Consider the following 454,654-nt stretch of genomic DNA (forward strand, 5'->3'; position numbering starts at 1 on the left):
GCCACATAATGATGCGCGACGTGGCAGTGATAGAGGAATTCGCCCGCCAGGTGCTGGCAGCCGCCGCCGCCGCACTCGGGCTCGAGGTCCAACGCTTCGGACGGTCCGATCACTTCCACGTCCACCCGGTCGGACTTGGTCCGAACGACCGGATACTTCACCGGCCCGTCCTGACCCATCGCCCACATGTTGTTGGGCTCGGTGCCCGGGCTCCGCTGCCACCGGATCGTGCCGCTGTGCGGATGGTGGCTATGGAAGACTTCCGACCCGCCGTGGACCACCCGCCACTTCACCGGATCGCCGAGATAGCCGCGGGCGATCGTGGTGGGCGTGTCGCCGAACGTGTAGGCGCTGTAGGCCATGGACTCGTCTTCGAAGCCGAAATACTCATGCTGCAGGTGCATCTGGTCGATGCCGAACGGCTCGCTGCGATAGTTGATCGCCCGGCCGCCCGGACGGTAGGCGTCCGTCAACGGATCGCGCTGCGGCAAGAAGTCGCCCTTCTTGTTCAACGGGCGGAAGGCTTCGTCGCCGATCTCGTGATAGAACAGGACGAACTCACGGAAGTCCGGTCCCCATCCGTTGTCGATGTTCACCTGCCAGCCGCTCTTCACTTCCTTATCCGGCCCGGTGCCGATCGAATCGACGTATTTCGAGCCCTTCGGCTCGACGATAAAGGCGCCGAACAGACCCAGGACGGTCAATTCGCGGTCGTGGCTGTAGGAGTGGAATTGACGCACGCCTTCCTGCATGTGCGGATGGATGTACCACTCGAACGCCTGCGACTTGCCCGGCGCCACGATGGAATCGGGGTTCGTCGTCGTGGCCGGCTTGCCGGTCGCGCTCACGATCATGCTGGAGGCTTGGATGAACAGGCTGCCGTCCTCGCTCTCCATCTGATTGCGCAGCGTCATCTTGACGCAGTCGCCCTGATTCGCGCGGAGGACGAGGGGTTGGATCACGTCGCCCTGCAGGCCGGTCGTGACGGCGCCGGGATCGTAGCCGTCCTTCTCACGGCTCGCCTTGTTCTTCGCTTCTTCCGCCCGGGCTTTGTCCAAGTCCTGCGTCAGGACGTACATGTACCCGGGATAGTAGTCGAGCCAGCGGTTCAGCGTGATCTCGATGTTGATCATCGAGACGTCATACTGCTTCACGGGGGCGTTGGCCGGGCACTTGCCGCCGGACAACGACACCGGCTCGCCCTTGCCGGCATCGGTCATGAGCAGGAAGCTGGATCCGTCCTGCCCCATGTACTGGTGCATCATCGACATGTTGTTGAACGCGCCGGATGTCTGCTGCGCCTGCGCGTCCTTCTGCGCCTGCTGCTCCAGCTTCTGCATGAGCCGATGGTGCTGCAGCTCCATCTTCTCGGCGTTGCCCGCGCGGCCTTCGATGGCGTTTTCCACCACCGTCTGGCCCTTGAGCTGCTGAGTCCAGCCCGGCATCGCTACCGGCGTCGCATGTCCGCTATGCGACTGCTCGGCCGGGCTCGCAGCGAACAGTCCCGGTGTCGCCACCAGACCGCCGGCCAGCAGGACGCTTTGCAGCATCAGCGCCGCGCTCGTGCGCCGCCGCTTGCGTCTGGGTTGAAAAAGAAAAGACCTCATAGAACGGCCTCCTCGGTTATGCCCGCCATGATCGGCGGATGGTTAATAGACTCGTCGTTCGTATCTCGTGAGGCGCATCTCGTGGTCGAAGACTGCCGAGGTTCCGTACGCTTCACGAACGACGCTTCACGCTTCACGGCCTGGAATCACATAAGAGCTGGTGAGGGGTTCCTTCTTGCGAAGGAGTTGGGTCATTCGGAGGCCGGTCCAAAATCACCCAGACCCCCACCAGCGGCCCCTTACCAGCGCAATACGTATGCCGCCTCCCTGCAGGGAGCACGTCGAACGAGAATTGACCCGCCAATACAGGCGTTCCTGCGTTGGAGCGGCGCAGGAATCGTACAGAGGGCCACCCCGTATTTTTTCGAGGCATTGGACAGAATTCCCTAGCGTTGGAACTGTTCCCTTTTTTATCAATTGTTTGCACTGTCTAAGTAATTGGACGACGATAGCGGAGGAGTGAGTCGAAATAGGGCAACTCCCAGTGCCGACCGCGTTCCTTCGTCTGCTTTGATGAATGGGTACGATGAGGTGTCGGATGGCTCAAGGAGTGTGGTTGCTCACCGGCGCGCTGATCCTTCTCCCGGGCGCCGCTCAGAGTATCGAGTTCGTCGCCGACCAGCTCACCAACATCGACGGCCGCGTCCATCGAGCCAGCCTCTATTGCCGCGACGACATGTGGCGCGTCGAGCACAACGATCAGCGGTCCGTCGAGGTGACGATCGTGAGAAAAGACAAGGGGGTAATGTGGCTGCTGCTCGCCCGCGTCAAGCAGTTCGCCACCGTCCTCTTGGATCCCGCCTCGAAACCGAGCTGCCAGCAAGAGCTGGGACGGATTACGGCCCGCGTCCGCATCGGCACGGAAGTGCTGGACGGACATCCGACCACCGTCTCCCTGGTCACGGCCCGCAAAGGCGATCAGGACGTCGTCTATTACGAATGGTGGGCGGAAGACATCCACCTACCGCTGAGGCTGGCGAGGAAGGACGGCTCCTGGATTATCGAGTACAAAAACGTGAAGCTCCGGCAGGTGTCCCCGCTGATGTTCGAACTGCCGCTGCACTACCGCCCCATCAATTGACCCGGCTCAGTCCGTTTCCTTTATCTGATACTCCCGCAGCTTGAGATACAAACTTGCCCGGCTGATTTTGAGCAGCTTGGCGGCGCGCACCCGATTGCCCGATGTCTGCCCCAAGGCTTGGATGATACGCGCCCGCTCCGCCTCCTTGGCGGCGCTGCGGCCGACGGATCGCAGATCGCTGTCGGCGCTCGGCGACCCCCTGGTCGGAAGCTTATCCGCACAGGTCAGCCACTCACCCGTCGTGGTGACGACGGCCCGCTCGATGTAGTGCTGCAGCTCCCGCACGTTCCCCGGCCAGTCCGCTTCGCTGAGCGCATGCAGCACTTCCTCGGACACCTGCCGTGTCGGCTGGCGATGCCGCGCACAGGAATCCGCCACAAACTGGCGGACCAGCAAGGGGATGTCGTCCTTCCGCTCGCGCAACGGCGGCAGATGGATCGGCAGGACGGCCAAGCGATAGTAGAGGTCTTGGCGGAACGTCCGGGCTTTGACCAGTTCGCACAGATCCTTGTTGGTCGCTGAAATGACCCGCACGTCGATCTTGATCGGCTGCGTGCCGCCGACCCGCTTGATCTCGCCTTCCTGCAGGGCCCGCAACAGCTTGGCTTGAAACGTCGCGGTCGTATCCGCGATTTCGTCGAGAAAGATCGTGCCCCCGTCCGCTTCTTCGAACAGCCCGCGCTTCTGAACCGTGGCGCCGGTGAACGCGCCTTTCATGTGGCCGAACAACTCGCTTTCGAGCAACGTTTCGGGCAGCGAGCCGCAATCCACGACCACGAACGGCTTCTCCCGCCGATCGCTCAACCGGTGAATGGTCTTGGCAACCAGCTCCTTTCCCGTGCCGCTCTCGCCATGAATCAAGACCGTCGCCTGACTGTCAGCCACCAACCGCACCATCTCAAACAATTGCCGCATCGGCGCGCTCCGTCCGAGGATCCCCCCCAACCGTTCCCGCGACGCCGCCTGATCCGCCCGCGACGATTCGCCGGCGTCCGGATGGCGGGCGGCATCCCGCGACGGCTTGAAGAGCACCAGCACGGACGCCACCCGCCCGTCTTGTCCGATCAGCGGAAAAGCCTGGTGCATGCCGCAGGCCGTCCCGTTTCCTTCGGCGGCACAGGACACGGATTGCACCTCCGGCGCATCGAACACCTTGACCGCCGGACAGGTGCCGCAGGGATCGCTCTGCCGCGCGAAGGCCTCATAGCACTTCGCCTGGTGCACGGGAAGCTCGTGGCGCGTCGTCCAGGCGGTCTCGTTGGCATACACGACGTTGAGGGTCCGGTCCATCACCGCGACGCGGTCGGAGAGGCCGCCGGCCAGCTGCTTGATGGCTTCTACCCTGGCGGCGAGGATGGGATCGCTGAAGACACCAGTGGTGCTGTCTGATTGAGATCCGGCCATCTCTCTCCTTAGCACCGAGCGGGAAAGGGCCGAGGACCGAGTCCGGAGTTGTTACTCAGCGCTCGGCCCTCTCTAACTCGGCCCTTCTTTCATGCCCGACACTCGGCCCTTTCTTACTGTTTGACAGGCAGCAACGCTTTCACCCGCCCTTTGAGCTCCGACAGATGCACCGGCTTATTGACGAACGCCGTCGCACCCGCTCTCGTCGCGTCCGCCTTTGCCCGTTCGTCGGCAAACGCGCTCATGACGATGATCGGGCAATGCGGAGCGAACATCCTCAACCGGCTCACGTACTCGAGGCCGCCGGACGGCATGCGCAGATCGGTGATGATCAAGTCCGGCATGGACTGCAGCATGGCCATAAACGCTTCATCGCCGTCCCGGGCCTCCCGCAACTGGTACCCTTCGTTCCACAGTTCCTCAAACAGCAGATTCCGCATCTCTTCGTCGTCCTCGACGACCAGCACCGTCGGTCTCTTCCAGCTCACAACGTGACGTCCTCCCGTCCCTGCACCGAGGGGAGCAAGCCAGGTGCCATGCCCGGCGGACTGTCCGGCGTCGTTTTTCGACGGTTTCCGCTACGCGGTCGCTTTATGGAGTCCGTGCTGGCGAGAAAGACCCCAGTCATCGGGATTGTGCCTGGCGCGAGATGCCACAGGGGGTGACTGAGAGCTGATGGCTGGCGGCGTATGCCCCCAGGAAAGAGTTGACGCCGTTTCTCGCTCGTCCAGATTCTTGCTATCTGCTGTCGGCCATCGGCTTCTCGCTTTGCGGCAGCAACACCGTGAACGTCGTGCCTTTGCCCACTTCGCTCTCGACCGAGATCGACCCGCCGTGCTCTTCCAGGATGCCCTTCACGACCGTCAACCCCAGGCCGGTGCCTTTGCCGAACTCCTTGGTCGTAAAGAACGGATCGAAGATGTGGGCGGCCACGTCGGGCGGCATGCCGTGCCCGGTGTCCGAGACGGTGAGCCGGACCATGCCGCCGGCCGGCTGCAGGCCGATACGGAGCCGGCCGCCCTCCGGCATCGCATGGACGGCGTTCATGATGAGGTTGATGAGCACCTGATTCATCTGGTCGGCGTCCGCATGGGCCCAAGGGCAGGCGGGGTCCACGGCCGTGTCCACGCGTATCCGGTTGCGGGCCAAACGTTCCTGGAAGATCTCGACACTGGCGTCCACCACGTCTTTGAGATCCAGCGGGCGCCGCTCCGGCGCCCGCCGACGGGCAAAGGACAGGAGCTGATTCATGACTTTGGTAATCCGTTCGACCTGCGCGATGATCGTTTGGAGCCCCTTCTTGACCGGTTCTTCCTTCACCCGCTCCAGCAGATATTCGGCCCGCCCGAGGATCACGTTCATCGGCGTGCCGATTTCATGGGCCATGCCCGAGGCGACCGTGCCGAGCTCCGCGATGCGCTCGGTCTTGCGGAGCTGCTCTTCGAGCCGTTTGCGCTCGCTCACGTCCTGGATCATCGCGACGATGGCCGGCCCCTCTTCATCGACGAAGCGCGCCGCGTCCACCTCGACATCGGCGATCGAGCCGTCCAGCTTCACGATTTGTTCTTCCGCCGCGGGAACGTCCGGTCGCCCTTCCAAGAGCTGGCGGATCCGTTCTTTCATCGCCGTACGGCAGCCGGGATGAAACAGCTCAAGGGGCGACTTGCCCAGGATCTCATCGGCCTTCACCGCGCCGAACAGGCGAAGCCCGGCGTCGTTGATGAAGATGATGCGATCGGCCCGATCGACGAAAATGGCGACGGGTGAGACGGCGATCAACCGCCGGTATCGCTCCTCGCTCTGGCGCATGAGCCGCTCCGCCCGTTTGCGCTCCGTCAGGTCGCGCAGGATGACCGTGTAGAATTTCTTACCCTCCACCGTAATGTGGGAAATCGCCGCTTCCACGGGAAATTCTTCTCCGTCGCGCCGGAGCCCCGTGACCGTACCCAATTCCCCCATCCGCCGGCTCGTCACGCCCGACCGTCCGAACCCCTGGACATGATCCCGGTGGGCCTCCCGAAAGCGGGCGGGGATGAGCTTGTCCAACGGCTGGCCGAGAGCCTCCTTCGCGGGACACCGGAACATGCGCTCGGCCGACTCATTGAACAATAGGATACGCTGCCCTTCATCGACGGTGATGATGGCGTCCATTGCGGACTGGATGATGCCGTCGAGCCGCAACGTGCTGAGGAGCAATTCGCGCGCGGTCTGCGACTCGCGGTGCAGCGCCCCGAGCGCGCTGGCCTCCGCCAGCTCCCGGGCCGCGACGGCGGCGGCCCGGTGCGCCTCGGCTTGCGAGCGGGCGGTCTCCGCGCCGGCCAGCAGCGCCTGCGCCTGCTTCTGCCGAACGGTCAGCCAGGTGAAGACCCACATCACGCCAATACCGAGCAGGCGATTGAGCAGCGCGACCCCGGGATGGATGTCGGTGGGCGACAGCGAGCCGCCCAGCGCCATGAGCAGCGTCACGACGGCGGCGAAGTGATAGGGAGCGCGGGGCGAGGACGAGCGGAGCGTGAGGACGAGGGGAATGAAGTAGAGCAGCCAATCGGCCCAGCCGAGCGGCGTGAAGACGTCGATGAGGAAGACAGCCGCCGTCAGGGCGACCACCGGTCCCGCTTGGACGAGAATCTGTTGCTTCTCGGATAGACTCACGGTGCTCGAGGCGCGGAGAACGGCGCGGGCTAGTGCGACTTGTCTTCTTCGATCTCGCCGAGCTTGCGGTACAGGGTCTTGCGATCGATGCCGAGCGCGTGGGCCGCTTGATATTTGTTGCCGCCCATCTTCTCGAGGATCTTGAGGATGTACTCCCGTTCCACCGCTTCGAGCGGGAGCGTTCGCTCCGCCGCTTCGTCCAGCACGCGGCGATCGCCGCGCGAGCCTTCAATGGCGGGGGGCAGATCTTCCGGGACAATTTTCTCGCCGCGGCTCAGCGTCACGGCCCGTTCGATGATATTTTCCAGCTCGCGGACGTTCCCCGGCCACCCATAATCCATCAGCATGGCCAACGCCGCCTCGCTGACCCCCTTCACCTGCTTGCCGCGGGCCGCGGCGCACTTCTGCAGAAACGCCTCGACCAGCAGGGGGATGTCTTCGCGGCGCTCCCGCAGCGGCGGCAGCTTCAACTCGATGACGTTCAGGCGATAGTACAAGTCGTCGCGGAACCGCTTGGCTTTCACCTCTTCGGCCAGATTCAGATTGGTGGCGGCAATGATGCGGACATCCACGGCGACGGGTTTGTTCGCGCCGACCCGCCGGATTTCTTTTTCTTGGATGGCACGGAGAATCTTGGCCTGGAGCATCACGGGCAGCTCGCTGATCTCGTCGAGAAAGAGCGTGCCCTTTTGCGCCTCCTCGAACAAGCCGCGCTTGTCCATCTTGGCGTCGGTGAAGGAGCCCCGCATATGGCCGAACAGCTCGCTTTCGAGCAGCGGCTCCGGAATGGCGGCGCAGTTCACCGGCACGAAGGGCGCGTCTTTGCGATCGCTATTATAATGGATGGCCTTGGCGACCAGTTCCTTGCCCGTGCCGCTTTCGCCGGTGATCAGCACGTTGGTCGGGCTGTCGGCCACGCGGCGGATCAGATCGAACACGGCTTGCATGGCTTTGCTCTTGCCGAGAATCTGATGGAAGCTGTACTCCTTATGCACCTCCCGGCGTAACCGGCCCACCTCCCGCCGGAGCGCGGTTTCGCGGATGACCCGCTCGGCGACGCGCACGAGCTCTTCCTTCTTCACCGGCTTCGTCAGATAATCGCTGGCTCCGTGCTTCATCGCCTCCACGGCCGTTTCGACGGACCCGAACGCCGTCATGAGGATCACTCCCACATCGGGATAGGCCCGCTTGATCTCACCGAGCAGCTCGAGCCCCTGCATCCCTTTCATCCGAAGATCGGTGAGGACGGCGGCGTAGTCTTCTTCCCCCATGAGTTTCAGCGCTTCCGGCCCGCTCCCGGCCGTGGTCACCTGATGCCCGCGGTCTTTCAGCATGTCGTGCACGAGCTCGCGCATGTCGGCATCGTCGTCGACCACGAGGATGGCGCCCCAGTCTTCCTTCATCCGCATGACCCCAGGCTAGTCTTCCCGCAGCTGCTGGTCAAGAGCCTCTGCCCCAAAATGGGACAGCGCCAGAAGCAGACTGGCGCGGAAGTCGTCAAAAGCGAACTTTGTTGTGAGAATCGAAGATAGTTCTGCAAGGGAGGGACCAAACGAACTGTCCAAGATACAAGATAGGACTCCACCCGTTGCTCATCCTCAAGCCAGTGCTCACCAGGCACCTGCTCCATTCCTGCCCGGTCTCGGCGGCTCGACGGTGCTGCTTCACCCACTTTTCCCGCACAGTGCGACGTGTGCGGGATCGCTCGATTTTCTGGCTTGCAACGACGTAAGTGCTGGAATTTTCGTCGTGGATGATGACGGTACACGCCTTGCTGATTTGAGCTGTTCTATAAGGTGGGCGGAAGGAGCACGACCGTGTGGAACTGGCTGAACCGATGTGGAGACCGAGAACTTCTCTGGGTCATGATTGGCCTTTTCGGGCTAATCGTCTTGGGGATGAGCTGAGCCTCGTCCTACCGTACCGTCACCGTGATCTCGTACAGGCCGGCCGCCCCGTTCTGGGAGGTCCTGTTCGACGGAGGTAGGAACGGAGGTAGGAGCTGTGCCGACAGGCACTGGCTGTACTGGAGCGATCCCTATTTGGCAATCGCGATGGCCGGCGTCGGATACCTCGTCAAGTCGGTTACCGTCATCTGGAAGAGATTCGACAGCACCGCGAAGGCCTCCTGGTTCCAGCTCGGCACCATGCCTTGGCTCACCGGAAATTTTCTGATCGAATAGTAGCGCCCGTCGAACTGGACGGAAAACTCGTACCCATCCGGCGGGGACGCCGATTCTTCGATCTCGAGCGTCTTCGCCGGGTTGCGGATGCCGGCCATCTTCGTGCGAGGATCCGGCGGTACGAGGCTCTCCGGCTCTTCATCGATACTGCGGGCGACGAATCCGAGGATCGCGTTCAAGCTACGGAGCAGGATCGATCCGCGCAGCGGAAACTCTCCGCCGGGGAATCCCGGTCTGACATCCACCAGGATGTAATCCGGCGGATACCGTTGCGCCTCCTCGTGCAGACGCCGCCGCTCCTCATTGGGCAAGCGATTCGGATCGTAGTTGGCGATGAGCAGCCGCCCCACCGCCTTCCGCCGGACCGTATGGACCTTCCCCTCGCCGTCCGCTTCCCAGCGAAACCCCTTTTCGAGCGCCGCCACCACTTCGTCGGGATTCGGCGCGCGATTCGTCCGGACCGCTTGCGATTCCTCAAACAGGACCGGGCCGATATGGAGCTGCCGCTGCTCGTCCAAACTCGCGAGCTGCAACAGACGCTGCCGGAATTCGACGAACCCGTCGCCCTGCGACGGCTGATTGAACAACACTCGCGGGCCCTCTTCCGTCTCGATCGCCATGCCGCGCGCCATGAGCCTCAGCACCATATTGATGTCGTAGCCTTGATGCACGAGGAACTCGAACTTGTCTTCGTCCAGCGGCCGCAATACACGCTTGGTGAACTCTTCGCCGGTGATCGGCACGATCGTGATCGTCGGGTTCTCCGCGACGCTGACGCCATATTCGAGGTTGATCGGCCGATCGACCGCATCCGTCGCTGACCCGAGCCCGCCTCGAATCCCCGCGCTGGTGCGAAAGTCGAATGTCGCCGCCACGCTCGACACGGCGGTGAAGTGCACGGGCCGATGATGCCGTGCTCGCGCGATGTTCAACAGCAGGAGATCCGCCTCCACATAACTCACCGTGCGATCGTATTCGATCACCGCCCGATGCATGGCAATGGGAGAGAGACAGCCGGAGAGACTGCTTGTTCCGAGGACCGCCGCCAGAATCGCTCGACACGCATCACGCTTCACGTTTCACGCTTCACGATTAAATCCCGGCGTACCATTCATACCCCTGATCTTCCCAGTAGCCGCCTTTGCCTCCGCCGATGCCGGTCAATGATTCGACCAACTCGATTCGCTCCACGTACTTGGCCTGCTTGTAGCCGAGCTGCCGTTCGAAGCGCAGGCGCAGCGGCGCACCGTGCGCAATATCCAGCGGTCTGCCGTTCAGCTCATAGGCGAGCAGCGTTTGCGGATGATAGCAATCGGCCACCGCCATGCTCTCGTAATACGCCACCCCTTCATCATCCACGTCGGCACAATGGAAGACCGCGTATCTGGCATTGTGCAGCGGTTGGACCTTGCGCAGCAGGTCGCCCAGCGGCGCCCCGGTCCACTGGCCGATGGCGCTCCAACCTTCCACGCAATCGTGCCGGGTGATCTGCGTGCGCGCCGGCATCTCTTTGATCGCGGCGAGCGAGAAGGCCATCGGAGTCGCCACGAGACCGTCGATCATCACGGTCCAGTCGGCAAAGTCGTTCCGTGCCTTCTCGTGGTAGTCCCGAGTGCCCGGATCGGTATTGCCGTTGGCCGGAAATACAGGTGAAATATCCGCCTGGCCGTATTCCTTGGCCAGGGCAGCGGGCGGGGTGACCGCCCGCTGGACCAGTTCCGTCAGCGTCTCCGCTTTGTTCAGCAGGCCGGGGAACCAACTGCTCTGCGTCAAAGTGTCGCAGCCAGCGAGCCCGACGACACTCGCGGCGCCCATGGCGCCTTTCAAGAATGCCCGCCGCTTCATGGCCGGCTCATGCTTCATGGTTGCACCCCTTCGTGCTTCACGGCGACATATCCCGTGACCATCGACCGGATGTTGTTGAAGAACCCCGTCAGGATGACCTGTGAGACATGGACCACGATGAATCCGACGAATGAGACACATGCAATGAAGTGAATGGTGCGCGCCGCCTGTCTGCCGCCGAACATGGTCAAGAGCCAGGGGAACGCGGTGTCGATGGTCGGCGACATGGTAAGCCCGGTCAGCACGATGAGCGGTGCCAGACCGAAGATGACGCTCATGTAGGCGAGTTTTTGCAGCACGTTGTAGCGCGTCGCCTTCTCTCCATTCGGGTGGCGGAGGACGATGTGATCCTTCACCGCCTGGGGAATTTTTTTCAGATCTTGACCGGTGGGCAACAGATCCCTCTTGAAATGCCGGCTGACGATTCCGTACGCCGCGAAGATCACCCCATTGATCACGAACAGCCAGGCGAAGAAGAGATGCCACTGCCGTCCCATGGCGAGCCAACGGGCGCTCGGAATCGTGGCCCAGGCCGGGAAAGCGCGACCCACGCCATCTGAGTAACCAAGGACGCCCGTCGTATCGAACTCACGGCCGAGTATCGTTGTCACACCTCGCACATCACCGTTGTCCGCCCTCACCGGACGGATCGAGAGCAACGGCCTGTCGCGATCCGACCGGTCGCCCCAATAGAGCGCCGGATGGGCGTTGAAGATCTGCAACCCGCTGCCGATCAAAATGAAGAGGCAGACGACGTTCAACCAGTGACCGATACGGACCGGGAGCCGATGGCGATAGACACGTTCGGCTTGTGCAGCAACGACAGGAGGCGCTGGATTGAGCGGCACGGCGAGAGAAGATGCCCGCTCAGCCTTATGCGACCTTTCCACTGATGGGGACGCGATTTCGGTCGCTTGTGCCATAGCTATCCTCCGGTTAATGGCGAAGCTTCTGGAGATCTGTCTGCTCCACCGGTGCTTTCTTACGAAGCTCGATGGAGAGAGAGCAATAGACTCGTGAGAAGTAGGAGGGACAGACAACTTCGTTGGAATCGGATGCGGAGTGTTACTTGTAGGTCTGTTCGTCGCGTTTGGCGAGCTTCAGGAGAATGACCTTTTTTTGCGGCTTATCGATATCGTAGAGCACACGGTAGGGTCCGACGCGCACACGATATTCAGCGGTGAAGTGGGAGACGATGAGCTGACCCGTGAGCTTCTTCACACGCTTGCCTTCGGGCTTCGGATTCGCCGCGAGCGCTCGGACGGCATTGACGATGGCTTCTCTGTAGTCGGCGGGAATCTTGGTGAGAGATCGCTGAAACTCGCGTTCGACCCGTTCACTGGGGAAGACCAGCTCGTACGCCAACTAGAGTCCCATCTTCTTGAAGAGTCGTTCAGCGGGCACCGCCTTCCCCTGCGCATACTCGGCCCGTGCACGCTCGATTTCCCCGAGTAGCTTGGTATTCTTAAGGTCGTCGAGCGTTTCCAGCAGGTCCAGCATATCCTCGTACGGCACGAGAAACGAGACAGGCTTCCCATGTGAAAGGACCATCGAAGGCGATTTCGAGCGGATCAGCTTGGATAGCTGCGCCTGCGCTTCCCGCACATTGACTGGTTTCGCCTTTCGCAGCAAGTTTGTCGCGCTCATGCTAGTGCTCCATGTGCATTGCAGTTGTACAGACAATAGCAGCTCTGGAGACCTTGCCGCAAGTTCCATCGAAGCAAAAGACCTCTTCTGACATGAGTCCGTGAACGCTTGTGTGATCGGCATTCCTCCAGTCTGACCAAGGTCGCTCCGGACATCCGGTCCCTTGGCCGGTGGTTTCTTACAAGGACGACAGGGAGGTGCTAATAGGTGACGTGGAAACTGTGGCGGACTTCAGGCCAGTGCTGATCGGCCTTCTTCACATAACTCGGGATATCGAGCACCCACAGGGCGCGAACCGTCCCGTTGTAGTTCAGATACAGCTTGTCGCCGACGACGGTGAAAGCGGCCGGATCAGTGGCCGCTTTGTATCCCTTCGCCATGCCGTAGGCACAGAAGCCGCCGTACTGCGGGGCGAATTTCTCCGGGTGCTCAAGAAAGGCATCCCGATTCGCTGCAGACGCAAACAGAAACACGGCCCCTTTGTACTCCGCGCGATAGTGGCCGAGCCCTTTGACCGCTTTCATCTCAGTGAAGTACGCCACCGTGTCATAGCCGTTGATCGCGATCCCATCCTTCTCAAAAACCTCACCGGCAAAAGTCGGTGATGCCAACGCAACGGAGAGCAGCATCACGGCACACGCCAGCACTCGATGATGCTTCATCATGACCTCCAACAGACATCAGTCGTACGCCACATTCACATACACTTTGATCGCGCTCTTCTCCATCGTCAGCGTCCGCATCATCTCTTGATAGCGTTCCAGTCCGTTGACCGGATGGGTCAGCAGCTTCGGGAGCCAGCCGGGGAATTCGAGTTGGGCTCTGGCGAAGTCGTACACGCCCGCTTCGAAGTATTCGCGGTTGGCGTTCACCGTGCCGACGACGAGCTTATTGCCGAGCACGAAATCCAAGTTGATTTTGTCCGCGGGGATGGGATGTTGCCGGTCCCCACCCGTCACGCTGGCGAGGACCAGCACGCCGTTCTTGCCGAGCGACTCCATCGCTTCGAAGACGACCGGCGAATAGCCGGTGGCTTCGAACATCAGATCGAACGGGCCATAGCGTTTGGCCGCTTCTCTGATGGACAGGTCATCGGTCGAGATGTAGCGGACGCCTAGATGGGCAAGCAGATCGAGATTGCGGGACGGACCGGTCTGTTTGCCGAAACTGGTCACGTCGAGGCCCTTCATTTTCAGCGAGAGCGCCGCCAGGAGTCCCACCGTGCCGGCGCCCAAGACCGCCGCTTTCTTCGGCCGCCAGATCTTGAACCGACGCTGGGCCTCGTAGGCCTGGATGATGCCTTTCTCAATGATCGAAGTGGGCTCGAGCAACACGGCGACGTCTTTGAGGCCTCTCGGAATCTTCACCAGATATTCGGGATCGTCGACAAAGAGTTCGGTGAGATAGCCGTGACGAAGATTGATGCCGCGCTCGTAATACGTGTCCTCCAACGTCATGTCGTATTGGCCGACCTGGTCGTAAAAGCTTCCGCCGGGCCGGCGGACCGTCGGCACGACGTAGTCGCCCGCGGCAAATTCCGTGACGTTGGGGCCGACTTCCACCACCCGCCCGACACACTCATGGCCGATGACCAGAAAGTCATATCCCGGCGGCGCCTGCCCGTACTCGGCGGCGTTGATTTCCTTATCCGTGCCGTCCAGCCCGACGCGCAGGACTTGGACCAGCACGCCCCGTCCGTTCGGAATCTCGTGAACCGACGGCTTGGGCAATTCACCCAAGTGAATGGAGTCGGGCTTTCCGGGAATGACTGCGACGGCTTTCATGGTGTGTCTCCCTCCTCCGGTCAGGCGAACCGGGCCATTCCCAGCTTCGCCAGGCTTTCGTGCTTGTGCACCCGCTCGTCGTAGCCGATCTGGCGGACGACGTCGGCCATCGTGGCGAAGTCGCCGTAGTCCTTCCTGAACAGGCTCTCGAACGGGACCTGCTCCAACTCGGGATGCTCGCGGGCGAACAGCATATATTCGTGCTCCGCATGGGTTTCGAAATCGACGTTGAGCCGGTAGCTCCATTCCGGCTTCACGACATAGAGCACCCAGCTCATCTGGTAATAGAAGAAGGCGATGACTTGGGGCGCCACCCGATGCAGGAGAAAGCTTTCGGCAATGTTGTGCCGGTGGATCCATTCTTCAAGAATCAGCAGATGCCACTGTTCGTTGTCCTGCTGGCGGCGGCTCTCGCGCACCCGATCGAAGACGCGCCTGGCGAAGTCCTCGTGTTCGTAGTGCTGGGTAATGGCGATATACGCGACATGCTCCCACGCTTGATACGGCACACGGGCGATCACTTCCAGCACTTTGAACTTGCTCCAGCTCCGGGCGCGGCCGTAGAGCAGATCCATGACGGCAAAGAGCATCGTGGCCAAGAGGCCGTAGCGCGGCTCCGGCGCGGCCAGCGTCTTCGCCTGCTCGATCCGCAACTCTTCCGCGCTCAACATGGTCATGGTCGCCGACTCGTGCATGGTCCTGTAGTCGGACTGAGTCTCCGCCTCTTACAGCGATCACGACGGACGGCTCACTGAGCTGAATGCGCAGCGAAGCGCCGGCGCAAGCGGAGTCGATCGATGGGTGATGGATACATGGGCGGCAGCTGCGTCAGGACTTTCCGGACGAGCGCGAGGTGCGTGAAGTAGGCGCGGCAACCGGCGCACGAGGCCACGTGCAAGGCGATGCGAAGATCGGTCGGGATCGGGACACGTCCCTCCAGATAATCGGACGCCCCCGCAGCAACCTCCCGGCAGGTGAGCCCGCTGACAATCCAGGTGGACGGGTGGTCTTTCATGGAGGACCCTCCGAAGACGGCGTCACCTGTCGGTCTTCTCACAGGAATCGTTCTTACAGGATGACGGGCGCTCAGGTCTCGGTAGGCGGGCGCTTCTGGCTCGCGGCGAACGCCTGCCGTAATCGGTCGCGCTGCGCCGGCTCTGCCCCGACTCCCGGCAACAATGGCAGCAGATCGCGAACGGCGGCGATTTGTCTCACATAGGCGTCGCAGCCGGCGCAGGCCGCCAGATGCAGCGCCATGCGGACTTTCGCGGCGTCATCCAGATGTTGATCGATGTACGCCGAGGTCCACGCGGCCACTTCCCGGCAGGTAATCTCGCCGGCAGCCGGTTCGGGCTGATCGTGAGGCATGAAGTCCTTGGCTCCTGGGTTGTTGCCAGTATGTCGGCCTCCACCATGCTTTCTTACACCGCCTGCGTTCGCCCCTCAAGATAGGCTTCCACGGCTTGGCGAACCCGCTCCCTTGCCCGATGGAGGGGGACGTACAAGTTGGTTTCGGTGATCTTGAGCAACACGCAGACCTCTTCGGAGGCCATGCCTTCGATGTCGCGCATAATCAGCACGTTCTTCAACGTAGGGGGCAAGGCCTCGATCGCCTTGTTCATCGCCGTGACGGCCTGATGCGACGCCAGCAGCTTTTCCGGCGTCTGGTCGTCCCAGGGCTGCGGCGGGAACGCCCAATGGCCGGCCCATTCGCCGGACTGCTGGAACCTCGACGGGTCGATCGCTTCCTCACCGTCGTCGCAGGAGTCATACGCCGAGAAGGTCGTGTGGCGCTTCTCGCGGATACCCCGATCCTTGGCCTTGTGAATCAGAATCCCGAAAATCCATGTCCGCAACGAGGAGCGGCCCTCGAAACGCGCGAGCCCCTCAATCACCGCCATCCAGGTGTCCTGAACGACTTCTTCCGCCGCCTCCCGGCTGGCCACATGGCCCATCGCCATCCGAATCAGCGCGCCGTGATGCCGGTTCACCAATTCGTCGAACGCGCCTTCCTCGCCGGCCTGCAGCCGGGCGAGCAACGCGTCGTCGCCCGGGGCCAGACCCGGCTTGGCGGCCTGCGACTCGACCGCACTGGGTGCGGCGCGGCGTCCCATGGATTCCGTATACGACGTGGCAACTGAACTCATGACCGACCTCCTGTCTGCAGCAACTCCGTCACAAAGTCTGGAGCGCCGATAAGGGTGACTTCGTGGAGAGGCAGGTTTCTCAAGACCTCGACTGCCCGTGCATCCAGAAAACTGACCGCGGCGCAATCCAACAGCAGCCGCTTCCCATGGCGCAGGAACGCCCGGCACTCGCCCTCCAACAAGGCCGCCCATTGGTCCGTCACTTTGCCTTCCAGCTTCAGCACGACGGTCGATTGCGTTTCTTCCAGCTTCGTGATCTTCAACATCCGGTGCCCCTCTCGTTTGCGTGATGCCTGACCTATCAGCAACGGCAGTGCCATGCGCGACGCGGCGCGGTGACGTCGAGGCAAGCGCTGGAGACTGAAGCAGTTTCAGCACGTTCGGGAGGAAAGAGGCGAGCCGAAAGGAGGCGGAATCACAGAAGCCGTTCCCAATATATTGGGACGGTCCCAACATATTGGGATAAAGGACTGCGGGTACAGCTTATGGAAGGAGAGTGCGCGAAGAGGCCGTCTTCACGTCAGGGGCCTCTGAATGCCAAGCTTCTTCATGCGGGCTTCGAGGGTGGTGGGGTTGAGTCCGAGGATTCTCGCGGCGCCCTTCTCGCCGCTGACGCGCCAGTTAGTCTGGATGAGCACGTGGATGATGTGTGCGCGCTCCATCTCCTCTAGCGTCGCAGGCGGGCCGGCGCCGGACGCAGTGGCGCTTTTCGGCATCCAGTCGCCGAGCTCGAGCGCCGGCCCCTGACTGAGGATGACGGCGCGCTCGATCACGTGCTCGAGCTCGCGGATGTTCCCGGGCCAGCCGTAGCTCTTCAACGACTCCATCGCTTTGGCGGGGACGGATTCGATCTTCTTGCCCATCGCGGTGGAGAACTTCTTCACGAAGTAGGAGACCAGTAACGGAATGTCCTGCACCCGGTCGCGGAGCGCCGGCGAGCGGATCGGAAACACGTTGAGCCGGTAATACAGATCCGAGCGGAACCGGCCTTCACGCACTTCCTTCTCGAGATCGCGGTTGGTCGCAGCGATGACGCGCACATTGACCTTTAACGTCCTCGTGCTGCCCAGCCGCTCGAACTCGCCTTCCTGCAACACGCGCAACAGCTTGGTCTGCAGCTCCAGCGGAATTTCACCGACTTCGTCCAGAAAGATCGTGGCCTTGTCCGCCAATTCGAAGCGGCCAACCTTGCGGGCCAGCGCACCGGTGAAGGCGCCTTTTTCATGTCCGAACAGCTCGCTCTCGATCAAACCCGCCGGGATGGCCGCGCAGTTCACTTTGACCAGCACGCCGTCCTTCCTGGTGCTCAGATTGTGGATAGCCCGCGCGATCAGTTCCTTGCCGGTGCCGGTTTCGCCGGTGACGAGGACCGTGGCGTCCGTCGCCGCGACTTTCTCGACGGCCTGCAGGACTTTCTTGATCGCCGGCGAGGTGCCGATGATCTCCTCGAAATTGTGGACCGTCTTGATCTCTTCCTGGAGATACAGGTTCGCAGCCTCCAGCCGGGCCTTCTCCTGCTCCATCAACACCTGCTCCGTGATGTCGAGAAACATCGTGCGGGTGTAGGCTCCGCTCGGATCGGGGCGGGACCACCACTTGATCCAGAGCGGTTTGCCGTTGTCCTTTCTCCGCAGTTCGAGGATCACCCCGCTCGTATCGATGCCCTTGCCGATGGACGCAAGCGCCTCCTTCAAACGCCGCTGAGCCTCGGGCGTATCAGGAATGAACGTCCGCCCGTAGGTGCCGTCGATCTCGTCCGGTGTAATGCCGAGGCTCTTCATGGCGGTCTTGTTCGCACGGATGAAGCGCGTATCGATCCCTTCGTGCACGTAGGCGATCGGCGCTTCCTCGAACAGATCACGCAACCGCTCCTCGTTCTCCCGTAAGCGGGCCTCCATATGCATGCGTTCCAGCTCGGCACCGGCTCGGGCCCCGAAAATTTTGAAGACCGAATGGTCGAGCTGCTCGAACTCCATCCGCTTGGTGTCCATGACGGCCAGATGACCCAACACCCCTCCGCCCGCGCTGGTGACCGGAATCGCCAGATAGCTCCGCACGCCGAGTTCTTCGAGCTCCCGCTTGTGGTGAGGAAAACGGTCCGCCACCCCGTCGGCGCAATGGTAGAGCTCTCCGGCCAGCACCTTCTCGCACGGCGTGCCGGCGATCGCGTAGTCGAAATTGTCCTCGAAACGGTCGCCGGCCCAGAAGGCCAGCGTGCGCACCCTCGTACGGTCCACGCAAAACTCGGAGACGAAGGCATAGGTCACGGACAGCGCGGTCGCCAGGTTCTTGACGAGCAACCGGAAAAAATCCGGTCCTACTGCGGGAGCCGTGCCCTCCGAGATGGCGCGCAGCGTCGTCTCACGCTCCTTGAGCGAGCGCTCCATGACCTGCCGATAGATCTCGACGCCGGCGCGCTCGCCGAACAGCTGGAACACCTCGATCTCCTCCGGCGCGAGCAGCATGGGCTTGGTGTCCATCGCCGCCAGATGCCCCAGCACCGTGCCGCGGGGATCTTTCAGCGGAACGGCCAGGTAACTCGTCACCCCGAGCGTCACCAGCTCACTGTCGCGGGGGAACAGCGTTTGGACGCCTTGCGCATAGTGGCAGGTTTCGCCGGCGATCACGTTGGTACAGGGCGTGCCTTCCAGATCGTATTCCATCGGATCGACATACCCGTCGCCGTTCCAGAACGCGAGCGTGCGGATGCGGGCGCCGGGAAGGAGGAAGCCGACAAAGGCGTAGCGAATACCGAGCGCGGCCGAGACTTGCTTGACCAGCTCGCGCAGAAAGTCCCCGCCGGTCGACGAGATCGTGCCCTTCACCAGCGCGCGGAGGAATTCATCGGCTTGTCGGCGGGCTTGCGGGGCGTCGTGCTGATCGCCCGGTGAGGCGGCGTCCTGTCCCATGCATGCCTTTCGTCGAGGCCGGCCTAGGAGAACTCCTGATGGAGCGGCGCAGAGTCGAGGGAGCGAAGCCTAGCATCCTTCGCCGAAGCGGAGCAAGCGCAAGTCCCTACGGCGAGACGATCCGCAGGACATGACCGTCCGGATCGCGGACAAGGAACCCTTTGGCGAACCCCAACGTCCGGTCCGGCACCGTGACCACCGACGACGACACCAACTGCGCCGTTGAAGCTTCCAATGCCGCGGCGGCGGCCTCCGCATCCGGCACGACCAGAGTGGTCTGCCAATGCCAGAGATCGGTCGATCGGGTATCGGCAGGCATCGGCCGGCCGGCCGCCGGCAGCTCATACTCCAGAAATTCCAGGCCAGGAGGTCCCATCTTCGGAGCGAGGCCGGTGACGCGGGTACGGGCTCCCGGCAAACTGTCCAGATATTGCTGCGTCGCCCCCATATTGAGCGTACCCCCGGCAACCGCCATTCCTAATAGATCGCGGTAGAACTTGGCGCTGCTCTCCGTGCTGCGCACCGTCATGGCCGTATGGTCGATACCCATAAAGAGGTTGGAGCCCGGCTGTCTCCATACCTCGTTCCCTTTGTCCGGAGGAAACCAGAGGAGTTCCAGATTGTGGCCGTCCGGGTCGCGAAACTTGATCGCCTTGATCCCGGCGGCGGGCGGATTGGTCACGGGAATCGTCTGCGGCCTCGGAGAGATTTGGCGGACGTGGTGCTCGCGCAGCCGTGCCCACGCGGTCTCCATGTCACGCACGACGATGGCAACATGCTGGAACCACAAGTCGTGGCTGTAAGAGGGCACCGGGATCGGCCTGGCGTCGGGCGGCGCAAGAAACTGCGTCAGCTCGATCTGCTGCTCGCCCAGCTGCATGCGAGCGACGCGCGCCCTGACACCGAAGACGCCATAAAGCTGGTCGTAGACCGGCCCGTCCACCTCGATATCGCTGATCGTCTTGAATGTGAGCACGTCGCGATAGAAGGCGATCGACCGCTCCATATCCGAAACCGTGAACCCCACGGCGGCGATGGATTGAACGGCGACGGGCGGCTCCGCTTGCGCGAGTGATGAGTGATGGGTGATGAGTGATGTGCAAATAATAGCGGCTAGGAACCAACTCACTCTCGAAAGTCTACCCATCACACATCACCCTTCACTGATCACCTGAGCCGGTCGAGTAGATGCTCGCCGACTCGAAGCGCGTTTGCAATGATCGTCAGCGACGGGTTCACCGCCGAGCTGGAGACGAAGAAGCTCGCATCGACCACATAGAGATTGTCCAGATCGTGAGTCTTGCAGTGCTCGTCGAGCACGCTCGTCTTGGGATCGCGGCCGAAGCGGACCGTGCCGCATTGATGTGCCGTTCCGGCGATGGGAATCTTCTTTCCAAGATACACATGCTGTGGAATCAGGCGGTCCGCCTCGCAGCCGAGCCGGTTCAGCATGCTCTTCAATTTGGCCGCCAGCCGCCGGTGAGCATCGAGGTTGTTCTCGGTGTAGTGCAGGCTGATCCCGCCGTCGTTGTTCACCAGCACCCGATTGTCTGGATCGGGCAAGTCCTCGGAGGTCATCCAGAAGTCGAGCGAATGCTTCGCCAGCACGTCCAGCGCCAATCCGGGCGCAAAGGCCGGCGCCCCCGTCCGCAGCATGTCGAGATCCTGCTTGCCGACCATCGAGATGTGGCCCATGGGATAGTCCCATTCGGCGGAGCCGAAATAGAAATCGTTGAGCCCGATCGTCTTTTGGAAGACGGTCGGATTCGGCCGCTTCGAGATCGCGAGCATCGCCGAGTTGTTGTGGCACATATAATTCCGCCCGACCATATCGGATGAGTTCGCCAGGCCGTGGGGATGCCGGTCGTTGGCGGACTTCAAGAGCAACGCCGCCGAGTTGATCGCCCCGGCCGAGACCACGATGATGTCCGCTTTATAGGTCTCTGTTTCGCCATTCCGTTCAACGACCACTCCCGTCACCTCATGCCCCGCGCCATCGGTCTCCAGCCTCGTGACCTTGGCCTGCGTCAGCAGCGTCACGTTGGGATATCGCAACGCCGGCTCGACGCAGACGGCCTGCGCATCCGCCTTGGCGCCGAGCAAGCAAGGGAATCCATCGCAGGTGCTGCAGCGAATACAGGGGCTATGGTCTTTCCGTTCTTCATCGAGCATGACGCCGACCGGCAGGTGGAACGGGTGATAGCCCATCCGTTGCCAGTCGTCGTGCAGTTCTTGAATACGCGGTTCGTGCGTCAGCGGTGCATACTTGTACTGCGCGCTCGCCGGTCCCTCCGTGGGATCTTCTCCATGTTTTCCATGCACGTGATAAAGATGTTCGGCTTGGGTGTAATAGGGTTCGAGGTCTTCGTAGCAGATCGGCCACTCCGGCGAGATACCCCCATCGTGTTTCACCTCGCCGAAATCCTGTGGCCGCATCCGCAGCAGCGCCGCGCCGTAGACCTTGGAATTGCCACCGACGTTGTAATGGATGCCGGGATGGAAGGGCCGGCCGTGCTTATCCCGCCATGTCTCCTTCGCCTTGTACCGGTTTTCGATAAAGACCGTCCGGCTGTTCCAGTTCTCCTTCTCACGCGGCAAGTAACCGCCGCGTTCCAGCAACAGGATCTTCTTCCCCGACGGTGCCAGCTTGTAGGCCAGCGTCCCCCCGCCTGGACCGGTACCGATGATGATCACATCATAGTGAGTGGACGTAGACACGGGAGACCTCCCTGTGCTGGAAGGTAGTCGGCTAACAGGGACGCGCCTTACAGGCAGCCGGGCATGTTAGCCGAAGAGCGCCGAACTAGGTGGGGAGAGTGATGAGATCGCAATGACCGGCGATTCTGAGGAAGTCTTTGTCAGCGGTGAGCAGCGGAAACCCATGCTGGCAACAAGCCGCCGCAATGAGGAAATCGATCGGACCGGCATTGAGTCCTCTTGCGCGACAGACGGCTCGTAGACGAGCGGCAGCCACATAGGTCTGCCGGTCCACATCAAGCAATGGGTACGGCTCGAGGAGCGTGAGCAACCGGTCGAATTGTTTCGTGGACTTGAGGCCGTCGAGCAGTTCTTGGAGGATATGGCCGATCAGAAAGAGCCCGTCGCCTGATTCAAGATGCCCGCGAAAAGCACGGACGTATGGGTCATCTTCGTTGACGTGTGGTCGCCGCAACACCAGAGACCACACAGACGTATCAACGACCAGATTCACGGTCGCGACGGTCTTTCTTGTAATTCCACCCTTCCCGGAACTCAATCGTACCGAGAGCCTTTAGAATCTTCCGTTGTTGGCGACGCTGGATGAATTCGGTCAGGGCTTGCGTGACGGTTTCCTTCTTCGTGCGCAACTTTCCGGCTCGCCGGGCACGCTCCAACAGGGCATCATCAATGGCCAGATTGGTCGCCATACGAACCTCCATGTGTAATGGCTACACATAGAGTACGCGGGGCCTGTGGATCTGTCAAACATCACCGACGGCGCACCGCTTCCGCATCGTCTCTGCCGTCGACCGAAAGTCTCGCGCTATTCACCTGATGGCCGTAGGTCTCACGTCATGTGTACGAAGAGCTGACCGCTCGATTGCAACGAACAGCTCGAGCAATGACCAACGGCTCCCATGATTTCGTTTCCATGACTTCCTAAAATCTCCTATCCCATATCGGAGCCGGTCTAGTTCCATCTCGCATAGCCGCTGCCCTTCTTCAAAGTCTGTTTCCGGCTTCGCCGACTGGCGGTCCTGACACAGTCTGCTATCCTTACTACTGTCGGTCGGCCCTCCACCAGCGCCTACCGCCGCACCTCACCTCTCGCAGGAGGATCGTGATGGAAACCACGTTGCAGCATCCGGCTTCGACTGCTCCACCCGCGCCGCTTCCCAAAAAGATCTTTCGCTTGGCGTTCCACGGCACGGGCGGCGCCTTGTTCGGCATCTTCATCATGAACGTGCTGAAGACGATCCTCTCGCTCGGGATCTACTATTTCTGGGGGAAAGTGAAGACCCGGCAATTCGTGTGGGGCCAGACGGAATTCGCCGGCGACCGCTTCGGCTATCACGGCACGGGCAAGGAGCTGATGTTCGGCTGGGTGAAAGCCGCGGTGTTGTTCGCCGGTATCGTCGCCCTTCAAAATGCCTTGGGGCTCGGCGGACACCCGTTTCTCGGGGTGCTATTGTTGTGGACCGGCATTGCCTTCCTCGTGCCCGTCGCGCAGATCGGCACGCTCCGCTACCGGCTGAGCCGCAGTTCCTGGCGAGGAATCCGGTTTTCCTTCCGCGGCGAGACGAAACCCTTCCTGCTGCTTTCGTTGAAAATGCTCGCGCTGACCGCCCTTACGCTGGGGTTCGGGTACGCCTACTATGAATGTGCAACGCGAGCCTACTTGATCAATCATTGTCGGTTCGGCAAAGCGGCCTTTGCGTTCAACGGTCAACCCAGGCAGCTGTTCTGGATGTATGTCAAGCACGGGATCGTGCTCACGGTCGGCGTAGTGGTGCTGCTCATCTTCACCTTCGCGGGACGCGACCTCTCGACCTCAAACGGCCTCTTCGGGGCCGCCAGTCTTGGCGTAGCGATGTTCATTCCCTTCGTCCTGCTCTATGGGCTGGTGCTCTTGTCCATCGCCGTCCGGCGCCGCCGGTTCTACTGGGATCACACGACGTTCGCCGGCGCGCAGTTCACAACGACGGTAACGATGGCCAATTTGCTGGGACTCTACCTGACCAACGGACTGCTGCTCCTGTGCTCACTCGGGCTCGCCTTCCCCTGGGTGACCGTCCGCTCCCGGCTGTACGACTGCGCGCATCTCACCTTGACCGGCGCCTTGGACCTCGATGCGATCGAACAGGACGCGCAGACCGCCGCGGCCGTGGGAGAAGAACTGAGCGGCTTCCTCGATGTAGACGCGATGGCGGGCTGAGGCATGGCGGACGGCTCCCATCCAGGCGGCCCGCCGCAGACCTGGCCCGCTTCCTATTACGACGGCCGGAGCTCGGCGCGGCATCCCGTCACGGTGACGTTGTCCGGATCCGGCCTCACAATCCAGAGGGAGGACGGCACGCCGCTGTCCTGGCGCTATGACGACGTCCGCCAGACACAAGGAGAACATGCCGGAGAGCCCATCCGCCTCGAATGCGGCGCCCCCCTCCAGGAAGCCCTCGTCATCGACGACGCTTCGTTCGCCCCCGCATTGCGCTCATTCGTCGAGCATCGCTACCGGCACTTCCGCTTTCCGCTCTCGGTCCGCCGGCGCATCGCTCAGATCGGTGCCGCATTCATGGCGTCGATCGCCGCGGTGGCGGCCCTCGTCCTTTGGGGCATCCCCGCCCTGGCCGATCTCGTCACCCCCTGGGTGCCGGTTTCCTGGGAAGTGTCGGTGGGTCAGGCAGCCCTTGGCCAGATGGTACCGGACAACCAGCGTTGCACGAACGAGCGCCTGCGCAAGCGACTGGACCTCCTCATGGTGCGCCTTGTCGATCCGTCGAAGACGCCGTATGAATTTCATCTCACCGTCGTCGACTCCCAGCTCTTCAACGCGTATGCCTTGCCGGGCGGAAACATCGTCATATTCCGCCCGCTTCTTCAGGCCACCAAGACTCCGGAAGAACTGGCGGGCGTGTTGGCCCACGAAGCGCAGCATGTGCTGCTGCGGCATACCACCAAGTCGTTGCTCCGAGATCTCTCATTGGCGGCCATGATCGGGGCGGCGTTCGGCGATGTGAGCGGTATCGGAGCGCTCGCAGTGCAGGCCGCCGGAACGCTATCAGTGCTCCATTACAGCCGCGACATGGAGGAGCAGGCCGATCGGGAAGGCATGCGCCTCTTGCAGAAGGCGCATTTCAATCCTGCGGGGATGATTCGATTTTTCGAAACTTTGAAGGGCCGGCACGGACACATTGACGTACCCGGCTATCTCTCAACCCATCCTCAGACAGAGGAGCGCATCGCCAGACTGAAAGCCATGCTGCATCACCCCTCCGACACATCTGCGGTCGAACCTGACGAGGAGTGGCAGCACACGGCGGCGCTCTGCCGCGCATAGGAAAATCTCGCGTGGCGTTTCGTCCCTCGTAGGCCCCGGCTTACACCCTCTCCACCGCTTTCCCGGTCTTGTGCTTCTCTTGCAGCCAGAGTAGGATGGCCGTCGTGCGATTTAACCATGTCCAAACACGGAGGAGCGGCACCATGGCACACCGGTCGGTTCACGCATTGGGATCCATCGTCTTACTGGGAGCGGTCGTGGCAGGTTGTGCGAGTGACGGCACGACGGGATTGCCGGCATCGGATCGGGGAGCGACATCGGCCTCCACCAGGAACATCGACCGGATCGCGCCGGGCGCCGTGGAGGACACGCTGGCCGCCTGCATGGCGCGCATTCCCAAAGATGCGAGCGCGGGCCAACGGATGCTGGCGGAGGAAAGCTGCCGCCGCGATCAAGCCGCGCGCCGCTGAGCCGTACACCGAGTAGCGGGAGGCGGCGGACAAGGCTGCCTCCCTGACGCTGCATGCGCCTCCGTCCTCGCCCCACACACTTCCCGCCATATGACGGTCGACCGGTGCTCCTCTCAGACCGTGGAGCGAACCCGGCATGATCTACTGGCATAAAATTTTGCCGGTGCCGTTCCTCCCCGTCGGCCTCGTCCTGGTCGTGCTCGTCGTGGCGGCCTTGACGAAGAAGCGAGGCCCGTTGCTCCTGGCCGCCTCCCTTCTGCTGGTCTTCAGCCTGCCGTTGACGTCGAGCCTCCTCATGCGGGCGGCGGAGGACTTTGCGGTGCGCCGCCCCGTCGGCGAGATGCAGGCCGCGGACGCGATCGTCGTCTTGAGCGGCATGCTGATGTCGGCCCCGCTCGCCGGTGGAGGGGGCGTGACGGAATGGATCGACCCCGATCGGTTCTTCGCCGGCATCGACCTCTTCAAAGCCGAGAAGGCACCGCTGCTGGTCTTCACCGGTGGAACGTTGCCGTGGCTGCCCGACTCTCCGCCGGAGGGCCAGGTCTTCAAGGAGTTCGCCGGCCGGCTCGGCGTGCCGATTGACCGCATCCTTGTCACCGCCGATGTGCAGAACACGGAGGACGAGGCGCGGGAAATCCGTGCGCGCTTGGGGAAACAGAACACCATCATTCTGGTCACGTCCGCAGTGCACATGCCGAGAGCGAGACTCCTCTTTGATGCCTTCGGGTTCGAGGTGGTTCCCTTCCCGGTCGATTTCAAAGTGGAGGCCGGCGGCACGCTCTCCGTCCTCGATGCCCTCCCCAACGCAGTCAGCCTCTGGAAATCCGAGACGGCTCTCAGGGAACTGTTCGGCCGGGCCTTCTACACGGTGAAGCTGGCGTTCTCGCCGCCTCGGTAGCGGTCGCCGGCGCAGCGACGCCCGCTGCCGTTTGCTTTTCGAGACTCGGCTTTTTACAATTCACCCACACTTTGTTCGGAAAGGAATATCGGTCATGCACTATGCCTTCATGATGTCCTGCGCCGCTGTGCTCGTCTTCCTGCTGGCCGGCGGCGTCCCTCTGCCGGTCGGTGCCGCACGAGGAGGCGGCGGTAAGACCGAAGTGTTGCCGATGACAAAGGCGGCGCCGGCGGCGGTCGTCATTGAAACCGCAGGCGGCGAACAGGAGTTGCGGAGGCAATTGCGGGTCAAGAACGGCGTGACGGCGCTCAGCGGACCCGCCAACGTCCCCTTCTCCCAGGCGCCGACCGGGAGCTTCGGCTTCATCGCGCCGCAGCCGCTCGGCATGGCTCTGGTCACGCAGAGCCCCGACTTGCTGATGGAACGGGCGGCGTCGGCTACCAATGCGTTTGAGATCCACAAGCTGGCTGACGGAAGCGGGATGCTGGTGGGATTTATCGGAAAAGAGCTCGCCCCTCAGGTGACGCCGGCCAACCGGCCTCACACCGTCCGCATCGCACTCTATTCCAGTCCTTCAGACGCGGCGCCGTATATCGCCGCCGTGCCTTTGACCAAACTCATGGTGGATCGGATGCCGGTGCGCCTGGATCCGAAGAAGACCGACAGCGCGGTCATGCTCGACATGGACCTGCAGGGCACGGCGAACCGGAAGTCGCCGTCGATGGGCCAGTAGAGGGCAGCTGCTACCGCAGCCGGATCGCCCGGCCGTCGATCCGCACATCGCCGAGGAATTTCCGAAAGTTGCTTTCCAGCAAATCGGTCACCAGCGCCTGTGCATCTTCCGGATCGAACCAGAACACTTGATCCGTCGCCGAACCGGACACCCGTTCGCGCACCGTGCTGTCGTCGCTGTGGTTGGCGATCTGGAACATCACGTTGTTCTTCGCCGCCAAGTCGGTGTGCAGGAAGCCGCCGGTGGCGTTGACCGACAACTCCGTGATCGTGCCGTGAATCGTCACGTCGGCTCCATCGGCGCCCGGCGCCCGGGCCACCGAGGCCCGCCATCCCTGGCGGGTGAGATAGTCGACCAGCGCCTGGGCCACCGCGTTGGAGACCGCGCCGCTCGGCACATCGAAATAACTTTCCCCGCCCAGGAAATGCGCCCGCCGGCCGAGATACCGCTGATCTCCCCGCTTGTCTTCGAAGGGGACGACCGCGATCCGGGGCCCGCCGGGAGCCGGCGCCGCAGCGCCGGTGAAGGTCCCGGGAATCGCGATGGGAATTTTTTCTCCGCTTCCCGCACAGCCCGCAAGGCCGATGAGCGCCACACACACCAGGACCCGTAACGCGTTCACATTCCCCTCCTTGGACGATGGGTGATTACTGGACGACGAAATGGGCGCGCCGGTTCTTGCTCCAGCAGCCTTCGTTGTGATCTTTGCAAAACGGCCGCACTTCCCCATAGCTCGTCGTCTGGATCCGTGAGCCGGGAATCCCGAGATCTTCCAGGTAGCGTTTTGTCGACAGCGCTCGCTTCTCGCCGAGCACCAGGTTGTACGCGAGCGTCCCGCGCTCGTCACAATGGCCTTCGATGAGCACCGACGTGCCGGGCTGGGTCCGCAGCCAGGCGGCATTGGCATCCAAAACCGTCTGCGCATCGCTGCGGATGTGGTATCGATCGAAATCGAAGAAGATGTCCGCCAAGCCGGCCGGCTCTCCTTGGAACTTGCCGGCCTGCAGGGGACTCTGATCTGCGCCCGGCGCAACGCTCGCGCTCGGCGTCGTGCTGCTCCCCGGTGTCGGGATACCGGCGGGCGCCTCGCTCAGTGCAGATCCTGCCGACGCCTCGCCCGGCGCAGACCCGGCCGGCGCACGCTCGATCGCGGGAGAAGTCGGCACGGAGGCCATCTGATCCTGCTGAATAGTTTCCACCGGGCCGGGAGCCCCGGCCTTACTCTTCATCGTCGTCGATGCGTCACCGGACGTCGAGGCCACTTGCTTGGACGCACAACCGGCCGCCATCGTCACGATGGCGATGATCACCGCGATCCCCATATCTCTATAGACTCGGCCTCTCCTCATGCCTCACCTCTCAGTAATGTGTAGTGCCGTTGGCCCCCCATGCTCCCTGGCAGCTGCGATCGGCGGCGTTGGCTATTGTGCCTGAGTCGGCGGCGAGAGGCCAGAGCAGAAATTGAGCAGCGAGTCCTCTAGAGTCAGATCGCCGGCCCGTGAACACTCGTAAAAGCGGAAGGCGGGGAAGGAAATTTTACGAGGGCGACCAGCTCAAGAAGGGGCGACAATGCCGTGCGTCACGGCATACTTGATCAAGTCGGCGGTCGTGTGAAGATTGAGCTGATCCAAAATCTGCCCCTTATGGAACTCCACCGTGCGGGACGAGATGTTGAGGACGTTCGCGATTTCCTTGGCGGTGCGCCCTTCGGCCAGCAACTGCAGGACTTCGCGCTGGCGCAGGGTCAGTCCGTCGGTGCCTCCGGGTTTCTCCGACGCTTTCGCGAGAAAGACATCCAGCAAGTCCTTCGTGATCAACGGCGTGATGTAGGAATGGCCGGCGATGACCGCGCGGATCGCCTGCTCCAGCTCATCCACGGCCGAGCGCTTCAATACGTACGCCGAAGCCCCCGCCTCGAAGGCGGAACGCACATAGTCCGTATCGGCATGCATCGTCACGACGATGATTTTGATGGCGGGATTGAGCTTCCTGATCTGCGCGGCGGCGTTGATCCCATTGAGCATGGGCATGGACACGTCGAGGATGACGATGTCGGGTTGCAACCGCTTTGCCGCATCGACGAGCGCCCGTCCATCCGCCGCCGTCCCGACCAACTCGTACTGCCCTTCGAGAATGCGGCGGAACCCCTCGAGCACGAGCGCATGATCGTCGCCCAACAGGATGCGCGGCTTAGACATGGGTCCCTCCGTGAAGCGGCACCTCCACTTGAACGTGGGTGCCTTGGCCGTGCGCCGACTTCACCTGGAACGTGCCCTTCGCCAGCCGCACCCGCTCTTTCATACTGAGCAGCCCCAGATGCCCGCCGGCCTGGGCCGACGGCCCGCTCTCGAAGCCCTTGCCGTCGTCGCGCACGGACAGGCTCACCACATCGTCCTCGCAGATCAGCTCCACTTCGGCGTGCGCCGCCTCGGCGTGGCGCGCGATATTGCTGAGGCTCTCCTGCACGATGCGATACAGGCAAATCGTGGTCTCCGCGGGCAGCGCGGCGACCGGGTCCTTGTGCACATAGGTGGTTTTGATCCCTGTCCGCGCGGCAAACTCGTCGACCAGTCGGCGCACGCCCTTGACCAATCCCAGATCATCCAGAATGGAAGGGTGGAACCGATAGGCCATTTGCCGCACGTCGTCGGAGACGGCCGTCAGACGCTCGGAGACCAGGCGCACAGACGCACAGAGGCCTTCCGGATCGGTGGGCGGCTCCTTTTCCATCCTCCGAAGATCCATCGCCAGCATGGCCAGACGCTGGTTCACGTCATCATGCAAATCACGGGAGATGCGCCGGCGGTCTTCCTCCTGCGCCGTCAGCAGTTGCCCCGCCAGCGCCCGCAAGTCCTCGCGGCTCTGCTGCAACTCCCGCTGGCTCGCCTGCAACACCGCCTCGCTCGTTCGCAGCGACCGCTCCGTCTCCATCCGCTCGGCGATTTCGGCCACCAGCGCCTGGTTGACCGTCGCCAGCTCCTGCGTACGCGCTTGCACCCGCGCTTCCAACTCGTCGTGCGCCCGCTGCAACCGCTCTTCCGCCCGCCGTTGATGCAGAAAGAACAACACCGGGAGCCAGATGGCCGTAAGACTGAACAAGCGGCTGGTCACGCCCATCCAGCGCGGCATGCCGTCGATGACGGGGCCCCACACGAGATCGGACAGGTCGAGCACGGAGCAGACCGCGGCGGTGATCAGGGGGCCCTTGCGGTTCGGGAGAAGGAAGGACAGGATGACCAGTCCGCCGTAGAGGACCCCGTTGCCGACACCGAGGGGGAGGTACAGATCGAGACAGAAGAGACCGATGCCCAAGCCGATAATGGTGCCCAACAAGAGCCCGGGTCTTTCCTCACCCACTCCGTCCTTCATGGGCCGTATTATCCATTGAGCATGGATTCCTGAGCAAGGGCTTCAGCGGACGGGCCGGCGCGCGCTCCTGTTACCACCCGGCTCCGCCGGTCGCCAGTCTGAGACGGTAGAGCGCCGACCCGCCGGTGACAAAGAGGGTCCGCCCGTCCTCGCCCCAGGCGACATTCGACGTAGGCCGGCCGGTTTCGATCGTCCCGAGCAACGTGCCGTCCGATGCAATGACGCTGATGCCGCCCGGTCGCGCCCCGAAGAGATTACCGTGCCGATCGACCTTGAAGCCATCCGGGCCGAAGAACGGGTCTTGTCGCCAGCGGGTCGCATCGAGCAAGACGCGGCCGTTCGCCACCGTCCCGTCCGGCTGCACATCGTAGGCCAGCCAGGCGGCCCGCTTCGGATCGACATCGGAGACATACAAGGTCTTTTCGTCCGGCGAAAACGCGATCCCGTTGGGGGCTTTGATGTCGCTGATGAGGCGCACGACCGTGCCATCGTTCGCAAGGCGATACACGCCCTGCACCGGCGCTTTTGCGGGATCGTCGAAGACGCCCGGCAGTCCGAACGGCGGATCGGTGAAGTACAGGTCGCCGTTCGATTTGAAGACGAGATCGTTCGGGCTGTTGAGAGGGTAGCCGCCATAGTGATCGGCGAGAACCGTGATGCGGCCGTCCGCTTCCAGTCTGCCGATTTGACGATCGCCGTGCCGGCACAGGAGGAGGTTCCCCTTCGAATCTAACGCCAATCCGTTGGATCCCGGTTCCTTTCCGACAAACGGCGTAGAGCCGCTGTACCCGCTGCCTTCGAGAAACAGGCTCACCCCCTCGCCGGCTTTCCATTTATAGATACGGTTGGCCGGGATGTCGGAGAAGAGCAGATAGCCGCCTTGCCTGTGCCACACCGGTCCTTCGACCCAGGTGAAACCGTCAGCGATCGTTTCGAGCGCGGCATCGTGAGGCACGAGCAGATCGAAGCGTGGATCGAGGCTGGTGATAGCAAGGGGGACCGTTTCAGCCCGCATAGGCAAGGCGTGCCACAGCGTGGATACCAGGACTGCTGCAATAATAGGGTTCAACACACGCGGATTCATGGCCTCACTCCCGCCACATTCATCCTGATCCGATAGATCCCCGTCTGAGCCGTGATGTAGAGCGCCTTACCGTCATCGTCGCCCCAAGCCATGTTGTGCGGGTCTTCCGGGCCTTTGATGAGCCCGAGCTGCCTGCCGTCCGGCGAGAGGATCCAGAGCCCACCCGGCCCCGTTGAATAGACGTGCCCCTCCTGATCCACCTTCAAGCCGTCGAGCGCATCGTTGCCCGGCGCTTGTGTCATGTCGTGGAAGAGCCTGCCGTTCGCCAGCGTGCAGTCGGGATTGACATCGTAGCGAAGGATGACTTTCCGCCGGTCATTCCAATTGTTCACATACAGCGTCTGTTCGTCCGGCGACAGCGCGATGCCGTTCGGCGCATCGAGATCCGTACTCACCAGCTTGACTTCGCCGTCCTTGACGCAATAGACGCCGCTGTAGGGCAGTTCCTTGCGGAGATCGTTAAATGTCTGGGGAAGCCCGAACGGCGGATCGGTGAAGAACAGCGCGCCGTCGGATCGGTAGACGAGATCGTTCGGACTGTTGAGCCGCTTGCCGCCGTAGCGATCGGCGAGCACGGTGATGTTCCCGCGCGGCTCGACACGGATGACTCGCCGATTGCCATGTTGATTGATCGTGAGCCGGCCTTGGCGGTCGAGCGTCAGCCCGTTCGAGCCGGGCTGATGGTATTCACCCACGTCGAAGCCGCTGTAGCCGCTCTTCGTGCGGAAGACGGAGACCTGCCCTTCCGGTGACCAACGATAGATGGTGTTGGCGTTGGGGTCGCTGAAGAGGAGATAGCCCGATGCCTTGGCGGTGGCCGGGACCCAGACCGGTCCCTCGGTGAAGAGAAAGCCACCGGCGAGTTTTTCGAGTTGCGTCCCGGGCGCCACGAGGTGATCCAGCGCCGGGTCCGTCTGCACGATCTCGGTCCGCACGAATTGAGTCGGCCCGACGCGATGGGTCTTGTAGAAATCCAGCACGGCGGACCGGACCCAGATAAAATTGCCGGGAGGATGTGACAGCGGGCCGTTGATGCCGAAGACGGCCAACTGGATCTTCTGGCCCGGCCGGGCGTGTCCCGTCAGCACGACACGGTTCGGCGTATTGAATCCTTTGATCACGTGCCCGCCCGGCTGCCCCAGCACCAGCGGCAGCTTGCCGTCCACCCAGATTTCCGCATAGTCGTCGATGGCGATTTCAAAGACGACGGTGGAGCCGGCCGGATCGAACGAGCCGATCCTGTCCGGAATCGTCACGCTGGTGCGATACCAGTTGAAACAGAGCCGTCCGGTGGATCGCCGCTCTTCCAATTGCGCCGGCGTGAGCCGCTCCCACGTCGAATCATCGAAGTCCGCCGCGCCGGCATGGAGATCGATGTCCTGCGTGCGATTCGGCGGGCCGGACGGAGCCAGGTCGGCTCCCGGCCCATGATGATCCACCTCGATCACTCTGGCGTCACGGTACCGCCACTGTCCCTTGACCAGCGCCACACCCTCATCGGTCTTCAAATCCACAATCGCATCCGGCCGCACGCCGGGGGCGTCGCCGGTCACCTGCGCAACAGCCGCCTGCGGAACGAGGAGCAGGAGCATCGCACACACAGCTTTGCACTTCCCCATGTCTTCCTCCACTTATCCCATGGGGTATGCGGGAGGGCAGGTCTCTACCGCGCGCATTGAACGAGCACCGCCCATTGCCTCACATTGAATAAATCCTGCGTGCGCGTTCAGCGAGCGAAGAGACCTGCCCTCCCGCATACCCCTACCGCACCTTCACGACGTAATAGTCAAACGGCGCGCTGACTTCCTTGAACCAATGCGGCACCCCGTTCGGGATAATGACGACATCGCCGGGTACGAGCGCGCGTGTGTCCCCGCCTTCGACGGCCGGCGCGCGAAACTCATGCGGTGCGATCGTCTTGGCATCTACCGGCATGCCGCCGGTCACGAGTGTCGCCGAGCCCTTCAGGACATAGACGATATCCGTGTCATATTCATGGATCTCCACGGCGCCCGGCTTATCCCGATGGCTGGCGTGCACCATATAATTGCGCGCCGCATGCATCATGTGTTCGTCTTCGCCGACCAACACCGCCCCGTTCTCAAACGACGCGGCTACCTTCCCACTCTCGATATAGGTCACCGGCAATGGAGCATGGCCGTCGGCCATCCCGGCCATCGCCATCGACCCGAGCGCCTTCGCGCCCGCGAGGGCCAACTCCTCATCCTGCTGCGCGCTGGCCGCGCCGCTGACGCCGATCGCGCCGACGACCTTGCCTTCCCATTCGAGCGGAATGCCGCCTTGCAACGGCGTGAAGTTCTGCAGGTCGCCGCCGAGCGTGACCATCGAGGTGCGGCCGCCTTTGATCGCCTCTTCGAAGACCTTCGTCGGTTTCTTGAAGAGCGCCGCGGTGCGCGCCTTCCCGATGGCAATGTTCGCGCTGGCGGCGAAGGTCTGATCGAGACGCTCGAGGGCCACCAGATTGCCGCCTTCATCCACGACGGCGATCGAGCCGCCCGGCCCATGGACGCGCTGGGCTTCCGCGGCGGCGGCTTGGATAACCTTCTTGGCGCCTTCCAGCGTGAGGCTGCGCGTATCCGAAACCGATTCGGCTGAGCCGTTTGAAGCACACAGCGCCACCGCCGCTATGGCGATAGGTATGATGAACCGTTTCATGAGCCGTCTCCTTTCCTCGTCGTCTCCTACCACTCTTCAGCCGTCGGCCGCCCGCTTCGATCGCTGGACGTCTCTACGGCTTCGTGAACGTGGCCGCCGCGGCGGCGCCGGCGAGCGCGATGTCCTCATCCTGCTGCGGCGTTTCCCCGCTGACGCCGATGGCGCCGATGACGCGGCCGTTGGCCAGGATCGGCACTCCGCCTTGGAGCGGCACCGCGCCGTGCAGGGCCAGCGCAGACACACGGCCGTTTTTCACTTGCTCTTCGAAGACTTTGCTGGGGCGGCGGTAGATGGCGGCCGTTCTGGCCTTGTCGATGCCGACGTTCACGCTGGCGATCTGGGCCTCGTCGAGCCGTTCGAGCAGCAGCAGACTGCCGCCGTCATCGACGACTGCAATGACTACCCGTGCTCCTTCGGCTTTCGCTTTGGCCTCGGCCGCCGCGACGATCTTCTTCGCGCCGTCGAGCGTCAAGGCGGTTTTCTCGAAGAGCTGTGCCTGCGCGGTCCCTATGGAGAACATCACGGTCATCGTCGCCAACATGCATGTTCGCATCGTCGCTCTCCTTGCCGAGCACCGGCGCGAGGTACGGGCAAGGGGCTATGGGCTCCTCTGGCCCCCAGCCCCTTACCTTTCACCAGGCGTTACCGTCCCATCGCCATACTGTCGTGTTTCATCCCGCTGTCGGCTTTCATGCCGTTCGCGTGCTCGCCGGAGGCCGTCATGATCGGTTTGGCGAACGCCGCTTCACCGAGCAACGCTTCCGCCCAGGCACAGTAGATCTGCACCTTCGCGACATCGTGCACATAGGGCGGCAGCGTGATCGTGCGGTTTTCCTTGTCGCCCTTGATTTTCAGACGCTGCAGCAAAAACACGTTGCCCTTCGTATCGACCACCTGCCAGTGGGGTGCGGGCGTGTCGGGGATCTTGAAGTCGTCCGACCAGGTCAGCGTGTCGTTGTTGCCGGACCGCCCATGCATGGCGGTGCCGCTGTTCGCCTTGACGCCTTCGAATTTCGCCGTCGTGTGGGCATCCGCGGCAAAGCCGTTCGAGGCCGCGAACAAGCCGGCTGCCGTCACCATGGAAAGTATGCCCATCCTGAACGCCGTCTTCGCACTCATAACGCCTCCTTAGTGGTTGTGTGGTGAGCGCGGATCTCGCTGTTGCGCTTTGACGTCCGCGTCTTGCACGTCTGTCTGGCAAGGGAGGGAGAACTTACAAACTGGGAACGAAGCACGATGGTGGCTAGACGGACGCCCCGGCCTTACTTCCGTACCCGCAGCGGAAGATGCAGCGCTTGTCATTCTGATGGTGGAGCTTTGCGCAGAGCACCGCATGCGCGCCGCGAGCGCGGACGTAACATTCGCCGGCCAACAACATGCCGAGGAGCGGCGCGGTGAGATAGATCCAGAACGCGCGCCAGACATGGGCCGGCAATGCAGACGCGAGCGAGCGCGCCGGATTCATGCTCATTCCGGACAGCGGCGCTTCAACGGTGATGTACAGGGCGACGAGACAACCGGCGATGAGGCCGGTCCACGCGTTCAAGGCGGCCTGATTCGAGACGATCAGCACGACGGACATCAGGACGAACGAGATGAGCAGCTCCGCGGCGAACGCCGCGCCGGTTCCGTAGAATCCCGGAGCCGTGACCACGTAGTTCACGCGCGGATCTTCGATCGCCATGCCGATGGCAGCCGCAGCGATCAGCAGGCCGGCGACCCCGCCCAGGCATTGGGCCACCATATAGAAGCAGGCATCGGTCCATCGGATCTTGCCGAGCCGGAAGAACGCCATCGTGACGGCGGGATTCAGATGCGCGCCGGACTGTTGCCCCCACGGCGAATAGATGAGGGCGATCGCCGTCCCCCCCATGCAGAGACCGATCAGCAAACGTCGAACCACTGCGTCGGGAACAATGGTATGAAGCGGAGAGTGCGGATACTCGAGGGCGGTGGTCACCACCGCCGCGGAGACCATGAAAAGCCCCAGACCGGCCGCCTCCATCACATACTCGGGCCAATGGGCTCGGAGCGCCTCAACAAGATCCCGCATGGGCCCAAGCATCCTTGTGCCGTGTGTCGATCGGTTGAACCGTACTGTCCCGCTTCCTTGGCTCCGCCACGCTGTATCGGAAGGTCATTGGAGCGGACCCGCGATAGCCGGCGCTGAGCCAGATCTCTTCGGCAGTCTCATGACAAGGCCGACAGCGCCAACGGGTGACCGTCATCGCGCCACGGTCGTCCTCGACCGTCTGAGAGCTGGTGCTCAACATGACTTTTCGGCAGTTGGGACAGCGCATAGTTCCTCCTTGGTGAGGACAGCGGGAGAGTCAGAACATCTGAAAGCTCGGCGGCCGCCGCATCCGGCGGGTCGCCGGCCCCGCCGCCGGCACGGTCTCTTCAAGGCGCACCCGCCACGTGGCAAACTCCACGCGCTGGCTCAACCACCACCAGGCGGCGCGGAAGCGGAAGGCGCGTATGGCCTGACCGGCATGATGGATCGCCCAATGCAGTTGGGTCTTCATGGATCACCTCAGCTTGCCGGTAGGTCTCGTAATCCGACCGCTTCTTACAGCGCAGGATTCGGTGATCCGCCGTGCGGAGAACGCGAGGGGAGTTCCGATCAGTCCGCCATGCGGGATCGGGGAAGGGCAATCAGGAGCGGGACGGCCGTCTCCCGGCCGGAAAAAACAGGACCATGACGACTAGGAGGATGCTCACACCCGTCACCACACTCGTGGCCATGCGCAGCAGGGACTCGGCTTCGTTCCTCGCCTCTCCGGCGATCTCCGCTACAATCTCCAACAGCCGATCGAGGGCAAAGGACACGGCGATCAGCTTCGGCCCCGCTTGTTGGGCGGCATGTTGTTCCGCGTCGTCGCGGAGGCGGCGGATCTCGGCAGGCGACGAGGTCTTCCAGCGGGCGCGGAGGATTTCGAGAGTGCGGTGCGACGCATTGATATACTGATCCAACTTCTCGCGCACGTCGATCAACGCCGCCCGTTCTTGCTCTTGGACCTTGTGATGCGACGAGGCTTTGCGGCTGGCCTTGATGTATCGGTCGATCGTGGCTTCGATCCGTTCGCGTTGAGCCGGGAATGACGACGCGATGTTCTCGAACTGCTGCCGGCTGTCCGCTTCGATCGCTCTCAGAATGGTGGTTCTGTATCGGATCAGCCGGGCGTTCATGTGCCCGAGATCGGTCGCGGCCAAGGTGTATTCGGTATAGATGATGCGGAGGTCCTGATCGACTTTGGTGAGCGCTTCTCCTCCCCAGACGCCGCTGGCGATGATGAGCAGGCTGACGATGATCTGGGTCACGCGGGGCATCCACAGAGGCACGCCGAACTTGCTCCCTTCATGACAAAGGGCAGGGAGTCCGTGTGAACTCCCTGCCCTTTGGTTGATTCAGCGCCGAGGCGCTCTTCGACGCAGCCCAGTCACAGCTGCGCCGGTGCGAATTTCCCCCGGACACCGGCGGTCCTTAGAGCCAGGAGACCCGTTCCGCGGGTCTGATGTAGATCGGCTCTTCGACCTGGATGCGCGCCACTTCCTTGCCCGACTTGTTGAAGCCCAGCACGGTGTCGTTGTACATCTCGAACCGCTTCCCGTGGATCTGGGTCTCGAACACCTTCGGGCCCGGAATCACATCGTACCGGAAGATGATCTGCTGGCTCGCTCGCCAGAGCTGGAGCACGGCGAGCAGTTCCCGACTCGGCACCAGGTACTTCTCGATGGCGTTGTCCACGCCCGGGCCGAACATCTGCCGCGCATAGCCTCGCGGGCTGTGCCGCGGCGGGATGTAGAAGCCGTTGGGCTCCGTCCCCCACTGGGGATACAGCGGGAGCGCCACCTGCTCCACGCGGATCGCGTAGTACAGGGGATGCCACCGGTCTTCGGCCCACAGGCCGTCCTCCCCGATGCGCACCAGGCTCTGCATGCGGATCTTCCCCACGCAGGCCGCCATACAGCGCGTCTCCATCGGCTCGCCGCCCGTCAACGGATCTTTGCCTTCGATCCGCGGATAGCACGCGATGCACTTCTCGCTCACGCGCGTCGTGCCCCGGTACATCGGCTTCTTGAACGGGCACTGCTCCACGCACTTCTTGTACCCCCGGCAGCGGTTCTGGTCGATCAATACAATGCCGTCTTCCGGCCGCTTGTAGATGGCCTTTCTGGGACAGGCCGCCAAACAGCCGGGGTACGTACAGTGGTTACAGATCCGCTGGAGGTAGAAGAAGAACGTTTCATGCTCCGGCAGCGAGCTGCCCGTCATCTTCCACGGCTCGTCCCGCGAGAACCCGGTCTTGTCGATGCCTTCGACCAAGGCCCGCATCGAGGTCGCCGTATCCTCGTAGATATTGACGAACCGCCACTCCTGGTCGGTCGGGATGTACCCGATCGCCGCCTGGCCCACCTTGGCCCCCGCGTCGAAAATGGTCATCCCTTCGAACACCCCGTAGGGCGCATGGTGCTTGCGGCCCACCCGCACGTTCCACACCTGCCCGCCCGGGTTCACTTGCTCGATCAGCTGCGTGATCTTCACGTCGTAGAACTGGGGATACCCGCCGTAGGGCTTGGTCTCCACGTTGTTCCACCACATGTACTCCTGCCCTTTGGAAAAGAGCCAGGTGGACTTGTCGGCCATGCTACAGGTCTGGCACGCCAAGCACCGGTTGATGTTGAACACGAAGGCAAACTGCCACTTCGGATGCCGCTCCTCGTAGGGATACAGCATCTTCCGTCCCAGTTGCCAGTTATAGACTTCGGGCATTGTGACTCCTCCTTCTCATAATCAAATGGTTAACGGGCTTACACCTTGATCTTAATGTGCTCACCTTTGAGCCACTTGATCATGAATTCGTTCTCTTGGCCCGGGGTAAAGCCGGTCCGGACCGGTTCCCACGGCCCGCGCGCCCCGATGCCGCCGTCTTCCGCCTTGGTGATGCGGATCAGACATTCCTTCGGCACCGTGTTGATCGCGTGGTGGTCGACCTGATAGCCCCACTTGAACTTCCAGGCCACTGCGTGTTTGCCCGGCAAGCTGTCGGTCTGGTGCATCGGCATCAACCAGTTCCGGGTAAAGGACTGCTGCGCCCCGTACCGGAAGTTGGACTGATAGCCGGTGTCGACCGCGATGGCGCGCCCGTCCGGCCGCGTCTCGTGGCCCTTCACGGATTTGGCGGTTGAGACATAGGGCGCGTGTTTGGCCATCGTCACATGGTACGGATAGGCCGGGTTGTACTTCGCCCGGATCATCAACCGCGCGACCTTGTAGTACGGGTCCGAGGGCTTCCAGCCGCGATAGGGCCGGTCCACCGGGTTGCCGTCCACATAGACGTAGTCGCCGTCGTTGATGCCGCGGTCTTTGGCCGCCTGCGGGTTGATGTGCAACTGGTGCTCGCCCACGCCCGGCGTCCGCTTGTCCATCCGGTACGGATCGCCGAAGTTGCTCTCGTAGATCTGCACCCAGTCGTTCACCGACCACTGGCTGTGCACCCGGTGCCGGGTCTTGGGCGTCACGCAGTAGAACTGGTACCCCTTCTCCCACAACGGGTTCGAGTGGCGCTTGATCTCATGCCAGGTAAGCTTGATGTTCCGCACGGTCTTGTCGTCGTGATGTTGCGCCGTGATAGGAATGCCGTAGTCATCCGGCCGACAGTACGGGTTCGTCGTAAAGATGGCGTTCGGCAGGTACGGCGTGGCTTCCGGGCCTTCCCGGTGGCTGATGAAGTTTTCGCCGTACTCGATGGCTTCCGGCTCGATACGATAAGTCTCGTACCGCCCGGACCGCGTCCACATCGGCTTGCTCTCGTTCGTTTCCTCCCAGAACGGATGCCGCGGATAGGTCCGGACCATCACCATCCAGCCCTTTTCCGACTTCAGCATCGTATCGGCGCTGTAGCCGTAGAAGGTGCTGGACGCGTCCAACATGCGCTGAACATAGACGTCCACGCGATTCAGATAGACCATCGCGAAGTAGTCCTTCATGCGCTTGTCGCCGGTGATTTCAGACATCTTTGCCGCCACTCCCGCTGCCGTATCCAAATCGTTGCGGGTGTCGTACAGGGGCCGGATGCCGCCCTTCCAGATCTGCACCCAGGGATTGGACACCGTCACCGTCATTTCCGGATAGGTGAACTCCATCCACGAGTTGCAGGCAAAGGCGATATCGTTGTGGTTCACGTCCGAGGTCATCTCGATGTCCTGCGTAATCAACATCTCGATGTTCGGATCCACGTTGCGCACCATGTCGTAATGGTGCTTGGCGTTGTTGAGCACGTTCACGTTGGCGACCCAACGCGTTTTGCTCGGCGTCGGCATGTGGGTCTTGCCGGTGAAGACCTTGCGGCCGTACTTCGGCGTGTTCACGATCAACGCCGTATCGCCGTGGTTCCAGTAGCCCACTTCCTCGCCGTAGTAGTACGACTTGGTCTTGATCTCCTTGCCGTGGGCGTTCGGATTCGTGGTGATGTTGAAGGGATCCTCACCCGTGTGCACGGCCAGACCCGCGCCCGACCACGGCGTCGCGGTCCAGACACCTGCTTTGTAGTTGCCGGCCCAGGTATGCTGACCCGTCCCGAACTTCCCGACGTTGCCGCAGATGATGAGCACCATCGCGGCGCCGCGGGCATTGATGGTCTGATGGAAATAGTGACAGGTGCCTTCGCCGTTGTGGATCGCGGCGGGCTTGATGGTGCCCGAATCCCGCGCCCACCGGACGATCAGATCCTTGGGCGAACGGCAGATCTGATGCACGGTGTCCAGGTCGTAGTCCTGGAAGTGCACCAGGTACATCTGCCAGACCGGCATCGCGTCGATCTCGCGGCCGTTCAACAGCTTCACGCGATACGTGCCGTTCAGCGCCGCGTCGATGCCGCTGTTGGTGTAGTGCCAGCCGACTTGCTCCCGATGGAGGGGGACCGCCTGCTTCTTGTTCAAGTCCCAGACCATCATGCCGCCCAAGCGCTCGATCTGCTCCGGCTTCAAGGACTGAATCCGGCCCGAGTAGCTCTTGGAGAAGTCCGGCAGTTTGTAATCGGCGATGACGTCGCGCGGATCCAAATACTGGAGGGTGTCGGTTCGGACCAAAATGGGGGCGTCGGTGAAGCTCTTCAGGAAGTCGATGTCGTGCATGTTCTCATCGACGATGATCTTCATGGCTCCCAGGAACAAGGAGCCGTCCGACTCCGGCCGCAAAGGGATCCAGTAGTCGGCGCGATAGGCGGTCGGATTGTATTCGGGCGTGATGACGACCACGCGGGCGCCCCGCTCGATACATTCCAACTTCCAGTGCGCTTCCGGCATCTTGTTCTCGACGAAGTTCTTGCCCCAGCTGGTGTTCAGCTTGGAGAAGCGCATGTCGGAGAGGTCGATGTCGGAGCCTTGCGCCCCCGACCACCAGGGATGGGCCGGGTTCTGGTCGCCGTGCCAGGTGTAGTTCGACCAGTAGCGGCCGCCCTGCGCCTGATCCGGCCCGACTTTCCGAATCCAGGTGTCCAACAGCGACTGAATACCGCCGTTGAACCGAGTGACTCCCATCTTCCCAACAATGCCCAAAACCGGCATCCCGGCACGGAACTTTGTCGTTCTTGTGCCTGCGCCCTTCATCATCTCGATCATCTCGGGCGCATAACCCTGCTCGCGCAGCCGCCGTGCGCCCGCTTCGCCGCTGTACCGCGTGGCGATGACGACGTAGGCCTTGGCGGCATAGGTGAAGGCCGTATCCCAGGACACACGGAGCATGTCGTCCAGGAAGCGGCTGTCGAATTTGTACTTGCGCTTGGTTTCGGGCGTCAGCTCGGGGGAGCCGTCGTCCATCCACTGCTTCCAGCCCTTCCGCATCAACGGGCCCTTCAACCGATACGGGCCGTACACCCGGCGGTGGAACGTGAACCCCTTCAAACACATGCGCGGGTTGTGCGCGAACGTCCCGCGGTTCCCGTAGAGGTCTTCGTAGGTCTGGTGGTCGTAGTTCTGCTCGACCCGCATCACGACGCCGTTCCGGACGAAGGCCCGGATGCGGCAGGCGTGTGTGTCGTTGGGGGAGCAGCACCAGGTAAAGGATGAATCATACCGGTATTGATCGTGATAGACGCGCTCCCACGACCGGTCCGGATAATCGCCCAGCGGGTTCCCGACTTCGATGACCGGCTGCAACGCGGTCAACGCCAGGACCTTGTCCGCCACGGCCACGGCCGCGACGGTCCCCGCGGAGACTTTTAAGAATTGCCGACGTGACAAAAACATGTGGTTAACCTCCCTGCTAAATGACTAGTCGAACTGCACTCCTCACCGCCCAAGCGATCCATCACCTCCCTTCTGGCAACACAGTGCCGATTGACTACTACAAGCGATGTGCCATTAGCGGAGATAGACGAGCTGCGTGGAGAGCACAGAGAATTCAGCGACTTAGAGGGAGGCGGAAAGATGTCGAGTCAGGAAAGTCTGACTCGGCGTGATCTGCTCGAAGCTAGGGTCTTGGTTTTATTGAGAAATTCTAGCAAGGCGGTTCTAGAGGCTATCCGCAGGACGCAACTCATTGACGCCTAAATACTTTTTGACAATGGACGCATCTTCGAGTCAGAAAAACCTGACACGATGAATCTATTCCATGTCTTTCAGATAGCGCCGCATGATTTCATGGAAATACGACCGAGGAACACCGGCCTCGCTCGCCGCCTGCTTCACGTTTCCGTCGTGGTTCGACAGCTTAAACGAGAGATACCGACGGTTGAACTCCTCCAAAACTTTTTCCTTGGCTTTGGCATAGGGGAGATGCAAATAATCTTCAAACACTTCCCATTCTCCCTCGCCGTTGGAGGACCGCAGGATCCGGGCGATCTCCGCCTGACCGATCTCCGGCCCTTCCGCGAGCATGACGGCCCGCTCGATCACATTCCGCAGCTCCCGGACATTCCCGGGCCACGCATAGGCCACCAACTCCGTGATCGCCGAAGGATTAATACCGTCCATGTATTTGCCGAACTCGTTGGCAAATTGCTGGATAAAGTGACGGGCCAGGAAGGGGATATCTTCCGTTCGCTCGCGCAGCGGCGGCACATGAATCACCATCACGTTGAGCCTGAAAAACAAGTCCTTCCGGAAGGAACCGTCCTTCACTTTTTCCATCAAATTCCTGTTCGTCGCCGCGATGAACCGGGCGCTCACCTTTCGCTGCTGACTGCTGCCCACCGCCCGGACTTCCCCTTCTTCGAGCACACGGAGCAACTTGGCCTGAAGCCCCAGCGGCAGCTCGCCGATCTCGTCCAGAAAGACCGTTCCCTGGCTGCCGGCTTCAATGAGCCCTTTCCGATCTGAGACCGCCCCCGTGAAGGCGCCGCGGACATGGCCGAACAGCTCGCTCTCGACGGTCCCTTCCGCGAAACTCGTGCAATCCACGATTTGAAAGGGCCCGGCCCGCTCGGCACTTCGCTCATGGATCGCCTTGGCGATCAGTTCCTTTCCGGTTCCCGTTTCTCCGACGATCAGGGTCGTCGTCGGCACAGTGGCCACCCTCTGGATGGCCTGCTTGACGCCGGTGATCCCGGGGCTGACGCCCAGCAGGTCTTTGAACGGCATCACGTCCCGTGGCTGCGGCTTTTGACGCACGGTGGCGAATATATCGGCCATGCGCATCGCGCGGTGAATGCGGGCCGCCAAATTGAACTTTTCGAACGGCTTGACCACATAATCGAAGGCACCGTGACGAACCGCATCCAGCGCGGTGTCGACCGTATCGACCCAACTGATGACGATGATGGGGATCAGCCGATCAAATTCCTGCACCTGCCTGACGAATTCGATACCGCTCATGCCGGGAAGCCGCACGTCGGTAATCACGAGGTCGATCTGTTGTTCATGGAGCCGCTTCAGCCCTCCTTCGCCCGTCGCGTTGATGACGAGCTCGACTCGTTCACCGTCCTGGCGCGGCAATTCATCTTCGACGGTCCGCAGAAACATCTCGACGTCGCCGCCGTTATCTTCGACCAGCAAGATGGTAAACACTTTCTCCGTGGTGGCGTTCATAACAGCCTCTGTTTCAGGTAAGAGAATCGGCCTTGACCGGACGCGTTCGAGCCATGGCCGGAAGCCGGACATAAAACGTGCTGCCGACACCGATTTGCGACTTCACCCAGACGTGTCCTCCGTACAACTCAGCGACGGTCTTCACGACCGACAAGCCGATTCCCGCACCGGCGATTTCATGGCCCACGAGACGCTTGAACGGCAGAAAGATCTCTTCTCGCATCGACACATCGATGCCCATGCCGTTATCTCGGACATACAGCACGGGGCCCATCTCGTCGTCGGCGCAGCCGATTTCCACGCGAGGCGACGGTTGCCGGCCGATGTACTTGATGGCGTTGCTCAGCAGATTTTCCAGAATCTGCCGTAGATGAATCCGCCGGCAGGCGAAACGAGGAAATGCACTGTCGACAATGTCCAGGCGGACGCCGTGTTTCGCGCAGTCGGCGCTCAGCAATTGCGTCACTTCCTGAATCACCTCCAGGGCGTCTACGCTTTCCAGAGGAGCCGACACCTTCATCAGCCGTTCAACGTCCAACGTGCGCTGAGCCAGATCGGCGAGGTCCCTCCCCTCCTTTTTGATATAGCTCAAGTACCGCAGGCCTTTTTCATCGAGCCGAGGCCCATAATCGGATTCGATCCACGACGCAAACTCCGCCACTCGTCCGGCCGGGGCTTTGACTTCGTGCGTGAGCTCGGCGATGGTTCGTTCCACCGATTTCAGTTTCTCCCGTAATTGCCGCGACTCGGATTCGAGCTCGTCGAACAACCGGGCGTTTTCCATCGCGACCGACGCATACACCGCGAATTGCTGCGCGGCACGGACATCCCGATTCGTAAAGTGGCGCACAGAGCTCGTACTCCACAGCCCCAAGATCCCCATGCTGTCGTGAGGTCCCAGCAACGGCACGCCGAGATAGCTCTTGGCTCCGAATTGATCTCGAAAATGCACGGGCTGGTCGTGATACAGCGCCAGTTCCTCCACCACGACCGGCTGTTTCGTCTCGAACGTTTGATTGGCGAAGGGTGTCTCTTCGGGCAAGACGATTTGATGCCGCAAGGTGTCGAAGGCCGCTCCGGACGCCGCCTCGACCATCCAACAATCCATCATCGGATGGCGGACGAGGAGGATCGCCAGATCCGCGTGCACGAGGTCTGCGGCGCGATCGACGATGCGACGGAGCGCGTTCTCCAATCCGCCGACTCCCAGGGAGGTAATCTCTTGGCCGGTCGCATGCAAGGCTTCCAGTTCCTGGACATTGATACGGAAATTGTCGGCCACCTGTTCGAAACCCGAGACCAACTTCCCCACTTCGTCGGCGGCGACCGGCTGCGGAGGCGCTTCTACATCGCCGGCCACCAGGCTTCTGACTCGCTGTGTCAGTCTCCCCAGCGGTGCACCGACTTTCCGGTGCAACACCACAATCGTGATCCCCATCAAACTCAACGAGAGGACCAAGAAGCTTAACTGGAGCGTATAGAGGCGGGTTGTGCGGGCTGCTGCCTGCCGCTCAAGCAAGTGCACGATCTCAGCCACGCTCGCGACAAGGGAATCCGCCTGGGCAAGATATGCATTCTGCGCGCTCTGGAGCCGTGCGCCGGAGACAGTGATCGCCAGGTCGATGGTCGGACGGAGGTTTTGCACCCAGCGCTGCCGTAGCTCCTCGATCCGGCGCGGAACCAGCGGATCGTTGATACCCAGTGCCCCTTGGCTCTCCGAACCCGAGCGCAGCTCGTCCAACACCTGCTCCCATCGCGTGCGCTCTTCGACGATCGCCTCGCGAACATCGGACTGACCCGTGTCTCGGCCGAGATCCAACAGCAACACTCCGATGCGATAGATACGCATACGCTCAGTGCCGGCTTGATTGATCGCCGCGGTCACGCCGATCAATTCGCTTGTCAGCGAAGTCGTGACAAAGAGGAAGAGGCTGTAGACGAGGGCGAGAAGGCCGAACAGGCCTCCTAGCTTGGCGACGATGGAAGTCCGCAGAGCATGGAATATGGAGGAGGTATGTGTACCGGAATCTCCCATCGTAGCTCTCGCGGAACAAGAACAGAGCTATCCGACACCATGGGACGTATGCTTATAGAGCCTCACAGGCCAATTAGACACTCGTAAATGCTGATGGGGGGCGGACAAAATTTTACAGGGCAGGGGTCTCGGCTTTCTACGAGGGCTGGTTAACGTTTGTTGTGCGCCACACGCTCCGGCGGTCCAGCGGACTCCCCTTCGGTCTTTCGAAAGAGAAAGAAACGGGCAGGGCATCCTCTCGATACCCTGCCCGTCCCTACGCCGCCTGCCGCGAGCTTGCTCAAGCCCGGTACGCTCTTAATGACGCGCGCCGGGAGAGCACAGTCTTAGAGCCATGTCACCCGTTCCGCGGGTCTGATGTAGATCGGCTCTTCGACCTGGATGCGCGCCACTTCCTTGCCCGACTTGTTGAAGCCCAGCACGGTGTCGTTGTACATCTCGAACCGCTTCCCGTGGATCTGGGTCTCGAACACCTTCGGGCCCGGAATCACATCGTACCGGAAGATGATCTGCTGGCTCGCGCGCCAGAGCTGGAGGACGGCCAACAGTTCCCGACTCGGTACCAGGTACTTCTCGATGGCGTTGTCCACGCCCGGGCCGAACATCTGCCGCGCATACCCGCGTGGGCTGTGCCGCGGCGGGATGTAGTAGCCGTTGGGCTCGGTACCCCACTGGGGATACAGCGGGAGCGCCACCTGCTCCACGCGGATCGCGTAGTACAGGGGATGCCACCGGTCTTCGGCCCACAGGCCGTCCTCCCCGATGCGCACCAGGCTCTGCATGCGGATCTTCCCCACGCAGGCCGCCATACAGCGCGTCTCCATCGGCTCGCCGCCCGTCAACGGATCTTTGCCTTCGATCCGCGGATAGCACGCGATGCACTTCTCGCTCACGCGCGTCGTGCCCCGGTACATCGGCTTCTTGAACGGGCACTGCTCCACGCACTTCTTGTACCCCCGGCAGCGGTTCTGGTCGATCAACACGATGCCGTCTTCCGGCCGCTTGTAGATGGCCTTTCTGGGACAGGCCGCCAAACAGCCGGGGTACGTACAGTGGTTACAGATCCGCTGGAGGTAGAAGAAGAACGTTTCATGCTCCGGCAGCGAGCTGCCCGTCATCTTCCACGGCTCGTCCCGCGAGAACCCGGTCTTGTCGATGCCTTCGACCAAGGCCCGCATCGAGGTCGCCGTATCCTCGTAGATGTTGACGAACCGCCACTCCTGGTCCGTCGGGATGTACCCGATCGCCGCCTGGCCCACCTTGGCCCCCGCGTCGAAAATGGTCATCCCTTCGAACACCCCGTAGGGCGCATGGTGCTTGCGGCCCACCCGCACGTTCCACACCTGCCCGCCCGGGTTCACTTGCTCGATCAGCTGCGTGATCTTCACGTCGTAGAACTGCGGATACCCGCCGTAGGGCTTGGTCTCCACGTTGTTCCACCACATGTACTCCTGGCCCTTGGAGAAGAGCCAGGTGGACTTATCGGCCATGCTGCAGGTCTGGCACGCCAAGCACCGGTTGATGTTGAACACGAAGGCAAACTGCCACTTCGGATGCCGCTCCTCGTAGGGATACAGCATCTTCCGTCCCAGTTGCCAGTTATAGACTTCTGGCATTGTGACTCCTCCTTCTCATAATCAAATGGTTAACGGGCTTACACCTTGATCTTAATGTGCTCACCTTTGAGCCACTTGATCATGAATTCGTTCTCTTGGCCCGGGGTAAAGCCGGTCCGGACCGGTTCCCACGGCCCGCGCGCCCCGATGCCGCCGTCTTCCGCCTTGGTGATGCGGATCAGACATTCCTTCGGCGTGGTATTGATCGCGTGGTGGTCGACCTGATAGCCCCACTTGAACTTCCAGGCAATCGCGTGTTTGCCCGGCAAGCTGTCGGTCTGGTGCATCGGCATCAACCACGACCGGGTAAAGGACTGCTGCGCCCCGTACCGGAAGTTGGACTGATACCCGGTGTCGACCGCAATCGCTCTGCCGTCGGGCCGCGTCTCGTGGCCCTTGACCGACTTCGCCGTCGACACGTACGGGGCGTGCTTCGCCATCGTGACGTGGTACGGGTAGCTGGGGTTGTACTTGGCCCGGATCATCAACCGCGCGACCTTGTAGTACGGGTCCGAGGGCTTCCAGCCGCGATAGGGCCGGTCCACCGGGTTGCCGTCCACATAGACGTAGTCGCCGTCGTTGATGCCGCGGTCTTTGGCCGCCTGCGGGTTGATGTGCAACTGGTGCTCGCCCACGCCCGGTGTCCGCTTGTCCATGCGGTACGGATCGCCGAAGTTGCTCTCGTAGATCTGCACCCAGTCGTTCACCGACCACTGGCTGTGCACCCGGTGCCGGGTCTTGGGCGTCACGCAGTAGAACTGGTACCCCTTCTCCCACAACGGGTTCGAGTGCCGCTTGATTTCGTGCCACGACAGCTTGATGTTGCGCACCGTCTTATCGTCGTGGTGTTGCGCCGTGACAGGAATGCCGTAGTCATCCGGCCGACAGTACGGGTTCGTCGTAAAGATGGCGTTCGGCAGGTACGGCGTCGCCTCCGGGCCTTCCCGGTGGCTGATGAAGTTTTCGCCGTACTCGATGGCTTCCGGCTCGATGCGATAGTTCTCGTACCGGCCGCTGCGGGTCCACATGGGCTTCGACTCGTTGGTCTCTTCCCAGAACGGATGCCGCGGATAGGTCCGGACCATCACCATCCAGCCCTTTTCCGACTTCAGCATCGTATCGGCGCTGTAGCCGTAGAAGGTGCTGGAGGCATCGAGCATGCGCTGCACATAGACATCCACGCGATTCAGATAGACCATCGCGAAGTAGTCCTTCATGCGCTTGTCGCCGGTCATTTCACTCAGTTTCGCCGCCGTGCCCGCAAAGGTGTCGAGGTCGTTGCGGGTGTCGTACAGGGGCCGGATGCCGCCCTTCCAGACCTGCACCCAGGGATTGGACACCGTCACCGTCATTTCCGGATAGGTGAACTCCATCCAGGTGTTGCAGGCAAAGGCGATATCGTTGTGGTTCACGTCCGAGGTCATCTCGATGTCCTGCGTGATCAGGGTCTCGATGTTCGGATCCACGTTGCGCACCATGTCGTAATGGTGCTTCGAATTGTTGAGCACGTTCACGTTGGTCACCCAACGCAATTTGCTGGGTGTCGGCATGTGGGTCTTGCCGGTGAAGACCTTGCGTCCATACTTGGGCGTGTTCACGATCAACGCCGTATCGCCGTGGTTCCAATAGCCCACTTCCTCACCGTAGTAGTACGACTTGGTCTTGATCTCCTTGCCGTGCACGTTCGGATCCGTGGTGATGTTGAAGGGATCTTCGCCGGTGTGCACCGCGATCCCGGCGCCGGACCAGGGCGTCGCCGTCCAGGTGCCGGCCTTGTAGTTGCCGGCCCAGGTATGCTGCCCGGTCCCGAACTTTCCGACGTTGCCGCAGATGATGAGCACCATCGCGGCGCCGCGGGCATTGATGGTCTGATGGAAATAGTGACAGGTACCTTCGCCGTTGTGGATCGCGGCGGGCTTGATGGTGCCCGAATCGCGCGCCCACCGGACGATCAGGTCCTTCGGTGTCCGGCAGATCTGATGCACGGTGTCTAGGTCGTAGTCCTGGAAGTGCACCAGGTACATCTGCCACACCGGCATCGCGTCGATCTCGCGGCCGTTCAACAATTTGACGCGAAACGTGCCGTTCAGCGCCGCATCGATGCCGCTGTTCTTGTAGTGCCAGCCCACCTGCTCCCGATGGAGCGGGACCGCCTGCTTCTTGTTCAAGTCCCAGACCATCATGCCGCCCAAGCGCTCGATCTGCTCCGGCTTCAAGGACTGAATCCGGCCCGAATAGCTCTTGGAGAAGTCCGGCAGTTTGTAATCGGCGATGACGTCGCGCGGATCCAAATACTGCAGGGTGTCGGTGCGCACCAAGATCGGCGCGTCCGTGAACTCCTTCAGGAAGTCGATGTCGTGCATGTTCTCATCGACGATGATCTTCATGGCGCCGAGGAACAACGAACCGTCCGACTCCGGCCGCAGCGGCATCCAATAGTCGGCGCGATAGGCCGTCGGATTGTATTCGGGCGTGATGACGACCACGCGGGCGCCGCGCTCGATACATTCCAACTTCCAGTGCGCTTCCGGCATCTTGTTCTCGACGAAGTTCTTGCCCCAACTGGTGTTCAGCTTGGAGAAGCGCATGTCGGAGAGGTCGATGTCGGACCCCTGCGCGCCCGACCACCAGGGATGGGCCGGGTTCTGGTCGCCGTGCCAGGTGTAGTTCGACCAGTAGCGGCCGCCCTGCGCCTGTTCCGGTTGGACTTTGCGGATCCAGGTGTCGAGCAACGCGTTGATCCCGCCGTTCATGCGGGTGTTGCCCATCTTGCCGACGATCCCCAGCACCGGCATGCCGGCGCGGTGCTTGAAGCAGCGCGTGCCCGCGCCCTTCATCATCTCGATCATCTCCGGCGCATAGCCCTGCTCGCGCAAGCGCCGCGCGCCCGCTTCACCGCTGTACCGCGTGGCGACGATGATCATCGCCTTGGCAGCGTAGGTGAAGGCCGTGTCCCACGACACGCGCAGCATGTCGTCCAGGAAGCGGCTGTCGAATTTGTATTTGCGCTTGGTCTCGGGCGTCAGCTCCGGCGAGCCGTCGTCCATCCACTGCTTCCAGCCCTTGCGCATCAACGGCCCCTTCAACCGATACGGGCCGTACACCCGGCGGTGGAAGGTATAGCCCTTGAGACACATGCGCGGGTTGTGCGCGAACGTGCCCCGGTTCCCGTACAGGTCTTCGTAAGTCTGGTGGTCGTAGTTCTGTTCGACCCGCATCACGACGCCGTTCCGGACGAAGGCCCGGATGCGGCAGGCGTGCGTGTCGTTCGGAGAGCAGCACCAGGTAAAGGATGAATCATACCGGTATTGGTCGTGATAGACGCGCTCCCACGACCGGTCCGGATAATCGCCCAGCGGGTTCCCGACTTCGATGACCGGCTGCAACGCGGTCAACGCCAGGACCTTGTCCGCCACGGCCACGGCCGCGACGGTCCCCGCGGAGACTTTCAAGAATTGCCGACGTGACAAAAACATGTGGTTAACCTCCCTGCTAAAAGTGCTTGCCTGCACCTCTGCACGATATCGTGGCCCTCCTCCCACCTCCCTTCCTCTCGACTAGGCGCGCCGATGAAGACCAGGCCGCGCCGCACCGGGCGGTGAGAGCAAAGGAACTGCCAGGAACGCTACGACAGCGGAAGTTTCCGGGATGGAGGGCTAAAGGATTGACTGGATTGACGAATAGGGATGAAAGCCTGCGTGCTTCACAAACAGGTGGTCGCCGACAGAAGCAGAAAAGGAATATGCGGTTATGCAGAGCTTCCGCTCAGCCGGATGAAACCAAGAGTTTCAACCGGTTTTGCCATGCATATCTCCGTATGCGCGACCTGTGATCGGACCGGACCTCCGGCAAAACCCTCAGTCGATCGATGGAAGCTGCCAGATAGTTACTCAAAGGGAACGGCAGGGCCGGTGAATTTGTTGAACCTATGGAGAGGCGAGACACGACGGTTACCAAAACGAGACGGCGCTACTGACCCTCCGCCGTCTCGTTCTCCAGAAACCGCTTCATGAGCAGGGAAAAATGCTGCCGTGGGATGCCGCTGCTTTCAGCCGCTTTGGTAATCACTCCGCCGGCAGCGGCCAACTTCTCCCGGAGATAGACTTTGGTGAATTCTTCGATCGCCCGCTCCTTGGCTTCGGCATAGGGTAAGGCGCTGAGACCGGCATGGCTTTCGGTGGCATGACTCGCCTCATGCCGGGGCAGGAGCGCCAGAATGTCACGCGCCCGGACCGTATCATCGGCCGCCAGCATGATGGCCTGCTCGATGACATTGCGCAATTCCCGGCCGTTGCCGGGCCAGTCGTACGCCATCAACGCTTCGATGGCCGATTCTTCGAAGTGGCACCGCGCCCGGCCCATTTCCCGGGTGAGGCGCATGAGCAGGTGGCGCGCCATGACGGGAATGTCCGGCCGCCGTTCGCGAAGCGGCGGCACGGGAATCGAGACCACGGCCAGGCGGTAATAGAGATCCCGCCGGAACGTGCCGGCGCGCACGCGATCCTCCAGCGGCTGGTTCGTCGCGGCGATGAAGCGGATGTCGATGCGCCGCACGCGGGTCCCGCCGATCGGGCGCACTTCATTCTCCTCGAGCACGCGCAACAGCTTGGCTTGCAGCGTCAGCGGCAGCTCGCCGATTTCGTCGAGAAAGACCGTGCCGCCGTTGGCCAATTCGATCAACCCCGGCTTCTCGGCCACCGCGCCGGTGAACGCGCCGCGCACGTGGCCGAACAGCTCGCTCTCCATCATGCCTTCGGGGATGGACGTACAATCGATCACCTGAAACGGCCGGTCCCGCTCCGGACTTTGCTGGTGAACGGCCCGCGCGATCATCCCCTTGCCCGTCCCCGTTTCTCCGGTAATCAACACGGTCGAGCGCACGCCCGCAGCCTCTTGGATGCTGCGCATGATGCGCTCGTAGGCCGCGCTCTCGCCGACCAGCGTGAGGGCGGCGGCTTCCTGGCGATCCTGTTGCTCGTAGACGGCGTGCCGCCGGAGAATTTCCGAGATCCGGATCGCGCGGTGGAGACGCATCCCCAGCGTCTCCGGCGTCACCGGCTTGATGACATAGTCGAACGCGCCGCGCCGCATGGCTTCCACGGCGGAGGCCACCGCATTCATGCGCGTCACGACCAGGACCGGCAGATTCCGGTCGATGGCTTGAATGCGGCTGAGCAGATCCAAGCCGTCCATGCCGGGCAGCATCATGTCGGTCAGCACCAGATCCACCGCCTGCTCGCTCAACAGCTTCAGCGCGCCTTCCGCCGTCGGGCGGACCTCCATCTCGAAATCGCCGCCCAGCGGTTTCAGATCCGCCTCCTCCAGCGCGTGCAGCATCACCTCGACGTCCGTCGGATTGTCTTCGACGATCAGGATGGAGAAAGGCGCCTTCGGTCTTCGGCGGTCTGCAGGGCGGTCCAGAGCAGGTGCGGGCATGATGTCCTCCGTGATGGGGCTCGCTCAGTCCGTCATAGTCGTCGAAGAGGCCGGCGGCAGCGGCGCGTCGGGCGCGAACAGGCCGTCATGCAGCCAGGGAAGCGTAAACCGCACGGTGCAGCCGGCGCCTTCGTCGCCCTCGATCCACACCGTCCCGCCATACAACTCCACGATGCGGTGGACGATCGTCAGTCCGATCCCGCTTCCTTCGGCATCCGACTGCCGCAGCCGCACGAACGGCTCGAACACCCGCGCGCGCTGCGCTTTGGGAATCCCGATGCCGTTGTCGCGCATGGCGAAGCAGACCATGTGCTCCCGGCGCTGGGCGCTGACATGGATGCGGACCGGCCGGTCGGGGGCAGCATACTTGAGCGCGTTGGACACGACGTTGTCGAAGATCTGTCGCAGATAGGCGGCATGGCAGGCGACCATCGGCAAGCCCGTTTCCACGGTGACCCGCCCCTGTCGCCGTTCGAGATCGCCGGCCCACGCTTTGAGTACATCGGCGAGCACCAGCGCCGGATCCACGGCCCGGATGGGCCCGACCCCGGCTCCCACACGGGCCACCTCCAGGATGCCCTCGACCCGCTCGACCAGATCGCGCCCATTGTCCCGCAGGAGGCCCAGCCAGCGATCCACGCGCGCGTCCAGCTGGCCTTGATACTCGCGATAGATGAGCGCCGTCAGCTCCTGCATCCGCTGTCCGGGTCCTTTCAAATCATGCGCCAGCGTCCCGGCCAGATATTCCAGATGCCGCAGCCTCGCCAGCAATCCCTTCTGCCGTTCCTGCGCCGCCTCGTACAGGCGCGCATTGGCGATGGCGACGGCGGCCTGCTGCGCAAGCCCCACCGCCAGATGGGTGTGCCACTGCTCCGGCAGGCGGGCTTGCCGGCTCAAGAGCACCAGCACGCCGAACGACTCGCCCCGGCTCAACAGCGGCACGGCGATCATGCTGCTCCCCAGCAGGTTGCGCCGCACCACTTCGGGCCGTTGATCGCGCTGCAGATCGGACCCGTAGGCCACCCGGCGCGTTTCAAACGCCTGCACCGATACCGGGAATTCCTCCCAGAGCATGACGGATTTGTAGAGCCGTTCGTTCCACTCACCCGACGCGACTTCGACGACCCAACAGCCCATCTTGTCGTTCCGCAGCATCACGAGACAGACGTCGGCTTCCACGAGCTCGACGGCGCGATCGGTAATGCGCCGCAAGACGCCGTCCGCTCCGTCGGGGCCAATCGCGGTGATGTCCTGGCCGATGGCGGCCAGCGTTTCGAGTTCATGAATATGTGTCGCGACGCGGACCGCCATGTCACGGTACGCGTGAGCCAAGCGACCCAGTTCGTCCGTCGCCTGCCGCTCCGGGGGAACGAGCGCGGTGAAGTGACCGGGATCGACCTGCCGGCCGAACGCCGCGGCGGCGGACTGCAGCCGCGCGATCGGCTCGGTGATGGAACGGGCCAGCAGGCGCGATCCGATCCATCCGATCGCCAACAGGCCCGCCAACGCGCACCACAGTTCCGCAAAGGCCCAGGCCGACAAACGCTCCGCCCGCCGATTCAACGCGCGCCGCACGACGTCCAAGCGGTCTTCGATGGCGCGCAGTTCCTTGCGGAGGCCATCCGACAACAGATGGCTCCGGACGGCTTCGGCGGGCCGGGGCCGGGACTGCACGCCGGCGGTGAGCGTCCGCAGAGAAACCTGAAGATCCTGCAGCCGCGGGGCGAGCCCCCGCAACGCATCGGCGGCCGTGCTGCGGCTCGCCTCCACGGAGGCCATCTGCTGGAGCACGCGCGCCAACTCGGATTCGGCGGTCGTCAACGCGGTCGCGAATTCCGGCCGTTGGGTCAGGATGTAGCCGTGGTAGGCATCCTCGCCGTCGATGGCGAGCCGATGAATCACGTGAATATATTCGCGCGCCAGCAACACCGATTGGCGTTCCTGCTGAATCGCCAACAACCGGCTCGTGATGTAGAGGTGCAGTCCGAGAGACAGGAGGAGCGGCACGAGGAGGAGGCCGAGCACCGTCCAGACTTTGCGCTGAACGGTCAATCGACGCCACCATCCCGCTATCGAGGGCGCCATCAGACACCTCGCCGCCATGCCGTTCGGGATACGCCCTTCACTATGAAGCGCCGCAAGTCCTTATGCAAGGGTCTTCCCGTGTCTCCGGCGGTCCCCTCGACCCGTTCCCCGCCCAAGGGTGGAGCCGAGGGCGACTGTGCCGAGCGCACGCGGCGCTCTTGAACAAGGAATCGGCCGAAGGCCATAATTCATTTGTTTATGACCCCGCGAGACACAGACTCGGCCCGCATCGGCTTCATCGCCGCGCTGCTCGGCGGACTGTTTCTTCTCGACATTTTTACGCCGCTGGGGTTCGCCAACCATTTTCTGTACGCGACGGCGATCCTGATCGCAAGCGCGTCACGCATTCCCTGGATGCCGTGGGCGACGGCCGGGGCCGGGACCGCGCTCACCGCGGTCGCCACCTTCCTCTCCACCCCTTGGCCGGGACTCCCGCTGTGGATTCCCGTCGGGAACCGGCTGTTCACCATTACGGTCTTATGGGTCCTCGCCTGGTTCGCGGTGAAACGGCGGGAAGCGGAAACGGCCCTGGTGAAAGTAAATGAAGGACTCGAGGAAACGGTCGCCGAGCGGACGCGGGAGCTGGCCGGCGTCAATCAGGCGCTCGTGTCGGAGATCACGGAACGCATGCAGGCCGAGCAGGCCTTCCGCATCTCCCAAGGGCGGCTGGCCGGCATTCTCGACATCGCCGAGGACGCCATCATCGTTATGGAGGAAGACCGGTCCATCGCCTTGTTCAATCAAGGCGCGGTCAAACTGTTCGGCTACGAGCCGGACGAGGTGCTGGGCGATTCCATCGATGGGCTGCTGCCCGAGCGCCATCGCGCCGACCATGCCGCCTATGTCTCCTCATTCGCGGACGCGGGCGACCTCCGCCATTTGCCGCAGCGTCTGGACCTGTTCGGCCTCCGGAAGGACGGAACGGAATTCCCGGCGGAGGCCACGATCTCCCGGCTCACGGTGGGCCAGAAGACGACCTTCACCCTCATCCTCCGGGACATGACCGAGCGCCTTCGAACCGAGCGGCAATTGCAGTCCCTCACCAGTCAGCTCATGGCGGCGCAGGACGAGGAACGGCGGCGCATTTCCCGCGAGCTGCACGACGACATCAATCAGCGCCTGGCGCTCCTGGCCATCGAGCTGGGCCGTATGGAAGCGCAGCCGCCCCAGTCACCCGACCAGGCGCGCTTGGCTTTTCAATCGCTGACGCAGCGGCTGGCCGCCATTTCGGACGACGTCCGCCGCATGGCATACCAATTCCATCCCTCCATCCTGGACGATCTGGGCCTGTTCGCGGCGCTCCAGTACCTGGCGGACGACTTTTCCGCGAAGACCGGCATCAAGACCATCGTGGTGCAGGAGGAGTGCGCCGAGCCCTTGCCGCGCGACATCGCCTCCTGCCTCTACCGCATTACGCAGGAAAGCTTAGCCAACGTCACCAAGCACGCGCGGACCTCCCGCGTCGAGCTGGAATTGACCTGCGACGGCCAAGCGGTTACCCTATCCATACACGACGGCGGGGTCGGATTTGATCTGGAGCAGGTCCGGACGCAGCATCTCGGACTCGGGCTCGTCAACATGCGCGAGCGGGTCCGTTCGGTGCACGGCCGGCTGGACATTCAATCGCAGCCCGGTCTGGGCACCCATATCGTCGTACAAATCCCTTTACCAGGAGCGCCCCATGAGTCATCCACGAGTGCTGCTAGCCGATGATCACACCTTGGTGCTGGAAGGGTTCCGCCTGCTCCTTGAGGAACACTGCGAGCTGGTCGGCACCGCCGAAGACGGCCGCGCGCTGCTGGAGGCGGCCGAGCGCCTGCAGCCCGAGCTCGTGCTGCTCGATATCTCCATGCCGCGCCTCAACGGCATCGACGCGGCGCGGATGCTCAAGAAACAATTTCCCGACATGAAGTTCATCTTCGTCACCATGCACGCCGATCCTTCTTACGTGAACGAAGCCTTCAAGGCCGGCGCGTCGGGGTATTTGCTCAAACGGTCGGCGGCGCAGGAGCTGGTTCAGGCCATCCAATCCGTGATGAAGGGCGACTACTATGTCACGCCGCTCATCACCAAAGACGTCATCAGCACCTTCCTCACGATGGGCCGACCGAGGATTCCCGCGGCGGACGACCTCACGGCCCGGCAGCGGGAAATTCTCCAGCTGGTGGCGGAAGGCTATTCCGCCAAGGAAATCGCCAGCCAGCTCCAGCTGTCCCATCGGACCATCGAGTTCCACAAGGCCAAGATCATGGAATTGCTCAACCTGCATACGACGGCCGATCTGGTCAAATACGCCGTCGCCCACGGCTTGGTCACCGCTTCTTGAGTTGGTTCGGATTCCCGTAGTCCCCGCCGCCGGCTTAGGTACATTCCACAGCCCCCACCGGTAGCTTCGCGCTCTCTCTCCGCCTCCGTCCTGCGTATGCTCGGCCGTACATGGCGCGGTGGCAACTCCCTACATTGGACGAGGTGGTGCGATGAAACGCCTACGCATTCTATTGGCCGACGACCATCCGCAGATCCTCACGTTGCTGCAGACGCTGCTGGAGCCCGACTATCACGTCGTGGGGACGGCGGAGGATGGCCAGTCGCTCATCGCCGCCGCCCAGGCGCTGCGGCCTGACGTGGTGCTGACCGATGTCGACATGCCGGTCCTCAACGGGATTGATGCGGTGCGGGAGCTGCACAAATTGGTGCCGGACTGCCGCGTGATCGTCCACACCTCGCACTGCGAGCCGGACATCATGGCGGCGGCCTTCGAAGCGGGCGCGGCCGGGTACTTGATCAAGGGCTCGTCGCAGTCGCTGGCGTCTTCCATTCGCACCGTCGTCGGCCATGTCTGGCAGGCACAGGAGTCAGCCGGTGCGGGCGCGACGGCGCCGTCCCGGCGGCTGTCTCGTCCGCTCGAAACGCCGTCGTCTCTTCAGCGGCTGTAGCGGGATCATGTCGCCTCGGAGGATGTCCCGTCCCACGAGCGAGAGTGAGGGCCCCATGAAATGTGCGCGGTGTGCGAGCTTGGTGGTGACGGAAGTGTTTGTCGATTATCACGCGGACGGCGGCGGCATGTCGTTCCTGGGTTATCGTTGCCCGATTTGCGGCGATATCATGGACCCGACCATCCTGCGGCATCGGGATGGGGCCTGCGCGCCGACGCACAGCCATGCGCGACGGCGTCCCGGCCCCCTGCTGGTGGACGGCAGGCGGTAAGGCCGCGTGGGCAACCGATCGGATGGCGTTGTACTGGGGCATGATGACTGTCTTCTCGTCCGAACGTCACGGCCTTTCGGAAGACGACTCGTGCACGGCGGCGGGGGCGCCTCAACGGGCGCAACGGCGCATCCTCGTCATCGACCACGACGAGGCGGCGCGGCGGCTGCTGTGCGACCATCTCGGCGCCTTCGGATTCGACGTGGCGGCCGAAGACAACGGAGTGGCGGGGCTCGCCCGCCTTGCGGACGACTGGGACCGCGCCCGCTTCCATGGATTGCTCGTGGAGCTGCGCATGCCGGTGCTGGGCGGCCTGGCCGTCCTCCAGGAGATGAATGAACGGTTCCCGACCGTCCCGGTCATCGCCATGGCCGACGCCGCGCATGTCGCCAAATTGCGCCAGGCGGTGAAACTCGGAGCGCGGGAATATGTCATCAAACCCTTCGATGCGGAATTGCTTCGGCACAAGTGTCTGAGCGTGTTTGTGAACGATTCAGGCCCGTGAGGTGCGCTCGACCGGACCCGGCTGGGTCAGAACATAGGCGTCTCGTACGGAGCCCGTTCGGCCCAAGGCTCCACTGCCCCCTCTCCTGAACGGGATTCGGAGGGGCGCCTGTTGACCATCCTGACCCAGCCCCTTCCGGAGTCTCACGCGGGGCAAGGCGGGGACCCGGGATGCTGGCCCTGATCGCCCTATTCATGCTGACGCTGTTCACGTGGGGCGTCGCCATTTGGGCGACGATGGGCGAGGGCGAGCCGGCGCCCGACGAACAACCGGATGAGGGTGCGGCCCAGGAGGAGCAGCCGGCGGACCGGCACGAGGCGGCCTAGACGAGTGGGTGAAAGACACACGGACGTTTGTCAACAGCCGGCAAAGGTGACGACCATGAAATGCGCTCGCTGCGGAGGCCTTCAACTGTGGTCCCACTTCGCGAACCTGGGCAGCGCCGTGGGGGCCTGGGCGTATGACGGCTGGCGGTGCATGAATTGCGGCGATGTGGTGGATGCGTTGATTCTGGAGAATCGCAGTCTCCAGCAGGAGACGATCTCCGTCGCGCACCGCGTGCGGCCGTTCGGAGGCAATGTGGTCTGGCTGCGGGCCCGGCCGGACGCGTTGGACGACGACGCCGACTCGGACGACCCACCGGTGCCCCGCCGGGCCCAACACGAACGGCGCTCGCGCCAGATGGCCGGATAGCTTTGTCGCGGTGATGATCTCTGGCTGGCAACGAGTGGCCGTCGGACTGGCACTGCTGGGCACCGTCTCCGGCTGCGGCCCTTCCCAAACCAGGCCCGAGAATTCCGCCGTCCACGAGGTGCGGATCGAGGACGACGTGACGCCCACTCTCCTCTATGCCCAGCGAGGCGATGAGATCCGCTGGCATAACTTATTGCCGCATCCCGTGAAGCTCGGGCTTTTAGGCACCAACTGGCGCGATCATGTGGTGTGCCAGAAGGGGTTTCTGCGATTCGGGCAGGTGGACGACTTGGTCCTCATCCCGCCTCAGCAGTATGTGAGTCTCTGCTTCGCGCAACCCGGCACCGTCCGCTACAACGTGTGGCTCGACCCGCAGAACCTCACCGGCTCCATGACGCCGACCTCGACCATACGCATCGATTGACCGGGTGCACGGTTTCTTACAAGGCCCGGTTCGGAATCAGCCGCTGCAGCTCGCGCATGACGGGCGCCACGTCGTCCGGATGGAAGTGGTCTCGCGTCAAGGCGCGCTGCAGGAGAGCCGATGCTTGGCGGGCGTACTCCTGAGCCGAGACGTGGTTGTCGGTGATCGACGCCTTGACCGCCTGCTCGACCAGATACGTGATGTCGTGCACGTCCCGTTGAATCGACGCCTGCTTGGAATGCCACTTCGGACTTTTCCTGGCCGCTTGCTTGAGCGCGACTTCGACCCGCGCGATCACCTCTTCGCGCGCGCGAGCCTCCACCAAGCCGACGGCCGGCGGGAGCCCTCCCGCCAAGACCGTGGCGGGCGCGAGATGCATCAGCAACAACACCGTACAGATCATGGACGCCCCTTTCAGTTGGAACCATGCCGAAGAATGATGGCCGCGGACAGCGGCGAGCAAGAGGAGTGCCACTCTGCACCCCACGCATTATGCGATTTGGGTAAGGAGATGCCGTATCGGCGTACAGACTCCGCCGCCGATTAAGACAAAATTGGACGTGCCCGGACGTCCGACGGCTCCGGCGGACGCTCACTGGTCAGTCTGTTGAGGTCCGCAGCAATCCGGACGGTGCGCGCACGGGGAACAGGACAGGAACGGACATTGCCCCACTCCGTGCCCGCTGCGGCTCTGCGCCACTGGGGATTGTCCCGATGCCGGCGGCGGGTGTCCTGTTGCTAGAACACATATTCTATGAGGTGCCGTCATGCTTGTTGATGTCGACAGTGTCACAGGGAGCGCCTTGGTCGTCTTGTTGATGGGCGGCCTCATCACGGGCTTCAGCGTCTGGGTGGGTTGGCTCGCCATGCGGATCGGGTGCGATGATTCAAAGGGCCACGACATGCCGGCCTCGCTGCGAAACGGCAGCGGGTATTCGTTCCGGAAGGCGGCGTGACCGCCGGGCAAGAGATCGTGGTCCGCTAGGGAATGCGCTTCAGCCGGTCGGTGACGCGGACGTTCTCTCCATAATCCACCGGACAATCGATCACGGCCGGGCCGCCGCTCCTGAGCGCTTCCCGCAAGATCGGCGTGAGCTCGGTCGGGCCTTCCACCCGATATCCTTGCGCGCCGTAGGCCCGCGCATAGGCGACGAAATCGGGATTGCCGAACTCGACCGAGGACGCCCGGTTGAACCGGAGCGTCTGTTTCCACCGGATCACGCCGTATCCTCCGTCGCGCCAGATGAGGATCACCAGCGGGAGTTGCAGACGGACCGCCGTCTCGAGCTCCTGCGAGTTCATCATGAATCCGCCGTCGCCCGTCACCGCCACGATGCGGCGCGAAGGATAGAGGAGCTGCGCGGCCACGGCGCCGGGCAGCGCGATGCCCATCGCGGCGAAGCCGTTCGAGATCAGGCAGGTGTTGGGCGCGTAGCAGGGAAACATGCGGGCCATCCACAGCTTATGGGCGCCGACATCGCAGATCACCAGAGCGTCGGCAGGCAGGACATCACGCAGCTCTGTGATGATGCGCTGCGGACGCAGCGGCCAGCCGGCCGGGCCGGCTCCTTCCTCTTCCAATTGAGCGCCGACCGCCGCGCGCGCCCCTTCGGCCCATCGAGCTTCGAAGGGGGCCACGCCTTCCGCCAACCGGTCCAGCGCCTGTGCGAGATCACCCAGCACACCGACTTCGACGATGTAGTGCGCGTCCACGTCGGCGGGAGAGACATCCACATGGACCAAGCGTTTGTCCCGGTTGGGATTCCACAGACAGGGCGCATACTCCACGAAGTCGTACCCGACTGCGATGACCACGTCGGCCTGTTCGACCATTCTCGCCGCATAGTCCCGGCCGGGAAACCCGATCGTGTAGAGCGACAGGGGATCGGTGTCCGGCATGACGCCTTTCCCCATGAAGGTATGGACGACGGGGATCTGGAGCCGGCGCGCAAACCGCCGGACCGCCTCCTCGGCCCGCCGGCGGACGACACCGTTGCCCGCCAAGATGAGCGGCCGCTTGGCGCCCCGCAGAACGGCGACCGCCCGCGCCACTTGCACGGCCGAGGGCTCGGGCACGCGCGGCGATTGCACCCGGAGCGGCGGCACGACCGCCGATTCATCGACCCGCTCGGCCGCCACGTCTTCCGGGATTTCCAGATGGACCGCGCCGGGCTTTTCGGTTTCGGCCAGCTTGAACGCCTTGCGCACCGTTTCGGGAATCATCGCCGGCGTCGCGATCACGCCGTTCCATTTGGTGATGGGCTTGAAGAGCGCCGGCAGGTCGATGTACTGGTGCGACTGGCTGTGTTTCCGTTCGGTGGACACCTGCCCGCTGATCGCCACCAGCGGCGCATGGTCCAGGTTGGCGTCGGCGACGCCGGTGATCAAATTGGTCGCGCCGGGGCCCAGCGTCGACAGGCAGACGCCGGCCCTGCCGGTCAGCCGGCCGTAGACGTCCGCCATGAAGGCCGCGCCCTGTTCGTGCCGTGTCGTGATGAAGCGCAGGGACGAATTCAGCACGGCATCCGTGATCTCGAGTGTTTCCTCGCCCGGCACGCCGAACAGCCATTGCACCCCTTCATGCTCGAGGCAGCGTATCAGCAGATCGGCGGCTCTCATATGATTCTCCCTGCGTCTCCGAACTTGTCTTCATTCTACCGCGCCGGGCCGCCGGGCCACGAACACGGCAATTCCCCATAGGCGAACCGGTCGGGAGAAAGCGTATACTGTACGGACATGTCAGCGAAGGAACCCATGAGCGACGATCGCGCTGCTCCTCCACACACCGATACAGATCCGCAAGAGACGCAAGAGTGGCTGGACTCGCTGGACTACGTGTTGCAGGCTCAGGGCACCGACCGCGCGACGTATCTCTTCGACCGTCTCCGCGATCGGCTCGGCGCGCGAGGAGTGCGCGTCCCCGCGCCCCTCAATACGCCCTACGTCAACACGATCCCGGCCGCGGACGAACCGCCCTATCCCGGCAATCTGGAGGTCGAGCGCCGCATTCGCAGTCTGATCCGCTGGAACGCCATGGCGATGGTGGTCAAAGCCAACAAGAACAAGCCGGGCATCGGCGGCCACATTTCGACCTACGCGTCGGCGGCGACGCTGTATGAAGTCGGCTTCAATCATTTTTTCCATGGCCGGGACGGCGAGCACCCAGGTGATCTCGTCTATTTCCAAGGGCACGCGGCGCCGGGCATCTATGCGCGCGGCTATGTGGAAGGACGGTTCCCCGAAGAGGCGTTGCACCATTTTCGATCCGAGACAGAGCGCGGCAGGGGATTGTCGTCCTATCCGCACCCCTGGCTGATGCCCGACTATTGGGAATTTCCCACGGTCTCGATGGGCCTCGGCCCCATCATGTCCATCTATCAGGCGCGCTTCAACCGCTATCTGCAGGACCGAGGCCTCAAAGAGACGAGCCGCCAGCGCGTGTGGGCCTTCGTCGGCGACGGCGAAATGGATGAGCCGGAAAGTCTCGGCGCGCTCACGCTCGCCGCCCGGGAGCGGCTGGATAATCTGACGTGGGTCATCAATTGCAACCTCCAGCGGCTCGACGGTCCGGTGCGCGGCAACGGGAAAATCATCCAAGAGCTGGAAGCGATGTTCCGCGGCGCCGGCTGGCACGTCATCAAAGTGATCTGGGGCAGCGAGTGGGATCCCTTGCTCGCCCAGGACGACGAAGGCCTGCTGGTGAAGCGGATGGGCGAGGTTGTCGACGGGTGGTACCAGAAGTACACGGTGGAAGGCGGTGCGTTCGCACGAAAACATTTTTTCGGCGCCGATCCCCGGCTGCTCAAGATGGTCGAGCACTACTCGGACGAACAGATTCACAAGCTCCTGCGCGGCGGGCACGATCCGCGCAAGGTCTACGCCGCCTACAGAGCCGCCGTGGAGCACCGCGGGCGGCCCACCGTGATCCTGGCCAAGACCGTCAAAGGCTACGGGTTGGGCGAAGCCGGTGAAGGGCGGAACGTCACGCACCAGCAAAAAAAGATGAACGAGCAGGAGCTGCGCGAGTTCCGCACCAGATTCGGCGTGCCGATCCGGGACGAGGAACTGGCGGCGACGCCGTTCTACCGGCCGCCCGCCGGCAGCCCGGAAGCCCGCTATCTGGCCGAGCGCCTCACCGCCATGGGCGGTCCTGTCCCCCGGCGTCGAGTGACGGTGGAGCCGATGGAGACGCCGGCGCTCGACCAGTTCAAAGAGTTCCTCGAAGGGTCGAGCGGGCGGGCGGTGTCGACGACGATGGGCTTTGCCCGCATGCTGGGCCGCCTGCTCGGGATCAAACCGTTCGGGCGCTCCATCGTGCCGATCATCCCCGACGAAGCCCGCACGTTCGGACTGGAGGCGCTGTTCCGCCAGTATGGGATCTACTCGCCTATCGGACAGCTCTACGAGCCGGCCGACAAAAGCTCACTGCTCTATTATTTCGAAGCCGCCGACGGACAGATCCTCGAAGAGGGCATCACCGAGGCGGGAGCGATGTGCTCGACCATCGCGGCCGGCACGGCCTACGCGACCCATGGCGTGAACACGATTCCCTTCTTTATCTACTACTCCATGTTCGGCTTTCAGCGCGTGGGCGACTTGATCTGGGCCGCTTCCGACATGCGCACCCGCGGGTTCCTGTTGGGCGCCACGGCGGGCCGCACGACGCTGGAAGGCGAGGGTTTGCAACATCAGGATGGGCACAGCCACTTGATGGCCGGCGCCTTCCCGACGGTCGCGGCCTACGACCCGGCCTTCATGTTCGAGCTCGCCGTCATTCTGCAAGACGGCTTGAAGCGCATGTACCAGGATCAGGAGCCGCTGCTCTATTACATCACCCTCTACAACGAGACGTATCCCATGCCGTCGATGCCGCCGAATGCGGAAGAAGGCATCCGCGAGGGGATGTATAAGTTCCGCCCCGCGCCGCACGCCGGCCGCCATCGCGCGCAGATTTTGGCGAGCGGTCCGTTGATCCACGAGGCGTTGCGCGCCCAGAACCTGCTGCTGGAACGGTACGGCGTGGCCGCCGATGTCTGGAGCGTGACGAGTTACAAGACGCTGCGCGTCCGCGCGCTCGAAGCCGACCGTTGGAACAGGCTGCACCCCGAAGAACCGCCCCGCGAGAGCTACCTCCACAAAACCGTGCGGGGACAAGAGGGACCGTTTATCGCCGTCAGCGATTATGTCCGCCTCGTCAGCGAACAAATCGCTCCCTGGCTTCCGGGCGGCTTGCTGGCGCTCGGCACCGACGGCTTCGGCCGGAGCGACACCCGCCACGCCCTCCGGAACTTCTTTGAAACCAGCTCCGCGCACATCGTCGTCGCGACATTGTATGCGTTGCACAGACAGCGGGGGACTGTCGACGCCCACGACGTTGCGCAGGCGGCCCGCGATTTGGGCGTGGAGACGGAGGGCCCGGCGCCATGGCGGCGGTGAGCCGACAGAGAACCGGTCAAGGACGAGTGAGCCATGAAGGTTGAGCTTCCTTTTCTCGCCGAAGGCGTCGAAGGCGGCGATGTCGTGCAGGTGCTGGTCGCCGAGGGCGAGCGGGTCACCGAAGGGCAATCGCTGATCGAGCTGGAGACCGACAAAGCGACCGTGCCGGTGCCGTCGCCCGTCGCCGGCACCGTCGCCAAGCTGCTCATCCGTCAGGGCGACCATCTCCAAGTCGGCCAGGCGATCGTCGAGTTGGACGGCGCACAGGAAGGACAGCCGGCTCAGCCCACGTCGAAGCCGGCGGCGCCTGCCGCGCCTCAGACGGAGCCGCCGCCTCCGCAGGCACAGGCGGCACCGGACCGCGGCAATGAGGAACCGGACGCGAAGCAGGCTCCACCCCGATCCGTCGCCGAGCAGCCGGCGGCTGCAACCTCGGCCGAGCGCGGCTCCGCTTCAGCGGGGGCCGCCGTCCCTGCTTCGCCGTCGGTGCGCCGGCTCGCGCGCGAACTGGGAGTGGATCTCGCTCGGGTGCAAGGCTCCGAATCCGGGGGCCGCATTACGGCCGAAGACGTCAAAGCCTATGTGCGGGAGCGGACGAGGCGCACGGAAGCCCGTCCGGACGGCGGTGCCGGACAAGGCGGCGATCGCTTTACCACCCTGTACGGCAGCGAGCGGCGCGAAGCCCTCCCCTCCCTTCGGCGGAAGATCGCCGCCAACATGGCGCAGGCCTGGAGTACCATCCCTCACGTCCATCAGTTCCAAGAGGCCGACATCACCGACCTGCTGGTACTACAAGAGCGGTACGCGCCCAAGTTCAAAGAGAAGGGCGTCCGGCTGACCATGACGAGCCTGCTCCTCAAAGCCGTGACGCATGCGTTGAAGCTGTATCCCCAGTTGAACGCCACGATCGATCTGACCAACGGGGAGGTCGTCTACAAGGATTATTACAACATCGGCGTCGCGGTCGACACGCCGGCGGGCCTGATCGTCCCGGTGATCCATCAGGTCGACAGGAAAGACCTGTTCCAGATTTCCGTGGAGCTGGCCGACTTGGCCGAACGCACCAGGAACCGGCAAGTGAAGCTGGAGGAGTTGCGCGGAGCGACCTTTACCGTGAGCAACATGGGCGGGATCGGCGCCGGGCCCTTCATGCCCATTATCAATCCGCCCGAAGTCGGGATCCTGGGTGTCGGGCGCGGGCGGATGACGCCGGTGTATCGCGACGGCGGATTCGTCCCGCGGACGATGCTGCCGCTGTGCGTGGCCTACGACCATCGCCTCGTCGACGGCGCCGTCGGCGCGCGGTTTACCAACGAGATCGTCAAGGTGCTCGAAGACTTTCAAGCGATGTTCTTGGGACTGTAAAGCGGTTTGTCTGGTTTGTTTGGTTTGTTTGGTTTGTTTGGTTTATTTGGTTCATCGGTCAACAACACACACAGATAAACGGGGCCGGAGAAGTGAGACCAGACGGAGGCGCTGAGCACACATTTTCGAACCAGACAAACCAGAGAGACCATGAATCAAACAAACCCTTACGACGTCATCGTCATCGGCGCGGGACCCGGCGGATACGCCGCCGCCTTCCGCGCCGCGGACCTCGGCCTGCGTACCGCCCTGGTGGATGAAGATCCCCGGCTCGGCGGCGTATGCCTGTTGCGGGGATGCATTCCGTCGAAAGCCTTGCTGCACGCCGCCCGCTTGATCACCGACGCGGAAGAAGCCCGGGCGTGGGGCATCCACTTCGAAAAGCCACGGTTGGATACGGAGGCGCTGCGCCGGCAAGTCGAGACGGTGGTCGGCAAACTCGTGCAGGGCGTCCAGACTTTGGCGCGCAGCCGCAAGGTCGACGTCTTTCAGGCGCGGGCCACCTTCAAGAATGCCACGACGCTGGCGCTCTCAGGCTCGGAGGCGCCGCGCGAGCTGCCTTTCAACCATGCCATCCTTGCCACCGGCTCGCGGCCTGTGATCCCAAGATCGCTGCAGATCGAGGACCCGCGTATCATGGATTCCACCGGCGCGCTCAATCTGCCCGATGTTCCAAGACGCCTGCTGGTCGTCGGCGGCGGCTACATCGGCATGGAGTTGGGGACTGTCTACGACGCATTAGGCACCGAGGTGACCGTCGTGGAGGCGCTGCCACGCCTGCTCACCGGTGCCGATCCCGATTTGGTGCGCCCGCTGCACCAACGGATGCAACGCCGGTTCAAGGCGATCCGCTTCGATACGCTCGTTGAACGACTGGAGGCGCGGAAGGAGGGGATCGCGGCGACATTGAAGGGCCCGGAGGGAACCGCAGTCGACCTGTTCGATCGCGTGCTCGTCGCGGTCGGGCGTGCGCCCAACAGCGGAAATCTTGGCCTGGAACAGACGAACGTGAAGATCTCGTCCCACGGCTTTGTCGAGGTCGACCGGCAGATGCGCACGGCCGAGCCGTCGATCTTCGCCATCGGCGACGTGGTCGGCGAGCCGATGCTGGCCCACAAAGCCACCCATCAAGGGCGAGTCGCCGCCGACGTGATCGCCGGCAACCCCGCTTCCTTCGACGCCGCGGCCGTTCCCGCCGTCGTCTTCACCGATCCGGAAATCGCCTGGTGCGGCCTCACGGAAGAAGCGGCGAAGGCATCCGGGCAAGCCGTCGCCAAAGCCAAGTTCCCTTGGGGCGCCTCGGGCCGCGCCGCGACACTCGGTCGGACCGAGGGGCTCACGAAGTTGATCGTTGACCCGGACTCGGGCCGGGTCCTCGGCGTGGGCATCTGCGGGGTCGGGGCAGGCGAGCTGATTTCCGAGGGTGTCCTGGCCATCGAGATGGGCGCGGTCGCGGAAGACGTCGCCGCCTCCATCCATCCACATCCCACCCTGAGCGAGACGATCATGGAGGCGGCCGAAACGTTCACCGGCCAAGCCACCCACTTCTTCTCGCCGAAGCGGTAAAGACCCTCTGCTTCGCCCACTGAGATAATAGGCGACGGTTCTATTGCCAGCTCCGATGGACTTCACTGACACGCTCGAGGCCGTCCGCCATGTCGATTGTCCATAGAACATCGTCCGGGATGAGAACGACCTTCAGGTCTGCGCAATGGCCGTTGGCCTCAGATCCCAATTCCTCCACGACGCGGACGAGATGTTCGTCGTCCCGGGGTATCAAGGCGCCGTACCGATTCAAGCTGGGCTCCCGCGGACCGGCGGCTGCCGGCCAATGGGCGCCCCGATCTTCTTCCCTCAGCGCATCGGGTTGGCCCAACGCGCGTAGTCGGACGATGGCTTTATGGCTCACGCAAAAGCGGTCATAGCTGACATTGATCACAATTTTCTTCATACGCCCTCCGGATGAGACCGTGAACGCGACCGCCGGTGGTCTGGGCGCCGAACTGTCAGGATGCCGGCGTCGGTTTCGGATCGGCGTAACCGATATAGTTCCCGCTCCAATGACAGTATCGCCGGTCGGCCCATGTGCGGACCTCGTCTTTTTGCGCCGCGCCGTATCGTCGTTCGAGGACAAGAGAAAACTTGCCGAGATCCCCCGCGATGTCCTGCAAATCCGTCTCGGTAATCTTGTCCCACTTCGCTTTCAATGGCGCCTGGAGTTGTTCCCAAAACTGGCGAAATTGTTCTTGGTTCATTGGATCGCTCCTTTCGTGAAAGTGAATCGACACACGCAGTTCCTGCGGGTCGTCAACCACGGTGCCGTGGCCCGATCCGGCATGAAGAATTCGGCGTAAAGGCGGCGGAGACCGGGGAATCAGACGCGCAGGATGATGGAAGACGGCGCGAGAGATGGGACAGTCGACGTGGCTCAGTACGTCTTGGCGCACCCTACAGGAACGCGAGGGACAATGTCAAACTCAGCGGAGCGTTGTACTCCGCCTTCCACCGGCCTTTTAATGTGCCGGCGCCGATTTATTGTTGGCTGTCGCCGCGCCGGATGTGCTAGCGCGGAGATGATCTATAGGAACGTGTTCGGCCGGAAAGTGTCCCATGACTGTCCAATGGAGGCTCATTGGACAAGGCGATAATCATAAGCACATGAAAAGTGGTGAGCCGGCTGGGACTCGAACCCAGGGCCCTCGCCTTAAAAGGGCGATGCTCTACCGACTGAGCTACCGGCTCACGGCGGGATGTTGAACACCAGCCGCCTACGTCGTTCGCCGCTTGCGACGTACCCAACGGCGGTACGCCTCAGCGCCTCGCTCGTTGCGGCCTCGTTGGCGACGGTGTTGAACACCCGCAGGACAGGATGCGCATTCTACCACTCGTGGAAGGCGAATGACCACCGCTGATTTTTAGCGGTGTTTGGAACGGCGGATGGAGCACTTCAGCGGATTGCGCAGCACGATGGTTTCGGCCCGCTTGGAGCCGGTGGAAATCATGTCGATCCGGCAGCCCGCCAGCTCTTCGATGCGGGCGAGGTAGCGCTTGGCCTCCGCCGGGAGCTGCTTGTAGGTCGTTGCGCCGGTTGTCGAAGCGCTCCAGCCTTTCATCCGCTGATACACCGGCTCGCAGCCGGTCAAGACGTCGAGGTCGGCCGGCATCTCTTTGTACAATGCCCCGCGATACGTGTAGCCGGTACACAGTTTCAATTCTTGGCACCCGTCCAACACATCCAGCTTGGTCACGGCAAGAGACGTCAGGCCGTTCACCTGTGTCGCGTGCCGGACGACGACGCCGTCGAACCAGCCGCAGCGGCGCGCCCGCCCCGTCGTCGAGCCGAATTCCCGCCCCCGCTCCTGCAGGCCCTGCCCTACGTCGTCGCTCAGCTCGGTGGGGAACGGCCCGCTGCCGACCCTGGTGCTGTAGGCTTTGGCGATGCCCATGACGGCGTCGATCATCGTGGGGCCGACGCCGGTGCCGGTGCAGGCGCCGCCCGCCGACGAGCTGGAGGAGGTGACGTAGGGGTACGTCCCGAAATCCACATCGAGGTGCGTCCCTTGCGCGCCTTCGAACAACACGGTCTTGTGCTTGCCGATCGCGCGATTCAGAAGCGTGGTGGTATCCACGATGTGGCTTTTGAGCCGTTCGGCATAGCCCATATATTGGGCGTAGACCTTATCGACCTGGAAGGTCTCCACTTTGTAGAGCCGCTCGAGAAACCAATTCATCTCGACCAGGTTTTCTTCGAGCTTCTTCCGGAACAGCGGCGGATTCAGCAGATCGCCCATGCGGATGCCGATCCGCGCCATCTTGTCGGCATAAGAGGGCCCGATGCCCCGTCCGGTTGTCCCGATCTTCCGCGACCCTTTGGATTGCTCGGACGCCCGGTCGATCGCTTTGTGGTACGGCAGAATCAAATGAGCCCGCTGGCTCACCGCGAAGTTCTTCCCGATCGCGATGCCCTTGGTCTGCAACTGATCCATTTCCTCGATGAGCGCTCCGGGATCGACGACGACGCCGTTGCCGATCACACAGATCGTCCCGCGATACAGAATCCCCGACGGGATCAGATGGAAGATATAGGTACCGCGCTCGTTGATGACGGTGTGGCCGGCGTTGCTGCCGCCCTGATACCGCACGACGATGTCGGCGTCGCGGGCCAGGATGTCGACGATCTTTCCCTTGCCTTCATCGCCCCACTGCGCGCCGATGATGACGAGATTCCCCATAGCCGAAATCGTACACCCAGGGTGGAATCAGAAAAAAAGGCTCTGACCAGACGAGAGATCAGAGCCGAAGCGGCCACATGGTAGGGGCCGCCCGGTGGTTTGTCAAGCGGATGTCCCGGCCCGACGATCGCTCCGGAGAGCGCTCGATCAAGCAAAACCCTCCGGCGCTTCCTTGACTGGCTGCATCCTGCATGTTAGCATGCCCAGACTTCTCGCGGAGTTATCTTCTCTCATTCATCCGGGTGGGGCTGTGGCGCAGCTGGGAGCGCGCGTGAATGGCATTCACGAGGTCGCGGGTTCAATCCCCGCCAGCTCCACCAAACCAACCTTCGGTTGACCCGGTCGTTCTTTTACGCAGTATCGTAACTGGGTGCGACCGGATAGAGTCTTCAACCCATGGTGATTGAATTGCTCGTACCGCCTCATAATTAAGGCGGCGGATAAATCCCTCAAGCGTTTCCACGACTCGTTCCCAGCGGTTGATATCGCCGGGTGATTAGAGGATCCAGCTCAAATGTCCTTGAATCATAACTCTCGCCGGTAAGTCGTACCTCACCATGCTCCAAATCGAATCGGTCAGTAAACAGTATTCCACGAAAGTCCTGCTCACGGAGGCCTCCGCACACTTGCGCCCGAGCTCGCGGGTCGGCCTCGTGGGGCCCAACGGCGCGGGCAAAACGACGCTGTTCCGCATGATCCTCGGCGAGGAGTCGCCGGACAAGGGCTCCATTCGCAAACGGCCTCGCCTCCGCATCGGCTATCTGCCGCAGGAGCTCGAAACCATCACCGGCAAGACGGTGCTGGATGCAGCCCATCGCGACGAATATCCGGAGTACGAAGCCAAGCGTATTTTGATGGGTCTGGGCTTTACGGAAGCGGACTTCGGCCGCCTGGTCGAGAAGCTGTCCGGGGGCTACCGCATGCGCGTGGCGCTGGCCCACTTGCTGCTGTCGAACCCCGATGTGCTGATGCTCGACGAGCCGACGAACCACCTGGACAAACCGACCCAGCGCTGGTTCGAGCAGTTTCTGCTCGGCTCGGGCATGACGCTGCTGATTATCAGCCACGACACGGCGTTTCTCGACCGCGTCGTCACCCATATCTGGGAGCTGCGGCACCACAAGATCGAGGAATACCGTGGCAACTATTCGGCCTTCCGTAAGCTGCGGGCGGAGCGTGATGCCCAGCTCCAGGCGGCGGCCGCCCGGCAGACGAAGGAAGTGGCGAGGGTGCAGAAATTCGTCGACCGCTTCCGATACCAGGCGAACAAAGCCAGCCAGGTCCAGTCGCGCATCAAGCAGCTCGAAAAGATCAAGATGATCGAGATCCAGCGCGATCCCAAGCGGGTGAAGTTCCGCTTTCCCGTTCCGGCCGCCAGCGGCCGCCAGGTACTCGAACTCTCCGGCGTCGCCAAGCGCTACGGCGAAAAAGTGGTCTATGAACATTTGGACTTTTCGGTGGAGCGCGGGCAACGGATCGCCCTCGTCGGAGAGAACGGCGCAGGGAAAAGCACGCTGCTCAAGATGCTCGCGGGCGTCCTGCCGCCCGATAAAGGCTCAAGGGCGGTCGGCCACGGCGTCACGCTCCACTACTTCGCCCAGCACCAGGCCGAGACGCTGAACCCGGAGCATACGATTCTTGAGTCGCTCGAGGAGGCGACGAAGCACGCCGAGATGAATTTCTTGCGCGGCATCGCCGGCGCCTTTCTCTTCTCCGGCGAAGACCAGAAGAAGCCGATCAAGGCCTTGAGCGGCGGCGAGCGCAACCGCGTGGCGCTCGCCCGCATGCTCGTGGAACCGGCCAACACGCTGCTGCTCGACGAGCCGACGAACCACCTCGACCCGTCATCGGTCGACGTGCTGACGGACGCCATGACGGAATTCCCCGGCACGATCATTTTCATTTCGCACGACCCGACGTTCCTCGCCCGGATCGCCACGCGCGTGGTCGAGATCGAAGACGGGCGCGCGCGCAACTTCATGGGGGACTACGAATACTATCTGTGGAAGAAGGCGCAGGAGCTTGACTCGATCAAGGAAACCAGCGAAGAGCTGGAGGGGAACGGAAAACACAAGTCGCCGGCGCCGACCAGAGCGATGGCGCAGCAGACTCCGACCAAAGGTGCGGGCGGGGAACGGCGCGATCTCGCCAAGACACAGCAGCGGCTTGAGAAGCAGGTGGCGCGAGCGGAAGCGGACATCGCCGAATCCGAAAAGAAGGTCAAGGCCAGAGAAGCCGAATTGGCGGATCCGAAGCTGTACGAAGATTTCGGCCGATGGAACGAGCTCCATCAGGAGCAGGAAGCCTGGAAGCGCGAGTTGGAACGCTTGACGTCCCGGTGGGAGTCGCTCTCGGCCGAGCTGGAGGAGGTCAAACAGAAGCTGACGGCCCTGCGCTAGGCAGAAGACTTGATGGTTTCTTCCAGGTAGTAATACAGCCAGCGGTTTTTTTCTTTCGTCACCAACTCGTCCCACACCACGCCGATCAGGAAACCTTTTTCCCAGGGCTTCACCCAGGCCACCGTCCCGTCGAGTTTTTCCTGCTGCTCGGCCTGATCGGAATCCAGGAAGGCCAGGGACACGGTGACTTTCTCATTCGCCGGGAATTTGTCTTTCGTCCGCAGCCCGGCGCCGATGCGATTGACATTGTCGAGCACCGCCGTGGAGGCGCGTCCCCCGCTTTTCGGCGCGATGAGCGCCGAACCAACGAGCGTGGCGCGCACGAACCTTCGCCGCTCGCTCGGTGCAACCGTGCTCGCCGCTTTGGGTTCCCCCTTCTTCATCCTGTCTAAGTATAACCGATTAGACGGCTTTGTAAACCTCTAAAATGGCCCTATTTGCCGGGCTTCGGGCGATAGTACCGGCGTCCCTTGAGGGGATCCGGAAGATGGGATTGCTCGGTGGCGGCAGCCGGATCGTCATGGACATACCGGTAGCCTTGGCCGTACCCCAGGTCTTTCATGAGGGAAGTGACGGCATTTCTCAGATGGAGCGGTACGCCCAGATTTCCGTGGGTTTGGGTGTCCTTCAGCGCCTCCAGGAGCCCCACGTAGGACGCGTTGTCCTTTGGCCGGGAGGCCAGATAGGTCGTCCCGTGGGCGAGGTTGATTTGCGCCTCCGGCAGGCCGACGAATTGGACCGCCTGGGCCACCGCCGTCGCGACGACCAGGGCGGAAGGGTCCGCATTGCCGATGTCTTCCGAGGCGAAGATCACCATCCGCCTCGCAATGAACTTGGGGTCCTCCCCCGCCTCCAGCATGCGGGCGAGCCAGTAGAGGGCTCCGTCCGGGTCCGAATCGCGGAGGCTTTTAATGTAGGCGGAGATGACGTTGTAATGCTCCTCTCCCGTCTTGTCGTAACGCAGGGATTTCTTCAGGAGCGCGGCGGCGACCGTGTGTTCGTCAATGTAGACGGAGCCGTCCGGCTGCCGAGGCGCCTGCTGCACGATGAATTCCAGGGCCGTCAGCAGCGCCCGCGCATCGCCGTTCCCGTAGGCCACCACGCGCTGTTTCGCCGGGTCGGTCATCGTCACCGCCCAATGCCCGAAGCCTCGCTCCGGGTCGCGCAAGGCCCGTTCGAGGATCGCTTTCAGGGCGCTCTCCGCGAGGGGTTGCAGGACGACGACGAGCGAGCGGGAGAGCAGGGGCGCGATGACTTCGAACGAGGGATTCTCCGTGGTCGCCCCGACAAGGATGATGGTGCCCCGCTCGACATGGGGCAGAAAGGCGTCCTGTTGCGCTTTATTGAAACGATGGATCTCGTCCACGAACAGCACGGTCTTCTGCTGATGCAGCGCCAGACGGTGCTCCGCCGCCTTGATGATGTCGCGCAGCTCGGCGATGCCGCCGGTCACGGCCGAAAATAGCGCAAAATGCGCGGCGGTGTGGCGGGCAATGAGGCGGGCGAGCGTGGTCTTGCCCGTTCCCGGGGGGCCCCAAAAGATCACCGATGAAAGACGATCCGTCTCGATCGCGTGGCGCAACGGGCGGCCGGGGCCCACGATCTCGTCCTGCCCGACGAAGTCGTCGAAGGCCTCGGGCCGCATCCGCTCGGCCAACGGAGCGGCGGAAGAGGCCGGTTTTCGTTCCGGACCGGCAAAGAGGTCGGCTGATTGCTGCTTGCGCGCCATGGTGATGGACAGATCTTATACGCCTTTTGGCAGGCGCCGCAAAGGCGGCCGGTGGCAAGCCGAACTTGACGCCTCGATGAACCCGATGCTACCAACGGGCATGGCACCACGATGGAGGAGGCATGAAGGCCACGATCAACGGCGTCACGATTGCCTATGACGATCAGGGAAGCGGACTTCCGCTGGTCTTTTTGCACGCCTTTCCGCTGAATCGCCGTATGTGGCGAGACCAAGCCGAGGCGCTGTCGTCGACATTCCGCATCGTGACCATCGACCTGCGCGGTCACGGCGAATCGGACGCGCCGCTCTGGCGCTACACCCTCGACCAGGCGGCCGAGGACATACGGGCCCTCCTCGATCATCTCTCGATTCGCGGCGCCGTGTTCGTCGGCCTGTCAATGGGCGGCTACATCTGCTTCGCCTTCCATCGACGGTATGCCGACCGGATGAAGGGATTGATCCTGGCCGATACGAAAGCGCAGGCCGACACGCCGGAAGGGCGGGACAGCCGCTTTCAGATGGCGCAGGTCGCGTATCGAAAAGGGACGGGAGCCATCGCCGACATGATGATTCCCCGGTTGCTGGCTCCGGCCACGGTGCAACAGAGACCGGAGCTCGTCCGAGCCGTCCGGGCGATGATCGAAGGGAATGAGGTGAGCGGGATCGCAGGGGATCTGATGGCGATGGCGGAGCGGGCCGATTCGACGCCGCTCTTAGGCGGCATCCGATGCCCCACGCAGATTATCGTAGGAGAGCTGGACCAGCCCACGCCCCTAGCTGACGCGCAACTTATGGTTGATCAAATTCCCGGCGCGAGCCTCGCCGTCATTCCGGAAGCCGCCCATCTGTCGAACCTCGAGCAGCCGGACGAATTTACGCAGATCGTAGAGCGGTTTGCATCTCAACTGGCGTGAACGAACAGCGCCCCCGGGCCGCCAAGGCGGCGCGTTCCCGTTGAGACGTGCGAGAACGCCGCGTCCCGCGTGCTGGGGCGGGTGGGTGGAATCACGCCTTTATCAACCGCCTGCCTCAGTCGGAGTCGCCGACGCTGCGGTGGCGGATCAGCTTGAGGAATTCCAGGCGGGTTTGCTGCTGCGTGCGGAAAGCGCCGAGCATCGAGCTGGTGACCGCGATCGTATTTTGCTTTTCGACCCCCCGCATCATCATGCACAGGTGGCGCGCTTCCACCACCACGCCCACGCCGTGCGCGTTGAGCTTGTTCTGCAGCGTTTCGGCGATCTGCACCGTCAAACGTTCCTGCACCTGAAAGCGGCGGCTGAAGGCATCCACCACCCGAGGAATCTTGCTGAGCCCCACCACCTTTTTGTTCGGCAGATACCCGACATGACACTTGCCGAAGAACGGCAGCATGTGGTGTTCGCACATGCTGAAAAAATCGATGTCTTTGACGATGACCATTTCGTCGTATTCGATCGGGAACAGGGCGCCGTTCAGGAGATGGTCGATATCCTGATGATAGCCGCGCGTCATGAACTGCAAGGCCTTCGCGACCCGTTCCGGGGTCTTCAGCAATCCGTGGCGCTGGGGCGTTTCCCCCAAGGATTTCAGCAGGTCGGTGATGAGCGAGCGGACGTGCTCCGGATCGGCAGGGGGACTGATCGGGGGCAGCACTTCGATCCGATTCAGGCGCTGCAGGGTACGACGACGGGACTTGGCCATGGATTTTCTATTCCCTTCAGACCGGTGATGGCGCCGCATATTCAAAATAATTGTCGCGCGTCTCGATGACGCCGACTTTCTTCAGCTGTCCTTCCGGAAGATGCGGAGCGAGGAGATCCCAGATGAGCAAGACCAAATTTTCGCCGGTCGTCGTGCGATCGGCGAATTCCGGATCCTGATTCAAATCATGGTGGTCGAACCGCGTCACGATCCGCTCGCCCACGATACGGTCCAGGCGGGCTAGGTCGACCGCCTTCTCGGTTTCCGGCGTGCTCACCGTCACCAAGACGATATAGTTGTGCCCGTGCCCGTTCGGGTTGTTGCACTTGCCGAACGCCGCCCAGTTCTCTTCGGCGGAGAGATGCTCGGTGTGCAGCCGATGCGCCGCGCAGAACCGATACCGTCTGGTGATCGTAGTGTGTGCCATGTGGTGGCCGGCTGGACAGAAAACGAGGCCAGGATCACCGGCTCGGTGGTCCTGGCCTCATGGTATGGTCGGACTGCCGCAGAGCCGCCCCGGCCGTCTTAGGCGCTGAAGGAGCTACCGCAGCCGCAGGTGGTCTTCGCTTGCGGGTTCTTGATGGAAAACCCCGAGCCCTGGAGGCTGTCCACATAATCCACTTCGGCCCCCTGCAGGAGAGGCGCGCTCTGTGAATCCATGATGACTTTCACGTCGCCCTTGTCGATGACGGTGTCGTCCTCGGCCATTTTGGACTCGAACGCCATGCCGTATTGATAGCCGTGGCAGCCGCCGCCGCGGACGTAGATCCGCAATCCCACGACGTCTTTTTCTTCCGCCATCAGCTCCCTGATCTTCTGTTCCGCCACTGCGGTAATGGTGACCATTGGTTCCTCCTCTATAGATCCAGGCAGTCGCGCCTCACCTGGGTTGGCTTAGTGTAACACCTCTCTACCGAATATCAACACCCTGCGCTTCGGCAGACCGGCCGGTGGGAGCTTCCCACTTCGTCTCCGGCACCCGGACGACGACGTCGCCCAAGATCCTGGCCTGGCACCCCAGCCGATGCCAGGGCTCGCTCAACGCTTCCCGATCCAGCAGATCCTGCTCCTCGAAATCGATCTCCGACAGATGCTCGCCCCCGCTCTGCACTTCCACCCGGCAGGTCGTACAGGACGCGTTCCCGCCGCAGTCATGGTTGAGCGGAAAGCCCAGTTCCTTCGCGGCGTCGAGCAGGGTGAGGTTCCTCGTCACCACCCCGCTCTTCCCGTTGGAATGAAGAAAGGTCACCCGCGGCATCGTCTCTCGCCATTCGTCAATGGTCACTCGTCAATCGAACCGGCGAAATCGTCTCATTGTACAAACGACAGGCGGCGATTGACCAGAGCTCTCTTTCGTTACACCGCGACCGAAGCCGGCCGGTAGGGACACTGTTGCAGGCGGATATGGTCTTCGTACTCCTGCCGGAACAGCTTCACGCTGCTCTGAACCAGCACCGCCGCGCCGGTCACCAATGTGCAATAGCCGGTGCCCTTGACGAACCCACAGAGCTGCAGCAGACTGTCCAAATCTTTTTGAGTACCCTGCCCCTCTTCGATCTTTGCCATCAGCTGCGCCAGATTGAGGGTGCCCATGCGGCAGGGCGGGCATTGCCCGCAGCTCTCGCCTTTGAAGAAATTCGAAAAGTGCAGGGTCTTCGCGACCATGCAGGTGGCGTCGTCCACGACGATGACCCCCGCCGAGCCCAAACCGGTCCCGGCTTTTTTGAGCGAATCAAAGTCCATCGGCAGGTCAAGTTGGTCCGCCGTCACCATCGAGAAGGCGGGACCGCCCGGAAACACCGCCTTGATCTTGCGCCCTCCCGGCACGCCGCCGCTGCAACGCTCGATCAGCTCGCGGATCGTCACGCCCATCGGCATTTCATAGACCCCGGGCCGGTTCACCGCTCCGCTCAACGAGAACATCATGGTCCCCGGGCACTTCTCGGTGCCGACCTGCGTGAACCAGGAGGCGCCCTTGTAGAGGATGCGGGGAATATTGCAGAGCGTTTCGACGTTGTTCACGAGCGTCGGTTTGCCGTACAGCCCGAAGTCGGTCGGATAGAACGGGGGCTTCTGCCGCGGCATGGCGGGACGGCCCTGCATGGATTCCAACATGGCCGTCTCTTCTCCGGCGACGTAGCTGCCGTGGCCTTCAAAGACCTGCAAATCGATATCGACGCCGCTCCCGAATACGTTCTTGCCGAGAATTCCGCGCGCCTTGGCCTGCGCCAAGGCCTTGTGCAGATTCTCCCGCTCTTCCTGATATTCATGATTGACGTAAATGAAGGACGCCTTGGCCTGCACCGTGTAGGACGCGATCAAGCACCCTTCGATCAATTGGTGCGGCAGCGTCTTGAGCAGATGCCGATCCTTGAACGTCCCCGGCTCGTGCTCTCCGGCGTTGCAGACGAAGTAGCGTTCTTTCACACGGTGATTCAGCACCTTGTCCCACTTGACGCCGGTCGGAAATCCCGCCCCTCCGCGGCCGCGCAAGCCCGACTTCTTCAACTCTTCGACGATCTGTGCGGCCTTCATGTCCTGCACGCATCGCTTCCAAGCCTCATACCCGCCTGCCTTGAGATAGCCTTCGATCTCCCAAGGGGCTCCTTCAAACTGCTGAATCAGGCGTGGTTCGCTGGCCGTCGGCATCATCCAATCCTTCAGATCCTTCAGAAAAGTCCGGAGTTGAAAGGCGTACTATACGGCTCGGCGTCCCTGACGTCAAGGAAACCACTGGAGAATAGGCCTGAATCTCAATCAGTTAGGCCTGGAGGCCTAGCGGGAATGGGTAGAGAGGGGCAGCGGGGCGACTCGCGGGTCGCCGGCGGGAGAGGCGCGCCGGCGACGACGGAGACTTGAGATCGGTTATTTGAAATGGCTGCCGGCACCCATGAAGAACAACATGGGGATCGACAACAGGAAGTTCACGCGCGACGCCAACAGCGCTGTGCGACCCCACTGAGCCATTTCCGCCGGAGCGGGCGTGCCCTGCGCGGCCGCCGAAACGGCGGCGATGATCTTCTTCTGATTGGGCCAGATGATCGCATGCACGTTGGCCATCATGATGATGCCCAACAAGCCCCCGATGCCGAGCGCGATGGCGCCGGTTCCGCCTTTGGAATACAGGTAGAAGTAGAGGACGATGCCGGCCAATACCGTCACCGTCGCGCCGTGCCGGAACCAATTCAACGCCGCCGGCATCAGCTTGGGGATCACGACGTTCTTGGTCGGGCCGTCGAGGCTCTTGAGAAAGGCGGCGTTGATCAGGTTGAAGAAATACAGCAAGCCGATCCAGGTAATGCCGGCCAAAAAGTGCACCCAGCGCATGAGGACCCCGAACCAGTCGGCTTCGCCGGCCCCGATTCCACTGATGCCGAGAAATACCACTATCAAAACGACGGCGAGCGCAAACCCCGCGCCCATCGTCTGCATCGGATCTTCCAAAAATTTCATAGCTCCCTCTCGTCTAACGGTTTACTGCTAAGCTGGTGTCTGTACTGTAGCCGGGGCGAGATTGTCAAGAACGGGACAGTCACCCTTCCAATGACTGATGACTATTGACCGATGACCGTCTTACGCCGTCAGCCGATCGACCGCGGCGCAGAGCTCTCGCACGGCGTTTGCCGACACGTCGAGCGCGGCCCGTTCCTCGGCGGTCAGCTCGTACTCGACGATTTGCTCGGCGCCGCTGCGGCCGATTTTCACCGGCACGCCGACGACCACGTCCTTCAACCCGTATTCGCCTTCGCACAGAACCGCGCAGGGGAGGACGCGCTTCTCGTCCCGCATGATCGCTTCCACCATATCCACCGCCGCCGCGGAGGGCGCGTAGAACGCACTGCCCGTCTTCAGCAAGCCGACGATTTCGGCGCCGCCGTCGCGCGTGCGCTTCACGATCCCATCCAACGTGTCTTTCGACATCAGCTCGGAGACCGGCCGGCCTTTGACGGTGGTGTAGCGGGGCAAGGGGACCATCGTGTCGCCGTGCCCGCCCAACACCATGGCTTGGACATCCGGCCCCGGCACGTCGAGCGCGGCGGCGATAAAAGCCCGCATGCGGGCGGAGTCCAGCACACCGGCCATACCGAGAATGCGCGACTTGGGCAATCCGCTGACCCGGCGGGCGACGTGGACCATCGCATCCAGCGGGTTCGTGACGAGGATCAGAATGACGTCCGGGGATCGGGACACCAACTCCGTGACGACCGACTTCACGATCTTGGCGTTGGTCGCCAGCAGCTCGTCGCGGCTCATGCCCGGCTTCCGCGGGATGCCGGAGGTGATCACCGCCACCGCGGAGCCGGCCGTTTCTTCGTAGCCGTTCGTGCCGACGACGCGGGAGCTGTAACCGCACACCGGCCCGGCCTGGACGATGTCCAACGCCTTGCCCTGCGGCACCCCTTCCACGATATCGACCAGGACGACGTCGTACCGGTCTTTTTCCGCCAGTCGCTGCGCCGTCGTGCCGCCGACGTTGCCCGCCCCCACCACCGTAATTTTCGGTCGCCCCATTTCTCACCTCTGCTTCTTGTTCCCACCCTGCCGCCAAGAGAGGGCTCGGCATGAGTTCTTACTGCGCGGATAATCTCACCCGCCCACCCCTTGCGCCGGGGCGCACTCGCGCCCATGCGAGCACCGCCCGCGATCGAGTCATCTTATTGATCCCCGCGTGCGCGGTGGGCGAGCAAGAGAGACCGCCGGAGCCGCTCAGTGCCCCCCCTCGTGCTCCGTCCAGCCCGCGACTTTGAAGTTGATCGTGCAGACGAAATTCTCCCCGTCGTAAAAATTCACTTTGATTTTTTTCTTCCCATAGGTCTTCGCCAGGAACTCCTCGGGATGATCCACCAGCTCCTGATAGCCGCCCGGCGGGTATTCGCCGAGCTCGTGGAAGACCACGATCATCCCCGATTTGACTTCCTGCAGAATCTTGGCCGAGCAGCGCGGATACACCTCCCAGAACTTCTCTTCGATCATCTCCTTCGTCGGCTCGGGCCGATCCTCGCCCGGCTTCACCGGCTGCGCGAACTTCGCCAGGCGACGGACGTAGGGATACTGGTGCCCGGTGAACAACTTGTACAGCCAGGGCGGCACGTTCCGCTTGGTCGATCCCGTATCCATCATCCCACAGATCTTCGTGACGCGTGACGGGCGACTCGTGACAAGGAATCTGTCGCGCCACGCTGGTCACCCGCCACTTGTCGCTTTTAGGCGGTGAGTCTCTGGTAAATCCTCGGGAGCCGCACCGGCAGCGCCTCGACCCGATCGATCACCGTGTACTGCACGTCTCCGTACATCCGGCGCAGATAGTCGTCCCCTTCCCGATCGATCGTGACGCAGAAGGGATGGATCCCGGCCCGTCTCGCCTCCCGCAACGCCGCCTTGGTGTCTTCCAAGGCGTACTCGTCCTTGTAGTCCCCGTCCAAAGGACGCCCGTCGCTCAGCAGGACGAGGATGCGCGTCTTCGCGTCCCGCTTGAGCAGCTTCGCGCCGGCATGCCGGATCGCCGCGCCGTCACGGTTTTGCTGCCGGGGGGCCAGCCCGCCCAGGCGACCGGCCGTCGCGGAGCCGAGCCGCTCGTCGAACTCCTTGATCGTCAAACACTCCACCTGATGCCGTCCCTCTCCGGAATACGCATAGAGCGCATAGTCGTCACCCACGGCGTCGAGCGCTTCGCACAAGAGCGCCAGGCTGGCTTGCTCGATCTCGATCACCCGCCGGCCGCCGTCAATCCGCCGGTTGGTCGAGCCGCTCGCATCGACCAAGAACGCCACGGCGACATCGCGTTCCTTCTTGTCCCGTCTCACGTACAGGCGATCGTCGCCTTCATGCCCAGCCCGCTGCTCGGCGGCCCGGCGCACCGCCGCATCGATATCGAGTTCCTCTCCGTCTACCTGTCCGGCCAGCCGGCGGAACGCCGGCGGCCGCAGCCCCTCGAAGTACCGGCGCAACGATCTGATCGCGCTCGCATGCGCCACCAACGTGGCGGACACCGCTTCGTCGGAGCCCGCCTCCGCTTCGCGCTCCACGACACGGCACCAATGGATCCGATAATCCTGGATCGTATGGTCCCACTCCGGATAGTAGACGGCTCGCTGGCCCTGCGAGATGCCGGGCGACGGCTCCTGATCCACCTCCAGCTGGAGCAATTCATCGGCCACCGGCGGCAGCGAACGTCCCCCCCCCAGCACGTCGCCGGTCGTCGAGTTCCGCTCACCGGCCTTGCCGCGCGGCGACAGCCTGTCCGCCCGCTCCTTCGATCCGCCGCCATGGCTGGCGGTCGCGTCCGGCCCCGCCTGCCGGTCACCACGTTCCGTATCGCCTCTCGTGATGAACTCGGGATTCATCGCGCCGCGATAGAGCCAATTCGTCACAGGCTGGTACGGCTCGCTTGTCTCGGATGCCGCCGGCCCGGCGCCCAGTTCCGGATGCTCTTCGGTGGCGCGCTCGGCCTGCGCCATCTTGGCGTTGGAAGCCAACAGCTCGTCCATGCGCACATAGACATCATCCACCAACCGGACCGTGTCCTCCGCCGTCGCGCCCGTCCTCAGGAGCCGCCGGCAGAGGTTCCATAATAGTGCTACCTCTTCCATAACGGCGCGGGGGACCGCCAACGCGGCCTTCTCGCCGGTCGAAAGCCGGAGCAAGCCGTCGACGATCAGCTCTCTCACCGTCAAGCCGTGTGACGGATCGCGCGGCGTGATCGCCTCCTCAGCCAGCTTCGCCAGATCCTTGCGCAAGCCGGGGTAGGCCTGCTGCAGGAGGAATTCGACGCGCGCGTCCTCCAAAACCACCCACAGGTCGCGAACCAGTCGCGGATGGGGATAGAGCGCGAAGACTCCGGCTAACGTGTCCGGTATCGAGCCATCACCGCGGCCGTAGCGGCGCCGAACCCGGTCGATCAGATCGCGAAGAGGATCGAGCGTGAGACGATAGGTGCCGAATTCAAGATGGCCCGCCTCATGGGCGGCCATGATCAGATACAGCCGCTCGTTCTCCTCGGCGGTCGCATATCGGCGAAGGACGGCCGGCAGCGCGATCGTTCGGCCGTCCGCGCTGACCGTGGCTCGCGCGGCCTGGCCGATCGAATCCGGCAGCGCCGTGATCGCGACATCGGCTCCGCACAGTCCCTCGACGAACAACTTGACGGTTCTCGCCACTCGCCGAAGCGGAACACCGCTCAGGGCCGTTTCCACCGAGGCGAGGGCTTTCTGCGACGCCACGGCAAAATAGGCGCGCGCGCCGTCGATACTGTAGGCCAGCACTTCCATGCCAGCCTTGACCCAGCTCTCGAACCGCGGGCCGGCCTGGAGTTCCTCGCCGATCAGGCCGACGATCTCCGGGCAGCGTCGCAGATAGCTCAAGGCGGCCTCCGCATCTTTCTCGGCGATCAGCGATCCGTACTGCAAGACTCTGGTCTGCCACTCCACGGACGGCAGCCGGCGCATGAGGGCCGGCGCTTCACCTAGGCAGGCGATCCCTGCTTCGGGAGCACGATCGGCGAGTTGCGAGCCGAGGGCGATGGCACGCGAACGGACGGAAGCGGGCAGGTCGCCGAGGATGGCGGGACTGGTCCGCAAAAACTCCATCGTCCCGATGTAGTCCGGCTTTCCCAGGCTGTTGGGCGTGATTAATTTCAAGCCGAACGCAAGCCATCCGCGGACATCCTCCAACGGAAGCACCGGTGCCAACGCCGGAATCTGTCTGATATATTCCAGTCCCACGACCACGTCGACTTGGACCAAGTCGATGCCGACGGCGAGCCAGGGCCGCAGCTGCTCGAAGGGGACTCCGGCCAGAATGCGCGGCGCGGTGCGGAGATATTCCAGCGCCACGTTCACGTCCTCCTCGGCCAGGTCCAGACCGACAGCCAAGACAGCCGGCCGCGCCTCGGCCGGCTCGATCAGTCCGAGAATCAGCGGGCTGTCCTTGAAATACTTGAGCGCCGTGGCGCCGGAAGATTCGGCCAGCGCTACGCCGAGATCGAGCCACGGAATGACAAAGGATAAGCCGGCGCAGCGATCCAACTCGGGAAGCGCCTCTACGGCCGCCGTCGCGGCCTTGCCCGACCTCTCACCCAGCTCATCGAGGAGGGCCAGGACCGCCGCCGGTACATCGTGACGGTCCGGCAGGTGAGCCAGCCGATCAATCATATGCCCGGCCGTCGCGCTCCCCAGATCCTCACCGAGGCGGCGGGCCAACTCGTCCTGTGCCCGGGATAACGCCATGTGCCTTCGGACTCCGTGCAAAGTCACGGATTGTAAAGGACAGCCCGGCGCTTGTAAACTGGCGTTCCATGCGTCATTCAGGTGCCGAAGGAGAGGTGAGCGAATGAACGAGCCCCGCCAAGACAGCCTCGACAAGATGTGGAAATACGTCAAGGGATTCGCCGAGAAGAGCGGCACCACCATGCACCCCAACCCCGCGGTCACGGAAGCGGTGGTGAAGGGACTCGCGATGCATGTGGACGAACTGGGCAAGCCGCTCTGCCCCTGCAACTTCTATAAGGACAAGCAGGCTGAAGCGAAGCTGCGGCGATGGATCTGTGCCTGCGACGAAATGCAGATCTACAAGTACTGTCACTGCCTGTTGTTCGTTCGCGCAGACGGCATGCCGATTACGGAATATCTCCCCGAGGGGCATGAAGGACGGGAAGTCTACGGCCTCGTCACCGATCCGACGCCCGGCAAGGGTCGCGCCTTAAAGCACAAGGCCGCCGCTCCCGATCCTTCCACTTCGACGTGAATCCCGTCGAGGCCCCCTCCTTTAGAAGAACCGCCAACCGACCGATAGAGCAATCGGAAGCCGCTCCACCTTCGGTTCATCCCTGGCCTCCACCGGGAGAGCGTCATGCACGCGGCACGCGAGCTGGTTGAATCCTGTCAAACTCTTCTCTCCTTGCCGGAGATCTATCTCCGCATCCGGAAGGTCGTGGAAGACCGGCATTCTTCGATGGACGATTTGGCGAAGGCGCTGGCGCTCGATCCTTCCATGACGGCGCGCGTGTTGCAGATCGTCAACAGCCCGTTCTATTCGGTACCCCGGCGCATCGACACGCTGAGCCAAGCGGTGAATCTGTTGGGCATGCGGCCCATTCAGAATATCGTGTTCGCGACGAGCGTCGGGAAGGCCTTCCCCAAACTGCCGCCGACCGTGATGGACATGAACGCGTACTGGACCGCCAGCGTGTTGTGCGCGCTGCTGTCGATCCAGTTCGCGCGCCTCTCGCGGATACGGGACAGCGAGCCTTTCTTCATCGCCGGCCTGTTACGCGACATCGGCCACCTCGTGCTCTATCAAACGGCGCCGGATCGGGCGCAGTCGGCGCTCGTGGAGGCCCAGAACCTGAATCAACCGCTGGCGGAAGTGGAACGGGCGAGCATCGGATGCGATTACGCGGAGGTGGGTGCCGAGCTCATCAACAAATGGGGCATGCCGCCGCAGCTGGAACAGGTGATTCGCTATCAGCTCTCACCGGATCAGGCGTCCTCCGAAGCGCAGAGGGGCGCCGCCATTCTGTTTGCCGCCGGCACGTTGGTCGACTTCCTCGGCAGGCACGGATTGCGGAAGGCGATCCCCGCAGAGATATTCGCTGCGGCGCTTGGGCCTCTGCAGATCTCGCAACCCTCCGCCGAGGACGCGCTATCCAACGCGCTCGACCAGTTGAACGGCACGCTGGCGTTGATCTACCCGGCGGGGCGGTCGCTGGCGGCCTGACGTCATCGTCACGGTTACTCCCACCCGCTGACTTCGTAGCCCCGCGTGATGAGGCACCGGACGACGGCATCGGCATAGGCGTGCTCCGGCACCAAGGGTTTGTAGGCTCCGCCGACCAGGCCGATGATCAGCCCTAATCCGCCGCCTGCGGCGGCGCCGATGGCGGCACCCGCGCCGCCGCCGATCAATCCGGCCGACGCGCCGACCGCCCCTCCCACCGTCGCACCCAGTACGGCACCCGCCGCGGCGTTACCGCTCCGATGTACTCCGGGACGCAGACCCGCCTCTTCCGCCTGTTGCCGGCAGACCTCGATGTCCTGCCGCGCCATCTCCTTGCCGTAGAGTTGTAGATGTTTGTTGGACCGCAATAACGGCTCCGGCCCCGCGCAGGCGCTGACCGAGACAAGGAGCAACGGCAGTATGAAGATGTTTCTGTTCACGCTTCCGTCAGCCGTGCCATCACCAGGTCCGCCGTCATGCCGTGCAACCGCAACCGTTTCCGCCGGCCTTCCGCGCCGGATAGGATCACGACGCGGGCCCGGGGAATCCTACAGCGCTCGGCCAGAAAGCGAATGAGCGCCTCGTTCGCGGCTCCCTCGACCGGCGGGGCGGCCACGCGGATCTTCAGCGCGTCTCCATGGTACCCCGCGCATTCCGTGCGAGCGGCGTTCGGCTGCACGTGAACCACGAGGGTCGTACCGTCTGTGGTTTCCTGCGCGGGGGAACCCTTCATGGGCGTGGGATCGAAGCAGAGGATCAGAAGATGGCTTTGACGAGTTCTAAGATGCTTCGCTGCATGTCGGGATCGTCGGTGATGGGGCGGGCGACGGCGACGTCGCAGGCTCGGTCCGGCGGGACGCCTTGCCGGATCAACGTGCCGGCGTAGATCAACAGCCTGGTGCTCACGCCTTCTTCGAGCCCGTGGTTCTTGAGATTGCGGACTTTGCCCCCGAGTTTGACCAGGCTCCCGGCGACAGCGGCGCTCACGGCCGCTTCCCGTTCCACCACCCGCGCCTCGACCTCGGGCGTCGGGTAGTCGAACTCGATCGCCATGAAACGCTGCTTGGTGCTCTGCTTCAGATCTTTCAACACGCTTTGATAGCCGGGATTGTAGGACATCACGAGCATGAACTCGTCCGCCGCTTCGACGACCTGGCCCTTCTTCTCGATCGGCAGCAGGCGGCGGTCGTCGCTGAGCGGGTGGATGATGACCGTCGTGTCTTTCCGCGCTTCCACCACCTCGTCGAGATAGACAATCGCGCCGTGCTTGACTCCGAGAGTGAGGGGCCCGTCCATCCAGACCGTTTCCTGGCCTTTGAGCAGGTAGCGGCCGACCAGATCGGAGGCCGTCAGATCTTCGTGGCAAGCCACGGTGATGAGCGGACGCCCCAACTTGTACGCCATGTGCTGGACGAAGCGGGTCTTGCCGCAGCCGGTCGGGCCCTTCAACATCACGGGCATCTTGCTCGCCGCCGCGATCGTGAAGAGCGCAACCTCGTCGCGCACCTCGGCATAAAACGGCTCGTGCTCGATGCGATAGGACTGGAGAGCGAGTTCCCGGCCCGGCTGAGTCATCTGTGATGCATTCCTCGTGGTGGAGCAGCACGATAAACGGAACGGAGACCGAAGATCAACCCTTCGACAGGCTCAGGGCAGCCCCAGGCTTAGGGCAGGCCCCTCAGGCCACCTTGACGCTGTCCAGGACCTCGCGGACCTTTTGCATGAGGACGTTCGGAGTGAAGGGCTTTTGGAGAAACGCCGTCTCGCGCTTGACGCCCTGTGAAAAGACGGGATGGTCCGGGTAGCCGGACATGTACAACACTTTCATGTCGGGCCGCACGGCCGTCAGTTTTTCGGCGACCTCCGGCCCGCTCATCTGCGGCATGACGACGTCGGTCAGCAACAGGTGGATGGGGCCCAGGTGTTTCGCGCCGGTCAGCAGGGCTTCGATGCCGTGCCGCGCCACCAGCACGGTGTAGCCGTGCAGGCGGAGCGCTTCATGGACCAGCCCGCGTACCGCCGGCTCGTCTTCCACTAAGAGAATCGTTTCGCGGCCGCGCGCATGGCCCGCCGCGCCGGTGCCGACGTCCGCCCTCTGCGCGGCCTCATCCACGCGCGGGAAGAAAATCTTGAAGGTGGTCCCCCGACCTTGCTTGCTCTCCACCCCGATTGTGCCGCCGCTCTGCTTCACGATCCCGTAGACGGTCGAGAGACCCAGCCCGGTGCCTTTGCCCTTCTCTTTGGTGGTGAAAAAGGGCTCGAACAAGTGGGACTGCGTCTCCTCGTTCATACCATGGCCCGTATCCCGCACCGCCAACAGAACGTATGATCCTTCTTCCAGCACCATGGTTTCCCGCCGGGGACCTTTGCCGATCGTGACGTTGCGGGTCTCGATCGTGAGCCGCCCGCCGGTCGGCATCGCGTCCCGCGCGTTCACCGCCAGGTTCATGATCACTTGTTCGATCTGCCCCGGATCCGCCTTGATGGATCCCAACTGCTGATCGAGATCGGCGCACAGCTCGATGATGTCTTCCCCCAGGAGCCGGCGCAGCATGCCGTCCATGTTCATGATGACCGCGTTCAAATCCACGACCTTGGCCGACACGAACTGGCGCCGGCTGAAGGCCAACAGCTGCCCGGTGAGCCCCGCCGCGCGGTCGGCGGCCTTTTTCACCTCTTCCATCTCGCGATGCATGGGATCGGTCGGGGCCAGGCGGGTGAGAATCAGCTCGCTGTACCCGCGGATGACGGTCAGCAGATTGTTGAAATCATGCGCCACTCCGCCGGCGAGCCGGCCGACCGCTTCCATCTTCTGCGACTGCCGCAGCTGCGCCTCGGTCTGATGCAAGGCGTCCTCGGCCCGTGCCCGCTCGCCGAATTGCCCGATCTTGAGGCCGATGTCGGCCACCATCTTCAGCAACTCGTCGTCCGGCTCCCGGACCTGACGGCTGAAGAGCTCCACGACACCTTCGACGTCGCCCGCCACGCGGATCGGAAAGCCGAACGCCCCGTGCAGCCCGCCCTTCGCCGCCGCCTCGGCCCGGAGAAAATTGCCGTCCTGGGCCACGTCCGTGATCCACACCGGTTGCCCGCTCTCCCAAATGCGGCCCGGCAGTCCCGCGCCCGGTTTGAAGACCTGCCGCCATGTGGCCATCACGAACTCGTCGGCCTCGATGGAGGCCGATTTCCACTGATCGAGGCAGCGCAGCGTGCCGGTGGGTTTGTCGAACCGCCAAAAGACGCCGAGGTCCCATTCGAGGCTTTCGCCGACCGCCTGGATGATTTTCGGCACGGCCTCTTCCAAAGTCCTGGACTCCGACAAGACCCGCGTCACGGCATACTGCGAGGCCAGGCGCCGCTCGGTGCGCCGCCGATCGGTGATGTCCCGAATGAAGGCGCTGAAGATGTAGGCCTCGCCGATGCGGGCCGGTGAGACGGACAGTTCCACCGGAAATTCGCGGCCGTCCTTGTGACGGGCGGTGATCTCCACACGGCGGTTGAGAATGGACCCTTCGCTGGTCCGGAGAAACTCTTGAATGCCTTTGAAATGCGCGTCGCGATCCCGCGCGGGGATGATCGTGTCGGTCAACAGCCGCCCCAACGCCTCCTGCCGGGACCAGCCGAAAATCGCCGCGGCCTGCGCGTTCCAATCGGTGACGATCCCCGCCGCGTCGATCGTGACGACGCCGTCCAACGCCGTATCGACGATCGCCCGATTCCGCTCCTGGCTTTGCAGCAACGCCGCCTCGGCGGCGCGCGCCCAGGCGCTTTCCTGTTGCGCCTGCCGACACTCCGCCCGCAGCCGCGAGGTGGACCAGAGCAGCAACACCAGCAGCGGAACCCAGACCACCGTGCCGGCGATGCCGACTTTCCACAGGATGGATCGGATCGGCTGGAGCACGTAGTCCCGGTCCATGCGCATCAGCACCGTCCAGCCGTACCCGGGGAAATCGTCGAACCCCTTCGTCGACGCATAGCCGGTCACGACGCCGACGTGCCGCCGGAGATGCTCTTCTTCGATGAATCCCGGCCCGCCGTCACGGCTCGCCGCGGCCGACGGCAACCCCATCGAGAGCAAATTCAGATTCCCCTTGTGCTCCAAATCGGAGTCGACGAAGACCCTCCCCGACCGCGTCAGCATCTGATACTCCACCGACCCGACAAAACCCGAGCGCTGCTCCAGCGACCGGATCGTCCGCGTCGTCACCTCTTCGATCGTCGGCACCGCGATGCGACTGGTCACGACGCCGAGAAAATTGCCTTGCGAATCCAGGATCGGCGCGGAGAACCCCACGGTTTCGACGCCGTTGTCCGCATCATGGATCATGACGTCGTCGGAGACGATCTCCCGCCGGACGCGCGCCGCCTGAAACCAGGCGCTCCGGTTATAGTCCTGCCCCACCAGATGCTCGTCCGTCGCGGCGATCATGATCCCCTGCTGGTTCGTGACCCCCAGCCAGGCATACATCGGCGCATAGGCGGTCTTCATCCAGTCGAGATAGCCGGTGAGAAACGCCCGGTCGGAAGCGCGGAGCGCGAAGGCGCGGGCCATCATTTGCGCGTCGCCGTAGCGCTCGAACAACAGCCGGTCGAGTTTGTCGGCGACTTCGGCCGCCGCCAGCATCAGCTCTTCTCCCGAAGCCGCGACGAGATGCCGCTCGACGTACCGGAGCAAAAAGGTGCCCAGGCCGAGCGCGAGGACGGTCATCAGGACGATGAGAGAGGGCAGCCACCGATAGCGGCGCCATTCCGCTCCGGCGGACGATGTCACCGGGAAGCTCATGTCGGCCTTGTCAGCGTCCAATTGTCGATCATCATGGCAGGATGGTAGGCACGCTTCGCGGCGCGCAATCCCGGAAGGCCGGCGTCCTCCATGACGTTGAGGTACTCCGCACCCTGTTCGACGGCGCCCCGGCAGGCGGCGCGAAACAGGTATTGGGCCAGACCGGGGATCGTCCGATCGGCTACTTCGAGCAGCACACAATACGTCCGCGGCGTCAGCCAATACCCGAACGTGTAGGCCGCGACGGATCCTTCGACACGGGCGACGAGCCCTGTCAAGCCGAGCGGTTCCGCCTCGGCGAAGACCACCCGGTGCGCGGCCTGCGCATCGTCGAGCAGCAACTGGGCAACCGCGTCCAAGGTCCCGGCCGCTTTCTGCCGCGACCACCGATCATACAGCCCCCGGCACTCGGCCTGATCGTCCTTGGTGTAGGCCGCCAGCTCAATGGCCTGTTCCCGTTCGGCCCGGTTGCAGAGGGCGCGTTGCGACTTGTACCGATCGCCCACCAGTGCGGCGAGCGCCGGAGCATGATAGAGATAGTCCCCGTCTTTTCGGGTGCAGGAGAATCCGGCCGGCGCCAAGCCGTCCTTCTGCCGCGTCATCACGTTCTCGATCCGGCTGACCGGCGACGATCCGTTCCACTCCTCCATGAAATCGAACGCCCGAGCGACCGACCGATCCAACGGCCGTGGTCCGAGCGGTGGCAGGGGCATGAACATGCCATCGGCCGACTCGGCAAAGAGGTAGAGCGTCTGATCCCGCTCCAGCCACCAATACGGCAACAGCGAAGTCCACACGGCGTGGTAGGGAAAGGCATAGGCGGCCAGCGCATCGGCCGCGAGCAGTCCCGATTGGTCCAACGCGCGCGTCAATCTTCCAGCTTCCGAAAGGGTGAGGGGGGACAGACGCGGATCCACCGACCGCGACCGAGCCCGCGCTTTGAGCCGAGCGGTCAATGCCGGCAGCGGGCGCAGCACCACCACGTCATCCTGAAATCGGCCGACGAGCCGGGGATGGGCGGCCAGCGCGGCCAGCAGCGGTTCCGTTGCGAGGAGCGCCGTGATGTCCTCCGCGTGCCGTGCGATGGCAGGCGGCGGCGCCTCCACCATGAACGGACATTTGCTGTCCCAGCCCAAGAGTACGACCTGGTGCGCTTCGTCCCACATCAACGCCAGGGGATAGAGCCGGCAATCGAAGGGTCGGGCGTCATAGATGCGGCAATGGTTGGTGGCGGGATCGAATGCGGGGCACAGGTAGCCCTCCCCGGCCGGATTTTTGGCCAGCGCGATTTGCGACCCGCCGGGGTCGGGGAAGCAGGCCGGATCGACGCCCGCGGCCACAGCTCGGGTGATTTCCTCGCCGGTAAAATAGGGCCGCAGAAAGCTGTCGGCCTCGGGGAATCGGCAGCAGACGTCGCAGCGAACGCAGGCGGAGCTGGGCACCAGTTGCGGCGGTTCCCGCCGCGCGGTGACCGGCGGCTCTGACTCGACCCTGACGAGGTCCATCGGATGTCCATCATACGACGCGTAAAAACACGTGGCAAGAAACGTTCCGTTTCTCTTCGAGAAGCACCGGCTCGGAGCCACGCTTCCCGCCCGAGCGATCGTAAAATCCGCGTATTGCTTGACCCTCTTCAAGGTCGCTGGGATACTCGATGACTGACGCGCCGTTCACCCGAGACCCGTCGGCTATGGCAGCTTCAGATGCGCCCCGCTACGACCCGCGGGCGCTGCTCAATTCCCAACCGGTCATCATCACGGTCATCGATCCGGTCACGCACAAGGCGGTCTTCCAAAACAGCAGCTCGCTGAGCAAGTTCGGCGACATTTCCAATCAGTCCTGCCATGAAAAGATCGCCGGCTGCGCGGCGCCCTGTGAATTTTGCAAAATGCCGGACGCGGTGGCGCAGCAGCACCCGACCGCCAGCGAAGTGCCGCTGCCCAACGACGAATACCTGCTCGTCCAATGGGCCCCGGTGGCGACCGAGGAGGGCGCCGTCCACGTCGTCGAGACGATCACCGACATTACGGCCTACAAACGGCAGCAGTCGCAGACCGAACAGCTCGTGAAACGGCTTTCGGACACCAACCGCGAGCTGCTGCACACGAACGAGCAGCTGCGGGATCAATCCTCGCGCGACAGTTTGACCGGGCTCTTCAATCACTCCTACTTCCAGCAGGCCTTGACGCAGATGTGCGCGCGGTCGGCCCGCTCGGCCCGGCCCCTCTCCCTACTCTTCATCGATCTCGACAATTTCAAGAACATCAACGATACCTACGGCCACGCAGCGGGCGACCAGGTGTTGAAGGAGATGGGCTGGCTGCTCGACAGCCACCAGGCCGCGAGACGCCTGGCGCGCGCCGGCGACATTGCCGCCCGCTACGGCGGCGAGGAGTTCGCGCTGATTCTGCCCGATACTTCGATGGAGGGCGCCCTGAGCGCCGCCGAACGTGTCCGGCACCGGGTGACGACGCTCTTGTTGCTGCCCGAGCTCGCCCCGCTCGCGAAGCGGGACCTCTCCCTCACCTGCAGCATCGGGGTCGCGAGCTTCCCGATCCACGCGACGAATGCCTCCGGCCTGGTGGCCGCCGCCGATGCCGCCGTCTATGTCGCGAAGCGGTCTGGAAAGAACTGCGTCCGCATGGCGACGCCCGTCACTCCCAAGCCCCTTGTCCGCTCCTGAACACCGTGTTAGCATTCAGCACACCTCGCCTGGCGTTGCCACGGACCATCGGCTCCTGCGGGTGACGGCAAAGGATTCCTGTCCTTGGCACAAAGCGAACCCCTGTGTCCTTCGCTCTCATTTGACGCCGCGCTTGCCCGTGGCGCAGCCTTGCGCGCCCAGCTCAGCGCGGCCGGTCTGTTTGCCGACCAGATCTTGCATGAGTCGGACTCCCATATTCCGGCCGGTGCCACCTGGCGAATCAGCCCCTGCCCGTTTCTGATCTCGCAGGAGCAGCTCGCTTTTTTCACCGCCCTCGGCCCGCAGCTCCTCTCCTTCTACCGGGCGCTGAATCGCCTTTATATGGACAGCGTGAAGGGTGGCCAGCCTGCCTGGGTCGCGCGGTATCTCGACCAAGGGAAGCCCGAGGGCCTGATCATGTTCAGCCGCATGAAGCGCTTTCGCGACGACCTTCCGGCCGTCATCAGACCCGATGTGATTCCCACACAGGACGGCATGGTGATCACGGAGCTGGATTCGGTGCCCGGCGGCATCGGTTTGACCGCCGCCATGAGCCGTTTCTACGGCGATCTCCACGGTCCGTCGTCGGACGCCTATCGTCTCGTCGGCGGACCGGAGGGCATGGTTCGCGGGTTTGCCTCCATGCTGAGGGCGGCCAGAGGAGAACATCAAGGATGTATCGCCATCGTCGTCTCGGAGGAGGCCAAAGACTATCGACCCGAAATGACATGGCTGGCCGCCCGCCTGCGCGATGCGGGCCTGACGGCCTTCTGCGTCGAGCCCCGCGAGGTGCATTTCACGGAAGAGGGACTCCGGTTGCGGACCGAGGACGGCGATCAGGCCGTCGGATTGATCTATCGGTTTTATGAGCTGTTCGACCTGTTGAACATCCCCAAAGCGGAATTGATCCAGTATGCCGTGAAGAAGGGGCTGGTTGCAGTGACGCCGCCGTACAAGCCGGCGCTGGAGGAGAAATCGGCCTTTGCCTTACTCCATCACCCTCTGCTCCGGCCGTTTTGGGAGCGGGAGCTCGGAGCGGCCTCTCTGCTGCATTTCACCAGCGTCATGCCGCGCACCTGGCTCCTCGACCCGGCGCCGATTCCGCCCAGCGCCACCATTCCCGATCTCCAGGTGGGCGGCCGGGCGGTGGGGTCGTGGGAACCCTTGCAGCAGGCCGGACAAAAGGAGCGCCATTTCGTGATCAAACCGTCCGGCTTTTCCGAGCTGGCCTGGGGGAGCCGCGGCGTATCCGTCGGACACGACATGCCGCAAACCGAGTGGGCCGCCGCGCTCCAGACCGCGCTGGCCTCGTTCTCCCACACTCCCTATGTACTTCAAGAGTTCCATAAGGGGCGATTGTTCGACGTGGAGTATGTGGATGAGCCGTCGCAGAGCCTGATCCGCATGGCGGGACGAGCCAGGCTGTCGCCCTATTATTTTGTCTTGGACGGCCGGGTGGAATTGGCCGGCATTCTGGCCACTGTTTGCCCGGCGGATAAGAAAATCCTCCACGGGATGCGGGATGCCGTGATGGTGCCCTGCGCCGTGCGAACCACGTAGGCCTGTCGGTCCGGGTCCGGCCCAAATGACGGATTCCACTTTGAGACTTTTCCTGGTAGCCTAAGAGCCATCATGGCCTTGACCCTCTACCATGTCGACTGGTGTCCCGAGTGCGCGCTCGTGCGAGACAGGCTGGCCGAGTTGGGTGTGCCGTACCAGGATGTGGTCGTCCCCGATGTCCGGCCGATGCGCAAACAGGTCTATGACGTCTCGGGACAGTATTTCGTGCCGGTGCTGAAGGACGGCGAGACCGTGTTGAGCGAGACCCACGAGATTCTGGCCCACCTCGATACTCACTATGCCAAGACAGCCTCGTAACGGCCGCCTCGCCGCAGCCCTCGAGTCGGACCGCGGGACTTCTGTTCGGACTGATCCCTCCCGGTCTCTCGTCTGACAAGGAGCGTACCGCCCGTGGAGGAATGGAGACGCGTACTGGCCGACAGCATCGTCAAGCCCAAGGACTTGGCGGAACGGTTCGGGCTGGACGAGAAGGAGATCGAAGCCATCGTCGGCCCCTACCCCATGCGCATCACGCCTACGGTGCTCGGGACGATCAAAGAAAAGGGCGACGCCATCTGGAAGCAGGTGGTGCCGGAGACGATCGAGTTGGACGATCTCGATGCCGAGGACGACCCGCTCGAAGAAGACATGATGAGCCCGGTCCCGCACCTGGTCCACCGGTACCCGGACCGCGTGCTCCTCATGGTGACGAACCAATGTCCGATCTACTGCCGGTTCTGCACCAGGAAACGGCTGGTCGGCAAGCCGGGCTTCCTCAAGAAGGGGGAGCTCGATCGGGCGATCACCTATCTGCGGCAGCATCCGGAAGTCCGAGATGTCATCCTCTCGGGCGGCGATCCGCTGCTGCTGCCTGACCATCTGCTGGAGCGCGTCCTCAAGGCGTTGCGCACGATTCCCCATTTGGAGATCATCCGCATCGGCTCCCGCGTCCCCGGCACGCTGCCGGAACGGATCACGCCGAAGCTCTGCGAGATGATCAAGAAATACCACCCGCTCTATATGAACCTGCATTTCAACCATCCGGACGAGCTCACGCCGGCCGTCAAGGCGGCCTGCGGCCTGCTCGCCGATGCCGGGGTGCCGCTCGGAGCCCAAACCGTGCTGCTCAAGGGCGTGAACGACGACCCGGAGATCATGAAACGCCTCGTGCATCAGTTGCTGCTCGCCCGGGTCAAGCCCTACTATCTGTACCAAGCCGATCTCACCAAAGGCACGAACCATTTCCGAACGACCGTGGAGACGGGGCTCGCCATCATCAAGGCGCTCCAAGGCCACACCAGCGGCATGGCGGTTCCGCATTTTGTGATCGATGCGCCGGGCGGAGGCGGCAAGATTCCGCTCTTGCCGGGCGAGTACCTCGTCAACTTGGACGAAGACGGCGCGATGCTGCGGAACTACGAGAACAAGACCTTCCACTATCCGCAACCGTCCCTCACCCCCACCCTCGCTCCTGGAGGGAGAGGAGAGGCCGAAGGGGCGCGCCGCGAGTTGCCCATGGTCGGCGCCCCGTCGTCTTGGGGGGCCTGTGCGAACGGCGACGGAGGATTGGGCGACCTGTGAGCCGACGCGCGACGGACGGGATTCTTCCCTATCAAGACATCACGCGGTTGATCGCGGGCGGCGCCATCCGTGCGACACCGGCCATTGAAGATCGGCAGATCCAGCCGGCCAGCCTGGATCTCCGTCTCGGGCGCAAGGCCTACCGACTGATCAGCAGCTTCCTGCCGGAACTGTCCCCCATCTCCTCGCGGCTCAACGTGCTGGATTTTTATCAGTCCGACCTCGTGATGTACGAGATGGATCTGACCGACGGCGCCATCCTCGAAAAGGGCCACGTCTATCTTGTCCCGTTGCTGGAACAGTTAAACCTTTCGAAGACCCTGCGCGCCAGAGCCAACCCGAAAAGTACCACGGGCCGTCTGGACGTGTTCACTCGCGTCGTGACGGATCTGAATGCGGGCTTCGACGAAATCCGCGCCGGCTACCGGGGCCCGCTGTTCCTGGAAGTGGTCCCCCGCTCGTTTGCCATCAAAGTGCGCACCGGGCAATCGCTGAACCAAATCCGGTTTATCCGCGGAGAGGCCACGGTGTCGGACCGCGACCTCCAGCGACTGCATCAAAAAACCCCGCTGCTGTATCACAATGTGCCGGCGAAGAAGATCTTGGGCCAGCGGGAGTTTCGCGCGGACCGCGGCCTGTTTCTGCGCATCGATTTGAAGGGCGAGGACCGGACCGACTCCCGCATCATCGGCTACCGAGCGAAGAAGAACAGTCATGTGATCGACCTGGCGAAGGTCGGCTACTATGCCGCCGCCGACTTTTGGGAGCCGCTCCATCGGCACCGGCAGGACAGCCTGTTGCTGGAGCCGGAAGAGTTCTACATTCTCGCGTCGAAAGAGCGCATCCGCGTGCCGGCGGGATACGCGGCCGAGATGGTGGCCTATGAAGCGGCCTGCGGCGAGTTGCGCACACACTATGCCGGCTTCTTCGACCCCGGATTCGGCTATGGGACGGCCGGAGAAATCCACGGCACCCAGGTCGTCCTGGAAGTACGGCCGCACGACGTGCCGTTCCTGATTCACGACGGGCAGACGTTTTTCAAGGTTGTCTACGACCGCATGCTCGACGTACCATCTCAACTGTATGGCGCCACATTGGGATCGTCCTACCAGCGGCAGGCGCTGACCCTGAGCAAACATTTCAAGACATGAAACGGTCAACGGCAAGAGATCATAAAGGCCTATGGCTCGCCCATTGACCGATGACCATTGCCCAATGACTGCATTCTAACCCCATGCCCACCGACCTCCCTTCCAAAGACCCGTCGGAACGTCCGAGGCCGCGTCCGTCCGAGGACGATGCGGGCGCCGATAAGCAGTTGAGCGTGGCCGGCATGATGACCGGCACGGCGCTCATGTTCATCGGCTTTCTGAACGTCTTCCTGTCCATCAGCGGCGGGTTCGAAATCAACGTCGTGCCGCTGTTGATTTATTTCGGCGGCTTGGCCGTGTGGGCCAACGCCGTGATCGAGAATCCGACCCTGCGGTACAGCATCATGACGGCCGCCATCGCCTTGGCCTTGGGCTTCTTTCATTATGGCGAAGTCCTCTTTTGGCACAAGCAGGTCGTCTTCTGGTCGACCGTCGTCGTCGTGATGTACTTCATGTTCCGCGAGCCGAAGAAGCCGGCGTAAGCTCTGGGTGGCCGTCCTGCCACGATGACGATTTCTGTCATCATTCCAGTATTCAACGAAGAACCCATCCTCGCGCACCGGCTCGCCCACACCTCCGCTCTCGGCTTTGATGAAATCATCGTCGTAGACGGCGGCAGCTGCGACCGCAGCGCCCGGATTGCGGAGGCCTGGTGCGCGCGGGTTTCCAACGCGAAGCTCGTGTCCGCGGCGCGCGGTCGCGCGCGACAGATGAACGCAGGCGTGAAAGCCGGCCGCGGCGACGTGCTGCTCTTTCTGCATGCCGACAGTGAGCTGCCCGCCGATGCGCGGGATGTCATTGAACGGGCCCTCGCGGACGGGCAAGTGGTCGGCGGCCGCTTCGACGTGCGCTTTGACTCTTCATCGCCCTGGGCCTGGACCGTCAGCCGTCTGATGAACCTCCGGTCGCGATGGAGCGGCATCGCGACGGGCGACCACGCCCTCTTCGTGCGCCGTGCGACCTTCGATCGGTTGGGCGGGTTCGCCGATGTCCCGCTGATGGAAGATATCGAGTTCAGCCGGCGGCTCAAACGGGCCGGACGGTCGGTCGCGTTGCGGGACACCGTCGTGACCTCGTTCCGGCGTTGGGAGCGACAGGGCCCCCTCAGGACGATCCTCTTGATGTGGTGCCTGCGCTTCCTGTATTGGATGGGAGTGAGCCCGATACACCTCGACCGCTGGTACCGCGTCGTTCGATGACTTCCCCTCGCCCCTCACCCCGCACTCCTCACCGATCGGCCCTCATCATCTTCGCCAAAGCGCCGATCCCCGGTCAGGTGAAGACGCGGCTCTGTCCGCCGCTCACTCCCGATGAAGCGGCGACGTTGCACGGCAGCTTCGTGCTCGATACGGTCGAGCGGTCCAAGGCGGCCATCGCGAAATTCAAACTGCCGCTCGATCGCTATCTATCCTGCGCGCCTTCCTCGGCACATGTGTTCTTCAAGATTCTGGAGGAACGGCACGGCGTCACGCTCATCGACCAGATCGGCGAAGACATCGGCATGCGCATGCACCATTCGTTCGACAACCTGCTTTCGAAAGGCTATCAGCTGGTGCTGTTGATCGGAACCGACGTTCCTTCGCTGCCGCTCGAACATTACCAACAGGCCTTGGCCGTCCTCGGCTCCCACGATCTGGTCCTGGCCCCGGCGCTGGACGGCGGCTATTTTCTCATCGGACTGAAGCGGCCGGCGCCGGAGTTGTTCACCGGCATTCCCTGGTCCACCGATCGGGTCCTGTCTCGCACGCAAGAGAAAGCCGCCGCGCTCGGTTTGAAGACCGCCCTCCTGCCTCCCTGGCGGGATGTCGATACGATCGAGGATATCCAGGCCTTGATCGAAGCGAGCGCCGCCGATGCCGCACGACCGAAAAAGGATCACGTCTTTTCGAGCCGGACGTCCGGCGCGCTGCAACTGATCGCCAAACGGCTCAAGACCAGAACATCATGACGAGACGTAAGGGGACCCATCATGCATGACCACGTGGCGGTGATCACCGGCGGAGCAAAAGGCATCGGCAGGGGCATCGCCCTCGATCTGGCGGCCCGGCAGTGGAAGATCGCCATCTGTTATCGCACGAGCGAAGCCGCGGCTCAGCAGACGGCCCGGGCGATTACCGAACGGGGCGGCGAAGCCCTGGCCGTCCGCTGCGACGTCGGGGATCCCATCGCGGCCAAGCAGTTTGTGGCGCAGGTGGAACACACCTGGGGCAGGATCGACGTGTTGATCAACGGCGCAGGGCCCTATCATCGGGTGAACCTCTTTGAAGAGACGGTCCAAGGCTGGAACGAGATGTTCGACGGCAATCTGCATCCCATCTTTTATCTCGCCCAAGCGGCGGCGCCGGGCATGAAAGCGCGCAAGTACGGCCGGATCATCACCTTCAGCATGGCAAACGCGGACCAGATGGTCTCGCAGCCCGACGTCACGGCCCACTACATCGCCAAAGCCGGCGTGCTGATTCTCACCCGCACGCTCGCGAAGCTGCTCGCCCCACACGGCATTACCGTAAACGCCGTCTCCCCCGGCTTCATCGACTCCGGCAGCGCCCCGCCGGAAGAGCTGGCCGGCATGGCCAAGCGAATTCCCGCCGGCTATATCGGAACAGTCGATGATACGGTCGCCGCGGTGCGCTATCTGTTGAGCGACGAAGCCCGGTACGTGAACGGGGCGAACATTCAAATCAGCGGGGCGTGGGGGATATGAGGGGCAGAGGTGATAGGGGTGGTTTCAATGCTCGCCGCCCGCGCGCCAAGAAGCTGATGAGAATTTCGACATGAGGGGCGGCGCTCGGTCAATGCGCGCAGTATGAAACCACCCCTATCACCTCGCCCTGGTAGAGAGGGGGAAGGAGGACGGAATGAAAACCGAGCAGGAACGCGAAGCCCATCGGCGCTTTGTCCAAGCTTTGCAGCACGAGCATCTCACCTGCGCCAAGCCGGGCTGCGGCGGGCCGATGGACGTGATAGACCACACGCCGCACAGCGCTCGCGTGAAAAGCTACGAAGCGACCTGCGAGCGTTGTCATACGGTCGAGAAGATCACAGGAAGGGAGGAGCACGCGCCGGCCTGGGATGTCGCCTCCATCACGATGATGGCGGAAATGCATCTCCTTCACGAACAGCCAAGCTGCCCCTACGACGACACTCCCATCACCTTCATCTCCCTGCCCAATCCCCGCCGCAAAGCCCGCTACCGCCTCCAGTGTTACTATTGCGGCCGGCACACCGAAATGAACTGGCCGCCGCCGGAAGCAAAGCGGTAGCACCTTCTCATCCTCTCTCCCTATCTCTCTCCCTGCCGGCTGGAGGGGGCGAGCGTGGCGGAGCGCCATCGCTTCAATGCCGTGGAAGTAGCCGGAAGACTCAGCGCGTGACGGCATGGCAACGCTTCGTTGCAGCTTTAGAGGAGCGCGCGATCAGGTCGCGACAGGATGTGATTGCCGTCAACCGTCCGGGCGCATGATGGCGCACCGCCACGCTCGCCCCCTCCAGCCGGCTTACCTTCCGAACGCCTTCTTCAGCAGCGGCTCGATTTCGCCTTTGGCGGCCATCGGGTCAAGGATGTCGGTGTCGCCGTAAAACGTCCCGTCGATGAAGACCTTCGGCAGCGTCGGCCAATTGGTCATCTTGGTGAGCGCTTCCCGCTTGGCCGGTTGGGAGAGGACGTCGACGACCTCGTAGGGATAGCCGTACTTGTCGAAGAACTGCATCGTCTCGCGGGTGAACCCGCACATCGGCATCTGCTTGGTGCCTTTGCCGTAGATCAGGATTTTATGGGCTTTGACTTCTTTTTGGATTTCTTCTTCTATCGGGTCAGCCATCACCGGCCTCCTTTTTAGCGTTCTTCCGTCGTCCGCGCGGTCAACTCCAGCGCGTGAATCCGTCCGTCTTTCATCGGCGCATCGAGCGCCTGATAGATCATCCGGTGGCGGTCCAAAAGATTTTTCCCTTGAAACAGGTCGGACACGATCACCACCTTGAGATGATCCATCGTGCCGGTGCGATCCGTAACCGTGACGACCGCATCCGGCAGGCTCTTGCGAATATAATCGGTCAACGCCTCGGGTGTAATCACGCGGTGGCTCCTGGTTGGTGTGGAGAATACCCCAGCCCAAATTGGAAAGGCAATTCCGGGAAATACGGGCAATCCGTTGAATCACTTCTCATCCGCGCTGAATCAGTTTGGATAACAGGCACGACCGGGCTCCGCGTCCGCTGCCCCGCACCGTCCTGCCGATCATGCCCTAACCACTGACCGTTCTTACTGCTCTTCCATTTCTTCCGCACCGGCACAGCGCTTGCTGAGACAAGAGGTCGAGGAGCAACGCGAAAGGACGTGGATATGTACTTCATCATGACCGTTCTTACTGCTCTTCCATTTCTTCCGCACCGGCACAGCGCTTGCTGAGACAAGAGGTCGAGGAGCAACGCGAAAGGACGTGGATATGTACTTCATCATGCTGTGCTGGGCCGCCGTGATTATCCTCGTCTCACTGGCCTTCATGCGCCGGCTGTGGTGATCGCGTCGGATCGACACCGCCAGCGCCACACGCACTGGTGCAGACTCACCACCTGGTGGTGGTTATCCACCACGCAGCAGGGAGACAGGGAGATGGGCATCGAGCAACACATTGAAAAGACGCCGCGGCCGCCCCCTTACGCTTCGGCATAGGCCTTGCGCCTTGCGGGATGCAGGCGCCGCGATGGATCCAGAAAACCTTCACATCCACAGTGCCGTCACCCAAGGAGGTCGCCATGAGTGAATTCAAATCGGGCTTTTTCGTCGGAGGAGAATCCTGCAACGGACGCGTGCTCATCGTGGACGACGAGGCGGACATCCGCAAGGTCGTCCGGATGACGCTCCAGAAAGCCGGCTACGAAGTGCTCGAAGCCGAAAACGGCGAGAAGGCCATCGAGGTGATCAATACGGGCGAGAATCGCCTGCTGCTCGACGTCATCATCTGCGACATCCGCATGCCGAAGGTGAACGGCATCGAAGCGATTGCCTATTTCCGCAAGAACTACCCCCGCGTGCCGTTGATCGTGCTCACGGGCTTTCCCGATACGGACATGGCGACCTCGCTGCTGCGCGAGGGCGTGCTGGATTATCTGGTGAAGCCGGTCGAAGGCGACAAACTGAAAGCCGCTGTCGCCCGCGCGATGGAACAGCGGGAATTGGCCCATCTGTGATCCACTCCGAGGTCACAACCGACGAGGGGCGGCGCGGATCCTCCGCCGCCCCCCCTGCGACAACCGAACGCCGGCCCGGCCGGGACAAGATGGCGCGCATGACGTCCCAACCGTCGACCAAGGTGGCGATCCTGGGGGCGGGGCGCGGCGGCACCGCCCTGCTCGATCTGCTCCATCAGATCCGCTCCATCGAGATCGTCGGAATCACGGACCGCAACCCGGACGCCGCCGGGCTGCACCGCGCGCGCGAGCTCAACGTGCCGGTCTATGCGCGCGTCGGCGACCTGGTCGCCAATCATGGGATCACCGTGGTGATGGACGTGACCGGAGATCCGGCGATGGAACGGAGCCTTCCGCAGCTCGTGGCGCCGGGAACCGATATTCTGAGCGGCTCGGCTTCGCGCCTGCTGTGGGAGCTCGTCCAGCATGAAGCGATGCTGCAGGCCGAGCTGCTGCACGCGGAAAAACTGGCCGGCGTGGGTTCCTTCGCCGCCGGCATCGCGCACGACATCAACAATCCGCTCCAGCTCATTCTCGGGCTCGCCGAAAACCTCCTCGACGAGCAGGATCCCGACCAAGTACGCGCGCATGCGCGGGACATCATTGAGGCGGTGAAACGCACGACGGCGATTTGCCGCGATCTCACGTCCTATTCCCGGCGGGCCTCCTCGCTCCAGGACAGCGCCGTGGCGGTCAACGCCAAGCTCGACGAGGCGCTCAAGATCGCCCGCTACGCCGTGGGGCTGCATGACATCGAGCTCCGCCGCTCCTATCACCCGGACGCGACCGTCGTCGGCAATCCCGACGAGTTGCTCCACGTCTTCGTCAATCTCATTACGAACGCCGTCCAGGCGATGGAGCACGGCGGGACGCTCACGTTGGAATCCGCCGTGGATGACGGCGCGACCGTGATCCGCGTCTCGGACACCGGCTGCGGCATTCCACCGGAACTGCTGGGACAGATCTTCGAGCCCTTCTTCACCACCAAGCCGCCGGGCAAGGGAACGGGGCTGGGCCTGTACAATATCAAGAACGTGATTCACCGAATGCACGGGACGATCGGGGTGCAGAGCGAGGTCGGCGTGGGATCGACCTTCACCGTGACCTTCCCGCTGGACGCGACCGATCGGAGCGCGCGGGCATGAACGAACCATCGACCACGGCCTCTCCCGGGAAACATTGGGGGCTCAAAGCCAAACTGATCCTGTCCATGCTGTTCGTCGGCGTGGTCCCCCTCGTCGTGGGGCTCGGCATGGCCTTCTGGCAGGGGTCGCAGGAAATCCGCGACGTCAGCGGAGAAAGCTTCAAGGCGCTCGCCACGGAAGCGGCCCGGAAGCTGGATCTGCTGGTCGCGGAAGAAGTGGCTCGGACGTCGCGCATCGCCAACGACGCGGCGGTGATCCGGGAGTTGGAACGGCGGCGCGATCTCCTGCTCGGCTCAGACAAACCGTCCGCCGCATCCCTGGCTGAGATGGAGCGCCGGTGGCGCGCGAAGGATCCGGCCCTCGTCAAACGGATCACGGACAGTCCGCTGAGCGCCCTGCTGCGGGAGTACTACACGGGCACGAACAGCGAACCGGATCAGCTCCTGCCGCCGGTGGTGCGGACCGCGACCAAACTGCTGTTTCTTACCGACACACAGGGAGTGCTGGTCGCCGCCATGACGACGAAGCCGGACTTTCTCAACGGGGACACCCGTTGGTGGCAGGGCGCCTACAACAAGGCCGTGGGGCAGTTGTACATCGAGGACGTGCATTTCGACGCGCGGGCCGACACCCATGTCTTTACGATTTCTCTGCCGGTGATGGACAGCCTGCGGTACGAGGTGGTCGGCGTGCTGCACCGCGTCATCGACGCCAAGGAGTTTTTCTCGCCCTCCACGCACGTCATCCGGTTCGGCAAGACCGGCCACGTCATGTTGATCGACAGTCACGGCGTTGTGATGAGCTGCCCGATCCTCCCGACGGGCGTGGCCTTGTCGGACATGAGCCTCGTGCCGCTCATCACTCCGATGCAGCCGGGCTGGGTGCAGGCCTCCAGCGACGGCCATGGCGGCCGCTCCACCTCCGTGATCGGATTCGCGCCCTTGCCGGAAACCAGCCGCGCGACCAACGGCTCCATCGACAGCGGCTCCTGGCACACCTTCGTCTGGCAGTCGTCCGACGAGCTGTTTGCGCCCATCCAACATCTGTTCACCTGGATGACCGTGTTCGGGACGGTGGCCATCGCCCTGCTGGCCTCGCTCGGCTACGTCGCGGCCAGCCGCATCGTCACCCCGGTCCGGCAGCTGCAACAGGCGGCCCGGTCGATCGGGCGGGGTGAGTTGCGCTCCCGCATCCGGATCCAGACCGGCGACGAGTTGGAAGACCTGGCCGAAGAGTTCAATCGCATGAACCAGCAGTTGGAAGCCGCCTTCGCGGGGCTGACCAGTCAAGTCCAGTTGAAGACCGAGGAAGTGCAATACTTGCAGCAATCCACCGATCAGATCCTGGATACCGTGCCGACGCCCATCATGTTGGTGGACGCGCGGGAAACCGTGCAGTACGTCAATCGCGCGGCCCGCGAATCGTTTCGCCTCGACCAGAGCCGGTCCGCCGCCGTTCCGCTTTTCGCGCTCCTGCCGGTCGACGAAAGCACGCAGAGCAGGCTCCGGCAGGAATTCCGCCAGACCGAGGAGGCCGCGGCGGACGGCCCGGCCCGGAATCCGGTTCCGCGCGATCCGTTGGCTCCCGCCCCGGACCAGAAATCCGTTCCGCGCCGGTCGGAGCTGCAGATCGGAGCGCGGCTCTATCACTATCAATGGTTCCGCCTGCCGGGGCGGCCCGGCGAAGAAGACCGGATCGGCCTGGTGCTCCGCGACACCACCGACGAAAGCCGGCTGCAGGACCAACTGATCCAGGCGGAAAAAACCGGCAGCCTGGGCGTGCTGACGGCCGGCATCGGCCACGAGTTGAATAACCCGCTGTTCGGCATCGTGGGGCTGGGGGAAGCGATCCAAGAAGAACAGGACGTGCAGCGGATCAAGACCTACGCCCGCGACATCGTGGCGCAAGGACGGCGGATGGCGGCGATTATCCGCGATTTCACCGGCGTCGCGACACGCGAGGGGTCCGATCAGCGCGTCCCCGTGCAGCTCGAAGCGGAGTTGGATCAGGCCTTGGCCACCGTACGAACGACGGCGGATATGGCGGACATCGCCGTGGAGAAACAGTACGCGGGCGGTTCGCGGGTGCTCGCGATGCCCGACCAACTCCGCCAGGCCCTCGCCAATTTGTTGACCAATGCCGTGCAGGCCATGAAGGGAGCGGGCCGGCTCACGCTGACCACCAGACAATCGGCCGACGTGGCGGTCCTCTCCATCGCCGATTCGGGACCCGGCATCGCCAAACAGCACTTGTCCAAGATCTTCGATCCGTTCTTTACGACGAAGGGCCAGGGGGAAGGATCGGGGCTCGGGTTGACCGTGGCCCGGCGCATCCTTCGCAAGTTCGGCGGCGACGTGCGCATCGAGAGCCTCGAAGGCCAGGGCACGACCTGTGTGGTGACGCTGCCGATCCTTCCGCCGTCCCCGGAGGAAAACCCATGGACCGCTACCGCATCGCGCCCGGAGCCATTACCCTCGCATTCGTCCTAGGTGGACTCGGCGCGGCCCTCCCGGCAGGCAAGGACAGTCCGGGCGGAGCCGGCATCCCGCCGGAGCGGGTCGCCGACTACGTCCATGCGGTGCTCGAAGCCGACCGCACGATCTACACCACGTACATCGTCAACCGCCTGCAGGAGAAGGGCATCGTGGCGGCGGCGGAACATTGGGAGCAGGACAACGCGTTGCCGCTGCCGGCCCAGTTTCTCCAGCACTCGGGCCGTCTCGTCGCGGAAAAGGGACGCGGGATCCGGTACCGGCTCATCGGTCTATCTCCGATCTATCAGCGCAACGCTCCGGCCACCGACTTCGAGCGGAAGGCGCTCGAAACGCTCCGGGATCAGCCGAACGGCCCGGTCCGAGGCTTGGTGTCCAGCGGCAAGAAACAATACTTCCAGGCCATCTATCCGGACCGCGCCGTGTCGGCGGCCTGCGTCACGTGCCACAACAACCATCCGTTGAGCCCCAAACGCGATTTCAAATTGAACGACGTGATGGGCGGCATCGCGATCACGATTCCGGTGGAGTAGTGGGGATAGTCACTGGTCATCGGTCATTGGTCACGAGTCATTCTCCGAAAGATCGACGACTTTGCCTCTTACCAATGACTAATGACCGATGACCGCTGTTCCCGTAGGAGAGTGGTACTCCTCCCGATAGATCTGAATCGCCGTCATGAGCAGGCTCACGAGAATCGGTCCGACGAAGAGGCCGACGAGGCCGTAGAGCGCCAATCCGCCGAGCACGCTCAAGACGAGCAGCAACGTGGGAATCTGCACCTCCAGCCCGATCAGCCAGGGACGCAGAACCTGGTCGATGGTCGAGACTACGCCCACACCCCAGGCCAGCATGATGAGCGCCTTGCCCATCGCGCCGGCCCAGAACAGATAGGCGACGACCGGTCCCCAGATCAAGGCCGTCCCGCCGAACGGCAGCGGCGCGAGGATCACCGTGAGCGCCGTCAACACCACCGGAAACGGCACGTCGAGCACGAGATAAGCCGCTCCCGCCAACAGACCCTGCACGATCGCCGTGACCAGCATCCCTTTCACCACCGCGCGAATCGTCTGATCCAGCCGGGCGACGATCTTCCGTTTGTGCGACTCGTCCATCGGAATGAGCTCGTAGAGGGCGTCGACCCAGTCCCGCCCGTCTTTGAACAGGAAGAACAGAACCAGCAGCATGATGAAGAAATCCGTCATGAGCAGAAAGGTATTTTTCAGCAGGTCCCCCATCTGGCCGATGAGGAAGCGGCTCAAAATCTTGGCTCCGGCCACGACCGACTCTTCCGCCGACAGGGCTTCGAGGCTCGTGTTCGCGGCCATCGAGCCCAGCCACCCGCCGATCCACGGCACGGCGGTCAATTGGCCGGGCAACCGCTGCAACCCGCCGCCGGCGATCCAGCCCCGAATTGCGAGCTCGGCGGCCGCCGCTTCCCGGGCCAGCATGAATCCCAGCACGACCAGCGGCAGGACGACGACCACCAGCACCCCCACCGTCAGCACCGCGGCGGACAACGCCCGTTTGCCGCGGCACCATGCCGTGAACCGCAGGTGCAGCGGGAATGCGATGTGCGCCAGCAGCGCGGCCCATAACGCCGGAAAGAGGAACGGCTCGAACATCAATCCGATCTGATAGAGCAGCAGAACGAGGAGGGTGAAGAACACGATGGAGAAGATCTGCTGTCGGGTCATGCTGATTCTATGTGGTTTGTCTGGTCTATCTCGTCTGTCTGGTCTATTTGGTCTATTCAGATTCTGCCGACAAGATAGACGAGACAGACCTCGCACCAGAGAGACATTCCTGTAGCAGATCCGATGCGGGTTGTCATCGGCACAAAGCGCGGAGGGTCGGAGGGAGCTGTTACAAGTCCGGCTCTTTCCCGATGAGGGCCACGGCCTTTCCGCGGTGTTGCGCCATGTCCCGCACGTTGCCGGGCAACCGGGGCGCTTCGTCGGGCCAGGCGGTGACGCCCATATCGCTCACGCCCTGGAATTTCGCGCCGGCTTCCATCGAGATCACCGGACAGTGCATTTCGCCGATCAGGACGGCGGTCTTCAGCAACTCGATGCGCTCGGTCGCCGTCACGGTCGCCTTGATGCGCCCGCTGCTGATCAGCGTGCCGGCCGAGATCGTGCCCTTCACGAGGCCGTCTTCGCCGACGATGACCTGGCCTTTGGTCTGCACGTCGCCCTCCAAACGGCCGTCGATGCGCACGGTGCCCTCGACCTTGATCTCCCCCTTCAGCTCGACGCCTTTGGCGAGCAATGTGATGTTACCGTCGTCCATGTAGCCGGTTTTCTTCATGGCGCTCCCTCTGTTCGAACCGTCTGCGGCTCAGAATACTCGACGATCGCGAAGATGCCTAACAGTTTGTGGAAATCGTCGCAGCTCATGAAAATCCAAACGTCTGCTTCAGACGCTCCCACAGTCCGCCGCCGTGGAGTTCGCAATAGACGGTGGGCTCGGTGCCGGCGATAAAGACTTCTGGCGTTCGCTCCGGACAGCGGGAGGTGGCCAGTTGGCCGGTGCGCGGATCGACGTCGCGCTGCACCAGCCCGGACGGCATCTCGAAATCCCGGGTGGTCGGCGGAATCAGTCGCCGCGCCAGGTCGCTCCAAATCGGCAGCGCGGCCTGCGAGCCGGTCAGCTTAAGCGGCCGCTCGTCATCGAAGCCGACCCACACGCCGATGACCAGCTCCGGCGTGTAGCCGACGAACCAGGCATCGCGATAGCCGTCGGTCGTCCCGGTCTTGCCCGCGACCGGCCCTTGCACGCCCAACGCGCGGGCTTTGGCCCCGGTGCCCCGATCCATCACGCCTTTCAGGAGCGACGTCACCAGATAGGCCGCCTGCGGCGAGGCGGCTTGATGCCGGTCCGGCAGGAGGCTCCAGAGGACGTCGCCCGACTCTCCCGTCACCCGATAGAGCCCGAGCGGCTTCGTCATGATCCCTCCGTTTGCCAGGCCCCCGTACGCGCCGGTGATATCGAGGAGCGACACCGAGGCGCTCCCGAGCGCGACGGAGAGATTGTCCGCCTGCAGCTCCAACCCGAATCCGGCGAGCGTGCTCCGCAATGCGGGCACTCCCACCTGCTGCGCGACCCGCACGGCCGGCACGTTATAGGAATGTTCCAACGCGGTCCGCAGGCTCACCTGTCCGTGAAACTGCCGGTCGTAGTTCTGCGGGGACCAGGACCCCGCGCCGGATTCGAAGGTGACCGGTTCATCGAGCAGCAGCGTGGCCGGCGTATGGCCCGTCCGCCCCTGATCGCGTCCCGCTTCGAACGCGGTCAGATAGACGAAGGGCTTCATGAGCGACCCCGCTTGCCGGCGGGCCTGCACGGCCCGGTTGAATTGGCTGACGCGGTAATCCCTCCCGCCCACCATCGCCAACAGGTGACCCGTCGCGGGCTCGAGCACGACCACCGCGCCTTGCAGCGGATGTTCGCCCTGTTTCAACTCGGGGAAAGCCGCCTCCAACCGCGCCAATCCTTTGTGAAGCGAGTCCGTGGCGACCTCCTGCACCCACGGATCCAAGGTCGAATAGATTTTGGCGCCCTCGGGAATGCCCATGCCGGTGCCTTCTTCCACCTGCCGCAGGAGATAATCCAAAAAATACGGCGCATCCGTCAGCACGTCCTGCGGCAGCGTCACGCGCAGGGGGCGATTCACGGCGACCTTCCATTCCTCTTCCGTCAGCCGCCCGTCCTCCCGCAGGCGCCGGAGCACGACATCGCGCCGGCGGGTCGCCAGGTCAAGGTTTTTGGTCGGCGCATAGGTGTTGGGGCCCTTGATCAAGCCGGCGATCGTCGCCATTTCCTCGATCGTCAGGTCGTCAAGCGCTTTATCGAAATAGCGATGGGCCGCCTCGCCGACGCCGTACATCGCCACCGAGCCCGCTTGCCCCAGATAGATTTCATTCAGATAACTTTCCAGAATCTCTTCCTTGCGGTATTTCCACTCCAACACCAGGGCGGCCACCGACTCCTTCAGCTTGCGACCGATAGTCCGCTGCGGCGAGTAGAAGAGGTTCTTCGCCAGTTGCTGCGTGATGGTGCTGCCGCCCTGCACGACCCCGCCCCGCGTCAGATTGGCCCACAGCGCCCGGCCGACGGCGATCGGATCGATGCCGGGATGGGAGAAAAACCGTCGATCCTCCACCGCCAAGACGGTCTCTACCATGCGCGCCGGCATCCGGCTCAGCGGAATCCATTCCCGCATCTGCCGGGCGCCGCCGCGTAGGCCGCTGATCAGCGGCGGTTCGAGAGAGACGAGGGTTTCAAGCGGACCGGCCGATCCGGCCCGGATCTCCGTCACGACGCCTTGCGCCATCGTCAGCGCCACCAGCCGGGCCGGCACATGGTGGTCCTCCTGCGCGCGCAGATAAAGATCCATGCCGTCCCCGGTCACGCGGTACTCGCCCGGACGACGGACGGCATCGGACACCGGTCGATAGCCCAAGCGGTGCAGCCGATCCATGAGACCCGATTCAGCGACCGGTAAGCCCGGGCGGAGGAGGAACGGCGCGCCGTAGATCAGCAGCGGCGGATGGTCGTCGCTTTTGGGCAGAGTCAGGTTGGCGGATAACAGGAGCCCGTAGCCGGCAAGGCCCGCGCTCGCCACGGAGACCAGTACGAGCGCCAGTCTGATGCCCCACGTGATCGTTGGCGAGATCACTAGAGCTGTGCACCACTGTCAGGGTGGCCGCCGCCGACCGGCGCTCGATCATAGGGGGTGTCGGGGTTCGGGGGCGGGGGAGTGCCGGGCGGCGTGGCGACGAAGATGTAACTTTGTCCTGCCCAGGATTCCTGAGGCAGGCTCGTGACGCCGTTGCGGGAACTGGCCGTGAAGGTCCTGTCTCCTTCCAACAACTGGATCGAGACCATGCCGCCGGTCTTCTGAGTGATGAGGCCGCGATGGACAGCGGCGCTGCAGACGTACGAATCGTCCGTATAGACATCCGTCCCGTACACCGTGTGCAACTCGAAGTTCGGACTGCAGGCAAACGTCACGATCCGGCCCGCTTGTCCCGACCAGGAATCGGCCTGCATGTGGCTCCCCGCGGCGATGGCGGGCTCAGCGGCGGTACGGTTCCGCACAAAGACATAGGCCCCCGTCCAGGGCTCCATCCAATCGCCGGTTCGCACGCCGTTTCTCATCGTACCGCTGTACTGTCCGACGTCGGGACGCATTTCGATCGTCACGGCGCCGCCCTGTTTGACCGACAACAAGCCCGCATGCACCGCCGCCGTGCAGATGGAGGAATCGTCGGTATAGACGTCGGTGCCCCACGCGCCTTCTAATTTTCCATCGGCCGGACAGAATACTCTCTCCCGGCGTCCCCAGTAGCCGACCCATTTGCCCGCGCCCGTTGTCCACAGAATCGGGGTCGGTTCCGGCATCACGGTCGTTTTGCGCGGGAGATCGAGCGCGACAGAGGCGGACACGGCGGCTTGCAGAGACAGTACGATCAGCAGGGCGGGCAGGACTGCGGGCCGGCGGTGTGCTGTTCGGGCTGGTTGGTGACAGAATGCCATCATGCCGGATCCCGATGGACGGTGGCTGGCGAAAAGGCCGGGAGGCAAACGGCGACGTATTCGGCGCCCGCCGGTCCCGGGGTGCTATAGCGAACCCATTCTCCTTTCCTGGTGATCACCGCCTGCCCCGCGTGCACGTCCACGATTCCCGCCGTCGTTTCGACGCGGAGGAGCCCGTTCAGGACGATCGTATATTCGTCGAACTCCGGGGTTTGGCCCGGCTCCCGCCATCCCGCCGGACTCTGCATCCGCGCAATGCTGAGCTGGGCCGTCTGCGAATTGACCAGGCCGATATATTCGTCGATGAGCTTCGGCTTGTTGCCGGCCGCCTCGATTCTGGTGGGTCGCTCTATCAGTTGCGCCATCCGTGCCTCCTTCCCGCTACCCCGCTATCCCGCTACCCTACTACCCCCTATCCCGCTTACCCCTCCCAATACCCCGCTTCAGTGGTACCTCTTCCGAGGTCTTTCGCCAACCGGCGTTTCCGCTATCCTACTAACAACGAGCCGGAGTTCCTAGCCTGTCACAAAGGAGACACACAATGCACTGCACACGCTGCCGGGGGCTGATGGTTCAGGACCACTTCATGGACTTCGAGGGCACGTCGGGCTACACCTGGGCCCGGAGCTGGCGCTGTATGAACTGCGGCCACGTCTACGATTCGATCATCCGGCAGAATCGCCAAGTCAAACCGGAGCCGGCCTTGATCCCGGCGGGAGAGCCGGACTATCAGGACGATGAAGTCCATCTGGGACATGAATCCTACTTGGCGCGGGTCGCCTAACGGATCCGTCGCCTCCTTATCAATTGGATACCGGCATCGCCCCTGGCCTATGGGGTGAGCCGGTCAGGGTAAGGCTGCCGCCTGACAGTGGCAGGATCTCAGCCGTCCTTGGTACACTGCTTCCGCCGGAGCTTCTGGCTGGTCTCACCAACCCTGCCCGACCTCTCATTGCGATTCATCTTCGGCATTACCACATTGGATTCCATGCCACCGACCATTCTGCTCAGTTGCGACTCGATCAGCAAGAGCTTTGGCGTCAAGCCGCTCTTTTCCGACTTGTCCCTGTCCATCCATGAAGGGGATCACATCGGACTCGTGGGCCCGAACGGCTCGGGCAAATCCACTTTGCTCAAGATCCTGGCGGGCTTGGAGCCGCCGGACCGCGGCGCCCGATCGGCGCGGCGGCATGTTCGCATCGGGTACGTCCCGCAAGAGCCGGCCTTTCCGGACGGCCGGTCCGTCGAAGGGGTGTTGGCCCAAGCCTTGCGGGACGAGGGATTGGATCCGCACGAGCAGGGCAACCGCATCGCCAAGGCTTTGAGCGTCGCTGAATTCCGGCAGGCCGACCAACCGGTCGCTGCGCTTTCGGGCGGATGGAAAAAACGCCTGGCGATCGCCCGGACGCTGATGATGGAACCGGACGTCCTGCTGATGGACGAACCGACGAACCATCTGGATATCGAGGGCATTCTCTGGCTCGAATCGCTGCTCAACACCGAACCGCGCGCATTCCTGGTGATCAGCCACGATCGCCGCTTCTTGGAAGCCGTTGCCTCACGCATGCTGGAGTTGAACCGCTGCCATACCGACGGCGTCTTCGAAGCGAAAGGCCGCTACAGCGATTTTCTGGAACAGCGGGACGCGGCCCTCGCAGCCCAAGCGGACTATCAGGCGTCGCTGGCGAACCGCGTGCGCCGCGAAATCGACTGGCTGCGGCGGGGCCCCAAAGCCCGGACCACGAAAGCGAAGGCCCGCATCGACTCGGCGGGCCGGTTGATCGAAGAATTGAACGACGTGCACGCGCGGCGGGAGACGCAGGCGGCTGGAATCGACTTCACGTCGTCCGGACGCCGGTCCAAACAATTGCTCGTCGCCAAGGATCTGGGCGCATCGCTGGGCGGCCGGCCGATCGTGCGGCATCTCGACCTGCTGCTGGGCCCCGGCCAGCGCGTAGGAATACTCGGTCCGAACGGAAGCGGTAAAACGACCCTCCTCAAGCTCCTTGCCGGGACGCTGGCGCCGGATAGCGGCACCCTCACGAGGGCGGACAAGCTTCGGATCGTGACCTTCGAGCAGCATCGGGAATCGTTGGATCAGGCGGCCACCCTCCGCCGGTCTCTGGCGCCGCACGGCGACGCGGTCGTGTATCAAGACCGGTCGGTGCACATCGTGTCTTGGGCGAAGCGATTTCTGTTCAGGCCGGAGCAGTTGGATTTGCCCGTCTCGCGCTTATCCGGCGGGGAGCAGGCCCGCCTGCTGATCGCGCGGCTGATGCTGCAACCGGCCGATGTGCTCATCCTCGACGAGCCGACGAACGACCTGGATATTCCGACACTGGACGTGTTGGAAGACAGCCTGCTGGAATTCCCGGGCGCGCTGGTCCTCGTCACCCATGACCGTTGGCTGCTGGACCGCGTCTCCACCATGTTGCTGGCGCTCGACGGTGAAGGAAAGGCCGAATGGTTCGCCGACTACGCGCAATGGGAGGCGGCGCAAACCCGCCGAGCGCCGGACAGCAGCCGGACATCCAAGCCGACAACCGGCGGTCCCGACCATACCCCCTCACAGAAAACGAAGCGCTTCACGTACCGGGAACAACAGGAGTGGGACAAGATGGAGCAGGCCATCGCGAAAGCCGAGGGCCGTTTGGCCGCCTGCCGGGCCGCGGCCGACGATCCAACCATTGTCTCAGACGCCGAGGCGCTTCGCGTCCGCTATGCGGAATTGGAGTCGGCGCAGGCCGAAGTGGACCGGCTCTATAGCCGCTGGGCCGAGCTGGAAGAGAAACGCAATCAGGCGGCCGACAGCCGACCGGCTTAGACGCGGTTCGCTTCGATGCAGCGGCGTTCCGGCACCGCCTCGCCGGACATGGCGGACGGTACGATCGAGCCCAGGACCATGCCGACTCCCGCCATGAGCAGGCCGATCAACTGCGGCGGCCACACGGCATCCGCCGGTTGAAAGAGTTCCCCGCCGACCCAGGTCGCCACGCCGACGCCGATGGCCCAAAGCGCGCCGCGCGTCGTGGCGCGCTTCCAATAGAGCCCGGCAAACAACGGAACGAAGGCGGCCACCAGCGTGATCTTGTACGTGTTCACGACCATCTTATAGATGCTCGAATCCGACCACAGGGCGATCCCCAGCACCGTCGAGGCAAAGGTCACCAGCACGACCCGCATGAGGCGGAGAAATTCCGCGTCGTTGAGGCGGGACAGCAGCGGCCGGATGACGTTCTCGCTGAGCGTGACCGACGGGGCCAGCAGGGTGGCGCTCGCGCAGCTCATCACGGCGGACAGCACCGCGCCGAAAAAGAGAATTTGCGCCGCCATCGGAGTATGTTCCAGGATCAGGGTCGGCAAGACCAATTGCGAATCCTGCTCCAGCAGCGCGCCGAATTTGACGGGCTCCACCAGCGTCGCCGCGTAGGCGAGAAACATCGGGACAAAGCAAAAGACGAAGTACAAGCCGCCGCCGAGGAGCGACCCGCGCACCGCCGTCCGCTCGTTCTTCGCCGACGTGATGCGCTGAAACACGTCCTGTTGCGGGATCGATCCCAGCATCATGGTGACCCAGGCGCCGATGAAAGGGATCCAGGCCGAGGCGGCGGGCGGCGGAAAGAAGTCCAGCTTGCCCGCCGCGGAGGCGTGGCCGATCACGGCCCCCACGCCCCCCGCCAGGCCGCTGACCACAGAAGCGATGTACAGCAGCCCGCCCATGATGACGGAGATCTGCACGAAGTCCAAGATCGCGACGGAAAACATGCCGCCGAAGGTCGTGTAGGTCAGCACGATCGCAGCCCCGATCACGATGCCGGCGGACTGGCTCACGCTCCCGTGCGTCACGACGTTCAGGACGAGACCGAGCACTTTGAACTGCGCCGCCACCCAGCCGACGTACAAGACGACGACGGCGATCGTACAGAGCACTTCCACCGTTCGGTCGTAGCGGATGCGATAGTAATCGCCGACGGTCAGCAGATTCAGCCGATACAGCTTCGGCGCAAAAAACAGTCCCGCCAGAATCAAGCAGAGGCTCGACCCGAAGGGATCCGCCACGACGCCGCGCAACCCTTCCTTCGCGAACGTGGCCGAGATGCCGAGCACCGCTTCGGCGCCGAACCAGGTGGCGAACACGGTGGCCGTGACTACCGGCAGGGGCAGACTGCGCCCCGCGACGGCGAAATCCTTGGAGTTGTGCACGCGGGTCGCGGCATAGAGGCCGATGCCGACGGACAGGAGGAGATAGAGGATGACGAACCAGAAAATCACGCGCGCAGGATAAAGCGATCACCGCGCGCAATCAATTATTTATTCACGTTATTATTCACGCGGCTGCCGGCGTCGCGGAGGAACGCCGCGGCGGCGGTGGGCAGCGCCGCCGCGGCGGGAGCACGGAGGATCAGAACGACCAATAATGAGAGGGGCCGAACGTCAGCCGGCAGCCGACGAGATAGAGCTCGCCGTGCGACTCGACCTGGACGGCCTTGGTCCACTGTACTTCGTACAGGTTCATGGATCGGCGCCACCAGGACTCGGGAATGTGCAGTTCCATGAGTTGATGCCGGCGCGGAGCCTGCCCCATCAACACCAGAATACCGTGCGCGCTGCGGTTGAGGCTGAAGACCTCGCCCTGTTGGATGGCGACGGCTTCGTCGTCGATGGACTCGCAGAGTTCGTAGGTGCAGATCTTCCGTTCGTCGGTTCGCGGCTCACCGCGCCGGGTCGGCACCGCCGTCATCAGCCGCTCACCGGCGCGGATCTCGGAGGCGATCGACTCTGCAGCCCGAGGTCCGTCGAGGTGGTGGATTTCTTTGGTTCGTATCACCATGTGAAACCTCCTGGTCACCGGCGAGCTTGGCTGGCCCTTGAGCAAGGGACGTACCGGCTTACGCTTCGGGCTCCGTCATGAAAAATCACCTACTTTCACTTTTATGCGGCCTTCTCATTCCCAGTCCGGCCGGAGCCGCGAATGGAATCTCGTGCACTCCGCGTGACGCAGCGCTAGTATGTCCGTGGTTCTGCATGGATTTTTCCCGCTGTACAGAATTCCCTACAGAGCGCAGGACGAACCCTGCACTAGCTGCCTGAGTCCCTCACTCCTGTCCGTACAAGTTGCGTTGGCGTCCTTCATCGAGTTGCTCCACCCGCAGACCCAGAAGACGGATCGCCTTCCGCCGCGGATTGTCGCGTCGGTCGAGAAAGGGCATGAGGAGCTTCAAGGCCTCCCGCCGCAGCGTGACCGCCTCCCCCGCCGGTCGGGCCAGCGTACGGGCGCGCGACTTCGTTTCGAAATCCGCGAAGCGGACGGTGAGCACGATGGTCCGAAACCGGTGCAGCCCTTCGCGGTGGAGGCGGGCGATCACATCCCGGCTCAACGCGGCCAGCTGCTCCACCAGCAGGCGGCTGTCGCGCACGTCCGTTTCAAACGTTTCCTGCTCCCCGATGGATTTCGGCTGGAAGGACGTTTCGACCGGCGTCGAGTCGAGGCCGCGAACTTTGTCGTAGAGCTCCACGCCGCGCTTGCCCAACAGGCCTTCAAGTCGGGCGGGGCCGAGCGTCTTCAGATCCCGCACGAGCATGATGCCCTGACGGGCCAAGTGCCTTTCAGTCTTGGGGCCGATGCCCGGGATGGCGCGCACGGAAAGCGGCTCCAAAAAGGCTTCCGCTTCCGCTTCGCGCACGACGGTGAGGCCGTCGGGCTTGCGGAGGCCGGAGGCGATCTTGGCGATCAGCTTGTTGGGTCCGATGCCGACCGACGCCGTCAGCCGCTGTTCCGTGCGGATCGCCTGCTTCAGCTCGCGGCACAGTCTCTCAGCCTCCTCGTAGGAGCCCGTCGCGCTTACATCGCCGTACGCTTCGTCGATGCTCGCCGGCTCGACGAGCGGAATGAATCGGCGCATGATGCCGAGCACGGCGTCGGAGACCCGCGCGTATTTCGCCATATCGACCGACACAAAGGTCACCGGCGGTTTGCCGGCCCTCCGCGCCGCTTCGGACAGTCGCCAGGCGACGGAAATCGGCGTGGCCGAGTGGATGCCGTAGGCGCGCGCCCGATAATTCGAGGTGGCCGCGACGCCGCGGCCCTTGCCGCCGCGCGGATCGGCGCCGACGACGAGCGGCAAACCGCGGAAGGCGGGGGTGTCCCGCTCCTCGATCGCCGCGAAAAAGGCGTCCATATCGAGATGCGCCACGATTCTCGGCATGCTACCGTTCCTGCGTCCTCCCCTAGGGCTTTACCGAGGCTGCACCAGGGCGCGATGTTGCTACGATGGCGCTCGCCATGGCACCCCGGCCTGATCCCATCCCGCCGCCCGATCCGAATCCGCTTCCTCCGCACCCGAGCCCCCTGCCTTCGCCGGAGGCTCCGCCGCCCGATCCGCTGCCGGCTCCCGGCCCTCCGGTGCGGCCGCCGATTCCACGCCTGAGCCTCCACCGTTTCACCGCGTTTATCATGGCACGCGTCTTCGTTCCATGTCTGCCGAACCATGAAGGAGCACCATCATGAAATCGATCATCTGTTCCCTCGCCGCCACGGTCCTCATCCTCGCCGGCAGCTCGGTCTTGGCCAATCCCTCCATGCTGCCGAAACACGAGGGCTATCCGATGGGCAAAGCCACGGATCCGGTCACCGGCCAGCCCCTGTCGAACGATCCCGGGCAAAAGAACGCCTCGGGAGAAAAGGCGCTGCAACAGTCGGCCATGGCCGATGAAGCGCATACGAGACAGCAGCTGAGAAACCAGGACGATCAACGGATTATCGAGAAACCCGGCGCGGGCGTGCTGCCCAAAGTACAAGGCCCGCAGATCGTGATCGACCCCCCGGTGAAGGAAGCGACGAAGGCGCAACCGAACCCGTAAGCGCGGTGCTTACACGTCGAGAGCGGCGCGAATCTGGCCGACAATGGCGGTCGCCGGTTCGCCGGCGTCGACCACCAGCGCGTCGGCCGGCTCTTCGAGGATCTCGCACTGGCTGGCGAGCAGCGCTTCGCCCATGAAATGACCGGTGCGCTGCGCCAGCCGCTGTTGCAGGAGGCGGCGGTCGGCTTTGAGGTAGACGATCCTGACCTGGTCCCGATGGCCGTCCAAGACCGCCCGGCGATAGGAGGCCTTGAGCACGGAGCAGGCCAGGACGACCGATTCCCGGCGCGTGACCCATTCGCGGATCGCCGCATGGATGCGCGCAAGCCAGGGTCCGCGATCTTCATCGGTCAGCGGAATCCCGCGGCTGAGTTTGTCGATGTTCGCGGGCGAATGGTACGCGTCTCCGTCGCAGAACGGCCACCCGAGCGCCGCAGCAAGTTGACGGCCGATGGTCGTCTTTCCGGCTCCGGCGATACCCATGAGGAGGATAACCATGCCGACGCTGTGCCGTCTCGCTTCTCAACCGTGGAGGCGACCTGAGATGACTACCGGAGCCGGCCGCCGCGGTTTGATACTCTTCGCCGCCTTGGCGATCGCCCTGGCCCTGTCGCTCCCGCAAGTCAGCCCGGCGCAGTCGGTGCCGGGCACGTTCCAGCCACAACCACCGCTCCAACCGCCGAGCCAAGCACCGGTGGTGGTCCCGCAGATCCAATTTTTCTCCGCCCCTACCAGCGCGCTGCCGGCCAATGTGCTGACTCCGCTGACCACCAACCAGCTGGCCCCCAGCACGGGCGCGGTGGCGCCCTTCGGGCCACCCCGTCCCTTCGGCGGAGCCGGACGCGGTCTGCCCGGGATGCCGGGCGGCCCTCCGCTGAAAGCCCCGATGGGCGCACAGGATCCGACGGACGATTACATGCGGCCGCCGGCCATCGGACCGCTCTTTTGCGACCCGGCCGTCAATATCCCGTGCTGACGCCCCGATCGGCTCGACGCCGGGCGGCGGAGAAAGCAATCGAGCGTATGATCGTTGACGAGACCGACGGCCTGCATGTAGGCGTACACGATGGTACGGCCCACGAATCGGAAGCCGCGTTTCTTCAGATCGTTCGACAGCGCCTCACTCTCGGCCGTCGCGGCGGGCACCTCGCTCATGGCCTTCCAGCGATTGACCTTGGGCCGGCCGCCGACGAACCGCCAGACATACGCATCGAACGACCCGAACTCCCGCTGCACCGCGAGGAACGCCCGCGCGTTGGCGACCGCCGCGTCGATCTTGAGCCGATTGCGGATGATGCCGGCGTCCCGCAAGAGCGACGCCTTCTTATCCGCGTCGAAGCGCGCCACTTTGACCGGGTCGAACGAGGCAAAGGCGCGCCGGTACCCCTCGCGGCGGCGCAAGATCGTCTCCCACGTCAACCCGGCCTGCGCCCCTTCCAACAGCAGCATTTCGAAATGGGTCCGGTCGTCATGGACCGGCCGGCCCCATTCATCGTCGTGATACCGGGTCATGTGCGGCTGGCGCCCGGCCCAGGCGCAGCGCCTCTTCCGCGTCCTCGTCATGCCGAACCGGCGTCCCATGTCGGAGCGAGGCGGCTACTCGAGCGGAATGCGCGCCCGGTTCGCAGCCAGCCACTGCGCGAAGGTCTGCAGGGCAGGATTCAGCGAGCGGGACAGGGCCAGATCGCGCACGCCGCAAAACGCCTCATTGAAGTCATGCTTGAATTGAAACATGTTGCCCAGATCGTCGGCGCCGGGAAATCCAAGCCGGCGGTAGGCGTCGAAGGACATGGCCTGGTAGCGGACAGGTTTGCCGAACGCGGCCGTCATCGCCGCCGCCATTTCGGCTCCGGTGAGATGTTCGCCCACGATGCCGACGGTCTTGCCGATGAAGTCCCGCCCGCGCAGGAAGAGGCCGAGACAACACTTGCCGATGTCCTCGGCCGCGATGCCGGGCAGCTTTTTGTCTCCCATAGGAAGCGCAAAGACCAAGTGCCCGTCGGGGCCCTTCTTCGGTCCCATGCCGAAGTGAATCAAATTGTCCCAATAAAACGAGGTGAGCAGCAAGGTGGTTGGCACGCCCGCTTTGGCAAACAAGACGTCGGCCTCGCCTTTTGCGTCGAAATGCGGGACCTTGTACTTTCCCATCAGCGTCGGCATGCGCGGATCGCTCAACGGCACCCAGCGGCGCGTATCCTCGAGCGTCGACCAGACGACGTGCTGCACGCCGGCCGCCTTGGCGGCTTGCGCCATGTTGCCGGCCTGCGCGAGCTCTTTCTCGGGCGAAAAATGCTCCCAGAAATTGGTCAGGCAGAAGACGCCGTAGCAGCCGGTGAACGCCCGCGCGAGCGAGGCCCCATCGTCCAGATCGGCCGCCACGACCTCGACGCCTTGCGCTGCCAACGCCTTGCCCTTGTCGGATTGCGGGTGGCGTGTCAGCGCGCGGGCGGCAAACCCGCTGTGCGATCCGTGAATGAGCGCCCGCACCAACCCCCCGCCCTGTGCTCCGGTGGCTCCCACGACGGCGATCGTTTTCTTGTCGGCCATAACCCCTCCTTTTGGACAGAGACTTACGATAGCGTGGCGGATAGGGGGAAGGCTAGGGCCAATTTCGTGAGACACACTCGCTCCCGCCCTCTCCACCGGGGTGGAAGCCGCTCCAACCATCCAGGTGCAGGCTGGCCCAGCCGGCGTGGACGAATCCTGCCCCGTCGCCGCAATGTTTCCTACGGGCTTCCTCCGTAATACCAATCATTTTGCAACCGCGCTCGTCGTTCCAGATGGCATGTGACTTGCCCTTGTACCCTCAACGATCGGGAGTTGTCAGTATGGAGAGGCCCCCAAGAATTACCCACATGGCGGTCGGCATCTTGTGCCTCGCCTCGCTGCTCATGCCGCGGCCGACACAGGCCGCGGGTGCTTCTGCACCGGAGCCGCCCGTTCCATTGTTCGCCTCGGCTCCGGCCGCTGATTCCTCCCACTCCGCTCAAGCCGTTCCGCCGCAGCGTCCGCCACGTCCTTGGATTCGGGCCCAACGAGGAGTGACGATCACTCCGGACGCGCTGCGCCGGCTGAGCCGCCCCGGAGCGCCCAAGCACGCCGAGCTCACCATGGACCTCATCACGGCCGGCACCCACACCGCCGAGGTGGCGATGCGTGAACAACAGGGGCGGCTCCGGAGCAGTCGCGTGTGGGCCGGCGTGCTGAAAGAGATCCAAGACAGCGACGTCATGCTGGCGGTGAAGGACTCCGTCTTGGTGGGGTCCGTGCGGATCGGTCGTACGATCTACGACATCCGGCCGAGCGCCGGCGGCGGGCATGTGCTCGTGGAGATAGATGCGGACCAACTCCCCGATGATCACCATCCGATTCCCGTGAGCCGGGACGAGCCCGGGGCTCCCGACGACGCCGGCACGGCGCCGGCTGCCGGAGACTCCGGCTCGATCATCGACGTCATGGTCGTCTATACGCCCGCCGCCAAGAACGCGAACGGCGGGCAGAGCGGCATCGAAGCGCTCATCGCGCTCGGCCTGTCGCTGGCCAATACGGCCTTGACGAACAGTCAGATCAACACTCAGTTCCGGTTGGTCCATACGGCCGAAGTCGCGTACAGTGAATCGGGCAGCTACAGCACCGACCTCAGCCGGCTGCGCATTATGAACGACGGCTTCATGGACGACGTCCATGCGTGGCGCAACCAGTATAGGGCGGACCTCGTGGCCCTCATTGAAGACGATCTCGGCGGAGCTTGCGGCGTGGCCTATGTCATGACGACCGTCAGCCAAAGCTTCGCCAATTGGGCCTTCAGCGTGACGCAAGACAGCTGCATTTCGAACTACACCCTCGCCCATGAGCTGGGCCATAATATGGGGTCGCAGCACGACCGCGCCGAAGGCGGCGCCGGCGCGTATCCCTATTCGTTCGGACACAAGGAACCGGGAGTACACCGGACAATCATGGCCACCACCTGCTCGCCCTCGTGCTCGCGCATCAATCATTTCTCGAATCCCAACGTCCGCTACCAAGGGGCCTGGGTCACGGGCATCGATCACACTGCGGATCCCGCAAAGTCCGCCGACAATGCGCGGGGTTTCACCAATGCGCTGTCCACGATCGCCAATTTTCGCGCGGCCGGAGACCTGACTCCTCCCGCGGCTCCCGCCAACCTGCGCATCACCGGTGTGCGATAACAAGAGGTTCGTTGTGCCTCCCGATCGGTCTCGACCCTTCCTAAGAGCGGCGGCGGGGCTCGCGCCGGCCCTGCTGCTCGGCGCGATATCCTGCGCGTTCGCGGTCCCGCTCTGGTCGCCGACCGGTTCGCCGGCGGAGCCTGACGCCAAAGGGCGGCAGCCGTGGCTGCTCCGGGAACAGACGATCCGCTTCAATCAGCAGGCGCTGGAGGCGCTACGCGACCTGACCCGCCCGGTGGAGCCGGCTCTGGAAATCACGCTGATGGACGGGACGTCCCGAACGCTGGCGATCCGCAGCCGGACGGCCGGTCCGCTCGATTCGACGGTCGTCACCGCCACGTTGCCCGACGTGCCGGACAGCGAGCTCACGCTGGTGATTAAGGGACAGGCCGTCGCCGGCACCCTGCATATCGGCCGGCGGCTCTTCAAAATTCAGTATGCGGGCGATCACCGGCATCGGCTTGCCGAAGTGGATGCCGACACACTGCCGCCCGACTGACCGCGGTTCGCATTGGCCCCGCCCGCCCAACCCCTGTTCTCGAAGCGGCTCGCTACGTTCGTTGTGCCTGGAACAAAGCGGCCACCGTCTGAATCGTGTCGGCTTGATCGACCGGCTTGTCGGGACGGTAGCGCTTCACCCGCGCGAAGCGGAGCGCCAAACCGGCCGGGTAGCGCGGCGATTCCTGGATATCGCTGAAGGCGATTTCGGCGACCAATTCGGGCCGCACGAAGACGGTATAGGCGTCCCGGTGGGTTTCGAGGGCCAGGAGCTTCGCGGTCTGCCAGCGCAGCATCTCGTCGGTCAGCCCTTTGAACGTCTTGCCGAGCATCACGAATCGGCCGCTCTCGGGATCGCGAGCGCCGAGGTGAAGATTCGAGAGCCAGCCTTCGCGGCGGCCGTTGCCCCATTCGGCCGCGAGGATGACGAGATCCAGCGTGACGGCTTCCTTGAGCTTCAGCCAATGGAAGCCCCGCTGGCCCGCGCTATAGGGAGCGGTCAGCGATTTGGCCATGACCCCCTCGTGCCCCGCGTCCAGCGCCGCGTGAAAGAAGCGCCGCACTTCGTTGGCATCCCTCGTCTCGACGCGGGGCACCATGACCGAAGGCGCGAGGTCACGGAGCGCCCGGGTCCGCTCCCGGTACGGCTCGCTCAAGAGGGACGCCCCGTCGAGGGCCAGCGCGTCGAACAGGAAGGGCGACAGCGGAATCTCGAGTTGGAGCGCCGCCACGTCTTTCTGCCGGCCGAGCCGGCGCATGGTGATCTGGAAAGGTTGCGGCCGGCCGTCGGGGCGCAGCCCCAACGCTTCGCCGTCCAGCACCGCCTCGCGCGCCGGCAGCGTCCTCGCCCAGTCCACGATCTCCGGCAACCGGTCAGTCACATCCTGCAACTGCCGCGTGAAGACGCGGACCTCATCGCCCCCTTTGTGGACTTGAATGCGGGCGCCGTCCAACTTGTATTCCCACGCCGCGCCGTCCAGCCGACCGAGCGCCTCGTCCACATCCTCGGCGCTGCTGGCCAACATCGGGGCGACAGGTTTGAAGAGTGTCAGCGAGAAGCGGCGGAGCCCGGGCGATCCCTCCTCCAAGGCGACACGCGCCAACGCGCCGATGTCCGGCGCGAACATCGAGGCCTGGCGGACGTCGGCCGGCGGGAGATGAGCCGCCTTGGCGATGGCATCCAACAGCACGCCTTCGAGCGCGCCTTGTCTGATTTCGCCGACGAGCAGCTGGGACAGAAAGCGCCGCTCCTCCGGTGTGGCGCGGCCGAACAGCCGGCGCAATGCCTCCACGCGACGTTCCGTAGACCCGGCGCCCTGCTCTTCCGCCAACCTTTCGAGCGCGCCATCCACATCAGCCAGCGCCAAGGGCTCACCGATCGCGGGCGCGCCGGTCAACGCCTTCTGGATCATGCTCCAGCCGATCCCGATTCTGCCTTGCGACAGGGAGCCGGTGAGATACAGCGCGGCCAGCTCCATCCCGCGGCCGCGCGCTTCGCGCAGGACCTCGGCGAGGAGCGAGACTTTTTCGGACTTTTTCGCCGTGGCCCGGACGCGGCCCACGACTTCGACCAAGCGGGCGAGCTGCATGGTTCATTATAGACCGCCCTCGTCACGCGGTTCGATCAGCCGCGCCGCCTGCGTCGCCCTGCCAGCCGTTTTCTCAACGGCGGATCTTCCCGTTGCCCGATCACGAGGGCTCCGGCCCCGTCGCCATCCGACCGAATACGGCAGTTATTGACTATATGGTCATAATTGGTTTATTGTTCAGTCATGGCTATATGTTCTACATTAAATGGAAAGGAGGCCCATGATGAATCACAATGCACAAACCGCGATGTTGAGTGGAACGGCCCTCATGACGGGGCTCCTGGTCGGGATCGGAGCGGGCCTGCTGCTGGCGCCGGAGTCCGGAGCTCGCACCCGCCGGCGCCTGCACCGCTTGGCAGAACGCCTTCACGACCATGCCGGGGTCATCGCCGATGAAGCCAAGCAGGCCGTGACCGGTCTCTTGTGAGCAGAATCACTATGCGGAATCTCCCTAACAACAGAAAGGAGTTTGCGATGACAATCAGAACAGGTGTCGTCTTAGCCGCATTGCTGATGATGGTCGGATGCGCCGGTACGCCGATGACCACACGGACGGGCGTGGTTCACGATATCAAGATCGAAGAGGGGCTCACGCCGTCCGTGCTGACGGTCCAAGTGGGAGACGAAGTGCGATGGGTAAATCACCGGACGATGCCGGCCCGGATCGATTTCCTCGACGGAGCCGTCGACGATGTGTCGTGCCTGCGAGGATTTTCCAACTGGATCGGGATGAAGCAAGAGTCCTTCACGCTGGAGTCGAATGAAACAGCCAGCCTGTGTTTTTCGAAGGCAGGGCACGTGACGTATAACGTCAGGATGGATTCGGCACTGCCGGGCGGCAAGCAAATCGTCCCGGGGGAGATCCGAATCGGGACGATGGCGATTCATTGAACATGCCTCAAGGCTCCGGGGCGGCACCCCGCCGCCCCGCCCTTGTTCATGAACCAGCGGAGCGCCGGAGAACAGTAAGATCTCCGACCGCTACCTTCCGCCGCTTAGGCTCCAGGGCGCTCACGCGCCGACTCGCCTGTCTCCCTCCGATTTCAGTGCGAGGGTGCGCCGTACGTCCCGTAACGAGTGCGCCGACCGTTTGATGGGAAATCTTTGAGTGACCTTCCCTTCGTTGAGAATTCTTGCCAAGGTGGCCTGGAGCGTCGGCCCGTCGTCGTCAAAATCGCCGTGGCTCTGGGAACGGGACGCTGTCTTCGTGCCGATGGCGTCGCCGTTCGGCGCTTTGATCCAATCGGCCTTCCCGACGGCGAAGAGGGTGCGGAGGGCCGCGTCGTCCGTCACGAACCTTTCCATCCCGAGAATCGGCGTGCCGTCTTTCCGGATCACCGGAATGCGGGGGATAGCTTCGAAGGCATTCGAGACCAGGTACAGCAGCGACTTGTGATAGATGTTCGCGCAGTGATCGTCCCGCTCGGCCTGATCGGTGAGCGTGAACAAGGTCAATCGCCCGATGGCGCTGCTCGTAATCGCCGGCAGATACGCCTGCTTGAAGAGATCGACGGTGCAGGCCGGCGCCCAGAGTGTACAGGTGGCGATCGTCTGATTGTGGCCTTTCTCGCCTTTCATCGGACCGTTCGGTATGGCGCCTTTGGAGGTGAGCGCCTGTACGATCGGCGCGAGGAAAATCGACCCGGCGCTGTGTCCGAGCACGTGCAGTTCGATGCTCGTGTCTCGTCTCATCAAGGCGGCCAACTGCTCCAGCACGAAGCGGGCGCCGCCGTCCGGATCCTTGGTGGAGAGCAGGGCGTTCTCCTTCATCTCATCCCAGACCGCTTTGCCGCTGAGCATTCGGGCGAGCGGCTCCAGCACGTCATCCACCCGGTCCAGCATGAAGTCTTTGGCGGTGTCCCACAGGCCTTCGGGCCTCCGCTGCCGCACCGCGTCGGTCAGGATGTTCTTGACCGTCGTCCAGTAATCCGTCTTCCAGACGAACGCGAGGGGATAGATTTCGGCCTTGAGCAACGCTTCCCGATATTCAGCCACCCGCTGCAAGGCGACATCCTCGGCCACCAGGCCGCCATGGGCGTAGAGGAGAAGGCGTTTCCTCTTCCACGATTTGATGGTTCGGGGAAGCGTCCGCTCGAAGATCTCGACCACGTCGTGCTCGGTCGTGCCGAACGTATCGGTCGGCCGCAAGCGGCCGTCGTTGCCGATGCTGATGACATGCGGGCGGAGATCGGCATACGTAGACGCCAGCGACGGGGCGCTCACCATCGTCCCGACGGCCACGACGGTGGCTGTTTGCTGCATCAAGACCGGCACCGCCAGCCGCGCCACCCACACATCGCTTCCGTTCGCCAGCCAATCGTCATAGGTGATGAGCGCAAAGCCGTTCAGTCCCCACGCCGTCCCCCACGAATTCTGAATCCACAATCCGCGGTGGTCGTACGCGACGATGGCGAAGGCATGGCCGCCTTGAATCCCCTCAGCGAGCGGAATCACGCCGGTCCGCGTGTCGACCTGATCCCAGCCCTGGTGGACGGTGGCGGTCGCATACAGAATCCCCACTTCCGCCAGCGCCGCATGCATCGCCACCAAGTCTTTATGATTCACTCGATAATAGGCGCCCAGCGGCCGGTTCAGCGCGTCGGCGGCCCGCGTTTGCGTCATGTGCGGATCGGGCTTTTTCGGATCGTATGGCCAGACCGCCGACGCACAGACGCCGTGCTTGTACCAGCCTTTCATCGCGCCGCGCGCGCTCGATCCCTCGTACTTCTCGCCGGGCCACTCGTCGTAGCGCTTCGCCATTTCGTACAGCATGCGCGGGCTGACCGGCGTCTTGTCCGGCTGCACTGTGCGACCACGCAGGAGGTAATTGGCTACCGTCGCCAGGCCGAAGCCGGTACAGGCTCCCTCCCGGCCTTGGTCGAGAATCGGCACGCGTTTCTTCTTGTACGCGGCGAGGTCGATTCGAGGCGGAACTTCCACCAATGTGGCTTCGTACATCCGGTCGCGAAAATCGACCGTATCCGGCCGGGCATCGAAGCGACGCTGAGCCAAGGGCACCGGCGATGAGGGTTTGGCTGTCGGCATGGCAACCTCCTGAACGTTAGCGATTGGGACGTAAGAAGTGAGGATCTGGACGATCGCCCAGCTCTGCACACGTTATGCCGCTTCCCACCCCACGCAGACACCAGCGTACATTGAGCGTTCCTAGCCACTAAGTCTTAAGGAGACGGCAGGGAGCGAATCCATCTTGATACAGGCCTGTCCACAAATGGATCCATCCGTACGCGAACCGGCCTGCTCTCAGCCGTCGAGGCTTGATCAGGGGAGGCCGAACGACGCATGATGGAAGCCTCTGGAGAGGCTCTGTCCAAGGAGCCATTCTCAACCAAGGAGGAAGCGATGCGACGACAGATTGTGGTGGGGACCATCGGGTTGCTGCTGGTCGGTCTCGGCGGCTGCAGCTATCTCTTCTATCCGCATGCGAAGGAGTTCGCAGCGAAAGCGAAAGGGGCGAGCCACGTCGAGACGTTGATCAATCTCACGAGCATGATGGAAGCCAGCGCCAAAGCGGCGAAAGGCGGCAAGGGCTACGATCAGCCGCTCAACGACCTCCACAATCAATTCCACGCGTTCGACGACAACCTGTGCTGCGTCGAAAAGGAGACGCGGGAGAAACCGGCTCATGCCCTGGCCGTGACGCACAATAAGGAACTGTGGGCGATCTTCAAGCGAGTGTGGAAGTTCAAGGACGACCAGCCGCAGCGGGATCAGCACCTCGACCTGTTCGCGTCCGAAGTCAAAGAGTTGCGCGAGACCTTGCAGATGCTGAAATGAGGGAACGAAGTCACCGGTCATCGGTCATTGGTCAGTAGAGAGAGATACCCCATGGCTCAGCCACAGACTCCGCAGCAAGTCATCGAGGCGCAACGCCAGGATTGGAACCGTGTGGCCGGCGGGTGGGAGAAGTGGGACGAGTTCTTCGACCGACAGATGGCGTTCCTGAACCATCGGCTGGCCGGCGATGCCCGGCTGAGAGAGGGCCTGCACGTCCTCGATCTGGGCTCGGGCACCGGCTATCCGGCGCTCTTGGACGCGCAGGTCGTCGGACCGGCCGGCCGCGTGGTCGGCGTGGATCTGGCCGAGCAGATGCTCGCGGTCGCAGAGCGCAAAGCCAAGCGGCTTGGGCTCACAAACGTGAGTTTCCGCACCGGCGACGCGACGACGTTGCCGTTCGGCGCAGCCTCGTTCGACGCGGTGACGAGCCGCTTCTGCCTCATGTTCTTGCCCGAGATCCCCAAGACCGCCGGCGAGATCGCGCGCGTGCTCAAGCCGGGCGGCTGGGTGGCCGCCGCGGTCTGGTCGGCGGCCGAAAAGAACCCCTCGATGGGGCTCGCCATGGCGGCGATCAAGCAACTCATCGAGCTCCCGCCGCCGGACCCGACCGCGCCCGGGATTTTTCGCCTCGCCAATCCGGGCGAGCTCGCCGGCCTGTTCCAACAGGCCGGCTTGATCGATGCGGCGGACCAAGAATTCCTCGGTGAATGGTCCTATGCTTCGGCGGAGCAGTACTATGCGAGTCTGATGGAGATTGCCGCGCCGGTGCACAATCTCATGGCGAAGCTGTCGGAGGCGCAGAAGCAGGAGGTGAAACGGCTCATCCTCCAGGCCGCCTCACAATTCACGCGCGGCGACCGCCTCACGTTTCCCCTTGCCGTCCGCATGGTCTCCGCTCGCAAACCAGTCTAAAGACGCGCATGACGAAGCGCGAGAGCGGCTTCAAAGACTTCGTGCTCGACCAGCTCGCCGATCTTTCCGGACTCACCTGCCGGGCGATGTTCGGCGGCTACGGACTCTACCAAGGCAAGGTGTTTTTTGGGATCATCCACAAGGGTCAGCTGTACTTCAAGGTCACCGCCGACACGCTCCCTACCTATCAGAGCCAGGGCATGAAACCGTTTAAGCCCAATGCCACACAGACTCTCAAGTCTTTTTACGAAGTGCCGGTGGACGTGATCGAAGACAGCGTGAGACTGGACTGAATGGGCTCAGCAGGCCGCTTCGCATAAAGACGTCCTCAACAAGAGTTGAATCCGATACATGGTCGTACGGTCCATCACCGCATCAATGACGCTCCGATTACCTCGGCAGCCACGGCACATCGCCCCAGAGCGACCGCGTCGTCCGCGGCATGCTTCGGATGCGCGACGGGACGAACTCAAGCCATTCTCCCTGCGCCTGGAACAAGGATTCCAGATCCAGGAAAAAAGAGCCGCTTGGATGAGCATTCACGGCCCTGTTGGGAGCCAGAACCCGAGTGCCCATGGCCTCAGCCAACTGTTTGGCAAATGCCTTCGGCCCGACTCCCGTGTTACAGGAAATCAGGCGGACGACCATGCCCGGCCGGAATCCCTTGGCCTTCGCCAAGCTCGCGATGGTTTCAGGTGACAGCGCCCACCATTTGACTCCGTCAAAAATGCCGACGGACCCGGGGTTGCCATGGACGAAGATATCGAATACGCCGGGCACCGGAGGAAGATTTTTGGCAAAGTCCTTGAGCAGGTCGTCTCCTTCCTTGAACCCGAACAGCACCAGTTTTCCGGATTTCCAGGTCGGCCAGCCGACAGGATCGAAATCCTGCGCCGGCGGCAAGGCCGATCGCCCGGCCGTTGACGATGCGGCCGCCTGTTCGGCGGCGCCGGCTCCGCGCCCGGCCCGGCCGGCGGCCGTCGCGGGGCCACGGGGGACCGGGGGAGCGGTCTTGGGCGCGCCGGGACTGAGTCCGGGCTCCATGCTCCCTCGCACCTTCCCCGTCATGCGGACATGCCGAAGCTGGTCGAGCTCGCCGAACAGCCGCGTCGCCTGGCGCAGCTTCCAGAATTCTTTGGCCAGGACGCCGGCGCCCGCGAAAAACGCCGACATGGCGACCGACTGACCGAGATCGTCTAGCCCGTATTCCTCTTTCAGCACGACTTCGACGACCGTCATATCGATCGCCACACCCAAGGCGGTGCTCGCCGCCGTCGCCAGTGGATACTGCACCGCCGTTGTGACGGCGTACGGCAGCAGGACCGGCGCCGCCAGAAGAGCCATCCCCGTCAACGCATTTCTCTGCCCCGTGCTGATCTGCTCGTGGAGGTAGTCGGTGCGGGCCTGCTGCGCCGTTTTCTCCCGCAGTTCCAGATTGCGGAGAGGGTCGTGACTGACCTTGCCCGTATGGAGATCGAACGCCGCTTCCATGAACGGCTCCCAACGGGCATGGAGCGACATCAGCGGGAGCTCACGACGCGGGTGCTCCGGTCGCAGGGCCACCAGATCTTCCGGACGAAGATCCTTGTCGACTCTCGGGAGGATGACCTGCCTGCGGCGGGCGTCACTCCGGACGGCGGAGTCCAGAATCTGTCCGACTTTCAGATACTGACGCGTCGCGACGTCGTACACGAAGGCCAGTGAGCCGTCGAGATCGAAGAAGGGATACACGAGGGAGGGCGGCGGCTCTTTGGCATCCCGCACGTCGTAGTGCGTGCGGACTCGAATGGGCCCGACATCGAGGCCGTCGGGGTGCGGCACGTAGGCCGTCTCGACTTCTTCGGGAACGCCCTTGCTGTCGGTCCGGATCTCCAGAAACGGCAGACGCCCGTCGTAGAGAAAGCGCCGGTCCCGGTACACCGGCCCTCCGTACACGATGCTGACCAGCCGGTTGGCGTAGTCATAGTAGTAATTCACCGTTCCCGTTTCGTAATGACTGTCGGCATACTTGTCCCCGACCTGAGAGACAAACTGTCCATGATCGTACTCATAACGGTAACGGTTATCTTCACTCAGCGATCCGTTCTGGTCGTATCGGAACCAGGTGGTGTACTGTTTCTTGACCGCATCGTCCGCCAAGGCGGCCTTCAACTTGATGTCACTGAGCCCCGCCGGGAGGTCGCCGTGTTGCCAAAACTCCGTCTTCGCGAGGTGATTTCCCTCGTAGAGAAACTTCATCACCTCGCCGGAGACGACGTCGTTGCCGAGATAGCCGTAGAGAAACGGCCGGCTCGTGTGGACTTCCTGGGACGTGAACATCGCGGTGACACGGTCGTTTTGGTAGCGATAGAGGCGCCGGCTCGTTCCATCGGCGCTCGTATCCGTCGGTTTGTCCGACCAATGGAACGTCGAGCTTACCTTCGATCGCACGCCCCAGGCCGTATAGTCGATCGCCGTCTCGTCGGTGTGCCTGGAGTCGAACGGCATGGTGATGCGGGCCGCTTGGCTCAACGGGCGGGAGTCCGCGTCCAACTGCGACTCGAAGGTCGCGACCAGGCCCAGACTCGAATAGACTCTCGCCTGGACCGGGCGCCGCGCCGCATCGTAGTCGTAGACCGTATCGTCCGTGCCGCCGATGAGGCGCCGGGCTAAACGAGTGGGGCCGGAAAATTCGTAGACGATTCCCTGGCCGGGCTGGGATTCCCCCGACGCGTGATGACGGAGGATGTGCACCCGCCCGACATGGTCGCGTTCCGACTGGATCGTCCAGGCCGGGTCCCGGCCGATCGACGGCCCGCGGAGCTCCGTACGCGCCCCTACGGAGTCATAGGAGTACTCCAGCCGCAGCGGACGGATTCCCACGATCTGCTCGTCCCACCAGGGGTTCCCGAGGCTGTCATAGGCCAGCTTGTTCTTGATCATGCCGCGGTATCGACCGGCTTCGACGATCCGCCCCAATCCGTCATAGACAAACGTGTCCTGCGTGGATCCCGAAGGCGCATGGCCGGGATAGCGGACGGCGATTTCCTTCGTCCGATCCTCGAGGTCATAGGTGTAGGTTAGTTTCACGCCATCGGAGCGCTCTTCGTCGGTCGGGTTTCCCCGATCATCGAATTTCGTGTACACCCGTGCCTGGCTGTCTTCCTGCAGGCGCTCCAGCAGTCCTGCGTGATCATACGCGCGCGCCGTCTGATGGATCGTCCGCTCGCCGCGGGACACCGCGGATGTGAGAAGCCGATCGTGGAGATCATAGGTGCGGGTCACGATCAACTTGTCCACTTCCAGGTTGGCGTATTGTTCGTCACGAACCCCGCGTCCGAACCCATCGAACTCGAACACATCCATCCGGCCGCTGTGTTCCACCTTCGCGCGAAGGTTGCCTTGGGAGTCATAAGCCAACTTGGCGCTGGACCCTCCCGGCACGGAAAAGGAGGAGAGACGGCCCAGCGCGTCGTAGGTCATCGTTTTGACGAAGTGGCGCGTCGCCTCCTCGCGCTTGGGCTGGCCGTCTTTCTCCCGAAACGTCACCTCCCGTTCCATCTCCGTGATGCTCGTCGGGAGGCCGCCCGGTTCATAGGCGTAGCGGACTTCGTTCAACAGCGGATCCGTGTCGCTGTCTTTCCGGTGACCGGTGTACTTGAATGTGCTGTGATTCTTGCGCGCGTCGATCAGCGTGAGCACTTTGCCCTCCGCGTCGCGGACCAATTGCTCCGCCCGCAGGCCGGCCCCGAATCCGTCGGGGCCCACGATATGTTCCTTGGTCTCGATTTTGTCCCCGATTTCGTCGTACTGAAACTCGATGAATCGGAGCCTGACCGGCTTGCCTTCGTGGTTCTTCCCCTGGACGTCGATCTTCTGCGTGGTGCCGTCAGGGTTCAGTGGGGTGAGGATGACCGTGCCTTCCGGCGTCACTCTCTTATAGGGCCGATCGAACGGATCGGGCTCGTAGGCGGTCGCGCTGCTCCCGCCCCGTTTCTGTTCCACAAGATTTCCGTTGAGATCGTACCGGAAGGTTTCGGTCAGCTTCCCACCGAACGTCTTCCCAGCGACATTGCCGAGGCGGTCATAGTGATAGGTAATCGTGAATCCTTCCGGTTCCTGGACGGAGGCCAGGTTTCCTTCCGCATCATAGGCCTGCGCCCGCGTCCGGGAGAGGGCGCCCGCCGTCTGGGTTTCGCTGACTTGAAGGTTCACGAGGTTGTACTGATAGGTCTTGGTCAATTGGAACGACTGGGCCGGCACCCCCGCGAACATCCCGTCGGCGGGAAAGTTGTCCTGCACGGTGATCTGCTCTTGAACCAAATTCCCGTTCTCGTCGTACTGATAGGTCGTGCGGTTCTTGAATCCCTTCTCGGCATCGTCCTCGATTTTTTCGCGGACGAGATCGCGCTGGTCCACCTTCAGCGTCGTGACGGTCTCGCGCGCATCGGTAAACTTGGTCATGTTGCCGCGGACGTCGCGGCCAAACGCCGCGTTGTCCTGCGGGTCTCCTTCGTCGGACACCGACAGGAGGTATCCCGCCGGGCTATGAGCGTACACCGTCTTGTGATGGAGCGGGTCCGTTTCCTGAAGCAGGAGTCCGGTCGAGGTGTACTCGTATGTCGTTTCAATGGGCGACAGGGTTTCGCCGGCCGCCGTCGTCCTGACCGGATGCCGGCGGACGATGGGATTTCCTTCGGCGCCTTTAGTGAAATAGTCGTAGTCGAGCTCCGTCACGGCTTTGCCCGGCCCTTCGATGCGCTTGAATTGGTTATAGAGCGGCTCATACGTGTAGGAGGTGACGATCGAGGAATAGGGGAGCGGATTGGAACGGTCGCCGGCCAGCAGCAATTGTTGAACGAGGTTGCCCTTGGCCAAATTGTTTAGATACGTGACGCCGCCTTCGCCTCCCGTTCCCCCCTTTGCGATTCCCAGCGTCGGCGCGGTCGCTGCCCCGGCGGATGAAGACAGAGAGGAAGCCGACGACGCGGACGAGGGAGATTGCAGCAACCCGTCGCCCCCGCAATTCAAGCAGTCCCTGATAGGCCCTTCCGTGACCGGACCGCCGTCGCCGGCATAGTGATATTCGATCCGGTTGCCTTCGGGCCTCGTGATGCTCGTCACCTGATCGCTCGCGTTGTGCTGGATCGTCGTGGTCGCCGTCCCGCTGTCGTCTAGCTTCAGGTCGAGCCGCCGGACGACATAGGCGAGGCCGGTCCATTCCATCGTGTAGACTTCCTCCCGGCCCCTGGGCGACTGGACCGTCACCGGACTACCGGGTTTGCCCTCCCATCGAAACTGCGTGAGGCCTCCTTCGAAGCCTCCGGTCTTCGTGCCGGTCCCCGCATGCCCGTGCGTCTGGTTCTGGATGCGCTTGAGGTCGCCGTCCTGCCGCCATTGATTGTTCAGATAGGGATCGCCGCCCTGCGCGGTTTCGCGCGGGAGCGTGAGCGTCTCCAGGTAATAGCGCCCGTCGTGCTCCGTATAGGAATAGGTGGTCGTGAAGCGGCCGTCTTTTCGTTCTTCGGCTTTTTCAAGGACCGGCTGGCTATCGCGGCCGCGGTAGTGGTACTCCGCTTCCCGCCCGTCGAACTCTTCTTTGATCTTCTTAAGCCTCAGCTTGGGAAAGGTGCCCGAGATGATCTGTCCCTTATAGTTCGTGTGCACGAGGCCGTTGCCCTCGATCTCCACCCACTCCAGCGAGTATGTCCGCTCCGCCGTGTCCGTGATCTTCGCCAGCGTCGGGTTGAACGTCAGCGGGTGAAACACGGGATCGTACTCGAACGTCATCCGGTTGTCGTGCCGGTCCAGGATGTAGAGCAGGATGCCGCGGCAGCTATAGACCTCACGGTACCCGTTTCCGTACCGCATCACGTAAAAGATGTCGCCCTCGTAATTGGGATGGCCTGCGAACGGCGACGGATGATTGGGCAGCACGACGTACCGTTCGAGTTCCGAGAACAGATTGCCAGGCGGCTTGTAGTAAGTGACCCAGGCATCGAATCGTCCGCCGAAGTTTTTCACCATCTGGAACCGGACGCCGTTGGGTTTCATCTCCTCGACCCGGCCGTTGCCGCGCAGATAATGAACCGGGCCCGGATTCATCAGCCCTTCGACCCGCAGGCCGAATTTCGGGTTCAGCACGCCGCCCTGGGGAATCAGCCGTTTGTAGTACCCGAAGTCCCAGTTGTAGCCGAACAGTCCGCCTTCCTTCGTCTTGATGTTCGAGCGGTAAAACCGCGTGGCGTTGAAATCGACGCCGACGGATTTCACGTAGAGATCGTGCGCGAAGGTGAAAAAGGAGAGATCGTGCAGCCACACATGATCACCGGCGATCGCCGGATCGTTCAGCGCCTCCTGACCCGGCTCCTTGGGGGGCGGTTCGATGAATTCTTTGACGTCGGGAAGCCCGACCTTCATCCCGAATCCCTGGCTGCCCTGCCCACCGAACAGCTTGCAGGCGACCGCCTCCTCCTTCTCCTCCGACGGCGGGGTGGAGGTCGGCGGGTCTCCCGGCGGCGAGAGGTCAGGAGGCTTTCCCGGCGTCTCGGGCGGGATCGGAGTCTTGGGAGGCCTCGGTGTGGTGGGCGGCGTCGGCGGGCCTCCACCCGGTGGCCTGGTGATGGTCCCACCGCTGAGATCGTCATTGGCTTTTGCGACGACGGGAGGACCCATCGGAGGCCGGACGACGATTTGGTCCCAGCCGGACCCGATCTCGGTTTCCTGATTGAGGCTCATCCTGAAGGTCGACGTACTCCATGCGGGAAGTGTCTTCAAATCAGGACCCTGCGCCGCATCCGGTCCATAGCCGATCGTCTCGCCTCTGACGAACTGTTCGGGCGTCGGAGGCTGCTCCCGCGTGTGGGCCACGGCACTCGCTCCTACCTCGACCGAGGCCTCGGAGCTGCCTGATGTTCCGGATGGCGAGCCGGCAGACGACTCTGCTCCTTCCGCCATAGCCACGGTGAATTCCTTTTCCGGTCTCCAGGCACCCAGGCCCGGGACGAATCCGGATTCCGAAGCGGGGAGAAATTCTCGGCAACGATCCAGCTCGCACAGCTTCAGGGCCGGGTTGTCCTTGCAGATCTTCTGGGCGTCTTCCTCGCTGCCCTGGAAACTGACGAGCGCCCAGCCGCCATAGGTCGAGAAATCCGCCGGGATCCGCACGATTTCGTAGCCCGGCAACTTCTGAGCCTTCGCAAATTGTTCCGGATCGACGGCGGGCGGCACCAGGAGCGCCTGCCGCGTGGCGGGGCTGAAGCGATAGGAGGTTGAGTACGTCGGTCCCCGCGCGAGGTCCTCGGCGGCCACCGGCGCCATCCCACGGTCGGTCGCCGCAACAAGGGCCGCGATCGCGAGACTGAGCGCGGCACGGTGCGCCGGGGTTACCCACTCCCTCACGCTCATCCTCCCATCGAGGTTTACTTCACGTCCAACGTGCCGCGCGCCTCTTTCGTCTTCTTCCCGTCCTGCGCCACCACGCGCACCAGCCACTTGCCTTTCGCCGTAATGTCCTTCACAGGGAAAGTTCCCAGCACACCGTCATCCACCGGCTTGCCGTCCACTTTGGCCACGGTCTTCCAGGATGCCGGCTTGTCTCCCTGGCCCAGTTGCAGCTCATAACTCTTGAGTTGACTACCGACCGCCGTGCCAGAGACTTGAATCGCAGTTTTCCCGTCCACTTTCACGGGCGCCACTTGGGACACCTTGACGGTGAGAAAGTAGTGTGGATCGGCCTTTAACGCCGCGACGGCGTTCAAACGCCCGGCGCCGGTGAAATGATCCCAGCCCGGCTCCTCCACGTCGTCCGCGGATTCGAGCAGCATGCGCTCGACTTGGACATTCGTGAGTTTCGGATTGCGCGCCAGCAGCAAGGACGCGACGCCGGCCACGAACGGAGCCGCGAACGAGGTCCCGCTGGCACGGTAATAGCGGGCGCCCGGACCGACGAACGCCTCGCCGGCCCGATAGTCCTCCGCTTCGGACACAAGCACGAAATCCGTCCGCCGCGCGCGCAACGACAGGATGTCGACGCCCGGGGCCGCGATCTTGACCGAGCGCCCCCAGTTCGAAAACTCGGCGCGCTTGTCGTCCGGGCCGGTTGCCGCCACGGCAATGACGCTCTTCGACGCGGCCATCCCGTAATCCGCGGTCTGCTCCGCCACGTTGCCCGACGCCACCACGACGAGCACGCCTTTCTCATACGCATAGTCGATCGCGAGCTGCTCGACCTGCGAGATCGCGTGGCCGCCGAGGCTGAGGTTGATGACCCGCGCGCCCTGGCGCACCGCATAGAAGACCGCTTCGGCGATCCCGGTGCTCCGTCCTCGCCCGAGGAAGTTCAGGACCTTGAGCGGCATGAGTTGCGCGCGGGCATTAATGCCGGCGACGCCTTCGCCGTTGTCCGTCGCCGCCGCGATGATGCCCGAGACGTGTGTGCCGTGCCCGGCATGGTCCCAGGGGTTATTGTTCCGATCGACGAAGTTCCAGCCGATCAGGTCGTCGATGTAACCGTTGCCGTCGTCGTCGACGCCGTTGGGCTGCTCCTTCGGATTGCGCCAGATGTTCTCCGGCTTGAGATCGGGATGGAAGTAGTCGAGTCCCGTGTCGATGACTGCGACAATGACCGGCGTCTTGGATGGGAGCTCAACGTCCCACGCGGTCCCCGCGGAACCAGGCGGAGCAAATCCGATTCGATGTAAGCCCCATTGATCGGCAAATGATTGCCCCCACGTTCCCGTTGAGCGAAAGAAGGGATCGTTGGGCCGTATCGGCTCCGCGTCGGCTGCCAAGGCGGACTGGAAAAAGACAGGGGGCAACTCCCCGCGGGAGAGCGACGACGCGACGCCGAAGAGCACCAGGAGACCGATGAGCACAGGCACCGCGACCCCTCCGGGCGAGAATGAGCGCTGAGCGGCGGCAGACACGCTGGAGTTTTCCGCCTTGCCTAGAAGGCGTGGCATGCTCGCACCTCAACCACGGTATGGTCCGAAGGGCGCGGAGATTCTTTAAAATTCAGCGCTGGCCCGCAACCCCCATTTGGGTGAAGACAGTCCGTGGCGAATCCCCCGATGCAAGTATGGGATGGATGTCAGTCCGCCAGGTTGGCTGCCCGCCGGTTGAGCAGCGTAACCGGCTCAAGAGCCAAAAACCGCGTAAATTCTCATCTCCGGCCCGATTCTCTACTGGATTTTCTTCAGCAAAGAGACCTATACTGGCGGCCCCATACGGGTTAGGGCCGGATAGTCCCGCGAGGCACACCATGTTGCGCGAGCATCAGGTTGCCGACCTCATCGGACGCATCTACGACGCCGCGCTCGATGCGTCGCTCTGGCCTTCCGTCTTACTCGATCTCGTCAAACTGACCAAAAGCCACACCGGCAACTTCGCGGTCCTGGATCTGACCACCAAGGCCACGCAGCCGATCGCCGCCCTCGACATGCCGGCCAAGTGTTTCTCGGACTACGAGAAGTACTTCTGGCAAAAAGACATCTGGACTCCCAAGCCGGACGCTTTTGATGTGGGCGTGGTCTACACCAGCCAACAGCATGTGTCCGACCAAGAACTGGCGCGCAGCGAGTTCTACCATGATTGGATGAAGCCCATCGGGCTCTTTCACGGTTTGGGCGGCATCCCGCTTGTCGAAGACCACAAGATGTTTCTGGCCGGCATGCATCGGCCCCTGCGGTCGGGCAGGCCGTATCGAGCGGCGGACGTACGGGAGGTCCAGCGGCTGTTCCCGCATCTGAAGCGCGCTTTCCAAATTCACCGGCGCCTCGACGGTCTCACCGCCGAGCGGGACACGCTGGCCGAGGCAGCCGATCGACTGCCCCGCGGCGTTTTCGCTGTCGCGGCAGACGGCCGACTCTTGTGGGTCAATCGCCTGGGTGAAGCTCTGTGCCGGGAAGCCGACGGCTTCACCATCCAACGAGGCTGCCTCGCGACGGCCCTTCCCGGGGAGACAGGCCGATTACGGCAACTCCTCCACCACTGTCAGCAGACCGGTACCGGCGCGGGTCTGGGCAGCGGCGGCGCCATGCTGGTATCGAGGCCGTCAGGTTTGCGGCCCTACATTGCGCTCGTCAGTCCCCTGCGAGCAGGCCGGGGGCGGCTCGACGATCGCCTGCCGGCTGCGGTGGTGTTCGTTGCAGACCCGGAGCGGATGCCGGGCGTCTCCATCGATCGACTCACGAAACTGTACGGCCTGACTCGGGCAGAGGCGGAACTGGCTCTGCAACTGGCCGGCGGGTTGGACCTGCGGGACATCGCGTCCGCCATGGGCAAGACGCTGAACACGCTCCGCACGCAGTTGAAACAGGTCTTTCAGAAAACCGGCACGGCCCGGCAAGCGGAGTTGGTTCGACTCGTCATGCAGACCGACGGGGTCTCGAGCCAGCCGGGCCTCCGTCGCAACGGCCACGTGAGGGCATGAATGACGCGCCAAGGCGAGACGCTGGCCCTCCTCGGCCAGATCTACGACGCCGCGTTCGATGCGTCGAAGTGGCCGTCCGTTCTCTCATCATTGGCGCGAGTGTTCAACGGGCAGACGGCGAGCTTCTTTCAACAGGACTTCACGACGGGCGCCGGGCGGCCGTTGGCCTTTCATGATTTGGCCGTCGCCAGTTTCCACGAGTACGCCGCCTACTACTGGGCGCAAGACCTGTGGAGCCTGCATCCTCGCCGTCATGCCGTTGGGAAAGCGTATCTGAGTCATCAGCACATTGCCGATGCCGATCTCTTGTGCACCGAGTTCTACAACGATTTCATGCGGCCCAACCGGTTGTTTTACGCGATCGGGAGCCTCCCGCTGATCGAGGGCCGGCGCCTCTACATGCTGGGCCTGCATCGGCCCAAACCTCAGGGACGGCCTTTTACCCGCGGGCAACGGGAGCATCTCCAACGGCTCGTGCCCCACATCCGGCGCGCCCTGCAGATCCACCACCGCCTGGAAGAAGCGACCGTCGAGCGAGACGCCTTCCGCGAAGCGGCCGATCACCTGCCTCGCGGAATCTTTACGTTCGACGGGCAGGGACGGCTGCTGTGGGTCAATCCAGTGGGCGAAGCACTCTGCCGCCAGGCCGATGGGCTCACGATCGAGCGCGGCATCCTGACGGCCGCGCTTGCGGCTGAGACGCAGCGGTTACACCAGCTCATCCGAGATGCCGCCGAGGCGGTTCATGGAGCGGTCCTGGCGGAGAGCGGCGCAACCTTGATTTCCCGACCTTCCGGACGCCGGCCCTACGTGGCGTTCGCCAGCCCGTTGCGAGCAGGCCCACGGCCCATCGACGATCGCCAACCGACCGCCGCCGTGTTCGTGACCGACCCCGCACGAACGCCCGAGCTTCCGCTGGAACGACTGATGAGGCTGTATGGCCTGACCGGCGCGGAAGCGCAGCTGGCGCGGCACATCGCAAGCGGACGGAGTCTGCGGGACATCGCCTCCTCGTCGAGCCGCACGATGAACACCATTCGCACACAGTTGAAACAGGTGTTTCAGAAAACGGGCACCAGCCGCCAAGCCCAGCTCGTCCGGCTCCTGCTTCAGATTGAGGGCGTGACGAACGGCCGGGTCCCACAGGAAAGGGTCAGGAACCATTTGCGCCCAGCGCCCTTCGGGTCTTCGACCAATGGTTCCTGACCCTTGCGCATCACCCAAATGGGGGTTGTCCTCTTACCGGCGGCGTGAAACAGTGCCGCCGTCATCAGCGGGCTCAAACCGGCGCTGCGCCTGGAAGTCAGCCCGCCGGGCCGCAGGAGGACCGTATGATTCCTGACTCATTCTTCCGGTTCCGCTCGCCGCTGATTCTCATCATGGCTCTCGGCAGTGCCCTCCTCGCGGGCCCGCTCTGGCAGATCTCTCCGGTTCAGTCCGACACGCTCTCGCCCCAGCGCATCCAGGAACTCACCGATCTCGGCGCCCAAATTGCCGACCGCGAGAAAGCGATGAAGGAGGCCGAGCAGCAATTGCAAAACCCGAATCTCAGTCCCGCAGACCGCGAACGGCTGACGAAGGAAGTAGGGGATCATCGCGACTTCATCAAAAACACCAAAGATGGAGTGGCAGCTCAGGGAGCAGACCAGAAGCGGGTGCTTGATCGCGCGATCGAAGCACGGCAGAAACAGCATCAACTCAAGGAAGCGGAGGCGAAGGCCAAGGCCGATCCGAATGACAAAAAGGCCCAGCGTACGGCGAACCGTCTCAGAGTCGAGCTGCAGAACGACTACAAGGACCTCGGCACGTTGCCTCCGTTGGCCAGCGCAGCGATGCCGGGCACGGGGACGGCGGGGCAAGCGGTCGCAGCCGCAGTTCTGCTCGACGACTGTAAGAAGCAGCTCTTGTTGTCGTCGTCGACTCCGGCGCAGGAGACACCGGGCTTGTTCGGCGACCGGCTTCGACCGCTTCTTCACTCTGCGCTGCGCGCGTCGCTCAAGAGCCGGCCGGACTCCTCGCCATTGCATCGTGCGCGCTTTGTCGAAGCTGGCGGCGAATCCGACACCTCATACTTACGATTTGTGAACGATCCGCTGCCGCCTTCCGGCGCGATGACTCCCGGCTCTTCCACCGGCGCTGGGCAGCGGGTGAATTTTTCGCTGGGTGGGAATATCCAGTACAAGAGGCCGGGGAAGGGAGGAATGAAGAGTAAACAGACGGAGCAACTCTCCTTGGAAAACAACACGTCCATCACGCTGGAGTTCACCGGGAAAAATGAGAACGTGTGGAGCTTGTGCGCCGGCTATCGGCTCCCGTGGAACCCGGAGGATCGGGATCCGCCGGTGCTCGACTATGCCAAACCGGACGACACCTACCGGATCCGAGGCAACTTCACATGGCCGGAACTTCAGTACCGGCAGAATACCTATGACAATCTCAAGATCCACGCCTCGTACCGCGACGCCGACGGGGACCTGGCGTTCGGGACCACGAATCTTCCGGTGCCCCAGTTGCCCGCGATCCCCGATCTTCCTTCCCTCTCCCTGTCTCCCGAAGAGAGCATGTGGCCCGTGCCGACCGGCGATGTGGCGATCGACGATCGGCTTCAATACATCAAACGGTTCACGCCGGAGACGGATATCCCGCAACTGAGCCTGAATCTGGAACAGGCCGGGCTCCATGGAGTGGACACCTGGACCGCCTGGCGGAACAACCCGCTGGGCGGCGATTTCTACGTCTATTATCTCGACGACCTGTCTCACATCGACCAATTCAAAATCATCAGCGGCCGCTATCTGGACATCTTCGAACCGAACGAGGATAGAGGCGGCGCCCCGGCTCCAAGTCTGCACCCGATGTACTGGCCCAAGCGTCAGGGCCAAACGCTCCCACATTGGACCATCCATCTGCCGCCCGCAGGAGTCCCATGAAAACCATGCGCCCGAGCGTCGTCTTATTGTTCGTCGTCGCGCTTTCGCTCGCCGTCGAGGTGCGTCCGACTCCAGCGGGAGACAGAGGCCCGACAAGTCCCAACGATCCGTTCTACGGTTCGACCGGCACATGGGGGCAACCGTTCCTCGATCAATGGTACTTGCGCACCCTGGGATTTCTCCCCAAAGGCGGCGGACGGTCGGCCTGGGATATCGAGACCGGAATCACGCGTCCTGTGATCGTCGCAGTGCTGGATACGGGGCTCGATTACTACCATCCGGACATACCACGATCGTCCCTTTGGCTGAACCTCACGCTCAAACCAGGGGAAAGCCCCGACGGGTACGAGAATGACGTGATCGGCTGGAACTTCGTCGATCATACCAATAATCCCTGGGACAACGACGGACACGGAACATTCGTCGCCGGCATCATCGGGGCGGCGGCGGACAACGGACAGGGCATCGCCGGGATCAACTGGGGCGTCAAAATCATGCCGCTCAAAGTTCTGAACGTGTTCGCCCACGGCAAAGCGTTCAATCTCGCGCGCGCCATCGTCTATGCCGTGGACCACGGAGCTCGGATTCTCAACCTGAGCATCGAGGGCGAGCAGCTCACTCGGACGGAGCAGCTCGCGATCGACTATGCCTATAACCGAGGCGCCTTGATCGTCGTGGCGGCCGGCAACCAGGCGAGCGACACCGACGGCCGAGGGCCGGCAGGTTTGCGGAATGTGCTGACCGTCGCGTCGGTCGATCTCAACGACAAGCGCGCCCCCTTTTCGAACTGGGGCAAGCACGTCAAGATCGCGGCGCCGGGCGTCGATATCCTGTCGCTGCGAGCGCGACGGACCGATTTCAATTTGCTCACCGGGGCTGAAGGCTATAAAGCCGGGGAAAGTTTCGTGGGCCCCCACGGCCAATTCATGCGGTCGTCCGGGACGTCGTTTTCGGCTCCTATGGTTTCCGGCGTGGCCTCCCTCATTTGGGCCAAGTATCCGAATCTGACCAATGTGCAGGTCGAGCGGATGCTGCTGGAATCCGCCGACGATGTGGAGGAGCCGGGGTGGGACAACTATACCGGCGCCGGTCGCCTCAACGCCGTGGCAGCATTGAAGGCCGATCCGAACTATTTCCTCACCGCCAAGGTCTCCCAAGTCGGACCCGTCAAGATCGACGGGAAGACGGCCATTCAAGTCTCCGGCAGCGCCGTGGGCAGCCGGCTCAAGAGCTACGAGTTGCAGCTCGGGCAAGGCGAAACACCGCCGGCCTGGAAGACGGTCGCGAAGGTCGATGGGAAGTCTGTCGAGGACGGCGTGCTGGGCACCTTCCCGGTCAAAGAGATCACGGCGAAAGGGAAGTGGATGATCCGGCTCGTCGCGCAGGACGGAACCAAAACGAAAGAAGCGCGCGGCACGTTGGACGTCAAGTAACCAGGAGGAAGATTATGGCTTTCACGCGGCCACTCGCAGGCAGGTGGGCTCTGCTGTTTTTCTGCGCAGCATCCATGATCGCAATCCCGGCCACGGACGCATTCGCCGTGGCAGGGAAGTTCACCAGCGCTCCCCCCGGCGCTGCGCTTTCTAAAGGGGAACTGACCTTGGAGTTGAATGAGCCGGTGAACGGCCTGACAGAGGTTACGGTGCAGGTCAACGAGCGCGGCGAGTTCACAACGCCTCCCGGAGTCGAGCAGGACAATATCAAGAACTGCCGATACCGGAACGACAAGGGGGAAACGACTTCATTTCGATGCGGCGGATATTTGGCGTTCGGTGGAGGCGCAGCAGGAATGACTGGCCTCACTGCCGGACTCTTTGTCCCGGGATCTACGGAGTTCATCATCGGCGGCGGCTGGGGCACCGGCATCGGAGCCACTGGCGGATCGTCGCGAGCCAACGCCGGCACGCTGACAGGCAAGGGCGAGCATCTCGGCGGCGGCGCTGTCAACATTCTAATCCGCTCCTTTTTTCCTGTTGAACCGCTGGGCATCAAGGCGGGCGCATTCGTCGAGTTCGATGGATTCTTCGATGCCGAAGGCAGCAGCGGGATCGGAGTCGCCCACTTGAATCCTGCAGCAGACGATACGAGAATGATCAGGAAGGTGCATCGCGCCTTCGGATTTGGGTTTACTCAGGTGGTTCCTGTTGGAGCGGGGTTTTTTCTCGATTTCCAACAGGGCATTGCCTTTGTCCAGCAAAGCATCGAGGGCATCACGGACCAGTCCAGCGGCGGAGGACCGGTCGAGCGTTTCCGCAGGGATTTTACGACCATTTCGCCGAAGCTCGGCGCGTCCATCGAATATCAGTTGCCGAACTGGCCGGTCCGCGTTCGTCTTGCCACCGAGTTCATTTACCTGTCCAGCGCCGGCGTAAATGGATTCGCGAACTTTTCCACCCAAGCCTTTGCCTTTCAATCACGCGGGCAGTGGTTTGCAACCAGCACCTTTGGGTTCGTCATACCTTTGACGTCTTTCTTTAATGCGATCGGCGCATAACTACCTCCTACCGGGCGGGTCAGACCCGCCCGGTGCTTGTCCTCCAATCCCGCTTCTCATCACCCGCACCGCGTCTGGTATGGTGTCCTATGACTCTCTGGACCATCGGCCATTCGACGCGGCCGATTGACGAGTTTCTCGCGCTGCTGAAGGCGCATGACATCCGGCAGCTCGTCGACGTCCGCACCGTGCCGAAGTCCCGCCACAATCCGCAGTTCAATACCGACCGACTCGCCAAGAGTCTCAAGAAGGCAGGACTGGGTTATCTGCACATGCCTCAGCTTGGCGGTCTTCGGAAGGCCAAGAAGGATTCGATCAATACCGGCTGGCGCAACGCGAGCTTTCGCGGCTATGCGGACTACATGCAGACGGATCAGTTCGTCGAAGCGCTGGAAGAGCTGATGGCGTATGGCACGGACAAAAGCACGGCCATCATGTGCGCCGAAGCGGTTCCGTGGCGCTGTCATCGTTCGCTCATTGCCGATGCGCTGACAAGCCAGGGCTGGACGGTGGTGGACATCATGACCGAGCAGCGCGCCGACCCGCACAGACTGACGCCCTTCGCCAAAATGACGCAGGGCCGCGTCACCTATCCCGCTCCGATGGACGAGCAAGAACCGAGGCTGTTCGACTAAACGGTCGCTTGCCGCCTGTGCCGGATTCCGCCACACTGCCGGAGCCATGCTGTACAGCCTCCTCGCCGATTTCGTCGTCGTGCTCCATTTGGCCTTTGTGGTCTTTGTGCTGACGGGCGGCTTGCTGGCGCTCAAGTGGCCGTGGATCGTGCGTGTGCATCTGCCGGGCCGCGGCCTGGGGCACGATCGTCGAATTTTCCGGCTGGCTCTGTCCGCTCACGCCGCTCGAGAACTGGCTGCGGGAGCAGGCCGGGCAGCAGGCGTACCGGACGGATTTCCTCGAGCGATATCTCCTGCCGATTCTCTATCCGGATGGGCTGACCCGTGAGATGCAGTTCGTGCTGGGATCGATTGTGCTGCTGGTGAACGGCACGGTCTACGGGATCTTGTGGCGCAGGCACAATCGCATACGCCACCGCGTCTAGGAGTGGTCCTTACGAAATTCCCGCGCGTTTGGATTCATCGACGTGCCAGTCATGTGAACATCCGTTTTCCCCGTCCTCCCGTAATGACACACGACAGGTCAGTTCACGACCATTCCATCACGAGGAGGATGTTATGCAGAGAACGATCGTCACATCGATGCTGGCCGGCGGGCTGCTGCTGAGCCTGGCCGGCTGCAACACTATGGAATCCGGGCCGGGCAAGATGACGGCCGACAAGTCGCTGTACGACCGCTTGGGCGGGAAGCCCGCCATCACGGCGGTCGTGGACGACTTCGTCGGTCGTGTCGCCGCCGACAGCCGCATCAACGGCAAGTTCGCGAATGCCAACATCCCGCGCTTGAAAACGATGCTGGTCGATCAAATCTGCCAAGCCTCCGGAGGGCCCTGCACCTACAGCGGTCGTGACATGAAGGCCGCGCATGCGGGCATGGGCATCACCGGCGAGGAATTCGATGCGCTGGTGGGCGATCTCGTCGCGACGTTAAACAAGTTCAAGGTCGGCGAGCGGGAAAAGAACGACCTGCTCGGCGCGCTGGGTCCCATGAAGAAAGATATCGTGACCTCGCCGACGGCCTCCGGCCCGGACGGCCGACTGCCGCTGCCGGGAGATTACAAGTCCTGGCCTAAGTTTCTGGTGGACATCCCGAAAGGCGAAGCCAAGCAGGTGCGCGACATCTACATCAACCAGACCGGCGCCCGCACTTCAGCCGGCCAGCCCTTTCCCAACGGCACCGTCATGGTAATGGAGATTTACAAGGCCAAGTTGGACGGCGACAAGATCGCGACCGGCATGGACGGCAAGCCGCTCAAGGGCGACCTGGCCAAGGTCTTCGTGATGGGCAAGGATCAGGGTTGGGGCGACAAGCTCCCGGATAACCTTAAGAACGGCGATTGGATCTACGCCGCGTACGATGCATCGAGCCAGCCGTTGATGGAAGACTTCGCCAAGTGCCGCGCCTGCCATACGCCGTTGGCGCAGAAAGATTTCGTCCATCGCTACGACGAGTACTTCCAATCCCGGACACGCATGTAAGCGTCGTTCCAGAAGCTTGCCGAGAGGAAGGGATGACCGAGCGTCGCCCTTCCTCTCACGCCGGCCTTCTGTCGCCCACATTCTCTTCAGCCGACCCTCTGTAAGCCAGCTCACAGATACCGCTTGGGATCTGCGATAGGGTGCGCGCATGCGCCGAATGGACGTCTATTTTCACGACGGCTGCCTGTCCGAGCCGGCGATCCTGCTGCTGGCGAGGGACATCGCGCGAGACTGTCCGACATGGAAGATCGCCGTCCATCCCTTGCTGGATCACGAAGCCAAGGCGCTCGGCCTGGCCGTCCTTCCCGCCATCGTGCTGAACGGCCGGCCCGCGGCGACCGGAATCCCGAAGAAAGATTGGCTGCTGGAGAAAATGCACGAATGCGAATCAGCGGAGCGGTGAAAGAGAAGAGCGTTCGCCGACTGCTCGAATCCGCCGCTCGGACGCCGGCGGAATATGGGGCGCGACGAAGCGGGATCGAGCAGGCCAGAGCGCGCGATGTCCGCCGCATCTGTGCGGACATCACCCGCACATTCGACGTCGCCTTCGTGCCCGACGTCTTTGCGGGGATGTGCGCGCGGCCGGCCTATCTGGAAGCCGCATGGGAACTGTTTCAGGACGATGTGGGCCTCGGCGGGATGGATCGCCGGACCAGGCGGATCGTGGCGTTGGCCATCACGACCAACGAGGCCGGGGCGTATTACATCGCGGCTTATCCGCACACGTTTCGCCTGAACGGGCTGGACGAGGCCACATGCGATAAGGTGGACTACTTTCTGTGGATGGTCACGGCCTTTGAACGATTTCTCTTGGACGCGAAGCCGCCCGACGAGCCACAGCCGGCCTATGTCGCCGCCGCGGATTGGCGTGAACCGTTCCGGCCCAAAGGTGTCGCCATGGCGATCGTTCCACCGTCACGCAAACCTCCCGGCCGTCAGGAACCGAGTTGGCTTGAGAAGGCGTTGGTGGCGCTGCTCATGCTGACCATCTTGGCAATAGGAGTCTATCTGGTGCTGCCGTGAATGGCCGGCAGACCGCTGATGGCGATCGGGTGACGGGCGGCCGCCTCCTGTGGTCGGCGCTCACGTCGCCGCGATGGCGGTGGACACTGTTTCTGGAAGTGGGCGCCGCCATCGTGCTCGCCGCGTGGCTGGGGCTCGGGAAGACGCCCGCGACGCAATTCGACCTCACACAACACAGTGTGCCGCTCGACCGCATCGTCGAAGGAGGACCGGGCAAGGACGGCATTCCCGCCATTCTTCACCCACGATTCGTCCCCCTGTCGGAGGCGACATTTCTTTCCGACGGCGACCGGGTCTTGGGCCTTCACGCGGGGACCGAGGCCAAAGCCTACCCGATCAAAATTCTGAACTGGCATGAGATCGTCAACGATTCGATCGCGGGCAAGCCGGTCGTCGTGACCTACTGTCCGCTCTGTGGGAGCGGCATCGCGTTCGAGGCGGCCATCCAAGGCCGGCCCCACACCTTCGGGGTCTCCGGCCTCCTGTATCAAAGCGATCTGCTGATGTACGACCATCAAACCGAAAGCCTCTGGTCTCAGATCGGCATGCAGGCGGTGGCGGGACCGCTGACCGGAGAAAAGCTCTGGCCCATCTTCCTCGAACATACGACGTGGGCGGAATGGCGCGGGGCCCATCCGACCACGCTCGTCCTGTCCACCCGAACAGGATCGTTTCGGAACTACGAGAGCGATCCCTATCTCGGATACGCGGACCGCCCGGACCTGATGTTCGACACCGACCGAGTCGATCCGCGCTTCCATCCAAAAGAGTGGATCGTCGGCGTGGAGGTCGACGGCGTCAGTAAGGCCTACCCGTTCGCCGAGCTGAAGAAAGGGCCGTCGCCCGTTGCCGACCAAGTGGGCGGACGGCGCATCACGGTGCGCTTCAATCTTCACGCCCAGAGCGCATCCGTCGCCGACGACAACGGAAAGCCGGTCCCCTCCGTGACGGCCTTCTGGTTCGCCTGGTACGCCTTCCACCCGAAGACGCTGGTGTTTACGGCGCCCGCGCCGGAGCGGTAGCACGCCGGGCTCCACGGATTGCCCGGCCTTCGCGTGTTATACTGCGCCGTGCCATCTCCCTTCTCTAAGGAGGTCGTTATGCCCCTCCAACATCTCTCCACCATCGGGCGCGTGCCTCTCATCGCTCCGCCGATTCTCGGCGCGGTCCTGCTCACCGCCGGCTGCGTCGGCATCGACGATTATCGGACCGTGACCCGCGAAGCCGAGGGGCTGCGCTCCCTGCTGCAGGCGGAGCAGCGCCGCGTGCAGGACATGGAAGTCAAGCTCCGCGAGTTGACTGGCAAGGCGCAAGACCTGGAACGAGCGGCCAACGCGGCGCGCGAGGAAGCCGCCCGGCGGGAGCGCGAATACAGAGAGATCCGGGACGAACTGTTGGCCTTGAAGATCCCGTTGGAGCAGCGACGCGTGCATACCCAGCGCAGCCGGGCCCGTGAGGGATCGGGTCCGTTGGAGTCGGAACTCAGATCGTCCATGACGGGCGTCGGACTGCCGGTTTCCCCACCGACATCGGCCGAGAGCAGCAAGCAGCGCCTGAAGGACGCGCTGCAGGAGTTCCAGAGACTGCTGGATGTGAACTAAGGACCGCGAAGACCCGGCCCTTCGCATCCGACCGCTCGACCCGGAACTGGCCGACGTGAGATCGCAGACAGCGGCCATGCATCGGACGAGAGAAGAGGGTTAAGACACCAGACGCGACAAGGCGTCCATCTTAAGAATTATGATCGTCCGGCCGTCGATGTGAATCAGGCCTTCATCGCGGAACTGGCCGAGGGTGTGGCTCACCGTTTCGCGGCTGCAGCCGATCAAGTTCGCCATTTCCTGATGGGTTAGCTTCGCCTTCAGGCGGATCCCGCGCGGTTCCTGCACGCCGCCGCTCTTGATGAGCTCGACGAGCAAATGGGCCAAGCGCGCCGGCACGTCCCGGAAGACGAGGTCTTCGACCCGGCTTTGGATGCGCCGCAGCCGCAAACCGATCAGCTTCGTGAGCTTGACGGTGATGCTGGGATGCATTTCGAGGTATCGGTCGAAATCTTCGCGGCGAATGACGCAGATCATGGCGTCGTCCAGCGCTTCGGCCGCCGTTTCGCGCGGCAACCCTTCCAGCACCTCCAATTCACCGAAGATCTCCCCCGGTTCCAAGATTTCAAATGTCACTTCTTTGCCGCTGGCGCCGGTGTTCGCCAGTTTGACGCGGCCCTGTTTGAGCAGATAGACGTTGTTGCTGGGATCGCCTGGTAGATAGAGTGGTTGGCGCTTCTTGACTTCCTGCATCCTGGTAATCCGCTCCATCTCCTGCATCTCAGAGGGGGACATGCCGTCAAATAGGCGGATGTGCTTCAGGAACCAAAGTTTGCTGGTGGCAGATTTTTGTGGATGCTCCATAAGGAGTCAATTGTACGAGATGGATCGAGGGTACCGGATCAGCCGAGGCAAAACAAGGCGACTCTCTGGTTACGAGGCCGAACAGTCCGCACAGTGCGTGGAGCGCCAATCATCCTGTGAATGTCGAGAAAGATACAGATCGTCTATCTACACACAGAAGAGTGCCGCAACTGTAAGCTAGCTCACAGTTGTAGACGGATGCGCTGGGTCGCAGTGGCGTCGTGACCGACAAACTCAACCGCTTGCGCTATTCCACCAGAGGGCGCCGCTGCTCCGGCTCGGGAATTTGGGCTTGGATCAACCGAAGGTCGGGGGTGAAGCGGATCTGCGGATCAAGAGTCGGGTGCGTGATGCGGTCCATCCGAAACGTCCGCGGTTTCCGCTTGTCGACGTCGCGGGCGAGGATATACCACACCGGAGTTTCGACCAGTAGGCCGTGAGGCTCGATGCGGCGCACGGACTTGTTCCCGAACCGGTCCGTGTACCGAAACCGAAGCCCGATGCCGTTCGTAAAGCCCTCCTCGAACACGTCCAATAGCTCGCGCGGCGGCCGGCCGGCCGATGATCGTATCTCCTCACCCGCGGGAGGGCCCACGATGACCCGGCGGCACAGCTCCCGAAGCGCACCGGCTCTGTGACCCGGCAGACTGCTCAGGAGCTTGGCGAGCCCGGAACTCGCCGCACGGCTCCAGGGGAGATCGCTTCCCTCGCGAGACAATCGAGCCGCCAGCCAGATGGCCGTCACCTCGGTCACCGACATATGCACCGCCGTCACCCCGCGCGAACCATCCAGGCGTATCCCTCCGCCCGGACCCGCATCACCGACGATCGGGAGGCCGCGCTGACGCAGCGCCGCCACATCGCGCAGCACGGTACGCGGGCTGACCCCCAACTCCACCGCGAGCGCTCCTACGGTGGTTTCGGCGCAGGCGCGCAACCGATCCGCCAACTCCATCAAACGCTCAGCTCTCGGCATTTGGTGACAGATTCTGTCACCGATCCGCATATATTCGCAATACGGGCGAACAGCGGAAAGGAGGCGTCACATGATTCCATGCACGGTGTTGTCGCGTCGAGCGTTGATCCTGGTCCTTGCAACGGCGGTCACCGGCTCGTGTACCGGAGCAAGTCCGGATTTATCCATAAAGAGCACAATCAAGGAGGTTCACGCCATGAAAGACGCCAACAAGATGATCCCACCGGTCAGTTCTTTCACCAGCGCGCCCCTGCGGAATCGACTGCGCGTCGAGTTGAAGGCCCCCGTCTCCGAGGTGTGGGCGCTGATCGGCGACCTCTCACGATTTCCTGAGTACAGCTCCGGGCTCGAGAAGGTGGTGGCGACGCACGATGCAAGCGGCGCGCTCACGGAGTACGTGTGCCACTTCAAGCCGGGAGAAAACAACGGAGAGGGGATCTCGCACCGTGAGAAAATCCGTTGGTATGAGCCGAACCGCGGCTACGCCTCGAGCGGCGAGGAGGGCAACGCCTTCGGCCTCTCAAACGATCTCAATCTTGTGGCCGTGGAGCCGTCGGAGGAGGGCACGATCCTGACGTGGGATGAGTATTACGATGCCGAAGACCTCGATAGCAGGAGAGCCGACTACGACCAAGCCCTCATGGACATCGGTGAACACCTCCGCCGGCGTTTCGGCGGGGCGATCGTCGGTCGGTATGTTGACCGATGATCACCCTCCGAACAGTCGCGAGGGCCGATTCAGTTCACACAGCGCCCTGTGTCTCCGGGTCCCGCCGCCGGCGGGCCCGCGGATCGGCCCTAGAGAGCACAAACCTGGCGGCCTGCCACCGCGTCGCCCGGAATCGTGGCCAGCAATTGATAATGCCCCAGCCCCAACTCCTTGCCGTAGGCCTTCCCCACCAGCACATCCTGCACATGCTGATGATCCGAGGCGCGGAAGTAGGAGCGACCCTCCTTCAAGCCGTCGAATTCATGTCCCTCCAATGCCTTGATCACGGCCCGCGTGTCGGTCGTCCCCGCGCGCCGGACCGCCTCCAGAATCTGCGTCATCGCCGCATAGCCATGGTAACAGCGCGAGGTGGGGGTATGGTTGTACTTGTCGATGACACCCTGAATGAACCGCCGCGAACTGTCGCTCTTGATCTTCGGGTCCCAGATCAAACCCCAGATGCCGGCGTTGTTGGCATAGCCGAGCGGACGGCCGATCTGCTCGCCGCCGATCATCCCACCCACTCCGATCTGCTCCTTCGCCAACCCCGCTGCTGTGTAGGCTTTCAGCGCATGAACGAGATCCCAACCGTAGAGATTCAGGATGACGGCGCCGGGTTTCGCGCTCTTGGCTTGAGCCAGCGCGGCCGTGAAGTCAGTGGTCCCGAAGGGCCTACTGATCGAGCCGAGCACTTCGCCACTTTCGGCCCGAAGCGCTTCGGTCATGGCCTGCTCCGCCGCCCGGCCGTCCATCGTCTCGGCCGTGATCATGAACCAGCGATTCCCGTACGCTTTGACGAGATGGGGCGTCACCGCCCTGGCCAACATCCCGGCGCTCGGCATGAAGACAAACGTGTGCGAATTACAGCCCGAGCCCGTCAACTCCGGCACATGCGCCCCGGTGACCAGAAAGAGCCGGTTTTCCCGCTTGGCCACCTCCGCGACGGCCAGCGCCACGTCGCCGTTGAAGGTGCCCATGAGGAAATCCACGCGATCGTCCGTGATGAGCTTGCGGGCCGCCTCCACGGCGGTCTCCACCTTGGACGCATCATCGGCCTCGATGATCGTGACCGGACGTCCCAGCACTCCGCCGTCCTTGTTGAAGCGATCCACCGCCACGGTGGCGCCGTGCACATCGTGGATCGAAGACGTTTTGTACGGACTTGAAAGCGGATCGATGATGCCGATCTTGATCGGTTCCGCGGCGTGGGCCGATCGTCCGGACCGCGGGAACCGGAGCGAGTCCGCCAGATCTCCGAACGCCAGAACTCCGCCTGTTGCGACCGCGAGCTGCAGAAAACGTCGACGCGATAGATCCTGCATGGGTCGTCCCTCCTTCTATGGCCAAACCAGCATGAGCCCGATCACGTCCAACACTCTCCTAGGCTTGAAGTGATCGAAGCTGCGCTTCCAGCTCGGCGATGCGTGATTTCAATGGCCCGATTGATTCCTCCACCTCCTCGATGGAATAGCGCGGAGTGATGTACTTGGGACAGTTCCAGTCATAGGACACGACATCGATGATGATGATCCGCTCCGCCTTGGCTAATCCGTCACGCTGTGCGAGCCGCACTGCGAGCGCCTGATTGTCTCGGACGTCTTCCACCCGCGCATGCCCGAGAATTTTCAGCCTTGCCCGGTTCTTGTAGTCCATGAGAAACAAGGCCACACGGTCGTTCGCGTGCAGATTCCCGGTGCTCAGAAGTTGCCGGTTCCCGCGGTAATCGGCGAAGGCGAGCGTGCCGGGATCGAGCACCTTCAGAAAGCCTTTCGGCCCGCCCCTGTGCTGGACATAGGGCCAACCGTGTTCGCTGACTGATCCCAGATAGAAACTGTCGCGGTCGGCAATAAATCGGGCCTCCGCTTCGCCTAACGGATCGCGCCCGTGGGCATCCGTGATCGCCGCCGCATGGCCGTAGTACCGTTCCTGTGCGCGGCGCACGGAGTCCGTCATCGTCACATGAAGATATGTTGCAGCCATCGTCTCGCCCTCCGCCGGTTGGGCGGGGAAACGGCTTCAGACTGTCTCCCATCACCCACTGTTCGGCCGGTCAAAACACCACCACGTTCCATCCGTCGGCCAGGTACCGCCTGAGGCTCAAGAGCCCGGCGGTGCCCGGTACCGCGTTGTCGTTCACGGTCGTCACTCCACAGGACCGCACGCCCTCCGTCGCCCCGAACACTTCGGCACAGCCGCACGACGCGCCCTGGACGATGTCGCGCACCGAGTTGTAGAGGCCGTTGGCCGGATGCGTCAGCTTGGTCAGCTCGGCCGGCCAACGTGTTCCGGGGCCGTTGAAGACCACCGCAACCTCATCACCTTTTTGCTTCGATTCAGCGGCGAGCGCGAGGGCGTTGAACACCCGTCCAAGCCCCTCCTCCGCGCCGCTTTTGGGATCCGACAGGATCACGATCGCCGTTTTCATGGGTTCCTCCTTCATGTCAGTGAATGATGGTCGTTGCTCGCTCACGCCGCGGACCTCCCGGTTACTTGAGGGTGGCCAGCGTCTTCACGGCCTGCGCCCTGCTCCAGACGTCGCCGGCCATCAGACGGAAGTTCACGAAGGCCGCTTCATAGCCGTCGAACCCCTTCAAGTGACCTCAGGATTCTTCTCCACGCGACGCAGTCGTCAGGCGCAGTCGCAGGAGGCGACGCCGGGGTGTACGGGTGCCACCTCCGGGAAGTCGATGACCGTGCCGGCAATATGGTTGATGTAATTGCTGAAGATGTTCAGCGCGACATGCGCGACGGTTTCGACGATGTCACTGTCGGTCAGCCCGGCGCGGCGCGCTTGGTCGAGCTCGGTCGGCTCCAATTCTCCCCGCCGAACGACGATACTCTGTGCCAATTTGAGGATGGTCTCGGTCCGCTGGTCCGCCGCGGTGGCCTGCCGGGCATCGGTCAGGTCCTGCCGGGTCAGCCCCAGCTTCCCTCCGATGAACGAGTGGGCGCTCAGGCAGTAGGCGCAGTGATTCGCCTCGGCGACCGCGAGCGCAATCTGCTCGCGAACCTTGGGAGCAAAGCCGCCGTCGCCGAGCGCCGCGCTGAAGTTCAGGTAGCCCTTGAGCGCAGCCGGCGCGTTGCCGAGCACGCGGATGAGGTTGGGCACCACGCCGAGCTTCCCCTGCACGCCGTCGAAGAGGGTTTTGGCCGGACCGGTTGCGGTCTGAGGGTCGAGTTGAGAGATGCGATTCATAGCGCCTCCTGTCATTGTGGTTGTCCGCATGTCCATTGCGGTTGCCATCATGCACAGCAGGCAGCATGCCGAGACGGATGTCATGCGTAACCATTGGAATGTGTTTGGTTTGTCTCCATTTCCCATACTCATCAACCGCTACGACTCTTCGTACTCTACGAAGACTCGTTGCAACTCCGTTCGAAATCTCGTAGCTTGAGGAATCGTGAATCCCCATCAGCTTCCTCAGGTCATGGTGGCCACAGCGCGCCAGCGCGCGCTTGGTGATGTGCTGCGCACCATCGCCGACGGGATCGCGCAATGTCCCAACACGGCCCTGACCCGGATCTGGCTGACCACGCCGAACGCAGCTTGTGAGATCTGTCGAAAACGGGAGGATCCTTCCGATACCACCCGGTGGTTACACCTCGCCGCGAGCAGCGGCGTGCCGCGTGATGCACAGGCCGACTACCGCCGACTCGACGGGAGTTTTCACCGGTTTCCGATCGGCCAGCGAAAGATCGGGCGCGTCGCGGAAACCGGTGAATCGCTGTGGCTGGCCGGGCTTCAGGGGGATGAAGAGTGGATCGCCGACCGGGCATGGTTCGCGCGCGAGGGAATCCGGACGTTCGCGGCGCAACCGCTGATTTTTCGGGATGAGATCCTCGGCGTGCTGGCGCTCTTCGACCGGAGCCTGCTCAATGAAGAAGCGTTCGAATGGTTGCGCATGTTCGCCGACTATGCGGCGGTGAGCATCGCCAACGCGAGAGCCTTGGAGGAAATCGACGTGCTGCGGGCCCGCCTGGAGGAAGAAAACCTGTATCTGCGCGAAGAGGTCACCGCCGCGCTCGGGATGGGAGAATTCATCGGGGAAAGCCAGGCGCTCCAGAACGTGCTCCGCCAAATCCAGCTCGTCGCGCAGACCGACGCGGCGGTGCTCATTACCGGGGAGAGCGGCACCGGCAAGGAGCTGGTGGCGCGCGCGATCCACGATCGGAGTCTCCGCAAGGGCCGGGCCCTCATCAAAGTGAACTGCAGCGCGGTACCGGACACCCTCTTCGAAAGTGAATTTTTCGGCCACGTCAAGGGCGCCTTCACGGGCGCGCTCGCGGATCGAGCCGGCCGCTTCGAGCTGGCCGATCGCGGCACGCTCTTTCTCGACGAAATCGGAGAGGTCCCGCTGTCGATGCAGGCGAAGCTGCTGCGCGTGCTTCAGGAGGGCGAGTTTGAGCGCGTGGGGGATACGCGCACGCGCAAGGTGGATGTCCGGATCGTCGCCGCGACCAATCGCGACCTCAAACGCGAAGTGGAAGCGGGCCGCTTCCGGCAAGATCTCTACTATCGGCTGAGCGTCTTCCCCGTCCACATTCCACCGCTGCGCGAACGGCGCGAGGACATTCCCCCGCTCGCGCTGCATTTCATCGCGCAGAGCGCCCGGCGCATGAATCGGCGGGCGCCGCGGGTCAGCCAAGCGCTGTTGGGCCAGCTCGCCGGCCATGACTGGCCCGGAAACGTCCGCGAGCTGCAGAACGTCGTCGAGCGCGCGGTGATCCTTGCGCAAGGCGGACCGCTGCGCGTCCACCTCCAGCCCTCGCAGCCGCGCGAGACCGGTGCGCCGCTGGATGAAGCTTCCATGTCTCGGCTGGTCACTCGTGAAGATCAGAAACGCCAGGAACGGGACAATATCTCCCATGCGTTGCGGCTCACAAAGGGCAAGATCTTCGGCACAGACGGCGCCGCGGCCCTGTTGGGCATGAAGCCGACCACGCTCGCGTCGCGCATCAAAGCCCTCGGCATTAAGCGGCTCAAACCCGCGCCTTGAACGCGGAGAAAGCAGCGTCCGTGATCACCATGAAGCGAGGGCTCGTGCTGGCGGGAGCCCTCATGCTGCTGATCTTAGCCGGAACGATCTGGTTTCAACACCGCTACGACGAGGCAGCGAGCCGAACCGTCGCCCTTGTCACGTTCAGCAATGGAGAGTATCCGGAAGATCCCGAGGAGCGGAGTGCCCGGTTCGGCAGCTATGCCCACAGACAGTTGCTGATCCAGCGGACTGGAGACACCCGCTTCCGTTTCGTGCTTGAACCGGCTGATTCACGAACGGCGGCGATCGAGCTGGCCGATGTCGATCTCGCGCATTTCGTCGCGGCGGTTCCGCCATGGATCAAGACCGATCCGGATCTCACGAAAGTCGGCTTGATCGACCGGGAGTGGAACCGGCAGCAAGTACGATTTCCCAGGAACTCTCCGCATGTGCGGGTCCACGAGGGCGGAGACGGCTTCGAGCAGCGGGCGCTGAGCCGGATCGATCTCGCCCGCAATTGCCTCAATGCCGGCCTCTGGGAACTGTTGCTCTTCACGACGGAACACGGCGAAGAGCGGGTGTACGAGCATCTCTGGTTTACCTTCCCGCTCGGGCTGTACAAGCAGCTGTTTGAGCAGGTGAGCGGGCTGTCCTATTGGACCTACTGGTGGAAATTGGAACATTGGGTCGATCCGTCAGGAACGCCGATCCGCCTCGACCGGCTGAGAACCGTGGAGCACGAATGGCCGGTCCAGGCGACGGCGCAGTGGGATGAGCCGGTCGCGGCCGCGGGCGAGCAGATCCTCAAACGGCGGAATATCCTGGCGCCCGCCGCAGTCGCCTATCGCGACTGGTACAAAGAGCCGGTGCAATTTGCCAGTTTCATCCCTCCCGGTCGATATTCCGTTCGGCATCCCCGCGACACAGAGCTTCACTACCTTGCCGAGCTGACCGGAGCGACGCTCCGAAGCGTGTCCCTGCCGGGAAGCCCGAAGCCCTATGTCGAGATTGACTTGGCGTTCCGCAGCGATCGCACCGGAGAGCCCACCCACTTCATCGTGGGCGGGCTGGATCTCGCGACTCTACCGACTGCTTCTCCCAAAGAGTATCATCATGGCTGGCAAGCGCCCCTCGGCATCGGCAATCCGAGCTTCTTCGAGTCCTATGATGAGGTCCAAGCGAATCCGCCGATCCAGCGCACGTTCTACGGCTTCCATCTCGATGCGCAGGACCGCTGGCTCGATCACCACGCCGTCGGCGTCGATGGTCCCCTCTTACATTGGGACGATCACGATCCGACCCTGCTCCATCTCTATCTCCTGAGCTACGAGCGCCACGCGCTGCTGAACCACTTCGTCATCACCGTCCCGCCCGATGCCGGCGGTCGTTGATGAGTTATGAGGTGACGTCTCTGTCATCATGGCTCATCGGCCGGTGAACGCAGCAGCCTGCTATATCCGGACTCGATCCTTGTGCGGCACATTCTTTATAAGCGGCCCAGGCCTTCAGCGCCCATTCCTCGCCCGGACAACCTTGCATGGTCATCGCCACCTCCAGAAACTCGATCACTTCCTCCTGCGTGATGCCTTTCTCGCACGCCATCCGGACGTAGGCCCGGATACAGGGCTCACACCGGATCGCGATCGAGATGGCCATCGCCGTGAGCAGCTTGTATTTCGCAGGCACCGCCGCGTCGCGATAGGCTTCCTGTCGCATGCGCAAGAGGCCTCCGGTGACCTTCGGACTGAGCCGCCGCAGCTCTGCCAATAGGCTTTCCGCTTCCGACGTCAACGCTTTTGTTTCCTCGGTCATCCTCCTCGTCTCCTTGTGATCCCCGCTGTTCTTGTGGGGAATGGCACGAACATCGCTGGCATCATTATGGGCAATCAAGGATGAGTCCCTCGGCGCTTGCCAACCCGTCGTCTTATCCGACTATGAGAACCGCTGAGATAGCGGACCGTGCGATACCTCGCTTCCAATGTCGCGAATATCATTGCGATGGAGATCGGCACCACCAGCACCGCCGCCATCCATCTGACACGACGGCCAGCTCGGCAGTGCTCCTCTGAAGCTGGCTGAATTGAGCGATTCGCCGTCTCTAAGACGCCCGGGGTGGTCGCATCGTCCTGACGTCCGCTCCACCGATGGACGGCAGAAAGGCGGGGTAGCTGCCCAGCGTGCCGCCGAAAATCATGTGCAGTATGGCGAACTGGAGCGGCGGCATGTCGGCCATGACGGGATTGACGAAGGGCAGCACGATGAACTGCATGACCAGCCAGACGGCGAGGCCGTAGCCGATCCCCGACGCGACGGCAGAGCCATAGGACTGCCGCCCTCCCAGCAAGGCGAAGATGATCCCGAAGGCGATGGCGGTGACGAAGTGAATCATCATCCCGACCATCACCGGCATGAACTCAAATCCCACGTTCTGCACCGCCGACCGGCCGAGCAGCGTCACGGAAATCTTCTTGACCGGAGCCCAGAATCCCTCCCCGGTCAGCATCGCCATCATCATCGAGACCATTGCCATGGCAAGACCGGCGATGAGGCCGGCCATCACACCCGCATAGACGGCGTCCGATCGAGGCACGCTGTTGTGTGCGTAGACATCGTTCATGCTGCAATCTCCTTTCTGGCTTCCACGAGCTCCGATCGCACACGTGTCGCCGCATCCCGCGCTTCCGGCAGCGTGAAGGCGAACGCGCCGATATGCATCACGGCGTCCGTGATGCAGTACCCGCACCACTTCTTCTGGACGATCGGCATTTCGTAGAAGAGATAGCGCACCGCCACGGCCGCCTCGGCCGCGGCCTTGGCGCAGGCCGCCAGTGGTATCCAGGGTTCCGCGAGGGCGCGATCGCGCCGGCCATATGCAGCCAATACGATGTTGGTGGCATGGCCGGCCAGCGAGATGGTGCCGTCTGGCACGCCCCAGTGATAGGCGGTGTCCGACGAATTGACCTCGTCCGATCGGAACCGGTCGAGCGGCGGGTCCGGCAGGTGCTTCAGCAGACCGGTTTGGAACGCGGAGACGATGGCCATGCTGCCCATCCCGACCAGCGATAGACCGATGATCGCGCGCCGGCGGCGAAGGGCGACCGACTCATCGTGCTGCAATTCACGGCGAAGCTCTTGCGCTCTCGTCCCGTTGTTCATGATGTTACGCCGCGAGGGCCTCCTGTTTGGTTAAGAATGCCGCCAGATGTCGGACCACTGCCCCTGGCTGATCCCACATCACGAAATGCCGGCATGCTGGATTCGCATCAGCTGGGCCTTCGGAATGTCGCGGGCCAGCCGCTCGCCGAAGCGGACGGACTGGAACACATCGTCTTCGCCCCACAGGATCAGCGTCGGCATGGCAAGACTCGGTAACAGCGGCGTGATCTCCGTCGTGAGATTCGTATTCAGCGCAGCGGCATTGCGGATCAGCGACAGTTTGCCGACTTCCGTCGCATAGGGCGCGAGCAGGCCGTCCAACAGCGCCGCGTCGGGGGAGGAGGCAAATCCCTGCTTCAACGCCTGCCGCAGCAGCGTCAGCATGGAGGAGGCCGACAGTTTGCGGCGGGCCTCGGGATGTCCCAACTGCAGCATGGCTTCGATGGGCCAGGAGTCATAGCAGACCGTGTTGAGGAGGCACAGTTTGGAGACCCGTCCCGGACGGAGCGTCGCCAATCGAAGCGCCACGCCGCCGCCGATATCGTGCGCGATGACCGTGGCCGCTTCTATCTTCAGCGCATCCATCCACCGTTCCAGCATGACGGCTTGCGCTTGAATCGACCGATCGAACCGGTCTCCTTTGTCGGAATAGCCGAAGCCGATGAGATCGGGGGTCAAGAGCCGGTACTGCTGAGGCAACGCGGGCAGCACTCCATGCCAGAGATACCCCCACGTCGGAATCCCATGGATGAAGATGACTGACTCTGAAGATGACTGACTCTCCCGCTCCCTGTTCGACGTAGCTGACGAAGCGGCCGTCCACCTCAGCCACTCGTTGCAGGGCTTGAACCTCGCGCCACGGCATGATCGGTTCAGCCATCACGCGCTCCGATGGGAAAAGGCGACTGCCTCAACGTTTCCGCCGACTGCCGGTCCAGTGACAGCAGCGCGACGTTCACAATCAGCGGCGGCAATATCCGCTCGAAGTCGGCGATTTTCTCGCGCGCCGTCGCCGCGTCGGAAATGCGTTGCTCGAAGTCAGTCGGAGATAGCTCGACCGCCACAGGAAGGGACTCCGCCTGTGTGTGGGCCTCTTCTTGTAGTGCACGAACCGCTTTACCGTACTCACCCCCCGAGCGTCCACTCCGGCGCCCTTCAGCTCGTCTGCATTGGATGCGGCCGGCATACGGACCTCCTCTCTCCCCGTCCAACGGGAGCATTAATCCGGTTCATCGAATCGCCCCACGGTCATTAAATCCAAAGCAAGAAAGGTTCCACCCGTTCTTCCTGTCGCAGGCTCCACATCACTTGGCGCCGACTCATTCGCCGAGGAGCAGACTACCGGCCTCGCGCGCTGGCCACGGACATTGCGTCTCGACGAGCACGACTTGTCCTCCGATCGCTGCATGGCCGCTTTGGTGTGCGAAGAAGAAATTGTGAGCTGGCTTACAAAAACACCCCTGGGAGCGTGGTCGGCTCAGTCGAAGAGGCACTGCCTGATTTTTTGCCGCGTCCGGTGCAGCAGGACATAGAGATGGTTTTCCTTCACACCGAGCCGCTCGGCCGCTTCGGGGTGCGGAACCTCTTCCCCTATCGGCGCGGGCGGCACGGCTTGCTGTCCACGGTTATAGGCCCACGGCGACCGTCGCATCAGAGAGGTCAGGAGCGCATCGGCCGACAACAACCCCGGTCCGTGGAGCACGAAATACAGAAAGAGAATGCCCCAATAGAACGCCTCCTGCAGCGCGGCTTCGGACAATTGGCCGTAGGAGATCGCGGCCACGATGTTGAGGCCGAACAGCGAGAGGGCCGCCCAGCGTCCGGCCAGACCGATGGCCAACAGGAACGAGCCGCCGAGCTCGACGGCGGTCGCCAGATACGCGGCGACCTCCGGCGGCAGCAGCGGGACGTCGTAGACGAGGATGAAGAGCATGACGGTCGACATCCAGCTGGAGAGCTTGACCATGCCGCCTTGCCAGAAGATGTGCGCGAGATAGAGGCGCACGGACAAGTCGAACAGGGGAAGTAGCGCTTCCAGACCGCGGACCAGCCGCCGATACGCCGGCACGGCTCGGTCGACGGCGCGTAGGATTGCATGGCGGCTCATGTGCCCTCCTTCACCCAACATCCGACGATGACCCCGCGGCTCGTCAGCCTGCCGATGAATTCCGTCAAATCGAACTCGGAACCGGCTGCTCGCACCCACCGTTCGAGTGAGGCCACGTCGACTCCGATGGACAACGTCCCGAGCAGCGCATACTCCAGCCGGCTCAGCGGCGTGATCAGCACTCTCCCGCCGGCGCGCGCGGCGGCGACGACGGTCGGCTCATCCGGAAGCGGCCAGACGAGGTCTTCGTCCGATGCGACGTCCGGTTGCAGTGCGAGCCAGAGTCGATGAACCGGACTGGGGAACGACAGGAATCGCGCAGCCGGATGGCATCGGACCATGACGCGGGATGAGCCGTCGCAGGCGATCAACGGAAGCCGGTTTGACGGCCCTGGCGGGTCATCCGCGGCCTGGTACAGCTGATGGCAGGCCCATTCGAGCTGAGCCAGACTCGTGAGCGTCTCGGGCGCACCGATGCGTTGCAGCAGCGCCGGGAACGAACGGCCGTACGGAAACAGATCCCCGCTCGACGAGGGATAGGCCTGGCCATACCAGCGGGCGAAGAGCGCGAACTGCCGGTCGCCCACGAACCGGGACAACGCCGGGTAGGTGATCCTCAACACTTGGACATAGTTGTTCCGAATCAGGCGGCGATAGAGCGCCACGTGCCTCAGATCCGACTGCTGCGGCGCCAGCGCGGCGGCGACCCGCTGAGGCTTCCCGTCGATCATCGCTTCGGCAAAGGCCCGCTGGATCTCACAAAGCGGCATGGCAGCCTCCCAGCACGGTGTCCGCCTGCCGAGCTTGCTCCACCAGCACGGACAGCGGCGGCATGTTGGTATCCCATTCGATCAGCGTGGGACGCGGGCCGATGTGATCGACGGTCCATTGGTACAGACCCCAGACGCTCGACGAGACCGGTTGGCCGTGCGTATCGATCAGCATGCGTCCGATGCGATCGAAGCCCGCCAGATGAATTTCCGCGACACAGGCTGCCGGGATTGCCGTCAACATATCGAAGGGGTCCAAGTGGAAGTTGACGGCGTTCACATGGATATTGTTGAGATCGAGCAGGATGCCGCAGCCGGTCCTTCGCGCCACTTCCGAGATGAACGCTCCCTCCGGCACGGTGGACTCCCGCCACGCGAGATACCGCGTGACATTCTCGATGAGCACCGTGCGCCGCAGGACTTCCTGCACCTGATCGATCCGCGCGCAGACGTGCGCCAGGCTTTCTTCCGTATAGGGCAGCGGCAACAGCTCGTTGAAGAACCGCCCGCCGACCGAGCTCCACGACAGGTGTTCGGACACGAGAGCCGGCTCGAAGCGCTCGATCAGCGCTTTCAGTTTGTGCAGGTGGGTCAGATCGATCGGATCGGTGGAACCGAGGGACAGACCTACTCCATGAAAGCTCAACGGGTACTGCATTCGAATGCGATTGAGGATGCGCAACGGCGCGCCTCCTTCGCCGAAATAGTTCTCCGGATGGGTTTCCATCCAGGCCACCGGCGGCGGCGCGTCCAGGATCTCCCGGAAATGATCGGACCGCAGGCCGATCCCGGCTTGCGCCGGGATCGGAGCGGGGGTGTGTCTGGACATCGAACTCCGCTTACATCTTCTTCATCATGTCTTTCATCTTGGCGAGATCGTCCTTCGTGATGGACAACACCGTGCCGCGTGCGATCTTGGTGCAGAGCCCTTTCGGCATGAACACATAAGAATCGGGCTCATTGTCTTTCTTGGCCATGCCGACGCAGGAATGGAGGCTGGTCTTGACCGCGCAGTCGTTCATGCCGGCCTTGGCGACGCCGCCACAGGCTTCCCAGCCGTTCGGCAGTTCGGGCATCTTCGGTTCGGCCGCCGCCGTCTGGGCTCCGGCGAGGCTCAACGCGACGAGTAACGCGGAATGCATCATCACGCTCTTGTTGGTATTCATGGGAACCTCCTTATCAGTTGGATCTGCGATCAGTTGGATCTCGCGTGCGTGAGGAAACGAAAGACAGCAACAGTCGACGCGCGGAGGTTTACGGCTCGCTCATGCGGGATCCTCCTTTCACCATGGTGGCCAATGCGGCCGGCTCATGTCCCGTCCGACATTACTCCAGCAGCGAATAGACCACGCTTCCCATCACCGCTATCACGATCAAAACCGCCATTATCTTTTCGTGGGTACACATTCCGTCCTGCCTGGGGCATCCCTTCAGCGCGCACATCATCGACATGGTCTCTCTCCTTTGTTGAGGTGGCGGTGACACCGGCCGCCCGCCGTCACATGCCCGCGCTTGGTGCTTCTCTCTCTGTCGAGGTCTCACTCTGTCGCAAATACTATCGCTCTCCGGGCTGTGAGCTGCCTTACACCGGACCGGTCTCAGCTGGATCGGGGCATCGGGCCGATCAGCGGCCGGTACGGGGCAGGCGGTGGAACGATCCCTCCGGCCGGGCCGGTATAGTGCTGCAAGGCCTCCGGCAGCCACGCTTCGATCTGGTTGATGCGCATGACATCCGAGGGATGCGTCGAAAGAAATTCGGGGATCGCATGATGCGAGCGAAAGCACAGCTTGCCGATCATCCGCTTGGAGCACCCGCTCATCCGCTCCCCAGCGTGATGGACGGGGCGCATCGTGACGGTGATCCTACCGGTGGAGCGGACTTCGTTCTGTAAGGCACCTCACGGCTGAGAGAAAACGCGGCAACGTCGTTTTGTGAGCCAGCCCACAGATCCGCCGGCGAGCGGCGCGGTAAGGTCACGGCTGCGGCAGATGGACGTGTCCGTTCACGTCTGACGCGGAGCCGGTTTTCCCCTCACCTGTACGTTGAGAAAGGAGTGCACGATGTCAAAGGTGGCGATTGTTGTGTTGGCCGACACTGAGACACACGAAGGGCTGGGGCGGGTCGTGAACGCGCTGGAAGCCGTGAAGGAATTCAAAGAGGGTCACGACGAGGTGCAACTGATCTTCGACGGCGCCGGGCCGAAATGGATTCCCGAATTGGAGAAGCCGGATCACAAGCTGCACGGCCTCTATAATTCAGTGAAGGATCAGATCGGAGGGGCGTGCGAATTTTGCGCGAGCGCGTTCGGCGTGAAGGACAACGTCGTCGCCTGCGGCGTGAAGCTGACCGGAGACTATGAGGGCCATCCGAGCTTCAAGACGCTGGTCTCGCAGGGCTATCAGGTCATCACGTTCTAGTTGGAATACCGGGCGGACATCAGGCCGACTCAACATGTCCGCCCGCGCCACTCCCTTGTTTCGTCGGGAGGGCGCATTGACCTTCCATGGGCGGGGTTGATACATAAGCGCAATACGCCCAGGAGGCCCGAACCCATGCCGATCGACGAAATTACTCAAAAAGTCAGCGACCGCTACGCCAAAGCCGCTTCGACGGGAGAGCAGATGTGCTGCCCCACGAGCTATGACATGGCGCACTTGAAATCTTTCATCCCAGACGAGGTGCTCAAGATTTCATACGGCTGCGGGACGCCGGCCGGTCTGGAAACGGTCAAGCCGGGCGAAACGGTGGTGGACATCGGCTCGGGCGGCGGCATCGATTGCTTCGAGGCGTCGCGGCTGGTGGGACCGAGCGGCCGGGTGATCGGCATCGACATGACCGATACGATGCTGGAAATCGCACGCCAGCATGCCGCGGTCGTGGCGTCGAATCTCGGCTATGCCGCCTCGAACGTCGATTTTCGGAAAGGCCTGGCCGACGCGATGCCGGTGGAGGATGAGACCGCCGATCTCATCATTTCGAACTGCGTGATCAACCTCGCGCCGGACAAGCGCAAGGTCTTCCGCGAAATGTTCCGCGTGGCGAAGTCCGGGGGCCGCTTCACGATCTCCGACATCGTCGCGGACCAAACCGTGCCGCAATACCTCATCCATGACGCCCAAAAGTGGGGCGACTGCCTCTCGGGCGCGCTGACCCTGACCGACTACATGGCCGGCATGACAGAAGCCGGGTTTCTCGCCGTGCACTTGACGAAGTTTTCTCCCTGGCAAGTGATCGACGGCATCCATTTTTTCTCGGTGACGCTGACGGGCTACAAGTTGCCGGCTACGCCGGCCGCTCCATCGATCCGATTTGCGACGCTGCGCGGCCCCTTCACGCGTGTCGTGGACGAACGGGGCCAGGCATACCAGCGCGGTATCCCGCAGCCGATCACGCCGGCCGACGTATCGCTGCTGAGCCAGCCGCCGCTGACCGACCATTTCATCCTGACCGCCGAGCCGCTCTGGCTCCATCGCGGCGATGCGCGATGGGCGGCGGTGTTCCCCGAGCAGCGGCCCTGCGTGTGGGAAGGCGATTTCGCTCTGCTGGCCGGACCGTTTTTAGAAGCCGCGGACGACGACGGCCATGTCTACCGGCGCGGCGAACCGTTGGAGATTTGCTCCAAGACCCGCCGAGTGCTGGACCAGGCCGGTTATGCCACGCATTTTGCTATGCTCAATCGAGCGGGATACAAAGTCGCCGGCGAAACCGTGTCCTGTGCTCCGAACGGCGGGTGCTGTTAGAACGACGATGGCGCTCACCCTCCTAGGCCGACACAATCCGCTTGCTTCTTCCACGGCACAGCTCCGGATTCTTGCCGAGAGCCGGTGTCTCTCTTTTGACGGAAGGCTTGCGCAGGCCGGGCTCCATCCCCTCCACGCCACCGGCATCACCGTCTTTCAGATCAACGTCGGCAAGCTCTGTAACCAGACCTGCCGCCATTGCCATGTGGACGCGGGACCGGATCGGACCGAGAGCATGTCGCGCGAGACGGCGGAACAGTGCGTCGCCGCATTGGCCCAGACCGAGATCCCGACGGTCGATATCACCGGCGGCGCGCCGGAGCTCAATCCCAACTTTCGCTGGCTGGTGGAGCAGAGCCGGGCCTTGGGCCGGCACGTCATGGACCGATGCAATCTGTCCGTACTGCTGTTGCCCTCGCAAGCAGATCTGGCCGGGTTCCTCGCCGGACACCATGTCGAAGTCGTCGCATCGCTTCCCTATTACCGCGCCAATCAGACCAACGCACAGCGGGGCGATGGAATTTTTGAAAAATCTATCGAGGCGCTCCGCCTCCTGAACAGCTTCGGCTACGGACGACCGGGCGGCGGTCTCACGTTGAATCTTGTCTACAATCCGGTAGGCGCTTTCCTGCCTCCGAAACAAGAAGGCATCGAAGCGCAATTTCGCAGGGAATTGAAGAACCGCCACGGCATCGAGTTCACTCGTCTGTACACGATCACCAACATGCCGATCAGCCGGTTTCTCGAATTTCTCGTGGAGAGCGGCAACTACGAAGGCTACATGGAGCGGCTCGCCAACGCCTTCAATCCCGCCGCGGCCGCCGGCGTCATGTGCCGCTACACGCTCTCCGTGGGTTGGGACGGCACGCTGTACGATTGCGATTTCAACCAGATGTTGGATCTGCCGGTGGACCACGGCGCGCCGTCGCACATCCGCGACTTCGATCCGGCGCTGTTACACCATCGCCAAATTGTGACACGCAACCATTGCTATGGCTGCACGGCGGGATCAGGATCTTCGTGCGGCGGCGCGGTCGCCTGACGTTGTCTTGCTCGGTTTCTCTTACTCTGCTATGGTGGCTCCCGCTTCATTCCTCGGCATGACACCTTAGGACGACGATCCTGCATGGTCTGGGATCCCAAAGACCCCTGGAGCAAAAGAGGCGATTCCCTCGAGGACGTGCTGAGGCAAGCGTCTCAATTCAAACATTTGATTCCCTCCGGCGGAATCAGAAGCCTCCTCCTCGCCGCACTGCTCATCTTTCTGGTCTGGCAAAGCGCCTTTATCGTCGCGCCGGATGAAGAAGGCGTCGTCAAGCGTTTTGGGATCCCGGTCAGGACCGTCGGACCGGGGCCGCATCTCAAGATTCCATTGATCGAATCCGTGCTGCAACCCAAAGTGGAAAAGCTCCATCGCGTGGAAGTTGGCTTTCGGACCGATCGGCAAGGCCGCCAACAGATGCTTCCGCAAGAAGCGTTGATGCTCACCGGCGACATGAACATTCTGGCGATCGAATTTATCGTGCAATACAAGATCAAAGAATCCGCCAGCTATCTCTTTCACGTCGCGGATATTCAGGAGACCATCGTCAAAGCCGCCGAAGCGTCGATGCGCGAAGTGGTCGGCAAAAGCAAGATCGACGAAGCCTTGACCACCGGCAAAGCGCAAATCCAGCAGGACACGCAAGCGCTCTTGCAGACGATTCTTGACCAATACCAGGCCGGCGTGCAGATCGCCGCCGTCCAGCTTCAAGATGTGGACCCGCCCGAAGCGGTCGCCGCCGCGTTTAAGGACGTCACGAACGCCAGGGAAGACCGGGAGAAACTGATCAACCAGTCGCAGGGCTACCGTAACGATATTCTGCCGAAGGCGAAGGGTGAAGCGGCGCAGATGGTGAACCAAGCAAAAGGCTATGCGCAGGCGAGACTGAACCGGGCGCAAGGCGAAGCCAATCGCTTTCTCGCCACGCTGAAGGAGTACAATCAGGCCAAAGACATCATCAGCAAACGGATCTACATCGAAACGATGGAAGAGATCCTGCCGGGCGTGGACAAAGTGATTCTCGACGGCAAGGGAGGCGACCGCGTGCTTCCCTACCTTCCTCTCGATCGCATGAAGCCGAAGGCAGCGGCGCCGGAGGAGGACCACAAACCGTGACGAGGCAGGGACTCATCATCGCCGTGGCGGCGGTCGTGGCCGGACTGTTCCTTCTTGGGGCGGCGCCGTTCTTCGTCGTCGACGTCACCCAGAATGCTATCGTCGTACAGCTTGGCAAACCGGTGCGCAACCTCACCGAACCGGGACTCTACCTCAAAATCCCCTTCTTTGAGGAAGTGACCTATTTCGACAAACGGCTCCTTGATTACGATTCCGACGCGCAGGACGTGATCACGCAAGATAAGAAAACCCTGCTCCTCGACAATTTCGCCAAGTGGCGGATCACGGATCCTTTAAAGGTGTACCAGAATTTCCAGAGCCAGCGCGGCGCGCTCCAACGCCTCCACGACATCATTTATTCGGAACTCCGCGTCGAGTTGGGCCGGCATGAGTTGGCCGAGATTGTCTCGACGACGCGGGCGGAATTGATGCGGGTTGTCACGCAGCGCGCGAATGAAAAGGCCTCTCCCTATGGCATCGAGATCCAGGACGTGAGAATCAAGCGGGCGGATCTCCCGGAGCAGAACGAAAAGGCCGTCTTTGCCCGCATGCAGGCCGAGCGGGAGCGTCAGGCGAAGCAGTACCGAGCCGAAGGGGCGGAGGAAGCGCAAAAAATCCGCTCAGAAGCCGAAAAAGACCGAGAGATTATTTTGGCGGAGGCGTACAAACAGGCTGAGGAACTGCGAGGCGCGGGCGATGCCAAAGCGTTCAAAGTGTACGCGGACGCGTACCGGCAAGATCCCAAATTCTTCGAATTTACCCGCTCCATGGACGCCTACAAGAAAACGTTCAAAGACAAATCCACACTCGTGATGAGCCCCGACTCTGAATTCTTCCGTTACTTGAAGCAACGCTAACCCGCGCTTTAGGCGAGCCCGACGATCTCGCCGCTCTCAGGATCCAGGTCGATCCGTTCTCCGGCCGGCTTCTTCGGCAGACCCGGCATGAGCTGAATGCCCGAGCAGACCGCCGTCACGAATCCCGCTCCAGCCAGAACCCGCAATTCTTTGATCGGAACCGTAAACCCGGCCGGCCGGCCTTTCACCGCCGCATCATGTGAAAGAGACAAGGGCGTCTTCGCCATGCACACCGGCAGCCGGCCGAAGCCCAGTCTCTCGGCCGTCTCAAGCTGCCGTTCGGCTTCCGGCTCGAACGCAACCCCCTTCGCCCCGTAGATCCTCGTCGCGATGGTTTCAATTTTCTTCGAGAGCGGCCACGAGAGCTCATAGAGTGGAGTGAACTGAGAGGGCGTCTCGGACGCCCGCACGACCGCCGACGCCAGTTCTTCGGCCCCCTTGCCCCCTTCAGCCCAATGGGTCGAGACGGCGGCACCCGCCGCCCCCGCTTTCAGCGCCTGATCGCGCACCCAGGCGAGTTCCGCCGGCGGATCATCCCGAAACGCATTGACCGCCACGACGGCAGGCACGCCGTGCGCTTGGGCATTGGCGATATGCTGTTCGAGGTTGGCGAATCCTTTCGCCAAGGCGTCTTGGTTGGGTCCCGTCAAACTCACCGGCAGCGGCGCGCCGGCCTTTACCGGTCCTCCGCCCCCGTGAAGCTTCAGCGCCCGTAGCGTGGCGACCACGACGGCAAGGTCGGGCTTCAACCCCGAGGCGCGGCACTTGATGTTGAAGAACTTCTCGGCCCCCAGGTCGCTGCCGAACCCTGCTTCCGTAACCACAAAGTCGGCGCATCTTAGTGCCATCGCATCCGAGACCACCGAGCAGTTGCCGTGGGCGATGTTGCCGAACGGCCCCGTATGGACGAAGGCGGGGGTTCCTTCCAATGTCTGCACCAGATTGGGCTCGAGCGCATCTTTGAGAAGGACCGCCATTGAACCGGCGCAGCCGAGTTCTTCAGCGACAATAGGTCGGCCCGACGTCGTCAGGGCTACCAGGATGCGCCCCAGTCTCTCCCGTAAATCCAGCCGGTCCCGGGCCAGGGCCAAGACCGCCATCACTTCCGAGGCTTCCGTAATGACGAACCGGGCCGACCGGTTTCCCGTCTCGCCGCTCAGCGTGATCTCGCGGAGGGCTCGATCACTGACTCCCAACGCCCTGGGCCAGGATACCCGGCTGGGATCGATCGCGAGCTGGTTGCCCTGAAACAGATGATTGTCGAGAAAGGCGGACAAGAGGTTATGGCTGGCCGCGACTGCGTGGGCGTCGCCCGTCAGATGGAGATTGATATCCTCCATGGGAATGACCTGCGCATGTCCTCCGCCCGTGCCTCCGCCTTTCACCCCGAACACGGGACCTAAGGACGGCTGTCTCAACGTGACCACTGCGCGATGGCCCAGGCGCGTCAGTCCCATGGCAAGGCCGATCGATGTCGTGGTCTTTCCCTCACCGAGAGGGGTCGGATTGATCGCGGTCACCAGGATATACCGACCCAGCTTGCGAGCCTGGAGGCGCTCAAGAACTTTGAGGGAGATCTTCGCCTTGTGGGAGCCGAAGAGGGTGAGTTCCTCTTGCTGGAGGCCCAACTCCTTGGCGACTTCGAGAATGGGTCTGGGTCGGACGGAATGAGCGATTTGGAGGTCGGTCAAGATCCAGCCTTCTCGATGATGCGGCCGCTAAGCGGGAAAGTCACTATACCACGAGGCTTCCCCCGACGGTCTCACATAAGGGGCCCTCGAATGGATGAGAGGGGCTGAAGGGAAGGAGATAACCGGGTTCGCTATTCGAGAATATACTTGTTGGGATCCAGCGCCTGACCGTTCACCTTGACCATATAGTGAAGGTGCGGACCGGTTGCCAGGCCGCTGCTGCCGACCAAGCCCACTACATCGCCACGATTGACCCGTTGCCCTTCTTTCACCAAGGCCTTCGCCAGATGGCCATACAGCGTCTCGATGCCGTATCCATGGTCCAGTCTGACGATATTCCCCAGCTTGGGATCGAACCCGGTCGCTGTGACTCGCCCTTGAGCCGGGGCCTGAACTGGGGCGTTGGGAGCAGCGCCGATATCCAGCCCGTCATGCCAAGCCGGCTTTTCGGTAAAGGGAGAAATGCGCGGGCCAAATCCCGACGTCACCCAGCCCTTGACCGGCCAGATGGATGGAGTGGCGGCCCACCGGGAAGAGCGCTGCTCGGCAGCCTGTGACAACTCCGCCAAAATCCGTTCCTGGTTAGTCGCTTCAGATGTGAGCCAATGAAGGCCTTCCTTGACCGATTCGACCGCTTCCGAGTCTCCCTGGAGGGTTTCATGGACACCGCCGGAAGAAGATTCTTCCTTCAAGTCCAAGCTGGACTTGCGAATGGATAGCTGACTCGGGATCGTGCTGCCTTCTGGGAGCGGGGTCTCTTCACCACCCCGGCCATTGACCATATCGCCAGTCTTAGGAACTTCAATACCGAGCATGACCCGCAGCCGCTGATTGACCTCTTTCATCGTCGTAATACGTTTTTTGAGGTCATCTATGGCTGAGGCAAAGGCGGCCGTTTGCTCACGGGCGCTCATCGCTTCGGTGCGAAACGCCGATAACTCCCAGACCTCCCCTGTTCGAATAACGTAATGAGAGATGACCAGAAGATCGGCAAGAATGAGTAAACATCCAACAATCAAGAGCTTACGAACAAACTTCCTGGGAAAGCTGAACCGAAGCGGTTTGGCGGTCGAACCGCGGAAGATCACCACGGTATAGGCGTCGCTGTTTTCCTGGCTGTGCGTCTGACCCATGACCTTCACTCCCTCATGTTCGGGAGGACCCGGCTCGAGATGTTGACGAGTCTACCTATCTCGCCCCCGATGGTCAACCCTTATGACAGTAATGAAATCAGAGCCCTTCGTCACTCACCATATGGTGCTGTCTCTGCGCGTACCCACTCAAGATATTGTGGTAACCCTGCTGCGACAGGAACGGCAATGATCTCCGGTACTTTATATGAGTGGGTAGCCCGGATGATTTTCTGTAGTTCTGGAAACCGATCGGCCGTCGTCTTGAACAGCACCACCGATTCCTCCTCGTTTACCAACTTTCCTTCCCACCAGTACAGCGAGCGGACGCCGGGAAAAACCGTGGCACAAGCTGCCGCATGAGATTCCACGACCGCATTGGAGATTTTTTCCGCCTCCATCTGCGATTCGGCGGTGACAAACACAATCAGAACCTGATGAGGAGCGTCACCCATAAAGGCCGACGATACCCAAGGTCCATTCGAATAAGCAAGGTGTCTCGCTCCAGAGTCCTGCATCCCTGTACTGAGCAACATCTGTGCCTTTTAGCAGTAGCCAAATATTTGACAGTTCATGTAAATTCAATGCCTTATCATCATGCAGCCCATCAGAGACTTCTCAACTGATGTAGGGTACTGTCATCCAAATGCTGCACCAGAACAAATTTTTGACAAATTTGTACAAGAAATGGCGCCTGGAAGGATGGAGTTGGCCGCTTCAGGATTGACAGCCTTTTTCTCAGTCACTTATCATGCTGCGTCGGATAGCAAGTACGAGGAGGTCGACATGAGTTTTTCCATCATGCCGAAAGAACTGAAAGCCAGGCTGGATAAAGGTGAAAAGCTGGTCTTGTTGGATGTCCGGGAGCCCTGGGAGCATTCATTAGCCAAGCTGGAAGGCTCGGTTTTAATCCCGTTGGGTACTTTGCCTCAGTCGCTCTCGAAACTGGACAGGAATGCGGAGATCATCGCCTACTGTCACCATGGGATGCGGAGTGCCGATGCGACAGGCTTTCTCCTCCAGCAAGGGTTCTCCAACGTCAAGAACCTGGTCGGCGGAATCGACGCCTGGTCCGTTCAGGTGGACGGTGCCGTGCCGAGATACTAGCCGAGCCCCTTCGACCGGAGCTAGCCCATCTTCTCCTGGAAGTAGGCGACGGTTTTCTTGAGCCCCTCGGCCAACTCGACTCGCGAGTCCCAGCCGAGTTCCTGCTTGATTTTGGTCGGGTCGACGACGCTCCGCATCTGCTCTCCCGGCTTCGCCGGTCCGTGCACTTCCTTGCACGGCGAGCCGGTGAGACCCGCCAGCATCCGGAACAATTCATTGATCGAGGTCTCCGTTCCGGTTCCTACGTTGTAGATCCCGTGCGAGTCCTGCCCCATCGCCGCCAAGTTGGCTTCGGCGACATCGTCGACGAACACGAAATCCCTGGTCTGCCGCCCGTTCCCATAAATGATCGGCTGCTCGTTGTTCAGCATCTTTTGCAGGAAGATCGAGATCACGCCCGCTTCCCCTTCCGGATCCTGCCGCGGCCCGTAGACGTTGGCGTAGCGAAGACTGACGACCTGGATCCCGCTGGTCCGTTGAAAATACGACAAGTAATGTTCGCCGCACAGTTTGCTGATGCCGTACGGTGACATCGGGTTGGTCGCATGCGACTCGGGCGCCGGATAGATTTCCTGCTCGCCGTAAATCGCACCGCCGGAGGAGGAGAAAATCACCTTGCGGGTTCCATGCTTCACGGCTTGTTGCAGCACGTTCATGGTTCCCAGGATGTTGACTTGCGCATCGAAGATCGGATCCTCGACGGACTTACGCACGTTGATCTGTGCGGCTAGATGCATCACGATGTTCGGACGCTCGTTGCGGAACACCCGTTCCAAACGACTGCTTTGAATGTCGACTTTGTACAAGCTGGCTGCGCGATTCACATTCTTTCGCTTGCCGGAGGACAGATTATCGACGACGATGACCTGATGTCCTTCCTCGACCAGCCGATCCACCACATGCGATCCGATAAATCCCGCCCCCCCCGTGACCAAGACCTTCATCGAGTCCTCCAGCCGACTTATGACGCGTTGACAGCAGACTCCTCTTTCATATCACAAATAAGGGGGCGGTACGTAAAAATCGCCAAAATTTCCTGATTCCCTTTCTTCCCCCTGACCGGCGAGTCCAGGGTCTGTTTCACCTGGAAGCCGAGTCCCCCTGCAAAGGCTAGAATGTGCTGCAGCACCGACTGTCGTTGCGCCTCGTCGCGCACGATCCCGCCCCGGCCGACTTGCCCTTTTCCGACCTCGAACTGCGGCTTGATCAGCGCGATGAGCGTGGCCTCTGGACGGAGAAACGGCACGATGGGAGGAAGCACTTTCTTGAGTGAAATGAACGACACGTCGATCACCACAAGCGCGACCGGCTCGGGAATCGTCGCCGCATCGATGTACCGGATATTGGTCCGCTCTCGCAGGATCACGCGCGGATCCCGGCGCAGCCGCCAGTCGAACTGCCCGTATCCCACGTCGACCGCATAGACCCGCGCGGCTCCCCGCTGCAACAGGCAATCGGTGAATCCGCCGGTTGAACAACCGACGTCCAAACACACGACTCCCCGAGGATCAACGGCGCCTCTGTCCAGCGCGGCAGCCAATTTCTCCCCGCCTCGGCCGACAAAACGAGCACCGGACTGATGAATCGAAATGGAGGCATCGGCGGAAACCGATTTCGCCGGCTTGTCGACGACCGCGCCGTCCACCGTCACTGCACCGGCCAGAATCATTCTGAGCGCGGCGTCACGGCTCTGCGCCAGACCCCGCATCACCAGCACATGATCGAGACGATCTTTGGAAAGACCGGCTTTCGAAGCCATCGACACCAAGGAGAGCGATTGTGGGAGGGATGACGCCGAGGACCGATTTAGAGGGACGGCGGCTCCTCGCCCTCGTCCTCATCCGGCGAGAAAGCGCGCAGCTGCTTCTTCCCGTTCTTGTCCTGCACGAGCACCTCGACCTTTCGCTCGGCCTCTTCCAAGACTTTGAGGCAGTTTTTCGACAGTCGGATGCCTTCTTCGAAAATCTTCAGGGATTCATCGAGCGGCAGATCGCCCTTTTCCAACTCACCGACGATGGCTTCCAACCGCGCCATCGCCTGTTCGAATTTCACGCCGGCCACTGTGTGTTCCTCCAGGACGCGAAGGTCATTATAACGGGTCGGTCGGGGTTTTCAAACCGACGGATCGGAGATGGTTTCCCGCACGGTGCATCGCAACTGTCCCTGAGCCAGCCGCGCCAAGACGTCTTGCCCTATCTCCACTTGTCGGGCCTCATGGATCACACGGCGGTCGGGAAGGCTCTCCACGATGCTGTACCCGCGGCTCAGGATGGCGAGCGGACTCAAATGATGCAGATGATCCATGCAGGCCTCGACTTCCCGCCTGCGGCGATCCAACTGATGCCCCATCACCTTGCACAGGCGGGCGAACAGGTGGGGCATGAACGTCAGACCGTGATGCACCCGCGCCTGCGGACTGGCGGCTATCAGTCCATGGGTGGCCGCATGGACCTGCTCCCGTCTCCGCTTCACCAGATTGCGCAGGGCCTGCGCCATCTGCAAGACGGCTCCGTCTACGTGCTGCGCCGCCGCCAACAGCGTGAACCGAAGGCGCGCGAGATGGGCGAAGCACAGGGCCAATCGGCGCCGCTCGTCGGCACAGCGGCGGACCATGGCCTGCCGGCAGCGATTGTCCAATTCGCCAAGACGGTTCAGCACCTCGCTCAACACGGGCACCGCCGCTTCGGCGGCAGCCGACGGCGTGGGGGCCCGCATATCGGCGGCAAAATCGGCCAACGTCACGTCTGTCTCGTGTCCGACCGCGGACACAATGGGGAGACGGGACGCGGCAATAGCCCGCACGACCCGCTCGTCGTTGAAGCTCCACAGGTCTTCCAACGATCCGCCTCCCCGCCCCACGATGATGACGTCGGCCAGCTCCAGATCGTTTAAGGCCTGAATCCCTTCCACGATCTGCTCGACGGAACCCTCGCCTTGTACGGCGACCGGCACAACGAGGATGCCCAGATTCGGGCAGCGCCGGTGCAACACCGTGATCATATCCCGCACGACGGACCCGGTCGGCGACGTGACGAGCCCCACCGTCCGAGGCAGGTAGGGCAACGGTCGTTTGCGCGCCGGATCGAACAGCCCCTCGGCGGTCAGACGCTGCTTCAACTGCTCGAATGCCAACTGCAGCGCGCCCAGCCCCTTGGGTTCGGCGTACTCCAGCACGATTTGATATTCGCCGCGCGGCTCGTAGACCGTGACCTTCCCGCGCGTCACGAGACAGAGCCCGTCTTCCAGCGCGAATCGCAACCGCGAGGCGGTCGACCGAAATATCACCGCCCGGATCTGACAGGTATCGTCTTTCAGGGTGCAATAGAGGTGGCCCGAGCCCGGGGCGCGGAGGTTGGACACCTCACCCTCCACCCACACGTCCGAGAAGCCGCTCTCGACAGACGCACGAACGAGGCCGGTCAACTCCGAGACGGTGAGGATCCGTCTGGGGGAGGAATCGCGTAGCGTCGCCGAGAAACGGGTATGGAAGCTCGTTGGACGTCTCCTTCCGGTCGAGCCGACGGCGAGACCCGCGCTGTCAATCAAGGATGCGGATGCGGTCCATGGCGATCGCCTTGCCCAAACGGGCGTCGAGCTCGACCAGCACCGCACAGAAGACCGACGGGCCGGAAGCCACTTCAAAGCGTCGCGGCATGGCGGTCAAAAACTTCTCGATCGCGAGCTCTTTCTTCACGCCGATCACCGAATGCAGAGGGCCGGTCATGCCGATGTCGGTAATGTACGCGGTCCCTTTGGGCAGGATCTGCTCGTCGGCGGTCTGGACGTGCGTATGGGTCCCCACCACGGCGGTGACATCGCCGTCCAAATAGTGGCCCATGGCCATCTTTTCGGACGTGGCCTCCGCATGCATGTCCACGATCACCGCCAATGTCTCCCGTTTCAAGCGGGCCACCTCCCGCTTCGCCGTTTGAAACGGACAGTCGATCGTCGGCATGTAGGCGCGTCCCATGAGCTGGAGCACCGCCAGTCGCTCGCCTCCGGCCGATTCGACCACCACGCTGCCGTTTCCCGGCACACCGGCCGGATAATTGGCCGGCCGGAGCAGCCGCGGTTGGCGTGAGAAGTAGTCGAGCGCTTCCTTCTTGTCCCAAGCATGGTTGCCGGTCGTGATGACGGCCAATCCCATGTCGAACAATTCTTCCGCCAGCTCCGGCGTGATGCCGAACCCGCCGGCCACGTTCTCGCCGTTCCCGATGACGACATCGACCTGCCGCTGCGCGACGAGGCGCGGGACGGCGCGGGCCACCGCCCGGCGTCCCGGCTCGCCCATGATGTCGCCGATGCACAGCACCTTCATTTCGCGTACTCCACGTACCGGCTCTCGCGAATGACGGTCACTTTGATTTGGCCCGGGTAGGTCAGCTCCTGCTCGATCTTCTTGGCCAGATCGCGGGACAACTGGAACGACTCCGCGTCGGTGATGTCTTCTTGCCTGACGATCACGCGAATTTCCCGCCCCGCCTGGATGGCATAAGCCTTTTGTACACCCTTTTGTCCCGTCGCCAGGGATTCGAGCTTTTCCAGTCGTTTCACATACGACTCCAAGGCCTCCCGTCTCGCTCCCGGCCTGGCCGCCGACAACGCTTCCGCCGCCGCCACCAGGACGCTTTCCGGGCAAATCGGCTCGACCTGCTCGTGATGGGCGGCGATCGCGTTCACGATTTTCGGCGACTCGCCGTACTTCTTCGCGAGCTCTGCGCCGAGCATGGCGTGCGGTCCCTCTTCCTCGTGGCTGACCGCCTTGCCGATGTCGTGCAACAAGGCGCCGCGCCTGGCCAGACGCACGTCGAGCCCCAACTCGGACGCCATGATCCCGCAGATATAGGCCGCTTCCCGGGCGTGATACAAATTGTTCTGCCCGTAGCTGGTGCGATACTTCAACCGCCCCAGCACTTTGATGAGCTCGGGATTGAAATCGGACAGGCCCAGCTCAAAAATGATTTTTTCGGCTTCTTCGTACATCAGCTTGTCGATGTCGGCCTTCACTTTTTCGACGATCTCTTCGATGCGCGTCGGATGGATCCGTCCGTCATGCATCAGCCGCTCAAGCGAGACTTTGGCGATTTCACGGCGCAGCGGATCGAAGCCGGAAATGATGACCGCTTCCGGCGTCTCATCGATGATGAGATCGATGCCGGTGGCCGCCTCGATCGCGCGGATGTTACGGCCTTCCCGCCCGATAATCCGGCCTTTCATGGCGTCGTTCGGAATGGGCACGACCGAAATCGTCGATTCGGAGACGTAATCCCGCACGACCCGCTGGATGGACGTCGTGATGATCTCTCGCGCTTCACGTTCGGCGTTTTCACGCGCCTCTTCGATCGTCCGCTTCGCGATCCCCGCCGCATCGAGCCGTGCCTGCGTTTCCATCTCCACGATCAGTTGCTTCTTCGCCTCGTCGGCGGTCATGCCGGCGACCCGTTCCAACGCCTCCCGATGTTCCCGCTCGGCTTTGGCGCAAGCGGCTTCTTTCGCCAGCAGGCCTTCCTCGCGGCGGGCCACTTCCTGATCGCGTCGCTGCGACTCGCTTTCCCGTTTCTCGAGCGCCGCCAATTTTCGATCCAGGCCCTCCTCGCGCTGCATCAGGCGCTTTTCCACCGTCGAGAGCTCGGCCAGTTTCGCCTTTTGCTCCTTCTCCAATTCGGACTTGGCTTGGAAGACCAAATCCTTCGCCTCCAGGCGCGCCTCTTTCAACACATTCTCGGCCTCACGCTGGGCCTGCTGCACCACCTGCTTGGCCTGTTCTTCCAACTCGGCCCGCTTGGCCGACGCCAGATTGCGCCGGACCACTTCGTAGAGCCCTACACCAACCAGGGCTCCCACCAGCACACAGAGGATATAGACTACGATTGAGGTAGAAATGGGAGTCACCCCCTTCTCGAAATGACCGGGCACAGATGCCCGGTACGGCACATCTTGTTGACGGTCGTCGACGACGTGATGTGGAGAGAACGAGGCGGCTCAGGAGGTGATGGACAGCACTCAGCTCAGAAACTCAGGAACAGGTCCGGCTCTTCGCGCAATGTCGGTGACACTCCTGCCGGCTCCTCCGGATATGATGCGGCGCCTTCTCCGATCTCGCCGCTCAAGAGGGGTCAGGATTCGAACTGGCAGGGGTTGCGGGTGTCCTGCCGGCCTGACGAGGAGAAGACCCCTCGTCCGCCGCCGCAAGTTCCGCACGAACCGCTGTGTCCAATAGCTCCACAGGGTGACGATGCACCGCACCAACGCATTGCACATCGAGGCCCAGAGATTCTCTGTTGCGCTCACAACGCCTGTTTCCGGTTGAGTCGGCAAGTCCAGTTGATACTCCCGCATGACCGATCGTCTTTCACCACGACGCGTCAGTCTTACTTAAGGGTCACGATAACAAAGGCACCCCATGAAAGCAAGGCGAAACTGGCTCCCTCAGCGGAACAGCGAGGTCGGCATTTGCTCCTCGATGGATTCCATCAGGGTCACCATCCTCCGCTCGACATCCGCTTCGCCCTGCGCCCGCTTCTTCTCCGATTCGAACAATTGATGGGCGATGTTGATGGCGGTCAGCACCGCCAACTTGGACGGCGTCGCGGTTTTCATCCCCTCGGCCAGGTGTTTCATATGGTCGTCGACAAAGTGGGCCAGCCGGCGGATATAGGCGTCATCGGCGTCCCCCCGGATCGAGTACCGTTGGCCGTAGATCTCGACGTCAATGGTCTTAGTCAAGGGCCACCTCCTTGGGATCCTCCACGCACTCCAACAACTCGATTTCGCCGATCACTTTTTCGATCCGCGACTTGATGTCGATCCGTTCCTTTTCCCAGCGGCGGTTGAGGTCGTCCTGCGACGCCAATTTTTGCCGGGCCGTTTTGATCTCCTCCTCCAGCGAGGCGTTTTTCCGTTTCAACTCCTGCACCAACTTGACGAGATCACGAATCCGGGTTTCCAACGCATCCAGACGATCCAATGCCATCGTGTTTCCTTCCTAGCCCAATGAATTGGGGCGCACTATAAAAAGTTCACTATACCTTGTCAAGAAACCGGTCTTGCCCGCGCCGCCAGCCGCACATACTCCTTGTAGCTTCGGAGCACCCGCTTTACGTACTGCCGCGTCTCTTGAAACGGAATCAGCTCCACGAACTCGTCCGGACTTCGACCGTGATGGGCGGCCGTCCAGGTTCCGACCACGATCGGACCGGCGTTGTAGGCCGCGATGGTATGGATGACATTCCCGGCGAATTGCCCCAGCAAGTGCTCCACATATCGCGCCCCGATCCGGATATTGGTCTCCTGGTCGAAGAGGTCTTCCCGGCCGATCGCCGGCCATTGATGGCGCTGAGCTACCGCGTTGGCGGTCGCGGGCATCACCTGCATCAAGCCGATGGCCCCGACGCGCGAGACGGCCCGTCCGTCGTATTGGCTCTCCTCGCGGATGATCGCCGCCACCAAGAAGGGATCAAGGCCGTTGGAGCCGTGCGCTTGAATGGTGGGGATCAAACCCGTCGGATAGGCTACGCTCCACAAGCCCGGCGTCACCGGCCCGCCGGTGCGCTCCAGCTTGTCGCGAAACCGCGCGCGAGCGAGGCGGAGCGCATAATGGTACGCGCCCACTTCATTCAGGAGTACCGACAAGGCCATGAGAGTCTCCGGTTCCCGGGCATAGCGATCGGTGAGCGCGGTCAGCTCGCGGGCCGCGTCCTGATCGAGACCGAGTGTCTTGAGCTCCATCGCGCGGCGGTACGCCGGCTGCTGCTCGATCGTGGTCCGGGCGGCGGGAGACGACGGGACCGCGTCGGTCGCGGCCACCTCACCCGAGGCCGCCAGCACCGGTGGAGGTTCCGGCTCCGGGCTTGCCGGCAACGGAATATCGACCCGTTCGCGCGCGAGCTGACAGTAATAAGTATAGGGGTAACGTTCGCAGAGATGCCGGTAGGCGTCGTGCGCCTTGGGCACCCCAAGATGCCCGTACGACCGCGCGGTCCAGTAGAGCGCTTGCGGCTCGAAGTCGCCGTCCCGCTGGGCGATGATCTGCTGCCACACATCGATCGCCTGCTGGTAGCGCCCCGTGCGGTAGAATACCCACCCTTCGCGCCACTGCGCCTCGGCGCGCTGAGAGGCCGGCTCCCCCGATTTGGCCACGAGCCGATACTTCGCAATGGCCTCGTCGAATTGGGTTTGATCCTCCAACCACATCCCGGCGAACAGATGAATCTGCCCTTTTTGTTCCGGCGACAGATTCCGCTTGGACAATGTCCGGCTCAGATCCAGCAGCTTCGCGCCCAGCGCTTGGCGGAGGTACACACGCGCCAGCCAAACCGTCGCCTCATCCGATTGCGGGAGTTGGTCTTCAACGAGCGCCTGAAACGTCTCGCGCGCCTGGTCATACAATTTGAGGCGGACTTGCGCGACGCCGAGTTTGAGTCGCGCTTCACCCCGATGCGGCGACGACGGATCTCCCGTCAGGAACTTTTTCAATTCCTCGATCGCCTCGGCATGCAAGGCCTGTCCAAGGAAGGCCTGTGCTCGCCCATAGCGGTCCACCGGCTGGGGCGACCAGGATTCGCCGCCGAGATTGGTCGCGAGCAGCGCCTCCGCTTCCTTCGCCTCCTTGGAGTAGGGATACTTCACCCAGAGCTGTTTCAAGGTGTCGCGCCCTTCCGGCAAGCGGTTCTCGCGAAGGTAGCAGGCTGCGAGCCGCAGCCAGGCGAGCGGAGCCTGCGGCTCCTTCTCGTTGACACCGAGGCCCTTGGTCAACCATGCGACACTTTCCGGACAACGGGAGGCCTGATACCAGGCCTCGCCGGCGCGCAGAGTGATCAGATGGAGCAGATTCGATTCGGGCACCGCCTGCGGGATCGATTCATACAACTGCGCCGCTTCCGCGGCGTCCCCCAAATGGAGCAGCGCCTCGGCCATCCACCAGCGGACATAGTCATCCAGCAAGGGGAAGTCCCGCTGGGCGGCCCGCAAAAATTGCATGGCAGCGGCCGGATTCCGTTCGATGAGCAGCACGCCCGAGAGCAAGCCGGCGCGTTTGGCCCAGAGGGACGCCGGGTACCGCTCCATCACGCGCCGCAGCCGCTCCAGCTTGAGCGCAGCCACCTGATCCTTCGTCAACTGATTGCCAAGCCGTTCTTTGGGCCAAGCGGCAGCGGTGAAACAGTCTTCTCCGGACGCACAGCTCTCTGCGGGAAGCGGGGAGGTGACTTGCGCCGCCTCGGTGATGGGGTCGAACTGGCACAGAGCGGCGACCATACAGCCCGCGGCCAGCGACGGAAAGAACTGGCATATGCGCCGATGCGTCTTCATCGATGAGGCCCAGTATAGCCGATCCGGCTGCAAGGGAGAACGTCGGCAGCCGGGTGTGATAGGCTGCAGGGAAACTCCGGCACGATCGTATGAAGAACCCTTCAACTTCCATCGACCTTCTGACCTTAAGTGAGCCGAAGCTCGCGGCGCTCGTCGCCGCTCGCGGCTGGCCTCGGTACCGCACAGGGCAAATTCTCCGCTGGCTCTATCAGCGGCGCGTGCGGTCCATCGCGGACATGACGGACCTGTCGATCCGAGAGCGGGAGCGGCTCTTGGAAATTGCGACGATCGGCCGGTCAACCAACTGTACCGTGTTGGAATCGCAGGACGGCACCCGCAAACTGCTGCTGACTCTGGAGGACGGCAAGACGATCGAGACCGTATTGATTCCCGACGAGGATCGCCTCACCCTCTGCGTCTCCACGCAGGTGGGGTGCATGTTGGACTGCGCGTTTTGTCTCACCGGCACGATGGGCCTGAGCCGCAATCTGAAATCGCAGGAGATTCTCGATCAGGTGCTCACCGCTCAGGATCACCTCCGTGACGGCGAGCGCCTGACGAATCTCGTCTTTATGGGAATGGGAGAGCCGTTGGCAAACCTTGAAGCCCTCGCGACGGCGATTCACTGCTTGACGAACCAATCCTGGGGACTCGGCTGGTCGCCGAGGCGGATCACGGTGTCTACTGCCGGCCTCGCCTCCCGGCTCAAGGAGGTAGCCGCGCTGGGCGTCAATCTCGCCATCTCGTTGAACGCCACCACTGAAGACCAGCGCCGTGACCTGATGCCGGCCGTGAGCGAGATCGCGTCGTTGAAATCCTTGCTGGCCGCCTGCCGGCGGTATCCCCTGCCGCCGCATCGCCGGCTGACGTTCGAGTATGTGCTGCTCTCCGGCGTCAACGATCAGCCGGCGGACGCGCAGCGCCTCACCCGATTGCTCGCCGGCCTTCGGTGCAAAGTGAATCTCATTCCCTTCAACGAATTTCCCGGCAGCCGCTTCCGCCGTCCGACCGACGACGCGGTGCTGCAGTTTCAAGCCGCATTGCAGCGGGCGGGCCTCGATGTGTTCATTCGCAAGAGCCGTGGGCGGGATGTCCTCGGGGCCTGCGGCCAGTTGGGCGGCGCGCGCGACAGCCGGGCACCGCTTGCCTTGACACCCGTTGAATCCCGTTGCTAGCATGCCGTTCGTACTTCTTCCTCCTTCATGATGCGTTCAATCCTCAATCGTCTCCTCTTCATGACCATCGCGGTGGCGCTCGTGGTCCTCTCAGGCGCCTCTCCGTCGACGGCGTCCGACGCGCACGAATACCTCCTGTCGAACGGCATGAAAGTGCTCCTCGTGGAAGTGCCCAAGGCTCCGGTGGCGACCGTCCAGGTTTGGTACAAGGTCGGCTCCCGCAACGAGGTCATGGGCCGGGCGGGTCTGTCCCACATGCTGGAGCACATGATGTTCAAGGGCACGGCCAAGTATCCCAAGGGGACGTTTTCGCGGGTCGTCCGGAAAAACGGCGGCGTCGACAACGCCTTCACGAGCCAGGATTTCACCGCCTACTTCGAGAACCTCGCCGCCGATCGGGTGGAGCTCGCGCTGGAAATGGAAGCCGATCGGATGCAAGGTCTCCTGCTCGACAACGCCGAGTTCCAAACCGAGCGCGAAGTCGTCAAGGAAGAGCGCCGGCTGCGGACCGAAGACGACCCGCAGGGCGCCCTCGTCGAGGCGTTGTTTGCCCAGGCATTTTTCAGTCATCCCTATCACTGGCCGGTCATCGGCTGGTTCGCCGATCTCGACGCCATGTCGCTCGACGATTTGCAGCGGCACTACGATACGTTTTACTCGCCGAACAATGCGACGCTGATCGTGGTCGGCGACATCAAGGCCGAGACCCTGCTGCCCACGATCAAGCGGCTGTTCGAACCGATCCCGAAAGGACCGACGCCGAAACAGGCGTTGCCGCCGGAGCCGGACCAGCGGGGGGAGCGCCGCTTTCTGCTCAAGCGGGAAGCCCAAGTGCCCTTCGTCATGATGGGCTTCCGCGTGCCGAACTATGCGAGCGACGACTCCTATGCGCTCGATGTGTTGGAATCCATCCTGTCGCGGGGGAAAAGCTCGCGTCTGTACCAGAGCCTCGTCTATGACCAGAAAAATTCGCTCGCCGTCGGAGCCGAATACAGCTTGATGCAGACCGACCCGAGCCTCTTCTATTTTTATGCGCTGGTGAGCCCCGGGCAGAAAGTGGAAGCGGTCGAAGAGTCGCTTCACCGCGAGATCGCCCGCCTGCAGCATGAACCGCCGACCGACTTGGAGCTCCAGCGGGCGAAAAACCAGGTCGAGGCGGCCCACGTGTTCGAGCAAGACTCCAACTTCCGCAATGCCATGCTCTTAGGACAGGCCGAGACGGTCGGAGCGGGCTGGCGCCGCGTCGATCAGTTTTTGGAACGGATTCGCGCCGTGACCGCCAAAGATGTCCAGCGGGTGGCGAAACAGTATTTGACGGAAGATAACCGGACCGTCGGCATCCTGATTCCCCTTCCGCCGAAACCGGCGGAAGCCCTCCCCACCGCCGCCACCCAAGGAAAGTCGTAACATGCCCGGTCCCGCTCCTCAGACCAGACTGCGGTCAATGGTCCGCGTGTTCCACGCAGGCCTCGCGGCCGTGCTGCTGGGATCGCCGGCTTGGTGGAACGGCCCGCCGGCCTTCGCCGCGCCCGCAGAGTTGTCGCCGACCAAGTTCACGACGCCGAACGGCATGACCGTGCTCGTGCTGGAACAGCACTTTTTGCCGATCGTCGAGATCCATGCGATGGTCAAGACCGGATCCGCGCAAGATCCGCCGGAGAAGGCCGGCCTGGCGAACCTGGTCGCCAGTCTGTTGGACGAAGGCACGACCACCAGAACCTCCAAGCAGCTGGCCGAGCAGATCGATTTTGTCGGCGGGTCGCTGGCGGCCAAAGCCACCGAGGATTTTACGACCGCCTCCGCCCGCGTCTTGAAGAAAGACATCGACCTCGGCTTTACCCTGCTGGCCGACATCCTCATGCGCCCGGCCTTTCCCAAGCAGGAATTCGAACGGGTGCGCGCGCAGGTGCTCGGAGAGATCGCCAGCGACAATGACGATCCGGGCCATGTCGCGATGAAGGCCTTCAATCAGCTCGTGTTCCACAACCATCCCTACCGTTGGCCGGTGAACGGCACGGAAGAGACCTTGGCCAAAGTCACCCTGGCGGACGTCCAAAGCTTCTATGCCAAAGAATACATTCCCAATCAGGTGATTCTCGCCATTGTCGGCGACATCACCGCGGAGCAGGCGGCGGCGTTGGTCCAAACACATTTCGGCGGGTGGAAAAAAGGCACGCCGCCGGTCCGCGCCGCCAAGAAACCGCCTCCCATCGAGAAGAAAGCCGTCCAATTGATCGAAAAGGATCTGACCCAATCTACGATCGTATTGGGCCATGGCGGCATCAGCCGGACCAACCCGGATTTTTACGCCGTGACGGTGATGAATCACATCCTCGGCGCCGGCGGTTTCTCGTCGCGGCTGATGGATTCCATCCGCGACAAGCAGGGCCTGGCCTACGGCATCATGAGTCATTACGACGCGCGCGCCATGCCGGGATCGTTTTGGGTCAACCTGCAAACCAGGACGGAAGCGACCAACCAGGCCATCACCGGCGTGTTGGCGGAAATGAAAGGGATCCGGGAGGCGCCGGTGACGGATCAGGAATTGGCGGAGGCGAAGTCCTTCTTGATGGGCAGCTTCCCCTTGCGGCTCGACTCGACGGCCAAGCTCGCGCAGGTCCTGGCGCAGGTGGAATTTTACGGATTGGGGTTCGAGTATTTCACACAGTACCCGAAGTGGATTGAACGCGTGACGAAAGAAGACGTCCAGCGCGTCGCTAAACAATACCTCGACCCCCAGCACTATGCGCTCGTCGTGGTGGGGAATCTTGCCAAGGCCAAGGTCCGCCACTAATAGGATGTTGAAAAAGGCTGCCCGCTGCGTTCTCGCCTCGCTCCGAGGCTCAACGTACAAACAACGTACGCCGCGCCTCTTCGCTCGCTGCGGCCTTGCGGGACAGCCTTTTTGAACATCCTATTGGGCCGCTAGACATCGGCTCGATCACTGTTGCCATGCTGTCTGCACCGCTCCAGCAAAAGCTTGACCGTCTCCGCCGGCTGCTGTCCGAGATGCAGTCCGTGGTGGTCGCCTACTCAGGAGGCATCGACAGCACCTTCGTGCTGCGCGTCGCGCACGAACAGCTGCAGGACCGCGCCGTCGGGATTACGGCCGTCTCCCCCACGTTTCCGGCGCTCGAATTGGACGTCGCCAAACGGGTGGCCGGGGAAATCGGCGCGCGCCACGAGATCGTGGAGACCGACCAATTGGCGATTCCCGCGTTTACGAAGAACGACGACGCACGGTGCTTTCATTGTAAGACCGACTTGTACCAGCTCCTCGGCGCGATCCGGAAGGAGCGGGGCGCCGAACATATGGTGGACGGCACCAACGTCGACGATTTGGGGGATGACCGTCCCGGGATCAGGGCGGCGCGGGAATGGGGGGTGCGGAGCCCGCTCGTCGAGGCCGACCTGTCCAAGACGGAAATCCGCGCGCTCGCGAAAGAGCTGGGCCTGTCCAATTGGGACAAACCGGCGGCCGCCTGTCTCTCATCTAGAATCCCGCGCGGCATCGCCATCACGAGGGAAAAATTGAGCCGCGTGGAGGAAGCGGAAGCGCTGCTGCATCGCGAGGGGCTGCGCCACTATCGCGTCCGTGACCACGGCGAGATCGCGAGGATCGAAGCGGCTCTGGAGGACATGTCGCAGCTGCTGGAGCCGTCCCTCCGCGCGCGGGTGAGCGCAGGCCTCAAACAGCTGGGATTTCGATTCGTGACGGTGGATCTGGAAGGCTATCGGCCCGGCGGAATCGGTCTCCAGTGACTCCGCCGGGCGCGATCAACGCTGATACGATTTGGACAGGGCGTCCAGAGCTTCGTCGGCGAACTTCCGGTGGTCGGCGTCGGTCAGGCTGCGCTGCACGACCTTTTCGGCGACCATGAGCGCCAGTTCGGTGGTCTGGTTGCGGATCTCCTGCACGGCCTTCCGCCGCTCGTGGTCGATTTCGCGGGTGGCGTCTCCTTTGATCCGCTCCGCCTCGGCGGTCAGCCGCTGCTCGTTCTCTTCCAACAGCCGCTGAGCCCGCTCCTTCGCCGCCGCCAGAATGCCTTCCGCTTCCTTTCCGGCCGCGTTGAGCTTCGCTTCGTACTCTTTCAGCCGGCGCTCGGCTTCGGACCGGTGACGCTCGGCCTGATCCAGGCTGTCCTTGATCTTCTTTTCCCGCTCCTCCAGCGCGCTCAGAATGCCGGGAAAGGCAAACTTGTAGAGCAGGAACAAAAGAATCGCAAACGAGACGACCTCCCAGAAAATCAAGGAGGAGAAGAAGTGCGTTTCAAACTGCGGCATACCGTCCTTTCAGGATGAAGCTGAGGCTCACGGCTGAGGTTGGCTCAGGCTTGACCTTGACCTCAACCTGCTCCTATTTCCGCAGACCCATGATGATGAACGCGATGACGAGGCCGTAGAGGGCGATCGCTTCGACCAACGCGAACCCGATCCACATGTACTTCCCGACGCGGCCTTCGGCTTCCGGCTGGCGGGCCACCGCTTCGATCATCTTGCCGAAGATGTACCCGATCCCCACACCGGCGCCCGCGAATCCCGCGGCGGCCAATCCCATACCCAACAATGCTGCTGCTGCTGAATCCATTGTGCCTCGCTCCTCCCTTGTCTAAGAGATCCTAGTTGCGAACAGGCCGCAGCCCGTCAGTGCGCATGCTCATCATGACCATGCAAATGGAATGCATCGCCCAAATAGACGCAGGTCAGCACGGTGAAAATGTAGGCCTGGATGAATGCGATGCCGACTTCCAAGCCGTTCATGGCGATTGTGAACGCGAAGGGCAGCCATCCGATCAACAGGCCTCCGCTGACCGCCAGCCCGAACAACACGCCCAGGATCACGTGGCCCGCCGTCATGTTCGCGAACAACCGCACGGCCAGCGAGATCGGGCGCGCCAGCTGGCTGATCAATTCGATGGGCACCATGAGGGGCAACAGCCAACCGGGCGTCCCGGGCGGCACGAGGATGCCGAGGAATTTGCCCCCGTGGAGCACGAACCCCATCACCAGGCTGAGGCCGTAGACGACAACGGCAAAGACGGCGGTGACGATGATCTGGCTCGTGACCGTGTAGGCGCCGGGAATCAATCCGAGCAGGTTGGCGAACAGGATGAAGAGAAATAAGGTGGCGACGAGGGGGAAAAATTTCATGCCGCCCTGCCCCATCGTATCCAGAATAATCCCGCGAATGAAATCCACCAGCATTTCGGCCAGGCTCTGCAACTTGCCCGGCACGAGCCGCCGCGCGGAGCCGGCCATCACCATCAACACGGTGACGAGGGCCACGACGACCCACATCATGATCACGGCTTTGTTGATCGAAATATCCAACCCGCCGAGGGTGATGTTCACGAAGTTGTGCAACTCAAACGGATGCAGTGGGCTTTCTTCCATAGACTTCGTTCCTTACCGTCGCTTATCGGAGCCGGTCTGCTGCTCCCATCGCTGCGCCGACCGGTACGCGTTTCGAATACCTGCAGTGGCGCCCAGTCCGAGCCCGATGACCAGCCCCCATGGAGTCGAACTCAAGAGATACATATCGACCACCCATCCAAGCCCACCCCCGACGATGAGCGCAGCCAGCAGTTCCGTCCCAATGCGAACGGCTTGGCCGAGCCCCGCATAAAACGGATCTTGTGAAGGGGGCATGCCGTACCCAGGAGGCGAGTGCACATGCAGGCGAGCAAGGACTCTGCCGAATATGGGCCGCGCAATTCAAACAGAATCGCGATTGCAAAGTCAAGCCGTTGGCGCTGTTCCTGATCGAAGAAGCTGCGGTATAGTGGAGAGCCGTTTCAGAGAGACGTAAGAGCCGCGCATGACCAAGCCAACCGCCTCCGCCTTTCTTCAGGGGCCCCCGTCTCCGTTGATGGTGTCGCTGCCGGCCCCGCCGGTCAGCCCGCTCCGACTGTTCGCGAGAATGGCTTCGCCCGGCGTTCCTTCCTTTCTGTTTGAAAGCGGAAAAGGTCCGTCCCACATCGGGCGCTACTCCTTCTTCGGCGCCGAGCCCTATCAGACCTTGCGCGGCAAGGAGGCGACGTGGGAGCTGCGGACCGCCGACGGGCGGAAACAATCCGGCCAAGGGGCGTTCCAGCGGGCGGCCGAGCTGGCCGGCGCAGCCTCGATCCGCCGTCCTTCGGACGCGCCCCCTTTCTTCGGAGGCGCGGTCGGCTATCTCAGTTACGATCTGGTGCGCCAGTTCGAAGACGTGCCCGCCGTCAGCATCGACGACCTGGGCACGGCGGACCTTGAATTGGGCTTCTTCGATCTCGTTGCCGCCGTCGACCATGAGGCCAAGCGGCTCGTTCTGATGTTCTGCCCCCCGCTTGAGCGGTTCCTCGGCGAGCCGCGCGAAAAACTCTATCGGGAAGGCTGCGACCGTCTGGCCGCGTTGGAGGCCCGGCTCTCCCACGATCGAGCGGCCGCGCTGCCGACCGATCTGCCGGGCCGACTGGAATTCGTGCCGGAACAAACGCGGTCCGAATACATGGAGCGGGTCGGCCGCTGCCAGGAGTATATTGCCGCCGGCGATATCTATCAGGCCAACCTCTCACATCGATTTACCGTCCCTGGCTCCTGGTTCAGCGGGCGCGAGGCGTGGGAAGCGGATCTCCTGGCTTACGATCGCGTGCATGCGATGAACCCGTCGCCGTTCTCCGGGTTGCTGCGCTTCGAGGAGACACGCTTCGTCAGCTCGTCGCCGGAGCGGCTCGTGCGGCTCAGCGGGCGGCAGGCAGAGACCAGGCCGATAGCCGGCACGCGGCCCCGCGGCCGGACCGACGCGGAGGACCGCCAGCTCGCCGACGAGCTGCGCCGCAACGAAAAGGAGCGGGCCGAACACGTCATGCTGGTCGATCTCGAACGGAACGACCTCGGCCGCGTCTGTGACGCGGGGTCGGTGCGCGTCGATGAATTCATGGCGCTCGAACAGTACTCGCACGTGACCCATCTGGTTTCGAACGTGACCGGACGACTCCGAGCGGGAGCCGGCGGCTTCGATCTGCTCCAAGCCGTCTTCCCCGGGGGTACGATTACGGGAGTGCCGAAAATTCGTTGTATGGCCGTCATCGACGAGCTGGAACCGGTCCGCCGCGGGCCCTATACCGGCTCGATGGGCTACATCAGTTGGAGCGGCGATCTGGACTTCAACATCCTGATCCGCACGCTGGTGATCCGCCAGGGCCGGGCCTATCTCCAGGTCGGCGCCGGGATCGTGGCGGATTCCGACCCCGCGCGCGAGTATGAAGAAACGTTGTACAAGGCGCAGGCGTTCTTCAGCGCCTTTTCCTGAGGACCATCACGTCGATGTGGATCTATCTGAACGACCGGTTTGTCCCTGAAGAGCAGGCGCTCGTCTCCGTCTTCGATCACGGCTTCCTCTATGGAGACGGCGTCTACGAAACGATCCGCTCGTACGGCGCCCGCATCTTCATGCGCGACCAGCACATCACGCGGCTGTATCGCTCGGCCGAGGCCATCGGGTTGGCGATTCCGATTCCGCGGAAGAGTTGGCCGGACCTGTTGCACGATGCCATGACGCGGAACGACGTGGGGGACGACCGGCGGGACGCCTATCTGAGGATCACCATTACACGGGGCGCGGGGCAGATCGGCCTCGATCCGGCCCTCTGCCCCACGCCCACCGTCGTCATCATGACGAAACCGCTCGTCCCGCCGGCGCCGGCTCTGTACGAACAGGGTGTCGCCCTCGTCATCGCGCAGACGCGGCGCAATTTACCGAGCGCCTTGTCGCCTCACATCAAAGCGACGAATTTCCTGAACAACATCCTCGCCAAACGCGAAGCGATCGCCGCCAGAGTCTTCGACAGCGTCCTGTTGAACTGGGAAGGTCACGTGACCGAATGCACGATCAGCAATCTGTTTTTCGTGACAAGCGGCCGGCTGCGCACTCCGTCCGTAGCCTGCGGGATTTTGGACGGCATCACGCGGGAGATCGTGATGCAATTGGCTCGGGACGAGGGCATCCCGGTGGAGGAAGGCCGCTTCACTGCGGCCGACTTGTCCCAGGCCGACGAATGCTTTCTCACCAATACCAGCATGGAAATCATGCCGGCTGTCTCGATCGATCGGAAAGCCATCGGCTCCGGCACACCGGGGCCGGTCACACAGCGGCTTCGGGCGCTCTTTGCTTTGCATCGCGGCCGTTTTTTGGAATAGCGGCGCGCGGCACCTTCATCTCCTACCGGCTTTTCACGGCTTTTTAGTCGGCTCAAGGGCATAGGACCTGCATTTCCTTGACACACAGGCTCAGACTGCTATCGTGTGACCATGAAAAAACCGATGTCCGCTGTCATCGCCATCCTTTCGGTCCTGACCGCTGGGCTCGCCGTGACAGGCGCACCCGACGCCGGCGCCGAAATCTATCAATATGTGGATGCCAACGGGACGATCTCACTGACCAACGTGCCGTCGGACAGTCGCTATCGCCGGCTTGACGTGCATCCGAATCGATTGCATCCCATGATCTCGGAGCGGGAGTTGGAGCCGGTGATCAGCCGGTATTCCCGCCAGCATCGGCTGCATCCGGCGCTGATCCGCGCCGTCATCAAGGCGGAGTCGGATTTCGATCCCATGGCCGTCTCGCGGGCGGGAGCGGTGGGGTTGATGCAATTGATGCCGCACACCGCGGTCCGGATGGACGTGCGGGACCTGTACGATCCCGAGGACAACATCGGCGGAGGGACGAAATATCTGCGGCAGCTCTTGGACCGATTCCGGGGAAACCTGCCGCTGGCGCTCGCGGCCTACAATGCCGGCGAGCATGTCGTGGATCGTTATCGCACGCTCCCGCCGATCGACGAAACCCGCCAATACGTCCGGAAGGTGCTCCGGTATTACCGCACGTTTCTCATCCGCGACGCGGCGGCACCGGGCCGCGTGATCGCGTCTTCGGAGCCGGCAGCGCAATCACCAACCCCCGCGGCGCCGGCCGCTTCCGCTCCGTGACCAGATCCTTCACCGACAGTTGACTGTGCCGCTTCCATCCGGCTCCGCGGCTCTGCGGAAAGTCGGACCGGAAATGGGCCCCTACGCTGTTCTCCCGCCACAAGGCCGCTTCCGCGACGCAATAGGCGACCTGCACCATGTTCTTGGCTTCCAGATCCGCGCGCGTCGCGAAGGGCCGGCACACCAGCCTCATCCATCGCGACAACTGGGCCGTGGCGCGAATGAGGGAGTCGCGAGACCGGATGACGCCCACCTGGCCCCACATGGTCCGGCGGAGCGAGCTGCGCAGTTTTTCGGCATCTTCCAGCGGTTCCCAGCGGCACCGCCGCAGCGCCTCGGCGTGGCGGGACAGGTCCGGGACCGTCCGGCTCGACGCCCACCAAATCGCTGACAGCCCGGCCCGCATCCCGAAGACCAACCCTTCCAACAGGGAGTTGCTGGCCAGCCGGTTCGCGCCGTGCACCCCGCTGCAGGCCACTTCGCCCGCGGCAAAGAGCCCTGGCAGCGTCGTGGCTCCGTTGATGTCGGTCCAGACTCCCCCCATCATGTAATGGGCGCTGGGCGAGACGGGTATCCACTCTTCCGTGATGTCGATGTCGTAGCGGAGGCACGTGGCGTAGATGGTGGGGAAGCGCCGCTTCACGAAGTCGGCGCCAAGATGGGTCACGTCCAGATAGACGTGGCGGGCGCGCGTGGCGGCCATTTCCGCCCAGATGGCGCGGGCCACGATGTCGCGGGGCGCCAAGGCTCCCATCGGGTGGTAGCGGTGCATGAAGAGCTCACCCTTGCTGTTGCGCAGCTGCCCTCCCTCGCCCCGCATGGCTTCCGACAAGAGAAACGGCGGACTCGAGGGCAGAAACAGCGCGGTGGGATGGAACTGGACGAACTCCATGTCTTGGAGCTGCGCGCCGGCCCGGAAGGCCATCGCCATCCCGTCGCCCGTGGCGTTGGGAGGATTCGTCGTGCGGGCATAGATTTGACCGGCCCCTCCGGTGGATAAGACGACCGCCTTGGCCGGCAACACGAACTGCGCGCCGGTATGTTCGTTCAGCACCACGGCGCCGCAGCACCGGCCCTCTTCCACGATGAGATCGACGGTAAAATGGTAATCGAGCCGCTGAATGCGCTTGTGCCGAGCCGCTTGGGCCATGAGCACGCGGACCATTTCATTACCGGTGGCGTCGCCCCGCGCGCGGAGGATGCGGCTCCGGCTGTGCGCGGCTTCACGCGCAAACGCGAATTTTCCGCCGGCCTTGTCGAACTTGGCGCCCCAACGGATGAGCTCCTGAATCCGGTCCGGCCCCTCCTCCACCAGCACGCGCACCGCTTCGCGCCGGCACAATCCATGGCCGGCCTTCACCGTGTCGGTCAGATGAATCGCGACGTCATCTTCTTCACTCAACGCCACCGCGACGCCGCCTTGAGCATAGATGGAACTGCTCTGCAGCGGGTGGCCTTTCGTCAGCATGACGACGCGCCCCTCCCGGCTGAGCTCCAGCGCGGCGCGCAACCCGGCCACTCCGCTGCCGATCACGAGAAAATCCGCCGGCGGCGCGATAGGCAATGGTCGTCCGGTTGCGGCCATGGTCACGGGGCGGCCGGCCGGGTCGGGGACGGGCCGGTGAACGTTTGTCTCGTTTTCATCCCGAAAGGCAGGTCGCCCTGCACGCCGCGCAGGAGAATCGAATGCGTGCCGACCCACTGCAGGCGCGCGTGCCCGCGCTGACGGATGCCGCTATCGTCGGGATCTTTTTTCCACGTGCCCTGCCAATGCACATAGACGTCGATGTCGTCGCCTTCGATCATGATGCGCTCGATCTTGAAGTCCACCGCAATGGAATGAAAGGCGTCGAAGTCCGCCTCCGCCTCCCGTTGCAGCAGCTCCAGCTGATCGAGCGGCAGCATCAACGCCTCAAAGCCGGAGCGGTCCTTGCGCTGATAGGCGTCCCGCAGGGTCTCCACGGCCTGATCGATGCGGCGCATGCGCTCGTGGTCTTCGGGATACTGCACGGTCTTCGAGGAACAGGCGGCCAGCGCCAGGGCGAGGAGCAGAACAGGCACCCAGGTCGTCGGTGACCACGATCGAAGAAAAGTCCGCGCCGGCATGGTCGCGCAGTATATCACAGCGGTCGTCCGCGGCCCTGCGCACGACCACGGCGAGGGGATGCTCGCGCGCGACCTTGCATTTTGCGCCGAAAGCTTCTAGACTCCCGCCCCCAGGAGACGAGACGCATGTCGAGTGTGTTGAAAAAACGCCGGAAGAAAATGCGCAAGCACAAGTATAAGAAGTTGCGCCGGCGTCAAAAATTCCTTCGCCGCAAAAGCTAAACTCAGCCCGCGTTGCGGGAGGAGGAGATGGTGCCAGAGGGCAAGAAGGTTCGCATCCGCGTCCGGACGGTGAGCTGCACCTACGTGGGCGACTTTCTCATTCCTCCGATGCGGAATCGTGTGTCCGACGCGATCAACGAGGAAGCCCGCTTGTTCATCAGCCTGACCGACGTCGTGATCAACGACAAGGACCGGTCGGATTTCGTGGCGATTAACAAGAATCTGATCGAATCCATCGTGCAACTGTAGTGGTTGCCGCCTTCACGCTTGTCTCTCCACGCCCGCGTGTTTCCCGATCGCCGATAGACACGTCGTCCAGCCGCCATGCTCGTATTTAGACGCTTCCTTCCTTTTCTCCGACCGTATCTGCCCCGCATGGTCGCCGCGGGCCTTCTCGTCATGGCGGTGGCGGCCATCAATCTGGCACTGCTCCGGCTGGCCGGCAGCCTATGGGACGTCATTACGGTACAGCACGACGCGGCCGGCATGACGCGGCTGATCGGGCTGTTCCTCGGACTGGTGGTGGTGCAGGGCTTCTGCTCGATGGGCCACAGTTATCTGACGGCGTGGGTGTCGCAACGCATCGTGGCCGATTTCAGGCGGCACCTCTTCGGGCACTTGCAGACGCTGTCCGTCGGCTTCTTCGCTCGCCGCCGCACCGGCGAGTTGCTCTCGCGGCTGATGAACGACGTGACGATCATCCAATCCGTCGTCACCGAAACGCCCATCGACGGCGCCAAGCAGCTCGTCACCTTCGTCGGGGGCATCGCCTTTCTGCTCGCCATGAATTGGCGGCTCTGTTTGCTCATTCTCGTCTTGCTGCCACTGCTGGTGCTGGTGGCGAAGTTCTTCGGCCGCCGGCTGAAAGCGCTCTCCACGTCCATCCAGGACCACACGGCCGCGATGACCACCCTCGTCGAGGAAGTGATTTCCGGTATCCGCATCGTGAAATCCTTCGTGCAGACGCAGCGGGAAACCGACCGCTTTGCGGCGCAGGTCCAGCGCACGCTCGTCCTCACGCTGCGGCGGGCCGCCATCATGGCGGTGTTCATTCCCGTCATCAGTCTGTTGACCTTTTCCGCAGCCGCGGCCGTGCTCTGGTACGGCGGCCGCCAAGTCATCGAAGGCCTGGTCACACCCGGCGACCTCTTCGCGTTCGTCCTGTTCGCCGGCATCCTGATCGGCCCGTTCAGCTCCGCAGCGCGGGTCTTCGCCCAGATCAAAGAAGCGGAGGGCGCGACGGCGCGGGTCTTCGACATTCTCGACGCGCAACCGGACATCCAAGACCGGCCCGGCGCCCGGCCCCTCACCGACATCGCCGGCCACCTGCGCGCCGAAGCCGTCGGGTTCAGCTACGATCCGCGCAGTCCGGTGCTCGCGAATCTTTCGTTTGAAGCGAAGCCCGGCGAGCTGGTCGCCCTGGTCGGACCGACCGGCGCCGGCAAGACGACCGTGATCAACCTGTTGCATCGCTTTTACGATCCGACCGCGGGACGTATCACGGTCGACGGGCAGGATCTGCGGGACGTGACCGTCGAGAGCTGGTATCGGCAAGTCGCGCTCGTGCCGCAAGAAACGGTGCTGTTCGGCGGGACCATTCTCGACAACATCCGATACGGCACCCCCCACGCCGACGAAGCCGCCGTTCAGGACGCGAGCCGCGCCGCCCACGCCCATGAGTTCATCACCGGCTTCCCTGACGGCTATCACACGATGGTGGGGGAAAAGGGCGTCAACCTCTCGGGCGGCCAGCGCCAGCGCATCGCGATCGCGCGGGCGATCCTGAAGAATCCGAGGGTGCTGCTGCTGGACGAAGCGACTTCCTCCCTGGACACCGAATCCGAGCGGCTGGTGCAGGACGCGCTCGAGCGGCTGATGAAAGGCCGCACGACCTTCGTCGTGGCCCATCGGCTCTCGACCATTCAACGCGCCGATCGCATTTTGGTCCTGGACAAGGGCCGGCTGGTCGAAGAAGGCAGCCATGCCCGGCTGCTCGAGCGCCAGGGCCTTTATCACTATCTCTACACGATGAGACTGAGTTGGAACGAAACCGGAGAGTCCTAGACCTACCCAAACCCGATCGCCTCGTCCATCGGATCAGCCGGCCCGCCGGCCCCCTTGACTCCGCATCGGGCAGGATTATTTACCAGCCCGCAGACCTTGCTTGCACCGCGCAAGCAGCCACGTCAACCTTCAACCAAAGGAGGGACATCATGAACTCGTCACGAATGACTGTGTTGCTGATCGCGCTGTCCCTGCTGTTGGGCGGGATTGCGTTTACCCCCACACCCGCGCAGGCGGCGGCGTGGATTTCGGGAGCCGACATGTTTGCATCGGATTGGGTGGCCAAGATCGAGAAGGAACTCTTCAAGAAAGAATACCGCTATGTCTTCGCCAACGACCCCCGCGCGCCACAGGCGTCGATCCTGCACCTGCTCAATCGAGCGGCCAAAGCGCAGGCGACGCAGAACGAGACGATGGCGCGGGAGCTGGCGCAGGAAGCCGTCTCCGTGCTTGAGGAAGGCATCCGGAAACATTACTACAGCGCCGAGGATGTCGAACCCATCTTGCAGGCGATCAAACAGCACGTGCCCGTCAAGCTCAGCTGAGCCGAGCGCAGTGAGGCCCGTCGCCTCGGCGACGGCCTCACTGCGACTCTGCTCTCGGGGATTGAGCTGAAGGAAGGGGCAGTCAGACTCGTGCTGGCTGCCCTGTCAATGTGCTGTCGTGCGGCGTCAGGAGGGTCGGGTATATTCAGGTAATAAATCCGTAAACTACGGCATTCACAAGTGCATGATTTTGCTAATTACTGCAAGTGTCCAGACTCAGCAAAGTCGTAAACTGACCTCTGGCTCTTGCTAGCGAAGTTATAGATTTTTGGGAATAAAGTCGTAAACTAAGTTTGCTCCAATGAATCGTTTCCCTCTTACCTTTCCTTCCCGCCCCGATAACTCGCATACTCATGTCCTAGCCTATCTAACCTTATCTGGGCCTTGGCTGGCTTGAGAGGGCTAGAACACGACGACTTTACTTTACTCTCCCGAAGAAGCAGACACGGCAACATCCGTGAGCTGCCTTCGCATGCGAAACCACAGCTTCGCGCGATGTTTTTTCACCATGCAAGAATACTAGCCTCTTCACTGGCAGCTATCTTGACACTTGTTATGCAACCAAACCTATACATAACTGCCGCTGAAACGTAACGGCGGCTTGAGGTAGATACTAAACTATAAAGAGACAATAGGGACAACCGTCTGCATAGTCTTGCAACCTTACCGCATAATTACTGTTCCATTTTTCCCCCAATAGTAATAAATGGAGAAGTTGGGGAAGATGGCTTCCTGAGTATTCTGTCCGGCAACGGTAAACAGCACCCCCGCAGCACCGACCCAGTGATCGCCTAAGCGATACTGAAGGGTTGGTTGGACACCGAACGTATTAAATCCATTCCTCCCTCCGGTCGTGACCTGATGACCATCTGCGCGCCACGTCAGCCCATGAAAGCCAACGAGTTCGAGGTTATACCCAAAGCCTCGCTTCTCATCGAGAATATGCTCGATGATCAGACGGGTGTTGATGATGTCGCTCGGATAGGTGGTCTCTCCGGACTGACTCCCCGGTAAATGGTATGAATAAAACACGCCGGCGCTGATGCGAAAGGGGGCGAGATTCTTGCGAGCCAAAATGCCCTCCGTCCACGTGAGCGAACCGAATCGTGAAGACGGGAGACGACCGAGTGGGGCAAACCCGCCCGGAGGGCTCTCCGTTCCGGCCCATTTGCTGGTCGGGAGCACGATCATATTGAAGGTCGTAATCGACGGGCGCCAGCCATCGGGATCCTGCACAATCGGGCGGTATTTGAGATAAATCTGGGTATCACCAACCCCTGAGTCAGTCGTCCACGGTCCCCCTTTCCCCTGATTGAACTGCGCACTGGAATTGGCCCACCAGAATGAGCCGGAGAGACCGACGTTGAGCTCCAAGTGATTCGTCAGGCCATACGCCATCGTCACAACCGGGGCGATTTGATACGAATGGACGGGTGACGGCGTGCTGTTCGTCGTCAGATCATTGCCGAACTGCTTTTCACTGATTTGAGAGAAGATGAATGGATGAACCGTAAACTGCCCTTGAGGATGGACATCGACACCACTGATGAAAATCGGCCCGTTCGAAAGCGGATTCCAGCTTTGGCGGTATTTCTGAATTTCTTGATCGGTCGGAACCCAATCGAAAGCAAGCGCCTTGGCTGGTCCTGATACCCCCAACCCAAGCGTGATCCAGAGTAAGCAGACCACGCGACCTATTATCCTGGACCGGGTGAACGTCTTTCCTCGCGGCTGCTCATGAAACACAAACGAGTGTCTTGCCATTCACTCCTCCAGCAAATAGTAGAGATATCTGCATGAGTCCATGTATGAGAACGACCAACGGCTGAACGCCGCTGTAACTACCAGGTCACATCGGGAGAAGACTGTAAGCCTGCTTACACAATCAGGGCGAGCAGGAGGTAGGCGAGTGCTGAGAGGAATGCGGCAGCAGGCAGTGTCACCACCCAGGCAAGGACCATGTCCCGGACGGTTGTCCAACGTACGGCGCTCACGCCTTTCAACAACCCGATTCCGATAATGGCCGAGCTGCTGACGTGCGTCGTTGAGACAGGCAGTCCCATCAATGCCGAGACGAACACGAGAGACGAGGTTGTGAGATTTGCAGACAATCCTTCGCTGTGATTCATCTGAGTGACCTTTTCAGCCAGCACTTTCGTAACGCGGAGTCCTCCGAGGTAGCTGCCGAGCCCCATGGCCACTGCGACGCCGATGATCGCGGCACTCTGCGCTGCGACGCTGGGCCATGATGCAATGGCGCTCCCGAGCAATAACATCGCGGCAATCTTGGGCGCGTCATTCGTCCCGCGCGCCAAGGAGGCTAACCCGCTCGAGCACCAATGGATGCTGTCCAATCCAACCGTGAGCCCGTTCAGTCCAGCCCGGTCACACTGAGCAGGGACAGCCATCACAGGTCGCCCCAGAGTCGTAGTTTGAAAAAGCGTCCGCGTCGCCCCCTGTCCATCGAGCATGACCAGTGCCCGAGCCGTCGGCATCACACACAGGCAAGTTCCTTCCCAACGAGCCACCAGCCTTCGCGTGAGTGGATGCAGCACGAGAGAGAGCGCCAACGCCAAGAGAGGGCTCAGAATGAGCGGCAGAACAATTTTCTTTCCAATCCCCTCCCAGAGCAGTCCCTCTCTCCCAAATGCGATGAGGCCCGCCCCGACGATCGCCCCAGTCAGCGCATGAGTGGTCGAAACGGGCAGTCCGGTCCACGAAGCGACGAGGACCCAGAGCATGGCGCCAACGAGCACGGCCACAACGAGATTGGGCGAAGCAGAGACGCCAGGTACCAGCAATCCTTGACTGAAGGTCTTGACCATTGCCGTGGCGATCACTCCTGAGAGAACAGCACCAAGGACCGTCCATGCTGTCCCCCAGAGAATGGCCGTGCGATACCCCGTCACCCCGCTTCCAACAAGGGTGGCGATGGCCTTGGAGACATCATTCGCTCCGTTGGCAAACGCCAATGCCAGCAGCAGCACGAAAGCGACGATCGAGACATCCATGGATTCGTCCTATCTTCTCGATGCTGTTCCAGCGACCGCCCCGCCACAGGAAGAACCCGCGCCTGCCGTGCAGCCGTAGCAATGGTTGAGTGTGACAATCTGGCGTTGATTCAGTTTTACTGGATCAAAGTCACGAATATGGGAGGGCAACCCGGGATCTACCGGCAGTTCGAGCATCTGATTGAAGTCGCAGTCATAGAGCGTGCCATCCCACCCGATGGAAATCATCGACCGGCACATCACGCCGGCGGCCGCTGCAGGATTGAAGGCGTTGGCCAACCGCTCCATATACTGCTGGTAGTTGCCACTCTCCACGAGAAACTCGAGATATCGGCTCACGGGCATGTTGGTGATCGTATAGAGATGGGTGAACTCGACGCCATGGCGACCCCGGAGTTCTTTCCGAAACTGCGCTTCGATGGCCTCTTGCTTGGGTGGGAGAAAGGCGCCGACCGGATTGTGCACGAGATTCAAGAGCAGGCCGCTGTCGGAGCGGCCATATCCCAACCCGTTCAACAGGCGTAGCGCCTCGATCGACTTCTCGAAAATGCCGTCGCCCCGCTGCGCATCGGTCTGGCTGGCGCGATAGGAAGGCAGTGAGGCAATGATTTCAACCCGATGCATCGCCAGAAACTCGGCCAAGTCTGCCTGTGAGGGGATCAGGAGCACGGACAAATTACAGCGATCCATCACATGCCGGCCGAGTCCGCGAGCTTGTTCGACCAACCATCGGAAATTGGGATTCAGTTCCGGTGCGCCCCCCGTGAGATCGACCGTGGGAATGTCGGTTGTGGCGAGCGCCTGCATGCACAGCTCTGCTGTTTCTCGCGACATCCGTTCGGTCCGATCCGGGCCTGCGTCCACATGACAGTGCTTGCAGGTCTGGTTGCAGAGCTTCCCCACGTTGATCTGAAACACCGTCATCCCGGTCGCTCGAAGCGGGAAGAGGCCGGCTTGATCGAGTCGGGTCGCAAACGACGAATAGCCGTTCGAGCCCGCGAGCAGCTTGAGCTGTTCAGATGCGGAGGCCAGCGGATGATGTCCCCCCAGCAGGGTCAGCGGCATGTCGGGCTCCTCACACACACAACAGTCGCTCTCACGAGCCAAGCCACCTCAGCGTGCATGCGTCACCGCGGTCAAAACAGTTTCAGGGAATCGCACCTCGCAACACCCAAAATTCAGGGCCTGCCCTTGCCGATTCGCTAACGCCCGTTTGACGGTTGGAGCGATGCGATAGCAGACCTGCTTGCCCTCCCGGAGTCCTTCGACTAACCCGGCATCGCGAAGAATGCGAAGATGATGGGAGATGTGCGGCTGCGGGCAGCGCAATTCTCGCACAAGCTCCGTCACGCATTTCTCTTCGACCAGCAGGGACTCCAGAAGACGCAGTCGGGTCTTATCCGCCAACGCTTTCAGCACCGCGGCGCATTGGCCCGTGGTCAGGATGTCGCCTATCGAAGCACGCTTCATCAACAGCAGGCTCCATTAGGGGAACAATTCACGACCTCACCGCTGACCATCTGGCCCGCGCGATTGATGATCGCAAAATGAGGCGCGTAGCCGTCAGTTTCTAATACGCCACGTGTCTTGGAGCAGATCTCCAACGGTTCGCCCCGGCGGTAGATATGGTGGTCATCGTCGTGCGCTTCCAGGAACGGTCCGGCCAAGTGCGCAAAATCACCCGTCCACACACAGGGGGTTTGTTCGGGAAGTACCGCCACCCATCTCAGATCCGTCTGGTCGAGCGTCACAGGCTCTTGTGACAAGATAAACAATGGGGCAAACGGCGGTTGGCTCAGCACGAGGGCCGAGTCCGGTGTGAGTGTTTGAGGGACTCCGCGCCGGTAACTGGTGCCTCGTTCATCCACTACGCGGCTGAAGGGGCCGCGGAGCGTGGCATAGCGTGGGCTTAATGCCGGTGCATTGGCCGGGAGTTTGTAGCCGGTCAACGTCACCGAGAAGAAGTGAATACCGTCGATCCGCTGCCAGGGGGACGACTTGATCAGATGGATGCCGAGAAACCCTGCCCCCGTCATGCAAGCCATATAGTCGGTGAGTGTGAGGGCGCCAGACAGGCAATCGCCCCATTTCTCCGCATCATGAACCAGATACTGAGATACGGGCTGATCCGCGACGATGTCCGAAATAGTAAACCGTCCGCCCGCCTTCGCGACACGGAACATTTCACAGAAGACTTTGCGCTTGTCGGGGGCCAGATTGATCACGCAGTTGGAGATGATCAAGTCGGCCGTGCCGTCTTCCACCGGCATGGCGTCGGCCATGCCTTTGAGGAACTCGACATTGGAAGCGGCATAGCCGAGATTGCCGGCCACGATCACGGCGTTCCTGCGCGCGATCTCCAGCATCGTATCGGTCATGTCGATGCCGATCACGCGGCCGGTCGGGCCGACAAGGCGCGACGCCTCGAAACAGTCGATCCCGCCACCCGATCCGATATCCAGAACGGTTTCCCCGGCACGCACCGTCTTCAGCCCAGCAGGCGTACCACAGCCATAGGAAATCTTGAGGACCTCCTCCGGGATGAAGGTCTTGAGATGGCTCATGTCATAGCTGGTCGGGCAACACATTTGCTCTCCCGAGCTGGCCGCCCGGGCGTATCGATCGCTGACGGTCTGGGTAATGTTCTCTCCTGGCATGGCTCCCCCGCTAAGTCATGAACATATGGAGATATGTCTGTGTATTAAACTGACCAATTCGCCTTCAATCTCCAGCCGCGCACCAAGATGGATGCGTCAGAGGAGAAGAATACAGCGAGGAGGACGAAGGTTCTGTAAGCTGGCTTACAGTGACGACACACCTGGGCTCTTGGTCGTCAAAGCAGTAGAGAAGGGCGCTTATTCAGTCGAATGCGTACAGCATAAAGAATGAAGACAAAAGAATGCTGGCCCTCTTGACTCAGTACCATGGTACAGGGTGTAGAGTCTCATCGGAGGTCAGAAGATGACAGTTGGGTGCACCATCGGGCAACTCGCGAAAGCGGTCGGGGTCAATGTCCAGACAGTGCGGTATTACGAACGGCGCAGGCTGCTCGGTCCGTCTGCGCGCCGACCGTCGGGATACCGGATCTATGGCGAAGACGAGGAACGGCGGCTCCGGTTCATCAAGAATGCCCAAGCCCTGGGCTTCACGCTCCATGAGATCGAAGAACTGCTTGATCTTCAGGTCAGCTCGAAGACCCGCTGTGGTGATGTTCAACGAAAAGCCGAGGCCAAGTTGAAACACGTGGAGGCGAAAGTGCGGGATCTGCAAGCGCTTGCCCGGGCGCTTCGGAGCCTGATTCGAGACTGCCGGGCCGGGCAGCCGACGGATCGTTGTCCGATTTTGCAGAGTTTGGAGAAAACAGAAAGGAGGGTCACCAATGACAACCGAAAAACGACGCGTTGACGTGTTTACCGCGGGCTGCCCGCTCTGTCAGGACGCGGTCAGACTGGTCACATCCCTGGCCTGCCCCAGTTGCGAGGTGCAAGTCTATGATCTTCCGGGAAGGCTGTGTGACGAATGAATGCCGAGAGAAGGCCGCCCGCTACGGTGTCACGGCTGTTCCGGCGGTTGCGGTGAATGGCACACTGCTGGACTGCTGCCGGCGAGAACCGATCACCGCTGATCGCCTGATCGCTGCCGGGATCAGTCAGTCATGAAAGGGGGACGCGATGGAAGAGAACCGGCGTAAGCGACTGCTGTGGACAGGATTGATCGGCTCCGGCCTCGTCGCCCTGTGTTGCTTGACACCGATCTTAGTGGTGCTGTTGGGAGTGGTTGGGCTTGGGGCCTTCACCGGCTATCTGGACTTCCTGCTCCTTCCCGCCCTGGCCCTGTTCCTGAGTCTTGCCGTGTATGCAGGGACCCGCCAGCAGCAAGACACGAGTGGTGCCTGCTGCACGTCCCATCAATCCGAGAGTCGGAAGCCATGAGTTTCAGAGACAAGGGGAACCGGATGACTGACTGCTGCAAGCCCCTCGGGGAGCCAAAGAGACAAGAAGATCGATTGCTGTGTCACCAATGCGGTCGTGAAGGCCAGCCGGTCGATCGGACCACCATTGATGCCTTGCTCAAACCCGAGTCGCTGAGTCAGGTGAAGGGCGGCCAGTATGCGTTCTGTGAGACTCCGAGCTGCCCGGTCGTGTACCACGCCGCGGACGGAACTGCCTTCGAGAAGCGCCACGTCCGCGTGCGGGTGGGGCTCAAGGAAACGGAGGATCCGGTTCTGGTCTGTTATTGCTTTCACGTGACGGAGCGCATGATCCACAAAGAAATTCAGCAGACCGGACGGTCCTCGGCCTCAACCCGCATTCGAGCCGATGTCAAGGCGGGACATTGCCGCTGCGAGGTGGAGAATCCGTCAGGACGGTGCTGTTTGGGGGAGGTTATCCGAACGGAGAAGCGGGCGGCTGCCGAGCGCAAAGGGAGCGATCAGGACTTCGCACGTTCCAGAAGAAAGGAGATCGAGGATGCGGCCATCTGTCAAGACGCTGGACCGGATCGGGTCTATTGAACCGCTCGCGACCGAAACGGTCACGCGACTCCTCAGCAGGACCGAGTCCATGCTGGGATGGAGGCTTCGTCGAGCTGGGCTCAGCCCGCGAGAAGAAGCGGTCAGGCAGTACATCCTCACGCAGTATCCCTTGCTGGGGCGTGCGCCCGGCTGTCAGGAGATCGCAACAGCGCTTGGTTTGAAGGGGCCGGGTGACGTGCGAGCGATCCTGGAGCGATTGCATGAACTGGATCTGCTCTACCTGGACTCCGACTCTTGTGAGATCCGTCTCGCGTACCCCTTCTCCACGATTCCGACAAAACATCTTGTGCAGTTTCTGGACCGGCCTTCGGAGAAGCCGATCTACGCCCTCTGTGCCGTCGATGCGCTAGGCATCCCGTTCATGATGGACCGAGATGTGTCGATCGAGTCGTCTTGTGCGTATTGCGCGACGCCGGTGGCCGTCAAAGTGCGGGACCGGAGCGTCGAGTCCTGCACTCCGGCTGAAACGGTGGTCTGGGTTGGAACCGCGTACAGCGGGCACGCGGCGACGTCGCTCTGCCCCACCCTAGATTTCTTCTGTTCACCGGCGCATGCGGCCGCCTGGCGGGAGGTACGACCACAGGAGGAGGGTCATGTGCTGAGTGTGGCGGAAGCTCTCTACCTGGGCAAAGGGATCTTTGAGGATCTCCTGAGGCCGCACCCTGGCGTGGTGTCGTCCGCCCGCACAGCGGCGCCTCCACCTGAGACGGCAAAAGCCGCAATGACGGCCAGCACAGCCGGGGGGTTGCTGGCCGCCTTCTTCGCGTCGATCTGCTGCATCGGGCCGGTCGTCTTTGCCGCCCTGGGAGTGGGTGTGGGGGCCACCGGGTTGTTGGCCAACACGGCTGGGGTCCTCAAAGCGCTGTTGCCCTATCGACCGCTGTTCATTGGACTGACCACGGTCTTCCTGGGCGTCGGTTTCTATGTGGCCTACCGAAAGCCGACGGTCGGTGAGGCATCTTGTCAGGCCTGTGTGCCGGCGTCAGGTGTTCGTTCGAATCGAGTACTGCTCTGGATCATCGCGGGCCTCGCAGTGGCCTTGGTGCTCGCGCCCTATTGGCTGGAGTTTGCGACAGGATCATGAGTAGGCAGAACGTTACAACAGGGAAAGAAGTGAATCCAATGAAGACGACCATATTTCTCGTCAGCTGGGTTTTGATTGGTAGCATGATCTGGGGCGGAACCGTGGAAGGCGCCGCTCCTTCACAGGAGTCAACGCCTGCGAGCCCGACCGGAGAGGTCATCACACTCAAGATCGAGGGTTGGACCTGTGCCAGTTGCGAAAAGGACATTCGCCGTGCGTTGCTCGCGGTGCCGGGCGTGAACCGAGCAGAGGTGAGCTATGCCCGTGGAGGAGTCATCGTCGAGATCGAACGCGGTCGAGTGAGCAACGAGCAGTTGGTCCAAGCGGTCGCGAGCGCGGGTAATATTCTTTCCTCGTATCGGGCCAGCGTGATTCCGAACGGCACACTCACGGCCAAGGCCGGCGAACAGGGTAGGGGGTGGAATTGGTTCGGGAACTTGTTCAAGTAGTGTCTCCGCTGACCAAAGGCTCCAACGTAGGCGCGATCATGTGGTGCCAGAGGTCTCTTGCGAGCACACTCGCCGCACTTTCCCTCGCGGTGCTGTGGCATCACGGTGGCCAAGCCTTGGTTCGGGCCTCAGAGCCTGAAGCCGACACCCAGGCGATCCGCGTGAACATCACCATCAAAGCCAGGCAGTTCCATCCCTCGCCGGTCTCGGTACCTGTGGGACGGCATGTGGGACTGATCTTCCACAACCAGGATGTCGAACTGCATGCCTTTGTGCCGACGCGCTTTCTGGAGGGTGTGCCACTCCATGTGGAAGGGAATGGAGCCCCTCAGTTTGGGGAAAAGGGACTGGAGCGGGTGCTGATTCCATCGGGAGGCAGAGAGGAAATTCACTTTGTGCCGACCGTGGTCGGCACATTCGAGTACCGCTGTGATTTGCCGGGGCATCAGATGATCGGGACAATTGTGGTAGAGGAAGCTGCGGCAGATCAGCGCACAGCGTTGGGGCACAGTGACAGCGTGCAAGAAACACCGTAACGAACAAGGGAGCAATCACGATGCCGGATGCCAGACCAATCCAGGGTGACCACATCTCCGAGTTTGAAGAGCTTCGTCGCCTGAGTCCTAAAGTTACCGGCGGGCTACTGCGCATGCGGCAGGAGGCCTATCGCGATGCGGCAGTCGCTGGAAAATACAAGCTGCTGACCGCGATGGCCATCTCGACCGCCGTTCGATGTGAACCTTGCATTCAGGCCTATGTGCAGATGGCGGTTGACAAAGGTATCACGCAAGAGGAATTGATCGAATTCCTCGAAGTCGCCATGACCATGCAAGGATGCCCGGGCGAAGAGTGGGCCTTGAAGGCCTATGCCGCCTACAAGGCCTGTCTTGACGGGAAACCTTCCGATTCAGGAGATGCGTGCTGTTCCCACTGAGTCGATACGGTTCAAGGGGATGAACATGAAATGGTTGCGCTCACAGCTTGCGGCGGGAATCGTGCTGGCGCTCTCGCTCACTCCGCACACAGTCGCCACGGCGACAGAGGATCTCTCCGGTCTGATTGCCGAGCTCAATCAGGCCTGGCAGCAGGGGCGCTCGAAGGATATTGCCGACCGCTTTGACGAAGCCCTGCGGATTGTCCCCAATGACTATCGGGTTCACAAAGCCTATGGAGATTTTCTCACCGCGAACCGCCGAAATCAGGAAGCCCTGGCCGCCTACCGCCGCGCGGCCGAGCTGGCGCCGAATGCTCTGGATGTTCACTGGGCCATGTGGAGTCTCTTCGATCGCATGGGGGATCAGAATCGCGCGATTCTCGGTTTGCAGGAAGTCGCGAGGCTCGATCCGGAGAATCCCTTGGCCCGCCTCCGCCTGGCGAAAGCTCTCCGCAACGTCGATCGGCTGGAAGAATCGGCGGACAGTTTTCGTCGAGCCACGGAACTCGACCCCGACCACCTGGCCTATCGCTTACCCTATGCGAGGGCGCTCTATGACGTGTTGCGGTACGAACAGGCGCGACGGGAAGTTGAGACGGTGCTGGCCCGTGCGCCGAAAGCTTCCCCTGAAGCGGCGGCCGCACAGAACCTGCTGGGTCTGGTGAGGGGCGATTCGAGCGACAAGGGACGGCGCGCCGTGACCAATCAGAACATCGCGATTCCCGGTGTCGATATGGCGATGCGCGGGAAACGATGGGCCTTGACCCGCGACAAGGCGTGGCAATTGATGCGAGCGGAGCGGCATACGGAAGCCGAACCGGCCTTGCGAGAGGTGCTCGCGATCATGCCGGAGGACTATAAAATCCACTATGACCTTGGGCTCACCCTCATGGAGCTCGGGCGGTATGAAGAAGCTATCGCCGCGTTCCGTGCGGGCATTCGCGTCAGCAGGTTCGGCGAGTGGTATCCCGACTCGTTGTATCGGATCGGCCTCTGCCAGGTCAAGCTCGGCCGTTGGCAAGAGGCCGTGAGCCGGTTCGAACGCGTGCTGGAAATACAAAATTGGCAGAAGGAGGAGGGGTACGGGATGACGTTTCCCGACGTGAACGCCGTCCAGGCCGCGCTGGATGATGCCCGGCGGCGCATTTCGGCGAGCGAGACAACGGCGGTTGTTCCGGCTGCCGAGCTCACCATTGAACTTATGCGCCCGCGATCGGAAACGGATCCCGCGCCCGCCCTCGACTCAAGCATGCCATTGCCCGAGGCGATTCCTCTTCCAACTCAGGTGGCTCCGCTTGAAGTGGGCTACGCGCAAGGATGGTTTCGGCAAATGATACCAGCGCGGGGCGTCGTGCAGGATGATTTGCCGACCGGACTGCAAGAGTTCATCCCCATTGCGCCCACCGATACCTTTGCGCCGGACGACCCCGAGATCATCATCGTCTTCACGTTGACCAGTGTGCCCTCCGACGAAATCATCCTCAACACTCGCTGGATGGCGGAACGCGCCGAACGGGAACTATCGAACACCCTGATCGGCACCGATACGGCGATGCTGACACTCAATGACAAATCAGGCTATGTGCGGCTGAAGCGACCGCAGGATGGGTGGCCGATCGGTGTCTACCGGGTGGATTTCTACCTCGGCGACCAGGTCGATGCGTACACCCATACAGCGGAGGCTCGATTCCGAGTAGTTGCGGCTGCTCAGACGCGGTGACATCGGAATCCACCACCGGGAGGCTTTCCGATGGCCGACAGGAAAACAGACGGAGGAGTGATGCCCCTTTCTAGACGACGGATTGTTAAACGAGACCCCTGGCTCCATCATGCCCGGCGTATGCTGGCCCTGGCGCTGGTCATGGCCGCCGGCCTCACCTGGATCGGGATTCCCGCCGTGAGCTCGCAAGGTCTCTTCGTGCGCTCTCACAAGGTCGATGGACCGGTGCCGGCCACTCCTGACGATCCCACGTGGGACCGTATCACTCCGCTCACGCTGCCGCTCAGCGGGCAGGTAATCACCAGACCGGCATGGCCTCAGCCCTCGGTATCTGCCATCGCTGTTCGTTCCGTGCACAACGGAAAACAGATCGCGTTCCACCTCACGTGGGAGGATCGCACCAAAAACGATCGCATCACCCCGGGCACGTTTCGAGATAGTGTCGCACTCGGCCTGGCTCTCGGCGATGCGCCCGCGTTTTTCTGCATGGGGCAGCTCGATCATTACGTCAATATCTGGCAGTGGAAAGCGGACTGGCAAACGGATATCGATCTGCGGGCCGCGCGTGATCACAGCCCCGACCAGTTGGGGGGAGTCCGCCGGTTCGAGACTATCCCGAGACGCGTGTCGTCGGTGGAAGCACTCCTAGGCGGCGGGTTCAGTACGTTGACGCCGACCCAATATCAAGGTCGGGTCCAGGGCAAGGCGCTGTGGAAAGACGGTCGGTGGCACGTCGTCATGACGAGGACTCTGACGACGGTGGATCAGGAAAATGAGGCGCCTCTGGGGCCGGGCCGCGCCCAGGCTCTGGTCCTGGCCGTCTGGGACGGGGGCATTCAAGAGCGTAACGGTCAGAAGGCGGTGTCTTCCTGGCTCCAGCTCGTGCTGGACCCACTCCCGTCCCTATAAAAGGAGTTGCATGATGGCAATGACACGATGGCCGTTGCTGCTTGGAACGCTCGGGGTACTGCTGCTGGGAACAGGGTTGTCGGCCGAAAACTCAATCACGGCTCCGCGGATGGAGCCGCCCGAGGGACCAATGAGCGACACGCACTGGGTGCGCGAGATCGAGCAGGTCTTTCCCCGTTCGGAGAATTGCCGGCAGTGCCACGATCGGCAGGATGGCGAATGGACCGTGGGGCGAGAGCGGGCGATCCGCTCAAACGCCCCGCCCCGAGTGGACCTCACATTTCCGCATGGGACGGCGATCACGACGCCCCTGTTCCAGCATGTGTTCGGTCTGTGGCTGCAGACGCAACCGACCGGGGACCAACGCACGCGCTGCTTGTCCTGCCATGTCCCGAGCATCACGGCGTTCCCGCAGCACACCGACAAGATTGCCCGCCAAGTCCTCAGCGGCACGGTGACCGTGGAAGGCATCAGCTGCGCTACCTGCCATGCCGTAGACCACGTCCATGCGGAGAACGGTAGTTCGCCCCCCACTTTCTCGCTCAAACCTGGCAAGGCCTTCTTCGGACCGTTCCCGTCGCCGGAGGAGAATCTGGTGCACCCCGCGCAGCAATCAGATCTATACCGGGGCGCGCACTACTGTGCCGCCTGTCATTTCGACAAGGTCAAGGACGTCACCAGGCCGGATTTGCCCGGTGAAATTCTGCAGGGCACGGTTTGTCAGGACTGTCACATGGAGCAGTCGACCGGGAGCGCCACGTCCAAGCGGGGGGCCATGACTCGGCCCATCGGACGGCACGAATTTCATGGCGTCATCGTCCCGGCCCTGATGCTGAAGAATCGGAATCTGCAAGCCGAGTGGATGCCCAGGCTGGATATCGAGGTCTCCGGCTCCACACAGCGCGTGACCGGGACCGTCCTGATCCGGAACGGCAGTCTCCCGCATAGCTTCCCCGGCGGCGATCCGCTCCTGAAACAGTTCGTGCTCACGATCACCGCGATTGACGGGCACGGGAAAACTGTCGCCGAGGAGCAGAAGCGCTTCGGCTCGTCCTATGCCGAAGTCCTGCGCAATCCAAACCCCGATCCGCTGATCCGCGGCGGCACCACGCGCAGAATTCCGTTCACACTGGCGGTACAGGCCGGTGCACGACCGGCTCGAATCCAGGCCGTGCTTTCCTCTGCCCTCCTGCCCGAAGCGGATCCCACTCTGCTGGAACGGTATCTAACCTCACTCCCCTCCGATCATGAACGAGCGGAGGCGAAACGGCTCCTGACGGAGTATACCCTGCCAACCCTGCTCACCTTTCGCAGCCGTGCACTCGAAGGGAAGGAGATGATGCCATGAGCCATCGTCGCACTGCCGTGGGCCTCTTCGGATTCGTCGCGATCCTCAGCGGCTTCTTTATCTGGAGCGTCGTGCCGGTCACTCAAGGGGCGGAGGACGGGGCAGCCAAGACCGGCCTGGACAAGGCCTTTCCGCTGGCCGCGAAATGCAAGCGCTGTCACGAGCGGGCCTATGAAGAGTGGGAAGCCTCCCCGCTGTCGCGATCCATTCACTCCCCGGCCTTCCGTGCGATGCTCAACGAATACCTGACCTTCTCGGGCGGACGGGACAAGGCCCTCTGCTTCCGCTGCCACGCGCCGCATATTAACGAATTTCCGGAGCACACGGAAACATTCGTGACACAGGCTCAGTCGGGAGACCCCGCCATCGACGGGGTCGGCTGCGCGCAGTGCCATTTGATCCAGCACGTGGATCGGACCAAACAACCGCCGGTCCCGAAATATGTCACGGGCAAGACCCTATACGGCCCCTACAAGGACTTCGTCTCCAACCTCGCCCATCAGTCGATGGATCTTGACCTGTTCCGGAAAACCGATCTCTGTCTCAATTGTCATCTCGCCGTGCCGATGGCAACGAACCTGGGGAACAAGAACGACTTGTTGGGAAGCTGGGCCACTAGCGCGTCGGTCAAATCCGGGAAGCAATGCCAGACCTGTCACATGCCCGGACAGGTCGGCGAATCGGCCAACGGCGAAAAGAAACGCACGATCGCCAACCATTCGTTCCCAGGGCGGTTGGGCAAGCTGCGGCAGGACGCGGCCAAACTGGACGTCGTGACCCAGGTGAAGGGGGCCCAGACGACGGTGACCGTCACGCTCCGGAACCTGGTGCCGCACAATCTGCCGACCACGCATCCCGGGTGGGCGAGCGTGGTGCTCGACCTGACGATCAAGGGTAAGAATCTCAAGACGGTGTTTCACGACCAGCGGGTCTACGGGAGAACCTATGCGGATGCGAACGGCGAGCCAACGGTCTTCGACTTCAAAGCCGTCAAGGTTGTCAGCGACACGGTCCTGAAGCCGGAAGAAACTCGTCTCGAAACCTTCACGTTCCCGACGCCAACAGACACGCGGTCGTTCGATGTCGAGGTCTCGTTGAACTACGCGCCGGTCACGGGCCCACCGGACTTTCTCCAACGTATCGAGGCGGAATCGACGAAGGGAACCCAGGATCCGGTCTTCCAACCCATTCCGATCGTGAGCACCGCAGAGAACATCCCACTGCGCTGAAGGAGGCGTCCAGTGCCACACGTGTCAACGGTGAGTCGCCACGTCCTGATGCTCGCGCTGTTGTTGGGAAGCGTGCTGCCCGCCTCCGCCCAACTCGGCCGGCCTGAAGGGCTCTACTATAAATCCTGGGCGGTGATTGTCGCCGTCGACGACTATCTGGTTGCACCGAAGTTGACTGGCTCGGTCGCCGACGGCAAAGCCGTCGCGGACGCGCTGAAGCAGCTGGGGTTCGATGAGATCCTGGAACTGTACGATCGGGACGCCGGCTATCGCCGCGTCCAGCACCTCCTCACTCATGAACTGTTGCAGAAGGTCGGGCGCCAAGACCGGGTCGTGTTCTTTTTTGCCGGCCACACCGGGGTCACCACAGATCGACATGGACACGATCTGGGCTATCTAGTGCCGTGGGATGCTCAGGTCGGCACCCCGGCAAAGGCCATCTCGCTGGATCAGTTGAAGGAATTCGCGAATCGAGCGATGGCGAAACATGTGGTCTTTCTGTTGGATGCCGGCCTGCGCGGATGGGAAGTGACTCCGTCCCAACAACTGTCTCTGGAAGGTCGCCTCTCCCCTGAGACAGAGACGGACAAACGCGCCGTGCAAGTCCTGACCGCAGCCGACAAGGGAGAGGTCCCGGCGCGGGGCAAGCAAGCAAGCCTCTTCGTCGAGGTCCTCTCGTCTGGTTTGCAGGGCGCCGCCGATGAGAACCAGAACGGCTGGCTCATGGGCTCCGAGCTCGCCGCCTATGTCCGGCGTGTCATCGAAGCGCGGACCGTCGGCCGGCAGCATCCTCAATTTGCCCAGATCGACGGCGATGGCGATGTCATCTTCATCGAGGGCCGGAAACATCGGTTCTTTGCGAAGGCCCCGACGACGGACGCGGAACGGCTGGCGACGGCGAAAGAACTGTACGAGGAAGCCCTCTCGCTGCTGCAGAAACAGCGCCCGCCGGCGGAGGCGCTTGAGCTGCTCGATCACGCCATCGCGTACCACCCCACGTTCGGCGAGGCCTACGTGTTGAAGAGCTATATCTATCTGGACCTCGTTCCGAGATTGGACGAGGCCTTGGCTGCGGCGAACCTGGCGGTGAAGCATGCGCCGGAGAATCCGGACTCGCACTTCACGCTGGGGCTCATTTGGCAACGGAAGGGCCGGTTCCCCGAAGCGGAGCGGGCCTTCCAGCAAGCCCTCGCCGTCAATCCACGCTATAGCGACGTCTATCTGGCCCTGGGGGATCTCTATGCTGATGGTCTGAAGGATGCCTCCAAGGCTGTTGAAGCGTATCGCCACTATGTGGAAACCGGAGGAACGGATCCCCGAGCGAAGAGCATGATCGAGAAACTGGAGATGGCTCCTCGGACAAGCGGCACGCCATGACCCTGCGTCCGAGTGCGCCTGTGACACAAGGAGCCCTTGTCAGAGACCAGCATCCGCAACTTCAAGCGAGGAAGGGGGACGAGATGACCTGGATGCGACAAGGTGCCCTGGCGATGGTCTTCTTCGCCGCAACCGCTGGCGTCGCCTACGCCCAGCCCTACGAACTGAGTCAACACGACGTGATGGATGCGGCCTCGTTCACGAGCCGCGAGATCTCGCTGTTCGGCGTCACTCTCGGCGATCCTGAGACCACCGCCTCTGATCGGTTGGTGCATGAGCAGATTCCCGGTGTGAAGGCTGAACAGGAGGCAATGTTTATTCTGTTGCTGGATCAGCGGAAGCCGGTCGGGCCGATGGCCGGGGTGCGGCTGACGAACGGCAAGGTGGATTTGATCTTTATCAACAGCCGCTTCGCGGCGAGGACCCGAGGGCTGTTCCGAAGGGTGCTGACCAGTGAAAGTCCGGACGACGTCCGTAAGATCCTCGGCAAGGAAGAGGTGGGAGACGAAAACGTGATGGGGGCCGTGCTGAACTACGAGAAGCAGGGTGTGTTGGTCAACTACTTGGGCAAAGACGTGAACGTGGAATTCAGCCACTCGCCGTAACGCGTGGCTCGATCGCCTCACTCCCTTTCGGGCTAGAGAGGCGCATTCCCTTCTTCACCGTTTCCAACGCGTAAAGGTCACGACGGCATCATCCGGTGATGAACAGAACAGGTAGGATGCAAGGCCCTGCGAACAACAGAAAAGCAAGGCGGCCGAAATCACAGGCTGACCCCACAGAGAACGCCTGGAAGGGTAACGGACAAACTGCGACGTCAAGGTCGCGCCTCTCTGATTGCCGCAGCAGTCATGAGCGCGATGCTCTGGATCGATGGCGGGGTGGCGGTGGCGGAATCGTCCTTCGAGGCCCGCGACGTCGTGACGCGCGGCACCATCGAAGCAGGAGTGGCCACTGGATTCGTGCAGGGCACGACGGCGATTGGCGCTGGTTCGTCGGCCAATCGAAGTGCGGTGCTCGTCCTGCCGCGCGTGGGGATGGTGCTGACCGATCCACTGGGGACCGGCTGGTGGCAGGGCAACGTGGAACTGTTGGTCGAACCGCTCTTCGCCCGGTTTACCAAACCGTTCGCGGCCGAGGCGGCGGGAGGGTCGTTTGTCGTGAAGTACAACTTCCTCTCGTTCGGGCGGTGGATGCCGTTCTGGCACGCAGGGGCCGGGATGATTTGGACGAACCTCGCTCCGCGCATTCCCGAGCAGAGCACGCCGTTCGAGTTCGTCTTGGAGACCGGTCCCGGTGCGCACTATTTTGTGACGGACCGCATCACGTGGACGATGGGCGTGCGGTTCCATCATATTTCGAATGCAAATCTCGGAGAGCGAAATACCGGCATCAACGCGGTGCTCCCCTATGTCGGATTTTCGGTATTCCTGCCGTCAAGATGGCGCTATTGAGTCTCGGTCTTGTCGTGGGAGACTCACCACTGGTTCTGGCGGGATTCACTTTTGGAGGTCACGTCATTATGCCGAGAGACATTCCGGTCGGAAACGGCTCGCTGCTGGTGGCGTTTGATTGCGAGTATCGCATCCGCGATCTCTTTTTCCCGCACGTGGGCCTGGAGAACCATGCCGTGGGCCATGCGTTTCGGTTCGGCATCTGGGTCGATGGGCAGTGGAGCGCGATGGGTCCAGAGTGGTTGATAGAGCGGCGCTATCTTCCGGACACCTTGGTCACGGACGTGAAGGCGATGCAGGAGCGCCTCCGCCTGGAACTGCTCTGCCACGATGCCGTGGACTTCCATGAACACGTCTATCTGAAAAAGATCATCGTAAAGAACCCCACTGACCAGCCACGCGAGGTGCGCCTGTTCTTCAGCCACGACTTCCATCTCTCCGGCACGGAGGTGGGCGATACCGCGTACTTCGACCCCCGGACTCAAGCCGTGATTCACTACAAGGGCCGGCGATATTTCTTGCTCAACTGCTGCAATCCCACCGCATGCGGGGTCCAATATTACGCCTGCGGGCTCAAGGAAACGCAAGGACTCGAAGGGACCTGGAAGGACGCCGAGGATGGCCGCCTTTCGGGCAACGCTATTGCCCATGGCTCCGTGGATTCCACGGTCGGGATCGCCCTCCAGGTGCCGGCCCATGGTCAGGGGGTTGTGCACTATTGGATCTGTGCCGGCACCACCTACCGAGAAGTGGTCACTCTGGACCAGGTCGTCCGGGAGAAGACACCGGAAAATCTGCTCCGGCGCACTGAGAACTACTGGAAGCTGTGGGTCAACAAGGGCCTGTGTCCTGCATGGGAGAAGCTGTCGGCCAAGGTGTTCCGCTTGCTCAAGCAGAGCCTACTGATTGTGCGCACGCAAATTGACAATGGCGGCGCGATCATTGCCGCGAATGACACCGACACGTTCCTGTTCGCGCGGGACACCTATTCCTATCTGTGGCCGCGGGATGGCGCCTTCGTCGCGGCAGCGCTGATCACAGCCGGGTATTCCGAAATCTCGCGACGCTTCTTCAACTTCTGCGCCCGCATCATCGAGCCGGAGGGGTACTTCCTCCATAAATTCAGTCCGGACGGCTCCGTGGGCAGTTCCTGGCATCCCTGGTGGCGCGACGGGCATCCTGAACTCCCGATCCAGGAAGACGAGACGGCGCTCGTCGTCTGGGCGCTCTGGCGACATTTTGAACATTTTCACGATGTGGAGTTCATCAAGCCCCTGTACCGCAGCCTCATCGTCAGGGCCGCCGAGTTCCTCGCGCATTACCGCAATGAGGACACAAAACTCCCGGAGCCGTCCTATGACTTGTGGGAGGAGCGTCGTGGCGTCCACACCTTCACGGTCTCGACGGTCATCGCCGGGCTGCGCGCCGCCGCAAACTTCGCCGGGGCCTTCGGTGAAACCGACCTGGCCACCAAGTACCGCCTCGTCGCTGACGACATGACCGAGGCCCTGCGGCGGCACCTCTTCCATCATGATCTCAACCGGTTCGCCCGGGCCGCGTACCCTACGCCATCGGGAGACTATGAGTTGGATACGACGATCGACGCCAGCCTTGTCGCCCTGTGGTACTTCGGCGTTCTCGCTCCCAATGACCCCCTGGTGGAGTCCACGATGGAGGCAGTCCATGAGCGGCTGTGGGTGAAAACCGGCATCGGCGGAGTGGCTCGGTATGAGGGTGATGCCTACCACCAGGTGGAGCGGAGTGATCGTCAACAGGTACCCGGCAATCCCTGGTTCATCTGCACGCTCTGGTGGGCCCAGTATCTCATTACTCGCGCTCAGCAGACTTCCGACCTCCAAGAGGCGCTCAGGCTCCTGGAATGGGTTGCCGATCACGCGCTCCCGTCGGGGGTCCTTGCGGAACAGGTGAATCCCTACACAGGAGAACCGCTCTCCGTCTCGCCACTGACGTGGAGCCATGCACAATTTGTTATCGCCGCGCTCGAATGGTTAGAGAAGCGCAGGGCGCTGCACAGGGAAGCCGGTCCACCACTGGCAACGACGGGCTGAACTTTCACAAGCCTGATTGGGCCAATGGTCTTCAACCAGCGAGAGAGTGATTCCACAAAGGAGGGCGGGATGGCACACAAAAACCACGACAAGACGGTCGACAAGAAGACTGAGTCGGAGAGACCGGACCAAGACCAGCTGCGCGAAGAAATTCAGCAACTGGCCTACACGCTCTTCTGCCAGTGCAGCTATGAACACGGGCACGACATTGAGCACTGGGTCGAGGCGGAACGCCGAGTCCTCGAACGGTACCAGGCAAGACGCAAGACGCGCGTATAGCCCGCCGCGCAGCGACTTGACTCGTGACTCCAGTACAGAGTGTACCCTGGATTCATTGGATGGCGGCGGTCAGCGAGGACACACCTCCACATGGCAGATCGGACATGGATCAACACCTGAGTAGCGAGACAAAAATGAGACCATGATGGACCAGAACCGACGGAAGCGGTGGGTATGGGCCGGTGAGATCGGGGCAGCCGTGGTCGCGCTGTGCTGCGTCACGCCGGTACTCGTCGTGCTGCTCGGGGCGCTCGGGCTCGTGGCGCTGACAGGCTATCTGGACTACGTCTTGCTCCCAGCGCTGGTCGTGTTTCTGGCGATGATCGTCTATGGACTGTTTGGACCACGGGCCAGCATCGGACATCAGTGTTGTGCGGCAGATTCGAAAACGACCTCTGCTGCCGACACAACATGTGAGGCGAAGCATGGATGATTGCTGCCGGAATCTCCAGCCGAGGCCTGTACAGAAGCAGACAGGGCGTTGCCACTCCTGCAATCAGCGGGGAAAGCCGGTGGCTCACGAGACGGTCGAAGCGCTCATCAAGCCAGAGTTCCGTGACACCGTGAATGGGAGGGCCTATGCCTCTGCGCGACCCCGACCTGTTAAGCCGATAAACCGATTGACCGGCAATTGCGCAACCGTAAGTCGGCGAGTGCACCAGGGGAGCGAGTGGGAACATTCAACGCGGTCTAATTTTCTGGAGGCCTGAGTGATACCGGCGGTGCGCGGAAAAGCAGACGACATGAGGACGCATCCAACGTCTTGTGGCGGGGAACCGAGCCATCTACGGCTCCGAACCATCATCAACGTCATGGACCGTCCACACGCCGCCCCCAACACGCTCTGCGATCTCAAACACATCCGATTGTGCGATGGAATGACAGCGGCCGAGGTACAGGACTTGGAACGAATCGCCCGCATGCAGGAAGTGAAAAAGCGACAGCCGCTCTACCTTCCCGGAGATCCCAGTCGCAACGTGTACCTACTCACACAAGGGCGGATCATCCTCACGAACATCGGTGCCGGCGGCAAAGTCGTGACCGTGGAAATCCTGGAGCCGGGGGACGTTTTTGGAGAGCTGGAAGCGCTGGAAAGAGTGCCGCGCGAAACAGCAGCTGAAGCACTGGGCAATGCCGTGATCTGCGTTCTTCCCTGGAAAGACTTCCGCCATTACCTTGCAAAATATCCGAATATCAGTTTGAAGCTGACACAGTTGATCGGTTTACGGTTAAGGCGTACCCACAGCCGCATCGAAGACTTGGTGTGCCGGACTGTGGCGGCGCGGTTGGCTCATTTGCTGTTCGAACTGAGCCAGAGCGAGGAGTCAAGAGGTATTCGGACCACATTGACCCACCAGGACCTGGCGAACTTGATCGGCTGCAGCCGTGAAACGGTGAGCAACGGCCTCGGCCGGTTTCGTAACCAGGGTCTGATTCGCCTCAATGGCCGCACCGTCACTATCGTCGATGAAAACGGTTTGTCTACCCTCCTCGGTTAAGGCGGATCGACTCATCTACGATGTACAAACCACCGTGAGGAACCACGGCAGGCCGGTGTTCAATCTGCGAGAGGAAGTTATCGGGATGGGCGGGACGAACTTCGCGGGGCCGATCCGCTTCGGTCATGAAGCGCTGAGAGGAAGTGCGTAAGACGGACCGGGTAGCAACCGAGCCTGTGTTTCACAAAGGAGGAGCTATCATGAGCGATCGAGTCCACGTACGGTTACGAGTCGAAGGAATGACCTGCGACGGCTGCGCACGGCATGTCGCCGAGGCGCTGAACTCCGTGCTCGGGGTTGAGCAGGCGCAAGTTGGGTCCTGGCGGACGGGACAGGCGACGGTTGTGGCAAGCGGCGAGATAGGGGATCACGCCTTGGTGGACGCAGTCCGAAAAGCAGGTTATCACGGCGTGATTGTGGAACGTCGGCCGCTTGAGCCAACTCGTCTGGTTCCGTTTTCCAAGGGACGGGACTACGATCTGATGACGATCGGCGGCGGGTCGGCAGCCTTTGCCGCGGCCATCAAGGCCGCAGAGCTGGGTGCTCGAGTCGCGATTGTGGAAAAAGGAACCATCGGCGGGACCTGCGTGAATATCGGTTGTGTGCCCTCCAAAACGCTGATCAAAGCGGCCGAGCTCTGCTACCACTCGGCCTATCCGCGGTTTGAAGGATTGACCGCCTGCCCGCCTCCTTCAGACTGGCAGCGCGTGGTGCAGCAGAAAGACGAATTGGTGACGGCGTTGCGCCAAGGGAAATATGTCGATGTGGCCGCAGTCTATCCCACCATCACCATTCTGAAAGGAGACGCCATGCTTCTGGGCGGACGCCATGTGCGCGTCAATGGCACCGCCTATGAGCCGGAGAAGATCGTGGTCGCGACAGGCTCTTCGCCTTGGGCGCCGCCGATACCGGGGCTTCAAGAAGCCGGTTTTCTCACTAGCGAGCAGGCGCTCGGCCTGGAGACGCTTCCGGCGTCGCTGATCATCATCGGCGGAGGCAGTATCGGCCTGGAGTTTGCCCAGCTCTTCACGCGATTCGGCGTCCAAGTGATGGTGCTGGAAAGCGGGCCACACGTGGCGAGAGCGGAGGAACCGGAGATCGGGCAAGCGCTCGTTCGTTACCTGGAAGATGAAAAGGTCCGGATCTGCACGAACATCACAATCAATCAGGTCGAGCGTCGAGATGGAGGCTACTTCGTGCACACCGAGACAAACGGGAAGCCGGAGATTTGCCGGGCAGAACGCCTGCTGGTTGCCACTGGCCGGCGCCCCAACACCGGTGGATTTGGGCTGGAAGCGGCTGGGGTGAGGCTGGGAGCCAAGGGCGAGATCATGGTGAACGACCACTTGCAGACGAGCAATCCCGATATCTACGCGGCAGGCGACTGTATTGGTGATCCCATGTATGTGTATGTCGCCGCGTATGCTGGTGGACTGGCAACCGAAAACGCGCTCAGCGGCGTCGGTAGAGTATTCGATCTCACGGCCTTGCCGCACGTCACGTTCACCGATCCGCAGATCGCGAGCGTCGGTCTGACCGAGCGACAAGCGAGGGAGAAAGGGCTTCGCGTGCACACCTCGCTGCTACCGCTTGAGCATGTCCCAAGGGCGCGGGCGTCCAGGAATACCAAAGGCCTTATTAAGCTGGTCGCTGAGGAAGAAACCGGGCGATTGGTGGGCGCACACGTTCTCGCAGCCGAAGCGGGTGAGGTGATCCAGGAGGCCACCCTCGCCATCCGGTTTGGGCTGACTGTGCAGGACGTGGCCGACACATTTCATCCATACCTGACGATGGTGGAAGGGCTCAAGCTGGCCGCGCTGACGTTCAAGAAGGATGTGAGCAAGCTGTCGTGCTGTGCCGCGTAAGAACAATCCAACCAACAGGAACAAGAGGAGGAACCCGACGATGAAACGCATGTCCTACGCTCATGTAATGATGCTCGCGATGGTCGTTGTGGCGATGTGGCTGTCACCAGTATCGGCTCAAGAAGTCGCCGCCAAGCGAATCCTGATCCACATGAAAACCTCACTGGCCCTGGATGACGCCCAGATCTGTGCGGTCCCTAACGTGGCGTGGGCAGCAGTGAAGGCCGGGCATAAGGTGACGATTCTGGTGGATGCGAGCGCTGTCACGTCGGTGACAAAAGGCTTCGGGTGGTTCAGGAAGCTCGTTGGCTCCGAGTCAACTGCACTGGATCGCGCTGGCTTGCCGGAGCGAGAGCGGCAGAGCCTTTCCGAACAGATGGGCGTCCCGCTGGAGCAGGTCCCGCACAATTACGGCGAGTACTTCGATGTTCTCAAAAACAAGCTGGGCGTCGAGGTTTACGGCAACCAGACGATGATGCTGCTCTACAACATTGATCCAGCACGGGTCGCCTCTTCAGTGACTCCCGTTCCGCTGGCCAAGATGGTAGATGTGTTTGCGTCCGCCGATCGAGTAATTGTGTATTAGAAATACCGTTGATTGTTAAGCTGGACGAGGGATAGACTGACGCCATGCGAATGCGTTCCCATTGCTCCCGGTCTTTTCTCGCCGGGACCATCGTGGTGTTCTTGCTGGCGTTCAGCTTCAATGCGTACGCCTGTCTCATCCCGTTGTCCGGAACCTCCGATGCCTCGATGTCGAATGGGTGTTCGACCCCCACTGAGCAACCGGCTCGGCAATTGTGCGACGCCTTCAAAACTCTGGGGGTCGAGTCCGGCTCCCAGTCATCTTCGTTGCTCGTGGACCATCATCTCCTGGCTGACCACGCGCTGGCTACACTGCCGGCCGTGAGCCAGCAATTCCAACGCATCTTCCACCGATATCAGCCTCTCGAATCGAGTTCGCCCCCGCATCAGTCTCTCGCAACCACCGTGCTTCGCATCTGATCTCCCCGCTTCTTCCGTAACCATTCCACCATCACGTTCTCTGCCCGTCGCTGGGCCGTGGCTCATCCAGTCCTTACTTCCGTTCAAGGATAGGAGCCAGGGGTTCGCAATAGTACCGGGCAGACAAACCTTTGGGGAGGACCGTCACATGACTTGGTCAACTCGGTTTTGGTTGCTCACCATCATGGTCGTGAGCCTGGCCTTCTGGACAGGTGAACGCCACATCGCCTATGCAGTCGATCAGACTCCACGATCGTCATTAGGATTACCAGACTTGATCCAGGAAGCCCTGGCTCGGAATCCTGAGATTGTCGCTGCACGGCAACAATGGGAAGCGGCCTTGCAACGGATTACGCAGGCGCGGTCGCTGGATGACCCCACCCTGTCAGTCCAGTTGTGGAATGTCCCGCAGACCTTCAACGTCACGCAGGCACAGAACAGTATCTTCGGTCTTTCGCAGAATCTCCCATTCCCCGGCAAACTCGCGCTCAAAGGCGACGTGGCGAGTCGTTCGGCCGAGATGACCGAGCAGGCGCTGCGTGCGAAGGAACGGGAGTTAGTCGCCCGCCTCAAGCAGGCCTACTACGATCTGTTCCTCACACACAAGGCGATCCAGATTCATCATGAACAAGTCGAGCTGCTCGGACAGTTCGTCGAGAGTACGACCGCGAAGTTCCGTACGGGCAAGGGAGCCCAGACCGACGTCCTCAAGGCCCAGATCGAGTTGTCCCTGCTGTTCCAGCAGCTTCCCATCCTGGAACAGCGTCGCGAGACCGCCGAAGCGATGCTGAATACGCTGCTGGATCGGGATGCCACCTCACCGTTGGGCATCCCTCAAGAGCCGTCTCAGATCCCACTCGACAAAACTCTCGACGATCTCCACCGTCTCGCGCTGCACGAGAGACCGGAGCTCAAAGCCGCCGAGCTGGCCGTGCAACGGAACGAGCAGTCCCGTGCGCTGGCCCAGCGTCAGTACTACCCGGACTTCAATGTGGCGTTTCAGCGCTTCCAGAACTTTCAGACCAACGACGGATTCGGCGCCTATGTGGCGATGAGCATCCCCTTCGCGCTTTGGACCAAACCGAAGTATGACGCAGGCGTGCAGGAGGCCGCGGCGGCGCTCTCGGCCGCGCGGGCACAACACCATACCTTAGAAAACCTGACCCGTTTTCAGGTCAAAGACCTCCTGACCAGGCTCCGGGCGACTGACCAGGTGACCACGTTGTACCGCACCACCATCTTGCCACAGGTCGAGCAGAGCCTGGACGCGGCGCGCGTCGGGTATCGTGCGGGCAGAGCAGGGTTTCTGGATCTGATTGAAGCCCAGCGGGTGTGGCGAGGATCTCAGCTTGAGTATTTCAAAGCGCTCGTGGACCGACAGCATCGGCTGGCTGAACTCGAACAGGTCGTCGGCATCACTCTCGATCGGCAGAGCTAACGCAGCCTTCAAGGAGGAGCACATGAACCAGCAGCTCTATAAAAACACTCTCATAGTCGGTGCCGTGGCGATTGGTGTGATCGCTGGAGTCGCCGTCGGCTTCTTCGCCGCTCACAGAATGATGGGTGACATGGCCGGGATGACAGCGAAGAAAGGGGGCGGCTCACCACTCTCGCAACATGCGGGTGAGATGAGAGGCCTGACGCAGGTGAATACGAAGGAGAGGCCCATGCAGGACATGCCAGGTATGTCCGCAGCGTCGTCTGGGGCTGTGGCCATTCCCGCTGTGGCGAGACAGTTGATCGGGGTTCGGAGTGCCCCAGTCACCTACGCGTCCTTGGGGCAAGAGATTCGCGCGGTCGGTACAGTCGGCTACGACGAACGTGGCTTGACTCAGGTCACCGTGAAAACCTCCGGGTGGGTGCGAGAAGTCTTCGTCGATTCGATCGGTCGCCCTGTACGCAAAGGCGAACCCCTCTTTACCTTTTACTCACCGGACCTCCTGGCCACGCAGGACGAGTATCTCCTTGCCGTGAGAACGCAGGTTCAACTGGCTGCGAGTCCTCTCGCTGAAGTCAAAGCCAACGCAGGCTCCCTCGTGGCGAGTTCGCGAGAGCGCTTGCGACTGTGGGACGTGACCGATCTGCAAATTGCCACGCTGGAACATCGAGGGACCGCGGAGCCGGTGCTCACGGTCTATGCCCCAGCCGATGGGTTCGTCCTCGCTCGAGAGGCCTTCCCAGGAAAGTACGTGGAGCCAGGCACGACGCTGTATGAAGTGGCGGATCTCTCCACGATTTGGATCTCTGCCGACATTTATGAATCCGAGGTCGCGGCGGTGAGGCTCAACCAACCAGCTTCAGTCACGTTTGCCGCCTATCCAGGAACCACCTTTCACGGCAAGGTTGCCTATGTTTACCCCTCGTTGAACATCGACACCCGTACGGTGCGCGTGCGGGTGGAATTGCCGAATCCTGGGCTGAAGCTGAAGCCCGGCATGTACGGGAACGTACTCGTACAGACGGATGCGGTCCGCACCTTAGTCGTGCCGAAGGAGGCAGTCCTGGAGACGGGGCTTCGTCAACTCGTGTTCTTGGATCGGGGGCAAGGCCGTTATGAGCCGGCGTCAGTCAAGCTGGGACGTCGGAGCCAGGATGATGTGGAAGTCTTGGAGGGACTCAAGGGAGGAGATCGCATCGTCACCTCGGCCAATTTCTTGTTGGATGCAGAGAGCAAGTTGACCTCGGCGTCGAGCATGCAGGCCATGATGGGTCGGATCGGCATGGCCGATTGGCAGATGCGCGGCGCGCATGAGGGCAAGATGGAAGGGATGGAAGGTATGCAGGGGATGGGCGATATGGCAGGGATGAAGGGCATGGAGCTAGCGCCTGTGATCGTGGTCATGGAGCCCCGACAGGCTGGCGGTCTGACTCTGTCTTTGAGCACTGTGCCTGAAAAGCCAAAGGCCGGAGAGATTCTGCTCCGGCTCAATGTGACGGATCAGGTCGGCAAGCCGGTGACCAATGCGCAAGTCATGTTCGTCTATACCATGCCGATGCCGGGCATGAGTGATTCCAAGGCGACGGCTCGCCACACCAAGGATGGACTCTACGAAGGGACGGTGAGGTTCGGCATGGGCGGCACCTGGGTGGTGACGGTCAATCTGACGGTACCAGGGCGCCCGCCCATTGCCGAAAAGTTTCAGTTCTCGGTCGGCGACGGGGGCAGGTAATCGATCATGATCGCGCGACTCATTGAAGGAAGCGCCCGCAATCCCATCCTGGTCATCCTTTGTGTGTTGCTGTTGGCAGCCTGGGGAGTCTGGGCGGTATTGCAGGTTCCGCTGGATGCGATCCCGGATCTGTCCGATGTCCAGGTGATCATCTACACCGAGTGGCAGGGGCGCAGCCCCACGTTGATGGAAGACCAGGTTACGTATCCAATCGTCACGTCTCTGCTTGCCGGGCCGAGAGTCAAACGGGTCCGAGGGGTCTCGGAATACGGAGTCTCCTATGTGTACGTGATCTTCGAAGATCGGACGGACTTGTACTGGGCAAGAAGTCGTGTACTGGAATATCTACAGAAGTTGACCGGGAAGTTGCCCTCCGGAGTCGCACCGACTCTAGGCCCTGATGCGACCGGCGTCGGGTGGGTGTATCAGTATGCACTGGTCGATGAGTCTGGCACACACGATCTGGCGCAACTCCGCAGCCTTCAGGACTGGTACCTGCGCTACCAACTCGAAAGTGTGCCTGGAGTGGCAGAAGTATCCGCGGTCGGCGGGTTCGTCAAGCAGTATCAAATCGAAGTGGACCCGAACACGTTGGCCGCCTACCGATTACCGATCAAGACGATCATTGAAGCGGTCCGGAACAGTAATGCGGAGGTGAGCGGGCGAGTCCTAGAAATGGCCGGCACCGAATACGTGATTCGAGGGCGAGGTTACCTGCGATCTGTGGAGGATATTGAGCTGATCCCCGTCGGGACAGATGGCCGCGGGACGCCCATCTTGATCCGGGATATTGCCCATGTCCACGTCGGGCCAGACCAGCGTCGGGGCATCGCCGAGTTGGACGGCAAGGGCCAGACGGTGGGCGGCATCGTGATTATGCGAGCCGGAGAGAACGCGCTCGCCGTGATCGATCGAATCAAAGCCAGGCTGGCAGAGATCACGCCGGCCCTGCCGAAGGGCGTCCACATCGTTCCCGCCTATGACCGGTCTGATCTGATTCATCGGGCCATTGCCGTACTGCGTGAGAAGTTGGTGGAGGAGAGCATCATCGTCAGCCTGGTCACCATCGTCTTTCTGTTTCACCTGCGCAGCGCCCTCGTGGCGATTCTCATCCTGCCTGTAGCAGTCCTGCTCGCCTTCATCCCAATGGCCTATCTGAACATCACGTCCAGCATCATGTCGCTCGGTGGGATTGCCATTGCCATCGGCGCGATGGTGGATGCCGCCATCGTCATGGTGGAAAACGCGCACAAGCGGTTAGAACAACATCCTCATTCGGACAGGATCGAGACCATCATTGCGGCGGCCAAGGAAGTCGGCCGGTCCTTGTTCTTCTCGCTGCTGGTGATCGCCGTGTCATTCTTACCGATCTTTGCACTGGAATCACAGGAGGGCCGACTGTTTACACCGTTGGCCTATACGAAAACGTTTGCCATGCTCTTTGCGACGGCGCTCTCGGTGACGTTAGCTCCTGTGCTGATGGTCCTCCTCATCCGGGGGCGCATTCGAGCAGAAACCAAAAATCCGTTGAACAGACTGTTGATCGCGCTGTATCGACCCATCCTCTCCGGCGCGCTGCGCGTCCGGTGGCTGACACTCGGGGTGGCAGTGGCGGCGGTCGGGCTCACGGTGCCGGTATTCATGCGTCTGGGGGCGGAGTTCATGCCGCCGCTGAACGAGGGAACGATCCTGTACATGCCGACCACCGTCCCTGGTCTCTCCATCCCCGAAGCGGCCAAGGTGTTGCAGGTCCAGGACCAGTTGCTCACGACCTTTCCGGAAGTGGAACGGGTGTTCGGCAAGATGGGGAAGGCCCCGACCGCCACCGATCCGGCCTTCGTGGGAATGGCCGAGATCACGGTTACTCTCAAACCGGAAGCGCAATGGCGGCCCGGCATGACGTGGGAGCGTTTATTGGATGAAATGGATGCCAAGCTGCGCATTCCTGGATTTCCGAACATCTGGTGGATGCCGATTCAGACCCGGACCGAGATGATCACAACCGGCGTGCGCAGCCCGGTCGGCATCAAAGTCTTGGGGCCGGACTTGAAGACGATTGAGAAAATCGGCGTAGAGGTCGAACAGGCTTTAGGGCCCGTGCCTGGCACGAAAAGCGCCTTTGCTGAACGGCTCAACGAGGGGTATTACCTGGATCTGATCGTGAACCGACGCGAGGCGGCCCGCTATGGCTTGACGGTGGGAGATGTGCAAGCGGTCATTACCACAGCCATCGGGGGAGAAACCGTAACGACGACGGTCGAGGGGCGGGAACGATATCCAGTGAATGTGCGCTACAAGCGCGAACTACGCGATGACCCAGACCGGCTCAAGAGGGTACTGATTCCCACGCCGAGCGGCGCGCAGGTTCCGCTCGGACAAATTGCAGATCTCGTCATCACGCAGGGGCCGCCGTCGATTGCGGATGAGGCGGGAGCGCTGGCCGGTTTGGTCTCGGTCGCGGTCAGCGACCGCGATCTTCGCGGCTACGTCGAAGACGCCCAACGCGCGGTGCGAGACCGGGTAAAGTTACCTCCTGGCTACCGGATGATCTGGACCGGTCAATACGAGCATCTGGTGCGGGCCGAAGAACGATTAAAGCTCGTGGTTCCTGTGACCCTGGCCTTGATCCTCTTGCTCCTGTATCTCAATTTCCGCTCTCTCGCGAAATCGCTGATCGTCTTGCTGTCCGTCCCCTTCGCCGCGATCGGGGCCATCTGGTATCTCGACTATCTGGGCTACAACCTCAGCGTGGCGGTTTGGGTGGGCATCATCGCCCTAGCCGGCGTGGCGGCGGAGACGGGCGTGGTCATGCTCGTCTATCTCGATGAGGCCTATGAGCGGCGGGTACGCGAAGGTCGCATGACGACGACACAGGATCTACGAGAAGCCGTTCTGGAAGGAGCGGTCCAAAGGGTACGGCCAAAGATGATGACAGTCGCCGCGATTATGGGCGGATTGCTCCCCATTATGTGGACCACTGGGACGGGCGCGGACGTCATGAAACGCATCGCGGCACCGATGATCGGCGGGATGGTCAGCTCGACAGTGCTCACGCTGCTCGTGATTCCGATCCTCTATGCCTTGTGGCGCGGACAATGGTCAAGACCTGGCATCAGGTGACGATTCTGGTGGATGCGCATCGGTGCGCTGGGGGCACTGTGAGGTGGCCCCGATCTCGCTGGGGCAATAAGCGCTCCGGAGTGCCGTCGGCCTGCACGAAGTGGCTGTTAGAGGCGTTTCCGGTTTCTGAAGTAGGTCCAGGCGTCAATCGTATCGAGCACCAAGGAGATGGCCATGGAGACCGACAAGACCAGCAAATAGCGTTTGAAGGACGCCTCAGCGGCAGAAATCTGCGTGACAACATAGGCCAGGAGCGGAATCCAAGGGACGTGGCCGAGCCCAAGGACCTTAGTGAATCCATATCGCGCATAGAGCCCCATCATCAGCATCGCGCTCGCGAGAAAATTCATGAAGATGAGCTGGGCGACCGCTTCCTGCCAGAAGGCGAGACTCGCCATGTTGACGAGCATGAGAAACAAGACCCACAGGGAGACCCAGAGGGGCTGCTGGATCAATTCGATAAAAAATCGTAACGGGTTTCTCATGGCCTGGTTTCCTTCCGATGATGGGGATCGGCAGTGTGTTGATGCTCACTGCAAGGGGCGGACACCCGGCCGTGGAGATTGCGCCGTCCGGATGTCCGATGGTTCACGAAATTAGAATGTGATGACCTGATACCCCTGGGACACGAGCTTCTTGAAGCTCGGATGACCGTCGTATTCTCCCGCCAGCTTCACGCCGCAGGCCACGACCTGATCCTTCACACCGAACGCGCCGGCGCAAAAGTCGCACGCCCCACTGATTCGATCCTTCACCGCCACATAGAGCCCGTGGGCCCTATGATCGGGCTTCTCCAGTTCCGGAATCCACTTGGGCCCGGCGCCATCGAAAATGAGCTGGACGTCGTCGTGGGCGTCCTTGAACTCTTTGACGGCTTCCATTGCGTTGACCACACGTCCCAATCCTTCATGGGTGTCTGTGTCGGCTAACACAATAATGGCGACTTTGGCCATGCTGCACTCCTTTCATAACGAACAGGTGAATATTAAGAACTCTCTCCGTCTCATCGGTGGGACGGCCGCGGCGTGATCCCGCAATAAGTTTTGCACTCTACTGCGGAGCACTCAGAAGTTCTGTGGGCTGGATTACAAGTGCACGAAGAAAGAATGGAGAACACGTGAGGTACCTTACAGATCGGCGGCGAGACACCTGCTAGCATCGGGCTCAGGATAGCCACATGTTTCCCATCCACAAGGAGGTGAATCGTGACCTGTGAACGATGCAACGGGCTGATGGTGCAGGAGCGGATCTGCGATCTCGAAGGGAGGAGCAGCAGCCTGTGCGTGGACGGTTATCGCTGCCTGCTCTGCGGTGATCTGGTCGATGCGCTGATTCTTGAACACCGAAAACGATCCACGGCTTCAGCCGAGTCCATTCAGTTCACCAGTCCCCGTATGCCGCGGCTCGTCGCGGCCTAACGTGAGCGCGATCAAAACCCAGCCCATGCATCCCGTTCGACAGGGAGGCCCGCCATGACCGTTCTCGACGACCCAGTAATGGCCTTACGTATTCAGCTCCACCAACTCCCCTGTCCGACTTGTGGAGCCCACGAACTGATGCCGAAACTTCAGTGTGATTACTATCCTGATGGTTGCCTCTGGTTTGTGTACTGCGGCCATTGCCAGTCGCAGTACCACTTGGATCATCGGACTGTGCCTGCCGGGGAACAGCGCCCGAGCGGCTCGGGCATCGGAAACCAGACCAGCATCTCAGGCCTATGAGCGAAACGAAGGGAGGCTTCCATGCGAATCCATGAGGTGATGTCTACGGGAGTCGTCACAAGCATCCCGATAGAAACCGTGCGGGACGTGGTCGTGAAAATGCTAAGCCGGCATTGCGGGGCCATTCCAATCGTCAGTGCCAATCAGGAATTACTCGGGATCGTCACGCTGCGCGACGTCATGCTGCCGATGTATCCCAACTATGGCGACTACATTCATGATGCGGTGCACAGCCGGGACTTTCTGGAAATGGAGCACAACTATCCCGAGGTGCTGGGAAAGAAGGCCGAGGAGATCATGGTACGCAACCCGCTGACGGTCTCACCGGAAACACCCATCCTTGAAGCGGCGTCGTATATGGGGTTGAAGAATTTTCGCCGTCTTCCGGTCGCCGACCACGGCACGCTCGTCGGCATGGTCAGCATCGGCGACATTCACCGAGGCCTCTTTTTTGCGCGTGGTGGCTGCGAAGTAGACGCATGAGTCACCAGCCATCCCCATACGGTTCAAGGCCTGTCGCTCGCAGGACACTTCTGTCTCTTGGCGCGACCGCGGCATGGCGCATCGTCATGTCGGTGAGCGTCATGGGAAGCCTCGCCGCGTGCTACCGCGCTCCCGGCACGGCGCGCGACCAGCTCATTTTCTTCTCGGAAGAGAAGGAACTGGAATTCGGACTCAGCGCCTATCGGGAGGTGTTGCGGCACGCGCGCGTGAGCGAGAACAGCGAGACGAACGACATGGTCCAACGGGTCGGGCAGCGGATCGCCAACGCCTCGAACAAACCTCAGTATCAGTGGGAATTCGCCGTGATTGACGATGACAAGACGATCAACGCCTTTGCGTTGCCCGGCGGGAAGGTGGCGGTGTTTACTGGGCTGCTCAAGGTGACGAAAAGCGAAGCGGGGTTGGCCACGGTGATCGGCCATGAAGTGGCGCACGCGCTCCAGCGTCATGGAGTCGAGCGGATGAGCCGGAGCATCATCGATCAAATCGCCCAACTGGGCGCGATCGGCGCCGCGGCGGCTGGGCAGGCAGGGGGAGGCGCGATCCAGGGTGTATTGGGGGCCTACGGCGTCAACGTGTCCCTGCCGTTCAATCGCAAGCAAGAATCGGAAGCGGACTACATCGGACTGCGATTGATGGCGCAGGCGGGCTACGACCCGCGCGAAGCCGTGCCGTTCTGGGAACGCATGAGCGGCTGCCCCAAACAGATGATCGGGAAACTGTGCTTCCGCTCGCAACATGCCATTCCCGAGTTTCTCTCCACGCATCCATCCGATCTGACGCGTATCAATCAGATCGAAGGGTGGTTGCCGGATGCGTTGCAGCATTACCACGGCCCTGACGGCGGGATTCTCCCGCGTCGTGCTCCGTACCAGCCACTCATCGGGCCGATGCCGAAAGAGAGTTAGGAACATAATAGATCTGCTGGGCCATTTCTGGCCAGCGTGGCTCATCATCGAAGTGTGGACGATTGTGGGTCTCAAGGGGAGGCAAGATGGGGCTAGGCCATCTTAATAAGCTTGCTCTACCGCTCAATCGAGATTGTTCGAGGCAAACATGGAAGGATCTGACAGCCATCGTCGGCAGGTGAGGCCACCATCAGATGGCAAGGCTTGACATATGGACCGTTCGGTTCATATAGTGATTGTTATGACGCTTGGCCGCCCTATCGAATTTGATCCGGAGAAGGCACTGGATGCAGCCGTAGACGTATTCTGGTGCAAGGGCTATGAGGCCACGTCGATGAGCGACTTGCTCACTGCCATGAAACTCTCCAAGAGCAGTCTCTACCAGAGCTTCGGCGGCAAACGCCAGTTATTTACACGGTGTTTGACTCGTTATCAGGAACGGTTCACTTCAGAACTGAGCCATGGTTTGAGGGAAGCCAAGTCTGGACGACGTTTCATAGAAGCAGTCTTTCGGGCCGTTGCCGATACGGCGCAGCAGCCGGACGGTGAAAAGGGTTGTCTCGTCGCCAATTCAGCCAGCGAGTTGGGTCAGCGGGATACCGTCTTCGCGAAGCCAGTGGCTCAGGGTTTGCACGGTCTCGGAGACGTGTTTAGAGCCGCGCTCAAGCGGGCTCAAACGGAAGGTGAAGTGTCGCCTCATGCCGATCTCAATGCGCTGGCTAGCTATCTGGTGAGCTCCATGACCGGCTTGAGGACGCTCATCAAAGCGGGCCTGGATAAACGAGCGGCGCGATCCATGGTTCCTTTGATTCTTAAGTCGGTGGAGTAAGTGTTTTTTTGGCTAAATATGGACCGATCGGTCCAGTATAAGTATGGGATCTTGAGGATGGGGCCGCAAAGACATGCGTGGATCGCGATGCACCTTGTGAGCCGATAGAACACGGGTTTAGGAGCGCTACAAAGGAGGAGATGATAGATGGATCAGGAGGCGCAAGCGAAATACGGACCGTGGGCCTTGATTACCGGAGCCACGTCAGGAATTGGACGCGAATTGGCTCGCCAACTGGCATCCAACCATATTCACATCGTTGCGGTGGGACGGCGCCACGCGCACCTGGACGAACTCGCGACTGAATTGAAGACGGAATTTGGGGTCACTGTGCTCCCTGTGCCAGCGGATTTACGCGTTCCGGAGGCAATTCAGACGATTGTGTCGTCGACAGAGGGACTCGACATCGGTCTCGTCATTCTCAATGCCGGGGCCGAACTCACCGGGAGTTTCGTGCATACCGATGAAACGGCCCATCTCCAGCTCGTGCAGCTCAATGCCGTCGCGCCCATGCAGTTAGCCCAGTACTACGGGCGGCGCCTTGCCGCGCGAGGTCGAGGCGGGTTGATGTTCGTCTCCAGCTTATTTGCCTATCAAGGCGTGCCATATGTCGCGCATTACGCGGCCACGAAGGCCTATCTCCTGAGTCTGGGCGAAGCGTTGCATGTGGAACTCAAGCCGTATGGGGTGGATGTCCTGGTGCTATCGCCTGGTCTCACCAATACGGAGATGACGGCCAATATGGACATCGACTTCTCCAAGCTGCCGCTGATCCCTCAGCAGCCACAGCAGGTGGCCGCCGTCGGGCTACAGGCGCTTGGGAAGAAGGCCACGGTCGTGTCCGGTCTCCTCAATAAGGTGATGGCGTGGGAAAACCGGCTGCTGCCTCGCGCCACACCGGTGTCCTTGCTCGGATTTCTCATCAAGCGGGCGCTCAAGAGAGGGGCCTGTCCAGAAGGGAAGGTGGCATGATGGAAGTGTTCCGTCGATGGGTCAAAGTCAGTGTTGGAATCAGTCTCCTGGTCGGTGCCAGTCTAACTCTAGCGGGACCTGCCGAGTCGGGCCAATTTTACGAGCGACATGGGGTGGCCATCGATGGCTTCGACCCGGTGGCCTATTTCGAAGACCACAAGGCGGTCAAAGGCTTGCCCTCGCTTTCTCATGTCTATAAAGGATCGACCTTCCTCTTCGCGTCCCCTGCGCATCTCGCCGTCTTTGTGCAGACGCCGGAACGATTCACGCCGCAATTCGGTGGATTCTGTGCCTATGGCGTGGCCGAAGGTGTCAAGGCCGCCATCGCTGGTGATATCTGGGAAGTCGTCGAGGGAAAGCTCTATCTCAATCACGATTCCATGGTGCAAGCGAAATGGAAAACGGGGCGGTCGGCCTTGCTTCGTGCCGCGCAGGCCAAATGGCCTGAGGTCGAGTCGTCTGCCGATGTCTATCCCTAGCGGATTCTGTCGGGAGCACGTCATCGATGGGGTCAAGTGTATCAAAGGGAGGTGTGCCATGTAATGCGTACGCTGATGAGCAGGAGCCATAGGATCATCACACCGTCTATCACAGAAAAGGAAACGCGACCATGAAGAGAATTGGAATCAACGTGCTTCGTGCTGGTGCCATGGGAACTTGGTTGCTCGCGGCGGCTGTTCTGGGGATACCGCCAGCATCTGGTGCCGAGACCGTACGTGAGGGGGCCGTGACAGAGATCATGACCTATGTCGCGGCGCCGGGGAAAGAAAAGGCATTCGAGGAGGCCCGGGCAGCCATGTTTAGTTTTCTGAAAACACAACCGGGGTTCGTGTCCGTGACCGGCCGACAGGATCTCAAAGATGCGAAGGTCCACGTCGATCTGTCCGTGTGGGCCACACGGACGCAATATAATGCGGCGTCTGCGGCATTGCCAGAGACATTGCGGTCGGCGTTCATGGGAACTGTCTCCGAGTGGAAATATTTTGGATTGACTCAGTAGACGTGGTGTTCGGTTTTGTTCGCGGGGATGAGGGGCGGCCTCACGGCGCGAAGGCGCAGGGGGCCGCGCCATGGTCTGCAAATAACCTCATGGGTTTCTATCCTGAAAGGAGAGGCACGATGCCACTCGTACAATTGAAAGGGCTCAGTGGGTATCTCAGTCTGGAGCAGAAGCAGGAACTGATCCGAAAGGTGACGGATGCAATTGTCTCCGTCGAAGGAGAAGGGCTGCGGCCCGTGACGTGGGTCATCGTTGAAGACGTTCCCTCAGGCCAGTGGGGTGTCGGCGGCTCACCCGTCACGACCGAAGGGCTGAAAAAAATGGCGGCACAAGGCAAGTAACCGGTTAATACCACGGAGGAGTACCATCATGAAGTTTCAGATTCATACGAAGGACACGGCGTCGGAGGCGTCACGCCCGACCCTCGACGCCACCACGAGAAAGTACGGATTTCTTCCCAATTTGTTTGGCGTCCTGGCAGAATCCCCGACCGCTGTGCAGGCCTATGCCGGAATTAATACAGCGTTGGAACAGAGTGCCCTCTCGCCGGTGGAGCAGCAGGTCGTGGCCTTGACCGTGAGCACCACCAACGACTGCGCCTATTGTGTCGGGGCCCACTCCACCGTGGCACAGATGGTGCGCATGCCCGAGGACGTGCTCACGGCATTGAGAGAACAGCGATCCCTCTCGGATCGGAAGCTCAATGCCCTGCGGACGCTGGTCATGTCGATCCTCCGTCATCGCGGCTGGGTGCCGGAAGAGGATCTTCAGCGCGTTGTGGCCGCAGGCTATACCCAGCGGCATGTGTTGGATGTCCTCACACTCGTCGCACTGAAGACATTGAGCAATTATGTCAACCACATTGCCCATACGCCGCTCGATGTCCAGTTTGCCGCGCAATCATGGACGTCGCAGGTTGCCGCGGTCGGCTGACACAGCCTTTCATCTGATTGCATCCGACGCGAATGATGGAGGGGCCTGCGCAGACAGAGACGCAGACCCCTCCAGGACGTCCGGAGATGTGTCGTTGCACTCTATGCAGGCGATGAGTTGAAGCTTCGCAACGCTGTCTCCCCACTCACTGCTGTCGGACGGTTTCAGCAGGCGTTCGCGCACGCACGCGCCGATCGGAGTCGATTGGCTAGTTCCGGCCCGCCATGACACCGCCATCGACATCCCAAATAGCCCCCGTCACCCATTGGGCGTCATCGCTCAGCAGAAAGGTGATGGCCTTTGCCACATCTTCCACGGTGCCAATCCGGCCAATCGGATGAAAGCTATTGAACGTGGCGAGTGTCTCGTCCATGTCCTGCGGATCAATGAAGGCCTGATAAATGGGCGTCTTGACCACTGCCGGCGACACGGCGTTGACCCGAATGTTGTAGCCGGCCAGCTCCATCGCCATATGTTGCGTGAGGGCATGCAGCCCAGCCTTCGCCATGGAATACGCAGAGGAAGGGGTCGCTTTGATGGCCTGTTTCGCCCACATCGATCCAATATGCACGATGGAGCCGCCACCGTTTGCGGCCATGTTCTTTGCGACGGCCTGTGAAATGAAAAAGAGGGCTCGGTTGAGATCCAGATAGGCGTCATAGTCTTTGGCTGTATGGTCAAGAAACGGCGTCGGCTTGAAATAGCCTGCGGCATTGACCAAGTACGTGATGTGGCGGCTATGGTCCTCGGCAAACGCAATGATGCGTTGGATGTCATTCGATTCGTACAAGTTGGCTTGAAGCGTTTCAACTGTGCCAAGCGAAGACAGTTCGCGTTGAGCCGTCTCCAGCTTTCCCGGTGAGTTGCCCGCAATCACCGTTGTGACGTCCCGAGCGAGCAAGAGCCGTGCGGTAGCGAGGCCTATTCCGCTGGAGCCGCCGACGATCAGGGCGAGTGGCTGATTAGCGCGTTGCATGAGAGCACCTCCTTACGTTAAAAGAGCGAACACAATCGTGTGAGGGCAGTCTATGACGCGCTCAGACCGAGTCCAAGCAGGTACCATGTGGTTCAGTAGGCACTAAGCGGTACATCTTGATGGAAAGACAGGCGAAAATATTTTCCCGGCGATCCGCGCCGGAACAGGGCGCTCGAATGGTGGAGACCATTTATGGGTGCAAATGGTCGCTGACGGTCTATCAGCTCCTGGCCAACGGTATTAAACGGCCGGGAGAGATGGTTCGTAGCGTGGAGGGCCTGACGACCAAAGTGCTCAACGAATGTCTTCGCAAGAACGTGGCGTTTGGCATCATCGAACGCATCGCGTACAACGAAATCCCTCCCCGCGTAGAGTATGTGGTCACGCCGTTCGGCAGAAAATTCATCCGTATCCTGGACGACCTGGACAAGCTGCAGAAGGAAATAGAATTCGACCGCTGACAGACGCCTCAGTGCATGAGACGTCTGCGCATGTCTGGACGCGCCGGCGAGCGGCGATGGGATTGCGCGGTTAAGAATCCACCTTGCCCTTCTTGATCCGCAGCGCCTTGATCCGCGATGCAAGCGTGGTCGGTTTCATGCCCAACAAGACGGCCGCACCGTCCGAGCCAAAGATCTTGCCTTTTGTGAGCCGCAAGGCCTGCACAATGTTCTCCCGCTCTTGGCGTTTCAGTTCTTCTCGGGTGGTTAGCCGCACTGCCGAAGAGATCGACGGTAATAGGGTACTGCTCTCGCGCGACGGCGTGGGTTGAAGGTGAATACGCAGGGAACTGCCTTGAGAGAGGATGACCGCGCGCTTCACGACGTTTTGCAGTTCTCGCACATTGCCTGGCCAGTCGTGGGCGGCCAGCTGGTTCAGCACCGCCTGGGTAATGCGTGGCACTCGGCGATTCATTCGCCGGGCGCTCTGAGTGATGAAATGCAGCGCCAGCTTCGGGATGTCCTCACGGCGTTCACGGAGCGGCGGAATGTGGACCGGGAACACGCTGAGACGATAGTAGAGGTCTTCTCGAAAATGACCGGCTTCGACCTCGCGTTTAAGGTCGCGATTGGTCGCCGCGACGATCCGGACATCCACTGTCCGTGTGCGCGTATCGCCAACGCGTTCGAATTCTCCCTCCTGAAGTACACGCAGTAGCTTCGCCTGCATCGCCAGCGGCACTTCCCCGATTTCGTCGAGAAAGAGCGTCCCGCGATCAGCCACTTCGAAACGGCCCGGTCGATCCGCGAGCGCACCGGTGAAGGCCCCTTCACATGGCCGAAGAACTCACTCTCGAACAAAGCATCAGGCACGGCACTGCAATTCACCTTGATCAACGCCCGGCCTTGGCGCGGGCTGCGGTCATGGATCGCACGGGCCACGAGCTCCTTGCCCGTGCCGCTCTCACCGGTGATCAGCACCGCGGCATCGGTCGGCGCGACCAGCTGGACTTGACGTAAGACGTGCTGGAGCGCTTGGCTCTCTCCGATGAATTCTCCCATCCCAAGGGCAGCAGTGACCTCCTCGCGCAGATAGAGGTTCTCCTCTTCCAGACGGGTGCGCAGCAGGCTGATCTCATCGAACGCTCGAGCGTTCGCGATGCTGACCGCCGCGTAATCGGCGAATATGCGCAGCCACTCGAAGGCTTCCTCGTCGAGCAAGCCGCGGTCGAAGAGCGCCAGCACTCCGAGGACATCATCCCGGAAAATCAAGGGCTGCGCCGCGAAGGTCCGGACTCCCTCGTGCACGAACCAGGCAGAATCAGCGATCCACTCCTCATCACCGCGAAGTCCAGCCAGCCGGAGCGGCTCGCCCGTCGCAGCCACACGCCCAATTTTTCGCTCTCCCATGGGAAACCGATGAAAGGCGCCATCCAGGCGGCCGTAGTCGGCCTGCGGATCACGCGGCACCCCAGCGCTGGCGACGAGGTGCAACCACCGGCTGTGGTCGGAAGCATCGTCCCGGCCGCGACACACTTTGCAGAGGTAGTTGGGGGTCGCGAGCCAAATCCGCGTCAGCACCGTGTTCGGACATTGGGCAATGCCGTCGGTAATCGTGCGCAGCACCGCATCAAGCCCGCGTTGTTGAGCAGTGGAGACCATCACTTGTGGGAGTTTGCGGGGATCCATTGATGGTTACAGGCTACGAGATTTCATGCATACATGCAACGACTATTCGTAATATACGAATAGTCGTTGCTACTTCCAGCCGAGATAAATCAACTAAATCACTGTATTTTCAATATCTTACTACGCGTATCCGATCAGGCACGCCATCTGCTCTAGCGATGGTTATTCAACGCGGCTGTAACCAATCAGATCCATTCACAAAGGAGGACCGTATGAATCGCATCGCACATCTCGACCCCCAGACCACCATCGGGCCGGCCAAGGCGCTCTTTGAGGGCGTCCAGAAAAAGTTAGGTGTGGTCCCGAATCTCTTTCGAGTCTTGGGCAACGCTCCGGCTGCGCTCCAAGGCTACCTCAGCTTCAACGCCGCGCTTGCGGACGGAAGCTTGAGCCCGAAGGTCCGTGAACTGATCGCGCTCGCGGTCGCCGAGACCAATCAATGCGCCTACTGCCTCAGCGCCCACACATTCATCGGCGGCAAGCTGGGGCTGGCCCAGCAGGACCTCGCCGATGCCCGGCAAGCCAACGCGGCTGATCCACGAACCGATGCCATTCTCAAACTGGCGCGCCATATCGTCGTGCAGCGCGGGGAGCTCGGGGCCCCAGAGCTTGAACAGGCGCGTACGGCCGGGCTGACCGATGGCGAGATCATCGAGACGGTAGCCCATGTCGCGCTGAATATCTTCAGCAACTACGTCAACCATATCGCTGGCACTGTCATCGACTTTCCGGAGGTCACACTCACGCACGGGTGTGCCACCTCTTCTTGCGCCTGCGGCTAGAGGCGGAAGGCGCGGGGCGTTTCTAAGGAATGGCCTATATCAATGCAGAGAAAGGATGCCATCATGACCAAAAAAATTATTCGTTCAATCATTGTGTCCCTCACGGCTGTTGTCGTGAGTCTCCCCCTGACATCAGCCGTGTATGCGCAGGACCCCAAACCGACCGTGTCGCACTATGCCGGACCACGGGAGGATGCGCCGGTTCCTCGTCCCGGCCTGACACTCAAGAAGGGTCGGGTGGCCGTGGTGGTCACCGATCCCCAAAACGATTTCCTCAGCCCTAAGGGAGTGGCCTGGGGCGTGGTCGGTCAGAGTGTGCAGGAGAACCACACGGTCGAGAACATTGAAAGTCTCTTCAAAACCGCCAGAGCGAGCGGCGTGCCGGTCTTCGTCAGCCCGCACTATTACTATCCGCATGACCACCAGTGGAAGTTCGGTGGCGCGCTGGAAGTGCTCATGCACAACATCGGCATGTTCGATCGTAAGGGGGCGTTGACGCAGGAGGGATTTGCCGGATCGGGCGCCGACTGGCTGGATCGCTACAAACCCTATATTGAAGACGGCCGTACGATCGTGACCAGCCCGCACAAAGTGTTCGGGCCCGAGACGAACGATCTGATTCTGCAACTCCGCAAAGCCGATATCAGCCAAGTGATCCTCGCCGGGATGTCGGCCAATCTCTGCACAGAATCGCATCTGCGCGAGCTGCTGGAGCAGGGATTCGAAGTCGTGGTGGTCACCGATGCCACGGCGGCCGCCAAGCTGCCGGGGTTCGACGGCTATGAAGCGGCGTTTGTGAACTTCCGCTTGATCGCGAGTGATGTGTGGAGCACAGCGCAGACGGTCAAGATTCTCTCGGCGATGAAGTAATGATTCGCCGTCATCGTTTCACTATCTTTAACCAAGGAGACCCCATGAAAACAGCCATCATTATCATGTCCGATCCGAAGAGCGGCTCAGAGGAAGCACTCGGCCGGGTTTTTAACGCACTGGCGGTCGCAGCCGAAAGCAAACAGAAGGGGGATGAGGTGGCCGTGGTGTTCAACGGCGCCGGCACGCGGTGGCCGGCGGAACTCACGAAGCTGACCCACCCAGCCAACGGCCTCTATAACGCGGTGCGTGATGTCGTGCAGGGTGCCTCCTGCGGATGCGCGGATGTCTTTGGAGCCAAGGACGGTGTGGAGGCGTGCGGTGTGCCGCTGAAGAAGGACAATGCCCTCGCCGGGACATCCGGCCTCTTGAGCCTGCGCCAGTATATGGTGGACGGGTGGAAAACGATCGTATTTTGAGACTCCCTCATTGAGGCGGCCAGGAGTCCACTCCTGGCCGCCAGAGGGCTGACGCGTGCAAGGGGTACCACGATGGCAACGAAATATCTCGATCTGACATTTACGGATTCGGTGCGCCGTGCGCAGCAGCAATATTACGGACGAGCGGGCGTGATCACCGGCGCACCCGAACGGGACCCGCTCAGCCAGGCCGAGGCCGAGTTCATTGCGGCGCGAGACAGCTTCTACCTGGGGTCCATCAGCGAAAGCGGATGGCCCTACATCCAGCATCGCGGGGGGACTCAGGGGTTTTTGCGCGTCATCGACGACACGACTCTGGCGTTCGCCGATTACAAAGGAAATCGGCAATTGCTCACAACCGGCAACGTGTCCGTGAACGACCGCGTCGCGCTGTTTCTCATGGACTACAAGAATCGCGCACGGCTGAAAATCCTTGGTCATGCCCGCGTCGAGGACGCCCGTTTCCATCCGGAACTCGTCGCGCAGATCGCCGATTCGAACATGCGGTCGAGCGTGGAGCGCCTGGTCTTCATCGACATCGTGTCGTTCGACTGGAACTGCCCCAAGTACATCACGCCCCGCTACTCGATTGGTGAGGTCGAAGAACTGGCAGAACCGCTGCGAAAGCGGATAGCCGAACTTGAGGCGCAACTGCGCGCCTATAGCAAATGAACGGCTCCAGCGCGACACCCCGCTTGCGATACGGGCGGATTGGCATATGCAGATTCCGGCATGCGCACACAACCGCGTCTCACAACCAGAGAGGTGACCCATGAATACGATTTCTCGCAGACGGTTTTTGCAACTGGCGGCGGCAACCGGCGGCACGCTGGCGTTCAGCAATCTGGCCGCGCAGGTGTTGGGACAGTCATCCGGACCACGCGTCGCGTACGCGGGCGAATCCATCAAGATCGGCATCCTCGACCCGCTATCCAGCCCCTATAAAACCTCCTCGGTTCACGATGTGCATGGGGCGACGGTGGCAGTAGATCGTGTCAACAAGGATGGCGGGGTGCTGGGACGCCAGGTCGCGATTCTGGAAGCCGACGACGCCTCGAATGTTCAGACCGCATTGAAAGCCGCCACCAAGTTCATCAAGGAAGACCGCGTGGATGCCCTCATGGGCACCTTCAATGGGGAGGTCGCGCTCGCCGTTTCTGACCTGGCCAAGAAGGAGAATACGCTCTTCATGGTGACCGGCGCGCATGTGCCGGAGCTGACGGGGGGCGGGTGCAACTCGCACACGTTCGTCTTCATGCCGAGTGCCCGGATGTTGTCCAGGGCCGTCACGCCCCATCTCGTGAAGACCTACGGGAATCGCTGGTTCATGGTCACGGCGGAGACGATGGACGGCCGGGCCGCGGAGCAGGCCATGGCCGACGCACTCCTGGCCGAAGGTGGCGAAGTGGTTGGCTTAGTTCGCACGCCCTTCGGAACCACCGACTTCACAACCGCGCTGGCTCAAGCGAGAACTGCCAAACCCAGCGCCGTCATCCTGAATCTCTATGGCTGGGATCTCGTTCATGCCCTGAAGGCCTATACAGCGGCGGGGCTGGTCAAGGAGCAGATCGGAGTGGGTGGGATGATCGGCGGCGAGCAGATCGGCCGCCCGCTCGGCTATGCCAACAACGCAGGGATCTGGGGATTGATCTGGGACCCGAAGATCAACAGTGAGAGCTCCCGGCGGTTTATTCAAGGTGTGATCGACAAGTACCATCACACCCCCACCTCGCGCTGCTACCACGGCTATGCGGCGATGACGCAGATTCTGGAAGCGATCCAACGGGCCGGCACGACCGACACGCAGGCGATCATTAGAGCGCTGGAGGGCCATGCGTTCGACGGGCTGAAAGAGGGCCGCTCCTACTTCCGCGTCCAGGACCACCAGCATGTGCAGGACGTGCTCGTGGGGAAAGCCTACGGCAAAGAACTGGGCCTGGGCCATTATCAACTGCTGGCCACAGTGCCTGGCGATTTCGGAGCAAGCACGCAAGTCCCGCGCGTGTGTACGCTATAGGAGTACATCATGTCGTCAATACAACCTATCCGACCTCCTCTTCCTCCCTTCACCTGGCACACTGCGATCCAGAAAGTGCGTCTGGCCGAAGATGCCTGGAACAGCCGAGACCCTGAGAAGGTGTCGTTGGCCTACAGCGCCAACAGTTCATGGAGGAACCGCAACGAGTTTCTGTCTGGCCGTGAGGCGATCGTAGAATTCATGCGCCGCAAATGGGCTAAGGAGCTGGACTACCGGCTGATCAAGGAACTGTGGGCATTCCACGAAATGCGCATCGCCGTGCGTTTTGCCTATGAGTGGCACGACGATTCCGGGAATTGGTTTCGGTCCTACGGGAACGAGAACTGGGAGTTCGACCAAAACGGCCTCATGCACCAGCGCCTCGCAAGCATCAACGACCTTCCCATTACAGAGGAGGAACGCCAATATCGCTGGCCACTGGGCCCTCGTCCCGATGGCCACCCTTCTCTATCCGACCTTGGCCTTTGAGGGAGTGCGTGAGCGAGGCTGACCGCCCCCATAATTGTATCAGGTCGATTGTCACTTACGCACACTGAGGCGTGATCGTTTCTGGAGTAGGTGGCCGCCACACTAGTTGTCCGATCGCATTCACCCTTGATGTCCTTGGAGATCGGTGGACCTTGTTGATCATTCGCGACCTGATCTTTAAAGGGAAGCCGTACTATGGCGAGGTTTTGGAGTCCGGTGAAGGCATTGCGACCAATGTGCTCGCCGATCAGCTCAGTCGTCTCGAGTCAGAGGAGATTGTGTCCAAACAGATCGATCCCAAGGATCAGAAGAAGTATCTCTACCAGCTGACGAATAAATGGGAGGATCTGCTACCGATGCTCCTTGAGTTAATTCTTTGGGGAGCCAGGTATGACCCGAAGACCGCAGCCCCCAAGGCCTTCATTGACCAGCTAAAGTCTGATCGAACCACCGTGATAAAAGAAACGCTCGCTCAGCTGCGAGCCAAGAAGCCCAAAGAGTCGAAGTAATTCCGGGGTGACATGCCCGTTCGCAGATGAAGAACCAGTAGAAAAGCACGCTGTCAGGTTCCTGAAATGACAAGAATCTATCGAATCCAACCTTTGACTCTTCTCAATGACGTTCGCTTCCGATGTACGCCTACCTATCTTTCACAATTTGCGCAGACACGCTTGCAACCTTTCACAGTCGCGGACTCTATGTATCACGAATAGACGTCACCGCTTTCCCAACACTTCGACACAGTTTGTTGGCTGTATATTTAGCATCCCGGTTGGTATCCAGCTGTTCGCGACCAGAGAGACGAAGCGGGTCGCACAAAGGTGACACAAACCTCATTAGCTCTGTCTTAACAGGGTAGGGATTCCATAAGGGGAAGAAGGTCTCAACTCTGGCCGGCAAACCTCTGATAGAGCGTCAGCGCATCCAGCATAAGACTGAACCCGCCTGTAGGACCGGAATCTGTAGATCCCACCCAATCATTCCACGTCTCAATGGTGCCGTACGGGAAATGCAGCGCCACGGAGCCAAACCGGCGAGTGAGCCAGCGCCCATTGGGGGACGCAAACAACCCCGAGTCATAGGTCAGCGCAAATTCCAATTCCCAGCGCGGCCTTGCCCCGTTGCCCACGGTATAATCCGCAAATGACAACGAGACCTGGCCCAGGTAGGATTGATTGGCCGTGACATTGCTCGAATAGGCGGATCCGCCATAGAGCCGGCTATACCGGCCCATGGCTGAAAATCGAACAAACCGGGACGCGTCGTGCAGTGTTGCATGATCCAAATCTGGAAAGAGCCAGGCCGCCAGTTCCCCCAGCGACAGTTGCCGGATTCCAATCCGCCCGTACAGCTCTTGATAGAGCGATCCCCCGGCAACTCCCAGACCGGCAAACCCAGTATCGCGCGATGAAAACAGCGGACTCCATCTCGTGAGGGATCCGCTAGCCATGACATCACTACCCTGGCGTGTTTGAGCGACAGGGATGAGTCCCTGGCCGGAGACCCGATGAATGCCATTCTGCACATTCTCCGATGGAGTCTCCGCTGTCGGCCCGGCCCCAAGCGTCAGATTGGCGGACCAACCGGGCAAGGCCTTGATCCGGTCCGTCCAACTGACCGTGGCAAAATTAAAGCCGGCGGTTTGATTGATGGCGTTGAAGCGATTCCGATCTCCATCAAATTCGGTAAACCGATTCACAGTGTAACCCATCATCACGGTGCGATCTCGATCGGGAAAATCGATGGCACCCCAGTGAGCCCCGGGAGCCACATTCTCTCCCTGTGCGGGCGCGGCAAAGCACAACCATATTGCGAGCAGAAACGAATGGATCGGTTGAGGAGGAAATATTCGAGCCACGGTGCACATCTCTCCAAGACACTTCGTGAGAGCGAGATAAGTTCGACCAAATTCATTGGCCGCACAACGATTGACAACCCTATCGGGTGTAATGACGGCGCAGGTTGCGCCATTCAGGTTCGCTTCTTGACGACGATATCCCCGTAATAGGCCTCTGCAGACTCGCCGGTATTGTCGGTATCGGTCATGATGGCCACGCCAGAAATCATCGGGGGCTCTTGGCCGAAGACCCGCTTATAATCTTCGTACACATTGCGTTCCTCGGTAACCCAGGTATTGAGCTTGTTCGAGCCGCTTTCGACCACGATCATGTGGACCTGATCGGTATAGGGATTCGGCACAGCGGTTCCCACCGGCGCCCGACTCTCCCAGATATAGTTGATGGCGCCGAGCGGTGGGTACCGGCCATAGATCAGCCTGGCTGCTTCATACTTCGCTTTTCCGAAGAGCCCGACTTTCTGGCTGTCGTATTGGAAGGAGACATAGAGGCGGGCGGGATAATCGTCTCCTTCTTTCTTGGCCACGTCCCCGGCCTTCAGGATATTCGAGACTTTCCACTGCCATTGAATGATCGGATATTCCTTCGGATCGATCAGAATTTCTTTCGTCAGGCCCGAAGAGGAGGCCCGGCTGTCTGCTTTGACCGCGACGCGGTCGCCGTCCTTCACGAGGCGGTACGTCGTGTGCTGGGAAATCTTGGGAAACGTGAGTGGCTTCCAGCCGTTGGGCCAAGACCCATCCGGCGTTGCCGCAGAAAACGCGCCGATCTCTAGGGCCTCCGTGGATTCCGCTTGCAGGAAGTTCGGCTCACCGGGAATCATGCCGGCGGCAACCAGAAATGCGAGGCTGCTTATTAAGATCGAAGTGCGGAGTGCCATACACTGTGTCCTCTCATCCAATGGTGCGAAAAGTCCCGGAACCGCTCCCACGGCTATTTTCTCGTCCACGAAAACCACTTACTGAGGATGTTCTTTTGTCGTGAGGTGAAGGTGGTCTTGCGCCAGGCATTGGCCACCCTCTTCACGACTTCGCCCTGTGTGGGATAGGGATGAATTGTCGACGCCAGGGTCTTCAAGCCCAGTCCGGCTTTCATGGAAAGGGTGAACGCATTGATCAAATCGCCGGCATGGGCCGCGACAATCGTGGCCCCCAAAATGCGATCCGTCCCTGCCTCCACATGGACCCTTGCAAAACCCTCTGCTTCACCATCAAGCACCGCCCGGTCCACCTCGTCTAAGCGATGCGTGAACGTCTCCACCTTGTGCCCCTTCTCCTTCGCCTCAGCTTCGTAGAGGCCGACGTGGGCGATCTCCGGATCGGTGTAGGTTGCCCAGGGAATGACAAGAGAACTGACCCGTGCTGTGCCGAGCCCGAAGGGATGGGGAAAGAGCGCGTTCTGAATGACGATCTGAGCCATGGCGTCCGCCGCATGCGTAAACTTGTAGCGGGAGCATATATCCCCGGCCGCATAGATATTCGGATTGGTCGTGCGGAGGTGGTCGTCGACCGTGACGCCCGCCTTGTCGTAGTCAACATCGGCCGTCTCCAAGCCAAGACCGTCTACGTTCGGCTTACGCCCGGCGCCCACGAGAATGTGGTCGACCGTGATATCGTACGCCCGGCCATACGAACCGCCCGTCAGCCGCTTGCCGGTCTCCGTCTTCTGGATGGTCAACTCCTTGCCGCAACAGAATAAGGTCACACCGTCGCGAACCAGCGCTTTCTCGACAATCTCTGCCGCATCGCGGTCTTCGTTCGGCATGATCCCGTGCAACGCCTCAATCAGATACACCTGACTGCCGAACCGGGCGAAGGCCTGTGCCAGCTCACAGCCGATGGGTCCTGCTCCGAGGATGGCTAGCTTTGCCGGCAACTCGGTCAGCGAAAAGATGGTTTCGTTGGTCAGATAGCCCGCTTCTTGTAGTCCTGGGATGGGTGGCGCGGAGGCCCGTGCGCCGGTGCAGATGACGGCCTTGGCGAAATCTAATGTCGCGCTGCCGACCTGCACGGTCTGCGCGCTGGTGAATTGCGCCTGGCCCAGGTATACATCGACGCCCAGGCTGGTAAACCGCTGAGCCGAATCCGTCCGGCTGAGTTGGGCGCGCAAGGTCCGCATGCGCGTCATGACGGCGGGGAAATCTTCCTTCGCCGCGCCGGAGAAGTGGATGCCGAACTCCTCACCTTTTCGAACATCAGCCCAGGCACGCGAGGCCCGGATTAAGGCTTTGGAGGGCACGCATCCGACGTTCAAGCAGTCGCCGCCCATGAGGTGCCGTTCGATCAGTGCGACTTTTGCCCCTAGGCCGGCCGCAATGGCCGCCGTCACGAGTCCGGCCGTTCCTCCACCAATGACCACCAGGTTATATTGACCAGTCGGTGTCGGGTTCACCCAATTTGGTGGATGGACGTAGTTGATCAAGCGTTGATTATGTTCATCGTCGGGTAGCATCACGTTGGAAACAACCACCTTTTCAGGCGCGCTCATGGGCGGGGTCCTTTCGGTTGATGAGGGGGCATTGAGTCTCGTTCACGGGTGAGATGAAGCCTCTGTACGATTCACCAAGTCAGCCGGTTTACCGGCGAATCGCCGGTACAGAATCGGCACCAGGGCGAGCAGTCCCAGCAAGGTGAACGCCAGGATCACGTTAGGTGAGGCAATTTCTTTGAGCGAATTGATGGTCCCCAGCTGCCGCCCGGCGTAGGCATAGACGAAGCTGCCCGGCACAATGCCCAGAGCCGTCGCGAGCACATAGGTGCCGAGGCGGACCCGAGTCAAGCCTGACACCAGATTGACCAGGAAGAATGGGAACAGGGGAACGAGCCGGAGCGTCACGAGGTAGCTGAAGGCGTTCTTCGCAAACCCCTCTTGAATCGGACCCAGCTTCTGGCCGAACGTCTGCTCGACCCACCCGCGCAAGAGATAGCGAGCGGTCAAAAACGCGAGCGTGGCTCCGCCGGTCGCCCCGAGATTCACTAAGGCTGTGCCCCGCAGGCTCCCGAAGAGAAAGCCTCCGACGAGGGTCAATATCGTGGCGCCGGGAAGCGACAAGCCGGTGACCAGACTGTAGGTGACGATAAAGCTCGCCACGGCGGCGGCGTGATGTTCGTCAGTGAAGGCCAGGAGCCGATCACGGTTCGCTTTCACCGTATCCAGCGTGAGATACGCATCCAGGTCGAACCAGAAGAATGCGCCGATGGCGAGCCCGATCACCCCAGCGATGATGAATTTGCCGAAACGCGGCCCGCTCGCTGATTCGTCGGGCACCGAGCCCTGATGAGATGGCGGTGTCTGATGTGCCGTCCCGCACGTGCCCGAATGTTCTCTTGCACACGATATGTCCTTCATGAGGCTCCCTTCGATCGGCTGAGTGAGGCCGAGCATCTGGTCTGTCTTAGATCGGTCTGTTAATGGGGAATGTTCTCTCGTCATGGCGTCACGGTAACTCAATTCCTGATGTGATTCTGTGAGCCAATTCACAAAGCAAAAGATAGGCGGAATACCGGGAGGAGCTGCGTCTTTTATGGAGCAAGATTCCCACTATTCAGCCAGAGTCTTCTAAATCGGCGTACAGGCTGCGCATTTACGGGGCATGTCTTTGACTCATGATGCAGTGAGGAGCCGGCAGAGGGTGCTGTCCGGATGGCTGAAGCATGCCCGCGGAGCATCGCTGCAATCAGAGAAGAGTTCGCACGATCCTGATGTCATCCGCTTGAGTGGCGGCAGCATCGATGAGCTTCATGATCGCTGGGGAATCACGGGCATCGTGAGCCCGGCCAGCGACAAAACCGTTGCTCGCCTCTTACTGTGAAAGGCAAGTGAGGCCATGGGCCTGATGTTCCATGTTGAGGTCGAATACAAGACCTACGGATGGCGTGGCTGACGACAGCGGGATTGAGGCCTCAGTTGCGAGACGTGACCGTTGAGGGAACGGGCCAATCCAGCGTGACAGATAGCGTGGAGCCCTGGCGTTGCCGGTCGTCTAGAACTGTAAGCTACCTCACAGTTTCTTCCTGGCCAGTGCAAGACAATCTTGGGGTGAACGATGCTGCGCTTGCCTTCATTCCAGTAAGCGAGTAGGTTGATGCTATCTCTGCGAGCTAATTCTTATGAACCACCTACAAACCGCTCCCAACAAACTCTGGTACCTCAAGCACATTCATTTGTTCGACGGAATTTCTCCCTCTGAGATGCAGGAGATGGAGAAGATCACTCGCATGGAGGAGGTCAAGAAGCGGCAGCCCTTGTACCTTCCTGGAGACCCAAGCAGCAGTGTGTATCTCCTCAAGCGGGGGCGCGTGAAAATTGCCAGCACGGCTCCCAATGGAAAAGAAGTGACCTTCGAGATTTTAGAAGCAGGAGATGTTTTTGGGGAACTCGACGTGCTGCAAGACGCCCCTCGCTCGACCTCAGCTGAGACTCTCGATGATGCGCTCATTTGTGTGATTCCACGGAAGGATTTCGATCAATACTTGGCCATGCACCCTAACGTGACGATCAAACTGACCAAGCTCATCGGCCTGCGACTCAAGAAAATCCAGAGCCGCGTTGAGGATCTCGTCTTTCGCGAGGTGCCGGCCCGTCTGGCCCACTTGCTCTCGGAGCTGGGCAAGACCGAAGGAGTTGCTGAGAAGCAGGGTATCCGTCTGAAGGTCAAGTTGACCCACCAGGAAATGGCCAACCTGATCGGCTGCAGCCGTGAAACCGTGAGCACCACGATGGGGCAGTTCCGGGACGACGGCCTCATTCAGATGGATGGCCGGACGATCACGATCCTCAAGCCAGACGGGCTTTCGCGACAGATGGCCTGACCGCTTCACTTCAATCTTCACACACCTTCGCCACACAAGGGCGATGAGATCCCTGAGCGGATCTCATCGCAGACGATATCGTTTGTCTCCGGCCTATGTCCGATGTTTCACGAGTTGAAACGAGCGGGTGAACCCGAAGATAAAACTCGTTCCCTGCGCAAGATTGTTGTTTGAGTCTCGCGCCAAGGGTATTTGGGCCATGAAGTACATTGAGGTTGCTTCCGTGAATGAGGACTTGACGAGCGCCCCCAGGTCGAGCTGGAATCCCGGGGTGTAGGCGAAGTATGTCGATCTCGTATTCGGAACTCGACGATCAAGGACGCGAGGGTCGATCACCGTCGGTTCCTCCCCCGCAAGCGGCGCCGCCGACTGCTCCAAGTTGGCCGTGACATCCGCCTGATCGACTTGGGCCGGCAGGAGAGTCAGTTTGCGTACATAGCGGAAGATTGGCTTCAGACGATCGGTGACGTCCGCTTCCGCGAGATTCAGCGCAAGCTCTTGGATCAGTTTCCGGTCATGCCCATACCTGGCCGCCGCCTCGGTGTGCGAAGCTTCGCAGAAGGCACAGCGATTCAGGCTAGACACATACGCAGCCATTACTTCACGCTCCCCTTCGGTGAAGGGCGAGGGGCCTCGCATGAGCTGCTGGGCGAATTCATGCAGGGGCCGCGCAAATTTAGGGACCGCCAGAAAGATATCGATCAACGAGGCATCGGGTATGGAACGAAGAAAGCTCATACTGTATTCCTTTTCAGGGACAACCGCGGCAGCGTGGCTGCAACATGGCGGCTGCTCAGCATCGTGTGCGCCATGCAGACTATCCGCCCTTCGTGCCTTTTCCCCGATGTCGTTCAAGAATGCGCCGTTCAGCCTCGGACCAGTGCTCAAGATCATGACCATGTTCATAGCCGCACTCGCAGTAGAGTTTGTAGGCCAGTTGTTCGATTTCCTGCTGCAACTGTGACGCATTCGGCTTCTCCGCCTCGGTCTTGCCGCCGTTCGTTTTCGACTCGTGTTTTCGTGACATGGGATCCTCCTCTGTCCGGATCAGGTCCTCCTTGGGTGAGGGCCAGGTTGGAGTGACGCGATGCTCCAGCTAATGATGGCCGCACCCTATCAGTTGGCCTTCCCGCACGCTGTGATGCAGCTGACAATTCGGACAAATTGAGTTGATGATATTCGTCGCGAGGATACGGGGTTATCCGCTGTGATCTGTGCGGCGGAGGAAAACCAGCGCGACGCCGCCGAGAATCGCTGCGGCCGCTATGACCAGGCGCGATGTAACCGGCTCTCCCAGAAAACCGACGCCACCGAACGCCGCCAGAACCGGCACGCAGAGCTGAACTGTCGCGGCGCGGGTGGCCGTCAGCCCGCGCAACGCGGCGTACCAGACCGCATAGCCCACGCCGGACCCGAATGCGCCGGACAGGACGGCGTAGAGCACGCCGGCTCCATCCAGCCGCATCCAGGGCCAGGCCGCCAGGCTCAACAGCCCCGCCAGCGGAAGCGTCCGTAAAAAGTTTCCCGCCGTTGCGCCAGCCGGATCGTCACGATGCCGGCCCTGCAACGAATAGATTCCCCAGGCGAGGCCAGCTGCGAGCATCAAGACCGACCCGCCGAGAGGCGGAGACGAAAGCCCCGGCAACAGCAGCGCAGCCAGGCCGCCCAGCGCGAGGACGAACCCTCCCCATTGCCCTGTGCTCATCCGTTCGCCGGCCCACAGTCCAGCCCCGATCATCGTGGCTTGCACGGCGCCGAAGAGCAGCAACGCCCCCGCACCGGTCGGCAACGTCATGTAAGCAAACGAGAAAGCGGCGGCATAGGCGAACAACGCACCGGCCGACGACCAGGATCCCCCAAGCTCCGGGCGTGCTCGGCGACACCGAACGATCAGCCAGAGCGTGACGGCGCCTGAGGCGAGGCGGATGCTGGAAAAGCTTGCCGGATCGATGTCCGTACGGGTGAGGGCCAACCTGCACAGTACCGAGTTGCCGGCGAAAGCGGCCAGCGCGAGCAGGGTCAGGATAGTCGTATGAAGCAGCGACGGAACCATCGGCGATTCGTAAGCGCTCCGGGTTGATTGTTCGTCGCCCGGACACGGAGAGCCGTGCCTGTCTTAACTCAACGGTCCGCCGCAGGAATCGCATCGCGGGGCGCCGTCTACAGCCGCAGCCGCCGGTTGCATCATCGGAAGATGCACATGACCTGCGACCGGCATTTCGCCGCGCAGCAGGCGAACCCAGCGCGCGGTGGGGTAACGGAGCACCAGCTTCGGAAGAAGCACCATCATGGCCACCATGGCCAGACCGGACACCATCATCAGCCACACACCAGAGGCAACTCGACTGCCGGCATAGGTCAGCGCGAAGGTCGGCGGAATCATTCCGACAAACGTGGCCAGGGCAAAGGTCCGGAAGGACATGTTGGTCAGGCCGGCGCCATAACTGATTACGTCGAACGAGAAGAGCGGGACCAGCCGGGCCAGCAGAACAAAGATCGCCAGATGCCGGTCCGAGCATCGTTCGCAGAACGCGACGTTGGTGCGCAGGATCTTGGTGAGGAGTTCGCGCCCCAATGCTCGTCCGATGAGAAAGCTTGCAATCGCGCCGATCTCCGCGCCGAATACGGCATAGGCGGTGCCCAGCATCGGGCCGAAGGTGGCCCCGGCGGCGATGTCCAGCGGCAGACTCGGAATGGGGCTGATCACGACACTCGCCGCCATCAGCGCCATAAAGATCGGAGGTGCCCATGGTCCCGCTTGCTGAAGCCATCCGGTAATCCGTTCCGGATGCAGGAGTTCGCTGAAATCGAACCAGAAGCTGAGCCCGTACCCGCCAAGGATGAGCAGGAGAAAAGCGGCCCCTTTGAAGAGCGTGCGGGGCGGCAGCCGTTTCCGCAGCCGGGCGCGAGCGGAGAGTCTATCCGGACGGGACATGGAGATCTCCTCAGTGAGGGGTGTCACAATTCTATCGCACGAGTGAAATCGGGATAATTAGCCTGCTTTCGCAGGGCGTCGAGCTCAACATGGCATGCTTCAAGTTTCTCCGGGGCATCAAGACACATCTTGCACGATCTCGACGTTGGTAACTGTCATACAACTTACAGGACTTGGATACTGTAGCGCCCTGGGGCAAGAAGTGGTTGGCTCTGCACGATCACGTGCCATAGATCGGTCAAAACTTGAAATCAGCCCCGAGCCACAGGTTTGTATTGCTGACTGAGGTGGGTTCGAAGCTAAACTTCCGACTGCCATGTTGACAGCCGAACTTCAGCGTCATCGCGTCGGTGAAACGATACTGAAACTCCAGGTCGCCTTGATACACGTTCTCATGGGCGCCGCGATGCACATCGTCCGCGAGGCCGCTCGTAAAATTATTACGCTCATAGTCGAATCCGAGAAGGACACTGACCCTGTCCATCGCCTGTACGACCAGTTCGGCCGAAGCATAGTGATTGACATAAGAGATGTCATCGTGGACCTGTGATTGGCGTCGCCCGTCCGCCAGGCCTCGCTCGTAATGGTACCCCACCAGCAATTGCACTCGCGGAGTGATCATCCATTCGACGTGGGGACCGACCGTCCAGAAGCGTGTGTCGCGTTCACTGAAGGCCTCATTGTATTGTCGCGTTCCATAGCGCCCGAGTAGTCGCACCGTCACATTCGCGGCCACGCGGCGCTCCAGGTGGCCGCTCCAAAAATGAGTCGTCACGCGCTCATCGACCAGCAGTTCCTTTCCGGATCGGCGCTCGTCGTTCTTGCCTAAGAACAGGTTGGGCCCATAAAAATAGTACAGCCGCACGGCTGTCTCGGACGCAACATCTTGTGTCAGACGCAGACGGTATGACCCGTGGTTGTACACCGGATTCCCGGCATAGACGAAGCCTTGCGCCTGCGCCGACAACTCGGTGCGCCCCCAGCGTGAGTCGAAGGCCCGCCGAACATCGACCGACGGCTCATAGACCATGTCGCTCCCCTGTCCGGTTCGATCCACGACCGGTTGGGTCGGATCGTTCTGCAGGGACAGTCTGCGGGTGGCGGAAAAGAGGCCGACATCGTCGGTGTAGAAGAGATTGTTCTGGATCTCACCCGACCATTGAGCCGAGACGAGCGTGGATTGAAGGAGCACCCCGGCCAGCACGACAGCACATCGCACAAGGGTTATAAGGAGGCGATAGCGACAGGACTCCGTCACGCTCCTGTCTCGCCGGAGTCCGTTGTTTCCTCCCGTGTAAGAACACGTGCGCAGACGGCATGCAGACCGAAGGGCTCAACCGTGCGACTGAATCGAGCGCGACTCACACCTGCTTCAGGACCCATCCCCGCACCCAGCCTCATCGGCATCCTTATATTGATGAATTCGGAAGGGACGCCTGCTGCCGGGCTGCGATCACTCTCAGAATCATATCGGCATGATGGAGGGCCCGGGCGCTCCAATGTCGAACCGTTTGAAGATAGGCGAGGTCCGCGTAGTGCGGATCCAGGTGAATCGCTTTCCGATAGCTCTCGCTCGCCTGGTCCCCGTGACCACCGGCGAACAGGCCGAGTGCCAAACCGGCCCAGGTGCCGGCCATCTGCTGGTTGAGGTCCACGGCAATCCGCCAGGCCTCCATTGCAGAGTCCAGCTGCTCCAACTCAAAGAAGGCAAAACCAAGATTGCTCCAGGCCGGCGCATAGCCGGGATTGAGCGCAACGGATTCTCGGAACTCTATGAGCGCGGCTTCGGGCTGCCCCTGGAGATGAAGGAGCATGCCAAGGTTGTTATGAGGCACGGGATTCAGAGGACTGAGCCGGATCGCTTCACGATACTCCCGGGCCGCACCCTCCAGGTCTCTTTGCTCGAACAATCGCCCTCCGGCGTCAATATGAAGTAGGGCCTCATCCTGTGCGGCACGAATCGTCGGCTCTGAAGCCGCTTCGAAAGACGGCTTTGCGTGAGAGACGGCGCACCCAAACGTCATTGTGAGCACCACCGCTGCTGCTGCACTCCAAGCAGGCATGTAAGTCATATCGCTCCCTTCCCTACTCACGGATCATTGCATCGGAGAAACACCATATGGGCGTTCGCACCATTGATGCCGCCTCAGCGGCACGTCGTCATGGCCCGCGTCAGCAACCACACTGTCGCCAGCGCGAAACTCGCGATCCCGATAATGCTGCTCCAGAACGCCAGAAAAAGAAGTCGAATATATCCCCCGAGCGTATCAGCCCCGTGTGCGAGTAGGAGATAGCCGTCTATTCCTATGCCGATCACCAACATGATCGCGGAGAGCTTGATGAACGTCCACGCATTCCCTGCGGATAAACATTTCCACTGCATCTCGTGTGTCATAACATTCTCCTTTCCCTCTGTACGCCTTTGGCGTACTCCCCTCCAATTGAGGTTCGCGTCATTAAACATGTGCACGACTCGTGAGATTTAACGCCTTGGTCAGCTGTCCCCTGGTCATATCGCCTTTCTTTGCCGAATCCTCCCGAAAACTTGCCGTCGCCACACCGCCATCGAGCCAGATCGTGACATCTATAACCAGCGATGCGAAGAGCGGGGGACAGCCTCGCCGTCGCTCTTTGTCTATTCTAGTTCTCAGCGATCTCTGCTCAATGATTCTATTGTGGCGACGGCCTCTCGTATCCGTTGTTCGCCTGCCTGCTTTCTCACCGTTCTCATCCATAATGGGATGATGTCAGGCTACGTCACCATCATGGCATGGGTCTGTGACGCATCTTACAAACAGCTGAACAAATCTCTGACGGAGACGGACGAAGGAGAATGGGATCTCGGGTTGAAGGAGGATGCGAAGAGATGACGGAGATGATCGAGCCTGTGCTAACCTTGCCGGTTGCGGCCCAGCGCCTCGAACTGGGTGTTGCTCGGCACGCAAGGAGCGGCACAGCCCATGGCATGCGTGACAGTCGGGAACAGGCGGGAAACGGCGATTGCCATGGAAAGCTCGACGCCGCCGACGTCACCGTAGCGACGAAAGATGGCCTCGCGCCAGAGATCCTCTTCACCACTGCCGGTCGCCACCGCTTGGGTGAAGAAATACACCTCTGCGAGATCTGGCGGCAGCGCACAGGGGGCTTCATCGAGAATGGTATGAATCAGGGCCGCGCTGACGCCGGCTCGTGTTGCCAGGTGCACTTCCATCGTCATCCACGTGCCGCAATCTTCATGTCGCGCGGTGACGATTCGCGCCAGATGATACGCCTCAGGCGGAAGGGCCCGCCGAAATCTTGCAAGAGGCATGATCTCCATGAATGCCAGAAAGTGCGGAGGCGAAACGCGGAGCATGCCGCGCAGATAGGCGAGTGAGATCCCCTGCGCCCGTTCAACCGCACGGAGCCGCCGCTCAAGGAACCAGCGGATCACTCGGGTCATGGGGACCTCCGTACAGGCCATTTGAACACCTGCGTGTCGGGATGAAAGGCATACCAGGCGAACCAGAAGGCCGTCACGGACGGGATCGGTCTCCCTCCCGTATCAGTCACCGACACGCTGCGCGCACGGTGATTAACCTGTATCGTCACCGTGTCTCCGCCGAGTTCATCGGTGAGGGGAGACTCGCCCTTCTTGAGCTCGCTAAAGGGATAGGCTTTGACCACGCCCTTGTGCTCGATCCCCACCACCCATTCTTTGGGATGGTAGCGCGGATCGACATGCGTGGTGTCGAAAAACAGTTCGCCGCTTTCAGCATATCCTGTGTAGGGATCTCGATCGTAGTTTCGAAGCGACCCGGTTCTCGTTGAGAGCACGAGTGTTGACGGATAGGCCGCGCGCCACTCCGCCCATGTCGTATGCTCCAGAAAGACAGGTGTGAGCCGCTGGCCTGTCAGCGGCCCCGCCACGGCATGCATGCCGATCTGTGACCACAAGCTGTCTGTCTGATGGTCGTACATGAGGAGGTCGCTTTGATAGAGCAGGCCGGACATGCCAAATGTATGCGGGCCCCCTCGCACGTTCGCATCGCAGGCGATCCCGGTCCCGCAGAGCGGGCAGTAGGTGACAACCACCGGCTTGCCGCCGACCACATCATTCACGATTTCGTGCCAGTTGAGAATCTTGATCGGATAGGCCTTGGCTTCGACTCCCTGCGTGAGTCCCAAGACGCGATCATCGTCCTGGAGGAACGTCCCCTCCGCGGCGGAGACGAATCGTGGAGTGAGTAAGGCAGGAATACCGTCTTTCCCAGGCCCTCCATCGACAATCTGGTCGAGTGGAACACTATGCTTGGTCAGATCGAACGAGGTCGCTAGCGACTTCCCAAACCCAAGCCACGCGGAGCAACTAAGCACAGCACCGATGGCGATCAGGAGCAGCACTCTGCGCCGGGGTGGAACAAGATAGGGCCAGAAAACCGTTCTGGCCGGAGTCGAAGAAGTGAGCGATTGACCGGGCTGGTTCATGTGACGAACAGATAGACTGTTATCGCAATCGGAAGCAGTAGAAATATGATGAGCAGTAAACCACCGAGCCGCACGCCGATTAGCCGAAAGGGTTCTCCCAACGGCGCAACGGGCGCCGGGATTGTCTCTTTAAACCCTTGATATTCATCACGCAAACACGCGCTCACAAACGCCGGAGTATCCAGGATAGAGGAGGGCCTGACTCCAGAGAGGTACCGGTCAAACGCCTTGAAAAATCGGATGGTGGACACAATCTTCCGGTACGTTACCTGATCGAGCGCGTTCCGATTGAAGGCGTGGGGTACGGCCGTGGCGAAATACAATCCTGCCTCATTTGTAGTAATGGCCAACGCGATGATGCGCTTGGTGCTGTGATCCAGATGTTCGAGATAAAGCTCTTCTTTGAACAGTTCCCAGGCCGTTTCCAGATAAGCCGGTCGATCACACATTCCCATAAACAGATCTGGTACAAACGTGACACCGAGAGTCTGGGTAATATCCAGAAAGACGATTTGGGTGGCGGTGATCCGTGAGAGGTCAGAGCTGAATCTCTCCGGCTGTGTATCCATTACGGACATCATCTTCACTCTAGAGTCGCTCTCTGGCCGACGGCCGCCTGATCAGGAGTTGCTCCGCTCCCATTCTTTGAGTCTCGCCAGCAACCATTCCTTCCGTGGGATACCCGTGGCTAGGACCCGCCCACCGAGGAGAAAAGCAGGGAACACCAGGATGCCCAAGACATCACAGTCCTGCTTGTCTGCAGCTCGAACCTCGATATGCCACGCAGGAAGTTCCTGTTGAATTTCTTTGACTAACGCCAGAGTCGACCGCTCGGACAGGCAACCCCGGTGAACGAGAATATCAAGACGAGCCATGGGGTAATCCTAAAGAAATACATCGTGGCGAACTGTGAGGCGGCTTACATTAGAAGGCTGAACCTTGGTAGGGGGAAATCTATGTCCCTCAAGTACGCGCCCACACGATCCGATCTTTGGGGAATCCGCTCTACACATCGGCCAACTTGATTCGGCGTTCGTGGTGCGTTTCACCCCAATACACTGCGCTAAAAAGCCTTCACAAACCGCCGAATTGAATAGAGCCAATCGACTGCATACAAACCCTCCAACCCGTCGATTTATAACACGCAAGTATAGAAACCTTGGAAACAACGAGCCCTTTGCAAATCGGCCTTTTGTCTCTTAAGATCGGGCTTACCTGAAGAGCCTAATAATCGAAACTTCTCTCCTCACAAGGTTTGCGTTGACTACCGACACAAATTGAATTTGCTCCTGAAAGGGGTTTAGGAACACGCAGATGGCTGTTCGCCTTTCGAAGTGCGTGTGACTGGTTATGACATGTCTATTGCTGTCCCGGACCAAGTTGAAGGATTTGAAGTCTATCTAATTGGGGTGGATGCTCGAATCTATGACTTCCATAGAGAAACCAAGCTATGGGCGCTAGGCCAAGAGCGAGTCTTGGGCGCTGTCCCTGGTGGGGAAGCTAATCTTTCGATCGCCCCAAAGGCAATCCAACAGGGAGAGGGAGAGACCGTTGAGTTTAAGCCCTTTATCAAAGACAGCAGCTTGAAACTCAATGAATTGGTAAAGGCTGTAATCGCTTTTACGAATACTAAGGGTGGCGTTTTGCTTGTGGGTGTTTCGGGTTCTGCCCCGATTGTTTGACGAGAGGCGAACGACAGGTGCGAGGAGTTCGCAGAAGCGCTCCAGCCTCACATTATCCTTACAATACAGTTAGCCACCATCGAGCATCCCATCCTCTGAACCCTGCCGATAGTTATAGCTCTACCACACCCTCTGTTCTCACTATCCTGCATGGCTGTTATCTTTTCCACTCTTCTGAATGCACTGTTTTGGTATGATCACCCTCATGAGCAAACTTACCGGAAGAGCAGAGTCTCCCTCTCGGCTCCACGTGGTTCTTGAGCCAAGAGCGGGCCACACACTCGATGAACTCGTCCTAGCGTTGGAACAGGCTGGCGCCACGGAGATTGATCAGATCAGCGTCACGTTCGTCTCAGCTGAGATCGCTCCCACCTCGATAGCCTCCCTAGAGGCTATTGCGTTCGTGGAAACGAAAAAGCCTCACGGGTTGGCCTAACGTACTGGCCCAATTCAATAATTAAAGCGGAGCTGCCCCCGAGCCAGGTCCACATAGTGTTGGCGGCGCTTCAAGATCTCCCGAACCTCCTGACGCACATGCTCCTGCTTTTCGGGTGAGAGCGGCTCAGAGGAAAGACGGACATGAATAATGGCCGGAGTAATGCTGAGGGGGCTATCGTCTTGTCTGCTCATCCGAACGAGCCTTTACGCTTAGGGATTAGACAATCCGAGGTTCTGCGAATGACTGTGTTCCGGCTACGGAACTTACATCCTGCTTCAATCTGTCGCTTTCCGGATCGTGCTCACGAAGTGAGCTTTTCGACGCGCAAAGGTTTTCATTTTCTTAAGTGACGTCTGTACGGGGAGTGAGGCCCCTTTGATCCTCTTCAGTATCCCCTCTACCCTCGCATTTTCGGTCTTGGTTCCAAAAAGAGAAAGTGGAGGGTCTTCGGCATGCTGCAATGCAGCTTCCTGAGTAACGGCCCACTCCTTCTGGCCTTCTCGGCTCTTCTGATTCAGAGCCTTCATGACACGTTTCACTCCTGTCACGCTGCTCAACAAACTGAACGGGGTGCGATCCTTCAGGACCTTATTGGGACGATAGAACCAGCTGTTGGCCTTCTCCGCTGATCCCAAGATCTCAAGCGCTAACTTTGCCAATCGGCGAAGTTGAGATTGGTTGGCACCCTAGAGAGGGCTAGGTTGTTCACGGGCCCACTTGATCTCCCTCAAATTGTCCTTGATCTTGGTCGTGTTCTTCTTCAATTGTGCCAGCAGGACCGGGAGATCTTTGGGTGCTTTCTGCTCAAGAAGCTTCGCAAATGCTGCTTCGATATATCGAGGACCAGCCAGGTGTTGGCGAATGGCCTTATGGATTTCGCTGACCACGGTTCCTTTCCTAGCCTTATGAATCCGCCGTTGCAGGGCTCGCTGTTGCTTCAAAGAAATCGTTACGACAACCTTAGGCATCTGACATTCCTCAATGTAAGAATCTTACTTGCGACTCCCAATTCAACTAGAACCTGTTACCCCAAATTAAGGCTCGGTCAATGAACCAAGAATATCGGCAGTTCGTGGCAGCCTTCTGAGATACGGTGCAATCATCCGAAGTTGACCTGTCTGTCTGATTAAATACATCCGCGAGAAGCGTGGAGGTTGACCAGGTAGCACTCGAATTCGTTCAGCCGTTGTTCGAATCAATTCTGCAAATTCCTGGTCTCGTTTCTCCCAATCCACGGTCCTTCTCACGGAATGCCCAACAAACGCTTTTATGCGTCGATTTCCGTACTGCCGAAACCACGCCCGGTCATATCGCCTCAACCAGCTTGTCAGAGACCTAAATTGACGGAGCCTTTCAGGCAAACGAGCCTTTTCTCGACTCAAACCAAGCCATTTTTCTCGCTGCTCACAAAGGAACGAACGGGAGAATACACGAGTGACTTTCTGCAATTTCCCGGCACTTCGTGATGCCTGCCTCGGCGAGGACACTACACGCCTCAGAGGAAGTCCGATCCGACGTAATTGAGCACGAAGGGTTGGCGGTGAGACACCCATTTTGTCCGCGATGGCCTCTACTGACAAACCTGAATCCATCCAACATTCTCTCAGTTTCTGATCCCAAACCCGACCGTATATGAGGACTCGTCCCACATGAAATTGCATCATCGGTGACCAATCTGGTCCCGTCCGCGCGTAGACAAATCCGCACGCGCAGCAAAAGGTCCCGACGGGCCGGCCATCCGCTCGCATCGCAAGAGCACAAGCGGTGATCACGGCTTGTTGATAGTGCCGTGCCGCAGGATTCAGACATGGCCATGGTCCTGCCCCAAAGTGCTCAGGATGATTGGGAATCGCAAAGAAGGATTCGGCCGTCTGCCGGAGAAACTGCATCATCAGAAGATGGTGGATAGGTGAATAGCTGCTCCGGACTCGACGGACCAAGGCCAATACCCCGTCGCCTGATCGAAGGCCCCCTTGCTCACCCTCTAGTCGCCCAAGAACCTCTTGCGGGTAATGTCGCAAGAACGCTTGTCTCAAATGATGCGCGTAAACTCGGTTTGTATGCGTCGCGAGTCCTCGCTCTGCTAAGAGCGCGAGATATCGACGCCGCAGCGCATCTGGGTCAGGACTCACGGATGAAGCATTGAGTAACCATGCTGCGTTTTGTGCAAACGCAAGGATAGCAGTGGCCCCACAATCATCAGGCATCAAGGATCTTGCTACACATTGAGTAACAGTCCGTTCGGCTGAGCGGAACTCATGACAAGGCCGCAAGTCTCGAGCCGGGGCATCACTGTCTTGGATCCAAACGGCGTGGTCAGGGCAGACCTCAACCCCCGGTACCTGATGAATCCGATGCCAATAACATTCCCCCCACCGCTCTCGATCTTCCGCAACGCACCGGGGACAGTAGCGTAGCCAGTGCGACTTCGGCACATTGGCATGCTTATAGCCGAGCACAAGTTGAATGCCCTTTCGAGATCCTCCTCTCATTCGTCTTTTAATCTCCCCAACTCGACCGGAGGACAGAAAGGGAACATAGAACGGCAACAGTGTGTGCTTTGCAATGATGTCGTCGGTGGTCAACGAAGCCCTGGCGGGAAGCATCGACACGAAGTGGTCTAGATAGCTTGGGAGATCGATGGACGCAAGCGCATCACCTCTTCCGCCCACCGCATGGAGAAATGCGGTAATGCTGAGAAAGCGCAGCCGCTCCCTTAAGCGCGCGACAACACTATAGAACAGCTCATCGGGATGGGGCTTTGCGTAGCACGCAAGCATAGCCTTTACCATTGTGCACCTGTCGTTTCACACCATCATGGCATGGAGTATGTCATCACCCTGCTCTTGGTAGGACAGATAGTCTTTCTCCCGATATGCATCTAGATAGGGCTCTAGTGAGTAGCGCCCATCAAACCTCTCATCATCAAGAACACCCATATCTTTGCAACGATCGCACTTGTTGAAACGCGGGGCGTTGCGAGTCCCTCTACTACTCCATACGCTCATCGGGCATACCCGATGTAACACAAAGTCCAGTACTCCCTTGACTGCAGGTGATTCCCCTGCAGAAAGGGGCAATCCGCTTGCACGAAGCACTTCTAGCTCCGAAGGAACATGCCTAGCGAACTTAAACTGGCACAAGGCATGCCAGATACACCGCCGTGCAAACTGGGAAGCAGTTTCAACCGTCCGATCAAGCTCGACTTGAGCTTGAGAATGACGCGAAAGCGATGCCAGTGCGCACTCATCCACATAAATCGCATGGGCTATCGATTTTTGGTTAATCGCTCCCCTGAAAGCTGGGTCCATTCGAAGACGTCTGCCCGCCGCATGAATAGCTGACGCCAACACCTCGTCGCGGGATCCCAGTAAGTCCCACACACTTTGGATTGATGCGGGATACGGATACTTCGGCACATGTTCACTGAGCCAATCCGGGTCATCGGAAAGAAGTGCGAAGAAGGCCTGCGCCACGCTTTGACAGGTTTTTCGCCAATCAGTTTGTGATCCTCTGTCAGTGCCACAGAGCCACTCTCTCCGATTCTTAAGCACATATGTTTCAATAATAGGAGTCCACAAGGAATTGGTACCGTTACGCTGATCCACCGAAATTCTTGAAGGGTAACCGAGGCCACAGATGTGCCTATGGTCCACCAAGGAAGTCATTTCAAAGTTCGAAGTTAACGGTCCATCGGGATTTCCAGCAGCCGTGCTGTCATCTCGACCTTCTCTTCGAATGATGTACGATTGATGAAAAGCATGCTCCAATAACCGATCTGGTCCTGCACGTGAGTAGACCAATCCGCATGAACAAGAAAAAGTGCCAATTGGGGGATCGTTGGCAGAGGCCTGTACAACGGTACAATCCATGACAACTGGCTTACCATAATGAGATGCTCGCTTATTCCAGCAAGGCCAAGGGCCATCACCGAACACTTTGGGCACTTCTTTGACGTTAAAAATAGATTCGATACTTTGACCAAGGAACCGCGCAAGGAGCACATGATAAACAGGATGTTTGCTCACCACACCGCTCCTGATATAGCAGGTAAATGGAGTGAGTCCATCCGCAGCGCCTTCATTTTCGGCGAGAGCCTCCATGTATTTCTTCAGGAACAATCGAAGTTCATACTGACACCGCGCGCTCATGGATGTCTGCACGTAGGTCATGAGTCGTTGCTCCGCCGCCAGCCAATAATAGCGCTCACTTAAATCCTCTGAACCAAGACATGGACCGTTATAGTTCCAAACCCAATCCATATCGTGGGCGACATCAAAGCACAGTTTCTGATCGGAGTCTTTCCAGTCAACTCGCCTGATCGCTTTTGGTCTGACTATACGCTCGGCAATTATCCAATCGTCTCGCCATGGATGCGGCCAAGTTAAGTCGCTATGAGCCTCCAAAAACACCGCGTGCCTGGCGCAGACAGCGACTCCACTCAGCTGATGCTCCCGATGCCAATAGGCCTCCCCGTACTTCGCTCGGTCTTCCTGCACACAGGCAAGGCAGTAGCGAAACCGCTGCCTTGGGGATCGAAAGAGGTACTGATTCTGTAGAACAAGCCGCCCTGCACAGGAGTCGCTTCGCATGTGGGCTAACAGTCTGGCCTTGAGGGAGGACTCTAGAAATGGAGCGAACGCCGGATATGCTGTGTAGTGCTGAATGATTCGACTAGTATTAAGGCTTTCCGTCGAAGGGATTTGGTTCACAAACCATTCAAGCCCTTCCGGGAAATCCAGTCGAAGCATCTGGCTTCTGTGCCCCGCTTTCTCTTTTAAAATGCGTTTAGAATACCGCATGCGATCGGCAAAACGAGCCATCGTGCTGTACCAACATTCACCAGGATATGGGCGATTGAATCCTTCAAGCATCTTACTCGCGCCCCTAGAATTCACTCACAGGACGAATATGCCCCTCCTCTTTCAGCATTTGATAAGTGGCGATCCTGTCCTTTCTTTTTTTGCTCGTGGCCCTCAAATAACAACCGCGTACACCCTGCTCACCGGTTCGATCGCTCTTCTTTTTCGCCTTTCGATCGTCAGGTGATACCTTCCCATATCCAAATGTGCCGCCCTCTGCTGAAAGGTTTGGATTTAGAGACGATGACGTGGAGTCTGACGGAGTTGTATTCGATTCGTCCCGTACTTCCGACGAGGCGTCGGCATCCGAGGTTACTAAAGGTTCGGACTCTTTCGAACTCCGGCCGCTAGGGATTTTGGATCGACGGATCACCGCATAGAGACCCTTGTGATTGATATCCCTCAGCACATGTTTGATATATTCATCCAGATCTACGGTGACCACGTCCTCAAGCCCTTGCAACGTTTCCAAATCGTGAGTACGGAGAGCTTGGATCACGGGCCGAGCTGTCGCAAAGTGATCTTGAGCCACTGATCGAATGAGGTCTGGCGTGAGCCTCTCAAGGCCTGTCGTCATCGCGCGCCATTGCGCCACGATGAACATCTTCACGAGGAAATCCGGGATGCCTTGCGTTTCCTCATACAGAATATCGTTCAGCGCTTGGCTCAAGGGCTCCGCGTGACGGACATATTGATATTCGAAGAAGGTTTCGAGGAGCAGATCCCACTCTTCATCCTTCTTCATCTGGTTCCACACAATATCGCACGGGCCGCAGCCACGACGCAGTTGATGCAATTCCCCGCATAGAATCCGAATGGCCTTGGGCGTGCCAACAAAGACAACAGGCAATCCGATCGTGTTGACCAATTCGACGAAAAACCTCAACATGGCACCTGCAGTGGTGCTATTTTGGATCTCGTCAATGATCAACAGCCCTATGCAATGCGTCGAGGCAACGACGGCCATCGCGAGCAGCTGATCATCGATCGTCCGAACACTACCTCCATAGTCGGCAAAATACGTCGTCCCGACCAGCGCATCGACTCGTTTGAGAAAACTGCCACACAACCCTTTGACGGTTCCGTCGTACCGACAGTCCATGTAGAGGTAGGGAATCTGTTTGATCCCTAAATCATCATGTTCAATGACGTTATCGTAGCGGGACAGGATCCGCATGAAGTTCATCGTTTTGCCTACCCCCGGCAAACCGATAACGGATAATCCGGTCGGGGTGGGAATCACAGGGTTCGGATGTCGGATCTTCTCTTCCAATGCGTCCAACCGCTTCGTCGTATCTGCCCAGTAATGAGGATTGAGAGGGTTTCGGTCGATATAGCCATCCCGCATGCGTAAGGTGAGCTGCTGCTCCAAGAAGAGACTGATGGTTAAAGGTTGAAAGATTCGGCGGATGTCCATCGTCGCGTGAATGCGATATTCCGTCGGAAGGCTGCGCACGTGAGGATCAAAAGGTGGAAGATACAGAAGTTCCCTGGCCGCTTCCTCGGCGGTCAAGATTGGTGGCAGGGTTTCGTTGAGGGGATTGCCTTGATATCTGGATAACACCTGGGGATGGCGGCAGGCCTTGCTCTTGCGGATCCCGTGCAACAGTCGGAGGGGAAGTTCATTTCGTTTTTTCATTTTCCTAAGGCCTCCTTTCTCAGTTGCCTGAGCATCGATACGGGTCGCGACGGGGGAACATAGGAGGAGGCTTCCGTCTGATTATCTATGGCCCCTTCAGACACAGCCCCTATGGAAGACCGCTCTTCGGACCTGACCCCCAATCGCATTGCGTGAGCCTCTCGCTCCTTGGTACGTTCAGTCTCCCGATTCGGTCGTATATCCTTTACGCGTTGCGCGTCCGACATCTGTTCAATGGCTGGTGATTTCTGTGCCGTCGCTACCTCAATAAGTGCCGTTTGTTGACGATGGAAGTTCGCAGTAACAGAGCGAACACGGGTCTGTGCGCTCTTGCTGGCAGCATCACGTCTGGCATCATCATCCTGTTTTTCATACCACTCGCGAGTCTTATACAGGGCCTCCTCTGCTCGAAGGTGACAGGGCACTAACTTGGTGCCACGATCCAGCCGTAAGTAAATGGTCTCCACACAAGGCGGATAGTAAGAAACTGGAAGCGTCAATTGCTTCTTGCCAGGCTTCCGGATAAACCAATCCGGCGACAGATCTTCTTCACACCGATAGAGCAACCCGTTAAATCGAAGACCGGCTCCAGAAGCTGTCGCCTCACCTTTGGGCAAAAGGTTCATTCGGATGAGGTCCTGAGGGCGTGTTTGCAAGTGACCAGTCCGATGCTCCATGCCCCATTCCCATAGATCAATGGGAAATGCATCAACCCTATCTCTGATCATATATTCGTCCATCCGATACCAAGACATATGATGTCCTTGGTTATGCGCCAAGATGCACCGGATCATGAGCTGCCGAAATTCTTGAAGCGTCAACACCGCATCAAGACGGTAATCAGGACCGCCCCGTACATGGTGCGGGTAGACAGCACCAGGTACCCATTTAATGCACTTGTCATTGAGCAGACGAAAATTGCGTTCGACAATTCCCTTCCAATCAGCCCGATAGGGTGCCGTTGTGTCCTCACGAACGCCGAGATTCTCAATCAAGGTCTCGATATTGTACCCCTCGAGTTCTCCACGATCGGCTAGGATCCGCCAGGGCAAATGATGAGAAGGCCATTGTGACTCTTCGATGTGGATGCCGTACTGCGCACAATAGGCCACTTTGTCAGCCGTTGTGTTCTCGAGCGCTTCCATGGCACCCAACCAACTTGGACCTTCTAGCGTTACCGCAAATCCGACGATCATCCGTGTAAACACATCGATGACGATGTAAATGACCGGACGTCCAATTATCCGGCTTCGATCGATGGAACTGACAAGATAGATGTCACCAAGCGTGGCATCGATTTGGAAAGTAGAACCAGGACCAATCTCACCAACGGTCGAATTTCCTATCAATGGTCGGTGACGAAGGTTGAACGCAATGGTTCCTTCTCTTGCTCTTATCGCACGTGCTTCATCCTTCACTGCTTCATAACTGTAGCGATACTGATCGAGGGTTGGCATCTGATCCTCAGGAGGAAGAACCACAATAATTTCGCCTCCCCTGGATTCATAGGATGTCCCATAATGCTGCTCTAGAAAGAGCTGATGACACTGCTCCAGGCTCCGCTTGCTCTGGTGCTCCCATGTCCTTTGGGCATGTCGTGCCATATACCGACTCAGAGTGGGATCAACATTGATACCAATTACCACGAGCTCACCCTGAGCGGTCCGCGTACGCCGTCCCCGTTTTTTCCCTGAATGAGATTTTGGTTTCCCTCTTCCACCACATCGATCATGTTTCGTATCGACTGCGCTCAGACTTCCGTCGCCCTTTAGATATCTCCAAAAGTATTTGTAATACGTCGCGGGACAACAGTTCTGTTCCTTCGAAGCTGCTTCAAAAAGAGCAGATCGAGTAGCGGGATTAATAATTTCACTGAGTCTGGTTTGCACCAGATGATCAAGACTGGCCCATAGACGACGCAGCCGTTCGAGAACGCCCTGTCGGCGTTCTGTTATCTTCCGATCGACAGGAAGGTTGCCTATCGGATCTGACTGATTGAGGAGGATCCCACCGTTCTGAATACCGATCAGAATGTCAGACCGCTCGTACAGAGGAGTTTCACCTGGGCGATCTTTATCCATATCCACGGTGTAGCAGTGGGATCCGTCAGAGGCCACCCACCAAATCTTTTCTCTTGTAACGGTCTCGCCACTCTTGTCCTTCTTAAACGTCAACACCATGCCCCTAAGAAGATCCATTATCCCTCCTACTGGTAGGGTCCTTGAAGATACGAGTCTTCAAAAGATATGGCTCAGTCTGGGAATATCCTTTTTTGACCGTTCGGTTGATGAAATATATACTCAGCCGAATGACCTTCTCGCCTTGAGCTAGATGTCCGGTCGCTTCGTTAACAATTCAACGTCTAGAGCAGTACAATCACCCTGATAGAGCGTGCCTGAAGAGGGTCTTGGCAAACTTAATGGATGGTTCACGGTGAGTTGTGTGAACAGAGCCTCACCCGGCCGATATGGAGGCCTCACTCGGAGCAACGAACTTGTGAAATCCCCAGTTGCGGAATCTGCTTCTGACCGAGTGACTCGGTGTCTTCGCTTTCTAAAAGAATGACGCCGCATCTCATACCTCCTGGTGGATGGGTTTAAGATTGACCGATAACAACGCTATCGGGCACTCCGTATCAAATGGGCTTGACATGTCGATGATCCATTGCCTTGTCGCAATTAGATGGCGCACAACGGCCAAACATCGGCCAGCTTTCACACCGAGTTGATGATCCAGCGCCGAGGCCACTGCGTAGAGAGGCTCTTGCGTATCTTTGACCGCCCGAGTTAATTCTTCTCCGATCGTGGTTACTTGAGTCGAGGTAAGTGGTGAAAGGGAACCTACGTCATAGTACTGATGGATCGCTTCAATATTGGCGACCAGCACCTCCGGAATCTCCTCCTCAGTCACCACGCCCCAGTCAACTCCTCGCTCTGCCCAATAGAGACGTTCTATTTCGAGCTTCTCACAGCAACGTTTATCCTGAAGTTCCTGCACGTACTTAGTTGACCGCGCCACTTCCATCAGTACACCGTCTTTCTCAACGGTAATTAGAAAATCCGTCGTCATCGGGAATAGCTCTTTCGTGTGAGGATCAGTCGGATGCTCAACACCCAATTGCTCAGCGATGCGGATGGTATCGGCAAGAGGTAGGGGGAATTGCTCTCGTATATCCTTAACGATCGGAGACCAATCGAGAAGGTAGAAATACTTTTTTTCGAGTTTGCTCAACAAATGGTGAATACGGCCATTGGTAGTCCAACCTTTGATTCTGCTGGCACATCCGTCTGACGGCACATCTTGAATCGTGAGCCAAGGCTTGTAGGCCCCCAGCGTTCCTAATCCTCGGCCCTCCTTGATCCACCGCTCAATTTTTCTGGACGTCATTCCTCTTTTCCGTTTTGCCATAACCACCTCCTTAACCAATTAGGGAGACATGCAGGAATCTGCTTATTTACTATCGACTCAGTACCTTCATTGTTATTTTGAAAACTACGCTTAATTTGGCTTGATTTTGACATTTTCTAGGAGTATGTGAGCCGATGCGCATTATGGATACTAGATAGCTATCAGACAGAAATAAGCATCAAGCTGCACTTTCAATTAGCAGAATTCTGCTAGTTATGCAATAGGGGGAGGGGGCCGTGATCTTCAAGGAGGGTTTCTTTGCACAACGCTTGAGGGAGTCGTTGAAAAGGCGACAAATGACTCAGGCGGAACTAGCAAGTCGAGTAGGCGTAAGCATTCGCTCAATGAGCATGTATTGCACCGGCGGCTGCGCTCCTCCCGTCAATACATTTGCAGAGATGGCCCATGAGTTGGGAGTTTCCGCTGACTACCTTCTCTACGGAGGGCAGCGGGGCCTGGAAAGCTACAGAGACGACATTCGCGAAATCTCAATACTGGCCGCAGACTTAGAGCACAGGGAACGAGAAACGCTGGCGAGCCTTACCTTTTGCCTCCTGAAAGGGGATGAAGAAATTCAAAGCTTGATCAGTGAATTTGCAAAAGGAATCCATCGCCTAACGGCAAAAATGAACTTAAAACAACTACGAATTTGGGAAGAGGAATTTAAGGAATTCAGAGATAAAGCAAAAGAGGGGAATCCACCATCACAAAGTTAAAAAGTTAAATGGATAACCGAAGACGGCGGGAGTCTGGATAAGGGTTATCTCGAAACGAGGCCAACGTCAGGGAGAGATCCCTTGATTCTAGTTATGTCAGGTCAGGTAGTGAGTAAATTCTCAGAATACGACTGCAGCTGAATTGAGTTTACGACTTTATTCCCGAATTCTTGAGAGACCCAGTTTCTAGTTTACGACTTTCTAGTCAGTTTACGTCTTTATTCCCTAAATACATCGGGGAGCGGACACGGAGGGAGCTACTTCACTTTGCTGAAGTCCGCTTCGAACTCGCTCATCTTGCCGTCGGGAAAGAAGACGATCACTTTCGTCTTGGCGTTGGGATCGAAGCTCTCGTAGGCGAAGCGGGCGGTGAAGCGTGAGCGATAGGCCGGGCCGTTGCCGCCTTCGTTCTTGCGGCCCCGCTCGGCGGGGCTGACATCGACCGGCTTGATCGTTTTGCTCCCCTGCTGCAGCGCGATCTGCACGCCCTCGGCGAAATACTCGTCGTCGCCGCACAGCTGGACTTCCACTTCCATGTTGGGCATGTCGACCACTTTCCTGATGAACTCTTCAGGCATGCGCACGTCTTTCTTCTGCTTCTTGGACTCCGCCGCCTCCTGCCGGCCGAAGGCTTCCAGCCGATAGCGCTTGGTGCGGAGAATCGCGCTGGTCCCGCAGGGATCTTTCTCCGGATCCGCGCCGACGCGCGTGGCGAGCGAGGCTTGCTGCAGCACCTTTTTCACGTCCTCGGGGGTATTGGCCTTTTCCATGGGAACCCGGCCCGCCTCCAAGGCTTTCTGGGCCTCTTCCTGCGAGAGCTTGACGTCGATGGCCCAAGCCGAACCGCTCCCGATCGCCAGCATTCCCGCCAGCCCCACAGCAGACCATCCCGCCCTCGTCACCCCAGCCGCCATGACAGCCTCCCGAATAAGCCAATGAATGAATCGCATTTTAGGGGAAGCTTCCCCTCTTTAGCAATCAGGTGGAGAAGCGACTCCAGTTCGGATAGGGCCGGCGCCGATAGAGCGCCTCCACATCGCACGGGACGTCATAGCCGGCGGAGCGCAGCAGCCGAGCCACCATGCGTAAAGGCAGGCCGACGACGGCCGTAAAATCACCCTCGATCCGTTCGATCAACTCTCCTCCCCAACCTTGAATGGAATAGGCTCCGGCCTTGCCCAACGATTCCCTCGTTGCAAGGTAGCGCTCAATCCTCATCCCATCATCCGGTTTCATCACCACCGTGGCGCTCGCCACCTCCACTCGTTCCATGCCGTCTGCATGGCGGCAGAGCGCCACCGCCGTGTGGACCAGATGAGGCCGTCCCGCCAGCTTGGCCAGCATCGCGCGAGCGTGATCCATGTCGGTCGGCTTGCCCACGCACTGTCCGTCGATCTCGATGACCGTGTCGCTCCCGAGCACGAGATCCTCCGGTCGCTGCGCCCCGACAGCGTGCGCTTTTTCCATGGCGAAGCGCGAGACCTGCTCGACCGGCGCAAGGCCGGCGATCGGATGCTCTTCGAAAGACGGCGGGCACAGCTCAAACGACAGACCCAATAAGGCCAGGAGCTCGCGCCGGCGGGGAGAAGTGGAAGCGAGGATCAACTGCATCGCGAGGCCACGGTCGTCGTCTCGTCCGCCGGCTCCGTCACGCCGGCATCTACAATACGCTCGGCATGATAATCGGCGATGACGGCTTCCAGCTCATCGACGGACGACAGGCGGAACATCCTGGCGCGCAGCGCGGCGGCATGTGGGAAGCCCTTACAGTACCACCCCAGATGTTTCCGCATCCGGTGGAACTGGCCCTGGCCGTAGAGTGTGTGGAACTGCCGCGCGTGGTCGAGCAGAATCGCGAACCGCTGCTCCAATGTCGCCGGCCCGGCGGCCGGCAGCGAGGCGGCTTCGGGATGATCTTCCGCCGCGAGCCGTCTGGCTTGTTCCCGCTCGCGGAAGAACCAGGGCGCCCCGAGCACGCCGCGGCCGACGAGCACGCCGTCCACGCGGGTTTCGCGCACTCGGCGGACGACTTCCTCCAGCGAGTGGATGTCGCCGTTGCCGAGCAGCAGGGTGCCGGAGCCTTTCACCACGGCGGCCGCCCGCCCGATCGCGTCCCAATCCGCGGCGCCGCGGTACATTTGCCGGAGCGTTCTTCCGTGCAGGGAGATCACGGCCGGCGCTTCACGCAGCAAGTGCTCGATCCAGGTTTCCACCGTCACCGTGTCGTAGCCCAGCCTGGTTTTGACGGAAAGCGGCAGCCGGCGGCGCGCTGGCGGCGCGACGGCCCCCCGCCGCATAGTCAATCGCCGCAGCGCGTCGATCCGCGCCGGCTTGAACCCCGCCTGTTCGAGCGTCTGCCCTCCGGCCCAATCGTCTAGCCCCCGTCTGGCGGCCTGCATGATCGCATGCGCCAATTCGGGCGTCCGGATCAGTCCGGCTCCCGACCCCGACGACGCGACGTTTTTGGAGGGGCACCCCATGTTGATGTCCACGCCGTCGAACCCCAATTCCGCCACTGCGTGCGCCGCCTGATAAAACAGCTCCGGATCCTTGCCGTAGAGCTGCGCGATCATCGGCCGTTCTTGGTCGCTATAAATGAGCGTCTCCAGGAGGACCTCCGGACCCCGGCACACGTCGTGGACGTGCGTGAACTCGGTAAACGTGACGTCCGGCTTTCCTTGCCGGGCGACAATCGCGCGGAAGCCGGCGTCGGTGACCCCGTCCATGGGGGAAAGCCCGATGATCGGCCGGGGCAGCGTCGTCCAGAAATTCATGGCCCCTCGCAGTCGTCGGTGAAAACAGGTTCGTTCGCCAAATCGTAGGCGCGGCGAAGCTCCTCGGCCTCGCGCATCGCGGCGGCTTCCAACTCCGGCGCCCTGTCCCGGACGAATTCCACAAATCGCTCGATCTTCAGCAGAAAAAAATCGTAGGTGCGGGTCAAGGGCCGCGGCGCTCGAAACCAGAAGCCGACGAAAGCGGCCTGCGGAACGCCCCGCGCGGCCAATTGCCGGCATGATTCCGGAAACATCGCCTCGAGGTCGCCGCCCCAATGCAGAATCTCATACGGCAAATAGCCGGTCCGATACATCTCCAAGTCTTGGGTCCAGGCGGCGGGACCAGTCCATTCGCGGCCCTCCGGCTCCGCGTGGCCGGCCGCAATGTGCGCATACCGCTCGTAGGCCCGCCCCAACTCCCGCCGAGCTTCACCGGACGACGGGCCTGGGCTCGATGTCTCACAGACCGATGAAACAGCCGGCTTCGTTGTAGGCGTCCGGAATATACCGGCATACCGCCGAGTGAACGTCTCGTATTCCTCCACGATGAGATCCATCGGCTTCGTATCGACCTCCAACGCCAATCCTTTCAAACTGCCGAGCCTCGGATGGCCCAAGACTTGGTCGAGCATGTCGAACAACACCGCCGGAATCGGCGCCGCGTGCGCGTCGATCCACGGAGGCAGGCATCCGCTCGCCGCGCCGGCAGAGCGATCCGTCGTTGAAGAGTGAACCGCGAGGCCGGCCACATGCATCTCCACCACCCGCTCCAGAGGAAACTCGTCGAGAAAATCATCCACGAACTGCGCGAGCGAGAACCGCTGCGCCGCGCCGCTGTACCGATACACCGTCCAGAGATGTCCGATATCGAGAACGAGTCCGCAGGCCGTCCGTTCCGCCACCAGCCGGAAAAAGGCGGGGATGGGCAGAGTCCCGGCGACAAAGCAGGTGAGCGGCGGCATCTCCAGCAGCAACAACGGCGCGCCTCCGTCTGCCGGACGGCACCAGCGATCGAGGCCCGCCTGAATGAAGGAGGCGTTTTCCGCCACGACGGTCGCACTGGCTTCGGTGTACACAGGCGGGAGATACGTCCCAAACGAATAGCCGGCCATGTGCTTGGTCGCGCATTCGTGGTTCAGCCAGGCGGCCTGGAGGATGTCCAGATGCCCCGCGACCTCCCGAACGGCGTCCCGAAACAGCCGGTCGTCGAGCGCCTCCGGTTGCGTGAGCCACAACCCTTCGCCATGGTACGCCAGCGGACAGGCCGCCTCCGTCCGCACCGCGGCCAGGGCGGCCGGCGTCGCGCGAAACACTTCCAAATACCCCGGCGGCACTTGACGCCCCCGCAGCGCTGCGAGCAAGCTACGCAGGTCGGGCTGATACACATCCACAGAAAGGCCCAACCCATGTGTCGCGATGCCGGCGAGACGGCGATAAAATTCCGCCTGCGGCGTTCCGTTCGGCATTACAAATTTTCCTTCATCGGCGGCCGGATTGTCCCGGCAGTGTATGCCTGCAAACTGTTGAGGAGCAAGATTTTCGAGCCATCATGGGCGTCAAAAACCGTCTGCTATACTTGCCATACGTCGCGGCGGCCACGCGTCCGTCTCGCTGCTCGAAAGGACCGGGCCGAGCGATGTTGAACAGAGACGAGCAACGCCCACAGACCGCCAACCGGATCACAGTGGTCGCACACATGATGACGCCAGGCGTCGTTCAAATTCCCGGTGATGTCTCGGTGACCGAGGCCGCGTCTCTGCTGGAGCGCGAGCAAATGCCCTGCCTCCTGGTCAAAGACACCGACACACGCTTCGGCCTGATGACTCCCTCGGACATCGTCAAGAAAGTGGTCGCGCAGGGCCTTGAGCCGGACGAGATCGAGGTCCGCGCCATCATGACACGACCGGTCCAATTTATCGAATATGACCGCGCGCTGGAAGAGGCCTCGACCCTCATGATGTCGACCGGCACGCCGATTCTGATCGTCACGAAGCAGGCCCAGCCGGTCGGCGTGCTGACCGCGAAGGACCTGCTGCAGCAGGCCGCGAAACCCGCCGATCCTGTCTGATCGCTCCTCGCCGCAATCCGATCTTCTTTGACCATGCGCCGATCCATTGGTAAGATTTCCACCTCTGCCATTGGCACGGGTCACCACCGTAGGACGACGACCATGAATTCACCGATGAAGTCACAGCAGACCAGGCTCCGCCCCTCCTTGCCGAAAGAGGAAATCCTGCAGCAGATCGGCACGTTGCTCGACAGCCCCGAAGACGACCTGCACGCTGCCTTGATGAAGGAGCTGCTGGCCGGCCTGCTCAAGCTCCGTGAGACGAATCTCGACTTATTGGATTTGAAGATCGTCAATCGCGCCGTCAAAGAATTGCGGCACGCCTTCGGCGTCTTCCACGGATATCGGGACCGGCCGAAGGTCAGCATCTTCGGCTCGGCCCGGACGCCTCCCGACGATCCGAATTATCACTTGGCCTGCCGCTTCGGCCGCGCGGTCGTGGAAGCGGGATTCATGGTCATCACCGGCGGCGCCGACGGGATCATGCGGGCCTGTCAGGAAGGGGCGGGCCGGGACAACAGCTTCGGCGTCAACATCATGCTCCCCTTCGAGCAGGGGCCCAACGCCACGATCGCGGACGATCCCAAGCTGATCACCTTCAAATATTTTTTCACGCGCAAGCTGATGTTCCAAAAGGAAGCCAATGCGATCGCGCTCTTCCCTGGCGGCTTCGGCACCCATGACGAAGGGTTTGAAATTCTGACCCTCGCCCAGACCGGCAAGAGCGACCCGCAGCCGATCGTCTGCCTCCAGGCTCCGGGCTGCGACTATTGGGACGATTGGGCGGCCTTCATCACCAAACAACTTCTGAAGCGGAAGCTTATCAGCGAGGAGGACCTGAACCTCTTCCGTATCGTCGATTCCGCCGAGGCGGCCGTGGAGGAGATCCTGGGCTTCTACCGGCGATACCATTCCATCCGGTTCGTGGGCCGGCAATTGGCCCTGCGCATGAAAACCCCAATCTCGGCCGAGCAGCTCGAACAGATCGAGCAGAAGTTCGGTGATCTCCTCTCGGAAGGACGGTTCGAGCTGCGCGGCGCGCTGGAGGAAGAGCTCGACGAGCCGGCCCTCAAGGATTTGCCCAGGCTGGTCTTCAATTTCAACCGCCGCAGCGCGAGTCGGCTCCGCCAACTCATCGATCACGTGAACCGGCTCTGACCGGCGACTCTTCACGCCGGCGGCGGTGGACGGACTCTCCCCGGAATCATCCCTTTAGTCCTCGCCGATGCCCGTGGTATCCTGCCCCTTGTTATGGATGCTTCCTCGTTGCACGCCCGGCGTTTTCATGGCGCCCCCACGCTCGTCCTCTATCACGCGGATTGTTCCGACGGGTTCGGGGCCGCCTGGGCGATCTGGAAACGGTTCCCCACCGCCCGGTTTTTTCCCGTGAAGCACGGCACTCCTCCACCGGGCGACGTGCAGGGCGAACGGGTCGTCATTGTGGATTTCAGCTATCCGAAGCCGGTGCTCGACACGCTGGCCGCCCAAACGAAAGACCTGCTGGTCCTCGACCATCACATCACCGCCGAAAAGGCGTTGAACGGCCTCCCCTATGCCTATTTTGATCAGAAAAAGTCCGGCGCGGTCCTCGCCTGGGAATGGACCCACGGCACCGAGGCGCCCTGGCTCCTGCAATACATCCAGGACAAGGACCTGTGGAACTGGGCCTTGCCGGCCAGCCGCGAAATCAACGCCGCGCTGGCGTCGTATCCGTTCGACTTCAAGGTGTGGGACCAATTTTCTCAGGCCACGCTGGAGCAGGAAGGACGGGCCATTCTGCGCTATGAACAGGAGCTCGTCGGCAAATTGGCGGCGCAGGCCGTGATGGTCGAATTCCAGGGCACGATCGTTCCGGCGGTGCACAGCGCCGTGCTGACGAGCCAGATCGGCGAACGGCTCTCCCCGCACCATCCCTTTTGCATTATCTGGCACGACCGGGACGGCCGCCGATTCTTCAGCATGCGGTCCCGTGAGGACGGGACCGACGTGGGGGCGATCGCCGCCTCGTTCGATGGCGGAGGGCATACGCACGCGGCGGGCTTTTCAGTCCCCCTGTCGCCCGACGGCACGGTTCCCGACGATCCAAGGCTCCCGCGCCGAGTCGCCGATCATCGGTCGACTCCCTGAGTCACTGTGATTCCTCTCCACGACGACAACCCCACCGAACGCACGCCGGTCGTGACGATGACGATCATCGCCGTCTGCGTCCTGGTGTTCTTCTATCAGGCGAGCCTCCCCCCGAGGACCGGCGAAGCCTTCGTGTTTCAGTACGGGGCGATTCCCTCCGTGGTTTTCGGACAGGCGGCGTTGCCCGAGGAGGTGGCGGCTGTCCCCGCCGTCCTGACGCTCGTCACCAGCATGTTCCTGCACGGAGGCTGGCTGCATCTGATCGGGAACATGCTCTATCTGTGGATCTTCGGCAACAACATCGAAGACGCCATGGGCCATGCCCGCTTCATCCTCTTCTATCTGCTGTGCGGGATTCTGGCGGCGCTGAGCCATGCCGCCACGGAGCCGTCGTCGCACATCCCCATGGTCGGGGCCAGCGGCGCGATTTCGGCGGTGTTGGGCGCTTATCTGCTGCTGTTTCCGCATGCCCACGTGCTCGTGTTGCTACCCGGCATCGGGATCACCCGCGTGGCCGCCGGGTTCGTGCTCATGATGTGGTTCATCACACAACTGATCAGCGGGGGCATGACCATGGGCACGAGAGGGGGAGGCGTCGCCTTCTTCGCCCACATCGGGGGATTCGTGGCGGGCATGGCGCTCATTGCGTTGTTCAAACGACCGGAGGTGCGCTTTTTCTCGCCGGCGCGCCCCGGGCGGTGGGACGACTAACCGCAAGACCTTCCACGCAGCCTCCACGGATGCTTAGCGCGCCACACAGATAGGCGGGAGCACTTCAGGACTCCGACGACAGGCGTTTGATGAACTCCGCGGCCCGCTCGGCGGCGATGTCGCCTCGCTCCGCCAGAAAGGTCACATGGCCCATCTTGCGGCCGGCGCGAACGACCCGTTTTCCATAGAGGTGCAGCACCGCCCCCGGGATGAAGAGCACCGACGATCCGACGTCCGCCGTAGCACCCCGCGCTTCTTCGCCGATCAGATTCACCATCGCCGCGGGGCTCAGCATCCGGACTTCGCCGAGCGGCAGCCCGCACAGGACGCGCACTTGTTGCTCGAACTGGGAGCAGCTGCAGGCGTCCAACGTATAGTGACCGGAATTATGGGGACGCGGGGCGATCTCGTTGATGAGCAAGGCGCCGTCGCGGCGCTGGAAGAGCTCGACGCAGAAGACCCCGACCCCGTCCAAGGCCGCCACCGCGGAGACCGCCAGATCGGCCGCCTGTTGAGCCACCGAAACCGGGACGGAAGCCGGCGCGAGCGTCACACGGAGAATGCCCTGATCGTGCCGGTTCTCCACCACCGGATAGGTCCGGCAGTCTCCCGCATCCGACCGGACGATCAGCACGGACAGTTCCCGATCGAACTCCACGAAGGTTTCAAGAATCCATCGCATGCCCGGTCTCGTCCCGCCGCGCAACGCTTCGATGACCGGTCCCGCATCAGCCGCCCGGCGGATCATCCATTGGCCTTTGCCGTCGTAGCCCGCCGTCGCGGTCTTGCAGAGGGCCGGCAGGCCGAGACGTTCCGCCGCTTCGGCGAGCGCGTCCGGAGCCGTGACGGCCGCGAACGACGGAACGGGAAGACCGCGCGACTGGAGGAACTGCTTTTGGACGATCCGGTCTTGAATGATCCGCAAGACCTCGCTGCCGGGCCGGACGGGATGGCGCTGCTCGAGCCAGTCGCAGAGGTCGGCCGGGACGTTCTCCCATTCGAAGGTGACGGCCTGCACGGCGCGCGAGAACGCGTCGCGGGCCGATGGATCGGAAAACGAGGCGGCCACAGAATGGTCGGCCGCCCGATGCGCCGGTGCGTCGGGATCCGGGTCCCACACCGCCACGCGGTAGCCCAGCCGGCGGGCCGCCTGGGCAAACATGGCTCCCAGCTGCCCCCCGCCCAAGACCCCTACCATCGCGCCTGGCTTGAGTGGCTCCGTCACGACGGACTGACGACCCCATCCGCTTCGAGATTTTCCAGACTGGTTCCGCGCGCCTCGGGCGAGTTCAACACGCTGTCCGTCTGCGCCGTCCGGAACGTTTTCACCCGTTCAGCTACCTCCGGATAGCGCCCGGCCAGAATCTGGGCCGCCAGCAGCGCGGCGTTTTCCGCGCCGCCGATGGCGACCGTGGCGACCGGGACGCCCTTGGGCATCTGCACGATCGACAAGAGCGAGTCGAGCCCGCGCAGATGCTCGGTGGGAATCGGCACGCCGATCACCGGCAGATGGGTTTTCGCCGCCAGCATGCCGGGGAGATGGGCCGCGCCGCCGGCTCCGGCGATGATCACTTCGATCCCCCGATGCGCCGCAGCGGTCGCATACTCGAACAGCCGGTCCGGCGTCCGGTGCGCGGAGACGACCAACAGCTCGTAAGGAATCTCGAGCTCCGCTAAGATGCCCCCCGCCTTTTCCAGGACCGGAAAATCGGACTTGCTCCCCCCCAGCACTCCGACGACCGGCTTTCCTTCTTGGAGCCGGCGCCCTGTCTTGGATTGATGCCGGCTGGATTTTCTTCCCGTTCCATTCATGAACCCCTCACTCCTTCCCTTCAAGACACATTCAACATGAACGCCGTATGATTGCAGGTGATTCACCATAGGCGAGTCATGCCCCCCCGGTCAAGGCGGCTGGCAGGCGTGGTCGAACCGGCGGAATGAGGCCGAAAATTGACCGGGAACGCCTGTTTCTTCTATGATGGGCCATCGGCGCAATGACCGCTCCCTTCGCCATGCGGCCTTTTCAGAGAGGGGTCCGTGCCTAACCTGGGTGCAGGGATCAAGAACAAGGTCCGGTCGCTCGTTCAGCAGGAATCCGGTCTCGACGAAATCTCGATCGACAGTCTCGCCGCGTCCACCAAGCTCCAATCCTGGGAAGCGGTTCAAATTCCCGAGCGGCTGCGGTTTTCCTCGCGGCTGGCGATCAAGCTCGTCGTCCTGTTTTTGCTGATCATCGCGTTCGTTCCCTGGACCCAGACGATCACGGTCACCGGGCAGCTCTCGGCCTACAATCCTTACGAGCGGCCGCAGGACATCGAGGCGCAGATCACCGGCCGCATCAAGAAGTGGCATATCTTCGAAGGCGTCCGCGTCAAGCAGGGCGACCTCATTCTTGAGCTGGACGACTACGATCCCAATTTCATGTCGCCGGACCTGTTGAACTTCCTGGCGCAACGGAAGAAAGCCCTGGAGGAAACCCGCAAAGCCGCCCTGGGCCGCGCGGAACAATTGGACAAGCGGATCCTGGAGATGCAGAACCTGGTCAAGGCCGCCGTCCCCTCCGCCCAGGCCCGGGTGGTGGAGGCGGAGAACAAAGTCCGCGAAGCACGCCAGAAGGTGGAAGCCGCCCGGATCGCGGTCGAGACGGCCGAGTTGAACGTCGATCGCCACAAGCAATTGGCCGAGCAAGGTTTGGTGTCGCAGCGCGAATTGGAACTGGCGATCCAAGGCGCGATCGCGAGCAAAGCCGACTTGCAGGGCGCGCTGGCGAATCTCAAGGCCGCGGAGCAGGCGATGAAGGCTTTGGGCTTCGGGCGCGACCAGGTCAGCGCCGAAGTGCTGCAGCGGCTGCTCGATGCGGAAGCGGCCCGCGATGCGTCGGTGGCCGAAGCAGCCCGCGCCGCCGATCAGTTGGCCGACATCTCCCTCCGCCAGTCCAACGCGGAGCAACGCCGGCTGGCCAGCCGCGTGTTGGCGCCGATCGACGGCACCGTGGTGCGGATGGCCGAAGCGGGCGTCGGAGAGACGGTGCGGCAGGGCGATAAGATCGTGCGCTTGTCCCCGACCAGCTTCGACAAGGCGCTCGAGATGACCGCGGACGGGTTGGATGCGCCGCTCCTGAACGTGGGCCGCAAAGTGAAAATTCTGTTCTACGGCATTCCCGCCATTCCCCTGCCGGCGTGGCCCGAATTGATGGCCGGCACCTATTCGGGCGTCATCAAAGTGATCGACCAGGTCGACGACGGCAAGGGCAACTTCCGATTCTGGGTGGTGCCGGACCCCGAAGATCGTCCGTGGCCGGACCAAGCGCACGTGCGGCAGGGCACGAAGGCGATGGGCTGGGTCATCTTGAATCGCGTCCCGCTGTGGTACGAGCTCTGGCGGCGGTTCAATCTCTTCCCGCCGGACTACCAGGAGCGCCCGCCCAGCCTGATCGACACCTTGCTGCCGAAGGCGGGACGCGGCGCGAAGTAACGGGCTTCGCGCGGATGCCGCCGTCCCTCCGGATCCTGTCATTTCGTCACTGCAGCCTGTTCAACGCCCTTCACCGCGAAAGGAGTCCCTATGAAGTGCCCGACCGTGCTTGCCGTGATCTGGCTTGTGACGCTTCCGCTTATGGCCTCAGCCGCGCCGCCCGTCGAACTGGTGACCGCCAAACCGTTGCCGGCGATTCCGCTCAGCCTCGATGAAATCCACGCCTGGGTGGATCGGTCGCATCCGCTCCTCAAGGGGGCGGGCACCGAAAAGGTGCTGGCCCGCGGAAAAATGCTCAAGGCGCTCGGCGCCTTCGAGCCCACCTTGATCAACGACACGGAACTCGAGCGGTTCATTTCCAGCTCCAATCCGCAGAGCGGCACACAGACGGTCGGCTTCAACGATACGCTGATCGAAGCCCGACACCCATGGGGGTTCCGAGGGAGCGCCGGCTACCGCCGCGCGATCGGCGACGCCCGGATTCCGGATCTCTCGTTCGGCGAAAACAACCAGTTGATCCTAGGCGGCTTCTTCCCTCTGCTGAGAGGCTTGATGACGAATCCGGAAAACGCCGAGTTGCAACGGTCCGAATTGGCGGACCCCCGCGCCGACGTAAAAATCGCCCAGACGCGGCAGGATCTCTTCCTGGCCGCCGCATCCCAGTTCTGGGACTGGGTCGCCGCCAACAAGTTTGTCGACGTGCAAAAGCGGGCGCTGACTGTCGCAGAAGATCGCTACAAACAGGTCGAAGGTCGGGCGAAGGCCGGCGCCGTCGCGCCGTTGGACGTGGTGGAAGCGGGCCAGGAAGTGCAGCGCCGCCGGGAAGTGGCGATCGCCGCGCAACGGGCGGTCGAGCAGGAGCAATTCAAATTGTCCATGTTCCTCTGGGAGAACGGCGCGCCCACGCTCCCGCCTGTGGAGCGCGTGCCGGATTTCCCCGCTCAAGCGCCCGCGCCCCCCGGCGAGACGGTGAAAAGCCATAAGATCCTCGCGCGCCAGGAACGCCCGGAGGTCAAGGAAGTCGACATCGAGGCCAAGATCAACAATATCGATTTGGCCTTGGCCAAGAACAACCTGCTGCCCAGCCTCGACGCGGAAGCGGCGCCAGCGCGGGCGCCGGAGAAGTTCGTGCTCGGCCTCGGCTATCGCTTCGGATTGGAGCTCAAGGTGCCCCTCCTCCAGCGGCGCAGCCGGGGCGAAGTGCTCGAAGCCCAGGCGCAGGCCGACCGGCTGGTGTTGGTTCAGAAATTCCGCGAGCAGCAAGTGATGGTGGACGTGGACAACGCGCTCTCCGCCATCGAACGCGCCAAAGAACGCATGGAGGCGGCGGCCCAGTCCCTTCGGCTGGCCAAGACGCTGGAGGATGGAGAGCGGTTCCGCTTCAGCCTCGGCGCCACGAGCGTCCTGTTCGTCAACCTCCGCGAGCGCAACACCGTCGACTCGGAGATCCAAGTCATCCGCGCCAAGGCCGACTACCAGAAGGCGCTGGCCTTGTACCAGTGGGCGATCGGCGCGTGGGCCAAGAGCCTGCCGAGCGCCGTGCCGGTGACGTACCGCGCGCGCGACTAGCGGGGCGGACATGGCAATTTCCTGCCGACTTTGCTAGGGTTAGAAGGCGTCGGCCTGAGGATCGGACCGCATGGCGCAGGATCATTCTGAGAAGCAGCCGAGTCTGTTCCAAGCGATGCTGGGCCACCTGGGATTGCTCTTTCAGCTGGAGCGGAGAATCCTGGCCCTGGTGTTCTCCTACTCGCTTGCGATCGGCCTGTTCTCCCTCATCGTCCCGTTGACCGTTCAGGAACTGGTCAATACCTTCGCGTTCGCCATCCAACCTATCACGATCGTGACGCTCGCCGGGGTCATGGTGGCGGCCCTCGCGTTCGTCGGCGCGTTCAGGACTCTCCAATACTATGCCGTCGAAGTGCTCGAACGGCGCCTGTTCGCCCGCTTGACGATCGCGATGACCCAGCAACTGCCGCACATGCAGTTTCACGGCTTCAAACCGCGTTTCGCCAACTATTTCATCGAGACGGTGTTCATGCAGCGCGCCTTGTCCGTGCTGCTCGTCGACCTCATGAACGTGGTGGTGGGCGGCGCCGTCGGGATGGCGATTCTCGTCTTCTATCACCCGTACTTCCTGCTGTATAACGCGCTCCTGCTGGCGGGATTCAACGTGGTCTTCTTCCTGCTGGCCCACGGCGGACTGCGCACGACGATCGACATGTCCCATGCCAAGTACGACACGCTCCATTGGATTCAGGAGATTTCCTACAACCTCCTGCATTTCAAAGCCACCGACAGCCAATCCCTGTTGATGCGGAAAACCGATCAGCTCGTGGGGAAGTACGTGGAAAGCCGGCAGGCGCGGTTCCGCGTGCTGGTCCGCCAGTATCTGGGCTCCGTCGGCTTGCAGGCCGTCGCCCATAGCGGCGTCCTGGCGACGGCCGGCTGGCTGCTCTCCATCGGGCAACTGACGCTCGGCCAATTGGTGGCCGCAGAAGTCGTCGTCAGCGGGCTGTTGATCAATTTCGAGGGCGTCATCAAGCGGATGGGCCACGTCTATTATTTTCTGACGGCGCTGGCCGAGCTGGATTTCTTTTTCTCGCTGCCGAAGGATCAGAATAGCGCCACGTTGTCGGTGCCGCTGCCCGATCCCACCGTCCACGGCATTCGGGTCACGTGCAAAGGGCTGGCGGTGAAACAGAACGGCGCGCCCATCTTCGACAACTTCGATTTGGAAGTCACACCGGGGGAAAAAATCGGCATCTACGCCAGCACGACCGTCGCCAAGACCGCCCTGGCCCGGGTGTTGGCCGGACTCGAACCGCCCACCAGCGGTGTCATCCGCTACAACGGCGTGGATCTGCGGCATTTGGATCTCGACGCCATCAACCGTTCCCGCGGCTTCATGCTGGATTCGCAGCTCTCCCTCTTCGAAGGCACCATCGAGGACAACATCGTCCTGGGTCGCTCATACGTCCCCTACAGCGACGTGCGGTGGGCCCTGCGCTTCACGGAACTGGAAGAAGAAATCGACGCGCTGCCCCTCGGCATCAAGACCCACGTGCGCGCGCCCGGCAAGATTCTCGCACCGACCCATATTTTGCGGATCCTGTTGGCGCGCGCCATCCTGGCCCGTCCGCAGATCTTGATTTTCGACGGCATCATCCACAACATGCAACCCGCGATGCGGGAAACCATCCTCCGGCGCTTGTGCAGCAAGGACGAGCCCTGGTCGGTCATCTTCGTGTCCAACGATCCGAACCTGACGCCCCAGGTGGACCGGCGGATCATTCTCGATTGAAGCAAGGACGGCCGTGCGCCTGCTGAGTCGCTTCTCATTCTCCAGACCTACGGTTTCTCAACTGGTGATCAGCCTGCTGATCGCCGGGCTCGGCTGGTACAGCGGCCAGGCCTTGAGCCAGATCGACCAGGATTTGCGCATCATGTACACGGAATACACCCTCGGCGCGGCGGATCTGGCCCATATTTCCGCCGACGTGATTCGGTATCGCAATACGATCATCCGCGCCCTGGAGGCGCCCAGCGAGAAAGAATTCGAGCGCATCACCGAATCCCTGCCGGCCCAGCGGGCGCGCATCCAACATGCCGTCGATCGTTATGCCGCCGCGGGGTTGCGCGTCTCCCGAAGCGGCCGCAGCGAGCCGGAAGACATCGAAGCGGTGCGGCGCAGTCTCGATCAGTACTTCTCCGTCGCCAGCACCACGATCCAACTCCTGACGCAGGAGTGGAACGCCACGTCCCCGACGGAACGCGAGGCGCTGCGCCGAAAAGCCGAGGAGCATGCCTCGGACAACGGCGGTCCGAAAATGATCCAGGTCAGTTTGGCGCTCGACCGTCTGTTGGAGACGGTCGCCGACGTGGCGAAGGACATGCGGGATGAAGGGACCAGGACGATTCAATACAGCAGCACGCTCTTGGTCGGAGGAAGTTTCTTCATCGCCGCCTTGAATCTGCTGTTGGGCCGGCGCCGAACGCCGCCGGATCGTGAAGAACCGTCGGAGGTCGACGGGACGCCCGTGTCCGCCTCGCACGAGCCGCTGCCGCCTCGCGCGCCCCTGGAGAGCCACGCTCGTTAGGCATCGCGCCCTACCGCTTCCAGGAGTGTTTCCCGCTCCTCCTCCGTCAGCTCCTTCCACTGGCCGGGACCGAGGCCGGCGATGGTGATGTGCATGATCCGGACACGCTGGAGGCTCGTGACGCGATAGCCCAGCGCCTGGCACATGCGCCGGATCTGGCGGTTGCGCCCTTCGGTGAGGGTGATGCGGAACCGATTGCGGGACAGACGCCCCAGCCGGCAGGGCTTGGTCTGGCTGCCGAGAATCTCCACGCCGGCCGCCATCCGATCGAGAAACGCCCGGTCGAAGGGCCGGTCGACCTCGACCACATACTCGCGCTCATGCCCGAACTCCGTTCGGAGAATCTCGTTGACGATATCGCCGTCGTTGGTGAGTAAGATCAGGCCCGACGAATCTTTGTCCAGCCGGCCGATGGGGAAGATCCGTTCCGGATAGCCGATTTCCGCAATGATGTTCCGCTTCACGTGCGGTTCACTCGTCGTCGTGACGCCCACCGGCTTGTGATATTTCAGATAGACGGGAGCCTTGCCCCACGGAATCACCATGCCATCCCGAGCAACGACGTCCTGCGGGCTGACCTGATCGCCGAGTGTCGCCACCCGGCCGTTGATGGTGACCGCGCCGGATTCGATCAACCGATCCGCCTCGCGGCGCGAACAGATGCCATGTTCCGTGAAGAACTTATTGATCCGGATGGTACGAGGACGGTGATGAGTGCCGGGTGATGAGTGATGAGAAGAGTGCGACTCAGCCCGGGGCTTGTTCTTCATTGCAACTCATCACCCATCACGCATCACTGACCACTCCCGCTAATGGACGCGGCGGCCCGCGCGGATCCGACCGAGCATCCGGTAGATCAATCGGGCGACGGAAAATTGCGGAGCGACGAATCCGTCGATCGGCGCGATCTCGCTCACGTCCATGCCGACGATGCCGGGCCCGTTGGCGAGGGCCGTGATGAGATTCAACGTGTCGTACCAGCCCAGCCCGCCCGGCTCCGGCGTGCCGAGCGCCGGAACGATCGAGGCGTCGAGGCCGTCGCAGTCGAAGGTCAGGTAGACCGGCCCGCAGCAGGTGGCGACCACCTCGGGAATCCAGCGGAAGGCCTTGCCTTCGTAGGGCCCCGACGGGTCCAGGAGGCGGGCGGCGAAAAACGTCGTGATCCGTTCGTTTTTCTTGATGCGCTCGATTTCTTCGGGACTGATCGACCGGATGCCGACCTGCACGAGCCGATGGCCGTCGTCGACGACGCGCGCCATGACGCTGGCATGGCTGTAGGGATTGCCTTGATACGCGTCGCGCAGATCGCCGTGCGCGTCGATTTGCACGACACAGAGATTCGGGTAGTGCGTGGCATGCGCGCGGATGGCCCCCAGCGCCCCCGTATGTTCGCCGGTCAGGGTGAGGAGAAAGCGCCCGGTGCCGACATGCGGCGCGACAAAGGCCTCGATCGCCTCGACGGCCGCTTTGTCCACTTTTCCGTTCAGATCCAGCGGAGAGGCGGTGGCGATCCCGCCCCATTCGCGGAACGGCTCGCAATCCAATTGCTCGTCGTAGAATTCCACCTGACAGGAGGCCTCGATGATCGCCGATGGGCCGCGATCCGATCCTTGGATGTAACTGGAGGTATGCTCGTAGGGAGCCGGGAGCACGTAGACCCCGGCATGGTTCGGATGGCACCAGGGCTCGTCGAGCCCGAGAAAGTTGTGCTCTGGACCTTCCCAACCGGCCGGAAGCGTCATGACTCGTTCTACCACACCGCCTGGCGAAGCGGGAAATCGGGGCGAGCGCCTACCGGCGCGAGCGCTTGGGGAGATTCTCCTCCGGGATAAAGACGGCCAGCGCCACGACGGTGGTCCACTTGTTCGGCTTGCCGATGGCCGACTGGGTGATGTTCAGCGTCCGCACGATCTTGCCGCCCATTTTGAAGACCTGCTCGCGCTCTTTCCACGCGATGTTCGGATCGAATTCGACGCCGAGCGTCGTGGCCAACATTTGCGCGGCCAGATCCTCGGTGTACTCGCCGGTCTCCTCGTCGGTCTCCCCGTGCGCGTGATGCTCGGACAAGTAGCCGTAGGTGCGCCGGTCGGTGGGAATCGCGAGCCCGATGGAGGCGGAGACGAGCCGATTGCGCTCGTTGGTTTCTGAGCGCGCCATGACGCAGAACGTGATTTCACCGGGGTTCAACAGCTTCTCGCCGCGCTTGCGCGGGACGATCTTGCAATTGGGCGGAAGGATCGACGAGACGCTGACGAGATTACAGTACGCCACGCCGGCGCTCCGTAAGGCCTGCTCGAAGGAGGCGAGCTTCTCCTTGTGCACGCCCACACCCCTCGTGAGAAACATATGAGTAGGTACCATAGCCCTCCCCCTCAAGAGTGATGAGTGATCAGTGATAGGTGATGCGCGCTCTTCGACTCATCACTCATCACCCATCACTCTTCACTCCCCATGGCGCCGGGCCGCTGTTGTACCAAGAATGTTCCCGCTTCGCAATATCCGGAGAGGGATTTTCTTCAACGGGGCGCGCCCGGCTCCTTCAGATTCAGGACGAGCAGTTTCGGCTCGGTCATCTCTTCGATCGCCGAGGGGACGCCTTCCCGCCCGAGACCTGAATCCTTCACGCCCCCGTAAGGCATATGGTCGGCGCGAAAGGTGGGAATTTCGTTCGCCAGCACCGCGCCCACTTCCAACCGGCGGAACGCGTGGAAGATCCTGTTGATGTCCTGGGTAAAGACACCCGCTTGCAGCCCGTAATCGGATTGATTGAGGGCCTCAATGGCTTCGGTGAGCTGGCGGTAGGGCGTGACGGTGACCACCGGCCCGAACACCTCCTGGCAGGAGACCTTCATGTCGGGTTTGACGTTGGCAAGGACGGTGGCTTCGACGACGGAGCCCATGCGCTTGCCGCCCAGCAGCACGCGCGCCCCCTGCGCCACGGCTTCGCCGATCCAGCTTTCCACCCGCTGCGCCGCCGTCTGGTCGATCAACGGACCGACCACCGTGGCGTCGTCGGTGGGGTCGCCGGCCTTGAGGCGGGCCACCTGCATCAGGAGTTTGGTCGTGAAGAGATCGGCGATCGTATGGTGGGCGAAGATCCGCTGGACCGAGATGCAGGTCTGCCCCGCATAGCCGAACCCGCCGGTCGCGCACCGCTGCGCCGCCAGATCGAGATCGGCGTCCGGCTCGACGATCACCCCGGCGTTGCCGCCCAACTCCAGCGTGACCTTCTTCTTGCCGCTCTTGGCTTTGAGCATCCAGCCGACCGCGGCGCTGCCCGTGAAGCTCAGCATCTTGAAACGGGGATCGACGACGAGCCGCTCGGCCAACGCGTTGTCGCACGGCACGATGTTCAATCCGCCGGGCGGCAGCCCCGCCTCCAGCGCCACTTCGCCCAACAGCAACGCCGTGAGCGGCGTTTGGGGCGCGGGCTTGATGAGAATCGGATTGCCGGCGGCGAGCGCCGGCGCGACTTTGTGCGCGACGAGATTCAACGGAAAATTAAACGGCGTGATGCCGAGAATCGGCCCGATCGGAAAGCGCCGCAAGATGCCGAGATAGCCGTCGGTGTTGGGCGTCCAATCCAACGGCACGGCGTCGCCGGGAATCCGTCGAGCCTCCTCGGCGGCAACCGTAAAGGTCTGGACGGCGCGGCCGACCTCGCGCTTGGCGTCGGCGATCGGCTTGCCGGCCTCCGCCGTAATGGTAGCGGCGAACTCGTCGCGGCGGCGGTAGAGCAGCGCCGCGATCTGCTGGAGAACGTTGTAGCGGGCGTGGCTCGCCAGCGCCGCCATGGCCGCCGCCGCGTCCGCGGTCGAGGCGATCGCCTGCTCAATGTCCGCCTCCCCGGCTTGGGCGACCTCGGCCAGCACCTGCCCGTTGAAGGGATTGGTGACGCGAGCCGTCCGCTCGCTCTGTTTCCATTGACCGTGAACGAGAAATGGACGTGGTCCCTGCAAGGAAGCGCTCTCTTCAGCGCGCCGCACTTATTCGGTCGCTTCGACCGGCGCGGCGGATTCGACAGCGGGCTCCGCGGCTGCGGCGGCTTCTTGCGCCGCGACCGCCTTGGCGATCAGTTCGTCCGTGCCCCAGTCGCGCACCGCCTCCAGGGTGAAGCCTTCGTACGTCGACACTCCGTGGCAGGACGGGCAATCGGGCATGGGCACCTTGCGATAGAACACTTCGTTCAAACAGGACATGCACACCCAGAAGTCGTCGTCGCGATGCGAGACCGGCCAAAATGATTGCGTTGATGCCATAAGACGTTCCTACGTGGTTATGAGCGTGGTTGATGTGCTGCGAGCAGCCGATCGATTTCCTCGGCGAACATCTCGAACGGAAAGGCCCCCGGAATGGCGATCGCCGGATTGTTCTCGGTCGGCTCGCCGGCGGTCTGCATCAGAATGAATCCCGGGGTTCCATGGAATCCCCATCGATTGGCCTCCTGACGGTCCTCGAAGATGGAGTCGGTGTATTTGCCGCTCTTCAAACAGCGCTCGAACGCCGTCCGTTCCAAGCCGATGGCGCCGGCATGCCGGAGATACACCGTCTTGTCCAGGCGCCCCCCTTCGGCGAACAACCGATCGTGCATCGGCCAATACTTCCCCTGGGCGCCGGCGCAGCGCGCCGCGACCGCCGCCTCTACGCCCGGCCCCTGGTCTGCGCGCGGATAGTCGCGGTAGAGAAACCGCACTTTGCCGGTGTCGACATAGCGGGCCTGGATGCGCGGCCAGGTCTCCGTGAAAAATTTAAGACAGTAGCCGCACGTAAAGTCGGAGTACTCGATGAGCGTGACCGGGGCGTCGGCCTGTCCGCGGATCCGCCCGTCGGCCTCCGCCAAGTCCTTGGCCCACAACGCGGGCGCTCCGAGGAGCCCCGCCAGCATCACCGCCGAGAGCAACCGGGTACCGTACCGTTTCATACGCGACGCACCGAGGCGACCTTCTTTCTTTCCAACAGTCCCATCATCAAGAGCGGCCACACCACGGTGGCGTCGCTCAACACCTCCGCAAACCGCCCCCCTTCCTTCGGCGCCACGAACTTGCCCCAGGAGATCCCCTCCTGATAGGTGCAGCCGCTGAGCCCGCCCCAATAGTCGGGCTCGGGACAGATCCGGACGCCGTAATGGAAGCGCGGCGGTTTCACGTTGAGCCCCAGGCGAAGATTGCCGATCTCGATGTACGGCCCCACCTGCTGCGCCCAATTCCGCGGCACGCCGCCGCCGATGGTGAAGATGCCGAGTTTTTTCGCCGAGAGAATCTGGTCGGTGTAGCTGTTCAGGTCGAGGTACGGATTGAACGACGGGCAGGACCGATGGATCGCGCGGAGCACCGCCAGGTCGCCACCGTCGCCGGCCTGTGAGCGGGCCTGGTCGATCGCGCGGCCCATGGCCCAGGTGCCCACGTCCAAGCCCATTTCGGAATCGGTGAACGCCGGGATATAGACCGGCACGTGCTTCAGATACGCGCTCTTCAAAATGCCGTCGCCGTCGAACTGTTCGGCCAGGGTCTTGCCCAATTCGCGCGTGAGCACTTCCGACGAGAGCGGCTGGTCGTGATCCACCCGCTTCAGGGTCTGCGACACGACGTGCTCGACGTAATTCAAATTCGTCTCCATTTCGAGCGTGTCGTACACCCGATTGTAGCCCTTCTGGAACAGTTCTTCGTCGCTCATCGACGGGCGATGGCGATAGTGCGTCTTGCCCACCGATTCGCTCAACCCGTGCGCGATCAACGCGCCCGTCGAGATGATGCAGTGGACCATCCCCTCATCCACCATCGTGCTGATGATCTTGCCCATCTTGGCGATCGTCATCGCGCCGGACAAGGTCATCACCACCTTGCACTCCGGGTCGTTGACCATCGCCCACAACACATCGAAGGCCTCGCCGAGGCGGCGGCCGCCGAAGGCCGTCTTGCTCATGGCGACCAGCAGGTCGTCGAACGAGGAAATCTTGCGCGGGTCGAGCGGCTCGAGCGCCTCCAACCCGTCTTTCGCGCCGTCATGGAATTCGCGTGCTGCCATGGCACACCATCCTGCGAAGAAAATCTGAACGGTTATACACAACCGGCGATGGAGGCGTCAATGAAGTTGGAGCCGGATCGAGACACGAACGCGATGCGGAAGTGACGCGAACCGCATCCGACGAATGAACGCATGCACGGTCACATGGAATGTGCAACCGTCATCAGTCGCGGCACGGGTGAAATGCGGTCACGAAGGAGAGCTGCCGGAGAGCGCGCCAGTACGAGGAGACACGTTCCCGCGATTGTCTGCAATTTGCCTTCATCGAGCATCGGCCGCATGTTCATAACGGTCCCTAGCGCTTTGAAGAGGTGACATAGACCACTCCCGGAAGATCCTTCAGATCCGCATCCCCCGTAATCACCTCCGCCTTTTGGTCCTGGGCAGTGGCATACACGATGGCATCAGCCATCGCCAGGCCATGCCGGAGACTCACATCCGCAGCCAGAAACGCAATGGATTCTGTCAGGTGAACCACCCGCGTCGCATTGAGCCTTCCCGCGAACAACAACGCGGTCTCCTCCCCTCGCTCGCGTTTGACCTTCTTGTACACCTCGTACAGCACAATGGTCGGTGTGATGAGCTGAAACTTGGAAGTGAGATAGGCGGCATACCGGTCGGCTAGAGGGCCGTCTGTGAAGAATTCGATCCACGCACTGGAATCCAGGACGACCTTCACATCCTGTCTCTTTTCTCACGGAGATCGCTCGCGGACATCCCCTTGAGCGCCCCTCTCAGCGATGTCAGAGGTACTTCAGGCACCAGGGTAATGACCCCTCCCTTCTCCACCACCTGCATGCGCTGACTGGGTACGAGATGGAGCTTTTCCCGGACTTCCTTTGGAATGACAATTTGAAATTTCGGTGAAATCGTCGCTGTGGCCATGGCAAAGCCTCCTTACCAATTCATCATCGATCATAATATCGTCGTACGGCTCAGGTCAAGGGAATCGGCCGCTGAAAAATACTTCTCGCAGCCGAGCATCAACATGGAGAAGTTGAAGCTGAGTTGGACCAACGTGCCTCCATGATGATTGGCCGCATGCGTACTGACCGGGAACAGCCCATAGCGATCCACGACCGGCGTCGCAATGGAAGGTTCGGAGCGGCGCCGCGCTTTGGAGCAAGGGCCTGCCCTCCTGGGATACGCGCATCGATACGACGCAGATCTACACGATGATTCGACCGGCTCAATTGAGGCAGGCGGTGTCGTTTTACGAGAGCCGGCGAGGCTGATGCTGGCAGGTTTTCAGCGGGGCAGCGAAAACATGTTTGAGGAACATCCGAATGCTCCTCAAACCAGGAGTCTAAAACTTCAATAGAATCAAGGTGGTGGTCCCAACGGGATTCGAACCCGTGTTTAAGCCTTGAGAGGGCTCCGTCCTAGGCCAGGCTAGACGATGGGACCATCGAGAGGTTATGGCCGACGGTAGCACAAGGCCTTTTCCGTTTGCAATGATGGATCTCCCTATCTTGCCCCCTGCGCCAGCGTGGTTTATAACCCATGACGTGCACGATCGGCTCACCACGAGGTTCACGAAGGCCGTCGCCGTCGGCTTCGCCGCAGTTGTGCTCGGCAGCTTCGGATGCAGCGGAGCTCCCGTCGTGGCGGAGACGCCGCGCTGTCCCGATTCGGTCCACGCGACGGTGAGCCGTGCGAAACCGACCGTGACTCTGTCCTACACGGAGCCGACGGTCAATGCGGCCGGGACTCCGTTACAGGGACTCACGAAGACGACCATCTACTATGACGCGGGCACCGGACGAGTGCCGGCCAAGGAGGTTCCCGCGACAGGCCCGAGCGGAGGCGGAAGGGTTTCCGAGACCATCACGGTCCCGCTGGCGGATGGACAGGAAACGGTCGTCCGCATCTGCGTGACCGCGACGGACCGGCAAGGCAATGAAAGCGCGATGACGCCCTAGCCCGGCGTGGAGAGATCTTGACAGGGACCGCGCGGAAGCCTAGCCTGCCACCGGCCGCAGGCGCGCTCTCTTTTGACGGGTCAGTGACACCCTTCCGGTCAGATCCCGAGTGAGCGATGATGGACGAATCAGTGCATCCACGAAGCGCGGACCTTTCTCCCCGACCGGAGCCCGCCGGAGCCGGCCTTCAGAAGGTGGGACCGGAGCTGTTGATCGGTTCCAATATTTTCCGCAACACCAACGGGGTCGTAAAGATTGATGGGAAAGAGCAATTGGTGCTCGAGTACCGACCCGAGCAGGCGCTGCTGTGGCTGACCATCGATCTCTACGGCGAAGCCGGGGATCATATCGCCCATGTTCGCCGGAATCGCGTGGTGCTGAACCAGGGCGGACGCTTCAGCATCGAAAGCCGCGGGCCGGGTCCGGAGGGTGAACCGCCGTCGGTCCGTCTCTGGGACCAACAGTCCGGCGTCCTCGTCTGCGAAGCGAACGCGGTCGCCGAGAATAAAATACGGATCAGCGCGGGGAAATTCTATTCCCACAAGGGTCAGCCGGTCGAGATCACTCCTCACTACTGCCGCATCGGGTCCGGCACGGCACTGTTCGGCGACATCGTTGAGAGTCGAGGCGGGACCGTCGTGCTCGGCTAACCCCCCGACCTTCTGACGTAGCTCCCCCGGGCTTCCCCCTCTAGTGTGACCCTCCGCCGCAGACGGAAATCCTGGAACCAGTTGCGCAGGCCCCGGCATCTTATAGAATACTGCCATGGTCGAGATCATCAAGCCGACCGTCCAGGCGTTCCTGGTGTGCGACCAGGTGATCGAGGACAGCCTGACGAAGAAGAAAAGCCTGATCGGCATCTTCACGCATCTGCAGGCGGTGGCCTTTCCCTTCCAGCACCAGCAAATGGGCCTATACTTCTGCCTCACGGATGCGGAGGGCACGTACCATTTCGACATCGATTTGGTCTACCTGAACAACGAACAGCCGGTCTGCCGCGCCACCCTGCCCAACATCGCCATCGGCGACCGGTTACAGATTTCCGATTTCGGCATCAACATTCCCTCCCTGGTCTTTCCGGCGCCCGGACGGTACGAGTTCCGCCTGAAGATGGACGGGCACCTGATCGCGCAAAAGGACTTCCACGTGATCCAGATGCCGAGCCATCAGACGGCCGAACCGGGCTCCTAACCGGCCTTTCCCACTTCTCCCTCCCCTCGGTCTGTGATAGAACAACTACGTCCAAATGCCGCCTGTGAGCCGTAGACCCGACCGATGACGACACCGACTTCGTCCAGCCCTTCGGATTTCATCCGTGACATCGTGGCCGCGGACCGCGCCGCCGGCAAACACGAGGGCCGGGTGGTGACGCGATTTCCGCCGGAGCCGAACGGTTTCCTGCATATCGGCCATGCCAAATCCATCTGTCTGAATTTCGGCATCGCCGAGGAGAATCCGGGCGGCCGGTGCCATCTGCGCTTCGACGATACCAATCCGACGACCGAAGACCCGCGGTACGTCCGGGCGATTCAGGAGGACGTGCGGTGGCTGGGCTTCGATTGGCACGGCGACATGTTTTATGCGTCCGACTATTTCGAGCAGTTGTACGACTACGCGGTGCGCTTGATCCGAAAAGGCAAAGCCTACGTCGACAGCCTCACGGCGGAGCAGATGCGGGAATACCGCGGGACGCTCACCGAGGCCGGCAAGGACAGCCCCTATCGCACCCGCTCGGTGGACGAGAATCTCGACCTCTTTGCCCGCATGCGCGCAGGCGAATTCGCCGACGGCGCCCACGTCCTGCGCGCCAAAATCGACATGGCCTCGCCCAACATCAATCTGCGCGATCCGGTGCTGTACCGCATCCGGCACGCGGCACACTACCGCACCGGCACCGCGTGGTGCATGTACCCATCGTACGACTATGCCCACCCGCTGTCGGACGCGATCGAGGGGATCACCCATTCGCTCTGCACGCTGGAGTTCGAGGACCACCGCCCGCTCTACGATTGGGTGGTGGCGGAAACCGGCGCGCCCCATCGCCCGCAACAGATCGAGTTTGCCCGGCTCAACCTGACGTTCGCCGTGATGAGCAAGCGCAAGCTGCTCGAGCTGGTCGAGAAGAAGCTGGTGAACGGCTGGGATGATCCACGGCTGCCCACGTTGAAAGGGCTCCGCCGGCGCGGCTACACCCCGGAAGCCATCCGGGCGTTCTGCGACCACATCGGCGTCGCCAAACGCGACGCCGTCGTCGAGATGCAGCTGTTGGAGCATTTCATCCGGGAGGACCTGAACAAGCGGGCGCCGCGTGTCATGGCCGTCTTGAAGCCGCTCAAGGTCGTTCTCGACAACTATCCGGAAGGTCAGGTCGAGGAGATGGAGGCCGTCAACAATCCCGAGGACCCGGCGGCCGGAACGAGAACGGTCCTGTTTTCACGGGTGCTGTACATCGATCAGGACGACTTCCGGGAAGATCCGCCGAAGCAGTTCTACCGCCTGGCGCCCGGCCGTGAGGTGCGCCTGCGCTACGGCTACATCGTCAAGTGCGTCGGCGTGACGAAAGATCCCGCGACAGGGAGGATAACGGAGCTGCATTGCACCTATGATCCGGAGACCAAGAGCGGATCGTCGCAGGAGCAACGGAAAGTGAAGGCCACGATTCATTGGGTGTCCGCCTCCCATGCGATCGAGGCGGAAGTCCGCCTCTACAATCCGCTGCTCGTGACGGACGCCGCCAAGATCCCCCCCGATCACGATTGGACCCTGTACCTCAATCCGCAGTCGCTGGAGCGCCTCACCGGCTGCCTGGTGGAGCCGAGCCTCCGGACGGCGCAGCCCGGCGCCCGGTTCCAATTCGAGCGGCAAGGGTATTTCTGCGTCGACGCGGATTCGACACCCGGCCGGCCTGTCTTCAACCGCACGGTCTCGCTCAAAGACGCCTGGGCCAAGATCGAGAAGACCCGACAAACGGGATAGCGGGATAACGGGGCAACATTACCCCGCTACCCCCTTACCCCGCTGCAGGGTTTCCAAGTAATGCATGCCTGCCGGAGAGTCTTGGTCTATCCTGTGACAGGAATACCTCCGGAGGCTGCCATGATCGAATGCCGGGAACATCCGCGGATCCCGCTCGAGCTCCAAGTGTTTTTTTCCACCGCCGGCCATACCGAGATCCGTGAAGGGACGACCTTCGACATTTCCGCCGGCGGCTGTGCGGTCACCAGCTCCACCCCGGTGAATCCGGGGGCGGGCGTCAGGCTGTTGATCCGCGCGACCGACCTCGGATCGCCGATCACGGTCCACGCCGCGTCCGTGCGATGGGCCCGCTATGGCGAGTTCGGCGTGGAATTTTTGAACCTCACCGACTTGGATCGGAGCCGTCTCAGCCGGCTCTTGCATGTCGTAGCGCCGCGCTCCTCACCGCGGAACTGACAGGCTCGCCGGCCGGAACAGCGGTTCTCTCCTCCGCCGCGGCGATGGTACACTGAAACATGCAGTGCCCCGTCTGCCGCCGTTCCACCACGTGGACCGACAATCCTTGGCGTCCCTTTTGCTGCGAGCGGTGCCAGCTGATCGACCTCGGCACCTGGGCGGCGGAGGGATATCGGATTCCCGGCTCTTCCCTCACTGCGGATGCGTCACCACGCCAGGCCGACAAAGAGGAGCAATCGGACGACGCGCCGTCCGAACGCTGACGCAATTCTCCGACCCCGGGTCTTTTCGTAGTTGGCAAGTTTCGCGGAACTTGCTAAGGTCTGGCTTCCCGACGTCTGGAGCGCGCCTTCCATGATCCCTACGAAGGGCTATGCCGCCATGGCGGCCAAGGCTCCGCTTGAGCCCTTTTCATTCGAGCGGCGGGCTGTCGGTCCTCATGACGTGCTGATCGTCATTTCACATTGCGGTATCTGCCATTCCGACATCCATCAAGCGCGGAACGAATGGGGCGGCTCGCTCTTCCCGATGGTGCCGGGCCATGAAATTGTCGGCGTCGTGAGCCAGGTGGGGCAGGCGGTGACGCGGTTTCGCAGCGGCGACCGCGCCGGCGTGGGCTGCTTCGTCGATTCCTGCCGATCCTGCGCCGCATGCCGTGAAGGGGAAGAGCAATACTGCGAAGACGGCCTGGTGCTGACCTATAGCGGACGGGATCGAAGCGGGGCCGTCACCCAAGGCGGGTACTCGACGCAGATCGTCGTCGACGAGCGCTACGTGTTGCGCATGCCGAAGGGGCTGTCGCCGGCCGGCGCGGCGCCGCTGCTCTGTGCCGGCATCACGACCTACTCGCCGCTCCGCGAGTGGGGCGTGGGGAAATATCATAAGCTGGCGGTGGTGGGCCTGGGCGGCCTCGGTCACATGGCGGTCAAAATTGCGAAGGCGCTCGGCACCGAAGTGACCGTCTTGAGCACCAGCGGCCGGAAACGGGCGGATGCGCTGCGCTGGGGCGCCTCGGAGTTCGCCGTCACGTCCCAGCCCGACACATTCAAAAAGCTGGCGCGGCGGTTCGATTTCATTCTCGATACCGTGTCCGCGCCCCATGATTACAACGCTTACCTCAACTTATTGAGAACCGACGGCACGCTGATCCTCGTCGGCGCCCCGGAGAAAGCCTGGCCGCTGGAGCCCTTTCCCCTCATCCTGCACCGGCGCCGCATCGCCGGGTCCCTGATCGGCGGCATCAAAGAAACCCAGGAGATGCTCGATTTCTGCGCCGAGCACCGGATCGAATCGGACGTCGAAGTGATTCCTATCCGGCAGGTGAACGAGGCGTATGACCGGGTCGTCCGCGGCGATGTCCGTTACCGCTTCGTGATCGACCTGAGCTCGCTGGCGTAAGTCCTGCACTCCTTTCCTCGTCCTCCATTCAGACAAGAGAAACGGCCGACCATGCTGCGTCACGCAAGACAAACTGTCCCCTCGAAGGGACAAACCGCCCCCGAAGCGCCTGCGCATATGCCGCCGCCCAAAGCGGCCGGCACGCGGGCCGCCAAAACATCCGCCAGACCCGACGGGGAGCCGGTACGGACGTTGGTGATCGATGTCGGAGCCAGCGGCATTAAGGCGACGCTGCTGAACGATCTCGGCCGCCCGGTAGGTGAGCGGGTCCGGCGCGAAACGCCTCCCTCCGGCATGCCGGGCGAAGTGATGGATACCGTCGTGGCGCTGGCCAAACACTTCGAGCCCTTCGATCGGGTGGCGGTCGGCTTCCCCGGCGTGATCGTCGACGGGATCGTGAAGGAGGCGCCGAACTTGGCGCCGGAGTGGCAGGACTTCAACATCGCCGAGGTGCTCCAGGCGCGGCTGAAGAAGCCGGTCCGCGTCGCGAACGACGCCGACGTGCAGGGATTCGGCGCCATTGCGGGGACCGGGGTCGAGCTGGTCGTCACGTTGGGGACCGGCGTCGGTACCTCGCTCTTTGTCGACGGACGCCTCGTGCCGAATCTGGAGATCGGCGCGAGGAAATTGCGCGACAAGGCACTCAAAAAAGTCGGCAAGGAGAAGTGGAATAAGCGTGTCGCGAAGTTCGTGCGCAAGCTCGACGGCATCTTCCACTTTACCCGGCTCTACATCGGGGGCGGGAATTCCCGCGAGGTCGACGTGAGCCTCCTGCCGGCGAACGTGACCATCGTCTCGAATGTGAACGGCTTGGTCGGCGGCCTCGCGCTCTGGCGGGACGGGGCCCAAGGGCCGGTGAACGGGCGGAGTTCAGCCGGGCAGGAGAAAGCAGAAGACCGGACCGCGGCGTGAGCGGGGGAGGCTATCGGTAAAGTGGCTGGGGGACTAGGAATCGAACCTAGGTAGCCAGCTCCAAAGGCTGGCGTCCTACCGCTAGACGATCCCCCAGCGCGGTATGGCGGCACATCGCAGAGGTGGGGCTCGAAGGAAAAGAAAATTGGCTGGGGGACTAGGAATCGAACCTAGGTAGTCAGATCCAGAGACTGACGTCCTACCGCTAGACGATCCCCCAACCGAGGATCACAGTAATATAAGGGTCGGCGGTCAGTCAAGATCAGCGGCGGGTGACAACGTCTTCGCTCACGATCGCGAGGCGCGCTCGACGCCCCGGCGCAATCGAAAGAGCGTTCGCTCCCGGCCCAACACCTCCATCACGTCGAACAGACCGGGGCTCGCGGTCCGGCCGGTCAGCGCGACGCGCACCGGCTGGGCGAGCTGGCCCATTTTCAGCCCCTCGGCTTCCACCAGCTTCTTGAAGCTCTCTTCCCATTCCTGTTTCGCAAACTCGGGGAAGGCTTCGAAGCGATCGAGCAGCTTTGCCAAAGCGGGAGCGACGGAAGGCGTGAGGAACTTCTTGGCCGCCTCTTCGTCGAATGCCACCGCCTGCCCGAAGTAGGGTTTCACCCATTCGACCATTTCGACGAGCGTCTTTGTGCGCTCTCTGACCAGTACGACGAGCCGGGCCAGCCATTCCTGGGGTACAGCCCGGACTTCTTCTTTGAGTCCTGCTGCCTCTAGCAGAGGCACGAGCGCTTCGATCACTCGATCGGGCGGGCTGGTTTTAATGTATTCCGCGTTCATCCAGAGCAACTTGTCCGGATTGAACACGGCGGGAGAGGTCTGGACATTCTTCCAGGAAAACTTTTCGATCAGCTCCTGCCGCGTGAACAGTTCCTGGTCGCCATAGGACCAGCCCAGCCGCACCAAATAATTGACCATCGCCTCCGGCAGATACCCCATGTCGCGGTAGGCCATGATCGAGGTGGCCCCGTGCCGTTTGGACAGCCGGGCCTTGTCGGACCCGAGAATCATCGGCAGGTGCCCGAAGCGCGGCACGGCAAACCCGAGCGCCTCGAAGATCGGCACTTGCCGGGGCGTATTGGTGAGGTGATCGTCGCCGCGGACTACGTGGGTGATGTTCATGAGCGCATCGTCCACGACGACGGAAAAATTGTACGTGGGGTAGCCGTTCGAGCGCAGGATAATGAGGTCATCCAGCACCGCATTGTCGAAGACGACCTCGCCTTTGATCAAATCGTCGATCACGGTCTGGCCTTCTTGTGGGGCTTTGAACCGCAAGGCCGCTTCTCCGGTGGGATTGCTGATGCCGAGCGCCCGGCAGCGGCCGTCGTACCGGGGCGACAGCCCCCTCGCCTCCGCTTCTTTCCGCCGGGCTTCGAGCTCTTCCGCCTTGCAGACGCACCAGTAGGCCTGGCCGGTTTCCAACAATTGCATCGCGTGACTCCGATAGAGCTCCATCCGCTCCGTCTGGCGGAACGGCCCTTCATCCCAATCGAGTCCGACCCATTGCATGCCTTCGATGATGGCCTGGATGGATGCGTCGGTCGAGCGGCTCTGGTCGGTGTCTTCGATGCGGAGAATGAATCGGCCGTGCTGTTGGCGCGCAAACAGCCAATTGAACAGCGCCGTGCGGACGCCGCCGATATGCAGAAAGCCGGTGGGACTGGGCGCGAAGCGAACGCGGACTTGTGTCATAGCGAGTTCCGTCACGGCAAAGGCCGGTATCTATAGCACGCAGCGAAAAGTATTGTACAGGAGCAGGCCTTCTGCTATGAGTGCGGTCATCGGATCGTTATGGCGGAACTGACGCAGCCTGCGACAGTCCTCTCGGTCACCGATCTCACGCCGAACGTCCGCCAACTCGTCATTCTCCCCAAAGAACAGAAGCTCGCCTATCAGCCGGGGCAGTGGGTCTCGCTCAAGCTCCCGGTCGGCGTGCATCCGCCGCTCAATCGAGCCTACTCCCTGGCGGCTCCGGCTTCACCGTCCGGCGAGATGACGCTCGTCTTCGATCGTGTGCCCGACGGCATGGGGTCCGGCTATCTGTATCAGGCCAAACCGGGTGACGAGCTGTTTCTCTCCGGCCCCCACGGCGCTTTCACGCTGCCGCAGCCGAACGGTAAGGAACTGCTGCTGATCGGCCGCTACACCGGGCTGGTGCCGCTGCGGTGCATGCTGAAAGCGCTGTATGCGCATCGCGACCGCTCCCCGATTCTGTTGATCGCAATCGGTCCGGCAGAGGGGGAACTGCTGTATCACGAGGAGTTTCTCTCGCTGGCTATGACGCACCCCTCGTTTCGCTACCTGCCCCTCGTGGCCACCGATGACGAGGCGGCCGTCGCCTTGACCGTCGGCATGCTGCGGCCGTTGATCGACGGCAAACCGCACGTGCTTCCCCTGCTTTGCGGCAGGAAAGGATTCGTGCGGCCGCTGCGAGCCTATTTCATGGAAGCGGGGTACGACCGGAAAGAGGTGAAGACCGAAACGTACGACTAGAGATCATGAGTCATCGGTCATTGGTCATCAGAGACAACGATGACCGATGACTCTTTAATGTCCTTCTTTGACCAGATTCTTGTTCACCGCCGGGATTTCCACCACGATGTCCTTCGTCCCGTTCGGCACACATTGGCAGCCGAGCCGTGACTGGAGTGTGGTCATCGGAGCCTCGTCCAACTGATCGAACTCATCATCGGTGCCTTCGTTACAGGTTTCCAACCCCTGCTTGACGACCACATGGCAGGTCGAACAAGCACAGACCCCGCCGCACACATGTTCCAGTTCCACTCCATTCCCCATCGCGATATCGAGGATACTGCCCGGCAGCCCGGTCGATCCATATGGAATCTTGGCCGGATCGACCGCCACCTTGGTGACTTGCCCGTTCGGAGCTATGTATGTGACGGTATACGTGGTTTTCGGCAGCTCGTAGTCCGTCTTCTCAATATAAGGGTTGGTTCCACCCATATCCGGTCCTTTCTTCAGCGACTGTATTGACAGTGTTCAAAATACCGTGCTATCTTTATTCCGACCTTATTGATCGGAGATCATTATAGTCTCCGATCCAAGAGATCGGCAATAGCAATGTTGAAGATTTCGAAAAAAGCAGACTACGCCCTCATGGCTCTCCAGCACATTGCCTCCGTGCAGTTCGGCGACGTGACGCCGGGCCGCGTAGTCAATACGAAAGAGATCGCCGAGGAATACAACATCCCCCTCGAACTGCTGGCGAAGGTGCTCCAGACCCTCGCGAAGAACGGCCTGATCGAAAGCCATAACGGTCCCAAGGGCGGCTATCTCCTCGCTCGGCGCACCAGCGATATCACGATCGCACAGATTCTTGAAGGCATCGAAGGGCCGCTGGGCCTCACGGATTGTTCCCATGAAAAGGAAGGGGAGCTGTGTTTGCAGCGGGAACACTGCAACATCCGCACGCCCCTCCTCAAGGTGCAAGACAGTATCTATCAGTTGCTCAACAACATGACGCTGCAGGACATGATGGGCGGCACGCCGCTGATCACGATCCAGTCTGCCACGCCACAAGGAGTCGCACGATGAAGCTGCCGATTTTCCTGGATAACCATTCGACCACTCCGATGGACCCGCGTGTCTTGGAGGCGATGCTGCCTTATTTCGTCGAAAAGTTCGGCAACGCCGCCAGCCGCAATCACTCGTTCGGCTGGGCCGCGGAAGAAGCGGTCGAGCAGGCACGCAAGCAGATCGCGAAGCTGATCAACGCCGATCCCAAAGAAATCGTCTTTACCAGCGGGGCGACGGAGTCCGACAACCTGGCGCTCAAGGGCGTCCTGGAGATGTACAAGGAGAAGGGCGCCCACATCATCACCTCCTCCACCGAGCACCGCGCCGTCCTCGATACCGCCAAGTCGCTGGAAGCCAAGGGACTCGCCACGGTGACTTACCTGCCGGTGGACAAGCAGGGCATGGTGAATCCGCAGGACGTGCGAAACGCCATCACGGACAAGACGATCTTGATCTCCGTCATGCTGGCCAACAACGAGATCGGCACGATCAACCCCGTGAAGGAAATCGGCAAGATTGCCAAGGAAAAAGGCGTGCTGTTCCACTGCGACGCCACGCAGGGCGTCGGCAAGATCCCGGTCAACGTGCAGGACATGGGCATCGACCTCATGTCATTCTCGGCTCATAAGATCTATGGGCCCAAAGGGGTCGGCGCGCTCTACGTTCGGAAGAAGGCCCCCCGGGTCCGGATCGCCGCCCAGATGGACGGCGGCGGCCACGAACGAGGTATGAGATCCGGCACGCTGCCCGTCCCGCTCATCGTCGGGTTCGGCAAGGCCTGTGAGATCTGCGAGCAGGAAATGCCGACGGAGTCGGTCCGTATCGCGGCTATGCGCGACCGCCTGGAAACCGGCATTATGAAAGCCCTGGAAGAGAGCTATCTGAACGGCCATCCGACCCAGCGCTTGCCAGGCAATCTCAATATTTCCTTCGCCTACGTCGAAGGCGAATCGCTGCTGATGGGCATGAAAGACATTGCGCTGTCGTCGGGGTCGGCCTGCACATCGGCTACCCTGGAGCCCTCCTACGTCCTGCGTGCGCTCGGAGTGGGCACCGAGCTGGCCCATTCCTCAATCCGTTTCGGGATCGGCCGGTTCAACACGGAAGACGAGATTGACTACACGATCAAGAAGGTTATTGAAGTCGTCACCAAGCTGCGCGAAATGTCGCCGTTGTATGAGATGGCGAAGGAAGGCATCGACCTGAAATCAGTCCAGTGGGCGGCCCACTGACCTGGATACCCAAGAGGAGGATGGACCATGGCCTATAGCGATAAAGTCGTCGACCATTTCAACAACCCCCGCAACATGGGGAGCTTCAAGAAGGACGATGCGGACGTCGGCACCGGCATCGTCGGCGCGCCGGAATGCGGCGACGTGATGAAGCTCCAGATCAAGGTGCAGAACGATACGATCGTCGACGCCAAGTTCAAGACCTTCGGCTGCGGGTCGGCCATCGCCAGCTCGAGCTTGGCGACTGAATGGCTCAAGGGCAAGACGCTCGAAGAGGCGCAGAAGATCAAGAACACCGACATCGTGCAGGAACTGAACCTCCCGCCGGTGAAGATCCACTGTTCCGTCCTGGCGGAAGACGCCATCAAGGCGGCCTTGTCGGACTACAAGAAAAAGGCCGAGACTCAGACCGAAGTCCAAACGGCCGAGGCCAAGTAAACGAGAAAGGATCAGCCATGGATACGACCAACACCGACACTCAGACTCCCGCCATTACGCTCAGCGACGCGGCACTGAAAGAAGTCAAACGGCTCATGAACGTCCAGGGCATGACGGAAGGCGGGCTCCGGCTCGGTGTGAAGGGCGGCGGCTGCTCCGGGCTCAGCTACACGATCAATTTCGACGAGAAGATCGGCCCCTACGATCAGGTCCACGAGTTCGACGGCGTAAAGGTCATCGTGGACGCCAAGAGCGCGATCTATCTCCAAGGCACGCAGCTGGACTTCCACAAAGATCTGATGGGCGGGAACTTCAAGTTCGTGAACCCGAACGCGAACAAGACGTGCGGCTGCGGCGAGTCGTTCTCGGCCTGAGCAGGAACTCCCTCGACAAGACGGACGCTTCCAGGGCATCGCCCGCAGCATGCCCGGGGATGGATAGGAGATGGAGCACACCCACAGCACCAGCCCCCGCGAGCTGCAGATGGCCCGCAGCATGTGCTGGCACTGCCAATCGGAAGTGGCCGGGGAGTATTTTTGCGAGCGCTGCATCAAAGTGCAGCCGGTCTCCAAGGACACGGACTACTTCACCTGCTTGGGCATTCCGCGCCGGCTCACGGTCGATCCGAAGACGCTGGAGGCCAAGTTCTACGAGCTGAGCCGCGCCTTCCATCCCGACTTTTATCAGAGCAAGAGCGAGACGGAGCAAGCCATCAGCCTGGGAAACGCCGCCATGCTGAACACGGCCTATCGCACGCTCCGGGATCCCATCCAACGGGCGGAATACCTCCTCGATCTCGAAGCCGGCTCCGTCAAGGATATCCGGACCTCTCCCCCGGCGGATCTGTTCGAAGAAATTCTGGAGCTGCAGGAAACCCTCGACGAATACCGGGAAACCGATCCCGGTTCGGCGGAAGCCCAGCGGCTCCGCACGGCGCTGCAAGGTGAGCGGGAGACCTTGGAGCGGCGGCAGCGCGATATGGAAACACAATTACAGCAGCTGTTCGCGCAATGGGACGCGCTCCAAGATCGAGGCGAGGCGACCGACGCCGCGCGCAGCGAGCGTCAGCGTCTCTTGAGACAGATGCGCGACCTCCTGTCCAACCGCACCTACGTCAATAACATCGTCAACGACCTCGTCGCGACCATCGAGTAATACACAATGGCACGCATTGTTGGGATCGATCTCGGCACAACCAATTCGCTTGTCGCCTACATGAAAGATGGGCGACCTACGGTCATCCCGGGACGACACGGCCGGACCATGGTTCCGTCCGTGGTGGCGTTGACCGATAACGGTCTCATTGTCGGCGATGCCGCCAAGGAGCATCTGGTTCGGAATCCCCAGCGGACCGTCTATTCCGTGAAGCGCTTCATGGGGAAGGGGCTCGCGGACGTCCAACAGGAACTGGCCTATTTCCCGTATCAATTGACGGAACAGGGCGGCGTCATTCGCATCAAGCTCGGTGAAAAAAGTTACTCGCCGCCGCAGATCTCCGCCATGATCCTGAAGGAGCTCAAGCAGCGGGCGGAGTCCTTTCTCGGCGAGAGCATCACCAAAGCCGTCATCACCGTCCCGGCTTATTTCAACGACAGCCAGCGCCAGGCCACCAAGGACGCCGGCATGATCGCGGGCCTGGAAGTGCTGCGGATCATCAATGAACCGACCGCCGCCTCGCTCGCGTACGGCCTGCAACAGCGCACGCAAGGCACCATCGCGGTCTATGACTTGGGCGGCGGGACCTTCGACATCTCGATCCTGAAGCTCAAGGACGGCATCTTCGAAGTGCTCGCCACCAACGGCGATACGCATTTAGGCGGCGACGATTTCGATCGTCTCTTGGCCGATCGGTTCCTGGCCGACATCAAAGAGCGCCATGGCATCGATTTATCCGGCAGTCCGGACCATATGCAGGCGGTTCGCCTGGAAGCGGAGCGGGCCAAGATCCGCCTGTCGGATGAATGGAAGACCGAGGTGACGATCGACCTGCCGGACGGCAGGGGCCGGTTCTCGCGTGAAGTGACACGCGACCAATTGGAATCCTTGACCATAGGATTGGTCGAACGAACCCTGACTCCCTGCAAATTGGCCCTGAAAGACGCCGGGCTCGGTCCGCCCGAGATCGATGAAGTGGTGCTGGTCGGCGGAGCGACGCGCATGCCGATCGTCCGGCAGCGGGTGCAGGCACTCTTCGGCAAGCCGGCGCATTGCGATCTGAACCCCGATGAAGTCGTCGCCCTGGGCGCGGCCGTGCAGGCCGACATCTTGAGCGGCGGCACCACCGATATGCTGCTGCTCGACGTCACGCCGCTCTCGCTGGGGATCGAGACCATGGGCGGCGTCATGAGCAGCCTGATCCGGCGCAATACGACCATCCCGGCCAGCGCCAAGGAAATGTTCACGACCTATGTGGACGGCCAGACCGGCGTGGACATCCACATTCTGCAAGGTGAGCGCGAGTTGGTGAAGGACAACCGCAGCCTGGCGCGGTTCCGCCTGAAGGTGCCGCCGCTGCCGGCCGGCGTGCCGCGGATCGAGGTGACCTTCCTGATCGACGCCAACGGCATTTTGAACGTCGCGGCGCGTGACGTGCGGACCGGCGAAACCCAATCGATCGCCGTCAAGCCGTCGTATGGTTTGAGTGACGAAGAAGTCGAGCGGATGATCGGGGAATCGTACAAGTTCGCCGCGGACGACCTGAAGGCGAGGCAGCTGATCGAAGCCCGAACGGAAGCGGACGCCATCCTGCATGCGACGGACAAGGCCCTGGAGCGGGGCAGCCATCTGGTCACAGAGGATGAAGTGCGAACGATCCGCGCGGCGGCGGACGCGCTCCGGCGCGCCAAGGCCGGAGAGGATCATAAGGCCATCAGGTCCCAGATCGCCGAGCTGGAAACAGTGACGCACCATCTCGCCGAAGTGTTAATGGACACGTCGCTCAAGGAAGCGCTGGAGAACAAAAAGCTGTCGGAAATCGGCTGAGAAGCCGCCGGCTGGGAGTACTTCATCATGGATCTGAAGTGGCAGGACGCCGAAGACATCGCCATCCGGCTCGTGGAGGAACACCCGGATACCGACCCGCTCACGGTGCGCTTCACCGACATGCACGCGTGGATCGTCGCATTGCCGGATTTCAAGGACGACCCGAAAAAGTCGAACGAGAAGATTCTGGAAGCGATCCAAATGGCCTGGCACGAGGAGTATCAGGACTCGAAAGCCTGATCGGCCTTACAGGCTCCCTTCCCCCACCGGTTGCCCTTCGGGAATCTGATCCAGCTTGTAGAAGTCGGTCGGATCGAGCCGGCGCTGCGCCGCCTGCGTCGGTTCGCTGCCTTTCGTAAACAGCTCGACGGTTCCCTTGTCCCCCTCGCCCTCTTGGTCGGATTCCAGCAATCCGGTGGACGCATCGACTTTCACGAACGTCACGCCGTCGGGGATTTCAAACGGCACGACCGGCAGCTGCTTCAGCGCCTCTTTCATAAAGGCGAGCCAGATCGGCAGGGCGGCGCGGGCGCCGGTTTCGCTCTCCCCCAACGAGCGGCGATCGTCGAATCCGACGTACACGCCGGTCACCAGATTCGGCGTGCCGCCGATGAACCATGCGTTGATGTAGTCGTTCGTCGTCCCCGTTTTTCCGGCGATCGGGCGATCGAGACTCTTTGCCGCCTGGCCGGTGCCCTTCTGCACGACGTCTTCCATCATATTCGTGATCAGATAGGCGGTTTCCTTCGAGATGACTTCGCGGGGCTCCGGCTCGGTCGTTTCCAGCACCTTGCCGGTGTTGTCTTGCGCGGCTTTGATGGCGAACGGCTCCGCCTTGCTGCCCTTGTTCAGAAACACGCCGTACACCGAGGTGAGCTCCATCAATCCCACCGAGGAAGAGCCGAGCCCCAACGACAGATCGGCCGGCAAAGGGCTGGTGATGCCGACGGTGCGGGAAAAGTCGATGACGTTCCGGATGCCAACTTTGTCCAGCAGCCGGACCGTCGCCAGGTTGTGCGAATGGGCCAGCGCGTCGCGCAGGCTCACCATGCCGTGAAATTTTCGGCCGTAGTTCTCCGGCTTCCAGATCTTGTCGTCTTCCTCCTGTTCATACACCACCGGTGCGTCGAGAATCTGCGTGGCCGGGCTCATGCCCTGGCTCATGGCCGTGGCATAGATCAGCGGCTTGAAGGCGGACCCGGGCTGCCGGTGCGCCTGCACCGCACGGTTGTATTCGCTCCGGGAGAAATCATAGCCGCCCACCATGGCGCGGATCGCGCCGGTGCGGGGATCGAGCGCGATCAACCCCCCCTCGACGATCGGCGTTTGCTCGAGCGTGAGCGTCAGACCTTCTTTCGTCGCCTTCTTGACCGCTACATCGATCACGTCGCCGGGTTTCAAGATCTGCTTCAGATTCGGATTGACGACGAAATCGACCGCCGGATCGGGCCCCCTCAGCTGCCGCTTGGCCCAGGCCATGTCGTCGAAGGAGAGCTTGGCGGTGACGCTTCCCACGAGGACCGCATAATGGTCTTTGCCGGCTTTCAGTACGATCCCCTCGGCAAGGTCGCCCGGCTTGAGCGTCCCATCCGTGGACGCGGCGGCCGGGGGCTGCAGCATCCCGATATCGACGGTGCGCTTGGGCCCGCGCCAGCCTTCGCGCTTGTCGAGCTCGCGCACGCCGGCGGCAAAGGCCGCTTCCGCCGCCTTTTGCATCTCCAGATTCAGCGTCGTATAGACCTGCATCCCGCCCTTGTACACCATCGTCTCGCCGTATTTCGCCACCAGCAACTGCCGGACATATTCGACGAAGTACGGCGCGAAATGCTCGCTGCCCGGCCGATGGAAGTTCAGCGCTTCCGCCGCCGCCGCCTCCCGTTCCGCCGCGGTGATGAACCCGGCTTCCTCCATGCGGGACAGGACATGCTCTTGGCGTTTCTTGGCCCGTTCGTAGGCGGTGAAGGGGGAAAACCGGCTGGGCGATTTCGGCAGGCCGGCCAGGAACGCCGATTCCGCAAGCGTCAGCGTGGTGATGTCCTTCCCGAAATAGGACTGCGCGGCCGACGCGACCCCATAGGCTCCCTGGCCGAAATAGATTTGGTTGAGATAGGTTTCAAGAATCTGCTCCTTGCTCGACACGGCTTCCATCTTGTAGGCGAGGATCAGCTCCCGAATCTTCCGATCGTAGGACCGTTCCGCCGAAAGGAAGAGTGAGCGGGCCAGCTGCTGTGTGATCGTGCTGGCGCCTTCGACCTTCCGGCCTCCGTGGCGGATGTTCGTCCACGCCGCGCGCAGGATCCCGATATAATCCAGCCCCGGATGCTCGAAGAACCGGGCGTCCTCCGTCGCGATGACCGCCTGCTTCAGCGAGTCGGGAATATCGGCGAGCGGCGTGAGAATCCGGCGCTCGATGAAAAATTGCCCGATCGGTTGCCGGTCATCCGAATACACGGTCGTGACGAGACTCGGCTGATAACTTTGCAGCAGATCGAGCGACGGCAGGTCCTGCGAAAAATGCCAGATCACGCCGGCCGCCGCCGTCACGCCGACGAGGACGAGGGCGCCGACCGTGAGCAGCGTGATCTGCCACCACCGCCATCGGCGGCGGGCCGGCTGTTGAATCTCGATAAAGCGATCGTCGCCTGGCATCCGAGCGGGGCTCCTGTGTGGAAAGAAAGTGGTCGCGAGGGCGGCGGACTCACCTTACAACGCAACCCCCCAAAACTCAAGCATCCCGCCGCCTCGCCGAGCGACGCGGCGGCGCCCCTGCGCGCTTGTACGCGCGACCGCTTTTCGGTATACTCCCTTCCGACGCCGGCAGTTCGAGGCGTCTTTTTTTTCGCCGAGAGAAAGCCACGACATGTCTCACGTACACGCGCCACACGACCGCCGGACCGATATCCGGAACATCGCCATCATCGCCCACGTGGACCATGGGAAGACGACGCTCGTCGACGCGGTCCTGCGGCAGACGCACGTCCATCGGAAGATCGACGACATGGGCGAGCGCATCATGGATTCCATGGACCAGGAGCGGGAGCGGGGCATCACGATCCGGGCCAAGAACGCCAGCGTCACGTACAAGGGCGTCAAGATCAACATCGTCGATACGCCGGGCCACGCCGATTTCGGCGGCGAAGTCGAACGCACCCTCCGCATGGTGGACGGCGTGCTGATCCTGGTCGATGCGAAAGAAGGGCCGATGCCGCAGACGACCTTCGTGCTGCGGAAAGCCTTGGCGCTCGGGCACAAGGCTATCGTGGTCGTCAACAAGATCGATCGTCCGGATGCGGTCATCGACGATGTGGTCAACCGCACGTTCGACCTGTTCGTGCATCTCGGCGCCACCGACGAGCAGCTCGACTTCCCGATCGTCTACACCTCCGCCATCAAGGGCCAGGCAACGCTCGACGTGAACAAACCCGGCACCGACATTACGCCGTTGCTCGACACGGTGCTGGAGAACATTCCCGCCCCGGTCATCAACGCCGACGCCCCGCTGCAGATTCTGGTGCTGGCGCTCATCCAAGATCCCTACAAGGGCAAGATGGGCATCGGGAAGATCCAATCGGGCTCGATCGCCCGGCGGCAGAACGTGATCGTCATCGGGAAGGATGGCGTCCAGACGCCCGGGAAAGTGTCCGATCTGGCCGTCTATTCCGGGCTCGAACGGGCCGACACCGAGCAGGCGGCGGCGGGAGAAATCGTCGCGGTAGCCGGACTCGACGACGTGAGCATCGGCGATACGATCGCCGACGCGGAACGGCCGATCGCGCTGCCCCGCGTGGCGATCGACGAGCCGACCGTGCAGATGACCTTCTCGGTGAACAACAGCCCCTTCGCCGGACGGGAAGGCAAGTACCTCACCTCCCGCCACCTCCGGGACCGCCTCTTCAAGGAACTGGAAACGAACGTCTCGTTGCGCGTGCACGAGACCGACAGCGCCGATCGCTTTCTCGTCGCCGGCCGCGGCGAGCTGCATCTTGCCGTCTTGATCGAGCAGATGCGGCGGGAAGGCTACGAGCTACAAGTGTCCCAACCGGAAGTCATCCTGCACCGCGAGGGGGACCGGGTCACCGAGCCGTATGAAGAGCTGACCATCCAAGTGCCGGACATGTATCAAGGGGCCGTGATCGAGGAAGTCGGCAAGCGGCGCGGCGAGATGCGGCATATGAAGCTGGTCCACAGCGACGCGGGGCCGAGCGACATGCACCTTGAATATCACATTCCCACGCGCGGGATCATGGGATTGAAAAATGTCCTGCTCGCCAAAACGCGCGGGACGGTGATCATGCATCACGTGTTCAAAGCCTACGAACCGGCGAACGAGCAGGATTTGGTGGTCGCCCCGCACGGCTCGCTCTGCGCGTTCGAAGACGGGACCAGCACGGCCTACGCGCTGTTCATGACCCAGGAGCGCGGCACGCTCTTCATCGGCCCCGGCGTCGAGGTCTATCGGGGCATGGTGGTGGGCGAAAACAATCGGGACGAAGATCTCGACGTGAACGTGTGCAAAGAAAAACACCTGAGCAACATGCGGGCCTCCGGCTCGGACGAAGCGCTCATCCTCACGCCGCCCAAGGAGATGTCCTTGGAATTCGCCCTGGAATATATCGGCCCCGACGAGTTGGTCGAAATCACGCCGCAGAACCTCCGCATCAGGAAGCGCCTGCTGAACCCCGAAGACCGCCGCAAAGCGCGGAAGGCTGCGAAGTAATCCCGAGAGCGGTAAGCGGTAAGGGGTGAGGCCGCAGCCCCGGAGCCCACAGGTTTCGATGCGCATCAGAAAGAAAACCCCCAAGCCGTCGGCCAAACGCCCGCCGCTGTACTTCGTCGGCTATCGGGGCGCCGCTCCCGCCACCGAAGAATTGAAGCTGTGGTACGAGCGCGAGTACGGCGGGCCGTTGTCCGTTCGCCATGAAGAAGGCTCGCCGGAATCCTGGCAGGCGACGCACGGTCCGTGGTCCGCGCATGTCGTCATGCCGCTGCCGATGACGCATGTGGCGGATGTCATGAAACAATTGGCCTGGGAACATGAGCGGATGGGCGCCGTCGCCCCGTCCCTCGCCGCCCCGAGGGACATGCCGGACACGGTCCTCTTCGCCGCGCGCGTGGCTCGCGGGCTCACGCTCCTGACGCAAGGCACCGCCTACGACGTGACGACGCAGGCCTATGTGAATCCATCGGACTGGAAGGACCGACCGATGACGGCTTTTATGGCGGACGATCATATGACTGTCACGCACGACGACTCGGCTCGGCCCGACCACGTCTGGTCCTATTCGCTGGGACTCACCAAGTTCGGCTTGGATGAGATCGAGGTCTTTCAGCGGAAGGGGCTTCCCGAGAGTACGGCCAAGGAATTGCTGGTGGAGTCGGCCACCGAACTGCTGCGCATGGGACAGTCGCCGAAAGTCGGCAGCGCGTTCCATCTGCCGTTGCTCGGCCGCACCGTTCGCGTCGTGAATTATCGCACGGCCGCCCCGGCCGGCCGGATGCTCGGCTTCCGCGAATTGCAGGGATAGCAGGCTAGTCGTCAAAATCAGCCCTGACGGTGCGGTTTCGATCCATCAGAACCGTACACGTCGGTCCGCCGCCGCAGCCGCTGGTGCTGCCGCCTCCCGTCACGTTCCAATCATCAAAGTCCGAACCGGGGGCTGGCGTCGCCGTCAGCGTCACGCTCGTGCCGTCGGAAAAACTGGCCGTGCAGGCGGGCCCGCAATTGATGCCGCCTGGCGAGCTGGTCACGGTGCCGGCGCCGGCGCCGCCCTTGGTCACGGTCAACGTCCGAAGAGTCGGCGCGGCAGTGAACGTAGCCGTGACGCTTTGATTGCCGCTCATCGCGACGGCGCACGGCGCCGTCCCGCTGCATCCGCCCCCACTCCACCCGGCAAAGGTCGATCCAGTAGACGGCGTGGCGGTCAGGGTCACCGACGTACCGATGGCAAACGTACCGGTATCGGAGCTGCAGCCCGCATTGCAACTGATGCCGCCCGGCGAGCTGGTCACCGTTCCGGTTCCCGTTCCGGCTTTCGTCAACGTCAGGACCGCCGTGGTCGGGGCGACTATATTAAACGTGGCCGTGACGGTTTGATTCGCATTCATCGTGACGCTACAGGTTCCCGTCCCGCCGCAGCCGCCGCCGCTCCAGCCGGCAAAGGTCGATCCGGCGGCCGGCGCGGCCGTCAATGTGACGGTCGTGCCGGCGGGATAGGTTTCGCTGCAGTCGCCGCCGCAATTGATGCCGGCTGGCGAGCTCGTCACCGTCCCACTGCCCGCCCCTGCTTTGCCGACCGTGAGCGTCGCCGTGCTCGGGGGAGCCGGGTTGAACGTCGCAGTGACGGTTTGAGGGCCGTTCATGGTCACAGTGCAAGTGTTCCCTGACGCTCCGCTGCATGCGCCACCCCAACTACCGAAGACGAAGCCCGCCGCCGGGGCGGCTGTGAGGGTGACGCTGCTGCCGGTTGTGAACCCGGCGCTGCAGGTACTGCCGCAGCTGATTCCAGCCGGAGCACTTGTGACGGTCCCATTCCCCGTTCTTGTCACGGTGAGGACCGCGGTTGAAGGCGCGGCGTTGAACGTGGCGATGACATTAAGATTGGCGTTCATCGTGACCGCGCAGGTCGCCCCTGAGGTCCCGCTGCAGGCGCCGCCCCAGCCGGCGAACGTCGCGCCGCCTGTCGGCGCCGCCGTCAAGGTCACAGTGGTGCCCTGAGAGAAACTGGCCGAACAGGCCGTCGGACAACTGATTCCGCCGGGACTGCTGGTCACGGTGCCGGGCCCCGTGACACTCACCGTCAACACCGCAGTGTTCGGTGCGGCGGTGAATGTCGCGGTGATCGTCGCCGTCTCATCGACGACGCAGGAACCGGTCCCGCTGCAGCCGCCGCCGCTCCAGCCGGCGAAGGTCGAGCCGGGAGCCGCGCTCGCCGTGAACGTCGCCGGCGTGTCATGGTCGAAGTCGAGGCAATTGGCGCCGCAGGGGAAGCCGGGCGGCGAGGAGGTGACCGTGCCGTTGCCGTTCCGATTGACGGTCACGCGGAACGGGAGGAAGACCGTGATCGGAATGGGTTGTGATGAAGGCAACGTCACGCTTGCGCTGCCCGAAAACAACAAGCTGTTGCCGCTGTTGAAGGCCCGCACGCGGACCGTTCGGTTGTCGCCCAAAGGCGCATTGACCGTGAGTGGAATTTCTTGTCCCGAGGATAGATTCGACACCGGCACGGAGTTCGTTTGCGTGGCGATGTCGGGACCGGATATCTCGATCTCGACTCTGGCGACTTGAGGGACCAGCGAGGCTATTCCCGCCTGGCCAGCCACCAAACTCAGCTGCGTCGGCGTCGTATTCCCTCCCGTGGTACCCTCTCCTCCCGGTCCGCAGCCGGCCAGCGACAGCAGGAGCAGCACGACCACAACGACAATGAGCGCCACCCCGTTGTGCGCGTCAGCCATTACGTCACCCTGTGATCGCTCGTATCGACCGTTCTTCATGGCAGTCTGATGGAAAAGAGAACCGGTACAGGCGCCGCCCCGGACACCACCGCCGGCGGCGTCACCGGCGTGACGGGAAGCGGCCATCCCGGCACCGCATAGGCGCCGGAAGAGAACTGCCCGTCGACCGCGCCGACCACGGCGACCCGTTGGGATGGAGGAGCCGCGCCTGGCTCGGCGCCGGCGGAGGCGAAGTGATCCCGCGGCGATTCCGGCCGCGGCTGGTCGTCCAACGAGGTGGCGGCGATCGCGGTGGCGATCGGCCCGGGACCGGTCAAAGACGCTTCAATCCCGACCGGCATGCTCGGCGGGCTCCCCGGCAGGGCGATGGACGATTGGCCGGGAAGGACCAGCACGGTGGCGCCGCCGGACGTGAAGGTGATGTCGCCGTTCTGTCCGACGTTCGCGACACCGGTCGGCCCCTCCTCTTCCTCGGGAAAGTCCAGCGCCGGGGGAGGACCGGCCGCAGAGGCACGGGGCCGGCTTGGCGGCTTGTTCGGCGGTTCCTGTATCCACATGATGAAATACGTGCCCCGGACCGTGGCCACCGCGCTCCTTGAGTGGACTTCGAAGATCGAGTGCTCTCCGGCAATCGGCCGCGCCACCAGCACGCGGGCGGTGCCCCTCGTCAGATGCGCCACAAACGCGCGGGTGTCACTGCCCGATCGGTAGGTCTGCTCGGTCATTTCCAAGCGGCTGCGTTCGCCGAGCGTAATGAGCGTGTCGTCCAGAAAGAGGACCTTGGCTTTGGAGCCGGCCTGCGTTTCGATCACGGCGAGCGGGCCGAGCCGATCATACGGCTTCACGGGCTGCGGCGCCGTCAACGAGGCCGGCTGCATCGTCACCGTGCCGTGAACGGCGACGAAGACCCCGACATCCGGTGCGTCGGCCGCCGACGCGATGCCCGCCGGCCCAATCCAACCGCAGACCACCAGGACGATGAGTCGGACGATCATGGGTTTCCCTCCGTTAGAATCGTCCTCCGACGGTGAACGAAATCACATGCCGCACGTAATTGAACGCCGCGATGTTGGCGTCGTCCCTCGTGTAGTGATATTGAAAGGCGATCCAGAGCCATGACCGCAGGTCGTGGACGGCCGTGCCGGTGAGGAGAAAGATATTGTCTTTCCGGACCGTCGTCCCGTCGGCCGAAAACGAGTTGGGATTGTCGTACCCCTGGCGGTAATAATCGAACGCCAGATCGAAGGTGGTGGCGGGCAGCGGCTGAAACCCGATCCCGGTCGACAATCGATGCCCGACGTACGACCAGTCGGCGCTGGTGGGCCGGCCGGGGACGGCCCGGTCGATGTCGCCTCCGCCCGTCCGGTTGGTGTCGAACGTATACCCGGCGCGTATGCGGCTCCGGCCCTCGGAGAAGACCCAATGCTGTATCGCGCCGACCATATAATTGTTCGCATCACGCGTCGGATTGACCCCTCCCCGATCCAATGACCATTCCTTGAAGTCCTGGTTTTGGTAGCGCACCCAGGCCTGAGTGAAGGTGCGGTCGCTTTCCGGGTATGTCAGGACCGATTGCAGAGTATTGGCCAACAGATAGGAATCGCCCCCCACGGTCACGTAGTCCAGCAGATATTGCGCGCGGAGCTGCGCTGCGCCGAACCGTCGCTGGGCATAGATCGTCGGGGTATGATCCTGGACGTCAAAGTCGCTCAACCGGGCGTGGATGTTTTGGTAGAAGCCGTAGCCCGCACCCACCGTCCAGGTGTCGTCTTGGACAAACCGGTAGTCGGCACCGCCGTTCAGCACCGTGACGAAATCGTCCTTCCGGGAGATGGCGTTCCCCGGCGACGAGATCCCGCTCGGCTGCAGCACCACGTTCGAATCGTACTGTAGGCTGAGCGCCGCGCTGACGTCCCACCGTTTGGCCGGTGAGCCGAGCGTGGCCGGCAGCGCAGCCGGCGCCTGGCCGGACGCAGGCGGCTGGGCGGTCAGGGCGGCGGAGCGGAATTCCTCGGCCGCCTGCTCCAACTTGCCTTGCCCGTAGAACGACACCCCGCGCTGGTAGTGCGGATCCCCAGCCAATTCCCGGTCCAGCGCACCGGCGCGCTGAAACTTTTCCCCCGCCAGCTTGTATCGCCGGAGGGCCGCAGCGGCCAAACCTTGGTAGTAGAAGAGCAGCGGCTCGTCCGTGAGGCGGGCCTCGGCGGTCGAGAGGTTGGCCAAGGCGTCGGCGTAGCGGCCTTGGTGATAGAGCGCCATCCCCACGCCCATCCGCGCCCGGGGATCGTCTGGATAGAGCTTCAGCACCTGGCGAAAACGTTCTTCCGCCGTCTCGTATTGCTGCAACCGAATCAACGTCCGGCCGAGGTAGTAGCCGGCGGTCGGATCGCCGGGCCTCGCCCTCACGGCCTCGGTCAGCTCGCGGCGGGCCTCCTTGTCCTGGCGGCTGCTGTACAGGTACAGGCCTTTGGAAAGATGGAAATCGTAGTCCTGGTTGGGCTCGGTCCCGGCCCCGGCGGGCAACGGGAGGGCACCGACACAAAGCAGCATCGCCGCCCATACCTGCACACAGGCCCTTCGGACAATCGGCACGCTGGCTCCTTTTCCTTCCGGAACCCGACGGCGGAAGACCGCCATCGGGTGTCCCCGAATCTCCCGGATCCTGGCTAGGGTTTTGACCAAGGCGGAGGTCCTAAGGTCAAGAATCAGACCGGCCCTCACTTATAGGACCGATCGTGATTACGAGTACTTAAGGAAGAGGATGTCGCGTTACGGAGACAATCTGTCCTACAGACCCATTCCAGCGGACAGAATGTCCCCTGGCGCGAAGAAGGACGATGCGGCGTTCTAGGTCTTTCAGGCCGTTGACAAGCTTTCCGGCAGCGGGTTACAAACTTTGCAGTTTCAACAGCGGGGTCATTTCCGTCAACGACCTCATTTACCCATAAAGGGCCGTGTTCTTATATTTAAGGAGGAGCCGAGATGAGCGACGTAGCCCCTGAGATCAAGCCCGGCGATACCGCGCCGGATTTTACGCTAAAGGATCAGGACCAGAAGGATGTGAAGTTGAGCGACTACCGCGGCAAGAAGAACGTGGTCCTCTGCTTCTATCCGCTGGACTGGAGCCCGGTATGCCAGGGCGAAAACAAATGCTTGACGGACGACTTCCCCAAATTTCAAGGGGCGAACGCCGAGGTGTTCGGCATCAGCTGCGACAGTTTCTTCTCGCACAAGGCTTGGGCGGACTCGCTGGACCTCAAGCACCGGCTGCTGGCCGACATGCATCGCACCGTCAGCAAGGCGTACGGTCTGTATTTCGAGCCGTTGAACTGCTCCAAGCGCGCGACGGTCATCGTGGATAAGAACGGAAAAGTCGCCTACGTGAAGGTGCAGGAGATCAAGGTGGCTCGCGAAGACAAGGAAATTCTGGAAGCCCTCGCGAAGCTGAACTAGCTCATGGACCGGGTCGGGAAGGCCGGGTAAATGTATGGTGCTCGGCCTTTCCCTACTCGTCACGCATCACCCGTCACTGGTCACTCTATGAGCACCGTCCTCGACGTCAGCGACGCCAACTATAAGGAATTCACCGACAGCCCCGGAGCCGTCGTCGCCTACGGTCTCGCCACATGCGAGCCCTGCAAACAGTACGATCCAATCCTGGAGGCCACCGCCGCGAAATTCCCTTCGATCAAAGTGGGCAAGGCCAAGATGCACGTTCCCGGCCGCTGCCGGGAGATCAAAAAGACCCATACATTCGAGACTTATCCGACCACCCATTTCTTCGCCCATGGCAAGCTGCTCCTGACCCGCGAGGGGGTCGTGGAGCCGGCTGAGCTCGCCGCGCTGGTGTCCGACCACTTGCTCAAATAGACCGTCGCCTCCCACATCGATTGCCTTCCTTTCAGAATCGTCGATCTCCTTGACTCACCGCCGACCTATAGTACCCTCGTGGGAAGCATAGGCCGCCGGGCAGCGGCCGCTATCCGATGAGCGACGAGGCAGAGCGCATGGCGTCCGGGTCCCGGCCGACAGACCTTCCGCAATACGACGCCCGCGTCCTGCTCAACTCCCAGCCGGTCATCGTCTCCGTCATCGATCCCGCCACCCACCGCGTGCAGTTTCAAAATGACACCGGCATCAAAAAATTCGGAGACATCTCGGGCGCCGCTTGCTACGACAAGATTGCCGGCTGTGCGGCGCCCTGCGATTTTTGCCGGATGCCGGAAGCCCTCGCGTCCAACGACGTCGTGTCCAACGAAGTCGCGCTGCCGGGAGACAAACATCTGCTGGTCCATTGGTCGAAAGCCTCCACCTCGGACGGGGCGCAGCATGTCATCGAAACGATCGTGGATGTCACCGAGCAGAAGCGGACCGCCCAGGCGCTGCATCAATCACAAAAAATGGAAGCCGTCGGCCGATTGGCCGGGGGAATCGCGCACGATTTCAACAATCTGATGATGGTGGTGATGGGCCATGCCCACCGGCTGTTGCAGCAGATGGCGAACCACCCGGCCCGTCCGGAGCTGGACATGATCAGCCAGGCCGGAATGCGGGCCGCCGCCCTGACGAAAAAACTGCTCACGTTCAGCCGGCGCCAGGTGTTCGAGCCCAAGGAACTGCCCGTCACGCAGGTGATCCGCGACATGGAGGATATTCTGCAGCGGCTCATCGGCGAGCAGATTCAAATGGTGACCGTGCTCCACCCCCGCACCGGCCATGTGATGGCCGACCCGGTGCAATTGGAGCAAGTCATCATGAATCTCGTGCTGAACGCGCGCGACGCCATGCCCGACGGAGGGCTGGTGAACATCGAAACGGACAATGTCGATCTCGACGAGTCCTTCACCAGGACGCATCCGGGGTCGGTCGCAGGTCCCTACGTCAAAATCGTGGTGCAGGACGGCGGCTGCGGGATGGATGCCGCGACCCTGGCCCATATCTTCGAGCCGTTCTTTACGACCAAGGAGGCGGGCAAAGGCACGGGACTGGGGCTGGCCACCGTGTACGGCATCGTCAAGCAAAGCCGCGGCTACATCGACGTGGTCAGCGCGCCGGGCCGCGGATCCCGCTTCACCGTCTACCTGCCCCGCGTCGGCCAACCGATCGCCGCTCCGGAAGTCGTCCAACCCGAGACGACCGCCGCCCCCCCGCCCAGCACCATTCTCGTCGTCGAAGACGATGAGAGCATCCGGACGCTCATCGCGACCATCCTGCAAGACCACGGCTACCTCGTCCAAGCGGCCCGGGACGGCCAAGAAGCGCTCCAATGCCTGCAACGGCTGAAAGGCACTTGCCCGCTCGTCATCACCGACGTCATCATGCCGCGGATGAAAAGCGCCGACCTAGTGGAGGGAGTCAAAGCGCTGCAACCGGCAGCCCGGGTGCTCTACATGTCCGGCTATGCGGGCGACACGCTGCACGCCAACGGCCTTGCCGACGATATGCCGTTTCTCCAAAAGCCGTTTTTGCCCACGACGCTCATTGAAAAGGTCCGGGAGCTCCTCCACGCTTCACCGGCTCATTAAGGTCCGATCCCTTCAACGCTCCTAACTTTGCGGCCTTGAAAGGACACTCCTACGTAAGTGTTCTTGTGGCTTCGCATATCGTGGCGTAGAATGAATCCGTCAAATTCATCAAGATGCCACTAATGCCCCCATCAGAGTCCGAGGAACTCGACCTCCTGAAACGCTTGGCCGCCAAGTATGTCTGGTGGAAACACCCGAACGAGGCCGTCCGGTACCCGCAACGGGTCATGGCGCAGGTCATGACGATCGGCGAATACGAGGATATTCAGCAGTTAGTCAAAGTCGCGGGGAACGAACGGCTCAAAGACGTACTGAGGCAGGCCGAAATCGGCCAGTTTTCCGAACAGGCCTGGGCCTATTGGCACTATCGGCTCGGGCTGGCTGCGTTCGACTCCGTGCCTCCCCTTCCATCCGAAAGATTTCCGGCGCCACGATGATCCATCCCCGTTTGAATGTCCTACCGCCGGCCCAGCGCAGCCTGTGGCCGATGCTTCGCAACACGCAGATGCTTGGGTTTGTGCTGTACGGCGGCACTGCCGTCGCACTCCGTTGTGGGCATCGCGCCTCCGTTGACTTCGATTTTTTCTCCGATCGACCGTTGAACAGAGAGGCCCTGCAGCAAGCCCTTCCATTTCTTCGTAATACCTCAATCATCCAAGAAGAGCCGCAAACATTGAGCATGCTGGTAGGCGATAGCGCCGGCGATCGAATCAAACTCTCGTTCTTTGGAGCGATGACCTATGGGCGGGTGGGCCAACCCGATTATACAGACGATGGCGTCATTCAAATCGCCTCCCTCGACGATCTCATGGCGACGAAACTGAAAGTCATGCTGCAACGCATCGAGTCCAAGGATTATCGGGATGTCGCCGCCATGCTGGGAGCCGGCGCGAGCCTTGCCAGAGGACTCGCTGCAGCCCAAGTGCTCTATGGCCCCGCATTCCAACCACGTGCCAGTTTGCAAGCACTCGTGTACTTCCAGGGCGGGGATCTGCAGAGCCTCAGCCAGCAGGACAAACAGACGCTCATCGCAGCCGTCACCAATGTCAACGACTTGCCTGTCCTCCAGTCCGTCGCGCCAACACTCGGTCTCCCACCCTATTCCAGCTAAACCGGTTGTATGACATCAGCCGGCCTGCGTCGCTGGCGCTCTCTTCCTGGGGAATGACAACACGGGTCAGGGACCGGGAGTGCACGCAGAGGGCCACAGCTACTGGCCTTAGCGTGCCTTCGAGCAGTGTTCGTGGAAGATCACCCAATGAGCCGCGTCTTTCCTGAGCAGACTGGTGCACTTGCCGCGATCCTGGCCTTCGAGCTCGCCGTTGCGTACAGCTTGGAAGAGATAGTCGTAGGCGGCCCACGCGAATGAGCCGGAGAGAGTGATCTTAAGATTCGACACGGCCCCGATGAAGCGAAGGCCGCTTCCTCGTTGTAGCTCCGCCTCGTACTCGCCGAGCCATTTCCTGATCGCTTCCTTGTCTTCAGCCTGGCCGTCCTGAATGCCCTCGTAATCCTCCGCGTAGAGACCCAATACCGCCTGTTGATCTCTCGTGTCCGAAAAAGTCGCGGCGGCCTGAGCGGCTGCCCGGATGGTCTGTTCGATGGCGTCCGTGTCCGAGCCGGCCAAAGCGCCGGCGCTCGAAGTGAGACCGACCACAAGAAAGAACGAGCTGAGATGGCGGATCATAGTGCGCCGAGGAACTAGCCGGCGTAATCGACGGACACGTCGCGTGACTGGACCAGGCGGATATTGGTGAGACGGCCTGGCGCAATCCGGGAAACGAGCCGTTGCCAGATGTCCTGCGCCAGATGATCGCCGGTCGCACCGGGCTTCCGGAGAACGTGAGAAAGGTCCTGCCCGTCGAAGACCGTGACCACCCGTTCATCGACCAGGCGGTCCAGCGCCGCGATGTCGGTGACCATGCCGGTGACCGGATCGATCGGCCCGTGGACGGTCACGAAACAATCCCAATCCCGGCCTGCCTTCCCATCCTGCACGGCGTTGAACGAGTACCGCCGGGTGACGCTCGCCACGTCGAGGCCGCCGGCCGCCGTCACTTCCGCGTAGAGATCTTCATCCTCGCAGAGGCGGACGGTGTGCAGCATCCCGATATCTTTGTGCGGGGCGAGCTTGGTCCACAACAAACGCGCGATGTTTTCCGACGTGGGAATGCGGTCTTTGAAGTAGGGCATGTCCAGGTTGAAGTTCTTATGATCGAACTCCTCGATCATGCCGAGGAGCACCCGCTTCAGATCGAACAGGTTGATGACCATGCCGGTCTTGGGGTCGACCTCGCCGGAGACGGTGACTTCCAGCAGATAATTGTGCCCGTGGGCCGGCGGGTTGTAACAAAGGCCGAACACGGCGCGGTTCTTCGCCTCGTCCCATTCCGGTTTGAAGTACCGGTGGGCCGCGGCGAATTCGATGCGCTTGGTCAGTAAAACGACGGACATACTGTTGGATGGTGAACGTTTAATTGTGAGTTTTTAAGTCCGAAAGCCACTCTTCTCTCATGCTGCCCGGCACGCTCGTTTCGGCGCGATAGCTCCCATGATGCACGCCGAGGGTCACCGGTTGATGCAGGTCGGCAAACGCCGCCTTCATCGCCGCCGTGGGCCGAAACCGGACGAAGTGGACGGCGCTGATCTTCGTCTCGTGACTGTGACCTCCTTCGAATTCGCCGTACACCCGCTCGCCGCCGGCCGTGATCGCGACGGTATGCCCGCGGTCCAAGCCCATGAATGCGTCGAGCCACGGTTTCATCTTCGCCTCCTCCGTGATCTCGATCAAGAGGGTGGCGCTCAGCTCGTCGGATGAGGGCAACAAGGCGTTGTACACGTCCAATTCGTCCTGGACTTTGGCGGGATCGAAAATGCGCTCGACCCGGATCATCTCCTGGATTTGAAACTGGAGCGTGTCCCGATTCTCGAAGACCAGGGTGATCAGCGGGCCGACGGAAATCCGGCGGCGCTGTTTGAGCGCGATGATCCGCGCTCGGTACGACTCGCGCTGCCGCTCATAGTCGGCATAGGGAATGACGTCATCGAGACTGATGGATTTCACTGGTCACCTGTCACTCTCACTGGTCACGCGGGCCGGCAATCCATATGCGTCGCGGATGATTTGGATGGGGTGCAAGGTCGCCTTGCCGCCGACGTGCGTCGATGCGCCAGCCTGGTCCAACTGCAGACCGGCCAAGGGACAGTCGGAGGCGACGAGATCGGCCGGATTCTGTTCGATGGTCCGCACGGCTTTGGCGGCGATCTTCATCGACAGCGGGAAAAACTCGACCTTCGCCGACCAGGAGCCGTCGTGGCCGGAGCATTGTTCAATCACGTCGACCTGCGCGCCGGCCGCCTCCAGCAATTCCTTGGATTTGAAGCCGATGTTCTGATCCCGCAAGTGACAGGGCATATGATAGGCGACGCGACCCGGATTGTTCGTGAAATCCATCGCGAGCCGGCCGTCCTTCTTGAGCATCATCAGATACTCGCAAATATCGAACGTCCGTTCAGCCACCGCCTTGGTCTTCTCATCCCCGTTCAGCTCCGGGTACTCCCGCTTCAGCATGAGACTGCAGCTCGCCACCGGCACCACCACATCGTAGCCCTGCGCGACCCACCGATGCAGAGCCCCCACGTTGGCGCCGGCCGCCCGCTGAATCGCCTGCGTGTCGCCGATGTCGAACTGCGGCATGCCGCAGCAACGCTGCTCCGGCACGACGACCTCCACGTTGTTTTTTTCCAGCACCTGCACCGCCGCCTTGCCGATATCGGTCGCCTGATAATTCACCAGACAACTGGAGAAGAGGGCGACTTTACGGGCCGGCGCCCCTTGTGACGCGGGCGGCCGCCGCCGGTTGAACCAGCGGGGAAACGTCTCGCCGGAAAACTGCAGCACGTGCCGCTCGCGGTGGACGCCGGCAAGTGTTTCCATGAGCCGCCGGACCGTGCCATTGCCCAACAGCCGGTTCGTCACCGCCGCCGTGAGACTGCCGACCTTCCCGATCCAGTCGGTCCGGATGAGCAGCCGATCGCGCCAGCGGACGCCGCGCTCGCGCGCCAGACGCTGTTTCCATAGGATCATCAAGCGCGGGAAGTCCAGCTCGTATTGATGCGGCGGCGTGTACGGGCAATGGTTGAAGCAGAGTTTGCAGTAGTAACACTCGTCGACGACTCGATGGTGGTCGGCGGGCGTCAATTTCGCCACGTCGCCTTCATACCGGTCGATCCGATCCAGCAGCGTGTTGAACGAGGGACAGAGGTTGAAGCAACGGCGGCAGCCGTCGCAGATTTCGTAGATCCGGAGGGTTTCTTTATCCAGCTGACGGGATTCGACGGGAGTGATGAGGCTAAGAGTTTTCATTGAGCGCAAGGCGGGAACACCGTCAGACCGTCCCCCTCAGCATCACCGCCCTTCTCCCCTTCCTAACCCTCCCCCTTGACGGGGGAGGGCGGGGTGGGGGTGAAGGGAAGAGGCCCGAGGAGAAATGCTGATCGCTGCCAGCCGACGGCCGACAGCTGATTGCGGGGCTCGCTAGCTCTTCAAACTATCCAGGCCTTTTTGAAAGCGGTTGGCGTGCGACCGCTCGGCCTTCGCCAGCGTCTCGAACCATTCAGCCAGCTCGGCAAACCCTTCGTCGCGCGCGGTCTTGGCCATGCCGGGGTACATCTGGGTGTACTCGTAGGTCTCGCCCTCGATGGCCGACTTGAGATTCGCCTCGGTGTTGCCGATCGGCACGCCGGTCGCCGGATCGCCGACTTCCTTCAGGAAGTCGAGATGCCCGAAGGCATGGCCGGTTTCGGCCTCCGACGTATCGCGGAACAGGCCGCCCACGTCGGGGTACCCTTCGATATCGGCGCGCCGGGCGAAGTAGAGATACCGGCGATTGGCCTGCGACTCACCCGCAAAGGCATGTTTCAAATTCTCGTGGCTTTTGGTCCCTTGTAGACTCTTGCCCATGTGCCATCCTCCTCTATAGAACGATCAAACGATGTGGCCTCGCCCCCCCACCTCCGTCCTCTCCCGTCAGTGAGGGGAATTCACGTACTGGCGCCCCACAGGGATAACATAGGCGTCGTCGCCGTATCAACGTCCCCATGACTGGACCGGCTGATAGGACGGCAAGTCGTTGTCCATCTCGGCCAGCGTTCGATAGGCTTGATCTTTGGCCGAGAGGATCGGCTTCTCGATCGGCCAGGCGATGCCGAGGGCCGGGTCGTTCCACCGGATGCCCCGCTCGTCTTTCGGTGAATAAAAATCCGTGCACTTGTACAGAAACGCCGCGCCCTCGCTCGTCACGCAGAATCCATGCGCACAGCCCGGAGGAATATACAATTGGCGCCGGTTCTCGGCCGACAGCTCGGTGCCGTACCAAGCGCCGAAACTCGGTGAGCCTTTACGGACATCCACGACTACGTCGTATACCGCCCCTTCCACCACCATCACCAGTTTGCCTTGGGCATGGGGCTCTTGAAAATGGAGTCCCCGCAGCGTGCCACGCACGGACCAGGAGTAATTGTCCTGCACGAACGGTCCGGGAATCCCGGCATCTTCATACCGGCGTTGATGGTAGGTTTCGAGAAAGACTCCCCGCGGGTCGCGGAACACGTCCGGATCGATCACGAGGGCGCCGGGGATATCGAGGGGGGTAACGCGCACGATCCTCCTGGTCGGATGATGCGGCTAGGCGGAGCCTGTCGGAGGTCCCGATCGGGGGTCGACGATATCCGGATCGTCCGGGTACAATTGGCCCAGCCGCTCGATCAGCGGCTGGGCCGCCGGTGTGCTTTCCTGGGTGGGCTCGCTGACCGGATGATCCCAGGTCAGCGTGGTGATGCCCGCCTCCGTCAGCAAGGAACGGATCGTAGCTGCGCAGGCTTCCAGCGTCAGCTCCGTCCCGCCGCGCAAATCGAGCACGCGTTCCTTGGGGTCGGTCGGCGGCGGCTCGGTATGGAGGAAGGCCCAGCACCGGTCGAAGATCGTGCGGCGCAGTTCGTCGGGCACGTTGATGGTCTGCAGATTCGAGGTGCAGAGCGCCGAGACGAAGAGCACGAACTGCAGATCCGGCATGCCGGGATTGTGGATATCGAGCGACTGCATAGGGGCGTCATTATCGACAGCCGGCTGATCTGAGTCAATGCGGGCAGCCGGCCATGCATCGCGACAGGAGGATACCAGGGCACCATGGTCACAATCGTCTTGACGGGACAACTGCAGACGGCGGACGGAGAGCGCGATCTCGCCTGCGACCTCTCCTCGCCGATCACGGTTCGCCAGCTGATTCAGCGGCAGGGATTCCAACTCCGCCATCTCCTCCAGTTATTGAGAGAGAAAAAGGTGCTGGTGACGATCAACAAGAAAATCGCCAGCGAGGATTCCCTGGTGCAGGACGGGGACGCAATCAGGCTGGTCGGACACGACGGGATGGGGGGCAGCGGCTTGGGGCCGTCCCATATGTAAGAGCCCGCCGGATGTTCCCACACTCACAAACACTCACAAACACCAAGGGCCGGGGTCCTTCGGGCCCCGGCCCTTGGTCCGATCCTTCACTGGCGGCGGATGACGCCGCTCACGGCCTCATGGCGCCGCCGGGCGCCGGACAGAATCCTCCGTTACTTCTTGTTGCCGAGGATTGCGTCCTTGGCCACCTTGGCCACGCGGAATTTCACCACGCGCTTGGCCGGAATCTTGATTTCCTCGCCGGTCTGCGGATTGCGACCGATGCGCGCCTTGCGGTTCGCCAGCTTCAGCTTGCCGATGCCGGGGACCGTGAAGACGTTCTTGGCTTCACGATAGGCGAGCGCGGCGAGATCGTCGAGAATCTGCACGACGCCCTTCTTGGTGATCCCGGCCTTTCCGGCCAGGTGATCTGCGATCTGCGACTTGGTCATTGACTTTGCCATTCGGGAACCTCCTTGAGAGTATGAAAGTGACTAGGACTCAATACCTCGCCTGTCTTGAACCAGCCCGGACTCAGCCGTTGTGTCGTGGACGTGCTTGACGCTTCAAGCGGCGAAAACCCGCGAGAGTGTAGCCAAGAGTCCCCCACCTGTCAACGAGAAAAACGCAGGCCTGGCGTGGGGAAAAGCCTACAGGGCCCTCTTGCAGTTCCGCGCGGCGGGACGGTACAGTAGGGCCGACGCTTACCAGGCCGTCCCCGCCGAGGGCGGAGGCCGGCCGATGTTGAAAGGAACGCCATGGGAAAAGAGCTGCCGATTCTTCCCGCGAGCGCGCAGCCGGCGACGGCGGAACAGGCTGAAACTTTTATCTATTCCCGCGTCTTCTGCCAAAAGGAAAACTCGCCGCCGCTGCGGCTGTTGATCGACTTTTTGAAAGCCCGCGGGCAAACCCCGATCGTCCCGTCCAATATCGACGACGCGGCGCTGGACGAATGGGCCTGGGTGCAGGTCGCGCTCGGCTATGCCCGCGACCGCAAGCCGATCCATCTGTTTTGCGTGCGGGACCGCGGCAGCTATAAGGATGTGTTCGACCAGGAAAAGGCCCAGTTCCTCGATTTGCTGACCGCCTACGATGACATTGAATCGCAGCTCGTCACAGAATATGTGACCCGGTGCCGATTCATCCTCACCACCCGCTTCGTCGAAAAGGACATGACGGACGACGGGTACGATTTCAACGGATGGATCCTCGAGTTCTATCAGGATCAATGCAACGGCATCGTGCAGATCGATAATCAAGGCTTCTATTCTCCCAAGGGCGAACTGATCGTCGACATGTCGGTGGCCGTCGAAGACTGATGTCCCGTGCCTCCCTCTTCCGCACCGTTCCGGCTCTTTGAACAGACCGCCCACTGGTTTGCACGGGCCCGCGCCGCGCTGCTGGACGAGCTTCCCTGCCGGCCGGGCTGCCATCGATGCTGCATCGGCCTGTTTCCCGTCACCCTGCTCGATCGAGAGGCGATCAAGGCCGGGCTCTCATCGCTCCCCTCCGCCACACGAGAAGCGATCGTTGACACGGCGGCGCGCCAAGCCGGCATGATCGCCGCGGCCGTTCCGCGGCTGGCCGAGAGCCGCTGTGTCGATCAATGGCCCGATGCAGACCTCGACGCATTGGCCGAACAGTACCGCGACCTCCCTTGCCCCGCGCTGCAGAAAGACGGGAGTTGCGGCGTCTATGCCTTTCGTCCCCTCGCCTGCCGATCCATGGGCATCCCCATCGAGACAGACGGCATCGTGCAGGGCGCCTGTGAAGTCCAGACATCGGTTCCGCTCGTCCGGCTCTCGAGTTCGTTTCGCCGGGAAGAAGACCTCCTCGCGGAGGCGGAGGCCGAACAGTTGGCGGCGCTTCGCCGGAAACGCGGCGCCGACGGCGACGAATTACTGTTGCCCTTCGCGTTCCTGCCCTGACGCCCACCTTCCCCCTCACCCTTCCCCTCTCCCCCCAGGGGAGAGGGCAGAGAAGAGAGGACTCATCCTAGGAGCTTGCGGGCGGCTCAATCGGAAGAACCAGTGTGAAGGTTGTGCCGACGCCGAGCGTGCTGTCGACGGTAATGGCGCCGCCGTGCACGTCGATCACGTCTTTGATGATCTTGGTCCCGAGTCCGGTTCCGCCGGCTTTGCGGCTCTTGGCCTGGGCCGTAAAGAGGCTGTCCCGCACGTCCGGCGGCATGCCGCACCCCGTATCGACGACGCGTAACCAGACACACTGCCGCACCGGATCATGCTTGCCCGCGACCGTGATCGAGCCGCCGGCCGGCACTTCCGTGATCGCGTTGTTCACCAGGTTGTAGAAGGCGTTGAACAGCCGCCGCTCGTCCATCCGAATGGCGGGCAAGGTCTCCAGCCCCTCCGTTTTCAACGCAATCCCCTTGTCCGTGGCAAGCCACCGCACCGTCTCGAAGACCGACTCCACGACCCGCCGCACGGAGCCGGGGGCAAACTCCGGCTCGGCGCTGAGGCCTTTGACACAGTCGGCGATCTGCTTGACATGGTCGAGAATCCGTTGCGTAGACGTCCGGACCATGCCGATCACTTCCGTGCAAAGCTGGAAGCTCGCCTTGGCCTTGTCGAGCGTGAGAGCGGTGTGGCTCGCCAGCAACTCTTTCACTTCGCCTTCGAGCAGCCCCGTCCCGCAGACCACCGGCATGAGAAGATTCTTGATGTCGTGGCCGATGTCCCCGAGCAGCCTCGCCACCTCCGCCAGCTTGGCTTCCTGATGCAGGCGCGCCTGCTCGATCGCCGCGGCGGTGATGGCCGACACGATGGCCAGCAGCGCCACGTCGTCGTCATCCAACCGCCCCGCCCGCTTGTTGAGACAGGTCAGGACGCCGATCGGCTCGCCCCGCCACCGTTTGAGCGGCAGCACGATCATGTCGCGCGTCGGCGTGCCCGTTTGCTCGTCGATGCCCGGAAAATGGCGCCGGTCCGCTTTGACGTTGGCGATCACTACCGGCCGTCCCGAGTGGAACACGTCGCCCGCGATCCCTTGGTCCCAGGGAATCGCCGTGCCGGCCTTCACGCGGCTGACACCCAGCGAATGGCGGAACACCAATTGCCGGGACTCGCGGTCGGCCAATAAGATGGAGCCGCTTTCCGCGTTCACGACATCCAGCGCCGTCTGCAACGCCTTGCCCACCAGCTCGTCGGGCGTCAGGTGCTCGAACAGCGCCTCGCTGACCCGGCGGGCCGCTTCGATTTCCCGCTCACGCCGCAGGAGACGGCGGTCCTCGTCCCGGCGCACCGCGCGCCGGCGGTCGTCTGGTGTCTTGGCGGTTTCGTCACGAACCGTCATGGATGATGGGGGCCGATATCCTCGCTTCCCTTTATGCACTTGGCTTGCCGCCGGCGGGCGGGTTCAGAAGACGCGGAATTCCCGGCGCTTCGATCAATCCCCCCGATGTGGAGCGGGCTCAACCGAATCACATTCGATTCAGCGCTGAGAATCATATGAGATTCACCACGGCGCGGCTTTCGAATGATGAGCGGCCGGGACGACGTAGGCTCTGGGCTAGTCCGACGGCCACAGGCGGGGGAAGATGTAGGGGAAGGGAAACGATGCGGCGCGGCGGGGTGCTCCGGCCCAGCCGTTCGGGCGGCGGTTCCCCGTCGCCCGCTCCACGGCCGCGACCAGCGTCTGCGGCTCGAACGGCTTGAGCAGATAGCCGGCGATGCCCTGCTTGAGCAAGTCGAAGGCCACGGACATGTCGGGCGTCCCCGTCAGGACGAGCAGGGGGGTGGCCGGAAACTCGCGGCGAACTTGCTCGATGGCTTCCACACCGTTCATCCGCGGCATCTCCACATCGCAGATGACGGCGAGCAAGCGATGGCCCTGCCCGCCGTGGTGCATCATCTCGATCGCCATGGCCCCATCGTCGGCTTCGATCACGTCATAGCCGGCCTTCGTGAGCACCAGCCGGACGACGCGGCGAACCGGCCGCTCGTCATCCACGATCAGAATGGTGTTGCGTGTCATAGTGCGCTCCTCTGTTCCTGTAGGCACACCGGCTCTCCTCATATGGCGAACCGATCCTTGTAGACATGCTCCTTCGCCGCCTTGTGCACAGCGGCCAGGAGCGTTTGGGGCGCCACCGGCTTGATGAGATAGTCGGCCACGCCTTTCTTCAGCAGCGTGGTGGCGCGATCCAGGTTGGCGTCGCCGGTCATGACGATGATCGGCACCGAGGGAAACTGATCCTGGAAATACAGGATGGCCTCCACCCCGTTGACCTTCGGCATGTGGATGTCGCACACGACGGCGTCGATCATCAGAGGGTTGTCGCCGGACTTAATGGCTTTGATCGCCTCCTCGCCATCATTCGCATCGATGACCTCGTAGCCCGCTTTCGTCAGCGTGAGCCGTACCGACTTGCGCACCTCCGCTTCGTCGTCGACCACCAATACCCGTCCGAGTCCCATGGTGCCCCTCCCGGTTAAGGCCGCCCACGTCATTGCGAGCCGCTGCCCGGTTGATAGAGCAACCGATGTACCAGCACACCGCGGAGCGCCTTGGAGTGAAGCAAGCGATTGATAGAGCTGCGAAAGCGATGCAAACCCACACAGCTCGAAAGCAGGCGTGGACGCCGGCCGTTTGCGGAACCTTATCGATTCGGATATGGTACTGATCTTCTTGAATGCCGCTCTTCACCGGTCGCGGAGCTCCATGAAACCCCTCGTGCTCGTCGCCGACGATGACCCCGCCGTTCTGAGCGCCCTACGTCTCGGCCTGCAGACCAAAGGCTATGAGGTGCTTTCGGCCGCCGACGGCCCGGCGGCGCTGGAGGCCCTGGACCGGCAGTCGCCCGATTTGGCGTTTGTGGATATCGAGATGCCCGGCTTGAACGGCATCGAGGTGCTCCGGCGCATGAGGAAAGACCGGCCGGCGTTGCCTGTCATCATCATGACGGCACACGGCACGGTGGCCCGGGCCGTGGAGGCGATGAAGGAAGGCGCGACGGATTTCCTGACCAAGCCGTTCGACATCGACCAGATGCTGGTCGTCGTCGAGCGCGCCTTGCGGCAGGAAGACTTGCGGCGGGAGGCGGAAACGCTGCGGTCGGAGGTGGACGGCCGTTATGACATGGCGGCGACGTCCAGTCCGGTGATGCAGCGCGTGATCGACACCCTCAAGAAGGCGGCGCAGAGCGACGCCACGGTCCTGCTGTTGGGCGAAAGCGGCGTGGGCAAGGATCTCTTGGCGCGCTCGCTCCATGCCTGGAGCCCGCGGCGCGAAAAACTCTTCGTGCCGGTGAATTGCGTGGCGCTGTCGGAGGAGCTCCTGGAGTCCGAGCTGTTCGGCCATGAAAAAGGCGCCTTCACCGGCGCGCACAGCCAGAAACTTGGGAAGCTCGAGGTCGCCAGCGGCGGCACCGTGTTTTTGGACGAGATCGGCGACATGAAGCCGGCGCTGCAGGCGAAGCTGCTGCGATTTCTCCAGAATCGGGAGTTCGACCGGGTCGGCGGCACCAGGGCGGTGAAGGTGGACGTGCGTGTGGTCGCGGCCACGAACCGCGATCTCCAACAGGCCGTCAAAGCCGGGACCTTCCGTGCCGATCTGTTTTTCCGCTTGAACGTGGTGAGCCTCACGGTGCCGCCGCTCAGAGACCGGTTGGAAGATGTGCCGCAACTGGCGGAAATCTTCCTCCGTCGCTGCTGCCGGGATATGAAAAAGCCGGCGATGCGGCTCTCGGAGGCGGCCATGAAGAAGTTGACCGGCTATCCTTGGCCGGGCAACGTCCGCGAGCTGGAAAACACCATCGAGCGGGCGGTCGTCTTGAAGAGCGGTTCCACTCTGGAACCGGAGGATGTGTTGCTGCAGGCGGCCGACTTGGTCGGCGAGGCGGGAGAGGCCGGCGCCGAAGGGCTGCTCCCCTACCATGAGTCGGTCGATCAGCACCGGCGGCGGATCATTCGGCGGGCCCTCGATCGCTCCGGCGGAAGCCGAGTTCGGGCCGCTCAGCTGCTCGGGCTGCAACCCACCTACCTTTCGCGGCTGCTGAAGCAGCTGAACATTTCATAAAGTCGGGCGGCCTATTCGCTCCTCCAAATCACTTCGACACACCAGAGTCCAGCCGCCACGATCGACAACGATAAGAAGGTCACGAGGAGTAACATGGTCGCCTCCGTTGTGCTCTTGTCTCTGCTGCCTGGTGTCTCCCTGTCGCAGAGGATAAGCAGATCGCATGCCTCGCCATGACGGCGAAAAAATCGGCATTTCCGAGGATCTCTGGAAGAGAAAATGCCCGGAGGCGCTGCACATCGGATAAGGCCGCTTATCCGATCGGATAGCCGCGGCGGCGTCGTGATGGCCGACCCGCCCGCTGGACAGGTTCCCGAAGGCTGTGCTAAGGTGTCGTTCCTTGCTTGCCAGGAGCGCCTGTAGCTCAGCTGGATAGAGCATCAGCCTCCGGAGCTGAGGGCCACAGGTTCAAATCCTGTCAGGCGCACCACCAGCAAGCAGGCAGGGACCGCGAGCAAGATTCTTCCAGACCGACATACCGACCTAGGTGGGCCGTTAGCTCAGTTGGTAGAGCAGCTGACTCTTAATCAGCGGGCCGTAGGTTCGACCCCTACACGGCCCACCAAACCGCACGTCTTGCAACTCGATTGTTTGGAATCTGCGAATGACTGCGCTATCCTCACGCCGTGAAAGTTGGGGATATCCTCGACAGATTGCGACAAGACGGCTGGTTCCTCGTTGCGACGAAGGGCAGTCACCGACAGTTCAAACACCAAACTAAACCAGGTCGCGTGACCGTTGCCGGCAAGCTCAGCGACGACTTGCCTCCTGGAACGTTGAATAGTATTTTTAAGCAAGCTGGCTGGAAGAAGGGGATGAACTAAGGTGCGTTATGCGGTCGTGATTGAGAAAGCTCCGTCGAATTATGCCGCCTATGTTCCGGACCTGCCTGGCTGCGTTGCGACGGGTTCCACCGTGGCGGAAACTGAAACCCTGATTCGAGAAGCCATCGAATTTCATTTGGAGGGTCTGAAAGCAGACGGCCTCCCAATCCCCCCGCCGAACAGCCAAGTCGAATACGTCGATGTCCCAGCCTGAGACTACATCGCGATAAGATCGTCTTGACCATTAAAGTCTAAAAACAAGGCGGCGCTTTTGTGCGTGCCTACCACAAAAGACTCCCGACACCTTTTCTTTTCAGACACCTTTTCTTTTCAGGACGTACGAAGACCACGGCGACGAATTCCTGGATCGTCCTCGCTGAGTGGACAGCTTAGCGAAGTGGATGAATAAAGCTTGGGCGCTACAGTTAGGCACCAGCCTCCGCTCTATACGAAACTTAAAACGTTAAGTAGCCTGTCCCTCTTTTTCCTCCCCGAATACACCGGGCTCTCAGTCCACACCCTCTACACCATGGTCAGCCAACGCCGAATCCCATACGTCAAGGCAGGTCGGCTGACCAAATTTGATCTCAAAGCTATCGATGCATGGATTGAGAGAAGCTCGGTGAAGCCCCTCTCACGAATGGTCCTGAAATAGCCACTGCGAACTCTTTCCTCTCTCGTGAACTGGACAAACCTTACTATGGCAAGACCACCTCGTTTTTGGATAAATGGCTTAGACAGTTACATTAATCAGTGTTTACATATACTTATGAAATTCCCAAAATGGGAATATTTATCTTGATCCCTTTATGGGAACAGGATACAATTTGCATCCATGCAGCTTGTGGGATTGAAGGTTCTTCATGAGTTCATGAAACAGCACCTCGACATTCAAGGTCCTCTCGAAACATGGATTCAGGAAGTCCGTGAAGCTTCGTGGAAAACAACGCTGGAAATAAAAGCTCGCTATGCCAGTGCAAGTTTCCTGTCCGACAACCGCGTGATCTTCAATGTGAAGGGGAATAAATATCGGTTACTCGTGAAAGTTGGCTTCAATCTTCAGACCGTACTCATACAGAGGATTGGCACGCATGCAGAATATGACAAATGGGATCTCTGACAGAGGGGCACACATGAAAGTGATAAAGACCGAAGCAGAATATCGTTCTGCCTTGGAAGAGATTGAGAAGTTAATTGGCCTCGACCCTACGCCTGGCACCACAGAAGCGGACACGGCTGAACTTCTCACCACCCTCGTACAGGCCTATGAAGCGAAGCATTTTCCAATTGGGCTTCCCGATGCTGTTACGGCAATTCGGTTCAGGATGGAGCAGCAGAACCTCTCCCAGAATGATCTCATTCCATACCTTGGAACCAGAAGCAGGGCGTCTGAAATCCTGGCAGGGAAGCGGCCTCTTTCCTTGTCGATGATTCGCGCGCTTCACTATGGACTAGGGATACCGGCTTCGGTCCTGCTTCAAAAACCATCGGCCAGCCAGAAAGAGCAGGACATTGATTGGAAGAAGTTTCCGGTCAAAGAGATGATCAAACGGGGCTGGATACAGGCGACTTCAATCAACCAGGACAATATTCGCGAAGTCTTGCGAGATTTCTTTGGCCAAATCACACCCTCGCCAGCTATGGCCAATGTCTACCTAAAGAAAGACCACGTTCGTTCCCACAGACCTGTTGATTACTATGCCTTAGCTGCATGGAGCACGCGAATTCTTATCTGCGCAAAGGATCTTCCTGGTCTTGCCCGATATCAACCCGGAGTCATAAATCTCGATTTCCTTCGCACCGTGGCGCGATTGAGCCGATCAACAGATGGACCGTTACTTGCGCGTGACTTCCTGCTGCAACATGGAATCGCTGTAGTGATCGAAGAACACCTTCCAAAAACCTACATCGACGGTGCAGCCCTGATGGCGCCTTCAGGGCAACCGGTTATTGGACTCACTCTTCGACGAGACAGGATTGACAACTTCTGGTTTGTCCTCATCCACGAGTTAATTCATATCTGGCGGCATGTGCTTAGTCCAAGTTCTGTATTTTTTGATGATTTCGATGAAGAGGGAAACACCGATCGACAAGAAAAAGAAGCTGACGAGCTTGCACGTGAAGCACTAATACCGCGAAGGGTATGGGAGAGAAGCCATGCAAGAGTGCTCCGCTCTCCAGACGCTGCAAAGTTATTAGCGGATGAGTTGAATGTCCATCCCGCAATCGTAGCTGGAAGGATGAGATGGGAAGCTAAGAACTACAAAATTCTGAATCAAATGATTGGGCTGGGTCAGGTCAAATGTCTCTTTCTAGAGAGGTCAATCGCCTAAAAAGGAAGGTGGCTGATGTTCGACCACTCCCATTACGTACCCGTTCTTCGATGGAAACAAGCAGAACAACACGCCCTACGCGATTTGTTCCCCTGGGTGAAGTCAAAACTCACTCCGCTTATCGAAGCGCCGGAGTGGGGGCCAAAAAGCTCGGGGCCGCTGCTCAAGTATCCGGCCTCTCTTCTCAAGATGTGGGGAACAGCGCCTTTCTTCTTTGACTTTGGCCCATTCTCGTCAGGAATTTCCGCGGACACCCTCGAAGAGTTTTTCGCTGAATCCATGAGCCGTGGTTTATCAATGATTCCGACAGTAGGGCTAGCAAGCAATGCAGTCCTGCTTGATGCCGTTGCCAATGAGAACAAAGAGGATGGCCAAGAGGCCTGTATTCGATTGTACCGAGACGACATAAATCGATCAGACCTGAATGCTGCATTGGAAGAATTGCTAGACCGGCTGAGATTCCAGGAGTCCGCCGTGAATCTGTTGATTGATTTGAAGGTCCACCAGCCTTCAGACTCGGTCCTAGCCCCTCTTCTCTTTCAGATACCAAAGATTACGAAGTGGCGGACCCTCACGGTCGTTTCGGGATCATTCCGGGAGAATCTCACGGGAGTTCCGGTTGGGCGTCATGAATTCCCTCGTAATGAATGGACAGCGTGGTTCACATCAGTAAAGAACCACGCACTCCCGCGAAAGCCGACTTTCGGAGACTACGCGATTCTCCACCCGAAGCTGGTCAAACCGAAACCAAATCTAAATGTGAGCGCGAGTATTCGTTACACATCGTTCGACTACTGGGTTGTCATGAAAGGGGAAGGGTTGCGAAACAAGAGTGGGGCTGGATTTGCACAATACCCAGCAAATGCCGACCTCCTCATGATGCAACCTGAATTTTGTGGAGCCTGGTTCAGTCCGGGAGATCGTTACATTTCCGAGATCGCTCTTAAAAAGAAGCCGACCGGAAATCCAAAAACCTGGCTTCAAGCAGGCATCAGTCACCACCTAGCTTTCACGACCGATCAGATGACGAAAATGTTTGTGTCCTTACGCGGCTAGATAGCCTGAGGACTCGTCGTTGATCTTCTTGGCGCGGGCAGGAGCCGGAGCTGGTGTCTAGGGGTCTGGGGAGGTCAGCTTCCCGGTTTTGGCATACACGTTCTACGGAATCGGAAGGTGGCTCCAGGAGAAAGGGCCTCGACCGCGAGGTCAGGGAACTTTCCGTATCAGGGCGGCATCGAGCCGTCGATGGATGAGAGAGGCTAGGGATTAGGAGGTCTTCGGCGTCTTCCTTGCTCATAGCCCATAAGATGCGGGCTTCGTGGGCGGTAATGTTTCTGAACATGCCGAAGGTTCCTTTGACGAGGTTGGCAAATCCACGCTGTTCGCTCTTCAAGCTTTCTGTGGACAAGGAATTGAAGGCGAGAATTGGATTGCCTCCAGCCAGGGCTTTATCCACTAAGTCGGCTCCATCGTGCGACAGTCCGGTTCTGGATCGGAGTTTGTCGGCGATACTCTTGGTTGCTTCGAGCACGGCATGAAAATAATTGTCGGCGACAAGCTCGGCACGGCAGAAACGCAAAATGTCCGGGTGCACGCCGCGGGTGGTGAGGTCGGCCCGCAGCTCTTGAGCTCGCCGTTCGGCCTCGGTGAGTGTCTGAGCCGGAGTGACGCTGTACAGTTTTCCAGTTGCATCGACAGCGAGACCAGAGAAAGCAAGGGCGCGATTGACGTTGGCGCGCAGGGGCTCGAAACGATGAGAACATCTGGCATAGCGTTCCGGCTTGAGAGCTTGTCTTATAAATTCAAGGATGGCGCGGCGGTTCTGACTCTTGTTTTGGCGCTCAACGAAAGCATTTTGCAGCCGCTTCCACTTGGTGTTGGTTGGGTCTGGGTCTGCCATTTTCAAGGAAGCGAGAATATGACCTATTTCCGATCCTGTTAACCCCTCCGATGTGTCAGCGAGCGCCTGCGCGATAGCTTCTATCTCGCTCTGAGAGAATGTTTGCTCCATGGTGGATTATCTTTGAGAGTTGATGCGGGAAGCGCGCATGGACCCCCGCGGGCTTACGCTCGTGGTTCCCTTAATTACGAACTACGCTCGTCCTGCTGCGCAGGACCATGCTCTCATCCCCGTCTTCACAGACAGGGAACTCCCGCTGGATTAGATGGTGGATGATTGCCCGTTTTTGTTTCTGTTTCAAGTTCTTTGGTAGGAAATCTTGAAAACTATCTCATTTTCCCGGACGAGAAAGTCGCGGGCCGCTGTCAGGCGGCCTGCTCTGCCGGCGGCGACTGGATCCGCTGGAGAAAATCGGCGGCGCGTTGCGCGTGGGCCGCGGCCGAAAAGATGGCGCGTTTGTCGTCCTTGAGGATCTTGAGCCAGTGGCCGAGATACGCGGCGTGGTCGTCGCGGATGTCGGGCGTGATGCCGAGGTCGGCGCAGAGGAAGGCAGAGCCAAGTTCGGCGACCAATTCCTCGCGCGCATAGCCTTCGTCGCCGAAGCGTTGCCGGCCGAAGTCGCGGGCGAGACGTTTTTCGTGATGCGTCCAGTGTGTGAGCTCGTGGAGCGCGGTTGAGTAGTAGCTTTCCTTATCCTTGAAAGCCTCAAAAGGCGGTAGCTGCAGGTCAGTTTGGGGTCAGATAGAGGTGGCCCGGATTTGACAGACACCTTTGAATGGGGACAGGATCCCCAAGGAGGTGTCCGATGGGTGCACGCAAGCAGTTCACGCCGGAGTTTAAACGTGAAGCCGTCCAGCTGTTAGAGAGCGGGAGTCGCCCCGCCTCCGAAATCGCCCGGGAATTGGGCATTGCCCTGGTAGCTGTGATGAAGGTAGCTCAGCAAGACTGGATGGAGGATATGTCTTCAGTAGCGACTGGTTTCAAGAGTGAGTTGCATAAATGGGCACTCCAACCGACGCCCATCGAAAAGGCCATCGAATCGTTGAAAAAGAATCTTGCAGCAGAGGCTGCTTCCATGGTTGCAGGATTGGAAACAACGCTTGCAGCTTCAGCCTTCAAGGATAGTCCCACACAAACAGTCCTGGATGCGATGAAGCAGGATTGGGACCCAATAGCAAAAGCCTTGAAATCGGCTCAAGAAAAGTGGGCCGTGGAAACCGACACTTTTGCCAAAATTGCTGACTCATGGCGAAAGGAACTAGCCAGGGAAAGGGCTTCTTGGGCAACAACCTGGAATCCGGTACAAGTTGCGTGGGCATTAGACACCACTCGGTTCTTGCGCACGTTTGAGCTACCGAGAATGCCGAAGATAAGTCTAGATCCCGCATGGGAGGCACCTGTTTTTCTAGAGACGCTCGAGCTCCCGAGAGCACCCCAAGTTGCGCCAAAAACCATCTTGGCGCGTAGACCATTCAAAAACTATCGGATGGCTGAGTCCTACGATCTACTATCAGATTTTGAGCGTGACCTACGGGACTTTATCCATGACGTTATGTTCGAAGTATTCGGTACGGGTTGGGAGAAAAGCCGACTTCCAAGCGGCATGTATGGGAAATGGGCGGAAAAGCGTCAAAAGGCGAGGGCCTCGGGAGAATCCTCGGAGCGATTGATCGACTATGCCGATTTCACAGACTATGTAAGCATCATCAGCCAGAACAATAACTGGAACGAGGTATTCCGGTCACAATTCGGACGCCTTCAATTTGTCCAGGAATCACTATACCGACTTCAACCAGTCCGGGTGTGCACCATGCATTCGCGGATTCTGACACGAGAGATGTGGCTGATACTCCAGACCGAAACCATGCTTCTGTCGGAGAGAATGTGGAACTAGGCTAGCTGACTCACGCTGGTATCTTCTGGATTCTGGTACCCTTCGCCCGCACCGTGCCCCGCCGTCTCCCATGGGGAGCCTTACGAACCGTCACTTCTATGTCTTGGCCTAACAGGGATAGGAAATGGACGAGGCGTTCAATGGAAAACCCAGCCATCTGTCCGGCCAAAAGCTTGGACACCTTCGCTTGATCAATCCCCAACTGCACCGCTGCCTCAACCTGTTTCCATCCTCGTCCCTTGATCGTTTCTTGCAGTGCTTGGAGCAGGCTGCTCTTGAGAATCAGCTCAGCGGACTTTTCCTCGGAGAATCCCAAATCCCGAAACACGTTCCCACTGCCTTTGGTGACGGTTGCGCGTGTCATAGGTCTTGCTCCTTCCTCCACTTCAACAAGTCGGCATATCGTCCCTTGGCTAGCTGAATATCGCCTTTCGAAGTCTTCTGAGACCGTTTCTCGAAGACATGCAGCACGTAGACCGCCTCTTCAAATTTCGCTACATAGAGAACCCGATACGTCCCGCTTTCCTCCCAGACCCGGATTTCGTTGACGCCAGGCCCAACCGACGGCATCGGCTTCCAATCATCCGGTTCTTTCCCCTGCTGCACCTTGAAGAGCTGATGCCCTGCCGTCTCCCGCGCGTCTTCGGGAAACTCTCGCAGATCCTCCTTCGAAGATCCGGCGAAATGAACGGGCTTCATTAGCCCAGACCCATTGCCGATACCATACTCATCATATGCCTATATGATACTCATATGATGAACATATTATGCCATAACTAGCATATTGACAAGAGGCCCGCTGACCGTTGTGAAGCGGGCCAAGAAGAGTCATCACAATTTGGCTGCTTCTTAGCACAAAGGCCCGCTGACTTTCGGCGTTCCGATCAAAGTCAGCGGGCCTCTGTTGTGATAAACCGTGATGGAGGGGGTCGAAATCACAAACCCTATCGACTCCATCGAATCTATAGGGCGCTCGGAACCGACTGAAACACCAAAAGAACGGGGAAACCGTTGACCGATCAAACCGTTGTGAAAATGTCCCCTGAACGATCTCTTAATCAGCGGGCCTTAGGTTCGACCCCTACACGGCCCACCAAACCGAATTTCGTTCGTACCGGCGGCTCTTCAGGCGCAGCCTCTTATCAATGGACGCCGCCGGATACCCCTCCAGTAGATCATCGAAGCTTCGCTTGAGCCGCCGTGTTCGATCAAATCGCGGCGGATAGGTACTTCGCCTCCAACGGATTAAGTTACACTTCTTGCGACCTATTGATCATTTGGAATCTGCGAATGACTGCGCTACCGGCTCGGCGACCACGCCCTCTCGTCAAACCGCCGGCTACGCATCCCTGGAATCGGTTCGGCATGTTCGCGCACCGACAGCCCCCAGAGGCGATCCCATGAACCGGACATTTCTATTGTGGCAGGAAGCGGACATTTCTAAAGTCGGTGGACAGAGGTTGACTCATAACTTGACTTATACTTGACTTATATTTACCCTGCCACCATGGCCTTGCACCCCACGTTCACCATTACCGCTCATCTCTTAACCACGATCGAAGAAATCTCCGCCTTTCGGGAAAAAATTCTCGCCGCGACGGTACAAGTCCCCTGGATCCCTACCCTTCAAAAGGACGCTCGCATCCGAAACACCCACAGTTCCACTGCGATTGAAGGCAATCCGCTCACGCTGGAACAAGTCCGCCTCTTGGAAGAGGGGCACGTCCTGCCGACAGAGCCCCCACGCGCCACCCGAGAAGTGCTCAATTACCTTGCCGGTCTTCGCTACATTGAGAAGCACGTCGCCAAGAAGTCGATCACCCATAAGGATGTCTTGAAACTTCACACGATCATTGCCAAAGGGGTGATGGACCAGGGAAAAGCCGGCCGATACCGCGACATTCAGGTGTATGTAGGCCGGTACACACCACCTTCCCCTGACTTAGTCAGCGGGTTGATGGCTAAGCTGTTGGAATGGTGGAACGAGCAATCTTCTAAATGGTCACCGGTCGTCTCTTCGGCCATTGTCCATTATCAATTCGAGGACATCCATCCGTTCGCGGATGGAAACGGACGAACAGGTCGGGCGCTTGCACTCTGGGAACTCTACCGGCGTGGATTTGATACGCATCACATTTTTTCCGTCGATGAAGTCTACTGGGAGAATCGTCCGAGATACTATGAGGCCTTGGCCGGGGTGCGAAGGCAGGGCGGCGACCTCAGCGGATGGTTGGAATATAGTGCCGAGGCCCTGCATCTGACTCTTGAAAAAGTGTGGGATCGAATTCAGCATCTCACCGCACGTGCCGGTCCAAAGAAAATTGTGCTACGCCCCAAGCAGGAGCAGTTACTCCGTCTGCTGAGGGATCGGAAAAGCCTGACCCCGCAGGAAATCCGCAACGGCATTGGCGTGTCAAAGCAAGGGGCGATGGATGTACTCAAGCCCTTGCTTGAAGCTGGCCTCATCCAACGGGTGGGAACCAAGAAGTCAGGACGCTACATTCTTTCGTGATGCCTGCATTGCGCCACCGAGCAAACCAACTCAGCAGCCTGTTCCTCCGAGAACCCCAAGTCTCGAAGTACATTCCCGCTGCCTTCGGTCACCGCCGCCCGCTTCATAAGCTTGACGCCGATGCAAGGGCCTCCCTGCACTCCTCAATATGCTTCCTCACCCTGCCCGGCAGGGCTTGTTCGGCCAGACGCAACTCATACGTCTTTTGCAGATTCATCCAGAATTCAGCCGTCGTATTGAAGAACGTAGCCAGCCGCACTGCCGTATCGCCCGTAATGCCGCGCTGGCCTTTGATAATCGCCGTGATCCGATTCGCCGGCACATCAAGGGCCTTGGCGAGTGTATTGGCGTTAAGCGGAGGAGCTGACGGCTTCATAAACTCTTCCAACAGAATTTCCCCAGGGTGAACCGGACGCATGCCGTTCTTCATCATGATGCGGTCTCCTTCAGAGGTCATCGGTAATCTCGACATCGTGGGGCCCGTCTGTCATCCAGACGAAACAGATCCGCCATTGATCGTTAATTCGGATACTGTGCTGCCCGGCTCGATTCCCCTTCAACTTCTCAAGCCGGTTACCCGGTGACCCGAGGTCTTTCAGATCCGATGCGCTGTCGAGCATCACGAGTTTCCGCTCAGCAACTTTCTTGAAGCCCGAGAATTCTCTGATCGTCTCTCCCGCAAAGAACAGTCTCGTTCTCCTGTCCCGCCCGCTAATCCTTTCGCAGCCGGATGGCGTACAGACCCGTGAACGTCTCGTCCGGTTGCAGCCGCGTCAGTCCCCACTCGGGATGGTTGAACGCGTCGGAGGCGCAGGTCATGGGTTCGATGGCGAGGGCTTGCCGGGCCGCCCTGGGAATGGCGTCGCCGGTGTAGACCACGATGGCGGAGAAGGACTGGTCCATGACCACCTCGATCGTCCGGCCGGTTTTCGGATGGCGGACGAGGCGCGGCTCAAGCCTTGCGCGTCGCGCTCCAGATCCACGTAACAATGGTTGAACCGCCGGTCGCCGACGGGACGGGGCTCCCGATAGTCCCACTCGGTGCCGGCGGCCGGGATGATCGTGCCGGTCGGCGTAAGCCGGTCGTTGAATTCGAGGTATCCCTTGCCCGGGATACGCGCTTCGGCTTCGTCGATAGCCGCCGTCCCCACGGTGAAATAGGGATGGAATCCCACGCCGACCGGCGCAGGGCTCGCTCCAACGTTGTGCACGGCAAACGAGCAGGAGAGCCCCGTCCCGTCCAGCTCGTAGCGGACTCCAATGTTCAGGGAAAAGGGATAGCCGCGGGGGCCGTAATCCGCCGCTGTGAGCTGCACCTCGAATTCCGCCACATCGGCGCCCGCGTGACGCACCCTCCATGGCAGCGTCCGCACGAATCCGTGAATCGCGTTCGGCCCTTCTTTGTCGTTGCGCTCCAACTGGTAGGAGCGCCCCGCGAAGGTATAGCGACCGCCGGCGATCCGCCCGGGAAAGGGAATGAGCACATCGCCCTGCCCGCCCTTCTTCTGCGCCGCTCCAGCATAGCCCCACACGATATCCGTTCTGGCGCCGTGCGGCTCGACCACGAAATAGCGGCGGAGCGCCGCGCCCCAGGGCGACACCACGGCACGTTGCCGCTCGTATGACAGCGTGAGCTCGGTATCCGGTGTGACGGTGGGGCTCATACCCACCATCTCTATACGAACCCCTCCACCGCTGCAACTCTCCGGGGGAGAGGCAGTTGGAAGTGATCCTGTAGACCGACGGGCGTGTGGTCGTGAAGAAATCGGCAGGCGAGATGATCGTGACGCAGGGTGAGCGGGGGCGGAGTTGCGGGGATTGCTGGCGATGGCGACTGGAGGCGTGGCCGATCGTCGAGGCGCCGGTGGAGGTGGAGTTCGGACGCCATCCGAGCCGGGCGACTCGGGCCGCGGGCGGAGGCGGGTCTATCGCCTCACGCGGCGCGCAGGACGGAGGTTCGGCTGGTGGCTTGGAAGGTGGGCACGAGGAGAGCCATGCTGGCCAGCACTTCCTCCGTCTTTTGCAGATGCGCCATGCGTTCCAATTCCGCGATGGCCACGGCCAGCCACTCGTGCGGCGGAATCTGGTTCGGGCACACCCTGAGGATCTCCTTCGACGACGAGGGCATGACGGTCTCATCCGGCCCCACGAGCTCCTCCGACAGTTTCTCGCCCGGCCGCAGACCCGTAAACCGGATGGGAATGTCGCGGTCGGGCACGAAGCCCGACATGCGGATCAGATGGCGGGCCAAATCCTGGAGCTTCAGCTGCTGGCCCATCTCAAGCACGTAGATGGACCCTTGCTCCGCGAGCGCGGCCGCGTGGAGGACCAGCTCGACCGCTTCCGGAATCAGCATGAAATACCGTTCCACGTCAGGATGCGTGACCGTCACCGGTCCGCCGGCTTTGATCTGCTGCAGAAAATGCGGCACGACGCTGCCGTTGCTGCCGAGCACGTTGCCGAACCGCACGGTCGTAAAGGTCGTGCGGCTGGTGCGCGCCATGTCCTGGATGATCAGCTCCGCCACCCGTTTCGTGGCGCCCATCACGCTGGAGGGACGGACCGCTTTGTCGGTCGAAATCATGATGAACCGCTCGACGTCCATGTCGCTCGCCAGGGTGGCGGCCATGCGGGTGCCCATGACGTTGTTCTTCACGGCCTCGCAGGGATTCCACTCCATGAGCGGCACGTGCTTGTGGGCGGCGGCGTGAAACACGATGTGGGGGGCGTACGTTTCCATCGTCGCGCGCAGCCGCGCGTGGTCGGTGACGTCGCCGATCACGGGATAGACGTGCGGCGGAGGCAGGCCCCGGGAGAGCTCGCCGTGGATGGCATAGAGATTGTTCTCGTACCGCTCGTACAGAATGAGCGCGTCGGGACCGTAAGCGGCGATCTGCCGGCACAGCTCCGATCCGATGGAGCCGCCCGCCCCCGTGACCAAGATGCGTTTGCCCCGCACGAGCGCAGCCGGCCGGGAGCGATCGAGGCCCACCCGCGGCCGGTGCAGCAAATCTTCGACCGAGAGGTTCCGCAACTGATCGACCTCCGATTTGCCGTCCAGCAACTGGCTCAGGTCGGGCAGGATCTTGACCGACACCTTGTAGCCCAGCAGGAGCTTGGCGATCTCCCGGATGGTGCCCGACCGGGCGCTCGGCATGGCGATCAGCACGACGTTGGGAGCCGCGGCCTTCATAATCGCGGGCAGCTGCGCGCGCGTGCCGAGGACTTTCACCCCGTGGATGCGTTGCCCCGTTTTGCGGGGCTCGTCGTCGACGAAGCCGACCGGCCGGTAGCCGAACGACCGGTTCTGGCGCAGCTCGCGCACCAGCCGTTCGCCGGCGTCGCCGGCTCCGTAGATCAGCACCCGCTTCTGATCGGCCGACGAGGAGGACGCATGCCGCAGGCGCCACGCCATGCTCATCCCGCCGGCCAACACGATCAGCAGCAGGGTGTCGATCAGATAGACGGACCGCGGATAGTCGGCATGGCCGAAGCCAAAGCGGACGATCACGATAAAGACCGCCGTCCCGCTCAGGCTGGCGCCCACCAGATTCACCACGTCCCAGAGACTGGCGTATTGCCAGACGGTACTGTGCAGCCTGAACGGAAAGGACATGGCGAGACGCACGAGGATCAGGGCCGGGAGGGTACCGAGGAACAGCTGCATCGCCCATTCCGGGATATCCCCGTCAAATCGCAGCCAAAACGCCGAAAAGTCGGCGGCACAGATCAAGGCCAGAAACGTCACGAGCTTCCCGAGTGATTTCCCTCTCCAGACTTGTTTTATAAGCGACATACGCAGCCTTTGATGCAGGGGTTGGGAAACCGCCGGGCTCCGATCCGGTTGACGGCAGCCGCGGCGACAATCAAGAGGAACGCGCTTTTCCTACGGGCGAAAGCCGGCGGTTTGGTGCGGACACCGGCTCGGCTCGAGTCGTTCCATGCTCCAGTCGTAGGCGGCCGGTGCCACGCGGGCCAGCACGGCCGCCCCGAGACTCGGAAGGTAAGACGCCGCTTCTTTGACGATAGAGCGTGACGCGGCGCCCGCGTCGGGGGTCGCCAGGAACTGAATGTCGATGCCGGTGCCGGCAAAGACGATGGCAAAGATGGCCGACGCGCGGGCCACATGGTACCGGGACGTGACGACGATCGCCCGCGTGACGCCCTCTTCTTCGAAGAGGCGGCGCAGCACGACCGCTTCGTCGACCGTATGGCGCACGCCGGTGGCGCAGGCGGGACCGGGGCCCGACCGGCGCAGACAGCGCGGATCCACCAGCGTCGACCAAACGGCGGGAGCGACGCCGCGGCTCCACAATATCCGCGCGTACGCGTTTCGATCCGAGCTGCCCGCCAGCGGCACGATCACGTCGGCGGTGAGGCGGTCCGGACGCGAGCCCGTCGCATGGGCGGCGACATAGGTCAGCCCCAGCCAGAGGAACAGGGCCGCCAGCGCCGCCAGGCCTCCGCCGATCACGGTGCCGATCAACGAAACCCGCCGTAACATGGTCCGTCTCATACGGCCTGGGTCTGCGGCACGCGGTAGGCCAGCAGCCGTTCGACCTCCGTACACACGCGGTCGATCTCCCCCTCGGTCATGTGGGAATAGAGCGGCAGCGCCAGCCCTTCGCGGCCGGCCTTGTCTGTCTGCGCCAATTCTGCGCTCAGCCGCATCGGATGCCGCTGGAAGAGGGACTGCGCGTGGACCGGCGGATAGAAATAGCGCTTTGTTTGGATGCCGCGCCGCTTCAACTCGTCGTACACTTCGTCGCGGGACCGACGCGCGCCGGAACCGATGAACAGGACGAAATAATTGCCGCTGGTAGTGCGGTCGTACGGGAACTGCTGGAGCCGGCATCCCGGGAGCGCGCCCAGGCGATCGCGATACAGGGCGATGCGCTCCCGGCGGGCCTTCACCAGCTCATGGACACGCCGGAGTCCCGCCAGCGCGACGGCCGCATGGAGCTCGCTCAGGCGCGCCGACAGCCCGAGATGGATCATCTCCTCCCCTTTTTCGGGGTCCTTGCCGTAATCGCGCATCGAGCGGACGCGATCGGCGACGGCCGGATCGTTCGTGGTCAGCAAGCCGGCCTCGAGGCCGGTCACCACTTTGGTCGGACTGAGCGAAAACACCTCGCAGGCTCCGAACGCGCCCAGCGGCTGTGACTTGTACGTGGCGCCCAGTCCTTGCGCGCTGTCGAAATAGACCGGAATGTTCGCGCGCCGGCCGATGTCGAGCAGGGCGTCGATGTCCGGGGGCAGGCCGTAGATCGTGACGCCGCAGATGGCGCCCGTAAGCGGCGTCAGGTTGCGCTCCACGTCCGCCGGATCCAGCGTGCAGGTGCCCGGCAGGCACTCGCAGAAGACCGGCACGAGGCGGTTCCACAGCAGCGCCTGGGCGGTCGCCGCAAAGGTAAAGGACGGGACGATGACTTCCATGCCCGGCCGTAGCCCCAGCGCCTGGGGCACCAGCATGAGGCCGGCGGTACAGGAGGACAGGGCCACCGCATACCGCGCGCCGGTGTGCCGGCACGCTTCTTCTTCCAGGCTCCGCACGGTCGGACCGACGGTCACGACGCCGGCGTCCCAGCCGGTGCGGATCATTCCGAGCACGTCGTCCAAGACAGGCAATGTCGGTCGGATAATCGGCATCATGGTCATAAGAGCCTCCAGTAATGGTGAAACGAGCGTCGACAATCGTGGAGAAGCGGAATCAGCTCAACGGTGAGTAGCTGATGGCCGTGAGGCGGCGCGCGGGACTGCGGGGCGCCGGCCGGAGAGTCTTAACAGCCCGACAGCGTGACCGACTGCGGCGACTCGCTTCTCGGCATGGCGGGCGGCCCGTTGGGCAGGCACCGATAGGCGGGGAAGAAATCCCCGTTGGCGGCGGCCCGGCGCACCGAGTGGGCCATTTGCTGCAGCGCCGCATGTTTGCGCTCATCGATCACGAGGCGATAGGTATAGAACTCTCCCCGTGCCGGCGAGAACCCGGCCTTGAAATGGAACAGCGAATCTTCCACGGCGCCGACCCCGCCGCCGAGATGCAGGATGTCGTACGCTTGTTCCTGCGACCAACGCCAGATGAAATCCATCGCCAGTTTCGACGGGGCGAGCGGCAAGTATCGGTCCGCACTGCCGCCCAGGTGGTATTCCACAATCCCTTCGGTGACGATGAGCAGGCTGCCCGCCGCCAGCTCCCCGCTCGGGCTCAGCACGCAGGCCAGGTGGACTCGCGGCCCGAGCTTGTCCCGCAAGGACTCGAAGTACCGAGGAGAAAAGAAATAGGACTGGGGCGCCCCCACCCGGCGCATCGTGGCGTGGTACATGTCGACGAACTCCGGTAAGCGGCTCCACTCGTCGAGGCTGCACTGGAACCCGGATCGGACGAGCCGTCTGATGTTCCGCCGGTGATTGGACGACACCTGCAGCCAGACGCTCTCCTTTGGCGTGGACAAATCGATGAACACGGTGCGTCCATGCCGGACCAGGCGGCCGGCCGGCTCCAAGGCTTCGCGATGCAGAGGAAACAGCGGGTGCAACCGAATGAAGGCCGACACGATGCCGCGCGCGCGGGCCGCCGAGCGAAACGCGTCGAGGAAGGGTTCCCACCGTTCTTCTGACGGCGACGTCACGATGCCCGAGTATCCATAGGGAGACGCGCAGTCGAACCAATCCGCCGGCGCGTTGAGCGCGGCCGGGATGGGCCGGACGAGCAGCGGGATCAGACAGGCCGCCTGTCCGTCTTCGGCGTAGAACGCCGTCGGAAGCGCGTCCTCGTCGGCCGCGGCGATTTCCGCGTACTCCGGCAGGTGATAGCAGTCGTGCTTGGTGTTCTTGAGAAACTGTCTCCATCGCGCGTCGTCATGGCTGATAAAGTCCGCGTTCATGCAAGCCCCCTTTTCTGTTTACGCCCACAACGGTACGGCGTGACGAACGCCGTGCCGGATGCGACGGCCCGCCGCTTCGCGGCAAGCCGGCCCGGTTCCCTCCATGTGCTTCCATCGAAACGATGCGGTACGGCGACACACTGAGGTCGCAGCACGCGCTGTGGTGAGCTGGCCCTACGACGATCGGCGAACCTTGGATTCGAGGCAAGCCATGACGTCCTCGCAGGGCGCCGTCAAGCGTTCGCTTCGGGCCACGATGGATCCTGATCGGAGGACGACGATCGGGACTTCCGTAGCCGGCCCGACGCACAGGAGTTGTCGCTGGGGATCGAACCGTGCCAGCTCCTCCAGCGCCGCGACATCGTCCAGTATGCCGAAGGTCCCGCATCGGAAGAGCCGTTCGCCGAGTCGGCCGACGCGGTAGGTTCCCGTCGCGGTGGAAAGAGTGAACTGCGAGAATCCATAGCGCGCCTGCCGGGCCTGCGCCTCGGCCCACTCGCTCGGGAGATCACGGCCAGACCGTGGCCCGCCGGCCGGCAACGGCAGTTGGATCCACGCGAACTCCTGTTCCTGTCGCATGTTCCAAGAGCGATACCAGGCCACCGCCCTCGGCGTGTCGTCGAAGACGTCCAAGAGAAGGCACGACTCCCCGGAGCGTCTGATCCGGCGCAGGCCGTCCAGGACCAAGGCCGAGCCGATGCCGCGTCCGCGAAGTTCCGGCGCCACATACAGATGGTCTAGATGGAGGCTGCCATCCGCGTGCCGCCAGGCGGACGTTCCCATCACCCGTCCGTCGAACACCGCGACCACGTATTCCTGTGCGCCGCCGGCGGCGAGCTCGTCCGCCACGAAGCGGCCGAGGCGGGGGCTGCACATGATCGTGATCCGGCGCACGGTATCGCTGACTCCCTCGCGCATGAGGGTGGCGATGCGCTCGCCGTCTTGCGGAACGGCGGGGCGGATGAGCGTTCCCGCGCATCCGATGTCTTCCTTCATGTGCCGCATAGGGCTTCGTGTGGTCCCGATCCGGTACGCGAGCGGACTGAACGGCCGTGTCAGGCTGCGGGAGCGACGGCGGTGGACGACAACACCGCGCGATAGGCGGGGAAAAATTCCCCCCTCGGCGACCAGGCGCGGCCTCGCTCGTGCTCCCAAGCCGCGCGCCGGTCGAGGAGGCACTCATAGAGAGAACCGTTGAGGATTCTGGTGCCCACGCAAAACGATCGTGCCCGGTCTGGCGCGTAGCGCTGTTTGTAGCGGAAGAGGCTGTCGGCGGCCGCCTCATAGCCACCGCCGAGGACCACATAGCGTTTGCCCTGCGTGGTGGCCCAGAGATTCACCGCATGGCGCAACAGAGGGTTGGCGCGGACCGGCATACCTTCTTCAAGCGTCCCGTTCAGGAACGAGTAGAGGTAATCTTCGGACACCAAGAGCAATTCGGTCGAGAGCACCCGCTCACCGTGCACCGCGTGGAACAACACCGCCTGTCCCGGCAGTTGCCCCATCAAGGATTCGAAAAACGTTCGGGGGAAGTAGTACATGGGCCGGGCTCCCAGACGGTCCATCGTCGAGTAATACACGCCGAGAAAGTCGCCCAGCCGCCGACACTGCACGTCCACCTCGACCGTCACGCCGGCCCGTTCGGCTTGCCGCACGTTTTTCCGCGCGGCCTTGTCATAGCTCTCGAGGAGCCGGTCGGCCGGCAGATCGAGCGAAACGACGACGGCCGGACCTTTCACCACCGTCTCGCCTTGGAAGGGAATCAACCGGTCCGGGAACAACGACAAGCGCGTGAAGAGAGACACCGCCTTGACGTTCTGTGCCCAGCGGTCGAACCCGGACCAAAACGCGTCGGCCGAATACCGCCCCCATCCGAACGGCCCGCCGTATCCGTAGGGAGACGCGAGGTCGCAGGCGTCCTCCTGCTCCTCCCCAACCCAGGGTTCGAGCCGGAGCGGACGGACGATCAGCGGGAACAGAACGGCGCCGTCCCCGCCGGCCTGGCAGGCGCAGATGGTCCGCTCTTCCGCGCGCGCGAACAGCTGTACATAGCCGGGATGGGCCACGACGTCCCGCTGCGGCCAGGCCTCCCAGAGAGCGAGCCACTGCGCCCGCTGTTGTGGAACAGCGGCGTCCAACAGTAGGAACCTGTCTGCGCCGTCGGTCATGATGTCTTGGCGACACCCGCTCGGCCCGCGTATCCGGAGAAGAACTCCGATCTCATGATCCGGGGAATGCGGTCACAGATGTACGGCAGGGTCGGTGTGCGCCGGAAGTCGTTGATCGGAGGACGGCCCCTGGAATTCGCCTTCCCAGGCCGGATCGTCGGGATGCACGATGCCCTCGCGCTTCAGCACCTTCCATGGGGTCATCAAGAGGATCTTGCAATCCAGCCACAGCGACCGGTGGTCGACGTACCACACGTCCAGAAGAAACCGCTGTTCAAACGTGGCGGTGTTGCGTCCGTTCACCTGCGCCCAGCCCGTGAGCCCCGGCGGCACCAGATGTCGCCGCCGCTGCTCGGGCGTATAGCGGTCCAGATATTCCATCAAGAGCGGCCGCGGGCCCACGAGGCTCATCTCGCCCTTCAGCACGTTGAGCAGCTCCGGCAGTTCGTCCAGGCTCGTGCTGCGCATGAATTTGCCGAATCGTGTCAATCGGTCGCTGTCGGGAAGCAAACGGCCGTCCGGGCCGTGCGCGTTCGTCATGGTCCGAAACTTGTAGAGACGGAAGGGCCGCTCGTACAGACCCGGGCGCCATTGGGTGAAGAACACCGGTCGGCCGTGGAGCACTGCGCTGATGAGCCCGATCACCGCGACGAGAGGCAGAAGGAGCGGGAGGCACGCCAGCGTGACGGCGAGGTCCAGGAGTCGCTTGCCAGGAAAGAGGTTTCCCGCCCTGGCGCATGCGGGGATCTCTCTTTGACCGCCCGGTGGGAGCCCTGTCTTCTTTTCTGCGAAAACCGTCGTCATGCCGCTGTCCCCACCTTGACGGCGCCGGCCAGACCGGCCGCATCCTGTGCCGGATGGACATGCGCTCGACCTTGGACCGTTTCCAGCTGACCAATAAATGCCACGATGCTCGCAATCGATCGGAACTGGTCCAGATCCACTGTCTCTACGGCGATGGTGACGCTCCAGTCTCGTTCCAGTTGAAACAGCAACTCGACAAACACGAGGCTGTCCATCAGCCCTGTCTCAATGAGATCGGTTTCAGGGGTCGGCACGTCGATCTCCAGCTTGTCCCTGAAGAACTCCATCAGCCGATGCTGCATCTCCGCGTGAGTGGCCATCGCTACGCTCCTTCTGTGGGCGGTTTCCGGCGAACCAGCAGGGTCCCGAGCACCAGCGCATCGATCCCCGTGCCTAAGAACGTGTCCATGGCCTCGCGCGGCGTATTGACGATCGGCTGGCCTTTGATGTTGAAACTGGTATTGAGCACCATTTCGCGCCCCGTCGCCTTCCCGACCGCCCGCAGCAGCGCGTGGAACGACGGATTGGATTCCGCCGAGACCGTCTGGAGGCGCGCCGACCCGTTCACATGCGTGATCGCCGGCAACGCGCCGCGGAATTGCTCCCGCACGTTCACCGTCATGATCATGTAGGGCAGCTCCGCCAACGGCGGGACGTCGAACCAATAGTGGGCCTCCTCGATCGACACGGCGGGCGCGAAGGGCCGGAAGGCCTCGCGCATCTTCACCATCGCGTTGATCCGATCCCGCATCTCGGGATGCCCGGGGTCCGCAATGATGCTCCGGTGTCCCAAGGCGCGCGGCCCGAACTCCATACGGCCTTGGTACCATCCGACGACCTGCCCTTCCGCGACGCAGGCGGCCGTCGCCTGACAGAGGTCTTGGAAGTCCTCGAAGCGGGCGATCGCAATCCGATCTCGGAATTCGTGGAGGCACGGCTCGATGTCCGCCGCGCCGTACGAGGGGCCGAAGAAGGGCACGGGGGAGCGTCGATTCGGGATCGGCCCGCCGACGGATGCGCGATACAAGGCGGCTCCCAGCGCCGCGCCGTCGTCGCCGGCCGCAGGCTGGACATAGACCTCGTCAAAGAGGCCGGAGCGCAAGAGCTGTCCGTTGGCGGTGCAATTCAACGCGACCCCGCCGGCCAGGGCGAGGCGCCGGAGGCCCGTGCGCCGGCCGAAGTGTCCGCAGAACGCCTGGAGCGTCCGGTCCAGACAGTCCTGCAGCGCCGCCGCGACGTCCCGGTGATCGTCGGTGATGTCGCTTTCCGGCGGACGCGCCGGGATCAGCCGCTCCGCCAGGTATCGCCGGCTCTGCAGAAAGTTTTCCCGTTCGTCCCGCGTCTTGTTCATCCGCAGCAGCGGAATGCGGAGCGATCCGTCCGGTCTCAGACGAACCGCGTCGTCGAAGAACGCCCGGAACCGCCGGCTGTCGCCGTAGGGGGCCAGCCCCATGATTTTGTATTCATCCGAGTTGAAGTCGAACCCCAAATGGAGCGTGACCAGCGAATACAGCAGCCCGATGGAATCATAGGCGGACGCATGGTGCAGCGCCGTGAGCCGTCCGTCACGAGCATGATAGACGGACGCGCCATGGACCTCTCCCATGCCGTCGAGGACGACGACCAGGCATTCATCCCATCCGGAGGTGAAGGAGGCGCTGGCGGCATGGGCGAGGTGATGGCCGACATGTCCGACACGGTCCGGCGGCACGGCGGGCAAGTGCCGATGGACTTGCCCCGCGAAGACCTCGCGCGCATAGACCTCCCGATAGCGCCGGGCCGCGACCGGATCGACGGCATAGGCCCGTTCGTACGGTTGATAATCGAAGGCGTGGACGACTTCGTCCAATTCTTCCGGTTCGAAGCCCGCCTCCTTCAAGCAGTAGCGCGCGGCTTGCACGGGAAAGGCGGCCGAATGCTTCCGCCGGTCGAACCGTTCTTCGGCGGCCGCGGCCACGACGACGCCGTCGACAACCAGGGCGGCGGCCGCGTCGAACCCCTGACACATGCGATAGTCCCGCTCGCTCAGACCGGGCCAGTGCGTCCGTTTGAATGGCGCGGCATACTCTAATCCGCTGATGCCGAGAATCTTCATGCGGCGCCTCCCACCGAGACGTTCCGGGCCTTGAACCGCTCCCGCAGCTGCGGCCGGTCGATTTTGCCGCTGCCGTTTTTGGGCAGGGCCTCGAAGGCCGCGTACAGCGACGGAACCATATAGGGCGGCACCGCGGCCCTCAGCGCTCGCTTCACGAGCTGCGGGGTCACGCCCCTGTGCGAAGGCACGTAGGCGCAACAGATCGTCGCGCCTTCCACGCCTCCCGTGTCCACCGCCACGATCGCCGACTCCTGTACCATCGGCAAGGCATGCAACGCGGCTTCGATCTCCCCCAATTCGATCCGGTATCCCCGGCTTTTGATTTGCGTGTCCGAGCGTCCGTGGAAGTAGACCAATCCGTCGTCTCCGACCCGCGCCAGGTCGCCGGTCTTGTACAGCCGGCCGCCTGACGGATCGCCGGGGTCCGGGATGAACACCGCGCGCGTTTTGTCGGGATCCCTCCAATACCCGGGGCTGAGTCCGACGCCTTTGATATAGAGATCGCCGATGCGGCCGGCCGGGCAGCGGGTGAGCGATTCGTCCAGCACGAGCAGCTCCTCCCCTTCACAAGCCGTCCCGATCGGGATGGCGGCGCTCTCGTCCGTCGGGCAGGCGGGAACGGTATAGTAGCTGCTCGCGATCGTCGCCTCGGTCGGACCGTACAAATTCGTGAAGGCCACGTGGGGCAGCCGCTTCATCCAGTACATCAAGGCCGGAGTCGGGAACACTTCCCCGCACCACAGAAGCCGTTTCAGTGTCGGAAAGTCGCCGGGCTTCACCGCGTCGAACTTCGCCATGTAATTGAGAAGGGACGGGACCGAAAACCAGTGGGTCAAGGCCGCGTCGCGGATAAACTCGGCGACTTTGTTCGGCAACAGGTTCAACTCGTGCGGCACCAGGTGCAGTTCCGCGCCGGCGGTCAACGCGCCGAACACATCCATGACGGACAGGTCGAAGTGCAGCGGCGGATGCGCGGACATCTTGTCGGACGCCGACAAGCCGAAATACCGGATCGCCCATCGCAGATAATGGCCGACGTTCGCATGAGTGATGACGACGCCTTTCGGCACGCCGGTCGATCCCGAGGTAAACATGACGTACGCGGCATCGTCCGGCCCGTTCTCGTACCGGCGGGGGGCGTCGGGATACGGCTCGCCATCTTTGTGGGTAAATGCGATCGGGAAGCGCCGGCTGTCCGGCGGCTCTCCGGCCATCCATCCGATCGTCGGCTGAAACCCGCCCGTCCCGGTGACCTCATCCACTACCGAGCCAACCGCGCCGCCGCCCAGCAGGACGCGCGGCTCGCATTGGTCGATCACTTTTCGCACCCGCTGTGCGGGGCTCTGCGGATCGATCGGCACGTACGCACAGTCCGCCTTCAGGATCCCGAGCATGCTCGCGATAGCCGGAAGCGACTTCGGCATCAGCAGACACACGCGGTCTCCCCTGGTGCAGCCGGCATCGCGGAGCAGGTGCGCCAGTTGAGTACTCCGGCGCTCCAGCTCGGCATAGGTGAGCCGGCCCCCCTGGTGGACGACCGCCGTCGCGTTCCCCCGGCGTTCAGCCTGAACCGTCAGCCCTTCTTGCAGCAATCCATTCATGATACGAGTCCTTTCGCCACCTCTTGAAACACCGTAGCGCTGTGATGGAGCTCCTCTTCGCTGGGCGGGATATCGAGGATGAACTTCCGATGCCCGGCCCTCACATAACGGCCGACTTCGTCCGCCACCTGCCGGTAGTTCCCCACCAGATAGGGGCAATTCGTTTTGTACGAATCGAACGGCACCATCCAATACACGCTCCTCTGCCCTTGGGCTGCTTCCGTCAGCTCGGAGAGCTGCTTGTGCCAGAGCGAGTCCGAAACTTTCATGGCCAGCTCGCGGGTGATCTGCCCCTTCCGGTCGACCGGAAACCGCAGCGCGGCCACTTCCCATGCCTCCTCCTCGCAGTCCCGGGCGATGATGCCGACGCGAATCCCGGAGTCCGCCGAAGGCTCTTCCGCCGCTTCGGCGTACTCCTTGGAGGGACGCGGATAGTGCACCGCCGTCGCGTTCATCGCCCGCGCGGCCGCTCGTCCCGCCTCCGACGATCCCGAGACAAAGACGTCCGGCATCAAGTCGAGGGACAATTTGGGGAGCAACTTCAAGTTCGTGATCTTGTAGAACTCGCCGTCGAACGTCACGGCCGCACCTTCCAACAGCCGTCGCATGATCACGGTGTACTCCACCAGCCGGTCATACCGCCGATCGTGGGGCGTCGTATCGTTCAGCGCCGTCAGGTCGTTCTTAAATCCTCCGGCGATCATGTTGAGCGCGACCCGCCTTCCATAGAGGTGCCCCAGCGAGCTGACCATCGTGGCGGCGGCGTACGGGTGCATGTAGACGGGCTGAACGGCCACCAGGGGACAGAGTGTGACGGTCTGTTGGATGATGAGCTGCGCGACCAACCAGGGGTCCACCAATCGATTGTCGGCGTACACCAGGATGCCCTTGCATCCGTACTGCTCGCTCCACCGCGCCACGTCGCGCACTTTCTGGAGGTATGCCGCGCCTTCGGCTTCCACCGATTGGGGACAGGTCGAGAACACTTCGAGACAGGGATACCGTGAACCGTCAGGCATGATGCACCACCTCTGGTGAGAAGGTTGCGCCGCAACGCGTGTCCGGAGCGATGCGGCGAAGAAGGAGCCCCCAGTCCCTGCTGAGGGAGCATTACGAGCCGGCGTCGCGCGCGTCGGGCGGTCCCGCCGCCTGCGGCTGCAAGAGGAATTGGCGAAACCCGTTCCACCATTCCCCTTCGAGGCGGGACAGCAAGGCATCTCCTTTATAGATGGCCTCCAGCACGGCCGAATTGGACGCCTGCGCCAGAACGGCGCTCCCCGCAGTGAAGTGGCACTGCTCCCGGGCCAAGTCATGCAGATAGTGCGGATCCAGTCTGCCGGACACGATGGCGGCGCCCTGTTCACGGAGCCTCCCGAAGAGGTATCGCAGCACGAGGCTGAACGACTCCGGAGACGCGACCAGCTGCAGCACCTGGCTCGAACCGGCGGAATTCAAGTAGTAGACGTACCAACCCCGCAGGCCCCGCGCATCGGAGACCATTCGTGTATACAGCCGCCCGTACCGGGGGTGCCCATCGGCGACCCGCCAAAGCCATGTCAAAAAAGCCTGATCGTATTCGGGGCGCAACGCCACCCGGCGCGTGAAGGCGTGCAGCTTGTCGAGGAGGATCGGTATGTCGAGCTCCTGCTCGTTCAAGATCACTTGTCGCTCGGCGGCGGGATCCCACTCCCCTTCGCCGGCCTCTGTCGCCCCGCTCGAGCGGTTGGCCTCCGATCCGAGACCCTGCCGCGCCGTGAGCAGACGCGTCCAGCACAGGCTGTAGATGGGAATATCGGCGCCGCCCAGGGCCTTCCAGATCCGCCGCGAGGATTCATTGGCTCCGTCGGTCAAGGAGAGATCTTGTGGACCGGAAAAGAAGGCGCGCAGCAGCTTGAGCGCGGCGAGCCGGTTCCGGCTGCCGTCCTCGACCATGAGCTGGGTGCTGACCGCCGCGGTCAGCGACCGCCCTTTGAACGTGAACCGGCGCGGCATCACGCCGAGGAAGCCGACGATCATCCGTCGATCGTTCTCGTACACCAAAGACGGCAGGCGGGGATCGCGCCAGGGGTTCTCGAAAAAGACGTCGCGAAAATAGTCTTCCAGCGCGTCCGACGGCGCCCAACGTCCTCCGCCGAAGACGGCCTGGTACAAGCGCGCCGCGGCTGGAATATCACTCTCGGTAAATGCGCGGATGCGGTCCATGGCGACGTTCGACTCCGATGGGCTGCTCGAGTGCTTCGTTCCGCGACACCCAGCCGGGGAGGCGGTGACGAGGCGGCTCGTTATCGCTGGGCGTGCTTGGGAGGAAGACCTTTGAAGTTCTCGATCGTGAAGGGATCGCCCGGCTGGGTGACGCCGTCGCGGGTGAAGACCTTCCACACCGTGAGGAGCAGAATCTTGACGTCGACCAGCCAGGATTGGTGATCGACATACCAGAGGTCCAACGCGAAACGCCGCTCCCAATCCGCGGTGTTTCGCCCGTTCACCTGAGCCCATCCGGTGATACCGGGCAGGACGTCGTGCCGCCGCCGCAATTCCGGCGTGTAGAGATCGAGATATTCCATCAGCAGCGGCCGCGGGCCGACGAGGCTCATCTCTCCTTTGATCACATTGATAAGCTCGGGCAGCTCATCGAGGCTCGTGCTTCTGAGGATTTTCCCGAAGCGCGTCAGACGCTCGCGATCCGACTGCGGGCCGCCGTCTTTCGCCTCCCGCATGGTGCGGAACTTGTAAATCGTGAAGGGCGCGCCGTGGAGACCGGGGCGCAGCTGCTTGAACAGCACCGGGCGCCCGTGGATCATCCAGACCAGCGCGGCAATTACCCCCATGACGGGCAGGGCCAGCGGCAAGGCCAGCGCGATCAGCGTCAGGTCCATCGCGCGCTTCCCCGCTGCCCGTCCGGCTGCGGTCGGTTTCGGATCGGGTCGACGGTTGTCCATGCCGTTCCATGCTCGTCCTGCGAAGCGGCTTCCGCTACTTCCCCAGGACGGCCTCCCTGATGTGGCTCAGATCGGGCCGCGCCCCCTGAGCCGGGTTGTGATAGAAGCCGAACCAGTCCAGCTTCGGCAGACTTCCGACGACGGGCGGCACCGCTGCAAAGCGATTCCAGGCCAGGTTCAACCGTTTTCCTGAAGAGCGCTCGGAATGAGCGGTGCGAGGCGCGTCGTCACGCAGCCGGCCGGCGCTGGCCGGCTTCCACCTGTTCCGGCTGCTCCGGCGCCTCGACTCGTGAAGCCCCGTCCTGCCGGCGCAGGCAGCGCAGATACTCGTGATGGACGGCCTGCCAGATGCCTTCGGGGCGGAAGTCGCGCAGAACCCGCTCCCGCGCCGCGGCGCCGTGCCGCTCGCGCAGGTCTGCGTTCCGGAGATACCGGCCGATCGCGACGGCCAAGCTGTCCGCGTCGTACGGCGGAACCAACAGGCCCGTGACGCCGTCTTGAACCGCGTCGATGCAACCGGGAACCCGCGTCGCGACGACCGGCACGCTCATGGCGGCCGCCTCCAAGAGCACCGTGGGAAATCCCTCCCGGTAAGTCGGCAACGCGAGCACATCCATCGCGGCATACAACGGAGCGACGTTCCAATTTTCACCGATGAGATGCACGCGCACGTCGTCGCGCAGCTGTCGATCGACTTCCGGCGGGATGGGGTCCTGCGCCTCGTACGGTCCCACGAGCATCAACCGAAGTGCGGGAAATTCCCGCCGCAACAGCGCCCAGGCCCCGGCCAGCTCGATGAGGCCTTTGTTGCGGACGATGCGGCCGATAAATCCGAGGACCAGGGCATCGGGAGGAATGCCGTGCCGCCGCCTGGTCTCTTCTCTCAACGTCGGCGGCAGACGGGCGTGATTGAACCGTCCGGTGGCATCGATCCCGTTGATGCTGCCCTGAGCGAGCACCTTGATTTTCTTCCGCCGGCAGAGCCGGCTGTCCACGGCGACCCGGCGCACCGATGCGCTCACGCACAAAACCTGGTGCGCCAGCCCGCACGCGATCCGCTCGCTCCACATGAGCAGGATGCGTTTCCAGCCCGTGGCCGTGGTACACGGCAACCCGTGCATGTGATAGATCCGCACCGGCACGCCGGCCAGCCAGGCGCCGATCATTCCGAGCACGCCGCCCTTCGGTGTGTGGGCATGGACGATGTGGGGGCGAATCCGCCGCAGCGCCGTCCAGATCCGGACCACCGCCGCCGCGTCGCGCAACGGAGTGATGCGGCGCGGCATCTCCACCGGATGGACGCCAATCCGCTCCTGCTCCGCAAACCGCGAGAGGAATTCACCGGGCGAGGACACCGCGTAGACGTTGAAGCCCCGTTCCTTCATATAGCCGACCTGCCCGCTCAGAAAAAACAACGATTGGGGCACCGTGGTCATGTGAACGAGCGTGATCGGTTGTTGTGGCGTTTCTTGCGGCATAACAAGGCTCATCATGTGCGCGACGAGGGGACCTGGCACAGCGGCCGGACGGGCGTTAGGCGGCGTGCCGATGCGCAACGCCTCCGCAGCCGGCGGCCGCATCGGCGCGCGTGCCGAGCGGATACGCATGGCGCTCCCGCTCGAACCAGCCCTGAAACATGAGAATGGGCCAAAGATAGTAGTGCCAGTTGCCCGCGCCTGACCGATGCTCGCGCCATTTCGCACGGACCAGCTCGACGTTGAAGAAGCCCTCCTCCGCCAATCGCTTCTCGTCGAGGAGCGCGTCGGCCCAATCCCGGAGATCGTCGCGCAGCCATCGATCGATCGGCACGCCGAAGCCCATCTTCGGTCGCTCCACCAGCGCAGGGGGCACGTACCGATTCAAGATCTGCCGGAGGATCCATTTGCCTTGCCCGCGACGAACTTTCATCGAGACCGGAAGTTGCCAGGCCCATTCGACGACGCGATGATCGAGCAACGGGACACGGGCCTCGAGGCTGACCGCCATGCTGGCTCGATCGACTTTGACCAGAATGTCATCCGGCAGGTAGCTCAGCATATCGAGCAACATCAGGCGATCGAACGACTCGGACGCCGGAGGCCAGAGGGCGGCATCGGTCAGGACCGTGGGCGGTTCGACGGAGCCCGGCACGAGGGCGGTCGGCTGCTTCCACAGAGACACCACCGACCGGTACAAGGTTGCCAGCGAATCGACGGCCAGAATCTCGGCCAGCCTGTGCGGGAGATCGCCGAAGTGGTACGGACGGAATCGCCTGGGGAGGACCGGGGCCAAATGCCGGAAGATCAGCGTCCATACCGCGGGGGACAGCGCCGTGAGGGCGCGGGCGGCCGGCCGCCGGAGGGACGACGGCACGGCTCCGATTGTTCTCCACAGATCCGCGGCCAAGAAATACCGGTCATACCCGCAAAACAACTCGTCGCCGCCATCGCCCGACAAGGCGACGGTGACGTGCCGTTTAGCGAGCGCCGACACCAAATAGGTGGGGATCTGCGAAGAGTCGGCAAACGGCTCGTCGTACATCGCCGGCAGTCGAGGAATGACGTCCATCGCCTCCCCCGGCGTCACGTACAGCTCGGTGTGGGCCGTCCCCAGATGGGCCGCCACGGCCTTGGCGTGGTGGGCTTCGTTATAGGCGGCCTCGTGGAAGCCGATGGAGAACGTACGCACCGGCGCGGCACTTTGGGCCTGCATGAGCGCGACGATCGCCGAGGAATCGATCCCGCCGGAGAGGAAGGCTCCCAACGGCACATCCGCCTCCATGCGCAGCTTCACGGCATCGCGCAGCAACTGATCCAGACCGGCGATCGCCTCGGCGTCCGTTCCACGGAACGGGGCGCTGCTTCCTTTTTCCGCCGCCGCGGCCACCGACCAATAGACATGGACCTGGGGCTCGATGCCGGGATCGGGAGCAATCGTGACGATCGTGCCGGGGCGCACCTTCGACATGCCCCGGTAGACGGAATAGGGAGCGGGAATGTAGCCGTGCCGCAGGAAGAGCGCCAAGACGTCGCGGTCGATCGAGGCCTCAAAGCCGGGATCCGTCCGAAAGGCTTTCAGCTCGGACGCGAACAGAAAGGTCCGCCCGGACCAGCCGTAGTACAACGGTTTCTCTCCCATGCGGTCGCGAATCAGGTGCAGGAGGCGCTCGTCTCGATCCCAGACGGCGATCGCGAACATGCCGTTGAACTTCGGAACGGCGGATTCCACGCCCCATTGCGAGAGGCAGGACAGCAGAACCTCCGTATCCGACCGGCCGCGGAAGCGATGGCCGAGACGTTCGAGCTCCGCACGCAGCGCTTTGAAGTTGTAGATCTCGCCGTTGAAGCTCGCGACATAGCGCCCGCAGGAAGACGCCATCGGCTGATGTCCCAGCGGCGACACGTCGAGGATGGATAGCCGGCGATGACTGAGGGCCACGCCGGCGGCGGCATCGGTCCAGCTGCCGATATCGTCCGGCCCTCGATGATGAAGGACCTGCGCCATGCGCAGGGCCGCGTCCCGCAGCTGGTCGTCGCTCTTCTGGCGCGACGCGTCGATCAAGCCGCTAAGTCCGCACATGGTTGCTCCTGAGCGGCCGGCTGCTGAATTCCGTCCCGCCCCGCCAGCTCCGCGAAAAGATGCTCATAGCGGGCCACCGCCCGCGCCAAACTGAACTCATCCAGCACGCGCTGTCTGGCCGCCGCCCCCAACGCCGCGCGCTCCGCGCAATCCATCCGCAGCATGGCGGACCAGGCCTGAGCCAGGGCCTGCGGATCACGGCGGGGAACGACCGTTCCCGTGTCTCCAACCATATGAGCGGCATCACCGACATCGGTGACGACGCACGGGACGCCGCACGCCATGGCTTCGAGCACGACGTTGGGGAACGCCTCCGCCATGGAAGACAAAGAAGCGATATCGAACACAGTGTTGAGATCGGGCAGGTCGTCACGCATCCCCAGCAGCCGGCAGCGGTCGCGCACTCCCGCGCTGTCGATCCAATGCACCAGTTGAGCGTTGTCCCAGGTCACGCCGCTTCCGCAGAGGACGAACCATACGTCGGGACGGGATCGGTGCAGGACCTGGGCGGCCCGACAAAAGTTGTGGTGATCTTTGTAGGGATGAAACCGCCCCACCAGACCGATGACCGGCGCGTCGGCCGGCAGGCCGAGTTGTGACCGAACGGCGGCGCGAGCGTGTGGATTCGGATGGAACAGATGCGGATCGATCCCGTTGGGGATCACCACCATTTTCCCGGCGGCATACCCGATGGCCGCATGCACTCTCCGGGAGGCCTCCGAACAGCAGACGATCTTGGCCGGAAGCCATCGGGATATGGGCGCGCAAGCCCTGACGGTGAGGAGCGTCCGCCGCCGATTGGCTTCGGCACCGAGATCGCTGTGGTGAATGCCCCAGGAGATCGGAGTTCGGCCCGCGAACCGGGCCGCCAACGCGCCGAGCAAATCGGCGTGATACATCCACGTCTGCATGACGTCCGGCCGGTCGGCCCGCAGCCACCGGACCAATCGAAACAACGCCGCGGGATTCGGGACGCCCTGGCGCATACCGAGCGATCGCACCGGAATGCCGAGGGACCGGATCTTGTCGCTCACCGGCCCATGCGCCAGCAACGACACGACGTGCGGCATGAACCGCGTCCGGTCGAGCTGCGACAGCAACCGATAGAGCATCATCTCCGCGCCGCCTGTATTCAGCGTGGTGATGAGGCACAGTACGGAAATCGGTTTGTGGTGGCCTTGAGAAACGGCGCCCATCGCGTCAGGCATGGCCTTGCTACGTAAGGAGTACCGAGGTCTGTTCGCAGGAATCGATGTGGAAAGAATTGCTTAAGAATGTGTAAAAATTTCGTGAAGAATCAATGAGATGCGAAGGGCATGACCTGCAGTCCGTACAGCGTGGTCGTTGACAACGAAATCCGCCGCACTACAATTGAACGCTTTTTGCGGGTTTCCGAAACAGTCCTTCTCGGAACGATGGGGCATGCTGATTGCGAGATGCCGCAGCGCAGAAACATTCACACGCGGCGTTCTCCGACCGCGGAAGAACTGCTTGGCCGTAGCTTGATCCGTCGGAAGACGTTGCTTGTCATGGCAGACGAATGCCGTGGTCTGCGACTGCGACGGATAGCGTTTCTCTAGGGGGCATTTCTTTAGCTTACAGTCACACAGTCGGCGGGACCGTGCAGAGGGGGCCTGAGCCGACGGAGGATGGGTGTGCCCATCGCCTGGATTCGCTGCATCGGCAACGGGTGCGCTGCTTGCGGATTCGTGTGATCGCGCTGGGACGATCAGAGAGGAGCGGTGTGCCTCTATCACTCGCACACATCGAGTCCTCTTGGAGTTTCTATCACATGCCGTTCACTTCACCGATCCAACGACAGAGGAGGCACTTGAGGAAAACCATGGCTACCTCGACGACGCACAAACGAACTTACGCCATAGCAGGCTCGCTGTCTTTGTTCTGGACGATTATGGTGGCAGTCCTGATGGCGGGTCCGGCTCTGGTCGCTGCCGAAGTCAAAACTGATTTGGGCGTCTATCCCGAGCCTTCCCTTCAACCCCTGCCGCAGGCCGGAGCAAAGATTACCGATCCGGTGTTTGGAACGAGAATTCTTCGGGTGACCGACGCGTCGGATGGAAACTCGGGAGCGGGAACCTTGTACTCGTACTACCCGACCTTCAATAAGGACAACTCCTATATCGCCGTGCGGGAAACGCTCGGCTATTCCCGCGCGAAGTTCTTTCGGTTCGATCCGGTCAACTTCACGGCGTCCGGAGGATTTGTCCTCAGCTCGCCCCCCGCAGGACTGCAGGAGTATTACCTCATGTGGTCCGGCCTCTATCCCAATGTCACGTTCGGTGTGGGCGGACACAACATCTGGCAAATCAACGTGGCCACGCAGCAGTCCACCCTGATCAAAGACCTGAGCAGTCAAGGGGTGGGCGGATACCTCACGCAGATGTCCAAGAGCCTCGACGATGACGTCTTCGCGGCGTCGATCGTCAACAGCGGCGGGACGGAGGCGGGATTCGTCGTCTACAAGCGCAGCACCAACTCCGTATTGCTCCGCAGGCTCGCCAGCAATGTCAACGAGGTGCAAGTCGACAAGTCGGGCGACTATCTGATCGTCGTCTACAACGATGGCAGCGACGATATCTATGACCTGACCGCTACGCCGCCTCGCTTGATAGCCCATCTGACCGGATCGAACGGATTTTTCCATCACGACTGCGGTGTCGGCACGGTGTTCACGGCCGCCGCTGGGAACGCGCTGGGCTATCGCCGCCTCGCCAATCCGACCGCTATCCAACTCATGGTCCCCGGCTATTGGTCGTATGCCACGCAGCAGGACCATTTCTCGATGCTGGCCGACAACGAACAATGGGCGGTGGCAAGCCGCTATTCCTCGAGCGGAGGTCCGGTGCTTCGGCCGTTCGACAACGAGATCGTGAAAATTGCCACCGACGGCACGGATCGCGTGCAACGGATCGCGCATCATCGCAGCGTGGCCGTGAACAACAATTACAACGCCCAGCCGAAGGCATCAGTCAGCCGCGACGGCAATTTCATCGCCTTCACCAGCAACTGGGGCAATCCGAATGGACGGACGGATATGTATATCGTTCAAATCTCCGCCAGCCCGACGGCCGATATCAGACCTCCCGCCACTCCCGTGAACTTGCGAATCTATTAAGCCCCGGATGTCGCGACGTATCGAGCGCCGCCGTCAGAACGGCGTTCGATACGTCGCCACGGCGCGGCTCCCCTGGCCCGCGGCGTCGTGCATCGGAGCGCGCAGGAGGGTTTGGCACAGGTGCCGGGCGATCACCTCACCGGCGAGGCGATGTCCGGCCGCATTCCAATGACCGTGGCCCAAGCCGGAATTGGGAAAGCCGTGCAGGAACACGCCGCGTTCTTCCGCGTAGGCCTGGAATAGCGGAGCGAGCGCCACCACCGGGAACAGATTCCGACCGACCGCCTGGATTCGCTTCTCGGCGTAAAACAGATCCGGCACGCCCAGACGGCGTTCCAACGCTCGGCGAGCCGCCGGGTCCGGTCCCACCTGAGGCCCGCTGCTGACGGTGACAACCATAAAGAGCTTGTTCCGGGCTTCGACTTCCTTGTGCATCTGTCTGATCAGATCTTCAGTCACAGCCCACGCCTCTTGCCACGCGTGATCCGTCGGCTCCGCGTAGACCGCCATGTCGAGACCGACCTCTCCTCGAATCCAGGTAGGTTCCCCCTCACCGTCGGCTCGATCCGCCCGATGGTCGGACGACATCCCCGGGCGTTTCGGTTGTCTCGCCCGGCGAAGGGCTTCATTCAACAATTGGAACGTGCGGGAAGAATCCCGTATTCGGGCCATCAGCCGCCCCAATGACGAGTGACGGAGTCGGAAGCCCGTCCGATCGCGGAAGGACAGATCCTCGACCAGTTGTCCGTTCTGATGAACGAAGTACGGCCGCCGTTCATCGTTCTCCAGCGCTCTGGAGTTATTGCGTATATCATTGGTGGGCGTGACGGCCAGAAGCACGACATCGGGGGCATAGGCCCATACTCGGCGACGCAGCATGATCAGCTCCTGAGCCGTGCCGTATCCGGAGACGCCAAAATTGATGACCTCCGGCTCTTGTCCGGCCAAGGCCGGACACCCCTTCATCTCCCGCTCCATCACCGCCCAGAACGTCTCCTTCATGCTCACTTGCAGCGCTTCTGCGAACGAGTCTCCGAGTACGGCCACTCGGAACACATGGTCCGGCCTTCCGATGGAATGTTCCCGATCGCGGAATCCGACCGCGTTGATCCGGACGTACTGTTCCCCCTCTCGTGTCCACCATCCCTCGGCCTCCGGCCGGAGGGCCGCCCCGACCTCCCCGTCAACCTGAAAAAAAATCGGATAGGAAACGCCGGCCACCCGGAGCGCGACTTCACTGCTCAGGAGGCCGACTAACAGGCCGGCAGCGATCAAGGAGAGGTGGTAGACCTTCGACATCATGGGAAATCCACCGCCGGGAGTTACGACCGCGCGCGCGCGAGGACGCTCTGACCGGGAATGAGAGCCGGATGGATAGCCTGGGACATGGGGCGGACGGGACGGCGGCCCGCCGGCGCAAAGGCCGCCATCAAGGCGAACAGCAACAGACTGTAGGGATTGTTCAACAGGGTATGGGTAAAAAAGCTGAACCACAACACCGTAACGCTGAAGATCACGCCGATTCGCCGGCGGTCTGCGCGCGCCGGCCAAAGCAATGCCAGCAGCAGCCACGGCAAGAGCAGGGCACCCAGGACGCCGTGGTCGATCATATAGGCCAAGAACTGGTTGTGGGGCGGAATATCGAGTCCCTCGTGCACGGCTCCCGTGCCCTCGCCCCAGAACGGGTGCTCCGCCAGTCGCTGCCATGCCTGTTGGGCGACATAGATCCGTGACCAGCTCGACGTATCCGAGACGCCCGAGGGATCCGTCAACCATGCCAGTCTTTCCAACGCATCCGCGTTGAATGCCCCGGCCCTCTCCAGCGTCGCGAGGATGTCATTGAGCTTCGGGACGATGAGAAGACCGACGAGCAGCAGGGCCGCCAGGCCGGCTTGGGCGACCTGCCTCGTGTTCACGAACCGCCCGAGCAGGAGACCTCCCACGGCAAGACACCACCCGATCAATCCCCCTCTTGAATAGGTGACGAACACGCCGACGCCCGTGAGCAGCACAAAGAGCCCGCGATACCAGGCCGGCACCACCGTGATCCCCACGATCATCCCCAGCACCAGCGCTTCTCCGGCGAGATTCGGACTCAAATACAGACCGGCTGAACGGCCGAACACGTTGCTGAACGACATCGGCACGAACAGCTCATAGATATTCACCGCAACGCCGACATGGACGGCGGCGACCACGGTGCGCCGCGCGAATTGATTGGCCTGCGCGTCCATAAAGATGGCCAGAAAACTGAGCACCTCCATGATGGCCAAGACCCGCCACCGCACTTCTTGCCATGCCATCTCCGTTTGGGGGCCCACGATAAACCAGATCATCGTCAGGCAGAGGTACCCGTAACACCAGACCACGAGCGGTTGCCGGACGATATTGGAAGTGACCACCGCCAGGAACAGCAGCGGCAAGGACAGAACGATGAGGGCCACGACCCAATACCATGGCACTCCCACGCCATATTGAAAATGTAGCCAATTGGGAACGTTCCCGAAAAACACCGTAACAGCCATCACGGCGTACACCATACGGATGACGTTCATCGGCGTCGACCTTTCCTCCATCACAACGGTATCCGCGGCTTCACATCCCGAGACGCTGAAATGTGCGGGAGGCTGCGACGGCTTTGGCCGCCTCCTCATGGCCGCGGCCGTTCCAATGTCCATCGATGGGGAACTCGAACCGGGTCCCATCCGATTGATGGCGGGCTTTGAACCGCGGGTGCATATCGATAGTCTCGTAGCCCAAGCCGGCCGCGGCAGCCAAAAAATACCGGCGCATGAGATGGAAATAGCTCCGTCCCTCCTCTCGCGCTCCCGATGCCGAGTAGAGGTCCGGACGGGGGGCATCGACGACGAAGACGATGCGCGAGGCCGGCAGGTGCGCGCGGTGCGGCAGCTCGCGCAGGAAATAATCGACCGCGGCCTGCGACGCGGCGACCCGTTCGTGGGAAGCCGAGGCGTCGGTATTGCCGACATACTCTGCGGAGCTGGCGGAGGCGAGGGAAAGGCCGCCGACTCCCACGGTTTTCCACAAATACCGGACCAGGGCGGAATGCCGCATGAGCTGTTTCCACCCGCTCGGATGGTAATCGGTCCGTACCATGCGGAACCTCGACTCGCCCGCCACGCGTTCGAAGTGATAGCCGACCCCTCTCGAGTACTGAACCAGGCTCTCGTCAAAATCATTTCCCACGATGACAAAGACCATCGCGCAGGGATGGAACTCACTCCCGGCAAATTGAGCGTAGGCCAGGTAATCCGCGAGCTGGGATCCGGACGTGCCGATGCTGTAGACCAAGCGACGCGGCCCCAACAATCGTGAGAGCCTGCCCTGGACGGTCTCCTCATACGGCACCATCAGGGCTTCCACATAACTGTCGCCGATGACGACGATCGGGCCGTCGGCCTCTCCATGCTTCGTGTAATCCTGTTCGTTGACGAACCCGTAATTGTTGATGCGCCCGCGGTTCACCATTTCAAAATTCCAGCCTTTGGAGAACACGTACACTTGATTCGGCGTATAGCGCATCACGGGGTTGCGGTCATCGAGCGCCATGGCGCCGGTTGACGTGGAGACGGGGAACAACCAGAGCGCCGCCTCGGCAAGCAGGAGCGTCACGGCGCCGGCGCCGGCCATGACGAGTACCGAGAGGAGACTTCTCTGTCGCATCTTGTTCCGATCAGAGCTTGGAGCACGGGACCTAGGCCGCTCGCCTGCCGGTCAGGACGCCAGCGTCCGTTGTCTCGGCTCGACTGATTCAATCGCGGTCCCGTGACACAGTGCCAACAGATGCTGTTCGGTTGCCCGCACGAGCGTCTCCACAGAGAAGCGCTCCACAACAGGCCGCCGGATCTCCGCCGGAGGCAGTCGTCGGTCGAGGACCTGTTGCATCCCTTTCATGAGAGCCATGGGATCTTTGGGCGGAACGAGGGCGCCCATGGATCCGACGATGAGACGCGAATCTCCCACGTCGGTCGCCACACAGGGGACGCCACAGGCCATGGCTTCGCCAATGACATTGGAGAACCCCTCTCCGTATGAACAGTTCACCAGCAGATCGAGCGCGCTGTAGACGTTCGCCATATCGGACCTCATCCCCGCCCACAGCAGGCGGTCGGAAAGCCCGAGCGCACCGGTCCGCCCTTGGAGCGCAGCTCGATAGGCAGACGGGCCGTCTCCCACGCAGACAAACCGGACGGCGGGTCGTACGTGCGAGAGCTGCGCCGCCGCTCGCAGGAAGGTCTCATGGTCTTTCATCGGATCCAGCCTGCCGACCAGACCGATCAATTCCTCGTCTCGCGAGATTCCCCACTCCCTACGAATGCGCTCACGCGCGGCGGGGTTCCGGCGGAATCGCGCTGTGTCGATGCCGTTGGGAATCACCGCCGTCTTCTGCGCGGGATACCCGTCTGCGACATGGCCTCGCCGGCCCGCATGCGAGTTGGCGATGATCAGATCGGCGGAACGGGCCAGCCGGCAGGACAGCTTGTGGCTGAATCGGAACAGCCAATCGTATCGATCAAAATCCAAGTGGGAGCTCCGCACTCCCCACACGATCCTCGTGCCAGGACAGAAGGGCTGCACGGGCACGGTGACGAGATTGCTGATATAGCTGTGCAGCACGTCGGGGCGCTCACGGCGCACGGTTTGGATCAATCGCGTCAGAAAGCCGAGGACATCCCATCGTCCACGTTTCTCGAGAGAATGAATGGGAACATCATCCTCCTTCAGCTCGTCTTCCAGCGGCCCTCCCGGGTAGAAGACCGCGACCGCGACGTCATGCCCCCGCTGCCGGAGCCCTCGCGCCAGCACGACCAATTGCCGCTCCGCCCCTCCGGATTCCAACGAGCGAATTAAGAAGAGAATCTTCATATTCTTCGGAAGGAACGAACCGTATTGGGCACAGGCCAGTGCGGCCGACGCCCGTCCACGACCTGCCGGAGCAGCTCGCTCCACGATTTCATGATTTTCTCAATGCCGAAGCGCTCGACCACCTCGACGGCCCGTGCCCGTAACCGTTCACGCTCCTGAGGAGCGTCCATCAGACGGCCCATGACTTCCGACAAGGCCGTCACGTTACCCGGAGGAACCAGGACGCCGTCCACTCCGTCGCGGATGATGTCGCGCGGGCCGCTGGGGCAGTCGGTGCTCACCACGGGAAGTCGGCAAGCCATGGCTTCCAGGAGCGCGTTGGGAAACCCCTCGTATCGGGAAGCCAGTACAAACAAATCCGCGCGCTGCAGGACCTCAAACGGATCCGCAAGACGCCCTGCCAGCGTGACTCTGGACCGGACCCCCAACTCCGCAGCGAGCGCCTCCAATCTGCCCCGCTCGGGCCCTTCGCCGATGATCACCAGCGACCAGTCGGGGCGGCTGTTCCCACAGCGGGCAAAGGCTCTGAGCAGATCGTCGAATCCCTTCTGCACGGCGAGCCTCCCCATCGACACGATAGTGTTCTTCGGGCGGGCGCTCCTGACCGACCCGTCACAGGCTCGGATCTTTTCCGAGAGCGGATTCGGGATCACATACACGTCGTTTGGGTCAATCAATCCTTGCGCCCACGGGCGCAGGCCGTCCGTTTGCACCACCAACGCCGCCGCGCGCCGATAGAACAGCCGCCGTAAGAGGGCCCACGACCGTTCGATGCCGTGGTAGCGGGGATCGATTCGTTCCGACACGACGACCGGGATGGACAGGCCCACGGTCGCCATCAAAGTCAGGACGTTGGTCTTGTCAACAAAGCTGATCACGACATCGGGATTCGAGCGGCGCATCGCCTCCCGCAGGGAAGCGATGCGGCCGATGTTGCGGGTGAGCGCTTGGCGCACGCCGGCGGAAGGATGCGCGAGACCCAGCCCGATACGCGCGACGGCCGGGTGGACCCCATAGAAATCCTTGTCGGCCCCGTCGAGCGTGATCAGCGCCACCCCGTGCCCTTGTTCGGCCCAGTAGTCGGCCATCCGAGCCATCACGCGTTCGGCTCCCCCCGCTCCCAGCGTGGCGATCACCAATGTAATTCGCATGACCGTATGGAGAGGACCGTCACCGGTTCTCCGGAGACGCTGCGAGACAGTGCGGGAGCGGCCGGGAAAAGCCTGAATTACTTCGCGCGGCTGACGGCGACGATGTAGGGCGACAAGGTTTTGCTCGCCGGCAGATCGCCGAATCGGCTTTCGAGGAACCAGACGGCTTTCGACAGTCGCGTCAGCAGCACATAGGTATGCCAGGCAAGGCCCCGCCGTTCTCTAAAGCAACTGGACAGCACGCCGAAGTTGGAGGAGCCGAGGTAGCCGCCGGACAGCACCGCCAGGCCGGCTCGGCGATGACCATCAAGAAACGACTCCCAATCGTGGGGGTTGTGCATGTCGTACACGGAACGATTGAACCGCCTGGTGAGACGCCCGAGCACCCCGGCCATGTTGGGGATGACCGTACACATCAACCCGCCGTCTTTCAGGTAGCGCCGTTTCGCCGCCAGCGCATGCGCCAAATCGGCGAAGTGCTCGACCACGCCGAAGCTCACGACGAGGTCGAAGCGCCCATGCAACTCGCTGTGCGCGGCGAACAAGTCTTGATGATGGACCTCGATACTGGACGCCCCGCCGAGTGCCGCCGCCCGCTTCGCCAGCCGCTCACATCCCGCCTGCGAATAATCGAGGCCGGCAAATCGACCGCCGGGATATTTGCCGGCGAAATATGGCAGCCACGGCGAATCGCCCGCGCCGATTTCCAACACGCGCTTGCCGTCCAGTCCAATGTCCTCGATCTTCTTCGCCAGGAGATGATTGGCGTAATCGCGCCAGCCGAATCGGTATTCGGTCCCTTCCTCGCGCGCGACGTAGCCCTGTTCCCAATATTCCGGTCTTGTCAGCGCGTTCATGTGGGCCGCCTCAGGGTCAGCAAGAAGAACTGCGCGTTCAGGGCGTAGACCACCCCCCACGCGAGGGCGATCCCCTTGATGCCGAGCAACGGGATGAGCACCGCGTTGGCGATCATCTTGGAGCCGACGGCGATCGCGCCCGACCAAAACAGCACGCGGTAGCGGCCTTGACTGGACGCGTAGCTCGCCAGCACCAAAGCCGCGCAATAGAACGGCAACTGCGCCAACCCATAGCGGACGACTTCGGCGACCACATCGGTGTCCGCGGCGGTGAAGGCGCCGCGCTCGAACAGCAGGCGCACCGCCCACGGCGCGAGCCACCAGCCGATCAGCGTGGCGGCGACGCCCAGCATGAATAACAGGCGCACCCACTGAGCGACGACGGACTGGATCTGCCGGCCCTCCTGCGCGGAGGCCTGCGAGAACACCGGCAGCGTGGCGCGAGCCACCGCCATGGCGCCCAGGCTGAGAATCAACCCCAGGATGCGGTTGGCGTATCCGAGCGCGGCGATGGCTCCCGTGCCGAGAGAGGCGGCGAAGAATTGGTCGACGATGCCGAGGCTCGTCATGAGCGACTGGCCCGCCAGCATCAGACCGAACCCTTGCCAAAACACGGGCCATTGAGACGACGCACGGGTAACGCGCGGGGCTTCGACCTCGCCGCGCCGCTTCAGCACGGCAGCCACGCTCCCGAGGTGACAGACAGAACCGGCGATCGTCCCCCACACCAGCGGTTCAGCTCCGCCGATCGGAAAAGCCAGCAGAGCCGCCAAGATGACCAAGGCCGGGACGCTTTCCAGGAGTGTATTGGCATGTTGGCCGGCCGCCATGATCCAGGCTGAGAAGAGGCTGATCAGCACGCCCAAGGGAATCAACAGGGCCAGCGGCCCGACCATCCCGACGGCGAGAGCGGCCGTCGTCGCCGGGAGGCCGACCCATGATCGAGTGAGCAGCCAGGGCAAGCCGATCCATGCCACCCCCCCCAGTGCGACTCCCAGGAACAGCGTGAGGCCCAACAGCTCCGCTCTGAAGAGAGGAACCTCGACGGAGGGCTCCCGCCGTAAGCGGGCCGCCAGAGGAACCAGCACGGCCGCGAGCACGCTGAACCAGACCCCCGTCGGCCACGTCACGAGGTTGAAGAGAAAGAGGTAGGCGTCCACCTCTTCGCGGACGCCATAGCGCCACGCCACCGCCATCTCCTTGGCGGCTCCGGCGATTTTGCCCACCACCACAAAAAGCACCACCCAGGCCATGCCTCGCGCGATGGCGTGGTGATCGGCGTGGGCCGCGCGCACCCGGTCGACCCACCCCCGAGCAAGCGCCATCGGATATGTCGCTGATTGCCGCATGCCAAGCCATCCGCCGCCGGTACGGAGCCGGTTCATCAGGCCTGTTCCTGGTAGTAGGCCGTATAGTAGGGCGAGTCTTCGACGCGGGCCTTTTGCATCACGACGCCCAGCATTTTTCCTCCGGCGAACGCCATCCGCTGGATCGCGAGGCGGCAGGCTTCACGGGTGGTCTTCCCCGCGCACACGACCATCAGAACGCCGTCCACTTTGGAGGCGAGGACGGCGGTATCCGCGAACGGGAGGGTGGGCGGGCAATCCAGGATCATGTGGCAGTCCTGCCGCAAGGCCCACTCGAGGAGCTGGGTCAGATATTTGGAGTGCAGCAGCTCCGTGGGATTCCCTGGGCGGTCGCCGCTCGGGACGATCGACAGGTTGGGGACAAAGCTGTCATGGACCACGTCGGCGATGTCGGCTTGCCCGGCCAACAACTGAGCGAGACCCGGCGCCGACGTCTTGTGCAGGCCCACCTCGTAGATGCGATGCGGGTTGGGTTTCCGGAAATCCACGTCCACGAGGACGACGCGACGGCGCTCCAGCCGCGCCAGCGCCAGGGCCAGGTTGACGGCGAGCGTCGTCTTGCCTTCGTTGTCTCCCGGGCTCGTGATGAGCACGCGGGACGGCAGGGTGTCCGGCCGCGACAGCAGCAGGCCCGTCCGGATAATGCGGATGCTTTCCGCGGCCGGCGACATCGCGTCCGGATGCACCAGCGCTTTTTCCGGCGTCGAGGCTTTCGGCAGGAGCGGGACCACGCCGAGCAGCGAGACCTCTGGGAGATACCGCTCCACGTCGCCCGGGTCCTGGAGTTTCTTGTTGCGCGCTTCCAGAACGATGGCCAGGCCGACACCGCTCATCAGGCCCGTCATGAGCGCCAAGACGATGTTCAGCTTGGTTTTCGGTTTGGCGGGAACCGCGCTCGGCGTGGCCGGATCGGCCAGATAGACGTTGTTGGTCTGCATCCCGGCCGACAGATCGCTTTCCTTCGTGGCCTTCAAAAAGAGGTTGTAGACGTGGAGGCTGCTTTCCGCTTCCCGCTCCAACATGCCGTGCTCGATTTCGTTCTTCTCCAGGCGGATTTTGTCGTTGCCGTATCGGGCGATGGCCGCCTGCACCGCGCGCTCCTGCGCCACCGTCATGTTGTACTCGTGCTTGAGCGAGTCGTAGATCTTCTGGACTTCCTGCTTGATGCGTTGGCGGAGATTCTGCAGTTCGGCGTGCTTTTGAGCCCGATCGGGATGCAACGGACCGTACTTCTCCGACAGATCCGCCACCTGCGATGAAAGCGCGATCTCCTGCGCGCGGAGCATTTGGATCAACTGGGAATTCAGCACCTGCGTGAGGGAGTCCAGCTCCGGCCAGCCGCCGCCGCTTCCAGGCTGGCCCTGCGTATTGAGCGCCGATTCGACCTGTTGCAGTCGCGAGTACGCCGCGGCTTTCGCCATCTCGGTCTTCACGAGTTGTGAGTTCAGCTCCGCCATCGTCTGGCCGGCCAGCGATTTGCGCTCTTCGCCGGTGAGCAGCCCGTGCTTGGCCCGATAGAGGTAGAGCGCCTCCTGGGCGGCCTGCACTTTTTCGCGCAGTCCCTCCAAGTGCGTGGTGAACCACCGCGCCGCCTGCTCCCGCGCGATGGAGCTCAGCTCCTGATTCCGTTCGACATAGACGGACACCAGGGTATTGGCCGCGAGCGCGGCGAAGGCGGGATCCACCGAGCTCACCGTCACGTGCGCCAATCGCGCGCCCCGAATCGGCATGATTTCGACGTTGTTCAAAAACGCTTTGAGGAGTCTCTCCTGTTCGGCTTCTTCGGCCAGCGGTCCCTCCTTTTTTTTGGGTTGCCACCACGCCTGCACCCACTTGGGGAGCACCTTGTCGAGCAAGGAGGGTTGGGGCTGATATTCGGGCCGATTCGACAGTTTCAGCTGATCCACCGCCCGCCGGATCACCTGATGGCTCTTCAACAGCTCAAAGTGCGTTTGGAAATACTCGGGACTGTTGTCCAAATGGTAGTACGACTTGTCCTTTTCCAGCCCACCCGGCGCCTGGCTTTCAATCACGACGGTCGCTCTCGACTGGTAGACCGGCGTTTGAAGGACCGACCACATGCCGGCCGCCGCCGCAAAGCCGCACCCGATCAGGACGATCAGCCTCGCATGCTGCCGACAGGCGCTGGCGTATTCTCTGAGCGGGTGCTCGGGTTCGTCCGCGGCACCGGGGGCTGTACGATCTGCCGGAAGGCCGTTGCGTCGCTCCATGGTTTGGGCTCCCTTTCTCGATACGCTGAAGAATCTAGAGGAGAGGCGGAATCGGAGACGGACCGGCGCCCGCCGGGCCCGCGGGCCATTCGCAACAATCCGCCGGCACCGGCATCACTTCGTCCATCTCGATGTGCACCAACGCGGCTTGCTGAATCAGACGAGCTCGGATCACCAGGCAATCGTGCTGCCCCTTTCTCACGAGCTGGCCTCGAAGACCCGCGAGCGGGCCTCGTATCACTTGCACCCATGCTCCTTCTACGAAGTACGCGGACGGTTCGGTGTGGCGCCTGCTCTCGGACAGCCGTTGAATGGCCGCCAAGTCCTCGTCGGAAATCGGCTCCGGCCTCGTGGATCCGACGATGCGCACGACGCCCGGTGTTTGCAGAACCGCCAGACGGTTGGTGAGCGCAAAACGGACAAAACAGTAGCCGGGGAACAGCGGCGTTCGCGTCCACACCTTGCGGTCGGACCACTGGCTGAGGCTGGTGGTCAACGGCAACAGGATCTCGAACCCGACGGCGGCGAGCCGGTCGCGCACCTGCTTCTCATGGCGCGAGCGCGTGCTGAGGGCATACCATCGAAGATCGGCGGCGGAGAATTCGTACGTGTCAGACATAGCTTCGCCGTGTCGGTCCCATCATCGGGGTCACTCTTACAGAATTCCGAATCGCTCCGCATCGGATCATTGTGCCTTTTTCCGGAGAGGAGAAAGCGCCGGGCGACCGACACGGATGTGCCGGGCTGCGCCGTGCGGGACTGGCGGAATGTGACGGGGCTCCCTCGCCGACTCCCGCGGCGCGGCCACTCGTGGCGCACCGGATGCGGCACGACGGCGCTCCGCAAGCCCGCGTGATTCGGCGGACCTTCGACCCGTTCAGGAATTGCGAGGGGGGCTCCTAGGGTTTTGTCCAGTAGGCAATCCCTAGCCCGGATTCTAGTGTGGCTCCTATAGCTCGTTTGTCCGGGCGATGAAACACCTAAGCGGCACATCGCTCTGATCCACCCCAGTCAGGCCGCGCTGGTTTGCAGAGAGAGGAACGGAGCCGGTGATCATCAAAATCGTGACCGTCAGCAGCAACACGTTCGTGCAACTGGGATTGCGCCGGATCTTCGAAGGGCACTCCGGCGCGGTGGTGGTCGGCGAATGTCCGCGGGGCGCGGCCGCCCGTGACCTGGTCGAGAAAGAACGGCCGGATCTCATTGTGGTCGACCTCGAATCGGACATGAGCCAGTTCGACGTCGGCCTGCTGCGGCAAGGCGCGCCCCACGCCCGCATTGTAGTGCTGACCGGTTGGGCGGATATGGAACGGGGCCGGCAGGCCCTCGAAGCGGGCGCCGACGTCATCATGATGAAGTGCCAGCCGGCGTCCCTGCTGCTGGCGATCATCGAGAGCATGGCCAAAAGTCCCGGGGCGCCGGTGAGCCATCCCCGGACTCTCGTGTTCAAGCAGGACCGCGGCGGCACGCCGCCGGCCCAGCCGGAGGCCCCGGCGTCACACTCCAAGATGGAGACCTTGACGGAGCGGGAGCGCGCCGTCGCGGCCCTCATCGGACAGGGGCTGTCCAACCGCGATATCGCCGAACGCCTCTTCATTTCCGAGACGACGGTCCGCCATCACCTCACCAGCATCTTCGACAAGGTGGGCGTCTCCAACCGCCAAAAGCTGCTCCTCTTGGTCCACCGGTGGAAGCTCGCGGAGCTGAACGTGCCGGCATAGCGGGGCGGGCTTCTCCCGGCTTCATCGGCCGTCGATGAGCCGCCGGATGTTGAAGGTCGTCACCGGCCGCTGGAATCCCTTCAACGGCAGCTCGCCGATCGGCTCGGCGTCCACCAGATGCTCGATCTTCCGGAGAAACTGATGCGACACCAGCACGTGGCCGGGCGCCGCTTCACTGCAGAGACGCGCGCTGAGATTCGTCACCGTGCCGATGGCGGCATAGTCCCAGCGGCCTTCGAAGCCGATGGTGCCGAGCGTCGCCTGGCCGGACGACATCCCGATCCCGTGCCCCAAGTGATACCCGCGCTGTGCCCAGACTTTCTGCAACATGCCCATCTTCTGCCGCATGGCGACCGCCATGCGGATCGCCCGTTCCTCGGGGTTGGCCACCGGCACGGGATCGTTGAAGAAGATCATCATGCCGTCCCCGGTAAACCGCTCCAAGGTGCCCTCGTACTCCGTGATGAGCCGGCCCATCTCCATCTGATACTCGCGCAGCACCGCCATCACTTCTTCAGGATCGGCCACGTCGGCGAACGCCGTGAATCCCCGGAGGTCCAGGAACACGACGACGATCTCCCGGCGATGACTCTTCAGCACGTCGTCGGCCGTGCCGGAGAGAATCAGATTGACGAGTTGGGGTGAGAGAAAGCGTTTGAGCTGCCCGTTGCGCATCAGCTCCAACATTTGCTCCTCAAGGCGGATCGTGAGGCGATGGTTCAGCGCTTCGAGCTCCCGTTCTTGCGCCCGGATCTGTAAGAGATTCTTGACTCTCGCCAGAAGCTCCCCTTCGTCGAACGGTTTGGTGAGGTAATCGTCGGCGCCGGCTTCGAGGCTCTCGATCCTGGCCTCGCTGCCCCCGCGCGCGGTCAGAAAGATGACCGGCAGCGCGCGCAGGTCCGCGTCGGCTCGGACTTCACGAAGCAGCTCGTGTCCGGTCATGCGGGGCATCATGACATCGGTCAGAATCAAGTCCGGCCTGAAGGCCCGCGCCCGCTCCAGGCCGTCGCAGCCGTCCGCCGCCGTCACCACCCGATAGTGCGCGCTCAGGAGGCGGTGGAGGTACAGGGAAAGATCGGGGTTGTCTTCCACGACCAGGACCAGCGGCGCGTTCGGTTCGGCGTGGGCGGCGGGCGCCTGCCGCCGAGCGATCTCGCCGCCGCTCTTGGCATCCCGCTGCAGAACGTCGATCGTCTCCTGGGCGTCCTCGTCCACGACCACGGCGGCCTTGCCGCCGACAGCCCCGATCGGGAGGCTCACGGTGAACACGGTGCCTTGTCCCGGCGTACTCACAACCGACACGGAGCCCCCGTGATGCTCGGCCACCTCCTTGACCAAGGCCAATCCGATGCCCGTCCCCTCGTGGCGGCGCGACTCGGTCTGCTCCACCTGCGTGAATCGCTCGAAGATCCGGCCCAATTGATCTTCCGGAATGCCGATGCCGTTGTCTTCCACGTCCAACTCGACGAAGGACCCCGACCGGCGCAGCCGGATCCAGACCCGTCCCTTGTCGGGATCGCTGAACTTGAAGGCGTTGGACAAGAGGTTGTACAGCAGCTTCTTGAAGAGACGCGGGTCCACCTCGGCCACGATCGCGTCGTGCAGTCCCTCCAGCTTGATGCGGGGGCGCTCGCTGGATTCGAAGTTCGACGCGACCTGGCGCACCAGCGGCGCCAGATCGAGACACTGTTTGACGGGGGTGAGCTTGCCGCTCTCGAATTTGGCCAGGTCCAGGAGCTCGTTGATGTGCAGCAGCAAGCGCGACGCGTTGCGCAAGCCGGCCTGAGCCAGATCGCGACAACCGGCGGAGAGCCGCTCGCCCATCAGATGCTTGAACGACCCGAGGATCAGCGTGAGCGGCGTCCGAAGCTCATGGCTCACGTTGGCGAAGAACCGGCTTTTGAGCTGATCCAGCTCGCGCAGCTTCGCGTTGGAGGACTCCAACTCCTGGCGCGCCCGGAACTCCGCGCGCTGCAGCTGCTCATATTTGAAGACCGAGAGGTCGCAGATGAAGCACAGCCAGAACAGGAACGTGTACTGCGACGCGGCCTGCAGATCCACCGCGCCGCGGCTCCGCGCCGTCGCGAGATTCAGCGTGAAGAAATAGGTCAGGGCGACGAGCTGGATGATCAGGTGCATGGGCATGCGGACGGGCGCCAGCACGGTGGTGCCGACGATCAGAATCGCCAGGCTGTTCGCGTGGAAGGAGGAGAACCCGCCGGTCGGGATGGTCAGATGCGCGATGGACAAGCCGGTGAGGCACGCCGCCGACACAAAGATCCACTCGGGGCGCCGCCTGCCGACCTGCGTCGCGAGCGCGAGGAGACACAGGAGGAGGCCGCCCTCCAGCACGCCTCGAACCTTGAGGAGGGCCCCCATCGCCTGCGGAACCTTGGCAGCATCCACGAACGCGAAGAACGGATTGATGACGAGATCGATCCAGATGAAGAGACGGACGCGTTGCCAGAGGAATCCCCGACGCCAGGCGGCATACGCCTCATCAAGCGCGTGAGATGTCTCCGCCGATCCCATCGGGCAGCTTCCGCTTGTCAGGTGTACCAATCGGCGCGGGTGAGCGGCAACCCGCTCAAGCCCTTGTCGGGCTTCGACAACAAGGTCTGGTACAGGTCGAAGCGGCCCTGCTGGAACCAATAGGCCAAACTGGCCAGGGACAGGCGCCACACCCGGTACGTGACCTCGTCGGTTTCGGCGACGGCCTCGCGGGCATGGGCTTCGAGACGCCGGCGCCACTGCCGGAACGTCAGCTCATAGTGCTCGCGCAGGCTCTCGACGTCGCGCACGTGGAAGCCGCTGCGTTCGGCGGCCTGCACCGCCGTGCCGATGGGCACGAGTTGTCCGTCCGGAAACACGTAGCGGTGCGCGAACTGCCCGATGGCGGTCGGTTCGTTCGCCCGCTGGGCGATGGCGTGGTTGAGAAACACCCCGCCCGGCCTGAGGAGGTCATAGGCCTTCGCAAAATACATCGGCAGCAGCGCCTCGCCCACGTGCTCGCACATGCCCACGCTCACGATCTTGTCGAATCGCTCCGCCGGGGGGAGCTCCCGATAGTCGCGAACCTCCACGCGGCAGACTCCCTGAAGTCCCCGTTCCTCGATGCGCCTCGTGGCCCATTCGGCTTGCGGCTCGCTGATCGTGACGCCCAGCGCGTTCACGCCATAGTGCTGGGCCGCGTGCATGATCAACGCTCCCCAGCCGCATCCGATGTCCAAGAGCGTTTCCCCCGGAGTCAACCGTAATTTTTTGCAGAGATAATGCAGTTTCCGCACTTGGGCCCTGTCCAGGTCTTCGTCCGGCGCCGAAAAATATGCGCAGGAGTAGATCATCTGCCGATCCAGCCACAGCTCGTAAAATCGATTCGACACGTTATAGTGGTAGGCGATGGCTTGCCGATCACGATCGATCGTATGCCGGCTGCCGCTCAACCTGGCGGCCCTTCCGTACCGGCGGGGACGGCCATCGGCCGGGATGGCGAGCAACCGCCATCCCAGCCGGGCGATGTCTCCGGCCGACAACGCCGTATCCACCAAATAATGGCCGAGTGGAATCGCCTCTTCAATCTCGCCCTCGATATCGAAGTCGCCATAGATGTAGGCCTCGGCCAGGCGCCGCTCGGTCGGCGGCAGAAACATTCTGCGCAGCGCCGCAGGATGCTTGAGCGCCAGAGTGAGCCGAGGAAGGCCCTCGCAATCGCCCGTATTCCTCCAGATCGTGCCGTCCCACAGCCTCACGGTAAGATTCTGCCGGTCGTATCGGCCGAGCACCCGCTCAAGAAACTGCCGGCTCTTCACCGCCGTCTTGTCGATACGTCGAGGGGCTTCAGCAATCATCGCCGTCTTCTCCTCTCCGTCGTTGCGGGAACCAACCCCGGGAATGCCTCCAGCGCGTCACGCCGATGCACGGGCCTTGACCGGCAGTATTCTCCCCAATTCGGCCCTTTACGATGTCTTCTCGAACACCATCCGGTAATGATCGAGAATCTCTCTCTTGAAGCATTCTTTGTTGTAACTGCCGATCAGTTCTTCGAGCTTGTAGAGGAAATCCCTGTCCGACAGGGCGTACTTCAGCAACTTCACGGCCTTGGCCGCCTTCATGACGCTCGGCTTGTAGAGGCGCTTTTCCCACTGCGTCATGGTCTCGATGTAGTCGTTGCGGCCGCTGTTTGCGGACAACATTTTGAAGTAGGGATCCGCGACGGTACGCAGTTGCTCGAGGCCGGATGGAGGCCACGATCCCGGGTAAAATTTTTCGACGACGGCCAGAATATACGCATTGGAATGCTTCGGCGCACGTACCGAGACCTCTCCATAGTCGGGCGCGTTCTTGCCCCGAGTCATGGTTTGCAAATACACCCGCCCGCCGGGCACAAGCAGGTCATGGCACAATTTGAAAAAGGACTTGTAAATCTCTTCTTGCCGCCCTGAACAATACTCTTCTCGTGAACAGAAGTGCTCAAACGAGCCGATCGACACAATGGCATCAAAGCGTCCCCACTCATGGACGCCCGTGTCTTTCCAATCGCGGACGTAGGCTTCAAGGCCATGCCGCCTGCAAGCCTCCGCCTGTTTGGTTGACAGAGTCAGCCCCACTCCATACGCGCCGCGCATCTTCACGGCTCGGAGGATCGGCCCCCAGCCGCAGCCGATGTCGAGCACACGAGACCCTGCTCCGATATTGAGGTTCCGCATCACATACTCGTGCTTCTCCCGCTGAGCCTCCTCCAGCGTTTTCGAAAAATCGCCGTTGTACATCGCTCCCGAAATGTCGGCGCATTCGCCGAAGGTCAGGCGAAAGATGTCGTCCATATAGTTATAGGTCGCTTCTATCTGTTCATGCGTCGCCATAACGCGCCTCCCGGCTGCTTCCCCGACAACGTGGCTCCGATCGTGTGGAGATAGGCGAAAACCTCGCGATAGCCTTCGGAGACCGATGTCTCACGGTATTCGATGCGTTTCTCCTGGCAGAATGCGCGGACAAATTTCTTGGCCGCCTTCAGTTTGTTGCGGGCCATCGAAGGAAACAAATGATGCTCGATCTGATAGTTCGCGCCGCCATAGATGAAATCGGTCACCGGATGAGATCTGAGATTTCTGGACGCGACCACTTGGTGTCTCAAGAAATCCGTGGCCCGGTCGGCGCTCAGAACCGGTCGTCCCATATGGTTCAATGCGAACACTGATCCCGCGTAGACGCCAAAAAGGGCCTGATGTGTCATAACGAACCATCCCGCGTCCCAACGGTCGAGGACGGACAACACGAAGCCGAGGTACACGATGAAATGCCCGGCAATAAGCACGCCCTCGATCGGCGCGGACGCCGGCCGGCGGTCGATGAGAAAGCCGATGCTTTTCACCCGCAGGCTCACGCTTTCAAGCATCAGCAACGGGAGAAACAACACCGCTTGAAATCGCGCGATGAAGCGGAGCAGGCCGCGCCTGCTCAACGCCTGCTCCTCGACGAACACGACCACCGGGTTGGTGAGGTCCGGATCCAACCCGATCCGATTGGCATATCGATGGTGCCGGTTGTGCTCGTAGATCCACCACGAGTTGCTGATGCCCAAACAGAGGTTGCCCAGCAGCAATCCCAACATTCTGTTGCTTGTTTTGCGCGCGAAGATCGCATGATGTCCGGCATCGTGCGCGAGCAGGCCTACCTGCATGAACGCAAAGGCCATCAATGCGGCGCCGAGAAGGTGCAGCCCCGTGTTTTTCAGCGCGACCACAAGCAGCATCGCCATCACGAGCAAAGAGAGCGTGACACTCGTCTTCTGGAAGTAATACCAGGGCTGTTTTTTGAAGAGGCCGGCTTCCTCCAGCATGATTCTGAGGCTGTGGTAGTCGCCCGCCCCCGGCCTCGAACCGTCTCTCTCGTCGTCAACCTGCATAGCAGCTCAGGTTACCCGCCTTGCTCCGAGGCGTACGCCCGCTCACACGCGTCTCCATTGCCGAGTCGTATCTTTTCGAGCAGCGCCTTCGCCTCCCTGACGTTTCTTGTGTCGCCGCCTTCCTGGAACCATCCGGATATCGACGCCAGCGCCGCGTGCGCCTCTTTCCGTTGGCCCCGCGAGTGCCAGAGACGGCTGAGGCTCGACGCCGCCTTCAGCTCCAAAGATTTGGCCTGTTGCTGTCGCGCCACATCGACGGCCATGAGGAACCAGTGTTCGGGATCCCGCTCCCCCGCAATGGATTTCTTCAAGAGCAGCTCGCCTCGCACCCGATAGAGTTCCGACGCGTAGAACCGATCGTTGTGGCGGTTCGCCGCTTCGGCGGCTTGGGCGATGAAGTCGTGCCCTTCCTCGATATCGCCGGTCGCCAAGCAGGTCTCGGCCAACAGGGTCAGACAGTAGGAATGGCCCAACTCCGCTCCGGTGGCCCGATAGGAGGCCAAACCTTTCTTCATCAGAGCGACGCCCTCGCCGTGCTGACCGAGGTTCGCCAGCGCCCATCCACGGTAGAACATTCCGAGAGCGAACCAGAGCACGAAGCCCTGCTCCTCGCTCACTTTCATCTGCCGCTCGGACCGTTCCAGGGTCAGTTGCGGTTCTCCACGGAGTTGAGAGAGCGCCGAGGCGTTATGGAGGCAATGCACGAAATTCGACGGTTGCTTCAACTCGGAGGCGAGGGCCAGCGCCTTCCGATTCTTCTCGACGGCTTGGTCCGCGAATCCGAGAAACCAGAGGACGAAGGCCAGCACGTTCAAGGTGAAGACCCCGGGATCATGCGCGTAGCGGAGGGCGAAGGATCGATGCTGGTCGGGCTGATAGAGCCGGCAACTCTGCTCAAGATGCGCCCGTGCCGGCGACAGCTCCCCGAGATAGTAGAGGCTGTCGCCGATCGCCATGTGGGCTTGGACCAACGACGCGGAGTCTCCGGCGCGCTCGGCGAGGGTCAGGAGCTCCTCGCCCAGTTGTTTGGCGGAGAGCAACTCCGCCCGCACGTGGTAAAACAACCACAGACCGATAAGGATCGGAAACACTTGGATGGTGTCGCCCAGCTCCCGGCACAGCTCGCGCGCCCGGCTGTAGGTCTGTACGACCTGCGGCGCCCCGTAGCCTTTTGTCATGAGCAAGGGCGTCCCGAGCGCGACTTGCAACTGAAGCTCCTGCTGGGTCCGTTCGGGGCTTTCCGGAAACGTGCGCAGGAGTTCCAAGCCCTTGGTGATGTGCGCCACCGCTTCGGCGTTGGCCGATCGGCCGATCGCCCGTTGTCCGGCCTTCAACCAATACGCGATGGCTTCCTTCTTCGATCCGGCGCCCGTGTAGTGGGAGGCCAGCAGCTCCGGCTGAGTCTCGACCGTTTCGGGGAACCGGATCTCCAACACCGAGGCGACGCGTTGGTGCAACTGTTGCCGTCTGGATTTCAGCAGCGATTCATAGGCCGCGTCCTGCAGCAATGCATGCCTGAAGCTGTAGATCGCGTGCGGAGGGTCGCCTTGCCGCACCAAGAGCTCGGCATCGACCAACCGTTCCAGTTCCCGGTGCAGAATTCCTTCGTTCAGGAATGACACGGCCGTAATCAGCTCGTAGGAAAACTCTCTCCCCAACATCGCGCCCAGTTGAGCCACTTCTTTGATCGTCGCCAGCCGATCCAGCCGGGCCATAAGTGAATCGTTGAGGGTGGCCGGAATGCCGAGCGACGACAACGAGTCGGACAGCTCGTACTGCCCCTCGCTTTCCGTGAGCGATCCCGACTCCAAGACCGTCTTGGTCATTTCCTCGACGAACAGCGGAATGCCGTCCGTCTTGGCGATCAACTGCCTCAACACCGAAGCCGGAAGGTTTCTGCCGCCGGCGACCCGCTGCACAACCGACAGCACCTCGTTCGGCGCCAGGCGCGTCAGAGTCAAGGGAGTGACCGGACATTCCGACGGCCAGGAGCCGTGATATTCGGGGCGAAACGTGAGCAGGATCAGGATCGCGTGGGCCGCCGACTGCTTGAGCAGGAGGGCCAAGAGCTCCTGCGACGTGGGATCGATCCAATGGAGGTCTTCCACCACCAACACCGTGCCGGTGCGCCGAGCGATCGCGCCAATCCATCCAGCCACGACGTCCAAGGTTTTCTGTTTCTGGCGCTGCGGGCTGAGATTCAACGGGGGATAGCGGTCCTGAAACGGGATGGACAACAGGGACGCGATGAGGGGCAGCGAGTCGGGAGCGCTCATGGGCGTCGCTTCCAGGGCGGCCTCCAGCTTCCGCAGCTTCTCTACGGGAGCATCATCGCGCTTCAACGCCGCCAGCCGTTGCAAGTATTCAATGACGGGATGGAGCGCGCTGTGCTGGAAGTACGACGAACATCTCCATTCGATCCACCGGTGCGGCTCTTCGGAAAGATGTTCCTTCAGCGCTTGCACCAGACGGGACTTGCCGATTCCGGCCTCGCCACTGAGCGTCACGACCTGCGAGCGGCCGGCCGTTACCCGCCTCCACGAGGCGATCAGAGCCGTGACCTCCCTTTCTCGCCCCACGATATGGCCGAAGCGTCCGAGGGCGACCGCGACGTCCAAGCGGCTCCGCGCGTCACTCTCCTCCACCACCCGGTAGACGCGCATGGGCACGTCCAAGCCGGCCAAGGCATGCACGCCGGCATCGCGGCACCGGAAAAACCCTTCGATCAGGCCGTAGGTCGCCTCGCTCACCACCAAGCCGTTCGGTTCGGCCATCCCTTGCAAGCGCGCGGCGACGTTGGGAGCCTCTCCCAAGGCCAGGCGCTCTTGTTTACCGACCGCGCCGATGTCTCCGACCACGACCAAGCCGGTATGGATGCCGATCCGCACCGCGATCGTCACCCCTTTATCGCGAGACAGTTTGGCGTTGAGCTGTTCCATCCCGCCGACGATCCGGAGTCCCGCGTGAACCGCTCGTTTGGCGTCGTCTTCATGCGCCATCGGATAGCCGAAGTAGGCCAGGACGCCGTCGCCGAGATACTGAGCGATATGTCCGTCGAACAGCTGAATCGCGCCGGCGCAGTGCTCTTGGTAGGCCCGCAGCACGTCGTGCATGTCTTCAGGGTCCAACTTCGCCGAGAGCATCGTCGAGCCGGCGAGGTCGCAAAACATGACGGTCAAGTGCCGGCGCTCGCCGTCCACTGCCGCGCGGCCGGCGGTGAGGGCTGCGCCGCACTGCGCGCAACTCAACGTCGTGGCGGCATTTTCAAGACGGCATTGCGGACATCGCCGGGGCAGTCCGGCGCCACATTGACTGCAAAACCTCGCGTCATCGGGCGAATGGTTTCCACACGACAGACACCGCATGGCTTCTCTCATCCAATCGGCGGGCGCCAGGAGGCGAGCTTAGTACCTCATGCGCAGCTCGATGCCGCCCACGTAGGCCGTCTGGCCCCAGTTGCCGTTGACTGTCTGATTCTGATTTCCGGTAATCCTCCGAGGCTCATAGAACAAATGCTGATACGCCAGCGACAGCTCGATCACCTTCGGAACGAACCGGCCGCCTTCCCCGCATGCGAATAATCCAAACACTGTCGCGTGTTCCTTACACACGAAGCTCACGCCGGCCGTGACCGAGTTGTAATCCAACGATGGGACGGCGGGGCTGAACGTGGCGTCGGGGGCGGGATTCTGCACATAGGAATACCCGGCCCGTGCCGCGATCTCCCAATGGGGAAGGCGCTCCATCTGGAGCCAGCGATACTCCGTCCCGATGTTGTATACCGGCACGTTCCGCCAGTTTTGCGGGTTCGGTATGGTGGCCCCGTTGGCCATCACAATGTTCAGGTTGCGATTGGATCGCCAGCCGACGTAGTCGACGTCCAACTCCAGCTTCCATTCACGATGCGGCTCGCGAACGGGCCAGATCGCCATTGCGCCGGTAAAGACTTGCGGCAGCACCAGCGTGGTCGTTGCGTTGGAAACCAACGCGCCGTTCGCCAGCACCGCTCCGTCGAGATGGAGCGTCGCCTGGGATCGATAGACGAAGCCGACGTTGACGAGCGGCAGCCCCTCGGCATTTCTGAACGGCGTATAGAGCAGACTCACGTTGAACCCGGCGGCGGTATCCTTGCCGAACAGCTCTACGGAACTATTTGCAGGAATTCCTCCGGGCAGACCGGTGGGAGGCGCCACAAAGCGCTGCTCGGCGTGCCCTTCGCCGAACAAGCCGGTGAACGTGTAGATGTCGGCCCCCAGCCCGAAGGAGAGCTGATCGTTGAACCGATAGGCGATCGTCGGCTTGATATCCATCAGAGGAAGCGTGGAAGCCACCGTCGCAAATCGAAACGGCCCGTTCGGCGGATACTCCACCAGCGACCCGAACGGCACGTTGAGGCCGATGCCCAAGGTGGTGTCGCCCAGCCATCCGATCCCCAAATCTTTCACGCGAGCGGTGGCATAGAAATAACTGGGCGGCGGCCAGGCGACGCTGCCGCCCCGGTCGCCGCTCGCCTGCACGCCGGTCGGGCTGGTGTAGGAGACGCCGCCGCCGATCAGCGACGTGCCGAAGGAAGTCTGAATGCCTTCCAATTGCGTAATGCCGGCGGGGTTGTAATGGATCGCGGAAGGATCATCCGCTTGGGCGGAGAAGGCGTTGCTTTGTCCTTGGGCTACCGCCCCCTGCCCTTGAATCCGAAAGGCTTGTGCGAATGCCGCTGTAGGAAGGTGCGGCATGGCCGCCAAAGTGAAGACGCACGCGGCAGTCCACAGGCGACCGATAGGGCCCATCGTCCACCTCCCTTGCGACGCATTGCTCTCACTGCCGGACCTGCGACACGCTGTGCAACAGCAATACCGTTCAAGAGGCGCGGCTACCGAAAGGAGTCCCGCCGGTCACAAATACTTGTTTTATGAAAGAGACCGAACGGATCTACTGCGGAACAGGTGGGAACCGCCGTTCAAAGTATTCGCGAGGGAAGAGAATCAGAAAGGATTCGGCTGGATGCAATTGGATTCGGCTGGGTCGTCCGGCGGAGATGAGAACCGACTATCTGCCGGCGCTCGACTTCATCAAACTGTCGGCCTGCGGCGGGGAAAACCCCTGGTAGCCTCGGTGGCGTTCTGCCAGCTCCAGCACGGAATAGGCCTGGCCATCGCGCAGCTCGGGTGCCGAAAAGATCTGCCGGAGCGGCCCTCCCCGCTCGCCGACGATCGAGCCGGTGAACACGATCCCTTTGGCCTTGAGCGTGGCGATCGCCCGTTCGATGTCTTCCACGCGCACCGCGATATGATGGAACGCCTGATCGCCGAACGTGATGACCCAGCCGGGGATGATGCTGGTCTTGCCGCGATCGTCCGGATAGGCCTGATCGACGAACAATGCCGGGTAGCCGGTCTTGCGGTACACCTTGGCGTACCAATCGTCGAAGTGCAGCGTTTCGCTGTAGGCGTAGCCCAGATCGGTAAACTGTTTGGCGCGCCGGTCGATGTCCGAGGTCCGCAACGTCAGGTGATCGACGACCGGCCAGAAGCCCACGCCGGCGGCATCCAACATATCTTTGAGAACCGAAGCCGCCTTGTTCTGCGCGAGATAGTCCGCCACCATCTTTTCGATGAGCTGATCCAGTTGCGCGGCGAGATCCATGACGGCTGCTCCTTTTTCGCCATACGTCAAACGTCACTCGGCACTCGGCAGAAGACGTTTCACGCTTCACGCATACCGCTTCACGCTTCACTCCCCGAATCGAATCCCCTGCGCCAGCGGCAGGTCGGTGCCCCAATTAATGGTGTTCGTTTGGCGCCGCATGTAGGCTTTCCAGGCGTCTGAGCCGGCTTCCCGCCCTCCGCCGGTTTCCTTCTCGCCACCGAACGCGCCGCCGATCTCCGCTCCGGACGTGCCTAAATTGACGTTTGCAATGCCGCAATCGCTGCCGGCCGCCGAAAGAAACTGCTCGCTGTGCCGGAGATGATTCGTGAAGAGCGCGGAGGAGAGCCCTTGCGGCACGTTGTTCTGCATCCCGATCGCTTCCTCCAACGTCCGGTACGTCGTCACGTAGAGGATCGGCGCGAAGGTTTCCCGCTGCATCACCGGCCACTCGGGCTTCGCGGTCATGATGGTCGGCTCGACAAAAAAGCCGGGGCCCTCCAGGACGCGCCCTCCATAGAGGACCCGGCCCCCTTCTTGCTTGGCTTCATCGATGGCGGCGCGATAGCCTTCGACGGCGGCCCGGTCGATGAGCGGCCCCATGAGCACGCCGTCTTTGAGCGGATCGCCGATATGGACCTGCTCATAGGCCTGCACCAGCCGCTTGATGAGCTGCTCGTAGCGGGACTCCTGCACGAAGAGCCTCCTGGTCGTCGTACACCGTTGGCCGGCCGTGCCGACCGCGCCGAACAGGATAGCCCGGACCGCCAGATCCATATCGGCCGTCTCGTCGACGATGACGGCGTTGTTGCCGCTGAGCTCCAGCAAGGTCCGTCCCAGCCGCCGCGCGACCGTCGAAGCCACTTGCCGTCCGACGGGCACCGAGCCGGTAAATGAGATGAGCGGGAGCCGCCGGTCCTCGACCATGGCTTGAGCCAGCTCCGTGCGGTCGGTGATGAACAACGAAAAAATTCCCGGCCAGCCCTCCTGCTCCATGACGCGATTGCAGATGTGCTGCACGGCGATGGCGCAGAGCGCGGCTTTGGGGGAGGGCTTCCAGACGACGGTGTCGCCGGCGACGGCCGCGAGGAAGGCGTTCCATGCCCACACGGCGACGGGAAAGTTGAAGGCGGTGATGACGCCGACGGGACCCAAGGGATGCCACTGCTCGAACATGCGGTGGCGGGCTCGCTCGGACTGCAGCGTCAGGCCGGCCAGCATGCGCGACTGTCCCACGGCGAAATCGGCCATGTCGATCATCTCCTGCACCTCGCCGTCGCCCTCGGCCTTGATCTTGCCGACTTCGAGCGAAACGAGAGTGCCGAGCCGATCTTTCTTGTCCCGCAAGGCCTCGCCGATGAGCCGGACACATTCGCCGCGTTTCGGCGCCGGCACCATCCGCCAGCGGGCGAAGGCCTCGGCGGCATCCCGGACGATCCGCCGGTAATCGTCCGGCGTGCAGGGCCGGACGGCGGCGATCGGCTGCCCCGTCGCCGGATTGACGGACTCGATGAGGCGGTCCCGCTCGCCGGCGGCCCACCATCGGCCCGTGCCGCCGCCCGCATTGACGTCGCTCAAGCCGAGCTCTTCCAGAATGTCCGGGATCGACGTCATCGAAAACAGGCTCCGAAGTCGTTGGCGAGAAAATCCTTCAATGGGATCGACTCTTGGGTCACGAAGCCCTGGTACGTGCCCGGGCTGGCGAGAACGAGGTCGACCACGCAGCAGAGGCTCGAGGCGGTCGTGACCTGGATGGCCGACCAGAGACGGCCTTTGATGCACTGCGGATAAATCTTCTTCACGTAGTTCTCCTCGAAAAACCCTTCTTCTTTCGTGCCGCTGACCGACGCATAGACGAGCACGACGTCCTGCAAAGTTTGCGGAATGGCGCGCTCCAGAATGCGCTTCAGCGTCTCCCGGTCTTCATTGAGCTTCAAATCCTTCATCAGCAGATGGATCTTTTCGCAGTGACCGGGATACCGCAGCGTCTTGTAGTTCATCGTCCGCACGTGCCCGACCGAACTGTCCGCCAGCGTACCCAAGCCGCCCGACGTATTGAAGGCTTCGTACAGCAACCCGTCCAACTCGATGGTCTCATAGCCTTCGAGCGGCAGCAGCGGCACCTTCTCGCCCGCTTCGATGCCATAGCACGTGTTCCCATATTCGTTGATGAGGCCGTCGGTGGACCAGGTGAGCGAATACTTCAGGGCGTTGCTGGGGTGAACCGGCAAGGCGCCGACGCGCATCTTGACCGTATCGATCGTCTGAAAATGCGTCATGAGCTCGTGCGCGACGATGCTGATGAACCCCGGCGCCAGGCCGCATTGCGGCACGAAGGCGCGGGACGCCCCGGCGCTCAGAACGCGCACTTGGTTCGTCACCTCCACATCTTCCGTCAGGTCGAAGTAGTGGAGCTGGTGCGTCAGGGCCAGGCCGGCGACGGTGGGATTGCAGAAATACGGCAGGCTGGAGACGATCGCATCCACCGGATGGGCGGACAGGTAGGTGCTCACGGCATCGGGATGCCGGACGTCCAGCATGCAGGGTGTGACCCGCGACAGTCCCAGGTCTTCGACCAGATGCTTGGGGGCGTCGAGGGTGATATCGCCCAGATGAATCTCGTAGTCTCCGTGCTCGGCGAGCAGGCAGGTGACGAGCGAACCGATTTTCCCCGCGCCGAGGACCAGCACGCGATGCATCGCAGACCTCCCGGCTGAAGGTGATTATACCGCGTTCCGGGAGAAACGGAGGGGGATTCGCGAACAGGAAGGACCCGGCGTCAGGATGGGCGGCCGGATGGAGGGCGCGGCGCGCTTTTATCGGGAGTGATCAGCCCCTGGCCTGCTCCGCTGCCCTGGGCGTCCATCATTTCGAACATCAGGCAGCACTTGAGCCGCCCGCAGACGCCCAGCAGCCGGGGGTCTTCCACCGCCAGGCCGAGACTCCGCGCCTGTTTCACCGTGACAGGCTTCACGTCCGTCAAGAAGCTGGCGCAGCAGAGCACCAACCCGCACGTGTCGATGCCGCCCAACCGTCTCGCTTCCTCGCGCGCCCCCACCTGGCGCATTTCGATCCGCCCGCCGAATCGCCGGGCCAGATCGCGGACGAGCTCCCGAAAATCGATGCGCTCGTCCGCGGTGTAGACGAAGGTGAGCTGGCGCCGCTGCATCGCGCCATAGACTTCCACCAGTTTCATGTTGAGTTTGAACTCCGCCGCCTTCACCCGGCAATAGGCGGTGGCTTCTTGGGACAGTCGCTCCAGCCGTGTGATGAGGGAAGCTTCTTCCTGATTGGCCTTGCGCAAGATCGATTTCATCACCCGCATGGGAGGCGCGAAGGGGGTCGGAGAGGGCTCGCTGTACACGACCCCATAGGTCACATCGCCGTCCACCTCCAGCAAGACTCGATCGCCGCGACGTAGACTGACACCCTTCGCGTCCAGCTTCTTCACCTCGCCGCAATCCCTGATCTTCACGCCAACGAGCCTCACCGTGGCGGGATAGGCCTGTCCTGTTTCGTCGGTCACCAATGATTCCATGGCGGTGATATTACACAATTTTCTATGGGGAAGGAACAGCGGGCACCTGCACGGGAGAGAAGAAGTGACGGCACGAGAATCATCCTAAGTTATTGTTAAAACTGGATATTTAACCAGGGCGTCCGGCCGGCGGTTTATGGTACGCTAACGGGCACAGCGAAAGGCTGATCCGATGGGCACGATGCTCAAAGAACGAAAGACCATGTTGCGCATCCCGAGCCGGGTGGTCCTGCCGTTCGGCTATCGTATCTCCGTCCGACAACTGTCCGATGCCGAAATGGATCGACGCGACCCCAATGCGGACGGCATTTGGGACGACGAAAACAAGATCATCTATATCCGCCGCCGCCTCCCCGTCACGCGCCGCCGCTATATCCTCGCCCACGAGCTGGGTCATGCCTGGCTGGATTGGCAGCATCGCTACTTAGATGATGGGAAGGCCAGTACTTAGCAGAATGGTGAAACAGGCCACCTGCGGCGTTCTCGGTCGCGTGCCTCCCTGCGACGTACCCTGCGGGTACGCCTCGGTCGCCCCGCTCTCTGCGGCCTTGCAGGATGACCTGTTTGACCATTCTGCAAGAACTGAGCACCGTTAGCGCCCCGCCAACTTCATAATGTGATTCCACTCTTTCTCGGCGACCGGCTGGACCGAGAGGCGTGATCCTTTCCGCAGCAGCACCATTCCTTTCAACTGTGATTCCTCCCGCAGGCGATCCAGCGCCAGGGGCTGCGTGAACTTCCGCACGAACTTGATGTCCACCATCTCCCAGCGGGGAGCGCCGGGATCGCTGGCGGGATCGTAGTGCGTATCCTTCTTGTCGAACTGGGTGGGATCGGGATAGGCTTGCTTCACCACTTCCGCAATGCCGGCGATCGCCGGGGGGTCCGCGTTGCTGTGATAGAACAATATCTGGTCCCCCGGCTCCATTTCACGCATGAAGTTGCGGGCCTGGTAATTCCGGACCCCGTCCCAGCTTGTCGTCTGCTTGGGCGACGCAGCCAGATCGTCGATCGAAAAGACGGACGGCTCCGACTTCATCAGCCAATAGCGGCGTGTCCGCGCCTTCTTCGTGTCTCTGCCCGCCATATCACGCACTCCCCGTATGTTCCCGATTCCGTGCCTCCATGAACTGAATCAGCGCGCGATAGGTCAACGCCCTCGTCCGAGCCTTGCTCGGCGGCTCGTGCCCGGCATTGACCTCCAGCCAAACCCGTTCCTGTACTTGGTGTCCGGCTTCATTGCAGAGCGTCCACATCTCATGCAGAAATCCATCAGGCAGTCCCACCTGTATGCCTTCCGATTCGATCCGGTCGTCCAGCAGGGCGAGCAGGTCCGATAGCGCTTGATCCGGCCGATAGCGCTCGGCGGACAAGCCGAATCGCTCCTGCGCGCCCGCCTCCTGTTCGGCCTGCATGACAAGATCGTGCATGTATTCTTTCAGGAGTCCGATGAGATGACCGGAGAACGGCATCACGCTCTTCCTGTTTCACGCATTATCGAGCTTCTGTTTACGGGGAGCAAGCCACAGCCTAGCCCGCGCCGGGTTGACCGGCCGGCGAACCGTTCTCTATGATGACGCGTCTTACGCACAAGTTGCATCACGCATGGCCTCCCAATCCACCGAGCGATACGAGATCGCGCTGAACACTCCCGCCGGACAGATCACCACGTCGGTTGAGGTGCCGACGGGGTTCGTGCCGGTGACGGCGCTCGTGCCCCTGGCCCGGCGATTGGGAGAACACGCGCAGGCGCTGGAGCAAGCGCGGTCCCTCGAAAAGGGCAGGGACCTCTCCTGCCGGAAAGGCTGCGCCGCCTGCTGCCGCATGATGGTGCCGTTGTCGCCGCCGGAAGCGTTCGCATTGCGCGACTCTGTCCGTTCGTTACCACCTGACCGGCAACGGCGCATCGGCGAACGGTTCGCGCAGGCGAAGTCCGTCCTGCTGGCCCACGGGCTTTGGCATCGTTTGCTGGAAATGGGAGAGACCATGGAGCCGCCGGACGATGCGGCGCTGGAGCCGATCAATCGCGACTATTACGCGCTGCGGATGGCCTGCCCGTTTCTCGAAGACGAACTGTGTTCCCTCTACGAGGAACGCCCCGCGGCCTGTAGAGAATTGCTGGTCACCTCGCCCGCCGAGTGGTGCCAGGATCTCGTGCACAATCCGGTCGAACAGCTTCCCGTGCCCGTGCGCGTCGGCCCGGCGTTGAGTCTCCTCTGGGGCGACGTGACGAACAGTCCGGCCCGGCTGATTCCGCTGCCGGCCGCCCTGGACTGGGCGGAGCGGCACCAGAATGAGAATGTCTCAACGTGGCAGGGCCCACAGTTGCTCGACCGGCTTCTCGATAAAGTGTGGCGCTTTCTGAGCGCGGCGTTTCAACAGAAGTGATGGGTGATGGGTGATGAGCATGAGCAGCTCATCATCTCCGCACCTCACGGTTAACCCATCACGCATCACTGATCACTCATCACTAATGGAGCTGCTATGCAAAAACCCGTGATCGCGTGCTTGGACCTGGAAGGCGTGCTGGTGCCGGAAATCTGGATCAACGTCGCGTTGAAGACCGGCATCGAGGCGCTGAAGATCACCACCCGCGAGATGCCGGACTATGACAAGTTGATGAAGCAGCGGCTGGCGATTCTCGACGAGCACAAACTGACGATCACCGACATTCAAAATGTGATCGACAAAATGGGTCCTCTCGAGGGCGCCGTCGAGTTTATCGCCTGGCTCCGCGAACGCTGCCAGGTCATTATTTTGTCCGATACCTTTTATCAGTTCGCCCTGCCGCTCATGCGGCAGTTGGGCTATCCGACACTCTTCTGCAACCAGCTCGAAATCGGCACCGATGGCAAGATCCTGAGCCATCAGATGCGGATGCAGAACCAGAAGAAACACTCGGTCGCCGCCTTCAAAGCGCTGAACTTCTTCACCATGGCCGCCGGCGACGCCTATAACGACACGGCCATGCTCGCCGAAGCCGACGCCGGCTTTTTCTTCCGGCCGCCCGCCCACCTGCCGAAAGAGTTCCCGCAATTTCCGGTGACGCAAAGCTATGCGGAGCTGCAGGAACGGTTCGCGAAGGCGGGGAATCTAAAATAGCTATCAGCTCTTGGTTACCCTCCCCCATCCAGGGGGACGGAATAGGAGATTCTGATAGCTGACCGCTACCCCGTTCCCTTCACCACCGCCAGCACCCGCCGGCCGTAGCGGTCGGCCTTCGCATCACCGATGCCGGGAATTTCCAAGAGCGCCTCGCGTGTCTCCGGCTTGCGGCCGGCGATTTCGCGCAGCGTCTTGTCGTGGAAGATCACGAAGGGCGCGACGCCTTCCTCATGAGCCAGCTCCCGGCGCAGCGCCCGCAGCCGTTCGAACAGCTCCGGATCGCGCGCCAGCCCTGTTGCGGGCGACGGCGGAGAAGCCGGTGTCCCGGCCGGCTGCTCGCGGGGCTGCTCCTTCTGCACCGGCCGTTCTTCCTGCCAGACCAACGGAACGGAGCCTGCCAGCATCTGCATGCCGGTTGCCGTGATCTCCACGACCGGATACTCCGTCCCGTCGATGCGCAGGTGATCCGAGGCCACGAGGCGGCGGACGATGCGGGTGACGGCCGGTTGGCGCCAGCCTCGGAGATCCCCGTAGCCCGGGTACCGGTCCAACCCGCGCGCGAGGATCGCTTTGGCTCTGCTGCCCCGCAGCATCTCCACGATGGTGGTGACGCCGAAGCGGCCGTTCAGGCGCGAGACGCCGCGCAGGACCGCTCGCGCGCACTCGACCTCCGCGCCGCCCTTCGCTTCCACCAGGACGGGCGGGTCGAGACAACGGTCGCATTGGCCGCAGGGGCCGAGCGCGCTCTCCGCCGTATCGCCGAAATAGTTCAGAATATCCAATTGGCGGCAGGCCATGCCGGAGGCGTACCGCACCATGTCCTTCAGCAAGGCGCGCATCCGCTCCGCCTGCCCTTGCTCGCCCGGTTCTTTGGCCGCCTGCTGAATGAAAAATTCCTGCGTGCCGATGTCCCGCTCTTGAAACAGAATCACGCACCGGGCCGGCCGGCCGTCGCGCCCGGCCCGGCCGGCTTCCTGGTAATAGGCTTCCACGCTCCCGGGGATATCGAAATGCACGACCATGCGCACATCCGACTTATCGATCCCCATGCCGAAGGCGTTCGTCGCGACCAGGATCCGTACCGCGCCGCGCTGGAAGTCGTCCTGGACTTGGCTTCGTTCTTCGTCGGCAAGTCCGGCATGGTAGAAGGCGGCTCTGCCGGGGACTCGATCGAGCGCCGCGGCGACCTCTTCCACTGCGCGCCGAGTGGCGCAGTAGACGATGACGCTGCCGGATTCCGTCGAACGCAGCAACGTATGAAGGGCCTCGAACTTCTCCTCCCGCGATACGCAGCGCCGCACCGACAGACCGAGATTCGGCCGGCGGAAGCCGGTGATGAGGCGCAGCGGCTCCTGCAAGCTGAGCCGCTCGCAGATATCCGTCTGCACCCGCGGAGTCGCGGTGGCGGTCAGCGCCAGGCAGGGCGGGCGGTGCAGCTCGACGCGCAAGTGGCCCAGCTTCATGTAGTCCGGCCGGAAATTGTGTCCCCATTGCGAGATACAGTGGGCTTCATCCACCACGAGCAGGGACACCAGGCACGGTCGCAACAGGCGAAGAAAGCCTTCGTGTTGCATGCGCTCGGGGGCGAGATACAGGAGCTTGAGCCGCTGCAGACGCAAGGCTTGGATCACCCGCTCGCGCTCGTCGTCCGGCAGACCGGAGTGAAACGCCACCGCGGCGATGTCTCGTTTCCTGAGGCTCTCGACTTGATCCTGCATCAGGGCGATGAGCGGCGACACGACCACGGTCAAGCCGGGCAACAGCGTGGCCGGCAATTGATAGCACAACGATTTCCCCTGGCCGGTCGGCATCACAGTCAAGACATCGCGCCGCGCCAACACGGCGCGAATCACCTCTTCCTGGCCGGGCCGGAAGCCGGCAAAACCGAAGTGGTGCTGAAGGTGCTGCGTGAGATCGTTCACGGGGGAAAGCAAACCAGCTTAGGTTACGAAGATGGGCGGCGGTGCGCTGCCTTACGATCTTTGCTCCAAGTGCTCGACCCGTTGGTGAAGTTCCTGGTAAGAGGCCCGCAGCAGCGCGCGGGTCTCGCGTGACTCGCGGTCGATTTTCTCACTCACCTCGTGAATCTCTTGACGGAGTCCTTGATGCCCTTCAATCACCAATTCAAGCTTGTACTGCAGATCCTCATGAAGGATGCCGGCATGCCGCTTGTTTTCTTCCGATGCTGCGATGATCTCCCTGCGGAGTTCTGTGCTGACGCCTTGGATCTCCTGCCCAAGGTCCGTTCTCACCCCCTGGATTTCCTGGAGGAGTTCTGTTCTCACGCCCTGGATCCCCTGCCCAAGGTCCGTCCGGACCCCTTGGATCTCCTGCCCAAGGTCCGTTCTCACGCCCTGGATCTCCTGCCCAAGGTCCGTCCGGACCCCTTGGACTTCCTGCCCAAGGTCCGTCCGGACCCCCTGGATTTCCTGGCGGAGTTCGGTCCTGACGCCTTGGATCTCCTGCCCAAGGTCCGTTCCCACGCCCTGGATCTCCTCCCCAAGGTCCGATCTCACGCCCCGGATTTCCTGCCCAAGGTCCGTCCGGACGCCTTGGACCTCCCGACGGACCTCCGTCAGCCCGTCGGTCATCCCTTGACGGACTTCTGCTAATCCGGCTTGCATCTCTGTACGGAGGGTTAGCGTCGCTCCTGTCATTTCCGCACGGAGGCCTTGCGTGGCTTCCGTCAGAATCTGTCGTATTTGTTCCAGGGACTCCTGATCCATTATGTCCTCTTAGGAAGGCTCGCCAGTGTAGAATTCCGGCGGGAAGAAATCAATGCGAAAGAGAGGGTGAACGCAGAAGGCCCCGCTACACGCCTGAAAGAGCTACTCATCGTGCCGGCAGTGTCGGGCATGCACCAGTTGACAGGAGCCGGTGGTCGGCCGTGACCAAGGTCAACTCGTATACGATTGCCGAGGCCGCGAGAAATCGATCGGCTGGATCCTGATGTGGCAGATTGAGTTGTCGACTCTGCAGCGCAACCGCGTGCGTCAGTGTCGCTTCTCGGAACGGAATGGCGCTTAACACACGTTCAAGCCAGCCACGCGGGTGTGGAGCCAACTCTACTCGCCCTTTTTCGGCCAAGAGATGTACTTCCCAGACAGTGATCGGTGAGACCCATAACTCGTTACGGTCTTCCGCAAAAACAGCTCTCACCTTCGGTGATAAATTATCCGGGGCAAGTACGCTCCAGAGGAATACATGGGTATCGAGCAACAGCTTCACGCGCCGAGTGCTTCCCAGTCGTGAGGATCGGAGGCAGGACTGATAATATCTCCTCGGATTTCACCTGTGCCCGAGAAAGAACCCAGCCATGTCGGCGATACCGCAGGAGGCGGAGGCGGCACAACTTGCGCGATGGGTTCGCCCTTTCGTAGCACCAAGATCGGCTTCTTCGTCCGCTTCACCTTCGCGAGCAAGGCCAAACAAGTCGCCTTAAACTCCGATATGGACACCTCTTCGATACCCGTCACTTTTTTCCGGCTCATGATGGTGAGACGCTACCATGGTCATTGACCATAGTCAACGCAAGCCCGCTGCCATCCTTCTGGGGTACCTCTCTCAAACGCAGAAGGCCCCGCGGGGATCGCCCGCGGGGCCTTCGTGGTCGGAGCGTGCTGCGGATCAGCGCGTCACGCGTCTCTTGTTCGTGAAGCTGGCGCCCTCTCCCTACCCCCCTCCCAAATTGGGAGAGGGAAGGGTGAGGGTGCTACGCTCTAGAAGTTCGTCCAGAGCTGGACATAGGCCCACTGCTGGTCATTGCTGGTACCCAAGTTTTCCGCCAGGTATCCACCGGCAAACAAGTGCCCATAGGTGGCCTGGAAGGCGACCTTGCCATCCATGAACATATGGGTCCACGTAAAGTCCACTTCCTGCCCGATGTGGGTCTTGGTGTTGCTCGCTTTGGAGAACACATACACACCCTGCGCCCCGCGATACCAGTTGTCCTTGGAGCTGGCGAGATTCAGGTGGGTGTACCACACTTCGATGTGGTCGTTCTTGGTCGGCCTGGCTTGAAAGTTAGCCGCCGGGCTCAGCATGTTCTTCCAGGCTTGCACGTCCATATAGCCCATATGGATGTGATTTGTCGGGAAGAAGTTTTCGAATGTATTGGCGGTCGAGCAACCAGTGGCAGCGCCGGGAAGGGTGCAGTTTGCACGCCCGTCGCCCGAAGCGTAGTCGAAGTTGAACGCCAACCGTGGTTTCCAAGCCATCTGGTAAGCCGTGTAGCCGATCCAGTTTCTGGTTGCCCAGGCATTGATATGCAGGTTGCGCTGTTGTCCAAAGCCCGCATTCGCACCGGCGTTATCGCCCATGGACCCGAACTGGTACGCTGTTTCGTTGATGAAATCGAAATTACCCTTCCGCATCTCAATCCGGTTACCCACCATGTGGCGGACTTGATTCGAGTGCTTTGCCGTTCCCAAACCCTGTCCAGCGTTATCGTTCGAGCCGTATCGATTCGAATAGTAGACATAGTAGGGTTCGATCAAGAACCCTGGCACCGACTTGATCTGGTTATAGAAAATGACCATGTCGGCGTCGCGGCTCCCATCCTGGCCGTTCGTGGCTGCTCCGGCAATTGGACCGCCCAGGCTCCCAACCGGAGAGTGCTGCGCTAGATCACCTTCCGAGTTGCGGAACCAGCCCAAGTAGCTGTCCCAAGCCTTGGTGCTGTATTGGAGCATGACGCCATCATGGGAGTAGCCGGTGTTCGCCCAGTCAAAGTGACCGAAGAGAGAGTGGTTCCCGAAGATCACGTACTGCCGACCGGCCTTTACGCTTAGACCCTGGACGCCGGCAAAGTTCCTGATCAACATGTACGCAGCCCGAACACCCAAGCGGCCGCCGTTCCCGGCTGTATTACAAACTCCTGCGGCATTCGTAACGCAAGTCTGACCATTATGAAGCAGCGGATCTCCGCCGTTCCCTGCATTGGTCGCCAATCCGTTCGCGCCCCACACAGCCGCGTCGATGATTTCCATGTAGAAGTTGACATCCGGGGAGATGTCGTAACCCAGACCCAATCGCACCCACTGTTGCACATACGCGTCGTTGGCCTTGTTACCCGGGTTCCGATTGGTTGCCGTTCCCGCCGCAAATGAGTTACATGCACCACCGATCGGCACGCCGCCGCCGAAGCAGACGTTGTTCCGCCATTCCGGACGCACGCGGAGGTCTGCGCGCATCCAGAAGTTCTTGAGGTCGAAGTTCTTGCCGATTTTCGGGTCGTACAGCTCGTAGGCTTCTTTTTGCGGGATGGCTCGCGGGATGGCCGGGAGGTTGGTGATCTTTTCTCCTTCCGGCAGTTCGAAGGCCGCCTGGGCTGGGGCGCTGTTGAATGACAGGCCCGCTGCCATGACGGCGGCGGTGAAGAAGGTGGCCAGACTGGCCCACCCAATCCGTCCTTGAATGCGTTTCATAGCGTTCCTCCTGTGAATTGGATGACAACCCCCGCGCGCGTTACCGCCACAGACGGGTTGCCGACTTGAGATCCAACCGCTCTCCACTATGATGAGACGTGGTCTCATTTCACTCGATGACCGAAAGGCCTGTGTGCCCACGCCTTTCGCTCATGCTCACTGCTATACCGTGAAAAGTCGTTTCACGCTTCTGTTTTTTAATTTTCTACGTGGTGCTGCTTAGCCCGTCACCTCCCTTCGAGGAGAAGTGGACACGACGAATCATCAGTGATGCGTAATCCATGCTTAGAAAGTCACCGCCCCGGTCAACTTTCTTCGATTACCCATTACCGATAACTCATCCCTCATGCCGATTTGTCGGAGATCGACTTCTGCTCCGCTTGCTGGCCGGCCGCGTTGATTTCCTCTTCCGCTTCTTTCATGGAGGCCTGGAAATCCTGCTCGACCATCTTCACTTCCTGCTGGATCATGTTGATCTCCGGCTCGACGGACTTCCGGAGGTCTTCGGCCGTCTCTTTAAAGCCCTTGACGGCCTTGCCGACCTGCCGGCCGACTTCCGGCAGCTGCTTCGGCCCGAACAACAGGAACGCGATGATGAGAATGATCAGTACTTCGCCGGCGCCTAGTCCAAACATGTGTAGTACCTGTGACGGGTGACAAGTGACGGGTGACGAGTAGCTTCAATTCCGCCCGGCTTGTCACGCGTGACTCGTCACTCGTCACTGTTGTTTAACCCTGCTTCGCCTGTTCATTGGGCACCGGTGCCTGCGGGGGCGGGGCGGTCGGCTGCTGGGCGGTCACCTGGGGGGTGGGCTGCCCGGTAGGCGGCTGGTCGCCCGGCGTCACGTCGATGGCATCGGCTTCATGCACGGTCTTTTTGAATCCTTTGATGGCTTTTCCCAGGCCTTCTCCCAATTGGGGGAGCTTGCCCGCGCCGAAGATGATCAAGACGATGATCAAAATCAGCATCAATTCCATCCAGCCAAATGAGCCAAACATTTATCGCCTCGTGAAACGTAAAGGGTGGTCCGTGGAACGGGATACGGGACGTGCGATGAGTGATCGACTTGTAGGTCGGTGTCGATCTGAACGAGAGCCCAACAACATTCGTATCCACCTACAAAAGTTGGGAGCTTCCCCCAAATCGCGGGAGAGGCTATAGAAGTTTCAAGAACATGTCAAGACTTATTTCCGGGAACCTCCTTGTCTTGTGCATAGTTGCATGCGCGAGGTCTGAACGGACCCACCGAACTGCCCGGTGATCCTGCCCACGGTCGCGAGTTGATAACTAGGGTTTCACCTAGGGTCGTCGCCGCTCACTCTGTCCCCCTCACCCTCCCCTCTCCCGCCAGGGGAGAGGGTGAAGACGCACGTGGGAGGGAGGGAAGAAGCGCGTGGAGGAGGGGAGGGCTACCGAGAAGAGAACGAGCAATGGTAGTACTCGATCGAGCTGGGCGGCGCGGTGAGCGCGATGTCCACCGTGTCGGGATCGTACCCGATGTCCTCCAAATCCTTGGCCGCCCTGGTCAGCTCTTCTTCCGTGATGTACGCGACCGTGTCGGGAATCCCTTCGCGCTTCATGGAGAGAAGCATGCCGTTCAGGGTTTCGCGTTCTTCCGCCGGCATGTCTTTTCTAAGCGGAAAATCGAGATGCCGGGCATAGGGGCTTTCATACGTCTCGTTGAGCGCCTTGATGGTCTTCAGCGCCAGCCGATCCTGCTCCCAGGGCTGCAGCTTGGGCCCCGCCGAGGGATGGGTGGCCAGCAGATCCATCAGGGTGATGACGTTGGTGTTCAGCGAGCGGCCGACGAACTCGTGCTGCAGCTCCACGGCGATCTGCGCCGCTCCGAGGTGTTTGGCCACCGCCTCCACCAAGGGAAAATTGATCATGAAGCTGTATTGCCCGCCGAACTGCCCGTAGCAAGGCTTGTCCGGATCGTTCAGCACCTTCATGTCGACCGTCCCGGCGTCAAAGCTGCTGAAGCCGACGGCGCCCGGCGCCAACAGCCGCTTCGCCTCTTTGATCGTGGCGAAGGCCCCCAGATTCACCGGGACCAGCACCTGGTCGTCGATGGGCTTCAAGAACTCGGTGATCGTCTTTCGATAGGGCACATCCTTCCATTCGACCTTGCGGTACTCTTTCTCCCACACGAGGTCGTCGAGGAACGGCGGAAAGCGCTTGAGGGTGTCTACATCTTTGGCCTCAAAGGCCCGCACGAAGGTCGACCAGTCGTCGATCTTGGCGTGGAGCGACTCACTGAGGTTGGGGCGGAGATATTCTTCCTCGATGTCGCCGGCGTTCTTCGCCATCAGTTTGGTCGGCAGATCGTTCCACAGCTCGTTGCAGATGATGCGGTCGACCGTGCCGTCGGGGACCGAGGCCAGCCCCTCGACGGATGCCGGCAGCAACTCCACCCGATCGCGATGGGCCGCCAACTCGGGATGCGCCACGGCCGCGTCCAGAACCGGCTGCTCCCGATCCACCAGCACATAGCGGACGCGGGGATAGACGGCTCCTTGCTTGTCGATGGCCTTGAGATGGCTGAGGAAGCAGGCGGCTAGGTTGCCGTTGCCGGGGCCCCATTCGTGAATCACTAACGGGGTAGCGGGGTCACGGGGTAGCGGGGTATCAGCGTACCCCTTTACCCCCTTACCCCTTACGCCGTCTTTTTCCCTTTTGGTGACGCGCTCGAAGTAATCGGCCGCCAACGCGTGGGCCAGCCGATAATCCGCCGAGGCGAAGGTCTGATAATAGGAGCGAAGCCTGTCGCCGCGGAGACCGTAGAAGAGCTGGTTCAGATGGGCTTGCCACTGGTCGAGCGGCTTATAGTCCCCGATCAGCTGAGGAAGAGCATCGGCGTCTTGCAGCATAGACAATTCTCGTGATGAGTGATGGGTGATGCGTGATGAGTAAAGTCGGGGGATTCTAACAGAGGGTTGAAAACAGCCGCAACGGTCAGCCGCCCCCTCACCCCCGCCCTCTCCCACAGTGGGAGAGGGCTGAGGGGTCTCCTTGACAGCCCGGACACCGGAGGTGTACCAAATTTTCTCATGAGGCTCGTCGGGGTCTGCGCGATCATTCTATCTCTCCCCCTATCTCTCCCCGTCTCCCTGTCCTGGGCCGAGGACCTGCCCTTGACCAAGAATCTCCCGATTCCGGAGTTTCAGAACCGCGCGCAGGATGCCAAGCCGTACAACTTCGATGCGCCGCCGGAGGGGATGTTTCGCTCCATCACCACGGCGGAAGGCTTCGAAGAAGAGCTGGGCTTTCGCCGGACACATGAGATCGTGCCGGTGAAGCCGACGGAGCGGTTTTCGCCCGACACGCCGGCGATTTTCATCGTGTTTCAGCTCCATCAGCATTACCAGGCCTTCCAAGTCTTCGGTCGCTGCTATCCCGAAGACGTCCCCGGTCTTTCCACACAGACCCTCGTCGGCCAAGACGCCATGTACATCGCCCTGGAGGATGAAACCGGTTACTTGAAGCTGTTTCCTCCGGACGGGGGCTGGAAGCCGGGGCGCTACAAAGTGGAAATCCACGCCGGCGAGCAGGTCAACGACATGAGCCTCGTCGGGACGATGCGGTTCACGATTGGGAAGTGATGAGTGATGCGTGATGCGTGATGAGCCCGCAAAAAGGCGAAGCGGCTCGGCGTTCTCAGTCATGACGCATCACTGATCACCCGTCACCCATCACTTTCTGATTTGACGTCCCGGCGCCCGGCGTATATAAGCAGAGTGATAAATCCACGGTGATGGGGTTCACCGGAACCGCCTTGGAGAGGGTCTGAGGCTGATAACTCCTACCTTGCCGAACCGGTAGGAGCTTGGGTTGAGAGAGCCGCTCCTGCCGACATGCGTCGGCAGGAGCTTTTTTTTGGGGGGGTCGAGAATCCCCCTCTCCTCGCCTCTCCCCACGGTGGGGGGTAACGGTGAGGGGATCATCCCAGCACGAGCAGCCGAGATGCATCAGCCTTTTGCGCAATACCAGCTTCGCGACATCGTCGGCGGGATCCTCCGGCAGTTGGAGCTGCTCGTCCGGCTCGAACGCCACATGCTGGGCATCATCGCCTCCTATGCCGTGGCGATCGGCCTCTTCATGCTCTGCGTACCGATTGCCGTGCAGGAGCTGGTGAGCACCTTCTCGTTCGCCGTCGAGCCCATCATGATCTTTACGTTGGCCACCATCGTGGGCCTGGCCCTCACCGGCGCCGCGTCCTTCCGCGTCCTGCAGGCCCGCGCGGTGGAAACGTTGCAGCAGCGGATCTACACGCGGATCGCGATCGCCTTCACCGACACCCTGCCGCGCCTGCAGGAAGAATCGTTTTTACCGCAGCACGCCAACCGGTTCGCCGAAGCCGACCTGCTGACGCGCGCGCTCGTCGCCATGGTGGCGGACTTGTTCAACGTGGCCGTCGTCGGCTCCATCGGCATGGGTTTGCTGGTCTTTTTTCACCCCTATTTTCTCCTGTACAACGTGACACTGATCGCCGGCTTTCTCGTGCTGCTGACCGTGTTCGGACGCGGCGGCTTTCTGATCACGCTGGAGATGTCGCGCTTGCACTACGAGCTCTACCACTGGATCCAAAACATCGCGGCCAATCTGCCCCATTTGCGCGCCGCGGGGTACAGCCCCTATCTGCTGAGCCGTACCGATGCCCTCACTCAGGCGTATGTGCGGGTGCGCCAGCGACGGTCCGACCTGCTCACCGGCCGCCAATACAAAGCCGCGACCCTGTGGCAAGCCGCCGGGCACGCCGGCATGATCGCCACCGCCGGCATGCTGGTGTCGATCGGCCAGCTGACCGTCGGCCAGTTTGCCGCGGCCGAATTGATCGCCGGCAACTTGCTGCTGAACATGGACACGCTGGCACGCCGGATGGTCCACATGTTCTTCGCGTTCGTCTCGTTCCGCGAGATGAACGCGTTCTTTTCACTGCCCCAGGACCGGTCGGGCCACAAGAGCGTCATCCCCGTCGACGATTTCGGCTTAGCCGGCATCCGCGTGTCGGCGAAAAATGTCTCGTTCGGCTACCCGGACGCGCCCCTCTTGTTCGAGGAGGTCAATGTGGAGGTGGCGCCGGGCGAGAAAGTCATGATGCTGTGCCGCACCAACACCCAAAAGACGGCGTTGGCGAAAGTCCTCGCCGGCCTGATGGCGCCCACCGCCGGCGCCGTGCTCTACAACGACGTGAATCTCGTCGAAGTGGACCTGCGCTCCGTCGATTCACGGCGCAGCCTCATGCTGGATTCCCAGCCCACGCTCCTCGAGGGCACGATCGAGGACAACATCACATTGGGCCGGCCCTCGATCCGGTATGAAGATGTGCAGTGGGCGTTGCAGTTCGTCGAGCTGGACGACGAGATCGACGCGCTGCCCGACGGCCTCTCGACGCCGGTGACCGGACATGGCGGCCAATTCACCTTGAGCCAGACCCTGCGGCTCCTGCTGGCGCGCGCCATCGTGATCCGCCCGTACGTCCTGATCGTCGACGGCACGTTCCACAGCATGGTGCCGTCGGTCCGTGAGGTCATTCTCCGGCGCCTCTGCTCGAAAGACGAACCGTGGTCGATCATCTTCGTGTCGAACGATCCGACCTTTGCCCATGCGGAGCGGCGGGTGGTCGTCGGCTGATGCGGTACGAGAGCGAGAGGCGAGAGGGGCGAGTGGGTCAGCCGATCACCCGTCACTCATCACGCTTCACGCATCACGTCGCCCGTTTGACGCTCTTTTGACCATTCGTTAGAATGCCGCGTGGTTGCATTGCCGGAGTCTTCGCTCGCCATGACGCTATCTCCCCGCCCGTGGGCCTCGGTCATCATTCCCATCAAGGATGAGCGGGACAACCTTGCGCCGCTGACGGAGCGGGTCCTCAAGGTATTGGACGCGCGGGATGAATCGCGGACCGCGCCGTACGAGCTCTGGTACGTGGACGACGGCAGCACGGACGGCAGCAGCGAGCTGCTGGACGAGCTGGCGAGAAACTATCCGGCCGTCCGCGTGCTGCATTTCGACCGGAACTACGGGCAATCCTCCGCCTTCGACGCGGGCTTCAAGCATTCCACCGGCGCGCTGGTGATCACGATGGACGGCGACCTGCAAAACGATCCGGCGGACATCGACACGTTGCTGCCGCTGACACGATCCTACGATCTCGTCTGCGGATGGCGGACGACGCGCCATGACAATCTCATTCGCAAGCTCTCTTCCCGGATCGCCAACCGCGTGCGGAGCGCGGTGACCGGCGATCGCGTGCATGACACCGGCTGCTCCCTCAAAATCTTCCGCCGCGCCGTGGTCGAGAAGCTGCAACTGTTCACCGGCATGCATCGGTTTTTCCCCGCGCTGGCGCTGATGCACGGCTTCTCGGTGACCGAAGTGCCGGTCCGGCACTATCCCCGCGCGCACGGCGTCTCCAAGTACGGGGTCGGCAATCGTCTCTTCAAAAGCCTCTACGATCTGATCGCCGTCCGCTGGATGCAAGGCCGGGTGTTGCGGTACAAATTCCGTGACAAGTGACGGGTGACGAGTGACGAGAGCAGAACCGATTCAAAGCCACAAACAACTAGAAGTCTGGCAGCGGTCCATGGAGCTTGCCATCAACGTTTATCAAGCAACCGCGGGGTTCCCGAAGGAAGAGATCTACGGTCTGAGCCTACAAGCCAGACGATCCGCGGTTTCTATTCCGAGCAACATCGCGGAGGGAGCAGCGCGTCGTTCCAGTAAAGAGTTCGTCCACTATCTCTATATTGCGTTAGGATCCGCCGCAGAACTTGAAAACACAACTCTTCCTGGCTGAGCGCATGGGATTTCTTATCGAAAAGCGCCCCATCGATCTCCTCAATGAAACCAGAAAGATGCTCGTCGCCCTTATCCGTTCTCTCGACCGGAAACCCATCACTCGTCACCCGTCACTCGTCACTTCCCATGACGCCCACTGAAACCATCTGGATCGCGATCGGCTTCTTCGGCCAGGGATTGTTCTTCGGCCGGTGGATCATCCAGTGGGTGGCGTCCGAGCGCAGCTCCAAGAGCCGGGTGCCGATCTCCTTCTGGTACATGAGCCTGATCGGCGGTTTGATCACGCTCGCCTACGCCATTTATCGGCGCGACCCGGTGTTCATCGCGGGCCAGAGCGTCGGCGCGGTGGTGTACATACGCAATCTCATGTTGATCTACCGGCCCGCCGCTTCTCAAGCCTCCACCCTCGCCCCGCCGCAGGGCTGATGGACCGCCACGGACCGGTACCCCGATGACCACGGCCCGCGCCCCTCTTCATCTCGCTGTGCTCGTCCTGTTGAGCGGGCTCTTTTTCTTTTGGGGGCTCGGCTCGACCGGCCTGACGGACCGCGACGAAGGCCGCAATGCGGAGGCCGGCCGGGAGATGCTGGAACGCGGCGATTGGATCAGCCCCACCTTCAATTACGAGCCCCGGTATGCCAAGCCGGTCTTGGTCTATTGGCTGATGTCCGCCAGTTACCACTTCTTCGGTGTGAATGAACGGGCCGCGCGTCTGCCTTCGGCGGTCTTCGGCCTGGCGCTCATCATGATGACCTATTGGTTTCTGACGCGTCTCCGCGATCCGGTCACCGGCCTGATCGGCGCGCTGATGCTTCTTTTGAATCTCCAGATCATCAGCCTCAGCCGCATGGCGCTGACCGACAGCGTGCTGATTTTCTTGACGACGCTGGCGCTGTACGCATTTTGGCTGGGCTTTCAGGCGGCGGATCGGCACCCTGCCTGGCTCTGGCTGTTGTACATCGCGATGGCGCTCGGCACGCTCACCAAGGGGCCGGTCGGCTTTCTCGTGCCGCTGCTCACCATCGCCCTGTACCTGACGGCGACGAAACAATGGCGGCCATTTTGGCGTGAGGGCAAGCCGCTGGCGGGGACTGTCGTCTTTGCGCTGCTGGCGCTCCCCTGGTATGTGACCATGTGGCGATTGCACGGCAGCGACTATGCCGCGGCGGCCCAAGCCAATACGGTCGGCCGGTTCCTGAATCCGATGGAGGGACACGGCTTCTCCTTCTTGTTCTATGTGCCGGTCCTGCTGATCGGCTTTTTCCCATGGTCCGGCTGGCTGCCCTTCGCCTGGTACCAGGCCTATCGAAGCTGGCGGAACAACGGGGTAGCGGGACAGCGGGACAGCGGGATACGGGAGCTGGAGTGGTTCACCGCCCTCTGGATTCTCGGGACCTTCGTCTTTTTCACGCTCTCGTCGACGCGGCTGCCCCACTACATCGGTCCGCTGTTCCCGGCTGCCGCCATCCTGACGGCTTTGTATTGGTCGCGCTGCGTCACGGTCCCGAACACGACAGGCGCGTACGCGGCCATCCACACCGTGATGCTGCTCGGCTTCCTGCTGGCCGGCGCCTTTGCGACGCTGCCGTGGGCCTATGAGAATTATCTGTCCGCGAAGCTGGTGAAGGAATTTCCCTTGGCGACGCAGTTCACGTTGGGCATCGGTCCGTATGCGGCTGCCACGATGCTGCTGATCGGCATGGCCTTGGTGGGCTATTTCGGGTTGTCGGAGCAGCGCCGCGGGGGCGCGTTCTGGGCGGCGGGCGCCTCGCTGGCGTGCGTCATCTTGATCGTGACGCAACTCATCATGCCGGGGATCAATCGCATTTTCATCGCTCCTCCGCAGGAGCTGGCCTATGCGGCCGGCTTGAATCTCAATCCCAGTGAGCCGTTCATCGCGTATGGCTCGACGCGACCCTCGCTGGCCTTTTACGCCCGACGCCACGTGCTCTTCATTCCGGCGAATGAGACCGAACGGCTGCGCGAGAGCCTGGCCCACGAGGGGCGGACGATGATTCTTTTGCCGGAAACGATGCAACGCTCGCTGCCGACCGAAGCGGCGACCTTCCAGCCGATCCTCAAACGCTACGGGTATCTCTTACTCTCCAGCCAACCGATGGTGAAGATTCCCGAGGGCGCGCCGCCACCGCCTTCGGCGGTTCCCCCGGTCCTCGGACATTGAGAAACAGTGATCCGTGATGAGTGATGGGTGATGAGTCACGGAACGGATGAACTCCTTCCTACTCATCACCCATCACTCATCACGGATCACTCGTCACCCATCACCTCACTGAAACGGCAGGACTCCCCGTGCTTGAAACAAGATTGAGAGGGCGAGCAGCAAGGTCGCCAGGACTGCTCCTTCCGTCACCATCCGTCGCGTCCATGAGGGAGGCTCGGCAAGGGGATCCTGTTTCATCTGTGCCAGCCAGTAAGTGACACAGGCAAACCCGGCCGCGGCGATGACCAACGGAGCGGTCGTCATGCAGGCCAGGCCATAGGCGATGAGCAGACGGGACGAAGTCTCCCGGACTTGCTCCGGCGCAGGCCGATCGTCAGCCCACCTGTGTCGTCGTCGTAGCCACACACCGCTCACCACGGCAAGCAGGCCGAGTCCCACCAGCACCGCGCCGCTCAGGCTTTCATCGGCGGGCCGCGCCAAAGTCCAGAGGAAGGAGAACACGACCGTCGTTCCGATGGCGGCCTGCCGCAGTCCTTCTTCCAGCGACGTGCGCCACTGTTTCCACGGACGGGTGGCAACGGCGCCACTCACCACGCCGACCACGACCCCACCGAACACGTCGCTGGGAAAATGCGATCCGCGCAGCACACGGCTCAGTCCGACAAAGGCCGCCACGCCGAGAAAGAGCGGACCGTACGCGGGAAACCGCTTGGCGAGCGCGGTCGCGACGGCGAAACTGGCGGTGGTATGGCCGGAGGGAAACGAATCCAGGCCGGATGCGAAGGTCGGCGTCAACTGCCACTCCCCCGAATGGACAAACTTCGGGCGCGGCCGGCCGATCAAGTGCTTCAACCCGTTCGACAGCAACGCAGCCAGGCCGTGCGCGATGGCGGTGTCGATTCCCGCCTTCGTCAGCCGGGGTTGTGACACGATCCATCCGGCCGCCAGCAGCACCAGGCTGACCGCCGCCAGGTGCCAGCCCTCACCGATCCAGTTGCCCACGTCGCTGGTGACGGCCATCCACGGAATCGTCAGCTGCTCGCCTGCCCGATGGGTGGTGACCGTGCGGAGATAATGGATAATCGGCAGGTCGAGCTGCAGCAGGCCCCAGAACACGATGCCTAACGCCATGCAGGACGAGGTGAGCGGCGCGATCCTCACGCAGTGATGCGTGAAGCGTGATGTGTGATGGGTGGTAGGCTTCGGTGTGCCGCTTCGGCTTGCTCCATCACTCATCACTCGTCACTCGTCACTGATCACTGCCTACGGCGCCCAATCGGCGAGGAACACATTGAACTCGCCCGGCTCCTTGGCATTCCGATCCGACACCCATACCAGCCGCTTGCCGTCCGGCGAGAACATGGGGAAGCTGTTGAACTGCCCTTCGGTGGTGAGCCGTTCCAGGCCGGTGCCGTCGTCGTTGATGAGATACAAATGGAAGCTGGGTCGTCCGCCCTCTCCTCTCGTTTCCACGTTGGAAGAAAAAATGATCCGCTTGCCGTCCGGATGGAAGAACGGCGAAAAATTCGACGCGCCGTTCGCCGTGATTTGCCGCTTGTTCGATCCGTCGGCCTGCATCACGAAAATCTCCAGCTGCCCCGGTTCCACCAACCGTTGCGCGAGCAACTCTTTGTAGCGGTCGATCTCGGCAGGAGCGGTGGGATGCGACGCCCGATACACGATCCGCTTGCTGTCCGGCGAAAAAAAGGCCCCGCCGTCGTAGCCCACCTCATCGGTCAACCGGCGGACTTTCGTGCCGTCGAGGTTCATCGCATAGATATCGAGATCGCCGTCCTTGACGGAGGTCCAGACGATGGTTTTGCCGTCCGGCGAAATGGTGGCTTCCGCGTCGTAGCCTGGTGACGACGTGAGCTTCTGCATTTCCTGCCCGTCGATCCGCACGGCATAGACGTCATAATCGTCCAACGCCCAGCGATAGGCGCCGTCCCGCTTCGGCTTAGGCGGGCAGTTCGGCCCGGCGGCATGGGTCGAGGAATAGAGCACCCGCCGGTCGCCCGGGAAAAAATACCCGCAGGTCGTCGCGCCCATGCCGGTGCTCACCAGCCGGACGGTGTCGCTCTCCAGATCCATCACGTACATTTGATAGCACCCCAGCCCCGCATCGGCCGGCCGGTGCGTGGCGGCGAAGGAATCCTTCATCCAATTGTTCGTGGACTGAAAGATCAGCTTGTTGCCGCTGAATGAAAAATAAGCTTCGGCGTTCTGGCGGCCGAACGTGAGTTGGCGGACATTCGCCAGATGGCGCTCGCCCGAAGCAGACGCCGCGCCCTTGCTGGGCTTTTTGGACGGCTCCGCAGAAATGCCGATTCCGGGGAGCAGCGCGCAGAGGACAACCCCGCACAGCGCCGCTCCTTTCCCCTTACCGATTCGCATGGACCTGAACCTCCTTCGTATCCGGGCTGGTCTCCCACACCGCTCGCATCACGACGGCACCGTCTTGGAACACGACGACGCTGTGCCAGCCATAATAAAACAAGAGCCGCGACACCTTGGCAACCGATTGCGGCGTCACCCCGTAGAGAACCGTGACCACACTACCAGGGACGTTGCCGCGAGGGCAGGACACCAACAGGGCGACCGCCGGCCCATTATGGCGCTGCCCGTCGATCTGAAAGCCGTTCTCTTCCAATGTGACACGATCGCCGCAGGAGTCCCGGATCAGCGCCTGAATCTCCTGACGCCGCTCCGCCCCTGCCAACACCAAGAGTGAGCCGCTCGCTGGGACCGGCTCTCCGACAGAGACGACGACGGTTCGGCCGGCCTCCGACGATTGCGATTCCTGCTCCGTCAGACGCGCGGCGACTTGGCCCAACGGAGACGCGGCATCGCGGAACGCTGTGAGCACGGTGCGCCGGCGATCGGTGACAAAGCCGTTCAACATGGGCGGCAACTCGGCACGGGTCATCCGGCGAAAGACCATCAGCTCCGGATCGAGCCGCACGCGCGACGGCCGGTGGGCCACACGTATTTCCGCTCGATGCTCGGAGCCGCCGATGGACATCCAGCGGGTTTCGGTGGCGGCAGCCGTCTCAATCTCCAACGGAATCTTCAGGCGAAAGGGCCTGGCGCCTTGCGAGATGGTCACCGCTAGTCTCCAGGCTTCGGACGGCGCGGCGCCGGGAACTTCCTCCGCCGCGGCTTGCTCCAAAGCCAACACGGGCGCGCCGCCCTGCTCCACCCATTGTGCGAAGAACCATCGCAAATCCCGGCCGCTGACCTGGGCAAAGACCGACTCAAGGCTGCCCCAGTCTGCCGGGCGGTTTCGGAACCCGCTCACGAACGTCTTCAAGCCGCGCCAAAACGGTTCCTCACCGATTTCATGGCGCAACAGGTGAAAGACAAAGGCGGCTTTTTGATACCCGATCGCACTGTCTTTCTCATCGCTCTTTTTCGTGAATGCCGCGACCGGATACTCCTCCTCCGGGGTCACGTACAAGCTGTACGAGTCGATCATGAGCCGCCGTTGCTCGCGCGCCTGAGTCCAGTCTTGCGCCAGTTCGTGCCAATAGTAGTTCGCCAAGTAGGTGGTGAGACCCTCCACCCAGTTGCCGTGGCCGGGACGATTGAACACTGAATTGCCGATCCAGGAGTGCACGATCTCGTGGCCCAGCGCATAGGGTTGCACGTAGTGCCGTTTGATGCTGCCGCTGCCGAGGAGCGTGAAGGACGGCATGCCGAGGCCGCTGGCGAAGAAGTTTTCCACCACCGCGAATTTCTCGAAGGGATAGTCGCCGAGCAGCGGCACATAGGCATCGAGGTACTTCGCCGTCGCCTCGAGATATTCATCGGCCAAGCCGGCATTGTCCGGAAAAAAATAGGTCGCCAGCTCGACCCGCTGGCCGTTTCGGCCGCTCCACTCACGTGTTGTGGTCACGAATTTGTTGGCAACAAGTGTGAGCGCTTCTGAGCGGTCTTTCACCACCCACGTGGACCAAGTCCTGCCCTCACGCGTCGCCTGGTCGATCTGCTTCCCTTGCGTCACCACCGTCCACCCGGTCGGCAGGCCGACCGACAGGCGGAACGTACTGAGCGAGCCTTCGATGTCGGGATACCATTGGCTCTCGCTGCTCAAGTACGCGCCCTCTGGGCCGATATGGCCGGCCGTCTCGCTCGGAGTCACGAATCGTAAATGGCGCGGTTCTTTAGGCGGATCGTCGATCACTCCCCGATAAGACCAGATCAAGGTGGCAGGGCCGGCATCGATGGACGGGAGCTTGACCCCGATCCGCTGAGCCGAGGCTTGCTGGGGATACTCGATCGTGAAGGACAGCGGGATCGCCGGCTGTGCCGGCCCATCTCCCGGCGATCGGGGCTGCAGGAGAACGGACTCGACGCGAAGCGACGGCGCCAGTGTAAAGGTGACCGTCGTCTCGCGACTTGGAACCTCCACTTGGATTTGGTCGCGTGCATGTAGCTCATGCGAGTCTGGCCGTAGTTCCACCGTCAAGTCGTGCTGAAGAATTGTGGCAGCCGCAGCCGGCTCAACCGGACCAAGGTGGGGAAAAAGGATGAAGATAATGACCAGCGAGAGCGATGGCTTGAGCAACTTCCCGATAGACATCGGGAAGTTTTTAACATTCGCGGCAGACCAGCACAAGCTGGATGGCGGTGAGGAGGCGTTCGAGGTCGATCGGCTTGACCAGGACTTCCTGGGGCCCTAAGGCCCAGGCGTCTTCCAGCAACTCTTCATTATGGCTGCCGGTCATGATAATGATGCCGCCTGGATATTCCTTGTCGCGCAACGCTTGCAACACGTCGATGCCCGCCATGCCGGGCATCACCATATCGAGCAGGATGACATCGGGCGTCGTGTCTTCCACCATGCGGAGCGCTTCGTATCCGTCCTTGACCCCGAGCGCGCGGTAGCCCCGCAGGCTCAGGAATTGGACGAGCAGATCGCGCACCAGGGGATCATCGTCGACGACCAAGACCGATTCATCCAATTGCGGCGCGGGCTGGCTGTTCGGCGCGGGACCCGGCGTCGCGTTCGGGTGAGCCGGCAGTTGGGACACGCGGTTCACCGCCTCGACCAGGATATCCAGCGACAACCCTTTTCTGATGAAGTCCGTCACACGAAGCGCCCGGGCTTGATTCTCCTGCGCCTCCGTCGCCCCTCCGCCCAAAATAATGACGGGCGCGTGAGGATCCACCGCGCGGATTTCCTTCAACACGGTGAGTCCGTCCATTTCGGGCATGCGCAGATCCAGCAGCGTCACCCGGGGGCCATGTTTGCGGAACAGGGCCAGCCCTTCCCGTCCGCTGGTGGCGGAGATCACGTGATACCCATGGCGGGTGAAGACGTTCTGCAGCAAGTCGCAGTTCATTTGGTCGTCGTCAATAATAAGAATCTTGATCATGGCCGATCACACGATTCGCCGCCACACGTGCGGCGTATGGAACGAACAGAGGGTAGCACGAAGCCGGTACGATGAGAAAGAAAATGCGCGGTTATGACGCCCCGGCGGGTTGACCGAAGAGAGCCGCCACAAACGCCTCTGCATTGAAATCCTGCAGATCATCCACGCCTTCTCCCACGCCGATCAGGCGGACGGGAATCTTCAACTCCTCGGCGATCGCCACCAGGATGCCGCCCCGCGCCGTCCCGTCCAGCTTGGTGAGCGCGAGTCCGGTCACACCGACGGCTTCATGAAACTGGCGCGCTTGGGCCAGCGCGTTCTGGCCGGAAGTCGCATCCAACACGAGCAAGACTTCGTGAGGCGCGCCAGGCAACTCCTGACCGATGACCCGCTTTACTTTCCGCAATTCGTCCATCAAGTTCGACTTCGTATGGAGCCGGCCGGCGGTGTCGATCAGGACCACGTCCGCGTGGCGAGCCTTGGCGGCGACAATGCCGTCGAAGGCCACCGCGGCGGGATCCGCGCCGTGCCGTTGGCGGATCAGTTCCGCCCCGACACGGTCGGCCCACACTTGCAGCTGGTCGATCGCTGCCGCCCGGAAGGTATCGCCGGCGACGAGGAGCGGCCGTCGGCCGGCCTGCGACAATCTCTGCGCGAGCTTGGCGATCGTCGTCGTCTTGCCGGCGCCGTTGACCCCGACGACCAGGATGATGAAGGGCTTCGGGCCCTTGTTCAGGAGCTCTTCCAACGACGAGCCGGCGACCGGTTTCAGCACGCCATAGAGAGTTTGGCTCAGGAGATTTTGAAGATCCGCGACCGTCGTCCCGCTGACGCTCCGCGCCTGCTCATTGACCTGCGTGATCAACCGATCCACCACGCGAGCCCCCAGATCGGCGCCGAGCAACGACGCCTCCAAGTCATCGATCAACGCTTGATCGGGCGGCCGACCGAGGAAGCGATCGAGCGACTGTTTGACAGCACTGCGTGTCTTCCCGAGCCCGTCGCTCAGCCGCTGAAACCATCCCATCGTCAACGGGTCCCTCTTCTGCCGGCATTTGGTGTGGTGACCAGACGTGGAACCGGGCTTATGGCGCGAAACACGGCTCGTTCGCGGCGCGCCATCCGACGAGCTTCCCGCTCGCCTCGCTCATGATCGTATCCGCACAGGTGCAGCACGCCATGAATCAGCAGCGCGGCGAGCTCCTCGTCCAGCGAACGGCCGGCCTGCCTGGCCTGCCTGGCCGCCGTCGGAACCGAAATCACGACGTCACCCAGCAGGACGGGATGAGGATTCCTTGCTTCGCGCATCGGGAACGCCAACACATCGGTCGTGCGGTCCTTCTTCCGATATGTTCTATTCAAGCGCCGCATTCGACCGTCGCCGACCAACTCGATGCTGAGCTCCGATTCCACTTCCCCGGCTGCGGCCAACACCCGATCGGCCAGACGGGTGAGCGCGGCAAGATTGATCCTTGCCTTGAGCAGGCGAAGGCCCACAGAGACGGCCATTTAATGAGATTGGCCCCAGGGCCTCTTCGCAGGTGCCGACTGAACAGGCTTGTGAACGGCGGATGGTGGCGAAGGTCGAGACGAAGCCGGGCGGCTCGTTGGGGCCGCCTGACCGGCCGACTGATGCCGGTCGTAGGCCTTGATAATGTCCTGCACCAGGCGATGCCTCACCACGTCTTTCTCGTCAAAATAGATGAACTGAATGCCGTCGATGCCGTGCAGAATGTCCTTCACTTGAATCAACCCCGACACCCGATCCGTCGGGAGGTCGATCTGCGTAATGTCTCCCGTAACGACCACCTTGGAGTGGAATCCCAACCGGGTCAGAAACATCTTCATCTGCTCCGCCGTGGCGTTTTGCGCCTCATCCAGGATGACGAAGGAATCGTTGAGCGTTCTCCCGCGCATGAACGCCAGCGGGGCGATCTCGATATCGCCCCGTTCGATCAACCGGTTCGCCCGCTCCATATCCATCATGTCGAACAATGCGTCGTAGAGGGGTCGAAGATAGGGGTTCACCTTCTCATACATGTCTCCCGGAAGGAAACCCAGCTTTTCCCCTGCTTCGACCGCCGGGCGCGCCAGGATGATGCGGCTGACCTCTTTCTTGATCAGCGCACTGACCGCCATCGCCATCGCCAGATAGGTTTTCCCGGTCCCGGCCGGCCCGATAGCAATCACGATGTCGTGCTTTTCGATCGCTTCGATGTAGGCTTTTTGCGTGGGAGACTTCGGCCCGACAAACCGCTTCTTGGTCACGATGGTGGCGGCGCTGCTCAACGTGTCGCGGAGTGACAAATCCGGAGCGGAGCGAAGTGCGCTCAATGCATGAGTCACGTCGTCAGGCTGCAGCGAAATGCCTTCGTTGGTAAGATTGGCGAGCTCGAGCAGGACTCGTTCCGCCTGCCGTGTGGCCTCCGGCTGGCCGTCCAAGGTCAGCTCTTCCCCCCGAGCCGACAACCGCACACCCAGCTCCTCTTCAATCAACTTCAGATGCCGGTCATGATGACCGAACAGCGCCGCGGTATCGGTGCCTTCTCGGAGTTTGAGTTTACGCACGAGGGTGGTGGTTTCTCCCAAATAGGTGCTGGCATTCTAACAGAGAAAAAAACGGGGAGACAAGCACAAGAGGCGATCAGGACTTTACGCCCACCGCCGATTGCGAGGAGGGAGTGGCCAAGGTCAGATCAAATTCCTGGAACGCCGCCGCCCCTTGCTCATCCTTGGCAAGCACTTTGACATGAAAGGTGCCGGTCTGATTGGAAGGGATAGGCCAAGCTAGATGGCCGGACTGCTCGTTGATCATCATCCCCGGAGGAGCCGATTCCAGCTGGTAGGTGATGCGGTCCCCGTCTGGATCGACCGCATTTACCCTATACTCGTACTGACTTCCTGTTGTCGATGCCGGAGGAACTGAAACAATTTTCGGGACACGGTTCCCCAGAATCAGTGGTATGGAGCGAAGCGAGCCCCCGCTCTCCTGCGGATCGTAAGGCGTGACTTCGACAGCGATCTGATCGCGGGGGACAAATCCCGTTGTATCCAGATATGACTCTGTTCCCTCTTTCACCGTCGTTGTATTTCTGAACCACCGATAGGTCAGATCCGTCCGATCGTGATCCGGGTCACTGGCTTCTGCAAGCGCTTCCACTCTCTCACCTGGCTGAGCCGTGAGCGGAGCAAGGGTGACAGAAGTGACCTGAGGCGGCGTGTTACCTACCGCGATGGCTGAGGACCTAAAGGGTTTGCCCTTCTGCGTGCTGTCGACCGGTACGATCTCCACACTCACCATTTGACCACGCCGCAAAAGTTCCGCAGGCAACAGTGGGTTCGTTTGTCCGGCCAAAGGAAGATCGTCGACATACCACTGATATTGCAACGAAACTGCTTCCCGCTCCGGATCATCTGCGAGGACCTGCACGGCAACAGGACCTTTCAACTGTATAGGGTTGTGAAGAAAAGTGACGGAATGAACGACGGGAGGTCGATTGTCTGATGTTGCTCCTCCTACGTGGGAAGTGGTGGTGGTTGAATCTCGGGTACAAGACCATAGAACCAATACCGTCAGCATGAGAAAACCCGATCTTTGATACGAGAAGAGACGGCTCATAAGGAGAGTTGACGTACCGAGCATATTGCGCCGGGATGTCACTGCGTGGGACACCCCAGCGCAAGGGAGGTTCGTTCCCCGAGTAAGAATCCTTAATCTCGCTGATGAACCCAACTGACAAACCGGCTGTAATACCCGGTTAAGGTCGTGTCCGTCTGTATAGCGGCGCCTGTACTGCCTTGATTGTTGTAAGTTGCTTGCTCGCCAAGATGCATGGTCCCAGCCGATGCTAAACCTACTCCTAGATCTATTTTTGTCGTCACATTAGTATTCGCGCCGGATGCGGTCGTGCCGATAACAGGAACCGTAGAAGCTGTGCCGGTCTTATAGAACAAGGCGTATAGATAGCTATTGCCATCTGACGCACAAAAATTGTTGGTCGGCGAGAAAGTTGGGAAAAAGATGGTCCCCGCGATCAGCGTTGGATTGACCACGGACCTTTCTGATGCATAGTTCACTCCAGCTATGGTGACAGGGCCCGGCAAGGTCACACGCCAGCCGTCTTTACTCTGCACTAGGCCGACCATTGAGGTGGTTCCGGTCCCATTGAAGGTTGTTACCCCAGGATTTGTCGGATCGGTCACCTGGGTCGTGCTGCCGCTGCAGACCAGGCAGATGACCGCGTTTGTTACATCTACCAGATCACTGTCCCAGCAACTGGTCGTGCTCGTCTCCGAGCACGACCCATTCACGACCGAATCTTTTATGCCATACAGTCTCTGAATATTGTTATCGACTTTGTCAGTATTGCCGAAATATCGTCCAGTTCCAAAAAACACCCATACCATATTCGCATCGTCGATCGTGACAGCCGGTGCGGCGGCTGACGGTCCAACCTCCACGGTCGTTCCGCTTGAGGCATCATAAAAGTTGTCGATGACTTCGGTCGGAGTGCGATTGCCACCACTCGCGATTCCCCACGTCGTCGGAGAACAAGGCGCCGCCGTACAACTCATCTTGAGACGATAGAGCTTCCCGCGCCACGGTAACGATCCGTCATGAATCGTTCTTGCGGCGTAGGCCACATCGGTCCGCCAATCCAAATCTTTGTCAACAGCTACGACATGCCCCATAAACGATCGCCATGATCCGATCGGCATCGTGGTCACGCTGCCGCCCACCGCGGCAATCGGTCCATTCTTAAGATCCACCGCGTACAACTTCGCCGTCTGTGAAGGAGACGACGGCAGATCAGCCTGATAACCATTCGGACCCGAACCGAAAATCACGTACCACTTTTCGTTAGTCGGATCGATGGTGGCATCACTCGTTGGATTCATTCGCGCGACGGCCGGATACGATGTCGTCAGGCCTAACCCGCTGTCGGAGAATGTCCACAGCAACTTCGGACTAACTTCCGGGTTGGTGACGTCGAGCACGAAATATGCGCTGTAGAACGTCCTCGGAGTTCCGCCGATCGTGACCGTCATGGGCGGCGCACCCGAGCCGGCTGCACATTGTCCGCAGCTCCCTCCCATACGGAATCCCCCTATCAGAATAGTTCCCCATCCACCTGGATGATCGGCATCCGGCGTGAAAATTCTTGCTTCGGTGACGGTCGGCTTGAGATCCACATAATACACGTGCGTGTAGTCGGTCCTCGCCAACCATTGCAGTTGCGGCAATAGCTGATAAGGGATAAACGACCACAATTCCGCTCCCAGGTTTGGCCCGCTCGAATTGTCAGTCGGATTCTTGGTGTACCACCCATGCTCAACTACCGCCGGGGTAGTGGGGTTATCGCCTTTGTGGTAATAACCCCCATTAAAAGCGTGCAGCATTCCGTCATTGGCGCCAACATACACAACCTGGCGCCTCGTTCGGTATTGCTGATAGAAAGTCGTATACGTCGGATCTCCATACAAGAGATCATACCGAGCTTTGGGTGCCGCCACGATTGTTGGAGTTGAATGGATCGGGTCACCCAATTTCCAAACACTGTACGACCCACTGCCAATCGGAACCTCGAGCATTCTCGTCCGCATGCCCGACACTTCTCGCCCAAGAATGAATTCGATAAGGTTGGAGGCGTTCGACCCTCCTGAGCAGGTATCTCCAGCATAACGGAGATACTCCCGAAGACTTGCGCAGTTCGCGGTGCTGAAGTCCATCTGCTCGCCCGGATCCACCACCCCGTCATTATCCGTGTCGACCCAAGTGAGCACCTTGCGAGCACTCCAGTTCGTGAGCGCCAGCTCCTTTCCCGCTTCCCATATCGGTTTGATGGATTTGAGGTCACCGGTCACAATGGGAGTCGTGCTGTCCGCCAATCCATCTCCATCCAAATCTACAAACTTATCCACTAGTACTTTTTGATAGGTAGGACTTAACGGGTTGTTATCGTATCGGCTCGTGACGATGAGATCTTGCTTATAATCGAGCACTCCGTCTTGAACGGTATCTTCGCGAAAGTTGCCGAACGAGTCGACGAACAGGGCATGCGTGTAACCTGACCATTTGACGTTCGCTCCATTCTGACCCACATCACTCGTGAAGAAATAGGCCTGATAGATAGAGCCTTCACCGGTGGACGATGTAGCCAAGACCGAGATAGAGGTACCAGAGGCGCTTTTTCTCAAAATTGCGGTAATGGTTGCCATCAAGCGTTCCTGTAAATCATCCACATTTGACGATTCGAAATAATTGTCAGGAATCCCGTCTGTTCCAGGAGCACCTGTCGCGTTGATGACCTTGTCCCACTCCGATACAAGATCCGGAATATTGTTTCCGTTTGTATCCTCGAAGCCGCCGAGCTGCGCTGTGTGCATCAAGATTTCGCGCGCCGCGATATTTCCAAAGGCATAGAACGTGTAGAAGGTGATGTTTTGGAGGCCCGGCAAACAGTGACCAGCGACATTCAGCACGGCAATCGTCCCATCGGCGCTGCCGTTACAAGGCCGGAGGTCATTGATATGGGCCCAGTAGGCGACATCATCCAAGTAATGATTCCCGAAGCTAGGATAATCGGTTTTGTGCTCCCCCAAGAGATACTGAGCGGTCGTGGATTGATGCGCATTGCATGTTGTATCGATTGCCGCGGTGGGACTACTGGTGTCAGCGCCCGTACAGTGAATCCCGTGCAGACCATGCGCATAATCCTGGAGTGAAGCCGGGATGTTAGTATCTTGGGTCGGCTCGCCATCTGTCACGAGAATCACGAAAGTCTTGCAGCAACTCACCTGAGTGGATGTCGAAGCCCAGGCGGGAGTATGGTTGCTTCCGAAAAAGAAGGGGTCGCGGCCGCAAGCGTTGGCAATGTAGCCCGCTGGGCAGACCTCTGGAGACGTGAGAGCTGAGATTTCAGATGGGCCGATTGATCCCACGCCCGTTCCTTGAAATGCAACACCATTGGAGTTCCCACCGGCGTAAGCAATGGGATATACATAGGCTGTTGAAAGATAAGTCGAATTGATTTGCGCCACATAGCGGACGGTTTCATAGATTGATTCAGACAGAGGCGTCCATGTGGAGGGGAACGATTCTTGGACCGCATCCACCATGGCGGCCATATTCGTATTGAACGTCTCCACTCCCGATCCAGAGAAGTCAATTGTCTGACGAGATCCGACGCCGACCAACATCCTGGCTCCATCGCCGGTCGGTTTGAATTCAAATAATCCGAACCGCGCTTGAGCGCCGATCTGCTGAATGACGCCAGTAGGCTCGGTACTATATCCGATCTTAAGTTCGTACCTTCTGATGCTGTACCCATCTCCACAATTAGAGTTAAAAGTACTATCGTTGTCGATACAGAAGTATGCGCCTGCCACACCGACATAAAGAGTAGCTGGATTCCCGCTTCTGTCGGCCAATGGGATGCGCCCAACATATGTGGTTGCACCGGCTCCTCCGGCGTAGTCGACATCGGAGAGTTCAGTATTCACGCCGTTAGCTTGCGCCCGGACGGTCTTCAACGCCGGCGTTCCATACGCCGGGCATGTTCCATCCGCAGCCCTTGCCATAAAACAGTCACCACCAATCATCGCTTTCTTCAGCGCATCGAACCGGCGGAACGTCGCGAAGTTGAGAAAATTTCCGTCCCATTCAGTATCAGGACAGGCCGTCGCCAACGAGGCTTTGACCGTCCCCGGTTCGAACCGGGCGTCCGTCGTATCATAGGTGTAGCACTGCAACGAATCGAAGTACCCTGTGAAGTTAAACGTGTTGGAGAACGGCCTATCACCGGCATCCCTACAATCCCCGTCTGCGGGATTGGACAAGTCACAGGCCAAGCCGCTCATACTTCCGGAATTGTCCAGGACTAGTATGATATTCGGCATGACCTGATCGCTGACAAACGGGGGCACTGCATAATATTGATCCATCGTCTGAGCCGTGGCCGTCGCCGCAGGCCATGCCCATCCCGCAATTAGCGACAGTATGACGGCTCCACGAAGTGCAGTGTTCCGGCGTTTCATGGCACCCTCCCTCAATCCCTGTTCCCTAAAGTGTCCGGACTTACCATCCAACCGACCTCTAGAGCGGCAGATACAAGACAATCTGATCGATCTTGTCTGCCGTTCCCTTGAGAAGATGGTATTTGACTTCGATATCGACTCTAAAATCGCTGGTCGTCAGGGGGTCTCCGTGCCGATCGAGAATCACGGCGTCCGGAGTCAGGCTGTACGTCTTATGATCGATCTGGAAGGAGGTCTCATAGATGGCGGTAATCTTTCCATCGCGGTTGGCTATTACGGCGACTTGTTGATCACCATCCGCCCAGCATGGGGTGGACATCAAGGTGAGACTGACGATCACTACAGCCATGAGCCTTGTTTTCATTTCTTAGACTCCGCTTCTCTTTGTGCACCCTTCACCGGTCTTCTGCAAACAATCAAACGTGACGATCACACGACTCGTCGCGCCTGTCGCAGCATTGGCCGCCGTGCAATCCACGCGATAGAACTGATCGAATGATGGTTGCTCATCACCTGACTGCCCTGCCGCGTTGTCGCCTGTTCGGAGTTTGGAATATAGAAAGTCAATGTCACCGTTAATAACATAGTTATTCACGTTCATGGTCAGATTCGGCGAATTACCGGCGCCAACGGCCACGTCGGGATTATTTCTCAGCGTGCCGTTGATTTCCTGGCTGAGAAAAGCTGCGTTTGCTGCCGGCACAGGTCCCAACGGAGAGACGAGTGCCGCCGGCATTGAGGTGTCATCTAGAGCCATGTTGATGACTCGGACGGCCGTGCCGACGCAAGACTCGGCAGCATGGGTTCCCTCTTCCACCATACGGACAGCGCCTGCCATGGAGTTTTCCAGCCCGGTCATAGTTAACGCGGCTACTCCTAGAACGCCGGTCATGAGCGTCATGATCATGACCGCCATAAAAGAAACACCCCGTTCATCGGCCACGATGCGTAGCGATTCGATGAATAAATAGATGGGCAGCATAAGTGTTTACCTTTGGTTTCGAAGCTCCACTGTCCGTGTGAGGATGCGCCGGCGGAATTGCATATACGCTTGCTGCTGGGCCGCAGAGGTGTTGTCGCCGAGCGCAAACACTCCGGTGGCGTGATTGTGATCGCTGATCGTTGGGATCGTCGTTGTATTGAGCATCACTTGGTTCGCTTCGCCCATGCCCTGATCAGTCCTTGTTTGACGGGCAACGATATTGATCTGCACCATTCTGATCGTATTCGGAGTCATGTAGGTTCCATAGGGTCCGGCCGTTCCAAACCAGTTCCGGTCCGTAATAAAATCTCCTTGATCAAACATGTTGGACAGATTGAGATCGTCTACTTGCCCGTCCGGAGTTCCCGTGTTCACTCGTGGATCGCACCCATCGCAGGCATAGGCAAGTTGGAGGTCCTCAACCCCGTCCATGATCGGCGTGCAGTTCGCCCCTGCTTGATTACAGTTTGGAGGACCACCAGGGCCGACGAGCGCGACGGGAACCGCCCCACGAACCAGGCATGGTGCGTTGCCTTGGCAGATGCCGAGCGCGTCAGGGGGAGGAATAACTTGATAAGTGATGCACTGCACAAGATACACTTGCGTCCCATTGCCGAACTGAGTCGGAGCCGGTATTGGAGGATTCAAATTAAGCCCGCCGGCGTTCACACCAGCGATTGTAGAACCGGCCGCGCCGGCGAGCGACACTGTCATCCCCGGCAACGCCGCTGCACCGCCTGGAATGGCATTTCCCATCGCTGTAGTTGCGTTGGCCGGCATCGGGACCGCTACGATGGGGTTGTTCGTTCCACCTATGACGCCCGCAGCACCCGCAGCGACCTGCCAGAGCGCACCGGCGGCGGTGATCGAGTTCGTCATTGGCACAACAAGAGAAATGGTGTCCGGCCCAAAATCGGCGCCGAGCGGATTATTATCCCCCGGCACAATGGCGGCCGGAGTCCCATTGACGTGACATCCTCCCACAGCGCCACCCATCAGCCCTTGCATACCGAATCCGGCAAGCTTGATGTCGGCGGCGAGCATATCGAGGGCGTTTCTTGCCGTCGCTTGAGTGTTGCTCACTTGTCCCGACGCTCGTGTCGTCTTCTGACTGATGGTCAACGCTCCAAATCCGGCTGCGAGGATGGCCGTAGACATGGCAGCCGCAACCATCACCTCCGTTAAGGTAAATCCGCTCTCTTCAGTACTTTGACGATTCCGGGACTGGATCATGGTTCCCTCAGTTGCTGCATGACTTGGCGGAATCTTTCTACTCGGGAACAATTTGGGTTTGGAACGCCACGGTTCTAAGGCGTTGCCCCGCGCTACGGTCGTTCCACTGGATTTGCACATTTACTTGGACGGCAGCCGACGTCGATGAAATCGGAAGGACGGGAGTGACTTGCACGACGCCCTGCACGTTCAACAGATTTGTGGCGTTCACCAGTGTTCTCCACTGCGTGCAATCTCCCTGAACCGCGCGCGTCGTCGCGGTCGATAACGTTTTCCATGGAAAGGGAGATGGTGGGGGCGGAGCGGGCATTCCCCCTGCCAGACAGTTCCCGGCTCCGGCTGTCTGAAGATTGTTGTATGCCCAAGCATAACGCCGGTTATTCTGGATGCGCTCCATCATGTCGGAAGCGACATTGGTTACGATCGAGAGATCGTTAGCATCCACGTTCTTGGTAAAAGACATTCCTTGCATGGCGGCCATTCCCAGCACTCCCACCGCCAAGACAGTGGCGGACACCATCACTTCCATAAGCGTGAAGCCTTTGTCGTTCTCAAGCCTCATCTTGACCTCATAGCCGCTCCGTCTACCCGCTGACCACACAGGGGACGATATCCCGTGTGCACCATGTCACTTTGCCGGACGGAGCGAGTGAAATCGTATAGATCAGATTTGGAACTCTCGTACTCTGGAGTCGGAGCGTCTGGACGGCAAGAGGCGTGGTGCTTAAGCCTCTCGGTGTAAACCCGATCGGCTGACCTGGAGACGGCAAGGGAACGACAGGGGCAGCAGGAAGCGGCTGCACCAGCTGCACGGTCAGCGGCAATATCTGGCCGCCCAGCTGCGGCACATTGAACTGCATTTGCCATTGCCCGCCGCCAAGACTTGTGGGCGTCGCAACTACCATTGCATTTCGGCTAATTGCTGCCGATCGAGCGAACACGAATCGATTATAGAGTTCCGTCGTCGTCTGAAAGAGCTCATGGCGGGCATACATCGCCGTGAGATTCGGGGCTGCCAGGGCAGCGGCGATGCCTATAATTGCCGTGACAATAGCGATTTCAATAAGGGTGAAGCCCTCTTCTTCAGAAAGAAATCGATGCTTTCTAGAGGTGGAGTGCAGCATGGCGGTGCCTAACCGAGCAAGGGACATGCCGCTGACTTCAAGCGCGAATAGCTTTCTAAGCTCTTGAATTAACGGACTTAGCGTGACGGTAGACGTAAGGTGACTCGGCCATTTTTCGTTGGAACAGACGACAAATTTCGGCGTGCTCGGTGTGCGGTTTTGTTCAGGTGAGAAACCGATGGAAGATGAATTGACTGGGTCGGGGTTCGTTAAAGCAGCCTCTTAATCATCATTATTTCATCGCCACGGCTCGCACTTGTCGATAGGTGGTGAGACCTTGAAGCACTTTCTGAATGCCGTCCTGCACTAAAGTGACCATTCCTTGACGCCTCGCTAACTCCAGAGTCTCGGCCGTTCGGGCTTTGGATTGAATGAAGTTCTTGATCTCTTCCGTTCCGGCCAAAAGTTCATGAATAGCCACGCGGCCCTTGAATCCGGTGTTATTACAAGCATCGCAACCGCATCCGCGATAAAGCATGAAGTCTGCTGTGTAACTGATACCAAGCCCGTCCCAGTCTTGCACTCCATAGCCTTGCATTAACTCCTCATATTCCTGGCGTGTGGGATGATAGGCTTCTTTGCAATGTTCGCAGATGCGCTTGCAGAGGCGCTGCGCGAGGACGCCGAGCATCGCGTCGGCGAAATTGAAGGAGTCGCAACCCATATCAAGGAGTCGCGTCACGGTTTCCACCGCACTGTTCGTATGGAGGGTGCTCATCACGAGATGGCCCGTGAGGGAAGCTTCGATGGCGACGTCGGCGGTCTCCTTGTCCCGCATCTCGCCGATCATGATGACATCCGGGTCCGCGCGGAGGAAGGACCGCATCGCAGCGGCAAAAGTCAAACCGATTTTCGGATGGACTTGGACTTGTCGGAGCCCCTCTTGGGTAATTTCGATCGGATCTTCTGCTGTCCAGATCTTTCGTTCGTCCGTATTGATGTGCTTCAGCATGGCATGCAAGGTGGTGGTCTTGCCGGAACCGGTCGGCCCGACGCACAAGATCATTCCATATGGTTTCTCTGCCAGCGCCTTGATTGTGTCCAGGACTCCGGGTGAGAAATCCATGTCGTCCAATATCATGCCGCCCTTGTTGGTGAGCAATCGCATCACCACGTCCTCGTTCGCGCCGGCCGTCGGCAGGGTAGCTACCCGCAGCTCGATTTCCTCCCCCTCCGGCAGCGTATAGCGGATCTTTCCGTCCTGGGGCTTCCGGCGCTCGGCAATATCCAGGTGGGCCATGATCTTGATGCGCGAGACGATGGCGCGGCGATAGGCCGCGGGGATTTTCATGTACGTTGAACAGGAGCCATCTATCCGAAACCGCACGGCTGTCTCTTTCCGCCCGGAGTAGGGTTCAATGTGCACATCAGAGGCGCCGAGGCGGTGCGCGTCGGCGATGATTTGGCTGGCCAGCCGCACGATGGCCGAGTCGTTCTCGTCGATGTGGGAGGCTTCCGCCTCGCCGGCCCGCTCCAACGCGGCCTCGGTAACCAACTCGCCGATGATCGCCGCGATCGAGCCGGTTTTGAGCTGCCGAGTCGCCGCGGTGAGAAACTGATCGATGTCGCACCGCAGGGCGATCCCCATTCGAATGACGCTGCCGGGGAACGCCCGCCGGATGTCCGATTGTTTTTCGACGTCATGCGGATCGTTCATCACAACATGGATGCCATCTCCTTCGCGTCTTAACGGCATCCAGGCGTTTCTTCTGAAATAATCGAGGCTCAGATTTTTCAGTAGCGCTGGATCCGTGACGGTTCGCTCATGATACGGAATGTACGGATAGCCGTAGTGTTCGCTGAGCGCGGCCCCTAATTCGGCCTTCGGCACGTGGTACTGGTTCAGCAAGATGCTCTCGATGTCTCTTTGGCAGGACGAGGCCTCCACCGCCGCTGCTTCGAGATCCATCCGGCTGACAAGGCCCTTCAGCACGAGACGATTGAGCCTCATATGCTCGCGATGGAGCTTGGACCGGTGCGGGCTCCGGCTCAGCTCGTGTTGCTCTTCGATGCCGCTCAATCCCGTCATGCTGATCCTCCTGGTAGATTGGAACTCAATACCGAGCCATCCACGTGCCGGGCGCCGGATACACCACTGGCAGGCCCTTATACAGACCTTGCCCGTAATCGTGGTTGTACCAAACCTCCAGCGAGCTTCCCGTTCCGCCAGAGGTAATCGTCCCCTCTGTCGTCACCGCTCCGAACAGCCGGACCTTACCAGAGACGGTGATATTGCCTGCGGCGTACACTAGACCGTTCATCTGTATGCCGGACAGCTGGACCGGCACTCTGATCATGGCGCCGTCCTGAGACTGTTGGGGCGGGCTGAGCACCGACAGACTCTGGCCTGCTGCCGTCGGTGCCAACACCACATGACCCTGGACGACGACCGCTGCCTCCAAATACGGAGCGCGTATCGTGACGGTGCCCATGTTATCGGCGCGGGGAGCTGTTTGATCCAGCGTATCGATGAAGATCAGCCCGCGATGATCACCGACCGACTGAGAGCGAAACACGTCATCTTGAGCCACGCCGTGGCCTGGAATAATGATCCCCTTCGGGTACAAGAGGCCTTCCCGATCGATGGCAAAATAGCTCCCATGCCGCTTGGCAATCCGCTTGAGTTCTTCGTACGGCCATAGATCCATGTGCACTCCTGGGAGAGGATTTTGTTTCAGGTGTGTATTGGGCGGAAGCTGGGCCTGTGGATTTGAAGATGGATGCGTGAGATGAAGGTCCTCTCCGATCCAAGCCTCCATCCAGCGATCTTCGCGCGCGGTTTCGTCATAGGGACGACCGCTCACCGGTGCCAGCAATGTCTTGGTCGGAATCTCATTGCCTGTGGTGAGGACGAGCCTTCCGTTTACCTTGAGATCTCCCCAATGGACGGCAACGGCAGATTCCTCGCCGGCTTGCTGAAAGCCGAGATCCCGCCCCACTTGGATCGCGGCCCGTAACGGAGGGACGTCGAGCGCGCCGAGTTGGAGCCGTATAGATTGGAGGGAACGGCTGCCCTTGACCGTCACCGTGGCATCCACTGTGGCGAGAAGTCCCGGCCTGGACGGCCCATACACTTTCAGTTCTTTGACGCTCCCCAGATCGTCCAGCGAGGCGAAAAAGCCGCTCGCGAGTCCGGTGAACTGGCTTTCGTCGAAGGCAAGATCCGGATGGTCCGCGGTCCCGACGAACTGCGAGCGACCGGCTGGGTCAAAAAACGAGGCCGCTCCGCCCGCGTTGCGGTTCCGTTTCGCCATCACCGTCGCGACTGCCGGAGAGGCCGGTTGATTGCCGTGAAACCAGCCGACCACCGCGTCGGCTGCGGCATCCGCAAGTTGCTGGGCGACGGCGGCGTCTCTCCCGGCCGCGGCGCTTACGGACTCCTGGCCCGCGAGGTTCAGAAGCGTCGCCCCCAGCAGAGCCAGGATCAGCATAATCATCAGCGCGCCGAGAAGCGCCACCCCTTGTTCATTGCTTCGGTCCCTCATAGCCCTGTCTCCTCCTTTGCCGTGCCCCGCGCCTACGATCGCAGGCTGACCTCTCGAATGACCTTCGTCGTCGAGCGGGGTAGTATAATCGCGATGATGACGCGGCTCACTTCCGAGGGAGACTGCGCCGCATGCCCTCGCTTGTCCCAATAGGAAAACTCCATCGCCCGAAGGTCTTCGATGAGCGTGCTCGCCCCACCATCGACCATACGCATCAGCCGCAGGGTCCCGTCTTCTTCGCGCTTCGAGTAATAGGACACCCGATTCGTCACTTCCACGGAGGCCCCGGCCGGCATGGTGAGCCCCAGCGGCTCGACAAGCGACAGCTGCGATCGCTGGCCGGTCCGAGCCAGCCGATGGAGCTCGCATCGCTGCGCTCCGCAGACCGTCACAGACTTCCCGGCACCCCAGCCCCTGCCGTCTTGCACGGGAAGCGTAGACTGCCCCACCAGCACGACGCTCGTCGTCGTGGTGTGGAGGCCGCTGACGTTCGCAGAGAACGACAATTCATCGGACGCGATGTTTACAAGCGATTCAGCCGCGGCCAGGCGAGCCTCCTGCTCAAATACCTCCAGCCCCAGGCGAAGCTCTTGTTGCCCGGCAACGGCGCGATACTGCCGATTGGCATGGGCATTGAGCATGGTAAACGTGTCCCATGTCGCGGCCAGCACGATGGCTCCCGCGGTCAGGCTCACCAGCAGTTCCGTCAAACAGAAGCCGCGCGCATCGGTGATCCGGGCCGGTATGATATCCTGCGTCGTCATCGCGGCCCCACATAGGAGGGGTTGGCCCGCAGCGTCGCCAAGCGAACGGTCTTCTGCCCGCTCGGGGCGGCGTAGGAAGCCACGGCTTCAATCTTCACGAGGGCCGCGGCGCTGAGCGGGCCACCGCGGTCAGCTTGGAGAGTCCACACGAGAGTCACGCCGTTCTGCTCGCGCATGGCGGAATACAGCCCGTCACCATTGTCTGTCATCAGGACCTCCGGGACTCCGTCATGATCGAGATCGTCCTCCAGCAGTGACTGCCACCGGACGGAGCGTTTAGCTTCCAACCTGGCTTGCGCGAGGGCCAGGGCTCTCGTGCTGAGGCCCCCTTGAGTGATGTGTCGGGACCCTACTTCTACCGCGCTCATCGTGCCCAAGAGCACGACTCCGGTAATCACCATCGCTATCATGACCTCGACAAGGCTGAATCCTTCCATGGATGCCGGCTTCATAGGATCGAGACCCGTCCGGTGAGACTCACCGTCAACTTACGCACATGACCCGCATGGTTGCGAACCTCAATGGTCGTCGCCGTGGCGGAGCGGCCGCTGGGGTGGAACAGGATCTCCGGCCCCGCAGTCGGCTCCGCAATCTCCACACCTTTGCCCTCGTAGCGATACAGGCGGGGCGGCCTCGTTTGGCTCGTCAATTCAGCGGAGATGAACCGCCGCTCTTGATCGAATACCAGGCGGACACGATCACGCGACGCGATCGCCAGTTGCCGTGCAAGGCGCAGCTCCGACGCAATCTCCTCGGTGACACATTGGAGCTCGGTGCGGGACTGCAACGGCAAAAAATGCGGTCCGGCCATTCCGGTAAGCATGCCGATGATGGCCACCACCACCATGATTTCCATCATTGTTTTTCCGTCCTGCTCCATGGGGACCTTTCTCATTTCGCTTCACTCGACCAGCGGGATAGCGCTACATCAAAAGCCGTGCCTCCACATAATGACAGGAGCTACGCAGCAGGCCTGTCCACAAAATCCCCATAAACACGCGGGGGAACGGCAACAGATCGGCGTGTGAGAAGCGGACGCAGAGGTGGATGGAACGTTGAGACGGTTGTGCCCGAGGAGATACGAGAGCGTGAAGAAATGGATACAGAGAGCGCCCCGGGGAACGAGCCGGGCTTATCCGGTCAACAAGCCTTGGTACCAGTCAACAATCGATTGTCCGAAAAACAGAGCCACGAGGGCGCCGCACACCAGGAACGGCCCGAAAGGAATATAGTCCTCCCGCTTGATGATCCGGGCTGCGATGAGCGTGAGGCCGACTACTGATCCCAAAAACGAGCCGACCATGATGGTCATGAGCGCCGGTTTCCAGCCGAGAAAAGCGCCGATCATGCCCAACAGTTTGATGTCACCCCCTCCCATCCCTTCCTTGCCGAACAAATAGGGGCTGGCCCAGGCGAGCAGCCATAGAATTCCGCCGCCGACCACCAGCCCGATTACCCCATTCGTCAAGCCGATCGGCAGGACAGTCGCGGCGCTGAGGAGACCGACCGCCATACCGGGAAAGGTGATCGCATTGGGAATGATCTTGTGGGACAGGTCCGTGCCGGCTACGACCAGCAGGGCCGAGTACAATGCCGCATAGGCCACCGTGTGCCAACCTGGTCCGAAAAACCACAACAGCGCCACATACCCGATCGCATTGAGCGCTTCTACGGCCGGATAGCGCCAGGAAATCCGGCTCGTGCAGTGTCGGCACCGGCCCAGCAGGACAAGATAACTCACTAGCGGCAGATTGTCGTACCAGGCGATAGGATGGGAGCAGACGGTGCAGTGCGAACCGGGCCAGGCCACCGACTCTCGGCGAGGCAGGCGGTAGATGCACACATTGAGAAAGCTGCCGATGACGGCCCCCATCAAACCGACACTGAGGTATAAGAACCACATCGTCACAGTCCCGACATCGCACAGAAGAGCAGGCCTAGGCGGCTCCCTAGGAGGCCTTCGCCAGAGGCTTAGTAAGGATACTAGGGCCGAAATGCTTGCATTTACATTCCTGAGGAGCCGTCCCTATAATTGATTCCGTAGCGTGGCATTGAAGTTCTCGCCACTGATTCCAGTATACCCCCGTCAACGGCGGATCAAAGGAGAACGGAGCATCATGGCCAAGACAGTCGGAAAGCCGCGGGTTCGAAAGTCTCTGGCGGACCTTGAGCCTCCTCCGCGCACCAAACGACCGGAGTCCCTCACCTCGCGCGAACAGGAGATTCTGGAATTGATCTGGGCCGGTTTCAAGAACAAAGAAATCGGTCAGCGGCTCAAGATCAGTGTAAAAACCGTCGAGGCCCACCGCGCGAACATGATGAAGAAGATGCGGGTATCGAATACCGCGCAGCTGCTGAAAACCGCGATCCAGGGCGGCATCCTCAAAATCAAATGATCCCTATGGCTTAGCGGGAGGCAGGTCTCGCTGGCGGACCGCCTCGAACAACGCGACGGCGGCGGAAGCCGACACGTTCAACGATCGGACGTGGCCCTTCATTGGAATGCCGATGCGGTCATCGCAGTGCTGGAGGACTCCCGGCCTCAAGCCTTTCCCCTCTCCGCCGAACACGAAGCCCACCGGCCCGCGCATGTCGATGTCGGTATACCACTTCGTCGCCGTCGGATCGAGTCCATAGATCCACACGCCGGCTTCCTTCAAGCTTTCAAGGAGACGCGACGTATTGGTCACGCGGGCCACGGCGATGTGATCGATCGCGCCGGCCGAGACCTTCGCGACGACGGAGGTCAGGCCGGCGGCTCTCCGTTCCGGGATGAACACTCCGTGGACCCCGGCCGCCTCCGCCGTGCGCAGCACCGCCCCCACGTTGTGGGGATCTTCCACCCCGTCGAGGATGACCAACAACGGCGGCTCACGTCGCTTCGCCGCCCGCGCCAAAATCGCCTCTTCGGTTTGGTAGGCCGCGGCCGCGGCGAAGGCGACAATCCCTTGGTGTTTCCCCCCGGGGACCAGGCGATCGAGCGAAACCGCCGGCTGAAGCAACACGGGAACATGCTGCGCCCGAGCCAGCTTCACCAAGTCCGTAAACTGTTTGTCGGTCCTGACGACCAGCAGCCGCTGCAACGGCCGGGCGCCGGCCCGAAGCGCCTCCCGCACTGCATGGAGCCCGTACAGGATCTCTTGTTCACCGTTTCCAGCGGCTGGTGCCATCCGGCTTGTCCTCGATGATGATGCCGTGGTCAGTGAGCTGTTTCCTGATGTCGTCGGCCTTCTTGAAGTCTTTCTTGCGGCGGGCGTCGCTTCGTTGGCTCAGCAAGGCCTCGATTGCGTCGTCGGAAAGTTGATCTGTGATTTTTACCGCCACTGCACTGCCTGAGAATGACAAAGACCCTGTGCCCGGAGAAATCATAAACTGCCACTTATCCAGCTGAAAAAGCCCTAGCACCTTGCCAAGCGAACGAAACGCCTCTCTTGCTGCAGATCTTGCTTCTCTAGATAACCCTTTTGGAAACAGCTTATTTACTTCATTGCGTAAGCTTTGGAGCTCTGCTATGGCCACGGGAGTATTGAAATCGTCGTCCATCCCGCGTTGGAAACCTGATCCAGCATAACGAATTTGAAACATAAGCTGTTCATACGTTTGTGGCGGGCCTTCCCCTTTTTCAGATAGCCGATTAAAGAGATCATAGAACCCATCGAGAGCCTGCTTTGCTTCTTTCAACGCTTGGTTCGAGAAATCTAGAGGGCTATGGTAGTGCGTTGAGAGTAAAAAGTACCGCAGAACCTCGCCGGTGACCTCTTCCCTCCATTCCGATTTCTCAAAAATCTCCCGGATGGTAAAGAAGTTCCCCAACGATTTGGACATCTTTTCCTGATCGATCTGCACAAAGCCGTTATGGACCCAGTACCGCGCGAACTCTTTGCCGGTGGCGCCGCAGGACTGCGCGATCTCATTCTCATGGTGGGGAAAGATCAGGTCCATCCCGCCGCCGTGAATATCGAAGGTCTCGCCCAGATGCTTGATCGACATGGCGGAACATTCGATGTGCCACCCGGGCCGGCCCGGCCCCCAGGGGCTGTCCCAGGCCGGCTCGCCGGGCTTGCTGCTCTTCCAGAGCGCAAAGTCCATGGGATGACGCTTGCGCTCGTCGACCTCCACTCGCGCGCCGGCTTGGAGATCGTCCGTCTTTCGTCTGGACAGGCGCCCATAGTCGGGATACTTCGCCACTTCAAAATACACGTCCCCGTCGATCTGATAAGCCATGCCTTTGACGACCAACGTGTGGGCCAGCCGGATGATGTCGGCCATGTGGTCAGTCGCCTTCGGCTCAATCGACGCCGGCCGGACGCCCAGTTTGCCCATGTCTTCATAATAGGCTTGGATGAATTTCGTCGTGATCGTCTCGCAGGAGACGCCCTGCTCGTTCGCCCGCTTGATGATTTTGTCGTCGACGTCCGTGAAGTTCTTCGCAAACTCGACGCGATACCCGGAATACTCGAGATAGCGGCGGATGACATCGAAGACGAGCGCGCTCCGCGCATGTCCGATGTGGCAATAGTCGTAGACCGTCACGCCGCAGACATACATGCGCACGGTGCCGGGGACGAGCGACTGAAACGGTTCTTTTTTTCCGGTGAGGGTATTATAGATCGTCAGCACGCGATACCTATTCCGCGGTGGCCCGCCGCTTGGGCCAGTGGGACCACACAAAGAATGCCAGCGCCGCTGCGAGGCCGAGGCCGATCACGACGTCAAACTGATGGAAGTACACCCGCAAGTCTTCCCATCGCTCGCCCATCTTCACACCGACGTATGCCAGGAGCCAGCACCAAGGCAGAGCCCCGACGAACGTAAACAGCACGAAGCGGGGGAAGTGCATCCGCGCGATCCCGGCCGGGAGCGAAATAAACGTCCGCACGACGGGCAACATACGGCTGAAAAACACCGCCGCTTCGCCGTACTTCTGAAACCAGCGGTCGGCCATGTCGAGATCCCGGTGTGAGACTAGGACATAGGCCCCATATCGTTCGACAAACGGACGCCCGCCCCACACTCCGGCATAGTAGGCGGCCACGGACCCGACGACGTTGCCCACGGCGCCCGCCAGGGTCACGCCGAGCATCGTCAATTCCCCCGTCGTCACCAAGTAGCCCGAGAACGGCATGATGATTTCGCTGGGCAGCGGAATGCAGGCGCTCTCGATCGCCATCGTGAAGAGAATGCCGCCGTACCCGAACCTCGAAATGCAGGCGATGACGAATCGGCTCAGTTCCGTGATGATCGCTTCGATCAGTCCGCTCACTGGTTCCCGTCCTTCTGCCGGCCGGCCGCCCGGCTTGCCGCCGACAACCGCCTGCGTCTCGGCCGGAACATCGGCTCCCAGGAACGAAACCGGTCGAGCACCCCATAGTGCGTCACGTCGAGATGGATGGGCGTGATGGACACATAGCCCTCCTCCAGCGCTTCGTGATCGGCGTCCTTGCTGCGGCTCCAAGACATGCGGGTCCCGGCGATCCAATAATAGGTCCGCCCGTGCGGATCCTGCTTTTCGATGATCGGATTGTGGAATCGCCGCCGGCTTAGGCAGGTAATGCGTGCGCCTTTGATCAAGGCCCGCGGCCGATTCGGCACATTCACGTTCAGCAGCGTTTCTTCCGGAAGGCCTTGGTCCAGGACGAGCCGCACGACGCGCGCCGCATAGGCCGCTCCAACGGCAAACCGAAACGCATCCCGGCCTTCTTGAGACACGGCGACCGACGGCACGCCGAGAATCGTCCCTTCCATCGCCGCGGAGACCGTTCCTGAATACATCACGTCGTCGCCGAGATTCACGCCTTTATTGACCCCCGACACGACGATCGCCGGCGGCTTGGGCATCACCTTGAGCAGCGCCAGATTCACGCAATCCACCGGCGTGCCGTTCACCGAGAACATGCGGTGAGCCACGCGATGCACCCGCAAGGGCTTGTGGAGCGTCACGGCATGAGCCACCGCGGTCCGTTCACGGTCTGGCGCGACGACCCAGACCTCGCCGAGCGCCGAGAGCGCCCGGGTCAGCGCGGCGAGTCCCGGAGAAAGAATGCCGTCGTCGTTGGTGACGAGGATGCGCAGGCCCATCTCCTACCCATACAAAAGCTGCACGGGACAAAAAAAGCTGCACGAGGCAGCTTTCTCGATTCAACAGACGATCGCGATGATTGGTCGGGGCGGCGGGATTTGAACCCACGACCACTCGCACCCCAAGCGAGTACGCTACCGGGCTGCGCCACGCCCCGACATATCCGTGCCTATTGTCCCCTGGAAGTCCCTGGAAAGGCAATGGGGAGGACGGCGCTAGGGTGAATGCGATTCAATGATTTTCAAGATCGCTTGCAAATCCCCGCGAAGTTTTTTGGCCACCTCCCTCGGAGGTAACTTCGCCGCCGCGCGTCCCCGCCGGGCCCAGTATCGCTTGACGCCCTCCAGCGTATGCCCTTCCTCATAGAGCATGCGCTTGATTTCCAGGACCGTTTCGATGTCCCGCTGCACGTACAGCCGCTGATTTCCGCGGCTCTTTTTCGGTTTGAGAAAACTGAACTCCGACTCCCAGAAACGAAGCACGTAGGCGGGCAGTTTGGTCAATTGGCTCACTTCGCCGATTTTATAGAAAACCTTGCTCCCCAGCCTGGGCTCAGTTCCCATGACCGGCCCTCCTGGTGCTCGACGATGTGGGTGAGGCAACGTTACGAATTGACGTACTTCTTGAATACTTGGCTTGGCCGGAATGTCACCACGCGGCGCGGCGTAATACCGATTTCTTCGCCGGTCCGAGGATTCCGACCTTTGCGCGCGCCCTTGCTGCGCACGACGAAGTTGCCGAACCCGGCGATCTTGACCGATTCCCCTTTTTGCAAGACGGACTTCAAGAGATTGAGCACCAATTCCACGATGTCTGCCGCTTCGTTTTTGGAAATGCCGACCTGCTTGAAAATCTCGTTTGCAATATCAGCCTTTCTCATGCCACCCCCCTACGCGACCACAGCGCGTCGCCGCACGGTGCCCGGGACCCCTCCCATGTGCGGCGAGTTTTGCTTAAGTTACGTGAGGTTAGGAACTCTGTCAAGAATAAATATTGCGAAGCGGCGTCGGTAAGCTCAATCCTTCGACAGGAGCTTGTATTCGATACTGTCCGCGAGGGCCTGCCAGGTGGCCTCCATGATATTCTCAGACACCCCGACTGTTCCCCATTTATCCTTATGGTCGCCCGATTCGATCAAGACCCGCACCTTGGATTCGGTTCCTTTATTGGCAGCCAGCACACGAACTTTATAGTCCAGCAGTTTGACTTCCCTGAGCTGAGGATAGAACTTTTCCAAGGACTTACGAAGGGCATGGTCCAGGGCGTTCACCGGCCCGGCTCCTACGGCAGCCGTATGTTCCACCACCTCTCCCACCTTGACCATGACCGTCGCCTCGGACAAGGGCGCGCCGTTGTCCTGCTTCTTTTCCACAATGACGCGGAACCCCAATAACTGAAACGAGGGCTTATGGCTCCCCATCGCCTTCCGCATCAGCAGTTCAAAGGAACCTTCCGCCCCTTCGAATTGGTAGCCCTGGCTTTCCCGTTCCTTGAGGGTGTCGACCAGCTCCTGCACCTTGGCATGATTCTTTGAGAGCTTGATGCCGTAGGCTTCGATCTTTTCCAAGAGGCCGCTCCGGCCGGCGTAATCGGACACCAACATCCGTTGTCGGTTGCCGACTTTCGCCGGATCGATATGTTCGTAGGTCGCGGCGTTCTTGAGCACCGCATGGATATGCACGCCGCCCTTATGGGCAAAGGCGCTGTCGCCGACATACGGCTGGTGTTTGTTCGGCATCAAATTGGCGATTTCGGTCACGAATCCCGACACCTCTTTCAGATGGCTCAAGCGGTCGCTCAACGCCGGCCGCTTCATTTTCAGCTCGAGATTCGGAATGATCGAACAGAGGTTCGCGTTGCCGCACCGCTCTCCGATTCCATTGATCGTGCCTTGTACTTGAACGATGCCCGTCTCGATCGCCACGAGCGAGTTGGCCACCGCCATCTCGCAGTCGTTATGCGCATGAATCCCCAGCGGCACGCGGCACTCCCGCTGCACGACTTCGCAAATTTTTCTGATCTCCCACGGCATCGTCCCGCCGTTGGTATCGCACAGGATGACCCGTTCCGCCCCGGCTTCCACCGCCTTGCGGATCGTATCCAGCGCGTACTCGGGATTCGTCTTGTAGCCGTCGAAGAAATGTTCGGCGTCGTAGAAGACCCGTCGGCCCTTGCCGCGCAGGTAGGCCACCGAATCACCGATCAGTTCGAGATTTTTCGCGAGTGAGATGCCGAGCGCGTCGGTGACGTGCAACGACCAGGTCTTGCCGAACAAGGTGATGGTCTTCGTCTCGGCCGCCAGCAACGCCTGCAGATTCGGATCTTTATGGACTGAATTACTGGCCTTTCTCGTCGAGCCGAACGCGATCACGGTCGCGTGCTTCAAGGGAATGGTCTTGATCATCCGGAAGAATTCGATATCTTTCGGATTCGCGCCGGGCCAGCCGCCTTCGATGAAATGCACGCCCAGCTCGTCCAGCTTCTGCGCCACCCGCACCTTGTCGTCGGCGGAAAAGGTCACATCTTCAGCCTGCGCGCCGTCGCGCAAGGTCGTGTCGTAGATTTCCAGCGCCGCCATCCGGTCGGCGGGCAGGCGGAGCTCCGGAGCGGAAGGCCGCCCGGCTGGGCCGCGCGACGGTCGTGTGTGTCGGGGCATGGGAAGAGAGGGTATCAGGTGGACGGCTGCTCTGTCGAGAGCGGGTTGGGCTACCGGCCCTGATCCAGCCCGAACGCGGAGTGTAGCGAGCGCATGGCGAGCTCAAGGTACTTTTCGTCGATCACGCACGAGATTTTGATCTCGGAGGTGCTGATCATCATGATATTGATGCCCTCGCGCGACAGGACTTCGAACATTTTCGCCGCCACGCCCGAATGCGACCGCATCCCGACGCCGATCAGCGACACTTTGGCGATCGCTTCCGTCACCGACACCGATTTGGCGTCGATGTCCTTCGCCACCTCTTGTACGAGCGTCACGGCCTTCTTGAGGTCCGCACGCGGCACGGTGAAGGACAGGTCGGTGAGCGCCGCCTGGCTCATGTTCTGGATGATCATGTCCACGTTGATGTTGGCCTGCGCGACCTTGCCGAAAATTTGCGCGGCGATCCCCGGCTTGTCGGGCACCCCGATGATCGTGATCTTGGCTTGATTGCGGTCCCCGGTGACCCCGGCCACCGCCACTGCTTCCATATCCGCGTCTTCCTTGGTCACGAGGGTCCCCTTTCCTTCCTTGAAGCTCGAATTGACCTCCACCGGCACGTTGAATTTGGCCGCAAACTCCACCGATCTGGTCTGGAGCACTTTGGCGCCGAGGCTCGCCATTTCGAGCATCTCCTCATAGGCGATCTTGCCGATCCGTTTGGCCGCCGGCACGATATTGGGATCCGCCGTGTAAACTCCATCCACATCGGTAAAGATGATGCAGCGGTCCGCCTTCAAGGCCGCAGCCAAGGCGACGGCCGATAAATCGGACCCCCCCCGTCCCAACGTCGTCACGTCAGAATGTTCGTTGATGCCTTGAAAACCGGCCACCACCGGAATCACGCCTTTGCTCAACGCTTCGCGGATGCGATCGGCGGTCACGCGGGCGATCCGCGCCTTCGTGTGCGCATTGTCGGTGATGATGCCCACCTGCCGCCCAGTGAACGACCGGGCGTTCAACCCGCGCCCGCGCAATTCCATCGCCAGCAGTGCGATGGTCACCCGCTCGCCGGTGGAAAGCAGCATGTCCAGCTCACGGTCGTCTGGATTGGGCGTGGCCTCGTGGGCCAATCGAATCAATCGATCCGTTTCGCCGCTCATCGCCGACAACACGACGACGACCTGATGTCCGTCGCGATGCGTCTGCGCCACCCGGTCGGCGACACGGTGAATCCGCTCAATCGTCCCGACCGACGTGCCCCCGTATTTTTGAACGATCAACGCCATCCGATGTCAGCTTTTCGAGAAGAACTTCGTGACAAATTTGGTGGCGTCGCGGGCGGGCGTTTTGGCGGCCTGCGCATCCTGTTCGGTGAACCGCCGCCCCGGGGCCGCAGCCGCCTTGCCGGCCCCTTCGCCGAACGCGTAGAACGCCTGCCCCTGCGCGCCCTCGCCATGATCGCAGACGACCAGGAACCGGTAAGGCCCGCGTTTGGCCAGCCCCTCTGTCAACGGGCCGACGAGATCGCGGTCAAATTCCTCAATGCCGCCGACCTTCGCCTTGATATCCGTGCCATGCACCACTTCGTCGGTCAATCCGGCATGGACATACACGAAATCCTTCTTCGCGAATTCTTCGAGCGCGACCGCGGCCTTGGCACGGAGGTCTCCCCCGGCGAGACGGTCGGGATCGACGGCATCGAGGCCGGCGCAGATTCCCACGCCGCGGTGGACGTCGCTGGTGGCCACCATCGATCCGGCCACGCGATATTTTTCCGTCAGGCTCGGCCACGCCACCGCACGCCCCTCCCCCCACAGCCAGACGCAATTGGCCGGCTTCTTCCCGGCCGCCAGACGTTCCTCGTTGACCGGATGATCGCGCAGGATGAGATACGACGCGTCCATCAGCTTCCGCAGAATGTCGGCCCCGTCGCCGGCCGGCAGCGCGTCGCCGATGGAACGGCCGAGCACCGATTGCGGATCGACACAGATGGCCCGCGGTTTGCCGTTGACCCAGACCATCAAGTGCCGATGGCCGGCGCCCGGATAGAATTGAATGGTCTCGGACCCCAGTTGCTCATTGATCGCATCGATCAGCTCGCGGGCCTCTTCCGTTTCGATCAACCCGGCCGTCGCGTCGTCCATCACGACGTGGGGGCCGAGCTTCTTAAAGTCGCTCCCGACCTTCCCGCCGTCCGGCCTCAGCGTGACCATGGTGCAGCGGTACACGACATCGTGCTCCGTCACCGAAACGCCTAAGCTCGCCGCTTCCAACGGGCCGGGGCCCTGATAGAATTTTTTGGGGTCATAGCCCAGGATCGCGGTGCCGCTGAGCCCGCTGCCATGGCGGGTTGCGTCGCTCGGGAAGACGAGCAGGCCGAGTTCTCCCTGTTGCGCGAGACGGTCGAGGTGGGGAGTCGCCGAAGCCTGCAGCGGTGTGCGCCCGCCGAGTTCCGGCCGAGGATGATCGGCCATCCCCTCGGCATGCACGATCACATATTTCATTCCGCCCACCGGTCTCTCACACGTTCAGCAATCGGGCAACGTCCTCGCGTGTCGCCTTCACCGTCAACGGCTTCGTCGACACACTGATGGCGGTGTCGGCGTCTTTCAATCCATGCCCGGTCAGCGTGCAGACCACCGTCGCCCCTTCCCGGAGCGCGCCCGCCCGCTGTAGTTTCGCCACCCCCGCCACCGAGGCGGCGGACGCCGGCTCGCAAAACACCCCTTCCGTCGCCGCCACCGTCGCGTAGGCCTGGAGAATCTCCTCGTCGGTCACCATGTCGATCGCGCCGGCGGACTCCTCGACGGCTTTCAACGCCGACGCCCAGCTGGCCGGATTGCCGATGCGGATCGCCGTGGCCACGGTCTGCGGCTCCTCGACCACCCGGCCCAGGACGATCGGCGCCGCGCCCGCCGCTTGGAACCCCATCATGCGGGGCAATCTGGTGATCTGGTTGGCGGTGCGGTATTCCTGATACCCCTTCCAATAGGCGGTGATGTTGCCGGCGTTGCCGACCGGCAGCACGTGGAGATTCGGCGCGTCTCCCAACTGATCGCAGACCTCGAAGGCCGCCGTCTTCTGACCTTCGATGCGATAGGGATTCAAGGAATTGACGAGCTCGATGTGGTGGGACGCCGAGAGATCCTTCACGATGGCCAGCGCCTGGTCGAAATTCCCTTCGATCTGAATGACCGTGGCGCGATGCATCATCGCCTGGGACAATTTGCCCATCGCGATCTTGCCGGCCGGGATGAGCACGTAGACCGCCAACCCCGCCCGCGCCCCGTAAGCCGCCGCCGAGGCCGAGGTGTTGCCGGTGGAGGCGCACATCACGGCCCGGGCACCGGCTTCCACGGCCTTGGACATGGCCATCGTCATACCCCGGTCTTTGAACGATCCGGTCGGATTCACCCCTTCGAACTTCAGGTACAGATCGACGCCGGGAGCGATGGTTTTGGCCAATCGCGCCGCCCGAATGAGCGGCGTGTTGCCTTCCTCCAGACTGATCACGGGCGTACTGTCCGTGACCGACAGAAACTTGCGGTATTCCTCGATGATGCCGCGCCAGCGCGTCATGCCGTTACTCGTCCTTGCCTTCCACCCGGATGAGCGCGGTGGGTTCGGAGATGAAGGGCTTGCGGTTGATCTCGCGGAGGGCGGTTTGGACGTCGCGTTCCTGCGCCATGTGCGTTTTGATCACCACGGGCACCGTCTGCCCTTCGCGGCGTCCCTGCTGAAGCATCGACGAGATGCTGATGCCGCAGCGGCCCAGCTCGCCCGCGATCTGCGCGAGCACGCCGGGGCGATCCACCACCATGAAACGCAGGTAGTAGAGCGAGCTGATTTCTTCCATCGGCTTCATGCGCAAGGGCCGGCGCTGATCCTGTTGGAACGACGCGGCCGGCACGCGGCCGACGGCGCCCGCCAGGATATTGCGCCCGATGGCGATGACATCGCTCACGACGGCGCTCCCCGTCGGCAGCGAGCCGGCGCCCCGGCCGTAGAGCACGACGTCGCCCACGGCGTCGCCGACCAATTGGATCGCGTTGTACACGCCTCCCACCTCCGCGATGGGGGAGCCGGACGGCAGCATGGTCGGATGCACGCGGGCCTCCACTTCGCCGTCCACCAACTTGGCGATGCCGAGCAACTTGATCGTAAACCCGAATTCCTTGGCGTAGGCGATGTCGGTGGCCGTGATATGGGTGATGCCCTCGGTGTAAATCTCTTTGAAATTGACCGGCGTCCCGTAGGCGAGACTGACGAGAATGGCCAGCTTATGCGCCGAATCGATCCCGGCGACGTCAAACGTCGGATCGGCTTCGGCGTAGCCGGCCTGCTGCGCGTCCTTGAGCACCGCCTCGAAGCTCTGGCCCTCCTGCGTCATGCGGGAGAGGATATAGTTGGACGTGCCGTTGATGATTCCGTAAATCGACTGAATGGTATTGCCGGCCAGTCCCTCGGTCAGGGCGCGGATGACCGGAATGCCGCCGCCCACGCTCGCCTCGAAGGCCAGCTCGACGCCCTTGCGGGCCGCCGCGTCGAACAGTTCTTCCCCATGCAGCGCCAGCAACGCCTTGTTCGCCGTCACCACATGTTTGCCGGCGGCGATCGCGTCGAGGATGACCCGCTTGGCCGCCTCGTACCCGCCGATCAATTCGACCACGACATCCACGGAAGGATCGTGGATGACGTGTTTGGCATCGGTGGTCAAGAGGCCGGCCGGAAGGGTGATCCCGCGATCCCGGGTCACATCCAAATCGGCGATGCGGACCAGGTCCACCGGAACGCCGACCCGACGACGGATGAGCGCGGCGTTTTCTAACAGGATCTTCGCCACGCCGGTCCCCACCGTGCCGAAGCCGATGATGCCGACTCCGATGCGCGCCTTCATTCTTCGGCTCCGTCGAGCTTGAGCGCTTTGCGGATGCCCCGCACGGCCTGGCGCGTCCGATGCTCGTTCTCCACCAGCCCGAAGCGCACATATTCGTCGCCGCCTTCGCCGAATCCGATTCCCGGCGACACCGCCACCTTCGCTTCTTTCAGCAGCAGCTTGGAGAATTCCAACGAACCCATATGGCGGTACGGGAGCGGAATGCGCGCCCACACGAACATCGTCGCCAGCGGTTTCGTCACCTGCCAGCCGATCCGGTTCAAGCCGCCGACCAAGGCGTCGCGCCGCTTCTGATAGCGCACTACCGTTTCCTTGACACAATCCTGCGGCCCGTTCAAGGCGATCACGCTGGCGATCTGGATCGGCTGGAAAATTCCGTAGTCGAGATAACTCTTGATCTTCGCCAGCGCGCCCACCACCTCGCGGTTGCCGACACAGAAGCCCACCCGCCAGCCCGGCATGTTATAGGCTTTGGAGAGGGTGTAGAACTCCACGCCGATGTCCTTGGCCCCGTCCACCTGCAGGAAGCTCGGCGCCTTGTAGCCGTCGAAGACCAGATCGGCGTAGGCCAGATCGTGAATGACGATGACGTTGTGCTCTTTGGCGAACGCGACAATCTTTTTGAAAAACTCCAGATTGACGACGGCCGTCGTCGGATTGTGCGGAAAATTGATGACCAGGATTTTGGGGCGCGGAAAAGTCTGCCGATAGACGCGCGTGAGATCCTCGAAAAAATCGCTGTCCTGGCGGAGCTCGATCCCGCGGACTTCCCCGCCGGCGATGATGAAACTGTACATGTGGATCGGATAGGTCGGCGTGGGCGTGAGGACCACGTCGCCGGGACCGATCATGGCCAAGGCCAGATGGGCCAGCCCTTCCTTGGAGCCGATCGTGACGATGGCTTCCGTTTCCGGATCCAGATCCACGTCATAGTTGCGCTTGTACCACCCGCAGATGGCGTGGCGCAGCTTCGTGATCCCGCGCGAGGCCGAGTACCGATGGTTTTTCCCTTTGCGGGCCGCCTCGATCATTTTCTCGACGATGTGGGGGGGGGTCGGCTGATCGGGATTGCCCATCCCGAAGTCGATAATGTCCTCTCCCCGCTGCCGAGCCTCCAGCTTAAGGGATTGGACCTGTGCGAACACGTAGGGAGGCAGCCGCTTGATTCGATAAAACCCGTCGCCCAACCCCATGGGGATCCTTTTCGGTGCGAAGTCAACCACGGCCGCTCACGATCGGACAATCGGAAGCCGTTGGAAGGGCCTATTCTAATGGAGCGCTTCCGGCCGAGTCAATTTGCACGTGATTCTGTGGGGTTGGGATTTTTTCCCGGCAACCGCCCGCCTCCCCCCACGCAGCACGGCTGGTTGGTCCGTTCTTGCCCCTGATCGCGCCTTTCTGATAGTAATACCCCGTTCCACCACCCCATACATCTTTCGACTCTCCTTGGTTCCCGACAGGTCGAACGGAGGCAGCATGGCCCGGCTGGGCGTCAACATCGATCACGTCGCGACCCTTAGGCAAGCCCGCGGGGGGACGGAGCCGGATCCGCTGGCTGCCGCAGTACTGGTGGAGTTGGCGGGGGCCGACGGCCTGGTGGTCCATCTGCGCGAAGATCGCCGGCATATCCAGGACAAAGACCTCCAACTGTTGCGTGAAATCGCGCGCACGAAACTCGACCTCGAAATGGCGGCCGACGAAGCGATGGCGAAGCTCGCCTTGAGTGTGAAGCCCGACCTCGTCACCTTGGTTCCGGAAAAGCGCCAGGAACTGACGACCGAAGGCGGACTCGACGTCGCGGGGCAGCGGGACCGGATGCAGTCGATCATCACGATGCTCCACGACGGCGGCATTCCGGTCAGTGTGTTCATCGAGCCCGATTTGAATCAGGTGAAAGCGGCGCACAAGATTTCCGCCGATTTTGTGGAGCTCCATACGGGCCGGTACGCCAACGCCACCCGTTCGAAGGAAGCGGACGCCGAATTCGAAGCCATCACGCAGGCGGCGAAGCTGGCCTACAAGCTGGGCATCGGCGTCAACGCGGGCCATGGATTGAATTATCGCAACGTGAAGCGTCTGACCCATATCCCGGAGATCGTGGAATACAACATCGGGCACAGCATTATCGCGCGGGCCGTGCTCGTCGGCCTGACGCAAGCCGTCAAAGAGATGAAGGCGCTGCTCAGCTGACCGACCGACCAGCACAGCCGGCGCCGGCTCCCGGCTTGCACCCGGCGACCTTGCCCATGACGTCATCGGTGCTTCATCACCATTTCACCGCCGCATAGTCGAGCCATGATGAAGATCATCACCAGCGCGCAGATGCAGGCGCTCGACCGCCGCACCATCACGGAAGCCGGCATTCCCGGCAAGACCTTGATGGAACGGGCGGGACACGCGGTCTCGGCGCGGCTGGAGGAGGTGTTCGGCTCCGTGCGCGGGAAACGCGTGACCGTTCTGTGCGGCAAAGGCAACAACGGCGGTGATGGATTCGTCGTGGCCCGGCTGCTTCACCGGAAGCAGGCCATGGTCCACGTGCTTGCGATGGCGTCTGTCGCGGAGTTGACTCCCGACGCCGCTTCCATGTACCGGCAGTTCACCCGTGTCGCCGGTACCTCCAGAACACGCCCGTATTCTTCAACCGAGCCTGTTCATACGCTCATACGGGGCAGCGATCTCATTGTCGACGCGTTATTGGGGACGGGGCTTTCAGCGGACGTGAGCGGCCGGTATGCGGACGCCATCGATGCCATCAATGGGGCGGGACGGCCCGTCGTCGCGGTGGATTTGCCCTCCGGGCTGCACGCCGACACCGGCAAGGTCTTGGGTCATGCGGTGCGGGCCGCCGTCACCGTCACGTTCGGGCTTCCGAAGTTGGGCCTGTACCTGAACCAGGGTATCGACCATGCCGGCCAGGTCACAGTCGCCGACATCGGCATTCCCCCCTCCTTCATCGATGAGGTCGACAGCCGGACGACGTTGGTGACCGGCTCGTTTGTGCAAAGGACCTTACCGGTCCGGAGGCCGTCCAGTCACAAAGGAACTTTCGGCCACGCGGGGCTGATCGCCGGATCGGTGGGGAAGACCGGCGCGGCGGCCATGGCCGCCCAAGCGGCGTTGCGTGTCGGCGCCGGTCTCGTGACCGTCGCCATCCCGTCGAGCGTGAACGATGTCTTGGAAGCCAAACTCCTGGAAGCGATGACGGCCCCCATGCCGGAGACGAAGGCTCGCACGTTCTCGCGAAACGCGTTCGAGCGGCTGTCCGCGTTCATCGCGGGACGGACGGCCGTCGCGATCGGTCCGGGGCTCTCCACTCACCCCGAAACCGTGGAGCTCGTTCAGAGCCTCGTCAAACAACTGGCGAAGCCCGCCGTGCTCGATGCCGACGCCTTGAACGCGCTGGCCGGGCGGGCGTCGCTCTTGACCGAATGTAAACAGCCGCCGATCCTCACGCCGCATCCCGGCGAAATGGCACGGCTGGAACCGGATGCGACGGCCCAGTCGGTGAACGCCGATCGCATCGGCACCGCCACCCGATTTGCGCGGGAGCGCGGGGTCTTTCTCGTGTTGAAAGGCGCCCGCACGGTTATTGCTCGACCGGACGGTGCGGTTGCGATTTGTCCGACCGGCAACCCGGGAATGGCGACGGCCGGGACGGGCGACGTGTTGACCGGCATGACCGTCGGCCTCTTGGCTCAAGGCCTGCCGCCGTGGGAAGCGGCCTGCGTTGCCACCTACCTGCATGGATATGCCGGCGACCTCACCGCCGCGGCGCTCGGGCCGGCCGGTATGGTAGCCGGAGATGTCATCGCTCAGATTCCTCACGCGCTCAAGGCTTGCCATGAAGGCTAAGCGCGTCTCTGTCCCGAGAGCCCGGCGCGGAGACCGTCCACGCGCGCAGCGGCGCGGCAGTGCGGCCGATACCGCGACGCGGGTGAGCTTGCCTTCCGGCGCGGCGACCGAGACGCTGGGACGGTCGATCGGACAGGCGGCCCGAGGTGGAGAGGTGTTGGCCTTGGTCGGCGAGTTGGGAGCGGGCAAGACGTCTTTGGTCAGAGGGATTGCGGATGGGCTCCAAGCATCGGCGGCGGTCAGCAGTCCCACCTTTGTGTTGATCCATGAATATCAGGGCCGGCTTCCTCTGGTCCATGTCGATCTCTATCGGTTGCGGAGCGAAGCCGAGGCCGAGACCATCGGATTACAGGAATATTTCGACGGCCGCGCGGTCACGGCCATTGAATGGGCGGATCGTTTTCCCGCCTTGCTTCCGGCGGATCGCCTCGATGTGCGCCTGTTGCATGTCAGCCCGACCGCCAGAACGGCCGAGTTGTCGGCGCGCGGACCCGCATCGCGGGCGCTGCTGAACCGGATGAGGGCCATCCGGCGCACCCCGGGATCCGGGCGCCGGCGTGCCGGAAAGGCGGGACGATGATACGGTTGATCCTCGTCGGCGTCCTGCTGCTCCTCTCGTTGGCGTTCTTTCTGCAGAACCAGGAACAGGAAGTGACGCTCCGCTATTTCTTCGGATTGATGGAAGCGTCAACGCCGATCTACAAGCCCATTCTCACCGCCTTTGTGATGGGGCTGCTGGTCGCGGGCATCCTCTTGTTCCCGCCCTGGGTGCGCAGCCGCATCGAATTGCGCCGCAAGACGAAAACCCTCCAGGAGGCCGAGGTGGATCTCGAGCGCCTGCGCCTCTCACTCGAGAAGCTGTCAGCTCGGCCGCCGGGCCAAGCGCCGCTGGAACCGTCGCAGGATCTGGCCGATGAGTGACAGCGACGCCAGCCCGCTCATGCGCCAGTACTTGGAGATCAAGCGGGGGTATCCCGAGGCGATCCTGTTTTTCCGCGTGGGCGATTTCTATGAAATGTTCTTCGAAGACGCGCAGGAGGCGTCCCGCCTGTTGTCGATCGCCCTCACGTCGCGGGACAAGAACAGTCCCGTTCCCGTCCCGCTGTGCGGGGTGCCGTACCATGCCGCCACGGGCTACATCGCCAAGCTCCTGAAGGCCGGGCGCACCGTGGCCCTCTGCGAGCAGGTCGAAGATCCGAAACTCGCCAAAGGTCTGGTCCGGCGGGAAGTCGTCCGGCTCTACACGCCCGGCACGCTCGTCGATACGGAATTTCTCTCGCCGGTCGAGTCCAACTATCTGGTCGCGCTCGCCTGTCGATCGGCCTCGACGCAGGGTCTGTCCATCGGCCTCGCGGCGTTGGACGTCTCGACCGGCGAATTTTGGATCACGGAGTTCGCCGGCCCTCGCGCCCTCTCTCAAGCCTCGGACGAATTGACCAGGCTGGAACCGCGCGAGGTGCTGTTCCCTTCCGGGGCGGACCGCCGGCTGATGGAGTGGCTGGGACAGATGAAAGCGGCACGTTTGTGCGAGCGCCCGGTCGCATCGTTCGATCACCACCAGGCTGTCCGGATGTTGCTGCGGCAGTTCCGCCTTCAAACGCCGGATGCTCTGGGGTGTCAGGGGCTGTCCGTCGCACTGGGGGCGGCGGGGGCCGTCCTGCACTACTTCCGCGACACACAGCCGACCGCGCCGCTCGACCACATCCGCCGCCTGGCAGTCCGATGGGACAACGAGACGATGCATCTGGACAGCGTGACGATCCGAAATTTGGAGCTCTTGAAGCCCCTGGCGGCTCCCGACACCGGACAGGATCCGCGACCGGCCACGCTCCTGTCCGTGGTGGACCGTACCGTCACGGCGATGGGCGGCCGGCTGCTACGGCAATGGCTCGTGCGGCCGCTGATTCAATCCCCTCTCATCGCGGCTCGGCTCGACGCAGTCGGCGAGCTGAAGGAACGGATGCAGGAACGGGTGGCGCTACGAACGGCGCTGCGCGGCGTCCAGGACATCGCCCGCCTCGGCAGCCGTCTGGTGCTGGGCCTCGCCGGCCCCCGCGAGTTGCTGGCATTGAAGCAGTCGCTGGCGGCCATGCCGGAGATTCTCGCACAGCTCACCGCGCTGCGGAGTCCGCTGATCGTCGAAACCAGACAGTCCTGGGACGACGGCCGGGACATGTACGACCTCATCGAGCAGGCCATCCAGCCGGAGGCCCCGTTGTCCGCCCGGGACGGTAACGTCATCCGGGACGGCTACGATCCCCGGGTCGATGAATGGCGCAAGGCCAGCAAAGATGGGAAAGGCTGGATCGCCGGGCTGGAGCACCAGGAGCGCGCGCGGACGGGCATCGAATCGTTGAAGGTGCGCTACAACCAGGTCTTCGGCTACTACATCGAAATCACCAAGGCGAATCTGAGCCGGGTGCCGCTCGACTATATCCGCAAACAGACGCTCGTCAACGCCGAGCGCTTCATGACCCCCGAGCTCAAGGAGCTGGAGGAGCGCGTCACCGGCGCGGACGCCAAGCTCCTGGCGCTTGAACAGGAGTTGTTCGCCGCGGTCCGCGAGCGCTTGGCCAGGGAGTCGCACAGGTTGGAGGCGATGGCCCGGACGCTTTCGCTGATCGACGTCCTGAGCGGGCTGGCCGAAGTCGCGGCTCTCCACCGCTATACCAAGCCCGCAGTGGACGAGAGCGGCGTGATCGCCATCCGCAACGGCCGCCATCCCGTCGTCGAACGGCTCGTTCCCGACTTGGCGTTCGTACCGAACGACACCGAGTTGAATCTCGGAGACCATCGCCTGTTGATCCTCACCGGTCCCAATATGGCGGGGAAAAGTACGTACCTTCGCCAGGTCGCGTTGATTGTGCTGTTGGCGCAGATGGGGAGCTTCGTGCCGGCGGATGAGGCGCGGATCGGACTGGTCGATCGCATCTTCACCCGCGTGGGAGCTTCAGACAACTTGGCCGGCGGTCACAGCACCTTCATGGTGGAGATGGTCGAAACCGCCGGGATCTTGAGCAATGCCACGGCGCGCAGCCTGATTTTATTGGACGAAATCGGCCGCGGCACCAGCACCTACGACGGGTTGAGCATCGCGTGGGCGGTCGCGGAACATATCCACGATCGCACGCAACTGGGCGCGCGCACCTTATTTGCCACTCACTACCATGAGATGACGCAGTTGGAGCAGCAGCGGGAGGGGATCAAGAACTATCGGGTGGCGGTGCAGGAACGAGATGGCGACGTGGTCTTCCTCAGAAAAATCGTTCCGGGAGGCGCGGATCGGAGTTACGGCATTCATGTGGCCCAACTGGCGGGACTTCCTCCCTCGGTGATCTCCCGGGCGCAAGAAGTGCTGAGGCAGCTCGAACAATCCGACGCCGCACCGGCCGGTCTCTTCCCGCAACAGGCCACCCGGACGACGGAGCCCCTTCCCCAGCCCCATCCGATCGTCGAGGAAATGAAGCAGATCGATTTATTTTCGATGACCCCGCTCGATGCGCTGAACCGGCTGGCCGAGCTGCAGCGCAGGA

The 454,654-nt window shown here is 61.6% G+C and carries 445 protein-coding genes, 8 tRNA genes, 3 pseudogenes and 1 riboswitch (2 of these 457 only partly in view); of the genes and pseudogenes, 189 read left to right on the plus strand and 267 right to left on the minus strand.

Annotation, left to right across the window (positions count from 1 at the left end):
* Positions 1-1,607: the 5' portion of a cupredoxin domain-containing protein gene (locus NITMOv2_RS18310; RefSeq protein WP_053381243.1), read on the minus strand. The gene continues 3,334 nt to the left of window position 1, outside the view; 1,607 of the gene's 4,941 nt are visible here — the first part of the coding sequence; its start codon is at positions 1,605-1,607; its stop codon lies beyond the left edge, outside the window.
* A 538-nt stretch (positions 1,608-2,145) separates the two neighbouring features.
* On the opposite strand from NITMOv2_RS18310, the gene NITMOv2_RS18315 reads away from it, so the two are divergent.
* The gene (locus NITMOv2_RS18315; protein ID WP_053381244.1) at positions 2,146-2,688 is read left to right on the plus strand and encodes a hypothetical protein; all 543 of its coding nucleotides are present in this window, start codon (positions 2,146-2,148) and stop codon (positions 2,686-2,688) included.
* 6 nt (positions 2,689-2,694) lie between these two features.
* Here NITMOv2_RS18315 and NITMOv2_RS18320 read toward each other — a convergent pair whose 3' ends face one another.
* From NITMOv2_RS18320 to NITMOv2_RS18420, 21 genes are all read right to left on the minus strand, one after another.
* Complete coding sequence (locus NITMOv2_RS18320; RefSeq protein ID WP_053381245.1) at positions 2,695-4,092, minus strand: sigma-54 interaction domain-containing protein; 1,398 nt, start codon at positions 4,090-4,092, stop codon at positions 2,695-2,697.
* 113 nt (positions 4,093-4,205) lie between these two features.
* The gene (locus NITMOv2_RS18325; RefSeq protein ID WP_053381246.1) at positions 4,206-4,580 is read right to left on the minus strand and encodes a response regulator transcription factor; all 375 of its coding nucleotides are present in this window, start codon (positions 4,578-4,580) and stop codon (positions 4,206-4,208) included.
* Positions 4,581-4,830: 250 nt separating this feature from the next.
* A complete protein-coding gene (locus tag NITMOv2_RS18330) occupies positions 4,831-6,744 on the minus strand; it encodes a PAS domain-containing sensor histidine kinase (protein ID WP_053381247.1) in 1,914 nt (637 codons plus the stop codon).
* Positions 6,745-6,773: 29 nt separating this feature from the next.
* Positions 6,774-8,147, minus strand: a complete 1,374-nt coding sequence (locus tag NITMOv2_RS18335) for a sigma-54-dependent transcriptional regulator (RefSeq protein ID WP_053382150.1) — start codon at positions 8,145-8,147, stop codon at positions 6,774-6,776.
* A 635-nt stretch (positions 8,148-8,782) separates the two neighbouring features.
* A complete protein-coding gene (locus NITMOv2_RS18340; RefSeq protein WP_145976422.1) occupies positions 8,783-10,003 on the minus strand; it encodes a hypothetical protein in 1,221 nt (406 codons plus the stop codon).
* A gap of 16 nt (positions 10,004-10,019) precedes the next feature.
* Positions 10,020-10,790: a molybdopterin-dependent oxidoreductase gene (locus NITMOv2_RS18345; protein WP_053381249.1), complete on the minus strand. Its 771-nt coding sequence runs from the start codon at positions 10,788-10,790 to the stop codon at positions 10,020-10,022.
* Entirely contained in the window at positions 10,787-11,695 is a 909-nt protein-coding gene (locus NITMOv2_RS18350; RefSeq protein ID WP_083448179.1) for a cytochrome b/b6 domain-containing protein, read from the minus strand. Before NITMOv2_RS18350 ends, NITMOv2_RS18345 begins: the two co-directional genes overlap by 4 nt.
* Before the next feature lie 142 nt (positions 11,696-11,837).
* Positions 11,838-12,137, minus strand: coding sequence for a type II toxin-antitoxin system RelE family toxin (locus tag NITMOv2_RS18355; RefSeq protein WP_053381250.1), 300 nt, complete (start codon positions 12,135-12,137; stop codon positions 11,838-11,840).
* Positions 12,138-12,419 carry a type II toxin-antitoxin system Phd/YefM family antitoxin gene (locus NITMOv2_RS18360; protein WP_053381251.1) on the minus strand — a complete coding sequence of 94 codons (282 nt, stop codon included), beginning with the start codon at positions 12,417-12,419 and terminating at the stop codon, positions 12,138-12,140. It abuts the gene before it with no gap.
* A 200-nt stretch (positions 12,420-12,619) separates the two neighbouring features.
* Positions 12,620-13,084 (minus strand): YHS domain-containing (seleno)protein, encoded by a 465-nt coding sequence (locus tag NITMOv2_RS18365; protein WP_053381252.1) that lies wholly within the window; start codon positions 13,082-13,084, stop codon positions 12,620-12,622.
* 15 nt (positions 13,085-13,099) lie between these two features.
* Positions 13,100-14,203, minus strand: coding sequence for a glucose 1-dehydrogenase (locus NITMOv2_RS18370; RefSeq protein ID WP_053381253.1), 1,104 nt, complete (start codon positions 14,201-14,203; stop codon positions 13,100-13,102).
* Between the two features lie 20 nt (positions 14,204-14,223).
* The gene (locus NITMOv2_RS18375; protein ID WP_187299263.1) at positions 14,224-14,880 is read right to left on the minus strand and encodes an alternative oxidase; all 657 of its coding nucleotides are present in this window, start codon (positions 14,878-14,880) and stop codon (positions 14,224-14,226) included.
* Between the two features lie 71 nt (positions 14,881-14,951).
* Positions 14,952-15,218 (minus strand): zf-HC2 domain-containing protein, encoded by a 267-nt coding sequence (locus tag NITMOv2_RS18380; protein WP_053381255.1) that lies wholly within the window; start codon positions 15,216-15,218, stop codon positions 14,952-14,954.
* 71 nt (positions 15,219-15,289) lie between these two features.
* On the minus strand, positions 15,290-15,571 hold the full coding sequence (locus NITMOv2_RS18385; RefSeq protein WP_053381256.1) for a zf-HC2 domain-containing protein: 282 nt from the start codon (positions 15,569-15,571) through the stop codon (positions 15,290-15,292).
* A 53-nt stretch (positions 15,572-15,624) separates the two neighbouring features.
* Positions 15,625-16,350: an RNA polymerase sigma factor gene (locus NITMOv2_RS18390; protein WP_202967261.1), complete on the minus strand. Its 726-nt coding sequence runs from the start codon at positions 16,348-16,350 to the stop codon at positions 15,625-15,627.
* Positions 16,347-16,616 carry an STAS domain-containing protein gene (locus tag NITMOv2_RS18395; RefSeq protein ID WP_053381257.1) on the minus strand — a complete coding sequence of 90 codons (270 nt, stop codon included), beginning with the start codon at positions 16,614-16,616 and terminating at the stop codon, positions 16,347-16,349. Before NITMOv2_RS18395 ends, NITMOv2_RS18390 begins: the two co-directional genes overlap by 4 nt.
* A gap of 249 nt (positions 16,617-16,865) precedes the next feature.
* The gene (locus NITMOv2_RS18400; protein ID WP_083448180.1) at positions 16,866-19,259 is read right to left on the minus strand and encodes a sigma-54-dependent Fis family transcriptional regulator; all 2,394 of its coding nucleotides are present in this window, start codon (positions 19,257-19,259) and stop codon (positions 16,866-16,868) included.
* 106 nt (positions 19,260-19,365) lie between these two features.
* Positions 19,366-20,406, minus strand: a complete 1,041-nt coding sequence (locus NITMOv2_RS18405) for a VOC family protein (RefSeq protein ID WP_053381258.1) — start codon at positions 20,404-20,406, stop codon at positions 19,366-19,368.
* Between the two features lie 20 nt (positions 20,407-20,426).
* Entirely contained in the window at positions 20,427-21,977 is a 1,551-nt protein-coding gene (locus tag NITMOv2_RS18410; protein WP_053381259.1) for an FAD-dependent oxidoreductase, read from the minus strand.
* Between the two features lie 85 nt (positions 21,978-22,062).
* Positions 22,063-22,434, minus strand: a complete 372-nt coding sequence (locus NITMOv2_RS18415) for a PIN domain-containing protein (RefSeq protein ID WP_187299264.1) — start codon at positions 22,432-22,434, stop codon at positions 22,063-22,065.
* Between the two features lie 19 nt (positions 22,435-22,453).
* Positions 22,454-22,666, minus strand: coding sequence for a type II toxin-antitoxin system VapB family antitoxin (locus NITMOv2_RS18420; RefSeq protein WP_053381261.1), 213 nt, complete (start codon positions 22,664-22,666; stop codon positions 22,454-22,456).
* A 416-nt stretch (positions 22,667-23,082) separates the two neighbouring features.
* Here NITMOv2_RS18420 and NITMOv2_RS18425 point away from each other — a divergent pair, with 416 nt between their 5' ends.
* The 5 genes from NITMOv2_RS18425 to NITMOv2_RS18445 all read left to right on the plus strand — a co-directional run bounded on the left by NITMOv2_RS18425 (position 23,083) and on the right by NITMOv2_RS18445 (position 27,337).
* Positions 23,083-24,174 (plus strand): YjgN family protein, encoded by a 1,092-nt coding sequence (locus tag NITMOv2_RS18425; RefSeq protein WP_053381262.1) that lies wholly within the window; start codon positions 23,083-23,085, stop codon positions 24,172-24,174.
* Between the two features lie 3 nt (positions 24,175-24,177).
* Positions 24,178-25,296 carry a M48 family metallopeptidase gene (locus NITMOv2_RS18430; protein WP_053381263.1) on the plus strand — a complete coding sequence of 373 codons (1,119 nt, stop codon included), beginning with the start codon at positions 24,178-24,180 and terminating at the stop codon, positions 25,294-25,296.
* 143 nt (positions 25,297-25,439) lie between these two features.
* Positions 25,440-25,706: a hypothetical protein gene (locus NITMOv2_RS18435; RefSeq protein WP_053381264.1), complete on the plus strand. Its 267-nt coding sequence runs from the start codon at positions 25,440-25,442 to the stop codon at positions 25,704-25,706.
* Between the two features lie 136 nt (positions 25,707-25,842).
* The gene (locus NITMOv2_RS18440) at positions 25,843-26,604 is read left to right on the plus strand and encodes a YdcF family protein (protein ID WP_053381265.1); all 762 of its coding nucleotides are present in this window, start codon (positions 25,843-25,845) and stop codon (positions 26,602-26,604) included.
* Between the two features lie 94 nt (positions 26,605-26,698).
* Positions 26,699-27,337, plus strand: coding sequence for a hypothetical protein (locus NITMOv2_RS18445; protein WP_053381266.1), 639 nt, complete (start codon positions 26,699-26,701; stop codon positions 27,335-27,337).
* A gap of 10 nt (positions 27,338-27,347) precedes the next feature.
* Here NITMOv2_RS18445 and NITMOv2_RS18450 read toward each other — a convergent pair whose 3' ends face one another.
* The 20 genes from NITMOv2_RS18450 to NITMOv2_RS18545 form a co-directional block, all read right to left on the minus strand.
* Positions 27,348-27,959 (minus strand): YajG family lipoprotein, encoded by a 612-nt coding sequence (locus NITMOv2_RS18450; RefSeq protein WP_053381267.1) that lies wholly within the window; start codon positions 27,957-27,959, stop codon positions 27,348-27,350.
* A gap of 25 nt (positions 27,960-27,984) precedes the next feature.
* On the minus strand, positions 27,985-28,659 hold the full coding sequence (locus NITMOv2_RS18455) for a peptidoglycan-associated lipoprotein (protein ID WP_053381268.1): 675 nt from the start codon (positions 28,657-28,659) through the stop codon (positions 27,985-27,987).
* A gap of 231 nt (positions 28,660-28,890) precedes the next feature.
* Positions 28,891-29,535 carry a response regulator gene (locus tag NITMOv2_RS18460; RefSeq protein WP_053381269.1) on the minus strand — a complete coding sequence of 215 codons (645 nt, stop codon included), beginning with the start codon at positions 29,533-29,535 and terminating at the stop codon, positions 28,891-28,893.
* Positions 29,528-30,706, minus strand: coding sequence for a sensor histidine kinase (locus NITMOv2_RS18465; RefSeq protein WP_053381270.1), 1,179 nt, complete (start codon positions 30,704-30,706; stop codon positions 29,528-29,530). The genes NITMOv2_RS18460 and NITMOv2_RS18465 overlap by 8 nt, the downstream gene beginning before the upstream one ends.
* Positions 30,707-30,776: 70 nt before the next feature.
* Complete coding sequence (locus NITMOv2_RS18470; protein WP_053381271.1) at positions 30,777-31,790, minus strand: SMP-30/gluconolactonase/LRE family protein; 1,014 nt, start codon at positions 31,788-31,790, stop codon at positions 30,777-30,779.
* The gene (locus NITMOv2_RS18475; RefSeq protein ID WP_083448183.1) at positions 31,787-33,409 is read right to left on the minus strand and encodes an SMP-30/gluconolactonase/LRE family protein; all 1,623 of its coding nucleotides are present in this window, start codon (positions 33,407-33,409) and stop codon (positions 31,787-31,789) included. The genes NITMOv2_RS18470 and NITMOv2_RS18475 overlap by 4 nt, the downstream gene beginning before the upstream one ends.
* Before the next feature lie 142 nt (positions 33,410-33,551).
* Positions 33,552-34,466, minus strand: coding sequence for a heme-binding protein (locus tag NITMOv2_RS22995; RefSeq protein ID WP_083448184.1), 915 nt, complete (start codon positions 34,464-34,466; stop codon positions 33,552-33,554).
* Positions 34,467-34,539: 73 nt separating this feature from the next.
* Entirely contained in the window at positions 34,540-35,019 is a 480-nt protein-coding gene (locus tag NITMOv2_RS18485) for a GlcG/HbpS family heme-binding protein (RefSeq protein WP_202967262.1), read from the minus strand.
* An 89-nt stretch (positions 35,020-35,108) separates the two neighbouring features.
* Entirely contained in the window at positions 35,109-35,585 is a 477-nt protein-coding gene (locus tag NITMOv2_RS18490) for a hypothetical protein (RefSeq protein WP_053381273.1), read from the minus strand.
* A gap of 124 nt (positions 35,586-35,709) precedes the next feature.
* Positions 35,710-36,519 carry an MIP/aquaporin family protein gene (locus tag NITMOv2_RS18495; RefSeq protein WP_202967263.1) on the minus strand — a complete coding sequence of 270 codons (810 nt, stop codon included), beginning with the start codon at positions 36,517-36,519 and terminating at the stop codon, positions 35,710-35,712.
* Between the two features lie 277 nt (positions 36,520-36,796).
* A complete protein-coding gene (locus NITMOv2_RS18500; protein WP_053381274.1) occupies positions 36,797-36,991 on the minus strand; it encodes a hypothetical protein in 195 nt (64 codons plus the stop codon).
* A 130-nt stretch (positions 36,992-37,121) separates the two neighbouring features.
* The gene (locus NITMOv2_RS18505; RefSeq protein ID WP_145976423.1) at positions 37,122-37,808 is read right to left on the minus strand and encodes an MCP four helix bundle domain-containing protein; all 687 of its coding nucleotides are present in this window, start codon (positions 37,806-37,808) and stop codon (positions 37,122-37,124) included.
* A 142-nt stretch (positions 37,809-37,950) separates the two neighbouring features.
* Positions 37,951-39,240: a 4Fe-4S dicluster domain-containing protein gene (locus tag NITMOv2_RS18510; protein ID WP_053381276.1), complete on the minus strand. Its 1,290-nt coding sequence runs from the start codon at positions 39,238-39,240 to the stop codon at positions 37,951-37,953.
* Between the two features lie 38 nt (positions 39,241-39,278).
* Positions 39,279-42,716, minus strand: a complete 3,438-nt coding sequence (locus tag NITMOv2_RS18515) for a molybdopterin-dependent oxidoreductase (protein WP_053381277.1) — start codon at positions 42,714-42,716, stop codon at positions 39,279-39,281.
* A gap of 357 nt (positions 42,717-43,073) precedes the next feature.
* Entirely contained in the window at positions 43,074-44,495 is a 1,422-nt protein-coding gene (locus tag NITMOv2_RS18520; protein WP_053381278.1) for a sigma-54-dependent transcriptional regulator, read from the minus strand.
* 13 nt (positions 44,496-44,508) lie between these two features.
* Positions 44,509-46,530, minus strand: a complete 2,022-nt coding sequence (locus NITMOv2_RS18525) for an ATP-binding protein (RefSeq protein WP_053381279.1) — start codon at positions 46,528-46,530, stop codon at positions 44,509-44,511.
* A gap of 326 nt (positions 46,531-46,856) precedes the next feature.
* Positions 46,857-48,146 (minus strand): 4Fe-4S dicluster domain-containing protein, encoded by a 1,290-nt coding sequence (locus tag NITMOv2_RS18530; RefSeq protein ID WP_053378141.1) that lies wholly within the window; start codon positions 48,144-48,146, stop codon positions 46,857-46,859.
* A 38-nt stretch (positions 48,147-48,184) separates the two neighbouring features.
* Entirely contained in the window at positions 48,185-51,622 is a 3,438-nt protein-coding gene (locus NITMOv2_RS18535) for a molybdopterin-dependent oxidoreductase (protein WP_053381280.1), read from the minus strand.
* A 493-nt stretch (positions 51,623-52,115) separates the two neighbouring features.
* Positions 52,116-53,582, minus strand: a complete 1,467-nt coding sequence (locus tag NITMOv2_RS18540; RefSeq protein WP_053381281.1) for a sigma-54-dependent transcriptional regulator — start codon at positions 53,580-53,582, stop codon at positions 52,116-52,118.
* Positions 53,583-53,606: 24 nt separating this feature from the next.
* Entirely contained in the window at positions 53,607-55,667 is a 2,061-nt protein-coding gene (locus NITMOv2_RS18545) for a sensor histidine kinase (protein ID WP_187299266.1), read from the minus strand.
* A 198-nt stretch (positions 55,668-55,865) separates the two neighbouring features.
* Here NITMOv2_RS18545 and NITMOv2_RS18550 point away from each other — a divergent pair, with 198 nt between their 5' ends.
* The 8 genes from NITMOv2_RS18550 to NITMOv2_RS18580 all read left to right on the plus strand — a co-directional run bounded on the left by NITMOv2_RS18550 (position 55,866) and on the right by NITMOv2_RS18580 (position 60,496).
* Positions 55,866-57,380, plus strand: coding sequence for a PAS domain-containing sensor histidine kinase (locus tag NITMOv2_RS18550; protein WP_053381283.1), 1,515 nt, complete (start codon positions 55,866-55,868; stop codon positions 57,378-57,380).
* Positions 57,349-57,993 (plus strand): response regulator, encoded by a 645-nt coding sequence (locus NITMOv2_RS18555; RefSeq protein ID WP_053381284.1) that lies wholly within the window; start codon positions 57,349-57,351, stop codon positions 57,991-57,993. Before NITMOv2_RS18550 ends, NITMOv2_RS18555 begins: the two co-directional genes overlap by 32 nt.
* A 151-nt stretch (positions 57,994-58,144) precedes the next feature.
* Complete coding sequence (locus tag NITMOv2_RS18560; protein WP_053381285.1) at positions 58,145-58,603, plus strand: response regulator; 459 nt, start codon at positions 58,145-58,147, stop codon at positions 58,601-58,603.
* A 55-nt stretch (positions 58,604-58,658) separates the two neighbouring features.
* On the plus strand, positions 58,659-58,874 hold the full coding sequence (locus NITMOv2_RS23640; RefSeq protein WP_053381286.1) for a hypothetical protein: 216 nt from the start codon (positions 58,659-58,661) through the stop codon (positions 58,872-58,874).
* Between the two features lie 40 nt (positions 58,875-58,914).
* Positions 58,915-59,379 carry a response regulator gene (locus NITMOv2_RS18570; protein WP_187299267.1) on the plus strand — a complete coding sequence of 155 codons (465 nt, stop codon included), beginning with the start codon at positions 58,915-58,917 and terminating at the stop codon, positions 59,377-59,379.
* A 170-nt stretch (positions 59,380-59,549) separates the two neighbouring features.
* Entirely contained in the window at positions 59,550-59,705 is a 156-nt protein-coding gene (locus NITMOv2_RS24095) for a hypothetical protein (protein WP_187299268.1), read from the plus strand.
* Between the two features lie 55 nt (positions 59,706-59,760).
* The gene (locus NITMOv2_RS18575; RefSeq protein ID WP_053381288.1) at positions 59,761-60,072 is read left to right on the plus strand and encodes a hypothetical protein; all 312 of its coding nucleotides are present in this window, start codon (positions 59,761-59,763) and stop codon (positions 60,070-60,072) included.
* 10 nt (positions 60,073-60,082) lie between these two features.
* The gene (locus NITMOv2_RS18580; RefSeq protein WP_145976424.1) at positions 60,083-60,496 is read left to right on the plus strand and encodes a hypothetical protein; all 414 of its coding nucleotides are present in this window, start codon (positions 60,083-60,085) and stop codon (positions 60,494-60,496) included.
* Positions 60,497-60,512: 16 nt separating this feature from the next.
* Here the strand turns inward: NITMOv2_RS18580 and NITMOv2_RS18585 are convergent, their stop codons facing one another.
* Positions 60,513-60,899, minus strand: coding sequence for a hypothetical protein (locus NITMOv2_RS18585; RefSeq protein ID WP_053381290.1), 387 nt, complete (start codon positions 60,897-60,899; stop codon positions 60,513-60,515).
* Positions 60,900-61,263: 364 nt separating this feature from the next.
* Between NITMOv2_RS18585 and NITMOv2_RS18590 the strand changes: the two genes are divergently transcribed.
* Entirely contained in the window at positions 61,264-61,452 is a 189-nt protein-coding gene (locus NITMOv2_RS18590; protein WP_053381291.1) for a hypothetical protein, read from the plus strand.
* A gap of 25 nt (positions 61,453-61,477) precedes the next feature.
* On the opposite strand, the gene NITMOv2_RS18595 is transcribed toward NITMOv2_RS18590, so the two are convergent.
* A complete protein-coding gene (locus NITMOv2_RS18595) occupies positions 61,478-63,115 on the minus strand; it encodes an acetolactate synthase large subunit (RefSeq protein ID WP_053381292.1) in 1,638 nt (545 codons plus the stop codon).
* Between the two features lie 135 nt (positions 63,116-63,250).
* Here NITMOv2_RS18595 and aceE point away from each other — a divergent pair, with 135 nt between their 5' ends.
* The 3 genes from aceE to lpdA all read left to right on the plus strand — a co-directional run bounded on the left by aceE (position 63,251) and on the right by lpdA (position 68,863).
* Positions 63,251-65,932 carry a pyruvate dehydrogenase (acetyl-transferring), homodimeric type gene (gene aceE, locus NITMOv2_RS18600; RefSeq protein WP_053381293.1) on the plus strand — a complete coding sequence of 894 codons (2,682 nt, stop codon included), beginning with the start codon at positions 63,251-63,253 and terminating at the stop codon, positions 65,930-65,932.
* A 33-nt stretch (positions 65,933-65,965) separates the two neighbouring features.
* Positions 65,966-67,297: a dihydrolipoamide acetyltransferase family protein gene (locus tag NITMOv2_RS18605; RefSeq protein ID WP_053381294.1), complete on the plus strand. Its 1,332-nt coding sequence runs from the start codon at positions 65,966-65,968 to the stop codon at positions 67,295-67,297.
* Positions 67,298-67,447: 150 nt separating this feature from the next.
* Positions 67,448-68,863, plus strand: coding sequence for a dihydrolipoyl dehydrogenase (lpdA, locus tag NITMOv2_RS18610; RefSeq protein ID WP_053381295.1), 1,416 nt, complete (start codon positions 67,448-67,450; stop codon positions 68,861-68,863).
* 40 nt (positions 68,864-68,903) lie between these two features.
* Here the strand turns inward: lpdA and NITMOv2_RS18615 are convergent, their stop codons facing one another.
* The 4 genes from NITMOv2_RS18615 to NITMOv2_RS18630 all read right to left on the minus strand — a co-directional run bounded on the left by NITMOv2_RS18615 (position 68,904) and on the right by NITMOv2_RS18630 (position 71,529).
* Positions 68,904-69,248: a hypothetical protein gene (locus tag NITMOv2_RS18615; RefSeq protein WP_053381296.1), complete on the minus strand. Its 345-nt coding sequence runs from the start codon at positions 69,246-69,248 to the stop codon at positions 68,904-68,906.
* Positions 69,249-69,303: 55 nt separating this feature from the next.
* Positions 69,304-69,552 carry a CsbD family protein gene (locus NITMOv2_RS18620; protein ID WP_053381297.1) on the minus strand — a complete coding sequence of 83 codons (249 nt, stop codon included), beginning with the start codon at positions 69,550-69,552 and terminating at the stop codon, positions 69,304-69,306.
* Between the two features lie 411 nt (positions 69,553-69,963).
* A tRNA-Lys gene (locus NITMOv2_RS18625) sits at positions 69,964-70,039 on the minus strand.
* 173 nt (positions 70,040-70,212) lie between these two features.
* Positions 70,213-71,529: an adenylosuccinate synthase gene (locus tag NITMOv2_RS18630; RefSeq protein WP_053381298.1), complete on the minus strand. Its 1,317-nt coding sequence runs from the start codon at positions 71,527-71,529 to the stop codon at positions 70,213-70,215.
* A gap of 244 nt (positions 71,530-71,773) precedes the next feature.
* Between NITMOv2_RS18630 and NITMOv2_RS18635 the strand changes: the two genes are divergently transcribed.
* A tRNA-Ala gene (locus tag NITMOv2_RS18635) sits at positions 71,774-71,849 on the plus strand.
* A gap of 237 nt (positions 71,850-72,086) precedes the next feature.
* Positions 72,087-73,928 (plus strand): ABC-F family ATP-binding cassette domain-containing protein, encoded by a 1,842-nt coding sequence (locus NITMOv2_RS18640; RefSeq protein ID WP_053381299.1) that lies wholly within the window; start codon positions 72,087-72,089, stop codon positions 73,926-73,928.
* Here the strand turns inward: NITMOv2_RS18640 and NITMOv2_RS18645 are convergent.
* On the minus strand, positions 73,925-74,311 hold the full coding sequence (locus NITMOv2_RS18645) for a PilZ domain-containing protein (RefSeq protein ID WP_053381300.1): 387 nt from the start codon (positions 74,309-74,311) through the stop codon (positions 73,925-73,927). The two genes, NITMOv2_RS18640 and NITMOv2_RS18645, sit on opposite strands and share 4 nt — an antisense overlap.
* A gap of 50 nt (positions 74,312-74,361) precedes the next feature.
* Positions 74,362-75,657, minus strand: a complete 1,296-nt coding sequence (locus tag NITMOv2_RS18650; protein WP_053381301.1) for a replication-associated recombination protein A — start codon at positions 75,655-75,657, stop codon at positions 74,362-74,364.
* A 122-nt stretch (positions 75,658-75,779) separates the two neighbouring features.
* On the opposite strand from NITMOv2_RS18650, the gene NITMOv2_RS18655 reads away from it, so the two are divergent.
* A complete protein-coding gene (locus tag NITMOv2_RS18655; RefSeq protein WP_053381302.1) occupies positions 75,780-76,571 on the plus strand; it encodes an alpha/beta fold hydrolase in 792 nt (263 codons plus the stop codon).
* A gap of 115 nt (positions 76,572-76,686) precedes the next feature.
* On the opposite strand, the gene folE is transcribed toward NITMOv2_RS18655, so the two are convergent.
* From folE to NITMOv2_RS18700, 9 genes are all read right to left on the minus strand, one after another.
* On the minus strand, positions 76,687-77,337 hold the full coding sequence (gene folE, locus NITMOv2_RS18660) for a GTP cyclohydrolase I FolE (RefSeq protein ID WP_083448188.1): 651 nt from the start codon (positions 77,335-77,337) through the stop codon (positions 76,687-76,689).
* A gap of 16 nt (positions 77,338-77,353) precedes the next feature.
* The gene (locus tag NITMOv2_RS18665; protein WP_202967264.1) at positions 77,354-77,764 is read right to left on the minus strand and encodes a 6-carboxytetrahydropterin synthase; all 411 of its coding nucleotides are present in this window, start codon (positions 77,762-77,764) and stop codon (positions 77,354-77,356) included.
* A 98-nt stretch (positions 77,765-77,862) separates the two neighbouring features.
* Positions 77,863-78,183: an iron-sulfur cluster insertion protein ErpA gene (gene erpA / locus NITMOv2_RS18670; RefSeq protein WP_053381303.1), complete on the minus strand. Its 321-nt coding sequence runs from the start codon at positions 78,181-78,183 to the stop codon at positions 77,863-77,865.
* Positions 78,184-78,247: 64 nt separating this feature from the next.
* Positions 78,248-78,595: a 2Fe-2S iron-sulfur cluster-binding protein gene (locus NITMOv2_RS18675; protein ID WP_053382158.1), complete on the minus strand. Its 348-nt coding sequence runs from the start codon at positions 78,593-78,595 to the stop codon at positions 78,248-78,250.
* 98 nt (positions 78,596-78,693) lie between these two features.
* The gene (gene nuoF, locus NITMOv2_RS18680) at positions 78,694-79,989 is read right to left on the minus strand and encodes an NADH-quinone oxidoreductase subunit NuoF (protein ID WP_083448189.1); all 1,296 of its coding nucleotides are present in this window, start codon (positions 79,987-79,989) and stop codon (positions 78,694-78,696) included.
* A gap of 213 nt (positions 79,990-80,202) precedes the next feature.
* Positions 80,203-80,790 carry a urate hydroxylase PuuD gene (locus tag NITMOv2_RS18685; protein WP_053381305.1) on the minus strand — a complete coding sequence of 196 codons (588 nt, stop codon included), beginning with the start codon at positions 80,788-80,790 and terminating at the stop codon, positions 80,203-80,205.
* 120 nt (positions 80,791-80,910) lie between these two features.
* A complete protein-coding gene (mdh, locus tag NITMOv2_RS18690; RefSeq protein ID WP_053381306.1) occupies positions 80,911-81,849 on the minus strand; it encodes a malate dehydrogenase in 939 nt (312 codons plus the stop codon).
* 195 nt (positions 81,850-82,044) lie between these two features.
* On the minus strand, positions 82,045-82,458 hold the full coding sequence (locus tag NITMOv2_RS18695) for a hypothetical protein (protein WP_053381307.1): 414 nt from the start codon (positions 82,456-82,458) through the stop codon (positions 82,045-82,047).
* 83 nt (positions 82,459-82,541) lie between these two features.
* Positions 82,542-85,562: a VWA domain-containing protein gene (locus NITMOv2_RS18700; protein WP_053381308.1), complete on the minus strand. Its 3,021-nt coding sequence runs from the start codon at positions 85,560-85,562 to the stop codon at positions 82,542-82,544.
* Between the two features lie 103 nt (positions 85,563-85,665).
* On the opposite strand from NITMOv2_RS18700, the gene NITMOv2_RS18705 reads away from it, so the two are divergent.
* Positions 85,666-86,079, plus strand: coding sequence for a ferredoxin-thioredoxin reductase catalytic domain-containing protein (locus tag NITMOv2_RS18705; protein ID WP_053381309.1), 414 nt, complete (start codon positions 85,666-85,668; stop codon positions 86,077-86,079).
* 105 nt (positions 86,080-86,184) lie between these two features.
* Positions 86,185-87,051 carry an HDOD domain-containing protein gene (locus tag NITMOv2_RS18710; RefSeq protein WP_053381310.1) on the plus strand — a complete coding sequence of 289 codons (867 nt, stop codon included), beginning with the start codon at positions 86,185-86,187 and terminating at the stop codon, positions 87,049-87,051.
* A gap of 14 nt (positions 87,052-87,065) precedes the next feature.
* Here NITMOv2_RS18710 and NITMOv2_RS18715 read toward each other — a convergent pair whose 3' ends face one another.
* From NITMOv2_RS18715 to NITMOv2_RS18735, 5 genes are all read right to left on the minus strand, one after another.
* A complete protein-coding gene (locus tag NITMOv2_RS18715; RefSeq protein ID WP_053381311.1) occupies positions 87,066-87,491 on the minus strand; it encodes a glycine zipper family protein in 426 nt (141 codons plus the stop codon).
* The gene (locus tag NITMOv2_RS18720) at positions 87,488-87,784 is read right to left on the minus strand and encodes a DUF167 domain-containing protein (RefSeq protein ID WP_053381312.1); all 297 of its coding nucleotides are present in this window, start codon (positions 87,782-87,784) and stop codon (positions 87,488-87,490) included. The genes NITMOv2_RS18715 and NITMOv2_RS18720 overlap by 4 nt, the downstream gene beginning before the upstream one ends.
* A gap of 23 nt (positions 87,785-87,807) precedes the next feature.
* Positions 87,808-88,626: a CbbQ/NirQ/NorQ/GpvN family protein gene (locus NITMOv2_RS18725; RefSeq protein ID WP_053381313.1), complete on the minus strand. Its 819-nt coding sequence runs from the start codon at positions 88,624-88,626 to the stop codon at positions 87,808-87,810.
* Between the two features lie 103 nt (positions 88,627-88,729).
* On the minus strand, positions 88,730-91,834 hold the full coding sequence (locus tag NITMOv2_RS18730; protein WP_145976425.1) for a PAS domain S-box protein: 3,105 nt from the start codon (positions 91,832-91,834) through the stop codon (positions 88,730-88,732).
* The gene (locus NITMOv2_RS18735; RefSeq protein WP_053381315.1) at positions 91,831-93,339 is read right to left on the minus strand and encodes a phosphatidylglycerol lysyltransferase domain-containing protein; all 1,509 of its coding nucleotides are present in this window, start codon (positions 93,337-93,339) and stop codon (positions 91,831-91,833) included. Before NITMOv2_RS18735 ends, NITMOv2_RS18730 begins: the two co-directional genes overlap by 4 nt.
* Positions 93,340-93,524: 185 nt before the next feature.
* Between NITMOv2_RS18735 and NITMOv2_RS18740 the strand changes: the two genes are divergently transcribed.
* The 10 genes from NITMOv2_RS18740 to NITMOv2_RS18785 all read left to right on the plus strand — a co-directional run bounded on the left by NITMOv2_RS18740 (position 93,525) and on the right by NITMOv2_RS18785 (position 102,072).
* The gene (locus NITMOv2_RS18740) at positions 93,525-94,517 is read left to right on the plus strand and encodes a sensor domain-containing diguanylate cyclase (RefSeq protein ID WP_053381316.1); all 993 of its coding nucleotides are present in this window, start codon (positions 93,525-93,527) and stop codon (positions 94,515-94,517) included.
* 84 nt (positions 94,518-94,601) lie between these two features.
* Positions 94,602-96,077, plus strand: coding sequence for a hypothetical protein (locus tag NITMOv2_RS18745; protein WP_145976426.1), 1,476 nt, complete (start codon positions 94,602-94,604; stop codon positions 96,075-96,077).
* 72 nt (positions 96,078-96,149) lie between these two features.
* Complete coding sequence (locus tag NITMOv2_RS18750; RefSeq protein ID WP_053381318.1) at positions 96,150-96,395, plus strand: glutathione S-transferase N-terminal domain-containing protein; 246 nt, start codon at positions 96,150-96,152, stop codon at positions 96,393-96,395.
* 93 nt (positions 96,396-96,488) lie between these two features.
* On the plus strand, positions 96,489-97,658 hold the full coding sequence (locus NITMOv2_RS18755) for a KamA family radical SAM protein (protein ID WP_053381319.1): 1,170 nt from the start codon (positions 96,489-96,491) through the stop codon (positions 97,656-97,658).
* Positions 97,655-98,809 carry a 2'-deoxycytidine 5'-triphosphate deaminase gene (locus NITMOv2_RS18760; RefSeq protein WP_053381320.1) on the plus strand — a complete coding sequence of 385 codons (1,155 nt, stop codon included), beginning with the start codon at positions 97,655-97,657 and terminating at the stop codon, positions 98,807-98,809. Before NITMOv2_RS18755 ends, NITMOv2_RS18760 begins: the two co-directional genes overlap by 4 nt.
* A gap of 83 nt (positions 98,810-98,892) precedes the next feature.
* A complete protein-coding gene (locus NITMOv2_RS18765) occupies positions 98,893-99,291 on the plus strand; it encodes a hypothetical protein (protein WP_053381321.1) in 399 nt (132 codons plus the stop codon).
* A 24-nt stretch (positions 99,292-99,315) separates the two neighbouring features.
* Positions 99,316-100,008 (plus strand): TIGR04283 family arsenosugar biosynthesis glycosyltransferase, encoded by a 693-nt coding sequence (locus NITMOv2_RS18770; RefSeq protein ID WP_053381322.1) that lies wholly within the window; start codon positions 99,316-99,318, stop codon positions 100,006-100,008.
* Positions 100,005-100,757, plus strand: a complete 753-nt coding sequence (locus NITMOv2_RS18775) for a TIGR04282 family arsenosugar biosynthesis glycosyltransferase (RefSeq protein ID WP_083448191.1) — start codon at positions 100,005-100,007, stop codon at positions 100,755-100,757. Before NITMOv2_RS18770 ends, NITMOv2_RS18775 begins: the two co-directional genes overlap by 4 nt.
* A 21-nt stretch (positions 100,758-100,778) precedes the next feature.
* Entirely contained in the window at positions 100,779-101,513 is a 735-nt protein-coding gene (locus NITMOv2_RS18780; protein ID WP_053381324.1) for an SDR family NAD(P)-dependent oxidoreductase, read from the plus strand.
* A gap of 154 nt (positions 101,514-101,667) precedes the next feature.
* Complete coding sequence (locus NITMOv2_RS18785) at positions 101,668-102,072, plus strand: hypothetical protein (RefSeq protein WP_053381325.1); 405 nt, start codon at positions 101,668-101,670, stop codon at positions 102,070-102,072.
* Between the two features lie 234 nt (positions 102,073-102,306).
* Here the strand turns inward: NITMOv2_RS18785 and NITMOv2_RS18790 are convergent, their stop codons facing one another.
* Together NITMOv2_RS18790 and NITMOv2_RS18795 are read right to left on the minus strand one after the other, a co-directional pair.
* Complete coding sequence (locus NITMOv2_RS18790; protein WP_053381326.1) at positions 102,307-102,630, minus strand: glutaredoxin family protein; 324 nt, start codon at positions 102,628-102,630, stop codon at positions 102,307-102,309.
* 14 nt (positions 102,631-102,644) lie between these two features.
* Positions 102,645-102,884 (minus strand): BolA/IbaG family iron-sulfur metabolism protein, encoded by a 240-nt coding sequence (locus tag NITMOv2_RS18795; RefSeq protein WP_053381327.1) that lies wholly within the window; start codon positions 102,882-102,884, stop codon positions 102,645-102,647.
* 680 nt (positions 102,885-103,564) lie between these two features.
* Between NITMOv2_RS18795 and NITMOv2_RS18800 the strand changes: the two genes are divergently transcribed.
* The 4 genes from NITMOv2_RS18800 (at position 103,565) to NITMOv2_RS18815 (ending at position 108,169) form a co-directional block, all read left to right on the plus strand.
* Positions 103,565-103,999, plus strand: coding sequence for a response regulator (locus tag NITMOv2_RS18800; RefSeq protein WP_053381328.1), 435 nt, complete (start codon positions 103,565-103,567; stop codon positions 103,997-103,999).
* Positions 104,000-104,097: 98 nt separating this feature from the next.
* Positions 104,098-105,144, plus strand: coding sequence for a sensor histidine kinase (locus tag NITMOv2_RS18805; protein ID WP_187299269.1), 1,047 nt, complete (start codon positions 104,098-104,100; stop codon positions 105,142-105,144).
* Positions 105,141-107,633 carry a PAS domain-containing sensor histidine kinase gene (locus NITMOv2_RS18810; RefSeq protein WP_053381330.1) on the plus strand — a complete coding sequence of 831 codons (2,493 nt, stop codon included), beginning with the start codon at positions 105,141-105,143 and terminating at the stop codon, positions 107,631-107,633. Before NITMOv2_RS18805 ends, NITMOv2_RS18810 begins: the two co-directional genes overlap by 4 nt.
* Entirely contained in the window at positions 107,582-108,169 is a 588-nt protein-coding gene (locus tag NITMOv2_RS18815) for a Tll0287-like domain-containing protein (RefSeq protein ID WP_053381331.1), read from the plus strand. The genes NITMOv2_RS18810 and NITMOv2_RS18815 overlap by 52 nt, the downstream gene beginning before the upstream one ends.
* A 78-nt stretch (positions 108,170-108,247) precedes the next feature.
* On the opposite strand, the gene NITMOv2_RS18820 is transcribed toward NITMOv2_RS18815, so the two are convergent.
* The 5 genes from NITMOv2_RS18820 to NITMOv2_RS18840 all read right to left on the minus strand — a co-directional run bounded on the left by NITMOv2_RS18820 (position 108,248) and on the right by NITMOv2_RS18840 (position 113,542).
* Positions 108,248-109,333 (minus strand): AI-2E family transporter, encoded by a 1,086-nt coding sequence (locus tag NITMOv2_RS18820; protein WP_053381332.1) that lies wholly within the window; start codon positions 109,331-109,333, stop codon positions 108,248-108,250.
* 169 nt (positions 109,334-109,502) lie between these two features.
* Entirely contained in the window at positions 109,503-109,946 is a 444-nt protein-coding gene (locus NITMOv2_RS18825) for a bactofilin family protein (protein ID WP_053381333.1), read from the minus strand.
* 85 nt (positions 109,947-110,031) lie between these two features.
* A complete protein-coding gene (locus NITMOv2_RS18830) occupies positions 110,032-112,317 on the minus strand; it encodes a PBP1A family penicillin-binding protein (RefSeq protein WP_053381334.1) in 2,286 nt (761 codons plus the stop codon).
* Entirely contained in the window at positions 112,317-113,180 is an 864-nt protein-coding gene (locus NITMOv2_RS18835) for an LCCL domain-containing protein (protein ID WP_053381335.1), read from the minus strand. The genes NITMOv2_RS18830 and NITMOv2_RS18835 overlap by 1 nt, the downstream gene beginning before the upstream one ends.
* Complete coding sequence (locus tag NITMOv2_RS18840; RefSeq protein WP_053381336.1) at positions 113,177-113,542, minus strand: cupin domain-containing protein; 366 nt, start codon at positions 113,540-113,542, stop codon at positions 113,177-113,179. Before NITMOv2_RS18840 ends, NITMOv2_RS18835 begins: the two co-directional genes overlap by 4 nt.
* A gap of 176 nt (positions 113,543-113,718) precedes the next feature.
* Between NITMOv2_RS18840 and NITMOv2_RS18845 the strand changes: the two genes are divergently transcribed.
* Together NITMOv2_RS18845 and NITMOv2_RS18850 are read left to right on the plus strand one after the other, a co-directional pair.
* Positions 113,719-113,961: a hypothetical protein gene (locus tag NITMOv2_RS18845; protein ID WP_145976429.1), complete on the plus strand. Its 243-nt coding sequence runs from the start codon at positions 113,719-113,721 to the stop codon at positions 113,959-113,961.
* A gap of 204 nt (positions 113,962-114,165) precedes the next feature.
* On the plus strand, positions 114,166-116,001 hold the full coding sequence (locus tag NITMOv2_RS18850; RefSeq protein ID WP_053382159.1) for an ABC-F family ATP-binding cassette domain-containing protein: 1,836 nt from the start codon (positions 114,166-114,168) through the stop codon (positions 115,999-116,001).
* Here NITMOv2_RS18850 and NITMOv2_RS18855 read toward each other — a convergent pair.
* The 3 genes from NITMOv2_RS18855 to dinB all read right to left on the minus strand — a co-directional run bounded on the left by NITMOv2_RS18855 (position 115,998) and on the right by dinB (position 119,383).
* A complete protein-coding gene (locus tag NITMOv2_RS18855) occupies positions 115,998-117,449 on the minus strand; it encodes a high affinity choline transporter 1 (protein ID WP_053381338.1) in 1,452 nt (483 codons plus the stop codon). The genes NITMOv2_RS18850 and NITMOv2_RS18855 overlap by 4 nt on opposite strands.
* 130 nt (positions 117,450-117,579) lie before the next feature.
* Positions 117,580-118,008 (minus strand): hypothetical protein, encoded by a 429-nt coding sequence (locus NITMOv2_RS18860; protein WP_053381339.1) that lies wholly within the window; start codon positions 118,006-118,008, stop codon positions 117,580-117,582.
* A gap of 265 nt (positions 118,009-118,273) precedes the next feature.
* Positions 118,274-119,383 (minus strand): DNA polymerase IV, encoded by a 1,110-nt coding sequence (dinB, locus tag NITMOv2_RS18865; RefSeq protein WP_053381340.1) that lies wholly within the window; start codon positions 119,381-119,383, stop codon positions 118,274-118,276.
* A 298-nt stretch (positions 119,384-119,681) separates the two neighbouring features.
* Between dinB and NITMOv2_RS18870 the strand changes: the two genes are divergently transcribed.
* Positions 119,682-120,038, plus strand: a complete 357-nt coding sequence (locus NITMOv2_RS18870; RefSeq protein WP_053381341.1) for a hypothetical protein — start codon at positions 119,682-119,684, stop codon at positions 120,036-120,038.
* Positions 120,039-120,047: 9 nt separating this feature from the next.
* On the opposite strand, the gene NITMOv2_RS18875 is transcribed toward NITMOv2_RS18870, so the two are convergent.
* Positions 120,048-120,521, minus strand: a complete 474-nt coding sequence (locus NITMOv2_RS18875) for a gluconokinase (protein WP_053382160.1) — start codon at positions 120,519-120,521, stop codon at positions 120,048-120,050.
* 61 nt (positions 120,522-120,582) lie between these two features.
* On the opposite strand from NITMOv2_RS18875, the gene NITMOv2_RS18880 reads away from it, so the two are divergent.
* Entirely contained in the window at positions 120,583-121,014 is a 432-nt protein-coding gene (locus NITMOv2_RS18880; protein ID WP_053381342.1) for a hypothetical protein, read from the plus strand.
* On the opposite strand, the gene NITMOv2_RS18885 is transcribed toward NITMOv2_RS18880, so the two are convergent.
* Positions 120,951-121,601, minus strand: a complete 651-nt coding sequence (locus NITMOv2_RS18885) for a DNA-3-methyladenine glycosylase I (protein WP_083448396.1) — start codon at positions 121,599-121,601, stop codon at positions 120,951-120,953. The genes NITMOv2_RS18880 and NITMOv2_RS18885 overlap by 64 nt on opposite strands.
* A 33-nt stretch (positions 121,602-121,634) precedes the next feature.
* Positions 121,635-122,585 (minus strand): NmrA/HSCARG family protein, encoded by a 951-nt coding sequence (locus tag NITMOv2_RS18890; protein WP_053381343.1) that lies wholly within the window; start codon positions 122,583-122,585, stop codon positions 121,635-121,637.
* Between the two features lie 308 nt (positions 122,586-122,893).
* Here NITMOv2_RS18890 and NITMOv2_RS18895 point away from each other — a divergent pair, with 308 nt between their 5' ends.
* Complete coding sequence (locus NITMOv2_RS18895; protein ID WP_187299271.1) at positions 122,894-124,228, plus strand: M12 family metallo-peptidase; 1,335 nt, start codon at positions 122,894-122,896, stop codon at positions 124,226-124,228.
* Positions 124,229-124,241: 13 nt separating this feature from the next.
* Complete coding sequence (locus tag NITMOv2_RS18900; RefSeq protein WP_053381345.1) at positions 124,242-124,727, plus strand: hypothetical protein; 486 nt, start codon at positions 124,242-124,244, stop codon at positions 124,725-124,727.
* Between the two features lie 52 nt (positions 124,728-124,779).
* Here the strand turns inward: NITMOv2_RS18900 and NITMOv2_RS18905 are convergent, their stop codons facing one another.
* A complete protein-coding gene (locus NITMOv2_RS18905) occupies positions 124,780-126,315 on the minus strand; it encodes an ATP-dependent DNA ligase (protein ID WP_053381346.1) in 1,536 nt (511 codons plus the stop codon).
* A gap of 220 nt (positions 126,316-126,535) precedes the next feature.
* On the opposite strand from NITMOv2_RS18905, the gene NITMOv2_RS18910 reads away from it, so the two are divergent.
* Positions 126,536-126,742 carry a YtxH domain-containing protein gene (locus tag NITMOv2_RS18910; RefSeq protein WP_053381347.1) on the plus strand — a complete coding sequence of 69 codons (207 nt, stop codon included), beginning with the start codon at positions 126,536-126,538 and terminating at the stop codon, positions 126,740-126,742.
* 47 nt (positions 126,743-126,789) lie between these two features.
* Positions 126,790-127,206: a cupredoxin domain-containing protein gene (locus NITMOv2_RS18915; protein ID WP_053381348.1), complete on the plus strand. Its 417-nt coding sequence runs from the start codon at positions 126,790-126,792 to the stop codon at positions 127,204-127,206.
* 120 nt (positions 127,207-127,326) lie between these two features.
* On the opposite strand, the gene NITMOv2_RS18920 is transcribed toward NITMOv2_RS18915, so the two are convergent.
* Positions 127,327-129,360, minus strand: a complete 2,034-nt coding sequence (locus tag NITMOv2_RS18920) for a C1 family peptidase (RefSeq protein ID WP_053381349.1) — start codon at positions 129,358-129,360, stop codon at positions 127,327-127,329.
* Positions 129,361-129,675: 315 nt separating this feature from the next.
* On the opposite strand from NITMOv2_RS18920, the gene NITMOv2_RS18925 reads away from it, so the two are divergent.
* The 3 genes from NITMOv2_RS18925 to NITMOv2_RS24100 are packed head-to-tail and all read left to right on the plus strand — an operon-like array spanning position 129,676 to position 131,315.
* Positions 129,676-130,110, plus strand: coding sequence for a hypothetical protein (locus NITMOv2_RS18925; RefSeq protein WP_053381350.1), 435 nt, complete (start codon positions 129,676-129,678; stop codon positions 130,108-130,110).
* A 51-nt stretch (positions 130,111-130,161) separates the two neighbouring features.
* Complete coding sequence (locus NITMOv2_RS18930; protein WP_053381351.1) at positions 130,162-131,022, plus strand: class I SAM-dependent methyltransferase; 861 nt, start codon at positions 130,162-130,164, stop codon at positions 131,020-131,022.
* 8 nt (positions 131,023-131,030) lie between these two features.
* Positions 131,031-131,315, plus strand: coding sequence for a TfoX/Sxy family protein (locus NITMOv2_RS24100; protein WP_053381352.1), 285 nt, complete (start codon positions 131,031-131,033; stop codon positions 131,313-131,315).
* 97 nt (positions 131,316-131,412) lie between these two features.
* On the opposite strand, the gene NITMOv2_RS18940 is transcribed toward NITMOv2_RS24100, so the two are convergent.
* Positions 131,413-138,402: an RHS repeat domain-containing protein gene (locus tag NITMOv2_RS18940; RefSeq protein WP_187299272.1), complete on the minus strand. Its 6,990-nt coding sequence runs from the start codon at positions 138,400-138,402 to the stop codon at positions 131,413-131,415.
* Between the two features lie 20 nt (positions 138,403-138,422).
* Positions 138,423-139,964, minus strand: coding sequence for a S8 family peptidase (locus NITMOv2_RS18945; RefSeq protein ID WP_083448197.1), 1,542 nt, complete (start codon positions 139,962-139,964; stop codon positions 138,423-138,425).
* A gap of 299 nt (positions 139,965-140,263) precedes the next feature.
* Here NITMOv2_RS18945 and NITMOv2_RS18950 point away from each other — a divergent pair, with 299 nt between their 5' ends.
* From NITMOv2_RS18950 to NITMOv2_RS19010, 13 genes and pseudogenes are all read left to right on the plus strand, one after another.
* Positions 140,264-141,433 (plus strand): helix-turn-helix transcriptional regulator, encoded by a 1,170-nt coding sequence (locus tag NITMOv2_RS18950; protein WP_053381355.1) that lies wholly within the window; start codon positions 140,264-140,266, stop codon positions 141,431-141,433.
* Positions 141,434-142,639, plus strand: coding sequence for a helix-turn-helix transcriptional regulator (locus tag NITMOv2_RS18955; RefSeq protein ID WP_053381356.1), 1,206 nt, complete (start codon positions 141,434-141,436; stop codon positions 142,637-142,639).
* Between the two features lie 125 nt (positions 142,640-142,764).
* Positions 142,765-144,363: a hypothetical protein gene (locus NITMOv2_RS18960; RefSeq protein ID WP_053381357.1), complete on the plus strand. Its 1,599-nt coding sequence runs from the start codon at positions 142,765-142,767 to the stop codon at positions 144,361-144,363.
* Entirely contained in the window at positions 144,360-145,796 is a 1,437-nt protein-coding gene (locus NITMOv2_RS18965) for a S8 family serine peptidase (RefSeq protein ID WP_053381358.1), read from the plus strand. Before NITMOv2_RS18960 ends, NITMOv2_RS18965 begins: the two co-directional genes overlap by 4 nt.
* A 14-nt stretch (positions 145,797-145,810) precedes the next feature.
* Entirely contained in the window at positions 145,811-146,857 is a 1,047-nt protein-coding gene (locus NITMOv2_RS18970; protein WP_053381359.1) for a hypothetical protein, read from the plus strand.
* 89 nt (positions 146,858-146,946) lie between these two features.
* Positions 146,947-147,492: a DUF488 domain-containing protein gene (locus NITMOv2_RS18975; protein WP_053381360.1), complete on the plus strand. Its 546-nt coding sequence runs from the start codon at positions 146,947-146,949 to the stop codon at positions 147,490-147,492.
* Between the two features lie 46 nt (positions 147,493-147,538).
* Positions 147,539-147,607: pseudogene (locus tag NITMOv2_RS25185) on the plus strand (hypothetical protein); the annotation flags it as partial.
* A gap of 37 nt (positions 147,608-147,644) precedes the next feature.
* Complete coding sequence (locus NITMOv2_RS18980; protein ID WP_274519482.1) at positions 147,645-147,917, plus strand: DUF2784 domain-containing protein; 273 nt, start codon at positions 147,645-147,647, stop codon at positions 147,915-147,917.
* Positions 147,918-148,050: 133 nt separating this feature from the next.
* Positions 148,051-148,971 (plus strand): cytochrome P460 family protein, encoded by a 921-nt coding sequence (locus NITMOv2_RS24105; protein WP_083448198.1) that lies wholly within the window; start codon positions 148,051-148,053, stop codon positions 148,969-148,971.
* A gap of 148 nt (positions 148,972-149,119) precedes the next feature.
* Positions 149,120-149,374: a hypothetical protein gene (locus NITMOv2_RS18995; RefSeq protein ID WP_145976430.1), complete on the plus strand. Its 255-nt coding sequence runs from the start codon at positions 149,120-149,122 to the stop codon at positions 149,372-149,374.
* Complete coding sequence (locus NITMOv2_RS19000; RefSeq protein ID WP_053381362.1) at positions 149,353-149,994, plus strand: hypothetical protein; 642 nt, start codon at positions 149,353-149,355, stop codon at positions 149,992-149,994. The genes NITMOv2_RS18995 and NITMOv2_RS19000 overlap by 22 nt, the downstream gene beginning before the upstream one ends.
* Positions 149,991-151,016, plus strand: a complete 1,026-nt coding sequence (locus tag NITMOv2_RS19005; protein WP_202967265.1) for a DUF3179 domain-containing protein — start codon at positions 149,991-149,993, stop codon at positions 151,014-151,016. The genes NITMOv2_RS19000 and NITMOv2_RS19005 overlap by 4 nt, the downstream gene beginning before the upstream one ends.
* 78 nt (positions 151,017-151,094) lie before the next feature.
* Complete coding sequence (locus NITMOv2_RS19010; RefSeq protein WP_053381363.1) at positions 151,095-151,595, plus strand: hypothetical protein; 501 nt, start codon at positions 151,095-151,097, stop codon at positions 151,593-151,595.
* A 99-nt stretch (positions 151,596-151,694) separates the two neighbouring features.
* On the opposite strand, the gene NITMOv2_RS19015 is transcribed toward NITMOv2_RS19010, so the two are convergent.
* Entirely contained in the window at positions 151,695-152,288 is a 594-nt protein-coding gene (locus tag NITMOv2_RS19015; protein WP_238590392.1) for a Crp/Fnr family transcriptional regulator, read from the minus strand.
* 358 nt (positions 152,289-152,646) lie between these two features.
* Positions 152,647-153,354, minus strand: coding sequence for a helix-turn-helix transcriptional regulator (locus tag NITMOv2_RS19020; RefSeq protein WP_202967266.1), 708 nt, complete (start codon positions 153,352-153,354; stop codon positions 152,647-152,649).
* 124 nt (positions 153,355-153,478) lie between these two features.
* Here NITMOv2_RS19020 and NITMOv2_RS19025 point away from each other — a divergent pair, with 124 nt between their 5' ends.
* A complete protein-coding gene (locus tag NITMOv2_RS19025) occupies positions 153,479-154,084 on the plus strand; it encodes an SRPBCC family protein (RefSeq protein ID WP_187299274.1) in 606 nt (201 codons plus the stop codon).
* Between the two features lie 89 nt (positions 154,085-154,173).
* Here NITMOv2_RS19025 and NITMOv2_RS19030 read toward each other — a convergent pair whose 3' ends face one another.
* The 4 genes from NITMOv2_RS19030 to NITMOv2_RS19045 all read right to left on the minus strand — a co-directional run bounded on the left by NITMOv2_RS19030 (position 154,174) and on the right by NITMOv2_RS19045 (position 157,280).
* Positions 154,174-155,406, minus strand: coding sequence for an ABC transporter substrate-binding protein (locus NITMOv2_RS19030; protein ID WP_053381367.1), 1,233 nt, complete (start codon positions 155,404-155,406; stop codon positions 154,174-154,176).
* A gap of 58 nt (positions 155,407-155,464) precedes the next feature.
* Positions 155,465-156,064 carry a pyridoxamine 5'-phosphate oxidase family protein gene (locus NITMOv2_RS19035; protein ID WP_053381368.1) on the minus strand — a complete coding sequence of 200 codons (600 nt, stop codon included), beginning with the start codon at positions 156,062-156,064 and terminating at the stop codon, positions 155,465-155,467.
* Positions 156,065-156,134: 70 nt separating this feature from the next.
* Positions 156,135-156,509 (minus strand): DsrE family protein, encoded by a 375-nt coding sequence (locus NITMOv2_RS19040; RefSeq protein WP_053381369.1) that lies wholly within the window; start codon positions 156,507-156,509, stop codon positions 156,135-156,137.
* A 204-nt stretch (positions 156,510-156,713) separates the two neighbouring features.
* Positions 156,714-157,280, minus strand: a complete 567-nt coding sequence (locus tag NITMOv2_RS19045) for a carboxymuconolactone decarboxylase family protein (protein WP_053381370.1) — start codon at positions 157,278-157,280, stop codon at positions 156,714-156,716.
* Between the two features lie 232 nt (positions 157,281-157,512).
* Here NITMOv2_RS19045 and NITMOv2_RS19050 point away from each other — a divergent pair, with 232 nt between their 5' ends.
* Both NITMOv2_RS19050 and NITMOv2_RS19055 read left to right on the plus strand, forming a co-directional pair.
* Positions 157,513-159,081 carry a sigma-54-dependent Fis family transcriptional regulator gene (locus tag NITMOv2_RS19050; RefSeq protein WP_083448200.1) on the plus strand — a complete coding sequence of 523 codons (1,569 nt, stop codon included), beginning with the start codon at positions 157,513-157,515 and terminating at the stop codon, positions 159,079-159,081.
* Positions 159,082-159,101: 20 nt separating this feature from the next.
* Positions 159,102-160,454: a hypothetical protein gene (locus NITMOv2_RS19055; protein ID WP_053381372.1), complete on the plus strand. Its 1,353-nt coding sequence runs from the start codon at positions 159,102-159,104 to the stop codon at positions 160,452-160,454.
* 4 nt (positions 160,455-160,458) lie between these two features.
* Here NITMOv2_RS19055 and NITMOv2_RS19060 read toward each other — a convergent pair whose 3' ends face one another.
* The 11 genes from NITMOv2_RS19060 to NITMOv2_RS19105 all read right to left on the minus strand — a co-directional run bounded on the left by NITMOv2_RS19060 (position 160,459) and on the right by NITMOv2_RS19105 (position 166,946).
* On the minus strand, positions 160,459-160,875 hold the full coding sequence (locus NITMOv2_RS19060; RefSeq protein WP_053381373.1) for a carboxymuconolactone decarboxylase family protein: 417 nt from the start codon (positions 160,873-160,875) through the stop codon (positions 160,459-160,461).
* A 286-nt stretch (positions 160,876-161,161) separates the two neighbouring features.
* On the minus strand, positions 161,162-161,680 hold the full coding sequence (locus NITMOv2_RS19065; protein WP_053381374.1) for a hypothetical protein: 519 nt from the start codon (positions 161,678-161,680) through the stop codon (positions 161,162-161,164).
* The gene (locus NITMOv2_RS19070; RefSeq protein WP_053381375.1) at positions 161,677-162,219 is read right to left on the minus strand and encodes a vitamin K epoxide reductase family protein; all 543 of its coding nucleotides are present in this window, start codon (positions 162,217-162,219) and stop codon (positions 161,677-161,679) included. The genes NITMOv2_RS19065 and NITMOv2_RS19070 overlap by 4 nt, the downstream gene beginning before the upstream one ends.
* A 78-nt stretch (positions 162,220-162,297) precedes the next feature.
* A complete protein-coding gene (locus NITMOv2_RS19075; RefSeq protein WP_083448201.1) occupies positions 162,298-163,095 on the minus strand; it encodes an alpha/beta fold hydrolase in 798 nt (265 codons plus the stop codon).
* Positions 163,092-163,283: a hypothetical protein gene (locus NITMOv2_RS19080; protein ID WP_053381377.1), complete on the minus strand. Its 192-nt coding sequence runs from the start codon at positions 163,281-163,283 to the stop codon at positions 163,092-163,094. Before NITMOv2_RS19080 ends, NITMOv2_RS19075 begins: the two co-directional genes overlap by 4 nt.
* A gap of 413 nt (positions 163,284-163,696) precedes the next feature.
* Positions 163,697-164,326, minus strand: coding sequence for a DoxX family protein (locus NITMOv2_RS19085; protein ID WP_202967267.1), 630 nt, complete (start codon positions 164,324-164,326; stop codon positions 163,697-163,699).
* Positions 164,323-165,096, minus strand: coding sequence for an HvfC/BufC N-terminal domain-containing protein (locus NITMOv2_RS19090; protein WP_053381378.1), 774 nt, complete (start codon positions 165,094-165,096; stop codon positions 164,323-164,325). Before NITMOv2_RS19090 ends, NITMOv2_RS19085 begins: the two co-directional genes overlap by 4 nt.
* Entirely contained in the window at positions 165,083-165,925 is an 843-nt protein-coding gene (bufB, locus tag NITMOv2_RS19095) for an MNIO family bufferin maturase (protein ID WP_053381379.1), read from the minus strand. Before bufB ends, NITMOv2_RS19090 begins: the two co-directional genes overlap by 14 nt.
* A 10-nt stretch (positions 165,926-165,935) precedes the next feature.
* A complete protein-coding gene (locus NITMOv2_RS19100) occupies positions 165,936-166,262 on the minus strand; it encodes a BufA1 family periplasmic bufferin-type metallophore (RefSeq protein ID WP_053381380.1) in 327 nt (108 codons plus the stop codon).
* A 160-nt stretch (positions 166,263-166,422) separates the two neighbouring features.
* On the minus strand, positions 166,423-166,548 hold the full coding sequence (locus NITMOv2_RS24770; RefSeq protein WP_274519483.1) for a hypothetical protein: 126 nt from the start codon (positions 166,546-166,548) through the stop codon (positions 166,423-166,425).
* Positions 166,549-166,694: 146 nt separating this feature from the next.
* Positions 166,695-166,946, minus strand: a complete 252-nt coding sequence (locus NITMOv2_RS19105; RefSeq protein WP_202967268.1) for a hypothetical protein — start codon at positions 166,944-166,946, stop codon at positions 166,695-166,697.
* 211 nt (positions 166,947-167,157) lie between these two features.
* Between NITMOv2_RS19105 and NITMOv2_RS19110 the strand changes: the two genes are divergently transcribed.
* From NITMOv2_RS19110 to hflC, 5 genes are all read left to right on the plus strand, one after another.
* A complete protein-coding gene (locus NITMOv2_RS19110) occupies positions 167,158-167,514 on the plus strand; it encodes a DsrE family protein (RefSeq protein WP_053381382.1) in 357 nt (118 codons plus the stop codon).
* A gap of 135 nt (positions 167,515-167,649) precedes the next feature.
* A complete protein-coding gene (locus NITMOv2_RS19115) occupies positions 167,650-168,837 on the plus strand; it encodes a methyltransferase domain-containing protein (RefSeq protein WP_053381383.1) in 1,188 nt (395 codons plus the stop codon).
* A 7-nt stretch (positions 168,838-168,844) separates the two neighbouring features.
* A complete protein-coding gene (gene arsS / locus NITMOv2_RS19120; protein ID WP_053381384.1) occupies positions 168,845-169,879 on the plus strand; it encodes an arsenosugar biosynthesis radical SAM (seleno)protein ArsS in 1,035 nt (344 codons plus the stop codon).
* A gap of 84 nt (positions 169,880-169,963) precedes the next feature.
* Complete coding sequence (gene hflK / locus NITMOv2_RS19125; protein WP_053381385.1) at positions 169,964-170,995, plus strand: FtsH protease activity modulator HflK; 1,032 nt, start codon at positions 169,964-169,966, stop codon at positions 170,993-170,995.
* On the plus strand, positions 170,992-171,852 hold the full coding sequence (gene hflC / locus NITMOv2_RS19130) for a protease modulator HflC (RefSeq protein WP_053381386.1): 861 nt from the start codon (positions 170,992-170,994) through the stop codon (positions 171,850-171,852). The genes hflK and hflC overlap by 4 nt, the downstream gene beginning before the upstream one ends.
* Before the next feature lie 8 nt (positions 171,853-171,860).
* Here the strand turns inward: hflC and NITMOv2_RS19135 are convergent, their stop codons facing one another.
* The 3 genes from NITMOv2_RS19135 to cutA form a co-directional block, all read right to left on the minus strand.
* Positions 171,861-173,546 carry a formate--tetrahydrofolate ligase gene (locus NITMOv2_RS19135; protein WP_053381387.1) on the minus strand — a complete coding sequence of 562 codons (1,686 nt, stop codon included), beginning with the start codon at positions 173,544-173,546 and terminating at the stop codon, positions 171,861-171,863.
* A gap of 128 nt (positions 173,547-173,674) precedes the next feature.
* Positions 173,675-174,676 (minus strand): M23 family metallopeptidase, encoded by a 1,002-nt coding sequence (locus NITMOv2_RS19140; RefSeq protein WP_053381388.1) that lies wholly within the window; start codon positions 174,674-174,676, stop codon positions 173,675-173,677.
* A gap of 110 nt (positions 174,677-174,786) precedes the next feature.
* The gene (gene cutA / locus NITMOv2_RS19145) at positions 174,787-175,128 is read right to left on the minus strand and encodes a divalent-cation tolerance protein CutA (RefSeq protein WP_053381389.1); all 342 of its coding nucleotides are present in this window, start codon (positions 175,126-175,128) and stop codon (positions 174,787-174,789) included.
* Between the two features lie 142 nt (positions 175,129-175,270).
* On the opposite strand from cutA, the gene NITMOv2_RS24555 reads away from it, so the two are divergent.
* On the plus strand, positions 175,271-175,780 hold the full coding sequence (locus tag NITMOv2_RS24555) for a rhodanese-like domain-containing protein (protein WP_238590394.1): 510 nt from the start codon (positions 175,271-175,273) through the stop codon (positions 175,778-175,780).
* Between the two features lie 20 nt (positions 175,781-175,800).
* On the opposite strand, the gene NITMOv2_RS19155 is transcribed toward NITMOv2_RS24555, so the two are convergent.
* The 9 genes from NITMOv2_RS19155 to NITMOv2_RS19195 all read right to left on the minus strand — a co-directional run bounded on the left by NITMOv2_RS19155 (position 175,801) and on the right by NITMOv2_RS19195 (position 185,089).
* Positions 175,801-176,724 (minus strand): SDR family oxidoreductase, encoded by a 924-nt coding sequence (locus NITMOv2_RS19155; protein ID WP_053381390.1) that lies wholly within the window; start codon positions 176,722-176,724, stop codon positions 175,801-175,803.
* A 17-nt stretch (positions 176,725-176,741) separates the two neighbouring features.
* Complete coding sequence (locus NITMOv2_RS19160; protein ID WP_053381391.1) at positions 176,742-177,539, minus strand: TlyA family RNA methyltransferase; 798 nt, start codon at positions 177,537-177,539, stop codon at positions 176,742-176,744.
* Between the two features lie 47 nt (positions 177,540-177,586).
* Entirely contained in the window at positions 177,587-177,841 is a 255-nt protein-coding gene (gene xseB / locus NITMOv2_RS19165; RefSeq protein WP_053381392.1) for an exodeoxyribonuclease VII small subunit, read from the minus strand.
* A gap of 51 nt (positions 177,842-177,892) precedes the next feature.
* The gene (xseA, locus tag NITMOv2_RS19170) at positions 177,893-179,392 is read right to left on the minus strand and encodes an exodeoxyribonuclease VII large subunit (protein WP_274519484.1); all 1,500 of its coding nucleotides are present in this window, start codon (positions 179,390-179,392) and stop codon (positions 177,893-177,895) included.
* Positions 179,319-180,098, minus strand: coding sequence for a TIGR00282 family metallophosphoesterase (locus tag NITMOv2_RS19175; RefSeq protein ID WP_053381393.1), 780 nt, complete (start codon positions 180,096-180,098; stop codon positions 179,319-179,321). The genes xseA and NITMOv2_RS19175 overlap by 74 nt, the downstream gene beginning before the upstream one ends.
* Positions 180,095-181,663 carry a ribonuclease Y gene (rny, locus tag NITMOv2_RS19180; RefSeq protein WP_187299453.1) on the minus strand — a complete coding sequence of 523 codons (1,569 nt, stop codon included), beginning with the start codon at positions 181,661-181,663 and terminating at the stop codon, positions 180,095-180,097. The genes NITMOv2_RS19175 and rny overlap by 4 nt, the downstream gene beginning before the upstream one ends.
* Before the next feature lie 546 nt (positions 181,664-182,209).
* The gene (locus NITMOv2_RS19185) at positions 182,210-182,506 is read right to left on the minus strand and encodes a cell division protein ZapA (protein WP_053381394.1); all 297 of its coding nucleotides are present in this window, start codon (positions 182,504-182,506) and stop codon (positions 182,210-182,212) included.
* Positions 182,499-182,753 carry a cell division protein ZapB gene (zapB, locus tag NITMOv2_RS19190; protein ID WP_053381395.1) on the minus strand — a complete coding sequence of 85 codons (255 nt, stop codon included), beginning with the start codon at positions 182,751-182,753 and terminating at the stop codon, positions 182,499-182,501. Before zapB ends, NITMOv2_RS19185 begins: the two co-directional genes overlap by 8 nt.
* A gap of 59 nt (positions 182,754-182,812) precedes the next feature.
* Entirely contained in the window at positions 182,813-185,089 is a 2,277-nt protein-coding gene (locus tag NITMOv2_RS19195) for a lytic transglycosylase domain-containing protein (RefSeq protein WP_053381396.1), read from the minus strand.
* 89 nt (positions 185,090-185,178) lie between these two features.
* Between NITMOv2_RS19195 and rlmN the strand changes: the two genes are divergently transcribed.
* From rlmN to larE, 4 genes are all read left to right on the plus strand, one after another.
* Positions 185,179-186,264, plus strand: a complete 1,086-nt coding sequence (gene rlmN / locus NITMOv2_RS19200) for a dual-specificity RNA methyltransferase RlmN (RefSeq protein WP_053381397.1) — start codon at positions 185,179-185,181, stop codon at positions 186,262-186,264.
* A 27-nt stretch (positions 186,265-186,291) separates the two neighbouring features.
* Positions 186,292-187,671, plus strand: coding sequence for a M16 family metallopeptidase (locus tag NITMOv2_RS19205; protein ID WP_238590395.1), 1,380 nt, complete (start codon positions 186,292-186,294; stop codon positions 187,669-187,671).
* A 1-nt stretch (position 187,672) separates the two neighbouring features.
* Entirely contained in the window at positions 187,673-189,058 is a 1,386-nt protein-coding gene (locus NITMOv2_RS19210; protein ID WP_053381398.1) for a M16 family metallopeptidase, read from the plus strand.
* A 158-nt stretch (positions 189,059-189,216) separates the two neighbouring features.
* Positions 189,217-190,026, plus strand: coding sequence for an ATP-dependent sacrificial sulfur transferase LarE (gene larE, locus NITMOv2_RS19215; RefSeq protein ID WP_053381399.1), 810 nt, complete (start codon positions 189,217-189,219; stop codon positions 190,024-190,026).
* Between the two features lie 15 nt (positions 190,027-190,041).
* Here the strand turns inward: larE and atpF are convergent, their stop codons facing one another.
* The 4 genes from atpF to NITMOv2_RS23015 form a co-directional block, all read right to left on the minus strand.
* Positions 190,042-190,548, minus strand: a complete 507-nt coding sequence (gene atpF, locus NITMOv2_RS19220; RefSeq protein ID WP_053381400.1) for a F0F1 ATP synthase subunit B — start codon at positions 190,546-190,548, stop codon at positions 190,042-190,044.
* Between the two features lie 73 nt (positions 190,549-190,621).
* Positions 190,622-190,852 (minus strand): ATP synthase F0 subunit C, encoded by a 231-nt coding sequence (atpE, locus tag NITMOv2_RS19225; protein ID WP_053381401.1) that lies wholly within the window; start codon positions 190,850-190,852, stop codon positions 190,622-190,624.
* Between the two features lie 56 nt (positions 190,853-190,908).
* On the minus strand, positions 190,909-191,658 hold the full coding sequence (locus NITMOv2_RS19230; RefSeq protein ID WP_053381402.1) for a F0F1 ATP synthase subunit A: 750 nt from the start codon (positions 191,656-191,658) through the stop codon (positions 190,909-190,911).
* A 12-nt stretch (positions 191,659-191,670) separates the two neighbouring features.
* Entirely contained in the window at positions 191,671-191,913 is a 243-nt protein-coding gene (locus NITMOv2_RS23015) for an AtpZ/AtpI family protein (protein WP_083448207.1), read from the minus strand.
* 169 nt (positions 191,914-192,082) lie between these two features.
* On the opposite strand from NITMOv2_RS23015, the gene NITMOv2_RS19235 reads away from it, so the two are divergent.
* The 3 genes from NITMOv2_RS19235 to NITMOv2_RS19245 all read left to right on the plus strand — a co-directional run bounded on the left by NITMOv2_RS19235 (position 192,083) and on the right by NITMOv2_RS19245 (position 195,231).
* A complete protein-coding gene (locus tag NITMOv2_RS19235) occupies positions 192,083-193,555 on the plus strand; it encodes an anthranilate synthase component I family protein (RefSeq protein WP_053381403.1) in 1,473 nt (490 codons plus the stop codon).
* A gap of 14 nt (positions 193,556-193,569) precedes the next feature.
* Positions 193,570-194,442 carry an aminotransferase class IV gene (locus tag NITMOv2_RS19240; RefSeq protein WP_053381404.1) on the plus strand — a complete coding sequence of 291 codons (873 nt, stop codon included), beginning with the start codon at positions 193,570-193,572 and terminating at the stop codon, positions 194,440-194,442.
* Between the two features lie 111 nt (positions 194,443-194,553).
* The gene (locus NITMOv2_RS19245; protein ID WP_238590396.1) at positions 194,554-195,231 is read left to right on the plus strand and encodes a lytic transglycosylase domain-containing protein; all 678 of its coding nucleotides are present in this window, start codon (positions 194,554-194,556) and stop codon (positions 195,229-195,231) included.
* On the opposite strand, the gene nadB is transcribed toward NITMOv2_RS19245, so the two are convergent.
* Both nadB and NITMOv2_RS19255 read right to left on the minus strand, forming a co-directional pair.
* Positions 195,134-196,816, minus strand: coding sequence for an L-aspartate oxidase (gene nadB, locus NITMOv2_RS19250; protein ID WP_083448209.1), 1,683 nt, complete (start codon positions 196,814-196,816; stop codon positions 195,134-195,136). The genes NITMOv2_RS19245 and nadB overlap by 98 nt on opposite strands.
* Positions 196,817-196,818: 2 nt before the next feature.
* Entirely contained in the window at positions 196,819-197,292 is a 474-nt protein-coding gene (locus tag NITMOv2_RS19255) for a hypothetical protein (protein WP_145976432.1), read from the minus strand.
* Between the two features lie 171 nt (positions 197,293-197,463).
* Here NITMOv2_RS19255 and NITMOv2_RS25190 point away from each other — a divergent pair, with 171 nt between their 5' ends.
* The 4 genes from NITMOv2_RS25190 (at position 197,464) to NITMOv2_RS19270 (ending at position 200,168) form a co-directional block, all read left to right on the plus strand.
* Complete coding sequence (locus NITMOv2_RS25190; protein ID WP_083448210.1) at positions 197,464-197,559, plus strand: AURKAIP1/COX24 domain-containing protein; 96 nt, start codon at positions 197,464-197,466, stop codon at positions 197,557-197,559.
* Positions 197,560-197,586: 27 nt separating this feature from the next.
* Positions 197,587-197,808, plus strand: a complete 222-nt coding sequence (locus NITMOv2_RS19260; protein WP_053381406.1) for a DUF6812 domain-containing protein — start codon at positions 197,587-197,589, stop codon at positions 197,806-197,808.
* Between the two features lie 75 nt (positions 197,809-197,883).
* Positions 197,884-199,623 (plus strand): ABC transporter ATP-binding protein, encoded by a 1,740-nt coding sequence (locus NITMOv2_RS19265; RefSeq protein WP_053381407.1) that lies wholly within the window; start codon positions 197,884-197,886, stop codon positions 199,621-199,623.
* Between the two features lie 149 nt (positions 199,624-199,772).
* Positions 199,773-200,168 (plus strand): hypothetical protein, encoded by a 396-nt coding sequence (locus NITMOv2_RS19270; protein WP_145976433.1) that lies wholly within the window; start codon positions 199,773-199,775, stop codon positions 200,166-200,168.
* A 663-nt stretch (positions 200,169-200,831) separates the two neighbouring features.
* Here NITMOv2_RS19270 and NITMOv2_RS19275 read toward each other — a convergent pair.
* The 5 genes from NITMOv2_RS19275 to NITMOv2_RS19295 form a co-directional block, all read right to left on the minus strand.
* Complete coding sequence (locus NITMOv2_RS19275; protein ID WP_145976434.1) at positions 200,832-201,857, minus strand: hypothetical protein; 1,026 nt, start codon at positions 201,855-201,857, stop codon at positions 200,832-200,834.
* 188 nt (positions 201,858-202,045) lie between these two features.
* Positions 202,046-203,179 (minus strand): inorganic phosphate transporter, encoded by a 1,134-nt coding sequence (locus NITMOv2_RS19280; RefSeq protein WP_053381410.1) that lies wholly within the window; start codon positions 203,177-203,179, stop codon positions 202,046-202,048.
* Positions 203,180-203,188: 9 nt separating this feature from the next.
* The gene (arsS, locus tag NITMOv2_RS19285) at positions 203,189-204,244 is read right to left on the minus strand and encodes an arsenosugar biosynthesis radical SAM (seleno)protein ArsS (RefSeq protein ID WP_053381411.1); all 1,056 of its coding nucleotides are present in this window, start codon (positions 204,242-204,244) and stop codon (positions 203,189-203,191) included.
* Between the two features lie 48 nt (positions 204,245-204,292).
* On the minus strand, positions 204,293-204,649 hold the full coding sequence (locus tag NITMOv2_RS19290) for an ArsR/SmtB family transcription factor (protein ID WP_053381412.1): 357 nt from the start codon (positions 204,647-204,649) through the stop codon (positions 204,293-204,295).
* Complete coding sequence (locus tag NITMOv2_RS19295; protein ID WP_083448211.1) at positions 204,649-205,836, minus strand: methyltransferase domain-containing protein; 1,188 nt, start codon at positions 205,834-205,836, stop codon at positions 204,649-204,651. Before NITMOv2_RS19295 ends, NITMOv2_RS19290 begins: the two co-directional genes overlap by 1 nt.
* 304 nt (positions 205,837-206,140) lie before the next feature.
* Here NITMOv2_RS19295 and NITMOv2_RS19300 point away from each other — a divergent pair, with 304 nt between their 5' ends.
* The 25 genes from NITMOv2_RS19300 to NITMOv2_RS19415 all read left to right on the plus strand — a co-directional run bounded on the left by NITMOv2_RS19300 (position 206,141) and on the right by NITMOv2_RS19415 (position 231,224).
* The gene (locus NITMOv2_RS19300; RefSeq protein WP_053381414.1) at positions 206,141-206,584 is read left to right on the plus strand and encodes a heavy metal-responsive transcriptional regulator; all 444 of its coding nucleotides are present in this window, start codon (positions 206,141-206,143) and stop codon (positions 206,582-206,584) included.
* 266 nt (positions 206,585-206,850) lie between these two features.
* Positions 206,851-207,111, plus strand: coding sequence for a mercury resistance system transport protein MerF (gene merF / locus NITMOv2_RS19305; RefSeq protein WP_053381415.1), 261 nt, complete (start codon positions 206,851-206,853; stop codon positions 207,109-207,111).
* Between the two features lie 23 nt (positions 207,112-207,134).
* A complete protein-coding gene (locus NITMOv2_RS24110) occupies positions 207,135-207,692 on the plus strand; it encodes a putative iron-sulfur cluster-binding metallochaperone (protein WP_053381416.1) in 558 nt (185 codons plus the stop codon).
* Positions 207,649-208,797 (plus strand): mercuric transporter MerT family protein, encoded by a 1,149-nt coding sequence (locus NITMOv2_RS19315; protein ID WP_053381417.1) that lies wholly within the window; start codon positions 207,649-207,651, stop codon positions 208,795-208,797. The genes NITMOv2_RS24110 and NITMOv2_RS19315 overlap by 44 nt, the downstream gene beginning before the upstream one ends.
* A gap of 38 nt (positions 208,798-208,835) precedes the next feature.
* A complete protein-coding gene (locus NITMOv2_RS19320) occupies positions 208,836-209,246 on the plus strand; it encodes a heavy-metal-associated domain-containing protein (protein WP_053381418.1) in 411 nt (136 codons plus the stop codon).
* 38 nt (positions 209,247-209,284) lie between these two features.
* The gene (locus NITMOv2_RS19325) at positions 209,285-209,782 is read left to right on the plus strand and encodes a cupredoxin domain-containing protein (protein WP_145976435.1); all 498 of its coding nucleotides are present in this window, start codon (positions 209,285-209,287) and stop codon (positions 209,780-209,782) included.
* 20 nt (positions 209,783-209,802) lie between these two features.
* Positions 209,803-210,180, plus strand: a complete 378-nt coding sequence (locus NITMOv2_RS19330; RefSeq protein ID WP_083448214.1) for a carboxymuconolactone decarboxylase family protein — start codon at positions 209,803-209,805, stop codon at positions 210,178-210,180.
* Positions 210,181-210,205: 25 nt separating this feature from the next.
* Complete coding sequence (locus NITMOv2_RS19335; protein WP_187299278.1) at positions 210,206-211,900, plus strand: tetratricopeptide repeat protein; 1,695 nt, start codon at positions 210,206-210,208, stop codon at positions 211,898-211,900.
* A 120-nt stretch (positions 211,901-212,020) separates the two neighbouring features.
* Positions 212,021-212,809: an ethylbenzene dehydrogenase-related protein gene (locus NITMOv2_RS19340; protein WP_053381422.1), complete on the plus strand. Its 789-nt coding sequence runs from the start codon at positions 212,021-212,023 to the stop codon at positions 212,807-212,809.
* A gap of 10 nt (positions 212,810-212,819) precedes the next feature.
* Positions 212,820-214,157 (plus strand): multiheme c-type cytochrome, encoded by a 1,338-nt coding sequence (locus NITMOv2_RS19345; RefSeq protein WP_187299279.1) that lies wholly within the window; start codon positions 212,820-212,822, stop codon positions 214,155-214,157.
* Positions 214,154-215,386 (plus strand): multiheme c-type cytochrome, encoded by a 1,233-nt coding sequence (locus NITMOv2_RS19350; RefSeq protein ID WP_053381424.1) that lies wholly within the window; start codon positions 214,154-214,156, stop codon positions 215,384-215,386. Before NITMOv2_RS19345 ends, NITMOv2_RS19350 begins: the two co-directional genes overlap by 4 nt.
* Before the next feature lie 12 nt (positions 215,387-215,398).
* The gene (locus NITMOv2_RS19355; protein ID WP_145976437.1) at positions 215,399-216,763 is read left to right on the plus strand and encodes a tetratricopeptide repeat protein; all 1,365 of its coding nucleotides are present in this window, start codon (positions 215,399-215,401) and stop codon (positions 216,761-216,763) included.
* Positions 216,764-216,855: 92 nt separating this feature from the next.
* On the plus strand, positions 216,856-217,368 hold the full coding sequence (locus tag NITMOv2_RS19360; protein WP_145976438.1) for a hypothetical protein: 513 nt from the start codon (positions 216,856-216,858) through the stop codon (positions 217,366-217,368).
* 246 nt (positions 217,369-217,614) lie between these two features.
* Positions 217,615-218,217, plus strand: coding sequence for an acyloxyacyl hydrolase (locus NITMOv2_RS19365; RefSeq protein ID WP_083448217.1), 603 nt, complete (start codon positions 217,615-217,617; stop codon positions 218,215-218,217).
* Between the two features lie 68 nt (positions 218,218-218,285).
* On the plus strand, positions 218,286-220,286 hold the full coding sequence (locus NITMOv2_RS19370) for a glycoside hydrolase family 15 protein (RefSeq protein WP_053381428.1): 2,001 nt from the start codon (positions 218,286-218,288) through the stop codon (positions 220,284-220,286).
* 69 nt (positions 220,287-220,355) lie between these two features.
* Positions 220,356-220,565 (plus strand): DUF2934 domain-containing protein, encoded by a 210-nt coding sequence (locus tag NITMOv2_RS19375; protein WP_053381429.1) that lies wholly within the window; start codon positions 220,356-220,358, stop codon positions 220,563-220,565.
* Between the two features lie 145 nt (positions 220,566-220,710).
* Positions 220,711-220,998, plus strand: a complete 288-nt coding sequence (gene merF, locus NITMOv2_RS19380) for a mercury resistance system transport protein MerF (protein ID WP_053381430.1) — start codon at positions 220,711-220,713, stop codon at positions 220,996-220,998.
* A complete protein-coding gene (locus tag NITMOv2_RS25195) occupies positions 220,991-221,275 on the plus strand; it encodes a hypothetical protein (RefSeq protein WP_420799877.1) in 285 nt (94 codons plus the stop codon). The genes merF (NITMOv2_RS19380) and NITMOv2_RS25195 overlap by 8 nt, the downstream gene beginning before the upstream one ends.
* 210 nt (positions 221,276-221,485) lie before the next feature.
* The gene (locus NITMOv2_RS19385; RefSeq protein ID WP_238590398.1) at positions 221,486-222,064 is read left to right on the plus strand and encodes a Crp/Fnr family transcriptional regulator; all 579 of its coding nucleotides are present in this window, start codon (positions 221,486-221,488) and stop codon (positions 222,062-222,064) included.
* 200 nt (positions 222,065-222,264) lie between these two features.
* On the plus strand, positions 222,265-223,929 hold the full coding sequence (gene merA / locus NITMOv2_RS19390) for a mercury(II) reductase (protein WP_053381432.1): 1,665 nt from the start codon (positions 222,265-222,267) through the stop codon (positions 223,927-223,929).
* A 40-nt stretch (positions 223,930-223,969) separates the two neighbouring features.
* The gene (locus tag NITMOv2_RS19395) at positions 223,970-224,515 is read left to right on the plus strand and encodes a hypothetical protein (RefSeq protein ID WP_053381433.1); all 546 of its coding nucleotides are present in this window, start codon (positions 223,970-223,972) and stop codon (positions 224,513-224,515) included.
* 44 nt (positions 224,516-224,559) lie between these two features.
* Positions 224,560-224,934 carry a hypothetical protein gene (locus NITMOv2_RS19400; protein ID WP_145976439.1) on the plus strand — a complete coding sequence of 125 codons (375 nt, stop codon included), beginning with the start codon at positions 224,560-224,562 and terminating at the stop codon, positions 224,932-224,934.
* A gap of 148 nt (positions 224,935-225,082) precedes the next feature.
* On the plus strand, positions 225,083-226,372 hold the full coding sequence (locus NITMOv2_RS19405; RefSeq protein ID WP_083448221.1) for a TolC family protein: 1,290 nt from the start codon (positions 225,083-225,085) through the stop codon (positions 226,370-226,372).
* Between the two features lie 22 nt (positions 226,373-226,394).
* The gene (locus NITMOv2_RS19410) at positions 226,395-228,104 is read left to right on the plus strand and encodes an efflux RND transporter periplasmic adaptor subunit (protein ID WP_053381436.1); all 1,710 of its coding nucleotides are present in this window, start codon (positions 226,395-226,397) and stop codon (positions 228,102-228,104) included.
* Positions 228,105-228,110: 6 nt separating this feature from the next.
* Complete coding sequence (locus NITMOv2_RS19415; RefSeq protein WP_053381437.1) at positions 228,111-231,224, plus strand: efflux RND transporter permease subunit; 3,114 nt, start codon at positions 228,111-228,113, stop codon at positions 231,222-231,224.
* A 107-nt stretch (positions 231,225-231,331) separates the two neighbouring features.
* On the opposite strand, the gene NITMOv2_RS19420 is transcribed toward NITMOv2_RS19415, so the two are convergent.
* Entirely contained in the window at positions 231,332-231,709 is a 378-nt protein-coding gene (locus NITMOv2_RS19420) for a hypothetical protein (RefSeq protein ID WP_053381438.1), read from the minus strand.
* 111 nt (positions 231,710-231,820) lie between these two features.
* Positions 231,821-232,177, minus strand: coding sequence for a DsrE family protein (locus NITMOv2_RS19425; RefSeq protein WP_053381439.1), 357 nt, complete (start codon positions 232,175-232,177; stop codon positions 231,821-231,823).
* Between the two features lie 252 nt (positions 232,178-232,429).
* Here NITMOv2_RS19425 and NITMOv2_RS19430 point away from each other — a divergent pair, with 252 nt between their 5' ends.
* From NITMOv2_RS19430 to NITMOv2_RS19470, 9 genes are all read left to right on the plus strand, one after another.
* Positions 232,430-232,642, plus strand: coding sequence for a hypothetical protein (locus NITMOv2_RS19430; protein ID WP_145976440.1), 213 nt, complete (start codon positions 232,430-232,432; stop codon positions 232,640-232,642).
* A 324-nt stretch (positions 232,643-232,966) separates the two neighbouring features.
* Positions 232,967-233,428, plus strand: a complete 462-nt coding sequence (locus NITMOv2_RS19435; protein ID WP_053381441.1) for a CBS domain-containing protein — start codon at positions 232,967-232,969, stop codon at positions 233,426-233,428.
* Between the two features lie 86 nt (positions 233,429-233,514).
* Entirely contained in the window at positions 233,515-234,357 is an 843-nt protein-coding gene (locus tag NITMOv2_RS19440; protein ID WP_083448222.1) for a M48 family metallopeptidase, read from the plus strand.
* 211 nt (positions 234,358-234,568) lie between these two features.
* The gene (locus NITMOv2_RS19445) at positions 234,569-235,186 is read left to right on the plus strand and encodes a TetR/AcrR family transcriptional regulator (RefSeq protein ID WP_053381443.1); all 618 of its coding nucleotides are present in this window, start codon (positions 234,569-234,571) and stop codon (positions 235,184-235,186) included.
* Positions 235,187-235,333: 147 nt separating this feature from the next.
* A complete protein-coding gene (locus tag NITMOv2_RS19450; RefSeq protein ID WP_053381444.1) occupies positions 235,334-236,158 on the plus strand; it encodes an SDR family NAD(P)-dependent oxidoreductase in 825 nt (274 codons plus the stop codon).
* Positions 236,155-236,637: a YHS domain-containing (seleno)protein gene (locus tag NITMOv2_RS19455; protein ID WP_238590399.1), complete on the plus strand. Its 483-nt coding sequence runs from the start codon at positions 236,155-236,157 to the stop codon at positions 236,635-236,637. Before NITMOv2_RS19450 ends, NITMOv2_RS19455 begins: the two co-directional genes overlap by 4 nt.
* 131 nt (positions 236,638-236,768) lie before the next feature.
* The gene (locus NITMOv2_RS19460) at positions 236,769-237,158 is read left to right on the plus strand and encodes an antibiotic biosynthesis monooxygenase family protein (protein ID WP_053381445.1); all 390 of its coding nucleotides are present in this window, start codon (positions 236,769-236,771) and stop codon (positions 237,156-237,158) included.
* A 119-nt stretch (positions 237,159-237,277) separates the two neighbouring features.
* Positions 237,278-237,499 carry a tautomerase family protein gene (locus NITMOv2_RS19465; protein ID WP_053381446.1) on the plus strand — a complete coding sequence of 74 codons (222 nt, stop codon included), beginning with the start codon at positions 237,278-237,280 and terminating at the stop codon, positions 237,497-237,499.
* 28 nt (positions 237,500-237,527) lie between these two features.
* Positions 237,528-238,091, plus strand: coding sequence for a carboxymuconolactone decarboxylase family protein (locus tag NITMOv2_RS19470; RefSeq protein WP_053381447.1), 564 nt, complete (start codon positions 237,528-237,530; stop codon positions 238,089-238,091).
* Positions 238,092-238,299: 208 nt separating this feature from the next.
* On the opposite strand, the gene NITMOv2_RS19475 is transcribed toward NITMOv2_RS19470, so the two are convergent.
* Entirely contained in the window at positions 238,300-239,067 is a 768-nt protein-coding gene (locus tag NITMOv2_RS19475; protein WP_053381448.1) for an SDR family NAD(P)-dependent oxidoreductase, read from the minus strand.
* A 119-nt stretch (positions 239,068-239,186) separates the two neighbouring features.
* On the opposite strand from NITMOv2_RS19475, the gene NITMOv2_RS19480 reads away from it, so the two are divergent.
* Entirely contained in the window at positions 239,187-239,528 is a 342-nt protein-coding gene (locus NITMOv2_RS19480) for a winged helix-turn-helix transcriptional regulator (protein WP_053381449.1), read from the plus strand.
* Positions 239,529-239,598: 70 nt separating this feature from the next.
* Here the strand turns inward: NITMOv2_RS19480 and NITMOv2_RS24315 are convergent, their stop codons facing one another.
* Both NITMOv2_RS24315 and NITMOv2_RS19485 read right to left on the minus strand, forming a co-directional pair.
* Positions 239,599-240,072 carry an AAA-type ATPase lid domain-containing protein gene (locus NITMOv2_RS24315; protein WP_476638862.1) on the minus strand — a complete coding sequence of 158 codons (474 nt, stop codon included), beginning with the start codon at positions 240,070-240,072 and terminating at the stop codon, positions 239,599-239,601.
* 33 nt (positions 240,073-240,105) lie between these two features.
* Positions 240,106-241,196: pseudogene (locus NITMOv2_RS19485) on the minus strand (sigma 54-interacting transcriptional regulator); the annotation flags it as partial.
* Between the two features lie 212 nt (positions 241,197-241,408).
* Here NITMOv2_RS19485 and NITMOv2_RS19490 point away from each other — a divergent pair.
* The 7 genes from NITMOv2_RS19490 (at position 241,409) to NITMOv2_RS19520 (ending at position 246,282) form a co-directional block, all read left to right on the plus strand.
* The gene (locus NITMOv2_RS19490) at positions 241,409-241,978 is read left to right on the plus strand and encodes a carboxymuconolactone decarboxylase family protein (protein ID WP_053381450.1); all 570 of its coding nucleotides are present in this window, start codon (positions 241,409-241,411) and stop codon (positions 241,976-241,978) included.
* A 63-nt stretch (positions 241,979-242,041) separates the two neighbouring features.
* Complete coding sequence (locus NITMOv2_RS19495) at positions 242,042-242,848, plus strand: cysteine hydrolase family protein (protein WP_083448398.1); 807 nt, start codon at positions 242,042-242,044, stop codon at positions 242,846-242,848.
* Positions 242,849-242,892: 44 nt separating this feature from the next.
* A complete protein-coding gene (locus NITMOv2_RS19500; protein WP_053381451.1) occupies positions 242,893-243,267 on the plus strand; it encodes a DsrE family protein in 375 nt (124 codons plus the stop codon).
* Positions 243,268-243,339: 72 nt separating this feature from the next.
* On the plus strand, positions 243,340-243,939 hold the full coding sequence (locus NITMOv2_RS19505; RefSeq protein WP_053381452.1) for a pyridoxamine 5'-phosphate oxidase family protein: 600 nt from the start codon (positions 243,340-243,342) through the stop codon (positions 243,937-243,939).
* Between the two features lie 100 nt (positions 243,940-244,039).
* A complete protein-coding gene (locus NITMOv2_RS19510; RefSeq protein ID WP_053381453.1) occupies positions 244,040-245,284 on the plus strand; it encodes an ABC transporter substrate-binding protein in 1,245 nt (414 codons plus the stop codon).
* A gap of 9 nt (positions 245,285-245,293) precedes the next feature.
* Entirely contained in the window at positions 245,294-245,773 is a 480-nt protein-coding gene (locus tag NITMOv2_RS19515) for a nuclear transport factor 2 family protein (RefSeq protein WP_053381454.1), read from the plus strand.
* Positions 245,774-245,844: 71 nt separating this feature from the next.
* Positions 245,845-246,282: a winged helix-turn-helix transcriptional regulator gene (locus NITMOv2_RS19520; protein WP_274519486.1), complete on the plus strand. Its 438-nt coding sequence runs from the start codon at positions 245,845-245,847 to the stop codon at positions 246,280-246,282.
* A gap of 374 nt (positions 246,283-246,656) precedes the next feature.
* On the opposite strand, the gene NITMOv2_RS19525 is transcribed toward NITMOv2_RS19520, so the two are convergent.
* The 4 genes from NITMOv2_RS19525 to NITMOv2_RS19540 all read right to left on the minus strand — a co-directional run bounded on the left by NITMOv2_RS19525 (position 246,657) and on the right by NITMOv2_RS19540 (position 250,896).
* A complete protein-coding gene (locus NITMOv2_RS19525; protein WP_145976441.1) occupies positions 246,657-247,640 on the minus strand; it encodes a hypothetical protein in 984 nt (327 codons plus the stop codon).
* A gap of 104 nt (positions 247,641-247,744) precedes the next feature.
* The gene (locus NITMOv2_RS19530) at positions 247,745-248,509 is read right to left on the minus strand and encodes a DUF3047 domain-containing protein (RefSeq protein WP_238590400.1); all 765 of its coding nucleotides are present in this window, start codon (positions 248,507-248,509) and stop codon (positions 247,745-247,747) included.
* A gap of 53 nt (positions 248,510-248,562) precedes the next feature.
* On the minus strand, positions 248,563-250,116 hold the full coding sequence (locus NITMOv2_RS19535; protein ID WP_053381457.1) for a mercuric reductase: 1,554 nt from the start codon (positions 250,114-250,116) through the stop codon (positions 248,563-248,565).
* Between the two features lie 42 nt (positions 250,117-250,158).
* Positions 250,159-250,896: a TVP38/TMEM64 family protein gene (locus NITMOv2_RS19540; RefSeq protein ID WP_238590401.1), complete on the minus strand. Its 738-nt coding sequence runs from the start codon at positions 250,894-250,896 to the stop codon at positions 250,159-250,161.
* 364 nt (positions 250,897-251,260) lie between these two features.
* Between NITMOv2_RS19540 and NITMOv2_RS19545 the strand changes: the two genes are divergently transcribed.
* The gene (locus NITMOv2_RS19545) at positions 251,261-251,440 is read left to right on the plus strand and encodes a hypothetical protein (RefSeq protein WP_053381458.1); all 180 of its coding nucleotides are present in this window, start codon (positions 251,261-251,263) and stop codon (positions 251,438-251,440) included.
* A 388-nt stretch (positions 251,441-251,828) separates the two neighbouring features.
* On the plus strand, positions 251,829-252,440 hold the full coding sequence (locus NITMOv2_RS19550; RefSeq protein ID WP_187299282.1) for a Crp/Fnr family transcriptional regulator: 612 nt from the start codon (positions 251,829-251,831) through the stop codon (positions 252,438-252,440).
* 93 nt (positions 252,441-252,533) lie between these two features.
* Here the strand turns inward: NITMOv2_RS19550 and NITMOv2_RS19555 are convergent, their stop codons facing one another.
* The 10 genes from NITMOv2_RS19555 to NITMOv2_RS19605 all read right to left on the minus strand — a co-directional run bounded on the left by NITMOv2_RS19555 (position 252,534) and on the right by NITMOv2_RS19605 (position 260,411).
* The gene (locus NITMOv2_RS19555) at positions 252,534-253,295 is read right to left on the minus strand and encodes a carboxymuconolactone decarboxylase family protein (RefSeq protein ID WP_238590402.1); all 762 of its coding nucleotides are present in this window, start codon (positions 253,293-253,295) and stop codon (positions 252,534-252,536) included.
* The gene (locus NITMOv2_RS19560; RefSeq protein WP_053381461.1) at positions 253,258-253,467 is read right to left on the minus strand and encodes a DUF2934 domain-containing protein; all 210 of its coding nucleotides are present in this window, start codon (positions 253,465-253,467) and stop codon (positions 253,258-253,260) included. The genes NITMOv2_RS19555 and NITMOv2_RS19560 overlap by 38 nt, the downstream gene beginning before the upstream one ends.
* Before the next feature lie 171 nt (positions 253,468-253,638).
* Positions 253,639-254,493 (minus strand): DMT family transporter, encoded by an 855-nt coding sequence (locus NITMOv2_RS19565; protein ID WP_053381462.1) that lies wholly within the window; start codon positions 254,491-254,493, stop codon positions 253,639-253,641.
* 63 nt (positions 254,494-254,556) lie between these two features.
* The gene (locus NITMOv2_RS19570; protein ID WP_053381463.1) at positions 254,557-255,375 is read right to left on the minus strand and encodes a TVP38/TMEM64 family protein; all 819 of its coding nucleotides are present in this window, start codon (positions 255,373-255,375) and stop codon (positions 254,557-254,559) included.
* 238 nt (positions 255,376-255,613) lie between these two features.
* Positions 255,614-256,594 carry a TonB-dependent receptor gene (locus NITMOv2_RS19575; RefSeq protein ID WP_053381464.1) on the minus strand — a complete coding sequence of 327 codons (981 nt, stop codon included), beginning with the start codon at positions 256,592-256,594 and terminating at the stop codon, positions 255,614-255,616.
* Between the two features lie 190 nt (positions 256,595-256,784).
* Positions 256,785-257,447, minus strand: a complete 663-nt coding sequence (locus tag NITMOv2_RS19580; protein WP_053381465.1) for a tetratricopeptide repeat protein — start codon at positions 257,445-257,447, stop codon at positions 256,785-256,787.
* A 74-nt stretch (positions 257,448-257,521) separates the two neighbouring features.
* Positions 257,522-257,770 carry a hypothetical protein gene (locus NITMOv2_RS19585; RefSeq protein ID WP_053381466.1) on the minus strand — a complete coding sequence of 83 codons (249 nt, stop codon included), beginning with the start codon at positions 257,768-257,770 and terminating at the stop codon, positions 257,522-257,524.
* A 495-nt stretch (positions 257,771-258,265) separates the two neighbouring features.
* A complete protein-coding gene (locus tag NITMOv2_RS19595) occupies positions 258,266-258,817 on the minus strand; it encodes a carboxymuconolactone decarboxylase family protein (RefSeq protein WP_053381468.1) in 552 nt (183 codons plus the stop codon).
* On the minus strand, positions 258,814-259,731 hold the full coding sequence (locus NITMOv2_RS19600) for a DUF3179 domain-containing protein (RefSeq protein ID WP_053382170.1): 918 nt from the start codon (positions 259,729-259,731) through the stop codon (positions 258,814-258,816). Before NITMOv2_RS19600 ends, NITMOv2_RS19595 begins: the two co-directional genes overlap by 4 nt.
* A gap of 107 nt (positions 259,732-259,838) precedes the next feature.
* Positions 259,839-260,411 (minus strand): hypothetical protein, encoded by a 573-nt coding sequence (locus NITMOv2_RS19605; protein WP_053381469.1) that lies wholly within the window; start codon positions 260,409-260,411, stop codon positions 259,839-259,841.
* Between the two features lie 786 nt (positions 260,412-261,197).
* On the opposite strand from NITMOv2_RS19605, the gene NITMOv2_RS19615 reads away from it, so the two are divergent.
* Positions 261,198-261,524, plus strand: a complete 327-nt coding sequence (locus tag NITMOv2_RS19615) for an AlbA family DNA-binding domain-containing protein (protein WP_145976443.1) — start codon at positions 261,198-261,200, stop codon at positions 261,522-261,524.
* A gap of 714 nt (positions 261,525-262,238) precedes the next feature.
* Here the strand turns inward: NITMOv2_RS19615 and NITMOv2_RS19630 are convergent.
* From NITMOv2_RS19630 to NITMOv2_RS19660, 7 genes are all read right to left on the minus strand, one after another.
* Positions 262,239-262,622: an MbcA/ParS/Xre antitoxin family protein gene (locus NITMOv2_RS19630; RefSeq protein WP_083448225.1), complete on the minus strand. Its 384-nt coding sequence runs from the start codon at positions 262,620-262,622 to the stop codon at positions 262,239-262,241.
* A gap of 27 nt (positions 262,623-262,649) precedes the next feature.
* Positions 262,650-262,931, minus strand: a complete 282-nt coding sequence (locus NITMOv2_RS19635) for a hypothetical protein (protein WP_053381475.1) — start codon at positions 262,929-262,931, stop codon at positions 262,650-262,652.
* Between the two features lie 66 nt (positions 262,932-262,997).
* Positions 262,998-264,755: a TnsD family Tn7-like transposition protein gene (locus NITMOv2_RS25200; RefSeq protein ID WP_083448226.1), complete on the minus strand. Its 1,758-nt coding sequence runs from the start codon at positions 264,753-264,755 to the stop codon at positions 262,998-263,000.
* 15 nt (positions 264,756-264,770) lie between these two features.
* Positions 264,771-266,837 (minus strand): TnsD family Tn7-like transposition protein, encoded by a 2,067-nt coding sequence (locus NITMOv2_RS23035; protein WP_145976444.1) that lies wholly within the window; start codon positions 266,835-266,837, stop codon positions 264,771-264,773.
* Between the two features lie 13 nt (positions 266,838-266,850).
* Positions 266,851-268,464 carry an ATP-binding protein gene (locus NITMOv2_RS19650; RefSeq protein WP_053381478.1) on the minus strand — a complete coding sequence of 538 codons (1,614 nt, stop codon included), beginning with the start codon at positions 268,462-268,464 and terminating at the stop codon, positions 266,851-266,853.
* Entirely contained in the window at positions 268,461-270,662 is a 2,202-nt protein-coding gene (locus NITMOv2_RS19655; RefSeq protein ID WP_083448228.1) for a DDE-type integrase/transposase/recombinase, read from the minus strand. The genes NITMOv2_RS19650 and NITMOv2_RS19655 overlap by 4 nt, the downstream gene beginning before the upstream one ends.
* Positions 270,663-271,038: 376 nt before the next feature.
* Positions 271,039-271,872: a TnsA endonuclease N-terminal domain-containing protein gene (locus NITMOv2_RS19660; RefSeq protein WP_083448229.1), complete on the minus strand. Its 834-nt coding sequence runs from the start codon at positions 271,870-271,872 to the stop codon at positions 271,039-271,041.
* A 236-nt stretch (positions 271,873-272,108) separates the two neighbouring features.
* Here NITMOv2_RS19660 and NITMOv2_RS19665 point away from each other — a divergent pair, with 236 nt between their 5' ends.
* Positions 272,109-272,588, plus strand: coding sequence for a helix-turn-helix domain-containing protein (locus NITMOv2_RS19665; RefSeq protein ID WP_053381481.1), 480 nt, complete (start codon positions 272,109-272,111; stop codon positions 272,586-272,588).
* 257 nt (positions 272,589-272,845) lie between these two features.
* Here the strand turns inward: NITMOv2_RS19665 and NITMOv2_RS19670 are convergent, their stop codons facing one another.
* The 4 genes from NITMOv2_RS19670 to NITMOv2_RS19685 form a co-directional block, all read right to left on the minus strand.
* Positions 272,846-273,502 carry a hypothetical protein gene (locus NITMOv2_RS19670; protein ID WP_145976445.1) on the minus strand — a complete coding sequence of 219 codons (657 nt, stop codon included), beginning with the start codon at positions 273,500-273,502 and terminating at the stop codon, positions 272,846-272,848.
* A 64-nt stretch (positions 273,503-273,566) separates the two neighbouring features.
* Entirely contained in the window at positions 273,567-274,199 is a 633-nt protein-coding gene (locus tag NITMOv2_RS19675; RefSeq protein WP_053381483.1) for a Maf family protein, read from the minus strand.
* On the minus strand, positions 274,190-275,362 hold the full coding sequence (locus tag NITMOv2_RS19680; RefSeq protein WP_053381484.1) for a tRNA dihydrouridine synthase: 1,173 nt from the start codon (positions 275,360-275,362) through the stop codon (positions 274,190-274,192). The genes NITMOv2_RS19675 and NITMOv2_RS19680 overlap by 10 nt, the downstream gene beginning before the upstream one ends.
* Complete coding sequence (locus NITMOv2_RS19685) at positions 275,359-276,828, minus strand: multinuclear nonheme iron-dependent oxidase (protein WP_053381485.1); 1,470 nt, start codon at positions 276,826-276,828, stop codon at positions 275,359-275,361. Before NITMOv2_RS19685 ends, NITMOv2_RS19680 begins: the two co-directional genes overlap by 4 nt.
* A gap of 170 nt (positions 276,829-276,998) precedes the next feature.
* Here NITMOv2_RS19685 and NITMOv2_RS19690 point away from each other — a divergent pair, with 170 nt between their 5' ends.
* From NITMOv2_RS19690 to NITMOv2_RS19705, 4 genes are all read left to right on the plus strand, one after another.
* A complete protein-coding gene (locus tag NITMOv2_RS19690) occupies positions 276,999-277,430 on the plus strand; it encodes a CBS domain-containing protein (protein ID WP_053381486.1) in 432 nt (143 codons plus the stop codon).
* Between the two features lie 102 nt (positions 277,431-277,532).
* The gene (locus NITMOv2_RS19695; protein WP_238590403.1) at positions 277,533-278,588 is read left to right on the plus strand and encodes an LOG family protein; all 1,056 of its coding nucleotides are present in this window, start codon (positions 277,533-277,535) and stop codon (positions 278,586-278,588) included.
* A gap of 108 nt (positions 278,589-278,696) precedes the next feature.
* Positions 278,697-279,557 carry a phosphoesterase gene (locus tag NITMOv2_RS19700; protein ID WP_145976446.1) on the plus strand — a complete coding sequence of 287 codons (861 nt, stop codon included), beginning with the start codon at positions 278,697-278,699 and terminating at the stop codon, positions 279,555-279,557.
* A 6-nt stretch (positions 279,558-279,563) separates the two neighbouring features.
* Positions 279,564-280,268 (plus strand): rhomboid family intramembrane serine protease, encoded by a 705-nt coding sequence (locus tag NITMOv2_RS19705; RefSeq protein WP_053381489.1) that lies wholly within the window; start codon positions 279,564-279,566, stop codon positions 280,266-280,268.
* A 64-nt stretch (positions 280,269-280,332) separates the two neighbouring features.
* Here the strand turns inward: NITMOv2_RS19705 and NITMOv2_RS19710 are convergent, their stop codons facing one another.
* Together NITMOv2_RS19710 and purE are read right to left on the minus strand one after the other, a co-directional pair.
* The gene (locus NITMOv2_RS19710; RefSeq protein WP_202967274.1) at positions 280,333-281,493 is read right to left on the minus strand and encodes a 5-(carboxyamino)imidazole ribonucleotide synthase; all 1,161 of its coding nucleotides are present in this window, start codon (positions 281,491-281,493) and stop codon (positions 280,333-280,335) included.
* Complete coding sequence (gene purE / locus NITMOv2_RS19715; protein ID WP_083448232.1) at positions 281,490-282,080, minus strand: 5-(carboxyamino)imidazole ribonucleotide mutase; 591 nt, start codon at positions 282,078-282,080, stop codon at positions 281,490-281,492. The genes NITMOv2_RS19710 and purE overlap by 4 nt, the downstream gene beginning before the upstream one ends.
* A 225-nt stretch (positions 282,081-282,305) precedes the next feature.
* Here purE and NITMOv2_RS19720 point away from each other — a divergent pair, with 225 nt between their 5' ends.
* From NITMOv2_RS19720 to NITMOv2_RS19735, 4 genes are all read left to right on the plus strand, one after another.
* The gene (locus NITMOv2_RS19720) at positions 282,306-283,742 is read left to right on the plus strand and encodes an HlyD family secretion protein (RefSeq protein WP_083448233.1); all 1,437 of its coding nucleotides are present in this window, start codon (positions 282,306-282,308) and stop codon (positions 283,740-283,742) included.
* A gap of 90 nt (positions 283,743-283,832) precedes the next feature.
* On the plus strand, positions 283,833-285,311 hold the full coding sequence (locus tag NITMOv2_RS19725) for a TolC family protein (RefSeq protein WP_238590404.1): 1,479 nt from the start codon (positions 283,833-283,835) through the stop codon (positions 285,309-285,311).
* 70 nt (positions 285,312-285,381) lie between these two features.
* A complete protein-coding gene (locus NITMOv2_RS19730; protein ID WP_053381491.1) occupies positions 285,382-287,046 on the plus strand; it encodes an ATP-binding cassette domain-containing protein in 1,665 nt (554 codons plus the stop codon).
* Between the two features lie 13 nt (positions 287,047-287,059).
* Positions 287,060-287,842, plus strand: coding sequence for an MCP four helix bundle domain-containing protein (locus NITMOv2_RS19735; protein ID WP_053381492.1), 783 nt, complete (start codon positions 287,060-287,062; stop codon positions 287,840-287,842).
* Here NITMOv2_RS19735 and NITMOv2_RS19740 read toward each other — a convergent pair.
* The 10 genes from NITMOv2_RS19740 to NITMOv2_RS19785 all read right to left on the minus strand — a co-directional run bounded on the left by NITMOv2_RS19740 (position 287,839) and on the right by NITMOv2_RS19785 (position 295,273).
* Positions 287,839-288,537, minus strand: a complete 699-nt coding sequence (locus NITMOv2_RS19740; RefSeq protein WP_053382173.1) for a pseudouridine synthase — start codon at positions 288,535-288,537, stop codon at positions 287,839-287,841. The two genes, NITMOv2_RS19735 and NITMOv2_RS19740, sit on opposite strands and share 4 nt — an antisense overlap.
* Before the next feature lie 114 nt (positions 288,538-288,651).
* Positions 288,652-289,584, minus strand: a complete 933-nt coding sequence (gene speB / locus NITMOv2_RS19745) for an agmatinase (protein WP_053381493.1) — start codon at positions 289,582-289,584, stop codon at positions 288,652-288,654.
* Between the two features lie 49 nt (positions 289,585-289,633).
* Positions 289,634-290,203: a pyruvoyl-dependent arginine decarboxylase gene (locus NITMOv2_RS19750; protein WP_053381494.1), complete on the minus strand. Its 570-nt coding sequence runs from the start codon at positions 290,201-290,203 to the stop codon at positions 289,634-289,636.
* 155 nt (positions 290,204-290,358) lie between these two features.
* Positions 290,359-291,801, minus strand: a complete 1,443-nt coding sequence (locus NITMOv2_RS19755; RefSeq protein ID WP_053382174.1) for an aldehyde dehydrogenase family protein — start codon at positions 291,799-291,801, stop codon at positions 290,359-290,361.
* Positions 291,802-291,828: 27 nt separating this feature from the next.
* Entirely contained in the window at positions 291,829-292,101 is a 273-nt protein-coding gene (locus NITMOv2_RS19760) for a hypothetical protein (protein ID WP_053381495.1), read from the minus strand.
* Between the two features lie 17 nt (positions 292,102-292,118).
* The gene (locus NITMOv2_RS19765; protein ID WP_053381496.1) at positions 292,119-292,763 is read right to left on the minus strand and encodes a thioredoxin domain-containing protein; all 645 of its coding nucleotides are present in this window, start codon (positions 292,761-292,763) and stop codon (positions 292,119-292,121) included.
* On the minus strand, positions 292,760-293,866 hold the full coding sequence (locus NITMOv2_RS19770; protein ID WP_053381497.1) for a deoxyhypusine synthase family protein: 1,107 nt from the start codon (positions 293,864-293,866) through the stop codon (positions 292,760-292,762). The genes NITMOv2_RS19765 and NITMOv2_RS19770 overlap by 4 nt, the downstream gene beginning before the upstream one ends.
* A gap of 295 nt (positions 293,867-294,161) precedes the next feature.
* A complete protein-coding gene (locus NITMOv2_RS19775; RefSeq protein ID WP_053381498.1) occupies positions 294,162-294,545 on the minus strand; it encodes a type II toxin-antitoxin system VapC family toxin in 384 nt (127 codons plus the stop codon).
* Entirely contained in the window at positions 294,542-294,751 is a 210-nt protein-coding gene (locus tag NITMOv2_RS19780; protein ID WP_053381499.1) for an AbrB/MazE/SpoVT family DNA-binding domain-containing protein, read from the minus strand. The genes NITMOv2_RS19775 and NITMOv2_RS19780 overlap by 4 nt, the downstream gene beginning before the upstream one ends.
* 444 nt (positions 294,752-295,195) lie before the next feature.
* Positions 295,196-295,273: transfer RNA gene (locus NITMOv2_RS19785), tRNA-Glu, on the minus strand.
* Positions 295,274-295,338: 65 nt separating this feature from the next.
* Here NITMOv2_RS19785 and NITMOv2_RS19790 point away from each other — a divergent pair.
* From NITMOv2_RS19790 to NITMOv2_RS19820, 8 genes are all read left to right on the plus strand, one after another.
* Positions 295,339-295,788: a hypothetical protein gene (locus NITMOv2_RS19790; protein ID WP_145976447.1), complete on the plus strand. Its 450-nt coding sequence runs from the start codon at positions 295,339-295,341 to the stop codon at positions 295,786-295,788.
* Between the two features lie 116 nt (positions 295,789-295,904).
* Complete coding sequence (locus tag NITMOv2_RS19795; protein ID WP_053381501.1) at positions 295,905-296,438, plus strand: hypothetical protein; 534 nt, start codon at positions 295,905-295,907, stop codon at positions 296,436-296,438.
* Between the two features lie 115 nt (positions 296,439-296,553).
* On the plus strand, positions 296,554-296,979 hold the full coding sequence (locus tag NITMOv2_RS19800) for a DUF6941 family protein (protein WP_053381502.1): 426 nt from the start codon (positions 296,554-296,556) through the stop codon (positions 296,977-296,979).
* 84 nt (positions 296,980-297,063) lie between these two features.
* Positions 297,064-298,764: a glutamine--tRNA ligase/YqeY domain fusion protein gene (locus tag NITMOv2_RS19805; protein ID WP_053381503.1), complete on the plus strand. Its 1,701-nt coding sequence runs from the start codon at positions 297,064-297,066 to the stop codon at positions 298,762-298,764.
* 120 nt (positions 298,765-298,884) lie between these two features.
* Positions 298,885-299,220 (plus strand): PilZ domain-containing protein, encoded by a 336-nt coding sequence (locus tag NITMOv2_RS19810; protein WP_053381504.1) that lies wholly within the window; start codon positions 298,885-298,887, stop codon positions 299,218-299,220.
* A 59-nt stretch (positions 299,221-299,279) separates the two neighbouring features.
* Positions 299,280-299,483 carry a DNA gyrase inhibitor YacG gene (locus NITMOv2_RS23040; protein ID WP_083448236.1) on the plus strand — a complete coding sequence of 68 codons (204 nt, stop codon included), beginning with the start codon at positions 299,280-299,282 and terminating at the stop codon, positions 299,481-299,483.
* A 91-nt stretch (positions 299,484-299,574) separates the two neighbouring features.
* The gene (locus tag NITMOv2_RS19815; RefSeq protein WP_053381505.1) at positions 299,575-300,618 is read left to right on the plus strand and encodes an NAD(P)-dependent alcohol dehydrogenase; all 1,044 of its coding nucleotides are present in this window, start codon (positions 299,575-299,577) and stop codon (positions 300,616-300,618) included.
* Positions 300,619-300,735: 117 nt separating this feature from the next.
* Positions 300,736-301,530, plus strand: a complete 795-nt coding sequence (locus NITMOv2_RS19820; protein ID WP_083448237.1) for an ROK family protein — start codon at positions 300,736-300,738, stop codon at positions 301,528-301,530.
* Between the two features lie 22 nt (positions 301,531-301,552).
* On the opposite strand, the gene NITMOv2_RS19825 is transcribed toward NITMOv2_RS19820, so the two are convergent.
* The 3 genes from NITMOv2_RS19825 to gltX form a co-directional block, all read right to left on the minus strand.
* Positions 301,553-301,626 (minus strand) — tRNA-Gln (locus NITMOv2_RS19825).
* Positions 301,627-301,676: 50 nt separating this feature from the next.
* Positions 301,677-301,750 (minus strand) — tRNA-Gln (locus NITMOv2_RS19830).
* A gap of 68 nt (positions 301,751-301,818) precedes the next feature.
* Positions 301,819-303,234 carry a glutamate--tRNA ligase gene (gltX, locus tag NITMOv2_RS19835; protein WP_053381506.1) on the minus strand — a complete coding sequence of 472 codons (1,416 nt, stop codon included), beginning with the start codon at positions 303,232-303,234 and terminating at the stop codon, positions 301,819-301,821.
* A 99-nt stretch (positions 303,235-303,333) separates the two neighbouring features.
* Here gltX and NITMOv2_RS19840 point away from each other — a divergent pair, with 99 nt between their 5' ends.
* Entirely contained in the window at positions 303,334-304,035 is a 702-nt protein-coding gene (locus tag NITMOv2_RS19840; protein ID WP_053381507.1) for a ferredoxin--NADP reductase, read from the plus strand.
* 54 nt (positions 304,036-304,089) lie between these two features.
* Here the strand turns inward: NITMOv2_RS19840 and NITMOv2_RS19845 are convergent, their stop codons facing one another.
* Entirely contained in the window at positions 304,090-304,506 is a 417-nt protein-coding gene (locus NITMOv2_RS19845; RefSeq protein WP_053381508.1) for a 2Fe-2S iron-sulfur cluster-binding protein, read from the minus strand.
* Positions 304,507-304,659: 153 nt separating this feature from the next.
* Here NITMOv2_RS19845 and NITMOv2_RS19850 point away from each other — a divergent pair, with 153 nt between their 5' ends.
* The 7 genes from NITMOv2_RS19850 (at position 304,660) to iscX (ending at position 309,971) form a co-directional block, all read left to right on the plus strand.
* Entirely contained in the window at positions 304,660-305,097 is a 438-nt protein-coding gene (locus tag NITMOv2_RS19850; protein WP_187299287.1) for an RrF2 family transcriptional regulator, read from the plus strand.
* Entirely contained in the window at positions 305,094-306,311 is a 1,218-nt protein-coding gene (locus NITMOv2_RS19855) for an IscS subfamily cysteine desulfurase (protein ID WP_053381510.1), read from the plus strand. The genes NITMOv2_RS19850 and NITMOv2_RS19855 overlap by 4 nt, the downstream gene beginning before the upstream one ends.
* Positions 306,312-306,338: 27 nt before the next feature.
* On the plus strand, positions 306,339-306,749 hold the full coding sequence (iscU, locus tag NITMOv2_RS19860) for a Fe-S cluster assembly scaffold IscU (RefSeq protein WP_053381511.1): 411 nt from the start codon (positions 306,339-306,341) through the stop codon (positions 306,747-306,749).
* A gap of 17 nt (positions 306,750-306,766) precedes the next feature.
* Positions 306,767-307,123 (plus strand): HesB/IscA family protein, encoded by a 357-nt coding sequence (locus NITMOv2_RS19865; protein WP_053381512.1) that lies wholly within the window; start codon positions 306,767-306,769, stop codon positions 307,121-307,123.
* Between the two features lie 70 nt (positions 307,124-307,193).
* Positions 307,194-307,904, plus strand: a complete 711-nt coding sequence (hscB, locus tag NITMOv2_RS19870) for a Fe-S protein assembly co-chaperone HscB (protein WP_053381513.1) — start codon at positions 307,194-307,196, stop codon at positions 307,902-307,904.
* A gap of 6 nt (positions 307,905-307,910) precedes the next feature.
* Positions 307,911-309,731, plus strand: a complete 1,821-nt coding sequence (gene dnaK, locus NITMOv2_RS19875) for a molecular chaperone DnaK (RefSeq protein ID WP_053381514.1) — start codon at positions 307,911-307,913, stop codon at positions 309,729-309,731.
* Positions 309,732-309,758: 27 nt separating this feature from the next.
* Complete coding sequence (gene iscX / locus NITMOv2_RS19880) at positions 309,759-309,971, plus strand: Fe-S cluster assembly protein IscX (protein WP_053381515.1); 213 nt, start codon at positions 309,759-309,761, stop codon at positions 309,969-309,971.
* Between the two features lie 6 nt (positions 309,972-309,977).
* On the opposite strand, the gene NITMOv2_RS19885 is transcribed toward iscX, so the two are convergent.
* Complete coding sequence (locus tag NITMOv2_RS19885; RefSeq protein ID WP_053381516.1) at positions 309,978-312,380, minus strand: penicillin-binding protein 1A; 2,403 nt, start codon at positions 312,378-312,380, stop codon at positions 309,978-309,980.
* Between the two features lie 211 nt (positions 312,381-312,591).
* On the opposite strand from NITMOv2_RS19885, the gene typA reads away from it, so the two are divergent.
* Both typA and NITMOv2_RS19895 read left to right on the plus strand, forming a co-directional pair.
* Positions 312,592-314,448: a translational GTPase TypA gene (typA, locus tag NITMOv2_RS19890; protein WP_053381517.1), complete on the plus strand. Its 1,857-nt coding sequence runs from the start codon at positions 312,592-312,594 to the stop codon at positions 314,446-314,448.
* 58 nt (positions 314,449-314,506) lie between these two features.
* A complete protein-coding gene (locus tag NITMOv2_RS19895) occupies positions 314,507-315,256 on the plus strand; it encodes a hypothetical protein (protein WP_053381518.1) in 750 nt (249 codons plus the stop codon).
* A gap of 4 nt (positions 315,257-315,260) precedes the next feature.
* Here NITMOv2_RS19895 and NITMOv2_RS24120 read toward each other — a convergent pair whose 3' ends face one another.
* The 3 genes from NITMOv2_RS24120 to NITMOv2_RS19920 are packed head-to-tail and all read right to left on the minus strand — an operon-like array spanning position 315,261 to position 319,775.
* Positions 315,261-317,183, minus strand: coding sequence for an InlB B-repeat-containing protein (locus NITMOv2_RS24120; protein WP_187299288.1), 1,923 nt, complete (start codon positions 317,181-317,183; stop codon positions 315,261-315,263).
* A 35-nt stretch (positions 317,184-317,218) separates the two neighbouring features.
* On the minus strand, positions 317,219-318,178 hold the full coding sequence (locus NITMOv2_RS19915) for a FecR family protein (protein WP_053381522.1): 960 nt from the start codon (positions 318,176-318,178) through the stop codon (positions 317,219-317,221).
* A gap of 13 nt (positions 318,179-318,191) precedes the next feature.
* The gene (locus tag NITMOv2_RS19920) at positions 318,192-319,775 is read right to left on the minus strand and encodes a tetratricopeptide repeat protein (protein WP_187299289.1); all 1,584 of its coding nucleotides are present in this window, start codon (positions 319,773-319,775) and stop codon (positions 318,192-318,194) included.
* A 390-nt stretch (positions 319,776-320,165) separates the two neighbouring features.
* Here NITMOv2_RS19920 and NITMOv2_RS19925 point away from each other — a divergent pair, with 390 nt between their 5' ends.
* From NITMOv2_RS19925 to NITMOv2_RS19945, 5 genes are all read left to right on the plus strand, one after another.
* A complete protein-coding gene (locus NITMOv2_RS19925) occupies positions 320,166-320,636 on the plus strand; it encodes a peroxiredoxin (protein ID WP_053381524.1) in 471 nt (156 codons plus the stop codon).
* 87 nt (positions 320,637-320,723) lie between these two features.
* Positions 320,724-321,053, plus strand: a complete 330-nt coding sequence (locus NITMOv2_RS19930; RefSeq protein WP_053381525.1) for a thioredoxin family protein — start codon at positions 320,724-320,726, stop codon at positions 321,051-321,053.
* Between the two features lie 137 nt (positions 321,054-321,190).
* Entirely contained in the window at positions 321,191-322,708 is a 1,518-nt protein-coding gene (locus NITMOv2_RS19935; protein WP_053381526.1) for an ATP-binding protein, read from the plus strand.
* Between the two features lie 122 nt (positions 322,709-322,830).
* Complete coding sequence (locus tag NITMOv2_RS19940) at positions 322,831-323,145, plus strand: hypothetical protein (protein WP_053381527.1); 315 nt, start codon at positions 322,831-322,833, stop codon at positions 323,143-323,145.
* A complete protein-coding gene (locus tag NITMOv2_RS19945) occupies positions 323,142-323,819 on the plus strand; it encodes a nucleotidyl transferase AbiEii/AbiGii toxin family protein (RefSeq protein ID WP_053381528.1) in 678 nt (225 codons plus the stop codon). Before NITMOv2_RS19940 ends, NITMOv2_RS19945 begins: the two co-directional genes overlap by 4 nt.
* Positions 323,820-323,927: 108 nt before the next feature.
* Here the strand turns inward: NITMOv2_RS19945 and NITMOv2_RS19950 are convergent, their stop codons facing one another.
* The 7 genes from NITMOv2_RS19950 to NITMOv2_RS19980 form a co-directional block, all read right to left on the minus strand.
* Positions 323,928-324,395: a YybH family protein gene (locus tag NITMOv2_RS19950; RefSeq protein WP_053381529.1), complete on the minus strand. Its 468-nt coding sequence runs from the start codon at positions 324,393-324,395 to the stop codon at positions 323,928-323,930.
* A 14-nt stretch (positions 324,396-324,409) separates the two neighbouring features.
* On the minus strand, positions 324,410-325,162 hold the full coding sequence (locus tag NITMOv2_RS23060; RefSeq protein ID WP_083448240.1) for a 6-carboxytetrahydropterin synthase: 753 nt from the start codon (positions 325,160-325,162) through the stop codon (positions 324,410-324,412).
* 19 nt (positions 325,163-325,181) lie between these two features.
* Positions 325,182-325,772 carry a DUF3501 family protein gene (locus NITMOv2_RS19960; RefSeq protein ID WP_053381530.1) on the minus strand — a complete coding sequence of 197 codons (591 nt, stop codon included), beginning with the start codon at positions 325,770-325,772 and terminating at the stop codon, positions 325,182-325,184.
* 3 nt (positions 325,773-325,775) lie between these two features.
* Positions 325,776-327,074: a heterodisulfide reductase-related iron-sulfur binding cluster gene (locus tag NITMOv2_RS19965; RefSeq protein WP_053381531.1), complete on the minus strand. Its 1,299-nt coding sequence runs from the start codon at positions 327,072-327,074 to the stop codon at positions 325,776-325,778.
* Positions 327,075-327,245: 171 nt separating this feature from the next.
* Positions 327,246-327,671: a rubrerythrin family protein gene (locus NITMOv2_RS19970; protein ID WP_053381532.1), complete on the minus strand. Its 426-nt coding sequence runs from the start codon at positions 327,669-327,671 to the stop codon at positions 327,246-327,248.
* A 126-nt stretch (positions 327,672-327,797) separates the two neighbouring features.
* A complete protein-coding gene (rfbC, locus tag NITMOv2_RS19975; RefSeq protein WP_053381533.1) occupies positions 327,798-328,370 on the minus strand; it encodes a dTDP-4-dehydrorhamnose 3,5-epimerase in 573 nt (190 codons plus the stop codon).
* A 24-nt stretch (positions 328,371-328,394) separates the two neighbouring features.
* Positions 328,395-328,811 carry a hypothetical protein gene (locus NITMOv2_RS19980; protein WP_053381534.1) on the minus strand — a complete coding sequence of 139 codons (417 nt, stop codon included), beginning with the start codon at positions 328,809-328,811 and terminating at the stop codon, positions 328,395-328,397.
* An 84-nt stretch (positions 328,812-328,895) separates the two neighbouring features.
* Here NITMOv2_RS19980 and NITMOv2_RS19985 point away from each other — a divergent pair, with 84 nt between their 5' ends.
* A complete protein-coding gene (locus NITMOv2_RS19985; RefSeq protein WP_053381535.1) occupies positions 328,896-329,171 on the plus strand; it encodes a MoaD/ThiS family protein in 276 nt (91 codons plus the stop codon).
* 152 nt (positions 329,172-329,323) lie between these two features.
* Here the strand turns inward: NITMOv2_RS19985 and NITMOv2_RS19990 are convergent, their stop codons facing one another.
* Positions 329,324-329,614, minus strand: a complete 291-nt coding sequence (locus NITMOv2_RS19990) for an HU family DNA-binding protein (RefSeq protein WP_053381536.1) — start codon at positions 329,612-329,614, stop codon at positions 329,324-329,326.
* Between the two features lie 294 nt (positions 329,615-329,908).
* Between NITMOv2_RS19990 and NITMOv2_RS19995 the strand changes: the two genes are divergently transcribed.
* Together NITMOv2_RS19995 and NITMOv2_RS20000 are read left to right on the plus strand one after the other, a co-directional pair.
* The gene (locus NITMOv2_RS19995; RefSeq protein WP_053381537.1) at positions 329,909-330,469 is read left to right on the plus strand and encodes a hypothetical protein; all 561 of its coding nucleotides are present in this window, start codon (positions 329,909-329,911) and stop codon (positions 330,467-330,469) included.
* A gap of 6 nt (positions 330,470-330,475) precedes the next feature.
* Positions 330,476-331,078, plus strand: coding sequence for a YkgJ family cysteine cluster protein (locus NITMOv2_RS20000; RefSeq protein ID WP_053381538.1), 603 nt, complete (start codon positions 330,476-330,478; stop codon positions 331,076-331,078).
* A 67-nt stretch (positions 331,079-331,145) separates the two neighbouring features.
* On the opposite strand, the gene NITMOv2_RS20005 is transcribed toward NITMOv2_RS20000, so the two are convergent.
* The 3 genes from NITMOv2_RS20005 to NITMOv2_RS20015 form a co-directional block, all read right to left on the minus strand.
* The gene (locus tag NITMOv2_RS20005; RefSeq protein WP_053381539.1) at positions 331,146-332,462 is read right to left on the minus strand and encodes a GAF domain-containing sensor histidine kinase; all 1,317 of its coding nucleotides are present in this window, start codon (positions 332,460-332,462) and stop codon (positions 331,146-331,148) included.
* A 216-nt stretch (positions 332,463-332,678) separates the two neighbouring features.
* Positions 332,679-333,143 carry a response regulator gene (locus tag NITMOv2_RS20010; protein ID WP_053381540.1) on the minus strand — a complete coding sequence of 155 codons (465 nt, stop codon included), beginning with the start codon at positions 333,141-333,143 and terminating at the stop codon, positions 332,679-332,681.
* 38 nt (positions 333,144-333,181) lie between these two features.
* Positions 333,182-333,586 carry a response regulator gene (locus NITMOv2_RS20015; protein WP_238590406.1) on the minus strand — a complete coding sequence of 135 codons (405 nt, stop codon included), beginning with the start codon at positions 333,584-333,586 and terminating at the stop codon, positions 333,182-333,184.
* Positions 333,587-333,830: 244 nt separating this feature from the next.
* Here NITMOv2_RS20015 and NITMOv2_RS20020 point away from each other — a divergent pair, with 244 nt between their 5' ends.
* From NITMOv2_RS20020 to NITMOv2_RS20055, 9 genes are all read left to right on the plus strand, one after another.
* Positions 333,831-335,186 carry a sigma-54-dependent transcriptional regulator gene (locus NITMOv2_RS20020; protein WP_053382175.1) on the plus strand — a complete coding sequence of 452 codons (1,356 nt, stop codon included), beginning with the start codon at positions 333,831-333,833 and terminating at the stop codon, positions 335,184-335,186.
* Between the two features lie 353 nt (positions 335,187-335,539).
* Positions 335,540-335,616: transfer RNA gene (locus NITMOv2_RS20025), tRNA-Arg, on the plus strand.
* 59 nt (positions 335,617-335,675) lie between these two features.
* Positions 335,676-335,751, plus strand: a tRNA-Lys gene (locus NITMOv2_RS20030).
* Between the two features lie 61 nt (positions 335,752-335,812).
* Entirely contained in the window at positions 335,813-336,010 is a 198-nt protein-coding gene (locus tag NITMOv2_RS20035) for a type II toxin-antitoxin system HicA family toxin (protein ID WP_053381542.1), read from the plus strand.
* 1 nt (position 336,011) lies between these two features.
* The gene (locus NITMOv2_RS20040; protein WP_053381543.1) at positions 336,012-336,224 is read left to right on the plus strand and encodes a type II toxin-antitoxin system HicB family antitoxin; all 213 of its coding nucleotides are present in this window, start codon (positions 336,012-336,014) and stop codon (positions 336,222-336,224) included.
* 198 nt (positions 336,225-336,422) lie between these two features.
* Positions 336,423-336,665: a helix-turn-helix domain-containing protein gene (locus tag NITMOv2_RS25205; protein WP_083448242.1), complete on the plus strand. Its 243-nt coding sequence runs from the start codon at positions 336,423-336,425 to the stop codon at positions 336,663-336,665.
* A gap of 216 nt (positions 336,666-336,881) precedes the next feature.
* Positions 336,882-337,130 (plus strand): type II toxin-antitoxin system HigB family toxin, encoded by a 249-nt coding sequence (locus NITMOv2_RS20045; RefSeq protein ID WP_202967275.1) that lies wholly within the window; start codon positions 336,882-336,884, stop codon positions 337,128-337,130.
* A gap of 13 nt (positions 337,131-337,143) precedes the next feature.
* Positions 337,144-338,343, plus strand: coding sequence for an ImmA/IrrE family metallo-endopeptidase (locus NITMOv2_RS20050; protein ID WP_053381545.1), 1,200 nt, complete (start codon positions 337,144-337,146; stop codon positions 338,341-338,343).
* Between the two features lie 15 nt (positions 338,344-338,358).
* Complete coding sequence (locus tag NITMOv2_RS20055) at positions 338,359-339,399, plus strand: beta family protein (protein WP_053381546.1); 1,041 nt, start codon at positions 338,359-338,361, stop codon at positions 339,397-339,399.
* Here NITMOv2_RS20055 and NITMOv2_RS23070 read toward each other — a convergent pair.
* Both NITMOv2_RS23070 and NITMOv2_RS23075 read right to left on the minus strand, forming a co-directional pair.
* Positions 339,353-340,354, minus strand: coding sequence for a TIGR02391 family protein (locus NITMOv2_RS23070; RefSeq protein ID WP_202967276.1), 1,002 nt, complete (start codon positions 340,352-340,354; stop codon positions 339,353-339,355). The genes NITMOv2_RS20055 and NITMOv2_RS23070 overlap by 47 nt on opposite strands.
* A gap of 254 nt (positions 340,355-340,608) precedes the next feature.
* Positions 340,609-340,968: pseudogene (locus NITMOv2_RS23075) on the minus strand (zincin-like metallopeptidase domain-containing protein); the annotation flags it as partial.
* An 80-nt stretch (positions 340,969-341,048) separates the two neighbouring features.
* Between NITMOv2_RS23075 and NITMOv2_RS25210 the strand changes: the two are divergent.
* Positions 341,049-342,137, plus strand: coding sequence for a Swt1 family HEPN domain-containing protein (locus NITMOv2_RS25210; protein WP_053381549.1), 1,089 nt, complete (start codon positions 341,049-341,051; stop codon positions 342,135-342,137).
* 10 nt (positions 342,138-342,147) lie between these two features.
* Here NITMOv2_RS25210 and NITMOv2_RS20075 read toward each other — a convergent pair whose 3' ends face one another.
* Both NITMOv2_RS20075 and NITMOv2_RS20080 read right to left on the minus strand, forming a co-directional pair.
* Positions 342,148-342,501, minus strand: coding sequence for a helix-turn-helix domain-containing protein (locus NITMOv2_RS20075; RefSeq protein ID WP_083448244.1), 354 nt, complete (start codon positions 342,499-342,501; stop codon positions 342,148-342,150).
* Complete coding sequence (locus tag NITMOv2_RS20080; RefSeq protein ID WP_053381550.1) at positions 342,498-342,836, minus strand: type II toxin-antitoxin system RelE/ParE family toxin; 339 nt, start codon at positions 342,834-342,836, stop codon at positions 342,498-342,500. Before NITMOv2_RS20080 ends, NITMOv2_RS20075 begins: the two co-directional genes overlap by 4 nt.
* Before the next feature lie 808 nt (positions 342,837-343,644).
* Here NITMOv2_RS20080 and NITMOv2_RS20085 point away from each other — a divergent pair.
* Positions 343,645-344,649, plus strand: coding sequence for a Fic family protein (locus NITMOv2_RS20085; RefSeq protein ID WP_053381551.1), 1,005 nt, complete (start codon positions 343,645-343,647; stop codon positions 344,647-344,649).
* A 103-nt stretch (positions 344,650-344,752) separates the two neighbouring features.
* Here the strand turns inward: NITMOv2_RS20085 and NITMOv2_RS20090 are convergent, their stop codons facing one another.
* From NITMOv2_RS20090 to NITMOv2_RS20180, 20 genes are all read right to left on the minus strand, one after another.
* Complete coding sequence (locus tag NITMOv2_RS20090) at positions 344,753-345,082, minus strand: HigA family addiction module antitoxin (protein ID WP_053381552.1); 330 nt, start codon at positions 345,080-345,082, stop codon at positions 344,753-344,755.
* 13 nt (positions 345,083-345,095) lie between these two features.
* A complete protein-coding gene (locus NITMOv2_RS25215; RefSeq protein WP_053381553.1) occupies positions 345,096-345,338 on the minus strand; it encodes a type II toxin-antitoxin system RelE/ParE family toxin in 243 nt (80 codons plus the stop codon).
* A 126-nt stretch (positions 345,339-345,464) separates the two neighbouring features.
* Positions 345,465-346,313, minus strand: a complete 849-nt coding sequence (locus tag NITMOv2_RS20100; RefSeq protein WP_053381554.1) for an aldose 1-epimerase — start codon at positions 346,311-346,313, stop codon at positions 345,465-345,467.
* A gap of 269 nt (positions 346,314-346,582) precedes the next feature.
* On the minus strand, positions 346,583-348,445 hold the full coding sequence (locus NITMOv2_RS20105) for a polysaccharide biosynthesis protein (RefSeq protein ID WP_083448247.1): 1,863 nt from the start codon (positions 348,443-348,445) through the stop codon (positions 346,583-346,585).
* Between the two features lie 90 nt (positions 348,446-348,535).
* A complete protein-coding gene (locus tag NITMOv2_RS20110; protein ID WP_053381556.1) occupies positions 348,536-349,153 on the minus strand; it encodes a YdcF family protein in 618 nt (205 codons plus the stop codon).
* Between the two features lie 8 nt (positions 349,154-349,161).
* Positions 349,162-350,307, minus strand: coding sequence for a DegT/DnrJ/EryC1/StrS family aminotransferase (locus NITMOv2_RS20115; protein WP_053381557.1), 1,146 nt, complete (start codon positions 350,305-350,307; stop codon positions 349,162-349,164).
* Between the two features lie 122 nt (positions 350,308-350,429).
* Positions 350,430-351,533, minus strand: coding sequence for a GNAT family N-acetyltransferase (locus tag NITMOv2_RS20120; RefSeq protein ID WP_053381558.1), 1,104 nt, complete (start codon positions 351,531-351,533; stop codon positions 350,430-350,432).
* 174 nt (positions 351,534-351,707) lie between these two features.
* A complete protein-coding gene (locus NITMOv2_RS20125; protein ID WP_053381559.1) occupies positions 351,708-352,538 on the minus strand; it encodes a GNAT family N-acetyltransferase in 831 nt (276 codons plus the stop codon).
* Positions 352,539-352,588: 50 nt separating this feature from the next.
* The gene (locus NITMOv2_RS20130; protein ID WP_053381560.1) at positions 352,589-353,701 is read right to left on the minus strand and encodes a GNAT family N-acetyltransferase; all 1,113 of its coding nucleotides are present in this window, start codon (positions 353,699-353,701) and stop codon (positions 352,589-352,591) included.
* Positions 353,702-353,773: 72 nt separating this feature from the next.
* Positions 353,774-354,505, minus strand: a complete 732-nt coding sequence (locus tag NITMOv2_RS20135) for a sugar transferase (protein ID WP_083448248.1) — start codon at positions 354,503-354,505, stop codon at positions 353,774-353,776.
* A complete protein-coding gene (locus NITMOv2_RS20140; protein ID WP_053381561.1) occupies positions 354,502-354,825 on the minus strand; it encodes an acyl carrier protein in 324 nt (107 codons plus the stop codon). Before NITMOv2_RS20140 ends, NITMOv2_RS20135 begins: the two co-directional genes overlap by 4 nt.
* A gap of 2 nt (positions 354,826-354,827) precedes the next feature.
* Positions 354,828-356,600: a carbamoyltransferase family protein gene (locus NITMOv2_RS20145; protein WP_053381562.1), complete on the minus strand. Its 1,773-nt coding sequence runs from the start codon at positions 356,598-356,600 to the stop codon at positions 354,828-354,830.
* A complete protein-coding gene (locus tag NITMOv2_RS20150) occupies positions 356,597-358,201 on the minus strand; it encodes an amino acid adenylation domain-containing protein (RefSeq protein WP_053381563.1) in 1,605 nt (534 codons plus the stop codon). The genes NITMOv2_RS20145 and NITMOv2_RS20150 overlap by 4 nt, the downstream gene beginning before the upstream one ends.
* Entirely contained in the window at positions 358,198-359,220 is a 1,023-nt protein-coding gene (locus NITMOv2_RS20155) for an LLM class flavin-dependent oxidoreductase (protein ID WP_053381564.1), read from the minus strand. The genes NITMOv2_RS20150 and NITMOv2_RS20155 overlap by 4 nt, the downstream gene beginning before the upstream one ends.
* A gap of 91 nt (positions 359,221-359,311) precedes the next feature.
* Positions 359,312-360,403, minus strand: a complete 1,092-nt coding sequence (locus NITMOv2_RS20160) for a GNAT family N-acetyltransferase (RefSeq protein ID WP_053381565.1) — start codon at positions 360,401-360,403, stop codon at positions 359,312-359,314.
* An 80-nt stretch (positions 360,404-360,483) separates the two neighbouring features.
* Positions 360,484-361,140, minus strand: coding sequence for a sugar transferase (locus NITMOv2_RS20165; RefSeq protein ID WP_053381566.1), 657 nt, complete (start codon positions 361,138-361,140; stop codon positions 360,484-360,486).
* Between the two features lie 34 nt (positions 361,141-361,174).
* Positions 361,175-361,321 (minus strand): hypothetical protein, encoded by a 147-nt coding sequence (locus NITMOv2_RS24125; RefSeq protein WP_187299290.1) that lies wholly within the window; start codon positions 361,319-361,321, stop codon positions 361,175-361,177.
* A 46-nt stretch (positions 361,322-361,367) separates the two neighbouring features.
* A complete protein-coding gene (locus NITMOv2_RS20170) occupies positions 361,368-362,618 on the minus strand; it encodes a glycosyltransferase family 4 protein (RefSeq protein ID WP_053381567.1) in 1,251 nt (416 codons plus the stop codon).
* Between the two features lie 55 nt (positions 362,619-362,673).
* A complete protein-coding gene (asnB, locus tag NITMOv2_RS20175; RefSeq protein ID WP_083448249.1) occupies positions 362,674-364,698 on the minus strand; it encodes an asparagine synthase (glutamine-hydrolyzing) in 2,025 nt (674 codons plus the stop codon).
* Positions 364,677-365,906 carry a glycosyltransferase family 4 protein gene (locus NITMOv2_RS20180; protein WP_238590407.1) on the minus strand — a complete coding sequence of 410 codons (1,230 nt, stop codon included), beginning with the start codon at positions 365,904-365,906 and terminating at the stop codon, positions 364,677-364,679. The genes asnB and NITMOv2_RS20180 overlap by 22 nt, the downstream gene beginning before the upstream one ends.
* A gap of 635 nt (positions 365,907-366,541) precedes the next feature.
* Between NITMOv2_RS20180 and NITMOv2_RS20185 the strand changes: the two genes are divergently transcribed.
* Positions 366,542-367,834 (plus strand): hypothetical protein, encoded by a 1,293-nt coding sequence (locus NITMOv2_RS20185; RefSeq protein ID WP_145976451.1) that lies wholly within the window; start codon positions 366,542-366,544, stop codon positions 367,832-367,834.
* A gap of 33 nt (positions 367,835-367,867) precedes the next feature.
* Here NITMOv2_RS20185 and NITMOv2_RS20190 read toward each other — a convergent pair whose 3' ends face one another.
* From NITMOv2_RS20190 to nusG, 9 genes are all read right to left on the minus strand, one after another.
* Entirely contained in the window at positions 367,868-369,136 is a 1,269-nt protein-coding gene (locus NITMOv2_RS20190; protein WP_053381570.1) for an SGNH/GDSL hydrolase family protein, read from the minus strand.
* 20 nt (positions 369,137-369,156) lie between these two features.
* On the minus strand, positions 369,157-370,389 hold the full coding sequence (locus NITMOv2_RS24130) for an O-antigen ligase family protein (protein ID WP_187299291.1): 1,233 nt from the start codon (positions 370,387-370,389) through the stop codon (positions 369,157-369,159).
* 40 nt (positions 370,390-370,429) lie between these two features.
* Entirely contained in the window at positions 370,430-371,518 is a 1,089-nt protein-coding gene (locus tag NITMOv2_RS24135; RefSeq protein ID WP_187299292.1) for an alginate O-acetyltransferase AlgX-related protein, read from the minus strand.
* Between the two features lie 51 nt (positions 371,519-371,569).
* A complete protein-coding gene (locus NITMOv2_RS20205) occupies positions 371,570-372,721 on the minus strand; it encodes a glycosyltransferase (protein WP_053381573.1) in 1,152 nt (383 codons plus the stop codon).
* Entirely contained in the window at positions 372,718-373,872 is a 1,155-nt protein-coding gene (locus NITMOv2_RS20210; RefSeq protein ID WP_053381574.1) for a glycosyltransferase family 4 protein, read from the minus strand. The genes NITMOv2_RS20205 and NITMOv2_RS20210 overlap by 4 nt, the downstream gene beginning before the upstream one ends.
* Before the next feature lie 77 nt (positions 373,873-373,949).
* On the minus strand, positions 373,950-374,729 hold the full coding sequence (locus tag NITMOv2_RS20215; RefSeq protein ID WP_053381575.1) for a class I SAM-dependent methyltransferase: 780 nt from the start codon (positions 374,727-374,729) through the stop codon (positions 373,950-373,952).
* Complete coding sequence (murJ, locus tag NITMOv2_RS20220) at positions 374,726-376,114, minus strand: murein biosynthesis integral membrane protein MurJ (RefSeq protein WP_053381576.1); 1,389 nt, start codon at positions 376,112-376,114, stop codon at positions 374,726-374,728. The genes NITMOv2_RS20215 and murJ overlap by 4 nt, the downstream gene beginning before the upstream one ends.
* Entirely contained in the window at positions 376,114-378,327 is a 2,214-nt protein-coding gene (locus tag NITMOv2_RS20225) for a GumC family protein (protein ID WP_053381577.1), read from the minus strand. The genes murJ and NITMOv2_RS20225 overlap by 1 nt, the downstream gene beginning before the upstream one ends.
* A gap of 34 nt (positions 378,328-378,361) precedes the next feature.
* A complete protein-coding gene (gene nusG / locus NITMOv2_RS20230) occupies positions 378,362-378,946 on the minus strand; it encodes a transcription termination/antitermination protein NusG (RefSeq protein WP_053381578.1) in 585 nt (194 codons plus the stop codon).
* Between the two features lie 430 nt (positions 378,947-379,376).
* On the opposite strand from nusG, the gene NITMOv2_RS20235 reads away from it, so the two are divergent.
* A complete protein-coding gene (locus tag NITMOv2_RS20235) occupies positions 379,377-380,048 on the plus strand; it encodes a LuxR C-terminal-related transcriptional regulator (protein ID WP_053381579.1) in 672 nt (223 codons plus the stop codon).
* Positions 380,049-380,069: 21 nt separating this feature from the next.
* Here the strand turns inward: NITMOv2_RS20235 and NITMOv2_RS20240 are convergent, their stop codons facing one another.
* The 10 genes from NITMOv2_RS20240 to NITMOv2_RS20285 form a co-directional block, all read right to left on the minus strand.
* Positions 380,070-382,580, minus strand: a complete 2,511-nt coding sequence (locus NITMOv2_RS20240) for an ATP-binding protein (protein ID WP_053381580.1) — start codon at positions 382,578-382,580, stop codon at positions 380,070-380,072.
* Between the two features lie 17 nt (positions 382,581-382,597).
* Positions 382,598-383,896: an SAM-dependent methyltransferase gene (locus NITMOv2_RS20245; protein WP_053381581.1), complete on the minus strand. Its 1,299-nt coding sequence runs from the start codon at positions 383,894-383,896 to the stop codon at positions 382,598-382,600.
* 108 nt (positions 383,897-384,004) lie between these two features.
* Complete coding sequence (locus tag NITMOv2_RS20250) at positions 384,005-384,910, minus strand: SAM-dependent methyltransferase (RefSeq protein ID WP_053381582.1); 906 nt, start codon at positions 384,908-384,910, stop codon at positions 384,005-384,007.
* Positions 384,889-385,953 (minus strand): fatty acid desaturase family protein, encoded by a 1,065-nt coding sequence (locus NITMOv2_RS20255; RefSeq protein ID WP_053381583.1) that lies wholly within the window; start codon positions 385,951-385,953, stop codon positions 384,889-384,891. Before NITMOv2_RS20255 ends, NITMOv2_RS20250 begins: the two co-directional genes overlap by 22 nt.
* Before the next feature lie 11 nt (positions 385,954-385,964).
* Positions 385,965-389,318: an adenylate/guanylate cyclase domain-containing protein gene (locus tag NITMOv2_RS20260; protein ID WP_187299293.1), complete on the minus strand. Its 3,354-nt coding sequence runs from the start codon at positions 389,316-389,318 to the stop codon at positions 385,965-385,967.
* Positions 389,319-389,357: 39 nt separating this feature from the next.
* Positions 389,358-390,740: an OmpP1/FadL family transporter gene (locus NITMOv2_RS20265; RefSeq protein ID WP_053381585.1), complete on the minus strand. Its 1,383-nt coding sequence runs from the start codon at positions 390,738-390,740 to the stop codon at positions 389,358-389,360.
* 259 nt (positions 390,741-390,999) lie between these two features.
* Positions 391,000-391,596 carry a VOC family protein gene (locus NITMOv2_RS20270; RefSeq protein ID WP_053381586.1) on the minus strand — a complete coding sequence of 199 codons (597 nt, stop codon included), beginning with the start codon at positions 391,594-391,596 and terminating at the stop codon, positions 391,000-391,002.
* Between the two features lie 87 nt (positions 391,597-391,683).
* Complete coding sequence (gene amaB, locus NITMOv2_RS20275; protein ID WP_053381587.1) at positions 391,684-393,210, minus strand: L-piperidine-6-carboxylate dehydrogenase; 1,527 nt, start codon at positions 393,208-393,210, stop codon at positions 391,684-391,686.
* Complete coding sequence (locus tag NITMOv2_RS20280) at positions 393,207-394,295, minus strand: saccharopine dehydrogenase family protein (RefSeq protein ID WP_053381588.1); 1,089 nt, start codon at positions 394,293-394,295, stop codon at positions 393,207-393,209. Before NITMOv2_RS20280 ends, amaB begins: the two co-directional genes overlap by 4 nt.
* A gap of 80 nt (positions 394,296-394,375) precedes the next feature.
* Positions 394,376-395,122, minus strand: coding sequence for a PSP1 domain-containing protein (locus NITMOv2_RS20285; RefSeq protein WP_187299294.1), 747 nt, complete (start codon positions 395,120-395,122; stop codon positions 394,376-394,378).
* Between the two features lie 184 nt (positions 395,123-395,306).
* Here NITMOv2_RS20285 and NITMOv2_RS20290 point away from each other — a divergent pair, with 184 nt between their 5' ends.
* The gene (locus tag NITMOv2_RS20290; RefSeq protein ID WP_053381590.1) at positions 395,307-395,585 is read left to right on the plus strand and encodes an ImmA/IrrE family metallo-endopeptidase; all 279 of its coding nucleotides are present in this window, start codon (positions 395,307-395,309) and stop codon (positions 395,583-395,585) included.
* 141 nt (positions 395,586-395,726) lie between these two features.
* Here the strand turns inward: NITMOv2_RS20290 and NITMOv2_RS20295 are convergent, their stop codons facing one another.
* Both NITMOv2_RS20295 and NITMOv2_RS20300 read right to left on the minus strand, forming a co-directional pair.
* On the minus strand, positions 395,727-396,221 hold the full coding sequence (locus tag NITMOv2_RS20295; protein WP_053381591.1) for an EVE domain-containing protein: 495 nt from the start codon (positions 396,219-396,221) through the stop codon (positions 395,727-395,729).
* Between the two features lies 1 nt (position 396,222).
* Positions 396,223-396,606: a hypothetical protein gene (locus NITMOv2_RS20300; protein ID WP_053381592.1), complete on the minus strand. Its 384-nt coding sequence runs from the start codon at positions 396,604-396,606 to the stop codon at positions 396,223-396,225.
* A gap of 133 nt (positions 396,607-396,739) precedes the next feature.
* Here NITMOv2_RS20300 and NITMOv2_RS20305 point away from each other — a divergent pair, with 133 nt between their 5' ends.
* Both NITMOv2_RS20305 and thrH read left to right on the plus strand, forming a co-directional pair.
* A complete protein-coding gene (locus NITMOv2_RS20305; protein ID WP_053381593.1) occupies positions 396,740-397,522 on the plus strand; it encodes a YkgJ family cysteine cluster protein in 783 nt (260 codons plus the stop codon).
* A 96-nt stretch (positions 397,523-397,618) separates the two neighbouring features.
* Entirely contained in the window at positions 397,619-398,236 is a 618-nt protein-coding gene (gene thrH / locus NITMOv2_RS20310) for a bifunctional phosphoserine phosphatase/homoserine phosphotransferase ThrH (protein WP_053381594.1), read from the plus strand.
* Between the two features lie 65 nt (positions 398,237-398,301).
* Here thrH and NITMOv2_RS20315 read toward each other — a convergent pair whose 3' ends face one another.
* From NITMOv2_RS20315 to NITMOv2_RS20340, 7 genes are all read right to left on the minus strand, one after another.
* Positions 398,302-400,161, minus strand: coding sequence for a RecQ family ATP-dependent DNA helicase (locus NITMOv2_RS20315; protein ID WP_053381595.1), 1,860 nt, complete (start codon positions 400,159-400,161; stop codon positions 398,302-398,304).
* Positions 400,162-400,212: 51 nt separating this feature from the next.
* Positions 400,213-400,830: a hypothetical protein gene (locus NITMOv2_RS20320; protein ID WP_145976452.1), complete on the minus strand. Its 618-nt coding sequence runs from the start codon at positions 400,828-400,830 to the stop codon at positions 400,213-400,215.
* A 241-nt stretch (positions 400,831-401,071) separates the two neighbouring features.
* A complete protein-coding gene (locus NITMOv2_RS25220; protein ID WP_083448253.1) occupies positions 401,072-401,467 on the minus strand; it encodes a type II toxin-antitoxin system VapC family toxin in 396 nt (131 codons plus the stop codon).
* 491 nt (positions 401,468-401,958) lie between these two features.
* Positions 401,959-403,665 (minus strand): alginate export family protein, encoded by a 1,707-nt coding sequence (locus tag NITMOv2_RS20325; RefSeq protein WP_053381597.1) that lies wholly within the window; start codon positions 403,663-403,665, stop codon positions 401,959-401,961.
* 344 nt (positions 403,666-404,009) lie between these two features.
* A complete protein-coding gene (gene tatA / locus NITMOv2_RS20330) occupies positions 404,010-404,300 on the minus strand; it encodes a twin-arginine translocase TatA/TatE family subunit (RefSeq protein ID WP_053381598.1) in 291 nt (96 codons plus the stop codon).
* A gap of 94 nt (positions 404,301-404,394) precedes the next feature.
* Positions 404,395-404,664, minus strand: a complete 270-nt coding sequence (gene tatA, locus NITMOv2_RS24570; RefSeq protein WP_053381599.1) for a twin-arginine translocase TatA/TatE family subunit — start codon at positions 404,662-404,664, stop codon at positions 404,395-404,397.
* A gap of 411 nt (positions 404,665-405,075) precedes the next feature.
* Positions 405,076-406,536 (minus strand): SAM-dependent methyltransferase, encoded by a 1,461-nt coding sequence (locus NITMOv2_RS20340; protein WP_053381600.1) that lies wholly within the window; start codon positions 406,534-406,536, stop codon positions 405,076-405,078.
* 180 nt (positions 406,537-406,716) lie between these two features.
* Here NITMOv2_RS20340 and NITMOv2_RS20345 point away from each other — a divergent pair, with 180 nt between their 5' ends.
* The 6 genes from NITMOv2_RS20345 to NITMOv2_RS20365 all read left to right on the plus strand — a co-directional run bounded on the left by NITMOv2_RS20345 (position 406,717) and on the right by NITMOv2_RS20365 (position 412,649).
* Positions 406,717-407,268: a hypothetical protein gene (locus tag NITMOv2_RS20345; RefSeq protein ID WP_145976453.1), complete on the plus strand. Its 552-nt coding sequence runs from the start codon at positions 406,717-406,719 to the stop codon at positions 407,266-407,268.
* 139 nt (positions 407,269-407,407) lie between these two features.
* Positions 407,408-407,478: riboswitch (Fluoride riboswitch) on the plus strand.
* Between the two features lie 151 nt (positions 407,479-407,629).
* The gene (locus NITMOv2_RS20350; RefSeq protein ID WP_053381602.1) at positions 407,630-409,300 is read left to right on the plus strand and encodes an ATP-binding cassette domain-containing protein; all 1,671 of its coding nucleotides are present in this window, start codon (positions 407,630-407,632) and stop codon (positions 409,298-409,300) included.
* 150 nt (positions 409,301-409,450) lie between these two features.
* Positions 409,451-410,185, plus strand: coding sequence for a glycosyltransferase family 2 protein (locus tag NITMOv2_RS20355; RefSeq protein WP_053381603.1), 735 nt, complete (start codon positions 409,451-409,453; stop codon positions 410,183-410,185).
* 67 nt (positions 410,186-410,252) lie between these two features.
* The gene (locus NITMOv2_RS24320) at positions 410,253-410,465 is read left to right on the plus strand and encodes a four helix bundle protein (protein WP_202967277.1); all 213 of its coding nucleotides are present in this window, start codon (positions 410,253-410,255) and stop codon (positions 410,463-410,465) included.
* Between the two features lie 128 nt (positions 410,466-410,593).
* Entirely contained in the window at positions 410,594-410,893 is a 300-nt protein-coding gene (locus NITMOv2_RS20360) for a lipid-A-disaccharide synthase N-terminal domain-containing protein (protein WP_053381604.1), read from the plus strand.
* 25 nt (positions 410,894-410,918) lie between these two features.
* Entirely contained in the window at positions 410,919-412,649 is a 1,731-nt protein-coding gene (locus NITMOv2_RS20365) for an ArnT family glycosyltransferase (RefSeq protein ID WP_053381605.1), read from the plus strand.
* Between the two features lie 105 nt (positions 412,650-412,754).
* On the opposite strand, the gene NITMOv2_RS20370 is transcribed toward NITMOv2_RS20365, so the two are convergent.
* The 20 genes from NITMOv2_RS20370 to NITMOv2_RS20470 form a co-directional block, all read right to left on the minus strand.
* A complete protein-coding gene (locus NITMOv2_RS20370) occupies positions 412,755-413,885 on the minus strand; it encodes a phosphatase PAP2 family protein (RefSeq protein WP_083448255.1) in 1,131 nt (376 codons plus the stop codon).
* A gap of 27 nt (positions 413,886-413,912) precedes the next feature.
* Positions 413,913-415,043, minus strand: a complete 1,131-nt coding sequence (locus tag NITMOv2_RS20375; RefSeq protein WP_083448256.1) for a PD40 domain-containing protein — start codon at positions 415,041-415,043, stop codon at positions 413,913-413,915.
* The gene (locus tag NITMOv2_RS20380; protein WP_053381607.1) at positions 415,030-417,060 is read right to left on the minus strand and encodes a M1 family metallopeptidase; all 2,031 of its coding nucleotides are present in this window, start codon (positions 417,058-417,060) and stop codon (positions 415,030-415,032) included. Before NITMOv2_RS20380 ends, NITMOv2_RS20375 begins: the two co-directional genes overlap by 14 nt.
* Positions 417,061-417,241: 181 nt before the next feature.
* Positions 417,242-418,027: a response regulator gene (locus tag NITMOv2_RS20385; protein ID WP_053381608.1), complete on the minus strand. Its 786-nt coding sequence runs from the start codon at positions 418,025-418,027 to the stop codon at positions 417,242-417,244.
* Between the two features lie 91 nt (positions 418,028-418,118).
* The gene (gene ftsY / locus NITMOv2_RS20390) at positions 418,119-419,054 is read right to left on the minus strand and encodes a signal recognition particle-docking protein FtsY (protein WP_053381609.1); all 936 of its coding nucleotides are present in this window, start codon (positions 419,052-419,054) and stop codon (positions 418,119-418,121) included.
* A gap of 2 nt (positions 419,055-419,056) precedes the next feature.
* Positions 419,057-419,536 carry an rRNA maturation RNase YbeY gene (gene ybeY, locus NITMOv2_RS20395; RefSeq protein WP_053381610.1) on the minus strand — a complete coding sequence of 160 codons (480 nt, stop codon included), beginning with the start codon at positions 419,534-419,536 and terminating at the stop codon, positions 419,057-419,059.
* Complete coding sequence (locus tag NITMOv2_RS20400) at positions 419,537-420,595, minus strand: PhoH family protein (RefSeq protein WP_053382178.1); 1,059 nt, start codon at positions 420,593-420,595, stop codon at positions 419,537-419,539.
* Positions 420,596-420,671: 76 nt separating this feature from the next.
* Entirely contained in the window at positions 420,672-421,607 is a 936-nt protein-coding gene (locus NITMOv2_RS20405; protein WP_145976455.1) for a putative Ig domain-containing protein, read from the minus strand.
* Between the two features lie 131 nt (positions 421,608-421,738).
* Positions 421,739-426,064 (minus strand): pilus assembly protein, encoded by a 4,326-nt coding sequence (locus NITMOv2_RS20415; protein WP_053381613.1) that lies wholly within the window; start codon positions 426,062-426,064, stop codon positions 421,739-421,741.
* A 58-nt stretch (positions 426,065-426,122) separates the two neighbouring features.
* Positions 426,123-426,413 (minus strand): hypothetical protein, encoded by a 291-nt coding sequence (locus NITMOv2_RS20420; protein WP_145976456.1) that lies wholly within the window; start codon positions 426,411-426,413, stop codon positions 426,123-426,125.
* A gap of 18 nt (positions 426,414-426,431) precedes the next feature.
* Positions 426,432-427,046: a hypothetical protein gene (locus NITMOv2_RS20425; RefSeq protein WP_053381615.1), complete on the minus strand. Its 615-nt coding sequence runs from the start codon at positions 427,044-427,046 to the stop codon at positions 426,432-426,434.
* Positions 427,047-427,052: 6 nt separating this feature from the next.
* Entirely contained in the window at positions 427,053-428,279 is a 1,227-nt protein-coding gene (locus tag NITMOv2_RS20430) for a PilW family protein (RefSeq protein ID WP_053381616.1), read from the minus strand.
* A 37-nt stretch (positions 428,280-428,316) separates the two neighbouring features.
* Positions 428,317-428,841, minus strand: a complete 525-nt coding sequence (pilV, locus tag NITMOv2_RS20435) for a type IV pilus modification protein PilV (RefSeq protein ID WP_053381617.1) — start codon at positions 428,839-428,841, stop codon at positions 428,317-428,319.
* 22 nt (positions 428,842-428,863) lie between these two features.
* Positions 428,864-429,403, minus strand: a complete 540-nt coding sequence (locus tag NITMOv2_RS20440) for a GspH/FimT family pseudopilin (protein ID WP_187299455.1) — start codon at positions 429,401-429,403, stop codon at positions 428,864-428,866.
* Positions 429,404-429,635: 232 nt separating this feature from the next.
* Positions 429,636-431,432 (minus strand): GspE/PulE family protein, encoded by a 1,797-nt coding sequence (locus NITMOv2_RS20445; protein WP_053381619.1) that lies wholly within the window; start codon positions 431,430-431,432, stop codon positions 429,636-429,638.
* 25 nt (positions 431,433-431,457) lie between these two features.
* Complete coding sequence (locus tag NITMOv2_RS20450) at positions 431,458-432,888, minus strand: hypothetical protein (RefSeq protein WP_053381620.1); 1,431 nt, start codon at positions 432,886-432,888, stop codon at positions 431,458-431,460.
* Between the two features lie 32 nt (positions 432,889-432,920).
* On the minus strand, positions 432,921-433,652 hold the full coding sequence (locus tag NITMOv2_RS20455) for a PulJ/GspJ family protein (RefSeq protein ID WP_053381621.1): 732 nt from the start codon (positions 433,650-433,652) through the stop codon (positions 432,921-432,923).
* On the minus strand, positions 433,649-434,089 hold the full coding sequence (locus tag NITMOv2_RS20460) for a type IV pilus modification PilV family protein (RefSeq protein ID WP_053381622.1): 441 nt from the start codon (positions 434,087-434,089) through the stop codon (positions 433,649-433,651). The genes NITMOv2_RS20455 and NITMOv2_RS20460 overlap by 4 nt, the downstream gene beginning before the upstream one ends.
* An 11-nt stretch (positions 434,090-434,100) precedes the next feature.
* The gene (locus NITMOv2_RS20465) at positions 434,101-434,547 is read right to left on the minus strand and encodes a GspH/FimT family pseudopilin (RefSeq protein ID WP_083448259.1); all 447 of its coding nucleotides are present in this window, start codon (positions 434,545-434,547) and stop codon (positions 434,101-434,103) included.
* Positions 434,548-434,784: 237 nt separating this feature from the next.
* Positions 434,785-435,555 carry a prepilin peptidase gene (locus NITMOv2_RS20470; RefSeq protein ID WP_053381624.1) on the minus strand — a complete coding sequence of 257 codons (771 nt, stop codon included), beginning with the start codon at positions 435,553-435,555 and terminating at the stop codon, positions 434,785-434,787.
* A gap of 214 nt (positions 435,556-435,769) precedes the next feature.
* Here NITMOv2_RS20470 and NITMOv2_RS20475 point away from each other — a divergent pair, with 214 nt between their 5' ends.
* Complete coding sequence (locus NITMOv2_RS20475; protein WP_053381625.1) at positions 435,770-436,048, plus strand: response regulator transcription factor; 279 nt, start codon at positions 435,770-435,772, stop codon at positions 436,046-436,048.
* 3 nt (positions 436,049-436,051) lie between these two features.
* On the opposite strand, the gene rlmB is transcribed toward NITMOv2_RS20475, so the two are convergent.
* The 13 genes from rlmB to alaC all read right to left on the minus strand — a co-directional run bounded on the left by rlmB (position 436,052) and on the right by alaC (position 448,462).
* Positions 436,052-436,822 (minus strand): 23S rRNA (guanosine(2251)-2'-O)-methyltransferase RlmB, encoded by a 771-nt coding sequence (gene rlmB, locus NITMOv2_RS20480; protein WP_238590408.1) that lies wholly within the window; start codon positions 436,820-436,822, stop codon positions 436,052-436,054.
* On the minus strand, positions 436,797-438,272 hold the full coding sequence (gene cysS / locus NITMOv2_RS20485; RefSeq protein ID WP_083448260.1) for a cysteine--tRNA ligase: 1,476 nt from the start codon (positions 438,270-438,272) through the stop codon (positions 436,797-436,799). The genes rlmB and cysS overlap by 26 nt, the downstream gene beginning before the upstream one ends.
* Before the next feature lie 7 nt (positions 438,273-438,279).
* Positions 438,280-438,906 carry a DedA family protein gene (locus NITMOv2_RS20490; RefSeq protein WP_053382181.1) on the minus strand — a complete coding sequence of 209 codons (627 nt, stop codon included), beginning with the start codon at positions 438,904-438,906 and terminating at the stop codon, positions 438,280-438,282.
* A 5-nt stretch (positions 438,907-438,911) separates the two neighbouring features.
* Entirely contained in the window at positions 438,912-439,724 is an 813-nt protein-coding gene (gene surE / locus NITMOv2_RS20495; protein ID WP_083448401.1) for a 5'/3'-nucleotidase SurE, read from the minus strand.
* An 87-nt stretch (positions 439,725-439,811) separates the two neighbouring features.
* Positions 439,812-439,888, minus strand: a tRNA-Pro gene (locus NITMOv2_RS20500).
* A 58-nt stretch (positions 439,889-439,946) separates the two neighbouring features.
* Positions 439,947-440,294, minus strand: coding sequence for a MerR family transcriptional regulator (locus NITMOv2_RS20505; RefSeq protein ID WP_053381626.1), 348 nt, complete (start codon positions 440,292-440,294; stop codon positions 439,947-439,949).
* Between the two features lie 41 nt (positions 440,295-440,335).
* Entirely contained in the window at positions 440,336-440,611 is a 276-nt protein-coding gene (locus NITMOv2_RS20510; RefSeq protein WP_053381627.1) for an integration host factor subunit alpha, read from the minus strand.
* A gap of 135 nt (positions 440,612-440,746) precedes the next feature.
* Positions 440,747-442,309 carry a citramalate synthase gene (gene cimA, locus NITMOv2_RS20515; RefSeq protein WP_053381628.1) on the minus strand — a complete coding sequence of 521 codons (1,563 nt, stop codon included), beginning with the start codon at positions 442,307-442,309 and terminating at the stop codon, positions 440,747-440,749.
* Positions 442,310-442,437: 128 nt separating this feature from the next.
* On the minus strand, positions 442,438-443,658 hold the full coding sequence (locus NITMOv2_RS20520; protein WP_053381629.1) for an aspartate kinase: 1,221 nt from the start codon (positions 443,656-443,658) through the stop codon (positions 442,438-442,440).
* 6 nt (positions 443,659-443,664) lie between these two features.
* Complete coding sequence (gene apgM, locus NITMOv2_RS20525) at positions 443,665-444,876, minus strand: 2,3-bisphosphoglycerate-independent phosphoglycerate mutase (protein WP_145976458.1); 1,212 nt, start codon at positions 444,874-444,876, stop codon at positions 443,665-443,667.
* A 16-nt stretch (positions 444,877-444,892) separates the two neighbouring features.
* Positions 444,893-445,951: a threonine synthase gene (gene thrC, locus NITMOv2_RS20530; protein ID WP_053381631.1), complete on the minus strand. Its 1,059-nt coding sequence runs from the start codon at positions 445,949-445,951 to the stop codon at positions 444,893-444,895.
* Positions 445,952-445,955: 4 nt separating this feature from the next.
* Entirely contained in the window at positions 445,956-447,269 is a 1,314-nt protein-coding gene (locus NITMOv2_RS20535; RefSeq protein ID WP_053381632.1) for a homoserine dehydrogenase, read from the minus strand.
* Complete coding sequence (gene alaC / locus NITMOv2_RS20540) at positions 447,266-448,462, minus strand: alanine transaminase (RefSeq protein WP_053381633.1); 1,197 nt, start codon at positions 448,460-448,462, stop codon at positions 447,266-447,268. Before alaC ends, NITMOv2_RS20535 begins: the two co-directional genes overlap by 4 nt.
* A gap of 283 nt (positions 448,463-448,745) precedes the next feature.
* Here alaC and NITMOv2_RS20545 point away from each other — a divergent pair, with 283 nt between their 5' ends.
* From NITMOv2_RS20545 to mutS, 5 genes are all read left to right on the plus strand, one after another.
* Positions 448,746-449,459 carry a pyridoxine 5'-phosphate synthase gene (locus tag NITMOv2_RS20545; protein ID WP_053381634.1) on the plus strand — a complete coding sequence of 238 codons (714 nt, stop codon included), beginning with the start codon at positions 448,746-448,748 and terminating at the stop codon, positions 449,457-449,459.
* A gap of 105 nt (positions 449,460-449,564) precedes the next feature.
* Positions 449,565-451,121: a bifunctional ADP-dependent NAD(P)H-hydrate dehydratase/NAD(P)H-hydrate epimerase gene (locus NITMOv2_RS20550; protein ID WP_053381635.1), complete on the plus strand. Its 1,557-nt coding sequence runs from the start codon at positions 449,565-449,567 to the stop codon at positions 451,119-451,121.
* Complete coding sequence (gene tsaE / locus NITMOv2_RS20555) at positions 451,111-451,701, plus strand: tRNA (adenosine(37)-N6)-threonylcarbamoyltransferase complex ATPase subunit type 1 TsaE (protein ID WP_083448261.1); 591 nt, start codon at positions 451,111-451,113, stop codon at positions 451,699-451,701. The genes NITMOv2_RS20550 and tsaE overlap by 11 nt, the downstream gene beginning before the upstream one ends.
* A complete protein-coding gene (locus NITMOv2_RS20560; RefSeq protein WP_053381636.1) occupies positions 451,698-452,042 on the plus strand; it encodes a LapA family protein in 345 nt (114 codons plus the stop codon). Before tsaE ends, NITMOv2_RS20560 begins: the two co-directional genes overlap by 4 nt.
* On the plus strand, positions 452,035-454,654 hold the 5' portion of the coding sequence (gene mutS, locus NITMOv2_RS20565; protein ID WP_053381637.1) for a DNA mismatch repair protein MutS. Its footprint extends 35 nt past the window's final position; the window shows 2,620 of its 2,655 coding nt (coding positions 1-2,620); it begins with the start codon at positions 452,035-452,037; its stop codon lies beyond the right edge, outside the window. Before NITMOv2_RS20560 ends, mutS begins: the two co-directional genes overlap by 8 nt.

It is taken from the genome of Nitrospira moscoviensis, from assembly GCF_001273775.1.
Lineage (GTDB): Bacteria > Nitrospirota > Nitrospiria > Nitrospirales > Nitrospiraceae > Nitrospira_D > Nitrospira_D moscoviensis.

Excerpts from the sequence above, each read along its gene's own strand:
- NITMOv2_RS18315 (WP_053381244.1), top strand. The coding sequence starts at position 2,146 with ATGGCTCAAGGAGTGTGGTTGCTCACCGGCGCGCTGATCCTTCTCCCG.
- NITMOv2_RS18320 (WP_053381245.1), bottom strand. The coding sequence starts at position 4,092 with ATGGCCGGATCTCAATCAGACAGCACCACTGGTGTCTTCAGCGATCCC.
- NITMOv2_RS18335 (WP_053382150.1), bottom strand. The coding sequence starts at position 8,147 with ATGAAGGAAGACTGGGGCGCCATCCTCGTGGTCGACGACGATGCCGAC.
- NITMOv2_RS18345 (WP_053381249.1), bottom strand. The coding sequence starts at position 10,790 with ATGAAGCATGAGCCGGCCATGAAGCGGCGGGCATTCTTGAAAGGCGCC.
- NITMOv2_RS18350 (WP_083448179.1), bottom strand. The coding sequence starts at position 11,695 with ATGGCACAAGCGACCGAAATCGCGTCCCCATCAGTGGAAAGGTCGCAT.
- NITMOv2_RS18360 (WP_053381251.1), bottom strand. The coding sequence starts at position 12,419 with ATGAGCGCGACAAACTTGCTGCGAAAGGCGAAACCAGTCAATGTGCGG.
- NITMOv2_RS18365 (WP_053381252.1), bottom strand. The coding sequence starts at position 13,084 with ATGATGAAGCATCATCGAGTGCTGGCGTGTGCCGTGATGCTGCTCTCC.
- NITMOv2_RS18370 (WP_053381253.1), bottom strand. The coding sequence starts at position 14,203 with ATGAAAGCCGTCGCAGTCATTCCCGGAAAGCCCGACTCCATTCACTTG.
- NITMOv2_RS18375 (WP_187299263.1), bottom strand. The coding sequence starts at position 14,880 with ATGACCATGTTGAGCGCGGAAGAGTTGCGGATCGAGCAGGCGAAGACG.
- NITMOv2_RS18380 (WP_053381255.1), bottom strand. The coding sequence starts at position 15,218 with ATGAAAGACCACCCGTCCACCTGGATTGTCAGCGGGCTCACCTGCCGG.
- NITMOv2_RS18385 (WP_053381256.1), bottom strand. The coding sequence starts at position 15,571 with ATGCCTCACGATCAGCCCGAACCGGCTGCCGGCGAGATTACCTGCCGG.
- NITMOv2_RS18390 (WP_202967261.1), bottom strand. The coding sequence starts at position 16,350 with ATGAGTTCAGTTGCCACGTCGTATACGGAATCCATGGGACGCCGCGCC.
- NITMOv2_RS18395 (WP_053381257.1), bottom strand. The coding sequence starts at position 16,616 with ATGTTGAAGATCACGAAGCTGGAAGAAACGCAATCGACCGTCGTGCTG.
- NITMOv2_RS18400 (WP_083448180.1), bottom strand. The coding sequence starts at position 19,259 with ATGGGACAGGACGCCGCCTCACCGGGCGATCAGCACGACGCCCCGCAA.
- NITMOv2_RS18405 (WP_053381258.1), bottom strand. The coding sequence starts at position 20,406 with ATGGGTAGACTTTCGAGAGTGAGTTGGTTCCTAGCCGCTATTATTTGC.
- NITMOv2_RS18420 (WP_053381261.1), bottom strand. The coding sequence starts at position 22,666 with ATGGCGACCAATCTGGCCATTGATGATGCCCTGTTGGAGCGTGCCCGG.
- NITMOv2_RS18425 (WP_053381262.1), top strand. The coding sequence starts at position 23,083 with ATGGAAACCACGTTGCAGCATCCGGCTTCGACTGCTCCACCCGCGCCG.
- NITMOv2_RS18430 (WP_053381263.1), top strand. The coding sequence starts at position 24,178 with ATGGCGGACGGCTCCCATCCAGGCGGCCCGCCGCAGACCTGGCCCGCT.
- NITMOv2_RS18435 (WP_053381264.1), top strand. The coding sequence starts at position 25,440 with ATGGCACACCGGTCGGTTCACGCATTGGGATCCATCGTCTTACTGGGA.
- NITMOv2_RS18440 (WP_053381265.1), top strand. The coding sequence starts at position 25,843 with ATGATCTACTGGCATAAAATTTTGCCGGTGCCGTTCCTCCCCGTCGGC.
- NITMOv2_RS18445 (WP_053381266.1), top strand. The coding sequence starts at position 26,699 with ATGCACTATGCCTTCATGATGTCCTGCGCCGCTGTGCTCGTCTTCCTG.
- NITMOv2_RS18455 (WP_053381268.1), bottom strand. The coding sequence starts at position 28,659 with ATGGGGATCGCGGTGATCATCGCCATCGTGACGATGGCGGCCGGTTGT.
- NITMOv2_RS18460 (WP_053381269.1), bottom strand. The coding sequence starts at position 29,535 with ATGTCTAAGCCGCGCATCCTGTTGGGCGACGATCATGCGCTCGTGCTC.
- NITMOv2_RS18465 (WP_053381270.1), bottom strand. The coding sequence starts at position 30,706 with ATGAAGGACGGAGTGGGTGAGGAAAGACCCGGGCTCTTGTTGGGCACC.
- NITMOv2_RS18470 (WP_053381271.1), bottom strand. The coding sequence starts at position 31,790 with ATGAATCCGCGTGTGTTGAACCCTATTATTGCAGCAGTCCTGGTATCC.
- NITMOv2_RS18475 (WP_083448183.1), bottom strand. The coding sequence starts at position 33,409 with ATGGGGAAGTGCAAAGCTGTGTGTGCGATGCTCCTGCTCCTCGTTCCG.
- NITMOv2_RS22995 (WP_083448184.1), bottom strand. The coding sequence starts at position 34,466 with ATGAAACGGTTCATCATACCTATCGCCATAGCGGCGGTGGCGCTGTGT.
- NITMOv2_RS18485 (WP_202967262.1), bottom strand. The coding sequence starts at position 35,019 with ATGCGAACATGCATGTTGGCGACGATGACCGTGATGTTCTCCATAGGG.
- NITMOv2_RS18490 (WP_053381273.1), bottom strand. The coding sequence starts at position 35,585 with ATGAGTGCGAAGACGGCGTTCAGGATGGGCATACTTTCCATGGTGACG.
- NITMOv2_RS18495 (WP_202967263.1), bottom strand. The coding sequence starts at position 36,519 with ATGCGGGATCTTGTTGAGGCGCTCCGAGCCCATTGGCCCGAGTATGTG.
- NITMOv2_RS18500 (WP_053381274.1), bottom strand. The coding sequence starts at position 36,991 with ATGAAGACCCAACTGCATTGGGCGATCCATCATGCCGGTCAGGCCATA.
- NITMOv2_RS18510 (WP_053381276.1), bottom strand. The coding sequence starts at position 39,240 with ATGCCCGAAGTCTATAACTGGCAACTGGGACGGAAGATGCTGTATCCC.
- NITMOv2_RS18515 (WP_053381277.1), bottom strand. The coding sequence starts at position 42,716 with ATGTTTTTGTCACGTCGGCAATTCTTAAAAGTCTCCGCGGGGACCGTC.
- NITMOv2_RS18520 (WP_053381278.1), bottom strand. The coding sequence starts at position 44,495 with ATGAACGCCACCACGGAGAAAGTGTTTACCATCTTGCTGGTCGAAGAT.
- NITMOv2_RS18525 (WP_053381279.1), bottom strand. The coding sequence starts at position 46,530 with ATGGGAGATTCCGGTACACATACCTCCTCCATATTCCATGCTCTGCGG.
- NITMOv2_RS18530 (WP_053378141.1), bottom strand. The coding sequence starts at position 48,146 with ATGCCAGAAGTCTATAACTGGCAACTGGGACGGAAGATGCTGTATCCC.
- NITMOv2_RS18535 (WP_053381280.1), bottom strand. The coding sequence starts at position 51,622 with ATGTTTTTGTCACGTCGGCAATTCTTGAAAGTCTCCGCGGGGACCGTC.
- NITMOv2_RS18540 (WP_053381281.1), bottom strand. The coding sequence starts at position 53,582 with ATGCCCGCACCTGCTCTGGACCGCCCTGCAGACCGCCGAAGACCGAAG.
- NITMOv2_RS18545 (WP_187299266.1), bottom strand. The coding sequence starts at position 55,667 with ATGGCGCCCTCGATAGCGGGATGGTGGCGTCGATTGACCGTTCAGCGC.
- NITMOv2_RS18550 (WP_053381283.1), top strand. The coding sequence starts at position 55,866 with ATGACCCCGCGAGACACAGACTCGGCCCGCATCGGCTTCATCGCCGCG.
- NITMOv2_RS18555 (WP_053381284.1), top strand. The coding sequence starts at position 57,349 with ATGAGTCATCCACGAGTGCTGCTAGCCGATGATCACACCTTGGTGCTG.
- NITMOv2_RS18560 (WP_053381285.1), top strand. The coding sequence starts at position 58,145 with ATGAAACGCCTACGCATTCTATTGGCCGACGACCATCCGCAGATCCTC.
- NITMOv2_RS23640 (WP_053381286.1), top strand. The coding sequence starts at position 58,659 with ATGAAATGTGCGCGGTGTGCGAGCTTGGTGGTGACGGAAGTGTTTGTC.
- NITMOv2_RS18570 (WP_187299267.1), top strand. The coding sequence starts at position 58,915 with ATGATGACTGTCTTCTCGTCCGAACGTCACGGCCTTTCGGAAGACGAC.
- NITMOv2_RS24095 (WP_187299268.1), top strand. The coding sequence starts at position 59,550 with ATGCTGGCCCTGATCGCCCTATTCATGCTGACGCTGTTCACGTGGGGC.
- NITMOv2_RS18575 (WP_053381288.1), top strand. The coding sequence starts at position 59,761 with ATGAAATGCGCTCGCTGCGGAGGCCTTCAACTGTGGTCCCACTTCGCG.
- NITMOv2_RS18585 (WP_053381290.1), bottom strand. The coding sequence starts at position 60,899 with ATGATCTGTACGGTGTTGTTGCTGATGCATCTCGCGCCCGCCACGGTC.
- NITMOv2_RS18590 (WP_053381291.1), top strand. The coding sequence starts at position 61,264 with ATGCTTGTTGATGTCGACAGTGTCACAGGGAGCGCCTTGGTCGTCTTG.
- NITMOv2_RS18595 (WP_053381292.1), bottom strand. The coding sequence starts at position 63,115 with ATGAGAGCCGCCGATCTGCTGATACGCTGCCTCGAGCATGAAGGGGTG.
- aceE (WP_053381293.1), top strand. The coding sequence starts at position 63,251 with ATGAGCGACGATCGCGCTGCTCCTCCACACACCGATACAGATCCGCAA.
- NITMOv2_RS18605 (WP_053381294.1), top strand. The coding sequence starts at position 65,966 with ATGAAGGTTGAGCTTCCTTTTCTCGCCGAAGGCGTCGAAGGCGGCGAT.
- lpdA (WP_053381295.1), top strand. The coding sequence starts at position 67,448 with ATGAATCAAACAAACCCTTACGACGTCATCGTCATCGGCGCGGGACCC.
- NITMOv2_RS18615 (WP_053381296.1), bottom strand. The coding sequence starts at position 69,248 with ATGAAGAAAATTGTGATCAATGTCAGCTATGACCGCTTTTGCGTGAGC.
- NITMOv2_RS18620 (WP_053381297.1), bottom strand. The coding sequence starts at position 69,552 with ATGAACCAAGAACAATTTCGCCAGTTTTGGGAACAACTCCAGGCGCCA.
- NITMOv2_RS18630 (WP_053381298.1), bottom strand. The coding sequence starts at position 71,529 with ATGGGGAATCTCGTCATCATCGGCGCGCAGTGGGGCGATGAAGGCAAG.
- NITMOv2_RS18640 (WP_053381299.1), top strand. The coding sequence starts at position 72,087 with ATGCTCCAAATCGAATCGGTCAGTAAACAGTATTCCACGAAAGTCCTG.
- NITMOv2_RS18645 (WP_053381300.1), bottom strand. The coding sequence starts at position 74,311 with ATGAAGAAGGGGGAACCCAAAGCGGCGAGCACGGTTGCACCGAGCGAG.
- NITMOv2_RS18650 (WP_053381301.1), bottom strand. The coding sequence starts at position 75,657 with ATGGCGCGCAAGCAGCAATCAGCCGACCTCTTTGCCGGTCCGGAACGA.
- NITMOv2_RS18655 (WP_053381302.1), top strand. The coding sequence starts at position 75,780 with ATGAAGGCCACGATCAACGGCGTCACGATTGCCTATGACGATCAGGGA.
- folE (WP_083448188.1), bottom strand. The coding sequence starts at position 77,337 with ATGGCCAAGTCCCGTCGTCGTACCCTGCAGCGCCTGAATCGGATCGAA.
- NITMOv2_RS18665 (WP_202967264.1), bottom strand. The coding sequence starts at position 77,764 with ATGGCACACACTACGATCACCAGACGGTATCGGTTCTGCGCGGCGCAT.
- erpA (WP_053381303.1), bottom strand. The coding sequence starts at position 78,183 with ATGGTCACCATTACCGCAGTGGCGGAACAGAAGATCAGGGAGCTGATG.
- NITMOv2_RS18675 (WP_053382158.1), bottom strand. The coding sequence starts at position 78,595 with ATGCCGCGGGTGACCTTTCTTCATTCCAACGGGAAGAGCGGGGTGGTG.
- nuoF (WP_083448189.1), bottom strand. The coding sequence starts at position 79,989 with ATGATGCCGACGGCCAGCGAACCACGCCTGATTCAGCAGTTTGAAGGA.
- NITMOv2_RS18685 (WP_053381305.1), bottom strand. The coding sequence starts at position 80,790 with ATGAAATTTTTGGAAGATCCGATGCAGACGATGGGCGCGGGGTTTGCG.
- mdh (WP_053381306.1), bottom strand. The coding sequence starts at position 81,849 with ATGGGGCGACCGAAAATTACGGTGGTGGGGGCGGGCAACGTCGGCGGC.
- NITMOv2_RS18695 (WP_053381307.1), bottom strand. The coding sequence starts at position 82,458 with ATGATGGATACGGGATCGACCAAGCGGAACGTGCCGCCCTGGCTGTAC.
- NITMOv2_RS18700 (WP_053381308.1), bottom strand. The coding sequence starts at position 85,562 with ATGGCGTTATCCCGGGCACAGGACGAGTTGGCCCGCCGCCTCGGTGAG.
- NITMOv2_RS18705 (WP_053381309.1), top strand. The coding sequence starts at position 85,666 with ATGAACGAGCCCCGCCAAGACAGCCTCGACAAGATGTGGAAATACGTC.
- NITMOv2_RS18710 (WP_053381310.1), top strand. The coding sequence starts at position 86,185 with ATGCACGCGGCACGCGAGCTGGTTGAATCCTGTCAAACTCTTCTCTCC.
- NITMOv2_RS18720 (WP_053381312.1), bottom strand. The coding sequence starts at position 87,784 with ATGAAGGGTTCCCCCGCGCAGGAAACCACAGACGGTACGACCCTCGTG.
- NITMOv2_RS18725 (WP_053381313.1), bottom strand. The coding sequence starts at position 88,626 with ATGACTCAGCCGGGCCGGGAACTCGCTCTCCAGTCCTATCGCATCGAG.
- NITMOv2_RS18730 (WP_145976425.1), bottom strand. The coding sequence starts at position 91,834 with ATGAGCTTCCCGGTGACATCGTCCGCCGGAGCGGAATGGCGCCGCTAT.
- NITMOv2_RS18735 (WP_053381315.1), bottom strand. The coding sequence starts at position 93,339 with ATGGACCTCGTCAGGGTCGAGTCAGAGCCGCCGGTCACCGCGCGGCGG.
- NITMOv2_RS18740 (WP_053381316.1), top strand. The coding sequence starts at position 93,525 with ATGGCAGCTTCAGATGCGCCCCGCTACGACCCGCGGGCGCTGCTCAAT.
- NITMOv2_RS18750 (WP_053381318.1), top strand. The coding sequence starts at position 96,150 with ATGGCCTTGACCCTCTACCATGTCGACTGGTGTCCCGAGTGCGCGCTC.
- NITMOv2_RS18765 (WP_053381321.1), top strand. The coding sequence starts at position 98,893 with ATGCCCACCGACCTCCCTTCCAAAGACCCGTCGGAACGTCCGAGGCCG.
- NITMOv2_RS18770 (WP_053381322.1), top strand. The coding sequence starts at position 99,316 with ATGACGATTTCTGTCATCATTCCAGTATTCAACGAAGAACCCATCCTC.
- NITMOv2_RS18775 (WP_083448191.1), top strand. The coding sequence starts at position 100,005 with ATGACTTCCCCTCGCCCCTCACCCCGCACTCCTCACCGATCGGCCCTC.
- NITMOv2_RS18780 (WP_053381324.1), top strand. The coding sequence starts at position 100,779 with ATGCATGACCACGTGGCGGTGATCACCGGCGGAGCAAAAGGCATCGGC.
- NITMOv2_RS18785 (WP_053381325.1), top strand. The coding sequence starts at position 101,668 with ATGAAAACCGAGCAGGAACGCGAAGCCCATCGGCGCTTTGTCCAAGCT.
- NITMOv2_RS18790 (WP_053381326.1), bottom strand. The coding sequence starts at position 102,630 with ATGGCTGACCCGATAGAAGAAGAAATCCAAAAAGAAGTCAAAGCCCAT.
- NITMOv2_RS18800 (WP_053381328.1), top strand. The coding sequence starts at position 103,565 with ATGAGTGAATTCAAATCGGGCTTTTTCGTCGGAGGAGAATCCTGCAAC.
- NITMOv2_RS18805 (WP_187299269.1), top strand. The coding sequence starts at position 104,098 with ATGACGTCCCAACCGTCGACCAAGGTGGCGATCCTGGGGGCGGGGCGC.
- NITMOv2_RS18810 (WP_053381330.1), top strand. The coding sequence starts at position 105,141 with ATGAACGAACCATCGACCACGGCCTCTCCCGGGAAACATTGGGGGCTC.
- NITMOv2_RS18815 (WP_053381331.1), top strand. The coding sequence starts at position 107,582 with ATGGACCGCTACCGCATCGCGCCCGGAGCCATTACCCTCGCATTCGTC.
- NITMOv2_RS18820 (WP_053381332.1), bottom strand. The coding sequence starts at position 109,333 with ATGACCCGACAGCAGATCTTCTCCATCGTGTTCTTCACCCTCCTCGTT.
- NITMOv2_RS18825 (WP_053381333.1), bottom strand. The coding sequence starts at position 109,946 with ATGAAGAAAACCGGCTACATGGACGACGGTAACATCACATTGCTCGCC.
- NITMOv2_RS18835 (WP_053381335.1), bottom strand. The coding sequence starts at position 113,180 with ATGATGGCATTCTGTCACCAACCAGCCCGAACAGCACACCGCCGGCCC.
- NITMOv2_RS18840 (WP_053381336.1), bottom strand. The coding sequence starts at position 113,542 with ATGGCGCAACTGATAGAGCGACCCACCAGAATCGAGGCGGCCGGCAAC.
- NITMOv2_RS18845 (WP_145976429.1), top strand. The coding sequence starts at position 113,719 with ATGCACTGCACACGCTGCCGGGGGCTGATGGTTCAGGACCACTTCATG.
- NITMOv2_RS18850 (WP_053382159.1), top strand. The coding sequence starts at position 114,166 with ATGCCACCGACCATTCTGCTCAGTTGCGACTCGATCAGCAAGAGCTTT.
- NITMOv2_RS18860 (WP_053381339.1), bottom strand. The coding sequence starts at position 118,008 with ATGGTGATACGAACCAAAGAAATCCACCACCTCGACGGACCTCGGGCT.
- dinB (WP_053381340.1), bottom strand. The coding sequence starts at position 119,383 with ATGCCGAGAATCGTGGCGCATCTCGATATGGACGCCTTTTTCGCGGCG.
- NITMOv2_RS18870 (WP_053381341.1), top strand. The coding sequence starts at position 119,682 with ATGAAATCGATCATCTGTTCCCTCGCCGCCACGGTCCTCATCCTCGCC.
- NITMOv2_RS18875 (WP_053382160.1), bottom strand. The coding sequence starts at position 120,521 with ATGGGTATCGCCGGAGCCGGAAAGACGACCATCGGCCGTCAACTTGCT.
- NITMOv2_RS18880 (WP_053381342.1), top strand. The coding sequence starts at position 120,583 with ATGACTACCGGAGCCGGCCGCCGCGGTTTGATACTCTTCGCCGCCTTG.
- NITMOv2_RS18885 (WP_083448396.1), bottom strand. The coding sequence starts at position 121,601 with ATGACGAGGACGCGGAAGAGGCGCTGCGCCTGGGCCGGGCGCCAGCCG.
- NITMOv2_RS18890 (WP_053381343.1), bottom strand. The coding sequence starts at position 122,585 with ATGGCCGACAAGAAAACGATCGCCGTCGTGGGAGCCACCGGAGCACAG.
- NITMOv2_RS18895 (WP_187299271.1), top strand. The coding sequence starts at position 122,894 with ATGGCGGTCGGCATCTTGTGCCTCGCCTCGCTGCTCATGCCGCGGCCG.
- NITMOv2_RS18905 (WP_053381346.1), bottom strand. The coding sequence starts at position 126,315 with ATGCAGCTCGCCCGCTTGGTCGAAGTCGTGGGCCGCGTCCGGGCCACG.
- NITMOv2_RS18910 (WP_053381347.1), top strand. The coding sequence starts at position 126,536 with ATGATGAATCACAATGCACAAACCGCGATGTTGAGTGGAACGGCCCTC.
- NITMOv2_RS18915 (WP_053381348.1), top strand. The coding sequence starts at position 126,790 with ATGACAATCAGAACAGGTGTCGTCTTAGCCGCATTGCTGATGATGGTC.
- NITMOv2_RS18920 (WP_053381349.1), bottom strand. The coding sequence starts at position 129,360 with ATGCCGACAGCCAAACCCTCATCGCCGGTGCCCTTGGCTCAGCGTCGC.
- NITMOv2_RS18925 (WP_053381350.1), top strand. The coding sequence starts at position 129,676 with ATGCGACGACAGATTGTGGTGGGGACCATCGGGTTGCTGCTGGTCGGT.
- NITMOv2_RS18930 (WP_053381351.1), top strand. The coding sequence starts at position 130,162 with ATGGCTCAGCCACAGACTCCGCAGCAAGTCATCGAGGCGCAACGCCAG.
- NITMOv2_RS24100 (WP_053381352.1), top strand. The coding sequence starts at position 131,031 with ATGACGAAGCGCGAGAGCGGCTTCAAAGACTTCGTGCTCGACCAGCTC.
- NITMOv2_RS18945 (WP_083448197.1), bottom strand. The coding sequence starts at position 139,964 with ATGCCACGCCTTCTAGGCAAGGCGGAAAACTCCAGCGTGTCTGCCGCC.
- NITMOv2_RS18950 (WP_053381355.1), top strand. The coding sequence starts at position 140,264 with ATGTTGCGCGAGCATCAGGTTGCCGACCTCATCGGACGCATCTACGAC.
- NITMOv2_RS18955 (WP_053381356.1), top strand. The coding sequence starts at position 141,434 with ATGACGCGCCAAGGCGAGACGCTGGCCCTCCTCGGCCAGATCTACGAC.
- NITMOv2_RS18960 (WP_053381357.1), top strand. The coding sequence starts at position 142,765 with ATGATTCCTGACTCATTCTTCCGGTTCCGCTCGCCGCTGATTCTCATC.
- NITMOv2_RS18965 (WP_053381358.1), top strand. The coding sequence starts at position 144,360 with ATGAAAACCATGCGCCCGAGCGTCGTCTTATTGTTCGTCGTCGCGCTT.
- NITMOv2_RS18970 (WP_053381359.1), top strand. The coding sequence starts at position 145,811 with ATGGCTTTCACGCGGCCACTCGCAGGCAGGTGGGCTCTGCTGTTTTTC.
- NITMOv2_RS18975 (WP_053381360.1), top strand. The coding sequence starts at position 146,947 with ATGACTCTCTGGACCATCGGCCATTCGACGCGGCCGATTGACGAGTTT.
- NITMOv2_RS24105 (WP_083448198.1), top strand. The coding sequence starts at position 148,051 with ATGCAGAGAACGATCGTCACATCGATGCTGGCCGGCGGGCTGCTGCTG.
- NITMOv2_RS18995 (WP_145976430.1), top strand. The coding sequence starts at position 149,120 with ATGCGCCGAATGGACGTCTATTTTCACGACGGCTGCCTGTCCGAGCCG.
- NITMOv2_RS19000 (WP_053381362.1), top strand. The coding sequence starts at position 149,353 with ATGCGAATCAGCGGAGCGGTGAAAGAGAAGAGCGTTCGCCGACTGCTC.
- NITMOv2_RS19010 (WP_053381363.1), top strand. The coding sequence starts at position 151,095 with ATGCCCCTCCAACATCTCTCCACCATCGGGCGCGTGCCTCTCATCGCT.
- NITMOv2_RS19015 (WP_238590392.1), bottom strand. The coding sequence starts at position 152,288 with ATGCAGGAAGTCAAGAAGCGCCAACCACTCTATCTACCAGGCGATCCC.
- NITMOv2_RS19020 (WP_202967266.1), bottom strand. The coding sequence starts at position 153,354 with ATGGAGTTGGCGGATCGGTTGCGCGCCTGCGCCGAAACCACCGTAGGA.
- NITMOv2_RS19030 (WP_053381367.1), bottom strand. The coding sequence starts at position 155,406 with ATGCAGGATCTATCGCGTCGACGTTTTCTGCAGCTCGCGGTCGCAACA.
- NITMOv2_RS19035 (WP_053381368.1), bottom strand. The coding sequence starts at position 156,064 with ATGGCTGCAACATATCTTCATGTGACGATGACGGACTCCGTGCGCCGC.
- NITMOv2_RS19040 (WP_053381369.1), bottom strand. The coding sequence starts at position 156,509 with ATGAAAACGGCGATCGTGATCCTGTCGGATCCCAAAAGCGGCGCGGAG.
- NITMOv2_RS19045 (WP_053381370.1), bottom strand. The coding sequence starts at position 157,280 with ATGAATCGCATCTCTCAACTCGACCCTCAGACCGCAACCGGTCCGGCC.
- NITMOv2_RS19050 (WP_083448200.1), top strand. The coding sequence starts at position 157,513 with ATGGTGGCCACAGCGCGCCAGCGCGCGCTTGGTGATGTGCTGCGCACC.
- NITMOv2_RS19060 (WP_053381373.1), bottom strand. The coding sequence starts at position 160,875 with ATGACCGAGGAAACAAAAGCGTTGACGTCGGAAGCGGAAAGCCTATTG.
- NITMOv2_RS19065 (WP_053381374.1), bottom strand. The coding sequence starts at position 161,680 with ATGAACGATGTCTACGCACACAACAGCGTGCCTCGATCGGACGCCGTC.
- NITMOv2_RS19070 (WP_053381375.1), bottom strand. The coding sequence starts at position 162,219 with ATGAACAACGGGACGAGAGCGCAAGAGCTTCGCCGTGAATTGCAGCAC.
- NITMOv2_RS19085 (WP_202967267.1), bottom strand. The coding sequence starts at position 164,326 with ATGAGCCGCCATGCAATCCTACGCGCCGTCGACCGAGCCGTGCCGGCG.
- NITMOv2_RS19090 (WP_053381378.1), bottom strand. The coding sequence starts at position 165,096 with ATGCCGCTTTGTGAGATCCAGCGGGCCTTTGCCGAAGCGATGATCGAC.
- bufB (WP_053381379.1), bottom strand. The coding sequence starts at position 165,925 with ATGTCCAGACACACCCCCGCTCCGATCCCGGCGCAAGCCGGGATCGGC.
- NITMOv2_RS19100 (WP_053381380.1), bottom strand. The coding sequence starts at position 166,262 with ATGAATACCAACAAGAGCGTGATGATGCATTCCGCGTTACTCGTCGCG.
- NITMOv2_RS24770 (WP_274519483.1), bottom strand. The coding sequence starts at position 166,548 with ATGTCGATGATGTGCGCGCTGAAGGGATGCCCCAGGCAGGACGGAATG.
- NITMOv2_RS19105 (WP_202967268.1), bottom strand. The coding sequence starts at position 166,946 with ATGCGCCCCGTCCATCACGCTGGGGAGCGGATGAGCGGGTGCTCCAAG.
- NITMOv2_RS19110 (WP_053381382.1), top strand. The coding sequence starts at position 167,158 with ATGTCAAAGGTGGCGATTGTTGTGTTGGCCGACACTGAGACACACGAA.
- NITMOv2_RS19115 (WP_053381383.1), top strand. The coding sequence starts at position 167,650 with ATGCCGATCGACGAAATTACTCAAAAAGTCAGCGACCGCTACGCCAAA.
- arsS (WP_053381384.1), top strand. The coding sequence starts at position 168,845 with ATGGCGCTCACCCTCCTAGGCCGACACAATCCGCTTGCTTCTTCCACG.
- hflK (WP_053381385.1), top strand. The coding sequence starts at position 169,964 with ATGGTCTGGGATCCCAAAGACCCCTGGAGCAAAAGAGGCGATTCCCTC.
- NITMOv2_RS19140 (WP_053381388.1), bottom strand. The coding sequence starts at position 174,676 with ATGGGTCAGACGCACAGCCAGGAAAACAGCGACGCCTATACCGTGGTG.
- cutA (WP_053381389.1), bottom strand. The coding sequence starts at position 175,128 with ATGGGTGACGCTCCTCATCAGGTTCTGATTGTGTTTGTCACCGCCGAA.
- NITMOv2_RS24555 (WP_238590394.1), top strand. The coding sequence starts at position 175,271 with ATGCAGCCCATCAGAGACTTCTCAACTGATGTAGGGTACTGTCATCCA.
- NITMOv2_RS19155 (WP_053381390.1), bottom strand. The coding sequence starts at position 176,724 with ATGAAGGTCTTGGTCACGGGGGGGGCGGGATTTATCGGATCGCATGTG.
- NITMOv2_RS19160 (WP_053381391.1), bottom strand. The coding sequence starts at position 177,539 with ATGGCTTCGAAAGCCGGTCTTTCCAAAGATCGTCTCGATCATGTGCTG.
- NITMOv2_RS19175 (WP_053381393.1), bottom strand. The coding sequence starts at position 180,098 with ATGAAGGTGCTGTGCATCGGCGACATCATGGGCGAGCCGGGACGCCGG.
- zapB (WP_053381395.1), bottom strand. The coding sequence starts at position 182,753 with ATGGCATTGGATCGTCTGGATGCGTTGGAAACCCGGATTCGTGATCTC.
- NITMOv2_RS19195 (WP_053381396.1), bottom strand. The coding sequence starts at position 185,089 with ATGAAGACGCATCGGCGCATATGCCAGTTCTTTCCGTCGCTGGCCGCG.
- rlmN (WP_053381397.1), top strand. The coding sequence starts at position 185,179 with ATGAAGAACCCTTCAACTTCCATCGACCTTCTGACCTTAAGTGAGCCG.
- NITMOv2_RS19205 (WP_238590395.1), top strand. The coding sequence starts at position 186,292 with ATGATGCGTTCAATCCTCAATCGTCTCCTCTTCATGACCATCGCGGTG.
- NITMOv2_RS19210 (WP_053381398.1), top strand. The coding sequence starts at position 187,673 with ATGCCCGGTCCCGCTCCTCAGACCAGACTGCGGTCAATGGTCCGCGTG.
- larE (WP_053381399.1), top strand. The coding sequence starts at position 189,217 with ATGCTGTCTGCACCGCTCCAGCAAAAGCTTGACCGTCTCCGCCGGCTG.
- atpF (WP_053381400.1), bottom strand. The coding sequence starts at position 190,548 with ATGCCGCAGTTTGAAACGCACTTCTTCTCCTCCTTGATTTTCTGGGAG.
- atpE (WP_053381401.1), bottom strand. The coding sequence starts at position 190,852 with ATGGATTCAGCAGCAGCAGCATTGTTGGGTATGGGATTGGCCGCCGCG.
- NITMOv2_RS19230 (WP_053381402.1), bottom strand. The coding sequence starts at position 191,658 with ATGGAAGAAAGCCCACTGCATCCGTTTGAGTTGCACAACTTCGTGAAC.
- NITMOv2_RS23015 (WP_083448207.1), bottom strand. The coding sequence starts at position 191,913 with ATGCCCCCTTCACAAGATCCGTTTTATGCGGGGCTCGGCCAAGCCGTT.
- NITMOv2_RS19235 (WP_053381403.1), top strand. The coding sequence starts at position 192,083 with ATGACCAAGCCAACCGCCTCCGCCTTTCTTCAGGGGCCCCCGTCTCCG.
- NITMOv2_RS19240 (WP_053381404.1), top strand. The coding sequence starts at position 193,570 with ATGTGGATCTATCTGAACGACCGGTTTGTCCCTGAAGAGCAGGCGCTC.
- NITMOv2_RS19245 (WP_238590396.1), top strand. The coding sequence starts at position 194,554 with ATGAAAAAACCGATGTCCGCTGTCATCGCCATCCTTTCGGTCCTGACC.
- nadB (WP_083448209.1), bottom strand. The coding sequence starts at position 196,816 with ATGGCCGCAACCGGACGACCATTGCCTATCGCGCCGCCGGCGGATTTT.
- NITMOv2_RS25190 (WP_083448210.1), top strand. The coding sequence starts at position 197,464 with ATGTCGAGTGTGTTGAAAAAACGCCGGAAGAAAATGCGCAAGCACAAG.
- NITMOv2_RS19260 (WP_053381406.1), top strand. The coding sequence starts at position 197,587 with ATGGTGCCAGAGGGCAAGAAGGTTCGCATCCGCGTCCGGACGGTGAGC.
- NITMOv2_RS19265 (WP_053381407.1), top strand. The coding sequence starts at position 197,884 with ATGCTCGTATTTAGACGCTTCCTTCCTTTTCTCCGACCGTATCTGCCC.
- NITMOv2_RS19270 (WP_145976433.1), top strand. The coding sequence starts at position 199,773 with ATGAACTCGTCACGAATGACTGTGTTGCTGATCGCGCTGTCCCTGCTG.
- NITMOv2_RS19280 (WP_053381410.1), bottom strand. The coding sequence starts at position 203,179 with ATGGATGTCTCGATCGTCGCTTTCGTGCTGCTGCTGGCATTGGCGTTT.
- arsS (WP_053381411.1), bottom strand. The coding sequence starts at position 204,244 with ATGCCGCTGACCCTGCTGGGGGGACATCATCCGCTGGCCTCCGCATCT.
- NITMOv2_RS19290 (WP_053381412.1), bottom strand. The coding sequence starts at position 204,649 with ATGAAGCGTGCTTCGATAGGCGACATCCTGACCACGGGCCAATGCGCC.
- NITMOv2_RS19295 (WP_083448211.1), bottom strand. The coding sequence starts at position 205,836 with ATGCCAGGAGAGAACATTACCCAGACCGTCAGCGATCGATACGCCCGG.
- NITMOv2_RS19300 (WP_053381414.1), top strand. The coding sequence starts at position 206,141 with ATGACAGTTGGGTGCACCATCGGGCAACTCGCGAAAGCGGTCGGGGTC.
- merF (WP_053381415.1), top strand. The coding sequence starts at position 206,851 with ATGGAAGAGAACCGGCGTAAGCGACTGCTGTGGACAGGATTGATCGGC.
- NITMOv2_RS24110 (WP_053381416.1), top strand. The coding sequence starts at position 207,135 with ATGACTGACTGCTGCAAGCCCCTCGGGGAGCCAAAGAGACAAGAAGAT.
- NITMOv2_RS19315 (WP_053381417.1), top strand. The coding sequence starts at position 207,649 with ATGCGGCCATCTGTCAAGACGCTGGACCGGATCGGGTCTATTGAACCG.
- NITMOv2_RS19320 (WP_053381418.1), top strand. The coding sequence starts at position 208,836 with ATGAAGACGACCATATTTCTCGTCAGCTGGGTTTTGATTGGTAGCATG.
- NITMOv2_RS19325 (WP_145976435.1), top strand. The coding sequence starts at position 209,285 with ATGTGGTGCCAGAGGTCTCTTGCGAGCACACTCGCCGCACTTTCCCTC.
- NITMOv2_RS19330 (WP_083448214.1), top strand. The coding sequence starts at position 209,803 with ATGCCGGATGCCAGACCAATCCAGGGTGACCACATCTCCGAGTTTGAA.
- NITMOv2_RS19335 (WP_187299278.1), top strand. The coding sequence starts at position 210,206 with ATGAAATGGTTGCGCTCACAGCTTGCGGCGGGAATCGTGCTGGCGCTC.
- NITMOv2_RS19340 (WP_053381422.1), top strand. The coding sequence starts at position 212,021 with ATGCTGGCCCTGGCGCTGGTCATGGCCGCCGGCCTCACCTGGATCGGG.
- NITMOv2_RS19345 (WP_187299279.1), top strand. The coding sequence starts at position 212,820 with ATGATGGCAATGACACGATGGCCGTTGCTGCTTGGAACGCTCGGGGTA.
- NITMOv2_RS19350 (WP_053381424.1), top strand. The coding sequence starts at position 214,154 with ATGAGCCATCGTCGCACTGCCGTGGGCCTCTTCGGATTCGTCGCGATC.
- NITMOv2_RS19360 (WP_145976438.1), top strand. The coding sequence starts at position 216,856 with ATGCGACAAGGTGCCCTGGCGATGGTCTTCTTCGCCGCAACCGCTGGC.
- NITMOv2_RS19365 (WP_083448217.1), top strand. The coding sequence starts at position 217,615 with ATGAGCGCGATGCTCTGGATCGATGGCGGGGTGGCGGTGGCGGAATCG.
- NITMOv2_RS19370 (WP_053381428.1), top strand. The coding sequence starts at position 218,286 with ATGCCGAGAGACATTCCGGTCGGAAACGGCTCGCTGCTGGTGGCGTTT.
- NITMOv2_RS19375 (WP_053381429.1), top strand. The coding sequence starts at position 220,356 with ATGGCACACAAAAACCACGACAAGACGGTCGACAAGAAGACTGAGTCG.
- merF (WP_053381430.1), top strand. The coding sequence starts at position 220,711 with ATGGACCAGAACCGACGGAAGCGGTGGGTATGGGCCGGTGAGATCGGG.
- NITMOv2_RS25195 (WP_420799877.1), top strand. The coding sequence starts at position 220,991 with ATGGATGATTGCTGCCGGAATCTCCAGCCGAGGCCTGTACAGAAGCAG.
- NITMOv2_RS19385 (WP_238590398.1), top strand. The coding sequence starts at position 221,486 with ATGCAGGAAGTGAAAAAGCGACAGCCGCTCTACCTTCCCGGAGATCCC.
- merA (WP_053381432.1), top strand. The coding sequence starts at position 222,265 with ATGAGCGATCGAGTCCACGTACGGTTACGAGTCGAAGGAATGACCTGC.
- NITMOv2_RS19395 (WP_053381433.1), top strand. The coding sequence starts at position 223,970 with ATGAAACGCATGTCCTACGCTCATGTAATGATGCTCGCGATGGTCGTT.
- NITMOv2_RS19400 (WP_145976439.1), top strand. The coding sequence starts at position 224,560 with ATGCGAATGCGTTCCCATTGCTCCCGGTCTTTTCTCGCCGGGACCATC.
- NITMOv2_RS19405 (WP_083448221.1), top strand. The coding sequence starts at position 225,083 with ATGACTTGGTCAACTCGGTTTTGGTTGCTCACCATCATGGTCGTGAGC.
- NITMOv2_RS19410 (WP_053381436.1), top strand. The coding sequence starts at position 226,395 with ATGAACCAGCAGCTCTATAAAAACACTCTCATAGTCGGTGCCGTGGCG.
- NITMOv2_RS19415 (WP_053381437.1), top strand. The coding sequence starts at position 228,111 with ATGATCGCGCGACTCATTGAAGGAAGCGCCCGCAATCCCATCCTGGTC.
- NITMOv2_RS19420 (WP_053381438.1), bottom strand. The coding sequence starts at position 231,709 with ATGAGAAACCCGTTACGATTTTTTATCGAATTGATCCAGCAGCCCCTC.
- NITMOv2_RS19425 (WP_053381439.1), bottom strand. The coding sequence starts at position 232,177 with ATGGCCAAAGTCGCCATTATTGTGTTAGCCGACACAGACACCCATGAA.
- NITMOv2_RS19435 (WP_053381441.1), top strand. The coding sequence starts at position 232,967 with ATGCGAATCCATGAGGTGATGTCTACGGGAGTCGTCACAAGCATCCCG.
- NITMOv2_RS19440 (WP_083448222.1), top strand. The coding sequence starts at position 233,515 with ATGTCGGTGAGCGTCATGGGAAGCCTCGCCGCGTGCTACCGCGCTCCC.
- NITMOv2_RS19445 (WP_053381443.1), top strand. The coding sequence starts at position 234,569 with ATGGACCGTTCGGTTCATATAGTGATTGTTATGACGCTTGGCCGCCCT.
- NITMOv2_RS19450 (WP_053381444.1), top strand. The coding sequence starts at position 235,334 with ATGGATCAGGAGGCGCAAGCGAAATACGGACCGTGGGCCTTGATTACC.
- NITMOv2_RS19455 (WP_238590399.1), top strand. The coding sequence starts at position 236,155 with ATGATGGAAGTGTTCCGTCGATGGGTCAAAGTCAGTGTTGGAATCAGT.
- NITMOv2_RS19460 (WP_053381445.1), top strand. The coding sequence starts at position 236,769 with ATGAAGAGAATTGGAATCAACGTGCTTCGTGCTGGTGCCATGGGAACT.
- NITMOv2_RS19465 (WP_053381446.1), top strand. The coding sequence starts at position 237,278 with ATGCCACTCGTACAATTGAAAGGGCTCAGTGGGTATCTCAGTCTGGAG.
- NITMOv2_RS19470 (WP_053381447.1), top strand. The coding sequence starts at position 237,528 with ATGAAGTTTCAGATTCATACGAAGGACACGGCGTCGGAGGCGTCACGC.
- NITMOv2_RS19475 (WP_053381448.1), bottom strand. The coding sequence starts at position 239,067 with ATGCAACGCGCTAATCAGCCACTCGCCCTGATCGTCGGCGGCTCCAGC.
- NITMOv2_RS19480 (WP_053381449.1), top strand. The coding sequence starts at position 239,187 with ATGGAAAGACAGGCGAAAATATTTTCCCGGCGATCCGCGCCGGAACAG.
- NITMOv2_RS19490 (WP_053381450.1), top strand. The coding sequence starts at position 241,409 with ATGAATCGCATCGCACATCTCGACCCCCAGACCACCATCGGGCCGGCC.
- NITMOv2_RS19495 (WP_083448398.1), top strand. The coding sequence starts at position 242,042 with ATGACCAAAAAAATTATTCGTTCAATCATTGTGTCCCTCACGGCTGTT.
- NITMOv2_RS19500 (WP_053381451.1), top strand. The coding sequence starts at position 242,893 with ATGAAAACAGCCATCATTATCATGTCCGATCCGAAGAGCGGCTCAGAG.
- NITMOv2_RS19505 (WP_053381452.1), top strand. The coding sequence starts at position 243,340 with ATGGCAACGAAATATCTCGATCTGACATTTACGGATTCGGTGCGCCGT.
- NITMOv2_RS19510 (WP_053381453.1), top strand. The coding sequence starts at position 244,040 with ATGAATACGATTTCTCGCAGACGGTTTTTGCAACTGGCGGCGGCAACC.
- NITMOv2_RS19515 (WP_053381454.1), top strand. The coding sequence starts at position 245,294 with ATGTCGTCAATACAACCTATCCGACCTCCTCTTCCTCCCTTCACCTGG.
- NITMOv2_RS19525 (WP_145976441.1), bottom strand. The coding sequence starts at position 247,640 with ATGTGCACCGTGGCTCGAATATTTCCTCCTCAACCGATCCATTCGTTT.
- NITMOv2_RS19530 (WP_238590400.1), bottom strand. The coding sequence starts at position 248,509 with ATGGCACTCCGCACTTCGATCTTAATAAGCAGCCTCGCATTTCTGGTT.
- NITMOv2_RS19535 (WP_053381457.1), bottom strand. The coding sequence starts at position 250,116 with ATGAGCGCGCCTGAAAAGGTGGTTGTTTCCAACGTGATGCTACCCGAC.
- NITMOv2_RS19550 (WP_187299282.1), top strand. The coding sequence starts at position 251,829 with ATGGAGAAGATCACTCGCATGGAGGAGGTCAAGAAGCGGCAGCCCTTG.
- NITMOv2_RS19560 (WP_053381461.1), bottom strand. The coding sequence starts at position 253,467 with ATGTCACGAAAACACGAGTCGAAAACGAACGGCGGCAAGACCGAGGCG.
- NITMOv2_RS19565 (WP_053381462.1), bottom strand. The coding sequence starts at position 254,493 with ATGGTTCCGTCGCTGCTTCATACGACTATCCTGACCCTGCTCGCGCTG.
- NITMOv2_RS19570 (WP_053381463.1), bottom strand. The coding sequence starts at position 255,375 with ATGTCCCGTCCGGATAGACTCTCCGCTCGCGCCCGGCTGCGGAAACGG.
- NITMOv2_RS19580 (WP_053381465.1), bottom strand. The coding sequence starts at position 257,447 with ATGACTTACATGCCTGCTTGGAGTGCAGCAGCAGCGGTGGTGCTCACA.
- NITMOv2_RS19585 (WP_053381466.1), bottom strand. The coding sequence starts at position 257,770 with ATGACACACGAGATGCAGTGGAAATGTTTATCCGCAGGGAATGCGTGG.
- NITMOv2_RS19595 (WP_053381468.1), bottom strand. The coding sequence starts at position 258,817 with ATGACCCGAGTGATCCGCTGGTTCCTTGAGCGGCGGCTCCGTGCGGTT.
- NITMOv2_RS19605 (WP_053381469.1), bottom strand. The coding sequence starts at position 260,411 with ATGGATACACAGCCGGAGAGATTCAGCTCTGACCTCTCACGGATCACC.
- NITMOv2_RS19615 (WP_145976443.1), top strand. The coding sequence starts at position 261,198 with ATGTCTATTGCTGTCCCGGACCAAGTTGAAGGATTTGAAGTCTATCTA.
- NITMOv2_RS19635 (WP_053381475.1), bottom strand. The coding sequence starts at position 262,931 with ATGCCTAAGGTTGTCGTAACGATTTCTTTGAAGCAACAGCGAGCCCTG.
- NITMOv2_RS25200 (WP_083448226.1), bottom strand. The coding sequence starts at position 264,755 with ATGGTAAAGGCTATGCTTGCGTGCTACGCAAAGCCCCATCCCGATGAG.
- NITMOv2_RS23035 (WP_145976444.1), bottom strand. The coding sequence starts at position 266,837 with ATGCTTGAAGGATTCAATCGCCCATATCCTGGTGAATGTTGGTACAGC.
- NITMOv2_RS19650 (WP_053381478.1), bottom strand. The coding sequence starts at position 268,464 with ATGAAAAAACGAAATGAACTTCCCCTCCGACTGTTGCACGGGATCCGC.
- NITMOv2_RS19655 (WP_083448228.1), bottom strand. The coding sequence starts at position 270,662 with ATGGATCTTCTTAGGGGCATGGTGTTGACGTTTAAGAAGGACAAGAGT.
- NITMOv2_RS19660 (WP_083448229.1), bottom strand. The coding sequence starts at position 271,872 with ATGGCAAAACGGAAAAGAGGAATGACGTCCAGAAAAATTGAGCGGTGG.
- NITMOv2_RS19670 (WP_145976445.1), bottom strand. The coding sequence starts at position 273,502 with ATGGCGGCTGGGGTGACGAGGGCGGGATGGTCTGCTGTGGGGCTGGCG.
- NITMOv2_RS19675 (WP_053381483.1), bottom strand. The coding sequence starts at position 274,199 with ATGCAGTTGATCCTCGCTTCCACTTCTCCCCGCCGGCGCGAGCTCCTG.
- NITMOv2_RS19680 (WP_053381484.1), bottom strand. The coding sequence starts at position 275,362 with ATGAATTTCTGGACGACGCTGCCCCGGCCGATCATCGGGCTTTCCCCC.
- NITMOv2_RS19685 (WP_053381485.1), bottom strand. The coding sequence starts at position 276,828 with ATGCCGAACGGAACGCCGCAGGCGGAATTTTATCGCCGTCTCGCCGGC.
- NITMOv2_RS19690 (WP_053381486.1), top strand. The coding sequence starts at position 276,999 with ATGTTGAACAGAGACGAGCAACGCCCACAGACCGCCAACCGGATCACA.
- NITMOv2_RS19695 (WP_238590403.1), top strand. The coding sequence starts at position 277,533 with ATGAATTCACCGATGAAGTCACAGCAGACCAGGCTCCGCCCCTCCTTG.
- purE (WP_083448232.1), bottom strand. The coding sequence starts at position 282,080 with ATGAATGGAACGGGAAGAAAATCCAGCCGGCATCAATCCAAGACAGGG.
- NITMOv2_RS19725 (WP_238590404.1), top strand. The coding sequence starts at position 283,833 with ATGAAGTGCCCGACCGTGCTTGCCGTGATCTGGCTTGTGACGCTTCCG.
- NITMOv2_RS19730 (WP_053381491.1), top strand. The coding sequence starts at position 285,382 with ATGGCGCAGGATCATTCTGAGAAGCAGCCGAGTCTGTTCCAAGCGATG.
- speB (WP_053381493.1), bottom strand. The coding sequence starts at position 289,584 with ATGACGCTTCCGGCCGGTTGGGAAGGTCCAGAGCACAACTTTCTCGGG.
- NITMOv2_RS19750 (WP_053381494.1), bottom strand. The coding sequence starts at position 290,203 with ATGGTACCTACTCATATGTTTCTCACGAGGGGTGTGGGCGTGCACAAG.
- NITMOv2_RS19760 (WP_053381495.1), bottom strand. The coding sequence starts at position 292,101 with ATGGCATCAACGCAATCATTTTGGCCGGTCTCGCATCGCGACGACGAC.
- NITMOv2_RS19765 (WP_053381496.1), bottom strand. The coding sequence starts at position 292,763 with ATGAAACGGTACGGTACCCGGTTGCTCTCGGCGGTGATGCTGGCGGGG.
- NITMOv2_RS19770 (WP_053381497.1), bottom strand. The coding sequence starts at position 293,866 with ATGGCAGCACGCGAATTCCATGACGGCGCGAAAGACGGGTTGGAGGCG.
- NITMOv2_RS19780 (WP_053381499.1), bottom strand. The coding sequence starts at position 294,751 with ATGGCCACAGCGACGATTTCACCGAAATTTCAAATTGTCATTCCAAAG.
- NITMOv2_RS19795 (WP_053381501.1), top strand. The coding sequence starts at position 295,905 with ATGATGGACGAATCAGTGCATCCACGAAGCGCGGACCTTTCTCCCCGA.
- NITMOv2_RS19800 (WP_053381502.1), top strand. The coding sequence starts at position 296,554 with ATGGTCGAGATCATCAAGCCGACCGTCCAGGCGTTCCTGGTGTGCGAC.
- NITMOv2_RS19805 (WP_053381503.1), top strand. The coding sequence starts at position 297,064 with ATGACGACACCGACTTCGTCCAGCCCTTCGGATTTCATCCGTGACATC.
- NITMOv2_RS19810 (WP_053381504.1), top strand. The coding sequence starts at position 298,885 with ATGATCGAATGCCGGGAACATCCGCGGATCCCGCTCGAGCTCCAAGTG.
- NITMOv2_RS23040 (WP_083448236.1), top strand. The coding sequence starts at position 299,280 with ATGCAGTGCCCCGTCTGCCGCCGTTCCACCACGTGGACCGACAATCCT.
- NITMOv2_RS19815 (WP_053381505.1), top strand. The coding sequence starts at position 299,575 with ATGATCCCTACGAAGGGCTATGCCGCCATGGCGGCCAAGGCTCCGCTT.
- NITMOv2_RS19820 (WP_083448237.1), top strand. The coding sequence starts at position 300,736 with ATGCCGCCGCCCAAAGCGGCCGGCACGCGGGCCGCCAAAACATCCGCC.
- gltX (WP_053381506.1), bottom strand. The coding sequence starts at position 303,234 with ATGACACAAGTCCGCGTTCGCTTCGCGCCCAGTCCCACCGGCTTTCTG.
- NITMOv2_RS19840 (WP_053381507.1), top strand. The coding sequence starts at position 303,334 with ATGGCGGAACTGACGCAGCCTGCGACAGTCCTCTCGGTCACCGATCTC.
- NITMOv2_RS19845 (WP_053381508.1), bottom strand. The coding sequence starts at position 304,506 with ATGGGTGGAACCAACCCTTATATTGAGAAGACGGACTACGAGCTGCCG.
- NITMOv2_RS19850 (WP_187299287.1), top strand. The coding sequence starts at position 304,660 with ATGGCTCTCCAGCACATTGCCTCCGTGCAGTTCGGCGACGTGACGCCG.
- NITMOv2_RS19855 (WP_053381510.1), top strand. The coding sequence starts at position 305,094 with ATGAAGCTGCCGATTTTCCTGGATAACCATTCGACCACTCCGATGGAC.
- iscU (WP_053381511.1), top strand. The coding sequence starts at position 306,339 with ATGGCCTATAGCGATAAAGTCGTCGACCATTTCAACAACCCCCGCAAC.
- NITMOv2_RS19865 (WP_053381512.1), top strand. The coding sequence starts at position 306,767 with ATGGATACGACCAACACCGACACTCAGACTCCCGCCATTACGCTCAGC.
- hscB (WP_053381513.1), top strand. The coding sequence starts at position 307,194 with ATGGAGCACACCCACAGCACCAGCCCCCGCGAGCTGCAGATGGCCCGC.
- dnaK (WP_053381514.1), top strand. The coding sequence starts at position 307,911 with ATGGCACGCATTGTTGGGATCGATCTCGGCACAACCAATTCGCTTGTC.
- iscX (WP_053381515.1), top strand. The coding sequence starts at position 309,759 with ATGGATCTGAAGTGGCAGGACGCCGAAGACATCGCCATCCGGCTCGTG.
- NITMOv2_RS19885 (WP_053381516.1), bottom strand. The coding sequence starts at position 312,380 with ATGCCAGGCGACGATCGCTTTATCGAGATTCAACAGCCGGCCCGCCGC.
- typA (WP_053381517.1), top strand. The coding sequence starts at position 312,592 with ATGTCTCACGTACACGCGCCACACGACCGCCGGACCGATATCCGGAAC.
- NITMOv2_RS19895 (WP_053381518.1), top strand. The coding sequence starts at position 314,507 with ATGCGCATCAGAAAGAAAACCCCCAAGCCGTCGGCCAAACGCCCGCCG.
- NITMOv2_RS24120 (WP_187299288.1), bottom strand. The coding sequence starts at position 317,183 with ATGGCTGACGCGCACAACGGGGTGGCGCTCATTGTCGTTGTGGTCGTG.
- NITMOv2_RS19915 (WP_053381522.1), bottom strand. The coding sequence starts at position 318,178 with ATGATCGTCCGACTCATCGTCCTGGTGGTCTGCGGTTGGATTGGGCCG.
- NITMOv2_RS19925 (WP_053381524.1), top strand. The coding sequence starts at position 320,166 with ATGAGCGACGTAGCCCCTGAGATCAAGCCCGGCGATACCGCGCCGGAT.
- NITMOv2_RS19930 (WP_053381525.1), top strand. The coding sequence starts at position 320,724 with ATGAGCACCGTCCTCGACGTCAGCGACGCCAACTATAAGGAATTCACC.
- NITMOv2_RS19935 (WP_053381526.1), top strand. The coding sequence starts at position 321,191 with ATGGCGTCCGGGTCCCGGCCGACAGACCTTCCGCAATACGACGCCCGC.
- NITMOv2_RS19940 (WP_053381527.1), top strand. The coding sequence starts at position 322,831 with ATGCCCCCATCAGAGTCCGAGGAACTCGACCTCCTGAAACGCTTGGCC.
- NITMOv2_RS19945 (WP_053381528.1), top strand. The coding sequence starts at position 323,142 with ATGATCCATCCCCGTTTGAATGTCCTACCGCCGGCCCAGCGCAGCCTG.
- NITMOv2_RS19950 (WP_053381529.1), bottom strand. The coding sequence starts at position 324,395 with ATGATCCGCCATCTCAGCTCGTTCTTTCTTGTGGTCGGTCTCACTTCG.
- NITMOv2_RS23060 (WP_083448240.1), bottom strand. The coding sequence starts at position 325,162 with ATGTCCGTCGTTTTACTGACCAAGCGCATCGAATTCGCCGCGGCCCAC.
- NITMOv2_RS19965 (WP_053381531.1), bottom strand. The coding sequence starts at position 327,074 with ATGAAAACTCTTAGCCTCATCACTCCCGTCGAATCCCGTCAGCTGGAT.
- NITMOv2_RS19970 (WP_053381532.1), bottom strand. The coding sequence starts at position 327,671 with ATGGGCAAGAGTCTACAAGGGACCAAAAGCCACGAGAATTTGAAACAT.
- NITMOv2_RS19980 (WP_053381534.1), bottom strand. The coding sequence starts at position 328,811 with ATGCAGTCGCTCGATATCCACAATCCCGGCATGCCGGATCTGCAGTTC.
- NITMOv2_RS19985 (WP_053381535.1), top strand. The coding sequence starts at position 328,896 with ATGGTCACAATCGTCTTGACGGGACAACTGCAGACGGCGGACGGAGAG.
- NITMOv2_RS19990 (WP_053381536.1), bottom strand. The coding sequence starts at position 329,614 with ATGGCAAAGTCAATGACCAAGTCGCAGATCGCAGATCACCTGGCCGGA.
- NITMOv2_RS19995 (WP_053381537.1), top strand. The coding sequence starts at position 329,909 with ATGGGAAAAGAGCTGCCGATTCTTCCCGCGAGCGCGCAGCCGGCGACG.
- NITMOv2_RS20005 (WP_053381539.1), bottom strand. The coding sequence starts at position 332,462 with ATGACGGTTCGTGACGAAACCGCCAAGACACCAGACGACCGCCGGCGC.
- NITMOv2_RS20010 (WP_053381540.1), bottom strand. The coding sequence starts at position 333,143 with ATGACACGCAACACCATTCTGATCGTGGATGACGAGCGGCCGGTTCGC.
- NITMOv2_RS20015 (WP_238590406.1), bottom strand. The coding sequence starts at position 333,586 with ATGGGACTCGGACGGGTATTGGTGGTCGACGACGAAGCGGAGGTGCGC.
- NITMOv2_RS20020 (WP_053382175.1), top strand. The coding sequence starts at position 333,831 with ATGAAACCCCTCGTGCTCGTCGCCGACGATGACCCCGCCGTTCTGAGC.
- NITMOv2_RS20045 (WP_202967275.1), top strand. The coding sequence starts at position 336,882 with ATGAAACAGCACCTCGACATTCAAGGTCCTCTCGAAACATGGATTCAG.
- NITMOv2_RS20050 (WP_053381545.1), top strand. The coding sequence starts at position 337,144 with ATGAAAGTGATAAAGACCGAAGCAGAATATCGTTCTGCCTTGGAAGAG.
- NITMOv2_RS20055 (WP_053381546.1), top strand. The coding sequence starts at position 338,359 with ATGTTCGACCACTCCCATTACGTACCCGTTCTTCGATGGAAACAAGCA.
- NITMOv2_RS23070 (WP_202967276.1), bottom strand. The coding sequence starts at position 340,354 with ATGGAGCAAACATTCTCTCAGAGCGAGATAGAAGCTATCGCGCAGGCG.
- NITMOv2_RS25210 (WP_053381549.1), top strand. The coding sequence starts at position 341,049 with ATGGGTGCACGCAAGCAGTTCACGCCGGAGTTTAAACGTGAAGCCGTC.
- NITMOv2_RS20075 (WP_083448244.1), bottom strand. The coding sequence starts at position 342,501 with ATGACACGCGCAACCGTCACCAAAGGCAGTGGGAACGTGTTTCGGGAT.
- NITMOv2_RS20080 (WP_053381550.1), bottom strand. The coding sequence starts at position 342,836 with ATGAAGCCCGTTCATTTCGCCGGATCTTCGAAGGAGGATCTGCGAGAG.
- NITMOv2_RS20085 (WP_053381551.1), top strand. The coding sequence starts at position 343,645 with ATGGCCTTGCACCCCACGTTCACCATTACCGCTCATCTCTTAACCACG.
- NITMOv2_RS20090 (WP_053381552.1), bottom strand. The coding sequence starts at position 345,082 with ATGATGAAGAACGGCATGCGTCCGGTTCACCCTGGGGAAATTCTGTTG.
- NITMOv2_RS20100 (WP_053381554.1), bottom strand. The coding sequence starts at position 346,313 with ATGAGCCCCACCGTCACACCGGATACCGAGCTCACGCTGTCATACGAG.
- NITMOv2_RS20105 (WP_083448247.1), bottom strand. The coding sequence starts at position 348,445 with ATGTCGCTTATAAAACAAGTCTGGAGAGGGAAATCACTCGGGAAGCTC.
- NITMOv2_RS20110 (WP_053381556.1), bottom strand. The coding sequence starts at position 349,153 with ATGTTACGGCGGGTTTCGTTGATCGGCACCGTGATCGGCGGAGGCCTG.
- NITMOv2_RS20115 (WP_053381557.1), bottom strand. The coding sequence starts at position 350,307 with ATGACCATGATGCCGATTATCCGACCGACATTGCCTGTCTTGGACGAC.
- NITMOv2_RS20120 (WP_053381558.1), bottom strand. The coding sequence starts at position 351,533 with ATGAACGCGGACTTTATCAGCCATGACGACGCGCGATGGAGACAGTTT.
- NITMOv2_RS20125 (WP_053381559.1), bottom strand. The coding sequence starts at position 352,538 with ATGCGGCACATGAAGGAAGACATCGGATGCGCGGGAACGCTCATCCGC.
- NITMOv2_RS20130 (WP_053381560.1), bottom strand. The coding sequence starts at position 353,701 with ATGACCGACGGCGCAGACAGGTTCCTACTGTTGGACGCCGCTGTTCCA.
- NITMOv2_RS20135 (WP_083448248.1), bottom strand. The coding sequence starts at position 354,505 with ATGACGACGGTTTTCGCAGAAAAGAAGACAGGGCTCCCACCGGGCGGT.
- NITMOv2_RS20140 (WP_053381561.1), bottom strand. The coding sequence starts at position 354,825 with ATGGCCACTCACGCGGAGATGCAGCATCGGCTGATGGAGTTCTTCAGG.
- NITMOv2_RS20145 (WP_053381562.1), bottom strand. The coding sequence starts at position 356,600 with ATGAAGATTCTCGGCATCAGCGGATTAGAGTATGCCGCGCCATTCAAA.
- NITMOv2_RS20150 (WP_053381563.1), bottom strand. The coding sequence starts at position 358,201 with ATGAATGGATTGCTGCAAGAAGGGCTGACGGTTCAGGCTGAACGCCGG.
- NITMOv2_RS20155 (WP_053381564.1), bottom strand. The coding sequence starts at position 359,220 with ATGCCTGACGGTTCACGGTATCCCTGTCTCGAAGTGTTCTCGACCTGT.
- NITMOv2_RS20160 (WP_053381565.1), bottom strand. The coding sequence starts at position 360,403 with ATGGACCGCATCCGCGCATTTACCGAGAGTGATATTCCAGCCGCGGCG.
- NITMOv2_RS20165 (WP_053381566.1), bottom strand. The coding sequence starts at position 361,140 with ATGGACAACCGTCGACCCGATCCGAAACCGACCGCAGCCGGACGGGCA.
- NITMOv2_RS20170 (WP_053381567.1), bottom strand. The coding sequence starts at position 362,618 with ATGCCGCAAGAAACGCCACAACAACCGATCACGCTCGTTCACATGACC.
- asnB (WP_083448249.1), bottom strand. The coding sequence starts at position 364,698 with ATGTGCGGACTTAGCGGCTTGATCGACGCGTCGCGCCAGAAGAGCGAC.
- NITMOv2_RS20180 (WP_238590407.1), bottom strand. The coding sequence starts at position 365,906 with ATGCCTGACGCGATGGGCGCCGTTTCTCAAGGCCACCACAAACCGATT.
- NITMOv2_RS20185 (WP_145976451.1), top strand. The coding sequence starts at position 366,542 with ATGGCTACCTCGACGACGCACAAACGAACTTACGCCATAGCAGGCTCG.
- NITMOv2_RS20190 (WP_053381570.1), bottom strand. The coding sequence starts at position 369,136 with ATGATGTCGAAGGTCTACCACCTCTCCTTGATCGCTGCCGGCCTGTTA.
- NITMOv2_RS24130 (WP_187299291.1), bottom strand. The coding sequence starts at position 370,389 with ATGAACGTCATCCGTATGGTGTACGCCGTGATGGCTGTTACGGTGTTT.
- NITMOv2_RS24135 (WP_187299292.1), bottom strand. The coding sequence starts at position 371,518 with ATGCGACAGAGAAGTCTCCTCTCGGTACTCGTCATGGCCGGCGCCGGC.
- NITMOv2_RS20205 (WP_053381573.1), bottom strand. The coding sequence starts at position 372,721 with ATGAAGATTCTCTTCTTAATTCGCTCGTTGGAATCCGGAGGGGCGGAG.
- NITMOv2_RS20210 (WP_053381574.1), bottom strand. The coding sequence starts at position 373,872 with ATGCGAATTACATTGGTGATCGCCACGCTGGGAGCGGGGGGAGCCGAA.
- NITMOv2_RS20215 (WP_053381575.1), bottom strand. The coding sequence starts at position 374,729 with ATGAACGCGCTGACAAGACCGGAATATTGGGAACAGGGCTACGTCGCG.
- murJ (WP_053381576.1), bottom strand. The coding sequence starts at position 376,114 with ATGAACCGGCTCCGTACCGGCGGCGGATGGCTTGGCATGCGGCAATCA.
- NITMOv2_RS20225 (WP_053381577.1), bottom strand. The coding sequence starts at position 378,327 with ATGGAGCGACGCAACGGCCTTCCGGCAGATCGTACAGCCCCCGGTGCC.
- nusG (WP_053381578.1), bottom strand. The coding sequence starts at position 378,946 with ATGTCTGACACGTACGAATTCTCCGCCGCCGATCTTCGATGGTATGCC.
- NITMOv2_RS20240 (WP_053381580.1), bottom strand. The coding sequence starts at position 382,580 with ATGGGATCGGCGGAGACATCTCACGCGCTTGATGAGGCGTATGCCGCC.
- NITMOv2_RS20245 (WP_053381581.1), bottom strand. The coding sequence starts at position 383,896 with ATGATTGCTGAAGCCCCTCGACGTATCGACAAGACGGCGGTGAAGAGC.
- NITMOv2_RS20250 (WP_053381582.1), bottom strand. The coding sequence starts at position 384,910 with ATGGCGACGCATGAACAGATAGAAGCGACCTATAACTATATGGACGAC.
- NITMOv2_RS20255 (WP_053381583.1), bottom strand. The coding sequence starts at position 385,953 with ATGCAGGTTGACGACGAGAGAGACGGTTCGAGGCCGGGGGCGGGCGAC.
- NITMOv2_RS20260 (WP_187299293.1), bottom strand. The coding sequence starts at position 389,318 with ATGCGGTGTCTGTCGTGTGGAAACCATTCGCCCGATGACGCGAGGTTT.
- NITMOv2_RS20265 (WP_053381585.1), bottom strand. The coding sequence starts at position 390,740 with ATGGGCCCTATCGGTCGCCTGTGGACTGCCGCGTGCGTCTTCACTTTG.
- NITMOv2_RS20270 (WP_053381586.1), bottom strand. The coding sequence starts at position 391,596 with ATGGATCTCGCCGCGCAACTGGATCAGCTCATCGAAAAGATGGTGGCG.
- amaB (WP_053381587.1), bottom strand. The coding sequence starts at position 393,210 with ATGACGTCGATCCCGGACATTCTGGAAGAGCTCGGCTTGAGCGACGTC.
- NITMOv2_RS20280 (WP_053381588.1), bottom strand. The coding sequence starts at position 394,295 with ATGCATCGCGTGCTGGTCCTCGGCGCGGGGAAAATCGGTTCGCTCGTC.
- NITMOv2_RS20290 (WP_053381590.1), top strand. The coding sequence starts at position 395,307 with ATGGGCACGATGCTCAAAGAACGAAAGACCATGTTGCGCATCCCGAGC.
- NITMOv2_RS20295 (WP_053381591.1), bottom strand. The coding sequence starts at position 396,221 with ATGGCGGGCAGAGACACGAAGAAGGCGCGGACACGCCGCTATTGGCTG.
- NITMOv2_RS20300 (WP_053381592.1), bottom strand. The coding sequence starts at position 396,606 with ATGCCGTTCTCCGGTCATCTCATCGGACTCCTGAAAGAATACATGCAC.
- NITMOv2_RS20305 (WP_053381593.1), top strand. The coding sequence starts at position 396,740 with ATGGCCTCCCAATCCACCGAGCGATACGAGATCGCGCTGAACACTCCC.
- thrH (WP_053381594.1), top strand. The coding sequence starts at position 397,619 with ATGCAAAAACCCGTGATCGCGTGCTTGGACCTGGAAGGCGTGCTGGTG.
- NITMOv2_RS20320 (WP_145976452.1), bottom strand. The coding sequence starts at position 400,830 with ATGACCGACGGGCTGACGGAGGTCCGTCGGGAGGTCCAAGGCGTCCGG.
- NITMOv2_RS20325 (WP_053381597.1), bottom strand. The coding sequence starts at position 403,665 with ATGAAACGCATTCAAGGACGGATTGGGTGGGCCAGTCTGGCCACCTTC.
- tatA (WP_053381598.1), bottom strand. The coding sequence starts at position 404,300 with ATGTTTGGACTAGGCGCCGGCGAAGTACTGATCATTCTCATCATCGCG.
- tatA (WP_053381599.1), bottom strand. The coding sequence starts at position 404,664 with ATGTTTGGCTCATTTGGCTGGATGGAATTGATGCTGATTTTGATCATC.
- NITMOv2_RS20340 (WP_053381600.1), bottom strand. The coding sequence starts at position 406,536 with ATGCTGCAAGACGCCGATGCTCTTCCTCAGCTGATCGGGGACTATAAG.
- NITMOv2_RS20345 (WP_145976453.1), top strand. The coding sequence starts at position 406,717 with ATGAGGCTCGTCGGGGTCTGCGCGATCATTCTATCTCTCCCCCTATCT.
- NITMOv2_RS20350 (WP_053381602.1), top strand. The coding sequence starts at position 407,630 with ATGCATCAGCCTTTTGCGCAATACCAGCTTCGCGACATCGTCGGCGGG.
- NITMOv2_RS20355 (WP_053381603.1), top strand. The coding sequence starts at position 409,451 with ATGACGCTATCTCCCCGCCCGTGGGCCTCGGTCATCATTCCCATCAAG.
- NITMOv2_RS24320 (WP_202967277.1), top strand. The coding sequence starts at position 410,253 with ATGGAGCTTGCCATCAACGTTTATCAAGCAACCGCGGGGTTCCCGAAG.
- NITMOv2_RS20360 (WP_053381604.1), top strand. The coding sequence starts at position 410,594 with ATGACGCCCACTGAAACCATCTGGATCGCGATCGGCTTCTTCGGCCAG.
- NITMOv2_RS20365 (WP_053381605.1), top strand. The coding sequence starts at position 410,919 with ATGACCACGGCCCGCGCCCCTCTTCATCTCGCTGTGCTCGTCCTGTTG.
- NITMOv2_RS20370 (WP_083448255.1), bottom strand. The coding sequence starts at position 413,885 with ATGAGTGATGGAGCAAGCCGAAGCGGCACACCGAAGCCTACCACCCAT.
- NITMOv2_RS20375 (WP_083448256.1), bottom strand. The coding sequence starts at position 415,043 with ATGCGAATCGGTAAGGGGAAAGGAGCGGCGCTGTGCGGGGTTGTCCTC.
- NITMOv2_RS20385 (WP_053381608.1), bottom strand. The coding sequence starts at position 418,027 with ATGATCAAGATTCTTATTATTGACGACGACCAAATGAACTGCGACTTG.
- ftsY (WP_053381609.1), bottom strand. The coding sequence starts at position 419,054 with ATGGGATGGTTTCAGCGGCTGAGCGACGGGCTCGGGAAGACACGCAGT.
- ybeY (WP_053381610.1), bottom strand. The coding sequence starts at position 419,536 with ATGGCCGTCTCTGTGGGCCTTCGCCTGCTCAAGGCAAGGATCAATCTT.
- NITMOv2_RS20405 (WP_145976455.1), bottom strand. The coding sequence starts at position 421,607 with ATGCTGACGGTATTGGTTCTATGGTCTTGTACCCGAGATTCAACCACC.
- NITMOv2_RS20415 (WP_053381613.1), bottom strand. The coding sequence starts at position 426,064 with ATGAAACGCCGGAACACTGCACTTCGTGGAGCCGTCATACTGTCGCTA.
- NITMOv2_RS20420 (WP_145976456.1), bottom strand. The coding sequence starts at position 426,413 with ATGGCTGTAGTGATCGTCAGTCTCACCTTGATGTCCACCCCATGCTGG.
- NITMOv2_RS20425 (WP_053381615.1), bottom strand. The coding sequence starts at position 427,046 with ATGCTGCCCATCTATTTATTCATCGAATCGCTACGCATCGTGGCCGAT.
- NITMOv2_RS20430 (WP_053381616.1), bottom strand. The coding sequence starts at position 428,279 with ATGATCCAGTCCCGGAATCGTCAAAGTACTGAAGAGAGCGGATTTACC.
- pilV (WP_053381617.1), bottom strand. The coding sequence starts at position 428,841 with ATGAGGCTTGAGAACGACAAAGGCTTCACGCTTATGGAAGTGATGGTG.
- NITMOv2_RS20440 (WP_187299455.1), bottom strand. The coding sequence starts at position 429,403 with ATGCTGCACTCCACCTCTAGAAAGCATCGATTTCTTTCTGAAGAAGAG.
- NITMOv2_RS20445 (WP_053381619.1), bottom strand. The coding sequence starts at position 431,432 with ATGACGGGATTGAGCGGCATCGAAGAGCAACACGAGCTGAGCCGGAGC.
- NITMOv2_RS20450 (WP_053381620.1), bottom strand. The coding sequence starts at position 432,888 with ATGAGGGACCGAAGCAATGAACAAGGGGTGGCGCTTCTCGGCGCGCTG.
- NITMOv2_RS20455 (WP_053381621.1), bottom strand. The coding sequence starts at position 433,652 with ATGACGACGCAGGATATCATACCGGCCCGGATCACCGATGCGCGCGGC.
- NITMOv2_RS20460 (WP_053381622.1), bottom strand. The coding sequence starts at position 434,089 with ATGGAAGGATTCAGCCTTGTCGAGGTCATGATAGCGATGGTGATTACC.
- NITMOv2_RS20465 (WP_083448259.1), bottom strand. The coding sequence starts at position 434,547 with ATGAGAAAGGTCCCCATGGAGCAGGACGGAAAAACAATGATGGAAATC.
- NITMOv2_RS20470 (WP_053381624.1), bottom strand. The coding sequence starts at position 435,555 with ATGTGGTTCTTATACCTCAGTGTCGGTTTGATGGGGGCCGTCATCGGC.
- NITMOv2_RS20475 (WP_053381625.1), top strand. The coding sequence starts at position 435,770 with ATGGCCAAGACAGTCGGAAAGCCGCGGGTTCGAAAGTCTCTGGCGGAC.
- rlmB (WP_238590408.1), bottom strand. The coding sequence starts at position 436,822 with ATGGCACCAGCCGCTGGAAACGGTGAACAAGAGATCCTGTACGGGCTC.
- NITMOv2_RS20505 (WP_053381626.1), bottom strand. The coding sequence starts at position 440,294 with ATGGGAACTGAGCCCAGGCTGGGGAGCAAGGTTTTCTATAAAATCGGC.
- NITMOv2_RS20510 (WP_053381627.1), bottom strand. The coding sequence starts at position 440,611 with ATGAGAAAGGCTGATATTGCAAACGAGATTTTCAAGCAGGTCGGCATT.
- cimA (WP_053381628.1), bottom strand. The coding sequence starts at position 442,309 with ATGGCGGCGCTGGAAATCTACGACACGACCTTGCGCGACGGCGCGCAG.
- NITMOv2_RS20520 (WP_053381629.1), bottom strand. The coding sequence starts at position 443,658 with ATGGCGTTGATCGTTCAAAAATACGGGGGCACGTCGGTCGGGACGATT.
- apgM (WP_145976458.1), bottom strand. The coding sequence starts at position 444,876 with ATGAAATATGTGATCGTGCATGCCGAGGGGATGGCCGATCATCCTCGG.
- thrC (WP_053381631.1), bottom strand. The coding sequence starts at position 445,951 with ATGACGCGCTGGCGCGGCATCATCGAGGAATACCGCAAGTTTCTGTCG.
- NITMOv2_RS20535 (WP_053381632.1), bottom strand. The coding sequence starts at position 447,269 with ATGAAGGCGCGCATCGGAGTCGGCATCATCGGCTTCGGCACGGTGGGG.
- alaC (WP_053381633.1), bottom strand. The coding sequence starts at position 448,462 with ATGGGGTTGGGCGACGGGTTTTATCGAATCAAGCGGCTGCCTCCCTAC.
- NITMOv2_RS20545 (WP_053381634.1), top strand. The coding sequence starts at position 448,746 with ATGGCCCGGCTGGGCGTCAACATCGATCACGTCGCGACCCTTAGGCAA.
- NITMOv2_RS20550 (WP_053381635.1), top strand. The coding sequence starts at position 449,565 with ATGATGAAGATCATCACCAGCGCGCAGATGCAGGCGCTCGACCGCCGC.
- tsaE (WP_083448261.1), top strand. The coding sequence starts at position 451,111 with ATGAAGGCTAAGCGCGTCTCTGTCCCGAGAGCCCGGCGCGGAGACCGT.
- NITMOv2_RS20560 (WP_053381636.1), top strand. The coding sequence starts at position 451,698 with ATGATACGGTTGATCCTCGTCGGCGTCCTGCTGCTCCTCTCGTTGGCG.